The organism is Janthinobacterium sp. MP5059B (assembly GCF_001758645.1).
GTDB classification, from domain to species: Bacteria; Pseudomonadota; Gammaproteobacteria; order Burkholderiales; family Burkholderiaceae_D; genus Janthinobacterium; species Janthinobacterium lividum.
The window spans coordinates 458,596-916,227 of record NZ_LRHX01000016.1; the positions used below are offsets into that span (position 1 = coordinate 458,596).

Here is a 457,632-nt window from a genome sequence, read left to right on the forward strand (position 1 = left end):
TGCTGCCGGCCGTGCTGGTCATCGTCTTCCTGTACCAGCGCTGGAGCGCGCCGGCCGTCACGCGCGCGCGCGCCCTGCGCAGCGAGATCAACGGCCAGATCGCCGAATCGATCGGCGGCATGAGCGTGCTGCAGGCAAATAACGCGGAAAAGCGCTTCGGCGCGCGCTTCACTGGCATCAACCAGGACCACTACACGGCGCGCATGCAGGAATTGCGCGCCAACGCCTGGCTGCTGCGCCCCGCGCTCGACATGCTCAACATCGTGCTGCTGGCCGTCGTCATCTTCAGCTTCGGCCGGCGCGAGATGGGCGCCGTGGAAGTGGGCGTGCTGTATGCGTTCATCAGCTACATCGCGCGCGTGATCGAACCCTTGATCCAGATCACCATGCAATTCAGCCAGTTGCAGCAGTCGGTGGTGGCCACGGCCCGCGTCTCGGCCCTGCTGGACGAAGCGCAGGCGCTCGAGCATGCACAGGGAAGGGAAACACCGGCCCTGCGGCAGACGAAAGCGGGCAGCGACCTGCCCGCCGTGGACATCCAGAACCTGACGTTCGCCTACGTGGAAAACCAGCCCGTGCTGCACGACCTGTCGCTGACCATCCCGCAGGGCGCCTTCTTTGGCATCGTCGGCCACACGGGCAGCGGCAAGTCGACTCTGCTCTCCTTGCTGCTGCGCTTTTATCCCGTCGCGCAGGGCAGCATCGCCATCAATGGCGTGGCCCTCGACAGCATCGACAACGAGCACTTCCGCGCCGACGTGGGCCTGGTGCCGCAAGACCCCTTCCTGCTGGCGGCCTCGGCGCGCGAAAACATCGACATGGGCCGCGGCTACACGCAGGCGCAGATCGAGACGGCCGCCCGCGCCGCGCATGCGCACGATTTCATCGCCGCGCTGGAACACGGCTACGACACGCCGCTGGGCGAAGGCGGCTCGCGCCTGTCATCGGGGCAGAAGCAGCTGATCGCGATTGCCCGCGCGCTGGCAGGCCAACCGCGCATTCTGCTGCTCGACGAAGCGACGTCGCGCATCGATAGCCAGACGGAGCAGATCGTGCAGCAGGCCCTCAACGAGTTGCGCGGCAAGGTCACCATCATCGCCATCGCCCACCGCCTGTCGACCATCCGCGAGGCCGACCGCATCATCGTGCTGAACCACGGCCGCATCACGGAAGCGGGGCCACACGATGCCCTGATGCAGATCGAAGGCGGCCTGTACCAGCGCCTGTACCTGCTGCAGCAGCTGGCGCAGTAAGGGGGCCTTGTCAATGCCGGCAGTGTGCACTTTCGCAAATTTCTGTGCCCCGCATGATATTTCTTGATTGCAACAGAATATAATCTGTTACAGACAGGTGTCATTGCGGGAGCGGGACGTTGGCAGGCAGACAGAATCGGGCATCATGGCGAAAGGCGCATTGGCTGCTGGTACTGGCCTGCTTGCTGCCGCCCGCCAGCCATGCCCAGGTCAGCAAGCTGGAGCAGCATATTGCCGCCGTGCGCGAAGATGGCCGCTTCGTCCCCGCGCGCGCCCTGCAGCGCCTGGAGGAGGTGGAAACGCAGGCGCGCAACGCTCCCCTGCTGGTGCGCGCGGAATTCCTGACACAGCTGAGTACCGTCCGCATGCGCCTGGGACAGAACGATATCGCCATGCGGCTGGCCGAGGAACTGATCGCCTACGCCCGTCAGAACAAGAGCGACGTGGCGCTGGCAAAAGGCATCCTCTGCAAAGCCTATGTCACGTTCGCCATGAACGAGCGCCGCGCCTCGCACCTGCTGGCCTTTGAGGCGGAACGCATCGCCAACCGCACGGACGACCTGCCCGTGCGCGTGCAGGCCACCATCAGCGCGGGCCAGTCCTGGGCCGAGGAAGGCAATTTCCCGTTTGCGCTGGCCAAGCTGCAGGCGGCCGTCGACCTGGCGCGCCAGAGCAACTCCCCCTCCAGCCTGGCCGCCGCGCTGAATGCCCTCACCCTGTTGTACACGCAGATGCGCGAATACGACAAGGGCTTCGACGTGCTCGACGAATTGCTGGCCGTGTCCGGCACCCTGGCATCGCCGGGCCGCATGGCGCAGGCCAAGAATACGGAATACGGGCTGGCGCTCGACGCGCAGCAGCCGCAGCGGGGCCAGCGCGCCCTGCTGGCGGCCCTGGCGCTGGAACGCCAGCTGGGCGCGCGCGGTATGGTCGCCGTCACCCTCGTCAATCTGTCGGACAGCTATCTGAAGGAAGGCGACTACGCGCGCGCCCTGCGCTTTGCGAATGAAGCCATCACGGCGGCGCGCCTGGTCAACAATGAACAGGTGGAGGCGACGGCGCGCCTGAACATCGGCCAGGCGCTGATCGGCCAGGGACGTTTACAGGAAGGCAAGCAAAGCGTGGCCACGGGCCTGGCTTACTACGAACGCACGGCCAACCAGCCGGAAATGCAGGCCGTGATGCTGGAATACGGCATGGCGCTGGAAAAGGCAGGCGACCTGCGCGGCGCCGTCACGGCATATCACCGCGAACGGGGCATCTCGAACCAGCTGTTCGAGAAGCAGCGGCAAAAGGCCGTATATGAGCTGCAGGAAAAGTATGAGGCGGAAAAGAAACAGCGCCAGATCGAGCTGCTGAGCCGCGAGAATCAGATCAAGAGCACGGAAATCGACAACCGCCGCCTGCAGCAGCGCGTATGGTGGCTGTTGGCGCTGGTACTGGCCATGGCCTCCGTCATCGTCGGCTTGCTGTACCGCAAGGTGCGCCACGCGAACGTGCAGCTGAAGGTGAAAAACCAGGAACTCAAGCGCCAGAGCTCGCGCGACCCGCTGACGGCCCTGTACAACCGCCGCCATTTCCAGGAATTCATGCGCAGCCATGCGGGCAAGCCGCAGCCGTCGTATGGCGGCGCCGATGTCGTGGGCGCGCTGTTCCTGCTCGACGTCGACCATTTCAAGCACATCAACGACGCTTACGGCCATGCGGCAGGCGACCTGGTGCTGACGACGATCGCCGAAACCCTGCACGAAGTGCTGCGCGAAACGGACATGATCGTGCGCTGGGGCGGCGAAGAATTCCTCGCCTTCCTGCCAGCCGTCGCGCGCGACGGACTCGACGATATCGCGCGGCGCATCCTCAACGGCATGGCGGCGCAAAGCATCCACTACCAGGGGCAAGCCATCAAGGTACACGTGTCCGTGGGCTTTGCGCCCTATCCGCTGGCGCCGCTGGGACGGCCGCTCACATGGGAGCGCAGCGTCAACCTGATCGACATGGCGCTGTACCTGGCCAAGGCGCACGGGCGCAACCGGGCGTATGGCTTGCGCGGTTTTCAGCAGGTGGAAAGAACGACCCTGGAAGCGGTGGAGCAAGACCTGGAACGCGCGTGGCGCGACGGCTTTGTCGATTTGAGCGTGGTACTGGGGGGCGCGGACGGAGTGGATAAAACGGAGACGGCGGGGAAGAAGAGGCCAGGCGGCCAGGCCAGCGATGGCGTCGCCGCAGCCGCCATCACCTGACGACAGCTGCGGGGGCCGGGCCGGAAGTGGCCGGCCCTGGCGCGCTTGCTACGATGATTACTTGTGCGCGGATTCCTGCATCTTTTCGCCGGCTTTTTCCACTTTCTTGCCGACGGCATCGGCCGCTTCGCTCATTTTCTTGTCGGCGTCAGCGGCGACCTGGTCCATCTTGGCGCCCGTATCGGCAGCGGCCTGGCTCACGGCAGCGTCAGCTTTGGTAGCGGCGGCCTTGATGTCGGCTTCAGCCTTGGCAGCGGCCGCATCGATCTTCTGGCCAGCCTGTTCAGCAGGGCCTGCAGCGACATCGTCCTTCTTCTGGCAGGCAGCCAGTGCCACAACCATCATCCCGGCGGCGCACACGGTCATCCAATTTTTGCTTACTTTCATGATATTCCCTTTCATTGTTATCAAAAGACACAGATCAGTTCGCAATATACACCTGCCTAAAATTTTCTAGCGTGCGCTAACGCACATAAAAACAGGCTTTTGTGGCGTAGTTGTAAGCAATGGTATCTTGATATCTTTTCAGCCATTTTTTCCCTGTGCCGGGCGGGGTGCCTGATAGCCATCCGTCAGGGTATGCAGGAAGGCGATCACGTCGGCGATCTCCGTTTCGTTCAGGGCGGGCGCCTGGCCCGGCTGGCGGTCGAATGGCGCTTCCACGTTCACGTTCGCCACCAGGCCGGGCGGCAAGTCGTCGTATTTGCGCACTTTGCCGTTCTTGTCTGCCGGATACCATTTTTGCGGCGCCGTATCGCGCTGCACGTAAAAACGCAGCACCTGCTCAAGGCTGTCAAAGCTGCCATTGTGGAAAAACACCTTGCGCAAGGTGACGTTGCGCAAGGATGGCGTCTTGAAGCTGCCGCAGTATTCCTTGTGCTCCATCAAGTCGGTGCGGTCCGGGCCGCACAAGCCCATGTCGAAGAACGCCGGGTCCGCATTGACGGGCAGCTTGCCATTGCGCGGCACGCCGATATTGATCAAGCCGTAATCCGTAAATTGGGGAAAGGCGCCGCCGGCACTCACCTGGCTGATATGGCAGGACGCGCAATTGCCCTTGCGCTCATCATTGAACAGGGCCAGGCCGCGCGCTTCCTGCGGGCTCAGGACGGCCTGCTTGCGCAGCACGGCGTCGTACTTGCTCGTGTACGGATAGAAGTCCAACGGGCTTTCCTGGAACACTTCCAGCGACATCAGCGCCCAGCGCAGCGCCTGGCCCGGCTGTTCGAAGATATCCGCGCCATACGTCTGGCGGAACTGCGCCGCCAGGGGGCCGGCCCGCAACTTGGCGACGACGGCGGCCGCATCGCGGTTGCCCATCTCGCGCGGCGACAGCAACGGCGCCAGCGCCTGTTCGTGGCCGGACTGGGCGCGGCCATCCCAGTTGCGCCCGCCCGTGGGGCCCGCGTCGACGCTGTCGTCGCCATCGTCGTCATGGAAATGTTCGGTAAAGGCTGGCGCCGTCTGCAGGTAGCGCAGCGACGGTGCGGCCCGCGTGCCCGCATCCTTCAGTTCGGGGCCACCCAGCTGCACCGCCAGGGCATTTGGCGGCCCATACGCGTGTTCCGGACTGTGGCAACTGGCGCACGACATCTTCCCCGACACGGACAGGCTGGGCTCGAAAAACATGGCGCGGCCCATGGCCGTCATCTGGTCCACGGAAGGCTGGCGTTGCAGGGTGGGGGCGTATGCGCCCGACAGATAGGCGGGCTTGGCCGCGGCTTCTTTCTGCGCTGCCGGATGGCAGGCGGCCAGCAGGCAGGCAGCCACGACGGCAAGCAGCAGGGAGGGATTCGTATTCATCATGGGCTGGCAGCGTAGCAACGGCATGTGACAGCTGCGTGACAAAACCCTGCAAAACCTCATGTATCAAGTCCGTACATTACGTCATGTAACAGGCGCTGATATGTCACGCAGCTGACATATTGCCTGCCTAGCATGCGACGTTTTCCACCCAGAAGGCATGAAAATGAACTTGCACGCAAAAACCTCTTTACGGCCCCTGCCGTTGTTACTGACGCTGGGCCTGGCCGCCTGCGGCAGCGACTATGCGATCACGCCCAGCACCCAGGGCCAGGTGATCGGCAGCTACTATGAAAACGCCCAGGTGTGCCTGGAAAGCGCCAGCGCCAAGCTGACGTGCGACAGCGCCTCCACCACCGTGCGCACGGCCGCCGACGGCAGCTACACGCTCGGCGGCCAGGGTGCCGTGCTGGTGACCATCGGCACGGACGCCATCCGCCATGAAGCCATCGGCGACGTGGGCAGCAAGGTGACGCAAAAACTGCTGCTGCGCGCCCCCGCCGGGCACAGCGGTTTCGTCAGCGCCCTGTCGACGGAACTGGCGCAAGTCATGGACGGCAACGGCGGCGACTTTGCGGCCGCCAGCAGCAAGCTGGCCGCGCGCCTCGGTGTGTCCGAAGCGGGCCTGGCGTCCGACTTCAACAAGGCCAGCGGCGACGAGCTGGCGAAACTGAAGGCGGAAAACGCCAGCGTGACGGCATTCATCGCCAGCGCCAGCGCGCAGGCGGCGCCCGCCGACGCGCTGGCGGCACTGAACAGCGCACTGGCGCTGAACAATATCCAGACCATCGTCGTGATCTATGCGGAAAACCGCGGCTTCGACAACCTGTACGGCCTGTTCCCGGGGGCCAACGGCGTGCCGGGCGTGAACCCCACGTCGACCTCCGCCTACGTGCCGCAGAAGGACGTCGACGGCAGCACCCTGCCCGTGCTGCCGCCCACCTGGGGCGGCATGACGGCAGCCGGCCAGAGCACCGTCATCACGCAGGCGCAATCGGCCAACCTGCCCAACAAGCCGTTCCAGATCGACGATGCCAACAGCCCCCTGTACCTGCCGCAATCGGTCATCACGCGCGACCTGGTCCACCGCTTCTACAACAACCAGATGCAGATCAACGGCGGCGCCAACGACAAGTTCGCCGCGTATTCCGATGCGGGCGGTTTGAGCATGGGCTATTACGACGGCAGCAAGATGCAGCTGTGGGACATCGCCAAACAGTATGCGCTGGCCGACAACCTGTTCATCGGCGCCTTCGGCGGTTCCTTCCTCACGCACCAGTACCTGATATGCGCCTGCGCGCCCACCTATCCGAACGCGGACACCTCGGTGGCCAAGGGCTCGATCGCGAAGATCGACGTCGACGCCAACGGCAACTTCCTGCGCCTGACGCCGTCCGCCACGGCGCCAAGCACCGTCCTGAACGGCGCGCCTGCCTATGCCAACGACGGCGCGCTGACGCCGGCCGACAGCACGGGCATGTTCTACGCCGTCAATACCATGCAGCCGCCATTCCAGCCCAGCAGCAACGCGCCCGCCTCGGGCGACAGCAGCAAGCTGTATGCGGACACGGCCAAGGCCACCACCCTGCCGCCGCAAACGCAGACGAATATCGGCGACTTGCTCTCTGGCAAGAACATCGACTGGGCCTGGTATGCGGGCGCCTGGAAGGACACCACGGCCCTGGCCACGGCCAGCGCGCGCGCCGGCAGCTTCCCGAATCCGCCGAACTTCCAGTTCCACCACCAGCCCTTCAATTACTTTGCGAATATGGACCCCGTGAAGGCGCCCGCCTACCGCGCCGCCCACCTGCGCGACTTCGACAGCCAGTTCCTTGCCGACGCCAGCGCCGGCAAGCTGCCGCCCGTGGCCTTCTACAAGCCGCAAGGCAACCTGAACCAGCATGCGGGCTACGCCAGCGTGGCCGACGGCGACGCGCACATCGCCAGCGTCATCGCCCAGCTGAAAAAGAGTCCGCAGTGGAAAAACATGCTGGTCATCGTCACCTATGATGAAAACGGCGGCTTCTACGACCACGCCGCGCCGCCGAAGGGCGACCGCTGGGGTCCGGGCACGCGCGTGCCGGCCATCCTCGTTTCGCCCTACGTGAAAAAGGGATTAGTTGACCATACGCAATATGATTCGGCGTCCATCCTGCGCGCCATCACGCACCGCTTCGCCCTGCCCGTACTGGATGGCTTGAGCACGCGCGACAAGGCGCTGGTGGCCAACGGCGGCAAGCCGATGGGCGACTTCAGCGCGGCGCTGGCGCTGGTGCCGCAAGAGTAAGGCTGAGTAAAATGCGCCCGCCCGGCTTGACCCCGGCGGGCGTTGTACACCTTGGCGCTATTGGCCCGGGGCAGTATCGAGCAGCGAGCGCTCGAGCAATTGCGACAGCGCCGTGCGCAGCGCCTGCGTGCGCGCCGCCAGTTCCGGCCGTTTATAGCGTTCGGCGGCGAGCAGGCTGTTTTCCAGGCACACCCGGTCCGAACGCGCCAGGCAGGCGTCAGCCAGGTCGAGCTGGGCGCTGGCCAGCGCCACTTTCACCTTGGAGTCGAGTTCCAGCGTGTCGGGATCGTCGCCCCAGCGCTTGACGTGCACGGCCAGGCGCGTGGCGGCCAGCTCCGGCTTGCCCGCGTCGAGGGCCTGGTTGACGCTGCCTTGCAGCGCCAGCCACGCCTGCGCCCGCTGCTGTTGCCTGTCGCAGGTAGCGGCGGACTTGGTGATGCTTGCCTGCAAGCGCTTGATCTGCGCGGCGGGCGCCTTGGCGCTTTTCAGCACGGCCAGCGCGCTGCGTGCCCCGTCCAGGTCGCATTGCGCCGCCAGCGCAGTGGCGGCCTCGACCTGTTCCGCCACGCTGGCAGGCTTGTCGGCTGGCTTGTTGAAAAACCAGATACCGGTCAGCACCACTGCCGCCGCGATCCATGTGCGCAAGCGCACGGGCGGGCGCGGCGGCGGCACCGAGCCCCTGGTGGCAGGCTTGGCGGGCGGCGCCTTGGCGGGCGCAGCTGCCGGCGCGGCAGGCGCTGGCGGGATTGACTGGGGAACGGGTGCGGGCTGCGGCACGGGGGTGGGCGCAGGAGCAGGCGAAGGAATGGGCGGAGCCGCGGGCACCGGCGGTGGCATGCGCGGTACGGGCGGCGGCGCTACGGCTTTCTCCAGAACAGGCGCTTGCGCCATCTGGCGCGCGCCGCAAAACGGGCAATGCGCCACGCGCAGCGGCAAGGTCCGGCCGCAAGCGGCGTTGATGCAAACGTCATTCACTGTTTCAGACACATTCCAACCTTCTGCTGATGCAACAAGGCAAGGCATACGATCAAATCGAATGCCTTGGCCATTGCGAGCTCTGCTTATCTCTGCTGGCGGAGATAGCGCAGACTTAACGCTCTGCCTTCACCAGCCCTAGTGCTCGTTCCTTTTCTAATATTACCTCACGATCACGGTTCAGCAGCTTCGCACGCGCCAACCACTTGGCAGCCGCGCCAAGATCATTTGATGCGGCACTTTTTTCAGCCAGTTTGATGTAATGATCAACTATCTTGCTGGCAAGCCCTTTGACCTCCTCACCACGATATTGTCCCTCGGGGTCGATCTGGCGAATTTGATCGAGAGAAGCCTTGGCCGAACTTTCCGGCGGATCAGTGTATTGAGCTTTCTCAATATAAAGGGAGGCACGACGCAACTGATCATCGATTTCCGAACGATCATTTTCATTGAGCTTAATCGCCTTCTTATCCACAGACCGGCTCTCATTGACTTGTGACACTGCGCCTGAAGTTACATCCTTCGACGCCCGAGTCGCAAAGAAGATCGCAGCGCCAACAACGGCAACGGCGACAACCGCCAGTCCCATCTGGGAACCCAACCATTTTTTTGTATCCGTCGAACGCGATGCCCCGTTTGCCTTACAAAAATTAGTCACATATTCTTCTGCCACACGTGGATCCAGTCCAACACGTTTGCCAGACGCCACGTTAACTACTTTACTCAGTGCCAGACGCTCTTCTTTCTGATCCAGTTTCTTGTCGTTGTCAGTGAACTGATGCAGCAACCTATCCAGCTCCTCTACGAGCGCACGCTCGGACACTGCGGAGTATTCATCTAACTGTTCACGGATCACCAACTCTATTTCTCTGCTCACGATACCGCGTGCGGCGGACTCTTCTTTAATGCGCCTCTCTTCACCCCGATCCAGATAAAAATCATCATCCACAGCCGCAGCTACACGGTTCTTCAACCAGTCCAGATCGGATTGATTCATGTTTTCCTCTGTTTTTAAAAATTGTAATTTGAACGATCAAACCAAATCAACTCTATGCAACCCACTACCCTACAAAATTTTCCAGCCCCAGATACCTGACCTCTGCATCACGCTATGCTTGCGACAAAAATCGTTGATGTACCGCTCCGCGATCTCTGGATCGACACCCTTCATCGCGCCAGGACGCGGCTTACAGACACTTTGCAATGCGTCAACACGACTCTTGTTATCTAATTTTTTTTCAGTGTCTGTAAAAACGTGCAACAGTCCATCAAGTTCATCCAACAACGCTTTTTCGTTGACGACATTTAAACGTTGCAAAGCCACCGATAAAATCGACTCCACCCGCCTTGTATCCAGACCCAAGGTACTTTTCCCGTATCGCAACAAAGCACTAAACGAGACGCTATCGCAGTACGAATTTGAAATACTGTCGACAATATGAATACTGTATTTTTTCTGACCATCGTCCAATAAAACAGGATCTGGCAATGCTCGCCCCCTCATTCCGCGATCATCCCGCTCACTGGAAGCAACAATCCTGGTCTGATCACTCATGGGAAACGGCGTATTCCCGTCAACGTTTTTCACCTCGAATTGCGGTGACATTATCTTCACCTTGACAACCGTTTGCTTCGTTCCACAAAAAGGACAAAAGCTCACAGTCCAATGAAATGTCGCCTGACAAGTCGATTCCTGACATTGGTATTCAATTTCCTTTTTCACAAAATACCTCTTCATACGTCACCCATACGTCACGAGGAAAATCCATCCTGCCATAACGATGAAATCGACATCAATAAAATTGCAATCAAACACTTCAAATTATCTTTCAAATAATAGCTCATCCTTTGCCAGCAATACCATTTATTTCCAGCACAACAAATTTAGAACTTTGGGCCAGCTGTGCCTGTTTATGAAAAATCGCACACTACGTTCCACATAAACACATGCTGCCGTATTTCAGCAGGTTTGAGGCTGATCAATCGCTGAATCGCCGCCGCAGTCTAAGCTACAAGCACCGGCCAAGGACAAGGAGAACGCCATGCCAGCCCACCTGATCATCGAAGACGGCCAGCCCTCGTGGTGGGACAGCGCCGATATCTGGGTCGTGCCGGGCAATGATCCGAATGGCCCGCCCGGCGCGCCCATCGCCGGCACCAGCAATTACCTGTGGGGCCGCGTGCACAACACGGGCAACAGCGCCTCGAACGGCGTGCGCGTGGACTTTTACTGGGCCGACCCTTCCGGCCAGATCGCCGTCGGCGCCGCCACGCAGATCGGCTCCGCCTTTGCGGACTTGCCGCCCGGCGCCACGCAGGAAGTGCTGTGCCTGGTGCCCTGGGTCCCCGTCATCGTCAATGGCGGCCACGAATGCCTGCTGGCCGTCGCCCACGGCCCGGGCGACATCAATCCGCTGCCAGATCCCCTGCCCAACGGTTTTCCTTTCCAGCCCAAGCAGCACGAGCAGATCGCCCAGCGCAATGTCACCGTGGTGCTGGCAGCCAGGCGTGCGCAATTGCTGAGCATCGCGGTGTCGGCCCTGCCCCGCGCAACGAAAAAAGTGGAATTGCAGATCGAACAGGGCGGCGAGCTGCCGGAGCGCCTGCTGGCCACCCTGGGGCTTGAGCGATGGCAGCCGGCCAGGGACGCGCGCCTGGTCGCTGGCCTGGCGCGCACGCCCCATTGCAATGGCGATGCGCCTGGCGAGCAAAAGCTGGCGCTGGAAGTGCCGCGCGGCCAGGCGCAGGCCGTGTACCTGAGCGTGCGCGCCGAAGCCTTGCCGCCACGCCAGTATGCGCTGCTGCGCGTGCTGGAGAGCCAGGACGGCGAGGTCATGGGCGGCATCACGTATATCGTCACCGATCTGGAGAAAGAGCAAGCTCAAGAGCAGCAAAGCCCCGAGGAGCAAGCATCATGAGCGATACCCCCCTGCAGGTACTGACGCGGCCGTTCGCGATCGAGCCCGTCACCAATATCATGCTGCCCGATGGCATCTTCGACAATGCCATCTATGGCTTGCGCATCGCCGCCCACGTCACCAATATGTCCGGCAGCGCCCTGAACAATGTCACGGTGTACCTGGAAAGCGTGGGCGACCCCGGCATCGTGCCCGTGGCGCGCACTTTCTTCTTTGCCAGCATTCCCGCCGGCGCGGCCATGCTCGTCATGTGGGATGCCGACTTCCAGCATGCGGCGCCCGGCAAGCGCCTCGTCAGCTTCGTCGCCAAGGCGGACGGCTACACGCCGCGCCGCTCGATCCAGCAAATCTTCGTCTCGCAGACGCGCTTCGACAGCGCCACCAATACCTACACGTGCACGGTCGAGGAAGGCACCCTGGAACTGTCCAAGCCGCAAGGCCATTTGCCCGGCAAGCGCTGGGGCAGCACGGGCGGCGACGGGAAAGACTGCCGCTGCCCGCCCGGCCTGGGGCCCATCGTGCCGACCGGCATGACCCTCGTCTGGACGCCGACCCCCGCCTACGCGGGCACGCATGGCGAGCTGCCGTTTGCCGACCCGTGGTGGAAGATACTCGCCATCATCATTGCCATCATCGCCGCGCTGGTGGCCATCATTTCAGCCGCCCTCGGGTCCGGCAAGGCCAGCTTCAGCGTGGGCGGCACCTTCGAGGAAACCGATCCCAGCGTCGACTGCTGCTCGCTCGAAGGGGCCGGCTCGGGCCAGCCCGAATTCACGGTAGCGGGCGTCGCCTCGGCCATCGCCTCGGGCGCCATCGCCGTCGCCTGTTCCGATATCGCCGATCCGTTCTGGCGTGGCCAGGAAGCAACACCACCGGCCGCCGGCGAACTGACCCTGGCCGAGCGCGTGGTGGCGAAATGGGTGTTGCCCGAAGCGCCGAACGCGGGCTTGCCCTACACGGCCGACATCAGCTGGGAGTATCAACGCTTCACAACGGGCGCCACCTACCAGCATGCCGTCACCGAAACGCAAGTCAACATCCATGTGGCGGGGCCCGTGGAAACGGATACGCCCGCCGTCGTGCAAGCTTACGAACCGTTGTGGATACGCGCCAGCTTCAAGCGCGACAATGGCAATGTCTTCCGCGGCACGGAGCTGTATGCCTTCGTGCTGTTCCAGGCGCCGCAGGGCCTGTATTTCGTGGAATCGCTGACCGACGACGGCCTGGGCTTCGACCCGGGCGCCAACGATGGTGTCTACGCAGGCAGCCTGGACTTGAAGCGGGCTTACCGCACCCTGCTGCAATACGACCAGAAGGTCTACGGCACCTGGCGCGTCTTCGTCTTCGCCCAGGACGTCAACCTGACCAAGCCCGGCACGCCGCCGGAAATCGCGGCCCAGCACATCGGCGGCATGTTCATCGCCAGCGCCATCGAAATCACCTTCGACGACACCCTGCCCTGTCCGCTCAAGGCGCAGGCGAATATCGTCGTGGTGTGAGGGGGGCGTGAGCGAAGTCAGGCGTAGGTCGCGCAGGTCGGATCAGCGGGGCAAAGCCGCGCTAATCCGACAACATCGTTGGCTCCCGTATGCACATCAGGAGCGGCTGAGAAAATGCTCAGGGCTAGGCGCGCCCCGAAGACAGTACGTCAGTACAGTAAGGTAAATGCAGGGCAGGCAACAACACCGAGGGTGTTGTATCAGCCGCTCTTAAACTTTAACGCTTTCGGGCTTGGCGATCAGCGTGCGCGGAATGATATCCGTTGCAGGGCAAGACTCCATCGCATCCGAATACGCGAGCCAGCGCTGCAGGCTTTCCATGCGGCGGATGGTGATGCCCTTGCCATTGATATAGCCGATCTGCTCGAAATTGGCGGGGCTGGTGGTCAGTTTCGATACGGTGGGCGCATTGTCGACCAGGCGGTCATAGGCCTTGCGCGCCTTGTGCTCCCACTTGGCCAGCACGGGATCGTCAAAACGGTTGCTTTCAAAATACACGGTGATGGTGCGGTCGTGGTTGGCAAAGCCGACGATGGCCGCCCCCTTGCGTATGGTCAACAGGACATCTTCCTTCACGCCCGTGACGGGAACGAAGACGGCGGCGCGCCCATCCGTATCCGGCCGTTCCATGGGAATATCTTGTCCGATTATGCTCATCACATCACACTCTTAGTCATCGCCTGCTGGCTTGTTGTCCCTGCATCACTGAAAGCGTGCCATGCGCATGCGCGCGTTTGCCGCTGCGCCGGGCCGCTTCCAGGCTGTTTGTCAAATAATACATTGCCGTAAAGCACTACACAAGATAATCAGGGACGCGGCAGCCGCTTGTCCTCCGCCGGATGGGGAATGGTGTGCCCAGCGGCAATCGCCTTATAATGCTGCGATTACTTCACGTCCCCACCTCCGCACCATGACGCTTCCCGAGAATGACACCAGCCGGCTCGACGCCATCAGCGCCGCCGCCACCGAAGTGGCCGCGCAAAACGTGGCCGACCTGCTGGCCATGGCCATCTGCCACCGCCCGGATGAACCGTCCCTGATCGTCTGCGACAAGCGCAGCTGGCTCAATGTCGTGTTGACGGAAGCGTATCGCCAGGCCTTGCCCGACGCGACCTTCATCGATTTCGACGAGATCACGCCCGATGCCGTGCTGGCTGCCTTTGCCGAGCTGCCCGCCGGCAGCCTCGTCGTGCTGATCCAGTCGACCAGCTTCCGCCTGGAAGCGTTCCGCATCCGCATCGAGCTGTTCAAGCGGGGCCTGAAGGTCATCGAGCACGTGCACCTGTCGCGCATGCCCGGCGTGCAGGGGCTGCATTACATCGCCTCGCTGGCGTACGATCCCGATTACTACCGGGGCGTGGGCCATGCACTGAAAGCGCGCATCGACGGCGCCCTCCACGGCATGGTCGACAGCGGCGGCGAGCAGCTGGTCTTTGCTTCGCCGTTCGAATCGGCCAAGCTGAATATTGGCGACTACAGCGGCATGAACAATATCGGCGGCCAGTTCCCGCTGGGCGAAGTGTTTACGGAAGCGCAGGACCTGGAAGCGGTCAATGGCCGCGTGCGCATCTTTGTTTTCGGCGATACGCACTTCATGGTCAACCGGCCCGACACGCCGATCACCCTGATCATCGAAAAGGGCAGAGTGACGGGCACGGAGCACGCCACGCCGGAATTTACCGCCATGCTGGAGATCATCCGCGCGCACGAAGGCGAAGTGTGGGTGCGCGAACTGGGCTTCGGCATGAACCGCGCCTTTTCGCGCGAACAGCTGGTCAATGACATCGGCACGTATGAGCGCATGTGCGGCATCCACCTGTCGCTGGGCGCCAAGCACGGCGTCTACGCCAAGCCGCAGTTCAAGCGCAAGGATGCGCGCTACCACGTCGACATCTTCGCCGTCACCGAAGCCGTCTACCTCGACGACGAAAGAGTGTACGCGGATGGCGCGTGGACGGTGGACCCCCTCGCGCTCAACTGAGCCTCAATTGACCCTCAGCTGAAAAAACCTGCCGCTGCCAGCTCGCGGTCCCACGGCGGCACGGGCTGGTATTCGGCCACCAGGAAATCGATCAGCGCGCGCACCTTGGGCGACGGCTGGCGGCTGGCCGGATACAGGGCGCTCAGGTGATTCAGGGGCAGGTCCCAGCCAGACAGCACGGGCAGCAGACTGCCATCGAGCAGATTGCGCCAGGCGAGAAACGTGGTGCTGTAGACGATGCCGAGCCCCCGCTGCGCCGCCTGGTGCAGCACCAGGCCGTTATTCGCCGTGAAGCCCGCCTGCACGCGCACGCTCACCGCTTCTTGCTGGCCGCCTTCCCCACGCTGGAAATGCCAGTTCGTGCCATCCGTCAGATGGCTGAAATGTAGGCACTGGTGCTGCAACAAGTCTTGCGGCGTCTGCGGCACACCCCATTGCGCCAGATAGGCGGGGCTGGCGCACAGCACGGCGCGGCACGGCGCCAGCGGGCGCATGGCCAGCGCGCTGCTGTCCGGGATGCCGCCCACGCGGATGGTCAAATCAAAACCGTGGCGTATCGGGTCGAGCAGCGCATCGTCGACAAACAACTCGGCCTGCACCTGCGGGTGCAGCAAACTGAAACGGGCGACGGCATCGGCCAGCCACGCGCTGCCGAAACTCGATGGCGCCTGGATGCGCAGCGGCCCGGCCAGCTCCGCCCCCGCTCCCGCCTGCGCCACGTGCGACACCATGCGCGCCGCCTCCTGCGCCTGGCTGACGGTGGCCATGCACGGCGCCAGATAGGCGCGGCCCGCATCCGTCAAACTCACTTCGCGCGTGGAGCGGTGCAGCAGCCGCGCATGCAGGCGCTCTTCCAGCTGCATGATGGTCTTGCTGACCATGGCCCGCGTCAGGCCCAGGCGCTGCCCGGCCAGCGTGAAGCTGCGCTGACGCGCCACTTCGACAAAGATTTCCATCGCTTTTAATTGATCCATGTCAAAGATTGTCATCGTTTTGGCGACAATCTGTCAACCGCTGGGCAATTGTTTGCCGCCCTCGCCCATCCTACAATGGCGCTTTCCATTGACCTCCGGAGCCGCCGCCATGCTGACAATCCTGCAACAAGAACAATACCAACGCGACGGCTACATCATCCTGCCCGATTTCAAGGGTGCGGACGAAATCGCCGCCCTGCGCGCGCGCGCCGAGCAGATTGTCAACGAATTCGATCCCAGCGTCAGCCAATCGATCTTCACCACGCGCGACCAGGCCAAGAACACCAACGATTATTTCCTCGCTTCCGACAACACCATCCGCTGCTTCTTCGAGGAAGAGGCGTTCGGTCCGGACGGCCAGCTGAAGCAGGCCAAGTCCCTGTCGATCAACAAGATCGGCCACGCCATGCACGACCTCGACCCCGTCTTCCGCAGCTTTTCCGCCGATCCAAAACTGGCCGCAGTGGCGCGCGACCTGGGCCTGGCGGACGCGCAGGTTTGGCAATCGATGTACATTTTCAAGCAGCCCGGCATCGGCGGCGAAGTGCGCTGGCACCAGGACGCCACGTATTTCGAAACCACGCCAGTCAGCGTGACCACCTTCTGGTTCGCGCTGGAAGACGCCACCCTGGACAATGGCTGCCTGTGGGCCGAACCGGGCGGCCACCGCGGCCCCCTGCGCGAACGCTTCATCCGTAACGGCGACCAGGTGCGCGTAGAAAAACTCGATAGCATGCCCTGGCCGGACGACAGCACGGCCGTGCCACTCGAAGTGAAGGCCGGCGCCCTCGTCTGCTTCCACGGCTTGCTGCCCCACTACAGCGCGCCGAACCGCTCGCCCGTCTCGCGCCACGCCTACACCTTGCACGCCACGGACGGCCAGACGGAATACGCGGCCCACAACTGGATACAGCGCGACGATACCTTCCCTGTGCGGGGCTTCGTCTGATGCGCATCGACGTCTTTGCCGCCCACTGGGGCAATAACGAGCTGCCGCCCGACGTCTTCATCGACAGGGTAGCGGCGGCCGGCTTCGACGGCATCGAAATGTCGCTGCCGCTGGACGCGGCACTGCGCGAGGATTGGACGGACCGCATCGCCAAGGCGGGACTGCAGCTGATCGCCGCGCAGTGGGAAACCGTGTTCCACAGCGACTTCGAGCAGCACCGCGCCGCCCTGGCGGAACTGCTGGAAAACGCCTGCCTGGCGCGCCCCGTGCTGGTCAACACCCACACGGGCAAGGATTACTACAGCCAGGCGCAGAACGCGCAGCTGATCGACCTGGCCGCCGCCATCTCGAAAAAACACGGCGTGCCCATCGTGCATGAAATCCACCGCAGCCGCTTTTCCGGCCACCCGATGCTGCTGCTGCCCTACCTGGCGCAGTATCCCGAGCTGCCATTGACAGCCGACCTGTCGCACTGGTGCTGCGCCTGCGAATCCCTGCTGGAAGACCAGCCGCAGACGCTGGCGCAAGTACTGCCGCTGGTGCGCCACGTGCATGCCCGCGTGGGCCATGCGCAGGGTCCGCAGGTAGCCGACTTCCGCGCGCCGGAGGCGAAACCGGCGCTCGACGCCCACCTGGCCTGGTGGGACGCCATCGTCGCACTGCGCCGCGCCGCCGGCGCCGAGCGCATGACGTTCACGCCGGAATTCGGCCCCGCGCCATACACGCAAACCCTGCCCTGGACGCAGCAGCCCGTGAGCGATGCCTGGGAACAGAACGTCGCCATGCTGCATCTGCTGCGCGCGCGTTACGCGCAGTAGTTCGTCACAGGCACTCTCCATGCACCGGGCCAGCCGGTCCGGTGCACGCGTGCATACCAGCCATGCTTGTCATTAAGTAGCGCGCTATATATACTGTGCCCATGGATACCACCACCTCCCCCAATCCCTTGCACCAGGTGCCGCGCCTGGACAGCCAGCTGTGCTTTGCGCTGTACTCGACTTCGCTTGCCATGAACAAGCTGTACCGCAAGCTCCTGCGCAAGCTTGGCCTCACCTATTCGCAATACCTGGTGATGATGGTGTTGTGGGAACGCGACGGCCTGACGGTGTCGGAAGTGGGCGAGCGCCTGTTCCTCGACTCGGCCACCCTGACGCCCCTGCTCAAGCGCATGGAGCAATCGGGCCTGTTGACGCGCACGCGCGCCGCCAGCGACGAGCGGCAAGTCATCATTTCCCTCACGGAACAGGGCGACCAGCTGCGCCATGAAGCAGCCTTGCTGCCCGAAGCCATCCTGACGGCCAGCCACTGCAGCGTGGAGCAAGTTGTGGACATGAAACAACAGCTGAACCAGTTGCGCGACAGCCTGATGAAAAGTGAGTAAAAACGCCGCTTTTCCGAGCAAAATCAGGTAAAGCATTGCCCTGACGGCGCAAGGCAAAAGCTGGCGCAAAATCCGCCTTTCTTTATTACAAATCGATACATGGATGGCCTCACCCTGCGTATAGAATAGTTGCCACTATTTCCTTACAACAACATCAGGGTGAATATGCGCATACCTTTCGGCTCCGTAGCCTCGCTGGCTCTTTGCTTTACCGTGTCGGCCTTCGCCGCCGAACCCTTCGACGACAAGTTCCGCCAGCTCGAAGAGGTGTTGCCTACCCCAAATACCTACCGCACCGCCTCAGGCGCGCCGGGCCACGCCTACTGGCAGCAGCGCGCCGACTACACGCTGCGCGCCACCCTGGACGAAACCAAACGCGAGATCGCCGGCAGCGGCACCATCACCTACCATAACCAGTCGCCCGACACCCTCGGCTACCTGTGGGTGCAGCTGGACCAGAATATCTACAAGCCCGATTCCGACGCGCGCCGCATGACCACGGCGCCTTCGCGCCAGGCATGGGCCAGGACGGCGGGCGAAGACACCATGAAATTCGAAGGCTTGCGTGGCCTCCTGGCGCGCGGCGACTTCCAGGGCGGCTTCAATATCCGCGCCCTGAAAGGCGCCGATGGCCGGCCTTTGACGTACGTTATCAACCGCACCATGATGCGCATCGACTTGCCGCAGCCATTGAAACCGGGCCAGGATTTCGCCTTCCAGATCGACTGGGATTACCGCATCAACGAACAGAAGGTGCTGGGCGGGCGCGCCGGCTATGAAGTCTTCGACGACAAGAACGCCCTGTTCGAAGTGGCGCAGTGGTTCCCCCGCATGGCCGCCTATTACGACGCGGCCGGCTGGCAGCACAAGCAGTTCCTCGGCTCGGGCGAATTCACCCTGGAATTCGGCGACTACGACGTGCAACTGACGGTTCCGGCCGACCATATCGTCGCCTCCACGGGAGAGCTGCAAAACCCGCAGGACGTGCTGTCTTCCGCGCAGCGCGAGCGCCTGGAAAAGGCCCGCGGCAGCGACAAGCCCGTCGTCATCGTCACGCAAAAAGAGGCGGAAGCGGCCGAAAAATCCGTCAGCCGCGCGCAAAAGACGTGGCACTTCAAGGCGGTCAACGTGCGCGACTTCGCCTGGGCCTCGAGCCGCAAGTTCATCTGGGATGCGCAGGGCTACAAGAAGGGCGGCAGCGATGTGATGGCCATGTCCTACTATCCGAAAGAGGGCAATCCGCTGTGGGAAAAATACAGCACGCAAGCCATCGTGCACACGATAGAACAGTACAACAAGTACAGCATCGACTACCCGTATCCGACGGCCATCTCCGTCAACGGCCCCGTGGGCGGCATGGAGTATCCGATGATCTCGTTCAACGGCCCGCGCCCGGTGAAAGACAAAAAAACGGGCGAGCTGACGTATTCGAAGCGCACCAAGTATGGCTTGATCGGCGTGATCATCCACGAAGTGGGCCACAACTACTACCCGATGATCATCAACTCGGACGAGCGCCAGTGGACGTGGATGGACGAAGGCCTCAACACCTTCGTGCAATACCTGGCACAGCAGGCGTGGGAAGAAAACTACCCTGCCTCGCGCGGCGAACCGCGCGAAATCGTCGACTACATGCGTAGCCGCGACCAGGTGCCGATCATGACCAATTCCGAATCCCTGCTGCAGTTCGGCAACAACGCCTACGCCAAGCCGGCGGCGGGCCTGAACATCCTGCGCGAGACCATCCTCGGGCGCGAGCTGTTCGACTACGCGTTCAAGGAATATGCGCAGCGCTGGAAATTCAAGCGCCCCACGCCCGCCGATTTTTTCCGCACGATGGAAGACGCTTCCGGCACGGACCTGGACTGGTTCTGGCGCGGCTGGTTCTATACGACCGACCCGGTCGACATCAGCATCGACGGCATCAGCGAATACGGCGTAAGTTCAAAAGATCCGGCAACGGAAAAGGCCTGGAAGAAGGCGCAGAAGGACGCCCAGCCGGAATCCGTCACGAGCCGCGCCAACAAGGGCATGCCGCGCCGGGTCGACGCGCATCCGGAGCTGAAGGATTTCTACAACCAGCACGACGATTTCACGGTGACCAACAAGGACCGCAACTCCTATGCCGAGGCGCTGGCCGCTCTGGAACCGTGGGAAAAGGACTTGCTGAAACAGGGCAAGCACCTGTACCTGGTCGACCTGTCGAACGTGGGCGGCATGGTCATGCCGCTGATACTCGAAATCGAACTGAAAAGCGGCAAGAAGTACGTCGAGCGCGTGCCGGCCGAAGTGTGGCGCTACTCGCCGAAGAAAATCACCAAGGTCGTCATCACGGACGAGCCAATGGTGGGCCTGGTGCAGGACCCGTACTGGGAAACGGCCGACATCGACACCAGCAACAATAGCTGGCCGCGAAAAATCACGCCATCGCGCCTGGAACTGTTCAAGAGCGAGAAGTCGCCCAAGGATAACCTGATGCGCGACTTTCATACGCCATTGAAAGGCAAGAATGGCGGCTCGGCCAAGGGCGACGAGGCATGAAGCGCTGGCGCGCGCTGGCCACCGCCACGCTGGCCTGCGCCAGCATGGCGGCCGGCGCCCACAATTTCCACATGGGTATCGCCGACATCAGCTATAACGCGGCCAGCGGCAGCACGGAAGTGGTGCATACCTACACGGGCCACGACGTCGAGGCGCTGCTGACGAACCTGTACCAGCGCCAGTTTGACCTGGGCCAGGAGGACAGCGAAGCGGCCCTGCGCCGCTATGTCGAAAAACAGTTTTACCTCGTGGGGCCGGATGGCAAGCGCCTGCGCCTGAACTGGGTCGGCATGAAGGTCAATGCCGACAACGTGGTCATCTTCCAGGAAATCGAACGCACACGCCTGCCCCCCGCCACGCGCATCCATAACCAGTTGCTGATCGACTTCCTGCCCAGCCAGCGCAATACCCTCAACGTGCAGGACAGCGGCAGCATCCAGACGTTGATCTTCGACCGCCAGAACACGGAACTGCCGATCCGCCAAGTCCCACTACACCCATGACGCCACGCCATCTTCCCCTCCTCCTCGCCGCCCTGTTTTCCGCAGCGACCGCCCACGCCGACGACATCTTCCAGCGCGTGCTGGTCGACGGTTCGCGTCTGAACCAGCTCGGCGTGGCCGATTCGGCCAACGCGGGCAGCGTCACGCAACAGCAGCTTGACGCGCGCACCAGCTACCGGCCAGGCGAACTGCTCGAAGCCGTGCCGGGGCTGATCGTCAGCCAGCATAGCGGCGAGGGCAAGGCCAACCAGTTCTACCTGCGCGGCTTCAATCTCGATCACGGCACGGATCTGCGCACCACCGTCGACGAGATGCCCGTCAACCAGCGCAGTCATGGCCACGGCCAAGGCTGGACGGACCTGAACTTCCTGATCCCCGAGCTGGCCATGCGTCTCGATTACAAAAAGGGGCCGTATTCGGCGGAGCAAGGCGATTTCTCCTCGGCCGGCGCGGCGTCCGTCGTCTACGCGAACCGCCTGACGCAAGGCATCGCCAGCGTGGGCATCGGGCAGAACGGCTTTCGCCGCGCGCTGCTGGCCGATTCGCTCGATGCGGGCGACGGCAGCCTGCTATACGCGCTCGAAGCGCAGGACAACGATGGCCCGTTCACGCAGCCGGACCGCTACCGCAAGCTCAATGGCGTGCTTCGCTACAGCGAAGGCTATGCCAACAACGGCTTCAACGTCACGGCCATGGCGTATGACGCCAGCTGGAACGCCACCGACCAGATTCCGTTGCGCGCCGTGCAGGACGGCACGCTGGGCCGCTTCGACGCCATCGATGCCAGCGATGGCGGCAAGGCGCAGCGCTACAGCCTCTCGGGCGCCTGGCGCCAGACAACGGACGACATGTCGTCCAGGGTCAGCGCATATGTGATCGCCAACCGCCTGGCCCTGTTCTCGAATTTCACGTATGCGATGGATGACCCCGATAACGGCGACCAGTTCGCCCAGCCGGACCGGCGCGTGACCTCCGGCATCAACGCCAGCCACACCTGGCACCGCCACACGGACAGGGGCAGCAGCGACACCACCATCGGCCTGCAGCTACAGAACGACAATATCCACAATGGCCTGTACAACACGCGGCAGCGGCAGATCCTGTCAACCACGCGGCAAGACCATATCGTCGAATCGAGCCTCGGCGTGTATGGCGAAAACAGCACGCGCTGGTCGCGCTGGCTGCGCACCGTGGCCGGCCTGCGCGCGGACGCCTACCGCTTCGACGTGCGCAGCGACCGCGCCGCCAATTCAGGCAGGGCCAGCGACCATTTGTTCAGCCCCAGCCTGAGCGTGATCGCCGGGCCGTGGCGCGATACGGAAGCGTATTTCAACATCGGCAATGGCTTTCACAGCAACGATGCGCGCGGCACGACGATCACGGTCGACCCGAAGACGGGTGTAGCGGCCGACAAGGTCACGCCTCTGGCGCGCTCGCGGGGACTGGAACTGGGCTTGCGCAGCGCCGCCATCGCCGGCCTGCAAACCTCGCTGTCGCTGTACCGCCTGGACTTCGATTCCGAACTGCTGTTCATCGGCGACGCGGGCGCCACCGAGGCGGGCCGCCCCAGCCGCCGCTACGGCATCGAGTTTTCCAGCTACTACAAGGCGGCAAGCTGGCTGTCGCTGGACCTGGACCTGGCGTATGCGCGCGCACGCTCGCGCGGCAGCGACCCGGCGGGCGACTTCATCCCCGGCGCCATCGAAGGCGTAGCCCAGCTGGCCATGACGGTGACGCCGCCAGGGCCGTGGTCGGGTTCTTTGCGCCTGCGCTACTTCGGTCCGCGCCCCCTGATTGAAGACAACAGCGTGCGCTCGTCGGCCAGCGTGGGCTTGAACGGGCGCATCGCCTACCAGATCGACAAGACCTTGCGCGTGGAGCTGGAAGGCTACAACCTGGCCAACCGGCGCGACTCGGCCATCGATTACTACTATGCCTCGCGCCTGCCCGGCGAGGCGCAGCCCGTCGACGACATCCACTTCCATCCGGTGGAATCGCGCTCGCTGCGCCTGACCCTGGTAAAGAATTTTTAACTCAACAAGAATAATTCCTGTCGCACTGCACAGGAAACGCCGCGAAGTCGTAGAATGCCAGGCTGGATAAACTGAGACAGGCCGCATTGCGGCCAGCACCGCCATGAGCACTTCCGCACCGATCTTTACCGACCCGTCCCACGTCAAGGATGCCTTGCGCAATGACGGCTATGCCGTGCTGCGCCCGCAGGACGTGGCCGCGCTGGCCGGCTGCCCGCTGGCCGCGCTGCGCGCGCTGGAGCCGAGCTGGAATACCCTTGCGCTGGACAATTACCTGAAGGATGGCGGCCGCTATCGCCGCCGGCGCCACTCGTGCTTCGTGCAGGATGGCGAGCGTCTGACCCAGACGGCGCACCGTCCGCACTGGCAACCGGTGGAATACAACGCCCTGCACGGCGGCATGCACCGCCTGTTCGAACCGGTCGAAGCGGCTATCGTCGCGCAAGCGGCCTGGCAGCAGCTGATCCGCGCGCTGGGCGACGCCTGCTCGCAGGTGAAGGGCAGCCAGCCCTGGTTCATCGAGGCGCACCAGTTCCGCATCGATACGACCGATGGCATCGGCCGGCCCACGCCGGAAGGCGCGCACCGCGACGGCGTCGATTTCGTCGCCGTGCTGCTGATCGGGCGCGAACAGGTCAAGGGCGGCGAGACGCGCATCTTCGAAGCAGACGGCCCCAACGGAAAGCGCTTTACCCTGACCGAACCGTGGTCGCTGCTGCTGCTCGACGATGCAGCCGTGATCCACGAATCGACACCGATCCAGCCCATCGGCGAACATGGCCACCGCGATACGCTCGTGCTGACCTATCGCGCAGGCCAGTTCCAGGGCGAAAACTGACAAGCGGCCACAGCATTCCCTGTGGCCAAAATAGTTACTTGGAAGTTACTTTTGCAGACCTAAATCCGATATAGTCATACGATGTCGATATTGTGCGCTCACTGCGCCCAGCATCACCACACTGAAATCCTAGGAGAGGTCTGTGGACTCCAACAACCAAATCAAGCCTGACGAAATCGAGATCCTGATCGTCGAGGACAGCCCGACCCAGGCGGAGCGCTTGCGCCGCCTGATCCAGTCCCTGCACTATAACGCGCGCGTGGCGGCGAATGGCCAGCTGGCCCTGGCCGCCATCCGCGAGCGCAAGCCGCACTTGGTGCTGTCCGATATCGTCATGCCTGAAATGAATGGCTACGACCTGTGCCGCGCCATCAAGTCCGATCCGACCCTGCGCGACATCCCCGTGATCCTCGTCACCTCGCTCAACGATCCGAAGGACATCATCCGCGGCATCGAGTGCGGCGCCGACAATTTCATCCGCAAGCCCTACGCGGAAGACTATCTGCTCAACCGCATCAGCCACATGCTGATGAACCAGAAGCTGCGCAAGAACCAGAATGTGGAAATCGGCATCGCCCTGTACCTGGGCGACCAGAAGCATTTCATCAATGCGGAACGCCAGCAAATCCTCGACCTGCTGATCTCCACGTATGAGCAGGCGGTGCAGGTCAACGGCGAGCTGCAGGCGCGCGAACGCCAGGTGATCGAACTGAACATGCGCCTGGCGCACCATGCGGCCGAACTGGAAACCATCAACCGCGAAATCGCCCTGAAAAACCTGGAACTGGCCGAAGCGAGCCGCATGAAGTCGGCCTTCATCGCCAACATGTCGCATGAACTGCGCACGCCATTGAACGCCATCATTGGCTTCACGGGCGCGCTGCTGATGAAACTGCCCGGCCCCCTGACGTCCGACCAGGACAAGCAACTTAATACCATCCGCGCCAGCGCGCGCCATCTGCTCTCGCTGATCAACGACATCCTCGACGTCGCCAAGATCGAAGCGGGCAAGCTGACCCTGTCGATCGAGCCCGTGCACTGCCAGGAGCTGATGGCAGACGTGGCCGACACGCTGCGCCCCCTGGCCCAGCAAAAAGGCCTGGCGCTGGAAATGGCACTGGGAGAAGCGGGCCAGCCGCCCGCCATCATCGACACGGATCGCCGCGCGCTGACGCAAATCCTCATCAACCTGCTCAACAACGCCATCAAATTCACGGAACAGGGCACGGTGCGCATCAGCCTGTCCCAGCGCGACGAAGACGGCGTGCTGGTGACGGAAATGAGCATCGCCGACAGCGGCGCCGGCATCAAGGAAGAAGACCAGGCCAAGCTGTTCCAGGCCTTCTCGCAGCTCGATTCCACCTCCACGCGCCACGTGGAAGGCGCGGGACTGGGCCTGTACCTGTGCCAGAACCTGGCCAACGCCATCGGCGGCGCGCTGTTCTTCAACAGCGACTACGGTTCCGGCAGCACGTTTACGCTGGCACTGCGCAGCAAGGCCTGACTTTCTGTGCGCCGCAGCATGGAATGCTGATTTTTTGCCATCCAGAAGAGACCGATACAGTAGTTCTACGGTATTGCACTGCACCATTTTCGGCGCTATAGTAGAACTGTCTCCTCCAATTCGTTCTCCGAACATTGGATTCCGCCCGCGAATACAACCGCGGGCTTTTTTTTGCCTGCGTTTTTCACGCATCTTCATCCTTTCTTAACTAAATCAAACGATTTAGTTATATCAATCGTTTGAGATATATGATTAAATCTCCGACATGATTGAAAAAAACATTTCCCATACCGTGCCCGCCGACGACGGGCGCAAGCCCCGTTCCGATGGCGAACAGTCGCGCGAGCGGCTGCTGCATAGCGCCATCCGCCTGTTTGCCGAGCAGGGCTACGCCAAGACGTCCACGCGCGAACTGGCGCAGGCGGCCGGCACGAACGCAGCCGCCATCAGCTACTATTTTGGCGACAAGGCGGGCCTGTACCGCGCCGCCTTCTCCCATCAACTATCGAATCCACAAGACAATATCGCCCTGTACGAGCAACCCCATTTCACCCTGCGCCAAAGTCTGGAAGGCTTTTATGCGCAATTGCTCGCCCCCATGCAGCAGGGAGAAATCGCGCGCGACTGCATGCGCCTGTGGTGCCGCGAGATGCTCGAACCGACGGGCCTGTGGGCGCGCGAGGTTGACCAGAACATCCGTGCCGAACACGAGGCGCTCACGCGCGTGCTGGCACGCCACCTGGGCGCGCCCGACAACAGCGACGACATGCACCGGCTGGCGTTTTCCATCGCCTCGCTGGCCCTGCAGCACATGGTCGGTGCCGAGGTGCTGCACACCTTGCGCCCGCAACTGATGGAAACGCCGCGCGCCATCGACACCTGGCTGGCGCGCATGACCGACTACGCGCTGGCCATGGCCGATGTGGAGCGCCGGCGCCTGGCCATTCCTCCCTCCCACCCTACCGCTCAACAACAAGCAGAAGGACAAGCATGACGACTATTCGATGCACCGTTCAACGCGTCCTGGCCGCCAGCATCGCGCTGGCGCTGGGCGGTTGCGCCCTGCAGGGACCGCCCGCAGCGGTGGCCGCCAGCGCACCCGCGCAGTGGCAGGCGCCGCTGCCGCATAACGGCAAGCTGACGGACCTGGCCAGCTGGTGGCAGGGCCAGGGCGACAGCCTGCTGGTGGAATTGATCACCGACGCACAGCAGGTCAGCCCGACCATCGCCGCCGCCGGCACGCGCATCGTGCAGGCGCGCGCGGACCGCATCGCCGGCGGCGCCGCGCTGGCGCCCACGCTCGATGCGACAGGCAGCGTGGTGCGCACCAGCCAGCAATCGGCGCAGCCCAGCGGCACCACCTCGCAGGCGGCCTTGCAGGCATCGTGGGAAATCGATGTGTTTGGGGCCAGGCGCGCCACGCGCGATGCGGCGCAAGAACGCTACGACAGCGCCCGCGCCGGCTGGCATGAAGCCCGCGTCTCGGTCGCCGCCGAAGTGGCAAACCAATACTACGCCTTGCGCACCTGCCAGCAATTACAGGCCGTGGCGGAACAGGATGCCGTCTCGCGACGCGACTCGGCGCGCCTGACGGAACTGAGCGCCGGCGCCGGCTTCCAGCCGCCCGCCAATGCCGCCCTGGCCCGTGCCAGCGCCGCCGAAGGCGCCAGCCGCGCCATCGAACAGCGCGCCGCCTGCGACGTGAATGTCAAGGCGCTGGTGGCCCTGTCGGCCATGCCGGAAGACTCGCTGCGCCAGAAGCTGGCGGCCAGCCCGGCGGTCCTGCCCTCGCCCGTGGCGATTGCGCAACTGCCGGCGCAAACCCTGGGCCAGCGTCCCGACATCTACAGCGCCGAACGCGAAGTGGCGGCCGCCAGCTTCGAAGTGCGCGGCGCGCAGGCGCAGCGCTACCCTCGCCTGAGTCTGGCCGGCTCCATCGGCAAGGGCAATATCCGCGCCGGCGGCACCAGCATCACGGCCAGTACCTGGAGCATCGGTCCGCTGGCCGTCAGCCTGCCCATCTTCGACGGCGGCACCCGCCGCGCCCAGGTCGACGCGGCCACGGCGCGCTACGACGAAGCCGTGGTGAAATACCGCGCCGGCGTGCGCCAGGCCGTGCGCGAAGTGGAAGAGGCATTGGTGAACCTGGCCAGCACGGACGCGCGCAGCGGCCATGCGAAAACGGCCCTGGAAGGCTACCGCGTGTCGTTTGTCGCCACCGAGGACCGCTACAAGAATGGCCTGGCCAGCCTGATCGAACTGGAAGACGCGCGCCGCACGCGCCTGGCCGCCGAAAACACGGTGGTCAACCTCGAGCGCGAACGCAGCGCCGCCTGGGTGGCGCTGTACCGCGCCGCCGGTGGCGGCTGGAGCAGCAGCAGCAGCAGCAGCAGCGCCATCGCCATCGCCAACAATGCCCCTTGACGGATACGACAACATGAAAAAAATGACCCTGAAACCGATGGCTCTCGCCCTGGCCGCCCTTTGCATTGTGCTGGGCGCCGGCGTGGCCCTGTACTCCCCTTCCTCCACGGCGGCCGACGACGCCAAGGATAAAAACGCGGCGCAAAAGCCGGCGCTCACCGTCACCACGGCCAAGCCGCAAACGGCCAGCCTGCCCATCAAGCTGAACGCCAACGGCAACGTGGCCGCCTGGCAGGAAGCCGTCATCGGCAGTGAATCGAACGGCTTGCGCCTCACCGAGGTGCGCGTGAATGTCGGCGACGTCGTGCGCGCCGGCCAGGTGCTGGCCGTGTTCTCGAACGATACGGTGAACGCCGACGTGGCGCAGGCGAAGGCCGCAGTGCTGGAAGCGGAAGCGAATGCGGCGGAAGCGGCCGCCAACGCGCAGCGCGCCCGCTCGCTGCAAAGCACGGGCGCCATCAGCGCCCAGCAGATCAGCCAATACCTGACGGCCGAACAGACGGCCAACGCGCGCATCGCGTCCGCCAAGGCGCAACTGGCGTCGCAGCAGCTGCGCCTGAAGTACACGCAGGTGGTGGCGCCCGACAGCGGCATCATTTCCTCGCGCTCGGCCACCGTCGGTTCCGTCGTCGGTGCCGGCACGGAACTGTTCCGCATGATCCGCCAGGGCCGCCTCGAATGGCGCGCCGAAGTGACGGCCACCGAGCTCATGAGCCTGAAACCGGGTACCCTGGCGCAGGTGAAGGCGGCCAACGGCAGCGTTTTGACGGGCAAGGTGCGCATGATCGCCCCTACCGTCGATCCGCAGACGCGTTCCGCCCTCGTGTATGTCGACCTGCCGGCCAGCGCCGGCAACAATGCGCCGTTCAAGGCCGGCATGTACGCCAGCGGCGAATTCGAACTGGGTAACTCGGGCGCGCTGACGGTGCCGCAGCAGGCGATCGCCGTGCGCGATGGCTTCAGCTATGTCTTCCGCCTGAATGCCGACCAGCGGGTCAGCCAGATCAAGGTGCAGGCCGGACGGCGCCTGAGCGACCGCATCGAGATTTTAGGCGGCATCACGGCCGACACCACCATCGTCGTCAGCGGCGCAGGCTTCCTCAATGACGGCGACCTGGTACGCAATGTTCAAAACCCGGTAGCAACCCCGGTCGCAGCAGCAGCCAAGCCGGCCGCAGCGAAAAAGTAAGGAGAGGCCATGAATTTTTCCTCCCTCTCGATCAAGAATCCGATCCCGGCCATCATGCTGTTCGCGCTGCTGACCCTGGCCGGTCTGCTGGCTTACAAGGCCAATCCGGTGCAGGATTTCCCCGACATCGAACTGCCCATCGTCACCGTCAGCGCGGTGCTGCCAGGCGCCGCGCCGGCCCAGCTGGAAACGGAAGTGGCGCGCAAGATCGAGGACTCCGTCGCCACCCTGCAAGGCGTGAAAAACATCTACACCAAGGTGCTCGATGGCGTCGTCACGGTCACCGTCGAATTCATCCTGGAAAAGCAGATCGCCGAAGCAGTCAATGATGTGCGCGATGCCGTCGCACGGGTCAAGGCGGACATGCCGGCCGAGCTGCGCGACCCCACCGTCACCAAGGCGTCCACGGCCGGGCGCGTGGTGCTGACCTTTATCGCCACGGCGAAGCCAGGCGTCGACAACCCGCTCGACTCTCCCGACCTGTCCTGGTTCGTCGACAACACGGTGGCCAAGCGCCTCCTGACCGTGCCCGGCGTGGGCGCCGTCACCCGCGTGGGCGGCGTCTACCGCGAGATCCAGGTGGAACTCGACGAAGCGCGCATGGCGGCATTGAAAGTCTCCGCCCTCGACGTCTCGCGCCAGTTGCGCCTGGTGCAGCGCGAAGCGCCTGGCGGCCGGGGCGACATCAGCGGCGCCGAGCAATCGGTGCGCACCATCGCCACCGTGAAAACGGCCGATGAACTGTCGCGCGTGGAAGTGCCGCTGCCGGACGGCCGCCACGTGCGCCTGGACCAGGTGGCCACCGTGCGCGACACGGTCGCCGAACCGCGCGCGCTGGCCGAGCAGGATGGCAAGACGGTCGTCGCCTTTGAGGTGTTCCGCACCAAGGGCGCAAGCGAAGTGGCCGTCGCCAAGGGCGCGCGCGACGCCATCGCCGACCTGCAGAAGGAAAACCCCAACGTGGTGCTGCAGCAGTCGATCGACAATGCCTTCCCCGTCGAGGAAAACTTCGACGGCTCGATGGAGCTGCTGTACGAAGGCGCGCTGCTGGCCGTGCTGGTGGTGTGGTGGTTCCTGCGCGACTGGCGCGCCACCCTGGTCGCCGCCGCCGCCCTGCCCCTGTCCGTGATGCCGGCTTTCCTCGGCATCTACTGGTTCGGCTACACGCTCAATACCGTCACCCTGCTGTCGCTGGCCCTGGTCGTCGGCGTGCTGGTCGACGACGCCATCGTGGAAATCGAAAACATCGAGCGCCATCTGCGCATGGGCAAATCGCCCATGGAAGCGGCCATGGAAGCGGCCGACGAAATCGGCATGGCGGTGATCGCCACCACCTTCGCGCTGGTGGCCGTGTTCCTGCCGACGGCCTTCATGAGCGGCATTCCCGGCCTGTTCTTCAAGCAGTTCGGCTGGACGGCCGTGCTGGCCGTGCTGGCATCCTTGGTGGTGGCGCGTCTGCTCACGCCGATGATGGCAGCCTACATATTGAAACCGCTGCCGCACAAGGAAGAGCAGGATGGCTGGCTGATGACGCGCTATCTGAAGGTCATGCGCTGGTGCCTGAACCACCGCGGCATCACGGCCATCGCCGCGGCCCTGTTCTTTGTCGGCGCCATCGCGCTCGTGCCGCTGCTGCCGACCGGTTTCGTGCCGGCCGCCGACCGCGCTCAGACGCAGATCAACCTGGAACTGCCGCCCGGCTCCACCCTGGGTGAAACGCAGGCCGTGGCAGCCCTGGCGCGCGATGCGGCCATGCGCACGCCTGGCATCCAGGGCGTCTTCAGTTCGATAGGCGGCGGCTCCAGCGGCGACGCCTTCGCCCCCGGCGCGGCGGCCGAAGCGCGCCGCGCCGTGCTGACCCTGACCACCGTGCACCGCACGGAGCGCAAGGAATCGATGGCGGACCTGGAAACGCAGCTGCGCCACAAGCTCGATACGATCCCCGGCGCCCGCTTCACGGTGGGGCCGCCCGACACGGGCGTCAAGATGCAGCTGGTGCTGCGCTCGGAAGACCCGGTGGCGCTGATGGCGGCGGCGCAAAAGGTCGAGCGCGAACTGCGCGGCCTGAAAGGCATCGGCAACGTCAATTCCAGCGCCTCGCTGGTGCGCCCGGAAATCATCGTGCGTCCCGATTTCGCCAAGGCGGCGGACCTGGGCGTGACGGCGGCTGCCATCGGCGAGACCGTGCGCGTGGCCACGGCCGGCGACTACGACACGGACCTGACGAAAATGAACCTGCCGGAGCGGCAAGTACCGATCCGCGTCAAGCTGCCCAACAGCGTGCGCGCCGACCTGGCCGCCATCGAGCGCCTGACGGTGCCCGGCAAGAATGGCCCCGTGCGCCTCGCGAACGTGGCCAGCGTCACGATGGAAAGCGGCCCGGCGCAGATCGACCGCTTGAACCGCAGCCGCAACGTGACCCTCGACGTGGAACTCGGTTCGCGCACCCTCGGTGAATTGAACGTGGAAGCGCGCGCGCTGCCATCGATGAAGAATTTGCCGCCATCCGTGAAGATCGCCGAACTGGGCGACGCGCAGGAGATGGCCTCGCTGTTCGCCAGCTTCGGCCTGGCCATGCTGATCGGCGTGCTGTGCATCTACTGCGTGCTGGTATTGCTGTTCAAGGACTTCATGCAGCCAGTGACCATCCTGGCGGCGCTGCCGCTGTCGATCGGCGGCGCCTTCGTGGCGCTGCTGATCACGGGCAGCGCCCTGTCGATGCCATCGATGATCGGCCTGATCATGCTGATGGGGATCGTCACCAAGAACTCGATCCTGCTGGTCGACTATGCGATCCTGGCGCGCCAGGCCGGCATGAACCGCTTCGATGCGCTGGTCGATGCCTGCCACAAGCGCAGCCGCCCCATCCTGATGACGACGATTGCCATGGGCGCCGGCATGATGCCGCTGGCGCTGGGCTGGGGCGCCGACCCCAGCTTCCGTTCGCCGATGGCCATTACCGTGATCGGCGGCCTGATCACGTCGACCCTATTGAGCCTGCTGGTGGTGCCGGCCGTGTTCACCTACATCGACGACCTGGAACACCTGCTCAAGCGTGGCATGGCCAGACTGCGCCGCCAGAAGGCGCCGCTGCGGCGCGATGACAAGGTGGCGCTGGAAAAATAGGCGTCGCCATTGTTTGCAAAATCGCCCCTCGCGGGCAAGGAAGCGAAGGACCGGCCGCCAGGCCGCGCTCCCTCGCTTCCATCTATCTGGCATACTGCGCCCATTCTCCATGAACGCAATCTGCCCTGCCTATGAATTACCGCACCCCGCTCGTCCTGCTACTGGTATCCGCGCTGCTCGGCGCCTGCTCGGAAAAGACCGCTCCCGCCAGCGCCGACCTGGCCGCTGACGTGGTAAGCGATGTCCCCGCAGCCGCTGCCGCTGGCGATGCAGCATCGGCCGAACACGTGCCGCCGCCGGCCGCCACCGCCCCCAGGACGGAAGCGATGAACACGCCGCAGGCGCGCGAGCGTGAAGTGGGCATGATGCACGCCATCTTCGGCAAGGACTACCGCAGCGACAGCGAGGATGCGCTGGCCGACCTGCCCGATCCTGACAACCATGTCGACAAACTCAGTTACGTGGTCAGTGCCGTCAGCCACAAGCTCCTGCCCGATGGCCGCGCCATCCTGGTGGCGAATGCGGAAACGGCCAACACGGAAGGCACGGCGGAATCGGCGCATGCCTCGTCGGGACTGTTGAATGTGTTTTTCCTGGCGCCCAAGGGCCAGCCGGAAGACGGCCAGTGGCAAGTCGTGAAACGCCTGGAAAACATCGCCGCCCTCGGTTCATCGGGGCAGCTCGGTGAAGTCCACTGGGTCATGCTGGGCGCGAACAAGCCGGGACTGGCGATCCGCCATGGCTATACGGGCCAGGGCTACACCATCACGCAACTGGCCCTGTTTGAAATCGGCGACGGCAAGGTGACCGCGCTCGATGGCGGCATGGACCTGTACTCGGACAATATGGGCGCCTGCACGCCGGACATGGATGAATGCTGGATGGTCGAAGGCAAGTGGCGCTTCGCCCCCGCGCGCAATGGCGGCGCCTACGATGACTTGCTGATCGATTTCAAGGGCGCCTCCGAGAAGATCAAGCCCGGCGTCACGGTCAAGCCGGATGAAGATCCGCCTCGCATCGCCACGCCGCTGAACGGACACGCGCGCTATGCTTTCGATGGCAAGGGATATAAATTAATTGAAGGGAAAAACACGGTGCCTGGCGTTTGACGGGGTCGGACCCGCCGGGTCTGACCCCACGCACGCCAGCTACCTGCGCGCCGCCTCCAGGCGCACCAGCAGCGGCGCATACATGGCACGCGTATGGCTGCTCCAGCGGGCCATGGCGCTGTCGATATCGAGCAGCAGGCGTTCCGACAACACCTTGTCGCCCTGCTGCAACGCCCAGATCGCGCACTCGGCGCGGCACTCGAAACTGTTGTAGCGTGTCAGCGCATCGTCGAATTCCGCCTTCGCTTCCACCTGGCGCCCGCTTTGCGCCAGGGCGCGCGCCGTCAGCAGGGACACCATCTCGGGACGGAAATGGATATCCGTGCGGCGGATGAATTCCAGGTGCGTCAAGGCCTCGGCGCCCCGTTCGCATTCCAGATAGGCGCGCGCCGCGCCCAGGCGAATTTCCAGGTCCGATGAAAACGCTCCCCGCAGGCAGGCTTCGTAGGTCGATGCCGCTTCCTGCGCATCGCCCGCTTCGAGCAGCGCGCTGGCCAGGCGCATCTGGTTTTGCGCCGTCGGCGTGTACTCGAAAGCGGCTCTCGCCTCGCGCAGTTCGCGGTTCGGATCGAGCACTTGCACGGCCACCGAAGCGACCTTGCGCGCGCCTTGCGGCAGGCGCGAATTGGGCAGGTAGATGGCGAAGAAATACACCACGCTGCCCAGCAGCGGGAACATGAATAAGATGAGCAGCCAGTACAGCTGCTGCCCGTTGCGCACCACGTGAACCGCAAAAAATACCGCGATCAGGATGTGGATGCCTATGCCAAAAATCGTCATGCTGCGACCTCGTTCGTGACGGGAGCAGCTGGCACCATGCCGCCGCTTTCCCCGGTCAGAATATTACACTGGGCACGGCAAACGACCGCGCCGTGCACGCGCGCCTATTCCGTCTTGGGGGACCAGCCGCCGCCCATGGCCCGGTACAGGTCGACCGAGGCGACAAGGACGCGAGTCTTCAGTTGCAGCAGCCCCACGTCGGCGCTGTACAGGGTGCGCTGGGCGTCGAGTTCTTCCAGGTACGAGGCGTAGCCATTGCGGTAGCGGTTGTGCGCGATGCGCAGGGTATCGGCCGCGGTGGCGCGGCGCGCCTCGTTTTCCACTGCTTGCTGCCGCAGGCGGTAGATGGCGCCCAGGCTGTTCTCCGTTTCGGCGAAGGCGTTGCGCACCACGTTTTCATACGCGTACACGAGCTGGTCGCGCTGCGCACCGGCCGCATCCGTCTGCGCCTGCACCCTGCCGCCATCGAACAGGGGGCCGGCCGCCAGCGCCGTCAGCCGCCACAGGGCGGTGGGCGCATGCAGGAAATCGGTGAGGGTTGTGGCTTGCCCGCCGCCAACGGCCGTCAGCTTGAACGAGGGCAGCAGCTGGTCGCGCGTGGCGGCCAGGCTGGCGTTGGCTGCCGCCAGGTTGTGTTCCGCGCGCGCGATGTCGGGCCGCCGGCGCAGCAATTCGGAAGGCAGGCCGGCAGGCACGCCAGGCGCCGCCAGCTCGGCCAGCGGCAAGCCGCGCGCGATGGGACCGGGATTGCCGCCAACGAGGACGGCCAGCGCGTTTTCCTGTTCGAAGATCTGCCGCTGCAGCTGCGGCACCTGCTCGGCCGCCGCATGGTATTCCGATTGCGCCTGCAGCCATTCCAGACGCGAACTGTAGCCCACCTCGAACTGCTTGCGCGCCAGCTCGCGCGACTGTTCGCGCAGCTGCAGCGTCGATTGCGTCAGCGCCAGCTGCGCGTCGAGGCCCCGCAAGTTCAGGTAGCTCGTCGCCACGCTGGCGGCGATCGACAGGGCCGCCGCATCGAGGCTGGCCTGCTCGGCGCGGTAGCTCTCGCCCGCTGCATCGCTCAGACTGGCCAGCCGGCCCCACACATCGATTTCATAACTGGCCTGCAGTTCCGCCTGGAAGACATTCGTCACATACGGCTTGCCGCTCGACGCCAGGGTGCGCGTGCGCGTCGGTGAGCCATCGAACGCCAGGCTGGGCGCGCGGTTCGCATCGGCCTGCGCCAGGCGCGCGCGGTATTCCTGCACGCGGGCACGCGCCACGCGCAGGTCGCCATTGCGCGCCAGCGCCTCGCCCACCAGATCACTTAAAACCGGATCGCCGAACGCCTGCCACCACAGCTGTTCCACCTGTGTGCCATGCGCGGACGCTGCGGCGCCCTCGCCTTGCGCGCGCCAGCCGGACGGCAGTTGCAGGGCCGATGCGGGCTGCGGTGGCGCGTTGGCGGCGCAGCCCGCCAGCGCCAGCACGCCGGCAATCACCAGGAGGCGGCGCTTCATGGCTTGGCCTTCGCGGTCGCCTTTTTTGGTGCAGGCGGTGGCGCGGGATTGTCCGCCGAGTCGTTCAGCACGGCCGACGTGTCGACGCTGACCACCACCGACATGCCAGGCACCAGGCGGCGCGCATTCGCCTGGCCCGCATCGATGCGGATGCGCACGGGAATGCGCTGGGCGATTTTGAGGTAGTTGCCCGTCGCATTATCGGCCGGCAGCACGGAAAACTCGGAGCCGGTGGCCGGCGAGATCCGTTCCACCTGGCCCGTCAGCACGGCACCATCGAGCGCGTCGACGTGGAAGGTGGCGCTCTGCCCTTCCTGCACGCCATTCATTTGCGTTTCCTTGAAATTGGCAATCACCCACATCTGGCGCGGCACCAGCGCCATCAGCTGCGCCCCGGAATTCACGTACGCGCCCTGGCGCACCGTCACCTGGCCCAGCTGGCCGTCGGATGGTGCCACGATGCGCGTGTTATCGAGGTCGATCTTCGCCGCCTTGACGGCCGCCTGCGCATTCGCCACGGCCGCTTCCAGCGCCTGCTTGTTGACCACCACACTGTGCACGCTTTGCTGGGCGATGTCGAGATTGGCGCGCGCCTGCGCCAGCGCCGCCGCCATCTGCGCCTGCGCGGCGCGCGACTGGTCGTGTTCGCGCTGCGACAGGGAACCGTCTGCCACCAGCTGCTCCACGCGATTCAGATCGGCGCTGGCCTTGCGCGCCTGTGCTTCCGCATTCGCCATCACGGCCTCGCTGACGGAAATGCCCGCCTGCGCGCTGGCCTTCTGCTGCGCCCAGTTCGACAGCGCCGCCTGCTGCGCGGCCAGCTGGGCCTGCGCCTGTTCGTAGCGCTGCTGGTAGATGCGGTCGTCGATGCGCACCAGCAGCTGGCCTTCCTTGACGTCCATGAAGTCCTGCACCGTCACCTCCACCACATAGCCCGACAGCTGCGTGCCGATGATGGTCACCTGGCCCCGCACGGTGGCATTTTCCGTCGTCACGATGGGGCTGGTGAACGGCGGCAGCCGCCACGCATACAGCACGATCAGCACGCCCACCAGGGCCACGGAGGCAAAGGCCAGCGCGGACAGCCACTGGTGACGCCGGTCCGGCTGCGGCGGTGTGCTGCTTGCCGCAGGCGCCGGGGCAGGTGCGGATGTCGGTGCAGGCACTGGCGGCGTGGTGTTATTTTCTGTCATTGCTCGGTTCCGAATTGGTAATGGGGACGATGGCCATGGCCGTCTGCGCATCGCGCACGGGGCCGACCAGGCGACGCGCGCCGGTGGTGATGCGGGTCCAGGACTGGCTGACCAGCATCCAGATCAGGGTGGCGATGGCGACGCCGGCGATCATCAAAAAAACATCGTTATAGGCCAGCACATTGGCTTCGCGCGTGGCGATGGCGCCCAGGCGCGCCACACCCTGGGCGCTGCGCAAGGCAGGGTCCGTCAGCACGCCGCCATAGCTTGCGGCTCCGGACTGCACGCGCGCGGCCACTTGCGGGTCAAGCATGGTGAGGTGCTCGACCAGGTAGCTGGAATGGTATTTTTCACGCGCCGTCTGGATGGTGCCGACGATGGCCGCACCAAGCAGGCCGCCCAGGTTCTGCGTCATGGTAAACATCACGGAAAAACTCACCAGGTTGCGCGGTTCGGCAATGACGGCACCCATGCCGGCCACCATGGTCGGACCGAGGAAATACGTGCCGCCAAAGGCCAGCAGGAACTGGCTGACATACATGTTGACGGGGCGCGTCTGGCTGGTGGCATGCGCGTCGATCAGGGCGCCTGCAGCGATCAGCAGCAGCGCGAACATCAGCGAGCGGTTCAACGTCGCCGGATTGATCGTCAGCGCGCTGACCACCAGGCCCGCCACGCTGCCCAGGAGCACGACGACGAACAGGTTTTGCATCTGGTCCGTGTTCAAGCCCAGCGCCTGCAGGAAGCCGACGGCGCCCGTCGATTCGGACAGCACGATACGAAACAGCAGCACGGACAAGAACAGCTTGGCGATCTTGCCCGTGGTGAGCCAGCGCGTGTTGAGCAGCGGGCGCGCCCGGTTATGCTCGATGGCCAGCGAGGCGGCGATCAGCACGATCGAGCATGCCAGGCACACGCCCACCCACTCGGATTCCATCCACCACGCCGTGCGCCCCTGCGCCAGCACGGCGCACAGCAGGGCCACGCCGGGCGCGAACAGGATGAAGGTGAGGAAATCGAGCGGCTCGAACGTCTGCACCCTGTCGCCGGGCGGCAGTTTCAGGGCCAGCACGCAGCCCAGCGCCAGCAGGGCCAGTCCCAGTTCGAACAGGTACAGGCCATGCCATTCGCCGATCTGCAGCAGTTCGGAAGTGAAGATGCGCGCCAGGGGCAGCGCCAGCTGGGCAAAACCGAGGCCCAGCACCACGCCCTTCAGGCGGTGCCGCGCGGGAAACGCCTGCAGGGTGTAGTACAACCCCAGCACGCCCAGCGCGCCGCCCACCATGCCATGCGCGGCGCGCACGGCGATCGCGGACGGCAAGGTATTCGCATACAAGTGGGCGAAGGTGACGAGCGCATACAGCACCAGGAACGCTTCCGTGAACAGGCGCAGGCCGAACTGCTGGCGGAACTTCACCAGCAGCAGATTCATGGAAACGATGGTCATCACGTAGGCTGCCGGCAGCCACTGCATCTGGTAGGCATAGGCAGCCAGCGAACCTTGCAGGTTCAGCAAATTGGCCGTCACCAGGCCGTTGCCCAGTCCCCCCGTCAGCGCGACGATCAGGCCGACGACGAAATACGCGACACGCTTGGGCGTCGAATGTTCGGGCATCGATGGCGACCCGGGCAAGGTCGGGCGTTCGCCCGGCCCCCAGGTGCGAGGTGTGTACTTGTCCATGCAGTAATCGCGATCCGGTTTGCTGAAGCCGTTCCTTGCTGCTGTTCTGCTTCCTTCAAGCAAATAGTTGCAAATGAACAGTTCTAGTCAGCAGCATATCACCGCAGGACGTTTTTATTGTTTACATTGTTGCATGGCGTTGCGCATGCCGCTCAAACAGCGTATGCAACGGGGCCGGCGGATCCGGCCCCCGTGCTGATGCCGCCACTCACACCCTCGGCGGATCCGTCTCGCGCGCAAACGCCCGGTGCGCGGCCAGCGCCTTTTTAAAGGCCGCCACGGCTTTCACCACGTCGCCGGAAGGCGCGACGATGATGGCGGGATCCGGCTTGCCATCGGGCAGGGTCACCGGTACGCCAGCCTTGTCCAGCAAGTCCTTGCCGGCGCCGCTGGCCAGCACCGGCTTACAGTGGCGGTATTGCAGGCGCAGGAAGTCGAGCGCATTGGCGTCGCTGCCCAGCTGCTGCACGGCGCCCTGGCCGTCGGGAAGCACCACGGCGTCGAACAGCACGGACGGTCCCGCCTCGAGCGAGATTTCCACGTCGAGCGGCGCGCCGCCGCTGGTGTCGACTTTGCCCAGGTGGCTGCCCACCAGGCGCGGCACGGCGCCATCGGCCAGCAGCGAGGCATAGATATTGCGCACTTGCGCGCCATCGCTGCCCGGCCCCACCAGGATGGCCACGCGCAAGGTATGGATACCCGTCTTGCCGGGGCGGAAAAAGAGCGACAGGGCAGGCGATGGCGGATATGCCGGCAGCGGCTCCAGGGAAGCGCGCGGCATGACGGGCGGCAGCGCCAGGCCCAGGCCATCGGCCAGGCGCTGCGCCAGGGTCTCATCGACATTGCGCAGCATGGCGACGATGCGCTGGCGGATCGCCACCGTCTGCACCTTGCTCAGCTCAAAGCGGAACGCATGCACGATATGGTCTTGTTCCACCGGCGTCTGGCTGATCCAGAACAGGCGCGCCTGGCCATAATGCTCGGCGAATTTCTCGGGCTTGCCGCGCACCTTGTCGCCTTCGGCGGAAGCGGGAAAACTGTTGAAACCCTTCGCGCCCGCCTGGAACGGGCAGCCGCCCGCCAGCGAGTTCGGCTCGTACGCGACCCGGCCCCGGTTGATGGCCTGCCGGTGGATGCCGTCGCGCTGGTTGTTGTGCACGGGGGCCAGCGGCGCATTGATGGGGATTTCATGGAAGTTGGCGCCGCCCAGGCGCGTCAGCTGGGTATCGAAATAGGAATGGATGCGTCCCTGCAGCAGCGGGTCGTTGGAGAAATCGATGCCGGGCACGATGTGCGCCGTGCAGAACGCCACCTGCTCCGTCTCGGCGAAAAAATTGTCCGGGTTGCGGTTCAAGACCATTTTTCCGACGGGGACAAGAGGGACAAGTTCTTCTGGAATCAGCTTGGTCGGATCGAGCACGTCGAAGGGGAACGCTTCCGCCTGTGCTTCCGTGAAGACCTGGAAGGACAACTCGTATTCGGGATACTCGCCGCACTCGATGGCTTCCCACAGGTCGCGCCGGTGGAAGTCGGAATCGGCGCCGCTGATCTTGACGGCTTCGTCCCACACGAGCGAGTGCGTGCCGGCCATGGGCGACCAGTGGAATTTGCAGAACACGGACTGCCCCTTGGCATTCACGAGGCGGAAGGTATGCACGCCGAAGCCCTGCATCATCCGGTAACTGCGCGGGATGGCGCGGTCCGACATGGCCCACATCAGCATGTGCGTGATTTCCGGCGACAGCGAGGCGAAATCCCAGAAGGTGTCGTGCGCGCTGGCCGCCTGCGGCATGCCATTGTGCGGTTCGGGTTTGACCGCATGCACGAGGTCGGGGAATTTCATCGCATCCTGGATGAAGAAGACGGGGATGTTATTGCCCACCAAATCCCAGTTGCCTTCGTCCGTATAGAACTTCACGGCAAAGCCGCGCACGTCACGCGCCGTATCGGTCGAACCGCGTTCGCCAGCCACCGTGGAAAAGCGCACGAAGACGGGCGTGCGCTTGCCCGCCTTGGCGAACAGCCTGGCGCGCGTATGCTTGCTTTGCTCCTTGTAGCATTCGAAGTAACCGTGGGCGGCCGAACCGCGCGCATGCACGACGCGCTCGGGGATGCGCTCATGGTCGAAATGCGTGAGCTTTTCACGCAGGATGAAATCTTCCATCAGGGTGGGGCCGCGCAAGCCCGCCTTCAGCGAGTTCTGGTTGTCACCCACGGGCACGCCCTGATTGGTCGTCAGCACGCAGCCGCTATCGTCGCTACGGGCGCCATCCAGCGAGCTATTCAGCGCATTCCCGCCCAGCGCGGGCTGACCGTCACCCGTCTTCGGAGAAGGTAGCGTTTCGCCCGTGGTGCTGGCCGTGGCCAGCGCTTCGCCGGTCGCCACATGCACGCCTTCGACCGGCGTGCGCGCCGCCTCGCCATACTGGCCATCCTCCTTGGGATTGACGGCCATGGCGGCGGCCAGTTGCTGGCCGGCGGCCGTCTTTTGCAGCAGCGCGCGGGCCACGTCGTTGTCCGCGCCCAGGCTGTGCGGCGCATTGCTGTCGGATGGGCCGGACATGCTGCTCAATACGGAACCCGCACCGTCCGTGGACGGCGTTTTCTTGTTGCTAGCCATTACATCTCCTGTGAGTAATTTGCCCCGGGAAGTAACGCTACAACTCCCTCATTCAGCGCACGAACAGGGCAATCAAAATAATGATGGGAATAGGTATGCCGATCAACCACAACAAAATGGAGCGCATCATCACTCTCCTTTACCGCTTGCTGCTACCTTGTGCGCGTGGGCGCTGGCACGGCCCGCAGACCGGGCCAGCGCCCACGACAACGACCTTGCCTGGCTGCGTACAGTTATTTACGCGAACCCAGCAGTTTCGACAGGCCATAACCGGCTGCCGCCGCAATCAGCAAGGACACGGCCGGACGCTCGCGCACATAATCGCGGCCCGTCTCGCCGGCGCGCTGGCAGGCGGCGCCCAATTGCTTGCCGCGCGCCATCAAGGTTTCGGAAGCCTTGTTGACGGTGTCGCTGACCTGGCCGATGCGGTCGCCCACCTGGTCCACGCCGTCATGGGCGCGCGTGGCCACCTTGTCGGCCAGAGGCTGGGCCTGGCTTGCCACCTTGTCGATGGTGCGGTGCAAATCCTGGCGGGTATCCTGGACGGTGCCGTTCAAATCGGAGCTGGTTTTTTCAATCGCGTTCATGATGGTTTCCTTTAACAGTGAATAATTTCAACCATGCTCGATGCCGTGACCGAATCATGATTCTCCTCGCTTCGGGGAAAAAGAAGCGGCTAAACGCTGCCGGGCTGAGCCATATCAAACAGTGGATCAGCAGCAAGCTGTTGGTACTACCTTAACCGCCCCCGCCACGCGCCACCGTGCGCTGCCACACCTTGAGACGCAGACTTAAATGCCTGTTGGAAATAGCAATCCCCGCCGGCCTGGCCGGACGGGCGGGCAAACCATCCGTCGTGCATCGTCCTGAAGATACAGCCCGACACGCATAAATGTATGGATTTTTTCATGGCTTACACCCATAATTACGAGAAGCAATACCCATACATAAAACAAAATGCCCCAATCCAAATCCATACAAGAAGAAAGCCAGGCCAGCGCGTGGATCACACCGTTCGTGCAGCACGGCGGCCCGCGCTACCTGCAGATCGCCGACATGCTCGAGCGCGCGTTGTCCGACGGCAGCCTGCGCCCGGGTGACCGATTGCCGCCGCAGCGCCGCCTGGCCGCCCTGTACCAGGTCGACCTGACGACGGTAACGCGCGCCTACGACGAAGCCAAGCGCCGCAACCTGCTGGAGGGACATGGCGCGCGCGGCACCTATGTGGCGGCGCCGAAAGTGGAATTGACGCAGATGCTGGACCTGAGCATGAACATCCCGCCGCCGCCCGTGGGCGTGGATTTCGGCGACTTGCTGAAACAGGGCGTGGCGCAAGTGCTGATGCGCACGGACAGCGATCTGTTGATGAGTTATCACCTGGGCGGCGGCGGCAAGGCCGACCGCGCGGCGGGCGCCGTCTGGCTCGCGCCCATGTTCGGCGATGTCGATGCGGAACATGTGGTGGCCTGTCCCGGCGCGCAGGCGGCGCTGGCGGCGCTGATCTTGACTCTCAGCCGGCCCGGCGACAGCATCCTGACGGAAAGCGCCGTGTACCCGGGCCTGCGCCTGGCGGCGAGCCAGCTGAACCGCAAGGCCATCGTCGTGGAAACGGATGCCGACGGCATGCTGCCCGAAGCGCTGGAAAAGGCGTGCCGCAAGCACCAGGCGCGCCTTGTGTATTTGAACCCGACCCTGCAAAACCCCACGGCGCACACCATGCCGGCCGCGCGCCGCCTGGCCATCACGGAGGTGGTGCAGCGCTGCGGCATGCACATCATCGAGGATGACCCGTACTGGCTGCTGGCATCCGACGCACCGCCCCCGCTGGCCCATTACGCGCCCGCCCACGTGTCGTATATCGCCACCCTGTCGAAATGCCTGGCGCCGGGCCTGCGCATGGCCTACACCTTGATCGCCGAGGTGCAGCTGCGCGAACGCTTCCTGCAGGCCATGCGCTCGTTTTCCCTGATGGCCACGCCCCTGACGACGGCGCTGACGACGCAATGGATACACGACGGCTCCGCGCACGCGCTGCTGGCCGGCATACGCAGCGAAGCGGACGCGCGCCAGGACGTCATCCGCACGATGTTGACGGGCACCAGCCAGCCGCACAGCAACGGCATCCACGTATGGTATTCACTGCCCAGTTACTGGACCTCGCGCGAACTGGCCGCCACGGCCCGCGCCCAGGGCGTGGCCGTCACGGCCTCGGACGCCTTCTACGACAACCGCCCGCCGAACGCCATCCGCATTTCGCTGGGCAGCATCCGCGACCGCGCGCGCCTGGCCAACGCATTAAAGAAATTATCACTGCTGCTGGCGCACAAGCCGGCGCTGCCCCGGGAGTTCGTCATCTAACGGCGCAGCCGCGCATCGAGCGAATAACGTCCCGCGCCACTGATGGCAATCGTGCCAAAGACGATGATCAGCAGCCAGCCGAACTGGCCATCGGCGATGCTCCAGTCCGGGTGCACGAGCAGCATCGACACACCCAGCAGGAACAGCAATGGCAGGCAGGCCAGGCGCGTCAGCAAGCCGGCGGCGACCAGCAGCGGGCAGAGGATTTCCGCGAACAGGGCGCAGTACAGGGTGACGGCGCGACCCAGGTGCAGCGGGTCGTCGATATGCGCCAGTTCATCGGAGAAGTGCAGCAGCTTGGGCAAACCGTGCACGTGCAGCACCAGCAGCGCGCCCGTCACGCGCGCAAACAGCAAGCCCGCATCGGGCAAGAAGGGGCCGGCCAGCGCCGCCATCCAGTGTTTCTTCATGATTGCTCCAGTGGAAAAGCCAGGCGACGCGGCGCGCCGCTGCCAGCCATCATAGGCAGGCGGGCGCCTCGGCGCGACTGGTCTTTTGGCAGAGGCGCCGGCGCGCGCGAAGGCCTAGACTGGCCGATGCCATTACTGGCTCAGGCCGTAACTGGTCCCTCCCCCATCCCCGAAGGAAATGCATCATGTCGAAGAAAATCGAAGCCGAAGAAGTCACCTCCCGCCGCAAGCTGCTCGTCAGCGTCGCCGGTGTCGCCGCCGGCGCGGGCCTGCTGGCCGCCGGTGGCGCCGGCGCTGCCGCCAAGCCAGCCGCTGCCGCTGCGGCGGCACCGGGCAAGCTCACCGTCAACAGCGTCACCGTCAAGGACGGCACCGTCATCCACTTCAAGGACTGGGGCAGCGGTACGCCCGTCGTCTTCAGCCACGGCTGGCCATTGCAGGGCGACGCCTGGGAAGACCAGATGATATTCCTGGCCAGCCACGGCTACCGCGTGATCGCCCACGACCGCCGCGGCCACGGCCTGTCCAGCCAGCCATGGCAGGGCAATGACATGGATACCTACGCCGACGACCTGGCCACCCTGCTCGACGCGCTCGACATCAAGGGCGCGACCCTGGTCGGCCATTCGACGGGCGGCGGCGAAGTGGCGCGCTATATCGGCCGCCATGGCGAAAAGCGCGTGGCCAAGGCCGTGCTGGTGGGCGCCGTGCCGCCGCAGATGGTCAAGTCGGAGACGAATCCTGGCGGCTTGCCGATGTCCGTCTTCGACGGCATCCGCGCCGGCGTGCTGGCCGACCGTTCGCAATTTTTCAAGGACCTGACGGTGCCGTTCTTCGGCGCCAACCGTCCCGGCAACAAGGTGTCGCAAGGCATGCGCGACACTTTCTGGCTGCAGGGCATGCAATGCGGCATCAAGAACGCCTACGATTGCATCAAGCAGTTTTCCGAGACGGACTTCACGGCCGACCTGAAGAAAATCTCCGTGCCCACCCTGGTGGTGCACGGCGGCGACGACCAGATCGTGCCGATCGACGCTTCCGGCAAGGCTGCGGCCAAGCTCATCAAGAACGCCAGGCTGGTCATCTATGAAGGCGCGCCGCACGGCTTGCCGGCCACCCACAAGGACCGCCTGAACGAAGACTTGCTGGCCTTTATCAAGTCCTGACCGTTCTGCGCTTCCCGCACCGCCGGCCCGCCCGGCGGTGCTACTCTTCCCCGCCACGCAAAAAAAACCGCCCGCCTCCCCCATTCGTATAACTGCCATGCCTGATGCGCCGTGCATACTTGTTGCAGCGCGGCATACGCCGCAGCGAACGACAGGAGTTCCGCGATGGCCAGCATGCATTATTTCCCTCAGAAGCAAGACCCCGGCCCGGCGCAGGCGCAGCGCATGGGCAACATGGACGGTATGGGCGAATTTGCCGCATCGGTCGCGCACGAGGTGCGCCAGCCGCTGGCGGCCATCGCGCTCAATGCCGATGCCGCCTTGCGCTGGCTCGATCACGATCCGCCCCGCCTCGACGAGGCGCGCGCGGCGCTGGCCCTGGTCGCCAGTGCCGGCAGCCATGCCAGCGCCGTGCTGCGCAGCGTGCATGGCCTGGCCTGCAATTCGCCGGACAGCCACGGTCATTTTGTGGCCGACGACGCCGTGCAAGACCTGCTGCCGCTGTTGCGCGCGCCACTGCAACGCCACGCCATCCATCTGGAAACGCAGCTGGCGCCGGGCCGCCCGCTGCTGCATGCCGACCCGGTGCAATTCCGGCAAGTCATCCTGAACCTGCTGATGAACGCCATCGAGGCTCTGCGCGACACCGGCGGCCGGCCGCGCACGGTGCTGCTGTCCTCGCGCCTGGATGGCAGCGTGCAGCACTTCAGCATTGCCGACAATGGCGCCGGCATCGCGCCGCAGGCGGCCGGCCGCCTGTACCACGCCCTGTATTCCAGCAAACCGGACGGCATGGGCATGGGCCTGGCCATCTGCCGCCGCATCCTCGACGCGCATGGCGGCCGCCTGTGGCATGCGCCCGGCGCGCCCCACGGCAGCGTCTTCCACTTCACCTTGCCAGCGCCATGAGCACAACCATGCACACGACCATGCCCCCGGCCGATCCGCCGATTACCCTGCTGATCGCCGACGACCACCCGCTGATCCTGGCCGGCCTGGCCTCGCTGATCGCGTCACTGCCTGGCTTACTCCTGCTGGGCCAGGCCGGCACGGGCAGCGCCGCCGTGGAGCTGTACCGGCAACTGCGCCCCGACGTGGTGCTGATGGATTTGAACATGCCGGAAATGCATGGCGTCGAGGCGATCGAGCGCATCTGCGCCGACGACGCGCAAGCGAAGATCGTCATCCTCACCACCTACCAGGGCGAGGACAGCGTGCACCGGGCATTGCGCGCCGGCGCGCGCGGCTACCTGCTGAAGGATTCCGGCTTCCTGCAACTGACGCAGTGCATCCGCCAGGTGGCCGCCGGCAGGCACTACCTGCCGCCGGAACTGGCGGCGCAGCAGGCCGGCCGCATCGAGGCGAACCGCCTGTCGAAACGCGAGCACGACATCCTGCTGCACCTGTCAGCGGGCAAGAGCAACAAGATGATCGCGCGCAGCGCCGGCATCGAGGTGGGCACCGTCAAATTTCATGTGAATAATATTTTGACCAAGCTCAACGTATCAAGCCGCACCGAGGCGGCCACGGTGGCCGCCCGGCGCGGCTTGCTGGGCGCGTTCTAGCTGCCGGAAAGATCAGGCGGCGCTGTCGTCCTTCTGCTGCGGCTCGGCCTTGGCCAATGTCGGCTTCGCTTCCACGCCGCTGATCTTCGGCACGCATTCGCTGCGCAGCCACGACACGGTGATGGCTTCTCCCGCCATCAGGCGCTTGACGCCGGGGACGATCTGTTCGCCGATCAGCATGCCCAGCAGGCCGATCAGGGCAATGGCGGGCGGCGCCGGCGAGCGCACCTGCAAGACGGCGTAGATAATGCCAACCAGCAAACCCACCGCCAGCGAAATCACATATAACTTCATGGCGCATTCCTTTCGATGAAAAAAACGCCGCGCGCGGTCAGGCGCGCGGCGCATGGCACGGCACTCGGCGTTTACTTGGCCGGCACCGGCGCCAGGGTGGCGTGTTCGCCATGGATGCGCTGCGGCGCCTTGTGCACCATCGTGTAGGCGTAGTCGACGCCCATGCCGTAGGCGCCCGAATGTTCGCGCACGATGGCCATGACGGCGTCATAGGTTTCCTTGTGCGCCCAGTCGCGCTGCCATTCCAGCAGCACCTGCTGCCACGTCACGGGCACCACGCCAGCCTGGATCATGCGCTGCATGGCGTAATCGTGCGCTTCCTTCGAAGTGCCGCCGGAAGCGTCGGCCACCATGTAGATTTCGTAATCGCCTTCGAGCATCGCGCACAGGGCGAAGCTGTTGTTGCACACTTCCGTCCACAGGCCCGAAACGACGACTTTCTTCTTGCCGTTGGCGGCCAGCGCATCGCGCACCTTCTGGTCATCCCACGAGTTCATCGAGCTGCGCTCGAGGATATCCTTGCCGGGGAAGACGTCCAGCAGTTCCGGATAGGTATGGCCGGAGAAGCTTTCCGTTTCGACGGTGGTGATGATGGTGGGGATGTTGAATACCTTGGCGGCCTTGGCCAGGCCCACGGTATTGTTTTTCAGCGCTTGCCGGTCCATCGACTGCACGCCGAACGCCATCTGCGGCTGCTGGTCGATGAAGATGATCTGGCAATTATCGGGGGTGAGGACTTCCAGTTTCGGATTGGTCATGATGTCATCCATGAAGAAAGGGTTGAGTGGGTACTGCCGTGCATCGTATGCCTGGCGGCATGCCCGCACCACTATCTAAATATAGGTTGGCATGCAGGCTGGCTCCGGGAAATGCCCCCTGCAGGAGGGCGGGCGCTGCGGTAAAATACCTTTTGCTCACCATGCTCCGACGACTCTTGATCGATAACTCCTCTTTGCCAGGCAACATCATGCGCAGCGATACGGCGCCGATACGCGTCCTCATTGCCGACGACCACCAGTTACTGCTCGACGGCATCGCGGCCCTGCTGCGCGCCTTTCCCGGCGTGGCGCTGGTGGGCCAGGCCACCGATGGCCAGCAGGCGGTGCAGCAGTTTGACGCGCTGCAGCCCGATGTCACGCTGATGGATTTGCAGATGCCGCGCATGAACGGCCTTGACGCCATCGGCGCCATCCGCGCACGCCATCCGCAGGCGCGCATCATCGTGCTGACCACCTACAAGGGCGACACGCAGGTGCTGCGCGCCATCCGCGCGGGCGCATGCGGCTATGTGCTGAAAAGCGCGCTGCGCCACGAATTGCTGGCGGCGATACAGAACGTGCACGCGGGGCGGCGCCACATCACGCCCGAGATCGAGGCGGAACTGGCGCTGTATGCTTGCAGCGACGTGCTGTCGAACCGCGAACTGGACGTGCTCAAGCAGGTTGCGCAAGGCAATTCCAACCGCGAGACGGGCGCCCTGCTGCAAATCAAGGAAGAAACCGTCAAGGCGCACATGAGCACCATCCTGGCCAAGCTGGGCGCCCGGGACCGCACCCACGCCGTCACCATCGCGCTACGGCGCGGCATCCTCGACGCCTGAGCGGCGCCAGCGCTGCCACCAGCGGCGCAGCGGGCCGTGCGCCAGCGGCCAGGCGCGGTGCGCCGGCACCCGCAGGCGCCACTGCGTGCCGCCCCCATCGCGCCCGCCCACAGTCAGGCGCGCGCCAAGTTTCACCGCGCGCTCGCGCATGCCGGGCATGCCCCAGTGTCCGGGAATCTGCCCGTTCGCCGCGACCACCGGCGGCAAGCCCTGGCCATCGTCGCGCACGAGCAGTTCGATGCCTCCGCACGCATAGCGCACCGCCACCTCGACCACCTGCGCGCGCGCATGCTGGAAGGCATTGCGCAGCGCTTCGCTGGCGATGCGGTAGATTTCATGCGCGGCACGCGCATGCAGCATGCGCGCCTCGCCTTCCTCCGCATAGCGGAACACGATGCCGTGCTGCGCCGCCAGACGCTCGCCTTCGCGCCGCAGGATGGCGCTCCAGCGCGCGCCCGCATCGTCGCCCGCGCGCAGGTCGTGCACATGGTCGCGTCCCTCGCCCAGCATGCGGTCGGCGTCGTCGAGCGCGCGCAGCATGGCGGCGCGCGCGGGGTCATCCTCGGCGATGGCCATGCTGGCATTGTGAAAGTGCAGGATCATCGCCTGCGTGCCCTGCAGCAGGGTATCGTGCAGCTCGCGCGCGATGCGTTCGCGCTCGGCCTGCTGCGCCTCCATCCGCGCCTGCAGGCGCGCGGCGTGCTGGCGCAGCCGCCAGAGGCAAACGCCGTATGCGGCCGCCAGCAGCGCCGCCGCGCACAGGCTGCGGAACCACCAGGTCTGGTAAAAGGCGGGCAGCACAAGGAACGGCAGTTGCGCCACCGTGCTGGCCACGCCGTCGCCATTCGCCGCGATTACTTCGAAGCGGTAGCTGCCCGGCCCCAGGCCCGTGTACTGCGCCAGACGCCGGCCGCCCGCCTGCTGCCACTGTGTATCGTAGCCGTCGAGCCGGTAGCGGAACTGCAAACGCTCCGGCGTGCCCAGACTGGCGGCGTTGTAATGGAATTGCACGTCGCGCGTGCCTGCCGCCAGCTGCAGGCCGGCGCTTGCGGGCGGATCGACGCGTCGGCCGTCGGCCAGCAGCGCGCCGATTTCCACGCGTGGCGCCGGCAAGGGAGCAAGCGTCTGGCGCGGATCGATCCAGAACGTCGCGCTCTGGCGCGAAAACCAGATCTTGCCATCGTCCGCTTCGCCAACCGAGCGGTTGTGCAGCATGCTGATGCTGCCGTTCAAGCCATCGACGGCGTCGTACGAGGTGGCGCGCATGGCATGGGCGGCGTCGCGCAGCGCCAGGTCCACTTCCGCGGCGGGAATGTGCGCGGCGCCGCTGCCGTGATTGAGCCACAGGCTGCCGTCGCGCGCGCGCAGCAGGCCCACCACGCCCTCGGTGGCGCTGGCCGGCTCGCTGCGCAGGGTGACGAAGCGGCCACCGCGCCACAGCGCCACGCCACGCTGCCCGCCCGCCCACACCTGCCCGCGGTATTCGATCAGCATGGGAATCTTGCCCAGGTCCAGGCCCTGCGCGGGACCGAAGGCGTGCAGCCGCCCCCGTTCCAGCATGGCGACGCTGCCATCGGCATACGATAGCCACAGGCGCCCGGCCGCGTCAGCCAGCAGCGCCAGCGGCACTTTCGCGCCGCCATCGGGCAGCAGCGGTTCGCGCCGCCAGGCCCCGTCGCGATACTGGAAAACGCCGGCGCCGCTGAACACGCCCCAGATGCTGCCATCGGGCGCGAGCACGCCGGCGCGCATGCGCTTGACCGCGGCAGCGCCAGATGGATAGGCGATCGTGCGCAGTACGCGCCCATCCTCGCCGGCCAGCTGCCGCAGGCCGGCGCGGGCCGCCACCCACAGGCCGCCCGGCGCTTCCAGGATGGCGCTGATGGGCCCCAGGCGCGGCGCGCGCAGCACCGTGCCGTCGGCCCGCGCCAGCAGCAGCGGCCCCAGGACGTCATCGCGCGACAGCCACATCGCGCCTGCCGCTCCGGCCAGCATTTCCTGGGTACGGAACACTTCGGCCACGCCGGGCGCGGCACGCGTGCGCAGGACCACGGGCGCGGCCTGGCGGAAACGGTCCAGGCCTCCGTACGTGGCAACCCAGACATTGCCTTCATTGTCGTCGCACATGGAGCCGACGAGGACATTGCTCAAGCCATCGCGCGGCAGGAACGATTCCGTGTCGCTGCTGATGCCCAGCTGTCCCGGCGCCAGCGCGCCGCTGCTGCGCGTGCGGTGCAAGCCATACTGGCTGTCGAACCACAAGGTGCCCGCGTGATCGACCAGCATGCTGCCGCTGGTGCCGCTGGTATCGCGGTAAATCCACTGATGATCGGGCTGCTCATAGCGCTCCAGCGACTCGATGATGCGGATGCCGCGCATCTCCAGCAAATAAATGCGGCCGTCGGGTCCCTGCTGCGGCGGCGCGCGCAGGTCAAGCCGGCCGATGGGCGGCGCGAAGCGCGACTGCGTCGCCTGCCACATGAACAGGCCGTTTTCACTGAACACGGCGATGCGGCCATCGCGGTCGGCAAACACGGCGGACGCCTTTTGCGCCGTGTAGCCCTGCGCCGGTCCCATCGCCTGCCAGCGCCGGCCATCGAAGCGCGAGATGCCGGACACGCCGGCGGCCCACACGGCGCCGTCGCCGCCGATGGCAAAGCCCCAGATGGCGCCCGCCGGCACGCCCTGCGCTTCGGCGTAATTGCGCACCACGCCATCCTTGACGTGGCTGATGCCGCCCACTTGCCAGCCTATCCACATGCCGCCGTCGGCGGCGCGCTTGAGCGCCAGCGCCACCGTGTCGGGAAAGCTGCCCTGGCGCGCGCGCACGGGCTCGAAGCGCAGGCCGTCGAAACGGCGCACGCCTGCATGCGTGCCCAGCCACAGGAAACCGTCATTGCCCTGTGCCATGACGATGATATCGTCGGGCGCGCCGTCACTGGCCGTCCAGCGCGTGTGCTGCAGCTGATGGATGCCGCGTGCGGCATCGATGGCCAGCCCGCAAGGACTGGCCAGCATGAACATCAGCCACAGCAGGAAGGCGCGCATGGCGGCTGTCAGGACACGGGCACGGCGGTCCGACCGCTACGCTGCTCCACGACGATCAGCCCGCCCAGCAGCACCAGCGGCACGGCCAGCGCCGCGAAACCGAAGACCAGGTAGCCAAAGCCGGCAGCGATGGCGCCCAGCGCAAAGGCCAGCAGCGGCCAAAAGAACTTGCCGCAGCGCGCGCGCGTGCCCTCGTCGGCCGCGCCGCGCAGCACGTCGACGGTGTCGAGCACGATCTGCGTCACGTTCCCCGTCATCATGGAGGTCGGCGCCAGGTGTGCCAGCAGCAGACGGCTGGTGGCGCTGTGCACGCCCATGGCGGCCGTTCCCAGCAAGCCGGCGAGCATCGCCAGCGTGCCCACTTCCTTGCCGACCGGCTCGGCCAGCACGCCAAACACCATGAAACCGGCCAGCAAGATCCATTGCAGCAGGAAGGCCAGCGTCAGCGCCGGACCGCCGCGGCGCTCGATGGCCAGCACCATCAGGCGCGTGACGACGATGCCCGCGATAAAGGCGGGAAAAGCAAGGATTTTCAGCAGGATGGGGATGCGCGTCGGTTCGGCCAGGGCGGCGCCGATCAGCACGAAGTTACCCGTGACATGGGCCGTAAACAGGCCGAAGAGGGCGATAAAGCCCAGGGTATCGACATACCCGGCCAAAAAGCCCAGGCTGGTGCCGTATAAACGGCTATGTGGTGGCTGATCCATCGAATGACTCCTGATACCGTGCAATGCACTAAAAAACGAAAAACGCGCCAGGGAAGCGCCCCGGCGCCGCTGCCTGCATGGTAAGCCATGCGGCCGGCCACCGCCCCCGCCATTCGGCCAGTGCGCGACGCGCCACCTGATCTTTTGGCCCGTGTTCAAGCGCAGGACGTCCGCTACACTGGTCGACGTGACTTTCGCGCCGCGCACGCCGGCCCCCTCCCCCCCGCACCGCAACCATGGAGCTGCACCATGCCAGAACACACCCTCCCCGCCGCCGCACCCTTGATCCTGCTCAATGGCTGCTTCCATACCGTCGATAAAAGCTGCCCGCAAGCGAGCGCGGTGGCCATCGCCGACGGTAAATTCCTCGCCGTGGGCGATCTTGAAGACGTCATGCGCCACCGCGCGCCCGACAGCCGCGTGATCGACCTGGGTGGCCGCACGGTCATTCCCGGTCTGAACGACTCGCACCTGCACCTGATCCGCGGCGGCTTGAACTACAACCTGGAATTGCGCTGGGAAGGCGTGCCTTCGCTGGCAGACGCCCTGCGCATGCTCAAGGAGCAAGCCTTGCGCACGCCGAATCCGCAATGGGTGCGCGTGGTGGGCGGCTGGAACGAATTCCAGTTCGCGGAAAAGCGCATGCCGACCCTCGATGAAATCAACGCGGCCGCGCCCGACACCCCGGTCTTCATCCTGCACCTGTACGACCGCGCCCTGCTCAACCGCGCCGCCCTGCGCGTGGTCGGCTACGACAAGAACACGCCGAACCCGCCTGGCGGCGAAATCGTGCGCGACGCTGCTGGCAACCCCACGGGCATGCTGATCGCGCGGCCGAACGCCATGATTTTATATGCGACCCTGGCCAAGGGTCCGACCCTGCCGCGAGAATTGCAAGTCAATTCCACGCGCCAGTTCATGCGCGAACTCAATCGCCTCGGCCTGACCAGCGCCATCGACGCGGGCGGCGGCTTCCAGAATTATCCGGAAGACTACGCGGTGGTCGAGGAACTGGCGCAAAAAGAGCAGCTGACGATACGCATCGCCTACAACCTGTTCACGCAAAACAAGGGCCGCGAACTGGAGGATTTTGAAAAATGGACGGAGATGGTCACGCCGGGCCAGGGCGACGACTACTACCGCCATAACGGCGCCGGCGAAATGCTGGTATTTTCCGCCGCCGACTTCGAGGATTTCCTCGAACCGCGCCCGGACCTGGCGCCCGGCATGGACGACGAACTGGAAAAGGTGGTGCGCCACCTGGTGTCCAAACGCTGGCCCTTCCGCCTGCACGCCACCTATGACGAATCGATCGAGCGCATGCTGACGGTCTTTGAAAAGGTCAACCGCGACATTCCGTTCGACGGCCTGCACTGGATGTTCGACCACTGCGAAACCATCACGCCGAAAAACATCGACCGGGTCAAGGCGCTGGGAGGCGGCATCGCCATCCAGCACCGCATGGCTTTCCAGGGCGAGTACTTTGTCGACCGCTACGGTGCCGAAGCAGCCAAGGCCACGCCGCCGATCGCGCGCATGCTTGCCTCGGGCGTGCCGGTAGGCGGCGGCACCGACGCCACCAGGGTCGCCAGCTACAACCCGTGGACGGCGCTGTACTGGCTGGTGTCGGGCCGCACCGTGGGCGGCTTGCGCCTGTACGACGCGGGCAGCCGTTTGTCGCGCGACACGGCGCTGGAACTGTGGACGGCGGGCAGCGCCTGGTTCTCCAGCGAGCAAGGCAAGAAGGGCCGCATCCAGGAAGGCATGCTGGCCGATCTGGCCGTGCTGAGCGCGGATTTTTTCAGCATAGCTGAAGAGGCGATCAAGTCCATCGAATCGGTGCTCACCATCGTCGGCGGCAAGATCGTCTACGGCCAGGCGGAATTTGCCAATCTGGCGCCGCCTCCTATCCCCGTATTGCCCGACTGGTCGCCCGTGAAAAACGTGGCCGGCCACTACCGCGCCGCGCCGCCGCAAAAGAGCAGCGTGATGCAACAGCACCAGTGCCAGGGCGCCTGCGGCGTGCACGCCCACGCCCATGACGTGGCGCGCAAGAGTTCCGTGCCCGTCTCCAGCCACTCCGGCTTCTGGGGCGCGCTGGGGTGCAGCTGCTTTGCGTTCTGAGGCCATGCTGACGCGATTGCCCCTGCTGGCGGTTGGCGCGCTCGCGCTGGCGGCTGCCCTGCCAGCCGCGGCACAGGACAATGTGCAGCTGTACGGCCGCCTGAACGTGGCGCTCGAAGCGCTGCACTCGCCCGCCAGCGGCGACAGCGTGCAGCGCGTGTCCAACAACCGCTCGGTACTCGGTTTTCGCGGCAGCGAAGACCTGGGCGGCGGCTGGCAGGCGCTGTTCCAGGTCGAGGGCACCTTGTCGCCCGATACGGGCGCAGGATCAATCGCCGCGCGCGACACGCGCGTCGGTATTGCCGGGCCGTGGGGTACGCTCTTTGCCGGCAACTGGACCCTGCCCTACAACAGCGCCACGTCCGCGCTCGACCCGTTCTACCCCACCACGGCCGGCTACATGAGCCTGATGGGCAACGGCGCGGGCGCCACCGAAAGCAATACCAGCAACACGTATTCCTTCGACCGGCGCCAGCAGAACAGCGTGCATTACTGGACGCCGCAGTGGCAGGGCTGGTCGCTGCGCGTGGCGCGCGGCATGGGGGAAGAGCGGCCCGCCAGCGGCGCGCGGCCAGCCCTGGCGTCGGCCGCCCTGCTTTATGACGATGGCACCCTGTACGCCACCCTGGCGCATGAGGCACACCACGACTATCAGGGACCCGGTCTCTCCGACCGTGGCAGCAAGCTGGCCCTGGCCTGGCGCGTCGACAGCGCCACGCAGCTGGCTGTGGTGCTGGAAAGCCTGCGCTACGCCACGCCCACGGGCCAGCTGCGCCGGCGCACGGCCTACTTTTCCGCCACGCGCCAGTTCGGCCGCCACGGCCTGCGCTTCGGCCTGGCGCATGCCCAAAGCGCCAGCGGCAGCGCGCTGGAAAGCATCGGCACCGTGCGTGCGGGAGCGGATACGGGCGCCACCCACGCCACCGCCGGCTACGACTACCAGCTGTCGAAACGCAGCAGCCTGTATGCCTACTACACGCGCCTGGCCAACGGCCGCCACGGCATCGCCGACTTTGCCATCAACAGCCTGGGACACGAAACAGGCAGGGCGGGCGCCACCATGTCGGGCGTGGCGCTGGGGATCAGGCACAACTTCTGAGCGACGCTCAGTCCCAGCAGACCGACAGCACGGTATAGCCCTGTGACGGGTCAGGAGCGTTGTCGGGCTTGCCGTAAGGCCAGCCGGGGATGACGCCGTCGGCTTCCATGCCGGCGATCCAGCGCTCCACCTCGTCCTGGCGTGCGGACGTGAAGATATGCACGTTTTCCGCAGGCGGAAAACGTTTCGCGTCCACGTCCGCCTCGCCATAGTCGCACCAATCCTGGTGCAAGCCGACCAGCACCTTTTCCACGTCCGGCCTGGCGGCGATCTCGCGGAACCTTTCATACAGCTGCGCAATCGGCGGGCGGCCATAGCCCCACTGGTTCGGCGCGATCGACTCTTCGTCGGTATTGCCTGCAAAGTAGAGATCGAGATCAATCACGGGTGGCGCATCGCCATCGTAGGCGTCGAGCGAGGCCAGGTACTGGGACAGTTTTTCGGGCATGGGTAGAGTTCCGCTGATGTGAAAGCCAATGCAATATTGTAGCCTGCAGACGTATATGCCGGCGGAGCACTGCGCCTGGGTTCGAGCTCGCGGCCGGCTTCCAATACAGATTGCTCCCGCCAGCCATGGCGCTGAAATCGAGGACGACAAAAAACCCGCTGACTTTTGCAAGCAAGCGGGTTTTCTGATGAAACTTGGTGCCGTTGGCCGGAATCGAACTGGCGACCTTCACATTACGAATGTGCTGCTCTACCAACTGAGCTACAACGGCGAAGACCCACATTCTACAAACAATGCACAAAATTTGCTAGTGTCAACGCGAACTTTTTTTGCATTTTTTTAGCGGCCCGGCTGCGGGCCGCTGAAAATCGTGGAAAAGTGCGGCTTTTTACTCCGCGTGGTAGGCGGTCACGCGGGCCACTTCGTCTTTCGAGCCGAGGAAGACGGGCACGCGCTGGTGCAGCTTGTGCGGGGCGATGTCCATGATGCGCTGCTGGCCGTCGGTGGCTGCGCCGCCGGCTTGCTCGACGATGAAGGCCATCGGATTCGCTTCGTACATCAGGCGCAGCTTGCCCGGCATCGACGTATCGCGCAGGTCGGCAGGGTACATGAAGATGCCGCCGCGGTTCAGGATGCGGTGCACGTCGGCCACCATCGAGGCGATCCAGCGCATGTTGAAGTTGGTGCCGCGCGGGCCCGTGTCGCCGGCCAGCAGTTCATCGACATAGCGTTTCACGGGAGGATGCCAGTGGCGCGCGTTCGACATGTTGATGGCGAATTCCTTCGTCGTCGGCGGAATCTGCATATTGCTTTGCGTGAGGACCCACGAACCCATCTCGCGGTCCAGGGTGAAGCAGTTCACGCCATTGCCGAAGGTCAGTACCAGCATGGTTTGCGGGCCGTACACGGCATAGCCGGCCGCCACCTGCTTGCTGCCCGCCTGCATGAAGTCCTGCTCGGTCGGCTGACCCATGCCGTCCGGCGCTTTCAGCACCGAGAAGATGGTGCCGATGGAGACGTTGACGTCGATGTTCGAGGAACCATCCAGTGGGTCGAACAGCAGCATGTATTCGCCCTTCGGATAGCGGTTCGGGATCGGGTGGATCGATTCCATCTCTTCCGACGCCATGGCCGCCAGGTGGCCGCCCCATTCATTCGCTTCAAGCAAGATCTCGTTGGAGATGATGTCGAGTTTCTTCTGTACTTCGCCCTGCACGTTTTCCGTGTCGGCCGTGCCCAGCACTTCACCGAGCGCGCCCTTGCCGACAGCGTGGCTGATGGTTTTGCAAGCGCGCGCGACGACTTCGATCAGCAGGCGCAGTTCGGCCGGAATGCTGTTGTTCGAGCGCTGCTCTTCAACCAGGTATTGCGTAAGACTGATGCGTTTCATGAAATCCCTCTGTTTTGATGATTATTGCGGTGTTAATTGGCCAATGCCTTGCTGACGACTTCCATCACGTCATTCGACAGGCTGGCCTGGCCGGCGACTTTTTCCAGCGCCTCGCGCATGTGGCTTTGCAGCGCAGGCACGTAACGGCGCCAGCGGTCCATGGAGCGCGCCAGGCGGGCCGCCACTTGCGGGTTCAGCGCGTCGAGCGCGATGACTTGTTCGGCCCAAAAGGCATAGCCGCTGCCGTCAGCCGCATGGAATTGCGACGGATTGGCGTTGGTGAAATTGAAGATCAGGCTGCGCGCGCGGTTCGGGTTTTTCAGGGTGAAGGCCGGATGCGTCATCAGCTGACGCACGGCTTGCACATCGGTCGTTGGCGCGGCCGCCTGCATGGCGAACCACTTGTCGACCACCAGCGCCTCGTTCTCGAAATCGCCATAGAAGCTGGCCAGGGCCGCCTGCGCATGCGGCTGCGAGCCGGAATGAATCAGTGCCGCCAGCGCTGCGGCGCGGTCCGTCATGTTGCCGGCATTGTCGAACTGCAGCCGCGCCAGGTCCAGCTCCGCCGCTGCGGGCGCGATCAGCAGATACGACAGGGCCAGGTTTTTTCAGCGCGCGCTTGCCGGCCGACAACGCGTCCGGGCTGTACTCGCCCGGCGTCTGGTTGGCATGGTATTGCGCCAGCAGCTCAGGTTTCAGCGCGGCAGCGATGGTGCGGCGCATGAACTGGCGCGCCGCATGGATGGCCTGCGGGTCGACTTGCGCCAGGCGCTCGGCGATGATGGTTTCCGACGGCAGGATCAGGGCCAGCTCGCGGAAGGCAGGATCGAGCGTTTCATCGGCCAGCAGGGCGCGCTGCGCTTCGATGAAGGTGTCGTCCAGCGCCAGCGCTTCGCCTGCGGCGACGGCGCCGGTCAGTTTCAGCAGGCGCTCCATGGCCAGGCGCTGGCCCGCTTCCCAGCGGTTCACGGGATCGCTGTCGTGGCGGAACAGGTGCAGCAGTTCGGCGTCGGTATAGCCGTATTCGAGCACCACGGGCGCGGAAAAGTCGCGCAGCAGCGACGGCACGGGGGCTTGCGTCACATTCGTGAAGCGGAAAGTCTGCGACGCTTGCGTCAATTCCAGCACGACACTGGTGGCGCCGTTCGATGCCACGCCATCCACGTACAGCGGCAGGTCGCCGCCATCGGCAGCCAGCAGGCCGACGGTGACGGGAATGTGGAACGGCAGTTTCTTCGGCTGGCCCGGCGTGGCGGGGCAGCTTTGCGCCAGCGTCAGCTCGAACGTCTGGCTGGCGGCATCGTAGCGCGTGGAAGCGGTGACGACAGGCGTGCCGGCCTGGCTGTACCAGCGCTCGAACTGGCTGAAGTCGCGGCCATTCGCGTCGGCCATGGCGGCGCGGAAGTCGTCGCACTGGACGGCCTGGCCATCGTGGCGCTCGAAATACAGGTCCATGCCCTTGCGGAAGCCGTCGCGGCCCACCAGGGTCTGGTACATGCGCACCACTTCGGCGCCCTTTTCGTAGATCGTGACCGTATAAAAGTTATTGATCTCGACGAAGGAATCGGGACGCACGGGATGGGCCATCGGGCCCGCGTCTTCAGGGAACTGCGCCTGGCGCAGGGTGCGCACCTGGTCGATGCGCGTGACGGCGCGGCCCGTATCCGTGCCGATCATGTCGGCCGAGAATTCCTGGTCGCGGAACACCGTCAAGCCTTCCTTCAGCGACAGCTGGAACCAGTCGCGGCACGTCACGCGGTTGCCGGTCCAGTTATGAAAGTATTCATGGCCCACCACCGCTTCGATGCCCGCGTAATCGACGTCGGTCGCCACGCGCGCATTGGCCAGCACATACTTGGTATTGAAGATGTTCAGCCCCTTGTTTTCCATGGCGCCCATGTTGAAATCGCCCACGGCGACGATCATGAAGCGGTCCAGGTCCAGTTCCAGGCCGAAGCGCTCCTCGTCCCAGCGGATCGAGTTTTTCAGCGACTGCATGGCGTAGTCGGTTTTATCGAGGTTGCCGTCTTCCACCCACACTTGCAGCAGCACTTCGCGGCCCGACTTCAAGGTGTAGCGCTCTTCCTGGCACACCAGGCGCGCGGCGACCAGGGCGAACAGGTAGGACGGCTTCTTGAACGGGTCTTCCCACTTGGCGTAATGGCGGCCGTCACCGAGGTCGCCCTCTTCGATCAGGTTGCCGTTCGATAGCAGTACCGGATATTGCTCCTTGTCGGCGCGCAGCATGACCGTGTACTTGGCCATCACGTCCGGGCGGTCCGGGAAGAAGGTGATGCGGCGGAAGCCTTCCGCTTCGCACTGCGTGAAGAAATTATGGTTCGACACGTACAGGCCGGACAGCGAGGTATTGTCCTGCGGCGCCAGCACGGTTTCGATATCGAGCGTAACATCGTCCGGTGCCTTGGGAATGGTCAGCATGCTGGCCGTCAGCTTGTACTGCGACGGCTTGAGCAGCTTGCCGTTCAGGCGGACTTGCACCAGTTCAATATGTTCGCCGTGCAATTCGATGCTGCGGCTGGTGCTGGCCGGGTTGTGGCGCATGCGGATCCGGCTCGCCACCACTGTGCGGGCGGGATCGAGATCGAAACCAAGTTCGACGCTGTCGACCAGGAAGCTGGGCGGCGTGTAATCTTTGCGGTAAATCGTCTGAGGGCTGTCTGTGCGCATAGGGATTTGGGTGGGAGCGGAGGCAAAAGCCTATTTTACCAACACCAGCCCCCGATAGTCGCGATTCAGGCCAGGAATGTTGGATTCCCTTACACGCCGACATGCTCGGTAACATTCTGTAATAATGAATAGAAACAAATAGAACTATTCTTATAATACTAAGCGATGAATTGTGTCTACTATCAGGAGGTCATGCAATGAAACGTTATCTCACCATCATGATGGCCGCATTGACCGTGTTGCTGACCGGATGCGCCACCACCATACGCAGCGACGTCACCGTCTTCCACGAGTGGCCTGCGCAATTGCAGGACAAATCGTATGCGTTTGAAGCGCCAGCGGCGGAAAACGACACGCTGGAATACCGCAGCTACCAGAACCTGGTGCGCGCGGAACTGGCCAAGCACGGCTTTGGCGAAGCTTCCGGCCCGGCCGCAGCCAATTTGCGCGTGGCGATGCAGTTTTCCACCGTCGACTATCCTGAGCGCGTGCTGCAGGCGTCCGATCCATTCTGGTATGGCCCCGGCTACTGGCCTGGCCGCTACGGCTACCGCTACGGCGCATGGCCAGGCTATGGCCGCTTTGGCTACAACCCCTACTGGTATGGTCCGATGGACATGGAAGAAAGCGTGCGCCACAAATACGAACGCGAATTGCGCGTGACGATCAATGACCGCAACGGCAAGAAACTGTATGACGTGACCGTGCAATCGACCAGCAACAAGCGCGCCACGTCGCAGGTGATGCCGGCCATGGTCGCCAGCGCCTTTGCCGACTTCCCCGGCCAGAGCGGTGTGCCCCGGAAAGTCGAAGTCAAAATCGAGTAATGACTTTGCAATATAAAAAAACCGGCTGGTGCAGCAATGCGCAAGCCGGTTTTTTTATGTCTACGAATAATACGCCTCGGCCGCAAACGTCAGCGCGCCGATCAGGGCGACGGCCAATAACAGCACGATCAGCAATCGGCCGAACTTCGGCGTGCCGTCATTGCCGCCGCTCATGGCACGATGATGGTGGAACCGGTCGTCTTGCGCCCTTCCAGGTCCGTGTGCGCCTGGGCGATATGGGCCAGGCTGTAGCGCTGGTTGATCTCGATCTGCACTTCGCCGCTGCTGACGACGCCGAACAGCGAGGTGGCCATTTCTTCCAGGTTCGCACGGTTCGAGGCATAGCTGAACAGGGCCGGACGCGTCAGGAACAGCGAGCCGCGCGACGCCAGTTCACTGAGGGTGAAGGCCGGCACGGGACCGGACGCGTTGCCGAAGCTGACCATCATGCCCAGCGGCGCCAGGCAGTCGAGCGAACCCGTAAACGTATCCTTGCCGATGGAATCGTACACCACGGAGACGCCCTTGCCGCCCGTGATCTCGCGCACGCGCTCGACGAAGTTTTCCGTGTTGTAGTTGATGACGTGGGCGGCGCCATGCGCCTTGGCCAGCGCCGCCTTTTCATCGGAACCGGCCGTGCCGATCAGGTTCACACCCAGCACTTTCGCCCACTGGCAGGCGATCAGGCCCACGCCGCCCGCGGCCGCGTGGAACAGGACGGTATCGCCCGCCTTCAGGGCCACCGTGCGGTGGAACAGGTATTGCACCGTCAAGCCTTGCAGCATCATGGCGGCGGCCGTATCGAAAGCGATGCGCTCGGGCAACACCAGCAGCAGGGCCGCCGGCAAGTTGCGCTGCTGCGCATACGCGCCATTGATGCGCGCCGCATACGCCACCCGGTCGCCGATTTTCACTTCCGTGACGCCCTCGCCCACTGCCTCGACGATGCCCGCGCCCTCGACACCGAGGCCATTGGGCAGCGGCTGCGGGTACAGGCCCGTGCGAAAATACACGTCGATGAAATTGAGGCCGATGGCCTCGTGTTTCACGCGCGCCTCGCCGGGGCCGGGCGGCGGCAGTTCCACGTCCACATATTCCATCACTTCCGGGCCGCCCACACGCTGTACGCGGATGGCCTTGGTGGTAATCGTTGCACTCATGCTCATCTCCTTGTCTGGGTGAATCAGGCGGCCGCGCTGGCCCGCGCCTGCAGCTGCGACAGCACCAGGTGCGCCGACGACAGATTCGTCGCGCACGCCACGTTGTGCACGTCGCAGGCGCGCACCAGGGCGTTGATGTCCGGCTCGTGCGGCTGCGGCGTCATCGGGTCGCGCAGGAAAATCACGCAATCGATCAAGCCTTCCACCAGCAGCGAGCCGATCTGCAAGTCGCCGCCGAACGGACCGGAATGCTTGCGTTCGACCGCCAGGCCCAGTTCGTTGATCAAGCGGCCGCCCGTGGTGCCCGTGGCCGACAGTTCGCAACCCTTCAAAAAGTCCAGGTATTCGCCCGCCAGGGTAATCATGTCATCTTTTTTCTTGTCGTGGGCAATCAGGGCGATACGTGTTTTCATGGTGAGGACCATTTCAGTGGGTGGAGGAATTATTTCTTTTTCGACAGCAAGTAGATACCGGCCAAGACCAGGCTGGTGCCAGCCAGTTGCCAGTTGGTGATCGGTTCATCGAGAATCATGGCGCCCAGGAACAGGGTCGACACGGGGCCTATCATGCCCGCTTGCGAGGCGACGGGCGCGCCGATGCGCTCGACGGCGATCATCGTCATGAAGACGGGCATCACCGTGCAAAAGATGCCGTTCAGCAAAGACAAGCCATACACGGGCATGGGCTGGATCAGCAGCTCGACGGGACGCAGGATGAAGAATTGAAAGATGCAGGCAAAGCTGGCCACGCACATCGCATAGCTAACCAGGCGCATCGAGCCGATGCGCTTGACCAGTTCACCCGAGCCCAGCAGATACACGGCATACGCGCAAGCCGAACCCAGCACGAGAGTCGACCCCAGCGCCACATTGCTGGCGCCGCCCTGCAAGTCATGCACGAACACCAGCACGATGCCGCAGTAGGACGTGAACAGTGCCAGCCACTGCAGGCGGCTGATGCGCTGCTTGAAGTACACGGTGGTAATCAGCAGCACGAAAGTAGGCGTGAGGAACAAAATCAGCCGCTCCAGGCCGACGGAAATGTATTGCAAGCCTAGAAAGTCCAGATAGCTGGACAGGTAGTAGCCGACGAGGCCCAGCCCGACGAGGCGCAGCCGGTCGCTGGTCGACAGCGGCGGCTCCGTGCGCATCTTCCACCAGGCGATGACGGCGAATACGGGCAGCGAAAAAATCATCCTGAAGGCGATCAGGGTGACGGAGTCGATCTGGTAGCGGTACAGCAGCTTGGCGACGATGGCCTTGGTGGAAAACAGCACCGCCCCGCCCACGGCGATGGCCAGGCCACCGAGGTAGACGGAACGGGGAAGCGAGGGAGGAGATGCTTGCGGGGAACTGGAGCTCATCTCCAGATTGTAAGGCAAAAGCGACAGGCGGCTGATAAGCCCGACGGCAAAAACCGGGGTCGGACCCTGAGGGTCTGACCCCAGCCCTTGCTTTGGGCTTGACGTTTAATAAATAATTTTAAGACACCACCACCGCCGCCGCGCCCGCCGTCACCGTCGCCGTCGTCACCCGCGCAATCACGTTGCTTGGCGCCGCCGTGCCGATCAGTTTATTTACCTGCTTGAACTGCGCCACCAGCTTGCCCGGCGTCAAAGTGACCACCGTATAGCCCTGCGCATCCGTATTCAGATGCTTGATCCACGGGTTGTTGCCCAGGCCGGACAATTGCTGCGCCAGGCCCAGCAGGGTCGCGCTGAAGTCAGTGCTCGCTTTCAAGCCGGCCTGCACGGCAGCTACCGTGGCTTCGAGCTGCGCCTCCGGCACGCCCTTGGCGGCCAGGGCGCCGCGCAGCTGCACGCGCAATTGCTCCAGCAGGCTGTCGATGGTGGGCGCCGCCTTGCCCATGGTGTAGTCGAGCAGATTGATGTCGAGATTCACCGTGCCCAGGCCCGTGACGGGAATGGCCAGCGGATAGCTGACGAGGGTGCCGATATCGCCCATGCTGCCGGCGGCCGACTTCAGGTAACTGAAGAAGGAATCGGAGCTGACGCCGGCCGACACCAGGTCCACCATGACGGGCGTGCCGCCGCCGGCGGCATCGAAATCGTCGCTGACCGTGCCCGCAAAAAACGAGTGGATATCGCCGGTAATCGCCACCACGTTGCCGATGGCATTGTTTTTCAGGTGCGCCATCAAATTCTTGCGCTCGCTGTTGTAGCCATCCCACTGGTCGCAATTGAGCAGGAAGCGCGTGAAGAATGGCGCCAGTGCCGCCTGCTGGCCGGAAGCGGCGACAAAACTCGATGCCGCACCCTTGGCCTGCACGTCGGGCTTGATCCAGCCGAAGGCGATCACTTGCGCGGCGGCGGCCGGCGAGCCGCTGTTGTAGGCCGCCACCGTGATGCCGGCCTGGGCCGCGCTCAAGCCGGCGCCCACGGCAGCGGCGCCCTGCGCGCCGGCATTGGCTGGCGCAGCGGCAATCGCCATGGCCGCCGCTTGCGCCACGGTCGCCGATGCGCCCGCCGTGGAAGCGGCCACGATGCTGGAGGCCAGCGGCACGCTGCCGCCCACCAGTGGCAGGGTGCTGGCGATGGCCTTGCCCACGTTCGACATGGCGCTCAGGGCCAGCAAGGTGGCGATCGCATCCGTGCCATTCAAGCCCATGCGCAGCAAGGACACTTCATTGCCCCACAGCTTCCAGGTAGAGGTCGCTGCCTTCATCTTGCTTTTCCACCAGTCGCGCTGGGTCGTGCCCAGCATGCCGACGGCAGCCAGCGGGTCGGCACCGGCCTTGGTGGCGGCGGCCATCTTCTGCCCTTCCACGCTGTCGAACAGCGCTTGCGGCACCAGATAGCGGCTGCCGATGCTGCCCAGCGGCTTGCCCGTGGTGGGATTGATGGTCGATTCGGCGATCGCATGGTCGGCGCGGTACAGGCGCTCGTCCGTCATCACCAGCTGCATCAGTTTGCCAAACTGGAAATCGCGGTAGATCTGGATGTTCTGGAACGTTGTCGCGGCGGCATCGAACGTGACGTCGGCCGGCATGTATTCGAACCACGCCTGGTTGGCGCTGCGGCGGCGGGCCGGCTGGTGCAAATCGCTGCCGTCGGCGGCCACGATGCCCTCGTAGGTGGAGGCGTCCTGCCAGGCGTCGTCCGTGAATTCGTGATCATCCCAGATGGCGATGAAGGCAAAGCGTTCGTGCACGGCTTGCAGGCGCGCATCGGTGCGGTATTTCTTGTACAGGTAGCGGTAATCGGCCACCGTGGTGGCATATTTCGCGCCGGACGTGCCGCTTTTATACGTGCCGTCCGGCAGTTTCAGCTGGTCGTGGCGACTTTCCACGGCGCCGCTCTGGAATGCCTCGCCCACCGTTTCATAGATGTAATCGCCCAGGTGGACGATGAAATCCAGGCTTTCATTGGCGGCGATGTGCGACAGCGCGCCCCAGTGGTTGATGCTCCAGTCCTGGCACGTCAGGTAGGCGAACTGCAGCTGCGGCACGTCGGCCGTGGCGGCGGGCGCTGTCTTGAAGCGGCCCACGTTCGAGCGCACGTCGCCGGCGATGAACTGGTAAAAATACACCTGGCCCGGCTGCAAGCCCGTCACCTTGTGGCGCAGCGTATTGTCGAAATCGGCTTTCAGCGGCAGCTTGGCATCGACGATGGGCGTGCCGACCAGGGCCGTATTGCTGCCCAGGGCGGCCGTATTGTCGCTGGCGCTGACGATCAGGCGTACGGCGACCTCGTCCTTGCCGGCCACGGCGGGCGCGACGGCATCGAAACTGGCGGGCACGACGCGCGTCCACAGCATGGCGCTGTCGGCGCGCGGGTCGCCCGAGGCCACGCTTTGCGGGAATTTCCAGTCGCTGCCCGAGGCCAGCGGCACGCCAGGATCGCTGTAATCGGTGCTGCCGCAGGCGGCGAGGCCGGCGGTCGCCACGGAGACCGTGATAAAGCCGCCCAATTTCAGAAATTGCCGCCTATCCATTTGACTTGCCATGATGTCGCGCCCTTAATCTTGATTATTGGAGTGGTGGGATGATGCATAACATGAAAGCGCGTCACTTTAACAACAAAATGTGTCCGCTTGATGACCGGGCCATGCCGCTTTGCGGGGGGCCGATATGCTAAAATGTCGGCCACAATTGAACACCCGTCTAAGGAAGATTCGACATGGCAGGACATAGCAAATGGGCCAACATCAAGCATAAAAAGGCTGCCACCGATGCCAAGCGCGGCAAAATCTGGACGCGCCTGATCAAGGAAATCACGGTCGCGGCCCGCATGGGCGGCGCCGACGCCATCACCAATCCGCGCCTGCGCCTGGCGGTCGACAAGGCGGCCGATGCGAACATGCCAAAAGACAACGTCCAGCGCGCGATCAACCGCGGCAGCGGCGGCGTCGACGGCGCCAACTACGAGGAAGTGCGCTACGAAGGCTACGGCGTGGGCGGCGCGGCCGTCATCGTCGAATGCATGACCGACAACAAGGTGCGCACGGTGGCCGAAGTGCGCAACGCCTTCAACAAGAATGGCGGCAACATGGGCAATGAAGGCTCGGTTGCCTTCATGTTCCAGCACTGCGGCCAGCTGCTGTTCGCGCCGGGCACCGACGAAGACAAGCTGATGGAAGCGGCACTGGAAGCGGGCGCCGACGACGTCATCGCCGATGAAGAAGGCGGCTTCGAAGTGGTCACTCCCGTGCACGATTTCGCCACCGTCAAGGAAGCGCTGGAAGCGGCCGGCTTCAAGGCCGAAGTGGCCGAAGTCATCATGAAGCCGGCGACGGAAACCGTCTACGCGGGCGACGACGCCATCAAGATGCAAAAGCTGATCGATGCGCTGGAACTGCTGGACGATGTCCAGGAAGTGTTTACGAACGCCCTGATCGAGAACTAAGCAACAACATCAAGGGCGGCACCGCCGCCCTGCAACCCACATTGAACGAACGGTACCTATGAAAATTCTGGTAGTCGGCTCTGGCGGCCGCGAACACGCCCTGGCCTGGAAACTGGCCCAGTCCGAACGCATACAGATGGTGTATGTCGCGCCGGGCAATGGCGGCACCGCGCGCGATGCGCGCCTGGTCAATCTCGACATCAGCGACCCGCAATTGCTGGCCGATTTCGTTCAACAGGAACACATCGGCCTGACGGTCGTCGGTCCGGAAGTGCCGCTGGCGGCGGGCATCGTCAACCTGTTCCGCTCGCGCGGCCTGAAAATCTTCGGCCCGACGAAAGAAGCGGCGCAGCTGGAATCGTCGAAGGACTTCGCCAAGGCCTTCATGCAGCGCCACGGCATCCCGACAGCCGCCTACCAGACGTTTTCCGACGTCGCTCCCGCGCACGCCTACATCGACGCCATGGGCGCGCCCATCGTCATCAAGGCCGACGGCCTGGCCGCAGGCAAGGGCGTCGTCGTAGCCATGACCCTGGAAGAAGCACACCAGGCGGTCGACATGATGCTGGCCGATAACCAGTTCGGCGACGCCGGCGCGCGCATCGTCATCGAGGAATTCCTCGCCGGCGAAGAAGCGAGCTTCATCGTCATGTGCGACGGCAAGAACATTCTGCCGCTGGCCACCAGCCAGGACCATAAGCGCCTGAAAGACCACGACCAGGGCCCGAACACGGGCGGCATGGGCGCGTATTCGCCGGCGCCTATCGTCACGCCGGCCATGCATGCGCGCGTCATGCGCGAAATCATCGTGCCGACCATCCAGGGCATGGCCAAGGATGGCATCACGTTCACGGGCTTCCTGTACGCGGGCCTGATGATCGACGACAAGGGCACGCCGAAGACCTTGGAATTCAACTGCCGCATGGGCGACCCGGAAACGCAGCCGATCATGGCGCGCCTGAAAACCGACCTGGTGACCGTCATGGAGCACGCCGTCAACGGCACGCTCGACGCCGTGGAACTGGAATGGGACCGCCGCACGGCCGTCGGCGTCGTCATGGCTGCCGCCGGCTACCCGGACGATCCTGTCAAGGGCACGTCCATCGGCGACATCCCGGCCGAGACGCCCGATTCCGTCACCTTCCATGCGGGCACCCGCATCGAGGGCGAACGCCTGGTCACCAACGGCGGCCGCGTGCTGTGCGTGGTGGGCCTGGGCGACAGCATCAAGATGGCGCAGAAGCAGGCGTATGAAACCGTGGAAAAAATCCATTTCGACGGCGCGCAATACCGCCGCGACATCGGCTGGCGCGGTTTGAAGCATTGATCGCCCCATAACGATCACACGGCGGGCCGGCGCGGAATGCATCCGCCCCGGCCCGTTTTCATTTTGATCACCTCCCTCATTCCTCGCCATGACCATTCCACCCGGCCTTGCCGCACCAGACCGCGATGCCCCGGTGAGCCCCCTGACCTGGCTGACGCTTGCCTCGCTGCTCGTTGCCGGCCTGGCCTGGTACTGGTTCAGCAGCCATGCCGTACCACGCTGTGATACCAGACAAACCGTGGCCGCGGTCACGGATGGCAAATTCAGCCTGCACGATATCAAGCAGGCCGGCTATGCCTGGTCGCAAAAAACCCGTGGCTGCCTGGCTACCGTCATCCAGGACGGCAAACCGATGCAATACGCCTGGACCATTTCGCGCGTGGAAGGCCGCCGCAAAAGCCGGCTGGAGTATGACCATGCGCATCCGGGCATCGTGCAAACGCGCTTTGCCGGCATCGCCTGGCATGGCGGCTTTGCGCAGCAGGGCCAGCCCATCGGGCGCGATGGGCTGAAGAATGCGGTGCTGGCCGGCATGGATGCACTGCGCGGCAAGCAGCTCTACCATGCCAATCTCAACGCGGTGGTGTCGCCGCAGCACTACCGTGAAATCGGCGATATTGAAGCGCTGGGACCATGCAAGGCAGTATTGCCCGGCGTGGTTTCCTGCCGCCTGCTGCTGGCCCGCAACGACCTTGCGCCCGCTGCCGCAACAAAGGTGCTGGCAGTGTCGGTACTGCAGCAAGGCGACTTTACTTTCCAGCGCAGCGAGGATGGCAAGAACTGGTCGCTAACACCGCGGTTCAGGACAGAACTGGAGCAGGCGCAACTTCAATAGTGCGCTGGGGAAACGAGATTACATTGTAAAATTTACCATCTTGAATCTTCACAAACCCACTCCCGATGACAAGCGATCCACCTGTGCCCACGCATACTTCCGTCGAGGCGCTGCATGTGCTGAAGCTGCTCACGCGCCGCCAGCGCGACGCGGCCGGCAATGGCTGGTCGGTGACGCCGCAATTTGCCGGCGAACCGCCTCTGGCCAAAGTAAATGAGTAAGTCCATGCATATCGAACCGCCCCACGCATCGCTGGGCCAGCTGCACCAGCTTGGCCTGATCACCGCGCAGGAACTGGACGAGGCCAACTCGGAACGCGATATCGCCGCCCATGAGCGCCTGCACCCGCCCGAGGATCCCGTCGACATGCCGGAACTGGCGCAGGACGCCGATCTGGCCAGCACTCTGGGCTGGCTGCTGCTGACCGATCTGCTGCCCAAGAATGACTTCGACAAGCGCATGGCCAAACTGCCACCCCGGCAACAGGCACTGGCAGCAGAGGGGGTGCGGCACTACAACCGCCGCGAGGTCGACGCCTTGTACGAGCTCGATTTGCTGAACCAGTTCCAGCGCGACGCGGCACACGCGACGGTGCCGGCCGACCGCATGTTTTATACGCCCTGGATCGCCATGCGCTGGCTGGTGATCAACGACATCCTGCCGACGGCGCAGTTCGAAGCGCTGGAAGTGCACGTGCGTGAACATGGCAGCGAACTGGCGCGCGACATCATGGAAGCGTCCAGGCTGCGCCATGGCCACGACCGCATCCCGTACAAGCGCCCACCGGCCTGGAAAGGTGCGCTGATCGTGCTGGGGCTGATCCTGGTCATGTCCGTCGTGTACGGCTTGCTTACCGGAGGCCTGCAGCCATGAGCACCGATCCACGCCTGCTGCCGCTGGCAGAACTGCTGCGCCTCGGCCTGATCACCAGCGACGAATACGACGATACGCTGGCCGAACTGGAGATCATCGACCTGCAGCGCGCGCACAATGCCGCCGAAGACATTGATATGCCGGAGCTGGCGATGAATGCCGACCAGATCGGGACGCTGGCCTGGCTGCTGAGCGCCGAGCTCGTGCCCGAGGACCGTTTTTTCAAGATGCTGCGCAAGCTGCCCGCCGATGAACCTCGCCGGCACCTGGCCAGCGCCGCGCTGCAGCAGGTGAACCGGCAGGCGGTCGACGCGCTGTACCAGCAGAACCTGATCAACCCGTGGCAGCGCGACGCCGCCCACGACAGCCTGCCAGCCGGTCACCTGGCCGCCACGCCCGTCGCGGCCTTGCGGCATATGCTGAAACAGGGCACGCTATCGACGCTGCAATACAAGGAGCTGCAAGCGCGCACGCGCGCGCACGGCTCGCCACTGGCGCGCGTGATCGTCGATGCTGCCGGCAAACCGCCGGTCCAGTATGGCCGGCGCGCCGCGCGCCCGTTCAACGTCCTGATGATAGTGCTGATGCTGCTAATGCTGATGCTCGTGGCGATTGTTGGGCCGTTGTGGTTCAAGCGCGAGCAGCCAACGCCTGCGGCACCGCTGGCGCAGCCGGCCGACACGGTGGAACGCGACGACCGGCAGCAGCGTGCGGCGCAAGCACTCGATGCCGCCCGCCAGCCGGGCCATGAGAGCGTGCAATATGATGTCCATGTGGTGCAGGACAAGCCGCCTCGCTAAAGCAGGGCCGGCAACAGCAGCGCCGGTTTTGCTATCACAAAAATCCGTAACAGGGTACAATCCGTCCTTACTTTTTTATTTCGGCCTCGTCGGCCCACGCGATGTCGTCAACTCCCTCTCCTTCGGCCGTCAAGGCCTATTTGCTCGATTTGCAAAGCCGTATCGTGCAGGCACTCGAAGCGCAGGACGGCAAGCCCTTCCTGACCGATGTCTGGCAGCGCCCCGAGGGCGGCGGCGGCATTTCGCGGCTGATCGAGGAAGGCAATGTATTCGAGCGGGGCGGCGTGAACTTTTCGCACGTTACCGGCGCCGCATTGCCGCCATCGGCAGCGGCCGCGCGCCCTGAACTGGGCGGCAAGGCGTGGGAAGCGATGGGCGTGTCGCTGGTGCTGCATCCGCGTAATCCGTATGCGCCCACGGTGCACATGAATGTGCGGTTTTTCAGCACCGTCAATGCCGATGGCGAACCCGTATGGTGGTTCGGCGGCGGCATGGACCTGACGCCGTATTATGGCGACGCGGGCGACGTGAAGCACTTCCACCAGGTGTGCCATGATGCGCTGGCGCCGTTTGGCGACGAACTGCATCCGAAGTTCAAGCAGTGGTGCGACGATTATTTCTACCTGAAGCACCGGCGCGAAGCGCGTGGCGCCGGTGGCATCTTCTTCGACGATTTCAACGCCCTGGGCTTTGACGACAGCTTTGCGATGATGCGCAGCGCCGGCGACGCTTTCGTCAAAGCCTATGTGCCGATCCTGGCGCGCCGCAAGGACACGCCCTACGGCGAACGCGAACGCGATTTCCAGTGCTACCGGCGCGGACGCTATGTCGAGTTCAACCTGGTGTTCGACCGCGGCACCCTGTTCGGCCTGCAGTCGGGCGGACGCACCGAGGCGATCCTGATGTCGATGCCGCCCGTGGTCAAGTGGCGCTACGACTGGCACCCGGAAGCGGGCAGTCCCGAAGCGGCGTTGTATACTGACTTCCTCGTGCATCGCGACTGGCTGCAGGCGTGACCGGAGTTAGCACGACGCATGGCATCGCCGGCAATACCCCATGCGTGGCGCTGCTGGGCGGCAGCTACGATCCGGTGCATATGGGCCATGTCGCGCTGGGCACGCATTTTTCCAGCCTGCTGCACGCCGATGAACTGCGCGTGATTCCGGCCGGCGCGCCCTGGCAAAAGGGCAACCTGGGCGCCACCGGCCAGCAGCGTGCCGAGATGGCCGGCCTGGCGTTTGCCGGCCTGCCCGTGCCGGTCGTGATCGACCGCCAGGAAATCGAGCGCAGCGAACATGGCCAGGCCAGCTACACCATCGATACCTTGCGCCAGGTACGCGCCGAGCTGGGAGCGCGCGCATCCATCGTTTTCCTGATGGGCGCCGACCAGCTGCAGCGGCTCGCGACATGGCGCGAATGGCAGCAATTATTTGAATACGCGCATATCTGCGTCGCGGCCCGCCCCGGCTTCGCGCTGAATGACACCGCAGTGCCGCAAGTGGTCGCCGAAGAATTTTCGCGCCGCCTGGGGTCACTGGAAAGCATCCGCAACACGCCGCACGGTCTGACTTATCTGGCACAGGACTTCGCGGTGGATATCTCCGCCACCGAAATACGTGCGGCATTACAACGGGGGAATCGGGCAAACTCGCTTGTTTCCCCGCTAGTGCTAGACTATATTGAACAACATAATTTATACAAAAGCTAAATGGACATCAAAAAACTGCAAACCCTCGTCGTTGACGCCCTTGAAGACGTCAAAGGCCAAGACATCGCCGTCTTCGAAACGAGTCACCTGACCAGCCTGTTCGACCGCATCGCGATCGTTTCCGGTACCTCGAACCGTCAAACCAAGGCGCTGGCCGCCTCGGTGCGCAACAAGGTCAAGGACGCCGGCGGCGACATCATCGGCATGGAAGGCGAGGAAACGGGTGAATGGGTGCTGGTCGATCTGGGCGACATGATCGTCCACATCATGCAAGCGCCTATCCGCGCCTACTACCGCCTGGAAGAAATCTGGGGCGACACGCCGGTCAAGCTGGGTGCCGCCAAGCGCGCGCCGAAAAAAGCGGCCGGCGACGAGCCGAAAAAGGTCAGCGGCCATCTGGCAGCGAGCAAGGCCAATGTGGAAGCTTCGCCCGTGATCGAGAAAAAGACACCGGCCAAGAAAGCCACGGCCACCACCGCCGCCAAGAAAGCCCCGGCGAAAAAAGCCACCGCTTCCAAAGCTGTCGGCAAGACCGTGAAAGTCGCGCCAACCAAGACCGAAGCGGCTGCCGTGAAAGCCTTGAAAGCGCTGCCAGAGAAAAAAGTGCGCGCCCCACGCGCGGCCAAGCCGGCAGCCGATGCTGCACCGGCAAAAACCGTGATCAAGCGTATCAAAAAAGTCGAAGCGTAAGCCTCGATGCAGCTCATCATCGCTGCGGTCGGCCATAAAATGCCGGCCTGGATAGAGACGGGCTTCGCGGAATACGCGAAGCGCATGCCGCCGGAATTGCGCATCGTGCTGAAAGAAATCAAGCCGGTGGAGCGTTCCGGCAGCAAGACCGCCGCCACGGCGATGGCGCTGGAACGCGAACGCATCGAAACCGTCCTGCCCAAGGGCGTGCGCATCATCGCGCTCGACGAACGCGGCAAGGACCTGACCAGTGTCGGCCTGTCGCAGCAGTTGATGGCGTGGCAGCAGGATGGCCGCGACACCGCCTTCCTGATCGGCGGCGCCGACGGCCTCGATCCGCAACTCAAGGCACGTGCCGAAGGCATGCTGCGCATTTCCAGCATGACCCTGCCGCACGGCGTGGTGCGCGTGATCCTCGCCGAGCAGCTGTATCGTGCCTGGTCGATCACGCAAAACCACCCCTATCACCGCGTCTGAACTCCCCCATGAAAACGGCTGATCACAAGATCTACCTTGCCTCCAAAAGCCCGCGCCGGCGCGAACTGCTGCGCCAGATCGGCATCGATTTCGAATTGCTGCTGCTGCGCAGCGACGGCCCGCGCGGCGCCGACGTCACCGAGGAAGTCCTGCCCGGCGAATCGGCGCTCGACTATGTCGCCCGCGTGTCGAATGAAAAAGCCGCCTTCGCCTGGGACCTGGTGCGCCGCCGCCACCTGACCCCGCGCCCCGTGCTGGCAGCCGACACCACCGTCACCATCGACGGCATCATCCTCGGCAAGCCGGCCGACCGCCTTGAGGCCGTGGCGATGCTGCAGCAGCTGTCGGGCCGCACGCACGAGGTGCTCACCTCGATCGCCGTGCACTACAAGGATTTCGCCGAGCAGCGCACGCAGGTGTCGCAAGTGCGCTTCGGCGTGCTCTCGCCGGCCTCCATCGCCGCCTATTGCGCCACGCCCGAGCCCTACGACAAGGCCGGCGGCTACGGCATCCAGGGCAGCGCCGCCCTGTTCGTCGAGCATATCGAAGGCAGCCATTCCGGCATCATGGGCCTGCCCCTGTACGAGACGGCGCAATTGCTGCGTGAAGCAGGTTTGCCCCTGCCCTGATCCCGGGTATGATGTCATTCGTCGCCTCCACTTCCCCGCCTCCATGAACGAAGACATCCTGATCAATATCACGCCGCAAGAAACGCGCGTCGCCCTCATCCTGCAGGGCGCCGTGCAGGAATTGCACATCGAGCGCACGCTCACGCGCGGCCTGGCCGGCAATGTGTATTCCGGCAAAGTGGTACGGGTGTTGCCGGGCATGCAGTCGGCCTTCATCGACATCGGCCTGGAGCGCGCCGCCTTCCTGCACGTGGCCGACATCTGGGAAGCGCGCGGCCACGACGGCCAGAACGCGACACCGGCGCCGATCGAAAAAATCCTCTTCGACGGCCAGGTGCTGACGGTGCAGGTGATCAAGGACCCGATCGGCACCAAGGGCGCGCGCCTGTCGACGCAGATTTCCATCGCCGGACGCATGCTGGTGTACCTGCCCCAGGACAAGCACATCGGCATTTCGCAGAAAATCGAAAAGGAAGCGGAGCGCGAGCAGTTGCGCGTGCGCCTGCAAAGCCTGCTGCCGCCCGATGAAAAAGGCGGCTACATCGTGCGCACCATGGCCGAGGATGCTTCCGACGCGGACCTGAAGGCGGACGTCGACTACCTGCGCAAGACCTGGAGCACGATCACGCACGGCGCGCGCACGCGTCCCGCCACCAGCCTGCTGCACCAGGACTTGAGCCTGGCGCAGCGCGTGCTGCGCGACTTCGTCGGCGATGAAACGGCCACCATCCAGGTCGATTCGCGCGAGAACTACGTCAAATTGCGCGAATTCGCGGAAATCTACACGCCCAGCGAACTGACGCGCTTGCAGCACTACACGGGCGAGCGCCCGCTGTTCGACCTGTATGGCGTGGAAGAAGAGATCCTGCGCGCGCTGGGGCGCCGGGTCGACCTGAAATCAGGCGGCTACCTGATCGTCGACCAGACGGAAGCGATGACCACCATCGACGTCAACACGGGTGGCTTTGTCGGCGGGCGCAACTTCGCCGACACGATTTTCAAGACCAACCTGGAAGCGGCGCACGCCATCGCGCGCCAGCTGCGCCTGCGCAACCTGGGCGGCATCATCATCCTCGACTTCATCGACATGGACAATGCCGAGCACCGCAACGCCGTGCTGGCCGAACTGAAACGCACGCTGTCGCGCGACCGCACCAAGGTTTCGGTGAGCAACTTCTCGCCGCTGGGCCTGGTGGAAATGACGCGCAAGCGCACGCGCGAATCGCTGGCCCACATCCTGTGCGAACCCTGCCCCGCCTGCGCCGGCAAGGGACAAGTCAAGACCTCGCGCACCATCTGCTACGAAATCCTGCGCGAACTGCTGCGCGAAGCAAAACAGTTCAACCCGCGCGAATTCCGCATCCTCGCCTCGCAGGAAGTGGTCGATCTGTTCCTCGAAGAAGAATCGCAGCACCTGGCCATGCTCGGTGATTTCATCGGCAAGAAAATCTCGCTGCAGGTGGAGAATGCCTACCACCAGGAGCAGTACGACGTGATCCTGATGTAGTCATGCCGGGCACCACCGCCTTCTGGCGCGACCCGTCTCTCCCCCATGTGGAGAGCCGGCGCGCCTGCCACAGCCGGGCGTGCTACAAGCCGCACAGCCATCCCACGTTTTCCATCGGCGCCGTCGACGCAGGCGGCAGCATCTTTACAGGCAGCAAAGACGGCAAGGTCGCCCTCGGCAATGGCAGCCTGGTGCTGGTGCCGGCCGGCTGCGTGCACGCCTGCAATCCCCTGCCTGACGCCCCGTGGAGCTACCAGATGCTGCATCTCGATGCGCGGTGGCTGCAAGCACACGCGCCGGCGCTCGATGGCGACACGGCGGCGGTGTTGCACTACCCGCTGCTGTATGCGCAGTTTTGCGCCATGAATGCGCTGCTGTTTTCAACGGCCGGCGCGGCGGAGAAAAATGCGGCGCTGCTGGCGTTTCTGGGCGCTTGCGCCAGCGCCAGCGTCTGCGCAGACGTGCTGCCGTCGGAACGCAAGCCGCTGCCCCAGCAGCTGGCGCCCGTGCTCGCGACGCTGCAGGCGCAGCCCTCGGCCAGCCTGTGGCAACTGGCGGAGGCGGCTGGCCTGAGCCCCTATCAATTGATCCGCGCCTTTCGCGCCGCCACGGGCCTGACGCCGCATGCCTACCAGCTGAATATGCACGTCAACCGCGCGCGCAGCCGCTTGCAGGAAGGGACGGCGCTGGCGCAGCTGGCGCATGAGCTGGGCTTTGCCGACCAGAGCCACCTGCAGCGCGTCTTCAAGGCGCATGCGGGCATCACGCCCGGGCGCTACCGCTAGCCTGCAATTTTCTTCAATACGCGCCGGCAGCAGCATTGCATACTCGCCTCCCTATCGTTACGGAGCGCAAGCCATGCAGGACTTTTTATTGATCGCCGCCGCCCACTTTCTTTCCCTGCTGTCGCCCGGTCCCGATTTTTTCCTGATCGCGCGCACCTCGCTGGCCCACGGCTGGCGCGCCGCCGCCGGCACGTGCATGGGCATTACCGTGGCCAATGCGGTGTTTATCGTGGCGGCATTTGGAGGACTGTCGGTGCTGCGGGCGGGCAGTACGGCATTCATGGTGGTGCGGCTGGCGGGATGCGCCTATCTGCTGTACCTGGGCTGGCTGTTCTTGCGCCATGCGGGCAAGAGCCGCCTGGATGCCAAGCCCTCCACCGGCAAGGCGCGCTGGCGCGGCGGTGTCGTGATGGGGTTTGCCTCCGCCATCCTGAATCCGAAAAATGCGCTGTTCTACGTCAGCCTGGCCACCGTGCTGGCCTCCAGGCAGACAGACACCGCTGCGATGGTCGCATATGGCGCGTGGATGGTCTTTGCCGTGCTGGCGTGGGATATGGCGGTGGCGCTGGCTATCGGCAGCAGCGCCCTGCGGCAGCGCTTTGCGCGCGCGCTGCCGTCGCTGGAACGGCTGTCGGGCGTGATGCTGATCGTGCTGGCGGTGGTGCTGCTAGCGGATCAGGCTGGCAGCGGATCCAGGTAAAACACGGCATACACTTTCAAGGGCGTGGTTTCCGTCGCTTTTTCCGAGCGCACGACGGAGCAATCGTCGGCGGCCAGGCTGCGCCAGTTCTGGATGCCGGCCTTGGCGAACATGGCGTGCGCGGGGGCATTCGCCGCCAGGTCCAGCACCAGGCAGGCGTTGCGCGGGCCGGCGCCGTAGTTGACGGCGCGGATTTCAATGCCGAAGGTCGTCATCCACGGTTCCCACAAGCCTTTTTCCTTGCCGGCGGCCATGCGCTCGAGCATCTCGCCAAACGTCAGACCTTTCTTGACGGTATCCCGCAGTGCTTGCAACGACGGCGCCAGGCGGGGATCGGGCTGCTTGTTGCCGGCGCGGATCTCGGCGATCGCTTTCAATTCCTTGATGATGGCCGCATCGCGTTCCGTGTAATCGCGCATGCGCGCGTAAAACTCGGCATCGAGGAAGGGATTGACGGTCAGCTTGGCGACGCCCTCTTCGCGGCGTTTCGGGGAGGGCGTGTTGGTTTTGGTCATGGCGATGGAGGGCAAAATACGTTGAGGGCCGCCAGTTTAACATCATGGCGCGTCGGCGGCAGCTTCAGCGCCGCTTTAATGTTGCCCCTGGCGGGTGCGGGGCGGCCACTGCGGCGCGCGCGCCAGGCCGCATGAAGTCACGCCGTGGCCCGAACAGGAAGACGGCGCCCGCATACAGCCCCGCCAGGGGGAAGCGCACCTCCCTGAGCAACTGCTGGAAAATGGCGATCGACTGCGCGCGGGTGACGGGAATGTCGGCGCGCCACTGGCACAGCACGTCATGCACGAGGCTGGCATGATACGTCGCCGGCAAGCCCAGGTGCTGCGCGCCATCGGGCGTGCCCACATAAAATAGGCCGAGCACGCTGATACAGGGCGAACAGCCATCCCAGGCATAGCCGGCGCGGATGCGGATCGCCGATTCGCGTATCGTCACCCACTCGTTTTCAAACTCTATGCCGTCAAGCAAGGGCGAGCAATAGCCATAGTCGCTGCCCAGCGCATAGCGCCAGGCATTGCCAGGCATGCCGAAATTCTTCGGCATCAGCGGCCTCCCTGCCGTGCATGCCGCCGTTGTCGCCTATATGTCGTCTGCATGGGGTTATCTTGATCATTATCAATATCAAGATTTAAACATACTCCAGCAAAAGAAGGGCAACAAGCGGCAGACTCAGGCGCGCGGCGCCGCCGTCGATTCGCGCACCACCAGTTCGGGTTTCAGGCGCACGTCGAGCACCGGGGAATCGGGCGAAGCGATGGTTTGCAGGATCAGCCGGGCCGCTTCCGTGCCGATGCCGTGGTGGCGGATGCGGATGGTGGTCAGGGGCGGACGGATCATGTCCATGTAGGGCATGTCGTTGTGGCCCACCACGGAAATATCTTCGGGGCAACTCAAACCCAGTTCGCGGATGGCGTCGTAGCAGCCGAGGGCCACCAGGTCGCTGCCAGTCACCACGGCCGTCGTTCGCGGCGACTGGCGCAGCAGTTCCAGCAGGGCCGCCTTGCCGCATTCGCGCGAATAGCCGCTGCTTTCAAACACGAACGCTTGCGAGCGATCGAGTTCGCTGGCCTGGATGGCGGCCAGGAAACCGAGGCGGCGCACGTGGCCCGTGGACAGGTTTTCCGGGCCGGCGATGTGCGCGATATGGCGGTGACCCAGCGCCAGCAAGTGTTCCACCGCCAGACGCATGCCGACCACGTCGTCGCTGACGACGCAGGAAGCGACGCCCGTCTCGTCGCTGCGGTTGACGGTAACGACGGGCACATTCTGGTCGATGCACATCTTGATGACGGGATCGTCGCGCCGTGCGGTAGCCAAAATCAGGCCGTCGACCTGCTGTCCCAGCAGGCGGTTGATGACGAACAGCTGCTCTTCCTCGTCAGCACCCACGTTGGCGACGATGGCCAGGTAGCCATGCTTGCGCAAGCCTTCCTCGATGCCCAGCAGGATCGGTGGAAAGACAGCGTTGGTAATGTCGGGCAAGACCACGCCGATGATGCGCGACTTGCGGGTGACGAGGGTGGAGGCGGCGCGGTTCGGCCGGTAGCCGAGCCGGCCCGCTTCGGCCAGCACGCGCGCGGCCACCTCGGCGCTGACCATTTGCCGCGTAGCCGGGTTCATCACGCGCGACACGGTGGAAAAGTGCACGCCGCTGGCCCGCGCGACGTCGCTTAAGGTGGGGTTCTTGTTTGTCATGGGCTTCCCGGATCGCAATACGGTGATTTTATCGCAAAAAATGCCCCTGCCGTCAAAAACCGAGCAAACGCTTGCATTGAAATAATGCCGTTGCCCAAAGCGGTTTTGGCCGGCTTAAGTACAATCCAGCCTTGACAGCGTGCAAACGCTTGCATACCATGACTCGGACTTACCACTCGGGCCTGGTTGCCCCTCACAGAATTCCTATGTCTACTTCGCACAGCAAGCACGCCGAACAGAACGGCGAAACCTTCAACCTGAAAGAAGCCGCCCTCGCCTATCATGCGGAACCCCGCGCAGGCAAGATTTCCGTCACGCCAACCAAACCGCTGGGCGACGCCCGCGCCCTGACCCTGGCGTACTCGCCGGGCGTGGCCTTTGCCTGCGAAGCCATCGTGGAAGATCCGCGCACGGCCGGCATCTATACGTCGCGCAGCAACCTGGTGGCCGTGATCACCAATGGCACGGCCGTGCTGGGCCTGGGCGATATCGGTCCGCTGGCCAGCAAACCAGTGATGGAAGGCAAGGCTTGCCTGTTCAAGCAGTTCGCCGACGTCGATGTGTTCGACATCGAACTGGCGGAGAACGATCCCGACCTGTTCATCGACACCGTGGTGCGCATGGAGCCGACCTTTGGCGGCATCAACCTGGAAGACATCAAGGCGCCCGACTGCTTCTACATCGAACAGCAATTGCGCAAGCGCATGAACATTCCCGTCTTCCACGACGACCAGCACGGCACGGCCATCATCGTCGCGGCCGGCATCCTGAACGGCCTGGAACTGGTCGGCAAGGACATCGGCAACGTCAAAGTGGCCGTCTCGGGCGCTGGCGCCGCGTCGATCGCCTGCCTGGACCTGCTCGTCTCGCTGGGCCTGAACAAGTCGCTGCTGAAAGTGTGCGACAGCCAGGGCGTGATCTACCCGGGCCGCGACGCCAGCATGGAAGAGAACAAGGCACGCTACGCGAACGACACGAGCGACCGCGACCTGGCCGACGCCATGGTTGGCGCCGACATTTTCATCGGCGTCTCGAAGGGCGGCGTGGTCAGCGCGCAGATGGTCGAATCGATGGCCGCCAAGCCGCTGATCTTCGCCCTGGCCAATCCGCATCCGGAAATCGCGCCGGAAAAAGTGCATGCCGTGCGCGACGACGCCATCGTCGCCACGGGCCGCTCGGATTACCCGAACCAGATCAACAATGTGCTGTGCTTCCCGTACATCTTCCGTGGCGCGCTCGACGTGGGCGCCACCACCATCAATGAAGAAATGAAGCTGGCCTGCGTGCGCGCCATCGCCGCGCTGGCCAAGGAGCCGCTGCCGGGTCACGAGAGCAGCGCTCTGACGCCGCTGCAACTGATACCGTCGCCGTTCGACGAGCGTCTGCGCAGCTGGGTCGCGCCTGCCGTGTCGCAAGCAGCCATCGCCACCGGCGTCGCCACCCGCGTGCCAGCAGTCGCCTGATACGCATGGCAGGCGATCCTGCCTTGGCAAAATAACAGCAAGTTACCATTGCTTACAAAAAAACCATGGCTGAAAACCATGGTTTTTTTCATTTCCCCCTTGAGACCGCCTATATAGTTATCGAAGAGTAAATTCCCGGGCGCCGTTTTTGCTGCCCCCTTCGATTACAATGACGCCTACTTTATGTTGCTACAGTTGCCATAATGGCGACGTCGTGCGTTACCAAGGATATTCATGCTCGGCCTGACCTCTGTTTGTGTTTTTCTCTTTTCGGCATTGGCGCTGGCAGTCAACAGCGGATATTCCCTTGGTGCGCTGGTGCTGCTGCTGGCCAGCATCTCCTTGTTGTGGAAACGCCCCCGTCTGAATCTGCAGCGCCGCGATTATCTGCTGATGGGCGTGATGCTGGCCTACTTCTTTATTTTTACCGCCAATATGCTGTACCACGGCGATCCCGCACGCGAAATCGACATACCGTTGAGGGCACTGCTGGCCGTGCCGGTACTGCTGCTGCTGCTGGCGTATCCGCCCGCGCCCGCTGCCTGGTGGGGCGGCCTGTCCATCGGTGCCATCGCTGGCGTCATGCTGGCGACCTGGCAGCTGTTCGCGCTGCAGATGGAACGTCCCCTGGCCGCAACCAGCAATGCCATCCATTACGGGAATGTCAGTATGCTGTTGGGTATGCTTGCGCTATGCGGCCTTGGCTGGGCGCGCGCGCAAAGCCAGCGCACGCGCTGGACGCTTCTATTGCTCGCCGGCGGCCTGGCAGGCATCCTTGGTTCCCTTATCAGCGGCAGCCGTAGCGGCTGGCTCGCCCTGCCCATCTGTATCTGCCTCATCGCCGTCCACTACGCCAAGGCACATGGAAAACGTTATCTTGGCGGCGCCCTGGCACTCCTGCTCGCCATGGGCGCAGCAGCATATCTCATGCCGAACTCGACATTACGTGAACGCGCGACCACCGCCATGAGCGAGCTGGAAAAGTTCGACAACAATGACACCATCAACACTTCCATCGGCGAGCGCATGGAAATGTGGCGTCTTACCCTGCAAATGGTCGATACGCATACTATGTGGACAGGCATGGGACGCACGGGCTACCTGGCGCGAAAATATGCGCTGGCAGACGAGGGAAAGATGTCTGCAGTGATCCGTAACTATACGAATGCCCATAACGATTACCTGGATGTGCTGGTCAAGCGCGGCGTCACCGGCGTACTGGCCCTGCTGGCCCTGTTCCTGGTGCCGCTGGCGCTCTTCACGCGGGCCCTGCGGCGCGGTGGCGCTGCGGCCCAGCCCTATGCGCTGGCCGGCGCGGTGCTATGCACGTGCTACATGATTTTTGGCCTGACGACGAGCTCGCTCACCCTGAATATCGGCATGATCATGCTGGTCTTCCCGATGGTGATACTGTGGGCCATGCTGCGTCAGCAAGAACGCATTGCCTGAGCTCGTTTTTCGCCTGACCGTTTTTGCTGTCCCCTGCAAGGAACCATACCGATGCTCACGCCCGACCTGAAGCGCCTCACTGCGCTGCATGCGCCCTACAAGAAACACCTGGCCCTGGCCTTGCTGGCGATGGTCGTCACTGCGGCGACGGAACCGTTGCTGCCATATGCGCTCAAGCTGCTGCTCGACAATGGCTTTGGCGGCAAGGTGAATTTTTCCTTCTGGCTCGTGCCGCTGATCGTCATCGGTATCTTCGCCATGCGCGGCGCGTCGACGTTCGCCAGCAGCTATCTGATGAGCTATGTCTCCACGCGCATCCTCAACGAGTTGCGGCGCAGGATGTTTGCCAGCATGCTCAACTTGCCCATCGACTTCTACAACACGCACACGGTGGGCAAAGTCATCAACTCCATCATGTTTGAAGTGCAGCAGATCATCGAGATGGTGACCAAGGTGTTTACGTCGATCGTGCGCTCCTCGCTGACCGTGCTGGGTCTGCTGGCGTGGCTGCTGTACCTGAACTGGGTGCTGACGCTCGTGACCCTGGTGCTGCTACCCCTGCTGACCATCGTCGTACGCACCACGGGCAAGCGCCTGAAAAAACTCAACCGCGACTCGCTGGCCGTCAACGCGGAGCTGACCCAGGTCATCGAGGAAACCACGCGCGCCCAGCAAGTGATCAAGATCTTCGGCGGCCAGGACTACGAAAAGTCGCGCTTCGAAGAGCGTGCCGAGCAATTGCGCCGCTACAGCATGCGCATGACCACCACTTTTTCCGCCACCGTCCCCATCACGCAGGTGATCACGGCCGCCGCCGTGGCCCTGGTCATCGTGATGGCCCTGTTCCAGTCGGAGCAGGGGCAGATCACGGTCGGCGGGTTTGTTTCCTTCATCACGGCCATGCTGATGCTGCTGACGCCCTTGAAGCAACTGGCCGAAGTCAACGGCCCCCTGCAGCGCGGCATGGCCGCTGCGGAGGAAGTCTTTTTGCTGATCGACAAGACGCCGGAACGCACGGGCGGCAAGCCGCTCGCCGGGCGCAGCAAAGGCAGCATCGAGTTCAGGGACGTTAGCTTTGCCTATCCCGGGCATCAGGAACCGGCGCTGCAACACATCGACCTGAGCATTGCGCCAGGACAAACGATCGCCTTTGTCGGCATGTCCGGCGGCGGCAAATCAACCCTGGTCAGCCTGTTGCCCGGCTTTTACTCGGCCAGCAGTGGCGAGATCTTGCTCGATGGGCAGAATATCGATGCCATCGCCCTGACCAGCCTGCGCAGCCAGATCGCCATGGTCAGCCAGCAGGTCGTATTGTTCGACGATACCCTGGCCGCCAATATCGCGTATGGCGATGCAACGCCGGACCGGCAGCGCATCGAAGCGGCCGCCGCCGCCGCCTTCCTGTCGGACGTCATCGACGGCTTGCCCGACGGCCTGGAAACGCGCCTGGGCGACAATGGCTCGCGCCTGTCCGGCGGCCAGCGCCAGCGCGTGGCCATCGCCCGCGCCATCTACAAGGATGCCCCCATCCTGATCCTCGATGAAGCGACCTCGGCACTGGATACGGAGGCGGAACGGGCCGTACAAGCGGCACTGGAGCACCTGATGCAAGGTAAAACCACCTTAGTTATTGCGCATCGCCTATCAACAATTGAACGTGCGGACCGTATCGTGGTATTGTCACACGGGAAAATAATGGAAACCGGCAGTCACCAGCAATTATTGGATGCCAACGGCGCGTATGCCAATCTGCATCGCCTGCAATTTTCCCAGCAAGTGGCTTGACACCATCGAATGAATACCTGAAATCGTACTGATACATGACGCCTTTGATTCCCGCCGAACTTCTACAAAAGTCGGACAAAATTCTTTTCATCGCCCATCTGGCGCTGGGAGACTTTACCTATCTGCAAAACGGTTTCCGCGCCTTTGCCGCGGCCTATCCCCATATCCAGATCCACCTGTGGGTCGATGAAGTCCGCCGCACGTCCGACGCGAAACAATGGGAAGGCTTGCGCACCTATTCGCTGTACGACTGGGTGGAACAATCGGGCCTGTTCGCCAAGGTGTACCGCAAGACCTACAGCCCGGCGCTGTACGAAGAGTCACTGCGCGAAGCCCAGGCGGAACACTATCCTGTCGTCGTGTCGCTGGCCCATGTACGGCCACAGCAGTACGCGGATCTTGCCCGCGCGATCAGCCCGCACGGGCTGGTGATCGGCACGCGCAAACCGTTCAGCCCACTGCGTCCCTGGCATTACCTGGCCTACCGCAAGATCGATGCCGTGCTGGCCTCGTATGCGGGACAGGATGCCGGCGAGCACCATATCAGCAGCGTGTATGCGGACTGGTTCCATCAATTGACGGGACTCGATATTCCCGTGGCCGAACGCTATCCCTTCGTGCACATTCCCGAGCACGCGCTGCAGCAGGCGCAGGCGCAGCTGGCCACCTGGGGCTTTGCCCCGCGCCAGGGTCCGCTCGTACTCCTGAATCCGTTTGCCAAGTCGCACAAGCGCGGCTGGCCGCTGGAACGCATCGCCGAGCTGATCGCGCGCATGCAAGCGATGCCGAAGTGGAAAAATGCCTGCTTCCTGATCAATGCCATGCCGCAGGAACTGGCCAAGGTGGATGCCGTCGTGCAGGCGCATGGCTTGCCACGCACGCAAGCCTTCAGCGCTGTCGACAACTTTTTCCAGCTGCCCGCCATGCTGGCGCAATGCGACCTGATCATTTCGGTGGAAACGTCGATCATGCACCTGGCGAACGCCGTGCATGTGCCGGTGGTGGCATTGATGCGCAAGAAGAATCCGGAATGGGCGCCGTTCGACAGCGCCAACAGCACCGTCATCACGGTGGCGCGGCGCAGCGACTGGGTCAAGGCGATCTCGGTCGACCAGGTGTTGCAGACCATCGCCTAGACAACGCTGCAGTGGCTAACCGGTGCCCAGCATGCTGATGCGCACCAGGTCGGCCACATTGTCGACGCCCAGCTTGTCCATCAGGCGCGCCTTGTGCACTTCCACCGTGCGCACGGAAATGCCCAGTGCCGGGGCGATATCGCGGTTGTGCTGGCCTGTCACCACCAGATGCATCACTTCCCGCTCGCGCGGCGTCAAGGCGCGCAGCAAGGCTTGCCCCTCCACCTGGCGCAGCAATTGGCCGCGCGCATGCGCCTCGCGCGAAAACGCTTCATCAATGGCTGCCAGCAACTTGTCATGGTCAAACGGTTTTTCCAGGAAATCGCTGGCCTGCGCCTTGAAGGCCTGGCGTGCCAGGGCGACGTCGCCGTGTCCCGTGATAATGATGACGGGCAGCATGCATTTGAGCTCCAGCAAGCGGCGCTGCAGGCTCAGGCCATCCATGCCCGACATGCGTATATCGACCAGCAGGCAGCCAGCCCACTCGGGCCGCCAGCTGTGCAGGAAGTCCTCGCCGCAGGAAAACAGGGCCGTGCGGTAGCCGCGTATGCCCAGCAGCAAACCCAGCGCATCGCGCACGGCGGGATCGTCGTCGACGATAAACACCGTCAAATTACTTGTCACCATACTCTCCTGTAGCAGCCGCACTGGCGCGCGCCAGGGGCAGGACAAAACGAAAAATGCCATGCTTGCCCACTTCGGCCCATAGCTGGCCGCCATGCGCTTCGACGATGCTGCGGCTGAGCACCAGCCCCAGACCCAGGCCGCTGGCCTTGCTCGAGACAAACGGTTCGAACAGGCGCGCCGCCAGGCTATTGGAAATGCCGGGGCCGCTATCTTCCACGGACAGGCGCAGCCGCCCGCCTTCGAGCCGCTCGGCCGAGACCGTGATGCGGCGCCGGCCGCGCGGCTGCCCCATCACCGCATCCTGCGCATTGGCCAATAAATTACGCAACACCAGCTCGATCTGCAGGCGGTCGGCGTTGACGGCCAGCGGCGACGGCGGCACCAGCACCAGTTCGATGCCATGTTCATGGAACAGCGGCGTGAACTGGCGCGCCATGCCCTCGATCAAGGCGCTCGCCTCCACCGCTTCGAGCTGCATCGCGCCCGTGCGGAAAAAGTCGCGCAGGCGGCGCACCACGTCCGCGGCGCGTCCCGATTCCACGATCATGTGTCCCACCGCGCCCTGCAGCAAGGCGCCCGTCTCGCCCCGCTCCAGCAAGTATTCGCACGCCTTGCCATAGGTCGACAAGGCCGTCAGCGGCTGGTTCAGCTCATGCGCGAGCGCGGCCGCCATCTCTCCTGCGGCCGCCAGGCGCATCGTGTGTTTCAGTTCGTCGGCCACCTGGCGCATCTCATCGACGACGATGCCGATAAAAAATCCCACCAGCGCCAGCACGGCATCGAGCAGTTGCAATTCATAAAACTGGATATCGACCGCATGCGTCCATTTCACCAGGGTGATGATGCACAGTTGCAATACAAACACGGCCAGCACGGCGCCATGCAATCCCTGGCGCGAGGCGGCCCAGATCACGGGGAGAAACAGGAAGTAGAAATGCTTGTATTCGGAACGCACGATGGAACCGAAGAGGCTCCACAACACAAAACTGGCGAGTGCCAGATACGCCAGAGTTTCCCAGCGCCAGACGGCGGCATGCAAGCGCTCGCGTCCCCGTTCGCTGAACAGCACCCAGATCAGCGGCATCGACACCAGCATGCCGACCATGTCGCCGATGCCGAAACGCCAGACTGCCGTCCCCCATTCGCCGGCCGGGATGCGTCCCGTCAGCGACAGCAGGGAAATATAGCCGAGCGCATTGAGCACGGTGCCAAACAGCACGATGGCGACCCAGGCGCTCAGGCGGCGCCGGTTGTCGAAGATGTCGCTGCTGCTGAAACTGCGGCGCAAGACTGCGCCCATACTGCCATAGCCGAGCACCAGCCACGCCGAACAGAGCAAGGTCAGGGGCAAGCCTGCCGGCATGCCGCGCACCAGTACCTCGCCTGCCACCAGGGCGATAAACCACGGCAGCGCCGCCTTGCGGCCGTGGATCAGCCAAAATACCAGGCCCAGCGCGGGATCGGGATTCCAGGGGGTGATGTTCAGCCCGTACATCGGGTCGATATACGTGGCCCAGTCAAACAGCAGATACAAGCCGACAAAGGCGGGATACGGCAGGTAGCGGGACAGAAATAGGCGCATAACGGTGTTTTTTTAACTGTCCCGCATTATGCATCGCAAGCGTGCGCCACGCCATGCCAACTTGCGTTATAAGCACATGAAATAATTTTCATGCAATATCGCAAGGCACGCAGGCGGCGTCAGGCTTCGGCCAACGGCAAGCGCACTTCCACCAGCAAGCCCAGGCCGCCATTACCTCTGTGCAACTGAATCGTGCCGCCGTGCTGGCGCACGACGGAAGCGACGATGGACAAGCCCAGGCCGCTGCCTGGCTGCACCTGCTGCGGCGCGCGGAAAAAGCGGTCGAACACGCGTTCATACAGGGCCGGCGCGATGCCCGGCCCCTGATCGGCCACATGCAGCACGGCCTGGCCCCGCTCCGCGTGCAGCGACACCGTCACGCTGCTGCCGCGCGGGCTGTACTTGATGGCGTTTTCCACCAGATTGTCGATCAACGAGACCAGGCTCTCGCGCTGTCCGGCCACGTTGAGCGAAACGCTGGCTTGCAACTCGAGTTCGATATCGCCCGCCTGGGCCAGGCCGGACAGGGCCGCCAGCCGGTCTTGCAGCAAGGTATCGAGCGCCTGCCGCCGCGGCAACTCTCCCCCGCCCGCCTGCACTTCGCTGCGCGTCAGCTGCAGCAGCTGGCCCACCAGGCGCGCGGCCCGGTTGCCGCTGTTCAAGATGCCGTCCAGCAACTCTTGCTGGCGTGCATCATGCGCCTGCCCCTGCAGAGCCTCGACATTCACGCGCATGGCCGCCAGTGGCGTGCGCAGCTCATGCGTGGCATCGGCGATGAAGCTGCGTTCGCGCGAGGCACTGGCATCGACCCGCTGCAGCAGGGCATTGATATTGTCGACCAGCGCCGCCAGTTCGCCATGCGGCGGCTTGAACGCCAGCGGACGCAAATCCTGCGGCCCGCGCGCCGCCACCTCCTGCGCCACCTTGCGCCACGGGCGCATGGCAAGGCGGATCGACAGCCAGGCCGGCACCAGCAGGAACGGCAGGCTGATCAGCAACGGCAGCAGGTAGTAGCCACGTGAATTGATCGTGACGAAAAATTGCCAGGCGCCCCCCACTTCCAGCACGGTCACGCGGGTTGTCCCTTCGGCCAGGCTGCGGCTGCGCCAGGCCTGGCCCTTGATGTACACCACTTCCATCTGCTCGGGGCCGGCGCTGCGGATGCCGCTGGGCGCCGCGGGGGACTTGTAGACCAGTTTGCCTTCGCGCCAGACCAGGATGCGCGGCGCCAGTTCCGGCACCTGGCCCATTTCAAATTCCTCGCGCAAGGCTTCGTCGATGGCGCGCAAGCTTTGCTCCTGGCGCTGCGGCTGCTCGGCCAGGTTATCGGCCACGCTGATAATGGCGTGCAGGACGCCGCGGCTCACCGTGCTCGCTTCGCTCGTCCCCTCGAACAGCACATACGCCACGGCCAGGCTCCACAGCACGGTCAGCATCAGCATTTGCGCCATCATCAGGCGGCGCACCAGGGTAGGCCGGCGCAGCATGGCCCAGAAACGCCCCATCATGCGCCAGCACCCGGCGGGGGGGATGTCTCACCCTGCTGGTCGATGACATAGCCAACGCCGCGCACGGTACGGATATAACCCTCGCCTATCTTGCGGCGCAGGTTGCCCATATGCACATCCAGGGTATTGCTGGCATTGGCCAGCCCGCCGGGCAGGATGTGCTCTTCCAGCACGCGGCGCGTGATGACCCGGTTGGCACGCATCAGCAAGGTCTTCAGCAGGGCATATTCACTGGCCGTGAGCTCCACGGGCCGGCCATGTACGCTGACCCTGCGCGTGGGCACTTGCAGCAGCAAGCCGCGCAATTCGATGGTGTCGCCATCGAAGCCATAGCTGCGGCGTGCCAGGGCGCGCACGCGCGACAGCAGCTCGGCCAGCACGAAGGGCTTCACCAGGTAGTCATCGGCGCCACCGTCCAGGCCACGCAAGCGCTGTTCCAGCGTATCGCGGGCGCTGAGGATCAGCACCGGCAGGCGCGCCGCGCGCAGCCGGGCCAGCAAATCGAGGCCATCGCCATCGGGCAAGCCCAGGTCCAGCAGCACCAGTTCGCAACTGTCGTGCTCGATGCTGCGCGCTGCATCCTCCAGGCTGCGCACCCAGACCACTTGCATGCCCTGGTCGCGCAGGGCAATCCGCACGCCATTGCCCAGGTCCATATCGTCTTCAATCAGCAGTATCTTCATGGGGAGTATTAAACCACCGCAAGCTGAAGAATGGGTAAAGAAGCGTTCTTCATCCAATCTTAATAAAAGGCTCATTTTTCCTTCATGGCAAGGATGGATACTGTCGGCTGTCAATCGAGCCACTCCGGACTCGGTTCTCCACCTGACGGAAAACTCCATGCACGCATCTACAACCTTGTTGACCTCGCTGGCACTGGCCTGCGGCCTGAGCTTGAATCCCCTGGCCGCCGCGGCGGCCGAACCGGCGGCGGAAAATGTCTTCACCATCGGCGGCGGCGTCGCTGCCGTGTCCAGCTATTCCGGCGCTGACAAGTTGTCGGCCTCGCCGCTGATCATCCTCGACTACGCCATGGCCAATGGCTTGTTCTTCAGCACTTCGCGCGGCATCGGTTATGGCGGCCAGGCAGGCCCCTTCAGCTACAGCGCCGCGCTGGGCTACCGCGGCAATCGCGAAGACCACAAGCGCAATGGTGCCAACGGCTGGGGCGGCAGCGATTATCTGAAGGGCATGGGCGAAGTCAAGGGCAACGCCAGCGCCCTGCTCAGCGCAGGCTATTCGCCATTGCCGGGCCTGTCGTTGAGCGTGTCGAGCGACATTCCCCTGTCGAACCGCGAAAACGGCGCCAACGTGCATTTCGGCGCGACAGGCCAGATCTACGGCCGGGCCGATGCCAAGGGCGTGCAGCAAGACAGCGTGAACATCAGTGGCCAGCTGGGCTGGGGCGAGCGCAAGTACGTGCAGACCATGTATGGCGTGACGGCCACCCAGGCGGCGAATACTTCGTTCAAGCAATACACGCCCAAGGGCGGTTTCTATGAAGCACAGGCCACCATCAACTGGGAGCACCGCTTCGATGCGCGCTGGGGCATCAATACCCTGGTCGGCGTCGAGAGCCGCCTGGGCGATGCGGCCAAGAGCCCCATCGTGCAGCGCAAGACATCGCCGATCGGCGCCGTGTATGTCACCTACCGCTATTAAGACCGGGACGGCATAAGGGGAACCCGTACGCTGTTTCGCCAATTTACACAGGGGGGTGGCATGGATAACATGAGACGGTTTTCCGACTATGGCCATCCCTTCCATGCATGCATCGCGCCTTGCCCCGCAACGTCACCGCGCCCCAGACAGCGCCGCGGGCGCGGGCGGCAAGCCGGGCCAGGATACCTTGCTGCTGCTCTTGCCCGTCAAGCGCGCCAGCGACATCATCTACGGCGCGCGCTACGCCAGGCGCTTGCAGGAATGGGGCATCCAGGTCAGCGTCAGCCTGCTGCACGTGACAGCGGCGCCACCGCGCCAGGCCGATGGCTTGCCCCGGCACAGCGCCGGCGCATGCCATGCGCTGGACCCGGCCACGCAGCAGATGATGCACGAGGCGGGACTGTATCTGAGCCGTTCGCAGCTCGCCTTCAGCACGCATATTGTCGCCGGCGAGCTGCTGTTTACGATCCTCGATACGGCTGAACTGCTCGGCTGCCACGAAATCGTCCTGCCGGCACTGCGGCACAGTCCCTGGCAGCGCCGCTTTGCCGGAGCGCTGGCACGCAGGCTGGCGCGCGCCACGCGCAGCGCCACGGTCTTGCTGGCCGATACCGACGGCATGAGCGGACCGCCGCCAGCCTGAAGCGCCGCCGGCGCCAGGCCCATCCACATACACATGGAACCCTTTGATGACACAAGCCATTACCCTGCACGCAGGCCTGAGCAATATGCCGCCAGGCATGTCACGCGTGCGCGAGCTGCTCAAGCTGCAATTGCGGGCACAGCTGCAGCGCCGGCAGACGCGCATCTGGCTGCAGCTGCTCAATTCCCATCCCGTGTTCCAGGATTTGCTGCAAGCCTATCCGCGCATGATGCACAAGGTGTACCGCCACTACCTGAGCACGAACCTGTCGTGCCGCCAGCGCGTCGCCTTGCTGGTCGAGCACTATCATTTCATCCTGCAACAAGGCTGGGGCAAGCTGATGACGCAGGCGGCGCGCGCCCCCGTGCGCCTGGGTACCGTACCGGGAAAATCGGGCGCGCCTTACCACCTGCAGCTGTGTTCGCTACAACCGATGGACCGCGAAGGCGAGATGGTATTGCAACTGGCACATGGCGATGACGTGATCTACTCGGTCGCCTTTACCTTCTTCGGTTCCCGCGCGCGCGCCAGCATGGGCGTGGGCATCGGTTGCATCCAGGGTCCGCGCGGTGCGGAAGGCTTGCGCCGCGTGCGCGAGGCTACGCGCGACCTGCATGGCATGCGCCCCAAGGCCCTGATGGTGCGCCTGGTGCGCCAGCTGGGACATGAACATGGTTGCCGCAACATGGTACTTGTAGGTAACGCCAACCGCGCCGTCCACCATTCCGCCAAAAAGGGCCGTTTGTTCGCCGACTACAATGCCCTTTGGCAAGAACTTGGCGCCCAGGCACGCAAGGATGGCGATTTTGAGCTGCCATGCGAAAATCTGCCCCTGCCTGCCCTGGAAGACATTCCGTCAAAAAAACGCTCGGAAGCACGCAAACGCCACGAACTGACGCTGGCCATGATCGGCAGCCTGCGTAGCGGCCTCGACGCCCATCGCAGCCCGCTGCAGGTCGCCACGGCAGGCACTGCGGCAGCCGCCAACGAGGCACGGCAAGCGGTAGATATGGACGACGAAGACTACGCTTCCGCCGCCGCCTGAGCACCGCCCCTCCTCCTGCGGCACACGCTTCAACCCGTGCACGGCACAATCCTGTTACGCTAGCGCTATCGGTATGCACATGTGGTGCGCCGGTTCCCCCAACGCTTACTAGGAGGCAAGTCATGCGCGTAGACATCTACCGCCGGGCCGAGCACGACGGCATTTTTTCCTACCTCGCCGTGCCGGAAGGAAAGCTCATTCCGGAAGAAGTTACCAATACCGACTGGCAGCTGGAAGTACGCGCCAGCGAAGTGGCCGACGATGCCCAGGCCTTGCCCAACTACCATATCGAACAGCCGCACCAGCAGATCGCCGCCAAGGGCTATGCGATCACGGGCCTGAAAGACATGTAAACGAAAAAAGCCAAACCAGCGTGTCCGCGGTTTGGCTTTGTTGTATGCGCCGGGCGGTGCCGGTCAGTATTCGACCGCCACTTCTTGCGCACCCAGCATTTGCTCCAGCGCCATCTGCAACTCATCCGATGGCGCCACTTTCCACTCGTCACCAAACTGCAGCACGCAACTGACGCCTTGCGGGCTGACCTTGGCTGCGATCGGCAGTCCGTCCGCAGCCCGGTGCGGCATGATCACCTCACGGATGCGCTTGGCATCCAGGGTGGCCGGCAAGGTCAGGCCCAGCTGGCGGCCATACTGCACGCGCGCGGCGATGATGTCGAAGGCGCTCTCGGCGGTGATGCGCAAGCCGCCCGAAAAACGGTCTTCCGAGACCTTGCCCACGACGGCCAGGAATTCATCTTCCTTGAAGATTTTCCTGTTCGAGTCGAACAATTCGCCGTACACCGTCACTTCCACCGTGCCGCTCTTGTCGTCCAGGGTGACGATGAGGATCTTGCCGCGCTGCGTCATCTGCGTGCGCAAGCCCGTGATGACGCCCGCCATCATGCGCGGTTCGCGCGACGGCGACAGTTCCGACAATTTCGTGCGCGCAAAACGGCGCGCCTCAGGCGCATACGAATCGAACAGGTGGCCGGACAGGTAGAAGCCCAGCGCGATCTTTTCTTCCGTCAGGCGCTGCTTATCCGTCCACACGGGCACCTTGACGTACTCGGGCGGCGCCACCATGTCGCTGTCGTCGCCGCCGAACAGGCTCACCTGGTTCGCCGCCTTGGCGGCCTGGTCGGCGCACTCCATGGCGAACGCCACGGACGCGAGCAGGATCGCGCGGTCGACCTTCAGGCAGTCGAAGGCGCCGCTGCGGATCAGCGACTCGATGGTGCGGCGGTTGATCTGCTTCTTGTCCACGCGCTTGCAGAAGTCGAACAGGCTCGTAAACGGCCCGCCCGCCTCGCGCGCGGCGATGATGGCTTCGATGGCGTTCTGGCCGGAACCTTTCACGGCGCCCAGGCCATAGCGGATCTGCGTGACTTTCTTGCCGCTCACGGACGGCGCCGCGCCGCTTGGCGTGAAGCGGTAGTCCGATTCGTTGATATCCGGCGGCAACAAGGTCAGCTTGCAGATTTCCAGCGAGTCTTCCACCAGGATCTTGATCTTGTCCGTGTCGTCCATGGCCAGCGACAAGTTGGCGGCCATGAAGGCGGCCGTATGGTGCGCTTTCAGGTAGGCCGTGTGGTATGACAGCAAGGCATAGGCGGCGGCGTGCGATTTGTTGAAACCGTAGCCGGCGAACTTTTCCATCAAGTCGAAGATCTCGTCGGCCTTTTCCGCCGTCAAGCCATCTTTCGCCGCACCGGCGCGGAAGATCTCGCGGTGCTCGGCCATCTCTTCGGCTTTCTTTTTACCCATGGCGCGGCGCAACATGTCGGCGCCGCCCAGCGAGTAGCCGCCGACGATCTGCGCCATCTGCATCACCTGCTCCTGATACACCATGATGCCGTAGGTTTCGGACAGAATCGATTCCGTGCGCGGATCGGGATAATCGAAACGTTCGCCGTGCTTGCGCTTGCAGAAATCGGGAATCAGGTCCATCGGGCCCGGACGGTACAGCGCCACCAGCGCGATAATGTCTTCAAAGCGGTCGGGACGCGCGTCTTTCAGCATGCCCTGCATGCCGCGCGACTCCAGCTGGAACACGGCCACGGTCTTGGCCTTGGTCAACAAGTCGTACGACGGCTTGTCGTTCAGCGGCAAGGTCGCCAGGTCGAAGTTCGCCTGCGCCGGATCGAGCTGCTTGATGTAGCGCACGGCGCGGTCGAGGATGGTGAGGGTCGTCAGACCCAAAAAGTCGAACTTCACGAGGCCGACGGCTTCCACGTCATCCTTGTCGTATTGCGACACGACGCCGGAATCACCGCCCTGCGTGTACAGCGGGCAGAAATCCGTCAGCTTGCCCGGAGCGATCAGCACGCCCCCCGCGTGCATGCCGATATTGCGCGTGATGCCTTCGACTTGCTGCGCCAGGTCCAGCAGTTGCTTGACCTCTTCCTCGTTTTCCAGGCGCTCCTTGAGCAGCGGTTCCTCTTCGATGGCGTCGGCGATCGACACCGGTTTGCCCGGCTTGAACGGGATCAGCTTGGAGATGCCGTCGCAGAAGTTATAGCCGAAGTCCATCACGCGGCCCACGTCGCGGATCGCGCCCTTGGCCGCCATGGTACCGAAGGTGGCGATCTGCGAGACGGCCTCCTTGCCATACAAATCCTTGACGTGCTGGATGACGCGGTCGCGCCCTTCCTGGCAAAAGTCAATATCGAAGTCGGGCATCGAGACGCGTTCGGGATTCAGGAAGCGCTCGAACAGCAGGTTGTACTGCAATGGATCGAGGTCGGTAATGAGCAGCGAATACGCCACCAGCGAACCCGCGCCCGAACCGCGGCCCGGGCCAACGGGCACGCCGTTTTCCTTGGCCCACTGGATAAACTCGGCCACGATCAGGAAGTAGCCGGGGAATTTCATGTTGCAAATCGTGTCCGTCTCGAATTTCAAGCGCGACTCGTAGCGCGGGCGCTCCTTTTCACGGCGCTCGGGATCCGGATACAGCTGCAATAAGCGTTTTTCCAGGCCTGCCTGCGACTCGGCAACGAGGAACTGGTCGATCGTCATGCCGTCCGGCGTGGGGAAGTTCGGCAGCTGCGGCTTGCCCAGGGTCAGGGTCAGGTTGCAGCGCTTGGCGATTTCCACGGAATTGGCCAGCGCGGCCGGCAAGTCGGCGAACAGTTCCGCCATGTCGGCCTGCGACAGGAAGCGCTGGCTGTCATTGAAACGTTTCACGCGCTTGGCGTTGGCCAGCATTTCGCCTTCGGCGATACAGGTGCGGGCTTCGTGGGCAATAAATTCTTCAGGGGAAATGAATTGCACGGGATGGGTGGCCACCACGGGCAAACCCAGCTTGGCTGCCAGGGCCACCGCATGGCGCACCTGCGCCTCCTGGTTGGCCTGGCCGCCGCGCTGGATTTCGATATAAAAATGGCCGGGGAAAATCTCGGCCCAGCGCTGCGCATTGCGCTCGGCCAGGGCCAGGTTGCCATTCTCGATGGCCGTGCCGACATCGCCGAAGTGCGCGCCCGACAGCACGATCAAGCCATTCGCCGCGCTTTCGCCCGGGTACAGGTCGTAGGTATTCGTCGCCAGCGCCTGCAGCCACTCGATGCGCAGTTCGGCACGGCCCTTGTACTGGTTCGTCAGCCAGGCCGTCGACAGCAGTTCGCACAGCTGCAGATAGCCCATGCGGTTCTTCGCCAGCAGCAGCAGCCGCGACGGTTTTTCGCGGTTGTCGTCATTCGTGATCCACACGTCGACGCCGACGATGGGCTTGATGCCCTTGCCGCGCGCTTCCTTGTAGAACTTGACCATGCCAAACAGGTTCGACAGGTCGGTGACGGCCAGTGCCACCTGCTTGTCCTTCGCCGCCGCCTTGACCACGTCGTCGATGCGCACCAGGCCATCGACGATCGAGTACTCCGAGTGCACGCGCAAGTGGACGAAGGCAGGACCGGGCTGCATCGCTTGCTGTGAACCTGCCGGAGCGCCGGCCTCTTGCATTACCATTTCCATCCTGTGTACCGTTTCGTGCAAAATTCAATGGGGTCTATTCTACCGCGTCGCGCTCCACCGGTTGCCGGGCGAGCACCCGGCCCATGCAAAAAATGCGGTCGCTTGATGCATGCGCCACAGCCTGTATGCATTGCGCCACCGTGCAGAGGAGGAAGCAAATCATTTATATGGTTCACCTTCTTCGATACAATCCCTCAGGTTGTACCACTTGAAGCATGTTGGTCTTTACGATACCAATCCTTCGCCCTGAAAAACAAAAAAGGATTTATATGGAAAATAGCTACACCTCACCCGCCGCGCAGGCCATCCATCCTACGGCCCTGGTTTCCCCCAAGGCCAGGTTAGGAAACAATGTGAAAATTGGTGCTTTTTCTATCATTTACGACAATGTCATCATCGGTGATGACACCACCATCGATTCACATTGCGAAATTGGCTATCCAACGCCATTGGCCCAGGGCGAACCATTACTCATCGGAGCATTGAGCCTGATACGCTCGCATAGTATTTTCTACGAGGGTTCAAGCTTTGGCGAAAAATTAACGACTGGTCATCGCGTGACCGTGCGAGAAAAAACCAAAGCCGGAAAAAACTTCCAGATCGGCACTTTATGCGACATCCAGGGCGACTGCGTCATTGGTGACTACGTGCGCTTTCACAGCAATGTCCACATTGGCCAACATTCAAGTATTGGCAACTTTGTCTGGATCTTCCCCTATGTCGTGCTCACCAACGATCCACACCCGCCAAGCCACGTGCAGATGGGCGTTACTGTCGAGGACTATGTAGCCATTGCTACCATGTCGATTTTGCTGCCCGGCGTAACTGTCAAGAAAGGCGCCTTGGTAGGTGCCCACAGTTCGGTTTCACGGGACGTCGATGAAGATACCGTGGTGGCAGGTTCCCCAGCCAATTTCATTTGTGCAACAAGCAAACTGAAGTTAAAGGATGGGTCAGGTGCCCCAGCCTATCCATGGCGTAAACACTTTCACCGGGGCTACCCTGAAGCCGTAGTCAAGGCATGGCTCGAAGAGTTTCCACGTTAAATCACTGTCTGCTGTGCATGCGCCGCTTGCCCAGGCAAGTCGGGCGCGCAGCAGAACTTCATGGGAAAAGAAGCCTCTTTTGCAAGCGCCACCCCTCTTTTTGAGACTTACCCAAACAAGTTTATTTATAATACGGCCTGTTCGTTCAACTGATCGCAATCATGCAAGCCATTAACGCAATTTCACCACTCTCCCGCAGCGACGATGCCTATGTCAATATCGCCGCGTATAAATTCATTACGCTCGACGATACGGAAGCCATGCGTCCCTTGTACCAGGAGCAATGCCTGGCGCTGGAACTGAAGGGCACGATCCTGCTGACGCCGGAAGGCATCAATATGTTCCTGTCAGGCACGCGCGAGCATATCGATACCTTCCTCGCCTGGGTGCGCAGCGACGAACGTCTGGCCGATCTGGAATGGAAGGAAAGCTTATCGAACGAGCAATCGCACAAGCGCATGCTCGTCAAGCTGAAAAAAGAAATCATCACCATGCGCATGCCGCTGATCAAGCCGGAACTGGGTCGCGCCCCGTCCGTCGATGCGCATACACTCAAGCGCTGGTTGGATGCCGGCGTCGACGATGCGGGCAAACCCGTGGTCATGATGGAAACGCGCAATGCCTTTGAAGTGGACGTAGGTACCTTCAACAACACGCTCGATTACCGTATCGACAAGTTTACGGAATTCCCGGCCGTGGCAGCCGCCCACAAGGACGAACTGGAAGGCAAGACCGTCGTCACCTTCTGCACGGGCGGTATCCGCTGCGAAAAGGCCGCCATCCACATGAAGGAAATCGGCTACGACAGCGTGTACCAGCTCGATGGCGGCATCCTGAAATATTTCGAGGAAGTGGGCGGCGAGCACTACACGGGCGACTGCTTCGTCTTCGACTACCGCACGGCGCTGAACCCGAAACTGGAACCGACGGAAACCGTGCAGTGTTTCGTCTGCCGCGCCGTCGTCACGCCGCGCCAGCAGTTGGCGCCGGAATATGTGTATGAAGTATCTTGCCCAAACTGCCACGATAAAACTATGCCTTGATGCGGTTCCGATGTCGCCATTTCCCAGGCGACATCTTTCAAAAAAATCAATTGCACAGTGACAATTGATCAGCATTTTTCTGCCAAGCTTGCGGGTTTCCAGGCGACGCAAAAAGCAAACAAATGTAACAATATTGGATTTGTTTGCCATTCTCCTAAACACTAGCTTTCCCTGGCTCAGTGAGTCATGCAAAAAATTCAATCAGCGGCTGCTTCATGCCGACCTGCCCACATGCGGCTTGCCTATGGGAAAAGAGCAACAGACATGGCAAAAAGCGTTGACTAGGAAGCGTGCAAATTGCTGCAAACATGGCAATTTAAGGGGTTCTGAATTATAATCAAGAGTTAAGGATTGATTGATGTTTTCAGTTATGAACATCATGGAATATACGCATCTTGAATAGGCAAATTCTCGTTGCCTACTATTATTATTAAAGAAATGAATTAACCAGCATCTCTTATTTTTATTTTTTTGCACAGGAAGCTCAGATGATTTTAGTGACAGGTGGCGCAGGCTTTATCGGATCGAATTTCGTTCTGGATTGGCTCGCGCAAAGTAATGAACCGGTAATTAATCTGGATAAGCTGACGTATGCAGGAAATCTGAATAACTTGCTGACAGTACAGAACGATCCACGTCACCTGTTTGTCAAAGGCGACATCAATGACGGTGTTTTACTGGCGCAATTATTGGCACAGCATAAGCCACGTGCCATCGTGCATTTTGCGGCGGAGAGTCATGTCGATCGTTCGATTCATGGACCAGCAGAATTTATCAGCACCAATATCAATGGCACCTTCAGCCTGCTGGAAGCCGTGCGTGCCCACTGGCAAGCACTGCCTGAAGCAGAGCGTGCTGCATTCCGCTTCCTGCATGTCTCGACCGATGAAGTTTACGGGACACTGGGACCGAACGATGCGCCGTTTACAGAAACCACGCCTTATGCGCCCAACAGCCCTTACTCGGCAACAAAGGCAGCGTCGGACCACCTGGTGCGCTCCTATCATCACACTTATGGCTTGCCGACGCTGACCACCAATTGTTCGAATAACTATGGTTCTTATCACTTCCCGGAAAAGCTGATTCCCCTGATTATTGCCAACGCACGCGCTGGCAAGTCCTTGCCTATTTATGGCGATGGCCAGCAAGTGCGCGACTGGCTGTATGTCAGCGATCACTGTGCGGCCATTCGCCGGGTACTGGAAAGCGGACGCACGGGAGAAACCTACAATATCGGTGGCTGGAACGAAAAAGCCAATCTCGATGTCGTGCACACCCTGTGCGACATCCTCGATGAACTGCAACCGAAGGCAACTGGCGGCAGCTATCGCGAACAAATTAGCTATGTGGCAGACAGACCAGGCCATGATCGCCGCTATGCCATCGATGCACGAAAAATTGAGCGCGAACTGGGCTGGAAGCCGGCAGAAACCTTCGATACGGGCATACGCAAGACGGTGCAATGGTATCTGGACAACGATGCATGGGTGCGCGACGTACAATCCGGCGCCTACCTGACGTGGCTGGAAAAAAACTATACGGCCCGCGCCGAACAGAATACGGAGGCCTGATGGAAACCAAACTGGCCCGTAAAGGCATTATTCTGGCTGGGGGTTCAGGCACACGCCTGTATCCCGTGACCATGTCGGTCTCGAAGCAACTGTTGCCTGTGTACGACAAGCCGATGATTTACTATCCGCTGACAACGTTGATGCTGGCGGGAATGCGCGACATCCTGATCATTTCCACGCCCGCCGATACGCCCCGTTTCCAGGAATTGCTGGGTGACGGCAGCCAATGGGGGATTAACCTGAGCTATGCGGTACAGCCGTCACCCGATGGCCTGGCACAGGCGTTCCTTATCGGCCGCGAGTTCCTGGGCGATGCGCCCTCGGCATTAATCTTGGGCGACAATATTTATTATGGGCATGATTTCGAATCGAGCCTGTCTGCCGCATCCGAACGCACTGACGGCGCTACCGTGTTTGCCTATCATGTGCAAGATCCGGAGCGTTATGGCGTGGTGGAATTCGACGCCAATCAGCAAGCCATCAGCATCGAAGAAAAACCATTGCAGCCAAAGTCGAATTATGCCGTCACCGGCCTGTATTTTTACGACAAGGACATTGCCGATATCGCCGCTTCGATCAAACCCTCCGAGCGGGGCGAACTTGAAATTACCGATGTCAACCGCGTCTATCTGAACCGTGGCACGCTCAAAGTGGAACGCATGGGCCGCGGCATGGCCTGGCTCGATACGGGTACGCACGAGTCACTGCTCGAAGCTGGCCAATTTATTGCCACCATCGAACACCGCCAAGGCTTGAAAGTTGCCTGCCCTGAGGAAATTGCTTACCGCAAAGGCTACATTACCGCCAGCCAGCTGGAGCAGCTGGCGCAACCGCTGAAAAAAAACGGTTACGGACAATATTTGTTACGCCTGTTGAACGATAAGATTTTTTAAGCCATGCATATTCAAACCACCGCCATTCCCGATGTATTGATCCTCGAACCCAAAGTATTTGGCGATGACCGGGGTTTTTTTTACGAAAGCTTTAACCAGCAGCGCTTTGCCGACTTGACGGGTATTACAGCCAACTTTGTCCAGGATAACCACTCCAAGTCCGGCAGAAATGTCCTGCGCGGCCTGCACTATCAGATCCAGCAACCACAGGGCAAGCTGGTACGCGTTACCGCAGGCGAAGTCTTTGACGTCGCGGTGGACTTGCGCGCCAGCTCGGCCACATTCGGGCAATGGGTCGGCGTCACGCTGTCGGCCGAGAACAAGCGCCAGCTCTGGATTCCGGAAGGCTTTGCCCATGGTTTCATCGTCCTGAGCGAGTCCGCCGAATTCCTCTATAAAACCACCGATTACTGGGCGCCTGAATTCGAACGCAGCATACTCTGGAACGATCCCGCTCTGGGCATCACCTGGCCAGGCGATGGCGAACCTGTACTGTCGGGCAAAGACCAGCTGGGCAAACTGCTGGCGGACGCCGAGGTGTTCGCGTGAAAATCCTGGTCACTGGAAAAAATGGCCAGGTCGGTTACGAGCTGGCACGCAGCCTGCAGGGCATCGGTCATATTATCGCTGTCGACCGCAGCGAGATGGACTTGAGCGACCTGGATCAGGTACGCGACGTAATACGCAAAATCCAGCCAGACCTGATTATCAATCCTGCCGCCTATACGGCGGTCGACAAAGCAGAGACCGACGAGGAACTGGCCATGCGCGTGAACGCCCAGGCGCCGGGCATCATGGCCGAGGAAGCCGCACGGCTGGGTGCAGCCCTCGTCCATTACAGCACCGACTATGTATTTGACGGTACGGCCACGACACCCTATGTGGAAACGGCTGCCACCAATCCGCTCAACATCTACGGCAAGAGCAAGCTGGCAGGCGAACAGGCCATCGCCGCCTCGGGCGCAGCGCACCTGATCTTGCGTACCAGTTGGGTATATGGCACGCGCGGCAAGAACTTTCTGTTGACTGTGCAACGCCTGGCGCAGGACCGTAGCGAACTGCGCATTGTCGGCGACCAGACCGGTTCCCCCACCTGGTGCCGCACGATTGCCGACGTGACTGCGCACATCGTCAGCCAGTCGCGTACCGGTGATCATGGCTGGTGGAGGGAAAATGGCGGACTGTATCACCTGACTTCGCAGGGCAGCACCTCCTGGGCCGGCTTCACGGAAGAAATCCTGCGCAATACGCCGCCAGCCCACCCGGTCCACGTCCAAGCCATTGCCACGGCCGATTATCCCTTGCCAGCCAAGCGCCCCATGTATTCCTTGCTTTCTTGCGCCAAGCTGATCGACCGCTTTGGCCCCTTACCACAATGGGATGCCGCTTTAAGGTTGTGTCAATCCTGATTCTGCCACTGCCTGCCGCTCGTCGGCTCAGAGGCCTCCGGCATCGCGTACTCCAATTACTCATATCATGGTTAACCATAGCTATAAAGACAATTTATCCAAAGCAAAGATTCTGGTAGTCGGCGATGTCATGCTCGACCGCTATTGGTTTGGACAAGTCAATCGCATCTCCCCGGAAGCACCGGTCCCCATCGCGAAGATTTCCCATCGCGAAGACCGCGCGGGCGGCGCGGCCAATGTGGCGCGCAATATTTCCAGCTTGGGCGGCCAAGCGACCTTACTCTCGGTCATCGGGCAGGACGAGGCGGGCGATGCCTTGGAAAATTTACTCAAGGCAAATAACGTACACACCCAACTATATCGGGACAGCAATATTTCCACGACCGTGAAATTGCGCGTACTGTCTCGTCAACAGCAATTGCTGCGAATTGATTTCGAGGAAATTCCTACGGACGAGATTTTGACGAACAAGCTTGAAATCTATTCCAAGCTGGTCAGCGAACATGATCTGGTCATTCTGTCCGACTATGGCAAGGGCTGCCTGCGCTATGCGGAAAAAATGATTGTCGCCGCGCGGGCGCTGGGCAAGCCCGTCCTCGTCGACCCCAAAGGTAGCGACTACAGCCATTACAAGGGGGCGACGCTGCTCACGCCTAACCGCATGGAATTTCAGGCCGTGGCGGGCGGCTGGTCCGACGAAGCCGCGCTGACCCAAAAAGCCCAGGCGCTACGCCAGGAACTCCAGCTCGACGCGCTGCTGGTGACGCGCAGCGAAGAAGGCATGTCCCTCTACCAGAAGGACGAAGTCTTGCACCAGCCTACGGTCGCGCGCCAGGTTTTTGACGTCTCCGGCGCCGGAGATACCGTGATCGGCACGCTGGGCCTGATGCTGGCGGCCGGGTATGACTATGAAGAGGCTATCAGCATCGCCAACCGCGCGGCCGGCATCGTCGTCGGCAAGCTGGGCACGGCCGTGGTCAGCCAAGAAGAACTGTTCTGCTAGGAGAAATTATGTATATCGTTGTAACAGGTGCCGCAGGACTCATTGGTTCCAATATCGTCAAAGCGCTCAATGCACGTGGCCATCGCCAGATCATCGCTGTTGACAACTTGACGCGCGGCGATAAATTCCGCAATCTCGTCGATTGCGATATCAGCGACTACATCGACAAGACTGAGTTCTTGAGCAAGCTGGCCAGCCCTGCGTACGCAGGAAAGATCAGCGCCGTCTTCCACCAGGGCGCCTGTTCCGACACCATGGAAACAGACGGCAAATACATGATGGAAAACAATTTCCGTTATTCGCTGGCCTTGCTCGACTATTGCCAAGAAAATAAAATCCCCTTCCTGTATGCCTCCAGCGCCTCGGTGTATGGCACGGGCAGTATCTTCAAGGAAGAGCGCGAGTTTGAGAAGCCCTTGAATATCTATGGCTATTCGAAATTCCTGTTCGACCAGATCGTACGCGAACGCATGGCCGACCTGACTTCCCAAGTGGTCGGATTCCGCTACTTTAACGTCTATGGTCCCCGCGAAGAGCACAAGCAACGCATGGCATCGGTGGCATTCCACCATTACCATCAATACCGCGAACATGGCAAGGTCAAGCTGTTTGAAGGCCGCGATGGCTATGCCGATGGCGGCCAGCTGCGCGACTTCGTTTCCGTCGAGGATGTCGTCAAGGTGAATCTGTGGTTCCTGGACCACCCGCAACAGTCCGGCATTTTCAATCTGGGTACCGGCCAATCGCAGCCGTTCAATGACATCGCCGTCGCTGCCGTCAACACGTGCCGCGAACTCGATGCGCTGGCGCCACTGACCCGTGAAGAAATGGTGGCACAAGGCATGCTGGAATACATCAAGTTTCCCGATGCATTGATCGGCAAGTATCAATCCTTTACCCAGGCAGACATCTCGCGCCTGCGGGCAGCCGGCTATGACGCGCCGTTCTACTCCGTCTCGGAGGGAGTGAGCCGGTACATCCGGAACTGGCTGCACGCCCGATGAGATTATCTTGTTAAAGAACATACTAAAAAACTCGATACTCACAGCATTAATACGGGGTGCCTCATTCGGAGTGCGGATATTCGCCCTCCTGATTGCGGCGCGCTATTCGGAACCGGCATATTTTGCCACTATAGCCCTGTTCTTTACGGTTGCCGAAATTGGACGCCTGCTGGCCGATTTCGGCATCGACACGTACACCATGCGCGAGTACGCATCGCATCGCAACAAGGCGGTGCTGCGTCAGACGATAGGTGCGGCGATGAGTGCCAAGCTGATGCTGGGCTTGCTGGTGGCCATCGCCAGCACGGGCGTCATGCTGTATTTGCGTCCGGGGGAGCTTGGCTCGACCTTGCCCTTTGCGCTCATGGTCATGTCGCCGCTGCTGATGAACTTGCCGATCAATTTTTTTATCGCCAAGATGCGCGGGCGCCATATCGCGCCGTTCGTGGCCATGGCGGGCTTGTTGTCGCTCGGTGTTTTTTATGGTTTGTTCACGTTTGCCAGCAATCCGGCGCTGGCATTCTTTTCCATTCCCGCGGCCGAAGCCCTGGTTGGCCTGTTCCTGATTGCCAAGGTGCCCGTCATGCGCGGCAGCCTGGCCTGCCTGAATTTCCCGGGCATGCTGAAGCTGCTGAAAATGACCTTGCCGATTGCCGCCGCGACCATCCTGGGCATCACCTATGGACGCATGGATGTGTTTTTCCTGGAGAAATTCCGTAGCGCTGAAGAACTGGGCCTGTATGCGTTTGCCGTGCGTCTGGTGGAACCGTTTCAATTTATCGCAGGCGCATTGGCCGTCAATGCCTATGGCCATATCGCCACATCGTTGAAAACGTCGGTGGCGGCGGCATCGGCAGTGAATGCCCGTTACCGTAAAGTCATGGCCCTGTACGCCGGCTTGGCCCTGTTGACGGTACTGGTGTTGGCGAATGTCCTGTTGGTATATACGTTTAAACAATATGCTGCCGCGCAAGCGATGCTGAATGTGACCGGATGTATCTTGATTTTCAAGTGTGGCAACTTGATCAGTACAGCGGCCATCCAGGCACATGGGAAATATAAATTCATCACCTCGGTCGCGGTCTGGAACTTTACCTTCCTGTCCGTTGCCATGGTGCTGCTGGTACCCCGCTTCGGTGCCTATGGCGCCTTGTTTTCGATACTGGCAATGGAATCGCTTAATTTTCTTATTCAAAATATTCTTTTAAGAAAATTACAGAAGAGCAACAATAAAGATGATTAAAAATACCGCTATCCGTACTTTCATGGTCTTGAGCGTCCTCCTGGGCCTGCTCTGCGCACGCATCCTGGCGCTGCTGGTGCGCCGGCAGTCCCACGCCGGCTTGCGCCTGCTCGTCGTGCGCCTGGACCAGACGCTGGGTGACAGTGCCATGAATTCGCCATTGCTGCGCGAACTGCGGCATGCCTATCCGGATGCCGACATCACACTGGTCGTGCATCCGCGCATCCAGGCGATGGTCCAGCATTGCCCGTACGTCAACCATATCGCGACGTACGACTGGGGTAGTTCGCTGCCGAAAAGCCTGCTGGTACGGCACTGGCTAAGCCTCAAGTTCTGCTGGACCCACTTCCGCTTGCAACAGCCTGATATTGCCATCGTCCCGCGCTTTGATGAAGATCATCATGCGGGCTTTATCGCCCTCTTCAGCGGAGCAAAGCGGCGTATCGCCTATACGGAACACGCGACGCAACGCAAGCAGGTGTTCAATGCCGGCTTTGACATGCTGTACACTGAAATCCTGCCTGCACTTGGCCTGAAGCATGAAGTCGAGCGCAATCTCGATATCGTGCGCCACTTGGGCTTTGAGCCGGCCGATACGGCGCTGGAATTCTGGGGTGGCGCGCCGGACGAGGCCTATGCGCGACAGCTCCTCCAGGAGCACGTTCCCGCTGGCAGCATGCTCATCGGCCTGGGCTTGTCTGGCGGCTATTCCATCCTGAAGCGCTGGCCGCTGCAGTATTATGTGGAACTGGCCGGCCTGTTACAAGAAAAACACAAGGACCGTGAACTCGCCATTTTGCTCGTCGGCGGCAAGGACGACGTGGCTTTAGGCGCGCAATTCGAAGCGAATTTCCCGGGTAAAGTCGTCAATATGATCGCCAAGACCAGCATCGCGCAGATGGCGGCCTTGCTCAGACACTGCGATCGCTTCATTGGCAATGACTCTGGCGCCATGCACATCGCGGCAGCGTCGAACATCAATGTCACGGGCATATTCGGCTCGAGCTGCCATCATCGCTTTAGCGCCTGGGGGCAACGCTGCCAGTCAGTCTCGCTGGAACTGGAATGCGGTCCCTGCGGGCGTGGCCACATAATAGATCGTTGCAATACCTGCATTTATGCTTCACCAAAATGCATGGATGATTTACTGCCGCTGGCGATCATGAAGGCGATATACAAATGATCATTTTCCTGTGCCTGATAAATTATCTACTGATCCTGTTTTCAGTTTATATTTTTTGCGTTAAAAATGGGACCATCAGCCTGAACGGATTTTTCTTCTTTTCCGTCGGCTATGCCTACTATTGGCTGACGCCTTATTTCCTCTCCTCCCTGTTAGGTTCGACACCGCCGGAAGAATTGGAGATAGTCATCGAGCGCTTTGTTTCGATTACCGCCGAAACCAGCCTGATATACTTGCTATTGTCTTTCCTGTTTTATGCCATTTTCCTGTTTTTTTATTATGTCAGCTTCAATGGCAAGTCGCCACGCAAGCCGATCAGTCAAAAATCGGAACGGGCGATACGTTTTTGGACAATCATGAGCTGTCTTGGCATTGGCCTGGCAGCGTTGATGGCCATCCCGATCAAGCATTATTTCTTCACAGGCTATGACGCTGCATTATTTGAAAACTACCAGGACGGTGTAGTGCAGGATGCCTTGCCACGTGGAACATTCATCGCGTCGACCTCGATTCTGTTTTCCATGGCATTCATGCGCGCTGTCATGAAGCATGGACATTTGCAAAAAATATTGCCGGTACTGACCGATCCGTTCATGCTTGCATACTATTTCTTTGCCATCCTGGCGCTCTCCCTCGGAGGTCGCCTGTATTTTGCAACCAATATGCTCACTGTAATTATCTTCTTCTCGACCTATTTTTCCTGGCGAGTCAAGCTCAGCGAATTTTTCGTGTTGGGACTGGCAGGTGTTGGCAGCGCAGCAATGTGGGGTGTATTGAGGGCAGGCAGTGATTTTTCGCTGTTCAACATGGCGTTGAATCTAGCGCAGGAACCGTTGCTGACCTCTATTTCATCCTTTTCATTCTTAACTAGCGGAAAGCTTCCATTAATCAATTTTCCATCGTTTCTGATCAGTGATTTCATTAACTTGATTCCTTCGGTCATTTTTCCGGGGAAGATTAACTACCTGCTCAATCCGCTAGATTTTGGCTATGACTTTGCCATGCCGCTCGGCGGCCTGCATGTTTTTGTATCACTACTGATCAATTTTGGCATCGCTGGCGCTGCCGTGTTTTTTGCGGCAGTTGGCTACTTGATGGGAAATTACCGGAAAACCGTCAGTGTTCAGAAAATCGTAATCTATAGCTTGATCTGTGCCTGCATGACATTCACGTTCAACCGTGATCCATTTTCCGTATCAATCGTGAAGAATATTTTCGAAAATTCTTTCCTGATCCCTTTTATTCTTTATTCAATTCAAAAGAAATTTTTCAAATAAAATGTTACAAAAATTCATAACACAACATATTGAACTATTCCAGCGCCTGCCGCAAATTGAGAATGAAATTGTCAAGATTGCTGACATATGCAGCACAGCAATCAGCAACAAGCGCAAAATCATTTTCTGTGGCAATGGCGGTTCTGCTGCCGATGCGCAGCACATTTCTGCCGAGCTGGTCGGACGTCTGGTGGACGACCGCCGTGCGCTGGCGGCAATTTCGCTGACAACGGATACCTCTGCCCTTACGTGTATCGCCAACGACTATGGCTATGATCACGTATTTTCGCGGCAACTGGCCGGCGTGGGCCAGCCCGGTGATGTGCTGATCGGTATTTCCACTTCGGGGAATTCGCAAAACGTCATGAATGCAATCGACATGGCAAAGACGATGGGCATTGAAACCGTCGGCTGGCTTGGCAAAGATGGCGGCAAGCTGGCCAGCATGGTCGATATTCCGATGATCGTGCCAAGCAATGTCACGGCACGCATTCAAGAAGCACATATCTTCATCGGGCACACCATCTGTGCAATGATCGAAAAAAACCTGGGTTACGGCAAATGGGAGTCCGCATGAACAAACATATCTTGATCACCGGTGGCGCCGGTTTTATTGGCACAAATCTCAGCCGCAAATTGCTGGCTGACGGCTATCGCATCTCCGTGCTGGACAATCTGTCGCCGCAAATTCACGGCGCCTATCCGCAACTCGATGAAACCATGCTGCGTGACGGCCGCATCCATTTCATTCGCGCCGATGTACGCCAGTCCGGCGTGCTGGAGCAAGCCTTGCAAACGGTCGACACGGTCATGCATCTGGCGGCAGAAACCGGTACCGCACAATCGATGTACCAGATCGCCCACTACAATGAAGTCAATACGCAGGCGACCGCGCAATTGCTCGACATCCTGGCGAACAAACCCAATACGGTGAAAAAGATCGTCCTCGCTTCGTCGCGCTCGATCTATGGAGAAGGCGCGTACGCCTGCCCGACCCATGGCACGGTGTATCCGGGCGCCCGCAGTGCGGCACAGCTGAAGAACCACCAGTGGGATCCGCTCTGCCCCGCCTGCAATGGCCCGTTGCGCGCCATTCCGACGCCGGAAACGGCACGTCCCAGCCCCGCGTCCATCTATGCCGCAACCAAATACGCGCAGGAAGACCTGATCCGTATCGCTGGCGACTCCCTCGGCATCAGCACCGCCATCCTGCGCTTCCAGAACGTCTACGGCGCAGGCCAGTCGCTGAACAATCCGTACACCGGCATCCTGTCCATTTTCTCGACCCGTATCCGGCGCGGCATGAGCTTGCCGATTTTCGAGGACGGCCTGGAGAGCCGCGATTTCGTGCACGTCAACGACATCGTGCAAGCGATTCAGCTGGCCATGGAAAGTGACGCCGCCAGCGGTGCCACGCTCAACGTTGGCGCCGGCGAGCCGACTTCGGTGCTCGATATCGCCAATCTGCTCGTCGATGCACTGGGCGGCTCCGTCCGTCCGGAAGTGACCGGCCAGTATCGCCTGGGCGACATCCGCCATTGCTACGCCGATTTGAGCCAGATCAAGGCGACCTTGAACTTCACGCCGCAGGTATCGCTGGCGCGCGGCATCGAGGAATTCGCTGCCTGGGTCAGCTCCCAACCCTTGCCGGAAGACGGCCTGGACAAGGCAAATGAAGAGCTGAAAAAACGTAAGATGATGTCATGAGTCTGCGCACCACCTTGTATGCCGATCTGGCCAGGCAATATTTCTATGCCGGCCAGCCGGACCGGCAACCGACTTTCGGACGCCTGCTGCTGACGTCTTTCTCGCCGCGTTTCATGCCGGTGGTGCTGTTTCGCCTGTCTCACTGGTTTTTTCAGAAGCGTTTGTCGCCGCTGGCAAAGCTGGTGTCCCTGATTAATTTCGTCGTCTTCGGCCTGGAAATTGCCGTTCGCTGCGAAATCGGACCCGGCCTGTATTTCCCGCATACGCAGGGCACGGTCATCGGCGCCCTGCGCATCGGCATGAATGCAACGATTTACCATAACGTCACGTTTGGCGCCCGGGAAATCGATATTGGCTACCACGACGCTTCGCGTCCGGTGGTTGGCGACAATGTGATCGTCGGCTCCGGCGCCAAGGTGCTCGGCGCCGTCGTCCTCGGCGACAACGTACGCGTCGGCGCCAACGCGGTGGTCCTCAAGGATGTGGCATCTGGTTTGACCGTGGTCGGCATTCCCGCCGCACCCATCTAAATAATTGATTGATTAAGTACAGTGGAAAATTTTTTCAACGGGAAAAAAATCCTGTTTATCGCCCCGGCTTTCTTTGGGTATGAACGCGAAATAAAGAAGCGGCTCGAAGAGCTGGGCGCGCACGTCGACTATCACGACGATCGTCCGTCCACCAGCGCCTGGTCGAAGTTCGCCATCCGTGTCATGCCACGTACGCAACAGCAGGCGATTCACCGCTATTTTTCCGTTCTGCTCGATGGCAACCACGGCAATTACGACTTTGTGTTCATCATCAAGATGGAATGCATGCCGGCCGACATCCTGCAAGCCTTGCGCGAAAAAAATGCGAAGGCCAAGTTCATTTACTACTCGTATGACTCGGTAAAAAACAATGGCAACTTCAGGCAATCCGTGGGGCAGTTCGACAGCGCGTTTACCTTCGATGACCAGGATGCCCAGACGATTCCCGGCATCCGCCTGCGGCCGCTGTTCTTCCTGAACGAATACCGCGATCTGCCGCGCACGGACATCGGCTATAACGTCACCTTTATCGGCACGGCGCACAGCGACCGCTATGCGCTGGTGAAGAAGATCAGCGCCGCGTTGCCTCCCAATGACAAGCCGAATTTCTTTTTCCTGTTCATTCCCAGCGTCGTGATCTACCGCTTGAAGAAGCTGTTCGTGCCAGCGTTCTTCAAATCGAAAATCTCCGAATTTTCCTTTACGCCAATGAACAAGGCGCAGGTGATGGAAGCCATCGCCAAGTCGAATGTCATTCTTGACTTCCAGCATCCGAATCAGATCGGCCTGACGATGCGAACCATCGAAATGGTGGGCGCCCGGAAGAAATTGATCACAACGAATCAAAATGTCAGGAAGTACGATTTTTATCGGCCGGAAAACATCGCCGTGATCGACAGGGAAACGCCGCAGATCGATCCTGCCTTCCTGACCACGCCCTATGTCGACCTGCCTGCCGCGCTGTATGACAAATACTCGATCGACGGCTGGCTCCGCGATGTTTTTTCGGTGGCGCCATGAGCACCAGCCAGACCATCCTGGTGACCGGCGCCACGGGTTTTGTGGGACGCCGGCTCTGCAGCCACCTGGCCGAGCATGGCCACCGCGTGATCGCCCTGGTGCGGGCCGGCGGCCGCGCCATCCCTGGCGTGGCGCAGGAAGTGTGCATCGCCGATTTCGCCCGCCTCGACGCGCTCGATACGGTGCTGCCGCAGTGCGATGCGGTGATCCACCTGGCTGGCCGCGCCCACGTGATGCGCGATACCGCCGCCGATCCGCTTGGCGAGTTTCGCCGCGTGAATGTCGGGCTGACCAGGAGCTTGCTGGAACGCGCCGCCGATGCGCGCGTCAAGCGCTTTGTCTTTGTCAGTTCGATCGGCGTCAACGGCAACAGCAATATCACGCCTTTTTCGGAACAGGACACGCCGGCGCCGCATGACCTGTATGCCATCAGCAAGCTCGATGCCGAACAGCTGGTGCAGGACATGGCGCAACAATGCGGCATGGAATATGCCATCGTACGGCCAGTACTCGTCTTTGGACCGGAAGCTCCCGGCAACTTCGGCACCCTGCTCAAGCTGGCCGCAAAAGGCTGGCCGCTGCCGTTCGGGCGCCTGCGGTCGAAACGCAGCCTGATCAGCGTGTGGAATCTGGCCGATTTCCTGCGCACCTGCGCAACTTGTCCGCAAGCGCTGCACGACGTTTTTCTGGCAGCGGATGCGCAAACGGTGACCCTGCCCGAGATTTTCCGCCATCTGGCCATCGGCATGGGCAAGACCGCGCGCCTGCTCTCCATGCCCAGGTCGCTGCTTGCGCTGGCCTGCACCTTGGTTGGCAAGCGCCAGATGCTTGACAAGCTCGATGCAGGATTGACTGTCGATATCACCAAGGCACAACAGCAGCTGGCATGGCAAGCTCCCTTTACAACGGCCGAAGCCTTGATTAAAACTGGTAAAGAATACACACACACATCATGAAACGACTATTCGACCTCCTGCTGGCCCTGATTGCTACCGTCATCCTCGCATTACCGTTGCTCATCGTCGCCCTGACAGTACGCTTGACCTCCCCTGGCCCCGTCTTGTACTGGTCGGATCGCGTGGGCCAACGCAACCGTATTTTCAAGATGCCGAAATTTCGCACGATGCGTATCGGCACACCGGCAGTCGCCACCCACCTGCTGCAGAATCCTGCACAATTTCTCACGCCCGTCGGTTCCTTCCTGCGCAAGTCGAGCCTCGATGAACTGCCGCAACTGTGGAGCATTCTGGTCAACGACATGAGTTTTGTCGGACCGCGGCCTGCCCTGTTCAATCAGGATGACCTGATCGCCTTGCGCACGGAGCACGGCGTCGACCAGTTGCTGCCGGGCTTGACGGGCTGGGCCCAGATCAATGGCCGCGACGACTTGCCCATCCCGCAAAAAGTGCAACTCGATGTGGCATACCTGAAACAGCAATCCCTGGCCCTGGATATCAAAATCATCTTTTTGACGTTCCTGAAAGTGATCAAACGCGACGGCGTCACACACTGACCCGACCTGCTGCGCCTCTGCGCGGCAGGTGTATTTAACCTAGCTCTCTGTCTACCATGCCTGAATTCGAAAACAAAATCGCCTCCCTGGAACAGCTGAAACAACGCGTTGCAGCCCTTCCCAAGCCAGTCGTCATGACCAACGGCGTGTTCGACATCCTGCACCGCGGGCATGTGACCTACCTGGCGCAGGCACGGTCCCTGGGCGCTTCGCTGGTCGTGGCGGCGAATACCGACGCCTCCGTCAAGCGCCTGAACAAGGGCGACGACCGCCCGCTGAATGCCTGCGCGGACCGCCTGGCGGTGCTGGCTGCGCTCGAATCGGTCAGCCTGGTCGTGGCATTCGATGACGATACCGCGCTACAAGTCGTCTGCGAGGCCCACCCGGATATTTACGTCAAGGGCGGCGATTACCAGATGGATGCCATTCCCGAAGGGCAGGCCGTGCTCGCTTATGGCGGACAGGCGCTGGCGATCGACTTTCAGCATGACCGCTCGACCTCCAAGCTGCTGGCCAAGGTGCGCAGCCAGCTGCCAGGCTAGCAGGCAGGCGCGCCAGATCCTCAGCCATTCCATTAAAATGCACACCGGTGTGATTACAAATCCTACAAGAATTTTTCCTTGCCTGGTTTGACAATCAGCATACTTTTTTGAATTTATTCGGTGAAGAATACTCATCGACAGTTTTTTAACATCAAGGGAATCACATCCCCCCTTTCTTACCTTGATGTTTACATCGATAATACTTCTGACATATGCCATGCGCCGGTATTGCGCAGAAGAAATCAGGCTTATCGAGTCGAATCACAATAATTAATAGCCAAACAATGAAATCCATTCTTGATTTATCTCGGTTCCATAAGCAGATGATCGCGGCAACGGCAGATTTAATTCTTCTGCCGATTACGTTCTGCATCGCCATCCTGCTGCGCTACGATTCGGTCAATACGGCTCTGTTCATGAGTTATCTTTACCTGATCGTCGCCGTGCCGCTCATTTCCCTGCCCATCTTTATACGGCTGGGGCTGTACCGCGCGGTGATACGCTTCATCGATCAGAAAATCATTTTCTCGGTCATTCTCGGCGTTACGATTTCGGTAGCCCTGCTGGTCGCGCTGGCGGCCTTCATGACCCACATGAACGGCATGTCGCGCGGCGTGTTCGGCATTTACTGGATCAGCGCCATCGCCTACGTGGTGGCCAGCCGCTTCCTGGCGCGCGGTTTCCTGTTGCATCCAAGCAAACGCCAAGGCATGGTGCGGGTAGCCATCTATGGGGCCGGCAGGGCTGGCACGCAACTGGCCAGCGCCTTGCGTGCCGGCCATGACTACCTGCCTGTGGCCTTCATTGACGACAATAGCGAACTGAATGGCATTACCATTTCTGGCATGAAGGTGTACGGCACTTCCGACCTGTCCGATGTGGTCGCCCGTACCAGCATCAGCGAAATCCTGCTGGCCATGCCATCCATTTCGAAAAGCCGGCAAAAGCGCATCCTCGACAAGCTCGAGCCTTTAAAGGTGCATATCAAAGTCACGCCCCCAGTGGAAAGCCTGGTCAGCGGTGAACTGCGCCTCCAGGATATCCGTAACATCGAGATTGAAGACTTGCTGGGACGCGACCAGGTCACGCCCGACGCCGCCTTGATCGCCGCCTGCATTACCGGCAAATGCGTCATGGTGAGCGGTGCGGGGGGGTCCATCGGTTCCGAGCTGTGCCGTCAGATCGTTACCCTGCGCCCGACGCGCCTGATCCTGCTGGAGATGTCGGAATTTGCCCTATATTCCATCAAACAGGAATTGCTGAGTATAAAGGCGGCCCATGGATTGCATTTTGATTTGCTGCCTTTTCTCGGTAGCGTGCTCGATACGGAGAAATGCAAACGAATCATGACGACCTACGTCGTCGATACGGTGTACCACGCGGCCGCCTACAAGCACGTGCCGCTGGTCGAACATAACCCGATCGAAGGCGTACGCAACAATGTGTTCGGGACCTTGAGCATCGCCAAGGCAGCCATTGCCAGCGGCGTCAAATGCTTCGTGCTCATTTCCACGGACAAGGCGGTGCGCCCGACCAATGTCATGGGTTCGACCAAGCGCCTGGCCGAGCTGATTTTGCAGGCTTTCGCCCGCAACCAGAAGCACACCCGCTTCTGCATGGTTCGCTTCGGCAACGTCCTGGGATCGTCCGGCTCCGTCGTGCCCCTATTCCGCAAACAGATCGAAGCGGGTGGCCCCATTACCTTGACGCATCCTGAGATCACGCGCTACTTCATGACCATCCCTGAAGCGGCCCAGCTGGTATTGCAGGCGGGCGCCATGGGAGAAGGCGGCGATGTCTTCGTGCTGGACATGGGCGAACCGGTCAAGATCATCGACCTTGCGGAACGGATGATCCATCTCAGCGGCCTGGAAGTGCGCAGCAAGGCGGCGCCGGATGGCATTGCCATTGAACATGTAGGTTTGCGCCCAGGTGAAAAACTTTATGAGGAATTGCTGATCGGCGACAATGTCGAAGGAACCAGCCACCCCCTGATCATGCGTGCCCAGGAGTCAGAAATTGCATGGAACGAATTGCACGGCATGCTCGACGACATGGACCGCGCCTGCAGCCAGTTCGACTACGAAGGGGTACGTGCCTCATTACGCACCATCATCAAGGAATACACCCCGCAATGTGGCATTGAAGACTTTATCTGGCTGGAACAGCGTACGCAACAATCTCGTACGCCACAGGAAACTCCTGGCGCATCCGTCATGTTGTAACACTGGCAACACAGGCTGGTGCAAACGCCGGATCGCGCCAGCCAGTGCATCTATACAAACTGTCACAATTAGGCACGGCACGGCAGAATTGAAACGCTATAATGTAGAGAATTGCGCGTTGTTTAGCCAGCATGACAACGCCACTCTCTGCCTGCCAGGCATCGACATAACAAAGGCAAGCTCAGGTGCAATCAGCACCATGCGCCTCGCCCCAGATATAAACCACATACTTGAAACGCCTGCCGCAAGCATTTATTAAAATGAGAAATTATGCATAAAGAAGTAAAAATGATTGAAGGGGATGAGATTGATGAAAACATTCTTCCCGTTACCGATTTGCTGACGACCGTATGGCAAGGACGCCGTACTTTACTGGCGATTACCTTGCTTGCCGTGGCCGCAGGCCTGGCAGGCCGGATGTTATTTTCCGAGTACAAGAGTGAAGGCTTCTTCCAGTTTGGTGGGGCTATTCCCATGGTCAAGAAAACCACTGACAAGGAAAAAGAGAAAGAAAAGGAAGCAAGCCCTGGCATCAAACTGGCCGACTACAAGCGCTATGCGGCGGCGTTCAAATCGAATGAGCGCTTTACGGACTTCCTGGCTCAGCACAAACTGGAACAAGGTGCCAGCACCGAGTCATTGCGCCGTTCCTTTGCTTCGCGCGAAGGCATTTCAAAGTGGATCGATCCGGTATTTCCATTTACCAAACTTGATGCCAAGGAATTACTGGAAGATCCCAAGGATGGCAACAACAACGTCATTGGCTTACGTATCAGCTATGACGATAAAGATCCGAAAGTAGCACAAAACATCGTTGGACTACTGGGCCGTTATACGATGGATACCATCGTGTATATCATTTACACGGATATCCTGCGCTTCAAGCATGTCGAAATGACAGCCAAGATCACGGCGCTGGAAAATGAAATTATTGTAAATAATGAGCGCCTTGCTTATTTCCGTCGCAGCGGTGATGATTTAAAGAAAATCGTATCGCGCTATCCTGAAATCGCTGGCCAGGCTTCGCGACAGATCGTTTCGGTCAATGATGAAACAGCGCGCTATCTGCCGCCAGTCACGCAATTGATGACCACCGAAGTGCTGGCATCGGAAGCGACCGAAAAAATCCATAAGGCACGCCGCGAGCAGCAACAGAACGTGCTGTTGCGCGAGTATTACGACAAGGCAAAAATCTTGGTCGACAATACGAAATCCGGCGAAGATATCTTGCGCGGCCTGGAACCGGTAAAGATTGAAGTCTTCAAAAACAAGAACATGGAAGACGACACGGTCAAGGAGGTCTTTAATCAGATCACTATCGACAATCAAACGGCAATCAGCCAGTACCTGGAAAAAAGCCGCTTCATTGCAGGTCCTAGCTTGCCAGAAAATCTTTCCTTGCGCCTGTCGGTAACCATTTTGTTCAGCCTGTTTGCAGGTTTGATTCTGTCCCTGGCCGTCATCTTTGGACGCAAAATGTTTAGCAAGACCTGAATCCGGCATCAAACTGCCCGACCAGCATTTCGAGATGCCGCTCAGTAATAACTGAGCGGCATTTTTTTACAGCAACAACTCCAGATCACCACTTCACTCGCTCGTGCTCGCAGCGCCGGTACGCTGCATGTGCTGCTGAATAAAAAAAAGGCCTGATCGCACAAGGCGATCAGGCCGTTCATCGTTACTCCGTATCGGTTTATTTCCGTTCAACAATATCCAGCATTTTCATCCAGGATATTGTCAATGCCCGACGTACAGGCACAATCAGTCATCCACTATTGCTTCAACAAGCCACCCAGCAACGCGGCTACCTTCTGCTTCGGCTTGGCCGCGACAGGCGCCATGCTGGCGGCAGCCGGGGCTGCGGCCTTGGCCGGCTCATATGGCTTCAGGAACCACGGGTCGGCCTTTTCGCGGCGGGCACCGGGACCAAAGGCGGGACGCGCACCACGCTCGGCGGAACGGCTGTCGCGGCTGCTGTCGCCAGCATGGCGGCTCTCCGGGGCACGCGCGGGACGCGCCTCGCCACCTTCGCTGCGGCGCGGCGGACGGCGCTCGCTGTCGCTGCTGCGGGCGGGCGCGGGGTTGAAGCCCGTCAATTCACCACGATTGATGCTTTGCTTGATGAGTTTCTCGATGTCGGCCAGCAAGCGCTCGTCTTTATCCGAGTAGATCGAAATGGCGTCGCCCGAGGCGCCGGCGCGGCCCGTGCGGCCGATGCGGTGCACATAATCTTCCGCGTTGTACGGCAAGTCGAAGTTGATGACGCAAGGCAAATCGGAAATATCCAGGCCGCGCGCCGCCACGTCGGTGGCGACCAGCACGTCGATCTCGCCCTTCTTGAACGCTTCCAGCGCCGCCATGCGCTCCTGCTGGCTCTTGTCGCCGTGAATCGCCGTGGCGCTCATGCCTTCCTGTTCCAGCACGCGGGCCAGGCGCGAGGCGCCGATCTTGGTATTCGAGAATACGATGACCTGCTTCAGGTCGCGTTGGCGCAGAAGATGGGCGACCAGGGCATGCTTCTGGTCTTCCGTCACTTTATAGACCACTTGCGTGACCTTGTCGGCCGTCTGGTTGCTGCGCGCCACTTCGATCGTCAGCGGATCGTTGAGGAACGTGGCAGCCAGCTTCTTGATTTCTGGCGAGAACGTGGCCGAGAACATCAGGTTCTGGCGTTGCTTCGGCAGCAAGTTGATGATGCGCTGCAAGTCCGGCAGGAAGCCCATGTCCAGCATGCGGTCAGCCTCATCCATGACCAGCATCTGCACCTGGCTCAGGCTGATGTTCTTTTGCTCGATATGGTCGAGCAAGCGGCCCGGCGTGGCGATGACGATTTCCACGCCGCCACGCAGGATGACGGTTTGCGGCTTCATGTCCATGCCGCCGAAGACGACGGTCGAGCGCAGCGGCGTGTGCTTGGCGTAAGCCTTGACGTTTTCGGCCACCTGCACCGCCAGCTCACGGGTCGGCGTCAGGATCAGCGCGCGCACCGGGTGGCGTGCCGGCGACATGCTGCTGCTGGCATGCGCCATCAGCAACTGGATGATCGGCAAGGAAAAACCGGCCGTCTTGCCGGTGCCCGTTTGTGCGGCACCCATCACATCGCGGCCTTGCAGCACCACGGGGATCGCTTGTTCCTGGATCGGTGTCGGATGGGTATAGCCCTGGTCGGTCAGTGCGCGCTGGATTTCAGGCGCGAGGCCAAAGTCGGCAAAGGTCAGGCTGGGAGCAGCGGATACGGCAGGTGCTGGTGCAGGCGCAGCGGCGACGGGCGCCGCTTCAGGGGCAATCGCCGGGCTGGGCGTAGGAGTCGATTCGGTTTCAGACATAAATTTTCTGGTGTGCCTCCGCACTGCGGAAGCCATGCTTTCTCAATAAACAACATTTCGGGGCACAGGCAGCTCCGTCTTGCAAGCCATGGATCATTGTTCTTGCGGCACCTCCGTGCTCCGGGACATGCTGTATGGCGTATGCGGGAGCGTCGAAGAGATGTGCTGCGATGGCGGCGGAGATCGCGCCGGCGGAACATCGCGCGCAGAAGATACAATATCAGTGCTGTAAACGATACCCTAATTCACCGCAACTGTACACGGAAACCGTGATTTTTGAGCAAAAAGCGTTCCAGCAACGGCACGCCGGGATGCAGTATGATGCCAGCTCCAATGCCAGCCCCACCGTCTCCGCCCTCACCATGCCCACCCCGCCTTTACCCCTCGATCCGCAACCGCAAGCGCCCAGCAAACCGGGCAATGACGAGTGTTGCCACAGCGGTTGCACCTTTTGCGTACTGGAAATGTACCAGGAAGACCTGGCTGCCTACGAAGAGGCCCTGAGGGCGTGGCAACAGCGCCAGCAAGCCGCTACCGCGCCCGCCACTAAGGACGTCAAAAAACCGCGCAAGCGCGCTTAATCAAAAGCTTTCCCACTCATCCACTGGCGCCGTGCGACGCGCCGGGTCGGCCAATTGACGCGGCGCCGCTGCCGGCGTCACGGCGGCCGGCGCCTTGACGAGGACTGCCGCGCGCGGCCGGGTTGCGGCGGCACTGGCCACGTCGAGCTTGAAGATGCTGACCACTTCACTCAGGCTGGCGGCCTGCTCCTGCATCGATTCGGCCGCTGCCGCCGCCTCTTCCACCAGGGCCGCATTTTGCTGCGTCACCTGGTCCATCTGGGCAATCGCCTGGTTAACCTGCTCGATACCGGCGCTCTGCTCGCTGCTGGCGGCCGTGATCTCGCTCATGATATCCGTCACGCGGGTGATGCTGGCCACGATGTCATCCATCGTGCGGCCCGCCTGGTCCACCAGTTTTGACCCCGCCTCGACTTTCTCGACCGAATCGCCGATCAGGACCTTGATATCCTTGGCCGCCGCGGCCGAGCGTTGCGCCAGGTTGCGCACTTCCGTGGCCACGACGGCAAAGCCGCGCCCCTGCTCGCCTGCGCGCGCCGCCTCGACGGCTGCATTCAGGGCCAGGATATTGGTCTGGAAAGCAATGCCATCGATGACGGCGATGATGTCGACGATCTTGCGCGACGAGGCATTGATCGACGCCATCGTGCCCACCACTTCGCCGACGACCTTGCCGCCCTCGATGGCGATGCTCGACGAGGTCAGCGCCATGGTGTTGGCCTGGCGCGCATTGTCCGCATTCTGCTTCACGGTCGAGGTCAGCTCCTCCATCGACGAAGCCGTTTCTTCCAGCGAACTGGCCTGCTCTTCCGTGCGCGACGACAAATCCTGGTTGCCGGCGGCAATCTGGCTCGACGCCGTGGCAATCGTATCGGTGCCGCTGCGCACCTGGCCCACCAGCTTTTGCAAGCTGGCATTCATGTCTTTCAGGGCCTGCATCAATTGCCCCGTTTCGTCTTGCGATTGCACAACGATATGCGCCGTCAAATCACCAGCCGCCACCTGGCGCGCCACGCCGACGGCCTCGATCAGCGGACGCGCCACGCTGCGCGCCACCCACAGCGCCAGCAGCATGCCGATGACGACGCTGCCCACCAGCAAGCCGATCAGGCTGGCACGCGAGGCCGCATAGGTTGCATCGGCGCTGGCGCTCGAGCGCACGCCGCCATCCGTGTTAATCGACACCAGCTTATCGAGGGTCGCCATCATGTCCGCCATGACCTTGGCGGACGGCCCCACGGCCAGCGCACGCGCCTCTTCCTTCTTCATCTCGCGCGACAGGCTCAGCATGGTTGCATGCAGGCGCATGAATTCATCGTTGAGCGACAGGAAGCGCTCGAATACTTCCTGCTCGCCCGGTTCGGAAATCAGGCTGCGATACTTGTCGCCGTCCACCTTCAGCTTGGCCTGGGTTTCCGTCATGCGCGTTTCGTTCTGCGCCATGTCGGCATCCTGCGCGGCCAGCATGTGCGCCAGTTCCCAGCGGCGGAAATCGCTGACATCGCTGCGCATGGACATGGCCGCCAGCACGCTGGGCATCCAGTTGGCGGACAGGTCCGTCGACGCGGTATTGATGCGCGCCATGGAAAAGATCGCCGACACGCCCAGCGCGGCCGTCAACAGCAGCACGGCGCCAAACGACAAGATCAGCTTGGTGGCAATTTTCAGATCAAAAAACCATTTCATGCGTTGCGTTCCTTCATTAGACGGGTAAACGGGACAAGATGGCCGCGCTCCGGCAAATGCACGGCGCGGGCAGTGAGGGCAGGCTGCAGCGGAAGTAAACAGTGATGGTGGGCAAGGACAGCAGGGCATCCCGAAACACCAGTCGAATTTCCGCAGCGCAACATCTTATCACCGTCGTACTGCAGTGCAGAGGGGTTTGATCAAGGTATGCGGCCAAAGTTCACGGGTAGCGGGCAAGGCGGCGTATTTTTTCCAGACAACGTTGTTTCTACAGGGAAAAATGCAGCGGCAGGCGTAGGAGTCGGATGACACGAGGCAATGTTCCTAGCCTACATAAGCGCGTCGGCTCATCCGATGCCCGTCCGCGGCCCCTGGTCCTATAGTGGATACAAGATTCAGCACAACGCTAGCAAGCCAGAAAAGCAGCGCCATCCAACAAAATCAGAAGACGAGGCCCTACCATGTACAAAGCTTATAGCAACCTGACCCCAGCAACGAATAACCACGCCGCCGCCCAGCACAACTGGCAAGCCGCTCCCGCCACCCCGATGATCAGCATCACGGGCGCACAACAGAACGAATTGCTGCGCGCCTTGTCGCGCACCGATCTGGAGCGCCTGTTCTGCCAACTGGAATTGGTCGCTTTGCCTGCCGGCAAGCACCTGTTCGATTGCGGCGGCAAGATTGAATACACGTACTTCCCCACCAACGCCATCGTTTCCCTGTTGTATGTGATGGAAGACGGCGCCACCACCGAGATCGCCGTCATCGGCCGCGAAGGCGTGGCCGGCGTGGTGCTGTACGAAGCCGAGCGCGCCACCTGCACGGCCATCGTGCAGACGGCCGGCTACGGCTATCGCTTGAAAACAGCCTTCCTGCGCGAAGTGTTCAATGAAGGCGGCGCGCTGGCACAATTGCTGATGCGCTACACCAGCGCCATGTTCGCGCAAATGGCACAGAACGTGGTGGGCGGCCGTCATTGCAGCATCGAACAGAAACTGTGCCGCTGGCTGCTGGACCGCCTCGACCGTTCGCTGTCGAACGAATTAAAAGTGACGCAAGACACCATGGCCAACATGCTGGGCGTGCGCCGCGAAAGCGTCACCGTCACGGCCCGCAAACTGCAGGACGAAGGCTTGATCCAGTACCGCCGCGGCACGGTCGAAGTGCTCGACCGCGAAGGCCTGGAAGCGGCCGCCGGCAATTGCTACAAGGCAGCGCGCGCCGGTTTCGAACAGTTCCGCAGCGGCATCAGCGCACACAATTAAGCACGACACTGGCAAACGGGCAGGCAAGCGGGTATCGTAGATATTCCTGACTACCCCGGAGACTGGCAATGAAACTGATCGGCATGCTCGACTCGCCCTATGTGCGCAGGGTCGCCATCTGTTTGCAACTGCAGGGAATTTCCTACGAGCACTTGCCGCTATCCGTGTTCCGCAACATGGATGCCGTGCGCGAGATCAACCCCGTCATCAAGGTGCCGACCCTGGTACTGGACGAAGGGCAAGTGCTGATGGATTCCACCTTGATACTCCACTATCTATCGCTGCTGCGTCCGGGCACCGCCGTCCCCGCCCTCGCCGACAGCGTGCGCGCGCTGCGCCTGACGGGCCTGGCGCTGGCCGCCTATGAAAAAGCCGTGCAAATCGTCTACGAACGCAAGCTGCGTCCGCTCGACAAGCAACACGCGCCGTGGCTAGAACGGGTCAGCATGCAGCTGCATGCCGCCTGGAACGCGCTGGAACAGGAATGCGCGCACCTGCCCCTGCCTGGCGAGACTGGCAGTATCGACCAGGCGGGCGTGACCATCGCCGTCGGCTGGAGCTTCGCCCAGCTGGAAACGTCCGATATCGTCAAACCCAGCGATTACCCGGCCATCCACGCCTACACGCGCTCGGCGGAAACCCTGCCCGCCTTCCAGGCCACGCCGCCAGTCTGACGCGCCGCAGGGCTATTTGCCTGCGGCGCCCGGCCCGGCTACAGCGGCGGCCGGATCGAAGTGCCACCAGCCCGGCCTGACATCGTCAAACGAGTGATATTCGGGTGCAAAGGCCGCCTGGTCCGGATCATCAAAACTGCCCACCAGCAAGGCCACCGTGGGCGCATCGTCGATGGCACCGATAGAACTGCCGCAAGCGGCACAAAAGGCCCGGCTGGAATATTCGGAAGAACGGTAGGTGGCAGGCACACCGGCCGAACCCGTCCAGCGCACCTGATCGTGCGCAAACTCCACCCACGCCACCGTTGGCGCGCCCGTATGCTGCTGGCAATTGCGGCAGGAACAGCTGTGCGGATTGCCGCCCTCGCCTGTCACTTCAAAGCGCACGGCGCCACATAAACAGCCGCCTGTTTGCACCACATTCTCCATTGCATCTCCTCGTTTGCAGCGTTGCGTACCCGGCCAGCCGGCACGTACCCGGTACAATATTGCCATAAACCCACCCTGGCGCAGCCCAATGTGCGTGGCGCCGGCACTATGAAAGAATAAATGGAAGACATCAATTGCGAAGGCTTGCCGCACATCCGCGTACTGGCAGGCGAAAACACCAAAGGTCCCGTGTATGAAACCCTGCCTGCGCGCCAGATCGACGAGCACGTCTACGAACTGCTGGCCTCGCCCGGCCTGACCCTGAACCTGGCGCGCGGCGACATCGTCAACATTGCCAACCCGCTGGCCCCTGCCGAAGTACTGAAGCGCGGCGGTAACTTCTGCATCCAGATCTATGCCGACGACGTGTCGCAAAAGGCAGTGGACCAGCTCGAACGCGACGTGCAAAGCCAGCTGGGCGGCACGATGGATGGCCAGTACAAGGGCAACCTCACCTTCAGCGTACCGGGACATCACGGCATCTACAACGTCAACGGCCCCTTCGACGCCTTCCGCGAAGCGACGGGCGTGGAATGGTACTTCGCCAATATCTACGTCAACCTCGACGACGACGATGATGAAACCTTGCTCAACTGGTGGGTGGATATGTAAGCCTATCAGAACCTGCGGCAGGGCAACCATGCGGCGCTCTTCATGCGCCAGGTACCTGGCGGCATTGAAATTTTCGGCCAATGGCGCAATCACAAACCCGGCGCCCGCGTGATCTACTTCGGCCGTTCGGCGGCGGGCATCGAATCGCCCAGAACTCTATTCAGTGGTCGGATGAAGCCGCTGGCATTAGCCATGGCGGCCACGACGATGCGGCCCGTTGCCGTCGTTTCTTGTTCACAAGCGATTCCCTCGAGCTGGAACCTGCCCGCCGCCAGGCTCGACGGTGTGCGCATGCTGCCCCATCCGGCGAATCAGCCGCCGGCGAACGCCGAGGCCTTGCCTATCCCCACTCCGCCCAGCGAAGGGACGCGTGCCGGCACCGAGCGCTACCTGCGCATGGATTTGCCAAAAGTCAAACCGTGCATCGCGGCCCTTGAACAGCGAACGAAAATGGTCAGGTTTCAGTGCAAACAGACGACTCGCTAACACTCCTCAGCGCAACCGAACTCATCGCTACGTGCTACGATGCAAGACAAGTTCCTTTCCATGACACGCCATGAAATACAAGCTATTCCTGTTTGACCTCGACGATACCCTGCTCGACTTCCGGGCATCCGAAAAACGCTCGTTCCTGCACACCATGGACGAACTGGGCTTGCGCGACGGCATCGACGCGCTGTTTTCCCAATACCAGGCGATCAACGTCGACCTGTGGAAACGTTTCGAAACGGGTGACGTGAGCAAGGACTTCCTGAAGGTGGAGCGCTTCCGCAAGACGTTTGCATTGAACGGCATCGCCATCGACCCTGAACTGGCCAGCCGGCTGTATCTGGACTCCCTGCCGGACACGGTCGTGCTCATCGACGGCGCCAAACAAGTGTGCGAAACCCTGTCGCGCATCGGCGAAGTGGGCATCATCACCAATGGCGTCGAATCCATCCAGAACCGCCGCATCGCCGCCTCCGGCCTGAGCGACTGCATCTCCTTCGTTGCCACCTCTGAAGCGTGCGGCCACGCCAAGCCGGACGTGCGCTTCTTCGAATACGCCGCCGACATGGCGCGCGCATTCAGCAAGGATACGACCGTCATCATCGGCGACCGGCTGGACGCCGACATCCTCGGCGCCAACCGCTACGGCATCGACAGTTGCTGGTTCAACCCGGACAACATGGCCAATACCTCGACTGCCATCCCCACCTGTGAAGTGGCCAGCCTGCATGACATCGTACCAATGCTGGACATGATGCAAGTCAAACTGAAACAGGCTTGATCTACCACAAGCGCACCACCTGAAATACGCTGATAGCGGCATGAAAATACATCGCTGTTCGCGTACCATCAGGACTCGTCCATCCTGGTGCCAGCCCATGCCTTCCTGCACCGTCTTGCTCGCCATCGAGGCATTGATCCTGTTCTTTGCCATGCTGGCCAAGCGCCAGGCGGGCAAGCTCAGGCTGGTCGGCTACCTGGCCTTTCGGGATGCCACCGCCCCCTCGCAGCAGGCGCTGCGCGCCGATGCCGGACAACTGCTCGCGCAAAAAGCCGACGTCGTATCTGTCTGATTACGCCATCCAGACATCAATCGCGCGTCAGCACTTCCAGCAATTCAATCTCGAAGAGCAAATTGGAGTTTGGCGGAATCAAGCCCACCTGCCGTTCGCCATACGCCAGCGCCGCCGGCACCCACAGCTTGCGCGTGCCACCGACCTGCATGCCATGCAAACCCAGAATCCAGCCCTGGATCACCTTGTTATTGCTCAACACACAGCGGAACGGTTCGCCCCGCTTGTGCGACGAGTCAAACTCCGTGCCATCTTCCAGCCAGCCCCGGTAATGGGCAGTCACCAGCGCGCCACGCGTCGCCGCCTTGCCGTCACCAACGACGATGTCGTCAATCTTCACTTCAGCCGTCATCTTGTTTCATCCTTCATCAAATCACGATGCCGCGATTGTACGACAGCATAAAAAAAGCCCCGGCGGTGGCCCGCCGGGGCTTCGATCACTACTGCAAATTCTGGTGGGCCTCCCGTGAGTCGAACACGGCACCAACGGATTATGAGTCCGCTGCTCTAACCAAGCATGAGCTAGAGGCCCGGGGGACTGTGGCGTGGCGGCGCTGTTGAAGCCCGCCTCGCGCGGCCGTTTTGGAAACGGACACGCGAGGATAGGGGTATCAGGGGCGCGCGTCAAGCCCTATTGGCTTCTAGTTGCCTTCCAAGAAGCTTTTCAGCTTGTCGGAGCGCGATGGGTGGCGCAGCTTGCGCAGCGCCTTGGCTTCGATCTGGCGGATCCGCTCGCGCGTCACGTCAAATTGCTTGCCCACTTCTTCCAGGGTGTGGTCGGTGGACATCTCAATGCCGAAACGCATGCGCAGCACTTTCGCTTCGCGTGGCGTCAGGGAATCGAGCACGTCCTTGACCACGCCCCGCATGGAGGCGTGCAGGGCCGCGTCGGCCGGCGCCAGGGTGTTGTTGTCCTCGATGAAGTCGCCCAGGTGGGAATCGTCGTCGTCGCCGATCGGCGTTTCCATCGAGATCGGTTCCTTGGCGATTTTCATGATCTTGCGGATCTTGTCCTCGGGCATCTCCATCTTGATCGCCAGGGTGGCGGGATCGGGTTCCGCGCCCGTTTCCTGCAGGATCTGGCGGGAAATCCGGTTCATCTTGTTGATCGTCTCGATCATGTGCACGGGAATCCGGATCGTGCGCGCCTGGTCGGCGATCGAGCGCGTGATGGCCTGGCGAATCCACCATGTCGCATACGTGGAGAACTTGTAGCCGCGGCGGTACTCGAACTTGTCGACGGCCTTCATCAGGCCGATATTGCCTTCCTGGATCAGGTCGAGGAATTGCAAGCCGCGGTTCGTGTATTTCTTGGCGATCGAAATGACCAGGCGCAAGTTGGCCTCCGTCATTTCGCGCTTGGCCTTGCGCGCCTTCATTTCACCGGCCGCCATCTGGCGGTTGATGTTGCGCAAGTCCGGCAGCGGCAAGACGACGCGCGCCTGCAGGTCGATCAGGCGCTGCTGCAGTTCCTTGACGGTCGGAATGTTGCGGCCCAGGATGGCGCTGTACGCGTGTCCTGCGTTGACTTCGCCATCGACCCAGTCGAGGTTAGTTTCATTGCCCGGGAAGACCTTGATGAAGTGGGCGCGCGGCATGCCGCAGCGGTTCACAGCCACGTCGAGGATCTGCTTCTCGATATGGCGCACTTCGTCGACCTGGCCGCGCAGGGTGTCGCACAGCTTTTCCACGACCTTGGCCGTGAAGCGGATGCCCAGCAACTCTTGCGAAATGGCTTCCTGCGCCTTGGCGTAGGGTTTCGAGTTGTAGCCTTCTTTCTCGAAGGCGCGGCGCATCTTGTCGAATTGCTGCGAAATGATGGCGAATTTTTCCAGCGCCGTGCGTTTCAGGGTTTCCAGCTGCTCGGCGGAGAAGCCGGCTGCGCCGGAAGCACTGGCCTCTTCCTCTTCTTCGACTTCCTCTTCTTCCGCTTCGCCTTCTTCCTCGTCTTCTTCGACGGGAGCAGCCACGACAGGCGCGGCGGCGACCGGTTCGTTTTCATCGACGAGGCCGTCGACAATTTCGTCGATCTTGATCTCTTCGTTGGCGATGCGGTCGGCAGCGGCGATGATCTCGGCGATCGTCACGGGACAGGCGGAAATGGCCTGAATCATGTCTTTCAAGCCATCTTCGATCCGCTTGGCAATTTCGATCTCGCCTTCGCGCGTCAGCAGCTCGACCGAGCCCATCTCGCGCATGTACATGCGCACGGGATCGGTGGTGCGGCCAAAGTCGGAGTCGACGGTCGACAATGCGGCCTCGGCTGCCGCTTCCGCCTCGTCATCGCTGGTGACGACGGCAACGTTATCGGACAACAACAACGTTTCCGCATCGGGCGCGTGCTCGTAGACGGCGATGCCCATGTCATTGAAGGTACCGATGATGCCTTCGATGGCTTCCGGATCGACGATGTTTTCGGGCAAGTGATCGTTGATTTCCGCATAGGTCAGGAAACCGCGCTCCTTGCCGAACTTGATCAGGGTCTTGAGTTTCTGGCGCCGACGCTCGAGTTCTTCCTCGCTCGCTTCCGTGTCGGACGAGAAAGCGTCCTTCAGCAGCGCGCGTTCTTTCGCCTTGCGATCCTTCGCCTTGGCCTTGTCGACGGCCTTCAGTTCGGCCCGCTCGACGGCGTTCAGGGCGGCGACTTCATCATTTTCTGGCTGGAATTCTTTTGGCTTGCGGCCGCGGCGGCCTGGCACTTTTACCGACGGCAAGACATAACCGGACGTATCGATCGCCGCCAGGGTGGCGGCATCGGTGGTCTGGCTGACCACGGGCGCGCTGGTGACGCGCGCTTCTGGCCGGTCGAGCGCCTTTTCGGCTTTCGTGGTAACTTTAGTGGGCTTTACAGCCGCTTTGGATTCGGGTTTCTTGATTGGCACAGGCGCTTTCGATTACACAACGACTTGCTTTACGGTGGATTAGGATAAAGTTTGCTGCCAGTTCCCTGTCTACCTGCGGGAACCACCATCTTCGAACCTGCCGACAACGCAAATTCGACACTGTTACGTTACTTACACCTCATCGGCCACGATCCGCGGGAAGCGCAGCAATTCCTGTCCACCGGCTGTTGCCAGCCGTCTCGGCAAAAATTCCTGCATCGACCGCGTTGGGAGCGAGAGCCTGGCGCGGCTTGCCAGCGTCTGCGAGCCCTTGCCCGCAACGCCGAAAACGCCAGTTGGCTCTGGCTGCCGACACGATCCACCGCGCCGATCAAGAGCCTAACTTACTGAAAACAAATACTATTTACGAAACAGAACTAGCTTGCCAAAGCACACAATACTTAGCATTTAATTATAGCACGCGAAAAATGTTTTTCCAGTGCGCGCCATACCCTCAAGGCAAGGTTAGCGATTCACCAACTCGGCATCGCGCTCGCGCTCCAGGTCGCCTTGCTCCTGCATGATTTCGCGGTAGCGTACACCAATTTTCTCCGATGGCAAACCCGACGCGAACAATTGCTGCAATTCCGCCTTCAAGGCATTCAATTTGATCTCGCGGATGGTGCTCACCAGCCACGACAATTCGCTGTCGTAATCGGATTCCGTGCCGGCCGCGATCTCGCCGATGATCTCGTCGTATTCGCTGCCCAGCTCCTTCAACTGCTGCGCCAGCGCGGCGAAACTGCCGTGCTCGCCCAGCGCCTGGCCCACGGCCACCAGTTGCCCCAGGCTGTGCGCCGCATCGGGCCCCAGGTGCTGGAAGGCGGTGAGAGCGGCCTCGTCGATACGCATGGTCAGGGGCGGATGCGCCACCAGCATGCGCATGATCTTCAATTCCAGGCCCACGGGCACAGGGCGGCCCGATTTCGGCGGCGCGCGGCGCGCCACGGCAACGGGCTTCGCCAGCTCGAACAGGGCTTCGATCTCGGCCGGCGTGGACTGCGTCAGCTGCGCCAGGCCGCGCACGATCTGCAGGCGCAGCGACGATGGCGCCATCAGCTGCAGCAGGGGCTTGGCATCGAACTGCACGCGGGCGCGCCCTTCCGGCTCCGACAAATCATGCTCGCCCGACACTTCTTTCAGCAAGAATTGCGACAGCGGCATGGCTTCATGCACTTGCTGTTCAAAACCTTCGGCGCCGAATTCGCGGATATAGCTGTCCGGATCGTGTTCCGACGGCAAGAACAGGAATTTGATGGTTTTATTGTCCGACACATGGGCCAGGCTCGCCTCCAGCGCGCGGCGGGCGGCGCGGCGGCCAGCCTTGTCGCCGTCGAAGCTGAAAATCACGTTATCGGTCTGGCGCAGCAGTTTTTGCACATGGGTGGGCGTGCACGCCGTACCCAGGGTCGCCACCGCTTGCGGGAAACCCATCTGCGCCAGCGCCACCACGTCCATGTAGCCTTCCGTCACCAGCACATAGCCGGCGTCGCGGATGGCCTGGCGCGCCTCGAACAGTCCATACAGTTCGAAACCCTTGGAAAACAAGGGGGTTTCCGGCGAGTTCAGGTATTTCGGTTCGCCATGGTCGAGCACGCGGCCGCCAAAGGCGATCACTTGCCCCTTGGTATTGCGGATCGGGAACATGATGCGCTCGCGGAAACGGTCGTAGCGCTTGCGGTTGCTACCCTCTTCATCGACCTTGTCGATCACAAGACCAGCCTCGGCCAGGGCCACCACGTCGTAGTCGGGGAAGACGGAGCGCAGGTTATCCCAGCCACCGGGCGCAAAACCCATGCCGAAGCGAGCGGCCACTTCGCCCGTCAAGCCCCGGTTTTTGAGGTAGGCGATAGCTTCCGGCGCGTGGCGCAATTGCCCGCGGTAATAATCGCACGCCTGCGTCATGGCGTCGGACAGGGCCATGCTTTGCGCCTGGATCTGCGCGCGCTGGGCCGGCGGGATCTTGTCGTCCGCTTCCGGCACGACCATGCCCACGTTCTGCGCCAGGTCCTTGACAGCGTCGACAAAGCCCATGCCCGAGTATTCGATCAAAAAGCCGATCGAGGTGCCATGCGCGCCACAGCCGAAGCAGTGATAGAACTGCTTGGTGGGGCTGACGGTAAAGCTGGGCGATTTTTCACTGTGGAACGGGCACAAGCCCATGAAATTGGCGCCACCTTTTTTCAGTTGCACATAGCGCCCCACGACATCGACGATATCGACGCGGTTGAGCAAATCGGAAATGAAGGATTGAGGTATCACTGGCTAGGGCGGGTCTTGTTATAGGTCAGACTATACTACCGCACGTGGCCTGAGGTTGAGCCAGGTCAACGTGTGGGCTGTTAACAGGCTGCCAGCGCGATGGCTGGCAGCCCTTGCTACTATTGTATGCTTACGCTGCCGGCGTCAAGGCTTTCTTGACCAGGGCGGACACCACGGTCATGTCGGCGCGGCCCGCCAGCTTCGGCTTGACGATGGCCATGACCTTGCCCATGTCTTGCGGACCGGCGGCGCCCGAGGCGGCCACGGCGGCAGCCACTTCGGCCGCCACTTCTTCGTCAGACAGGCCGGCAGGCATGTAGCCCGTCAGGTGCACCAGCTCGGCTTTTTCGATGTCGGCCAGATCGGCACGGCCACCAGCCTCGAACTGAGTGATCGAATCCTTGCGCTGCTTGATCATCTTTTCCACGATGGCCGTCACGTGGGCGTCTGTCAATTCGATGCGCTCGTCGACTTCCTTGCGCTTGATTTCCGCCAGCAACAGGCGAATCGTGCCCAGCTTGCCCGCTTCCTTGGCGCGCATGGCGTTTTTCATGTCTTCGGTAATTTGTTCTTTCAAGCTCATGGCAATCCTCGTGTTGGTAAGTGGGGTTCAATGCTCGTGTGTGAACCAAGCAGGCGGCCACAAAAGCGAAAACCCGCTGCGGCGAACCGGAGCGGGTATGCGACTCATCTGAAGTATCACTCCAGGCGAATCAAAACAAAACCCGTGGCGAACAATGCGCCGAACTACCCGGGTTGGTTCTGACTGAACAGTCTTAGAATAATTTTTTCGGCAGTTGTTGGCTGCGGATGCGTTTGTAATGACGCTTTACAGCAGCTGCCAGCTTGCGCTTGCGCTCAGCTGTTGGCTTTTCGTAGAATTCGCGAGCGCGCAATTCGGTCAGCAGACCCGTTTTTTCGATGGTGCGTTTGAAGCGACGCATTGCGACTTCGAACGGCTCGTTTTCTTTAAGGCGAATAGTGGTCATGTAAAATTCAAACCGTTGAGGTGGTGTATAGGAAGAGATAGATAGTAGCAGCTTTTAATCGGAAAGGGAAGCCCCTCCCCCACTTGCGTGCGGCATGCAGCCTGAGATTGCTGCCCGGCTGTGGTGTAAACCACGCATCCTGGCAGCAGTTTACCTCAAATGGCGCTCTTGCGGCGGCGCGCCATGAAGCCCAGCAGGCCCAGGCCCGCCAGCAGCATGGCGTACGTGCCCGGTTCCGGCACGGCGCTGACGTTCATGCTGACGCCATCGAGGAAGGCCGAGGTATCGTGGGCATTGTTCGGGTTGATGCCGGCAAAGCTCAGGGTATGGCTGCCGGCACCGATGTTGAGCGCGTTCGCGTTGAAGCTGGTCCAGCCCGTGCTGGTCACCGCGTACTGGCCCAGCAGGCTGCCATCGAGGCTGACCGTCACGGCCTGGCCCTGATCGTAGCCGGGACGCAGCGCCAGGTTGAAGGCGAACGAGTAGTCGGCGGCGCCCGAGCTGACGAAGCTTTGCGAGATCGATGCCGTATTTTGCAGGAAAGCAAAGGCGTTGCCCTCTTGCGCCACGCCATTCCACGCCGTGTAGCTGGCCGACACGCCGGCGCCGCCCGTGAAGCTCCAGCCCGGCGCCACATTGCCATAGACGTAGCCGCCACCGACGGAATTGTTTTCAAAGCCACCGTTGCTCAGCACGGGGGTGCTGGCAAAGGCGGCGCTGGTGAGTACGGTTGCTGCGACGGTGGCGATCAGGCGTTTCATGGCGACTCCAGGGCATGGTCAGGGGAATGCCTGACTAATTACCACCAGGCATAAAAAATGTCTAAAAATTAATTTACATGCCAAGTATTCAACATCACTTGATCGAAGTCAAGAACATTGTCACCAATAATCACTTGCCGTGCCAAAATGACAACTGATTGTTACTGCAAGGCAATACCTGCCGCCACGCCGGAAGCCCAGGCCCACTGGAAGTTGTAGCCACCCAGCCAGCCCGTCACGTCAACCGCTTCGCCGATGAAATACAGGCCTGGCACTTTATTGGCCATCATGGTCTGCTGCGACAGTTCGCGCGTGTCGATGCCGCCGCGCGTCACTTCCGCCTTGCGGTAGCCTTCGGAACCGTTCGGCACGATGGACCAGGCATTGATGGCCAGCCCCAGCTTGCGCAACTGCGCGTCGGGCATGTCGGCGATGCGCGCGTCCGGCGCCAGGCCGTTGACGGCCAGCAAGCAGTCGGCCAGGCGCTGCGGCAGCCATTGCGCGACGATATTGCCCAACTGCTTCTTCAGGGTACCCTTGCCTTCGATCAAGGTCTGCGCCACGTCCACTTCCGGCAACAGGTTGATGACGATGGGCTCGCCCGGCTGCCAGTAGCTGGAAATCTGCAGGATCGCCGGGCCCGACAAGCCGCGGTGCGTGAACAGCAAATCTTCGCGGAAACGCGCGCCCGTTGCCTTGCGGCCTTTCAGGCTGCCCGTTTCCACATCCACCTCCAGAGCGATGCCGGACAATTCCGCGAATGGCGCCCAGCTGGCCGCATCGAACGTCAGCGGTACCAGGGCCGGACGCGGTTCGACCATCGTCAAATCGAATTGCCTGGCGATGCGGTAGGCAAAATCCGTCGCGCCAATCTTCGGGATCGACAGGCCGCCCGTGGCGATGACGATGCTGGCCGTCTCGATGTCGCCGCTATCGGTCTGCAGCACAAAGCTACCGTCATCTTGCTGGACAACATTGTCGATCTTGCACGGCATGCGCCAGTGCACGCCGCCTGCGGCGCACTCGTCCTTGAGCATGTCGATGATCTGCTCGGCCGACTCATTGCAGAATTGCTGGCCCTTGTGCTTCTCGTGGTAGCCGATGCGGTATTTTTTCACCAGCGCGAGGAAATCCTGCGGCGTGTAGCGCGACAGCGCGCTCTTGCAGAAGTGTGGGTTTTCCGAGAGGAAATTTTGCGGGGTGGCGTTAATATTGGTGAAATTGCACCGTCCACCACCCGAGATGCGGATCTTTTCGGCCAGCTTGGCCGCGTGATCGATCAGCACCACGCGCTTGCCTTGCTGGGCGGCAACAGCCGCACACATCATGCCGGCCGCGCCCGCGCCGATCACTGCCACATCAAATTGTTTTGCCATAAGAATTCCGGTCACCGCTGATTACAAAGACGCCATTGTAAACTGCGGCGACGCGGCTAGCGCGGCCGTGCGGCAATCTGACGCGATGCCATCAGGCATTGCTCCACCTGCTCGGCGATCGATGGCGGCACGGGCACCTCGCCGCGCAGCACGGCAGCGATCCAGGCGGCCGTGGTGGCCGCATCGCGCTCGGCCGGCAAATGCGGCAACTCTTCCACCAGCAACTGCTTTTCCACCAGCACCGTGCGCTCCACGCCATGGAACCAGTCGATCTGCTGCGCCTTGTTGGCGTTGGCTACGGTCTCGCCTTCTGTGCCGCGCATCAGGAAAGCGTCGCCGCGTGCAGGATCTGAGGCGGTGAGGAAATATTCACCCAGCATTTCCAGGTATTCCGGATGCGTATACGACACCAGGCGCAGGGCCGGCCCGGCGAACGGCTGCATGATTTTCACCAGGGTATGCGTGGAATTGCGCACGCCCAGCACACGCCGCAGGGACAGCATGTGCGCCAGGCGCGGCGCCAGCGCGGCGATGGGCAGGAAGGCGGCTTCCCCCCGCGCCATGGCGGCCTCGGCTTGCGCATGGTCCGGCGAGGCGGGCACGCCCAGCGCGGCCAGCACTTCAGCCGTGGTGATGCGGCCCGGATCTCCGGTCACGCCATGCACGAGCACGGGTGCGCCCGCGCGCGCCAGCAGCAGCGCCAGCAACGCCGTCAGGTTGGCCATCTTGCGGGCGCCGTTGTAGCTGGGAATGATGATCGGGGCAAATTCGCCGGCCGGCGCGGCCAGCGGCGCGAACGATGCTTCGGCAGCGTCGAGGAAGCCGGCGATCTCATCAACGGACTCGCCCTTGATACGCATGGATAACAAAATGCCGCCCAGTTCCAGGTCCGACACGCGGCCCTCCAGCATGGCGCGGTACAGGGCACGGGCGTCGTCGCGCGTCATGCTGCGCGCACCGTTCTTGCCGCGTCCTATTTCTTTGATGAAACGTGCAGCGGGAAATGGCTCACCGGCCACATCGGTATGGGGGATGGAAACAGTCGTCATGGCGCCAGCTTACACGGATTTTTCCCCTTGCAGAGGGGCTGAAAGACGCCATAGGCGCCAATGCAACAGTCTTTCACGCTATTTTTTGGACGAATTTGGATGAATTGCATCACGACTGCATCCAAACGCGCCACCGCTGCGTATATGACTGCACAGGGGGACTCATCATGGAACACGCAAGCAAAAGGGAAAGCGCCTTCGTCGGCATCGAGACGAGCAAGCTGCAGCTGAAAGCCGTGCTGCTCTCGGGCGGCGAAATGCTGTGCAAGGTGCTGGAAAACGACGTGGCCGGCTACCGCTGGCTGCGCAGCTGGCTGCAAAGGAACGACGTGCCCGTCATGGGCTTGCGCGTCTGCATGCGCCTCGATATGCCGTACAGCGAGGCGCCGGCCCGCATGCTGGCCGACATGGGCATGCTGGTCTGCGATGCCCAGCCCGCGCAGCTGGAAGAATATATCCGCAGCCATGGCTTGCCCGGGGACGCGGCGCACAGCGCCGCAGTGCTGGCCAACTACTGCCAGCACAGGCGCCCCGCGCGCTGGACGCCGCCCTCGCCCGCCTATGTGGAGCTACGGCTGTGGCTGCGCCGCCTGCACGCCATGGAAGACGTGCGCCGGCAGGAATCGGCGCGCCTCGATGCGCACCTGCAGGCCGGCCAGCATGCGCTGCACGCCCTCGTGCGCCAGCAGGTCGCCTGCCTGGACGCACAGATACGCCAGCATGAAAGCGCCATCCTCGACCATGTGCGGCGCCATCCCGGCCTGCCCCGGCCGCCCGAGCTGGCCGGCAACTACCAGCGCATCGCCCGCTATACCTTTGGCGCCAGCCTGGCCGGCGGCCATTGAGCGCACAGGGGGCCGGCGGCGTGCCGGCCCTGCCATAAAAACAACTGAGGCATTCCCGTTTTGGCGCCATCCCCGCCGCCAGGCCGCATTTCCGCTACACTATTGCCTCTTAAAGAACGCAATAGCGAAAGCCGAGCCAGAATCATGAATACGCCAGACATCGAAAATATCAACGTCACCTCCTTCGCGCCCATGCCGACACCAGCTGAACTGCACGCCAAGCTGCCCCTGTCGGAAAGCGCCTTCGAGACCGTCAGCCGCGGCCGCGAAGCGCTGCGCAACATCATCGACCGCAAGGACCAGCGCCTGTTCGTCGTCGTCGGCCCGTGCTCCATCCACGACCCCGTCGCCGGCCTCGATTACGCGCGCCGCCTGAAAGCGCTGCAAGAGGAAGTCAAGGACACGATGCTGCTGGTGATGCGCGTGTATTTCGAAAAACCGCGTACCACCACGGGCTGGAAAGGCTATATCAACGATCCGTATATGGACGACTCGTTCAAGGTCAACGAAGGCATGGAAAAGGCGCGCCAGTTCCTGCTCGACGTGTGCGAACTGGGCCTGCCCACCGCCACCGAAGCGCTGGACCCGATCTCGCCGCAATACCTGGGCGACCTGATCGCCTGGACCGCCATCGGCGCGCGCACCACGGAATCGCAGACGCACCGCGAAATGTCGTCGGGCCTGTCGACCCCGGTCGGCTTCAAGAACGGCACCGATGGCGACATCAGCATCGCCGTCAACGCGATTCTGTCGTCGGCGCACCCGCACTCCTTCCTCGGCATTAACGGCGAAGGCAATGTGGCCATCGTGCGCACGCGCGGCAACGCGTATGGCCACGTCGTGCTGCGCGGCGGCGACGGCCGTCCGAACTACGATTCCGTGTCGATCGCCATCGCCGAACAGGCGCTGGCCAAGGCCAAGCTGCCGGCCAACCTGGTGGTCGACTGCTCGCACGCGAACAGCTACAAGAAGCCGGAACTGCAACCGCTGGTGATGGCCGACGTGGTCAACCAGATCCGCCAGGGCAACCGCTCGCTGGTGGGCGTGATGATCGAATCGAACATCGTCGGCGGCAACCAGAAGATCCCGCAAGACCTGTCGCAACTGACCTACGGCTGCTCCGTCACCGACGGCTGCATCGACTGGGACACGACGGCGACAATGCTGCGCGATGCGCATGCGCACCTCGTCAATCGCCCGGCGTAAAATAGTACGGCCAACAATGTTGTCGGATTACGGCCCTGTGGGCCTGATCCGACCTACCCGACGGGCGCGTCAATGCGTAGGTCGGCTTAGCGCGCAGCGCGTAAGCCGACACCACCACGAGGCATATCAAGCCATCTGCACATGCGGCAGCACGGCGAACGATCCCGCCAGCGCCTGTTCCGCCTTGCTGGCCGGGATATTGAGTTCATTGACATCCAGGTAGATGCGCCCGTCCATGATGCGCATGGCGTACAGGCGCGCCATGCCCTGCACGGGCGCCACCAGGCGGCCCGAATCGAGTTCGATGATCCAGCTGTTTTTTGGTCCCATCAGGTTTTTCTCCATCAGCACCCCATGGGCCAGCGGGCCGCCCAGGCAAGGCACCGTGTCGAGCAAGGCATACACCGTATCGTCAGCCGCGCGGAACAGCGCCACGCCCGGCAAATCCTGCCAGGCCAGGCCCCGTTGCACCATGCGCGCGCCCGCCAGCGGCATGTCCTTCAGGCGGCAAATCATTTTCCATTGTTCCGACATCGCTAGCTCCCTTGAGAAAGGCACATGCACCTCTAAGCAAGAGCGGTGCCAGTGCCGCACAGGCGAAGAATGGCCAAAAACCGGGGGAAAACCGGCCTGCGGCGCACTGCGCAAGTGCACACTGCCGCCGAAATGGTGCGCCGGCCGCACGGTGGACTGCCCGGCTTTCCTTTACAATGGCGGATTACTCCTCCCTATTCAGTACCTTCATGATTGTTCTTGGCGTCGAATCCTCCTGTGACGAAACCGGCCTGGCCTTGTACGACACGCAACGCGGCCTGCTGTCGCACGCCCTCTACTCGCAAGTCGCCATGCACGAGCAATATGGCGGCGTGGTGCCGGAACTGGCGTCGCGCGACCATATCCGCCGCGCCATTCCGCTGCTGGAAGAAACCCTGGCCAAGGCCGGCATCACCCTGCCCGAGATCGACGCCATCGCCTACACGCAGGGGCCCGGTCTCGCCGGCGCGCTGCTGGTCGGATCGTCCGTCGCCTGCAGCCTGGGTCTGGCCATCAACAAGCCGGTGCTGGGCATCCACCACCTGGAAGGCCATCTGCTCTCCCCCTTGCTGGCGTCCGAACCGCCGGAATTCCCCTTCATCGCCCTGCTGGTGTCGGGCGGCCACACGCAGCTGATGCGCGTCGATGGCGTGGGCCAGTACACGATGCTGGGCGAAACGCTCGATGATGCGGCCGGCGAAGCGTTCGACAAGTCGGCCAAGCTGCTGGGCCTCGGTTATCCGGGCGGCCCGGCCATTTCGCGCCTGGCCGAATTCGGCGATCCGCTGGCCTACAAGCTGCCGCGCCCCATGCTGCACTCGAAGGATTTCAACTTCAGCTTTTCCGGCCTGAAGACGGCCGTGCTGACGGTGGTGAAAAACCATGAAGAAAAAGTCATCGCGAATATCTGCGAGCAGGACAAGGCGAATATCGCGCGCGGCTTCGTCGACGCCATCGTCGACGTGCTGACGGCCAAGTGTGTCTCGGCCCTCAAGCACACGGGCTTGAAACGCCTGGTGATCGCCGGCGGCGTGGGCGCCAACGCGCAACTGCGCGCCTCGCTCAACGCGGCGGCCGCCAAGAAGCGTTTTAAAGTGTATTACCCGGAGCTGGAATTCTGCACCGACAACGGCGCCATGATCGCCTTTGCCGGTGCCATGCGCCTGCAAATCAATCCCGACGCCGCCAAGCACGATTACTCGTTCAACGTGCGCCCGCGCTGGCCGCTGGACGAAATCCGCGAAGTCTGATCACGCCAGCAGGAAGTTGCGCGCGCCCGCCAGGGCCGCGCCTTCCGCCACCGTTTCATCCTTCAAGCCCACGCCCGACAGCTGCCGGCTGAACGCCTGCGACAGCAGGTAGTGCAGCCGGTACGCGGCCTGCGCATACGCCAGCCCCTCGGGGCGCACGTTCGAAATGCAGTTGCGGCGCTCGTCCAGCAAACCTGCTTCGGGCGCCCACGTCAGGTACAGGCCCAGGCTGTCCGGGGAACTCAAGCCAGGCCGCTCGCCGATCAGCACCAGCACGGCGCGCGCCTTCAGTAATTCCCCCACCTCGTCGCCGATGGCCACCCGTCCCTGCGCCACGATGCATACCGGCGACAGCGTCCACGCTTCCAGCGCCAGCCGTTCGCGCAAGGCGGCCAGGAAGGGCGCCGCATGACGCTGCACGGCCAGCGCCGACAGGCCATCGGCCGCCACCAGCGCCAGGTCGGCTCCCGTGGCACCGGCGGCCAGGCGCGTGCGTGAAGCGTCGTCGAGGCGGCGTCCCAGGTCGGGGCGTTGCAGATAGTCGGCGCGCGTGGCGGCCGCGCTGTGCAGCTGCACGCTGGCCAGCCCCTGCTCCGCCAGCGCCAGCGCCAGGGCCTCGCCATCGAGCGCCAGGTGCACGGCGTCGCGCGCCTGCGCGTGGGCCAGCTGGAACGCCAGCTGCGGCTTGGTCGGCACGCTCACGCCGCGGCGCCCGAGCGCGATGCGCGCCGCCGTGTACCTGCGCAGGGCCTGCCACGGATCGGTATCGCCCATACTTCCTCCCTAGGTATCCAGGCGCAGCAGGGCCGCCTGGAAGGCGGGCGCCAGCGCCGTGTGCAAAAGGCCCTGCGCATCCGTGATCCGCATGCGTGCCAGCCAGGCTTCGAATTCCGGCGCGGGACGCAAGCCCAGCACCCGGCGCGCATACAGGGCGTCGTGGAACGAGGTGCTCTGGTAGCCGAGCATGATGTCGTCCGCGCCCGGCACGCCCATGATGAAATTGCAGCCGGCCACGCCCAGCATGGTCAGCAAGGCATCCATGTCGTCCTGGTCCGCTTCCGCATGGTTGGTGTAGCACACGTCGCAGCCCATGGGCAGTCCCAGCAGCTTGGCGCAGAAATGGTCTTCCAGCCCCGCGCGCATGATCTGCTTGCCGTCGTACAGATACTCGGGGCCGATGAAGCCCACCACCGAATTGACCAGCAGCGGCTGATAGGCGCGCGCCACCGCATACGCGCGCGCTTCGCACGTTTGCTGGTCCATGCCGTGGTGCGCGCCGGCCGACAGGGCGCTGCCCTGCCCCGTCTCGAAATACATGACGTTGTTGCCCACCGTGCCGCGCCCCAGCGACAGGGCCGCCGCCTGCCCCTCGGCCAGCAGGGACAAGTCGATGCCGAAGCTGCGGTTGGCCGCCTGCGTGCCCGCCACCGACTGGAATACCAGGTCGACGGGCGCGCCGCGGCGGATCGCCTCGAGGGTGTTGGTGATGTGCGTGAGCACGCACGACTGCGTGGGAATCTGATATTGATCAATGACGGCGTCGAGCAGCTGCAGCAGCGACACCACCTGCGCCACATTGTCGGTGGCCGGATTGATGCCGATCACGGCGTCGCCGCTGCCCAGCAGCAGGCCATCAAGGATGGCGGCGGCAATGCCCGTGGCATCGTCTGTCGGATGATTCGGCTGCAAGCGCGTGGATAGCCGGCTCTCCAGGCCCAGGGTATTGCGGAACGATGTGACGACCTTGCACTTGCGGGCCACCAGCACCAGGTCCTGCAGGCGCATGATTTTTGAGACGGCTGCCGCCATTTCCGGCGTGATGCTGGCGGCGACGTAGGACAGCGTTTGTGTATCCGTCGCGTCATCGAGCAGCCAGTCGCGAAAGTCGCCCACGCACAGGTGGGAAATCGGCGCAAACGCGGCGCGCTCGTGGGTGTCGATGATCAGGCGCGTGACTTCATCGTCTTCATACGGCACCAGCGCCTCGTTGAGAAACAGCGACAGCGGCACGTCCGCCAGCGCCAGCTGCGCCGCCACCCGCTCGCGCGCGCTGGCTGCCGCCACGCCGGCCAGCACATCGCCCGAACGGGGCGGCGTGGCCTTCGCCAGCAGCGCCTTCAGGCTGGCGAACTGGTAAACCTGGCTGTCTATCGTATGGCTGAAGCAGGGCATGGTTCGGTTCCTCCCATCCCCATCTTACGCCAACTTATAAACTGCGCAGCGCCCCTTCCAGCTGTGGGTAGCGGAAGGCAAATCCCTCGGCCAGCAGGCGGCGCGGCGCCACCCGCTGGCCTTCCACCAGCAAGTCGGCCTGCTCGCCCAGCAAGGCGCGCATGACGAAGGCCGGCGTGGGCAGGACGCTGGGGCGGTGCAGCACAGCGCACGCCACCTGGGCGAAGCGGCGCTGCTCGATGGCTTCCGGCGCGCAAAAGTTATACGCGCCGCTGACCATGCCCTGCTCACTGCGGCGCGCCAGATGGGCGATGCCGCGGATCACGTCGCGCACATGCACCCACGTGACCCACTGCTTACCGCTGCCGAGGGGGCCGCCCACGCCGAAGCGGATCGGCAGCAGCATCTGCGGCAGCGAACCCTGGTGGCCGAAGACGAGGCCAAAGCGCATGCAGCCCACCTGCACGCCAAATCTCTCCGCCTGGCGCGCGGCCGCTTCCCATTCCTGGCACAGCTGCGACATGAAGATGGCTTGCGGCGCGCTGTCTTCATCGAGCTGCGTCGCATCGCCCTGCGGCTGCACGCCGTAATAGCCGATGGCCGACGCCGACAGCAGCACCCGTGGCTTATGCTGCGCGCGGGCGATCCACGCCACCAGGGCCTGCGTCAGCGCTACGCGGCTGCGGCGCAAAGTGGCTTTGCGCGCGTCCGTCCAGCGCTTCCCGACGATGCGCGCGCCGGCCAGGTTGACCACCATGTCGATGCGCTGTGCATCCGGCAATGCGTCCAGCGAGTCGATGCAGCGCACCTGGCCATTGAACGTCCATGCAGCCTGCTTCGGCTGGCGCGTCAGCACCGTCACTGCATGGCCGTCGGCCAGCAAGGCGCTGACCAACTGCTGGCCGATGAAACCCGTGGCGCCCGTCACCAGCACGGACTGCGGCGCGGCGGCAAAGCTCAGCCGCTCCTCCTGCTCTGCCGTCTCCTGCACCTTGCGCCGGCCCAACTGCCACACGGCATACGCATCGCGCAGGCCGGACAGGCCCACGCCCACGCCGCACAGGGCCAGGAAGACGCTGAGCCAGCCATACGGCTGCCACACGAGGGCCGTCGGCAAGCTGGCCCACTCGCTGCTATTGAGCGCCAGCAGCGCGATAAAGGCGCCCGCATTGATCGCCAGCACCGTATGCGTGACCCGCTCCGTGGCCGGCAAGAGGCGGGTCTGGTCTTCCACCACGAAATCCCACAGGGTCAGCACGATTTCCACGCCAAAGACGATCACCAGCACCCAGGCCCAGGCGCCATGCCACTCCCAGGCGGCCAGGCCCACGAACAGCAGGCTGTAGATCAGGGCGCGTGTCGCATGGATGGTCAATTCGAGGCGCGCGGAGGCCTTTTGCGGCAGCGCTTCCGTGATTTCATGGTGGTAGATGGTGTCGAAGGCGCCCAGGCAGCCTTGCGCCGCCATCAGTTGCAGGGCCAGCAAATGCGTATTCATGGTGTCTCCTTCATTTCCGGCGCGGCGGATTCGCGGAACACGCCCGCCTGGGTGAACGTGGTGCCGAACAGCGCGTGGCGGATCTCGATGCGGATATTGAATTGCTGCGGCGTGTCATTGCGGTGGCACAGATAGGTCTTGCCGGGCGTGAGCACGCCGGGCAGCGGCATGCGCCAGCCGAAAAGATCCCAAAAATAACCGTCACTGGTGAAATGCAGGTTGCCATCCTCGACGTGCAGCAGCAGCTTCATGCCCAGGCCCATGCCCACGTATTCGAGCACTTCGCCCTTTGCGCTTTCGGCCATGTAGGAGGTGAAGCGGATCGGTGCGCGCCCGTGCAGGCGGTAGGTGCGCTGCTTGAAGATGAAGGGGCAGCCGGGGCGCGAATAGACTTCGATATCCACGGGGAAGTCGTGGTCGTCGTACGGGATCAACGCGCCGTCGATGAAAGGGCGCGTCAGCCAGCCCAGCACCTTGCCCAGGCGCGAGCTGGTGAGTTCACTGAGTTCGCCCCGGTAGTACAGGGGCTGGCCCGGCGCGGGATTTTTCTCGAAGCGGCGGCGGATATCCGGGTGCAGGGTCAGCCACTGTGCGCCCATCACCTTCTTGAACAGTTCTCCTTCCGAGGGGCCGTTCATGATTTGCCACGCTTGCCCGGTTTGTCTTCCGGGCTGAGGAACTTGGCCACCTTGCCGCCCATCGACAGCATGCGCTGCAGGGTGGCGGGCGGCAGGTTTTTATAATCGCTGTAGGTGCTGCTGAGCATCTCCAAAAACGCCAGCACTTCGCCCATGCGTTCCAAAGTAGCCGGTGGAATGGCCGCATCGTGCTCGCCCTCGATCGCGCACTCGCGCAGCACCGTCAGGGTGGGATCGATCTCGCGCCGCTTGCGCTCTTCCATGATGACGCGGAAGATTTCCCACACATCCTGCAAGGCGACGAAATGGTCGCGCCGGTCCCCCATCACATGCGTGATGCGCGCCAGGCCCCAGCTTTGCAATTCCTTCAGGCTGTTGCTGACGTTGGACCTGGCCACATTCAGGCTGGCCGCGATGTCTTCCGCCGTCAGCGGTTCATTCGCCAGGAACAGCAGCGCGTGGATTTGCGCCACCGTTCGGTTGACGCCCCAGCGGGTGCCCATCTCGCCCCAGTGCAGAATATATTTCTGCGTGGTTGGACTCAGTTCCATGATTTTCTCTTATTTCTGTCGTTACAGAAATGTAAGATGGAACGGAAATTGAGTCAAGCACGATTCGTCAAGTATGGGTCGGTGGCCGGCCCATGGCGCGCAGGAATTGCTGCTGCGAGGCGTGCAGCTGGCCGTAACCGAGTTCGCGGTACACGAGGCCATGGCGCGGCGCCAGTTCGGCCAGGATGCGCGCCAGCGCCGGGTAATGGCGGTGGTTCCAGGTGGGGAACAAATGGTGCGTCAGATGCAGATTCAAGCCGCCCAGCCAGTAGCCGAGCCAGCGCAGGGCACGCGGCCTTGGCGTCCAGTCGCAGGCCGTATAAAACGTGTGCTGGTACCAGTCGTGCGGCAGGGTGCCATCCTGCCCCGGCTGGAAAAACTCCACTTCGGCCCAGTGCGTGCCGAGGATCAGCGCCACCAGCGCGCACGAGGCGATCATCTGGCCCACGAAATACGCGCCCAGCACCACGCCCCAGCCGATGCCGTGCTGCTGCAGCACCCACATGGGCAGCGCCAGCACCAGCGCCACGTGGCCCAGCTTCCAGCCCAGGAACGACAGCCAGCCACGCCATCCCTGCAGCCGGCTGTGCGCCGCCACGGGCGTCTTGCCGAAGCGGTCCAGCCAGTCGCCATACCAGTTCAGATAAGGCAGCGACAGGGCCGCCACCACGGGCCAGTACAGGTATTGGTAGCGGTACTGCGGCGACCAGCGTTGGAACGGTGTCTGGCGCAAAAACGGATTCGGCTCCGTGTCGAGGTCATAGCCTTCCACGTTGGCATACGTGTGATGGAAGTGCACGTGGCGGATGGTCCAGAAATCCGTGTCCACGCCCACGGGCAAGCCCACCAGGCGGATCAGCACGCGGTTCCAGGCTCCCTGGCGGAAGATGGCGCTGTGGGCCGCGTCGTGCAGGGTATTCATGGCCAGCGCCATGGCCGCGACCAGGCAAGCCACATAGCTGGCGGCAAACGGCCAGGTGCTGCCGGCGCTCAAGGCCAGCGCATACAGCCCCACCGTCAGCGCGGCCAGAAACACGGTTTTCGCATGCAGGCGCGCGTCGCCGAAGCGGTGTCTTCCTTTGTCCGCCAGGTAGGCGTCGGCGCGCGCGCGCAATTCGCGGCGGAAGGCGGAATCGCGGGCGGGCTGGAAGCGCAGCGGCGGCAGCGAAGGTACAGGCTGCGTCACGCGCGCGTCCCCGCCGCTGCTGGCCACCACAGGCGGCGCGCGCCGTCGAGGCCATGCGCCAGCAGCGCAGCCAGGAAGACCATGCCCCACGCATCGCGCGCGCCATACCAGCCCAGGAACAGCAGCGGCATGGCCACGGCGATGGCAACCCAGGCGATGGCGCCCCAGCGGCGCGCATCCGACAGGCCGCCCAACGCCAGGGTGCCGCCAAAGATCAGCGCAAACAGGATGGCCTGCTGCGCGCCGGCCAGCACCGCTTCGTGGTTGACGTAATAAATTACGAGGCCAAACAGGATTACGCCGCCGATACCGATGAACAGCTCGGGCACGTGGAAAGTGCCGCGCGACTGCCAGTGGGGAAAACGCGCGCGCAGCCATTTGAACAGTTTGCCGTTGCTGGCCAGTAGCGGGTTGTGCGTGGGTGTCATGCCCTTCACGCCATAGCGCATTTCCACGCCCTCGAGCTCGGGCTGGAAACTGCCGAACAGCCTGTCCCACAGCAGCAAAGTACCGCCGAAATTGCGGTTGATATAGCGTTTATCGGTGCCGTGGTGCACGCGGTGGTGCGACGGCGTGACCATGAATTTGTCGAGGATGCCGGACTTGTTCACCAGCGCATTGTGGTTGTAGAACTGCACCGTGTAATGCAGGGACGAGACGACAAGGAAGATTTCCAGCGGCACGCCCAGCACGGCCAGGATGGCGATGAAGGGGAAATTCGTCAGCGACGAATACCAGGAATTGCGCACACCCAGCGACAGGTTGAAATGCTCGCCCTGGTGGTGCACCACGTGCACGGCCCACAGCAAAGGGATTTTATGATGCAGCCGGTGCATCCAGTAAAAGCACAAATCCCAGGCAAAAAAAGCGAAGACCCACTGCGCCGCCACGGGCCACTGGTCGACGATGTGCAGGTTCACATGGCGCAGCAGCAGGGCGAAGGCCGCCACTTCCACGCCGCGGAACACCCACATCAATATGTGCCCCGAATTGAGGTTGAAGATCACGTCCTTCCACGGTACGGGGGTCTTGCGCACCCATTTCAGGATCAGCAGTTCGGCCAGCACGAAGGCCAGCATGATCAAAAACGACAGGGCAAATGGATTCATCATGGTGCGGTTTTCATGGAAACGGCGCGGCGGGCAGCCAAGGATACCTGCATTTTCGCCAGCATGCCGCCAGCGATGCCAACGGCCAGGCCGGCAGCCAGATCGATGCTCACGTGCCGGCGCAGAGCGATGATGGCATAGCAGATGGCCAGGCCCAGCGCCACGGCCAGCGCGGAGCGCAGCAGATGGCGCCTGCCGCACAAGGCCCACACGCACAGCAACGTCAGGGCGCCGTGCAGCGACGGCAGGCAGTTTTGCGTGGAATCCGCCGCCTGCAGCATGCGCAGCGCCTGCGTGCTCCAGGCATTGCCTGCACCGACGGGCGGATACGCGAGGGTGGTCGGATACAGCAGGAACACCACGCCGCACATGACGGCGGAAAGCGCCATGGCGCGCGCCAGCCAGCGCACCCGCGCCGCATCGGCCGCCAGGTAGGCGTACGGGATCAGGATGAAGAAGGACAGGTACAGCCAGATGGCGGCGTCCGTATAGGGAATGGCGCGGTCGATAGCCGTTTCCGGCAGCAGCACGCCCTGCCCTTGCAGCAGGTCGCTGGAAAAATACACGAGGCCGACGCTGCCCCAGCCGGCCAGCAAATGCAGCAGGCGGCCGCGTACGGTCATGGAAGAAGGGTTCATGCGGTCGCAAGGCGCCGGATGCGGCGCCGTTTCATGGTGGGATCAAAGGGAGGCAGTTCAGCGCTCGTCGTCCAGGCCAGGCCGTCGACGGCCACGCCGAGGCCCTGCAGCACCGCTGCCAGGTGCGCACGCAGGGCGGCCAGTCCTGCCTCGTCGAGCGCTGCATGCAATTGCAGGGATGCGTCGCCCGACTGCACCAGGCGGTAATCGGCGTCGGGCGGCAAGGCTTGCGCAAAGGCCCGCGTCAGCACGTCGGCAAACACGGCGACAGCTTCGCCGCCATGCGCGGACGGCAAGGATGGCAAGAACAGCATGTCGTCGCAGCGTCCTTCGATGCCATCGATGGCGCGCGTGGCGCGGCCGCACGGGCATGGCGTGGCGCGCGCGATCAGGATGTCGTCCAGGCGGTAGCGCACGATGGGCTGCGTGATGCGCGTAAAGTCCGTAATCACGGGGACGAAGCGCCGCTGCTCTCCATCGAGCCACTGCGGCTCGATATGCACGTACTCTTCGTTCAGGTGCAGCACGCCGTGCTCGCAGCTGCTGGCGAGAAAACCCTCGGTGGCTTGGTAGATTTCATGCACGGCGCCAAACGCCTGCACGATCAGTGCGCGGTCCTGCGCTTCCAGCACTTCGGCCACCGAGATGACTTTTTTCGGCGCCAGCGCCAGGCTGCCATCGATGACGCGCAAGGCCAGCTGGCGCAGCACCTGGGCCGGCGCGACGATGACGGAAGGCCGATATTGCGCCAGCTGCCCGCACAGGCTGTCGAACGGTTCGAACAAATCGTAAAAGGCAAAGGTGAGCCATGGCGAGCGCACGGCCGTGTACAGATTGCTGTTCGCGCGCAGGAACAGGGCGACCCGTTCGCCGGAGAACAGGCCGTCGGGCAGCGCCTTGGCCAGCATCACGCCCGCCCATTGGGCCTTTTCGCGGGGGCTGACGGTAAACACGGCGCGCCGCGACGAGGTACCGGACGACAGGCCCACCGTGATGTCGCCGACGGCCGGCGTAAAGTCGCGGCTCTGCTCGGCCGCCATGGCTGCCGCCATCGCCTGCGCCAAAGTCACCCCTTGCGTATTCATGGCGTCGAAATGCTCGAGCATCAGCGCCTTGTTCATCGTCGGCCACTGCGCCAGCGGCAAGCCGCGGTACGGGGCGAAATAGCGGCTGCGCGCACACAGCGTGTCGATGAAGCGGGCCAGCTGCACCTGCTGGTAGGCGTCCAGCCGGGCGCGGTCCGCAAAGCGCAGGCGGCGCGTGCGCCAGTACGACAGCAACAGCCAGAAGATACGCTTCACAGGCGGCCCGCCACAGGAACATAGTCCGCCGTGTCTTCATGCGTGATGCGGATCTGCGCATTGCCCGACTGGTGCAACTGGTGCAGCCGGTTCAGGGTGGCGTAATACGGCGCGCGCTTGTGCTGGATGATAAACGACAGTTCGGACGGTCCGCGCAGCTGCTGGAAACTTTCCGGCACCCAGGCCGCGTCGGACGCCAGCAGGGTCCAGCCGCTCTCCTGCAGCACGAAGGCGCCCAGATGGCCGATAGCGTGGCCGGGCAGGTCGACGATGTAGATCTCGCCCGTGCCGCTGACGTCGCGCCCGTGCGTGAATGGCAGCAGGGCGGCCGGCAAGGCCGTCTCGGGCACGCTTTCCACGAAATCCAGGCGGTCGGCGATGTCGTTTGGCAGCAGCTCGGGCACGAAGGCCTGGCGCACGGCGGCCACGCCGGACAGTCCCCGCACGGCGTCCCAGCCCGTTTTGGAGGCCATCAGCCGCGCGCCGGGAAAGTCGCGCAGGCCCGCGATATGGTCGGCGTGGAAGTGCGACAGCAGCAAGGTATGGATATCGCCGGGCGAGACGCCATGCGCGCGCAGCTGGCCCTGCAACGATTCACGCTCTTCGAAGGAAATCGGCGTCACCCACGCATACATGCGGTACACGCCCTTCGATGTGGCGGCGCGGAAGTGCTCTGCGTAACCCGTGTCCCACAGGTACAGGCCCGCGCGCGTCGCTATCAGGTAGGCGCGCGAGGGGAAGCAGCGGCTGGCCAGCCCGCTGCCTTTCAAGACCATGCACGAAGGATGCGTGCAGTGACCGACGCGAAACGCGGTGATGCTAGCCATTGCGCTCCTTGCCCACCTTGTGCGCCGCCGCTTCCTGGCGCATCCACTGCGCCGTGCGGGCAATGCCGTCCTGCAGGCTGACGATGGGACGGTAGCCGAGCACCTTGCGCGCCTTGGCGCTGTCGAGCGTCATGTCGAAGCTGAGCGCACCGATGCTGTAGGGCGTCAGCGATGGCTCGCGGCGCGTGAAGCGCGAGGCGAACTGCATCAGGCGCGCCACCAGCGCCAGCACGCGGTACGGCACGCTGACGATCTCGAACGGCTGCTGCAGATGGTCGCAGAACAGGGTGCGCAAAATGTCGCACAAGCGCGCCGGCTCGCCATTCGTGATGTTGAAGGCGGCGCCGGAAGCGATGGTCTTGTGCACGGTGGCCAGCCACATCGCATGCACGACATTGTCGACATAGGTGATGTCGATGGTAGCCGCGCCGCCATTGGGCAGCGGCAGCTTGCCGCCGCGCTGTTCCAGCACCCTCGCCAGGCGCGGAATCAGCACCTGGTCGTGCGGGCCGAAGATGGCGCGCGGGCGCAGGATCACGCACGTCATGCCGCGGTGGCGGTCGACGCAGTCCTGCACCAGCTTTTCCGCCATCGCCTTGCTGCGCGCATACGCGTTGACAAAGGCATCGGGGCGGAAGGTTTCCGGCACGTCGTAGCGGTTGCGGTAATCGAAATAGATGGCCGGCGTGGAGATGTGCACGAAGCGCGCCACGTGCAGGCTGGCGGCCGCGCGCAGCAGCTGGGCCGTGGCCGTGACGTTGGCGGCGATGAAATCGCGCTCGGGGCCCCATGGCGACGACAGCGCGGCGCAGTGCCAGACGGTATCCATGCCGCGCACCAGCTCATCGACCTGGCGCGGTGATGCCTGTGCCAGGTCGAGCGCCACGAATTGCGCGCCCATGCGTTCCAGTTCGCGGCCCACGGCGGCGTTGCGGCCCGTGGCGCGCACTTCCACGCCCTGCGCCAGCAGGGTGCGCACGGCATTGCGCCCCAGCCCGCCCGTCGCTCCCGTGACCAGTATCCGCCTCATCACACCACCTTTACAGGTCAAGAATCATGCCGCCGATGGTCAGGCCCGCGGCCGTGCCCATCATCAGCAAACGCTGGCCTGCCACGGCCCGCCCCGTCATCACCGCCTCGTGCAGGGCGGTAGGCAAGGACGCGGCCACCTGGTTGCCGTGCGTTTCAAAGATCTTGATGATTTTAGCATCGGGAACGTCAAGGATGCGCGCCGCATGCGCGAGCCCCAATGGGCTGGCCTGGTGCGGCACGACCACGTCGACTCTTTCCAGTCCCGCGCCCGATTCCAGCATTAGTTCCGCCAGGAAATCCGGCATCACCTTGACGGCCAGGCGGAACACGGCCTTGCCATCCATGCGGAACAGATAATCGCCCGGTTCGCAGCCATTGCGCGGGTTGCGCTCGGTGCCGCCGCCGCGGATTTCGCAGTAGCGCCGCCCTTCCGGATACGTGCCCATCTTGTAGGCGCGGATGCCGGCGCTGCCATCGCCCCGCTCGACGATGACGGCGGCGGCGCCGTCGCCAAAGATCATCGACGCTTCCGGCTCGCTCCAGTCGACGCCGCGCGAGGCGAGGTCGGACGAAACGATGGCGATGCGCCGGTAGGCGCTCCCCGCCAGCATGGAGGCGGCCACGCGGAAGGCGGCCATGAAACTGAGGCAGCTGGCGTTGACGTCGAAGCTTTGCGTGCCTGGCGGCAATCCCGCATGTTCGGCCACGAAGCAGGCCGTATTCGGCAAGGCCTGCTCGGGCACGCCGTTGGCGCAGATCAGCAGGTCGATGTCGGCCGGACGCAGGCTGGCATTTTTCAGCGCGTCGAGCAGGGCGGCGGCGCCCAGCTGGCTTTGCGATTCATCGGGCGCGGCGACAAAGCGCGACAGCACGCCGCTCTTGCGCAGGGTGTAGCCGGCTGGATGGCCCAATGTCAGGTCCAGGCTTGCGGAAGTCACACTATGCGACGGCACGGCCTTGCCCGTCGCGATCAGGCGAACTGGAATCATGTTGGCCTTAAAAAAGTAAAGTAAATACGGTTGATGTATGGTCTATGCGCTAATCGCGTGCCAGCGGCGGCAAATCGACGCCGCAGTTCTTGCAGAAATTGGCATCGTCATCGAGCCCTTCTTTCAGGCACGTGGGGCAGGTACGCGTGGTCACCAGCTTGGAACTGCGCTGTACCGTCATTTCCGCGCTGATAATGCCGGTAGGCACTGCCAGGATGCCCCAGCCGAGCAACATCATCAGCGAAGCGATGGTGCGCCCGATGTCGGTGCGCGGCGTGATATCGCCGAAACCGACCGTGGTCATGGTGCTGATGGCCCAGTATATCGACGTGGGGATACTGCTGAAACCGTTTTCCGGCCCTTCCACGACGTACATCACAGTACCCAGCAGAAAGACCACCATCATGACAAAAGACAAGAAAATGAGAATCTTGCGCCGACTGGCCAGCAAGGCCCGCCCCAGCACCGTGTATTCATGCACATACGACGTGAGCTTGAGGATACGGAACATGCGCAGCAGGCGCAAAATGCGCACGTCGATCAGCACGTGCGCGCCCGGCAGCAGCAAGCCGATGTAGGTCGGCACGATGGCCAGCAAGTCGATAATGCCGAAAAAACTCTTGGCGTAGCGCACAGGATGCTGCAGGCACGACAGGCGGGCGAAATATTCGATGGTAAATAAAATGGTGAAAAACCATTCCAGCGCCGTCAGCCAGGTGCCATAGCGCTCGGCCACGGAGGCGACGCTGCTGAGCACGACCACCGTCACGCTGATCAGGATGGCGGCGATCAGCAGCAGGTCGAAGGCGCGGCCCGTGCGCGTTTCCGCCTCGAAAATGACGGTGTACACCTGCTCGCGCCAGCCCCGCTCGGGCTTGCCATATTTCTGCTGCGTTTCCTGCGCCGCCAGTTGCTGCGGCGTCAGGGGCGCCGCGCCGCTCTTCGTCGCGGCTTTCATGTGGGTAGTGTGCTCATATACTATTATTGTATAGATAATTGACAAAGCACGGCGACACGCACGGTTGGGCTACAGGTTTCATTACAACAACACTACGACAGCTTTTTCGCCAGCAGCACGGCATTGCGCCGGTCGCGCTCGGCCTGCACGATGTCCGTCGTGCGTGCTTCCGAGATGCCCACCGTGTGCAGCACGGTGGCCGTCAGCTGCAGCGCCGATTCCAGCGCCTCGGGCACGACCAGGGTAGCGCCCGCCTGTATCAGGGCCACGGCATGCGCCTCGTCACGGGCCCGCGCATACACGGGCAGCTGCGGATATTCGCGGCGTATCGATTTCACGGCATGCAGCACGGACGCCGCATGGTCCATGGTCAGCACCACGGCGGCGGCCCGGTCCGCATTGACCTTTTGCAACAGTTCCGCGCGCGACGCATCGCCGAAATACACGGGGAAACCGCGCGGATGCAGGGTCGTCACCAGGCGCGCATCGTTTTCAATCGCCACATACGCGATATCCTGTTCCGTCAGCACCTTGGCCAGCAACTGCCCCACCCGGCCGAAACCGGCGATGATGACGGTGTTGCCCTGCGGCGGCAGCGCGCCGTGCGCCAGGTCGGCCAGCTGATGGTGGTGGCGCTGTTCCCACCAGTTGCCGAAAGCGCGCGCCGCCTTGGCCAGCGCCGGCGTGGCGAACAGGCTCAGGCCTACCACCAGCATGACGAACTGCGCCACCTGCGGTCCGATCAGCTTGGTACCGAGCGCATACGCGACGACGATGAAGGCAAATTCGCCGCCCTGCCCCAGCAGCACGCCCGTTTCCACGGCGCGCCCCCAGTGAAAGCCGCCGATGCGGAAAATCAGGCTGATGACAAGGGTTTTCAAGGCAAACAGGCTCAGCACGGCTAGGGGAATCAGGACCGGCGACTTGAGGATTTCGCGCACGTCGATCTGCATGCCCACGGACATGAAGAACAAGCCCATCAGCAAGCCTTTGAAGGGCTCGATCGTCACTTCCACTTCGTGGCGAAATTCCGTTTCCGCCAGCAGCAGGCCGGCCAGCAAGGCGCCCAGCGCCATCGACAAACCCGCCAGATAGGTCAATCCCGCGATGCCCAGGGTGCTGAGCAGAGTCAAGGCCATGAACACGTCGGGCTGGCGTTTCTTGACGAAAAACTGGAACAGCGGACGAATCACGCGGCGGCCCAGCAGATAGATCAGCAGGATGGCGCCGGCCGATTTCACGGCCGCAAAGCTGAGCAGATACGCGAGGTCGTCGCTGCGCCCGCTGGCGAACACGTCGATCAGGATGAACAGCGGCACCACCATCAGATCCTGGAACATCAAAATGGAAAACCCCGCCTGGCCGGCCGGCGTCTGCAGCGAGCGCTGGTCGGTCAGCAACTGCATCACCACGGCCGTCGACGACAGCGACAGCACCAGACCCAGCACGATGGACGCTTCCAGCGACAGGCCAAAGTAATACGCCACACCGCCGATCAGGCAGGCGCTGACCGCTACCTGCCCCACGCCCGCGCCAAATACCCAGCGCCGCAGCGCCCACAGCCGTTCCGTCGACAGTTCCAGGCCGATCATGAACATCAAAAACATCACGCCCAGCTCGGCCAGGCCGCTGACCTGCTCGGCACGAACGAACGAGAAATACGTCAGCCACGTGAACTCGCCAGCCCACAGGCCGAAGCCAAACGGGCCGAACAGGGCGCCGACGGCCAGGAAACCGAGGACCTGGTTGACCTTCAGGCGTTGCAATAACGGAATAAAAATCCCGGCCAGGGCGAGAAACAGCAGGGTTTCCCGTAAATACGGTAAGGCGTGTTGCTCTTCCAAGATAATCCTAATTGAATGGCATTCATGCTGAATTTACAATTGTCGCATGCTGAGCAAGGGCACAGCAGGCGCATCCGCGATATTTTTTCCACAAGGCAACATAACCGCTACTTGCCATCCGCTTTCGGCGGCGCCAGCATGTCGGCACGGGGGCGGTCCCAGCCCGGCACATAGGCGGGGCATGGCCGGCCACGGAACTGCTGCAATTCAACCGTGGTGAAATTCGGCAACATGCCGGGGTTGAAGCGCACGTCCGTCAGCTTGTCCGCATTCAACCTGGGCATGCGGGCAAAGCGGAACCACGCGTCGACATAGCAATTGTCTTCCTGCAAAGCGCGCAAGGTGGCCAGGCTGCCCGCCGCTTGCGCGGACACGGCGATGCCGGGCGCCAGTTGCTGTCCCCGCTTGCCCGTCTCGGCCAGTCCCGCCGGGCAGGCGGCGGGCGCCAGCGACTTCGGCAGCAGGCTCAGCGTGCCGCGCCGCAAGGTGTACATGTCCGTTTTGCTGTCGAGCGAGACATAGATCCAGCACAGCGGGTTGCTGGGAAACGCCGTCATCGCCACATCCCACACGCGCGTGCCGGGATCCAGGCGCTGCACGGCCGCCTCGATGCGCGCGCGGCCGAGGGCCGAGGCCACGCCCTGGGTGCCGATGAACGTGGCGGCCAGCGCGAAGGCCAGCAGCAACGGTCCGCGTCCCCGCTCGCCGGCCCGTCCTTGCAGCACGGCCAGGATCACGCCCAGCCCCAGCAGCATGGCCAGCGAAGCGGGCGCCAGGTAGGTTTTATAGGTGAAGAAACACAGGGCCGCCGCCAGCCCCGCCAGCAGCACGCTTTTGACGATGCCGTAGTGCAAAGACATGATCACGGGCACGCCCAGCAGCACCCAGAACATGGGCTCGACAATGAAGACCATGTCGCCATACAGCCAGCGGCTGTCAAACGGGTAAAACGGGTGCAAGCCATAGGAATTGAGGAAATCCATGCCCATGTGCAAACAGAATCCCAGCAACAGGCAAGCCGCCAGGCCGATGCGGGCGGGCACGCTGCTTTTCAGCAACCGGCGCGCACCGGGCCATAGCAGCCACAACAGGGCCAGCAACAGCAGCGCCTGGGGCAAGGCCAGCAGCAAGGTATGCGTGTGGCCCCGGTGGTGCAGCATGTAGCCGAACGGGCGCGGCAGCAGCTTGGTCAGCACCAGGTCCAGGTCCGGCGCGTTGCTGGCAAACCAGGCCGAAAATAAAAACAGCGCGCGCCGGGTGCGCTGGGCGGGGACCTGCGGCTCGGGCGGCAGGCTGCGGTGTACCAGTTCGCCGACCCCGAGGCCGATGACCGAATGCGTAATATTATCCATCGGGCAATTTTACAGGACGCCCGCCCCCGCGTGCGCGTGCGCTACAGCTTTTCCAGCTCCGGCCCGCGCATGCCGACCAGCAAGGCGCGCCCGTCCGGCATCACGCGGAACTCGCCATAACGGGCTTTTTCCCAGCGCGCCGCCTCGCCTTCCTTGAAGAACCAGGCATCGCTGACCAGCACCCAGTTCCCATCCTTCGGCGTCAGCTCGAGCAGGAATTCGCCGGGCGCAAGGGCTTCCCTGGTGTACGGGCGCAGCAGTTCCGCCACGCCGCGCGCATCGCGCGTGGCCACGACGAGGGGCCGGCCAGGCGCCCGGTCCACGCTGGCCAGCGTGCTCAGGACGCCAAGGTTGACGAAATTGAGGCGCATGTAGTCGCCCTGCATCAGCGAGCGGGGATCGACGGGTTCCAGCGCCACGAAGATCGCTTGTCCTTTGGCAATCAGCTGCTCTTTTTGCCAGATGCCACCATTAGCGACCAGCAACACCAGCAGCAAGCCGCCCAGCACGCCCAGGCGCGCGGCGCGGTGTTCGGTGGCCACGCCCGCCGGTTTGCTTTCCACCAGGTGCAGCACGGCGCCGCGCATGGCCAGCCACGACAGGGCGCACAGCACGGCGCCAGCCACGGCCAGCAACGCCGCCTTGCTGGCCAGCGGCCAGGCCAGCTGATAATAAAAGCTGCCGAGTATCCATGCGGCGGCCAGCGCGGCCGCCACGGCCACGCGCGAGCGCCCGCTCGTCAGGCAATACGCGAGGATCAGCAGCACGGGCCCCAGCGCCGGCATGAACCAGGACAGCACGACCAGCACCAGCGCCACGCCGATGGCGGGCAACTGGCGCAACGCCGGCCAGCGCCATCCCGTCCAGGCGGCAGCCGCCATGGCCAGCACGAGCGACACCCCATTCAAGGCTTGCGCATACCAGGCGCCGGCCTGGTGCCGGGTCACTTCGCGCGCCACTTCGCCGGCAAAACCACCGCCCAAGGCGCCGCCCAGCATGAAGGTCATGCCGGACCAGAAGACCAGTCCCAGCAAGATTGCCAGGACCCACCCCGTCGACAGCGACTCCAGGAAGGCGGCGACGGACGCGCCGCGGCCATCGTTGAAGGCTTGCTTCTGCAGCCAGTGGGCGCCCAGCCACAGGGCCAGGGCCAGCATCCAGGCCAGATACAGTTGCGTGGGGTCGTTTTCGAAAATAAAGTCGCGCGTGCTATCGACGATGCCCAGCCCCAGCAAGCCGCAGGCGACCAGCCCCAGCAGCACCCGCAGCCAGTCGCGCGGCAAGGCGGCGGCCACCACCAGGCATGCCAGGCACAGCAGCAGCGACGCCGTCTGCGTGGAATAGTCGCGGTACAGGGCATAACCGAGCAAGCCGCCGCCCACCAGCAGGCATGGCACGGCCAGCTGTTCGACGAACAGCGCCACGCCGCGCGTGCGGATCAGCAGCACGGCCGCCACCAGTACGATGGCGGCGACGACATACGCGCCGGGTCCGTGGCGCACGACGCTTTCCAGGCCCACGCCCAGCGCAATCATCAGGGGAATGGCGGCCAGCCAGGCGCCGAAGGCCGTCATCAGCACCAGCGGCCACGGCCGTACATCCTGCACGGGACGGGTGGCGTTGGGCGGCAGCAGTCCGGCGCGCGTGGCGTCGTCGATCAGGGTGGCGAGCGCATCGGCTCGTTGACCATGGATAGTGTTCATACCGCCTCCCGGCGCGTGCGCCACAGGATGCCCTGCACGGTCAGCGCCAGCAGCACGGCGGCCAGCAAGCCCAGCATGGCCAGCGCGCCGACGCCATCGCCATGGCCGTTGAACAGCACGTGCGTCAGCCCTCCCACCAGCAAGGTGTTGATACCGAGCGCGACGGCGCTCAGGCCGAACACATCAAAGAACCGGCCGGTGGCCAGCAGGACGCCGGCGACGGCCAGCAAGCCCAGTCCCGCCCAGTACGGCGACTCGATATCATTGCCGAACAGGGCGCTGACGCCCGTGCCCGTGATAAGGATGGTGGCCAGTACCAGGCCCAGGCGCAAGGCCCAGCTGCCCGCGCCCGTCCAGCGCGCCAGCAGGGGCGAGACAAACGCACAGGCAAGCAGCACGGCCAGCCAGCCGCTGACGAAAATGGACAGATCGGCCGAATCGATGCGCCAGCTGTGGCGCGCCTGCGCCTGCATCCACAGGGTGGCAGCCGTCGACAGTATCAGCATCCATGGCGTCCACAGCACGTCGCTGCGCGCGACCAGGCACAGGGGCAAGGCCAGCACGGCCCACAGGGCGAACAGCTGCCACGGGTCGGCGCCCGTCTGGTACGTCTGGCCGAAATACGCAAACAGGCCGCCGATGGCCAGCAAGGCCAGCAGCAGCAAGGGCACGCGCGCCTTGGGCACGGCGAAGGCGCCCACGCAGGCGGCGGCCAGCACCCCTTGCAGCAGGGCAAAGCGGCCCATGCGGCCCAGCGCTTCCCAGTTGGCGGCGACCCAGCAGATCAAGCCCATGCCCAGCAGTGCGGCGCCCAGCACGGCCACGCCGCGCGGCAGCCAGTAGGCCAGGCGCGCGGGTTCGCGCTGGAAGCCGGCCACTTCCTGCAACTGCCGGGTTTGTAGGGCATCGAGCGCATGGTCCGAGGCGAGTTGGTACACGGCGAGGCGTAAATCCATCGTCTGCTTTCTTTGTCAGGAAATTGGGGGAGTCAGGTCAGCGCTCGACGCTCACGCCACGCCAGAAGGCGACGTGGCCGGCAATTTGCTTGGCGGCATCCTTGGGCTGGGGGTAATACCAGGCCGCGTTGGCATTCGTCTGGCCACCGACGACGAGGTCGTAATAGCTGGCCGTGCCCTTCCACGGGCAGATGCTCGTGTGGCTGCTGGGACGCAGGTATTCCTGCGTCACCGACGATAAAGGAAAATATACATTGTTTTCAACGACTTGCACCTGCGCATCGGTGGCTTGCGCGATGACAGCGCCATTCCAGCTGGCTGTTGGCATTTGACTATCCTCCTTCTGCGCCGAGTGTAGCGCAAAAAGTCTGCCATGGCGCGCGCCATTGGCGCCCCGTTCAAGCGCCGGCGATGATCTGGCGCAAGGCTTGCTCGAACACTTCAGGCGGCTGCCCCCCGGAAATCAGGTGGCGCTCGTTGATGATGATGGCAGGCACCGAGTTGATACCGTTCTGCTGGTAGAACTGTTCCTGCGCGCGCACCTCGTCCGCGTAGGCGTCCGATGCCAGCACCTCGGCCGCTTTCACGCTATCGAGCCCCACCTTGCCGGCCACGGCCAGCAGCACCGCATGCGAGGATGGATCCTGTCCCTGCGTGAAATAGGCATCGAACAGCGCCATCTTGAGTTGCTTCTGACGCCCTTCCAGCCCGGCCCAGTGCAGCAGACGGTGCGCATCGAAGGTGTTGTAGATGCGGCCGCGCTTGTCCATGGCAAAGGTAAAGCCCAGCTGCTCGCCGCGCGCGCGGATGGCTTCGCGCGACTGCGCCATCTGTTCCGGGGTGGAACCATATTTGCGGGCAATGTGTTCGCCGATATCCTCGCCTTCGGGCGGCATATTGGCGTTCAACTCGAAAGGCTGGAAGTGGATGTCGGCCTGGACGGTGTCTTGCAGCTTGTCCAGCGCCTGCTCCAGCGATTTCAGGCCCACCACGCACCAGGGGCAGGAAACGTCGGACACGAAATCGATACGGATGGGGGTGGGTGTGGCGGGAGTGGAACTCATGGTGGGCAGCCTTTGCGCGAGTCGGTGGCGGCCGCACCGCGCGGCGCCGCAAGCACAGCATATGCGTGCGGGCCGCGGGAAATCAAGCGCTTACTTCTTCTTGACGGTCGCCTTGGCCGCATCCTTCTTGCCGCCGATCTTGCTTTCCTTACCGGAGAGCAAGTTCGCGATGTTCTGGCTGTGGCGATAAGCCAGCAGCACGCTCATGACGATGACGGACAGCAAGATGGGATCGACGCCGAACAGCAAGCCATAGTAAAACGGCGCGAACAGGGCCGCCACCAGCGCTGCCAGCGAGGAATAGCGGAAGGCATAGGCGATGATCAGCCAGGTAGCCAGGGTTGCCAGGCCCAGCCATGGATTGATGCCCAGCAGCACACCGAGGGCCGTGGCCACGCCCTTGCCGCCGACAAAGCGGAAGAACACGGGCCACAAATGGCCGAGGAAAACGGCGATGGCCACCAGGGCCACGGCCGTGTCGCCCACGCCCAGCGCAGTGGCAAAATGGTCGGCCAGGAACACGGCCAGCCAGCCCTTGGCGCCATCGCCCAGCAGGGTCATGATGGCGGCGCCCTTGTTGCCGCTGCGCAGCACGTTGGTGGCACCCGGATTTTTCGAGCCATAGGTGCGCGGATCGGCAATGCCGTAGACCTTGCTCATCACCACGGCAAACGATATCGAGCCGAGCAAGTAAGCGGCCACTGTCATTGCCACGGTTGTGATTACTGGATTCATTTCTTCCCTTTATTGTGTTTATTACACCAGCATCGAGGCTGGCGCAGCAGAATATACACCATGGCCGATGCCCGGTAACAGCCCGTCGTCCATTTCATTAATCCTGCAGGGCGCACTGCACCGGCTTGGCTTGCAACAAATCAACAAGCACCTGCGGCGCCAGCGAGACGAGGAAGCCGCGCCGCCCGCCATTGATATAGATGCGTTCAAGCGCCAGGATCGATTCCTCCACGTACACGGGCATGGCCTTTTTCGTGCCGAACGGCGAGGTGCCGCCGATCATGTAGCCGGAATGGCGCTGCGCCACCTCGGGCTTGCACGGCTCGACGGACTTGCAGCCGATGGCGCGCGCCAGATTCTTGGTCGACACCTTGCAATCGCCATGCATGAGCACGATCATCGGCTTGGCCGCCTCATCCTGCATCACCAGGGTCTTGATCACCGCATGCTCGGGCACGTTCAATTCGCGCGCCGAGACGCTGGTGCCGCCGTGCTCCTCGTACGGATACGGGTGTTCATCGAAGGAAACTTGATGCTTGCGCAGCAACTGCGTCGCCTGGGTCTCGGAAATATGCTCTTTTTTAGCCATGCGTGATACGCTGATCGTTCAGTGAGGAGTGCTAATTATGCAGGAAGAAATCCGCTTTGCCACATTCAATGTCTGCAACCTGGCCCCCGCCGGGGCGAAATTGTATGACAACCTGGAACCGTTGAGCCCGGCGCAATACGCAGCCAAGGCGGAGTGGACGGCGCGGCAGATCGACCTGCTCGACGCCGACGTGATCGGTTTCCAGGAAATTTTCTCGCAAGCGGCCTTGCGCGACGTACTGTCGCGCACGCGCCATTACCGCGAAGCCACCCTGGCCGGCTACGATGCGATGGATGCCGCCGGACGCATATTGCCCACGGTGGCGCTCGTGTCGCGCCTGCCGCTGGCTGGCGCCGGTGTTGCCTGGGCGAATTTCCCCGCCGGCGTGAGCGTGCCTGCCGACAGCCATGTCCAAGATGACAATGCCTGCCGCTTCGCCCGCGCGCCCCTGCACGTCCAGGTCATCTTGCCTGGCGGACAACTCACGGACGTGGTCGTCGTGCATTTGAAATCACGCCGGCCCGACTACCGCCATGGCGACGGCAGCGATGCCATCGCCTACGCGCTGGCCAACCTGCGCTCGCTGCAGCGGCGCGGCGCGGAAGCCGTGGCCCTGCGCGTGCTGGCAAGCGAACTGGGCCACAGCGGCCGCCCCCGCATCGTTCTGGGCGACTTCAACGACATCGCCAATGCCGTCACCACGGCCATCGTCATGGGGGCGGGCGGGCCGTGCGAACCACATGGCGACATGCCGGAAATGCGCGCGCGCCTGTACGACGCCAATGCCATCCAGCTACGCCAGGATGCCCTGCGCCACGTGGGCTACACGAATATCCACGACAGCACCTACATGACGATCGACCACATCCTTGTGTCCGAACATTTCCACGCCGCCTCGCCGCGCGCCATCGGCGTGGTGCAGGAAGTGGGTTATCTCAACGACCATTTGCTGCTGGGCTTGCCGCATGCATCCGACCATGGCCAGGTGCTGGCACGCATCAAGCTGCTGGGAAATATCCACTAATGCAGCAACCTCGCCAGCGCGCTGCCCTCGACTTGCGCGCTGGCATAGCGGCCCTGGTATTGCTGGCAGCCCTGCCCCCGCAGATACGCCAGCTGCTGCGCCGTTTCCACGCCTTCGGCAATCACCGTCAATTGCAGCGCGCGCGCCATGGCGATGATGGTGGCGGCGACGACCGTATCGGACTCGCCTGCCGCGCCGTTCGCGACGGCGGGCAGGAACGATGGATCGATCTTGAGTTTATCCACCGGGTAATGGCGCAGATTGGCCAGGCGCGAATAGCCGGTGCCGAAGTCATCGATGGCCAGCCTGGCGCCCAGCGCGCGCAGCTGCGCCAGCACCCCGGCCAGGCGGGCGCCGCCCTTCATCAGCAAGGACTCTGTCACTTCCAGTTCCAGGCAGCCGGCAGGCAAACCCGACGCGGTCAGTGCCTCTTGTACGCCAAGCAATAAATTATTGTGCAGGCATTGCGCCGGCGACAGATTCACAGCCACGTGCCAGGCATGGCCCGCATCGTGCCAGGCCCGCGCGCGCAGGCAGGCGTGGTGCAGCACCCAGTTGCCAATCGACACCATCAAACCGCATTCCTCGGCCACGGCGATAAAGCGCTCGGGCGGCAGCACGCCCAGTTGCGGGTGGCGCCAGCGCAGCAGCGCTTCGGCGCCAACGATCTGCCCGCTGGCAACATCGAGCGCGGGCTGGAACTCCAGCACGAATTCATCGCGTCCCAGCGCTTCGCGCAAGCCCTGCTCCAGGCTGGCCCGCTCGACGATTTGCGCATTCATCTCGGCATTGAAAAACTGAAAATTGTTGCGCCCGCTTTCCTTGGCATGGTACATCGCGATGTCGGCGTTATGCACGAGGGTATCGATGCTGTCGCCATCGCTGGGAAAGATGGCCACGCCGATCGAGGTCGACACATGCAGTTCGTATTCGCCCAGCTGGTAGACCTGCGTCACGGCATGCAGCAGGCTGGACGCCACATGGGCCACCTGGTCGATGCCGCCCACCTCGGCCAGGATGATGACGAACTCGTCGCCGCCATGCCGGCTGACCGTATCGACGCCGCGCACGCAGCGCACCAGGCGCCGCGCCACTTCCTTGAGCAGCAAGTCGCCCACGTGGTGGCCCATGCTGTCATTGATGTGCTTGAAATGATCGAGATCCAGGTACAGGATGGCCAGCATGCTCAGCTTGCGCCGCGCGGCCGCCAGTGCCAGCGACAGCCGGTCCAGCAGCAGCACCCGGTTCGGCAAGTCGGTAAGGAAATCGTGCTCGGCCAGGTGGCGCGTGTGCTCCTCGTTTTTCTTGCGCTCGCTGATATCGCTGAGAATGGCCAGGTAATTGCTCAATTGCCCTTGCGAGTCGCGGATGGCCGTCAGCGACAGCCAGGCCGGGTAGCGCCCGTCCGCCTTGCGCTGGTCCATGATATCGCCTTGCCAATAGCCATTCGCATCGACCTCGTCCCACACGTGATCGAAAAACGCCGGCGCATCCGGCTCCACGCCGTGCAGGACGAAGGGCTTGCCCAGCATGTCGTCCAGGCTGTAGCCGCTGATCTCGCTGTACGCGGGATTCATGCTGACGACCCGCTGCTGCGGGTCCATCACGACGATGGCGACACTTGCATGCTCGATGACCTGCATCGACAGGTACAGGGCCCGCTCGGCCAATTTGCGCGAGGAAATATCGCGGATCACGGCGTAAAACAGATAGGTGTGGTCGAGCGTGACGGAAGTGAGCAGCACTTCGCCCCAGAACAGCTCGCCGCTGCACGTCTGATAGCGCCAGTCAAAGCGGCAATTGCCGTCGGCGTGGGCCTGCGCCGCCAGTTGCGTGCCGCTCAACGATGACAATTCGCCATCGGGCTGGCGCAAGGGCGAAAAGTCGCTGAGGCGGCGCCCCAGCAGGCGTTGCCGGTCTTCACATTGAAACAGGGCAATGGCGGCCGGATTCGCCTCGGCGATATGCTCGTCGCGCAGCAGCAGGATGGCATCGGCGGATTTCTGGTACAGCTGGCGGAAATTGTCGCCCATCAGCAACAAGGCGCCCTGCGCGGCGCCATCCTGACCGCTGGCCGTGATGTCGACATCGATGCAGACCACTTGCCGCACTCTTCCGGATTGCATGACAGGAAACACGGTGGAACAGATGCAGCGCGGCGCGGCCCCATCGGCATCCAGCTTCCACAGGCGCGTGCTGCGCGCCTTGCCGCTGTCCCACACGGCCGCCAATTCACCGGCAACCTCCTCGGCCACGGTGGCGGCGTCCGGCAGCGAAGCGGCCACCCTGGCCCACGGCTGGCCCAGCGCCAGCTCCGCCGTCACGCCATACAGGCGCGCCGCGCCAAAGCTCCAGTAGCGCACGATGCCATCGCGGTCGATGCCGCGCACGGCCAGGCCGGGCGCCTGTTCAACGGCGGCAACAATGATGGACAGCAAATCGAGCGCCTTGCCGGCCGGCCCCGCCTGTGGTTCGGCAGCGGCCAGCAAACGGCCCGGCGACGGGGCGGCTCCGACAATCCGATCAGACATCAGGCCCCCCGTGGCGCGGCAGCGCGGCAACCGGCGGGCGAATGGCCTGTCCGGTGGCGCAACCATCCCGACCATTCTTGCGCGCCCGCGAATCGGCTTCTTGAGGATGCGCAAGCATCGTGACGCGCACCGCGGGCATGCCGGCAGTGGTTCCGGTCGCCGTTTTTTGCATTCCAGCCCCGATTTTGTGCAATCTGTCGCACGGCGATGGCGGCCAGACTTGAATCTTCCTAAAGTGGCAACATGCGCATCGCCGTGAACGACCGCAGCGGCAGGCGTGCTGCCTGCGGCCGCCACGGTGATGCGCTACCCGAATTCTCCCGGCCAGCGACAGGCCGGGTCCGCACCGAGACCTGGCGCCGAACCCCTGCGCCGCTCCTGACTAAAAAACCTATGAAAAACGAGACCCTGCCCCCCGCCTCCCCCCTTGCCGCCACGCGCCGCCGGCGCTGGCGCACCCCCGTGCTGATCCTGGTCGTGCTGGCCCTGGCCGGCGGCGGCTGGACGGTGAGGCAATCGAAGCAGCAAGCCGCCAAGGCTGCCGAACTGCAAGCGAGCAAGAAGAAGGAGCAGGACAAGACGCCCGTGCATGAACTGGCGCAGGGCGACGTGGCCGCCATCGATGCGCGCGCGCTGGCAATCAGCCTGCCCCTGTCCGGCTCGCTGGCGCCCTTGACCCAGGCCACCATCAAGGCCAAGGTTTCCGGCGTGATCCAGGAAACGACCTTGCAGGAAGGCCAGCATGTGGCGGATGGGCAAATCCTCGTGCGCCTGGATGCGGCCGACCAGCGCGCCCGACTGACGCAGCAGCAAGCCATGCTCGACGAAGCGCAGGCGCGCCTGTCGATGGCAAGCAAAAACGAGGCCAATAGCCAGGCCTTGCTCAAGCAAAAGTACATTTCGCAAACGGCCTACGACACGACGCAAAACTCCGTCGACCTGGCGCGCGCCAGCGTCAAGTCCGCCGCCGCCATGGTCGACATCGCCCGCATCGCGCTGGCCGACACCGTGATTCGCGCGCCCATGGCCGGCATCGTCAGCAAGCGCCACCTGCAGGCCGGCGAAAAAGTCTCGCCCGACATGCCCGTCTACACCATCGTCAACCTGGCGCAGCTGACCCTGGAAGCGCCCGTGCCCAGCGCGGAAATCCCCCGCATCAAGCTGGGCCAGGACGTGCACTTCAAGGTCGACGGCTTCGGCGCGCGCGACTTCGCCGGCAAGGTCACGCGCATCAACCCCACCACCGAGAGCGGCTCGCGCGCCATGCTCGTCTACATCGCCGTCGACAATGGCGATGGCGCGCTGCGCGGCGGCATGTTCGCCAAGGGCAGCATCGTCACCGAGCGCTCGTCCGTGGCGCCGCTGGTGCCATTGACGGCCGTGCGCAATGAAAAGCAGGGTCCCGTCGTGTATGCGCTGGTGAACAACAAGGTGGTCGCCCAGCCCGTCACGCTGGGACTGCGCAACGAGGATGAAGGCTATGCGGAAGTGACGTCCGGCCTGGTGCCGGGCGCGAAAGTCATCATCGCCAAGCTCGATGGCGTCAAGCCGGGCCACAGCGTGACCTTCGCCGCACCGGCTGCCGCCCCTGCCGCGCCGGCAGCCGTGCTGGCACGGAAGGACTGAGCCATGTGGATGACCAAAGTCAGTATTCAAAATCCCGTCTTCGCCACCATGGTCATGGTGGCGCTGGTGGTGCTGGGCATCTTCTCCTACCGGGGCCTGGGCGTGGAGAGCATGCCCAGCGTGCAGTTCCCGTTCGCCGCCATTGAAGTGAACTACCCGGGCGCCTCGCCCGAAGCCGTGGAAAACGACATCACGCGCCCCATCGAGGACGCCGTCAACACCGTCAGCGGCATCAAGACCATCCGCGCCAACTCGTGGGAAGGACGCGCCGGCGTCTACCTGGAATTCGAGCTGTCGACGAACATGGACAAGGCCATGCAGGACTTGCGCGACAAGGTGGCCCTGGTGCGCCCCCGCTTCCCGAAAGAAGCCAAGGACCCGTTCATCGCCCGCGCCGAAGGCGACAACGAACGCCCCATCGCCACCATCGTGCTGACCTCGACCGGGCATGACCTGCGCTCGCTGTCGACCATGACGGAACAGATCATCAGCAAGCGCTTCCAGGGCGTGGCCGGCGTGGGGCAAGTCAAGCTGCGCGGCTTGCGCGCGCGCCAGATCCTCATCAGCATGAAGCCGATCGAACTCAATGCCCAGGGCATCGGCGTCGATGAAGTGATCCGCGCCATCCAGGCGACGAATACCAATTTGCCGGCCGGCTCGATCAGCCATGGCGCGGCCGAACAGCTGGTGCGCGTGGAAGGCAAGATCAAGGATGCGCGCGAATTCGGCAAGATCATCGTTGCGCGCCGCGCCATCGGCCCCGTCTACCTGGACCAGGTGGCCACCGTGGTCGACGGCGAACAGGAAGAACTGTCGATCTCGCGCATGAACGGCCAGCAAGCCGTGACCATGGAAATCACCAAGGTGCAGGATGCCAACGTGGTCGAAGTGGGTACCGGCATCCTGAAAGTGGCGGCGGACCTGCAAAAGACGCTGCCGCCCGATATCACCCTGCGCGTGCTGGACGACGAATCGGAACGCGTGCAAAGCCAGCTCAATAACGTCAAGCGCACCATCATCGAAGGCGCCGTGCTGACCATGGTGATCGTCTTCCTGTTCCTGCACTCGTGGCGCTCGACCATCATCACGGGATTGACCTTGCCGATCTCCGTGCTGGCCAGCTTCATCGCCATGAAGGCCTTCGGCTTTACCCTGAACTTTTTGACCCTGATGGCGCTGTCCTTGTGCATTGGCCTGTTGATCGATGACGCCATCGTCGTGCGCGAAAACATCGTGCGCCACCTGGGCATGGGCAAGAACCACTACAAGGCGGCCAACGACGGCACCAATGAAATCGGCCTGGCCGTGATGGCCACCACGTTCGCCATCGTCGCAGTATTCGTGCCGGTCGCCTTCATGGACGGCATCATCGGCCGCTTCTTCCTGCAGTTCGGCATCACCGTGGCGGTCGCCGTTCTCGTCTCCCTGTTCGTCAGCTTCACGCTCGACCCCATGCTGTCGTCCGTCTGGCGCGACCCCGTCAAGGACCGCTTCAAGTATGCGCCGTGGCTGGGCCGCTTCATGGCCTGGATCGAGACGGGCATCGACCGCCTGCACGTCTGGTATGGCAAGGTGCTGGCTGTGGCCCTGCGCTGGCGCAAGACGACCCTGGCCACGGCCGTGGCCCTGTTCGCGGGCAGCCTGATGCTCGTGCCGATGATCGGCGGCGAGATGTTCCCCGAGACGGACCAGGGCTGGGTCAACCTGCGCTTCAAGACGCCTGTCGGCTCCAGCCTCGAATACACGGACAGCAAAGTGCGCCAGATCGAAACGGCCCTGAAGGAGTTTCCCGAGATCGACAGCCTGGTGGCCAATATCGGCACGCCCGATGGACGCAACGCGGCCGAGGTGAACCTGAAACTGACGGACCTCAAGACGCACAAGCGCCGCTCGCAACAAGAACTGGAAAAGCTGATCCGCGAGCGCCTGGCGCCGATCGCCGGCATCACCCTGTCGGTCGGCAACCGTCCCATCTTCATCGCCATCCTCGGCACGGATGAAGGCAAGCTCGATGCGGTGGCGCACCGCCTGATGGACAAGATGCGCACCATCAAGGGCCTGGCCGACATGGAGTACAGCCAGGAAGGCGCCAATCCGTCGACCACCGTGAAAATCAATAACGAGCTGGCCAGCGACCTGGGCTTGTCGGTGCAGCAGATCGGCAATGCCCTGCGGCCTTTTGTTGCGGGCGACACGGTCAGCCACTGGTTAGCCAGCGACGGACAGAACTACGACGTCAACGTGCAGCTGCCGAAATCGGGCCGCCAGAAAGTGGCCGACCTGGCCGACCTGTCGCTGGCGTCCAGCAAGTTTGACGCGAACGGCAAGCCGGTCATGATTCCGCTGCGCCAGGTGGTCGAATTCGTGCCGTCATCGAGCCCGCAAGTGCTGAAACGCCAGGCCTTGCAGCGCCGGGTCGCCATCTATGCGGGCGTGCAGGGCCGCCCTGCCGGCGACGTCGACGCCGACGTGCAGAAAGCCATCAAGTCCATCGACCTGCCGCCCGGCGTGCGCTTCGACGTGGCCGGCAATGCGCAGCAGATGGCCGAAACCATGGGCGGCGCGATGATGGCGCTGGGCATTGCCGTGATCTTCATCTACCTGGTGCTGGCGTCGCAGTTCGGCAGCTTCCTGCAGCCGATCGCCATCATGGTGTCCTTGCCGCTGTCGCTGATCGGCGTGCTGGCCGCCCTGCTGATCACGGGCAGCACCCTGAACATCTTCTCCGTGATCGGCTTCATCATGCTCATGGGCCTGGTCACCAAGAATGCGATCTTGCTGATCGACTTCACCAACCAGCGCCAGCGCGAAGGCCTGGGGCAGTTCGAGGCGCTGATGGAAGCGGGGCAAGTACGTTTGCGCCCCATCCTGATGACGACCCTGGCGATGGTCTTCGGCATGCTGCCGATGGCCATCGGCATGGGCGACGGCGGCGAATCACAGGCGCCGATGGGCCGCGCCGTCATCGGCGGCGTCATCACCTCGACCTTGCTGACCTTGGTGGTGGTGCCCGTCGCCTACACCTACCTCGATAGCCTGGGCAAGCGCGCCGCGCGCTTCTTTGGTGGCAGCGGCGGCGAGCATGCCGCATCCGCCGACGACGGCAAGGCACACGCCCACTGATAGACCGGTCGCCTTCACCGTCCCCGCATTGGCGGGGACGACGCGGCGGCTTTCTGAAGAGAGCTTCAGTTGACCAAAGCTGCCCCACTGGCTAGACTGTCCCCGTTATCAATGATATGGAGTGACTCGTGGGTGCTTGTTCCAGTGACAGTAGTCGATTGACCATCGGCGATCGGCCTTAGGCAAGACGCGCGCATTCCGCCCGCCCTGCCCATGGCAAGGTGCGGTTATACCAGCGGCGATGTCCATTCGCCGCACTTCCCTCCTCATCGTTCCACCGTTATCGTCTGCTGCCCCCTTTACCGGGCGGTTTCCGCACGCCCTGGCACTCGCCTGTTCCTCCCCAGCCGGGAGAAACTATGGTGGTATTTGACTTTGCGCTGCGCGTTGCCGCGGCATTGACCCTGGGCGCCATGATCGGCGCCGAACGCCAGCTGCGCCAGCGCATGGCGGGCTTGCGCACGAATGCGCTGGTGTCCGTCGGCGCCTCGCTGTTCGTGATGGTTTCCGTGCTCGAAGGCGATGCCTCGGGCCACATGCGCATCGCCGCGCAGGTGGTCTCGGGCATCGGCTTCCTTGGCGCCGGCGTCATCATGCGAGAAGGCATGACGGTGCGCGGCCTGAACACGGCCGCCACCCTGTGGTGCTCGGCCGCCATCGGCATCCTGTGCGGCCTGGGCTTCGCGCTGGAAGCGGCCATCGGCACGGGCTTCGTACTGATCGCCAACCTGGTGCTGCGCCATCTGGCCCAACGCATCAACGCGCATGGCAGCGAAGCGGGCATCGAAACGGAAAGCATCTACCGCGTGACGGCCGTGTGCGAGGCGGAGCAGGAAGTCCAGGTGCGCAAGCTGATGCTGCGCTTGATCAGCGGCATGCCGACGCTGATGCTGCAATCGCTGCACAGCGAGGATGCCGCGCACGCGGGGCGCATCGAAGTGCGCGCCGACCTGCTCACACCCTTGTCCAGCCTGGGATTGCTGGAGCAGATCGTCAGCCAGGTGAGCCTGGAAGGCAGCGTCTCGGCCGTGCGCTGGGCGCTGGTGAATAACGCGGAATTTGTCGCCGAGCGGGGGGTATGATGATGAAAAAGTTCTTCCATTGGTTTGCCAGGCAAGCGCCTGTCGTGGCCACCTACCGCCTGACCGTCACCTGCCCCGCGGCGCAAGCCGACCATGTGGTGCGCCTGCTGCTGGCCGAACTCAAGGGCGCAGGCCTGGCGCCGTCGCAGATGCTGCGCAGCTGGGACGACGCCAGGCAGGTGGTGCAACTGATCGCCACGGTGCTGTGCCAGGCCGTGCAGCGCGCCGTGCTGGTACGCTTCGTCAACCGCGCGGGCGCCTGGCCGCAAGTGCGGCAAGTGCGCTGGGAAGGCGTCGCACCGTCAATCTGAGGCGGGCAGGCGCATGATGAACAGGGCGCCGCCTTCCGGCCGGTTGCGCGCCTCGATACTGCCGCCATACGCGTGCACGATGGCCTGCGACAGGGCCAGGCCCAGGCCGAAGCCGGGCGCCTCGCCCGCCCGCGCCTGGGCGCCCCGGTAAAAGCGTTCGAACAGATGCGGCAAATCGTCCACGCCGATGCCCGGCCCCGCATCCGCCACGCCCACAAACGCCTGTTCGCCGTCGCGCACCACGCGCACCGTGATGACGCTGTCTGGCGGCGAAAACTTCACGGCGTTATCGAGCAGATTGGCCAGCACCAAGTCCACCGGGCCGGCTGCCACTTTGGCCTGGACGGTCACACTTTCATCGAAGACGATGTGGATGCCGCGCTGCGCCGCCGCCTTTTCCAGGCGTTGCGCGGCCGCCCGCACGAGGGGATTGAGCGCGATGGTTTCCACCGCATTGCGCTCCTGGCCCACATCCAGGCGGGTGAGCATCAGCAATTCTTCCACCAGGGTCGTCAGGCGCTGCACTTCGTCGAGGCAGGACGCCAGCGCATCGACATACTCGGGCGCTTCGCGCGGGCGGCGCAGGGTGATTTCAATTTCCGTGCGCAGGCGCGACAGGGGCGAGCGCAATTCGTGCGAGGCGTCGGCCGTGAAGCGGCGCTGCGCATCATAGCCATGCTCCAGTCGGTCCAGCATGGCGTTCAGGGTATCGACCAGGCGGCCGATTTCGTCCTGCGTGCCGGGATGTGGCAGGCGCTGGTGCAGGCTGGCTTCGCCGATTGAATGCGCCTGGTCCACCACATCGTCGATGGCGCCCAGCACGCGGCGCGTGAGCATTTCGCCTGCCAACCCCACGGCCGCCAGCAAGGCCAGCGCCATGGCGGCAAACAGCACCGTGGCCGCGGCCAGCACGTGGTTGGCGTCGTCGAGCGAACCGGCCACCTGCACCGCCAGGCCTGCGCCGGACGATGGCACGGGAATCGAGACCATGCGCAGCGGCTCTTCGCCAAATTTGGTCAGGGTCTCGAAGACAGTCTCGCCGGCCGCCAGGCGCGCCAGCAGGGCGGGCGGCGCCGGCAGCTGCGCAGCCTCCAGGTTGCGGCTGCGCGCCAGCACGCGGCCTTCTCCATCGACGATCTGCACCAGGCGGTCCAGGCGCGTCAACGAGGGCTGCGCCAGGCCAGGCGCCACCTCGTGCACCTGCACAGGCTGGCGCGGCGCGGCCGGCAGCATGGCCATTTCCGTCTCGGCCAGCGCCAGCAGGGCCGCATCGAGCTGTCCATGCACGGCGCGCGACAGGCCCCAGTAGCCGGCCAGCGCCGTGCAGGCGACGATGGCGAGGATGACGGCCAGGTGCACCAGCAGCAGGCGCTTGCGAAAGCTAGCCACCGTTGTTTTCCGCCAGGCGGAAGCCGCGCCCGCGCACCGTATGGATCAATGGCGGCAAGCCCGGCGTATCCACTTTTCCCCGCAGGTTGCGCACGTGGACGTCGATCAGGTTATCGATGCCGATCAGGTCCGCCTGCCATATCTGCTCGGCCAGGCGCGCACGGCTGACCACTTCGCCCGCCTGGCGCAGCAGGATCAACAGAATCGCGTATTCCTTGGGCGTGAGCACCAGCGGCGCACCGGCCCGTGTCGCCTGGTGGCTGACGGGATCGAGCGTCAAATCGGCCAGCGCCAGCACCAGCGGGCGGCTGATGTCGGAGCGGCGCAGCAAGGCGCGGATGCGCGCCAGCAGCTCCTCGAATTCGAACGGCTTGGTCAGGTAATCGTCGGCGCCCGTGTTCAGGCCCGCCACCCGGTCGGCCGTGGCGTCGCGCGCCGTGAGCATCAGCACGGGCGTCTGGATGCCGCGCGCGCGCAAGTCGCGGCAAAAATCGATGCCCTGCTTGCCCGGCAACATCCAGTCCAGCACGATCGCATCGTAGTCGACGGCGTAGCTTTCATCCTCGCCTTCCTCGGCGCTGTGCGCCACGTCGACAACAAAGCCTTCTTCCTGCAAGCCGCGGGCCAGCAGGCGCGCCGCCTTGCGGTCGTCTTCCACCAGGAGGATTCTCATGCCAGCCTTTCGCGTCGCGCCCTGTTTTCCATGCTGGCATTTTACCGCGCTCCACCGCGCGCGCACCGAACCTGAAGAATGATTCAGGCATTCTTGGGCGCTTCTTCAGGACCACATTGCTATGCTTTTCCGGCGCTGTCATATCTCTGCCCGCGCCCCCTTCTGACCGCCCGCCTGGGCACGGCATCCACGCATGCCCCATCACCATCAATAACAAGGAAACACGGGATGAACACGACCACCCGCAACGCCCTGGGCGCCAGCTGCGCCCTCGCTCTCGCCTGTTCGGCCCTGGCCGGCTGCGCCAAACCGACGGCGGCAGCCACGCCGCCCGCCCAATCGAGGCACCTGGACGACGGCAACATCGCCGTCGACAAGATGTCGCCGCTGCGCCAGCGCCTGCAGGTCGCCGCCGTGCAGGAACAGGAGATCGCCACGCAGACGGATGCGCCAGGCAGCATCGAAGCGATGCCGGAAAAACTGGTGAAAATCACGCCGCCGCTGGCCGGACGCATCACGCGTTTGCAGCGCGCCCTGGGCGACAGCGTGAAGGCGGGCGACCCGCTGTTCACGCTCGATTCGGCGGAACTGAGCGCCGCCTACGCGGACGACAGCAAGGCGAAGTCCGCCCTGCTGCAGGCGCGCCAGGAACTGGAGCGCCAGAAAACCCTGTTCGAGGCGGAAATCGCCGCGCGCAAGGAGTACGAAGCGGCGCAGGCGGCTTTTGCGCAGGCCGGCAGCGATGCCCAGGCCAGCGCCGACAAGCTGGCCCAGTACGGCGCCGGTACACGCGGTTCGCGCCGCGACTATGTCTTGCGCTCGCCGATCGCCGGCACCGTGATCGCCATGGAAGGCGCCCAGGGCGGCTACTGGAACGATATCAACGCGCCCGTCATGACGGTAGCCGACCTGTCCACTGTGTGGCTGTCGGCCAACGTGGCCGAGAGGGACTTGGCGCACGTGGCCGTGGGACAAAAGACCAGCATCACCGTCGATGCCTGGCCCGGCAAAGCTTTTGAGGGCAAGGTCGCGTATGTGGGCGCCGTGCTCGATCCCGAGACGCGCACGGTGAAAGTGCGCGTGGCCATCGACAACCGCGCCGGCGCCTTCAAGCCGGGCATGTTCGCCCACGCGGGATTCGCCGGCGCTTCCCGCCGCGCACTCCTCGTGCCGGCGGCCGCCGTGCTGCAAAGCGGGCCATCGACGCGCGTGATGGTGGAGCGCAGCCCGCTGGTGTTCTCGCCGCGTTCGGTGGAGGTAGGCGCCAGCCATGGCGGGCAGGTGGAAATCGTCTCGGGCTTGCGCGCGGGCGAACGCATCGTCGTCAAGGAAGGAGTGCTGCTCAATGATTGACCGTTTCATCGCCACCTGCTGCCAGCGGCGCGGCATCGTCTGGCTGGTACTGCTGTTTGTCGCCGTCTACGGCGTCTATTGCTGGAAGCAGCTGCCCATCGAAGCCTACCCCGACATCGCCGACGTCACCTCGCAGATCGTCACGCAGGTGCCGGGCCTGGGCGCCGAGGAAATCGAGCAGCAGATCACCATTCCACTGGAACGCGCCCTGCTCGGCACGCCGGGCATGCACGTGCTGCGCACGCGCAGCCTGTTCGCCCTGTCGCTGATCACGGTGGTGTTCGAGGATGGCAGCGATGGCTACTTCACGCGCGAGCGGCTGCAGGAACGCCTGGCCAGCGTGAACCTGCCGTACGAGGCCAAGCCGGGACTCGATCCCTATACCTCGCCCACGGGCGAGATCTACCGCTACACGCTGGAATCGAAAACACGCTCGCTGCGCGAACTGTCCGAGCTGCAGTTCTGGACCGTGATCCCGCGCCTGCAGCAAGTGCGCGGCGTGGCCGACGTCAGCAATTTCGGCGGCCTGACGACGCAATTCATGCTGGAACTCGATCCCGCAAAACTCGACAGCTACGGCTTCTCGCTGGCGCAGGTCAAGGACGCCATCAACGCCAACAATATCAGCGGCGGCGGCAGCGTCATCGACCGCGGCCAGCAATCGTACGTAGTGCGCGGCGTGGGCTTGCTGCATTCGCTCGACGACATGGGCAACGTCGTCGTCAGCAGCAAGGACGGCGTGCCCGTGCTGGTGAAAGACCTGGGCAAGCTCGCCTACGGCAACGTGGAACGGCGCGGCATCCTCGGCAAGGACGACAACCCCGACACCATCGAAGGCATCACCCTGCTGCTGAAGGATTTCAACCCGTCCGAAGCGCTGGCCGGCATCCACGCGGCCGTCGACGACCTCAATACCAACCTGCTGCCGAAAGATGTGAAAGTGGTGCCCTACCTGGACCGCAGCTCGCTGATCGACGCCACCCTGCACACGGTCAGTTATACCTTGGGCGAAGGCATGCTGCTGGTCGCCCTCGTACTGCTGCTGTATCTGGGCAGCCCGCGCGCAGCCGCCATCGTCGCGCTGACCATCCCGCTGGCCCTGCTGATCGCCTTCATCTTCATGCACCATTTTAAGATTCCCGCCAACCTGCTGTCGCTGGGGGCGATCGACTTCGGCATCCTCGTCGACGGTTCCGTGGTGGTGCTGGAAAACATGCTGCGCCGCCGCGAGCGCGAGCAGGAGCGGCCCCTCACCCTGCAGGATGCCATCGACGCGACCTTGCAGGTGGCGCGTCCCATCATGTTCGGCATGGCCGTCATCATCGCCGCCTACTTGCCCCTGTTCGCCTTCCAGCGCATCGAATACAAGCTGTTCTCTCCCATGGCGTATGCGGTGGGCGCGGCGCTGGTGGGCGCGCTGGTGGTGGCCCTGGTGCTGATCCCCGGCCTGGCCTGGCTGGCCTTGCGCAAGCCGCGCCGCACCTTCCATAACCGCGCGCTGGACAAGCTGGCGGCCGCGTACGGCTGCTTCCTCGAGCGCATGGTGGGCAGGAAGCGCTGGGTGGCGATGGTGTGCGCCGCCTCGCTGGCAGGCCTGGCCCTGCTGGGCGGCAGCATCGGACGCGATTTCCTGCCCTATCTCGATGAAGGTTCGCTGTGGCTGCAGGTGCAGATGCCGCCCGGGATCACGCTGGACAAGGCGTCCGAAATGGCCAGCGAACTGCGGCGCGCCGCGCTGGAGTTCCCGGAAGTGTCGACCATCGTCACGCAGACGGGGCGCAACGACGACGGCACCGATTACTGGACGCCGTCGCACATCGAGGCGAGCGTGGGCCTGCCCCCCTACAAGAGCTGGAAGTCAGGCATGAGCAAGCAGCAGCTGCATCTGATCGCGAAAATGAATGAGCGCTTCGCGCGCATGCCCGGCTTTACGGTGGCCTTCATGCAGCCGATGATCGATGGCGTGCAGGATAAATTGTCGGGCGCGCACAGCGACCTGACGGTGAAAATCTTCGGCAACGACCTCGATGAAGTGCGCGCCATCGCCGGCAAGGTGGCGCACGTATTGAAAGGTGTCCCCGGCGCCTCCGACGTGGCCGTGGACGTGGAACCGCCGCTGCCCAACCTGAAGGTGGAACTGGACCGCGCAAAGGCGGCCCGCTACGGCATCAATGCGGCCGATGTGGCCGACCTGATTGCCACCGGCATCGGCGGCGCGCCCATCGGCCAGGTGTACGTGGGCGAGAAAAGCTACGACATCGCCGTGCGCTTCCCGCCCGCCACGCGTTCCAGCCCGGACGCCATCGCCAGCCTGAAACTCACGGCGGCGAATGGCGCGAAGATCCCGCTGGCGCAGGTGGCCAGCATCAGCACCACCTCGGGCGAGAGCGTGATCGTGCGCGAAATGGGCCGGCGCCACATCATCGTGCGCCTGAATGCCCGCGGACGCGACCTGGCCGGCTTCCTGGCCGAAGCGCGCCCGCTGGTGGCGCAAGCCGTGGCCGGCGAGCACCAGCGCATCAGCGTCGAATGGGGCGGCCAGTTCGAGAACCTGCAGCGCGCGCAAAGCCGTTTGGCCCTGATCCTGCCGATGACCCTGGGCGCCATGTTCCTGCTGCTGTTTGGCCAGTTCCGCAACCTGCGCCAGCCCGCGCTGGTCTTGCTGGCCGTGCCGCTGGCCATGCTCGGTGGCCTGGCCGCGCTGCACCTGCGCGGCATGACCTTGAACGTGTCGAGCGCCGTCGGCTTTATCGCCCTGTTCGGCGTGGCCGTACTGAACGCCGTGCTGATGCTGGCGCAGATCAACCGCTTGCGCGCCGACGAAGGCCGCAGTTTGCGCGACGCCGTGCTGGAAGGCGCGCGCGACCGCATGCGCCCCGTGCTGATGACGGCTACGGTGGCCGCCCTGGGCTTGACGCCGGCCATGCTGGCAACGGGCCTGGGCAGCGACGTGCAGCGTCCGCTGGCCACCGTCGTGGTGGGCGGTCTGGTGACGGCGACCGCGCTGACCCTGCTGCTGTTGCCGGCCCTGTATTACCTGATCGAGGCACACCTGCAAAAACGCCGGATCGATACCGAAGGAGAGACCCATGACACGTTTTAATGTACTGCTGGCGGCCTGGCTGATCGCCCCTTGCGCCATCGCCGCCCCCCTGAGCTTTGAAACCTACCTGTCCGCCGTGGAAAGCCACAGCCTGGAGCTGCAGTCGCAGCAGGAAGGCATCGTCTCGGCCAAGGCCGGCATCGGCATCGCCGGCCTGCGTCCCGATCCCGAATTCACCCTGGGCGCCACGCGCGAAAGCGTGCGCAACGTCGAACACCGGCCCGTCACGTGGAACCCGGCCATCAGCATGGCCATCGAGACCGGCGGCAAGCGCGCCGCGCGCTTGAAGGCCGCGCACAGCAATGTCGCGCTGGCCGAGGAAACGGTGGCAGGCTTCAGGAGCGAACTGTATGGCACGGCCGCGGCGGCGTTCACGGAAGCGTGCCGCACGCGCGAAGTCGCCACGCGCAAGGAGCAGACCATGGTGGCCCTGTCGAAAGTGGTGGAGGCGAATGCCGTGCGGCGCAAGGCGGGCGACGTGGGCGGCATCGAGCTGCTGCAGTCGCGCGTGGAACGCGACCAGTTCCAGGCCGACCTGGCGCAGGCGCGCAGCGAGTCGGACAGCGCCATGCTGGCCCTGTCGCCGCCGCTGGGACGCCAGTTCGACGCGCTGTTTCCCGATGCACAGCTGGTATGCGATTTCGCCGCGTTTGAGAACAAGGATACCGGCGTGCTGGTGCCGCAAGCGCTCGATGCCCGCAGCGACGTGCGCATCGCCCGCGCCACCCTGGACAATCTGCGCGACGGCGCGGCCCTGGTGCGCGCCAACCGCGCCGTCGATCCGACCGTCACGCTGGGCCTGGCCGCCGCGCGCGGCTACCATGACGGCATCGATGCCAGCGGCAATCCCGCCGAAGGCGCGCCCCGCTCCCGTGCGCTGTCCATCTCGCTGGCCATCCCCATTCCCCTGTCGCGGCGCGACAAGGGCGACATCGTACAGGCGGAAGCGGGCGTGACACAGGCGATGCTGGCCCTGCGCCAGGCGGAACTGACAGCGGAAACGCAAGTGCGCACGGCGCAGCGGCAGCTGCGGGCGGCGCAGGACAGGCTGGCGCACTACCGTGACGGCGTGCTGGTCGATGCGCAAAAGGTGGTCGATGGCATGCGCCTGTCGTACTTCAGCGGCAATGCCTCGCTGCTGGAATGGCTGGCGGCGCAGCGTTCGGCCGATGAGGCGTACCAGGGCTATGTGCAGGCGCGCGCCGATGCCGCCATCGCCAGCACGCAGCTGCAACTGGCGATCGGCCAGCGGCCGCGCTTGTAGCGGGGGAAAGTAGAACGAGGAGATACCGGCGCGGCGACGCCGCACCGGTCGTCAGGAACGGGGAATTACTGGGGCTGGGCGGGAGCGGCGCCGTCGGCGGCCGGATCTGCATCGACGTCGGCGTCGTCCGCTTCCGGCTCATCGCCCTCGCTACCATCAGCCGGCTTCGGATTGTTCTTCGCTTCCAGCTTGCGCCTGGCTTTTTCCTCGGCTTTCTTCTTCTTTTCCAGCTCTTTTTGCCGTTTTTCGTATTGGAAATTTGTCTTGGCCATTTACTACCTCTTTAGTTTTTAGATGTTACAGATAAGCACATAAGGCACATTATGACGTAATTGAACCAAACACCAAATGTTTAGCCTCGCGGATGATGCTGCGCATGCAGCAGTTTCAGCCGTTCGCGGGCCACATGCGTGTAAATCTGCGTGGTGGAAATATCGGAGTGCCCCAGTAACAATTGCACAACACGCAAGTCCGCGCCATGGTTGAGCAAATGGGTGGCGAACGCATGGCGCAGGGTATGCGGCGACAGCGGCGCCGTGATGCCGGCGTTCAGCGCGTGTTTCTTGATGATGACCCAGAACATTTGCCGCGTCATGGCGCCGCCGCGCCGCGTGACGAACAGCGCATCGTCCATCTGGCCGTCGAGAATCACGCCGCGCGCTTCCTTCAGGTAGCGTTCGATCCACAGCCGCGCCTGTTCACCGAACGGCACCAGCCGCGTCTTGCTGCCCTTGCCCGTGATGCGCAGCACGCCATCGTTCAGGCTCAGCTCCACGGATTGCAAGTCCACCAGTTCCGACACGCGCAAGCCGCTCGCATACATGAGCTCCAGCATGGTGCGCTCGCGCAAGCCCAGCGGCGTGCTGACGTCGGGCGCCGCCAATAGCGCTTCCACCTGCGCTTCGCTCAAGGTATGCACGAAGCGCGCGGGCTGCTTGGCCGAGACCATCTTCAGGCACGGGTCGGCCGCGATATGCTTGTGCCGCAGGGCCAGCTGGTAAAAACGCTTGAGCACTGACAGGCGCCGGTTCGACGACGTGGCCTTGCTCTCGTCGTGGCGGGCGGCGAAATACGCCTCGATATCGGCCGTGGACACGTCGTACAGGCCCTCGCGCCCGGGCCGCGCCACTTCCAGCCAGCGCGAAAACAGCCGCATGTCGCGCCGGTAGGCGTCCAGCGAGTTTTTCGACAGGCCGTCTTCCAGCCACAGGCTGTCGCAGAATTCATCGATCAGGGTAGTGTTGTCGGGCGCCAGCAGGCTGTTCATCATCGTGTTGACCACCCCATGCCCGCCACGCCTTCATGCGCCAGCAGCCAGCGCTTCACGCCCAGGTGGAAGCCCGTCGCATCGTCATGGTGGGCAAAGCCGCCCAGGCCGCCAGCGGCCGTGACCCGGTGACAGGGTATGACCACGGGAAACCAGTTGGCGCCGCAGGCCTGGCCCACGGCGCGCGGCGCCGAGCCGATCAGGCGCGCCACGTCGCCATAGGTGCGCACCTGGCCGCGCGGGATGCCGGCGATCGCCGCCCATACCCGTTGCTGGTAGGCGCTGCCCGCGCCTGCCAGCGGCAAGTCGAAGACATGATCGGGATCGATAAAATAGCGCGCCAGTTGCTGGCACGCCCGCTCGGAGACGGCATCCTGCGCATCTTTTTCCGCAAAGTGCGGCGGCAGATACACCAGCTCGCATACCTGGCCATCCTGCGTGCGCACGCCCATGGCGCCGAACGGCGCGGCCACGATGGCGCTGAACAGTTCACTGCCCTGTTGTTTTTTCATCTGCTGATCATTATTCAAGTGTGGCATATATGCAACCTGCCGGCGCCGGAAACAGCGCCACGGGAATTATGCACCGACTTTGGGCGTGCCGGCGGACGTTTCCCGGGGACGAAAAAAAAGCGCACCAGTCGGTGCGCTTCAAATATTGCTTCACGTTCCCGGTCGTTTGGGTCCGCCGGTGCCGGCTTGTGGCCGCAGACAGCTATGACTCAACAACTTCTGTGAAACGTGTGTCTCCTCAATATATCCCCGGTATCAATACCGTTTTTATAGACCACTCCCCCACTAACCTTGTTGCCAATTCTGTATTTCAGCCTTGCTACCTGGGCGTATATGCATATACGTGTTTCCCCTTAAGGCTGCCCATCATAGCGCATTTATTCGGCCGGATCGACTTTTTTTGCACCATGACGGGGACAACTGTTTTAGTTGTAAATTAAATTTGGCAGCCACAGCGAGATTTGTGGTACGTAGGTAATCAGCACCAGGAAGCCCAGCATCGTCAGCAGCCACGGCATCACGGCCACGGTCAGCTCCGAAATGCCCATCTTGGTAATGCCGGACGCCACGTACAGGTTCAGGCCCACGGGTGGGTGGCACATGCCCACTTCCATATTGACCACGATCAAGATGCCGAAATGCACAGGATCGATGCCCAGCTTCATGGCGACGGGGAACAGAATCGGCGCCATGATCAGCACGATGGACGACGGTTCCATGACGTTACCAGCCAACAACAGCAGCACGTTGACCACCAACAAGAAACTGATCACGCCCAGGCCCTTGCCCGTGATCCATTCGGCCATCGCTTGCGGGATATTTTCACTGGTCATCAGGAACGAGAACAGCACGGCATTGGTGATGATGTACAACAGCATCGCCGACATGGCGGCCGAGTCGAGCAAGACCTTGCCCACCTGCTTGATCTTCAAGTCCTTGTAGACGAAGACGGCGATGATGAAGGCGTACACGGCAGCCATGGCGGCCGCTTCCGTCGGCGTGAAGGCGCCCGAGTAGATGCCGCCCATGACGATGACGATCAGGAGCAGGCCCCAGGCGCTCTTCTTGAACGTGACGAAGCGCTCGCCCCAGCTGGCCTTTTTCATGCGTGGATAATTGTGCTTGCGCGCCAAGAACCACGTGGTCAGGCCCAGCAGCATGGCCAGCATCATGCCGGGAATCACGCCCGCCATGAACAGCTTGCCCACGGACGTGTTCGTGCTGACGGAATACATCACCATCACGATCGATGGCGGAATCAGGATGCCCAGCGCGCCCGAGGTGGTGATGACACCGGCGCCGAAACCGCGCGGGTAGCCCTGCTTGACCATGGCCGGCAGGATGATGGAGCCGATCGCCACCACGGTGGCGGGGCTGGAGCCGGAGACGGCCGCAAACAGCGCGCACGCCATCACGCCGGCCAGCGCCAGGCCGCCATGCCAGTGGCCCACCATGGAACTGGCGAAGTTGATCATGCGCCGCGCCACCCCGCCATGCGTGAGGAAGTTGCCCGCCAAAATGAAGAACGGGATGGCCATGATCTCGAATTTCTCGATGCCCGTGAAAATCTTCAGGGCCACCGATTCGATGGGCACGCTGGTCATGGTAAACAGGAACGTGAGTACCGTCAGGCCCAGCGAAATGGAAATCGGCATGCCGGTCAGCATCAGCGCCAGCAGCAACACAAAAATGATCAGCGCGTTCATGCCTTGGCTCCTTTTTCTTCAGCCGTCAGTTCGTCTTCCAGGCCCTCGACGTGCGAATGGTCGTGTTTCGGCAAGGCGCCCGTCTTGATGAAATGCAGCATCACTTGCAGGAAGCGGAAGCACATCAGGTAGGAACCGAGCGGCACGGCCAGGTAAACCAGCCACATCGGCACTTCCATGTCGGCCGATGTCTGGTCCGTGTGGCCGATCGACCACACGAAGCTGGCGCCCAGGGTCCCCACGACACCCGTAAACAGGGCGCCGGCACCCAGGCCGAAGACGATGAAACGATCGCGCCAGCGCGGGTTCATGCGGTTGATCAAGACATCGACGCCCACGTGGATGCCCGTGCGTACGCCATACGCGGCGCCGAACTTGGCCATCCAGACAAACATGTAGATGCACAGTTCCTGGGCCCAGCTGGTATTGATTTGAATCAGGAAGTCTTGCACGACCGGTATCGGCAAGCCTGCCAGGTAGCGGTGCACGACCGCGACGAAGATGATGAAGGTGGCTGCGCCCATCAGGGTCGCGATCAGCCACTCTTCCAGGTGATCCAGAAATTTCATGGTGGACTTTCAAAGAATGCGGGTACGCTGACACCCGCGCAGGACGCGCAGGTGCCGTTGCTACAGAAAGACAGGGATGCCCCTGAAAGCCGCACCGGGTGGCGCGGCCAGCGCTATTACTTCGCGCTTTCCTTGTTGATGGCCGTGATCAGGTCCTTGCCGATGCGCGCTTCCATGGTCTTTTGCACGGGCGCCAGCGCCTTGCGCCACTCGGCCTGCTCCTGCACTGTCAAGGTGTAGATCTGCGTCCTGCCCGCTTTCTTGATGGCGTCGAGGGCCTGGTCGTTGTCGCGCTGGGCGATGGCTTTTTCAAACGTGGTGGCCTCGCGCATGGCTTTTTCCAGCTGGGCGCGGATATCGGGCGGCAAGCCATCCCAGAATTTCTTGTTGACGATGACGGCATAGCCCAGGTAGCCGTGGTTCGACACGGTCACGTGCTTTTGCACTTCATGCATCTTTTGCGTGTACATATTCGACGGCGGATTCTCCGTGCCGTCGACCACGCCCGTCTGCAGCGCCTGATACACTTCCGAGAAGGCCAGCACCTGCGGATTGGCGCCCAGCGCGCGCATCTGCGCGTCGAGCACCTTGGACGACTGGATGCGCATTTTCAGGCCCTTGAAGTCGGCCGGGCTGTGCAGCGGCTTGTTGGCCGACATCACCTTGAAGCCATTGTCCCAGTAGGCCAGGCCCGTGATACCCTTGGGTTCCAGTTTTTTCAGCAGGCTCTTGCCGATTTCGCCTTCGGTGACGTTGTACAGCGCCGTCTTGGTGGGGAAAATGTAGGGCAGGTCGAACGCTTCGAACTCCTTCACGCCCAGCGGGCCGAACTTGGCCAGCGAGGGCGCCAGCATCTGCACGGCGCCCAGCTGCAGGGCTTCGAGTTCTTCCTTGTCCTTGTACAGCTGGCTGTTCGGGTACAGTTCGACCTTGACCTTGCCATTCGTGGCTTTCTCGGCCAGCTGCTTGAAACGCTCGGCGGCCTGGCCTTTCGGCGTGTCCGTCGCCACGACGTGGCTGAACTTGATGACGATGGGGGCTTGCGCGTACGCGTGCACGCCGGCGGTGGCGCCTATGGCCGCGCACAGCGCGACGAACATGGTTTTCATCTGCATTTTTGTCTCCTGGATGGTTTTTAGAAAAACTTTATTATTTGTCTACTTGGATATTGTGCCAAAGAAACTGCTTCGGCTATTGTGGTTAACCACAATAGCCGGCTCCCGATAAGCCGCTACCCTGCCAGCCATGCCGACTCCCCCCACCCTTGCACGCCGCTTCAAGCTATCGAGCCCGATGCGCTGGCTGCTGCCCGTCATATTGCTGCTGCTGTTCCTGTCCATCCTGTTTTGGCTGCCCTGGCAGGCGCGCCAGATGGAAAGCAACGAGCGCCAGGAGCAATTGATCGCCGACACCCTGTGGGTGGAGCAGACCATCCGCTTCCAGCTGGCGCGCAACGAGGAAAGCCTGTTCAACCTGGGTGTCGATATCGCCAGCGCCTCGCTGGGTGCGGAAAAAGTGCACGAACGGCTGCAGCAGATGCTGCGCAATGGCCGCGAACTGCAACGCGTGCTGTGGCTCGACACCAGCGGCAAGGTGCTGGCCACCAGCGACAACAGCCTGCCGCATGAACTGGCTTTTTCGCCCGCCTCGCTGACGGCGGCCGACAATGCGCGCCGCCTGCACCGGGGCCAGTACGCCCAGCCTTCGCAGCAGAGCGGCTTTCCCGACGCGCCGCCGGGCGCCATGCTGATGGATTATCACCAGCCCCTGTTCGATGGCCAGCGCTATGTCGGCAGCCTGGTGGCCACCTACCAGATCAGCAGCCTGCTCGATGAAATGGTGCCGTGGTGGTTTGCGCAGGATAACCAGATTTCGCTGATCGACCGCGACGACAAGGTGCTGGCGCGGCGCGCCGCCGCCGGTCCCGGCCACGGTGTGTACACGCACAAGCGCGCGCTCGACGTGCCCGGCGCCACCATCACCCTGTTTACCGACAGCGTGAAAAGCCAGCCCAAGCTGCTGCCCAATCTGCTGGTCGGCTCCGTCATCGCCCTCTCGCTGGGCTTATTATGGAGCCTGCTGGCCCTGTGGCGACATATTTCGCGCCGCCTGGTGGCCGAGGGCGCGCTGCGCCAGCAGATGCTGTTTCGCACGGCGATGGAAAACTCGCTGGTGACGGGCATGCGCGCACGCGACCTCGAAGGAAGAGTCACGTATGTGAATCCCGCGTTTTGCCAGATCGTCGGCTATCCGCCCGAGGAAATCCTGGGGCGCCTGCCGCCCATGCCCTACTGGGTGCCCGAGGCGCTGGAGGAATACCAGCAGCGCTTCGTCAAGGCCCTGGCCGGCAATCCCACGCCGCAGTTCGAAACCTATTTCCAGCGCCCCGACGGCACGCGCGTGGCCGTGCTGATCTTCGAGGCGCCGCTGGTAGACAAGAACGGCCAGCAGACGGGCTGGATGGGTTCCGTGCTCGATATCTCGGACCGCAAGCGGGTCGAGGAACTGAATCGCCAGCAGCAGGAAAAACTGCAAACGAGTTCGCGCCTGGCCACCATGGGCGAGCTGGCGTCGATGCTGGCGCACGAATTAAATCAGCCGCTGGCGGCCATTTCCAGCTACACCACGGGGGCGCTGAACCTGATCCGCCGCGCCATCGAGCATGACGCCCCCGTCGATCCGGGCACCTTGAAACCGGCGCTGGAGCAAGCCAGCGCGCAGGCGCAGCGGGCCGGCCAGATCATCCGCAGCGTGCACGATTTCGTGCGCAAGAGCGAGCCGCAGCGCCAGGATATCGCCATCCGCACCCTGATCGACGGCATCCGCGCGCTGATCGACCTGCAGGCCCGCAAATACTATGTCACCATCCAGGAAGAGCTGCCGCCGGACCTGCCGCTGCTGCGCGCCGACCCCGTGATGATCGAGCAGGTGCTGCTGAACCTGACGCGCAACGCCATCGAGGCCATGCAGGATGCGGCGCCGGGACGGCGTATCATGCGCCTGCGGGCCAGCCACGACGCGCAGCAGGGCATGGTGACGGTGGACGTGATCGACCATGGCCACGGCATTCCCCAGGACGTGGCCGAGCGGCTGTTTTCGCCGTTTTTCTCGACCAAGTCCGAAGGTATGGGCATGGGCTTGAACATCTGCCGCACCGCCATCGAATTTCATGGCGGCGCGCTGACCTTCGGCGCCAACCCCGCTGGCGGTACCATCTTTACATTCAGCGTGCCGGCCGCGCCGCGCGCGCCGCACTCGCATTGACTAATAACGCATAACGACAAGCCGGAGACCACATGCTACACATCATTGACGACGAAGAGGTCGTGCGCGACTCCCTGTCCTGGCTGGCCGCCTCGCGCAGCATCGAGGCGCGCAACTATGCCAGCGCGCAGCAATTCCTCGATAGCCTCGATGGCAGCTTCGACGCCGCCGGCGACTGCGTGCTGCTCGACGTGCGCATGCCCGACATGAACGGCATCGCCCTGTTCGACCAGCTGGTCAAGCGCGACCTGACGGCGCGCCTGCCCGTGATTTTCCTTACCGGCCATGGCGACGTGCCGATGGCCGTGGACAGCCTGAAACGGGGCGCCTTCGATTTCTTTGAAAAGCCGTTCAACGACAACGACCTGATGGACCGCGTGCAGCAGGGCCTGGCCAACTCGCGCCAGGCGGGCGAACTGGCCGCCGTGCATGCGCGCCTGGCCACCCTGTCGACGCGCGAACGCGAAGTGCTGGACCTGATTTTGGCGGGCAAGATGAACAAGGTGGTGGCCGACAAGCTGGGCATCAGCATGCGCACCGTGGAAGTCCACCGCGCGCATATCTTCGACAAGATGCAGGTCAAGACGGCGGTGGAGCTGGCGGGGTTGTTGAAGTAATGCAGCAATGTTGGATTACGCGGCGCTGGCGCGCCGCTAATCCAACCTACATTGCAATGTAGGTTGGGTTAGCGCGCAGCGCGTAACCCGACACCACCGCCATCACGCATCATGGTGCTCGTGATGCTCCGCCGCCCCATGCTTCCAGTAACTGGCTACATGCAGGTGCTGCTTCGGCACGCCGGCATCGATGAAATGCCCGCGCAAGCCCTGCACCTGCGCATGCTCGCACGCCACCCACACGTAACCGTCGCCATCCTGCGGCAAGGCGACCTTCGCCAATTCTTCCAGCAGCAGCGGCCCCTTGCGGCCATGGCGCGCGACCCAGCGCACGTCCAGCTGCGCGGCGCACTCCAACGCGATCTGTTCGCCGTCTTCGACGATCTCGATCACGGCAATCGCCCGCGCCGTGGCAGGCAACTGCTCCAGGCGGCGGGCAATGGCCGGCAAGGCCGTCTGGTCGCCCACCAGCACATACCAGTCGAAATCGAGCGGCACCAGCATGGAGCCGCGCGGTCCGCCCACGCCCAGGGTCTGGCCGGGCGCCGCTTGCGCCGCCCAGCTGGCCGCGGGGCCGTCGCCATGCAGCACGAAGTCGATTTCCAGCTCGCGCCGCGCGGCGTCATAGCGGCGCGGCGTGTAATTGCGGGCGATGGGACGCGCGCCTTCCGCGTACTGGATGGGATTCGGGCCATTGCCCAGCACGGGAAACACGGGCGCTGTCTCGCCCGGGGCGGGGAAGAACAGCTTGACGTGATCGTCGTGCGCCGGCGAGACAAAGCCATCCAGGTCGTCGCCCGCCAGGGTGATGCGGCGCATGTGCGGCGTCAGCTGCTCCGTTCGCACGACGGTGAGCACGCGCAGTTTCAAGTCATGCCGCACGCGCTCGATGGCATGCGGACGTGGTGCTGCAGGTGATGCAGTAGTCATTGCTTATCCTTGTAAAGTAGGCTCAGTGGCCGTCGACGATGGCATTCGCCGCCTGCTCCAGCACGGCGGAGACGCGCTCGGCTTCGGCGTCGTTCCAGCTGGTCTTGTTCAGCAACAGCGCATGCTTGAGGGTGTGCATGGCCTGGCGCACGCGCTCGGGCAAGGCGTTGCGCGCCTGGACGCGGGCAAACATGTCGAGCCGGGCCAGGATGCCATCCACCTGGGCGCGGTTCTCGTCGAGATACGCGCGCCCCAGGTCCGTGATCGTGTAGAGCTTCTTGCCGCTGGCGCTCTCGCTTGAGGTGACGTGATCCTGCTCTTCCAGCAGGGTCAGGGTCGGGTACACGGCGCCCGGGCTGGGGGAGTAGGCGCCGCCGCAACGCTCTTCGATGGCCTTGATGATTTCGTAACCGTGGCGCGGGCTGATCTCGATCAGCGCCAGCACGATCAGCGGCAGGTCGCCGCGGCCGAAGACGCGCTCGGCGCGTTCGCCGCGCCCACGTCCACCTGGGCCACCGGGGCCGCCATGGCCCATGCCGTCGCCGCGCTCGTCGAAACCGCGCGGGCCGCGGCCATGCATGGCGTATTCGCTGCGGTGCTCGTGGCGGTGTTCGCCATGGTGATGCTGCTGGCCGCAATGGCCGTGATGATGGTGATGGCCGTGATGGCCGTGATGGCCGTGATGGCCGTGATGGCCGTGATGGCCGTGATGGCCGTGATGGCCGTGATGGCCGTGTTCTGCGTGGTGTGAGTTTCTCATGTTTTCTCTTTAAAGATATATCGTTAGTAGGTATCGTCATTTTATAACGATATATCGATAAGTCAAGGAGAAATTTGCTATGCTCATCTTTCCGCAATCGACACGCCGATGCCATGCCTGACAAAACCGCCTTTGACAAAATGTATGTGAAAAATGCCACGGCCCTGGCCGTGCTCAATGACGGCGGCGAGCATGGGGAATTGCTGGCGCAGTTGCCGCCAGAGCGGCTGGTGCGGGACGGTGAAAATGCCGACTGGCTATTGCTGTTCGCGCGCAGCCGCGCGGAACTGGAGCTGTATCTGCCGGTGGCGCAGGCGCGCCTGGCGCCCGGCGGCGCGGTCTGGGTGGCGTACCGCAAGGGCGGAATCAAAGCGGGCAGCGACATCCAGCGCGACGATATCCGCGACTTTGCGCAAACCATGGGCCTGGACAGCGTGGCCATGGTCGCCATCGATAGTCAGTGGTCGGCGCTGCGCCTGAAGCAGGTTTAAACGCAGGGATAAACGCAGAAATAAACGCAGGTCAGGCGATGCCGTGCAGCGCCAGCGCCCATTCGACGTGCTCGCGCACGATGGCCGATGGGTGCTCGCGGCGCGACAGCAGGGCCGCGACGATGTCGGCCTGGCCCCGGGCCTTGGTCGCCGCGTTGCCCATGCCGACGGCCAGGTTGCGCAGCCAGCGTTCGTGGCCGATGCGGCGGATCGCGCTGCCTTCCATGCGGCGGTTGAACTCTTCTTCCGTCCAGGCGAACAGTTCCACCATGCCGGCGCTGCCCAGGCTGTGGCGCTCGTCGAAGTCCGGCACGACGGCGCGCTGGGCGAACTTGTTCCACGGGCAGACGGTCTGGCAATCGTCGCAGCCATACACCTTGTTGCCGATCAAGGGGCGCATCTCGACGGGAATGGCCCCCTTCAATTCGATCGTCAGGTAGGAGATGCAGCGGCGCGCGTCAAGCTTGTACGGCCCCAGGATGGCTTGCGTCGGGCACACCGTGATGCACGCCGAGCACTGGCCGCAGCGCGGGGTCTCCGGCGGGTCGACGGGCAGCGGCACGTCGATGAGTATCTCGCCGAGGAAAAAGAAGGAACCGCCCTGGCGGTTGATCAGCAAGGTATGCTTGCCGCGCCAGCCCAGCCCGCCCTTTTGCGCCAGCTCGACTTCCATCACGGGCGCCGAATCGCTGAAGACGCGGTAGCCGAAGTCGCCGATCTCGCCCTTGATGCGCTCGGCCAGCTGCTGCAGGCGCGAACGCATGACCTTGTGATAGTCGCGGCCGCGCGCATACACGGAGATCACGGCCGCCGCGGGATCTGCATCGCGCGCCGCCTCGTGCTCACGCCAGTCGGGCCCCAGCGCCGGCGGCAGATAATTCATGCGCGCGCTGATGGCGCGCACCGTGCCCGGCACCAGTTCGGCCGGGCGTGCGCGCTTCATGCCGTGGCTGGCCATGTAATCCATTTCGCCGTGATACCCTGCATCGAGCCAGGCTTGCAAGGGCGCTTCCATATGCGACAGGTCCACGTCGGCGATACGCACCTCGGCAAAACCCAGCTCGCGCCCCCATTCTTTAATGGTGCGCGCCAAGGCGGCGAGATCGGTGACGGTGGCGGACATAGGGGACTTTACGGAAAACGGCAGGCGCGCGGGCGGTTACAATGACAGCAGCCTCCATTTTATGCGATACCGAAGATAATGACCGAACACTTCAAAGCCCACCTCCACGACGAAGCCGGCACCGCCGCGCTGGGCGCCGCGCTGGCGCGCGCACTGGCGCCGGGCCTGGCGATCTACCTGCACGGCGACCTGGGCGCCGGCAAGACGGCCCTCACGCGCGCCCTGCTGCACGCGGCCGGCCATGCGGGCCACGTGAAAAGCCCCACCTATACCTTGTCCGAACCGTACACGGTGCAGCTCGATGGCCAGAGCGTCAACGTCATCCATTTCGACCTGTACCGCATGGGCAGCGCCGAGGAATTCCTCGACGCGGGTTTTCGCGAAGACTTCGACGGCCGCAATATCTGCATCGTCGAATGGCCGGAGAAAGCCGAGCCGGTGCTGCCGCCGGCGGACCTGAATATTTATTTGAACGTTGCGGGTACAGGACGTGATGTAGAATTGCAAGCGTCTTCTGAATTGGGTCTGTCATGCCTTCACCGTCTCAAATTCGCCCCGAACCTTTGATCTCCTCGCCCATCACCCGGCGCACGGTACTCAAGGCCGGCGGCACCCTGCTGCTGTCCGTGTTCGCGCCCATGTCGGCGATGGCGGCGCAAATTCTCGCCGTGCGCGTCTGGCCGGCCGAGGACTACACCCGCGTCACGCTGGAAAACGACAGCATCCTCAAGGCGACCCACTTCATCGTCAAGGACCCGGAACGCCTGGTGGTCGACATCGAAGGACTGGAACTCAATCCAACGCTCAAGGGCCTGGTGGCGAAGATCCAGTCGAACGACCCCTACATCAAGCAGGTGCGCGTGGGCCAGAACCGGCCCAACGTCGTGCGCCTGGTGTTCGACCTGAAGGAAGAGGTCACGCCGCAGCTGTTTACGCTGCCGCCGGCCGGCTCCTACAACCACCGTTTGATCTTCGACCTGTATCCCGTGCACGAGCCGGACCTGATCGCGCAAATGATCGAAAAGGGCGACTGGTCGAGCGACCCCGCCAAGCCGCCAATGGCCGGCACGCATACGCCGCCGCCCGCGCTGCCCCTGCCCGAGAGCGGCAAGCCGCCCGTGGCCGCCGTCGTGCCACCGGTAGCGCCCATCGTGCCGCCCGTACCCGACATCCGCCCGGAACAGCGTCCCGAAGCGCGCCCCCTGCCGGGCCAGAAAGTGGTGCGCATGATTACCATCGCGCTCGATCCCGGCCACGGCGGCGAAGATCCTGGCGCCATGGGCAGCCGGGGCAGCCGCGAAAAAGACGTGGTGCTGGCCATCGCCAAGCGCCTCAAGACCAAGCTGGAACTGCAGCCGAACATGCGCGTCATGCTCACGCGCGACGCCGATTTCTTCGTCCCGCTGGGCATGCGCGTGGAAAAGGCGCGCAAGGTGCAGGCCGACCTGTTCGTCTCGATCCACGCCGACGCCTTCATCCAGCCGACGGCGCGCGGTTCGTCCGTCTTCGTGCTGTCCGAAAAGGGTGCCACCTCGACGGCCGCGCGCTGGCTGGCCAACAAGGAAAACCAGGCCGACCTGATCGGCGGCGTGAACGTAAAGAACCACGACAAGCAGCTGGCCAGCGTGCTGCTCGACCTGTCGACGACGGCGCAGATCAATGACAGCATGAAGCTGGGCAAGGCCGTGCTGCGCGAAATCGGCGGCATCAACCGTCTGCACAAGGGTTCCGTCGAGCAGGCCGGCTTCGCCGTGCTGAAAGCGCCGGACATTCCTTCCATCCTGATCGAGACGGCGTTCATCTCCAATCCGGAAGAAGAAGCCAAGCTGACCGACAACGGCTACCAGGACCAGATGGCCGACGCCATCGTCACGGGCATCAAGAATTATTTTGCCAAGAATCCGCCGCTGGCGAAAAGCCGCCTGACCTGACATGAAAGCCTAGCATGAGCAAGAGTATCTTTGGCGAGCTGCCGGCCGTGACCATCCGCGCCGCCGACGGCGCGCAGGCGACCGTCACCCTGTACGGCGGCCACCTGGTCTCGTGGCAGACCAGCGATGGCCAGGAGCGCCTGTTCTGCAGCCGGGATTCCGCGCTCGATGGCAGCCGCGCCATCCGTGGCGGCGTGCCCGTGATCTTTCCCCAGTTCGGCGCGCGCGGCACGGGCATGCGCCACGGCTTTGCACGCGTGGCGACCTGGCAGCTGGAATCGAGCGGCGACGCCGATGGCGCCGCATGGGCGCAATTTGCCCTGACCCAGGCTGACTTGCCGGAAGCGATCGCCGCCACCTGGGCCTATGCCTTCACCTTGCGCCTGCGCGTGGCCGTCAAGGCGCAGACGCTGGAACTGCACCTGTCCGTCCATAACACGGGCGAGCAGGCGTTCCCGTTCTCGGCGGCCCTGCACAGCTATTTTGCGATTGATCAATTGAGCGAGGCGCGCGTCGGCGGCTTGCAGCGCGTGCGCTATTCGGACGAAACGCCGCAAGATGCCTTGCAGGCGGAAGAGGTGCTGCAATTCGCGGACAAGCTGGACCGCATCTATTACCAGCTGCCGGGCGCCTTGAGCCTGCAGTCCGGCGGCCATACGCTGCGCCTGGAACAGCAGGGCTTTACGGACGCCGTCGTGTGGAACCCGGGCGCGCAAGACGCGGCCGCCCTGCCCGACCTGGCCGACGATGAATACCAGCGTTTCATCTGCATCGAGCCGGCCTTGATCCAGCCAGACCTGCTGGCCGCCGGCGCCGAATGGACGGGCCGCCAGCATCTCGCATTTATTTAATTCGATTCCTTGATGATGCGGCCATTCGAAGGCTGAATCGGGCGCGCATTCAAGGGATACAAGCGGCTGAACAGCGCCATCTGCGCCGGCGAAGCCTGCACCGGCTGCTTCATCACCAGCCACAACACGCCTTCGCTGCAAGGCGGCTCCGTCATCGATCCCATGTACGTGTAGTACTCGCGCCGCGTGGGCAGCATCTCGGCCGGGTCGAGCAGGATGGTCGGCTGCATGGTCTCGAATTTTTCCAGCGGCAGGTTGTTCCACACGGTCTGGATGGTCGCTTGCGGCGCGCCCCGCTCCAGCAGCAGCGCCAGCACGGCTTGCCGGCCTTCCGCGTCGCGGTGCACCAGGTGCACCACCATCTCGAATGCCTTGCCATTGATGCGCTCTTCGGACGGGCGGTGGAAATGGAATTGCTGCAGCTCGAACATGCGGTTCTGCACCGTGATGTAATTACCGCCGCTCACGCCCACCTGCACCGTGTGGCCATTGTCGACCACATTGAACGACGACGGATGGTAGTCAAAGCTGATCTGCTCGAGTTCCACCTTCATGCCGTCGCGGATATCGATCGGCGACTGGCGGCTGCCATTGCCGCACTTGGCCCAGTCGACATTGATCTTGCTCCAGTGGGCCGGGCCGCTGTCGCCCTCGTACGACCAGTGCGTGCCGCGCGGCACGGGCGGTGGTGGCGGCGGCGCGGCCTTCACCACGGCGGCGCGCTTGGCGCGGGCGGCGGCGCGGGCCGCCTGGGTCGCGCGCATTTCCGCCAGGCGCGCCGCGATGCGTTCGGACAGGTCGACTTCGGCCGCTTCTTCCTTTTCGCGCGCCGTGGGTGCGACGACGACAGGCGCCTTGGCCTCCTTGCCCTTCACCGATTCGGTCAGGGTTTTCATGGCGGCCGCGCGCGCCGACGCCGACATGGGCGCGGATGCGGCGGCGCTCGCCGGGGCGGGGGCATCTTTGGCGCTTGCCATGGCCGTCATCGCGGCAAGGCTGCAAGCTAACAGGGCGCTCAAATGTCGCATGGAAATCCAGAAAGTGAGAATACCCTCTGGTTTACGGCTGGAAAGCAACAAAACTTGAATCAGCGCGGGAGTAAAACAGAAACAAGGCAGAGAAAAACGGGATCCGGGGCCGGCTGCGGGCTGTGCCGCAGCGCGCTTGCCCCGGATCCATGCGGCCTTACGCTTACGCCGACTTGCCGACCATGCGCTTGTAGAGTTTCCACAAGCCGCCCAGTACCACCGGCACGACGGCGGCGCCGACACCGATCAGCACGATCAAGGTCAGGTGGTCGCGGATCCACGGGATATTGCCGAAGAAGTAACCCGCCGTCACCAGACCGACTACCCACAACAGGGCGCCCGTCACGTTGTACATCTGGAAGCGCGCATGCGTCATGTCGGAAATGCCAGCGACGAACGGCGCGAAGGTACGCACCACTGGCACGAAACGGGCCAGGATGATGGTCTTGCCGCCGTGCTTTTCAAAGAATTCGTGCGTGCGGCGCATGGCATCCTTGTTGATCCAGCGGTAATCGTGGGTAAACACCCTTTGCCCGATGGCCTCGCCTATCCAGTAATTGAGCGTGTTGCCCGTGATGGCCGCCGTGACAAGCAGGAAGATCAGCAAGCCCAGGTGCATCTGTCCCGTCGCGCAGAACGCGCCGGCGATAAACAGCAAGGTATCCCCAGGGAAGAAAAACAGCACCACGAGGCCTGTCTCGCAAAAAATAATGGCGAACAGCACCGCATACACAAGGGTACCGTACTGCTCGATCAAGAGACCCAGCGTCTTGTCGACATGCACGATCATGTCGAGGAATTGCACAAAATCCATATATTTTTCCCTAAAGGTAGCGGCGGAATCATACACCACCCGGCCAGCGCAACGGCAGTCCCCGGCCCGATATTTCAGGATTAATTATGCGGTGCCCGTGCGCGTGTGGCATTTTAAGGAAAGGTTAAGGAATTACCGCCGCCAACTCGCTCAGGCCAGTTTTCCTGCTGGCATACCATGTTCGGCCCGCGCAACGTTTTTTCAGCGAAATATTGCCATTTCGGTATACACTTTCTGACCGGCGCAACCCGCGCCGACCAGGAGAAAACATGTATCGACACCCACTGAGCGGCCTGACCATGGCCACCGTACTGGGCCTTGCGCATCTGACTGCCCATGCGGCGCCTGTGCAGATCAAGGCGCCCGCCGAACTGCCCGCCAAAGCGGGCTTGGCCGACGTGATCAAGGCTTCGAAACCGTCCGACTGGCGTCCGCTGGATCCGGACAACACCCTGTACCTGGACATTCCCGCCGGCCGCGTGGTGATCGAACTGGCGCCAGACTTCGCACCGAAGCACGTGGCCAACATCAAGGCCCTGGTGGCCGAACAGTATTACGACGGCCTGGCCATCACGCGCGCGCAGGACAACTGGGTGGCGCAGTGGGGCGATCCGAACGAGAAAAATCCCAAGCCGATCCAGCATGCGCAGCGCACCTTGCCCGGCGAATTCACCGTGCCCTTGAAAAACGTCAAGAGCTTCACGCGCCTGCCGGACGTCGATGGCTATGCGCCGCAAGTGGGGCATTCGAACGGCTTCCCGTCCGCGCGCGACCCGAAAACCGGCACGGCCTGGCTCACGCATTGCTACGCCACCGTGGGCGTGGGCCGCGACAGCGCCAGCGACAGCGGCGGCGGCACGGAACTGTACGCCGTCATCGGCCAGTCGCCGCGCCACCTGGACCGCGACATCACGGTCGTCGGCAGAGTCGTCTCCGGCATGCCATTGCTGTCGACCCTGCCGCGCGGCACGGGCCCCATGGGCTTTTATGACAGCCCCGAGAAAAACGTGCCGATCAAGTCCATCCGCCTGGCCGCCAGCGTGCCCTTGGCACAGCGCGCAAACCTGGAAGTGATGCGCACCGACAGCGCCGCCTACCAGGCCGTGCTGGACGCCCAGCGCCACCGCGGCGGCCCGTGGAGCAAGGTCACGGCCGGCCATATTGACTTGTGCAATGCGCCGATACCGGTGCGGGAAATGGCAAAATAAAACGACCCGAAGGGCAAATTCCGGGGTCGTCCCCTCAGGGTACGACCCCAGCCTTCGTTTTGGGTTTCAGACATCAGCACAGCAGCGCCTCCCCTTGCTAACCCGTTATAATCAGGGCATGAACGCTCCCATTACGCCCCACCGCCCGATCCAGGCCTTGCCTGACCAGTTGATTTCGCAAATCGCCGCCGGCGAGGTGGTCGAGCGGCCGTCGGCCGTCGTCAAGGAGTTGCTGGAAAACGCGCTCGACTCGGGCGCCACGCAGATCACGGTGCGGCTGGAAGAAGGGGGCGTGAAACGCATCGCGATCACCGACAACGGGCGCGGCATCGACAAGGATCAGCTGCCGCTGGCCCTGGCGCGCCACGCCACCTCGAAGATCGCGTCCCTGCACGACCTGGAAAACGTGGGCACGCTGGGCTTTCGCGGCGAGGCGCTGGCCTCGATCGCCTCGGTGGCTGCCGTTACCGTGACGTCGCGCACGGCGGACGCGGCCCACGCGTGGGAAATCGTCGGCTCGCACAATGGCAGCGTCTCGCCGTCGTCCGGCGCGCACGGCACCACGGTCGACGTGCAAGACCTGTATTTCAACACGCCCGCGCGGCGCAAATTCCTCAAATCGGAGCAGACGGAATACGGCCATTGCGCCGAAGTCGTGCGCCGCATCGCCCTGGCGCGGCCGGACGTGTCGTTCTCGCTGTCGCACAATGGCCGCACCATCGACCAGTGGAATATCAGCGAACTGGCCAAGCGCAGCGCCCACATCCTGGGCAATGACTTCGCCGAAGCGCGCCTGGCGCTGGATGAATCGGCCGGCACCTTGCGCATTCACGGTTTTGCCGGATTGCCGACGGCGTCCAAGGCGCGCGCCGACGGCCAGTTCTTTTATGTCAACGGTCGCTTCGTGCGCGACAAGCTGCTGGTGCACGCCGTGCGCATGGCCTACCAGGACGTGCTGCACGGCGACCGTTTTCCGTCCTACGTGCTGGCGCTCGACCTCGACCCGGCCCTGGTCGACGTCAACGTGCACCCGTCGAAGATCGAAGTGCGCTTCCGCGACAGCCGTTCCGTGCACCAGTTCGTCTTCCACGCGGTGCAGCGCGCCCTGGCGCAAACATCGGCCACGGCGTTCGGCAGCGTGCCGGCGCCCCTACCGGCTGCCTCCAGCCTCGGCGGTGATACCGCGGGCGCGGGTTTGGGTGGACCTGGCATCTGGCGCCGCGAGCAGACGCAGACCTCGTTCGGCGCACAATTCACGAATACCTTCGCGCCCGCCTCGCCCGGCGCGGCCCGTCCCTTCTTTGCCGACGCGCCTGGCGTGGCGCAGGACACGTCCGCCTACGGCGCCCTGTTCGGCGGCGGCGCTGCCAGTTCTCCCATCGCGCAGGTGGAACCGTACATCGCCTCGCCCGAAGCGATGGCGCGCGAAGAATATCCGCTGGGCTTTGCCCTGGCCCAGCTGCATGGCATCTACATCCTGGCGCAGAACACCAAGGGCCTGGTACTGGTCGACATGCATGCGGCGCACGAACGCATCCTGTACGAGCAGCTGAAAAACGCGCTGCAGGCGCAAGTCTCCGGCCAGGACATGCAGGTGCAATCGCTGCTGATACCCGTGACGTTCTACGCGGACGCCATCGAAGTGTCGACGGCGAATGAAAACCAGGACACATTGAAAGCGCTGGGCTTCGACATCGCCGCCCTGTCGCCCACCACCCTGGCCGTGCGCTCCGTGCCGACCCTGCTCAAAAACGCGGACGCGCAAACCCTGGCGCGCGACGTGCTGCGCGACGTGCGCGAATACGGCGGCTCGCGCGTGCTGATCGAGCGCCAGAACGAATTGCTGGGCACCCTGGCCTGCCATACGGCCGTGCGCGCCAACCGGATTTTATCGGTGCAGGAAATGAACGCCCTGCTGCGCCAGATGGAGAGCACGGAACGCGCCGACCAGTGCAACCATGGCCGGCCGACGTGGGTACAGGTCGAGATCAATGCGCTCGATAAACTGTTCCTACGCGGCCAATAACTTTTCACCCCGAACGGCGACTACTGGGGTCGGACCCTGAGGGTCCGACCCCAGCCCTTGTCGTTGGGTTTGACATAGCAAGCACATCAAAAAGCACCATGACAATCACTGCTCACCTCCCCCTGGCCGTCGCCATCATGGGCCCCACGGCCAGCGGCAAGACGGCCAGTGCGCTGGCCATCGCGCAAGCCATTCCATCCGAGATCATTTCCGTCGATTCCGCCCTCGTCTACCGGGGCATGGATATCGGCACTGCCAAGCCGTCGAAGGAAGAACTGGCCCAGGTACCGCATCATTTGATCGACATCATCGACCCGCTCGACGCGTATTCCGTGGCGCAGTTCCGCAATGACACCCTGCGCCTGGTGGCGGAGATCACGGCGCGCGGCAGGCTGCCGCTGCTCGTCGGCGGCACCATGCTGTACTTCAAGGGCCTGGCCGATGGCCTCGACGACTTGCCCGGCGCCGATCCTGCCTTGCGCGCCCGGCTGGAAGAAGACGCGGCCGCCATCGGCTGGCCCGCCATGCATGCGCGCCTGGCGGAGCAGGATCCCGTCACGGCCGCGCGCCTGGCGCCGCAGGATGCGCAGCGCATCGGCCGCGCGCTGGAAATCATCGCGCTGTCCGGCCAACCCATGTCGGCCCTGCTGGCCCGGCGCGAAAAGACCGTGCTGCCGTTTCAATTGCAGTCGTTCGCGCTGGAACCGTCGGACCGCGCCGCTCTGCATGCGCGCATCGCCACGCGCTTCGACCTCATGCTGAAAGACGACGCCCTGCTCGATGAAGTGGAGCAGCTGCGCCGGCGCGGCGACCTGCACCCGGGTTTGCCCTCAATGCGCTGCGTGGGCTACCGCCAGGCCTGGGAGTATCTCGATGGCCGCATCGACCGCGCCGCCTTGCGCGAGACAGGCATCATCGCCACGCGCCAGCTGGCCAAGCGCCAGCTCACCTGGTTGCGCTCGATGCCGGAACGCATCGTCATCGATTGCCTCGGCGCTGATCCGGCCTCGTCCATGCTGGCGCAGATCCAGCCCTTGCTGACGCCGTTACAAAAATAATCATGCCTGTGCTGGCGCGTGAAAAATCCGCACATTTTTCTGCGCCGGCATTGACAAGGAAATGGGAAGACTGGATAATGCTCGGCTGTTGGGTGATATAGCTCAGTTGGTTAGAGCACAGCATTCATAATGCTGGGGTCGGTGGTTCAAGTCCACCTATCACCACCAAAGAACAAGGATCATGGTATTACCATGGTCGCAACCAGCATCCGGTCTGACCGGTCTGTTTGGTGATATAGCTCAGTTGGTTAGAGCACAGCATTCATAATGCTGGGGTCGGTGGTTCAAGTCCACCTATCACCACCAAGAATTTGCAGCACTGATAAACCCGCCTCTGCCCCGTGCAGCGGCGGGTTTTTTCATTTCCGCCATCATCGCGCATGCGGCCTCCACGCAACACCTGCCCTCTGCGCATGCATTGGGGATTGTGGCAAGCGGCCCCTGCGGCTTACAATGAGAATAATTCTCATTTATATTATTCATCACCCATGTCTGCTATCCAGCCCAGCCTGCAACAGCAAGTGCATTCGCTCTACAGCGAGCATCACGGCTGGCTGGTCGGCTGGCTGCGCAAAAAACTCAGCTGTCCGCATGGCGCGGCCGACGTGGCGCAAGACACGTTCGTGCGCATCATCGCCTCGCGCGACGCCCTGTTCGGCATGCGCGAGCCGCGCGCCTATCTGTCCACCACGGCGAAGCGATTGCTGCTCGACCGCGCGCGCCGCCAGATACTCGAGCGCAGCTACCTGGCGGAGCTGGCCCTGCTGGCCGACAGCCTGCCCGGCGCACCCTCGCCGGACGAGATCCTGATGGCCGTGCAGGCGCTCGAGCAGATCGCCACGGCACTGGATGGCTTGTCCGCCAAGGCGCGCGACGCTTTTTTGCTGCACTACCTGGAAGAACAGCCGCAGGCCGCCGTCGCCGCGCAGCTGAACGTCTCCACGCGCATGGTACAGAAATACCTGGTGCAAGCCTTGCTGGCCTGCCGCCACGCCTGCCCGGCCATGGCGGCATGAACAGCACGCGCACCGACGTGGCGGCCGAGCAGGCCGCACGGTGGATCGTGCGCCTGAGCGCCGACGACCCGTCCGAACGCGACACGGCGCGGGCCGGCTTCGCCGCATGGAAGGCGGCCGACCCGCTGCACGCGACAGTCGCCGCCGGCATGGAAAACCTGCTGCTTCAATTGAGCGCCGTGCGCGAGCCTGCCGGCGGCGACCATCGCCCCGCGCGCGCCGCCCTGGCCGCCATCGCCCCAAAGCGCCAGCGTCTGCGCCAGCTGGCCGCCGCCAGCGCCGTGGCCGTGCTGGCGCTGACCGGCGCGCTGGTCATCAGCGAGCGCCCCGCCTACCTGCTGGCCGACCTGCGCAGCCCCACGGGACAATGGCAGACGCACACCCTGGCCGATGGCAGCCGCCTGACCCTGGGCAGCCACAGCGCCGTCAACGTGCGCTTCAATGCGGGAGAGCGGCATGTGGAACTGGTACGCGGCGACATCCTCGTCGACGTGGCCAAGGATGCGCAGCGCCCTTTCATCGTCGACAGCAACCAAGCGGCGATCCGCGCGCTGGGCACGCGCTTCAGCGTCCGCAAGGAAGGCGGCAGCACCACCTTGAGCATGCTGGAGTCCAAAGTGCTGGCACAGGTGCCGCAACATCCGGCCGTCGTGGTGCGGGCGGGCCAGCGCGCGCGCATCACGGACGATGGCGTGGGACCTATCGTGGCCATCGATGTGGCCAGCGTGCAGGAAGCGTGGCGCGCGCACCAGCTGGTGGTCGACGACTTGCCGCTGACCGAAGTACTCGACGAGCTGGCGCGCCACCGCCCCGGCCAGCTGCATTACGACCGCGCGCAGATCGCCGGCATCCGCGTGGCCGCCGTGCTGCCGCTGGACGACACGGACAAGGCGCTGCAGCTGCTGATCGACAATTTCCCGCAGCTGCGCATCCGCATGCTGACGCGCTATCTCGTGATGGTCGACGCCCCCGCCAGCGGCGCCGCAAAAAATAAATAGAGAATTTTTTGCGTTCGCGGTTCCACTATGCGCATCTCGTGCGTCAAGGCAGCTGAGATCATTCAAAAAAGGCTGTCACATGTACGCTCAAGTCGTTGCCGTTTCCTTCCCGAACACCCTGCGCACGCGTCTGCGCCCGCTGGCCCTGGCCGCCATGCTGCTCGCTGGCGCCGGCCTGCACGCCCAGGCAGTCGCTCAGGCCGTGCCGGCTGTCGCCAGCTACGCCATCCCCGCCGGCCCGCTGGCCGGCGCCCTGAACCGCTACGCGCAGCAGGCGGGCGTCTCCATCGTCATCGACGCCGCCAAGGTACAAGGCTTGCAAAGCGCCGGACTGCAGGGCAGCTATGCCATCGATGACGGTTTCGCCGTGCTGCTGCGCGGCAGCGGTTACGCCATCGGCAAGACCCCGACCGGCTATGTGCTGGTGGCCGCGCCTGCAGTCGCCGCGCCCACGGCGGCGACCAACGCCGCTTCGGCGACCGAGCGTACCATGCCCTCGATTACCATCGTTGGCCAGGCCGAGCAAGGCGCCACCACGGAAGGCAGCGGCTCCTACACGGCGCGCAAGATCACCATCGGCAAGGGCGAGCAGTCGATGAAGGACATCCCCCAATCGGTGAGCGTGCTGACGCGCCAGCGCCTGGACGACCAGGGCATCACGGACTTGCGCGAAGCCGTCAACAACGTCACGGGCGTGGTGGGCGTGCATGGCGTGGGGCCGGGCGTGGTGATCACGGCGCGCGGCTTCCAGATCGACCAATGGCAGTACGACGGCGTGCCGATCGACCGCAACACCTATGCACTGGGCAACTGGGGCCAGGAAAACATGGTCATCTACGACCGCCTGGAAGTGCTGCGCGGCGCCTCGAGCATGCTGGTCGGCACGGGCAGCCCCGGTGGTTCAGTCAATCTGGTGCGCAAGCGTCCACTGGCCACGCGCGCGATCACGCTGACGGGCCGTGCCGGCTCCTGGGACCATTATGGCGCCCAGGTCGACATCAGCACACCCCTGAATGCGGAAGGCACCCTGCGCGGACGCGCCATCGTCGATGAAGACGATAGCCACTCCTTCATCGACCAGGTATGGAGCAAGAACCGCACCCTGTACGCGGCGCTCGACTACGACCTGGCGCCCGCCACCACCGTGGGCCTTGCCGCCAGCCATGTCAAGGCCCACGGCCGTCCCACTTTCATCGGCCTGCCCCGCTACAAGGACGGCAGCGCACTGCCACTGCCGCGCTCTACCTTCACGGGCGCCGACTGGAACCGCAGCCAGGTCGAGCAGAGCACCGTCTACCTGGATCTGGAACACCATTTCAATACGCAATGGAGCCTGAAAGCCTCGGCGCTGGGCACGAATGAAAGCACCAGCTCCACGCACCAGCGCACGGCCTTTGAAATCAATCCCGATGGCAGCGGCGCGCGCTATGGCGACTTTTCCACCGATTTCGACAACCGCAAGCGCGGCATCGACGCCTTCGTGCGCGGCAAATTCAAGGGCCTGGGCATCGCGCAGGAAGTCGTCGTCGGCGCCAGCTATGCCAGCTTCACGTCGACCGACCGCTATGCGCGCGCGTGGGAAACAGGTGCGGATATCTTCAATATCAACCACCATCGCCCGTGGCAGGACTTCGACACCATCGCCGCGCGCCCAGCGGGCGTGACCAGCTACAGCACCTACGACATGCGCCAGAAAGGCCTGTACGCCACCTGGAACGGCCAGCTGACGAGCAATCTGAAGGTCCTGCTGGGCGGGCGCTTCAACTGGTATGACTTCCTGTATGCCACGCCGGACGGCTACCGCGACGCCACCAGCGCCACGGCAAAGTTCACGCCATCGGTGGGCCTGATCTATGCACTGACGCCGCAATGGTCGGCCTACGCCAGCTATGCGGACGTGTTCCAGCCGCAGACGAATCACGATGTGGCAGGCCGGACCCTCAAGCCGATCACGGGCAGCAGCTACGAGGGCGGCATCAAGGGTGAACTGCTGGACGGCAAGCTCAACACCTCGCTGGCCGTGTTCCGCTATGACCACAAGGACCGCGCCGTCACCGATTACGCCGCCGGTTTCGCCTGCGATGGCTGGTACTGCTCGCGCGCCTCGGGCAAGGTGCGCAGCCAGGGTCTGGAAGCGGAAATGTCGGGCGAAGTGGCGCGCGGCCTGCAACTGTCGGCCGGCTACGCCTATACGACGACGACCTACCTCGACGATCCGGACAACAAGGGCCAGGTCTTCTCCACGTGGACGCCCAAGCACATGCTGCGCCTTTGGTCGAACTACACCCTGCCTGGCGATTGGGACAAATTCAGCGTGGGCGCCGGCGCCAACCTGCAAAGCCATACGGTCGATACCGAACGCAGCTTCAAGGTTGCCGGTTTCTCGATCTGGAACGCGCGCCTGGGCTGGCAAGCCACGCCGCAAGTGGCCCTGTCGCTCAACGTCAACAACGTGTTCGACAAGCGCTACATCATCCCGTCCTACAACACCACCGGTTCGAACAACTACTTTGGCGATCCACGCAACGTGCAGTTCACCCTGAAGTACACGCCGAAGTGGTAAACGGATCGGGAGGCTGAGAGCCGGGATGACCGGCCAGAATGATGGCGCGGCGGAGGCGCCATAAAAAAAACCCCGGAAGTTGGATGCCAACTTCCGGGGTTCGTTACATAAGGGGATTCAGCTGGCGCGGGTGTTTATTCCCAGGCTTCCTTGCCCGCGCGTGGCTTGCCCACCATCAGCAGCGCGCCCAGGGTCAGCACGGCCGCCAGCGACAGGTAATAACCCACGTATTGCAAGCCATAATTCGTGGCCAGCCAGGTGGCGATGTACGGCGCCAGCGAAGCACCCAGGATGCCGGCCAGGTTGAACGTCAGCGAGGCGCCCGTGTAGCGCACTTCAGGCGGGAACAGCTCGGACAGCATCGTACCCAGCGGTCCGTAGGTCATGCCCATCAGACCCAGGCCGACAGCCATGAAGACCGTCACTTCCCAGGTCACGCCGGAACCGAACATGGGCGCGAGCACCAGGCCGAAGATGGCGATGGCGACGGAGACCCAGATCATGGTCGCACGGCGGCCGCGGCGGTCGGCCAGCACGGCCGAGAAGGGTATCGTCAGGGCAAAGAACAGCACGGCAAACAGTTGCACGATGAGGAATTCCTTGCGCGTGAAGCCCAGCTTGGTCGTACCCCAGCTCAGCGCGAACACCGTCATCAGGTAGAACAGCACGAAAGTGGCCAGGGCGATGATGGTGCCCAGGAACAACATGCGGCCATGCTGGCGGAACACGGTGGCGACCGGCAGTTTGACGACCTCTTTCTTGTCGATGACTTTCTGGAAGTCCGGCGTTTCCGTGATCTTCAGACGCACATACAGGCCGACGATGACCAGCAGCGCGCTGGCCAGGAACGGGATGCGCCAGCCGTAGCTGAAGAACTGTTCATCGGTCATGGTTTCGCTCAGCAGCAGGAAAATGCCGCCCGACAGGAAGAAGCCGATCGGCGCACCCAGCTGCGGGAACATGCCGTACCAGGCGCGCTTGCCCGGTGGCGCGTTTTCCGTGGCCAGCAGCACCGCGCCGCCCCACTCGCCGCCCAGGCCCAGGCCCTGGCCGAAACGGCACAGCGCCAGCAGCAGCGGCGCCAGGGTGCCGATGGCGGCATAGGTCGGCAGCAAGCCGATGATGACGGTGGAAATACCCATGGTCAGCAAGGCTGCCACGAGGGTGGCCTTGCGGCCGATGCGGTCGCCGAAGTGGCCGAACACGGCCGAACCGATGGGGCGCGCGAAGAAGGCGATGGCGAACGTGGCCAGCGACTGCAGCACGGCGGCCGACGGGTCGCCGGCGGGGAAGAACAGTTTCGGGAACACCAGCACGGCGGCGGTGGCGTAGATATAAAAGTCAAAGAACTCGATGGTGGTGCCGATCAAACTGGCGAACAGCACCGTGCCGGGGGAATTTTTCTTGGGGGGGGTGCTCATTTACTGCGCTCCTTGGGGAGGGTGTCTAAAGGCCATTCTCTGGATGTTTTTTCAGGCAGCAGCACAGCACGTTGTCTCCGTGTCGTTCGCATATCATAGCCTTGCGCGCAGGCATTTGCTGCGCATTTGCTATTAAATTTGCAAACAAAAAACAACGGTTTTAGTTGCCGTAGCGAACTGCCGGCAACGCGCGCTAACGCGCCGTGATCAGTGCTGATTTAGAGAAACAACGGTCGTGCGCCATCCGGTTACCCGGGGCACGGCAGGAAAGGCGTCAGGGGATGGGCGACGTGTATCAGGCCCGGCGTATCGCCAGGCATTCCGTACCAGACCCGCGCGTCGGCATCGCGGCATCGGTCATTTGTGGTGAATCCTTGCCTGCGGCCCCTCCGGGTGGAGCGGGCCGGCGATGATCGCGCCTGCATCACGAAGGATGCGGTTGATCTTGCTGTAAGCGGCTTATGATACGCGCAGTGGTGCAGTGCGGCAAGAAGTTGTGATGGAGCATGTGCGGTGGTGTCGGCTTACGCTGCGCTAAGCCGACCTACGCATCAATCAATGCAAAAGTCTGCTCAATTTCGCGGCTGTCGAGCGGGCGCACGAGGCGCGCCACTTCCTGGCCATCCTTGAGGAAAATCAAGGTCGGCCACAGTTTTACCCGGAACGAACGCCCCAGCGCGCGGCCGGGGCCGTCTTCCACGCGCAGGTGCGGCACGCCAGGGTGCTGCGCAAACGCAGCGGCCAGCGGCGCCTGGGTGGCGCGGCAGTGGCCACACCAGCCCGTGCCAAATTCCAGCAGGGCCGGCCCCGTCAACGCGTCGATCTCGGCGCGCTTGGGTTGTGCTGCAGAATACGTATCGTGCATCATGCCGCTCTCCTTGAAAACTTAGACCACTTTCACGCGCAAGGTCTCCAGGCCATCGATGGCGCCCACCAGCTCGTCGCCGCGCTGCACGGCCGCCACGCCGGCCGGCGTGCCCGTGTAGATCAGGTCGCCCGGCTGCAAGGTAAAGTAGGTCGACAGGTCGGCAATGGTTTCAGCCACGTTCCAGATCAGCATATCGATCGTGCTGCCCTGGCGCAGCTCGCCGTTTACGTGCAGGGTGATGGCGGCATGGCTGACGTCGCCCGCCTGCGCGGCCGGGGTGATGGGGCCGATGGGCGCCGAATGCTCGAAGGCCTTGCCCGTGTCCCATGGACGGCCCAGTTTTTTTGCTGCGCCCTGCACGTCGCGGCGCGTCATGTCCAGGCCGATCGCATAGCCCCACACGTGGCTCAGCGCATCGGCCACGCCGATGTCGCTGCCGCCCTTGCCGATAGCCACCACCAGTTCCATCTCATGCTGGAAATCCTGCGTCTGCGCCGGATACGGCAGTTCGCCCGTCGTGCCGGCAGGCACGGGCAGCACGGCGTCGTTTGGTTTCATGAAGAAAAACGGCGCCTCGCGGCCTGTGTGGCCCATTTCCTTGGCGTGGTCGACATAGTTGCGCCCCACGCAATAGATGCGGTGGACGGGAAAGCTGTCGGCGCTGCCCGTGACGGGAACGCTGGGCTGGATGGCTGCGGGAATGACATACGGCATGAAAACTCCTGATCGGCACGATAACGGTGATGAAAAAGGGACACCGCAGTGTCCCCTATTTTACGGTAACTTTATTTCAGCAGTCCCGAGCGGCTCGGGTCCGGCATGCGGATGGCGACGATGAAGGAAATCAGGCACATGACAGTCACGTACCAATAGAAATACTCTTCCACATGCCAGGCCTTGAACTGCAGCGCCACGTATTCGGCCGAACCGCCGAACATGGCGTTGGCGACCGCGTACGACAGGCCCACGCCCAGCGCGCGCACTTCGACGGGGAACATTTCCGCCTTGATCAAGCCGCTGATCGACGTATAGAAACTGATGATGGCCAGGGCGATGATGATCAGGCCAAACGCCGCGTACGGGCTGGTGATGTCCTTCAAGGCATGCATGATCGGCAGCACGCACAGGGTGGCCAGGCCGCCAAAGAACAGCATCGAGGTGCGGCGGCCGATGCGGTCGGACAAGGCGCCGAATACCGGCTGCAGCACCATGTAGACCAGCAAGGCGCAGGTCATCACGGCGCTGGCCGTCTTGGTGTCCATGCCGGCCGTGTTGACCAGGTATTTCTGCATGTAGGTGGTAAACGTGTAGAACACGAGCGAGCCGCCGGCCGTAAAGCCGAGTACCGTGATGAAGGCGCGCTTGTGCTTGAGCAAGCCGCGCAGGCTGCCCGCGTCCTTGTCCTTGCGCTCGCTGGCGGTGGTTGTTTCCGTCAGGGATTTACGCAGGTTCAGCGACACCAGGGCCGCCAGGGCGCCAAACACGAACGGAATGCGCCAGCCCCAGGCACGCAATTCTTCCAGGGTCAGCAATTGCTGCAAGACCACCAGTACCAGCAAGGCCAGCAGTTGGCCGCCGATCAGGGTCACGTACTGGAACGAGGCAAAGAAGCCGCGCTTGCCCGATTCCGACACTTCGCTCATGTAGGTGGCGCTGGTGCCGTATTCGCCGCCCACGGACAAGCCCTGGAACAGACGCGCCACCAGCAGCAGGAACGGGGCGAAGGCGCCGATGGTTTCATACGTGGGCAGCACGGCGATCATCAGCGAGCCGCCGCACATCATCAGCACGGAAATCATCATCGACTGGCGGCGGCCGTATTTGTCGGCGATGCGGCCGAACAGCCAGCCGCCCACCGGGCGCATGAGGAAGCCGGCGGCAAAGATGCCGGCCGTCTGCAGCAGCTGCGTCGTCGGGTTACCGGACGGGAAGAAGGCGTGCGAGAAATACAGCGCACAGAACGAGTAAATGTAGAAGTCGAACCATTCGACCAGGTTACCGGAGGAAGCGCCAATGATGGCCTTGATGCGCTGCTGGGAAGTCAGCTGCGCAACGTCGTGCGGAGTATCGTGGGATGTCATATCAGTCTTCTTGTTCGTGTGAAAAAGCCAACGCCAGCCGGGTTGCCCGGGCTGGTTTTGCATCATACGCCCTTGATCGGGGTCAAAAAGCCACCCGGCATACGCGTTAATACGTATCGCCGGCAACTTTTTTTCGCCTGCGGGCGCGTGGAATCAGACCCGTTCCAGCACCAGCGCGATGCCCTGGCCCACGCCGATGCACATGGTACAAAGCGCGTAGCGGCCGCCCGTGCGGTGCAGCTGGTTGACTGCCGTCATGGCCAGGCGCGCGCCCGACGCGCCCAGCGGGTGGCCCAGGGCGATCGCGCCGCCATTCGGGTTCACGCGCGGGTCGTCGTCAGGCAAGCCCAGCTGGCGCAGCACGGCCAGGCCTTGGGCGGCAAACGCTTCGTTCAGTTCGATGACGTCGAAGTCGGCCAGGGTCAAGCCCGTCATGGCCAGCACTTTCAGGGTGGCGGGCGCGGGGCCGATGCCCATGATGCGCGGCGCCACGCCAGCCGTCGCCATGGCCACGACACGGGCGCGCGGCGTCAGGCCAAAGCGGGCCGCGTTGGCTTCATCGGCCAGCAGCAGGGCCGCCGCGCCATCGTTGACGCCGGACGCGTTGCCGGCGGTAATCGTGCCGTCCGCGCGCACGACGGGTTTCAATTTGGCCAGGGTGTCGAGCGTGGTGGCGCGCGGATGCTCGTCACGGCTGACAACGACAGGATCGCCTTTCTTTTGCGCGATGCTGACGGGGCAGATTTCACTGTCGAACACGCCCGCCTGCTGCGCCGCCAGGGCTTTCACCTGGCTGGCCAGGGCAAACGCATCCTGGTCCGCGCGGCTGATGCCGAAGTCGACGGCCACGTTTTCCGCCGTTTCCGGCATCGAATCGACGCCGTACTCCGCCTTCATCAAGGGATTGATGAAGCGCCAGCCGATGGTCGTGTCTTCCATTTTCATGCCGCGTGCAAAGGCGCTGTCCGCCTTGCCCATGACAAACGGGGCGCGGCTCATGCTTTCCACGCCGCCGGCGATCAGCAAGCCCGCTTCGCCGCTCTTGATGAAGCGGGCGGCGCTGCCGATAGCGTCCAGGCCCGAGCCGCACAGGCGGTTCAGGGTGGCGCCCGGCACGCTGTCGGGCAAGCCGGCCAGCAAGGCGGCCATGCGCGCCACGTTGCGGTTATCCTCGCCCGCCTGGTTGGCGCAGCCGTACAGCACGTCGGTGACGGCATTCCAATCCACGTGCGGGTTGCGCGCCATCAAGGCACGGATGGGCACGGCGCCCAGGTCGTCGGCGCGCACGCCGGCGAGTCCGCCGCCATAGCGGCCAAAGGGCGTACGCTGGGCGTCGCAGATATATGCGTGGGTCATGTTCTTTCCTCCAAGAAAGTAGTTTGCGTATTGATGGTGACGTATTGATGGCGACGTATTGATGGTGAATTAACGTCCGTCCGTCAGCGGCACGGCCGTCAAGGCTTGCAGCTGCTCAAAACTCAAGCCGTCGACCAGTTCGACGACCGTGGCGCCGGCAGGCGACAGGTCGAGCACGGCCAGGTCGCTGTAGATGCGGCTGACGCAGGCGATGCCCGTCAGCGGATAGGTGCAGGCTTGCACCAGCTTGCTCTCGCCTCCCTTGGTCAGCAATTCCATCATGACCCAGGTTTTTTTCGCGCCGATGGCCAGGTCCATGGCCCCGCCCACGGCGGGAATGGCGTCGGGCGCACCCGTGTGCCAGTTGGCCAGGTCGCCCGTGGCGGACACCTGGAAAGCGCCCAGCACGCAGATGTCCAGGTGGCCGCCGCGCATCATGGCAAAGCTGTCGGCATGGTGAAAATAGCTGCCGCCCGCCAGCAGGGTAACGGGCTGCTTGCCCGCGTTGATCAGGTCGTAGTCTTCCTCGCCGGGCGCGGGCGCGGGGCCCATGCCGATGACGCCGTTTTCGCTGTGCAGGATGATGTCTGCGCCAGCCGGCAAGTGGTTCGCCACCAGGGTCGGCAAGCCGATGCCCAGGTTGACGACACTGCCTTCATGGATGTCGGCCGCCACGCGGGCCGCCATTTGATCTCGATTCCATTTATTCACTTGATACTCCTCAGGCAGCTTTGAAGCCAGCGGGGCCGGTGGCCGTGCGCGGCACTTGCACGATGCGCTGCACGAACAGGCCCGGCGTGATGACGTGCTCGGGATCGATGCTGCCCAACTCGGCAACTTCATGCACGGAAGCAATGCTGACTTTCGCGGCCATGGCCATGATCGGGCCGAAGTTGCGCGCCGTCTTGCGGTAGGTCAGGTTGCCCCAGCGGTCGCCCTGCTCCGCCTTGATCAGCGCGAAATCGGCGTGGATCGGTGACTCGAACACATACATGCGGCCATCGATCTCGCGCGTTTCCTTGCCTTTGGCCAAGTCCGTGCCATAGCCCGTGGGCGTGAAAAAGCCGCCGATGCCGGCGCCGGCGGCGCGGATGCGCTCGGCCAGGTTGCCCTGCGGCACCAGCTCCAGTTCCAGCTTGCCCGCACGGTACAGGGCATCGAAGACGTGGGAATCGGCCTGGCGGGGAAATGAGCAGATGATCTTGCGCACTTGCCCGTTTTTCAGCAGGGCAGCCAGGCCCGTATCGCCATTGCCCGCGTTATTGTTGACGATGACGAGGTCGCGCGCGCCCTGGGCGATCAAGCCGTCGATCAGCTCGGCCGGCTGGCCGGCGCCGCCAAAGCCGCCAATCATGACGGTGGCGCCATCGTGGATATCGGCCAGCGCATCAAGCACGCTGGAACGCAGTTTGTCGATCATTGCCTGCCTCCTCCAAATCAAAGCCATCTGTTATTTGTTCTCATAACGAACAAATATTCGTATTTAGAACTTATTCGTGAGAATATGCCTGATCGGGGCGCTTGTCAATTTGCCGTTTTCGCCAGCGCCATGGCTATAATTGCCACCTTGATCAATTGGAATTGCCATGACCGACCTCCGCAGCACGCCCCTTTCCGCCGCAGACACCCTTGACGCCGACGGCGCACCGCGTCCCGGCGACAGCTATGTGCAATCGTTCGCGCGGGGGCTGGCCGTGCTGCGCAGCTTTGGCGCGGACGCGCCGCAACAGACCCTGAGCGAAGTGGCGGAGCGGGCGCAGCTGACGCGCGCGGGCGCGCGGCGCATCCTGCACACCTTGCTGCATCTCGGTTATGTGGAAGCGGATGGACGGCTGTTCCGTTTGACGCCCAAGGTGCTGGACCTCGGCTACGCCTACCTGTCGTCCTTGCCCGTGTGGACGCAGGCGCAGCCGCTGCTGGAAGAATTGATGCAGACCTTGCGCCAGTCGTGCTCGGCCACCGTGCTCGACGGCGATGACATCGTGTATGTGGTGCGCCTGTCCGCGCACCGCACCATGTCAATCAACCTGGGCATCGGCAGCCGCCTGCCCGCCTACTGCACCTCGATGGGACGGGTTTTGCTGGCGGGCCTGGCGCCCGACGTGCTGCACGCACGGCTGTCGAAGATGGCACTGCTGAAAATCACGCCGGCGACCAAGGTCGATATCGACGTCTTGATGGAAGAGATTGCGCAAGTGCGGCGCCAGGGCTGGTGCCTGGTGCAGGAAGAGCTGGAACAGGGCTTGATCGCCCTGGCCGCGCCCGTGTTCGACCGGGCTGGCAAGGTGGTGGCGGCGATCAACGTCAGCGGCCAGACGGCGGGGCCGTCCGTTGCGCACCTGCTGGAACACAGCTTGCCGAAACTGCTCGAGACGGCCAGCCGGGTCAGCGCCCTGGTGCGGGTGCAGCAGTGATTATTTCTTAAACCTTATTTTTTAAACTTCAAGCACGGGTCCGCGCGCGGCTGCGCCGGCATCGTTTGCGTCAGGTCAAATGTGCCCTTGTAGCCGCTGCCGCCCTGCTCCAGGTAGCCGATGCTGCGCACGTTCAGCTGCGGGTCGGCCAGCTTCAGCCAGCGGGGCACGCCGATATCCTTGCGCACATGGGCATTGCCGGCGATCAGCACCACGTCGCGCGGCGCCTGGTCGCGGATCAGCTTGGCCATCCAGATATCGCGCGCCACCTGGGCGTTGACGACACCGTTGATCATCATGTCGGGCAGCATATTGCAGCGGGCCGCCTGGACTTCCTTCTGTTGCCCGTCCAGGATATCGGCCGGCACGGGCGCGGCCAGGTAAGTGGCCCCCATGGCGGGCGGCATGGACCACTGGATGCCGTCGCGCACGATACGCGACGCATCGGCCGGTGACAGGTTGCCGGCGACCAGGCTCAGCTGGTAGCTGATGACGAGGTCCAGCACGGGCCGGTACAAGCTCCAGTCCCAGCGCGGCTGTTCCATCACGCGGATGATGCAGTCGGGATCGGCGCAATCGCGCGCGGCGCGCGTCAGCAAATCCTGGTTTTCGCGGTCGAACTGCTCCATCACAATCACGGGACGCCAGCCGGCTGCCAGGCGGCGACGCAATTCTTCGACGCGCAGGCGCTGGCCTTGCGCATTGTCATGGACTTCGCCCAGCAGCAAGACTTGAGGATTAGGCAAGGTGTCGGCCACGGGCACGGGAGCGGGCGGCGCTTCCTTCTTCAGCAAGCTGCCGCAGGCGGCCAGCGCCAGCACACTGGACAGCAGGGCGGCGCGCGCGCCGGCGCGGAAAATCACGGTCTTCATGTAAGCAGTATCCAAAGTGGCGATGCGCCAGATTGTACCGTCTCAGACCGGCGCGGGCAGCTTGCGGCGCTCCAGCACTTCAAACAGGACCATGCCGGCCAGCATGGCGCCCACAAACAGCCACGCTTTCGGCTGGCCCGCCAGCAGGGATACGAGGGCGGGACCGGGACAAAAACCGGCGATGCCCCAGCCCACGCCAAAGGCCAGGCTGCCCAGCAGCAAGCGCCGGTCGATGCGCCGCGATGCCGGCAACTGCATGGGCTCGCCCAGCAGCGCCGTGCTGCGCCGGCGCGCCAGCCAGAAAGCCGGCAGGGCAACGCCGATGGCGCCGCCCATCACCAGCGCCAGTGACGGATCCCAGGCCCCGGCCAGGTCGAGGAAAGCGAGCACCTTGGCCGGATTGCCCATGCCGGAGACGATCAGGCCCAGGCCGAAGAGGAGGCCGCTCAACAGGGAAAGGATCAGCTTGCTCATAAGCTTGCTCACAGATGGCGCAACAGATACACGGTGAGGAATCCGGCCGCCATGAAGGCGATGGTGGCCGCCAGCGAACGCGGGGACAGGCGCGACAGGCCGCACACGCCGTGGCCGCTGGTGCAGCCGGCGCCATAGCGCACGCCCACGCCCACCAGCAAGCCCGCGACGATCAGGGCGGGCGTGCCCGCGTCGATCTGCACGGGCGGCAAGGCTTGCCACAATTGGTACAGCAGGGGCGTGCCGATCAGGCCGGCAAGAAAGGCGATGCGCCAACCCAGGTCGCCACTGCGCGGCCGCAGCAAGCCGCCGAGGATGCCGCTGATGCCGGCGATGCGCCCATTGAACAGAATCAGCAGGGCAGCCGCCAGGCCGATCAGCATGCCGCCGGCCAGCGAGGCCCACGGCGTGAAGTGCTGCCAGGCTATGCTCATGGCAGCGTTCAGTCCGCTTCGTCGTTGAAGGCGGGGCGCGGCGCGCAAAATTGCGCGTACAGCACTTGCAGCACGGCCAGCACGGGCGGGCTGGCGACGCGATAATAAATCTGCTTGCCATCGCGCCGCGTGGCCACCAGCATCTCTTCGCGCAGCACGCCCAGCTGCTGCGACAGGGTCGGCTGGCCGATGCCCACTTTTTGTTCGAGGTCGCTGACGCAATGCTCGCCCTGCGATAGCTGGCACAGCAGCATCAATCGGTCGGCATTGCCCATGGCCTTGAGCAGCGAGCTGGCTTTGTAGGCCGAGCCACGCATGGCGTCGAGGTTGTATGCGTGTTGCGGTGTTGCGACTGTCTCCATCTTGCCCTCCCACAGGCGGTCATATTGATCATCATGCGATAAACAATATACTAATCAATATACTGTTTTCCTGCTGGCGATTCGCACAAAAAAACAACAGTGTTTTTTGGCGATAGCGTGCTCATGCAAAGTGTGCGGCAACGATCATGTTTACGCTATCAAAATGACAAATATTCGTAATAAAGAGGAAATAAACGTATCAAAATTGTCACGATCTATGCTGTAATGGGAGAACAGCAGAAAAACCATGATACGCCCCCGTACAGGCGAATTATCCGTCCATGCGCAAGCCGGTTTCGGCTGCGCCGCGCGGTGAACAACAGGGAGAGCACGATGAGTATCTATCAGCCGTTATGCGTGGCCTTGCTGGCGCTGTCGGCCAGCACATGGAGCGTGGCGGCAGTCAGCGACACGGCGGCCGGCAAGCAGCAGGAAACCGGTGAACGCGTGGCGATCGATGAAAGCATCAGCTTGAATAATAATCCCGGCTGGGAAACGCCGGACTTGCCGTATGCACGCCTGCTTGCCAGCAGCGCGGCCGCGGCACCGCACTGGAGCACCAGTGGCGCGCACCATGTGGCCCTGGCGCCGGCCAGGCCCATGACGGCCGCGCCCGCACAGCAAGCCCACGTGCCGGCCCCCGTGCCTGAAGCGAGCATGTACTCGATGCTGCTGGTGGGATTGGGCCTGGTGGCCTTGAGCCTGCACGGCGAAAAACAGGAAAAATTCGATAACTGACGGCGCCAGCACTGGCAAGGCGCTGCTGAAAAACATTCCGCCTGGTGCGGAATGTTTTTTTATGGCGTCATCATTTGTCCAGCAGGCGGCAGACCCGTTCGATATTCCCCACCGGAATGCCCGACTTCAGGGCCCGCGCGATGCAGCCCGCCTTGTCCGGTCCCGAGGCGGAAATGAGCACGAAGGCCGTCACCACCACGCTGATGGCCACGAGCACGATCAAGACCCCCTTGACGATATCCCAGTTCATTGCGTCTCAACAATGTCATACGTAAAGTCGTAATAATGCTTGCCGTCCTCAATGCGGATGGCCAGGGTGCCGGTGAGCCCTTGCAACTGCTGCGTCCCCGTATCGGGCACCACCGTCACCGACAAGGCGGGCGCGCCGCGCGTCATGGTGCCGCTGTGCTGCAAATAAAAACTGCCATGGCGCCCGTCCAGGCTGCCTTCCACCCGCTCCAGCGCCACATAGCCTGCCGAACCGGCCACGCTGGCGCGCGCGCTGAGCATCTCGCCCTGCGCGCTGGCGTCGAGGGCGCCGTGGTAGCGCTTGTCGAGCGACAAGCGCCCCAGCCCCGATTGCGCGGCCGTGTCCGACAAGGTTTCCGGACTGAGCGTGACGTCGAAGGTACCTGTAATGAAAGGCATCAGTACTCCTTGGTGAGTGAGGATGTGGCTGCCGCTTCCGGCCCGTTCAGCAGCGCATGTAATTTTTGCATGGTGGCCCAGTTGCGCGAGGTGACGCCATCGCCCAGCAGCACGCCCAGGGCCGCCACCACCTTGCTGGCCAGCACACCATCGGGACACCAGGCATACGCGGCCCATCGCCCCAGCGCCAGCGCTTCCGGCTGCCACGGCTGCTGCAAGAGGGGCGCCAGACGCTGGACGTCGGCCGGATTGTTCAGCACCAGCACCAGCAGCCGGGCCGCATCGGCCGCCGGCGCCAGGGGGTTTTGTTCGATCAGTTCGGCAAACTGGCTGGCCGACAGCACCGTCACCCTGGCCGCCACGCCCAGTTTCAGCACCAGCGCTTCCTCGATGCGGGCAGCGGCGTCGGCCGGCGCGACCTTGCCCCCGTCATACACGACGTTGCCGCTGTTGAGCACGGTACGCACCTGCGCAAACCCCAGGTCGCCCAGCAGCTTGCGCAAGTCGGCCATGGCCACGCGTTTGGCGCGGCCCACATTGATCCCGCGCAACAGCGCCACCTGCTGACTGTTTTCCATCTGTGCCATGTATTGTCTCCTTGCCTATGCCTGGCCGGCAGGACCACTGGCGGCGCCTTCCGGCAATGGCGTCACCTTGGGCAGGCGCAGCAGGAACGTCGCACCCTGTCCCAGCGTGCTGCTGACCGTGATGGTGCCGCCAAATTGCTTGGCAATCAAGTTGAATACGATATTCAAGCCCAGGCCCGTGCCGCCCTGTCCGCGCCGCGTGGTGACAAACGGGTCGAACACGCGGTCGAGCATGTCGGGTGCGATGCCGCGGCCATCGTCGCGCACCTGCATGGCGATCCAGTCGTTATCGCCATGCACGCCGATATGGATATGGCCGTCCGTGTCCGCATCAAAGGCGTGCTCGACGCAGTTCAAGACCAGGTTGGTCAGCACCTGCGCCAGCGCGCCCGGATAGCTGTCGAGCATGATGCCGGGCGGGCAATCGATATCGATGCGGATGCGCGTCTTTTTCAGGGTCGGCTGCAGGCTCGAAATCACTTCACCGATATAGTCGCGCAATTCGAACAAGCGGCGCGCCTCGCTGACCTGGTCGACGGCGATCTGCTTGAAACTGTGGATCAGGTGCGCGGCGCGATAGGCATTGTTCATGATCAGCCGCGCGCTTTCGCCGGCCGTTTCCAGGTAGCGCACGATATCGGTCTTCTTCACGCTGCCGCCGGCCACCGCCGTGCTGATGGCATCGGTGGCTTCCTTCAGCACCGAGGCGCTGGTCAGCGCGATGCCGACCGGGGTGTTGATTTCATGCGCCACGCCGGCCACCAGGCTACCCAGAGAAGCCAGGCGTTCCGACTGCAGCAACGATTCCTGCGCGCGGCGCAGCTCGTCCATGGCCTGCGCCGTTGCCTGCTGCGAGCGGCGCGCCATGTCTTCCGCCTCGCGGCTGCCCTCGATGATGGACTTGAGCTTGCGCTGCACGGCATTGAAGCCGCGGATCACGTCGCCCAGCTCGTCGCGCCGGTTTTCCGGCAGCTCTTCGACATCGTCACTGCCGCGCGTGGCCAGATCGAACAAGCCGTCGCGCAACTGTTTCAAGGGCCCGAAGACGATGCGCAGGCTCAGCGCCAGGGCGCCCACCAAAATGATGTCAAGCAGCAACACTTCCAATACCTTGCGCCGCACTTCGCCGCGCAGGGCCGCATCGATCTGGGCGCGGCTGAAATTGACGATGACCTTGCCGACGATCACGGGCTTTCCGCCCGTGGCTGCGGCCACGGCGTCGCGGAACACCAGCGGCGCCTCGACGGGCGTGCCGCCCATGGCCACGTCGGCCGTCAGCGGCACCAGGGTGCCCGCCGCGTCGCGCACTTCGCCCGCGAACAGGCCGACGGAGGCGTCGTAGACGCGGATGCCGACCAGTTCCGGCGGCAGCATTTCGGCCGCGACGATGCTGTCGACCTTGGATTTATCGAGATCCCACAGGGCGGAAGGCAAACTCGTCTGCAAGCGCGTGAGCACGCCGCTGCGCAGGCGCGCGCTGCCCGATTCGAGTTCCTTGCTCAAGGTATATTGGGTATAGGTACCCGAAATGCCCAGCACCAGGGTGACGATCACGACAAAAAGCAGGGTCAGCCGGACTTGGATACTCACCATCAATCAACACTCCCCGGGCCAGGCCGGTCGCCGGCCCGCGGCGCGGGCGCAGATACGTCAGCGAACAACAGCCTGAATCAAATGTACGGTATGACATGCTTATTGGCAAGATTTACAGCAATACCGTTTTCCACCGGGCCTTGATACAGGTTGAGACATTGCGTCATGGCAATGGTAATATCCCGCAATCATCTAAGGAGTCGTCATGGCGGTCATGCATCAACATCTACCCCTGGAACAAGTTCGTCCTGGCATGGTCTTGTCGGATGTCTTGCTCGATGCGCATGGACAAGTGCTGTTGCCGCAAGGCGCGGTATTGACTGAAAACATGCTGGCCCTGATGCCGCGCCACAACATCGACATGCTGCCGATCCAGGCGCCGCCACCGTCGCCCGAAGAAATCGCCGCGCAACAGGCGGCCGACAGCGAACGGCTGGCCTACCTGTTCCGCAAGCATGACCCGGAGGATCCCCTGGACGCGGCCACCACCTTGCTGCGCAGCTATGTCACGGCGTACCGCCTGGGCACGGGAGAGGCCGCATGAGCACCCAGCTGACCCTCGACGATATCGTCGCCCACCTCGACGATTTGCCCTCGCTGCCCGCCGTCGTCATGGAACTGCTCAACAGCATCGACCAGGAAGACGTCGATATTTCCGTACTGGCCAAAAAAGTGTCGTACGACCAGGCACTGACGGCGAAAACCCTGCGCCTGGCCAACTCGTCGCAATACGGCTTGCAAGTGAAGGCCACCACCATCCAGCAGGCGATCACGTACCTGGGCTTCCAGACCACGCGCAGCCTGATCACGTCGGCCGCCATCACGGGCTGCTTCCCGGAAGGTCGCTGCCCCGGCTTCGACGACAAGGCCTTCTGGCGCCATTCGGTGGCGACAGCCGCCTGCGCCAAGGTGCTGGCGCGGCAGATCCGCTTCAACCAGGATTACGCCTTCACGGCCGGCTTGCTGCACAACATCGGCCGCCTGGTGCTGGTCAGCAGCTTTCCCGCGCACTACGCGCAAGTCATCGCGCACCAGGCGGCGCACGATTGCAGCCTGCTCGAAGCGGAGCAAACCGTGCTGGGCGTGGACCACGTGCAGGCCGGCGTGGCGCTGGCCGAACACTGGAATTTTTCCGATACCATGCGCCTGGCGCTGGCCAACTACCTGCAGCCGGAAACGCCGGGGGCAGGCTTCCTCGCATCGCTGATCCACGTGGCCAATGCGCTTGTTTGCGCGCTCGACCTGGCGCAGGCGGGCGACGACATGGTGCCGCGCGTCTCGCCGGTGGCCTGGGATGCGCTGGGCTTGGGCGAAGACACGTATCTGCAGCTGTTCCGCGAAACGGAGCTGCGCTACGATGAAATCACCTCGGCCTTGCTAAGCTGATTGCTTAAGCGAACTCGGCAGGCACAGCCGCAAACGCAAACGGCTCTCGCTGCGAGGCGAAAGCCGTTATAGGTACTGCGGTACGTCCTGCTGCCCGGTCCACGCCAGCCTGTTGCCGCCAGCAGCTACGCAAGCGGCACAGTCAGCGTACAACCACCACATCAGTGCGCGTAATTCGATTCTTGCGCATCGCCGCGGTCTTCCGCTTTTGGACGGCCCTGGGCGTCGGACAGACGATACTTGGTGCGGCGGTCGCCCATCAAGTCACGCAGGTCACGAATGCTCATGCCCGTCACTTCGTGCATGCGGATCAGCAGCGAGGCGCCGACCGGCAAGCGGTGGTGGCGGATCTTGCTGATGACCGGTGGCGCCACTTCAAGCAGACGCGACAGGGCTGCATCGTTTTTCAGCTGCATCTTGCTCAGCAGAATGTCCAGCAGGTGGTTCGGGTTGTAACTCTCTTGCGATGCTAATGCATGATGTGCCATGATTTTTCCTCGTCTGGTGAATGTAGAAAATAATGCCGATACGAACTTAAGGCTGGCTTAGAGTGTTCAAATAAACGTCTTCCATCGGATTCAGCCCTCCCTCCTTATCGCACTGCCTGTACAGGACTCGCACTGCCACGCCCAGCCAACGTACGCAACTTGCCGCGTGAATAAAGACACTCAAAGCACGTATGACTCGCCAAAAATGAATTGCATATAAGGCAATATACTAGCCCAAACACGCAGCATCTGCGCCTCGCGCAAACTTCCTGATTGTTAAATATCAATCAAGCTGCTGGTTGGCTTGGCAACGATGCTATTTCAACACATTAGGATGCCAGCGGGCGCACACAAGGCTTTGCAGCAACTTGTTACAAATCAATGGTGTCGCACGGCAATAAATGCTTTTGAGCACCACGACACATGGCGGCATATGCAGGCGGCAACCTTGTCGGCAAGGTAAGCACAACATGGCCCGCCCCGGCGTTTTACGCTAAACTATCGCCTGAACTTGCAGCGAGCCTGCCGCCGGGCAGCCAGAGGCGCCAGGCCGGTCATCCACCGCGCCCGCCCTGAGCGGCCCCCTACGCTGCAGCATCCCGCCCAGCCATCTTGTTTGCCGCCACATTTACCGATAAGCGCCCAACTCCATGCAGAAAAAAGTATTCATTAAAACCTTCGGCTGCCAGATGAACGAGTACGACTCGGACAAGATGGCCGACGTGCTGGGCGCCTCCGATGGCCTGGTGCGCACGGACACGCCGGAAGATGCCGATGTGATCCTGCTCAATACCTGCTCCGTGCGCGAAAAGGCGCAGGAAAAAGTGTTTTCCGACCTGGGACGTCTGCGCGACCTGAAGCTGGCCAAGCCGCACCTCTTGATCGGCGTGGGCGGCTGCGTGGCGTCGCAGGAAGGCGACGCCATCGTCAAGCGCGCGCCGTATGTCGACATGGTCTTCGGCCCGCAAACCCTGCACCGCCTGCCGCAGATGATCGAGTTGCGCCGCTCCAGCGGCGCCTCACAAGTGGACATCAGCTTCCCGGAAATCGAAAAATTCGACCACATGCCGCCGGCCAAGGTCGAGGGCGCTTCGGCGTTCGTCTCCATCATGGAAGGCTGCAGCAAATATTGCAGCTACTGCGTCGTGCCCTACACGCGCGGCGAGGAAGTGTCGCGCCGCTTCGAGGACGTGCTGACGGAAGTGGCGGGCCTGGCCGCCCAGGGCGTCAAGGAAATCACCCTGCTGGGCCAGAACGTGAACGCCTACCGCGGTGCGATGGAAGGCGGAGAGATCGCCGACTTCGCCCTGCTGCTCGAATACGTGGCCGACATCCCCGGCATCGAACGCATGCGCTTCGTCACCAGCCACCCGAAGGAATTCACGCAGCGCCTGATCGACGCCTATGCGAAGATCCCGCAACTGGTCGACCATTTGTATCTGCCGGCGCAGCACGGCTCCGACAAAATCCTCGGCGCCATGAAGCGCGGCTACACGGGCCTCGAATACAAGTCCATCATCCGCCGCATCCGCGCCGTGCGCCCGAACATGGCCATTTCGTCCGACTTCATCGTGGGATTTCCTGGCGAGACGCAGGCCGACTTCGACGCCATGATGAAGCTGATCGCGGACGTGGGCTTCGACAACAGTTACAGCTTCATCTTCAGCAAGCGCCCCGGCACGCCGGCCGCCAGCCTGGAAGACGATACGCCGCACGAAGTCAAGCTGGCACGGCTGCAGCAGCTGCAGGCGGCCATCGACGCCAACACGCGCAAATACAGCCTGGCCATGGTGGGCACGGTGCAAACCATCCTCGTCGAAGGCCGCTCCAAAAAGGATACAGACGATAGCGAACTGCAAGGCCGCACGGAAAACAACCGCGTGGTCAATTTCGACGCCGGTCCCGACGGCTTGCAATTGACCGGCCAGCTGGTCGACGTGCGCATCACCGAAAGCCATTCCTACACCCTGCGCGGCGAACTCGTCGCCAGCGCACCCGCATTGAAAAGAGCCAGTTGAAAACCAAAGCCCCGATACAGCCGCATTACTTCATCCCCGAGCCGCTGGACAACACGCGCCTGGCGCACCTGTGCGGCCCCCTCGATGAAAACCTGCGCCAGATTTCCGCCGCCCTCGACGTGACGATCTTCCGCCGCGGCGAGAAATTCATCGTCGGCGGCAGCAATGCCGAACGCGCCGTGGAAATCCTCGAGCAGTTCTACGCCATCGCCAACAAGGTCGTGCCGCTGGAGGAAGTGCAGCTGGCCCTGGTGGAACAGCGCGCGGGACTGTCCGCCGCCTCGGAACACCACGCCAACGCGCCCGCCAGCACCTTCATCGAGCCGGATATCGCCAGCCCCGTGCTTAAAACGCGGCGCTCCGACCTGCGCGGGCGCACGCCGCACCAGATCGCCTACCTGCGCGACATCCTCGAACACGACATCAGCTTCGGCGTGGGCCCCGCCGGCACGGGTAAAACCTATCTGGCCGTCGCCTGCGCCGTCGACGCGCTCGAACGCGACGCCGTCAAGCGCATCATTTTGACGCGCCCGGCCGTCGAAGCGGGCGAGCGCCTGGGCTTTTTGCCGGGAGACCTGGCGCAAAAGGTCGATCCGTATCTGCGTCCCCTGTACGATGCGCTGTATGATTTGCTGGGCTTTGACCGCACGCAAAAGCTGTTTGAAAAACAGGTGATCGAGATCGCCCCGCTGGCCTACATGCGCGGGCGCACCCTGAACCACGCGTTTGTCATCCTCGACGAGGCGCAAAACACCACCGTCGAACAGATGAAGATGTTTTTGACGCGCATCGGCTTCGGCAGCAAGGCCGTGGTGACGGGCGACGTCACGCAAGTCGACCTGCACAAGAGCCAGACGAGCGGCCTGATCGACGCCGTGCATGTGCTGAAAGACGTGCGCGGCATCGGCTTCACGCAATTTAACAGCACCGACGTGGTGCGCCACCCGCTCGTCGCGCGCATCGTCGACGCCTATGAAACGGCGCAGGCGGCCGGCGCCGACGCCGCCCAATTACTCCCCTTGTTGAAACCAGCTGCCGCCAAAAATGTCCGAAAAAAATAAACTGTCCCTGTCCGTGCAATACCCGGATGCCCGCCTGGAAACCCTGATCACGCGCCCGAAAGTGCGCCGCTGGGTCAAGGCGGCCCTGTTCGCCCCCGCCGAATTCACGATCCGCTTCGTCGACGCGGAAGAAGGCCGTACCCTGAACCGCGACTACCGCGAAAAGGATTACGCCACCAACGTGCTGACGTTCGCCTACAACGAAGGCGAAGAGTTGAATGACGACGAGCCGACGCGCGCCGACATCATCCTGTGCACCGACGTGCTGGAGAAGGAAGCGGCGGAGCAGAAGAAGAGCGTGGAAGAGCACACGGCCCATTTGATCGTGCATGGCGTGCTGCATGCGCAGGGTTACGACCACATGGATGACGAGGAAGCCACCGAGATGGAGGGTCTGGAAACGGACATCCTCGCGAAACTCGGCATTACCGACCCGTACAAGGAGTAAGAGCATGGGAACCTGGGCACTGGATGCCTTCGGCAACGACTACGCCATGGATTGGGCGCAGGACTTGCACGAATATAAAACCCTGGAACTGGTCGAGACGACGCTCGACAACGTCATCGACAGCCAGGAAGCGCAACTGGAGGCGCCGTTCGCCGCCGAAGCGCTGGCCGCGCTGGAAGTGATCGCGCGCCTGCTGGGCAAGCCGGGCGAGGACGACCCGGCCACCGCGGAAGTGGACGAATGGGTGGCCGCCTGCAAGAAGAAGGTCACGCCGCCGCTGCTGGAAAAAGCGCGCCTGGCCTTCGACAAGATCGGCGGGGAAGCGTCGGAACTGCGCCAGCTGTGGCAGGACAGCGAGCATTTCGCCGACTGGCAGGCCGACGTGGCGGCCCTGCGCGCGCGCGTGCTGGGCGCGGACGCCTGAAACGTCGGGCAACGGCGCACTTCAACATATTAAATTTGCATCAAAAGCGGGGAAATCCGGTATTCCCCCACTTTTGGTGTATCCTATATCCCTTCGCAACAACGGCTCACGCCTCCTATGCCCGAGCACCCTAGTGGCGTCAGAACTGACGTCAAGCCCCACCGGTCACTGTTTGAACGCCTGACCGCACTCATTTCCCCCGAGCCAGAGAACCGTGCAGAATTGCTCGAAGTTCTACACGATGCGCATGAACGCAAGCTGATCGACGCCGACGCCCTGTCGATGATCGAAGGCGTGTTTCAGGTATCGGATCTCTGCGCGCGCGACATCATGATTCCCCGTTCGCAAATGGATGTCATCGACATCAGCAAGCCGATCGAGGAATGGATGCCGGAAGTCCTGTCCACCGCCCACTCGCGCTTCCCCGCGATCGAAGGCGAGCGCGACAAGGTCATCGGCATCCTGCTGGCGAAAGACTTGCTGCGTTATTACGCAGAAGAAACTTTCGACGTCCGCGACATGCTGCGCCCCGCCATCTTCATCCCCGAATCGAAACGCCTGAATGTGCTGCTGCGCGATTTCCGCGCCAACCACAATCACATGGCCATCGTCGTCGATGAATACAGCGGCGTCGCCGGCCTGATCACCATCGAAGACGTGCTGGAACAGATCGTCGGCGATATCGAGGATGAATACGACTTCGACGAAGCCGAGGACAATATCCTGTCGCTCAAGGAAGGCCAGTTCGGCCCCCGCTGGCGCGTCAAGGCGCTGACCGAGATCGAGCAGTTCAACGAAGAAGTGGGCAGCCACCTGGTCGACGACGACGTCGATACCATCGGCGGCCTCGTGTCGAAGTATCTGGGCCGCATGGCGCACAAGGGCGATATTTTCGACCTGGGCAATTTGCGCTTCGAGGTGCTGCGCGCCGATGCGCGCCAGGTGCACGTGCTGCTGGTCGAGCGCCTGCCCAACGTGCCGGAACTGGAACTCTGACATGCGCGTGCTGTAAATGCGTTTCAGACGCGCTGACCCCAACGCCCCCGCCAAACCGCCCCGCAGCATAAGGGCGCGCATGCTGACTGCCGCCGTTGCCGGCGCCGTCGCCGTGCTGGCGTTCGCCCCTTTCGGCTACTGGCCCCTGCAGATCCTCAGCCTGGGCGTGCTGTTCTACCAGGTGCTGCGCGCGGCGAACGTCAAGGCCGGCGCGCTGATCGGCTGGGCCTACGGCTTCGGCTGGTGCGCGGCCGGCACGCACTGGCTGTATATCTCCATGCACCGCTATGGCGACATGGCCGCGCCGATCGCGGTCATCGCCGTGGCCCTGCTGGCCCTCCTGATGGCCATTTACGTGGCCCTGGCCATGGGCGCGGCCGCCTGGCTGCGCCAGCGCTGGGTGCTGTCCCTGCCCGCCATGACCTTGCTGGTGCTGCCCGCCACCTGGACGCTGTTCGAATGGACGCGCGGCTGGCTATTTACGGGTTTCCCGTGGCTGGCCACCGGTTACGCCCACAATGCCAGCCCGCTGGCCGGCTTTGCCCCCATCGTCGGCGCGTATGGCCTGGGCTGGCTGGCGGCGCTGTCGGCCGGCGCCCTGCTTTTGCTGACGCACCGCACGCGCTGGTTTGCGCTGGGCGGCGTCATCGCGCTGTACGCGGCAGGCATCGGCTTGCAGTACGTGGCGTGGACGCACCCGGTCGGACGCCCGATCACGGTGCGCCTGTTGCAGGGCAACGTGCCGCAGCAGCAGAAATTCGACCCCGGCTTCGTGCTGGGCGCCCTGCAAATGTACCAGAGCGCCATCACCAGCGCGCCGGCCGACCTGATCGCCACGCCGGAAACGGCCGTCACCGTGCTGCCGCACCAGCTGCCGCCCGGCTATCTGGACAGCCTGGCGGCTTATTCGCAGCAGACGGGCAGCACGATCCTGGTCGGCATGCCCGTGCTCGACGAGCAGCAGCGCTTCTACAATGCGGCGCTGGGGATCACGCCCAACGGCGCGCCGGGACCGTATTACCAGTACCGCAAGCACCATCTGGTGCCGTTCGGCGAATTCGTGCCGCCCGGCCTGCACTGGTTTGTCGCCATGATGGCCATCCCGCTGGGCGACATGGGCCGCGGCGCGGAAGTGCAGGCGCCGCTGCAGGTGCGCGACCAGCTGGTGCTGCCGAATATCTGCTACGAAGACTTGTTTGGCGAGGAAATCGCCGGCCAGCTGGCCAGCGCCCACCGCCATGGCAAGCAGTCGGCGTCCGTGCTGCTGAATATCTCGAACCTGGCCTGGTTCGGCGACTCGATCGCCATCCCGCAGCATTTGCAGATTTCGCAGATGCGCAGCCTGGAAACGGGCCGCCCGATGCTGCGCTCGACGAACACGGGCGCCACCGCCGTCATCGACGGCAAGGGCGCGGTGCAAAGCCTGCTGCCGCCGGAACAGCAAGCCACGCTGGCAGCCAAGGTGCAAGGCATGGGCGGCATGACGCCATACATTCTGTACGGCAACAAACTGGTGCTGGCCCTGGCCGCGCTGGCCCTGCTGGCGGCCTTCCTGCTGTCGCGCGCCGCCCGCCGTGGCCGCGCCGGGCAGCAATAAGCGGCCGATATTGCCCGAAGAGTCACAGTGGGCCCGTAAAAACCGCTAAAATTAGCAAAACCCCGGCCCGGACGCGCTTGACTGGCAGCGTCCGGGCTTCAAGCAAACCTTAACAGCGCGCAGTCTCCCGCGCGGCGAACTCATACGATGCTCACATTTCAACAAATTATCCTGACCTTGCAAACCTATTGGGACAAGCAAGGTTGCGCCCTGCTCCAGCCTTACGACATGGAAGTCGGCGCCGGCACCTTCCACACCGGCACCTTCCTGCGCGCGATCGGCCCGGAACCCTGGCGCGCCGCGTATGTGCAGCCGTCGCGCCGCCCGAAAGATGGCCGCTATGGCGAAAACCCGAACCGCATGCAGCACTACTACCAGTACCAGGTGGTGCTCAAACCTGCGCCGGAAAACATCCTCGACCTGTATCTGGGTTCGCTGGCCGCGCTGGGCCTGGACTTGAAGCAGAATGACGTGCGCTTCGTCGAAGACGACTGGGAAAGCCCGACCCTGGGCGCCTGGGGCCTGGGCTGGGAAGTCTGGCTGAACGGCATGGAAGTGACCCAATTTACCTACTTCCAGCAAGTGGGCGGCCTCGATTGCAAGCCCGTGCTGGGCGAGATCACCTACGGCATCGAACGCCTGGCCATGTATCTGCAAGGCGTGGAAAACGTGTATGACCTGGTGTGGACCGAGTGGGAAGAAAACGGAGTCACGAAGAAGCTGACCTACGGCGACGTCTTCCACCAGAACGAGGTGGAGCAATCGACCTACAACTTCGAGCACGCGAACACGGACCTGCTGTTCGAACAGTTCGGCAACTACGAAGCGGAAGCGAAGCGTTTGATCGAGCTGCAACTGACCCTGCCCGCCTACGAAAAGATCATGAAGGCCTCGCACAGCTTCAATATGCTCGACGCGCGCGGCGCCATCTCGGTGACGGAACGCGCCGCCTACATCGGCCGCGTGCGCACCCTGTCGCGCCTGGTGGCGCAAGCGTATTACGACTCGCGCGAGCGCCTCGGTTTCCCGATGCTGCCCGCCGCAGACCAACCCGCCGCCGCTTGATCGCCTAGCTCATACACCGCCGTACCAGACAAGAACACCATGAACCAAACACTGCTCATCGAACTGCTGACCGAAGAACTGCCGCCGAAAGCGCTGGCCAAACTGGGCGCCGCCTTCACGGCCGGCATCGTCAACGGCCTGAAAGCGCGCGACTTCCTGGAAGCCGACAGCGTCGCCACCAGCTACGCCTCGCCGCGCCGCCTGGCCGTCTCCATCACCAACGTGCGCGAAGTCTCGCCCGACAAATCAATCCGCGAAAAAGTCTTGCCCGTCTCCGTGGCGCTGGACGCGAACGGTAACGGCACGCCGCCGCTGGCCAAGAAACTGGCCGCACTGGGCTTCCCCGAGCTGACGGTGGCCGAGCTGGAACGCGCCGCCGACGGCAAGGCTGAAAGCTTCTTCTATACCTACACGGCGCCAGGCAGCCAGCTCGCCACCGGCGCGCAGGCGGCATTGACGGAATCTTGCGCCAAGCTGCCGATTCCAAAGCTGATGAGCTATCAGCGCCCGGACGGCACCACCGTGCAATTCGTGCGCCCGGCCCACAGCCTGATCGCCCTGCACGGCATTAATATCCTGCCCCTGACCCTGCTGGGCTTGACGGCCGGCCGCACCACCCTGGGCCACCGCTTCCTCACCGACGGCGAACCGATCACCATCGCGCACGCGGAAAACTATGCGCCTTCGCTGATACTCAACGCCAGCGTCATCGCCAGCAACGAGGAACGCAAGGAGCGCATCCGCGCCCAGTTGCTGGACAAGGCCGGCGCCGACCAGGTGCTGATGCCCGAAGCGCTGCTCGATGAAGTCACCGCCCTGGTCGAATGGCCGGTCGTGTATGAATGCCATTTCGAGGAAGAATTCCTGGCCGTGCCGCAGGAATGCCTGATCCTCACCATGCAGACGAACCAGAAATACTTCGCCCTGACGGACAGCGAAGGCAAGCTGCGCTCGCGCTTTTTGATCGTCTCGAACATCGAGACAGACACGCCCGAGCACATCATCGGCGGCAACGAGCGCGTCGTGCGCCCGCGCCTGTCCGACGCCAAGTTCTTCTTCGAGCAAGACAAGAAGAAGACCCTGGCAGCGCGTCTGCCGCTGCTGGCCAACGTGGTCTACCACAACAAGCTGGGCACGCAAGCGGCCCGCACAGAGCGCGTCAAGTCGCTGGCCGGCGCCATCGCCGCCAAGCTGCAATATGACGTGGCACTGGCCGAACGCGGCGCCCTGCTGGCCAAGGCCGATCTGCTGACCGATATGGTGGGCGAATTCCCCGAACTGCAAGGCATCATGGGCACGTATTACGCGCGCCATGACGGCGAACCAGAAGAGGTGGCGCTGGCCGCCTCCGAACACTACCAGCCGCGCTTTGCCGGCGACAGCCTGCCGACCACCGGCACCGGCACCGCCGTGGCCCTGGCCGACAAGCTCGAAACCCTGGTCGGCATCTGGGCCATCGGCCTGGCGCCGACGGGCGACAAGGATCCGTTCGCGCTGCGCCGCCACGCCCTGGGCGTGCTGCGCATGCTGCTGGAAAAGCGCTTGCCACTGTCGATCCAGGGCTTGCTGGCCGATGCCGCCGCGCAGTTCGCAACGGTGCCCGGCTTCAAGGATCCGGTCGCGGATGTCACCACCTTCATGCTGGACCGCCTGCGCGGCATCCTGCGCGAGCGCGGTTTCTCGCCAAATGAAATCGAAGCCGTCGTGGCGCAAAACCCGGACCGCCTGGACGACATCGTGCAGCGCCTGGAAGCCGTGCAGGCGTTTGCCGCACTGCCGGAAAGCGCCTCGCTGGCCGCCGCCAACAAGCGCATCACGAACATCCTGAAAAAGAACGAGGAAGCCGTCAGCCAGGTCGCCGCCGGTGGCGTGAACGTGGCGCTGCTGCAGGACGAAGCGGAGAAAAAACTGGCCGCCGCCGTTTCGCGCGTGCAGCCGGAAGTCGACGCGGCCTTTGCCAAGGGCGATTTCACCAGCACCCTGCAAACCCTGGCGCAGCTGCGCGACGATGTCGATGGCTTCTTCAATGACGTGATGGTGATGGCCGAGGATGTCGCCCTGCGCAACAACCGCCTGGCCTTGCTGTCGTCCTTGCACGGCATGATGAACCGCGTGGCCGACATTTCCAAGCTGGCGGCATAATGGGTACTCCGGCTCTGAAACTGATTATTCTCGACCGCGACGGCGTCATTAATCATGACTCGCCGGACTTCATCAAGTCGCCGGCAGAATGGCTGCCGATCCCCGGTTCGCTCGAAGCGATCGCCCGCCTGAACCAGGCTGGCTATCGCGTCGTCATCGCTTCGAACCAGTCGGGCATCGCGCGCGAATATTTCGACATGACGGTGCTGAACGCGATCCACCAGAAGATGCACACCCTGGCGCAGCAGGTAGGCGCCGATATCGACGCCATCTTCTTTTGCCCGCACGCGGGCGCGGACAATTGCGACTGCCGCAAGCCCAAGCCCGGCATGTTCCATGAGATCTCGCAGCGCTACAACACCAGCCTGAAAGGCGTGCCCACCGTCGGCGATTCGCTGCGCGACCTGCAGGCCGGCTTCATCAGCGGCTGCGTGCCCTACCTGGTATTGACGGGCAAGGGCGAAAAGACCAACGAAACGGGTGGCCTGCCGCCTGGCACCCAGGTCTTCCCCGACCTGGCCGCCGTCGTCAGCCACCTGCTCAAGGCGCCCGCCGCAGCGGCGCCCAGCGTGGCATTGAGTATCTAATCTTCGGAGAACCGCATTGCGTAATATTTCCCTGTTCCTGCGATCCCTGCTGTTCATGATCATCATGATTGTGGCCACCATCGTCTGGGCCTGCGTGTGCTTTTTTGCCGCGCCATTGAGCTACAACAAGCGCTATTGGGTCACCTCGCGCTGGAACGTGTTTATCCTGTGGTGTGCCAAGGTCATTTGCGGCATCCGCTATGAAGTCAAGGGCGCCGAGAACTTCCCCGACGCGCCGGCCATCGTGCTGTCGAAGCACCAGTCGGCATGGGAAACCATCTTTTTGCTTCCCAGCCTGCCACGCCCGCTCGTGTATGTGTTCAAGAAGGAGATTTTGTACATCCCGTTCTTCGGCTGGGCCATGGCGCTGCTGCGCATGATCCCCATCGACCGCAAGCAGGGCAAGCATGCGTTCAAGAGCGTGGTCGCGCATGGCAAGCGCCGTCTGGCCGATGGCCAATGGATTATCATGTTCCCTGAAGGCACGCGCATTCCTGTGGGCCAGACGGGCAAGTACAAGAGCGGCGGCACGCGTCTGGCCATCGCCACGGGCGCCGTGGTGGTGCCGATTGCACACAACTCAGGCGAGTGCTGGCCCAAGCAGTCATTCCTCAAACGCCCGGGACTGATCACCGTCTCGATAGGCAAACCGATTTCGCCGGAAGGGCAAACCCCGGACAGCATGATGCAACAGGTGGAAAATTGGATAGAATCAGAAATGCGCGTCATTTCGCCTCACGCCTACAACGCTGGCTAGACGGCATCAGCGCGGTCATCCAGGAGCCGACACTGCGCCAGCAGATGAAGACCATCAAGGTCGGCGACCAGCAACTGGATTTGTTCGCGCATGACGTCTCGACCAGCACGCCCCCGGCGGTGCGCCCCACGGCACCGCCAGCGCCGCCCGTGGCGCCACCGGTAGTGGCGCCCGCGCCCCCCATCATTCGTCCCGCCCCGCCTCCCCTGCCTTCCCCGCCACGCACCGCCGATGGCCCGCCGCTGCGCCAGCTGCAGCTGGGCAGCCACCTCGTCGAATTCGCCCTGCGCCGCTCCACGCGCCGTTCCATCGGCTTCATGATCGACGATAACGGCTTGCGCGTCACGGCGCCCAAGCGCGTCACCCTGGCCGAAATCGACAACGCCATCCGCGCCAAGCAAGGCTGGATCGTCTCGAAGCTACTGGAGCGGGGCGAGCGCAAGGTGCAGCGCCAGCAGCGCCCGCCCGTGGCCTGGGTCGATGGCGCCGTGCTGCCCTACCTCGGCGGCGAAATCACCTTGCGATTGCACCAGGCGCCGCGCCACCGCGCCAGCTTCCAGCGCGAGACGAATGAGCTGCACGTATGGGTCACGCCCACGGGCAGCGAACAGCAATTGAAGGAAAAAGTGAAGGGCTGGTTCCAGCATGAAGCGCGCCAGCTGTTCGAGGCGCGGCTAGACCTGTATGCGGACAAGCTGGGCGTGCGCTACGACTCATTGTCGCTATCGTCGGCCGGCACGCGCTGGGGCAGTTGCACCATCGAGCGCAAGATCCGCCTGAACTGGCGTTTGATCCACTTCGCCCTGCCGCTGATCGACTACGTGGTGGCGCACGAACTGTCGCACCTGCTGGAAATGAACCACAGCCCCCGCTTCTGGGCCACCGTGGAATCGATCTATCCCGATTACGACGGTGCCAAGCAGGCGCTGAGGAAGCGCTCGCAAGAGCTGCCAGTCCTGTTCGCGTAAACAACATTGTTGGCGTCGCCTGTCGGATTACGCGCAAGCGCTAATCCGACCTACCTCGATCACGGCAGTAGGTCGGATTAGGCCGCAGGCCGTAATCCGACAACATTGTTGGCCGTGCATCCATCACGGCAACAGGGGCTTGATGGCCGCTATCGTGCGTGGCGTGGCGCCCCGGTGCTGGTTGGCAAACGCCAGCGCTTTTTCTCCCATAGCCGCCAGGCGCGCGGGATCCTGCAACAGGGCCGACGCCTGCGCCATCAGCGCATCGGCGTCTGCCACCAGCGCGGCGCCGCCGGCGGCAATCGCCTGCTCGGTCACCAGCGCGAAATTGAAGGTGTGGGGACCGATCAGCACGGGCTTGCCCAGGGCTGCCGGCTCGATCAGGTTTTGCCCGCCCAGCGGCAGCAGGCTGCCACCGACGAAAGCGCAATCGCAGGCTGCATAGTACGCAAACATCTCGCCCATCGAGTCGCCCAGCAGCACCTGCGTGGCCGCCGCAACGGCATCGCCTTGCGCCAGGCCGGACCTGCGCTGCACGGCCAGGCCCTGCGCCGCGATCAGTTTTTCCACTTCGTCGAAGCGCTGCGGATGGCGCGGCACGACCAGCAACAGCGCGTCAGGTGGCAGGCTGGCGCGCGCCAGTGCTTCGAGGATCAGCTGCTCTTCCCCTTCGCGCGTGCTGGCGCACAGCAGCACGGGACGTGCGCCGATGGCTGCGCGCAGCGCCGCCCCCGTCGCCAGCGCCGCCTCGGGCACGACGACGTCGAACTTGATGCTGCCCGTGACGACCACGTCCCGCACGCCCAGCTGGCGCACGCGATCGGCGTCGTCCTGCGTCTGCGCCGCGACCAGGGTGATGCCGCGCGCCGCATCGGTGATGAGCTTACCCAGGCGCTGCGCCTTGCCCAGCGAGCGCTGCGACAATCGCGCATTGGCCAGCACCACCGGCACTTTGTAGCGATTGCATTGGTGGATCAGATTCGGCCACACTTCCGTCTCCATCAGGATGCAGATGCGCGGCGCGAAATGGCGGATGAAGCGGGCCGGCATGGCGCCCGTGTCGTACGGCAGATAGCTTTGCACGAGACGCGTGCCGTGTTTGGCGAACAGGGACTTGCCCGTGGCGCGCCCCGTCGGCGTCATGTGCGTGAGGACGATGCGGCAAGCGGGCCATGCGGCCAGCAGCGCATCGATCAGCGGCTCGGCCGCGCGCGTCTCGCCGACGGAAACGGCGTGCAGCCAGATGGTGTCCATGGCAGGGGCTGGCTGGCGCCCGTAAAAGCCCAGGCGCTCGCCCCAGTGCCGGCGGTAGCCGGGTTCCTGGCGTCCGCGCAGCCACAGCCGCGCCAGCACCAGTGGCAAGGCCAGCCACCAGGCAAGGGTATAAAGAAGTCGCATGATTGTTTGATGTTGAAGTCAGGCGGGAGGATAGTCGGCCAGCAGGCGCTGCGCCGCGGCCAGCACTTCCGGCACGCCGGGCGGCGCGCCCTTGTCGCCCAGGTTGATGATTTTCGGCGACCAGTTGCCTTCCGTTTTCCACAACGGGGAATCGGCATAGATTTCCACCGTCGGACGCACAAAGGCGGCGGCGATATGCGTCAGGCCCGTGTCGACGCCGATCACCAGCGCCGCATGGCGCGCCAGCAGGGTGGCGTCGCCCATCGACAGCTTAGGCAGCACGCGCGCATTCGGCAGGCCGGCCGCCACTTGTTCGGCTTCCGCCTTTTCCTTGAGCGAACCCCAGGGCAGCAGAATCGGCATGGGCGCGAGCGCCTGGCCCAGGGCGATCCAGTTTTCCGGCGCCCATTTCTTGGCGTCGCGCGCCGTGCCGTGGAAATACACGCAGTAAGGCGCCTCGCCCATCCAGTCCGGGCGCGGCTCGCTGCCTGATACTTCCGGCAAGCCGAAATCAGCCGGCGTGTCGACCGTGTAGCCGAGTGCCGCGGCGGCCACCAGGCGGCCGCGCGCTACCGCATGCGTGCGCGGGTCGAGCGGGATGCTTTTCGTGTGAAACAGGCGCGAGATGCCTTCATAGCCGGAACCTTCGCTGCCGTTGGCCAGGCCGACTTTCTGTCCGCCCGGCGCCAGGCGCGCGGCGCCCATGATGATGCCCGTCTTGAGCAGGCCCTGGGTATCGAACACATAATCGTAGCGCGTCTGCCGCAGGCTGCGGAAGAAGGCGGCGATTTCCGCGCGCGTCTCTTTCTTGCCCAGGCTCTTGCGCCAGCGCCGCAGCGCAAACGGGAAGATGGTAGCCACGCGCGGGTTCAGGCGCACCAGGCTGGTATAGCCCTCCTCGACCACCCAGTCGATGGTCGCGTTCGGGAAATGGCGGGCGATGTCCGCCACCATCGGCAAGTTATGCAGCACGTCGCCCAGCGAAGATACCCGCACGAGCAGGATTTTCAAGGGCGCCTGTGCGCCAGGTTGACCGGCCATGCTGTCAGAACGGCAGGACAGCGTCTGGCTTGGCCGCCAGGATCACGCTCTTGAACTGCCCCTGGATGCGCGCCAGGGCTTCCGGCGTTTCCGCTTCGAAGCGCATGACGATCACCGGCGTGGTGTTCGACGAGCGGGCCAGGCCGAAGCCGTCCGCGTATTCCACGCGCAAGCCGTCGATGGTGATGATCTGTTCATTGCCGGGGAAGACGGCGTCGCGGCGCAGCATGTCCATCAGCGCGACGTTCTCGCCTTCCTTCAGTTCCAGGTGCAGTTCCGGCGTGCTGTCGGACTGCGGCAGGGAATTGAGCAGGCTTGACGGATCCGCTTCGCGCGTGAGGATTTCCAGCAGGCGCGCAGCCGAATACAGGCCGTCGTCGAAACCGTACCAGCGGTCCTTGAAGAAGATGTGGCCGCTCATTTCGCCGCCCAGCGGCGCGCCCGTTTCACGCAGCTTGGCTTTCACCAGCGAGTGGCCCGTCTTGTACATCAGCGGCACGCCGCCATGCTTGCTGATCCACGGCGCCAGGTGGCGCGTGCATTTCACGTCATACAAAATCTGCGCGCCTGGGTGGCGGGTCAGCACGTCGGCGGCAAACAGCATCATCTGGCGGTCAGGGTAGATGATCTGGCCATCCTTGGTGACCACGCCCAGGCGGTCGCCGTCGCCGTCGAAGGCGATGCCGATTTCGGCATCCGTCTCGGCCAGGCAGCGGATCAGGTCTTGCAGGTTTTCCGGATGCGCCGGGTCCGGGTGGTGGTTCGGGAAATTGCCATCGACTTCGCAGAACAGTTCGATGACTTCGCAGCCCATGCCGCGGAACAGGTCGCCCGCGAATGCGCCGGCCACGCCATTGCCGCAGTCGACGGCGATCTTGATCGGACGCGCCAGCTTGACGTCGCCCAGGATGCGCTCCAGGTAAGCGGCGCGGATATCGTGCGTGGCATAGCTGCCCGGTGTGCTGCTGGCGCTGCCGTCGTGCGCGACGATGCTGTGGTACAGGGCCTGGATCGCTTCGCCGTGAATGGCTTCACCGGCCAGCACCATCTTGAAGCCGTTGTAGTCGGGCGGATTGTGGCTGCCCGTGACCATGATGCCGGAGCGCGTGTCGAGCACATTCGTGCCGAAATAAACCATCGGCGTAGCCACCACGCCCAGGTCGATCACATCGATGCCTGCCGCTTGCAAGCCCTGCGCCAGCGCTGCCGTCAATTCCGGTCCCGACAGGCGGCCATCGCGGCCGATCACGACCCGCTGCTCGCCCTTGGCCAGGGCTGCCTGGCCAAATGCCTGACCGATCTTGTGCGCCACGCTGGCATCGAGGGTTTTAGCGATGATGCCGCGGATATCGTAGGCCTTGAAGATCGTTCTGGACAATGGAAGCATGGTGTGGGCGGTATAAGTAAGGGAATAGTAGGGTGCCTGGCAAGGTGCAGCGAGCGGCTGACAGCTTGCTACTGCGCCAAGAGTATACCGAATTATACGCGCAGCAGATCGATCGACTTGCCCGATTCCACCCACTGCTTGACCCACAGCGGCTGGCGGCCACGGCCTGTCCATTGCTCGGTCGCATTGTCAGGGTGGCGGTAACGCACCGCGACCTTGCCCGTGCGCGGGTGCAAACCATCGAGTATCAGCTGTTTCAGCGGAATGCCCGCCTGCTGCGCGATGGCCATGATCTGTTCGCGCGCCTTGTTCAAGTCTTCGCGCTCGCGGCCGTTCAATTCCTGCTTCACATTATCTTCCAGCTTGCGCAATTCCAGCATTGTCATCGTTGACAGATCCATCCGGTACATCCTTTACATTAATTTAAATAATAAAATCACGGGAAATATACTACATTGTATAAACAGCTGCGCACCGTTGCATAATCCATCAACTATTGAATCGCGGCCATCAGCGTATTTATCTGCTCAACATTAAGATTCAATGAAGAATATGCCGAAAGCACGCGTGAAAAATAAATAAACAAGGATGCGTGGCATTCCGGAATGGCTGCGCATGCCGCTTGCAAGGCTGGCATGGCGCAGCCATCCATGCCGATAAAAGCGCTGGCCGATTATTATCGATGTACGGCAACGGGAAATGCAGCCCTATTAAATCCCCATGCGGCATAATCGGCATCCGCTTTTTTCTTCCCGCCGGCCATGCGCGCAATTGCTCGCAGCCCCGCAATGTACCCAACGCCAAAGGGCTGGCATGCTTATAATGCAGGCGCGTAGTTCACTTCACCCCGGCACATATGAAAACTTACTTTATCGGCGATCTGCAAGGCTGCCACGCACAAACCGTCGAGCTGATCGAACGGATCCAGGCGGCAGCGGATGGCCCCTACCGCCTGCTGTTCGCGGGCGACCTGATCAATCGCGGCCCCGCATCGCTGGCCACCCTGCGCCACGTGCATGCGCTGGCGCGGCAGGGCCTGGCCGACAGCGTTTTGGGCAACCATGACTTGCACCTGCTGGCCGTGGCCAACGGCATCCGCCCCGAGCATGCGTCCGATACGCTGGCCGAGATCCTCGATGCGCCCGACCGCGAGGAATTGCTCGCCTGGCTGCGCCAACGGCCACTGGCACTGGAACACGACGGCCATGTACTCGTGCATGCGGGCTTGCTGCCGCAATGGAGCGCTGCCCAGGCCCTGTCGCTGAGCGGGGAAGTGTCCGCCATGCTGCGCAGCGACGGCTGGGTGGCGTTCCTGCGCACCATGTACGGCAACGAGCCGGCTGCCTGGAGCGACGACCTGCAGGGCGCCGACCGGCTGCGCTGCATCATCAACGCCATGACGCGGCTGCGCTTTTGCACGCCGGACGGCGTGATGGACTTCAAGATGAAGGAAAGCGGCAGCCCGCCGCCCGGCTCCGGCCTGCTGCCGTGGTTCGACGTCCCGGGACGGCGCAGCGCTGGCGACACCATCGTCTTCGGCCACTGGTCGGCGCTGGGACTGCAGTTGCGGCCACACCTGATTGGCCTCGATAGCGGCTGCGTGTGGGGCGGAAAACTGTCGGCCGTGTGTCTGGAAGACCGCTCGCTGCTGCAAGTCGACTGCCCTGCCTTCCAGCAACACAGTGGCAAGCGGTAAGTGACAAGCATGGCGCGCATATGCTTAGTCGAAATCGGTCGTTGGCCTTGCAGCGCGTGGCCCTTATGATGCAACTTTTATGATGCAGCTTTTGCCTGTGCTATCCCATGTCCCCTGATACCGACAGACTGGCGCGCTGGCTGCTCGGCAGCCTGGAACTCGACACCGCCGTCCTGCATGTGGGCCAGTACTGCGGCCGCTGGCGCGCCTCCACGGCAGGCCGGGAACTGGGCAGCTTTCACCTGGTGCTCGATGGCCACTGCTATCTGCACCTCGATGGCGCGGCGCCGATTGCGCTCGGCCCGCGCGACGGCGTCTTCCTGCTGCGCGACTTGCCGCACTTTCTGAGTCCCCACAGCGACCCGCTGCAGGCGGTCAGCGCGCAAGCCATGCTGCCGCTGCAGGCGCCCACGAAACTGCCGGCGACGGCGCTGGCCTGCGGCTTCTTTCAATTTCGCGGTGCCCTCTCAGCGCTGATCGTCGACTCCTTCCCGCCATATCTGCTGATACGCGGCGACGCGCCCGCCTTCAGCGCCGCCGCCGCGCTGTTCGACCTGATCCTGGCGGAAGCGGGCGGCGATCCGGAACAACCGTCGCCGCTCATCGCGCGCCTGGTCGAACTGCTGTTTTTTTACCTGATCCGCCATGTGGCGCAGGGCGAGCAGGTGGCGGCCGGCCTGCTGTCGCTGCTGCACCAGCCCGCGTTTTCGCCGCTGCTCAAACGCATGCTCGACGCCCCTGCCGCCGACTGGTCGATCGAGAACATGGCCAAGGCAGCGTGCATGTCGCGCGCCAGCTTCTGCAAGCATTTCGCCAGCGCCAGCGGCCACTCGCCGGCCCAGTTCCTGCTCCTGCTGCGCATGAAGATCGCGGCGCGCCGGCTGCACGACGGCGTCTCCGTCGAACGCGCGGCCGAACTGGTGGGCTACCGCTCGCACGCCGCCTTTACGCGCGCCTTCAAGCGGGTCACGGGCGAGCAGCCGGGCGCCTACCGGCGCGACCAGCGCTTGCGCCAGCTGGCCGGCTGAAATCAAGGATCTCACAATCGCAGACGAACGAGCACAAAAGGGCGACGCTGACGTCTGTTGCGCGCACGGCATGGCCGATATAATGGCCGGGTGACTTACCAACTTAGCAAGGTACCCCATGTCCCGTCTGACGCTGCACACTCTCGATACCGCTCCGGCCGATAGCCGTCCCTTCGTGGAAAAGGCCATCGCCAACAATGGCTTCCTGCCCAACCTGATCGGCGTGCTGGCCAATGCCCCGCTGGCCCTGGAAACCTATCTGACCGTCTCCGGCATCAATGGACGCGCCAGCCTGAGCCTGATGGAACGCGAAGTGGTGCAAATCACGGCAGCGCGCATCCATGGCTGCGATTTCTGCATCGCCGGCCATAGTGCCATCTCGCTGAAAAAAGCGGGCCAGACACCGGACACGGTGCGCGCCCTGCAGCACGGCCAGCCGACGGGCGACATCAAACTGGACGCCGTCGCCGCCTTCGCCACGGCCGTCATCGCCACGCGCGGCGCCGTCGCCGACAGCGAATATCAAGCCTTCCTGGCCGCCGGCTACGACGAACAGCAGGCGCTGGAAGTCGTGCTGGGCATCAGCCTGGCCACCCTGTGCAATTTCTCCAACAGCCTGGCCGGCACGCCCGTCAATCCGCAGTTGACGCCCTACCTGCCTGGCGCCGTCTGACATGGGCCGCCTCAATCACTGGCTGCACATGCATGCCGACCAGCTTGACCAATCATCGGAACTGGCTGAAACCGTTTTGCCGGCCCTCGCTGGCGACCAGCTGCTGGCCATCGGCGTGCCGCAGGCACATGGCGGCGCTGGCGGCGACGTACGCGACGCCATCGACGCCATCGCCAAAGTGGCCGAGCAATCGGTGACGGCAGCTTTTGTTTTCTGGGGCCAGCGCTGCTTCATCGAATTCCTGCTGCAAAGCGAGAACCGCGCGTTGGCCGAGCGCCGCTTGCCAGGCCTGCTGGCAGGCACGCAAGCGGGCGCCAGCGGTTTGTCGAACGCCATGAAATTCTTGTCCGGCATCGAGCAGCTGCAGATCACGGGCGCGCGCCATGATGACGGCCTGCTGGTCGACGGCGGCCTGGCCTGGGTGACGAACTTGCGCAAGGCGGGCTTTGTCGCGGCGGCCGCCGTGGCGCCGAACGACGGCGCGCCCCCCGTCATCGTCGCCTTCGACAGCGGCACGGCAGGCGTCAAGCGCAACGAAGACCTGGACCTGATCGCCCTGCGCGGCAGCAATACGGCTTCCGTCAAGCTGGCGCAGGTGCACATTCCCGCCGCGGACATCATCAGCGACAATGCGCCAGCCTGGCTGCCGCAGGTGCGCCCATCGTTCCTCGGCATGCAGTGCGGCCTGTCGATCGGCCTGGCGCGCGCCAGCCTGGCAAAAGCGGCGCAGATTTCCGCCGGCTCGCGCAACCAGCTCACGCCCCGCATCGAAGCGCTGCAAGCCACCCTGGAAAACGCCGTCGCTACGCTGCTGGCCGGCGTGCATGATGGCCGCTTCCAGACGCAGGCGCCAGCCATGTTCCGCCTGCGCATACAACTGGCCGACGTGCTGCAGCAGGCGCTGATGCTGGAACTGCAAGCCATGGGCGGGCGCGCCTACCTGAACGCCGAGCAGCAGGGCTTTGCCCGCCGCTGGCGCGAATCGTCGTTCATCCCCATCGTCACCCCCAGCCTCACGCAATTGCAGGTGGCCTTGCAGCTGTTCGACAGCCAGCAGGCGGCAGCGGGGGCTCCGGCATGACGGCAGCGGCGCAAGACTGGGCGCTGCAGGCGCAGGACCTGAGCTACGCCTATCCCGGCACAGCGCCTGTGTTCCAGCACGTCTCGCTGGGCGTGCGCAAGCGTGAAATCGTCTGCCTGCTGGGCGGCAGCGGCTGCGGTAAATCGAGCTTGCTGCGCGTGCTGGCCGGCTTGCAGCCGCCATCGACGGGCGAGATCCAGTTCCTCGATGCACCCATGCGCGAACCGGATCCGCGCAGCGCCCTCGTGTTCCAGCAAGCCAGCCTCTTGCCCTGGCTGAATGTCACGGGCAACGCCGGCTTTGGCCTGGACTTCAAGCACCAGCCGCAGCTCACGCGCGAGGCGCACCAGGCGCGCGTGGCGCAAGCCATCGAAGCGGTCGGCTTGAAGGGCCGCGAAAAACTGTACCCGTCCGCCCTGTCGGGCGGCATGGCGCAGCGCGTGGCGCTGGCCCGTGCGCTGGCGCGCGAACCGGAACTGCTGTTTGCCGATGAACCGTTTTCCGCGCTCGACGCCATCACGCGCGCCGAGATGCAGTCGCTGCTGGTCGACGTGGTGCACCGCTGGCACACGGCCGTGCTGCTCGTCACGCACGATATCGATGAAGCGATCCTCGTGGCCGACCGCATCTTGCTCATGGGCGGCAAGCCGGGCAACATCGTGCGCGAATGGCCCGTCGCCATCGCCCAGCCGCGCATCGGCCACAGCGCCGACGTCATCGCCCTCAAGATGGACATCCTCGACGCCCTGCAGGCGCTGCAAAAGCAGGATCAAACGCCCGCCTTTGCTCCCCATTAATCGACCGGAACATTCCCATGACATTCGAAGACCAAAACAAACCCCTGCACATCTGCGCCTCGTCCGATTGCGATTGCGGCCTGACGCGGCGCGACTTCCTGCGCATGTCGGCCCTGGCCACGGCCAGCGTCGCCTCGCCGCTGCTGTTCGCCGGCGACGCCATGGCCCAGCAGGGTCCGAAAGGCGACGACCAGCCCGTGAAGATCGGCTACCTGCCGATTACCGACGCCACCCCGCTGCTCGTCGCGCACGCCCGCAAGCTGTTCGAGGCCGAGGGCTTGCAGGCGGAAACGCCGCGCCTGTTCCGCAGCTGGGCGCAGATCATCGAAGCCTTCGTCGCCGGCCAGGTCAACGTCATCCACCTGCTGTCGCCGGCCACCCTGTGGGTGCGCTACGGCGCCAAGTTCCCCGCGAAAGTCGTCGCCTGGAACCACGTCAACGGTTCCGCGCTGACGGTGGCCAACGAGATCAACAAGGTCTCCGACCTGGGCGGGCGCACGGTCGCCATCCCGTTCTGGTACTCGATCCACAACATCCTGTTGCAGCAAATCCTGTCCTCGAATGGCTTGACCCCGGTCACGCGCGCGCGCAACGCAGCCATCAAATCGAATGAGGTCAATCTGATCGTGCTGGCGCCGGCCGAAATGGTCTCCGCGCTGGCCAGCAAGTCGATTGCCGGCTACATCGTGGCCGAGCCGTTCAATGCGGCGGCAGAAAACGCCGGCATCGGCAAGATCCTGCGCTTCTCGGGCGACGTGTGGAAAAACCATGCATGCTGCGTCACGTTCCTGTCCGAGCGCGACATCAACACGCGTCCCGAATGGGCGCAAAAGGTCACAAATGCCATCGTCAAGGCGCAGCTGTGGACGCGCTCGAACCAGGTCGACACGGCCAAGCTGCTGTCGAACGTGGGCGAGCACCGCTACACGCCGCATCCGCTGCAAGTGCTGACGAAGGTGCTGGCCACCACCGATTACGCCGGCTATGAAAAACAGGGCCTGATCATGCACAAGAACTGGCAGCAGCGCCGCATCGACTTCCAGCCATATCCGTTCGCCTCGTACACGGAAGAGCTGGTGCGCGCCATCGGCCGCACCAAGGTCGAAGGCGATACGCGCTTCCTGGCCAACCTCGATCCGAAGTTCGCCGCGCGCGACCTGGTCGATGACCGCTTCGTGCGCAAGGCCATCACGGCAGTCGGCGGCCCGGCCGCCTTCGGCTTGCCGGCCAACCTGCTGCGCAGCGAAACCGTGGCGGTCTGACGATGGCAAGCAAGTTGTTCACGAAGTTCGGCCTGCCCATGGTGGGGCTGGCCTGTGCCTTGCTGCTGTGGTCCATGGGCGTGACGGCGCTGGAGAAATCCACGCCGATCGCCACCGCCTTCGCCCCCTTGCCCACGGCGCTGGCGTTCCAGGAGATGGTGGGCGGTTCGGATATCTGGCTGCACGTGGTACTGAGCCTGCAAAGGGTAGCCGTGGGCCTGGGACTGGCCATCGTCATCGGCGTGCCGCTGGGCGTGCTGGTGGCCATGTCGAAGAGCTTTTCCGGCGCGGCCATGCCGCTGTTCCAGCTGCTGCGCATGATTTCGCCGCTATCGTGGATGCCGATTGCCGTGATGGTGCTCGGTGTCGGTGACGCGCCCGTGTACTTCCTGCTGGCGTTTGCGGCCGTCTGGCCGATCCTGCTCAATACGGCGGCCGGCGTGGCGCGGCTCGATCCGAACTGGCTGCTGCTGGCCCGCAGCCTGTCGGCCACGCGCAGCGAGATCGTCTTCAAGGTGATTTTGCCGGGCATTACGGCCGATATCCTGACGGGCGTGCGCCTGGCCATCGGCATCATCTGGATCGTGCTGGTACCGGCGGAAATGCTGGGCGTGTCGGCGGGCCTCGGCTACTTCATCCTCGACACGCGCGACCGGCTCGCGTACTCGGAGCTGATGGCCGCCATCGTGCTGATCGGCATACTCGGTTTCATCCTCGACTACCTGGCCCGCGCCGCGCATGCGCGCTGGCTGCACGTGAAGAACTAAGCCGCCTTGTCCAGCGGCAGCGTGGCGGCGATAGTCGCCTGCGTTGCCGCTGCCAGTTCACGGCGGTGCGCGTCGAGCGTCGCCACTGGCGCCAGACAGGTCAGGCGCGCCGTGATGGGCGGGCCGCTCAGAATCGCCACCATGCTTTGCGCAAAGCTCATCTCGCCGATGAAGTCGACGGCGTGGTGCAAGGCTCCCTTGTCATCCACATACACGAGCGCGAACGGCTGCACCGGCACTTGCGCGTCGATGGCCGCCTCAAACAGGTTGGCGTGAAACGGCAGGATCTGTCCTTGCGCGGCGGTCGTGCCTTCGGGAAAGAACGCAATGCGCTCGCCCGCCGTCAATTTATCCACCAGGCCCTGGAAAATCAAACGCAGGTCGCGCTTGCTGCCGCGCGAAATGAAGATGGTGCCGGCGCGCCCCGCCAGCCAGCCCAGGATCGGCCAGGCGCGGATTTCTGCCTTGGCGACGAAACGGCAGGGGTGGACGGCATTGATGACGAAGATATCGAGCCACGAAACGTGGTTCGCCACCACCATCGCATGGTCGAGTGCCGGCACGCTGTCTGCCGGCTGCGCCACGTGCACGCCGCAGATGTCGAGCAGTTGCGTCGACCAGCGGCGGATCCGCCGGTTGCGCCCCTCCAGGTCCAGCCAGGGAAAGAGCACGGCGCTCTTGGCCATGCCGCAGCCCAGGTGAATGGCGATGCGCGCGAGGCGGTAGGTAAGCAGAAGTTTCAAATCACACCAACAAATAAACCAGAACCGAAATCCGGGAGCAGACAAGGGATGCCGGGGCAGCGCGCCCCGGTCCATGGATCTGATTTTTTAACGCTGAAACGCCACCTGTCCGGCAACGATGGTCGCCTTGACGATGCCGCTCAGCTCATAGCCGAGGAAAGGCGTGTGCTTGCCCTGGCTGGCCAGCGACGCCGACGACACGGTCCAGCGCGCGGCGGGATCGAAGACGCAGATGTCGGCCGCTTCGCCCACGGCCAGGCTGCCGGCCGGGATGCCGGCGACACGGGCCGCGTCGGCCGTGACCTTGGCCACGGCGCGCGCCAGCGGACGGGCGCCCGCTTGCGGCTGCGCCAGCGCATAGTCGTCGGCCCATTTCAAGGCCAGCGACAGCAGCAGCTCCAGCCCCGTGGCACCGGGCGACGCTTCGCCGAACGGCAGCAGTTTTTCATCGTCATCGACCGGCGTATGGTCCGAGCACATGGCGTCGACCGTGCCGTCAAACAGGCCGGCGCGGATCGCATCGCGGTCGCGCTGGCTGCGGAACGGCGGCGTGACGCGCGCATTCGGGTCGAAGAAGCCGATATCGGCGTCCGTCAGGTGCACATGGTGCACGCCCACGTCGCAGGTGACGGGCAAGCCTTCGGCCTTGGCCGCACGGATCAGTTCCAGGCCGGCCGCCGACGAGATGCGGCACAGGTGCACGCGCGCGCGGCTGGCGCGCATCAATTCGAAAATCGTGTGCAGGGCGATGGTTTCGGACATCACGGGCACGCCCGACAGCCCCAGGCGCGACGCCAGCGGGCCGCTGTGGGCGATGCCGCCGCGGCCGATATGCGGGTCCTGCGGACGCAGCCAGACGGTGTAGCCGAAGGTGTTCGCGTACTGCATCGCGCGCAGCAGCACGGTGGTGTCTTCGATCGGTTCTTCCGCTTGCGCGAAGCCGATGCAGCCCGCTTCCGTCAGTTCCGCCATTTCCGTCAGCGACTTGCCCTTCAAGCCCATGGTCAGCGCGCCCAGCGGATGCACGTGGGCCTTGTTCTGCGTCTTGGCGCGGTATTTCAGCATTTCCACCAGGCCCGGCTCGTCCAGCACGGGGTCGGTGTCAGGCGGGCATACCAGGCTCGTGACGCCGCCTTGGAGAGCCGCCTGCAATTCCGATTCCAGGGTCGCCTTGTATTCGTAGCCCGGCTCGCGCAGGCGCGCGGACAGGTCGACCAGGCCGGGGGAAACCACCAGGCCGGCCGCGTCAAACGTGGTGTCGGCCTTGAAACCGGCCGGGGCGCTGCCCACGGCCAGCACCTTGCCGTCGGCGATAAACAGGTCTTGCAAGCCATCGATGCCGTTGGCAGGGTCGATCAGGTGGCCGTTCTTGATATGTAGTGTCGTCATGCTCGCTTACTCGTCCTTGGGCTATCAGCCCTGATTACCAGCCAAAATACTCATCACCGCCATGCGCACGGCGATACCGAAGGTCACCTGCGGCAGGATCACCGCCTGCGGACCGTCGGCCACGGCCGAATCGATTTCCACGCCACGGTTCATCGGGCCCGGATGCATGACGATGGCGTCCGGTTTCGCCAGCGCCAGGCGCTCGGGCGTCAAGCCATAGCTCTTGAAGTATTCCTGCGCCGATGGCAGCAGCGCGCCGCTCATGCGTTCATTTTGCAGGCGCAGCATGATGATCACGTCGACGCCCTTGAGGCCTTCATCCATGTTGGTGAAGGTGCGCACGCCCATCTGCTCCAGGCCGCCCGGCAGCAGGGTGTGCGGGCCGATGGCGCGCACTTCCGGCACGCCCAGCGTGGTCAGCGCGTGGATGTCGGAACGGGCCACGCGGCTGTGCAGGATGTCGCCCACGATGGCCACCGTCAGATTCGTGAAATCCTTCTTGTAGTGGCGGATCGTGTACATGTCGAGCAAGCCCTGGGTCGGGTGCGCATGGCGTCCGTCGCCCGCGTTGACAACGTGGACGTGCGGCTGCTTGGTGTCGATCAGGTGCTTGGCGATCAGGTAGGGCGCGCCCGACTGCGCGTGGCGTACGACGAACATGTCGGCATGCATGGCCGACAGGTTGTCGATGGTGTCGAGCAGGGACTCGCCCTTGCTGGCCGACGACGCCTGGATGTTCAGGTTGATGACGTCGGCCGACAGCCGCTTCGAGGCGATCTCGAAGGTGGTGCGGGTGCGCGTGGAGTTTTCAAAGAACAGGTTGAAAACGCTCTTGCCGCGCATCAGCGGCACCTTTTTCACATCGCGGTCGGAGATGCCGACGAACGAGGAAGCGGTATCGAGGATGTGGTTGACGATAGACTTCGGCAAGCCTTCAATCGTCAGCAGATGTTGCAGTTCGCCGTGTTTATTCAGTTGCGGATTAAGCATGGTGGGTATCTATGGTGAGCGTGAATTTTCCATCGTCGGCTTGCTTCAGGACCAGGGCCTGGCCCGGCGGCACGGCTGTGAAGGCGGCCACGAAATCGGCGGCCACCGGCAACTGGCGCTCGCCGCGGTCGACCAGGGCGGCCAGCATGATCTTCGCCGGACGGCCATAGTCGAACAATTCGTTGATGGCCGCGCGCGTGGTGCGGCCCGTGTACAGCACGTCGTCGACCAGCAGGATGGTGGCGCCAGCCACGTCAAAACTGATCTGCGTCGGCTTGACGTCCGCATGCAGGCCCTTCTGCGCAAAGTCGTCGCGGTAGAACGAGACATCGAGCACACCCAGGCGGTCGAGCAGGTTCAGGTCGCGCGCCAGGCGTTCGGCCAGCCAGGCACCGCCCGAATGGATGCCGACGATGGCCACGTTGGGGATGCCCGCCAGGCCGCTCTGCACTTGCTGCAGCAAGACCGCGTACAGGGCCTCGGCGTCGAGTTGGGAAGGATTCGTAGGATGCGGCATAGAGTTCTTGATCATTCAGGGAGGAAGTCTAGGGTCAGATTAATAATTCGCGTCGAAATACTGTTGCAGGATGATGGCGGCGGCGCGGTCGTCGATGACTTCACCGCGCTTGGCGGCGATGACGGCCGAGGAGTAACGCTCATCGACCAGTTCCACCGGCAGGTTGAAGCGGCCATGCACCTGGTTGGCGAAACGGCGGCAGCGCGCGCTCATCTCGTGTTCCGTGCCATCGGGATGGCTGGGCAAGCCCACCACGATGCGGCTGGCGCCCCACTCCTTGATCAGGCTATCGATGGCGGAAAATTTCGGCTCGTTCGCCGTGGCCGTGATCACGCTGAGCGGCTTGGCCTGGCAAATCATGGTATTGCCGATGGCCACGCCGATGCGCTTCAAGCCGAAATCGAAGGCGAGGATGGTGTCGATGGCGTCACTCGTCACAGCATTTTTCCATAATAAAGATCAACATAGGTGGTGCCAGAAACCGTAGCGAGCAAGCTCAATGTCGGGTTGAGTAGCGGAGCTGTACGAAGGTACAGCGAGCAACGGATGCCCGAAAGTGGGCTGCGCAGTAGGTTGATGGCATCCACCTCATGCGTGTCCGGCCTCGCTCGCCAGCATGAGGGGGTCGATGCCCAGCAACTTGATGGCCGCCACGTAGCGCTGCTCGATGGGGAAATCGAACAGGATGTCGGCCGAGGCGCCTACCGTCAGCCAGCCGTTGCGGCCGATCTCGTCTTCCAGCTGGCCCGGGCTCCAGCCCGAATAGCCGATCGAGACCAGCATGCGCTCGGGGCCATCGCCCTTGGCGACGGCTTCGAGCACGTCGATCGACGTGGTAAACGCCACTTCATCGGTCACCGTCAGCGACGAGGAATAGCGCGCGCCCGGCGTGTGCAGCACGAAGCCGCGGTCATCCTGCACGGGGCCGCCGAACATGATCGGTTCGTTGATGATGGGCGTGTCGCTGCCGGCCGCCAGTTTCAGGTCGATGCGGTCGAACAGCACTTCCATGGTCATGTCGGTGGGCTTGTTGATGACGACACCCAGCACGCCGTTTTCATTATGTTCACACACGTACACGACCGTGCCGCCGAAGATCGGATCTTGCATGGCCGGCATCGCAATCAGGAAATGGTTGGCCAGATTCAGGGTGGAGGAACCGGTCGCGGCCGGCTCTCCCACACCCTGCATCAGACGATGTCCTGGTAGAGTCTGGTCGATTTTACTCTTTTTCATACGCGATGCTCTCTCTGTGGGCTTGCTGGCAAGTCTCGCTTACCCCGCTATCGTACGCCTGGCACATCCTGCCGCGAATGCTGGGCGGCGGGAACCGTGTTGCCAGGCGCTATTCTTGTTATGTTATAAATTAGTTATCAATTCGCTGTGCCATGCGGCAACATCCTGCACGCTGAGTGACTTGCTTGATAGGAAACGTCGCTTTCCCTGCAAGCGCATTTCAATGCCAATTGTAAAATTGATTGCAAAATCGCTGTCGCACATAAAGCACCATGAACATACCCGGTAGTTTACACTGAATTGCCGCCGCAGCGACGCCAAAGGCACGACGCGAGCGGCCATAAAGCCCTGTTGGCGGCAAAAAATCGCCTATCTTTGACCCTGAACACGCGAAATAATGACAATCAAGACTTCCCTGGTGTGGTTCCGGCGCGATCTGCGCGCGTTTGACCATGCTGCACTGCATCACGCCCTGCGCCAGAGCCAGGCCGTGCATTGCGTCTTCGTGTACGACACCGCCATCCTGGCAACGCTGCCGCGCCGCGACCGGCGGGTCGACTTCATCCATGCCAGCGTGGCCGAGCTCGCCAGCGAGCTGCGCCAGTTGGGCGGCGACCTGATCGTGCTGCACGCGGACGCGGCCGAGACCATCCCGCGCCTGGCCGCCGAGTTGAACGCCGACGCCGTTTTTGCCAACCACGACTACGAGCCGCAAGCGATCGCGCGCGATGCCGGCGTGGCCGCCGCGCTCACGCGCGACGCGCGCCTGTGGTTCAGTTTCAAGGACCAGGTCATCTTTGAAAAGGACGAGGTGCTGACGCTCTCGGCCAAGCCGTATACCGTCTACACGCCGTACAAGAATGCGTGGCTGAAGAAAATGCGCGCCGAACCCGCCTGCCTGGCGCCGTTCGATATCGAGCCGCATGCGGCCAGCCTGGCGCCGCCGCGCGCCGGCACGCCGGCGCCGCTGCCCACCCTGGGCGAACTGGGTTTCGAGGCCAGCAACCTGGCCGATCTGGCCATCCCCACCGGCATGGCGGGCGCCAGTCAACTGTTCGAGGATTTCCTGCCGCGCGTGGCCCGCTATGACGTGGCGCGCGATTTTCCCGCCCTGAAGGGGCCATCCTACCTGTCCATGCATCTGCGCTTCGGCACCGTATCGCTGCGCTATCTGGTGCGCACCGTGGTCGACCTGATGGACCGTGGCGGTGGCGGCGATGGCGCGCCCGTGTGGCTGGCGGAACTGATCTGGCGCGATTTCTATGCCATGATTTTGTACCAGAACCCGCATGTGGAAGGCGGCGCCTTCAAACCCGCCTACGACGCCATCGCCTGGGAAACGGGACCCGAGGCCGATGCCTTGTTTGCCGCCTGGTGCGAGGGACGCACCGGCTATCCGCTGGTGGACGCGGCGATGGCGCAGCTGAACCAGACGGGCTACATGCACAACCGCCTGCGCATGGTCACGGCCTGCTTTCTGATCAAGGATCTGGGCATCGACTGGCGCCGCGGCGAAGCGTATTTCGCGCTGCACCTGAATGACTTCGACCTGGCCTCGAACAACGGCGGCTGGCAATGGGCCTCGTCGTCCGGCTGCGATGCGCAGCCCTACTTCCGCATCTTCAACCCCGTCACGCAGTCGGAAAAATTCGATGCCAGCGGGCGCTTCATCCGCCGCTACCTGCCGCAGCTGAAGGCGCTGGGCGACAAGGAAATCCACGCCCCCTGGCTGGTGCCGCGCATGCTGCTCGAGCAAAAAAACATCATGCTGGGGCGCGATTATCCGGAACCGCTGGTGCAGCACGACGAGGCGCGCAAGGAGACCCTGGAGCGTTATGAAGTGGTCAAAGTGGTCAAGTAGGACCACCGGCTTCCTGTGCGGTGAACGGCGTCCACACCGACCGCCAGGCGCCGTGCGGAAGTTTCGCCTGCATGGAAAGGGATAGTCCGCCCGTCCCCAGCTTGTCGCCGGACTGCCATTGCGCATTGTCAAGGCTCAGTGCCCGCGCCCTTCCCATATCCACATTGATCATTTCGCGCGTGTCATAGCCGACTTCCAGTATGGGGTGCAGCACCTTGCCCATGCCTGACAAATACAGGGTATCGACATGGACAGCGGGTTTGTCAAAACGTTCGTACTGCCTCGTCGCGGCGGATTTGAACCCCTTGCCCATGGCGATGCCGATGGTGGCCGGACCATCGCACCCCAGCAGCGCGGCGAGTGCCCAATAGTCATGATCGGCAATGAGCAGCCTTGCCAGACAGCGTACTATCCATGCCGGCTCATCGGCCCTGAACGCATTCCAGTAGGGCTTCAGCGAGTTCTGCAGATAGCCCACTTCATGCAACGCCCCGACGAGGTTGATTTGCCTGTCGATGGAGTCGATATCCTGCAACAGATGGGCGACGGCCGCGGCGACCGCATGCTCACCTTTGGCCATGGCTTTGTCTTCGAGTTTTTTCAGTTTGGCGTGAAGGCTCATTGTTTTCCTGATTTGGCGATGCACGCCTGTTATGGCTGCCGCGGTGTTTCGGCACCAGCCTCCGTTTGCAGGCGCTGCACTTCCGCCAGCAATTCCTCTTCCTGGAACGGCTTGCCGAAATACGCATTCACGCCCAGCTCGAACGCATGCGCGCGGTGCTTGTCGGCGCTGCGCGAGGTAATCATGATGACGGGGATGGCGCGCGTCTTGTCGTCGCTGCGCACATTGCGCGTCAAATCAAAACCATCCATGCGCGGCATTTCCACGTCGACCAGCAGCAGGGCCGGCATGGCAGCCGGCTCCAGCGCATGCAGCTGTTCCAGCGCATCGACGCCATCCTTGGCCAGCAGCACCTGGTAGCCTTCGCGCTCGAACAGGCGCTGCATCACGCGGCGCACCGTCAGCGAATCGTCGACCACCATCACGCGCACGGCAGGCACGGCCAGCGCGCTGGAAGCGGCATGCTGCTCGCTGCTCGCCAGCGCATACTGCGACAACAGTTCCGGATGGTGCCCCAGATGCTGTGCCAGCGCCACCGGATTAAGGATCAGCACGATGTCGCCCGTGCCCAGCACCGTGGCGCCGGCGATGCCCGGCATGCGCGCCAGCTGCGGGCCCACGTGCTTGACTACGACTTCGCGGTTGCCCACCACGTCATCGACCTGCAAGGCCAGCCTGTCATTGCCATTCCTCAGCAACAGCACGGGCGCATAGCGCTGCGTGGCCTGCGCCGCCGGCGTCTCGCCCAGCATGGCCGACAGGTGGTGCAGCGCCAGCGACTGCCCGTGCGACTCGATGCGCCCGGCCGCCCGCACCTGCTCCAGCTGTTCGCCTTTCAGGTGCAGCACCTGCTCCACCAGCACCGATGGCAGGGCATACGTCTTGCCGCTGGCCGCCAGCAGCACCACTTGCGTGACGGCCAGGGTCAGCGGCAGGTGGATGGTGAAGCGCATGCCCAGGCCCGCCTGCGTCAGCGTTTCCACGCGCCCGCCCAGGGCCAGCGCTTCGGATCGCACGATGTCCATGCCAAAACCGCGCCCGGCCAGTTCCGTCAGGCTGTCGGCGGTGGAAAAGCCGGGCGTGAAAATCAGCTCGGCCGCCTGTGCGTCGGTCAATGGCGCATCCGTCGCCACCAGGCCGGCGCTGTGCGCCTTAGCGCGGATGCGTTCCAGGTCCAGCCCCGCGCCATCGTCGGAAAAGGCGATCGCCACTTCATTGCCCTGCTGGCTGACCTGCACCAGCAGCTCGCCCGTTTCGCTCTTGCCCGCGGACAGGCGCGCGTCGCGCGGCTCGACGCCGTGCACGATGGCGTTGCGCAGCAGGTGTTCGAAGGGCGCCGCCATGCGTTCCAGTACGCTGCGGTCGATTTCCACGCCGCCGCCGCGGATATCGAGGTTGACGCGTTTGTCGACTTCCTTGGCGCTTTGCCGCGCCACGCGGAACAGCCGTTCGGCGATGCTGGCAAACGGCACCATGCGGATCTGCATCAGGTCGCGCTGCAGCTCGCGCGTCAGCCGTGCCTGCAGCACCAGGTCGTCCGTTACCGCATCGACGCTGTGGCTGAGGTTTTCGTGGAACGAGGCCACGTCGTTGACGCTTTCGGCCATCATGCGCGTGAGTTCCTGCAAGCGCGTAAAGCGGTCGAATTCGAGCGGGTCGAAATCGCGCTCGCTGCCGACGGCCATGCGCGAGGCGATCTGCGATTCGGCCTGCATTTCCACTTCGCGCAGCTGGCGCCGCAAGCGCGCCAGGTTGTCGGAAAACTCGGCCAGCGAAGCGCCCAGCACGCCGACTTCATTCTCCATCTTGGAGCGCGTGATCGACACTTCGCCAGCCTGGTTCACCAGGCGGTCGAGGATATCGGCGCGCACGCGCACCAGGGCCGCCTTCGGTTCGGCGGCCGGCGTGTCTTCCATGCCCGGCAAGGGCAGCAAGGGCTGCTGCAACTGTTCGAACAGGTGCAGCGCATGGTCGTAGTGGGCCAGCAATTCCTCGAAGGCCTGCGGCGTGGCGGTACCCGCATGCAGCATGTTTTCGATATGCGTCTCGATTTCATGCGCATGCTGGCCCAGGCGCATGGCACCGGCCATACGGGCGCTGCCCTTGACCGTATGCAGGGTGCGCAGCAGCATCTGCGCCTGGCCGCTGTCGTGCGGCTGCTGCTGCCAGCTGCGCAGTGCCTCGCCGATCTGCGGCAACAGGTCGGCGCCCTCTTCCAGGAAGACCGACAATAAATCGAGGTCGAGTTCATCGCTGATACCGGCGCTCGCCGCCAGCAGCGCGGCCGCGTCGGCCGGCATGATGGCGGGCGCCGGCGCTTCCGGCGCCGCGTGCTCCAATGGCGGCGCGTGCTCGAAACCGGCGTCGAACAGGTCGTCGCCGATGCCGCTGTCCTGCATCGGCGACGGTGGCGGCACTTCGGCAGCAGCCGGCTGCAGCGCGTCGGCGACGATGCTCGCATACGTTGCCTCGAACAGGGTCTCGAGCTGGGGTACAGGAATCTCGGCCAATGCGTCGGCCGGCGCGTCGGCAAGCGGTTCGGCAGGCTGCGCCGGCGCGCCGACGATGCTGGCGTAGGCGGCCGCAAACAGGGCGTCGAGCCGGTCTTCCTGGCTCTCGCCGGGCGGCGCCGTCAGGGCGCGCCACAGGGTGTTGAGCGCTTCGATCATGTCCGGCTGCGTTGGCGCCAGGTCGCCCAGCGCGAACGCCTGCAGCATTTGCCCGATGCGCTGCGTGGCCTGTTCCAGCACGTCGTGCTGTTCGGCGCGCAGGCCGGCCAGCGGCGGCACCACCGTTTCAATCACCGTTTCAAGCGCGTGCGCCAGGTCGCGCAGGGACTGGAAACCCACCGTGCCCGAGGTTCCCGCCAGCGTATGCACGGCTTGCAGCGCCTCCGCGCTGACGGCGCGCTGTTCATGGCGCCACTCGCCGAAGTCGCGCGTAAGCACGCGCAGCAATTCATCCGTCTCGGCCAGGTAGATGTTGTACAAGGGAAGGCTGATGCGCAGTTCGCCCACGTGCTTGAGGTGATCGTCCGGCGCTTCGTGCAGCGTGGGCGCCGTGGCCAGGGGAAGTCCGATCACATTGCCATTGCTGGCCACGGGCGCGGCCGGGCGCGGCTTGCGCAATTCGAACGGGCCGCCTTCGCGCACGCGCTCGGCCGCCATCAGCAGCATGCCGGCCTCGCGCTCGCGTCCCGCTCCGCCTTCCAGTTCGGCCACCCATTCGCTGAGCTGGTACCAGCCGTAATTCAGCAAGGTAAACAGATCGTCGCTGACGGGGCGCGCCTCGGCCAGCCAGGTATTCATGACGCGTTCGATGGCGCCGGCCGCTTCGGCAAACTGCGCCAGGCCGATCATGCGGCTGCTGCCTTTCAGGGTATGGAACGAGCGGCGCAGCATGGCCAGGTGGTCGCCGCTGGCGGCCTGCTCTCGCGGCAGGGCCAGAGTGGTGTCGATAAAGGCCAGCACTTCGCGCGCTTCGGCCAGGAAGATGTCGAGCATCTCCGCATCGACGTCGGTCACGGCGGGCGCGGCATCCATGCCGGCAGGCGCGGCGGGCGCCAGGGTCTGGTCGAGCAAGGGCACCGGTACGGCACCGGCGGCGGCGACTTTCTCAAATGGCAGGGCGCGGAAGGTGCCGGCGGCAGCATCGAAATGGAAACGCCCGCTGGCCGCCTGCGCATTGCGGCCCAGCATATCGACAAAAAAGCCCAGCGCGCTGACATTTTGCGCGATCTCGTCGAGTGCCTCCGCATTGGCACCGCTACCGGCCAGCTGCCGCACGGCCGCGTCGACCTGCAGCACGGCGGCGCGCGCGTCTTCCTGTCCCAGCCCCGCCAGTTGCTGCTGCAACTGGCCCAGCACGGGCGCGACGCCATCAAGTGCCCCCGCCGGCCGCAACGTATCCGCGTAATACGCGTTGAGCGCCTTTTCCACCTGGCGCAGGCCCGTCTTCATTTCCTCGGCCAGCGCGGCTACCGTCTGGCCCTGTTCGATCTGGCGCGACATCTCGCCCGCCGTGACGGGCGGCGGCGCTTCGCCAGCCAGCAATGCCTGCAGGCGCGCGGCGATGGTTTCCGCATTGCCGGCAAAATCGTCGGGCAGGCGGCGCAGCTGCTCCAGCCCCGTGTCGGCAAACAGCAGCGCCATGCCGATTTCATTTTCCAGGGCCGCGCTGCGCCCGCTGGCCACGGCTTGCCGCGCCACGGCCGCGCATTCGCGCAGCAGGCTGGCCAGGGCCGGCTGCTTCAAGGACTCCACATGCGCGGCCACCTGTTGCAGCGACTCTTCGAAATCCGTGCCCAGGGCGGGATCGAGGTCGGCTTGCGCCAGGCGGCTCCAGCTGGCGCGCGCCTGCGCCAGGGCCATGCGGGCGCCTTGCAAGGCATCCTGGTCAACCTGGCCGTAGCGCCGCGTTTCCACGTCGGCGGGAACCTGCCCCTCCAGGGCGAAGGCGGCGCGCAGCTGGCGTGCCTCCGGCGTCGGCTCGGTGGCGGCCGCGATGAAGAACAGGGCGTCGCGCAGCATCGATTCGGGCAGGCTGGCCGTGCCCTGCGCCAGGCGGCGCAATTGCAGGTTGATCAGGCCGAACAACTGTTTGACATTGAGCGTGCCCATGCCCTCGCCGCTGGCCGCCAGCCCGGCAAAGGCCTGCATGGCGAACCAGAAGGTGCGCGCCGGCGCTTCCTGCTGCGCGTCGGCCACCAGGGTCAAGGTGGCGTGCAAGTCGCTGGCATGCTGGCGCCGCGCCGCGTCATCCTGCGCCTTCAGGAAGGGCAACAGGGACTTTTCAAAGCGTCCGCGCCATGCCGGATAATCGGCCACCGGGGGCGCCTGCGCCAGCGCGATGGCATGCCCTTCCAGCATCGATGCTGGCGGAAAGAACAGGTCGGCCGGGTGTATACGCTCGGCGCCCAGCATGGCTTGCAGGTCGCGGTAGTAGGGAAACAAACGCGTCGGCTGCGGCGGCGTGCCGGCCACCAGATCCTCCAGGTATTCGATCAGGGCCTGATACAGTTCGGCGACGACTTGCGCATGGTCCAGCGTGTATTCGAGGCTGCCGTCGCGAAAGCGCGCCAGCGCCTGTTCCGCGCCGTCCGTCAGCAGGCTGGCGCCGGCCACGTCCACCATCACCAGCGCGCCATGCGCCTGGTGCAGATGCGAGCGTGCATGCTGCAGGGCCGTGGCGCGTTCCTCGCGCTCGCGGCCACCCGCCTCGAACAGGGCCGTTTTCGAGCGGCCCAGCGCTTCGCGGATTTCCACCATCACCCACGACAAAGGTTCGCTGTCGAACGGCTTGGACTGCTGTGGACTATCAGGTGTGCTCATGCATGCCTCGGTAAGGAAATCGCCTGGACTGGCGCGGCGTTCAGGCGGCGACGCGGAAGCGCGACACCGAATTTTTCAGTTCCTGCGCCAGCATCGACAGTTTATGGATCGATTGCGCCGTTTGCTGCGTGCCATCCTGGGTCTGCTCCGTCACGCTCAGGATATGCTGGATATTCAAGGCCACGCCGCTGGCCGAACCGGCCTGCGTGCCGGTGGCGAACGAGATGCCCTGGATCAGCTCTGCCAGGTGTTTCGACACCTGGCTGATGTCGTTCAAGGCTGCGCCGGCCGCGTCCGACAGGCGCGCGCCCTCGACCACGCCCTGCGTGGACGTTTCCATCGCCCGCGTCGCATCCTGGGTATCGGCCTGGATGGTGCGCACCAGCGCGCCGATCTGCTTGGCGGCGGCGGCCGAGCGTTCGGCCAGGCGCTGCACTTCCTCGGCCACGACGGAAAAGCCGCGCCCCGCCTCGCCGGCCGATGCGGCCTGGATGGCGGCGTTCAGCGCCAGCACATTGGTCTGCTCGGTGATGTCGGAAATGAGCTCGGTGATCTCGCCGATTTCCTGCGACGATTCGCCCAGGCGCTTGATGCGCTTGGACGTATCCTGGATCTGCTCGCGGATTTCATGCATGCCCTTGATGGCGTTTTCCACCGCCGTCGAACCCTGCTGCGCGGCCGCCACCGACTGGCGCGCCACGTCGGCCGAGACGCTGGCCGACTTTGACACGTCGGTAATCGCATTGGCCATCTTGACCACGGTGGCGCTGACGCCCTGGATTTCGCGCGACTGCTGCTGCGACGCGATCAGCAGCTTGCTGGAAATGCTTTGCGCCTGCGTCGAGGCGCGATTGACCTGTTCGGCCGTCGCCGTCACCCTCCCCACCAGGCCGCGCAATTCCTCCACCGTATAGTTGACGGAATCGGCGATGGCGCCCGTGATGTCTTCCGACACGGTCGCCTGCACCGTCAGGTCGCCATCGGCGACCTTCTGCAATTCATTCATCAGGCGCAGGATGGCCGCCTGGTTCTGCTCATTCCTGGCCTTCGCCTCTTCCTCTTTTCCCTGCGACTGGAGCCGCAGGATTTCCGCTTCCTGGCGCCGCCGCTCGGCGTCGCGCGTGCGGTTGACGGAGTCCTGCAGCAGCACGCGGCCGATGCCGGCCGCCGCGATCAGGGTCAGCAACACGCCGCCGACCATCATCCAGAAGGCGATGCCCAGGGTTTCCTGGTTCACGTGATACATCTGCTGCAGCAGGGTCAAACGCTGGCGCAGGTCTTCGTTCTCGTTGAAGATCAGCTGTTCGGCGCTTTTCGCCGAACTGAATTTGTCGAGCCGGTCGAGTATCGACGACACCAGCTTCTGGTACGTGTCGAAACTGGCTTTCAACGCCACCAGGCGGTCGCGCAGTTCGGCGTCGCGCGTGGGCGCCAATTGCAGCGACACGCTGCCATTGAGCAAGCCTTCCACGGCGGTGCGGAAATACGTCGTGTCGCGCCCCAGCGAAAATGCCGTTTCCGAGCTGATGCTGCCCGATGACAGGAATTCGCTGGCGCTGCGGCTCATGCGCTGGCTCAGCATCATCAGGCGGCCGATGACGGCCAGGTCGCGCGCATTGCCGCCACGCTGCACCTTCAGGGCCGCGATTTCCTCGGTCTGCGCCAGCAGCGCCGGCGACAGCCCATTCAATTGCTGCAAGGTCTTGTCGAATTCGCCCAGCTCCGGCTTCAGGCGCAAGATGGTGCTGGCCGCGCGGTCGCTGCTGGCCCACTTCTTGCGCGCGTCGGCCACCGCCGCCAGCAGGGCGGCACGCGACTCGCCGATATCGCGGCCGTGATACGTCCCGCCGCGCAGCATCAGGCGGAAATCCTGGTTCAGTTCATTGCGGCTTTCCTCGAGCTGGCGGAAGGCTTCCGGATTGCCTTGCACGGCGTTGGGCGCGGCCTTGCCGATGCGCTGCGAATGCATCAGCGCATCGCTGGCCAGCTGCGTTTGTGCCGAGGCGATATTGCCGCTGCGCGTGTTCAGCCCCACGAACAGCAGGCTGGCGGCCAGGCTCAGGGCCATCAGCGTCGACAGGATGCTCAGCTGCTTTTGCAGCGGAAAATGGCCGATCAGCGGCAGCCTCAAGTCGCTGACCGGCGCGCTGGCCAGCGACTTGCGCCGTCCCAGCGCGTCGCGCAGGCGCAGCGGCAGGTCTGCCGCCGATGCCGGCGCGTCCGCAGCGTGCTGCGCTTCGGGCATGCCGGCCGCCAGAATGGGGGAATTGGCGCCCATCAGCAAATATCCTTGTGGTCGGGGTAGCCGTCAAAGCCGGCATCGAGGAAGCGTTCCGATTGCGCCAGCTGCGCCAGGTCCAGGCGCAGCCACTGCTGCCCTTCGCTGTCGCGCAGCGCCTGCGCCGCCCACGATGGGAGCACACCCTGCACCGCATCGTGAACGCGCACGGATTGCATCGCGCGCAACTGGCGCAAGCCCAGTACGCGTTCGACCAGCAATGCGCAATTGAGGCCCAGACGGGGAGAAAACGTGATGATGCGGCAGTGATTGCCCGACACGCAAGCCGGCTCGCCCATGTAGCGGGCCAGGTCGACGACCGCCGTCAGGCGTCCGCGCATGGCCGCCAGGCCCAGGTACCAGTCCTGCGCCAGCGGCACGCCCTGGATCTGCACGCCGGAAGCAATGACGATTTCGCCCAGCTGCGTCAGGTCGAGCAGGCACGGCCGGCCACCGAGCATCACACCCAGTTCCTTGCGCGCTGCCAGTGCGCCGCTGCGCGCGGCCTGTATCCGCTCGATCAATTGCAGCTGATACTGGCGTAAGCGCCCCTGCCGCGCGCCCGTCTCGAAAGATGGCATGGCAGCGGCAGGCGAAAGGGCCGCTGTGGACACGCCGTGACCTGGCATCGTGTGCATTCTCAGGAAATCGCGGCGATCTTGGCCAGCAGCTCGGCTTCGACCACCGGCTTGACCAGGTAATCGCGCGCGCCCTGGCGCAAGCCCCAGATGCGATCCGTTTCCTGGCTCTTGCTGGAGCAGATAATCACCGGCACGTCCTGCAGTTCGGGATCGCGCGCAATCGCGCGCGTGATCTGGAAGCCATTCGCACCGGGCATCACCACGTCCATCAGGATCAGGTCGGGCCTGGCCTGCTTGAGTTGCGCCAGCGCGTCGGCGCCATCCTGCGCCGTGAGGACGGCATAACCGGCACGCACCAGCATCTCGCTCAGGTAATAGCGTTCTGTCGGCGAGTCGTCGACGATCAGAATTGTGTGTATGGCCATCTGCTTCCTTGCTGCGTTGTCAATCAATAAAAACACTTATTCAAAATGCCCGGCCAGGTGCAACCGCACGGCCTCCAGCAACGCCTCGCGCGCCAGCGGCTTGGCCAGGCAGGCGCTGGCGCCCGCCATGGCCCCGCGCGCGCGGTCGAACAAGCCTTCCTTCGACGACAGCATCAGCACCGGCGTGGCGTGGAAGGCCGCACTGGCCTTGATCAGCGCGCAGGTACGGTAGCCGTCCAGGCGCGGCATCACAATGTCGCACACGATCAGCGCCGGCCGGCAGTCGGCGATCTTGGCCAGGGCATCGAAGCCGTTTTCCGCCACCACCACGCGATAACCGGCCTCGCCCAGGATCTTCGCGGCCGCGCTGCGTATCGTCGCGCTGTCGTCGATGACGAGTATCGTGGCGCTGGCGCACACGGCATCGGGCGGCGCCTCGGGCAATAAGGGACGCGTCATGTGATTATTCGACAATCTTTCATACCATAGCACAGGCAGCCGCCATACCTGCGTGCGGCAGCGGCATCCCATGAATCTCGATTGATTACAGCGCCACCATCTCGAAATCATCCTTGCGCGCACCGCATTCAGGACAGGTCCAGTTCATCGGAACATCGGCCCAACGCGTGCCCGGAGCGATGTCTTCGTCGGGCATGCCGGCCGCTTCATCATAAACCCAGCCGCAAATAAGACACATCCACGTTTGGAATTGCTGCGTTGTTTCGTTGCTACTCACGTTCTGCCACCCTTCAATCAAGTAAAATGCTGAATTAGGTATCTTAATCTACCCGCCGTGCAAAACCAAACTTCTCCCCTCATATTAAGCTTCGGCGTGTCCGATCCGGTCGGTGCGATCGGCATCCAGGCCGACCTGGCCACGTTTTCAGCCTTCGGCTGCCATGGTCTGTCCGTCACCACGGGCCTGTTGATCAGCGATACGGCGCGCGTGGAAGACGTACAGGCGGTCGACCCGGACTGGGTTTCCGACCAGGCGCGCGTGCTGCTGGAAGACATGTCCGTCTCGGCCATCAAGATCGGCGCGCTGGGCAGCGTGGAAAACGTCACGGCCATCGCCGAAATCGTCTCCGACTATCCGAACGTGCCGCTGATCCTCGATCCCTTCATTTCGGCGCTGCCGGAACAGGGCATGGACGATGAAGACATCCTGACGGCCGTGCGCCAGCTCCTGATCCCGCAAACGACCCTGCTGGTGCTCTCGCCGGTGGAACTGGAGCGCCTGGCCGAGACCTGGCGCGACGCCGATCCGGACGACACCCTGCAAAACGACGTCGACTACCTGGTCGCCCTGGGCTGCGAATACGTGCTCGTCACCGGCATGCCGGCCGACGCCAGCAAGTCCGGCACGGCCGAAGGCAAGCTGCGCGCCAACACCCTGTTCGGCGAAGACGGCGTGGTGCGCCACGACGAATGGCAGCACCTGCCCGGCATCTTCAACGGCGCCGGCAGCACCCTGTCTGCCGCCGCCACCGCCCTGCTGGCCCTGGCGAACGATGAAGACGATGTGCCGCAGGTGGTCGTGGCGGCGCAGGAATTCACGGCCGGCACCCTGGCCCACGCGCAGCGCCACGGCATGGGCAAGCTGGTGCCGAACCGCCTGTTCCGGCAGCAGCGCCAGCGCGGCGCCCAATAAGCACAGACGACACAGACAACGATCCACTTTCAAGGCACGATTATCATGACGACGACTTCACAAAACGACATCCTGTTTGCCCGCGCACAAAAAACCACGCCAGGCGGCGTCAATTCGCCCGTGCGCGCCTTCCGCTCGGTCGGCGGCACGCCGCGCTTCATCACGCGCGCCGAAGGCCCGTACTTCTGGGACGCGGACGGCAAGCGCTATATCGACTACATCGGTTCCTGGGGCCCGGCCATCGTCGGCCACGCCCATCCGGAAGTGGTGAAGGCGGTGCAGGATGCCGCCGCGCTGGGCCTGTCGTTCGGCGCGCCGACGGAAGGCGAAGTGCTGATGGCCGAGGAAATCACGCGCCTGGTGCCGTCGATCGAACAGGTGCGCCTGGTATCGTCGGGCACGGAAGCGACCATGAGCGCCCTGCGCCTGGCGCGCGGCGCCACGGGACGCGACAAGATCGTCAAGTTCGAAGGCTGCTACCACGGCCACGCCGATTCGCTGCTGGTGAAGGCTGGCAGCGGCCTGCTCACCTTCGGCAACCCGACGTCGGCCGGCGTGCCGGAAGATTTCGTCAAGCACACCCTGGTGCTCGACTATAACAACGTGGAACAGCTGAAAGACGCCTTCGACAGCTTCGGCGCGGAAATCGCCTGCGTCATCGTCGAACCGGTGGCCGGCAACATGAACCTGGTGAAAGCCACGCCGGAATTTCTGCAGGCGATGCGCGAACTGTGCACGCAGCATGGCGCCCTGCTCATTTTCGATGAAGTCATGTGCGGCTTGCGCGTGGCCCTGGGCGGCGCGCAGGCGCTGTACGGCATCAAGCCCGATCTCACGGCGCTGGGCAAGGTGATCGGCGGCGGCATGCCGGTGGCGGCCTTCGGCGGCAGCGCGGCGCTGATGCACAACATGGCGCCGCTGGGCGCCGTCTATCAGGCCGGCACCCTGTCCGGCAACCCGGTCGCCGTGGCGGCCGGCATGGCCACCTTGAAACTGATCCAGCAGCCTGGCTTTTACGAGCAGCTGGGCGCCACGGCCAAGCGCCTGGCCGAAGGCCTGACCGCCGCCGCGCAAGAAGCGGGCGTGGTCTTCTGCGCCGACTACATCGGCGGCATGTTCGGCATCTATTTCAGCGCCACCCCGCCGACCAGCTACGCGGAAATGATGGCGGGCGACCGCAGCAAGTTCAACGCCTTCTTCCACGCCATGCTGGACGAAGGCGTATACTTCGCGCCCGCCGCCTTCGAGGCAGGCTTCGTCTCGGCGCAGCACGATGACGCCGTCATCGACGCCACCATCGCCGCCGCGCGCAAGGTCTTTGCCAAACTGGCATAAGCGTTTTACACGGCCGCGGTGTCCATCACCGCGGCCACCAGCGCCGGCAAACCGGCCATGTCGCTGAACACGACATGCGCACCGGCCGCCTTCAGGCGCGCTTCCTGGCCAGCGGCGATATGCCCGCCGCCGATAAACCCCAGCACCGTCATGCCCGCCGCCACGGCCGCCGTCACGCCCGTGACGCTGTCTTCCAGCACCAGGCACTGGCCTGGCGGCACGCCGAAGGCGGCAGCTGCCGCCAGGTAGACGCCCGGATGCGGCTTGGCGTGGCCCACCAGGTCCGGCGTAAAGACGCGCTTGTCGAACAGCGGCGCCATGCTGGTCCGCTCGAGTGCCGACAGCACGCGCGCGCTGACGCTGTTCGAAGCGACGGCCTTGGGCAGGGGAATGGCTGCCAGCGCCTGCGCCACGCCAGGCACGGCGCGCAGCTGCGCGTCGCAGGCCGCATCGACGGCGTTGCCAATGGCCATGATCTCGTCGGCCGGCAATTGTGGCAAGCCCAGCTCCTTGTAGATATCCTGCATCAGCGGCACCAGGCGCTGGCCCAGGCGCGGCTCGATCAAGCCTTGCAGGGTGACGCCCTCGGGCAGGTTCGGCAGGCGCGGTCCCAGCAATTCCAGCAGCGCTTGCAGGGCCACGGCTTCGCTGTCGATCAGCACGCCATCGCAGTCGCTGATCAAATGGGTATAGCGCAGTGGGGTGGTGGCGGTATCAGGCATGGACTCTCCAGAAGGCAACGGTGACGGGAAATGCGGCGGCCAGCCGGCCAAGGCAGGCATCGCAACGATCATAGGTGGAACAGGCGGACGCTACCACGCAGAAAACGTCTGAATGACGATACTTTTCTGCAAAAGGCAGCCAACGGGGGAAAGAATCGGGCGCCAGGCAGGCGTCGACGCGTAAATACCAATTCAATACCACGCAATACCAGTGATTATCGCTGATTTTTGAATTCGCTGCGTTCGTCTTGAAACCGGGACGCGGAAAGCGCCCCGGCGATGCGGTTTACTTCAGCCAGCCGCGGTGGCGGAAGTACAGGAACGGCGCGATGGCGCTGGTGATCATCAAGCCCCAGGCCCACGGATAGCCGAACGACCATTCCAGTTCCGGCATCAGCTTGAAGTTCATGCCGTATACGCTGGCGATCAGGGTCGGCGGCAGGAAGGCCACGCTGGCCACCGAGAATATCTTGATGATCTTGTTCTGGTTGATGTTGATGAAACCGACGGTGGCATCCATCAGGAAGTTGATCTTATCAAACAGGAAAGAGGTATGGCCGTCCAGCGATTCGATGTCGCGCAAAATCTGTCGCGCTTCCTCGAACTGCTCGGAATTGAGCAAGCGGCCGCGCATCAGGAAACTCACGGCGCGGCGCGTATCCATCATGTTGCGGCGGATACGGCCATTCAAATCTTCCTCGTGGGCAATCGCATTCAGCGCTTCGGCCGCGTGCGCATCGGTAAATTCCTTTTGCAGCACGCGCGTGCTGACTTCTTCCAGGTTCTGGTAGATGCCTTCGAGCACGTCGGCCGAATATTCGGCATCGGTGGCGTACAGGTCGAGCAGCACGTCCATGTAGTCGGCGATCGAGCCGGGCCGCGAACGGGCGCGCATGCGCACCAGGCGGAACACGGGCAAGTCGTCCGTATGCATGGAAAACAGGATCTTGCGAGCCAGGATGAAGGCTACCGTGATGACGCGCGAGGGACCATCGTCCTCTTCGCGCAGGAAATCTGTGCGCAGGTGCAAGTCGCCGTTTTCCGCTTCGTAATAGCGGGCCGACGCTTCAATATCCTTGACTTCGTCTTCGCCCGGCAGGGTGACGTTGTAGATGGCCTTGACCCAGGCCCGTTCATCATCGGTAGGGTCGGTCAGGTCGACCCACACCGGTTCGGCATTTTCGAGGTCTGCGCGGCTGTCGATCGGCACCTGGTTGAGCCGGCCATTCTGTAATACAAAGACATTGATCATGCGCGCTCTCAGCCGGATGTTGGGTTATCGTGATGTGCTGGCGCTGGCGCCAAAAATGAAAACAGCGCAAGTGTACCCGCAAAGGCCTTTTCACGACCACCCCCGGCACCGCTTTTTCACGGAAAAAGTGCGGCGTTGCACCAACCGGTGCCGATTAAGATGCTGCGCCGCAATAGTGCCAATCAGGCAGCTTTAACTTTATACAAAGAAAGCCGGCTGCCATCAAGGCAGTTCCGCCGCTCCCATGCGGCGCAGGATCACGCCCGTACGCCGGTTCAGGTAGCCCGTATCGCGGTGACGGTCATAAAAGCGGGGGTTCGGCAGCATCACGGCCAGTTTTGCCGCCTGCCCGGCGCTCAGGCCCGCCGCGCTGACCCGGTAATAGTGGCGCCCGGCCGCCTCGGCGCCGAAGATGCCCGTGCCAAACTCCACCACGTTCAAATAAATCTCGAAAATGCGCTGCTTTTCCATCAGGCTTTCCAGCATATACGTGATGATCAGTTCCTGACCCTTGCGCACATAGCTGCGCGAGCCGGACAGGAACAGATTCTTCGCCAGCTGCTGCGTGATGGTGGAACCGCCCGCCACGACCTTCTGCTTCTTGCTGTTTTTTTCATATGCCTTTTGCAAGGCTTCCCAGTCCACGCCTTCGTGCTCGGAAAAATTCGCGTCTTCCGAAGCGATGATGGCCCGTTTCAGGTTGTTCGAGATGCGGTTGTACGGTACCCACGTCTGCTTGATCGTGGCGTTGGGATTCTTGTCCTGCAAGACAGACAACTGTTCGCGCATGAAAGCCGTGCTGGACGGGTTATGCTCGACCCACCACCAGATTTGCAGGAAGAAATACAGCTGCACGACGATAAACGCCAGCACGGGGACGATGAACAGCCACTTGATCCAGCCGTAGCGGCTGCCGCTGCGGCGCTGGCCCTTCTTGCCGGCGCTCACAGGGCACTGCGCAATTGCGCCAGCAAATCCTGCGTCCGCGGCCGCACGCCGCGCCACACGTAAAACGCTTCGGCCGCCTGCTCCACCAGCATGCCCAGGCCGTCGCGCACCTGCGCGCCATGCTGCGCGGCAAATTCCATGAAGACGGTAGGCTGGGCGCCATACATCATGTCCAGCGCCAGCGTGTGATCGCCGAAGATTCCCGGCGGCACGGGCGGCAAGTCGCCCGCCAGGCTGGCCGAGGTGGCATTGATGACGATATCAAAGACGCCATCGGGCTGCGTGTAGCCGCCGGCGCGCAACTGACCGGGTTGATCCAGCGCATCGGCAAACTGCGTCACCAGCGCCTCGGCCGTGGCCACGGTGCGGTTGGCAATAAACAGTTCCTGCGGCCCCTGTTCCAGCAAGGGCAGCACGACGCCGCGTGCCGCGCCGCCCGCACCCAGCAGCAGGACGCGCTTGCCGGAGACACTCACGCCCGCGTTGCGCACGATGTCCGCCACCAGGCCCGCGCCATCGGTATTGTCGCCAAGAATGGTATCGCCATCGAAACGCAGGGTATTGACGGCGCCGGCCGCTTGCGCGCGCGGCGTCAGGACGGTGGCCAGCGCGCACGCGTCCAGTTTGAAGGGCACCGTCACGTTCGCGCCCTTGCCGCCCTCGGCGGCAAACGTACGGGCCGCCAGGGCAAAGCCATCGAGCGGCGCCAGGCGGCGATCGTAGACGATGGGCTCGCCCGTCTGCAGGGCAAACGCGGCGTGGATCAAGGGGGACTTGCTATGGGCGATGGGATTGCCGAAGACACAATATTGATCGGGATTCATTTCTTGCTTGTTCAATTGCTGCCGCCAGTCAGGTTAGCTTCCATTTTTTCTTCGCGCGTAAATTTGAAGCGGGTAATGACGACCCACAGGTCATCCTTATCACTTGACAACATGTTCGGTGGGAAACGCCCATACGGCGCCGCGCGGCGCACGATGGCCAGGGCCGCCGCATCGAGCGCGGGGTTGCCCGAGCTTTTCTCCACGCGGGCGCCGCCTTCCTTCTGGTAAATCGTGCCATCCTGGAAGATGGGGATGTAGACAACCAGTTCGCCATACATCTTGCGGCCATTCTTTTGCGGGAAATTCAGGGTGCCGATTTCCTCGATGCGCTTTTGCAGGGTCTTGTAATACATGGCGTAGCCGACTTCCTGCGTGCTGGGCGTAATGAAAGTCTTGCGCGGACGCTTGTTCTGGTCTTCCACGGTCTGGCTGATCTCGGCCGCCATGCGCGCGATGGCCTTGCTGCTTTCCATCAAGTCCGAACCGGATGCGAGCGGATTGGGCTTGTCTTTTTCCGTGACGGGCGCGGCGCTGTAGGGCGTCGGCCTGGCCGCCTGCGTCAGCAGCTCCTGCTGCTTCTGCTCGAGTTCGGCAATGCGCCGGGCGCTGGCCTTGACGCTGTCGCCCTCTTCCACCTGGCGCATGTCGGGCAAGGGCGACTTGGCGCGGCCCTTGTCGGCTTGTCCGCCACCGTCGAGATTGGCTTGCGCCAGGGCATCGGCCTTCAGCGGCTTGTTCGCATGCTTGGCGTTGACCAGGATCACTTCCAGGCCGGGATCGGTCGCCACGGCCCGCTGCGGGGCCGGGGCGACAAAATGCATCGCCAGCAAGGCGCCGTGCGCCAGCAGCGATACCGCCACGGCAATCATCAGGAAACGATTCTCTCGGAAAGACTTCACGCGCAACCCAATTCGCAACAAACACACCATAACAAGATGGCTGAATTCTACGTCAAAGGGCGGTGCCGGCAACAGTTTTCAGCACCGCCTTGATGGCCTGACGACGGCCTTACTTGACCTCGGGTTCGCTGACCACGTCTTCGCTGGCCAGTTCCGCCACTTCCGCATCGGCGTCGCTGACCTGGTTCGCCGCTTCCGGCGATGCCTCCGGTGCCACGTCGCCCTCGTCGGCGCCTTCGCCGCCCGATTCTTCTTCGTAATCCAGTTCGGCATCGGCCGCCGCATCCGGTACGGCGGCGATTTCCAGCAGGCGCGCTTCGATGCTCAGGTCGACCTCATCCCAGCGCAACAAGTCCAGCTTGACCTGGGCGCCGCGCGCCACCGATGGCATGCCCGGCAGCTTGATAACCAGCGGAATGTCGACCAGGCGCAGGATCTCGTCTTTCAGCACGACGGCATCGACCTGGCGCGCGTTTTCCTGGTGCAGCCAGCGCAAGCACCAATAGCGTTCCATGTTCGACTGGAAATCGCCATACGCGGCATACGCGGCGTCGAAGGCCGAAACGATGGCGAACAGATTCGCATCGCGCGGCTTGAACGGTGCCACCAGCGGCGCCGTCACGCCATGCTCGGCGCAGGCGATGATTTGCCACTGGTTCACCAGGTCCGTATAGCGGCGCAACGGCGAGGTACTCCACGCGTATTGATCGACGCCCAGGCCCTGGTGCGGCGCCGCATGGGTGACCATGCGCACCTGCATCTTTGCCGCCCAGCTATTGCCACTGCCGCCGCCCTGGCTGCGGTAGATGCCGGGCACGCCATGGTCGTGCAGCATCTTGCCCCAGGTACTGTTGGCAAAAATCATCAGTTCCGCGACGATCTTGTCGAGCGGCGCGCCACGCTTGCGGCGCGCCACGGTGACGATGTCGTTTTCCACATAGAAATTGAAATCGACGCGATTATTCTGTTCCGGCTTCAAGCCGAACGCTTCGCGTTTCTTCATGCGGCCCTGCTCCAGCTGCTGCGCCCATTGCCACAACACGGCAAAATCGGCCTTGTGCGGGTACTCGCCTTCGCCGCTGGCCAGGGTTTCCTCGTTGACCAGATCGTCGAGCTGGTTATGGCGCAAGTTGCTGGCAATCGGCACCAGCTCGGCGCGCGTCTGCGTGCTGACCACGGCCCAGTCCGCTTTCGGGTCCAGCGTGGCGTACAGCGACAGGGCCGGGCACGTCGTGCCTTCCGCGAGGGTGAATGCGTTGACGATTTCGTCCGGCAGCATGGTGATCTTGTCGCCCGGCATGTAGACGGTCGACATGCGCTGGCGCGCCATCTTGTCCACCACGTCTTCCGGGCGGATGCCCAGGCCCGGCGCGGCGATGTGGATACCGACTTTCACGGTGCCATCGGGCAGCGGCTGCACGGAGAAGGCATCGTCGATCTCGGTCGTGGTCACGTCGTCGATCGAGAAGGCGGCCACGTCGGCTAGCGGCAGCTTGGCCGTTACGGACGGCACGGGCACGCTCGGGAAGCCGGCGCCTTTCGGGAAATTCTCGAAGAGGAATTTCGACAGGTGCAAATCTTTCGGAGAAGCAATACCGCCGACAGCCAGCATCAAACGCGGCGGCGTCGTGTGCAATTCCGTGCACGCCGCTTCCAGCGCCTTGTATTCGATCGTGTTCTTGTCCGGCTTGAACAGCAGCTGCAGCACCATGGGCTGCATCGAGGCAGGCAAGCGGTTCTGTTTCAGCTCTTCCACATAGGCGGCTTGCACCAGCGCCTGCTGCTTTTTCTTTTCGATACCGGCCAATGCCGCCTTCAGCGACGCTTCCGGCGCCGCCTTGTAGCGGCCACGGCCTTTCTTGTAGAAATACACGGGCGCCGAATGCAGGGCCAGGATCAGGCCGGCAGCTTCCGGCGGCAACGGTGCGTGGCCGAAATACTCGGCGCCCAGCTCGGCAAAGCCGAACTCGTCTTCGCCTGCCACTTCCCACAGGAAATCGAGGTCGATCTCGGCAGCAACTGTCTTGGCTTGCTCCAGCAACTCGGCCGGGGACGGCTTTTCATACTGCAGCAGCACATCCTTGACCTTGACCTTGGTACGCTTGCCGCTGGCCATTTCGACCTGGTACGCTTCACCCGCTTGCGACAGGACCGTGCCGACCTTGAAATCGCCGGATTCTTCAAAAAATAGATTCATTGTTATGCTTTGTTTATTAATGTGTCGGTTGCAACGGTGCGAGTGACGGACGTCAACTCCAGCACCGCCGGCAAAAATACTTCAGTTACCAGCAACAACCCCTGGTGACGCTGGTACAGGCAGCGGCGGGCAAAAAACAGCGCCTGCTCGCCGGCGCGCTGCCCTTCCAATGCCAGCGCCGCCTGCGCCCGCTGCACCAGCGGGTGCCCGGCGCGCAAGCGGGCAAATTCCAGTTCGCCGCGCCGCACCATGCGGTCGCCAAACAAGGTCGTGCCCAGCGAGCGCTCGCCCAGCGCGGAAAACAAGGGCCAGTCAGTGGCCGTCGCCTGCATCGGCACGACGGTATGGCCAAACACGGCCGGTTTGTTATCACAACGCAACAGCACTTCGCGTTCCCATACCCGTCCCGCGCGGTGCAAACCAATGATGGCGGCCTCGTCCGTCAAACAGCGCGATGTTTTCTGATGCAAACATTGCACGCGAAACGCCTGGCTATGCGCTTTCAGCTTGGCCGTCAGCGACCCGCCGCCCGTGAGCCAGTGGCGCAAGGCCGGCGGCGCATTGACGGCGTTCACGTGCGCATGCCATTGCGCCTGCCGCAGCGACCCCGGCCTCACTTGGCCGCGTCCGCGTCGATGCCGCAAAATGCCAGCACGGGCGCCAGGTATGCGGCAAATTCGCTGATGCCATGGTCGCTGCCATCGATGACGCACTGCTGCGCCCCCTGATAATGCGCCACCATGTCTCGGTAGTCGAGCACTTCATCGCCCGTGGCGGCAATCAGGAAATAGCGTTGCGGCTCGGTAATTTTCTCTACGGCAAAGGTTCGCAGCTCGTCGATGTATTCGCGCTTGAACTCGAACGGCCTGTCCGAATGGAACTCGGTCGTCACGCCCACATGCTGTTCCAGGTCGATCAGGGGCACGATGGCAGGGTTCAGCAGCACGGCGCGGCAACCGAGCTGCTCCGCCAGCCAGGTGGCGTAATAGCCGCCCAGCGAGGAGCCGATGATCGTCAGCTCGGCCGGCGCCACATCCTTGACCAGCGACAGGGCCAGTTCGATGGCCAGCTTGGGCGAGGCCGGCAATTGCGGGCACAGCCATTCGGCCTCGCGGCCCAGCGCCTGCATCTGCGCGGCCAGCAGGCGCGACTTCATCGACAGGGGCGACGAGCGAAATCCATGCAGGTACAGAATCATCGGCCCAGCGCCTCCAGCAACTTCTGGTGCACGCCGCCAAAGCCGCCGTTGCTCATGACCACGATCTGGTCGCCGGGACGGGCGCTGGCTGCCACGGCGGCCACCAGGGTATCGATGTCTTCGTAGGCGCTGGCAATCTTGCCCAGCGGCGCCAGCGCGTCGCCCAGGCTCCAGCCCAGCGCGGCATGGCTGCCGAAACCGAAGACCAGGTCGGCATCCTTGAGGCTGCCCGGCAGCGCATCTTTCATGGCGCCCAGCTTCATGGTGTTCGAACGCGGTTCCAGCACGGCCAGGATACGGCCGCTGCTGCCTATCTTCTGGCGCAGCCCGCCCACGGTGGTGGCAATGGCCGTCGGGTGGTGCGCGAAATCGTCGTACACGGTAATGCCGTTGACCACGCCGCGCACTTCCATGCGCCGCTTGACGCTCTCGAAGCTGGCCAGCGAAGCGCAGGCCTGGGCAATCGGCACGCCCACGTGCCGCGCGGCGGCGATGGCCGCCAGCGCATTGCTGCGGTTGTGCTTGCCCGTGAGCGCCCACGCCACATGGCCTTCCTGCCGGCCATTGAAATACACGTCGAAGCTGCCATCGGCCTGCTCTTGCAGTTGCCAGTTGGCATCTTGGCCAAAACTTTCCTTTTCACTCCAGCAACCGCGCGCCAGCACGCGCTGCAGCGACGCTTCGTCGCCGTTGAACACGAGGCGGCCAATGCCGGGCACGGTGCGCACCAGGTGATGGAATTGCGTCTCGATCGCGTGCAGATCGGGGAAGATGTCGGCGTGATCATATTCCAGGTTATTCATGACGGCCGTCTTCGCGTGGTAATGCACGAACTTGCTGCGCTTGTCGAAGAAGGCCGTGTCGTATTCATCGGCTTCGATGACGAAGAAGTCCGAGTCGGCGCTCTTGCCGTCGATTTTGCCGCTGAGGCGGGCGGAAATGCCAAAGTTCATCGGCACCCCGCCGATCAGGAAGCCCGGCGCGTAGCCCGCGTCTTCGAGTATCCAGGCCAGCATGGCCGAGGTTGTCGTCTTGCCATGCGTGCCCGCCACGGCCAGTACCCACTTGTTGCGCAAGATGTGTTCACCAATCCACTGCGGGCCGGACACATACGGCAGGCTGCGGTTGAGGATTTCTTCCACCAGCGGGTTGCCGCGCGAGACCACATTGCCAATCACATACAAATCCGGGTTCAGCTTGGTTTGTTCCGGATCAAAGCCCTGGATCAGTTCGATTCCCTGCGATTCCAGCTGGGTGCTCATCGGCGGATACACGTTGGCATCGCAACCAGTGACTTTATGGCCGGCTTCCTTGGCCAGGACAGCCAGGCCGCCCATGAAGGTACCGCAAATGCCGAGAATATGAATATGCATGTGATCAGTGCGAAAGGTGCACGCTTAAGTAAGTAAGACGGTGAGATAAAAAACAGCAAGTGCAGGATTTTACCTGACGCCATGACTTTTTCCGCTTCGGAGTATCATCTCGCTCATGACGAACGATGCATTTGACGATAGCGCGCAGTTGCGCCTGGAAATCGCCGCCGCTGCCGCGCGCCTCGTGGCACAGGATGGAGCCGACTATGGCAGCGCCAAGCGCAAGGCGGCGCGGCAAGTCCTCGGCGACGCGCCGAACCGGCCGAATATACTGCCCGACAACGACATGATCGAGGAGCAGGTGCGGCAATACAATGCCCTGTTCCTGGCCGACAGCCAGCCGGCGCGGCTGTTCCAGCTGCGCACGATCGCGCTGCAGGTGATGGAAGCGTTGCAACAATTTCATCCCCTGCTCAGCGGCCCCGTGCTCAATGGCACGGCCGGCCCCCACGACGAGATCTATTTGCAGCTGTTTGCCGAGAGCGCCAAGGAAATCCACATCTTCCTGCTGAATAAAAATGTCGTGCTCGACATGTCGGAAAGCCCGCATTTCAAGGGAGCGCGTTATGATGCGGTCGAGACAGCCAGTTTCTTGTGGAAAAACGAAGGCGTGCACGCGGCCCTGTATGAGCTCGACGATATGCGCGGCGCGCTGAAAGCCAAGGCGGACGGCAAGGTGCTGCGCACCGATATCGCCGGACTGCGCAGCCTGCTGGCCGCCAGCCTCGCCGATGGCGTGCCGGCTGCCGACTAACATTGATATAGATAAAGTTATGACAAAAAAGAATTGGATCGCCTGTGCCATCGTGGCGCTGATGTTTGGCGGCATGGGCGCTTACGTCGGTTTGAGCAAGGAAAAAGCGAAAGAAGCGGAGAAAGAAGCGGGACCGCTGACGACCGCCATCGCGCCAGGCGCGACGGGTCCCGTCAACGAGCTGTATGCGCTGTCCCTGCCGGACGCGGCAGGCGCCACGCAAGCCTTGTCGCAATGGAAAGGCAAGAATTTGCTGGTCAATTTCTGGGCACCGTGGTGCCCGCCGTGCGTGGAAGAAATGCCGGAGTTATCCGAAGTGCAAGGCCACTACGGGGCGAAAAACCTGCAGGTGATCGGTATCGGCATCGATTCGGCCAGCAATATTGCCACTTTTGCCAGCAAGGTCAAGATCGCCTATCCCGTGTATGTGTCCGGCATGAGCGGCACCGACCTGTCGCGTCATTTTGGCAATGCCACGGGCGGTTTGCCCTTTACGGTGCTGATCGGCGCCGATGGCGAAGTCAAAAAGACCTATCTGGGCCGCTTGAAATTTGATCAGTTGCGCGCCGATCTGGATAAATTGTAAATTCGGAGCGTGCTTTTTTCTCTTGCCAATGCGTATCTTTGGCGGCAAAATGCGGAACTTTCGCTAAAACGGTCTTCCATACATGGCAAAAAACCTCCTTCTGCTCAACGGTCCCAACCTGAATTTGCTGGGAACGCGCGAGCCTGAGGTCTACGGCGCCAGCACCTTGGCCGATATCGAGCAGGCAGCAATGGCGCAAGCCATGGCGGCCGGTGCCGACCTGGTTTGCTTTCAAAGCAACCATGAAGGCGCGCTGATCGACCGCATCCATGCCGCGCGAGCGGAAGGGATCGATGCCATCGTCATCAATCCGGGCGGCCTGACCCATACCAGCGTTGCTTTGCGCGATGCGCTGGCCGGGGTCGCCATCCCGTTCGTGGAAGTCCATATCTCGAATATTTATCAACGCGAAACGTTTCGACATCACTCATTTCTCAGCGCGATCGCGCAGGGGACGATCTGCGGCCTGGGTATCGATGGATATCGGTTTGCCATCGACTTTGCGCTTAAAAAACGTTAATCTACGCGATCTGCACGCATTTAGCGCGGCGATAGGTTCTTGGACATCACCGCATCACTCATAAAACAAACTACATTCCTAGGGGTTTTACATGGATCTACGAAAACTCAAGACCTTGATCGACCTGGTCGCCGAATCGGATATCGCAGAGCTGGAAGTTACCGAAGGCGAAAGCAAGGTTCGCATCGTCAAATCGTCGGCCATGCCGCAAAACCAGATGGTCATGATGCAGCCGCAAGGCATGCAAGCCCAATACCAGCCAGCCGCGCCAGCCGCAGCACCAGCGGCGGCTGCCGTCGTGGTCGCCGCCGAGCCAACGGGCTATGTGGTCAAGTCGCCGATGGTCGGTACCTTCTACCGTTCCTCCGCTCCTGGCAGCGCCGCCTATGTTGAAGTGGGCTCGACCGTCAAGGAAGGTGATACCCTGTGCATCATCGAAGCGATGAAGCTCCTGAATGAAATCGACTCCGATAAAGCCGGTGTCGTGACCCAGATCCTGGTCGAAAACGGCCAACCGGTCGAATTCGGTCAACCCTTGTTTGTGATCGGCTAAAACCCAGTCCACACGGCCGGCAACGGCCGTTTGCAGTTTTAGCCCCTCACACTTGTTGTTTCGCCGGCTCGCCGGCTCTCACAGACATACGCGAACCTACCATGTTTGAAAAAATCCTGATTGCCAACCGTGGTGAAATTGCCCTCCGTATTCAGCGCGCCTGCCGCGAAATGGGCATTAAAACGGTTGTAGTCCACTCCGAAGCCGACAAGGACGCGAAATACGTCAAGCTGGCCGACGAATCCGTTTGTATCGGCCCGGCACAGTCGTCCCTGAGCTACCTGAACATGCCCGCCATCATCAGCGCTGCTGAAGTGACGGATGCGCAAGCGATTCACCCAGGCTATGGCTTCCTGTCGGAAAATGCCGACTTTGCCGAACGCGTCGAGAAATCGGGCTTCGTCTTCATCGGCCCCCGCTCCGAATCGATCCGTTTGATGGGCGACAAAGTGTCGGCCAAGCAAACCATGATCAAGGCTGGCGTACCGTGCGTACCCGGCTCGGAAGGCGCGTTGCCGGACGATCCGAAAGCGATCGTGCAAATTGCCCGCAAGATCGGCTACCCGGTCATCATCAAGGCCGCCGGTGGCGGTGGCGGACGCGGCATGCGCGTGGTGCACACGGAAGCGGCCCTGATCAACGCCGTGGCGATGACCAAGACGGAAGCCGGCACGGCCTTCGGCAACCCTGAAGTGTATATGGAGAAGTACCTGGAAAATCCGCGCCACGTGGAAATCCAGATCCTCGCCGACGAACACAAGAACGCCGTCTGGCTGGGCGAGCGCGACTGCTCCATGCAGCGCCGCCACCAGAAAGTGATCGAAGAAGCACCAGCGCCGGGCATCCCGCGCAAACTGATCGAGAAAATCGGCGACCGTTGCGCCGAAGCTTGCCGCAAGATCGGCTACCGCGGCGCCGGCACGTTTGAATTCCTGTACGAAAACGGCGAGTTCTATTTCATTGAAATGAATACCCGCGTGCAAGTGGAACATCCGGTTACCGAGATGATCACCGGCATCGACATCGTGCAAGAACAGATCCGCATCGCGGCCGGCGAAAAACTGCGTTTCCGCCAGCGCGACGTCCTGCTGTCGGGCCACGCCATCGAGTGCCGCATCAACGCCGAAGATCCCTTCAAGTTCACGCCATCGCCAGGCAAGATCGTGTCGTGGCATGCACCGGGCGGTCCTGGCATCCGCGTCGACTCGCACGCCTACGCCGGCTACTACGTGCCGCCGCACTACGACTCGATGATCGGCAAAGTGATCGCTTACGGCGCCACGCGCGAGCAGGCGATCCGCCGCATGCAGATCGCCCTGTCCGAAATGGTGGTCGAAGGCATCAACACGAACATCGCCCTGCACCGCGAACTGATGATCGACGCGCGCTTCATCGAAGGCGGCACCAACATTCACTATCTGGAACAGAAACTGGCCGACATGCCGGACCTGGGCAAGAACCTGAATGGCGGCAGCCCCAGCATCGCCAAGAAGTCCGAAATCAAGGCGGGCGCATGAGCTGGACGGAAATCGTCATCGAGATCGCCCGTGACAACGCCGAGGCCATGTCCGACGCGTTGATGGAAGCGGGCGCCCTGTCGGTCTCGGTGGAAGACGCCGATGAAGGCACGGATGCCGAGCAGCCGCTGTTTGGCGAGCCGGGCATGGAACCGAAGGAAGCGGCGTGGGAACGCAGCCGCGTGGTGGCGCTGACGGACGTCGACGCCGACCAGGCCGCCATCGTGGCTGCTGCGGCCCAGGCGGTCGGCATGGCGGAAGTTCCCGCCTTTGCCATGCGCCCCGTCGAAGAGCAGGACTGGGTGCGCCTGACCCAGTCGCAATTCGCCCCGATTCACATCGGCAAGAATATCTGGGTCGTGCCCAGCTGGCACGAGGCACCGGACCCTGACGGCCTGATCCTGGAACTGGATCCGGGCCTGGCCTTCGGTACGGGCAGCCATCCGACCACGCGTTTGTGCATGGAATGGCTGGAAGCCAATCCGGCCCCTGGCAAGACCGTACTCGACTACGGTTGCGGTTCCGGCATCCTGGCCATGGTGGCCAAGAAACTCGGTGCGGAAACGGTGGCCGGCGTCGACATCGACCCGCAAGCGATCGAATCGGCGCGCGACAATGCCGAACGCAACCAGTGCGAGATCGAATATTTCTTGCCAGACACGTTTGCCACTTCGGCACACGCCACGGCCAAGTTTGACATCGTCGTCGCCAACATCCTGTCGAGCCCATTGAAGCTGATGGCGCCGATGCTGTCGGGCCGTGTCGCCGATGGCGGCGCGCTGATCCTGTCCGGCGTGCTGGCACGCCAGGCGGAAGAAGTGGCCGCTGCCTACGCACCATTCATCCAGCTGGGTGTGTGGGCCGAGCAAGATGGCTGGGTGGCTCTGCATGGCCGCCTGGGCAGCACGCAAGCACCTGCGCCCCGCGCGGAAGGTGCATAAGCACAGCAATGGCCCTCGCCACCAAATGCCCCCATTGCAACACGATATTTCGGGTCGCTGCTGACCAATTGAAGTTACGTGGGGGCATCGTGCGCTGTGGCACGTGCAGGGAAGTGTTTGACGGCAATGCCGCGCTGATCGATCCAGCCGCGGCATCGCCGTTTTTAACGTCCGGCCCCGGCACTGCCGCTCCCCTGCCAACCAGTTATCCGGCCGACAACAGCCTGCCGTCCGCCACGGACGACGAACCCATTTATTCCCTCGACTTCGACACCTCGTTCGACCCGTTCGGCATCCTGCCGGAAACGGCGCAGCTCAAGGACAACGAAGACGATGGCGAGCACATCGAGCTGGACCTCGACGTGGCACTGCCTGACGAGGCGCTGGCCGACACGCCTGCCGCCGCACCGCTCGACCTGCCTGAATCTGCTGCAACACCGGCAGAGCTGCCCGAACCACCATTGCCCCAGCCGATGGCGCCCTTCAAGCGCCGCCAGATCGATGACGCGCCCGCCTTCGCCACGTATTTGCGCGATAGCCGCCGCGAACCGAACCTGGAAACGGTGGCAGCCCCGGCCGCTCCGGCATTGCCTGCCGCTGAAAAAGTCAGTCTGGACAAGCCCGCGCGCCGGGAACCCACGCTGGCCGACCATTCCTTCACGCCATTGCCAGCCGCCGCCGTCGCGCCGGATGCCGCCGAAGAGCAGGAAGAACCCATCCTGCCGCCGGCCGACGACGAGCCGGCCTTTGTGACCTTGGGCCGGCGCCGCGAACAGAGCGGCAAGGCCATGCGCGTGGCCATGGCCATCGGCTCGGTAGCACTGCTGCTTTTACTATTCCTGCAAGTGATGACCACCTTCCGCAATCCGCTGGCGGCGCAATTTCCGCAGTGGAAGCCGACCCTGGTCGCGCTGTGCAAGCTCAGTGGCTGCCAGGTCGACTTGCCGGCGCAGATCGAGGCGCTGGCCATCGAGCAAGGCGAGTTGCAGACCTTGAAGGAACAGACCTTTTCCTACGTCTCGCTGCTGCGCAACCAGAGCCGCAGCGTGCAAGCCTGGCCCAGCATCGAACTGATACTCAACGACGCCAATGACAAGCCGGTCTTGCGCCGCGTGATCGCGCCGCGCGACTACCTGCCGGCCTCGATCGACGTGAGCACGGGGTTTGCGCCGCGCTCGGAACAAGCCATCAAACTGTACTTTGCATTAGACCAGCTCACGGCGTCTGGCTACCATATCGCCATCTTTTATCCTTAACAGACACTATCATGACCAAAACATCGCTGATCTGCGGCTCGCTTGCCACCGACACCATCATGCAATTTCCCGGCCGCTTCGGCGAATCCCTGCTGGCCGACCAGTTGCACAAAGTAAACGTGTCCTTCCTCGTGCCCACCATGCGCACGGAGTTCGGCGGCTGCTCGGGCAACATCGCCTACAGCCTGAAAATGTTGGGCGGCGACCCGCGCATCGTCGGCGTCATGGGGCAAGATAGCGCCGCCTACCTGGAACGCCTGCAAAAGCTGGGCATTTCCACCGCCAACATCCTCATCAAGGCCGACAGCTACAACGCGCAGTGCTTCGTCACGGCCGATGCGGACAATAACCAGATCAATGCCTTCCACCCGGGCGCCATGTCGTTTGCGCATGAAAACCCGATCGCCAATGCGGGCCCGGCCAAGGTGGCCATCATTTCTCCGGATGGCGACCAGGGCATGCTCAAGCACGCCGCCGACCTGGCCGGGCTGGGCATCCCCTTCATGTTCGACCCGGGTCAACAGTTGCCACGCTTCAATGGCGAACAGTTGATCGACTTCATCAACAAGGCCACGTATGTGTCGGCCAACGACTATGAAATGGAAATGTTGATGGAACGCACGGGATTGACCCTGCCGGACATCGCCAGCCGCCTGGAAGCGCTGATCGTCACGCGTGGCGAAAAAGGGTCGGAAATCTATACGGACGGCAAGCGCATCGACATTCCTGTCGTGACCGCCAAAGAAGTGCTGGACCCGACCGGCTGCGGCGACGCCTACCGTGCCGGCTTGCTGTTCGGTATCACCAACGACCTGGGCTGGGAAACCAGCGGCCGTCTGGCCAGCCTGCTGGGCGCCATCAAGATCGCCACCCAGGGCGCGCAAAACCATGTGTTTACGCCGGAGAGCATCGCCGAGCAGTTCGAAGCGGCGTTCGGCTACCGCTATTAATATGTAGTCCGGTCGGCTTGCGTCCAAGCGCCAGGCCGACCTTCTCGCATTACCTCACCACAATAATCATCCCCACCAGCACCTGCGCGATCTGCAGCAGGATCAAAGCCACCAGCAGCGACAGATCCAGGCTGCCGACCAGCGGCACCACCTTGCGTATCGGACGCAGCAGGGGCTCGTTCAAGGCCCGTACAAACGGCGCCAGCGGCGCATGCGGGTTGACCCAGCTGAAGATGGCTTCGATGATCAGCAAGGCCATGAAACCGTAGAGTATCCATTGCAGGAAGCGTTGCAGCGACTTGAGCAGCACCACTTCGACAGGATAGCCGGAAATAAACAGCACCGAGCTGGCCAGCAGCACGATCAGGAAGGCGCCGATCAGGCTGGCCCAGTCATACCCGCCCACGCCCGGCACCACGCGGCGCAGGGGGCGCACCAGCCAGTCGGACAATTGAAACGTGAATTGCGCCACCGACGAAGGCGGCCGCACGCGCACCGCCTGCATCCAGAAGCGCAGCAGCAACACGCCGCCCAGCAAGGTGGCGATGGTATCAACGATCAATGTAAGGATAACGATCAGCACGACTAATTCTCCAAAAAAAAACCGCTGTGTGATTGAGTCACACAGCGGCGTGTTGCCTCATCCAGGCACCCGTATCGTTGGAATTACGATGGGCGGGTGCTGGTTGGGAATGGCCAGGCTGCAGCCGGAGCCAACACGGTTTTTGCTACAGGTGCGATAGGTGCCGATGGCTTGGCGACAGGAGCTGCCTTCTTCGGTGCGGCCTTTTTAGGCGCGGCCTTCTTGGCGGCTGGCTTGGCTGCCACGGCGGCTGGTGCCGCTGGGGCTGCTGCCGGCGCTGCTGCCGGTGCGGCTGCCACGACTGGCGCTGCGGCTGGCTTGGTGGCAGGTTTCGCTGCTGCTTTCGCTGCCGGCTTCGCGGCTACCTTGGCGGCTGGCTTGGCTGCAACCTTTGCTGCTGGCTTCGCTGCTACCTTGGCCGCTGGCTTCGCTGCAGGTTTTGCTGCAACCTTGGCCGCAGGTTTCGCTGCTGCTTTGGCTGCCGGCTTGGCTGCGACTTTCGCTGCTGGCTTGGCGGCAACTTTCGCTGCCGGCTTCGCTGCTACCTTGGCCGCTGGCTTGGCTGCAGCTTTTGCTGCCGGCTTCGCTGCTACCTTTGCCGCTGGCTTGGCTGCAGCTTTCGCTGCTGGCTTCGCTGCCGGTTTGGCTGCTGCTTTTGCCGCTGGCTTGGCTACCGCTTTTGCCGCTGGCTTCGCTGCAGCTTTTGCTGCTGGCTTGGCTGCTGCTTTGGCGGCCGGCTTCGCTGCTGCCTTGGCGACGACTTTTTTCGCTGCTGGCTTGGCTGCCGCTTTGGCGGCCGGTTTCGCTGCTGCCTTGGCTGCAGGTTTCGCTGCGGCTTTTTTCACTGCTGGCTTGGCTGCAGCTTTTGCTGCTGGCTTGGCGGCTGCCTTGGCGACGACTTTTTTCGCTGCTGGCTTGGCTGCTGCCTTGGCGACCGGTTTCGCCGCTGCCTTGGCTGCTGGCTTCGCTGCAGCTTTTTTCACTGCTGGCTTGGCTGCTGCCTTGGCCGCTGGTTTTGCAGCGGCTTTTGCTGCTGGCTTGGCGGCCGGTTTGGCTGCGGCTTTTTTCGCTACAGGCTTGGCTGCTGCCTTGGCTGCAGGTTTCGCTGCCGGTTTTGCTGCTGCCTTGGCCGCTGGTTTCGCTGCGGCTTTCGCTACTGGCTTGGCAGCCACTTTTGCTGCAGGCTTGGCTGCGGCTTTGGCGGCTGGTTTTGCGGCTGGTTTTGCGGCTGGTTTCGCTGCTGCTTTGGCAGCTGGTTTAGCGGCAACCGTCTTTGCTGCGGCTGCCGGCTTCTTCGCGGCAGGAGCAGCCTTGGCGGCTGGTTTCTTTACTTCTGATTTCTTAGCGGCTGTTGCCATTTGTCTCTCCTTCATCTGAGATGAGAAATTTAAGCTACAAGATTTAAACCCGTCCGACCCACCACAGGGATAGGCCAGGCGAATTATTCATCGGCGCAAACGGTCGTTTGCGCTAATGAATTCGGCACCAGCTGAACTGCTGCAACTCCTCACGTTTGCAGCACTTCAGCCATCGTCGGTGCCACCCTGCTTTATCTCGCAGCTGGTGGCAAAGTCTGAATTCGGTCATTCGTTTTCGATGCCGTGCGTTTTTTCGCTCCTCGCATCGCGCTCGCTACAACACCGATGCGTCAAATAAAAAACCGCCATGCCTGAAAAAATTCGGGCACGGCGGCAGACGAAAACGGTGTGGTTTTGTGCATATCCGTGTAAATCTGTATCCCTGTTTTGCGAGGTTTTTTCGCTACCGCGCTGGTTAAAAAACCCCGCATTCTAACGCTCGCATTTGCAATCTCATAAAGTACACGAAAACCTTGTCAATGCGCAACCGGCACGACACGTTTTCGCCCGCTTTTTTGCACGTTACGCGTGCTATCGCACAATCGCGCGCCAAATGCCGCCGCCAGCGTGTCCGGAAACGATATTTACTAGCTGTCTCGCGCGCATTGGCGCCGTCAAAAAAATGCGTCGCGGCGCGCGTCATGCGGCGAAAAAATGGCCGCACTTTTCTGTGCCGTCGCATGCGATGCACATGCGCCGCCGCGCCGCTGCGCGCCACGAAAAAGCGGCTAACAAAAAGCGGCATGCGATGCCGCAGCCTGTCTCCAGAACGATGGCGGCGGGCTGGATAAAAACAGGCCAGGCTAGCGCGCGTCATTGGACGACGCGAGCCGGGAGAGGGTCAGCGCAGTATCGATGAAGGCGCGCAGTTTGGGCTGGCTCTGGGTACGGGCAGGAAAATACAGGAACAATCCACTCGTCGGCGGCACGTAGTTTTCAAGCACCCGCAGCAAGCTGCCGCTTGCCAGGTCACCTTCGATTTCCACGTCCGGCATATACGCCAGGCCCAGACCCGAGCGGGCGAAATCGGCGATCAGCGTGGTGTCGTTGACGACCAGGGGCGCGCCGGTTTCCACCAGAAATTCCTCGCCATCGCGCACGAAGCGCCAGCGGTGCAAGGCGCCGGAAGTGTGGAAGCGGTAGGCCAGCGTGTCGTGGCGCACCAGGTCTTCCGGGATCAGCGGCTGCCCTTTCCGCTCGAAGTAGCCGGGCGCGCCAACCACGGACCAGCGCAAGTCCCCCGTCAGGCGCACCGCCACCATATCCTGCTCCACGGACTGTCCCAGGCGGATGCCGGCGTCGTAACCGTGCGCCAGCAGATCGACCGCGCCATCGTCGAGCGACAGGTCGATGGTCACGTCAGGATAGCTGCTGCGAAAACGCGGTATCAATGCGCGCATGACCAGCGCGCCCAGCGCGCGCGGCACCGTCAGCCGCAGATGGCCAGCGGGCCGGTCGCGAAACATGGTCAGCGCGGCGAAGGCGTCATCGATCTGCCGGGTAGCGCCGGCCAGGCTGGCGTACAGGCCCGCGCCGGCTTCGGTGAAGGCGACATTGCGCGTATTGCGCTTGAAGAGCAGCACGCCATGCTGGCGCTCCATCACCTTGACCGCCTTGCTGACGGCCGTCACCGTCACGCCAAGCTGCAGTGCCGCGGCGCTGAAACTTTTGCGCTCGGCGACCGCGAGAAAGGTACGGATACCATCGAGAGAGTTATTTTTCATGCGCGCTCACGCAGTCAATAATGAACCTGAAGTTTAAAGCCTATCACCGTTGCCATACTATTTCTCTGCAATTGAACGCCATATGATGGTCGCTCCCTACCTCTCCCCCAAAGGAAGCACCATGTCTCTCCTCATACCGGCAATCGTCGGCGACTACTTTACCGCCGAAAACCATCACGATAGCGACGCCGTGGCGCAGTGCTTCGCAGCCGATGGCGTCGTGCATGACGACGGCCATGCGCACGCGGGCCATGCCGCCATCAAGGCCTGGAAGGAAGCTGGCAGCAAGCAGTACGGCGCCACCATCAGCCCCACCTCGGCCGACACCCGGGGCGCACGCTGCGTGGTCACCGGCAGCGTCAGTGGCAATTTCCCCGGCAGCCCGCTGGAGCTGCGCTTTGCCTTCACGCTCGCCAGCAACCGCATCCAGACCCTGGAGATCAGCGCATGAATACCGATTTCAAGGACAAGCGCGTGCTGATCACGGGCGGCACCAAGGGCATGGGCAAGGCGACGCTGAAACTGATGCTCGAGCGCGGCGCGCGCGTGGCGACCACGGCGCGCGCCGCCGGCGGCAGCTTGCCGGCCGGCGTGCATTTCATCGCGGCCGACCTGCGTACCCGCGCGGGAACCGACACGCTGATCCGGGAAGCGCTGGCCAGCCTGGGCGGGGTCGATATCCTGATCAATAACGTGGGCGGTTCGACGGCTGCGGGCGGCGGCGCGCTGGCCCTGGACGACGATGCCTGGCAAGATGCGCTCGATGGCAACCTGCTTGCCGCCGTGCGCCTCGACCGCGCCCTGCTGCCGGCGATGGTGGCACGCCAATACGGGGTGATCATCCACATCTCGTCGATCCAGCGCAGCCTGCCGCTGTACGAGTCGACGCTGGCGTATGCGGCCGCCAAAGCTGCGCTGAGCAACTACAGCAAGGGATTGTCGAAGGAATTCGGCCCGCAGGGCATCCGCATCAATACCGTCTCGCCGGGTTTCATCGAAACCACGGCGGCCCACGCGATGATACGGCGCTGGGCCGGCCACGCCGGCATCACCGAAGATGCGGCCCGCCAGAAGCTGATGCAGACGCTGGGCGGCATTCCCATCGGCCGCCCGGGCAAGCCGGAAGAAGTGGCCGAACTGGTTGCCTTTCTGGCCTCGGACCGCGCCGCGTCGATCCACGGCGCCGAGTATGTGATCGACGGCGGCACCATCCCGACCGTCTAAGTCCGCTGCAACAAGCGCTCCACATGGCAAAAGGCCCCGCATCCGCGAGGCCTTTGTGACATGACTGGTAACGCTATCGGCTGGCTTATTCCCAGTTCAGCGCGCCGCCGGTCTGGTATTCCGTCACGCGCGTCTCGAAGAAGTTGCGTTCCTTCTTCATGTCGATCATCTCGCTCATCCACGGGAATGGATTTTCCTCCTGGGCGAACAGCGGCTCGATGCCGATCTGCTGCGCGCGGCGGTTGGCGATGAAGCGCAGATAGCCCTTGAACATCGGCGCATTCAGACCCAGCACGCCGCGCGGCATGGTGTCTTCCGCGTACGCGTATTCCAGTTCCACGGCCTTCATGAACAGGTCCTTGATCTCTTCGCGGAAGGCGGCTGTCCACAGCTGCGGGTTTTCCATCTTGATCGTGTTGATCAGGTCGATGCCAAAGTTGCAATGCATCGATTCATCGCGCAGGATGTACTGGTACTGCTCGGCAGCGCCCATCATCTTGTTCTGGCGGCCCAGCGCCAGGATCTGCGTGAAGCCGACGTAGAAGAACAGGCCTTCCATCAGGCAGGCAAAGACGATCAGGGACTTCAGCAGCTTCTGGTCGTTTTCCACCGTGCCGGTCGTGAACGCCGGATCGGTCAGGGTGTTGATGAACGGGATCAGGAATTCATCCTTGTCGCGGATCGACTTGACTTCGTTGTAGGCGTTGAAGATCTCGCCTTCGTCCAGACCCAGCGATTCGACGATGTACTGGTAGGCGTGCGTGTGGATCGCTTCCTCGAACGCCTGGCGCAGCAGGTACTGGCGGCATTCCGGCGCCGTGATGTGGCGGTAGGTGCCCAGCACGATGTTGTTGGCGGCCAGCGAGTCGGCCGTCACGAAGAAGCCCAGGTTGCGCTTGACCAGGCGGCGCTCGTCGTCCGTCAGGCCGTTCGGGTTCTTCCACAGCTCGATATCGCGCTGCATGTTCACTTCCTGCGGCATCCAGTGGTTGGCGCAGCCGGCCAGGTATTTGTCCCACGCCCATTTGTACTTGAACGGCACCAGCTGGTTGACGTCCGTCTTGCCGTTGATGATGCGCTTGTCGTCGGCATTCACGCGGCGCGCCACTTGCTCGGCGTTCGCTTCGGACGGCTCAGCACCTGCCGGCAGGTTCAATTCGGTATTTCCCAGTGGCGCTTGCTGCGCCGGACGCGGCACAGCTGCCGACGTGGTTTCATCATCCCAAGACAACGACATATTCTTCTTCCTTTCCATGCCGGCGAGCCGGCGATCCGCAACAGGCCCGTTGTATCGGACAATGCGGACATTGACAACATTGAATCAGCCCGGCCGTGCCGGGCTGACAACTAAAATCTTACTGGCAGGCTTCGCATTCCTCAAAGCCATCGTCACCCGGACGCAGGTAGCAGGCTTCGCCATCGGCGTCGTCCGCTGCCGCTGCCACTACCGGCGCCACAGCCACTGCTGCTGCCGCCACGACGGCTGCCTGGGCACTTTGCGCGCTGGCCGACATGCCGCCATCGACTGCCACGGCGTTCAGGGCGCCCGTCTTGGAGGTCGATTTCTCCATGTGGGTAGCGGCGATGGTACGCAGGTAGTAGGTGGTTTTCAGGCCACGCAGCCATGCCAGCTTGTAGGTTTCGTCCAGTTTCTTGCCCGATGCGCCAGCCATGTAGATGTTCAGCGACTGGGCCTGGTCGATCCACTTCTGGCGACGCGAAGCCGCTTCCACCAGCCAGCTTGGCGACACTTCGAAGGCCGTGGCATAGATATCGCGCAGGTCTTGCGGGATGCGGTCGATCTTCACCAGCGAGCCGTCGAAGTACTTCAGGTCGGAGATCATGACTTCATCCCACAGGTCGCGCGCCTTCAGGTCGCGCACCAGGTAGCCGTTGATCTCGGTGAATTCGCCCGACAGGTTCGATTTCACGTACAGGTTCTGGAATGTCGGCTCGATACAGGCCGAGACGCCGATGATGTTCGAAATCGTCGCCGTCGGGGCGATCGCCACGCAGTTCGAGTTGCGCATGCCGAACTTGGCGATGCGTTCGCGCACCGGGGTCCAGTCCATGGCCGACGAGGAATCGACTTCCAGGTAACCGCCGCGCTCTTCGGCCAGCAGTTTGACCGAGTCTTGCGGCAGGATGCCACGGTCCCACAGCGAACCGGCATACGATTCATAGCGGCCGCGCTCTTCGGCCAGTTCCGTCGACGCCAGGTAGGCGTAGTAGCAGACGGCTTCCATCGAGGTGTCGGCAAACGACACGGCGGCGTCCGAGGCGAACGGGATGCGCATCATGTGCAGGCAGTCCTGGAAGCCCATCACGCCCATGCCGACCGGACGGTGGCGCATGTTCGAATTGCGCGCCTTGTCGACGGCGTAGTAATTGATGTCGATGACGTTGTCGAGCATGCGCATGGCGGTACGCACGGTCTTGGCCAGCTTGACGTGATCGAGCTTGCCTTCCTTCATGTGCGCCGGCATGTTCACGGAACCGAGGTTGCAGACGGCGATTTCATCGCTGCTGGTGTTCAGGGTGATTTCCGTGCACAGGTTCGAGCTGTGGACGACGCCGACGTGCGACTGCGGGCTGCGGATGTTGCAAGGGTCCTTGAACGTGATCCATGGGTGGCCCGTTTCAAACAACATCGACAGCATCTTGCGCCACAGGTCCAGCGCGGCGATCTTCTTGAATACGCGGATTTCGCCGGCGGCGGCCTTGGCTTCGTAGCCCACGTAAGCCTGTTCAAAAGCCTTGCCGACCTTGTCGTGCAAGTCTGGCGTGTCCGACGGCGAGAACAGGGTCCATTCGCCTTTTTCCATGACGCGCTTCATGAACATGTCGGGAATCCAGTTCGCCGTGTTCATGTCATGCGTGCGGCGGCGGTCGTCGCCCGTGTTCTTGCGCAGGTCGAGGAATTCCTCGATATCCATGTGCCAGGTTTCCAGGTAGGCGCAAACGGCGCCCTTGCGCTTGCCGCCCTGGTTGACTGCCACGGCCGTGTCATTCACCACTTTCAGGAACGGCACCACGCCTTGCGACTTGCCGTTGGTGCCCTTGATGTGGGCGCCCAGGGCGCGCACTGGCGTCCAGTCGTTACCCAGGCCGCCGGCAAACTTGGCCAGCAGCGCGTTGTCCTTGATGGCGTCGTAGATGCCTTCCAGGTCATCCGAGACGGTGCTCAGGTAGCACGACGACAGCTGCGAGCGCAGGGTGCCCGAGTTGAACAGGGTCGGCGTCGAGCTCATGAAGTCGAACGAGGACAGCAGGCTGTAGAACTCGATGGCGCGCGCTTCGCGGTCCGCCTCGTTCAGCGCCAGGCCCATGGCCACGCGCATGTAGAACGCCTGCGGCATTTCGATGCGCACGTCCTGGATGTGCAGGAAGTAGCGGTCATACAGGGTTTGCAGGCCGATGTAGCCGAATTGCAAGTCGCGGTCGGCCACGATGGCTTTGGCCAGACGTTCCAGGTCGAAGCTGGCGAGTACCGGGTTCAGCAGCTCGGCGGCGATGCCCTTGGCGATGTATTGCGGGAAATACGTCAGGTATTCGGCGGCAGCGGCCGCTTGCGGCACTTCCTTGCCGAACACTTCCTTGCGCACCGTGTGCAGCAGGATGCGGGCCGTGACCTGGCTGTAGGCCGGGTCTTTTTCCATCAGCGCGCGCGCCGCCAGAATGGCCGACTTGTGCAGCTCTTCGACGGGCACGCCGTCGTACAGGTTTTTCACTGTTTCAGCCAGGATGGCGTCGGCATCGACGTGCTTTTCCAGGCCGGCGCAGGCGGCGTTGATCAGGTCGCGCACTTCCTGCATGTCCAGCAGGCGGCGCACGCCGTTGTCGGTGACGTTCAGCTGGGGCGCGGTGACTTGCGCGGAGGCGCCTTGCGCTTCCTTCTGCAGGCGGCGCTCTTCCATGTGCTTGGCGCGGTACAGCACGTAGGCACGCGCCACGTCGTGTTCGCCCGAACGCATCAGCGACAGTTCCACCTGGTCTTGCACGTCTTCGATATGGAAGGTGCCGCCACCCGGATGGCGGCGCACCAGCGCGGCGACGACGCCGTCGGTCAGTTGTTCCACCAGTTCGCGGATGCGTGCCGAGGCTGCGCCCTGGCCGCCGTTAACGGCCAAAAACGCCTTGGTCATGGCGATGGCGATCTTCGAAGGCTCAAATGCCACCACCGCGCCGTTGCGGCGGATGATGCGATAGTCGCCCAATGCCGCGCCCGTGCTCGCCACACTGTTGGCCGCGCCTGGCGCTGGCGATACTGGCGTTGGATGGATGGAAATATCTTGTGGTGATTGCATTGAAGCTCCCGTTGTCAGCTAAAGTCAGCCTGCAGTTTTGCTGCCGCGTGTGTTGTTGAATAGAACGCCCGATGGTCAGGGTTTCTTCAGGTATTTGTTGCTAAATAGTAAATTCATAGTGCATAAAACAGGTCAGTATCCATCTCGCCACACCGCACTGCCCGGCTGGCGCGAAACACGATCAAGGGTGATAAACCGCCAGTTCCAGTGCTTTATCAGCAATCCGGATAGCTTTGACAATAATTCTGAAAACGTCTGTGATGGCACTAGATATAGTCTTTACATCCAACTTCTGCACTAATTGTAGTACCCATCGAAGGGTGATGCAATAGTTTTCCGGCATCCGCCAGCGTAATTTTTTGTCTTTTCTTATACGATTTCGGTTGACTTTTCAGGGCATGGATGGAAAGCCCAATCCCCGCGAAGTAAGCGCTAACGCAGGCTGCCCGCGCAAGGTTTCCAGCCAGCATTCTTGGTAAAAATGCCAGTCAAAAAACGGTCCCGGATCCGTCTTCCTTCCCGGCGCGATATGCTCGTGGCCGCGCACCTGGGACAGCCCGTAGCGCGCCGCCAGCGCCACCGTCAGCGCCGCCAGGACATGGTATTGCCGCCGCTGGAAGGGCACATCGTCCGCGCCTTCCATTTCGATACCGATGGAATAGCCATTGCACTGCGGACGTCCCTCGAAGGTGGACGCGCCGGCATGCCAGGCACGTTTATCAGCAGAAACATATTGCAGCAACGCACCATCGCGCCGCACAAAAAAGTGCGCCGAGACTTGCAAGCCACGCAGCTCGGCGAAAGAAGGATCGGCATTATAATCTACCCGGCCCGTAAACAAGTCCGACACATGCGGTCCGCCAAAGTGGCCGCCCGGCAAGCTGATGTTATGGATCACCAGCAAATCGACTTGCGCGCCGTCCGGTCGCGCATCGTAGTATTGGGAGTCATAGCGCAGCGCGCCATCGCACCAGCCGTCTTCATCTATCGTCCATGCGCTCATCAAATAGGGCTTCCTGTATCGTCAATTTCTGCATGCGGTAACGCAACTGGCGCACGCTCAGGCCCAGCTGGCGCGCCGCCCGTGCGCGGTGGTAGCGCGCCTGCACCAGCGCCAGCATGATCATGTCGCGCTCGGCCTGGCGCAAATACATGTCCAGCGGCAAGACGGGGGGCACGCCATACGCCGCCATGCCGGGCAGGCACAGTTGCCGCTCCGGCAAGGCCGGCGGCGCCCGCGACGGCATGCTGCCCGTCGCCGGCGGCAAGGCCAGCCCCTCGAGCGCGATCACGCCGCCGTCGGCAAAGGCCAGCGCCCGCTCCAGCACGTTTTCCAGTTCGCGCACATTGCCGGGAAACACATACGCGGCCAGGGCCGCCAGCACGGGCGGCGCCAGGCTCACGGCCCGGCGCGGCGACAGGCGCGCGAGGATCACCTCACATAATACCTGCAGATCGCCGCGCCGTTCGCGCAGCGGCGGCAGTGCCAGCTCGATCACATTCAGGCGGTAAAACAGGTCCTGGCGAAACGTCCCGGCCGCCACGCCGCGCCCCAGGCCATGCTGGCTGGCGCACAGAATGCGCACGTCGACTGCCTCGTCAGTACTGCCGCCCAGCTTGCGCACGCGGCGCTCCTGCAGCACGCGCAACAGTTTCACCTGCATGGCCAGCGGCAGGTCGTCGACTTCGTCGAGCAGCAAGCTGCCACCGTGGGCTGCCTGGAACAAGCCCTGGCGTTCGTGCAGCGCGCCCGTATAGGCGCCCGGGCGGCAGCCGAAGAATTCCGCTTCCATCAGCGCTTCGGGAATGGCGCCACAGTTGACGGCGATAAACGGGAAGCTGGCGCGCGCGCCCTGCGCATGGATGGCGCGCGCCGCCAGTTCCTTGCCCGTGCCCGATTCGCCGCGGATGGCCACCGGCGCGCCACAGCGGGCGATGCGGCCGATCTGCGCGCGCAGTGCCTGCATGGGCAGCGAGTTGCCGCTCAGTTGCGGCGCCGGCGGCATGCCGGCGGCGGTCTGCGGACTGGGGCTGGGACGGGACATGGGAGCGCGCCTTTCTGCAATGGCGGCGACGAACCGCCTGCTGCAGATGCTACACCGGACGGATGCCGGAGGCCGTTACGATACGGATGAGCAACGCGCGCCGGCACGCCCTTACAAGGTGGCGTGCGCGTGGCTGCAGTAATCGTGGCCCCTGGCCTGCACGTTTTCGGAGGCCGGGTAGTACACGCCGCAATGGGCGCAGCACAGCATCAGTTCGGCATCAGGCAATTCCTGCGGCCGGCCCGGCGGCGCAAACGGATTCGGCTGCTGTTGCTGATGCGCGCGGGCCCGTTGCTGCATGCTCCGGATCTTGCTGCGGATAGCAAACAGCACCAGGAATACCAGCGCCAGCCAGAATAAAACACGTGTCATGCGAATCCTCGGTGTAAAACCACTTCCAGTACAAAACGGCTGCCGACATAGGCCAGCAGCAAGGTGGCGAAACCGGCCAGGGTAAAACTCAGGGCCGTCTTGCCGCGCCAGCCGCGAAAGCGGCGGCCTGCCAGCAGCGCGGCAAACAACAGCCACGACAGCATAGTAAACACGGATTTGTGATCCCAGTTCAGGGCCTTGCCAAATAGTTGCTCGGAAAACACGATGCCCGACAGCACGGTCAGGCTCAGCAGGATGAAGCCCAGGCCGATCATGCGGAACAGCAGTTTTTCCATCGTCAGCAGGGCTGGCAACTGGTCCAGCGCCGTGCCGATGAAGCCGCGGCTTTCGCTGCGCGTATGCAAACGCGATTCCTGCAGCGCCATCAGCACGGCGTGGAAGGCGGCAATCGTCAAGGTGCTGTAGGCAAGCACGGCCACGGCAATATGCCAGCCGAAGACGGCCGACTTGCCTTCCATGTTGACCTGGCTGCCAGGAAAGGCCCAGGCCAGGCCGATGGCGAGGACGGCGCTGGGCATGACCATGCGGCGCAGTCCGTCCAGGCTGAAATTGCGGTTCTCTATCCAGTAGGCGCCCACCGAGACCCACAGCGCGGCCGACAGCATGGCGGAAAAACCGAAGCGCAAGGTGCCCGGCGCCATCAGGTCGAACCACAAGGTGGCGGCGTGCGCCAGCCAGGCAACGCCGGTCAGGCCGGCAATGAGCCGGGCACGGGACGAGGGAAGCACCGCGCACGCCGCGTACAACAGCGCGGCGATGAAAAAGAAATAGATCTGCATAGTTTAAGTTTACACCATAGCCGACAAGCGCGATTCAGGCGACAGCCCGGTGACAGGCACGACGCCGCCATCCAATGCCGCAAGCCTGCCATGATATCGCGCCTGAGGCATGACGGGGTGGCGCACCCTCAAGATTTCGGCAATCTTTCACGCTACCTGTATATATTAGTATGCCGCAAAAAAATGATGGCCCGCTTAAGCGGGCCATCGGGCATTGCCAATATCCGGCTTACTTCACGTTCAGGCTCTTTTTCGCCTGCTCCAGCAAGTCGGTCTTGACCCAGTCCTTGGCCACGGGTGGTTTCGTCATGCGGCCCACGCCCGTTTTCACCATCACGTCCGTGGTGATCTGGATATGCTCGGGCGAGATGTCATACGAATACGGCGAATTGCTGATCGCGTCGTCGAAGTCATCCTTCGTGATCTGGCCGCGGAACACCACTTCACGCACATACTTTTCCGCCGTCGCCTTGTTGTCGATAAAGGTCTTGGTGGCTTCGACGAAGCAGCGCATGAATTTTTCCGCCACGGGACGGCGTTCCTTGTAGAACTTTTCCGTCATCACCATGGTCCGCACGGGTTCGCCGATCGGCGTGTCGTACGGTTTGATGACTTCGGTGCCGAAACCCTTGTTGATGGCCTGCGACGATTGCGGCTCGGACTGCATCATGGCGTCGATATTCTTGCCCATCAACGCCTGGTTCAAGTCGGCGTAGGCCAGGAATACCAGTTGCACATCCTTGCCCTTGGTTTCGGCATACGTCAGGCCAGCTTGCGACAGCTCGGCCAGCAGCAGCACTTCCTGGATGCCGCCGCGCGTCACGCCCACGCGCTTGCCCTTGAGTTCCTTGACGCTGGCAATCTTTTGCCCCGCCCCGCCCACCAGGCGCGCGCCACCCTTTGCAAAACCGGCCACCACGTAGATGGGCGCGCCGCCGGCGCGGCCGGAAATGGCCGCTTCGGACGCCGTCGCCCCCACGTCCAGTTCGCCCGCGATAATCGCCTGCATCACGTCGAGGCCTTTGGCGAACACATGCTCCTCAACCTTGATGCCGCACTTGGGCGCGATTTCCTTGATGTACGACACGGCGCCGTAATGGGCGAATTTCAAGTTACCCAGGCGCACGACTTCCTGCGCCTGTGCCTGGACAGCGCCCATGCCGAAGGCCAGCATGAGGGCGGCGGCGATACCGGTCTTCAAGGTTGATTTTTTCTGCATCGGGTTCTCCTGTGGTGGTTGGTGTATGCCCGCAAGGGCAAAGCTACGCGAAACACTGCTCTTATTATCAAGAGATAGTACCGCGTGTTGGAGCCAGGGCAACATTTTTTTGCCGGCAGCCACGCTGCCGGCGTTATGACGACCGTCTGTTGCTACTGTCCCGCCAGCGCCACCACCGGGTCGAGTCCCGACGCCTTGCGCGCCGGCATGAAGCCAAACACCAGCCCCGTCACCACGGCGCAGGCAAACGCGCCGGCGATGGCGCTCAGGGAAAAGATCACCGGCACGTCCCATACCAGCAGCAGGCCGGCGACCGTCACGCCAACCACGATGCCGGCCACGCCGCCCACCACCGACACCAGCACGGCTTCGGTGAGGAACTGGCGCAGGATGTCGCGCCGGCGCGCGCCCGTCGCCATGCGGATGCCGATTTCGCGCGTGCGCTCGCGCACCGTCATCAGCATCACGTTCATGACGCCGATGCCGCCCACCACCAGGGAGACGGCGGCGATCAGGCTGAGCATCATGGTCATGTTGTCCTGCGTCTTCGCTTCGGCGGCGATCGACGCGGCCGCGTTGCTGATGCCGTAGTCCCGGATGCGGTGGCGCTCGAACATGGTGGCGTCGACTGCCGCCTCCACCTCCGTCACGCGCTTGACGTCGGCCACCGCCATCACCGTGTACGTCGGCTCGCGCTGGCCGAAGACGCGGATGCCGGCCGTGGAAAACGGCAGCAGCAGCACGTCGTCTTCATCCTTCTCGCCCGTCAGCGCCCCCTTCGCGCTCATCACGCCGATCACCTGGAAAGGCACGTTGCCGATCAGGATGCTCTGCCCCACGGGATTGGCCACGTCGGGCATCAGCTTTTCCGCCAGGTGGGCGCCCAGCACGGCCACGGTGGCCATCTCGCGCTCGTCTTCCTCGGTAAAGAAGCCGCCCTTGGCCACCGGCCAGGTCTGGATCTGCGGCAGGGCCGGCCCCGTGCCGCGCACATAGGTCTGCACGTCGAGGTTACCGTGGCGTATCACCTTGTTGCCCGTGACATTCGGCAGCACGTGGGTAATGCCTGGCACGTCTTTCAGCGCATCGAGGTCGGCCAGGGTGATGCTGCGTCCGGGGATACGCGAGCTTTCGCCGCGCGACGCCATGTACAGCAGGTTCGAGCCGAATGCGCCCAGCTGCGCCATCACTTGCTGGCGCGTGCCCAGGCCGATGGCCAGCATGACGATCACGGAAGCGACGCCGATGACGATGCCCAGCAGGGTCAAGCCCGTGCGGAAGCGGTTGATCCACAACACGCGCCAGGCGGCACGCGCCGCGTCGAGCAATTCCGTGCCCAGCGACGCGCCCGTGTCATGGGCGGCGCGCGACATGTCCAGCGGCGGCAGGGCCGTCGACGTGGCGGGAATGGCGACGGCGCCCGAGTCTTCGATGATTTCGCCATCGCTGATCTCGATCACGCGGCGCGCCTGTGCCGCCACCTTGCGGTCATGCGTAATCAGGATGATGGTGTGGCCCGCGTCGGCCAGTTCGCCCAGCAGGGCCATCACTTCGGCGCCGCTGCTGCTGTCGAGCGCCCCCGTCGGTTCATCGGCGAGGATGATGCGCCCGCCATTCATCAGGGCGCGCGCGATCGACACGCGCTGCTGCTGCCCGCCCGACAACTGGTTTGGCCGGTGATCGAGCCGCTCGCCCAGGCCCAGGCGCTTGAGCAGCGCTTCCGAGCGCGCATGGCGGGCCGCGGCCGGCATGCCCGCGTACAGGGCCGGTACTTCCACGTTTTCGCGCGCCGATTCGGTGGCGATCAGGTGATAGCCCTGGAAGACGAAGCCGAACGCTTCGCGCCGCAGCCACGCCAGTTCATCGGGATTCAGGCTGGCCACGTCCTGGCCGGCGAAACGGTAAGTGCCGTCGCTGGGCCGGTCAAGACAGCCAAGCAAATGCATCAGGGTCGACTTGCCGGAACCGGACGCGCCCACAATGGCGACGAATTCGCCGGCGCCGATCGACAAGGTCAGGCCGCGCAACACTTCCACGGCTGGCGCGCCGTCATGGCCGCCATAGCGCTTGCGGATGCCTTGCAGTTCAATCAACGGCGCCGCCTGCTCCGGCTGCCCGGGTTGCCCGAGCGACGCGGCCTCGTTCATGGCGCTCACAGCTGGAACCTGCTGCTGCCGCTGCCGGCCGGCTGCTCGCCCGTGACCAGCAATTCGCCTTCGCGCAAGCCTTGCAGCACTTCCGCGCTGAGGCGGTTGCGCACGCCCACGGTGACGGTGCGTGTATCGACCTTGCCGTCCGCATCCATCACGCGGGCCGTAAACTGCCCCGGCTTGGCGCCTTCTTGCGTCGAGGGTTTCAGGGCCGGCAAGGGCACGGCCAGCACATTGTTCGCCGCGGCCGTGACAAATACCACTTGCGCCGTCATCTGCGGCATCAATTCGCCATCGGCGTTATCCACGTCGAACAGCACGGTATATAAAATCACCTTGCTGGTCGACGGCGCCAGGGCCGTGCCGGCGGCAGAACCGCCTGGCACCGGCGGGGCCGGCAGCACTTGCCGCACCTTGCCGCTCCAGCGCCGCTGGTCGCCGCCCAGGGTGGTGAAGTACACGGGCATGTCCGGGCGCACGCGGCGCACGTCCGCTTCCGACACTTCCGTCCACACCGTCATGGCCGACAGATCGGCGATGCGCAGGATATTCGGCGTCTGGTACGTGGCGTTCAGGGTTTGCCCTTCCTTCGCGTCCAGACCCACCACCTTGCCGGCCATCGGCGCATAAATGCGCGTATAGCCGAGGCGCGCCTCGTCCGCCTTCAGGCTCGCCTGGGTCTGGTCGATCTGTGCCTTCAGGTGGTCGATCTTGGCGCCGGCCGAGGCCAGGGTGGCTTCGGCCGTTTCCAGGTCGGCCAAGGGCGTGGAGTCGAACTTGGCCATCTGCTTCTGGCGGCCATGCTGCTGGCCCGCCAGGCGGTGCTGCGCCTGCTGGTCGGCCAGCTGCGCACGCAATCCGGCCAGCGCGGCGCGGCCCGCATCGACGGTGGCTTGCTGCACACTGGGGTCGATCTCGGCCAGCAGCTGGCCTTTTTCCACGGCGCTGCCGGGCTGCACGTGCAGACGCGTGATCTGGCCCGACACTTGCGCGCCCACGTCGACATAGGTTTGCGGCTGCAGGGTGCCGATGGCCGTGACGCTGGCCTCGATATTGCCGCGCTTGACGGGCGCCGTGTCGAATACGGTGGCCGGGCCACGCGTGGCCCACAGTGCGCCGGCGCCAAACAGCGCCAGCAAGACCACGCCGCCGAGGATGCGGGTGCGGCGGGAAGGCAGGCGGGCCGCCATCAGGAAACCACTTTCAGTACATTCAAAACATCAATCGGTGTCGCCAGGCGTGAAAAGTGCATCGGTCTATCCTTGAAAATGGCAGTCAAAATTACTGCAGAAACGTCACAAGACCTGCCAGCGCGGCGACGGCTGCCAGCAGGGAACTACGAAACAGCAAGCGGGGGGCGTACGGCAGCAGCAGGGCCACCAGCAGCGCTCCCGCGCCGATGAAACCCAGCCAGGCGACCACGCCGACGGTGGCGCTCCAGCCAGCCACGCAAGGCCAGATGGCCAGCGCCAGCAGGACGGCACCGGCCAGTTGCAGCGCGCGCCGCACGTTCGGCGCCGCGTCCCTGCCCCAGACCTGGCCGTGATGGCGGTCCATCGCCAGGGAGAGGCTGGCCATGCCCGCATACGACAGGCCCAGCGCACAGAGGATGGTATTGATCATGACTGTCCTTCCGTATTGACTTGCAGGCTGGCCGAGGGCGCAGCGCTTTCCTTCGGTGCAGCCTTCTTGACCGGTTTTTCCTTGCGCTTGTGGACTTTCCACGCGCCCCTGGCGGCCAGCAGGCCGAAGGCCATGCTGCCCAGTTCCACGCCGGCGCTTTCCCAGTCGCCGCGCGCGATCTGCGCCGCCAGGTTGTCGCCCGTGCTCAAGACATTGAGCACCGGCAGCAGCAGGCACAGGGCGGCAAGCAAGCCCAGTTGCTCGATCCAGGCGCGCTTTTCCCCGCGCAGGCAGGCGTGCACCAGCATCAGGAACCACACGCCGAAGAAGGCGCGCACTTCCCAGCCGGCGCGCTGCTCGATGCCGACGGGGATCAAACGGTTGGCCCACAGGAAACCCACGCAGGCGATGGCCAGGCCGGCAATCGCCACCACGTTCAGGCATTCGATGACGCGGTACACGCGCTGCGTATAGGCGCCGAACTCGCCGCCGGACTTCTGGCGGCGCTTGACCATGAACAGGATGGCGCCCGTGCCCATCATGGCCGTGCCGGCCAGGCCGCAGAAGAAGTACAGCCAGCGCATCGGCGTGCCGCCAAAACCGACCATGTGCAGGTTCGACATGACGGAGCGCGTCAGGCCCGCGCCGCCCGTATCCGACTCGCCCGGCCGGCGCACGGCGACCTGCTCGCCCGTGGCCAGCGCGTAGCAGGCCCTGCCCGAATTGGCGCTAAGGCGCGTGAGCAGTTCCGCGTCTTCATTCCAGCCGTACATGCAGACGCGCATGGAGGCGTCATTCGGATTGTCCAGCACCACGGCGCGGATTTCCTGGCCGATGGCCTGCTCGGCACGCTGCGCAAACGACTCCAGCGCGGGAATGGCCAGCGGCTGGCCTGTCTTCACGGGCTTGCCCGCATCGTTCCAGTCGGCCAGGAAGGCCTTCTTGGGATTGTCCATGCCGTATTGCGCCACCACGGGGGCCGGCACATAGTCATCGCTGAAGAATGCCAGGCCCGTGTAGGCGATCATGAACTGGAACGGCAAGGTCAGCACGGCCACCGCATTGTGTGCGTCGAGCCACGAACGCTGGCCCTTGGCCGGGCGGAAGGTGAAGAAATCCTTGAAGATGCGCTTGTGCGTGATGACGCCGCTCACCAGCGCCACCAGCATGATCATGGTGGTGATGGCGACGATCCACACGCCGATGCGTCCCGCGTGCAGCTCGTAATGGAAATCGACGAAATGGTGGCCGCCGATGGTTTCCCGTTCCGTTGCCTCGCGCGCATGCTCGATGACGGCACCCGTCAGCGGATCAAGGTCCGCCGAGCCATAGCCGCCGCTGGGCTGGAACCAGTAGGCGGACAGGCCGTGGCCGGGACGCTGCACGGGCCAGATCTCCCACATGTCCGCCTTCGGGTGTTCCTTCGCCATGAAATCGAGCGCCAGCTCCAGGCGGTGCGCGCGGTCCGTGACCTTCGGCAGCGGCGGATCGTTCGCATGCGCAGCCTCTTCCAGTGCGTGCTCGGGCGTCATCCAGTGGCCGATCGGGTCGTCGAAGACGGCCAGGGTGCCGGTCAGGAAAATGGCGAACAGGAGCCAGGAAATCCACAGGCCGCTCCACGTATGCAGCCAGGCCATGGCCTGGCGCAAGCCGCCCTGCTGCGGCGTCTTGACCACTTTGTCTACCTTGACGGCGTTCATGCGGCACCTCGCGACAGCAGCATGCCGATGCCGCCGCAGGCGATGGCCGGCAGCAGCATGCCCAGCCAGGCGCGGCGCAGGTCCTGCACGGCAAAGACCCAGATCACGGCGCAGGTATATACGACGAAGGCGCTCAGGGTGGCCGTCAGCACGGCTTCGGCGCGCGACAGCGGCAGCACGGCCGAGAGCAGCACGGCCACGCCGGACGTAAGCGCATAGCCGCCAAAAATGGCGGCCAGCACGCGCGAGAACAACATCATGTTGGCCGATTTCATCATCGCGGCGCTCCCTGCGGCACACGCTGGCTCACGCCATTGCTGGCGTGGGCCGGATTCAACTGCACATTCATAAGCCAAGCATCCTTCATCAAGATAGGTCATTCAAAAGTGATTATTTACAGTTTGTAGTTCAAGGTCAGCATCAGGTTGCGCGGCGTGCCCACCAGATTGCCGAAGACATCGGAATAGATGCTCTGGTAATAGTGCTTGTCGAGCGCATTGTTGACGTTCAGGCGCAGTTCGGCGCGGCTGTCGATCTGCCACGCCGCATTCAAGCCCAGGATCGCATAGCGGCCCTGGCGCAGATGGTAGGTGCCGTCCGTCGAATCGGTCGCGCCCTGCCCGTACAGCGAGGCGCCGACGCGCCAGCCCTGCGCGGCGCCGGACAGGCGGTAGCTGGTGGCCAGCTTGAGCTGCTGGCGCGGATAGCGGCTGTTGAAATCCTTGCCGATATTGGCCGGATCGCTGTCGCGCGTAAATTGCGCCTTCACATACGTAAAACCGGCCGACAGCTGCCAGTCGGGCGTCAGCGCGCCCGCCACGTCCAGCTCCACGCCTTCGCTGCGCACTTCGCCCGACGCGCGCTGGCAATAGCCCCAGGTGCTGCCGGGGCAGGGATTGGGGCCAGCCAGGTCGTCCACGCCGCGGTTTTGCTGGCGGATCTGGAACACGGCCGCGCTGGCATTGAGGGCGCCGCCAAAGTATTCACCTTTCACGCCCGCTTCATAGTTGGTGCCGCTGATCGGCTTCAAGGGCTGCCCATTGGCGTCGGTGGAAGCCTGCGGCTGGAAGACTTCGGTCCAGCTGGCGTACACGGAATGCTGCTTGTCGAGGTCATACACGACACCGGCGTACGGCGTGAATTCGCGCGCCACCGAGTAGCCGGCATCGTCCTTGTACCAGCTTACGCGCCCGCCCAGCACCAGCGACAGCGGCTCGGCCAGGCGCATGCGCGTGCCCGCATACACGCCGCTTTGCTCGGTGATGCTGGCCGTGCGCCACTGCGCGTAATTGATGACGGGACGCGCCACGCTGCCCGTATCCCAGTTGAACGGGTCAAGCACCGGCGCCGCCGCGCCCCAGCTGTACGGCGCCCAGCCGCCATAGCTGTTTTTCGACGAACGGCGGTGGCTGGCGCCGACCGTCAGCTCGTGCTCGCGGCCGAACAGGCTGTAGCTGCCCGTGGCATACGCGTCATAGCTGGTGTTGGCCAGTTCGGCGCGGTAGCTTTGCGAATTGAAGCGCAGGGTGTCGCCGCGGCGGCTGATGCCGGAAAACGTCGTGTCGATCTCGGGCGTCTTGCGCGTGGCCGCCAGCTTGGCCTTCCAGCCGTTGGCGAAGCGGTGTTCCAGTTCCGCGAAGATGGTCTTGTCCGTCTGGCGCCAGCCATCGAAGTCGGCGCCCAGATAAGTCGAGCGGGCCAAGTTCAAAAAAGTGCCGTCGGCGGCCGTTACCACGCCCGTGGTGACGCCGTCGTTATCCGTCTTGCGGTAGTGGGCGCCCAGGGTCAACGTGGTATCGGGGCGCAGGTCGGCCTCGATGATGCCGTACAGCTGGTGATTGCGGCCATGCAGCACGTCGACAAAATCCTTCTTGTCCTGCACCGTCGCGACGATGCGCCCGCGCAGGGTCTTCGCTTCGTTGAGCGCGTTGGCCGCATCGGCTTCCAGGCGGTAGTTGCTCCAGCTGCCGATGCTGGCCGAGAACGACGCTTGCGGCGTGGCCGTCGGGCGCTTGCGCACCAGATTGATGGCGGCGCTGGGCGTGCCGCTGCCCGTCATCAAGCCCGTGGCGCCGCGCACCACTTCGATGCGGTCATAGATGGCCAGGTCGTCATTGTCTCCATTGAAGGTGCCGTTCGCGCCCAGGCTGGTAGGCAAGCCGTCGAACAGGATGTTGTCGACTGGAAAGCCGCGTGCGCTGAAACTGCCGGAATCGCCCGTAAAGTTGCCCTTTTGCATGACCAAGCCCGTGATCGACTGCACGGCGTCATCCAGGGTGGTGATGCCCAGGTCGTCGATCTGCTGGCGCGTCAGCACGCTGACGGATTGCGGCGTCTCGCGCAGCGACAGGTTCAGCTTGGTTGCCGTATTGCTCATGCCCGTCGTATACGATCCGCTGCCTTCCGTCGTCGCCTCGCGCCCTGCCGTGACGGACACGCCAAGCATGGTTTGCTCGGTGGCGGGCATGGCTGGCACCTGCTGCGCCAACGCGGAGGTACCGGCGGCCAGGCACAAGGCCGTCACGGCCAGCCCCAGCGGATGCCGCTGAGGACGATGCGATACGAAATTGACAAGATGCGAAACCTGTTGCATGAAAAATCCTGAAAAGTGGCGTCATGAGACGGTAAAAAACAGCCGCCCTACCCTGTAGGTGCCGCGAAAACGAAAAACGGGCAGTCCGGCTGCAAATATTTTTGTGGGGTGCTACGGCGCCGGTTCGACCGTCACCCAATACCGCGTGCGGCTGCGCACCTGCACCGGCAGCGAGTTGGGCAGCATGTTCAAAATGCGCTGGGTGTCGGCCAGCGGGAACACGCCCGACAGGCGCAGCTGGGCCACTTGCGGCGCGCAGTCGATCACGCCGGGGCGGTAACGGGCCAGGTCGGCCAGAAAATCGCCCAGGGTCACGTCATCGACGATCAGCTGCCCGCGCGACCAGGCGCCCGCATATGCACCGATGGCGTGCGGCGCGTCTGGCGCCTGACGGGAAAATGCCACGCCGTGCCCGGCCGCCAGCAGCAAGGGCGCACCGATGCCGTCGCGGGGGCGGATTTCAACGGCGCTTTCAAACACGTCCACCGTGCTGTAGTCATCCTGCTGGCGCACGGAAAAGCGCGTGCCCAGCGCGCGCACCAGGCCTTCGCGCGTGGCCACTTCCAGCGGCGCGTCGCTGCCGATGCCGTGACCGCTGACGACGAGGATTTCGCCGGCCAGCAGCTCGATCAGGCGGCGGCTGGCGTCGAAACGCACATTCACGGCCGAATCCGTATTCAAGCTGAGCACGCTGCCATCGTCCAGCACTATCTCGCGCCTGTCGCCCGTGGCCGTGCGGTAGTCGGCACGCAGGACGCGCACGCCATCCCAGGCGCCCGTCTGCGCGGCCAGCATGCCGCCGCCGGCCGCCACGCCCAGCCACGCCAGCAACTGGCGCCGCTTGCCGTTGACGGCTTTCTGCTGCGTGCCCGCCAGCGCCTGCGCGGCCGCACCGCGGTGCAAGCCGCGGAACCGCTGCGACACCGCTTCGATATGCTGCCAGGCCAGTTCATGTTCAGGGTCCGCCTCGCGCCAGCACTGCCAGGCGGCGTGTTCCTGCTCGCTGGCCTCGTCCGACATCAATACGGTCAGCCACTCGGCCGCCTGCAGCTGCACGTCCTCGTCGATGGCCGCAGCGGCCGCGGGTTCTGCCACCGTGCTCATGCCGGCAGGGAGAAAAACACCTGGCGGTTGGCGCGCGTCAGGTATTGCTTGACCGAGCTGGCCGATACGTTCAGGCGCGCGGCGATCTCGGCGTAGCTGAGGCCTTCGAGCTGCGCCAGCAAGAACGCCGTGCGCACGGGACCCGGCAAGCCGTCGAGGGCCACATCGATCTGCTGCAAGGCTTCCAGCGCCAGCAGCCGTTCTTCCGGCGCGGGCGCCACCTCGGGCGACAGACAGGCCAGCGCCTCCAGATAGGCGTCTTCCAGCACCTGCCGGCGGTAGCGGTGCGCCACCAGACGCCGCGCGATGGTGGCGAGAAACGGCCGCGCCTCGCGGATCTGCGGCGCCGTGCCGTTGGTCAGCACGCTGATGAAGGTGTCTTGCGCCAGGTCCGCCGCCTCGCCCGCATTGCCCAGCTTATGCCGCAGCCAGCCCTGCAGCCAGCCATGATGGCTGCTGTAGAGCGCGTGCAGGTCTTGTTGCTGTGCAAAATCGGCGGCCGACATGGCATCCCTTTCCGCTCAGGCGTGCGGCACCCGAGAATGTAAATAAGAATTATTCTCATTTTAACCGTGTTTTTGACTTTCATGCAATCGCGGCATTGCCAGAAATACCAACTAATTCAAAAGCAGGCCAACCGCCAGGCGATGCAGCGCAGGACCGCCAGCCAACCGCGATAAGGTAAAATGACGGCCATCGTCCGGCTTTCGCCGCCCACTCCCAAGCTTTTCATTGCAGGTTCATCATGCTAGATAATCTCACCCAACGGCTTGCCAAAGTCGTCAAGACCATGCGCGGCGAGGCGCGCCTGACCGAGGCGAACACCGCCGACATGCTGCGCGAAGTGCGCCTGGCGCTGCTCGAAGCCGACGTCGCCCTGCCCGCCGTGCGCGAATTCATCGCCAAAGTCAAAGAAAAAGCCATGGGCGAGGATGTCATTTCCTCGCTCACGCCAGGCCAGGCCCTGGTTGGCGTGGTGCAGCGCGAGCTGGCCGCCCTGATGGGCGCCGACCTGGGACCGGAAGCGTCGCAGATCAGCTTTGCGCAGCAGCCGCCCGCCATCATCCTGATGGCCGGTCTGCAGGGTGTGGGTAAAACCACCACCGTCGGCAAGCTGGCGAAATACCTGAAGGAAGAAAAGAAGAAGAAAGTGCTGACCGTCTCGGCCGACGTGTACCGTCCCGCCGCGATCGCCCAGCTGCAATCGGTCACCGCCCAGGTAGGCGCCGACTTCTTCCCGTCTTCCAGCACGGACAAGCCGGTCGATATCGCCCTGGCCGCGCTGGACTGGGCGAAAAAGCACTACCACGACGTGCTGATCATCGATACGGCGGGCCGCCTCGGTATCGACGAAGAGATGATGCGAGAAATCGCCGCCGTCCACGGCGCCGTGAAACCGATCGAAACCCTGTTCGTCGTCGACGCCATGCTGGGCCAGGACGCCATCAACACGGCGAAAGCGTTTAACGATGCGCTGCCGCTGACCGGTATCGTGCTGACCAAGCTCGATGGCGATGCGCGCGGCGGTGCGGCCCTGTCGGTGCGCCACATCACGGGCAAACCGATCAAGTTTGCCGGCGTCTCGGAAAAACTCGACGGCCTGGAAGCGTTCGACCCGACCCGCATGGCCAACCGCATCCTGGGCATGGGCGACATCCTCGCCCTGGTGGAAGAGGCGCGCAAGGGCGTCGACAGCAAGGCGGCGGCCGACCTGGCGCAAAAAATCAAGGTCGGCGGCAAGTTCGACATGAACGATTTCAAGGCGCAGCTGGGCCAGATGAAGAAAATGGGCGGCATGGCCAACCTGATGGACAAGCTGCCAGCGCAGTTCCAGCAGGCGGCAGGCGGCAAGAACATGGATCAAGCCGACAAGCAGGTACGCCGCATGTGCGGCATCATCGACTCGATGACGCCGCAGGAACGCGCCAAGCCTGAACTGATCAAGGCCACGCGCAAGCGCCGCATCGCCGCCGGCGCCGGCGTGCAAGTGCAGGAAGTGAACCGCATGCTGACGCAATTCGAGCAAATGCAGACGATGATGAAGAAATTGTCGGGTGGCGGCATGATGAAGATGATGCGCTCCATGAAGGGTATGATGCCCGGCATGAGGTAGTGGAAGGCTTCAAAATCCGCTGCGCGGGGCGCTTTGCGGCCGGCGATGCTCACCGTACTTCAGTACGGTTGCGCTTCCCGGCCACAAATACCATCCGCTCGCTGTGATTTTGAAGGCCTTTTTTACGCCGCGTGAGATGTAGTTCAAGTCAAGAAACACCGTTATAAAATCATGCCGGATTGCATTTTCATGGCGTCCGGCATCATTTCCTCCCTCCCCGCAGTACCCCTCCCCGCATAGCCAGCAACCATGCCATTTACGGGCAAAAACGCCGTTCTGCGCCCCCAAGCGGTGCGCCCGGGCGACAGCATGGTCATTTCCCTGCTTTTTCCTCGTGAAAACGTGAAAAACACTTGCATACAAGGTAAATCCACACCAATATTAGCCGTGCGATTAATTGCGCAATTTCCCATGTGTTTGTTAAGGAGGCTCGAAGATGGCAACAGCCAAAAAAACCCCAGTAGCAGCGCCAGCCAAAGCAGCAGCAGCCAAGCCTGCAGCCGCCAAGAAAGCAGCACCCGCAGCCAAAGCAGCAGCTAAACCAGCAGCGGCGAAGAAAGCGGCAGCACCGGCAACACCACGCAAGCCAAACGCAGCATTCATGAAAGCAATGACGCCATCGAAAGAGCTGGCCGCCGTTGTTGGCGCAGCACCACTGCCGCGCACGGAAGTGACCAAAAAGGTATGGGATTACATCAAAAAACTCGATCTGCAAGATCCGGCCAACCGCCGCATGATCAATGCGGACGACAAGCTGAAAGCAGTTTTCGGCGGCAAAGCCCAAGTCTCCATGTTTGAAATGACGAAACTGATCTCCGATCATTTGAAATAATCAGATACGCACAGGGCGTTCCGCGCCGTGTGAGTGCCCCGCCGCATCACTGCGAGCGGGGCATTTTTTTGGGGTCAGACCCTGGCCGTTGCGGTGGGTTTAAAAACGCATAAAACCCGGCACATACCGAGATCAGACGAGGACGGTCCCACAGGGTCAGACCTCAAACCATCACCCGGCCGGCTTGAACTCCCACTGCCGCCACGCCGCCCTTACCGCATTCGGATACTCGGGCCTTCCCCGGCTGCCGTTATACCGCCCCAGCGCCAGGTACAAGTCGCCCTTTTCCATATCCAGGTACATGCGCAAGATGGCGCAGCCGTAGCGCAGATTCGTCTGCATGTGGAACAGCTTGCTGCGGTCGCTGTCGCCGATGACGCCCGTCCAGAACGGCATCACCTGCATGTAGCCGCGCGCGCCGGCCAGCGAGACGGCGTATTTGCGGTAGGCCGACTCGACCTGGATCAGGCCCAGCACCAGGGCCGGTTCCAGGCCCGCGCGGCGCGCTTCATACCAGACGGTTTCCAGGAATTCCGTGCGCAGCTGCGCATCCGGCAGCTTGCGCTGCAGGCGTTGCGACATCTGCGCCAGCCATTGCTGGTAGCGCTGCAAGTCGGCGGGAGTGGCAAATTTGGGTTGCGGCGGGCGCTCGTCGCGGATCGCGTGCGACAGGGCCAGGCGGACGGAGTCGGCCAGCGCCTCCTCCTTCTGGTTGCCAGCCTGCGCAAAGGGAGCGCAGGCCAGGCCAGCGGCCAGCGCGAGCGCGCCAGCCGTTTTACTTAGCGATAAGCGCTTCACTGCGCCATTTTGCCCTGGATGAAGGCGACGATCTCGTCCGGCGCCACGCCGGTGGCTTCCGCATCGCGGCGGCCCTGGTATTCCAGCTTGCCTTCTTTCAGGCCCCGTTCGCCGATGACGATGCGGTGCGGCACGCCAATCAGCTCCCAGTCAGCAAACATGGCGCCTGGACGCAAGCCGCGGTCGTCGACGATGACGTCCACGCCGGCGCCTTGCAGGGCCGCGTACAGCTTCTCCGTCTCTTCCTTGACCAGTTCGCTGCGGTCCATGCCCATCGGGCACAGCACGACTTCAAACGGTGCGATCGACGCTGGCCAGATGATGCCCTTGTCGTCGAAGTTCTGTTCGATGGCGGCGCCCAGGATGCGCGTCACGCCGATGCCGTAGCAACCCATCTGCAGCGGCGCAGGCTTGCCGTTTTCGTCGAGGAAAGTGGCTTTCATGCTTTCCGAGTACGCCGTGCCCAGCTGGAACACGTGACCCACTTCGATGCCGCGTTCGATGGCGAGCGTGCCCTGGCCGTCCGGCGACGCGTCGCCGGCGACGACATTGCGCAAATCGGCCACGATGGCAGGCTCGGCCACGTCACGGCCCCAGTTGGCGCCCGTGTAGTGGAAACCGGCGTCATTCGCGCCGCAAACGAAGTCGCTCATGTGGGCGACCGTGCGGTCCGCCACCACGGTGACGGGGGCGCGGGTAGCAATCGGGCCCAGATAGCCGGGAATGGTGCCGTAGACTTCCAGGATTTCCGCTTCCGTCGAGAAACGGTGGCCGGCCAGGCCGGCAACCTTGCCCACCTTGATGTCGTTCAATTCATGGTCGCCGCGCAGCAGCAGCATGAAATGCTGTTTCGTGACTTTTTCATCCTTGCCAACGGTTTCCACCGTCAGGGCGATGGTTTTCACGGTCTGCGCCAGGTCGATACCGAGCAGGGCCGCCACGGTTTCGCACTTGACGGTGTCCGGCGTAGCCGTTTTCGTCAGCGCCTGGGCAGCGGCCGGACGCTCGCCCGCTGGCGGCAGCGCTTCGGCCGCTTCCATGTTGGCGGCGTAGTCGGACGTCGGGCAGTACACGAGCGCGTCTTCACCCGTGTGAGCGATGACGTGGAATTCATGCGAACCGGAACCGCCGATGGCGCCGTTGTCGGCGGCCACGGCGCGGAATTGCAGGCCGAAACGCGTGAAGATGCGCGTGTAGGCGTCAAACATGACCTTGTACGAGGCCTGCATGCCAGCCAGGTCGCGGTCGAACGAGTACGCGTCCTTCATGGTGAATTCACGGCCGCGCATCAGGCCGAAACGTGGGCGGCGCTCGTCGCGGAACTTGGTCTGGATGTGATAAAAGTTCAACGGCAACTGGCGGTAGGACTTGATTTCCGTGCGCACGACGTCGGTGATGACTTCTTCCGATGTCGGCTGGATCGCGTATTCGCGGCCGTGGCGGTCTTTCACGCGCATCAGTTCGTCGCCCATCTTGGTCCAGCGGCCCGTCTCTTGCCACAGTTCGGCCGGCTGCACGAGCGGCATCAGCAGTTCGATGCCGGCGGCTTTGTTCATCTCGTCACGGATGATGGCTTCCACCTTGCGGATCACGCGCAAGCCCATCGGCATGTAGGTATAGATGCCGGAACCGAGGCGTTTGATCATGCCTGCACGCATCATCAACTGGTGGCTGACGATTTCCGCGTCAGAAGGTGCATCTTTAAGTGTGGAAATAAAAAAACGGGAGGCGCGCATAACGGTGAATTCTTTTTAAAAAGAGAGGGTTATAATCAACCTAATTTTAAAGGATTAGCTGGCTGATGCGTCCATACTTTACACAAATGCGCTCAATTGGTGCGATTCCGGCGCTTTTCGCACCCCGAAAAGGTCACCGGCTTGCGAAGTTGTGGGTAATTATGTAAAAAAAGACGCACTGTCGCAGAAAGTTTGAGGTGCATTATGCTCGACCGTGAAGGGTTTCGGCCCAACGTCGGCATCATCCTGCTAAACGCCCAGAACGAGGTGTGGTGGGGCAAGCGGGTGCGCGAGCACTCATGGCAGTTTCCGCAAGGCGGTATCAAATATGGCGAAACACCGGAACAAGCCATGTTTCGCGAACTTGAAGAGGAAATCGGACTCAGACAGGAACACGTCAAAATTGTCGGCCGCACCCGCGACTGGCTGCGCTATGAGGTGCCAGACCACTTCATCAAGCGCGAGATTCGTGGCCATTACCGTGGCCAGAAGCAGATTTGGTTTCTGCTGAGAATGTGCGCGCGCGATAACGACGTCAATCTGCGCCTGACCGACCATCCCGAGTTCGACGCCTGGCGCTGGCATGAATACTGGGTCCCGCTCGATGTCGTCATTGAATTTAAACGCGATGTCTACCAGCGTGCCTTGCAGGAGCTGTCCCGCTTCCTGACCTGGCCCGTGCATGGCAACGCACAGCAAGCGCACCGCCACACGTCGCGCTACCTGCGCCAGCCCCATGCGCCACGGGCACAGGATGGTACGGCACTGCCCAAGCCTTGCGACGGCATTGCCGCCGAAGGGTGTACGCCGGAGCTGATTTTGCCAGGCAAGGAGTAGTCCGCCGCACCATGAACGCACTCTCCCACGCAAAAGGGGCAGCCTGAACAGGCTGCCCCTTTTTTCATGCCGGCAGGAAACTCCCCTGCCGGTCAGGCCGACTTAGTTTGCTGCCGGCGCTGGCGCAGCGGCGGGAACGTCCAGGGTAATCGCTTTGAGACCCAGGATATTGCTGCTGTAGTGGCGGATCTTGTTGGCCAGAGCCGGATCATTGTTCAGTTTTTGACCGTACGACGGCACCATTTCCACCATCTTCGCTTGCCATTCCGGCGTAGCCAGGCGGCTCTTGAATGCCGTTTGCAGCACCTTGATCATGATCGGCGGCGCGGTCGAGGCGCCTGGCGATGCACCCAGCAGGGCAACGATGCTGCCATCGGCGGCGCCGACGACTTCCGTACCGAACTGCAGCAAGCCGCCTTTGACAGGATCATCCTTGACGATCTGCACGCGCTGGCCCGCGTTTTGCAGGGTCCAGTCTTCCATCTTGGCGTTCGGCAAGTATTCGCGCAGGGTTTTCAAACGGTCTTCCGGCGTGTTCATGACCTGTTCGACCAGGTATTTCGTCAGCGGAATATTGTCATAGCCGGCTTGCAGCATGGGTTTCACATTGCCCGTGCCGATCGAGGCAGGCAAATCGATCCACGAACCGTTTTTCAGGAACTTGGTCGAGAAGGTGGCAAACGGGCCAAACAGCAGGGCTTTCTTGCCATCGATGATGCGCGTATCGAGATGCGGCACGGACATCGGCGGCGAACCGACGGATGCCTTGCCGTAGACCTTGGCCGCATGCGCCGCCACCAGTTCCGGATTGGTCGTCACGAGCCACTGGCCGCCGACCGGCACGCCGCCGTAGCCCTTGGCTTCAGGAATACCCGATTTTTCCAGCAGAGGCAGCGAACCGCCACCGGCGCCGATGAAGACGAACTTGGCGCGCATGGTCTTTTCCTTGCCGGCGTTCAAGTCTTTCACCGTCACGTTCCATACGCCATCGGCGCCGCGCTGGATGTCTTCCACCTGGTGGCGCAGGTGCAGGACCATGCCGTGGCTGTCCGTCAGGTATTTCACGAGGCCGCGCGTGAGATTGCCGAAATTGACGTCGGTACCGATTTCCATGCGTGTCGCGGCCACTTTCTGGCCCTTGTCCCGCCCTTGCATGACCAGCGGTGCCCACTGTTCGATCTGCGCCTGGTCTTCCGAGAACAGCATGCCCTTGAACAGGTTTTCCTTTTGCAGCGCGGCATAGCGCTTCTTCAGGAAGGCAATATTGTCGTCGCCCCAGACAAAGGCCATGTGCGGCACGTTGTTGATGAAGGTTTGCGGCGCGCCCAGGTGCTTGTTGGCTACCTGATAAGCCCAGAATTGCTTGGAAATTTCGAATTGCTCGTTGATGGCAACGGCTTTCTTGGTCTCGATGCTGCCATCGGCCGCTTCCGGCGTGTAGTTCAGTTCAGCAAATGCCGAGTGGCCCGTGCCCGCGTTGTTCATCGCATCCGAGCTTTCGGCGGCCACGGAATCGAGGCGCTCGACCATTTCCATCGTCAGCGACGGATCGAGTTCCTTGAGCATGCTGCCCAGGGTGGCGCTCATGGTGCCGGCGCCGATCAGCAGCACGTCGACCGGTTTTTCGGACGAGGCCGGAGGGGTCTTGTCACATGCCGCCAGGATCAGGCACGACATCAAAAGTAATAGCGATTTACGCATGGGTAACTCCGTTATGAATACTGAGGGTTGGTTCTTCCAGGCCACCCGGGCGGCAAGCGCAAGATCATCGGAAAATGGCTATCCCTCCAGCGCAAGAACGGCCGGATCAAGGGGTAACGATGGTGATGACGCATGCATGCCGCCGCCGCGCCGCAGCTTGCGGCAGCGATGGAGTGGCGATGGTGCGGACAAGGAAAACACGGCGCCGCTGCTGTTTTGGCCCTCGCGCGGGGCCAAACTCACAACACGGCGATTGTCTATAGCAAATATCAAGAACAGCGATTTTATCACCGTTATTTGCCCTTGCCGGGCCGCCAGGATCGTGGATAACACTTACTGTGGAGTATTAATTTGGCAGTAACCAGGCGTTAAAAAGCCAGTTGGTGCAGGAATGCACGGAGCAAGAAACGGATGGCGAGCCCCCATCCATCATGGTCTGATAACGCTTTGACCACACCGGAGCCTGACCATGTCTTTTCGTATCCGCGGCCTGTCGCCCGCCCCTTTCCTGGCCTGTTTCGGCCTGCCCGACGCCGAACTGGCCGCGCTGGGCATTATCCGCCATGTGGTCGACAGCCAGCCCGGTTACCCGGACCGCATCGAACTGCGCGACGCGGCGATCGGCGACACGGTGCTGCTGCTGAACCATGTCTGCCAGGATGCGGACACGCCCTACCGCGCCTCGCACGCCATCTTTATCCGCGAGGGTGCCACGCAAGCCTATGACGCCGTCGACCAGGTGCCCGAATCAATGCGCATCCGGCTGCTGTCGCTGCGCGGCTATACGGAAGGTGGGATGATGGTCGATGCCGATGTGGTGGAAGGCACGGCCATTGAAACCCTGATCGCGCGGCTGTTTGAGAACCCGGCTGTCAGCTATATCCACGTGCACAATGCCAAACGTGGTTGTTATGCGGCCAGGATCGACCGGGCCTGAGAACTTATTACGGCTACGCGGTACAATGCCGGCTGCCCTTTAGCCATAGTCCTTCAGCCATGTTCAACCCTTCTTCCGACGATGTGCGTCGTTTCTTTTGTGAAACATTGCGCAAGCATCGCGCCCATGAAATCCTCACGCCGATGGAAGCCATCGCGCTTGACTGGATCCTGGAACACCCCGAGTATGAGAACGAGCTCTCCGACGTTGAAGCGGCGCTGGCGCGCGATTACTCCGTCGAAGGCGGACAAGCCAATCCCTTCCTGCACCTGTCCATGCATCTGTCGATCACGGAGCAGGTGCAGGTGGACCAGCCGCGCGGCATCCGCCCGGCCGTCCAGCAACTCACCCAGCGCCTCGATTCGGCCCATGCCGCCCAGCACGAAGTGATGGAATGCCTGGGCCAGATGATCTGGGCTTCGCAACGTTCGGGCTTGCCGCCCGATACTGAAGCCTATATCGACTGCGTGCGCCGCCGCTGATCAGGTAGTATCATGTTGCCAAGAAACTCAGCCACTGAAGGATATCTTGGCCCATCACACCATTCTCGTACTCGGCGGTTACGGTTTTTTCGGCACGCGCATATGCCAGGCGCTAGCTGGCAACCAGGATATCCATCTGCTGGTGGCCGGGCGCAACGCCGCCAGGGCCAGGGCACTGGCGGCGCAATTGGGCTTGCCGCCGCAGCAAGCACTGGCGCTCGATGCCGATGCACCTGATCTGGCGCGGCGCCTGACCGAACTGGGCGTCGATACACTGATCCATACCGCCGGCCCGTTCCAGGGCCAGGATTACCGCGTCGCCCGTGCGGCGATCAAGGCCGGCGCCAACTATATCGACCTGGCCGACGGCCGCGATTTTGTCGCCGGCATCGCCAGCCTCGACGACCTGGCGCGCCAGCGCGGCGTGTTCATCACCAGCGGCGCCAGCTCGCTGCCAGCGCTGTCCTCGGCCGTGGTGGACCGCTACCTGCCGCGCTTTCGCCAGCTCAAATCGATCCGCCACGGCATCGCCTCCGGCGCCCGCGCGCCGGGCATCGCCACCATGGCCGGCATCTTCTCGTACTGCGGCAAACCGTTCCAGCGCCTGGTTGCCGGCAGCCAGCAGACCACGCACGGCTGGCTCGACCTGAAGCGCCACCGCTTTGCCGCGCCCGTGGGACGGCGCTTGCTGGGCAGCTGCGACGTGCCAGACCTGGCGCTGTTCCCGCAACGCTATCCGGGCCTCGACACCGTCACTTTTCACGCCGGTTTTGCCGGTGCGCCCGGCCATCTGTTCGTCTGGGCCGCCGCGCAACTGGTGCGCCTGGGCCTGTTGCGCAGCCTGCTGCCGTTGGTCAGGCCATTGCACGCCATCAGCCAATGGGTGGAACCGCTGGTCAGCGACAAAGGCGCGATGTTCGTGACGCTGCAAGGCACGGGACTCGATGGCCTGCCGCTGACGCTGACCTGGCAATTGCTGGCGGCGCAAAACCACGGCCCGCATATCCCGTGCGGCGCGTCGATCGCGCTGGCGAACCGGTTGGCCAGCGCCAGCAGCGGTGGCACGCAGCTACCGCGCGGCGCGATGCCCTGCGTGGGCCTGCTCACGGTGGAAAATTACATGGCCGCGCTGCAAGACCATGATGTGACCGAGGTACCGGCATGAGCTGGTACCTGTTCGTCAAATGGCTGCACATCCTCAGCGCCACCATCCTGTTTGGCACCGGCATCGGCATCGCTTTCTTCAAGTGGATCAACGACCGGGGCGGCGAGGTGCGTGCGATCCGCCTGTCGGCCGAAAAGACCGTGCTGGCCGACTGGCTGTTCACCACGCCGGCCGTCATTATCCAGCCGCTGTCCGGACTGGCCCTGGCGCACCTGGCCGGCTATCCGATCCTGTCCGGCTGGGTCCTCGCCTCGATGCTGCTGTATGCGCTGGCCGGCGCCTGCTGGCTACCCGTGGTATGGCTGCAGATCCGCATGCGCAGCCTGGCCCGCCTGGCTGACGACACGGGCACACCGCTGCCGCGCCTGTACTGGTTCTATGCGCGCTGCTGGTTCTGGCTCGGTATGCCCGCATTTTCCGCGCTCATGCTGGTCTACTGGCTGATGGTTGCCAAGCCCGCGCCATGACGCCAGCCAAGCTGCAAGGGCTGTACTGGGCCATGCGCCTCGGCATGGCCTTTATCTGGCTATGGACGGCGTTTGTGTCCTGGTATTTGTATCCGCATGCCGAATCGCTCGCATGGCTGCGCCGCAGCGGCATCACGCTGCATACGGAACACGTGTTTGCCGCCTCCTGCCTGGCCGACCTGGCCATGGGCATCGCCTCGCTGTTCCATGCCAGGCCGTTGCTATGGTGGACGCAGTGCGCGCTGGTGGCCGGCTATACACTGGTGATCGCCGTCTTCCTGCCGGAATTCCTGATACACCCTTTCGGGCCGCTGACGAAAAATATCCCGCTGGTCGCCGGCCTCGTCTTCCTGGCCCTATATGAAAAAAGCCGTGGCTAGCACGGCTTCGGGAGATCGATCAACAACACACGGCGGCGCAGCAAGCGATCAGGCTGGCCGTACCGCCTGTGGCAGCGCGGGTGCCTTCGCCTTGCCCAGCAACCCCAGCACCACCTGCAGCGCCATGGCGATGGCGCCGACGATGAATACCACGTCGCCGAAGGTGCGTATCCAGCGCAGGTTCTGCAACAGCGGCTGCTGCATGAATTCCTCGCTGCGCGCATACCACAGGCCCTCCGTCACGCTGGCGTGGAACTGGATGATGCCAATCGGCAGCAGGCTGGTAAAGATCATCAGCACCAGGCCCGCATTCAAGCCCCAGAACGCCGTCTTCATCAACGCAGGGCTGAAACGGTAATCGGGCCGCAAATAGCGCAGCACCAGCAAGGTAAAGCCCAGCGCCAGGAAGCCATACACGCCGAACAGTGCCGCATGCGCATGCACGGGGGTCGTGTTCAGGCCCTGGATATAGTACAAGGCCACGGGCGGATTGATCATGAAGCCCAGCACGCCCGCGCCCAGCATGTTCCAGAAGGCGACGGCGACAAAGCACATCATGGGCCAGCGCAGGTTTTCCATCCATGACGCGCGTTCCTTCAGGCGCCAGTTTTCCCACGCTTCATGCCCCAGCACGATCAGCGGCACCACTTCCAGCGCGCTGAAGCTTGCGCCGATGGCCATCACGGGCGTGGTGGTGCCGGCAAAGTACAGGTGGTGGAAGGTGCCGGGTATCCCGCCCAGCATGAACAGCGAGGCCGATGCCAGGCTGGCCGTCGTGGCCATGCGCACCGACACCAGGCCCAGGGTCGAGAAGATGAAGGCCAGCGCCGTCGTGGCGAACACTTCGAAGAAGCCTTCCACCCACAGGTGCACCACCCACCAGCGCCAGTATTCCATCACCGACAGATGCGTGCGTTCGCCGTAGAACAGGCCGGCGCCATAGAACAGGCCGATGGCGCCGACGGACGCGGTCAGGAGCGCAAGCAGGTTCTTGTCGCCGCCCGGCTTGCGCAGGGCCGGCACCACGCCGCGCAGCATCAACACCAGCCACAGCAGGATGCCGATATATTTGCCGATTTGCCACAAACGTCCCAGGTCCACATATTCATAACCTTGATGGCCGAGCCAGAAATTCCACTCGGGCGGCATCACTTGCGCAATGGCCAGGTAGTTGCCGATGAAGGAACCGACCACCACGGCGACCAGGGCCCAGAACAGCACATCGACGCCCAGACGCTGCCACTTGGGATCCTTGCCGCCATTGATCAGGGGCGCGAGGAACAGGCCCGCAGCCAGGAAGCCCGTGGCGATCCAGAACAGCGCGGCCTGGATGTGCCAGGTGCGCGTGAGCGCATACGGGAACCAGCGCGACACGTCAACGCCGTAGAACTGTTGCCCTTCCACCGTGTAATGCGCCGTAAAGCCGCCGATGAAGACCTGGAAGGTGAACAGCGCCACCACCAGGAACAGATATTTTCCCAGTCCCCGCTGCGAAGGCGTCAGGGCGAACGTGGTGAGCGGATCGCGCGGACCGGCGGCCGGCAGCGCTTCGTCGTGGTCGCGCAAGAAGGCCCAGCCCCAGACAAGGAAGCCCACGCCGGCCAGCAGCACCACCACGCTGGCGACCGACCAGACGAGGTTTTCGCCGCTGGGCTGGTTGCCGATCAGCGGTTCATGCGGCCAGTTGTTCGTATAGGTCACTTTCTGGCCAGGACGTTCGGTGGCGGCGGCCCACGCCGTCCAGAAGAAGAACTGCGTCATCTGCGCGCGCCGCTCGGCACTGGGCAGGGTGTTCTCCTTCATGGCGAAATGCTCGCGGCTTGTTTGCAGCGCCGGCGCGTCGGAGAACAGCTGATCGTAATAGTGCGCCGTGTTGGCGATGGCTTGCACGCGGCGCGGCGACAGGCGCAGCACTTGCGCATCATCGGTACGGTTGCCGCGGTATTCGATCTTGAGCGCCTCGCGCAGCGCCGCCTGCGCGGGGCCGTCAAGCGCCGCGTACGCCTTGCCATGCAGCTCTTGCGCGGCCAATTCCAGCCAGGCCGTCAGTTCGCGATGCAGCCAGTCGGCCGTCCAGTCGGGCGCCTGGTAGGCGCCGTGGCCCCAGATGGAGCCCAGTTGCATGCCGCCGACGGATTGCCAGGCCGTCTGGCCATCGAGGATGCCCTCGCGGTCGAACAGTTGCCGGCCATCCTGCGCCAGCACCTGCGCGGGGATCGGCGGCGCCTGCCGGTAGACTTCCGTGCCGTAGTAGCCGAGCAGCGAAAACGTCACGATCAGCACACCGATCAGGGTGAACCAGAGTTTTTTGTAGGGACCCATGGGTCTTTCCTTTGTCAGTGCACCACGGCCGGCGCAAAGCGCTCGAACAGGATATTGTTTTCAGTGTGGATGTGCGTCATCAGGTCTGCACGGAAGGTGCGCAAGCCCGTGTACAGCGCGCGCCAGGTGGTGCAGGCGCCGGCCGGCGCGGTGATATCGTTCGTCATCGCCTCCATGGCGCGCAAGGCCACGCCATGATCGTCGTGCTCCATGCGCATCACGTTGATGGGCGCGCCGGCCCGGGGCCCCTGGCCGCGCACGATCATCGGGAACAGCACGTCTTCTTCCTTGCGCATATGGCTTTCCAGCTCCTGCGCCATGGCCGACAGGTGTCCCGCCAGCCCGTGCGGACAGTCGGCGCGCTCGCCATGCACCTGCTCGACCTTGCGTGCCAGGCGTATCAGCTCGGGCAGCTGCTCGCGGTGCACGGCGTGGTAGCGCGCCAGGATGTGTTCCACCAGCTCGGTGGCCGAGGCTTCCTGCCAGTCACGCTCGCCGCTGGTATCTGCGCGCCCTGCCAGCAGCCGCAGTTCCTCGACGATGGGCGCCGTGTCCACGCCGGCCGCTTCGGCCGCTGCGCGCAGGGTCTTGTTGCCGCCGCAGCAGAAATCCAGGCGGTGCGCATCGAACAGGCGCGTGGCGCCAGGGATGCGGCGAGCCAGTTGGCCCAGGGATTGATCGATCATTTCCATAACAGTTCCTTGATGATGAATAGGGTTTATTGGCGGGCGCCCGCGTGGTAGACGCCGGGCACGGGTTCGCCAGTCACTTCCAGCACGCCCACGGCGCCCTTGCCGGCGCGCGACAAGGCATGGTCGACCAGCAGATAGCTGCCAGGATGCTGCACCTTGAGTTCGACGATGGTCGCGCCGCCCGGTGCCACCAAGGTGGTTTGCACGTCGTGTTTCGGGCTGCTGATCGAGCCTTCGCTGTACACCTTGTCGAATATCTCGCCGATGATGTGGAACGATGAAATCTTGTTCGGGCCGCCGACGCCGAAATAGATGCGCACCGTCTCGCCGACTTTCGCCTGCAATTTGTGCGTCTTGCTCAAGGCGCCCACTTCGCCGTTGAAGACGTAGTAGTCGGGCAGTTCATTGGCCATTTTTTCCAGGTTCGGTTCCTGGTGCACGGGCGCGCCGTGCGGACGGCCCGTGTACATCTCGCCCTGCATCACGTAATACTCGCGGTCGACTTTTGACAGGCCGCCTTCCGGTTCGACCAGGATCATGCCGTACATGCCGGCCGCGATATGCTGCGGCACCAGGGGCGTGGCGCAGTGATACACGTACAGGCCGGGATTGAGCGCCTTGAAGGTGACCGTTTTTTCCTGCCCCGGCGCCACCTGCGTGTGCTGTCCGCCGCCATGGCCGCCCGTCACTGCGTGCAGGTCGATCGAGTGGATCATCTTGCTGTCCTTGGCATTGAACAGGGTCAGTTCCACCGTGTCGCCCACCTTCGCGCGCAGCATCGGGCCGGGCACTTGCCGGTTGAAGGTCCAGTACGTAAAACTGGTGCCGTCATCGAGCTTGCCCGGCAGTTCCACCGTCTCCATGCGGTATTTCAGGGTTTGCGGCGCGCGCGCGCCGATGGCGGCCGGCACGGAGGCCGGATTGGCTGCAACGCTGACGGCCGATGGATCAGGACCGCGCATCGGCGACGGTGCGGGCGTGTACAGGGCCAGCGCGGCGGCCTGGCTCGATTCGCTGGCAGCGCTGCCGGCGCCAGCAGCCTTCGGTGCCCCGGCTTCAGCCAGCGAGGTGCCGCTCACTTCCAGCTTGCCTTCCATGCCGATCTGGCGGTGGCCGGGAATCGAGCAGTAATAGGTGAACGTGCCGGCGCGCGTGACCTTGAAGCGCACGGTGGTGCTGCCGCTATTGGCGCTGAACTTGGCCGAGGCCACGTTGAGTTCCGGGATCAGCAGGTCGTGCTCGGCGCCTTCGCCGCTTTTCAGCACGAGTTCGACCGTGTCGCCCACCTTGGCCGCCAGCACGGGATTGACCTGGCCCTTGGCATCGATGAACACCATCTTGCCATCGACGATATTGGTTTGCAGTTCATAGCGCTTGAGCGTGGCGGCGGCGGGTTTGGCCGCAGTGGCGGCAGCGCTGGCCGGCAGGCTCGCCTGGGCTTGCACGGACAGGGGCATGGCCAGTACGCAGACGGCGGCGGCAATGGCGCGGAGAGAGGGAGTCGTTTTCATCAAGCTTTCCTTGGTCTTGTATGCCGGTTCGGCCCCCTTACCTAGGCAAACGACGTGCCAGGAAAAACTTGTTTTAAATCAACGATTTGAAAATTGCAGGGTCGGTATGACCCTTTTAAAGCATGGTCCGTTGTACCCTGCATGGTACTTATGACCACCACTGCCATCCACCTGCTGCTGCTCACCGACCTGGTCGCCGACCTGCCCGTGGCCGTGCGCCTGCAGCGCCTGGTCGGCAGCCTGCGCGCCCACTTCGGCTGCGAGGCCGTGGCCTTGCTCAAGCTCGATGGCGAGCATTTGCGCCCCGTGGCGATGGCTGGCCTGGCCAGCGACGCGCTGGGACGCCGCTTCGCCGTCGCCGACCATCCGCGCCTGGCCGCCATCCTGCAGCGGCGCGGCGTGCTGTGCTTCCATCACGACAGTTCCTTGCCCGATCCCTACGATGGCCTGATCGCCGAGCGGGCCGGCGAGCCGCTGCCCGTGCACGACTGCATGGGCATGGCGCTGGATCTGGAAGGCGAACGCTGGGGCGTGGTCACGCTCGACGCGCTGCAGGTAGGCACTTTCGATACGCAGGCGCAGCGCGACCTGGGTGAGCTGGCCTGCGCCATCGAGGCGGCCGTCCGCGTCACGCGCCTGGAGGCGGAAATCCGCGCCCTGCGCCTGTCGGGCGGCGCCATGCTGGCCGATGCGCAAGCGCCGCGCGAGGAACACGATTTCGTCGGTCAGAGCAGCGCCATCACGCACTTGCTGCACGAATTGCAGGTGGTCGCCGATTCCGAACTGCCTGTGCTGCTGCTGGGTGAAACGGGCGTCGGCAAGGAACTGTGCGCGCACCGCCTGCACCGCCTGTCGCGCCGCGCCGGCAAGCCCCTGATCCATGTCAATTGCGCGGCCTTGCCCGAGTCCCTGGCCGAGAGCGAATTGTTCGGCCATGTACGCGGTGCGTTTTCCGGCGCCGTCAGCGACCGGCCCGGGCGTTTCGAGGCGGCCGAAGGGGGCACCCTGTTTCTCGATGAAGTGGGGGAATTGCCGCTGTCGATACAGGCCAAGCTGCTGCGTACGTTGCAAAATGGCGAAATCCAGCGCCTGGGTGCGGACCGGCCGCGCAGGGTCAACGTGCGCGTGATTGCCGCCACCAACCGCAGCCTGCGCGAGCATGTGCGCGACGGTTCGTTCCGCGCCGACCTGTACCACCGTTTATCCGTGTATCCCGTGCCGATTCCGCCGCTGCGCGAGCGGGGCAATGACGTGCTGCTGCTGGCCGGTGGTTTCCTGGAACTGAACCGCGCGCGGCTGGGCTTGCGCAGCCTGCGCCTGTCCGCCGCGGCGGAAAACGCCTTGTGCCATTACCGCTGGCCGGGCAATGTGCGCGAACTGGAACATGTGATCAGCCGGGCCGCGCTGAAAGCCGTGATCCGCGGCGCGGACCGCAAGGACATCGTGACCCTGGAAACGGATATGCTCGACCTCGATGCGCTGGAAGCGCCGGCCGGCGCGGACGCGCCGCCGCTGGCGCCAGCCGCGTGCGGCACGCCAGCGGCGCCGCCGCTGTCCATGCATCAGATCGTGGAAGCGAGCCAGCGCCAGGCCATCCGGCAAGCGCTGGTCCTGCATCAGGATAACTGGGCCGCTGCCGCGCGCCAGCTGGGGCTGGACGCCAGCAATTTACATAAGCTGGCGCGCCGGGTGGGCTTGAAAGCCTGAGCAGTGGTAAAAACTCAGCGGTGAGTGACCAGGGTGCTCGGCAGGCTGTGGAAGTAGGCGGCCAGGTCCTTGATGTCCTGGTTGCTCAGCGGTTTTACCTGGCCCGTCATGATGGCGTTGTTGCGGCCATTGGGCTTGTCACCCCGCTTATACGCCGTCAGGGCGTGTTCCAGGTAGTCCTTGTGCTGGCCCGCCAGTTTCGGATAGGACGGATCGATGGGTGAACCGTAATCCTTGCCGTGGCAGGTGGCGCAGCTGTATTTTTCGGCCAGGGCCTTGCCCGTGTTGATATTGCCGGCGGCGCTGGCGCCGAACGAGACGGTGGCGCAAACGAGGGCGGCGAGTAGTTTTTTCATCTGGCTGGTCCTCAGTTCGTCTTGGCTTGTTGCGCATAATACGCGGCGACATCAGCGATATCCTGGTCCGACAGGCTGCTGGCGATGCCCTTCATGCTGGGGTGCTTGCGGTCGCCCTTCTTGTAGGCTTGCAGCGCATTCTCGATATATTTTGCCGGCTGGCCGCCGATCATCGGCACCTGGAATACTTCAGGAAAGGTTGCCTTGTAACCGGGAATGCCGTGGCAGCCGATACACATTTCCACCTTGGCAGGGGCTGCCTTGGCGTTTCCTACAATGTCAGCCGCTGTGACGGCATTTGCTATGCCGGCAAGCACGAGAAGTGCAAATATTTTTTTCATAGTGGCAATGTGAACAAAGGTAATCGGAGAAACGCCAGAGCTGGTTTTTTATTGATTTTATGTATTGACAATTAATCTGCTGCTTGCCGATTCTAGCCAAGATATTCTTGCAAGTCCACCTATAAAACCCGCATTGTAGGCAGGCAGGCACAGGCCGTCCGCGTGGCAGTGCGCCACAGTTCTGTTTATACTCACCATTTCCCCACTTTGGCAGACCGCTCATGCAAGCACAGCACACCCAGCAAGGCCAACGCTTCGAAGGTTCCGACAGCTATGTCGCCACCGCCGACCTGAAACTGGCCGTGAATGCGGCGCTGACCCTGCAACGCCCGCTGCTGATCAAGGGCGAACCGGGCACGGGCAAGACCATGCTGGCCGAGGAAGTGGCCGCCGCGCTGAACATGCCGCTGATGCAATGGCATATCAAATCGACCACCAAGGCGCAGCAGGGCCTGTACGAATACGACGCCGTCTCGCGCCTGCGCGATTCGCAGCTGGGCGACGAGCGCGTGCGCGACATCCAGAACTACATCGTCAAGGGCGTGCTGTGGCAGGCGTTCACGGCACCCGAGCCGGTGGTGCTGCTGATCGATGAGATCGACAAGGCCGACATCGAATTCCCGAACGACCTGCTGCGCGAACTGGACCGCATGGAATTCTATGTGTATGAGACGCGCGAAATGGTCACGGCGCGCCACCGTCCGCTCGTCATCATCACCTCGAACAACGAGAAGGAATTGCCGGACGCCTTCCTGCGCCGCTGCTTCTTCCATTACATCAAATTCCCGGACAAGGACACGATGGAGCAGATCGTCGCCGTCCACTACCCGCACCTGAAACAGGAATTGCTGGCGCAGGCGCTGCAAACCTTCTATGAAGTGCGCGACGTGCCGGGCCTGAAGAAAAAACCGTCGACATCGGAATTCCTCGACTGGCTCAAGCTCCTGCTGGCCGAAGACATCCCCTTTGACGCGCTGCGCAGCAAAGACAACAAGGCAGTCGTGCCGCCGCTGCACGGCGCGCTGCTGAAAAACGAGCAGGACGTGCACCTGTTCGAGCGCCTGATGTTCATGTCGCGCACCAACCGCTAAGGAGCGCCGGTGAACGACATCAGCCCGGACAAGGTCTTCGTCCCCCTGGAACTGCACGGCATCCGCCTCGAAGCGCTGGCGCCGCACCACGCGCCCGGCCTGCGCGCGGCGGCCATGGATGGCGAGCTGTGGAACCTGCGCGTCACCTCCGTGCCCGAGCCGGACCAGGTGGACCAGTACATTTTCAAGGGCATCGAGATGCGCCCTTCGCGCTTCGCCTTTGCCGTCATCGACGTGGCCAGCGGCGAGGTGCTCGGCACCACCAGCTACCACGACGTGGTGCCAGCCATCGGGCGCCTGGAAATCGGCTACACCTGGTATGCCAAGCGCTGCCAGCGCAGCCACGTCAACACCACCTGCAAATTGCTGCTGCTGGCGCATGCCTTCGACACGCTCGGCTGCGCGCTGGTGGGCCTGCGCACCGATAATTTCAACCATGCCTCGCAGGCGGCCATCGAGCGTCTGGGCGCAAAAAAGGACGGCGTGCTGCGCCACCATGCGCTGCGCCGCGACGGCACCGTGCGCGATACCGTCATGTACAGCATCACGCGCGGCGAGTGGCCGGAAATCGCCGCCCATTTGCGCTACAAGCTGGCGCAGCGCCCCATCGCCACACTGCCCCGCGCGGGAGCCGCCGGGGCAGAGGAAGCGCCATGCTGATCGATTTCTTCTTCACGCTCAAGGATGCGAAGATTCCCGTCTCGATCAAGGAATTCTTGACCCTGCTCGAAGCGCTGCAAAAGAACGTCATCGACGCTTCGATGGACGATTTTTACTATCTGGCGCGCCTGACCCTAGTCAAGGAGGAAGCCCATTTCGACAAGTTCGACCGCGCCTTTGCCCAGTACTTCAAGGGCGTCAACGCGGCCTTCGACACGAACGCGGCGATTCCCCTCGACTGGCTGCTGAAACGCATGCAGCGCGAGCTGTCCGAGGAGCAGAAGGCGCAGCTGGAGAAATTCGGCTACGACAAGCTGATGGACCGCCTGAACGAGCTGCTGAAGGAACAGAAGGAGCGCCACGAAGGCGGCAGCAAATGGATCGGCACGGGCGGCACGTCGCCATTCGGCAATGGCGGCACGAACCCGGAAGGCATCCGCATCGGCGGCAAGGGCGGCAACCGCACGGCCGTGAAAGTGTGGGAAGCGCGCAGCTACAAGGATTACGACGGCGAGCGCGAACTGGGCACGCGCAACATCAAGGTGGCCTTGCGCCGCCTGCGCAAATTTGCGCGCGAAGGCGCGGAAGATGAACTGGCGCTGGACGCCACCATCGCCGCCACGGCCAATAACGCGGGCTATCTCGACATCAGGATGCGGCCCGAACGCAAGAACCGCATCAAGGTGCTGATGCTGCTCGATGTTGGCGGCAGCATGGACGACCATATCGAGCGCACCGAGGAACTGTTTTCGGCGGCGAAGACGGAATTCAAGAACATGGAGTTCTTTTACTTCCATAACTGCGTCTACGACTACCTGTGGAAGAACAACCGGCGCCGCAACGCCGAGCGTTTTCCCACCTGGGACGTGCTGCGCAAATACCCGCCGGACACCAAGCTGATTTTCGTCGGCGACGCCACCATGAGCCCCTATGAAATCCTGCAACCGGGCGGCAGCGTCGAATACAACAACGAGGAAGCGGGATCGACGTGGCTGGCCCGCTTTACCCAGGCGTTCCCGAAATTCATCTGGCTCAATCCCGAATCGGAGGGGTTATGGCAGTACCGCCAGTCGATCGGCGTGATGCGGCAACTGATGAACAACCGCATGTTCCCCCTGTCGATCGACGGGCTGGAACGGGGCATGCGTCTGCTCAGTAAATAAAGGCACGCAACAAAAAGTCCATGGCGGCAGGGGGCCGCCATGCCGTACACTGCGACACGGCACTACCGTGCGGAGCATCTCCGCTGCGGGCGGGTACCATACGCTGATACCAGCCCTGCCCAACCTGCTGCATCCTGTGCGCGGCCGCCATGGCCGCGACACTGTTCGATTGCGCACATCGTGCGCGCCTTCTGCTCCGGTAGAATCGGCGCATCGCTCTGCGCAAACAATGCACCATCGCTGCACCACGACATTGCCGCGCCAGCCCCGTGCTGCCGGCCGGTGCCAGCGCCATTTTCAAAGGAATGAGCATGCAAAGTCTGATCTCGATCGCCGCCGACCTGTCCTGGCCGTTCGCCATTACCCTGGCCTGGGTGGTGGGCGAATTCGGCCACCGCTGGACTGGCCTGCCGCGCATCAGTTTTTACGGCGTGATCGGTTTCGTCCTCGCGCAGACACAGGTGGGCATCCTGCCGCAGACGGACGCGGGCCCCATGCTGGTGCTGGCCGACGTGGCCTTCGGCCTGATCCTGTTCGAGGTGGGCTACCGCATCAACCTGCGCTGGCTGAAGAACAATCCCTGGATCGCCGTCACGGGCCTGGTCGAATCCCTGCTGACCTTTGCCGTCGTCTACTTCATCGGCATCGAATTCGGCAGCACTTCGATGACGGCGCTGCTGCTGGCGTCGCTGGCCATGTCCACCTCGCCGGCCACCATCATGCGCGTCATCAACGAGGAACGCAGCTCGGGCCAGGTCACGGAACGCATCGTCCACCTCACCGCCCTCAATTGCGTGCTGGCCGTCTTCACGTTCAACATCATCGTCGGCTTCTGGATGTTCCAGAGCTCCACCGACCTGATCGAGGCGAGCAGCAGCAGCGCCGCCGTGCTGGCCGCCTCCGTGGCCGCCGGCACCGTCTTCGGCATCGTCGTGCCGGCCATGCTGCGCCGCCTGGGCAACATGGCGCAGGATGCCACCGTGGCCTTCGCGCTGTCGGTGATGCTGCTCGTCGCCCTCACCTACACCACCAGCCTGTCGCCGCTCTTGGCCACCCTCACCTTCGGCCTGGTGGCGCGCCACCGACGCGTCGCCTTCAGCCAGGCGCAGCGCAATTTCGGCGCGCTGGGCGAGCTGCTGACGGTGCTGCTGTTCGTGTATGCCGCCTCGACCCTGGAATGGGCCAGCGTGGCAGCCGGCGCGGGCCTGGCACTGGCCGTCGTCGGCGGTCGCCTGCTGACGAAGGTCGTCGGCGTGGCCGCGTTCTCGCATGTGAGCGGCATTTCCTGGCGCAAGGGCGTGCTGACGGGCGTGGCGCTGACGCCCGTCTCCGTCTTCATCATCCTGCTGCTGGAACACGCGCGCCAGCATGGCGTGAACTTCGGCGACGAATTGAACGCCCTGGCCGCCATCACCCTGGGCCTGGAACTGGTCGGCCCTGTGCTGGTGCAGCGCGTGCTGATGCTGGCCAAAGAAACCCACGAAATCAAGGAGCGCTAAATGCCGCTGGAACCCTTTGGCCAATCGGCCGCGCTGACCTTCGGCGTCGAACTCGAACTGCAACTGGTAAACCTGTCGGACTATGACTTGACGGCCGCCAGCCCCGACCTGCTGCATCTGCTGAATAAAAAACCGTTCCCCGGCAACGTCACGCCGGAAATCACCGAGAGCATGATCGAGATCAACTCGAGCGTGCACACGCATCACGGTCCCCTGCTGGAGCAGTTGCAGGAAATCCGCGACACCTTGATCACGGCCGGCGACAAGCTCAATATCGGCATCGCGGGTGGCGGCACGCACCCATTCCAGCAATGGTCGTCGCAAAAGATCTTTTCCAAGCCCCGTTTCCAGGAAATCTCGGAACTGTACGGCTACCTGGCCAAGCAGTTCACCATCTTCGGCCAGCACGTGCACATCGGCTGCGCCTCGGGCGACGACGCCATGTTCCTGCTGCATTCGCTGAACCGCTACATCCCCCACTTCATCGCCCTGTCGGCTTCCTCGCCCTACGTGCAGGGACGCGACACCCTGTTCGATTCGGCCCGCCTGAACTCCGTGTTCGCGTTTCCCATGAGCGGGCGCGCACCGTTCACCCTCAGCTGGGACCAGTTCTCCAACGAGTATTTCGCCAAGATGGAGAACACGGGCATCATCAAGAGCATGAAGGATTTTTACTGGGATATCCGTCCCAAGCCGGAATTCGGCACCATCGAACTGCGCGTGTGCGACACGCCGCTGACGGTGGAGCGGGCCGCCGCGCTGGCCGCCTACCTGCAGGCCCTGTGCCGCTACCTGCTCGAACGCCGCGAAACGCCGCCGGTGGAAGACGATTACCTCGTGTATAACTACAACCGCTTCCAGGCTTGCCGCTTCGGCCTCGATGGCGCCATCACGCATCCGAAAACCTACGAAACGATGTCGCTGCGCGAAGACATCATGACCACCCTGCGCAAGATGGAACCGCATGCCGAGGCGCTGGGCAGCACGCCAGCCCTGAAACACCTGTCGGACGTGGCCAAGCAGTGGAGCGACGCCCAATACCTGCGCAAGCAGCACAATGTGCAGGGTAGCGCCGAGGGCATGGTCGATTCGGCGATCCGCTGCTTCCGGGGTGAACCCATGAATTATTGAGGGCTGGCCCGTTCACCCCAACACCTGAACTGCCGGGATCGGACCCTCGGGCTCCGACCCCGGATCTTGCTTTTGGGGTGCAATCAGAAGCGTAGGTCGATTAGCCCATAGGGCGCAATCCGACAATATTGTTAGCGCCAGTGCTGGCGTCGGATTACGCGCTTGCGCGCTAATCCGACCTACAGTCTTCTTGGCCGCCTCTCCCTTCCGCTCGCGACGGTTTTGCCGGTCATCGTGACTTTTCCCCCAACAGCGCAAAGCCAAAAAACCACACCCGCCGCCCCCGTCATTTACAGCCCCTGCCCCCGCTTGTTACAATAAGTGAGAATGATTCTTATTATTGTTTAAAAACACCAGCCCAGCAGGGCCTGCCATGCAAGGGGAATGCGATGCCGCTGGCAGAGCCGCTACAACGCCAGGACATTGCGACACTGTATGCCGACCACCATGGCTGGCTGCAGGGCTGGCTGCGCAAGAAACTCGGCAGCACGGCGTGCGCGGCCGATATGGCGCATGACACCTTCGTGCGCCTGCTCGACCGCGAAGACGCCGTCGCCGCGCGCGAGCCGCGCGCCTTTCTCGCCACCGTCGCGCAGCGCGTGCTGTTCAACCATTACCGCCGTCAGAAACTCGAAGAGGCTTACCTCGACGTGCTGGCGCAACTGCCGCCCCGGCATGCGCCATCGCCCGAGGAACGGTCGCTGCTGCTGGCCACCGTGTTTGAACTCGACCGCATGCTCGACGGCTTGCCGCCTCCCGTGAAACGGGCTTTTTTACTGCGTCAGCTCGACGAGCTGCCGCAGGAAGACATTGCGCGCCAGCTCGGCATCTCGCTGGCGACAGTAAAACGCCATCTGCAGCGGGCCGCCAGCGCCACGCAAGCGTGGCAGCAGCTGCAAACGCAGCATGAACACCTGCCGCCCGCCGTGCAGGCGACCCTGCTGCGCGCCTGCGTGCAGGCGAATGCGCCGCGCCGCCATGCCGTCAAGACCCTGGCCCTGCTGCTGGCCTGCGGCACTTCGCTGTATGCATTCGAACGCCGCGGCCCATGGCGCGGCTGGATGGCCGACTACCGCACCGGCGTCAACCAGCGCCGCGTCGTGACCCTCGATGACGGCACGCGGCTCACGCTCAACACCAGCAGCGCCGTCAATATCGTTTACAACGGCGAACAGCGCCGCATTCAACTGCTGGCCGGTGAAATCTTCATCGCCACCGGCAAGGATGCGGCACAGCGGCCGTTCTTCGTCGACACGCCGCATGGCAGCCTGCAGGCGCTGGGCACGCGTTTCACGGTGCGACTGCACGAGCAATATGCCAGCGCCGGCGTGCTCGAAGGCGCCGTCGCCGTGCTGGCCGACGACGGCGGCCAGCGCCTGGTGCTGCGTCCCGGGGAAGGCGCCCATTTCGACGGCAGCGGCTTGCACCGCCAGACGCTGGCGCCTTATGGCGGCGCGTGGCTGGACGGCATGCTGGTGGCGCGCGACATGCGCCTGGCCGATTTCCTCGCCGAGCTGTCGCGCTACAGCGACCATCCGCTGGCCTGCGCGCCCGCCGTCGCCAGCCTGCGCGTGTCCGGTTCCTACCCGCTGGCCGATGTCAGCGCCATCCTCGACGCCGTCAGCGCCAGCCTGCAGCTGCGGCGCAATACCGTCACGCGCTTCTGGGGCCATCAGGTGGTGCGCATCGAACTGGCGGCCCGCTGAAAAAATATTTTCTGCAAAGTGAGCTGTTTCGCCGTGCTCGCGTGACTTGGTAAGTAATGCTCGGGAAATTATTGTGAATTTATGACGAACAGAACCGGATGCTGTGCAAGGCGCCTGCAGCGACGCAGTGCGAGCACTGCTAGCTGCGGGCAACACCGCATAGCGCCGCTTATGGAAGTCAGAAAACACAATAACTTATTGAGGGTTACTTAGATAGGCAGTCTCCATCTTGCGCATCCACGAAAGGTTTTATTCCATGCACCACGCTTCGCGTTCCCTCCTTACCCGCACCGTCCTGGCCTGCGCCCTGTCGCAAATCGGCATGGCCCTGGCCCTGCCGGCATCGGCCCAGACGCAAACCCGGCAAGTACGCGCCTACAGCATTCCGGCCGGCTCGCTGGGCGACGTGCTGACGCGCTTTGGCAGCGACAGCGCCATTTTATTGTCGTTCTCCAGCGAGGCCACGCAAGGCTTGCGCAGCGCCGGCCTGCAAGGCAGCTACAGCCTGCAGGAGGGTTTCAGCGTGCTGCTGGCGGGCAGCGGCCTGCAAGCCGTGCCGCAATCGAACGGCGGCTACCTGCTGCAGAAAATCGCCGCCAGCACTGGCGCCCCTTCGGCGGACAGCCGCGGCGTGGCCGTCATGAGCGGCGTCACGGTGGTGGCGGCCGCCGAGCGCAGCGCCGCCACCAGCGGCACAGGCAGCTATACGGGCGGCCCCGCCAGCGGCGCCACGGGACTGGCGTTGACGCAACGCGAAACGCCGCAGTCGCTGACCATCGTCACGCGCCAGCAGATGGATGACCAGAACAGCAACGCCGTCTCCGACGTCATGAAAAACGTCAATGGCGTGAGCGTGCAAAACTACGACAGCGACCGCTGGAGCTTCCAGGCGCGTGGCTTTGCCGTCACCAATTTCCAGTACGACGGCGTGTCGGCCATCTATGACGGCGTCTACGACTGGGGCACGACGAACAGCGACATGGCCATCTATGACCGCATCGAGGTGCTGAAGGGCGCGACGGGCCTGATGAGCGGCTCGGGCGACCCGTCGGCCACCGTCAACATGGTGCGCAAGCGCCCCACCGCCAGCTTCGAAGGTTCGGCCACCCTGGGCGCGGGATCGTGGGACAACTACCGCGGCGAAGCCGATGTCTCCGGCCCGCTCAATGCCAGCCGCACGGTGCGCGGCCGCCTGGTGGGCGCCTACCAGGACAAGCATTCATACCTGGACCGCTACACGCAGCAGAAATCCGTCGCCTACGGCATCATCGAGACGGACCTGACACCCGTCACCCTGCTCACGGCAGGCTTCACGCACCAGGATTACAAGCCGCGCGGCTCGACCTGGACAGGCTTCCCCGTCCTGCTTTCCGATGGCACCCGCACGGATTTCCCCACTTCGTGGAACCCTGCCACGGACTGGAGCCGCCGCGACATGCAGAACACCACGCTGTTTACCTCGCTGGAACATACGTTCGCCAACGAGTGGAAAGTGAAATTGAGCGCCAACCAGCTGCGCAGCAAGCATGACAGCGTGCTCGGTTCGGCCAGCGGCGGCAATCCCGCGCCTGTCACGGGCGCAGGCACGTATTTCTTCATGGGCAAATACAAGGGCGACCGCCGCCAGACCACCGTCAATGTGGACGCCAGCGGTCCATTCACGGCATTTGGCCGCCGGCATGAAGCGATGATCGGGTATTCCAGTTCGACGGCAAAGCAGGATGGTCCCGTCTACGAATCGGTCTACCCTCCCGTGGAAGGCAGCTATTTCGACTGGCGCGGCCAGTATGCGGAACCGGCATTCAAGCGCCTGGGCGACGACAACGACAGCACGCGCCAGAGCGGCCTGTATGGCGCCGTGCGCCTGCATCCCGTCGATGCGCTGTCCGTCATCGTCGGCGCGCGCGTCAGCAACTACAAGCAGGAACAGGACCGCACCTTCTTCGACGCCGGCACCGCGCGCATCACCTCGCGCATCGAGGAAAACAACGTCATCACGCCGTATGCGGGCGTCGTGTATGACCTCGACAAGACCTATTCCGTCTTCGGCAGCTACACGAGCATCTTCGCGCCGCAGAGCAACCGCGACATCAACCGCAACTTCCTGTCGCCCGTGCGCGGCAAGGGCGTGGAAGCGGGTGTGAAGGCGGAGTACCTCGACGGCAAGGTCAATGCCAGCGCGTCCCTGTTCCAGATCCGTCAAAGCAACGTGGCCAGTTCCGTGGGCGAAGTCAACGGCGAAGAAGCGTATAAAGCCATCGACGGCGTCACCAGCCGCGGCGTGGAAATGGAAGTGACGGGCGAAGTGGCCAAGGATGTGAAGCTGAGCGCCGGCTACACCTACACCCACGTGCGCGACGCGGATGGCAAGGATGTGTTTTCCACCATGCTGCAAACGACGCAGCCTGCCCACCTGGTGCGCGTGCAAGGCACGTGGCGCCTGCCGGCCGGCCTGGACAAGCTGACCGTCGGTGGCGGCGTCAACTGGCAAAGCAGCTACGAAGGCAATATCTGGAATCCCGCCATCGAGGACTATTCGCGCGTCAAGCAGGGCGGCTACGCGCTGGTCAACCTGTTGGCCCGCTACGAGATCAGCAAGAACGTCACGGCCAGCCTCAACGTGAACAACCTGCTGGACAAGAAGTACCTGACGGGACTGGGTCTGTTCCAGACGGGCTTCTACGGCGAACCGCGCAATGTGATGTTCACCGTGCGCACGAAGTTTTAATCAGCTTCCGTACAGCGCCAGCGCCCAGGCTGGCGGGCGCAACTCCAGCGCCAGCGACAGGCAAGCGGGATCGAAGCGCGCCGCCAGCAGGTACACATTGGCGGCGCCCTTCGGCTCCCAATTCCCCGTAAAGCCCTTTTCACCGGCCGCCACGCGCTTGCGGTCGAAGGGCACGGCGCTTTTCGCGAACTCCTCGTGCGTCTTTCTGCCCTGCGCATAGGGCGCCAGCCAGGCCAGCGCCTCGGCCAGGCGCCGCGCTTCCGGCGCGCCATACCAGTCGTCGCCATGCGCCTGCGCCATCAGGGCTGTCGTCAGCAGCGGCTCCAGGCTGTAGGTGGTGTAATGCAGGGCGTCGCGCTGCTCGAAGTCGAAGGGTACGCCGCCGGCGCCGATATTGCGCGGCACGTGCGCCAGGAAGCGTTCCTTCGCCCGCGCGATCAGCAAGGCGTCGCCCGTGACATACGCGGCGGCCGTGCCGATCTTGATGCGGTGGCTGTGCCAGTTGTTGCGCGCCGTGGACGGGCCGCCCACCTTGATGGGATCACTCAAATACCCGTGCGCCAGGGTGCGGCAAAACGCCTGCACCTGCTCGCGCTCGACGCCGTTCAAGCGTTCCTGTACCAGGTCATAGCCCACCAGCAGGCTGGCCAGCTCCGTCTCGTCGACGGGGCTGAACGAGGGCTGATAGCTGCCGCTCCAGGCCAGCAGCAGCTGGCGCGCCGCCTCGAAATGCGCCATCTCGCCCGACAGCCGCCAGGCCAGCGCCTGCAAGCGCGCCTGGCGCCAGTCTTCCTGCGCCTGCTGGCTGGTCTCGCGTCCGCCCTCTCCCTTCAGCAAGCCGCCCGTGCGCACTTCAGCCATCAGATGCACGGGCCGCGCCGCATCCTTGCGCGCCGCCTTGACCACCTGTTCGGCAATGGCCGGCGCCACCCGCGCCTTGAGCGTGCGGGCGCGCGCGGCGGACGTCAGCGCAAACGGCAGCGCCCCCTCATGCGGGCGCGGCGCCGCGCGCAAGCCCGCCAGGGGCAACGCCAACAGTGCCGCCAGCACAGTGCGCCGGCGGATCAAGTGCGTACTCAAAACCGCGTCTCCCGCGCCGCGCGCAAAAAGTTATCGAGGATGGGCGTGCAATCGAGCAGCTCGACGCCGCCCGCCGAATGGAATTCCGGGTGCCACTGCAAGCCCATGACGAAGCGCGCCCGCTGGTAGCGGATGGCTTCGACGATATTGTCCCCTTGCGAATACGCTTCCACGGTGATGTCGCGCCCCAGGTCCTTGACCGACTGGTGGTGGATGGAATTGACGAGCGCCTCGCCCGCCTTCGGGAACATGCCCGCCAGCGACGAGCCTTTCGGGAAGACGATGCTGTGACGGTGACGGTCATACAGGTCGTTGACGTGCGAGGTGGCGCCTTCCACATCCGAGGCGATGTCCTGGTACAGGGTGCCGCCAAAGCCCACGTTGATGAGTTGGCAGCCGCGGCAGATGCCCAGCACGGGTTTTCCCGCATCGACGAATTCGTGCAGCAGTTCCAGTTCGTACAGGTCGCGCGCACGGTCGCCGTTCCATTCGGGCCGCGTGGCTGCCTCGGAATACGTCTGCGGCGAGACGTCGGCACCGCCCTGCAGCACCAGGCCGTCCAGGTGGCGTGCATAGTGGCGCAAGGTGATATTGCTGGGGTGTAGCTGGCCGCTGGTATTGACCGTCGGGATCATGAAGACCAGCACGTCGCGCGACATGACCCACTGGGCGATCGACTCTTCCAGGTATTGCAGGTTCTTGCTGCGCAGGCCAGTGGCACCCGGCTCGGGGTGGAAAATGCGTGCCGAGATGCCGATGCGCAGGGTGCGCCGCATAAAATCGCGGCTGGCCTTGTCGCGCATGGAGCGGTAGCGCGACGAGATCACCCGCCAGGCCAGCGCCAGCGGCGTATCGTTGTCCTTCAGGTAGCGGGGGGCCGCGTCGCGCGCACGGTGCTCATCATCGGGAGCCCGGCGGCCCACCCGGTCAGGCCGCGACGACGGTGATGCTGGCGCTGCGGGATCGGTGGAAGGAGGAAGCTGGGGATCTTTTTCGTCTGACATGGCGGGGCTGACTGAAAGCGGAGACGTTTTCAATATAAACCCCTGCCCCCGAAAGCACGATTCAATTTTGTAACAAAAGCATACGCACGGGGCATCCACGCAACACGCTCAACGCATACGGCCCGTTTACGCTGGCGGCCCCGCTTTTTAGAGAATCTTTACGCCCCCGCTGCTAATCTTGAACGTACCTCAACCACCGCTGCAAAGCCACCATGGAACCCCATTCACGCCTGCAAACGCATCAAGCGCATCAAGCACTGCCCCACCGCCATCCCCGCCTGCCCACCTTCCTCATGCATATCACGGTCGACAAAGCCTGCCTGGCCGAGCTGCGCCAGCTGGTCGTCAAGACCTGCGGCGGCATGCTGTCATTCATGCGCGTCGAGGCGGTCGACCATGCCGAGCGCATGAAAGTCTGGCTGTGCGTGACGGAACCGGCCCTGCGCCTGACCATGGATGCCGTCATGCGCCTGTTGCCGGCGGCGGAATTTGGCCGTATCAGCCAGGGGAAATCGCTATGAACCAGTATGCCTGCGACCACGCGATGTCTTCAATGCGCATCACCGCGCACTTCCAGGGCATCTGGGTGCCGATGGTCACGCCATTCCTTGATGGCGATGGCGACATCGACTTCGACGCGGCCCAGCAACTCGCGTGCGAGCTGGCCGCCAGCGGCATCGACGGCCTGGTGGTGTGCGGCACCACGGGTGAAGCGGCCATGCTGAGCGCCGCAGAACAGACCATGCTGCTCGACAGCGTCCTCGAAGCCGTCGGCCCCCGCTTCCCCGTCGTGATGGGGATCGGCGGCAGCGATACGCGCGGCGTCGTCGCCACGGTGCAGCGCTACAACGACCATCCGCTGGCCGGCCTGCTCATCTCCGCACCCGCCTATGTGCGCCCTTCGCAGGATGGCATCGTGCGCCATTTCCAGGCCATCGCCGCCGCCACCGACCAGTCCATCGTGCTGTACAACGTGCCGGCGCGCACGGGCGTCAATATCGAACCGCAGACGGCGGCCCTGCTGGCGCGCGACTCGCACTTCGTCGCCATCAAGGAAGCGGGCGGCAAGCTGCAGCAGCTGGGCGAACTGCTGCTCGACACGCGCCTGGACGTCTTGTGCGGCGACGATGCGCTGCTGCTGGCCAGCCTGTCCATGGGCGGCCACGGCGCCATGTCGGCCGCCGCCCAGGTGCGCCCCGACCTGTATGCGCAGCTGTACCACCTCGTCAGGCAGGGCCGCCACGGCGCCGCCGGCGCGCTGTTCAAGACCATGCTGCCCGTCATCCGCCTGCTGTTTGCCGAACCGAATCCCGCTCCCGTCAAGGCGGCGCTGGCCATGCAGGGCAAGGTGCGCGACGCATTGCGCCTGCCGATGACGCCCATGTCTTCCGCCGGCCAGGCCGCCCTGGCCGCGGCACTCGATCCATTGATGCAGCTGCCGGCATGGTCGGCCAGCGACAGGGAAGAGCCGCGCGAAGGCTGTCTGCTGCAGCTGGTCTCCCCTGCCAACATCATGCCAGCCGTACGCCAAGATGATCATCGCCATCACGGATGAACGCGGGGGGATGGAAAAATCCATCCTGGCCGGGCGGCTGGCCGCCTCGCGCGCGCTGGCCGGACGCAAGGTATTGCTGCTCGATGCCGATCCGCGCCAGGGCGCCATGGCGCAAGCCAGGAATATGCACGACGGCGCCATGCACGGCAGCCTGACGCGGCCGCGCCTGATGGCGCGCGCCATCAGCGCCAAGGGCTTGCAACCGGAGCTGGAACACCTGGTGCACTGCTACCACGACATCGTCATCGACAGCGAAGGCCGCGACTCGATGGGCAGCCGTTCGGCCCTGATCGCCGCGCGCGTGCTGGTGGTGCCGCTCGACGGTGTCGTCAACGCCGCCGCGCAATCAGGCCTGGCGCGCCGCATTGCGCATGCGCGCAGCGTCAATCCGGGCCTGCGCGTCCTGCTGGCAACGGACACGCAAGCGGCACCGGCCCATGCCCTGGCCACGCAGATTCCCGCCGCCCGCGTAGTCAGCCTGGGACAGCTGTACTGCGCCGTTTTCAACCTGCCGGCCTAGCCTGGCGCATCACGTAAAAAAAAGGCGGCGCATGCGCCGCCTCTCCTCCCTGTCAATTAAAACGTCTTGCTGACGGTCAGCTGCAGCGCCGTCTTGCCCATGAATTTGCCATTCACGGGCGAGGCATAGGCGGACTTGCCGGCGTTCGTGCCGATCACGGCCAGCGCACCCGTCACCACGCCGAAGTCGCGCGTGACGCCCACTTTCCAGTCCGTGTAGCTAGCCGCGTCGTTGTTTTTGACCTTCTGATGGCCCGCATGCAGGTTGCCGGTCCAGCCGTTCGTCAGGTCGATGGTCGCGCCGATGTCCAGGTAGCCGCTGTTCTTGCTGTTGACGATGCCGAACAGGTTCGAGACGGCGTGCGAATATTTGACGTAGGCGGGACCATACGACAGCTGGCCGTAGACTTCCTGCGTGTCCGCGTCGGCCAGACCGGCGATATGCTTCAAGCCGTTGTCCGCATACACGTACGCCAGCACGCCCACGTCATAGCCAACGTCGCTGGTCAACTGGCCGCGCTTGCCCGCATACAGGTCCACTTCCACGTCGCCGCTGCCGCCCGCGTCCTTGGTCCACTTGATGGTGGAGGCCCAGGCGCCCGCGTACAGGCCCGTCGGGTTGTTGACATAGTCGGCGCCGCCCTGCAGCGCGGGTTTCAAGCGCGTCTGCGAAATGCCGCGATAGCGGTAGTCGGATACGCCGGCCACGTTGAAGCTGATGTCATTGTCGGGCTTGGCCTCTTCCGCGTGGGCCAGGCTGCCCGTAAAGGCTGTGGCGACGGCAAGTGCAACTAGCATTTTATTCATGGTTTTTTCTTCTTCATTGGTGGTATGGGCCTTTGCCAACATGGCGCAGCTGGCCCGCCGCTGCAAAAATTTTGGGTAAAGCGTCCCCCTGGCGCGCGCGGCGCCTGTTTTCAAACAGGGGATTGACAGGTGTTAGAGCGGCAGCAGCAGCCGGTAGCCGACGGCCGTTTCCGTCAACAGGTACTGCGGCTGGGCCGGATCGGCTTCCAGCTTCTGGCGCAGATGCCCCATGTAGATGCGCAGGTAATGGCCGTTTTCGCTGTTCGACGGCCCCCACACTTCGCGCAGCAGCTGCGGATTGGTGACCACCCGGCCCGCGTTCTTCACGAGTACCGACAGCAAACGGAATTCCGTCGGCGTCATGTGCACCAGTTGCTTGTTGCGCGTCACCAGCCGGTCCTTCAGGTCGACCCGCACGTCGCCGAACTGCACCACGCCATCGTCGCTGGCGGCGGGCTGGCGCTGACGGCGCAAGGTGGCGCGCACGCGGGCCAGCAGTTCGCCCACGCCGAACGGCTTGGTCAGATAATCGTCGGCGCCCGCGTCCAGCGCGCGGATCTTGTCCTGCTCGTCGACCCGCGCAGACAGCACGATGATGGGCACGGCCGACCATTTGCGGATGTCGGCGATGAAATCGATGCCGTCACCGTCGGGCAGCCCCAGGTCCAGTACGATCAGGTCGGGCCGGCGCGTGCCGGCATCGATCAGGCCCCGCTGCATGGTGGCGGATTCGAAAATCTGCCAGCCCTCGTCTTCCAGCGCGGCACGCACGAAGCGGCGGATTTGCGGTTCATCCTCGACCAGCAAGGCGGTGGCGGAAGGTTCGTTCATGTTGGTTTTCCTGTTTCATGGTCGTTGGCGTCATCGAGCTCGGTCTCCGGCGGCGCCGGGGGCGTGCCCAGCGGCAGGCTGAAGACGATGGCGGCGCCCTGTCCCGGCGCGTGCGGCTGCGCGTGGATGGTGCCGCCGTGGGCTTCGACGATGGCACGGCAAATGGCCAGCCCCAGCCCGACGCCCGGCTTGTTCGATTCGCGCTCGCCGCGCGTGAATTTTTCAAAGATGGCTTCTTCTCGGCCCGGCGGCAAACCCGGGCCATCATCAGACACCGCCACCTGCAGGAACTGGCCGTGCACCCCGGCCGCGACCGTGATGGTGCTGCCCGGCGGCGTGTACTTGGTCGCGTTTTCCAGCAGGTTGCACAGCACGCGCTCGATCAGCACGGCATCGTAGCGCACCAGCGGCAAGTCCGGCGCCAGCTGCGTCTGCACGACATGCTGCTGCAATTGCGGGCCGCTGGCGCGCAGCGCGCTGCCCACCACTTCTTCCAGCGCCTGCCATTGCAGGTTCAGGCGCACCTGTCCGCTCTCGATGCGCGCCATGTCCAGCAAGTTCGCCACCAGGGCGCTCATGCGCACGGTTTCGGACTGCAGCGAGCGCGCCATGTCCAGCTGCGCGGGCGACAAGGCGGGCCGCGACAGGGCCAGCGATTCGGCCAGGCCAACCAGCGACGTCAATGGCGTGCGCAAGTCGTGCGACAGGGCCGCCAGCAGCGAATTGCGCAGCCGCTCGGACTCCATCTGCAGCAGCGCGCCCTGGGCCACGTCGATATAGTGCACGCGTTCGAGGGCGATGGCCGCCAGCGCGGCAAAGGTATCGAGGTGCTGGCGCTGTTCCGGCACCAGCAGCCAACGCCCGCGCTGCGCGCCATCGAGCGGCAGCAGCGCCAGCACGCCCCGCGTGCGCATCGGCGCGATCAGCGGCAGGTAGAAAATGGGCGAAGCCGGCAAGGTATCGGTCCCCGTCCCCGCCGCCTGTGCATGGTCGAAGGCCCACTGCGCAATGCCGATATCGAGCGCCTCGCCGCCGTTCGGGGCCTGCAAGCCGCCCTCGTCATCGGGCAGCAGCAGGGTGGCGCGCGCGCGGAAAGCCCGTTCGATGGCGCTTTTCGTGATGTCGAAAATCTGCTCCGTCTGCAGCACGCCGGACAGCTCGCGCGAGAATTCATACAGGGCGCGGGCGCGCGCTTCGCGGTGCGAGGCCACGCGCGCCTGGAAGCGCAGGCCCGCCGTCAGATGGCCCGTGATCAGGCCCACGGCCAGCATCACGCCAAAGGTGATCACATACTGGAAATCGCCCACGGCAAACGAGAAGCGCGGTGGCACGAAGACGAAATCGAAGCAGGCCACGCCCACCAGGCTCGCCAGCGCCGCCGGCCCGCGCCCCAGGCGCACGGCCACCAGCACCACCGTCAGCAAGGACAGCATGGCGATATTGGCCAGGTCAAGATAAGGCTGCAGGGGGACGGAGGCGAGCGCCGTGGCCAGGCTGGCGCCGGCGGCCAATATGTAGCGCCAATGGCGCGAGGGCCGGCGCGGCGCCTCCGCATCTTCGCCGGCCGCGCGCCGGGGCGCCGCATCGGCAGGCGGCAAGCCCACCTCGATCAAATCGATATCGGGCGCCAGGCTGGCCATGCGCGCGGCTGGCGGCGTGTGCCACAGGCGCGTCAGCGTGCCTGCGCGGCCACGGCCCACGATGACTTTCGAGATATTCGCGTTGCGCGCATACTCGACCACGGCGCCGGCGATGTCGGCAGACGGCACAATGGCCGTGCGCGCGCCCAGGTCCTGCGCCAGTTTCAGGGTTTTCAGGATGCGCTCGCGCTGAACCGCCGGCAGGCGTTGCAAACGCGGGGTTTCCACGTACAGCGCATGCCATTCCGCATTCAGCTGGCTGGCCAGGCGCGCCGTGCTGCGGATCACGTGCTCGCCGCCCGCGTGCGGCCCCACGCAGGCTAGCAGCGCGGCGCCCGTCTTCCACACGGGATTGATGGATTTCTCGACGCGGTAAGCCTGCACGTCGTCCTGCACCCGGTCCGCCGTGCGGCGCAATGCCAGTTCGCGCAAGGCGATCAGGTTACCCTTGCGGAAAAAATGCTGCGATGCCCGCTCGGCTTGCAGCGGCTGATACACCTTGCCCTGCTTCAGGCGGCGCAGCAGTTCATCGGCCGGGATATCGACCAGCACCACCTCATCGGCGCGGTCGAATACCGTGTCGGGCAGGGTCTCCGCCACGCACACGCCCGTGATCCCGCCCACTACATCGTTCAGGCTTTCCAGATGCTGCACATTCACGGTGGACAGCACGTCGATGCCGGCCGCCAGCAATTCCTCGACATCCTGCCAGCGTTTCGGATGGCGCGAACCGGCCACGTTCGAATGGGCCAGTTCATCCATCAGTATCAGCGCGGGCGCGCGCCGCAAGGCCTCGTCCAGGTCGAACTCGAACAGGGTCTTGCCCCGGTACTCGATGGGCTTCAGGGGAAGCACGGGCAAGCCGTCAAGCTGGGCCGCCGTATCCTGGCGCCCATGCGTCTCCACCACCCCCACCAGCAAGTCCTGGCCATCGGCCAGCAATTTGCGTGCGGCCGCCAGCATCGCGTAGGTCTTGCCGACGCCGGCCGAGGCGCCGAAATAAATGCGCAGCCGGCCGCGCGCGGCTTTCTTTTCCTGCGCCTGCACTTGCGCCAGCAGGGCATCAGGGTCGGGGCGTTGGCTGTCGTTGGGGAGCATGTTGTATTTTAATCTTCTTGGGCATTGTAGGTCGGATTAGCGCGTCCGAAGGGCGCGCGTAATCCGACGACATTGTTGGCTGCGCCGTGGGTAAAGTCGGCTTACGCTGCGCTAAGCCGACCTACGCCGACCTACGCCGGCCAACCAACCGTTGTCAGCTTACTTTGCCATGGCATCCAGCGCCAGATTCAGTTCCAGCACATTGACCCGCGGCTCGCCGAAAAAGCCGATATACGCGGTTTTCTGCACCTTGGCGATGGCGTTTTCCACCTGCGCCAGCGGCATGGCGCGCACGCGGGCCACGCGCGGCGCCTGGTACAGGGCGCCCGCCAGGCTGATTTCCGGATCCAGGCCGCTGCTCGACGCCGTCACCAGGTCGACGGGGATCGGGTTGCGGTTGCCCGGATCGGCAGCCTGCAGGGCGGCGATGCGCGCCTTGACAGCGTCCACCAGGGCCGGATTGGTCGGCCCCTGGTTCGAGCCGCCCGAACCGGCACCGTTGTTCGCCATCGGCGCGGTGGCCGATGGGCGGCCCCAGAAATACTTGGGCGAGGTGAAGGACTGGCCGATCAGGGTCGAGCCGACAGGCTTGCCACCACGCTCGACGATGCTGCCGTTGACTTCATCGTTGAAAGCCAGCTGCCCGATGCCGGCCGTGGCAAACGGATAGACGACGCCGCAGATCACGGTCAGCGCGGCAAACAGGACCAGGGCGGGACGTACGATAGTGCTCATGACGGTTCCTTTAGACTAAATTGAGTGCGGACAGCAGCATGTCGATCAGCTTGATGCCGATGAAGGGCAGGACGATGCCGCCCAGGCCGTAGATCAGCAGGTTGCGGCGCAACAGGCTGGCCGCGCCGATGGCCCGGTATTGCACGCCTTTCAGCGCCAGCGGAATCAGCACGACGATGATCAATGCATTGAAGATCACGGCCGACATGATGGCCGAGGCGGGACTGGCCAGGTGCATGATGTCCAGCGCCTTCAACTGCGGATAGGTGCCCACGAAGGCGGCCGGGATGATGGCGAAGTACTTGGCGATATCGTTCGAAATCGAGAACGTCGTCAGCGAACCGCGCGTCATCAGCATCTGCTTGCCGATTTCAACGATTTCCAGCAGCTTGGTGGGATTCGAATCCAGATCCACCATATTGCCCGCTTCTTTTGCCGCCTGCGTGCCCGAGTTCATGGCCACGGCCACGTCGGCCTGCGCCAGCGCTGGCGCATCGTTGGTGCCATCGCCCGTCATCGCCACCAGGCGGCCTTCGGCCTGGTAGCTGCGGATGAGTTTCAGCTTGTCTTCCGGCGTCGCTTCGGCAAGGAAATCGTCCACGCCCGCTTCGGCGGCAATCGCCGCTGCCGTCAGCTTGTTGTCGCCCGTGATCATGACGGTCTTGATGCCCATGCGGCGCAGTTCCGCGAAGCGCTCCTTGATGCCGCCCTTGACGATATCCTTCAGCTCCACGGCGCCCATGACGCGGCCGTCGTCAACCACCACCAGCGGCGTGCTGCCGCGGCGGGCGATGTCGTCTACGGCGCGCCCCACCTCGGCCGGATACGGCTGGCCCAGCGCTTCCACGTACTTCTTCATGGAGTCGGCCGCGCCCTTGCGCAGCTGGCGTACCTGCTGTTCGCCCGCGATATCCACGCCGCTCATGCGCGTCTGCGCCGTGAAGGGCACGAAGGTGGCGTGCAGGCTGGCCATCTCGCGTTCGCGGATATTGAACTTCTGCTTGGCCAGCACGACGATGCTGCGCCCTTCCGGCGTTTCATCGGCCAGGGAGGCCAGCTGCGCCGCATCGGCCAGCTGCTGCTCCGTCACGCCGGGCGCCGGCACGAAGCTGGAAGCCTGGCGGTTGCCCAGGGTGATGGTGCCCGTTTTGTCGAGCAGCAGCACGTCCACGTCGCCGGCCGCTTCCACGGCGCGGCCCGACGTGGCGATCACATTGGCCTGCATCATGCGGCTCATGCCGGCCACGCCGATGGCGGACAACAGGCCGCCGATGGTGGTCGGAATCAGGCACACGAGCAGCGCAATCAGCACGGTGATGGTCACCGGCGTGCCACTGCCGGCCGCCGCCACGGAAAACAGCGAATACGGCAGCAGGGTCACGGTGACGATCAGGAACACGATCGACAGGGCGACGAGCAGGATCGTCAAGGCGATCTCATTCGGCGTCTTCTGGCGCTTGGCGCCTTCGACCATGGCGATCATGCGGTCGATGAAGGCTTCGCCGGGATTGACGGAAACGCGCACCAGCAGCCAGTCCGACAGCACGCGGGTGCCGCCCGTGACGGCGGAAAAGTCGCCGCCCGATTCACGGATGACGGGCGCCGATTCGCCCGTGATGGCGCTTTCGTCGACGGAGGCCACGCCGGCCGTCACTTCGCCGTCGGCGGGAATGACGTCGCCCGCCTCCACCAGCACCGTCATGCCCTTGCGCAGGTCGGTGGCCGGCGTGGGCAGCCAGGAAGTGCCGTATTTCGGCGTCTGCATTTTCTTTGCCATCACCGTTTGCTTGAGGGCGCGCAGGGACGCGGCTTGCGCCTTGCTGCGGCCTTCGGCCAGCGCCTCGGCAAAGTTCGCGAACAGCACGGTAAACCACAGCCACACGGCGACGGCGACGATGAAGCCGAATGGCGCTTCGCCCTGGCCATTCAGGGCCTGGATGGCCAGCAGGGTCGTGATGATGCTGCCCACGTAGACGACGAACATCACGGGGCTGCGCCACTGCGTGCGGGGGTCGAGTTTTTTGAACGCATCGACGACGGCGGGGCCGATCAGTACGGAATCGAACAAGGTCAGGCTTGTGCGTGACATGGTAGCCTCTTATTTGATGAAAAGTTGCAGGTGTTCGACGATCGGGCCCAGGGCCAGCGCGGGAACGTAATTCAAAACGCCGACGAGCACGACAACGCCGATCAGCAGGCCGATGAACATGGGGCCGTGCGTGGGCATGGTGCCGGCATTGGCCGACAGGCGCTGCTTGGCCGCCAGCGAACCGGCCACCGCCAGCACGGGCACGATCACGCCGAAGCGGCCGAACCACATGGCGATCGCCAGCATCACGTTGTAGAACGGCGTGTTGGCGGACAGGCCGGCAAACGCGCTGCCGTTGTTGTTGGCCGCCGACGTGAAGGCGTACAGGATTTCGGAAAAACCATGCGCGCCCGGATTGGCCACGCCAACCGTGCCCGGTTCGACCATCACGGCGATCGCCGTGCCCGTCAAGACCAGGGCTGGCGTGACCAGGATGGCCAGCGAGACCATCTTCATTTCATAGGCCTGGATTTTCTTGCCCAGATATTCGGGCGTGCGGCCTATCATCAGGCCTGCGATGAAGACGGCCAGGATGGCGAACATCAGCATGCCGTACAGGCCCGTGCCCACGCCGCCGAAAATCACTTCGCCGAACTGCATCAGCAGCAGCGGCACCATGCCGCCCAGGGGCATGTAGGAATCGTGCATGGAATTGACGGCGCCGCACGATGCGGCCGTCGTCACCGCCGCGAACAGGGTCGAGGAGCTAATGCCGAAGCGCGTTTCCTTGCCTTCCATATTGCCGCCCGATTGCAGGCTGCTGGCCTGCTGGTCCACGCCCAGGGCTTGCAGGGCGGGATTGGCTTGCTGCTCGGCGCTCATCACGCCAGCCGTCATGACGACAAAAATCAGGGTCATGGCGGCCAGCACTGCCCAGCCCTGGCGCATGTCGCCCACCATGCGGCCGAACGTGAAGCACAGGCCGGCGGGGATGATGAAGATGGCCAGCATCTGCAGGAAGTTCGACAGCACGGTGGGGTTTTCATACGGATGCGAGGAATTGGCGTTGAAGAAGCCGCCGCCATTCGTGCCCAGCAGCTTGATCGACTCCTGCGACGCGACAGGGCCCATGGCGATCGTCTGCGTCGTCGCCAGTTGCGCTTCCATCACGGGCTTGCCGGCCGCATCCAGCACGGGCTGGCCGTCGGCCGTCACTTTCGGCGTTTCATACGCCACGTGGTCGAGCAGGGTCACTTCCTTGTAGGCGGAAAAATTCTGGATCATGCCTTCGCCCATGAAGACGACGGACAGGGCCAGGGACAACGGCAGCAGGATGTACAGGGTCGAGCGCACCAGGTCGACCCAGAAATTGCCGATCGACTTGCCCGAGCGCGAGGCGAAGCCGCGTACCAGCGCGAAGATCACGGCGATGCCGGTGGCCGCCGAAAAGAAGTTCTGACAGGCCAGGCCCAGCATCTGGGTCAGGTAGCTCATGGTCTGTTCGCCGCCATAGCCCTGCCAGTTGGTATTGGCGACGAAGCTGACGGTGGTATTGAACGAGGAATCGGGGCTGACGGCGCCCAGTCCCTGCGGATTGAGTGGCAGGAAGCCCTGCAGGCGCTGCAGGCCGTAGACGAAGACGGCGCCCACGGTATTGAAGACGATCAGGGCGATGGCATAGCTTTTCCAGCCCATGGCCTTGTCGGCGGGAAGGCCGGACCAGCGGTACAGCAGGTTTTCCAGCTTTTGCAGCCAGCCCAGGCCGCGCACGGGGCCATCGCCGGCCACCCTGGCCATGTACAGGCCCAGCGGATAGCCGGCGGCCAGCAGCACGGCCAGGAAAGCCACCAGTAACAGTATCGATTGCGTCGTCATCACAGCTCCTCCGCCTTCAGCAGCGCCACCAGCAAATACACGAGCAGGCCAGCCGAGACGACGGCGCCCAGCACATAAAACGCGTTCATTTGACGCTCCCTAATTTGTCGCAGGCGACGGCAAAGCCGGCCGCCACGACGAAAAACACGGCAATCAAGCCGAGATACACGAGATCCATTCCCACCCTCATTCAGGTTTGTTTTGATAGTGAGCAGATTAGCCAAAAGGGTCTAAAAAATTCGTAAAGACTGGGGAGGCAGCTGTAAACAAGATGTAAAAACGGCGGCTTTACCGCATAAAATCCAGCACAATTGGCGCAAAACCACGCGCGCGGCGCACTGTTGTTGCCTTGGAGTAGCGCTATTGCCCGCCGATCAAGATAGAATGCGCGAGCGTCCGCACAAGGACGCCAAGCCTGCCGCACTGCCCTCCCCCAGTGACGCTGGACGGGATATACTGTATATTCATACAGTTATCGCCGCCGCTGTCATTGCGCCCGCAGTGCCCTGGCCTGGCGTTCCAACCACTGTCTTTACTTAGCTTGAACACGTATGGCCACTAAAAAACCAGCATCCGACTACAGCGAATCATCCATCCGTGTCCTGAAAGGACTGGAACCCGTCAAGCAGCGCCCGGGGATGTACACCCGCACTGAAAATCCGCTGCACATCATTCAGGAAGTGATCGACAATGCCTCCGACGAGGCGCTGGGCGGTCATTGCACGCATATCGCCGTCACGCAAAACACGGATGGCAGCATTACCGTCGAAGACAATGGCCGCGGCATTCCCGTCGGCCTGCACCCGGAAGAAGGCGTGCCAACGGTGGAAATCGTGTTTACACGGCTGCACGCGGGCGGCAAGTTCGACAAGGGTTCGGGCGGCGCCTACGCGTTCTCGGGCGGTCTGCACGGCGTCGGCGTGTCCGTCACCAATGCGCTGTCGACGCGCCTGGAAATCACCGTCTGGCGCAAGGAAAGCGACGGCAACGGCCTGCACCACATGGTGTTTGCGAATGGCGACGTGATCGAGCCCTTGAATTCCCGCCCCGCCCCGCGCGACGGCAAGAAGTCGGGCACGCGCGTCACCGCCTGGCCCGACGCAAAATATTTTGATTCGCCCAACATCTCGCAAACGGAGCTGCAACGCCTGCTGCGCTCGAAAGCCGTGCTGCTGCCGGGCGTCACCGTGACGCTCACCAACGCGAAGACGGGCGACACGCAAACCTGGCAGTACGCGGAAGGCTTGCGCGGCTACCTGACCGAAACGCTGGCGCAGGTATCGAATGGCGAAACCCTGATTCCCCTGTTCGAAGGCGCGCAATACGCGGGTCCGGACTCGGAAGGCTTTGCCGAAGGCGAAGGCGCGGCCTGGGTGGTGGCGTGGACGGAAGAAGGCGCCATCGTGCGCGAGTCGTATGTCAACCTGATCCCCACCTCGAATGGCGGCACGCACGAATCGGGCTTGCGCGACGGCCTGTTCGGCGCCGTGAAGAACTTCGTCGAAATGCACTCGCTGCTGCCGAAAGGCGTGAAGCTGCTGCCCGAAGACGTGTTCGCGCGCGCTTCCTTCGTGCTGTCGGCCAAGGTGCTGGACCCGCAATTCCAGGGCCAGATCAAGGAACGCCTGAACTCGCGCGACGCCGTGCGCCTCGTCTCGACCTTCACCAAGCCGCCGCTGGAACTGTGGCTGAACCAGCACGTCGACTACGGCAAGAAGCTGGCCGATCTCGTGATCAAGCAGGCGCAGTCGCGCCAGCGCTCGCTGCAAAAAGTGGAAAAGAAAAAATCCTCGGGCGTCGCCGTCCTTCCCGGCAAGCTGACCGACTGCGAATCGTCGGACATCGCGCGCAATGAACTGTTCCTCGTCGAGGGCGACTCGGCGGGCGGTTCGGCCAAGATGGGGCGCGACAAGGAATTCCAGGCCATCCTGCCCCTGCGCGGCAAGGTCTTGAACTCGTGGGAAACGGACCGCGACCGCCTGTTCGCGAATAACGAGATCCACGACATTGCGGTCGCCATCGGCGTCGATCCGCACAGCGTGGGCGATACGCCCGACCTGTCCGGCCTGCGCTACGGCAAGATCTGCATCCTGTCCGACGCGGACGTGGACGGCTCGCACATCCAGGTACTGCTGCTGACGCTGTTCTTCAAGCACTTCCCGGCCCTGATCAACAAGGGACACATCTGCATCGCCCGTCCGCCTTTGTACCGCGTGGATGCGCCGGCGCGCGGCAAGAAGCCGATGCAGAAAATCTATGCGCTCGACGATGGCGAACTGCTCGCCATCGAGGACAAGCTGCGCAAGGAAGGCGTGAAACAGGGCGCCTGGTCGATCTCGCGCTTCAAGGGCCTGGGCGAGATGAACGCCGAGCAGCTGTGGGAAACGACGATGAACCCGGACACGCGCCGTTTGCTGCCCGTCACGCTCGGTGAAGTCGACCACATGGCCTCGGCTTCGCGCTTCAATATGTTGATGGGCAAAGGCGAAGCCGCCGGACGCCGCGCCTGGATCGAAGAACACGGCAATGAGGCGGAGGCGGATATCTGATGATCATCGGTATCGACCTGGGCACCACCAACAGCCTGGTCGCCATCTGGCGCGATGGCAAGGCTTCCATCATCCCGAATGCGCTCGGTGAACACCTGACGCCATCGTGCGTCAGCATCGACGACGACGGCACCGTGCTGGTGGGCCGCGCCGCGCGCGAGCGCCTGCAGACGCACCCGCAGCTGACGGCGGCCGTCTTCAAGCGCTACATGGGCAGTGAAAAGAAGATCACCCTCGGCACGCAGCAATTCCGTCCGGAAGAGCTGTCGTCGATGGTGCTGCGCGCACTGAAGGAAGATGCCGAAGCCTTTTTGGGACACAAGGTCGAGGAAGCCATCATCACCGTGCCCGCGTATTTCAGCGATGCGCAGCGCAAGGCCACGCGCATCGCCGGCCAGCTGGCGGGCTTGCGCGTGGAACGCCTGCTGAACGAACCGACGGCCGCCGCGCTGGCCTACGGCATCCGCGACAAGGAACAGGAAAGCAAATTCCTCGTCTTCGACCTGGGCGGCGGCACCTTCGACGTGTCGATCCTGGAGCTGTTCGAAGGCGTGATGGAAGTGCGCGCCTCGGCCGGCGACAATTTTCTGGGCGGCGAAGACTTCGTCACCGTGCTGGTCGACGCCTTTTTGGAAGGCAGCGGCTTGCGCGATGCGGCCGGCAGCCGCCTGTTCGACCCGCGCCAGCAGCAGCTGCTGCGCGATGAGGCAGAGCGCGTCAAGCGCCTGCTGTCGGACCGGCCATCCGTGCGCATGGCCACGCGCTACCAGGACAAGGAATACAGCTGGGAGATCAGCGAAGACAAACTGGCGCAATTGTGCGAGCCCCTGCTGGCCCGCCTGCGCCTGCCCGTGGAACGGGCGCTGCGCGACGCCACCATCCGCGCCGCGGAATTGAATGAAGTAGTGCTGGCCGGCGGTGCCACGCGCATGCCGCTGGTGCGTAAACTCGTCTCGCGCATGTTCGGCCGCTTCCCCGCCATCCACCTGGATCCGGACGAAGCCGTGGCGCTGGGCGCCGCCGTGCAGGCGGGGCTCAAGATGCGCGACGCGGCGCTCGACGAAGTGGTCATGACGGACGTGGCGCCGTACTCGCTGGGCATTTCCATTTCGCGCCAGGTCGGCGCGAACCAGTATGAAGGCGGGCATTACCTGCCCATCATCGAGCGCAATTCCGTGGTGCCCGTCTCGCGCACGGAAAACATCACCACCATCCACGACAACCAGAAGGAAATCAACGTGGCGATCTTCCAGGGCGAGTCGCGCCTGGTGGCCGACAACGTCTTCCTCGGCAAGATCAGCTTCCCGATACCCGCGAAAAAGGCGGGCGAAATCGGCATCGACGTGCGCTTCACCTACGACGTCAGCGGCGTGCTGGAAGCGGAAGTGACAGTGCTGGCCACGCAGGAAAAGCACAAGATGATCATCAGCGACAACGCGGGCGTGATGACGCCGGAACAGATCGAGCAGCGCTTTGCGGAACTGGCCGACCTGAAGATCCACCCACGCGAGCAGATGGAAAACCGCACCCTGGTCACGCGCGCCGACCGGCTGTACGAACAGTCTCTGGGCGACGTGCGCCAGTACCTGGCGGCGCACACGGCCAACTTCCAGGCCGCGCTGGAAACGCAGGACCCGAACACCATCCGCAAGGCACGCCAGGCGCTCGACGAAGTGTTGCGCCAGGTCGAGAGCGAGAGCTTCCTGTAAATGGACGGCGGCATGGACAACGGACAGCGCAGCCTGTGGGCAATCCTGGGCACGGAGCCGACCGGCGACGAGCGCGCCCTCAAGCGCGCGTATGCGAAGCGTCTGAAGGTGACGCGTCCCGAAGACGATCCGGCCGCCTTCCAGGAACTGCGCGAAGCGTATGAATACGCGCTGCGCCATGCGCACCTGTTTGCCGAGGAATTGCCGGAACCGCCAGCGGCCGAAGCGGAAGCGGAAGCGCCAGAAGCACCGCCGATGGAACCGGCCGACTTGTGGGGCGTCATCGACGAACCCGCGCAGGAGCCGCCCGCAGAACTGTGGGGCGTCATAGCCCAGGAGCAGACGCCGCCGCCAGAACAATGGGGCGTGGTCGCCATCGATCCGGCGCAGGAAGCGGACAACCTGTGGCAGGGCTGCCTGACGCTGACGCGGCACGCGGATGCCGGCGAGGTGCTGGCCCGCATCCTGCAGGACGACGCCATGCTGAATCTCGACGTGCGCGAGGAGTTCGACCTGTGCGCGCTGCGCTATTGCGCCAGCGCCGGCTATAAGCTGCCGCTGCGCCAGGCCTTGTTCGAGCAGCTGGGCTGGGACCACGATTTTTCCTACCTGGCGCGCAGCCATGCGGACCTGGTGCGCGGCGCCGTGCAGCGCTACCGGGCCGACCGCTCGTTTGCCCATTTCAGCGACAACCGCGACAGCTATCCCGGCCTGGACTGCATCATGTCGCAGCAGCCGCCATCGGCTTACGCGCGCCAGCTGTTCGATCAAAAATTCAACCTGCAGCTGCGCGAACTGCTGCACGCGATACGCTGGCAGCACGGCGAAATGCTGGCTTACAAGCTCGATACGGACCTGTTCGAGCAATGGGAACAGGCCGTCCATGCCAAGCGCTACTTCAAGCAGACGGCGCTGGCCTCGGGCGGCCTGGGTTTCGTGCTGCACTTCATGCTCGCTGGTGTGCTCGATGCGGCCGGCTTCAAGCTCGGCGACACGGCCGCCTATGCCAGCCTGCTGGGCTTCCAGGCGCTCGCCTTTGCCCTGCTGGCCATGCATGCCTTGCGCTGGCCGGCGCCCCTGTTCGCGCGGTTCGACACGCTGCAGGAAGCGCTGCAGGAACGCCTGCCCACGCTGTGGCAGCGGCCCGGCTTGCGGCAACTGGGCTGGATCGTGCCCTACCTCGTGCTGGCGCTGCTGCTGTTCCTGCCCGAACGCAGCGAGACCATGCGCCTCGTTACCGCGGCCGGCTTGTGCGCGTCGGCGCTGCTCGCGTACGCGATGAACCGCCAACTGCTGCATGGCATGCTGCTGCTCCTGTGCCTCGGCCTGTCGCTGTTCGCCGCCATGTTCATGAGCGGCAAAGGCCCTGCGGCGCTGGCCATCGGCGAGGCCATGCCATTGATATTCTGCCTGGCGGCGCTGGCCCTGCGCAGCGCCACCGGCCTGTATGGCGATTGCGGCTTCCCCGAGGCGCTCTTGCCCCGCCTGCGCGCGGCATGGCTGATCGGTTGCGCGGGCTTGCTGCTGCAACTGTATTTGCAACTGCTGCCGGCCGCCCTCGTCGGCGCCGCGCTGTATGCCTGGTCGTGCGCCGGCTTACTGTTTTCGCCCACCGATTTCAAATGGAAGACGATCTGGCCGGTGGTGCTGGTGCCGTCGCTCGCCAGCTTCGTGCTGGCCGGCCATGCCCCGGCCATCCGCGCCATGCCGATGATGCACAACAGTGTCGAGCTGGCCCTGGCCGTGCTGTATCTGACCTTGCGCTACATGTATCTGACGTATGGCAAGTCTTTTTCCAAACCCGGGCTGTCATAATCAGCCCCACGAATTCAACCGCAACCACTTAACACCGAAACAAGCGCCATGTCCACACAAACCAATTTATTTGACGATGCCCAGCCTGAGCCGATCGAGCCGGATGAACCGGTATTCGACGGCGAAGCGCTGACCCTGTCCACCTTTGCCGAGCGCGCCTATCTCGATTACGCCATCTCGGTCGTCAAGGGCCGCGCCCTGCCCGACGTGTGCGATGGCCAGAAGCCCGTGCAGCGCCGCATCCTGTATGCGATGAACGAGCTGGGACTCAATTCCACGGCGAAGCCCCGCAAATCGGCGGCCGTGGTCGGCGACGTGCTGGGTAAATTGCATCCGCACGGCGACCAGTCCGTGTACGACGCGCTCGTGCGCATGGCGCAGGATTTCTCCCTGCGCTATCCGCTGATCGATGGCCAGGGCAATTTCGGCTCGCGCGATGGCGATGGCGCCGCAGCCATGCGTTACACGGAAGCGCGCCTGACGCCGATCGCCAAGCTGCTGATGGATGAAATCGGCATGGGCACGGTGGACTTCCAGCCCAACTACGACGGCTCGACGGAAGAACCGAAGCTGCTGCCGGCGCGCCTGCCGATGGTGCTGCTCAATGGCGCCTCCGGCATCGCCGTGGGCCTGGCCACGGAAATCCCGTCGCACAACCTGGCAGAAGTGGCGAAAGCGGCTGTCGCCATGATCCGCGATCCGAAGATGACGCACGCCGAGCTGATGGCCATCATTCCCGGCCCCGACTTCCCCGGCGGCGGCCAGATCATCACCCCGCCATCGCAGATCCAGGACATGTACGCGAGCGGCCGTGGCAGCATGAAGGTGCGTGCGCGCTGGAAGATCGAGGAACTGGCGCGCGGCCAGTGGCAAGCCGTCGTGACGGAACTGCCGCCAGGTACCTCGTCGCAGAAGGTGCTGGAAGAAATCGAGGAACTGACGAATCCGAAGATCAAGCTGGGCAAGAAGGCGCTGTCGCCGGACCAGGTGGCCCTGAAGGCGCTGATCCTCAATTCGCTCGACACCATCCGCGACGAATCTGGCCGCGCCGCGCCCGTGCGCCTCGTGTTCGAGCCGAAATCGAAGAACCAGGACCAGACGGAATTCATGCTGATGCTGCTGGCGCACACCTCGCTGGAATCGTCGACCTCGATCAACCTGGTGATGATCGGCGGCGATGGCCGTCCACGCCAGAAAGGCCTGGGCGACATCCTGCGCGAGTGGATCGACTTCCGCTTCGAGACCGTCACGCGCCGCACCGGCTACAAACTGGGCAAGGTCAAGGACCGCATCCATATCCTGGAAGGGCGCGAAGCGATCCTGCTCAATATCGACAAGGTGATCCAGATCATCCGCAATTCGGATGAACCGAAGGCGGCCCTGATCGAAGCGTTCAAGCTGTCCGAACGCCAGGCCGACGACATCCTGGAAATCCGCTTGCGCCAGCTGGCGCGCCTGGAGACGATCAAGATCCAGCAGGAACTGGCCGAGCTGCGCAAGGAAGAAAAGTCGCTGCAAGACCTGCTCGACAATCCGGGCTCGATGAAGCGCGCCATCATCCGCGAAATCGAGGCGGACGCCAAGCAGTTCGGCGATGCGCGCCGCACCCTGATCGAGGAAGCGCAGAAAGCCGTGGCGGAACAGAAGGTGGTCGATGAACCGGTCACCGTCATCATCTCGGAAAAAGGCTGGGTGCGCGCGCGTACCGGCATCGGCCACGATGCGGCGCAGTTCACGTTCAAGGCGGGAGACTCCCTGCATGGCGCCTTCGAGTGCCGCACGGTCGACACCCTGCTGGGCTTTGGCAACAACGGCAAGATTTACTCGGTTCCCGTCTCCGCGCTGCCCAACGCGCGCGGCGATGGCGTGCCGATCACGACCTTGTGCGACCTGAGCGGCGGCACGCCGGGCAACGCCGTGCGCATCCTCCATTACTTTGCGGGCAATGGCGCCACCAATTTGCTGCTGGCGTCGAGCGCAGGCTACGGCTTCATCGCCAAGGCGGGCGACATGACGAGCCGCCTGAAAGGCGGCAAGGCCTTCATCACCCTGGACGATGGCGACGTGCCTTTGGCGCCGAAAGTCATCCCCGAGGCGGCCAGCGCCCTGGCCTGCCTGACGGAAGGCGCACGCCTGCTGGTGTTCGGCCTCGATGAAATGAAAACCCTGTCCAAGGGCGGCACCGGCGTCAAGCTGATCGACCTTGATGCGAAAGACAAGCTGCTGGCCGTGCAGCCGATCACCCAGCGCGGCGTGGTGGTCTCGGGCATCGGCAGGGCTTCGAAACCGCAGGATGCATCGCTGGGCGCCACGGCCCTAGCCGAACACTTCGGCAAGCGCGCCAAGAAAGGCAAGGCGCTGGCGGCCAAGCTGAAACCGGTCTCCATGGCGGCCATCGGCTGATCGGCATCCGGCCATACGAAAAGACAGGTTCGCCTGTCTTTTTTTTCGCCCATCGCCGCGCAGCGGCACAGGAAAAAATAGTTCACAGATAATTTGACAGATACGCCCCTCGCTCCCGTTATCCCTGCAGGCATGCCACCGGCACGCCGCCCAGCGACAGGAGAACAGCGATGACAAACAAGGTTTCAGGCAGGCTGCCATGCAGCGCCTGACCCCGGCCGAACGGCTGGTGGCGGCCATGGCGGCCGAAGGATTGCCGTATAAAAGCATCGCCAGGGAACTGGGCAAGTCGCCGGCCACCGTGCGCAACCAGCTGCATGCGATCTACCAGAAACTGGGCGTGGGCAACCGCACGGCGCTCGCGCACAAGCTCCGGGGTCATCCTTGACGCCGCGACAGGCGCAGCATTTCAGGCGTCGCTTCGACGATGTCGATCACGTCCTGCGCCCCGCCAGCATCGCCCACCGCATAGCGGCCCATGCCCACGGGTACCAACCGGGTCACGGGACCGGCGCGGGGACGGTCATCGGGGCCGGGCGCCATGGACGTCAATGTCGCCTCCCCTTGCGCCGTGGCGCCGGCGGGCGCGCCGAACTCGAGCACCTTGCGCCCCTTGCGGCTGGGAGGAAAGACGAACGTGGCCGTGGGCCGGTACACCTCGATACCGTCTGCATCCTCCTCGAAGGAATGCGTCCAGCTGCCGCTGGGCAGTGCCGTTGTCATGCCGTGCATGCCGCCTCCCGTGTCAACCATGGATGTCAGAAACACGATACCACGCCGCCCAGGCTTTCATAGCCGCTCACGGACGGCGACCAGGCCGTGCCGTTCCACGCCTTGTGGAACAGGGCGCCATTCGTGCCCGTGACAAAGACGTCGAGGCGGTTCGGCGCCCAGGCCGTGGCGCGCGGACGCGAGGTGCATATGCCGCCCAGGCTTTCAAAGCCCGTCACGGATGGCGACCAGGCGGATCCATTCCACGCCTTGTGATACAGGGCGCTGTCCGTGCCGATGACGAACAGGTCGAGCCGGTTGGGCGCCCACGACACGGCTTCCACCTCGCCCACGCATATACCGCCCAGGCGCTCGAAGCCGTCGATGGACGGCCCCCATTTCGCGCCATCCCACCACTTGTGGTACAGGGCGCCATCGGTGCCCGTGACGAAGACGTCGAGGCGGTTCGGTCCCCACGCCACGGCCTTCGGTGACGAGGTGCAGATGCCGCCCAGGCGTTCATAGCCCGTCAGCGACGGTCCCCAGGCCGTGCCGTTCCACCACTTGTGGTACAGGGCCCGGTCCGTGCCGACGACGAAGACATCGAGGCGGTTCGGCCCCCAGGCCACGGCTTCCGGCTGGCCCAGGCAAATGCCGCCCATGGCTTCGTAACCCGTCAAGGACGGCCCCCAGGCGGCTCCGTTCCACCACTTGTGATACAGGCCGCGGTCCGTGCCGACGACAAATACGTCGAGGCGGTTCGGTCCCCAGGCCACGGCGCGCGGGTCGCCCACGCACAAGCCGCCCATCGCTTCATAGCCGGTCAGCGACGGCCCCCAGGCCGTGCCATTCCACCACTTGTGGAACAAGCCGCTGTCGGTGCCCGTGACGAACACGTCGAGCCGGTTCGGCCCCCACGACACCACCTGCGGGGCACTGGTGCAAATGCCGCCCTGCCCTTCATAGCCGGTGACGGACGGCGCCCAGGCCGTGCCATTCCAGGCCTTGTGGTAGAGCGCGCGGTCCGTGCCCAGCACGAACACGTCGAGGCGGGTCGCGCCCCAGGCCACGACGGGAGAAGAACTCTGGCGCGGCGTGGCGCCTGCGCCTGTGCCACCCGTGCCGATGCTGGCGCGCGGGCCATCGAGACAGGCCTGCATGCGCGCCACCTGTCCCGCCGTGAACATGACCATGGCGGGATCGTCGACGTAATCCATATAGTTCATGAACATGTCGCCATTCGGCCCGTTGCTGCAGGACACCTGCGGAAACGAGGGCTGGCCCGTGTTCGGCCCGCCCTGGTTCGGCGTGTCGGCCACGTTGTCCGTGCCCGAACACCCGGTGCCGTCGTCGCCCCAGATATGGTTCAGATTCAGCCAATGGCCGATTTCATGCGTGGCCGTGCGCCCCAGGTGGAACGGCGGCGCCGCCGTGCCGGTCGTGCCAAAGGCCGATTGCAGGATCACCACGCCGTCGGTGGCGGCCGGGCCGCCGGGAAACTGCGCATAGCCCAGCAAGCCGCCGCCCAGCTGGCACACCCATATATTCAGGTAGCTGTCGGCCGGCCAGGCATCCATGCCGCCCGTCGCCTGCGACTTGACGGCATCGTCCGCGCCAAACGAGGCCGCCGTCGTCTGGCGCCGCTCGATGCCACTGGTGGCCACGCCATGCGGATCGGTCGTGGCCAGCGCAAACTCCACGCGCGCATCGGCCGTCAGGGGCAGGAATGGCGCCGGCGTGCTGTTGACATCCGGGTTGACGCGCCGGAAGTCACGATTGAGCACATCGATCTGGCTGGCGATCTGCGCATCCGAAATATTCTGCGCGGCCGTATTCCACACCACGTGCACCACCACCGGTATCTGCGTCACGCCGGAACGTCCGGCAATGCTGCCGTCGCCCTCGTAGAGCCCGGCCAGGTTTTCGATATCGGCGCGCACGTTCGCATACGATGGATCTTCGCTCAGCAGGCGGCGATGCACGTCCATCGTGGCGCAGGTGCGCTTCTGCGGTGTACCGCCGCCCTGTCCACCGTCGCTGCCCCCCATGCCACCGCCACCATCGCCACCCATGCCACCGCCAGCCCCCAGTTGCATGCAGCTGGTGGCCGCCATGCCCTGCGGTGCCTGCTGCATGCCGCCGCCCGGCATGGCGCCGGCATCCGCGGCGGCCGTACCCTGGGTAAGCGCAGCCTGGTCGGCATACGACATACCCAGGCGCGGCCCAGCCACGGCGTCGCCGCCCGCCGCAGCGTCGCCAGCCTGCATGTCGCCTTCGACCGGCATGGGCTGCATGGCGGACACGGCAGGCGCGCCTTCCGCCGAACCGGTAGCGGGTGTTTTTTTCGTTTTAGCGGTGCTCATGATGTCTCCCTTCGTCTGTTTGCCAATTCACTATGGCACGGCGAAAAGAGGAGCATTTGTGCCAGATCAAGACTGGCAAGCGGTGCAAAAGAAAAGTGGCAGACGAAAAAAAGACAGCCGAAGCTGTCTTTTGGGCTTGCAGGCCGTGGCCCGCAAACAGGGAATTACTTGGCGGCGGCGGCCTTGACTTCAGCGTCGGCCTTGGCCTTGGCTTCTTCCGTCTTGGTGGCGGCGATGGCTTTATCGGCGTTCGCTTCCACTTTTTCCTTGGCGACCTTGGCATCCGCTTTCACGGAGGTTTTGCCTGCTTTCGCATCGGCCTTGGCGGCAGCCTTGTCAGCCTTGGCTTGCGCCTTCATCTTGTCTTCCGGATCGGCATCGACCACTTTGTCGTGGGCCTTGGCCTTGGTTTTGTTCGCCTTGTGCTGGGCGTCGGCTTTCTTTTCGTCAGCCTTCATTTCAGCCTTGGCGACATTGGCGTCAGCCTTGGCATCGACTTTGGCTTCCTTGTTGGCAGCCTTGTTGATGTCGTGCTGCGCAGACGCCTGGGCGCTGGCAACGGCTGGGGTGACTGGCGACGTTTGCGCGATGGCAGCGGTGGCAAACAGGGTAGCGATCAGGGCGGCGAGTAATTTGTTCATGATGAGACCTTTCAATATGGTTTAATTTTATTCTTACTAAAGGCGGGCAAAATGTTCAAAATTTGCCAGGCATCGCGCTGTTTCTTGATGTAGCGCAATGGCATGACTTCATAGTAAAGATAACTGGCAAACCACACAGTGCGTTAGCGCACTCAACGGAAAATATGTGCAATTCGGCAAATTTCCCATCGAGCGCGGCTGTACGCTTCAGGACCTCATGCCCGTACGGCCAGTGCCGCGTGGCGCGCCGCCACCCACTCCTCGTTGGCCGGCTCCACGCCCACCACGATGCGGCTGGCATCGCTGGAAATACGGCTGGCGTTGCGCGCATTGGCATCCGCATCGAGCACGGGGCCAATAAAGCCCAGCTCGGCGCAGATGCGCTGGCGCAGCTCGGCGCTGTGTTCGCCGATACCTGCCGTAAACACCAGCATGTCCAGTCCGCCCAGCACGGCCGTCAGGGCGCCGATCTCGCGCACGATACGGCGGATATACAAGGCCAGCGCGGCGCGGATACGCTCGCCCGTGGCATCCTGCCGGTCCTGCTGCGCCAGCAAGACCGGCGGGTCGGCCGACACGCCGGACACGCCCAGCAAGCCCGACTCGTGGTACAGCACATGCGCCACTTTTTCCAGCGACAGCTTTTCGATCTCCATCAGGTAGATGACGGCGCCCGGGTCGAGCGAACCGCAGCGCGTGCCCATCATCAAGCCGTCGAGCGCGGAAAAGCCCATGGTGGTGGCCACGCTGTGCAAATTATCCATGGCGCACAGGCTGGCGCCGCTGCCCAGGTGGGCCACGATGACCTTGCCGCGCGCGACGGCACCGAAGCGCTGCTCCAGCACCAGCGACTGGTATTCATACGACAGGCCGTGGAAGCCGTAGCGGCGCAAGCCCCGCTCCCACGCATCGTACGGCAGTGCCAGCATCTGCTCGACCTGCGGCACCGTGTGGTGGAAGGCCGTGTCGAAGCAGGCCACCTGGGCGATATCGGGCCGCGATTCGAGCAGCACCTCGATCGCCTCCAGCGCGAACGGCTGGTGCAGGGGCGCCAGCGGCACAAAACTTTTCAGGTCGGCCAGCACTTTGAAATCGATGCGCACGGGGGCGAAATACTTGCTGCCGCCATGCACCACGCGGTGCGCCACGGCGCGCAGCTCACGCCCGTCCAGCTGCGCCACCACTTGCGCGCGGATGTATTCGAGGGCCGCGTGATGCGGCTGCTCTGCATCGAGCTGCAAGGCGATTGCCGGCAGGCCGCCGGCGCGGTACGTGGCGTTTTCGCGGCCGATGCCTTCTACCTTGCCGCTCCATTGCGCCTGCTGCGGCAGCACGCCGCCCGCTTGCTCGAACAGGGCGAACTTGATGCTCGACGAGCCGCAATTGAGCACCAGGATCAGGGTGCCGTCGGCATGTTGGACTGCTGCGTTCATGGCGGCGTGCTCCGGTAATGGTTGGCCAGCATCACGGCGATGGCGCACGAGGCGATGCGGCTGGCGCGCGAGTCGGCGCGGCTGGTCAGAATGACGGGGATCTTCGCGCCCAGCACGATGCCGGCGCTGTCCGCGTCGCCCATGTATTCGAGCTGCTTGGCCAGCATGTTGCCGCTTTCCAGGTCGGGCACCAGCAAGATGTCGGCGCGGCCCGCCACCTCGGAGACGATGCCCTTGACGGTGGCGGCGGCGATCGAGACGGCGTTGTCGAAGGCCAGCGGGCCGTCGAGGATCGCCCCCGTGATCTGGCCGCGGTCGGCCATCTTGCAAAGGGCGGCGGCGTCCAGGGTGGCCGGCATGTCCGCATTCACCGTTTCCACGGCGGCCAGGATGGCCACGCGCGGGCAGGCCACGCCGATCACGTGCGCCAGGTCGATGGCGTTGCGCACGATGTCGGCCTTCATGGCCAGGTTCGGCGCGATATTAATGGCTGCGTCCGTGATGATGAAGGGACGCGGATACGCGGGCGTCTGCATCAGGAAGCAGTGGCTGATGCGGCGCTTGGTGCGCAGGCCGGCGCTGGCCGACAGCACGGCCGACATCAGCTCATCCGTGTGCAGGCTGCCCTTCATCAGCGCCTCGACTTCCCCTTTCCCCGCCAGTTCGGCGCCGCGCGCGGCGGCCGCATGGCTATGTTCGACGTCTTCGATGGCGATGCCTTCCAGGCTCAGGCCCGCCTCCAGCGCCACCGCCTCCAGGCGCGCGCGCGGCGCCACCAGCACGGGCGTGATCAAGCCTGCCGCGTAGGCGTCGAGCGCGCCCGACAGGCTCAGTTCATCGCAGGGGTGGATCACGGCCACCCTGATCGGACCCAGGGTACGCGCGTGCTCCAGCAGGCGCCGCGTGCCGTCGCCGTTATGCAGGCGCACTTCGGGCAAGGTGGCGCGCGTCCTTTCGATCTGCTCGGCGGGCGCGATCACCTGCGCCTCGCCATCGAGCACCACGGCGCCGTGCTGGTTGACGCAGCGGCAAGCCAGGGTCACGTGGCGGTTGCGCGGCTCGCGCGCCGTGACGGTGACGCTGATGGCCAGCGTATCGCCCACGCGCACGGGTTGCAGAAAGCGCAGGGTCTGGCCCGTGTAGACGGTGCCGGCGCCGGGCAGTCGCGTGCCCAGCACGGCGGAAATGAGGGCCGCGCCCCACATGCCGTGCGCGATCACGCCCTGGTAGCGGGTGGCGGCGGCAAATTCGGTATCGAGGTGCTGCGGGTTGTCATCGCCCGACATCACCGCGAACAGGGCGATATCGTCCATGCTCAGGGTGCGGGTGATGCTGGCTGTGTCGCCGATGGCGATCTGGTCGAAGGTGCGGTTACGCACGATATGCAAATCATCGTCTTGGGTAGTGGTCATCGTGGTCTTCTATACAGGGGTAATGTGTTTGGCCGGCTTGGCTTTTGGCCCGGCAGGGGATGCGCCCGCGTCCGACGGCAAGGCCTTCGCTTGCGCCTTGACCGCGCGGTCGAAGACGTCCAGCATCTGCTGCAGACTCGCCTCCTCGTCCGGCGTCGGCGCTTCGGGAACTTGCAGAACTTGCTGCAGCCACTCGGCCAGCGCGCCGATGTCGTCCGGGTCGGCGCGCGACAGCAAGGCAGGCAAGGCCGCGATGGCCGCATCGAAATCATGCAGCATCAAGCGCGCCTGCTGGCGCACGATACCGCGGAATTCCTCCATGCCGACATCCTGCCGGTATTGCGGCTTGATCAATTTCAGGGCCAGGTTGACCCTGCGCTCGTCGGCGATCATGCGGAAGCGGTAGATGTAGAACAGCGCGCGCACGGCCGCTTCCACCAGGCCGCCCCGCTGCATGTCCTCGTCCATCTTGCGCGTTTCGCAGCGCACGTATTCGCAATGCTCGGGCGAGATGCCGGGATGGGGGCGCGGCGGCGCCGTATCGCCGATGGCTTGTCCCGTCAGCGCCTGCACCAGCGGCGAGCCATACACCAGGTCGAAGGTGGTTTCCTGCAGCGTATCGCGCCAGTCGCGCCAGCTGTTCAAGCCGGCCGTGATGGCGCCGGAGATGGCTTCCTGCATGGCCAGCAGCGGGTTGTCGGGCGATACCGGCTGGCGGTGGGCGCGCACTTTTTCCGCCTCCTTGGCCACCAGCCTGGCCAGCGGATTATGGTCCGTCCAGCGCTCGTACGACACACGCAGCGGATGCGCGAGCTGCAGGAAGCGCGCCGTCTGCGGCGTGACCATGGCGCGCACCCACGGCTGCGCAAACGTGCGGTACAGGGCCAGGTTCACTTCGGACACGCGCGCGGCAGCGGCGAATTTGCGGTCGTTTTCCACGCTTGGCTGCACGATGGCGCGCACGTCGTCGATGCCGCGGTGTTCGACCTGCAGCACATAGTCGCCGCTGGCCAGGTCAGCGTTCGGCGTATCGGGCGTCTTGTCGACGATCCTCGCTTCGTAGATGCCGGCTGGCAGCAGGTTGATCAGGTCGATATTGCTGGCGAATTTCTGGTGTTCCTTGTGCCCCACCTTGGCCGAGACGAAAATGCCCAGGTGGCCGATGCTGTCATGCACGGCATACACGATGGTCTGGTCGTGCATCAGCACATCCTTGTCGTCGCGGTACAGGTCCGTGATCCAGCCCAGCGCCTGCGGCGGCGGCGTGATGTTGTCGCCGTTCGAGCAGAACACGACGATGGGCGAACGGATATTGCGCAAGTCCAGGCGCACGCCGTCGGAGGTAATCAATTCCGCCGTGGCCAGGCGGTTGCCGATGAACAGATTGTCGACGATGTACTGCATCTCGACGTCGTTGAGGAAGACATGGCCGCCCCAGTACTTTTCAAATTCCAGGTAGCGGGGCGCTTCCGTGTCGATGTTCGCATACAGGTTGTACTGCTTGCTCCACAGGGTATTGGCCGGGTTGAGCTTTTCGAAATTCTGCACCAGGCTGGCGCCGTCGAAGCGGCCGTTGCCCAGGTCGCCCGCCAGCGCCGTGGCCCAGCTTCCGCCCATCAGCCCACCCGCGTAGCGCATCGGGTTGCGGCCATGCCAGCCGGCCCAGTAGGACACGGGCGCGCCGGCCACGATGATGGGGCCGAACAATTCCGGGCGCATCGCCGCCGTCATGAGGATTTGCCAGCCCGCCTGGCAATTGCCGATGACGACGGGCTTGCCTTCGCTGAGCGGATGCAGGGCGATGACTTTTTCCAGGAAGGCCGCCTCGGCGTGCATCACGTCTTCCACCGTCTGTCCCGGCACGGGATCGGGCAGGAAGCCGATGAAATAGCACGGGTGGCCGGCGCGCAGGGCCACGCCGATCTCGCTCTCGGCCTTGAAGCCGCCGATGCCGGGACCGTGCCCGGCGCGCGGATCGACGACGACGAATGGCCGCTTCGATGGATCAGGTTCCGGCGCATCGGGCGTCAAGATGCGCGCCAGGCCGTAGTTGACGGGACGCGCCAGTTCCAGGCCCGACATCACCAGTTCGGCGGGGAAGTCCAGCACGTTCGGCACTTCCTCGGCCATGTGCTCCTGGTACTGGTTGCCGCGCCGGCGCATCACGTCCGCATACAGCACGATGCGCTGCCACGAGTCGCGCGCATAGTCGCCCAGCACGCCCAGCGACGGCAAGCCGCCGGTGGAGAAAAATGGTGCAGCTTCGATCTTCATGGCTATCCTTTTCATGCAAAAAACGCCGGACCATTCCGGCGCGGGGGCTACGCCATCTGGCTGATGGTCTTGCGAAAGCGCGCCAGCGCGAAGGTAAACAGGGCCGTGCCGATGGCCAGCAAGGCCAGGAACGGTTTCCACACCACGTCGATGCCGGCACCCCGGTACAGAATCGCCTGGCTCAACTCGACGAAATGCGTGGTCGGGGCGATCAGCATGATGTTCTGCACCAGTTCGGGCATGCTTTCGCGCGGCGTGCTGCCGCCCGACAGCATCTGCAGCGGCAGCAACACGAGGATCAGGAGCATGCCGAACTGCGGCATGCTGCGCGCCACGGTGGCGAGGAAGATGCCCATCGAGGTGGTGGCAAACAGGTGCAGGGCCGCGCCGCACAGGAACAGCGCGATGGAACCCTCGATGGGCACGTGCAGCATGCCGCGCACCACCAGGTTCAGCGACAGGGCGGCAGCCAGCAGCACCACGAGGCCCATCGACCAGACCTTGCCCAGCATGATCTCGGCCGGCGTCACGGGCATCACCAGCAAATGCTCGATGGTGCCATGTTCGCGCTCGCGGATCAGGGCCGCCCCCGTGAGAATAATCGACAGCATCGTCACCTGGTTGATGAGCTCCATCAGCGAGCCAAACCAGGCCTGGCTCAGCGACGGATTGAAACGCGCGCGCATCACCAGCTCCACGGGCGAGACGGTCGCGCCCCGATAGCGCTTGGCGAATTCGGACACCTCGCCGGCGACGATCTGCTGGATGTAGCCGCTGCCGCTGAAAGCCTGGCTCATGCGCGTGGCATCCACGTTCAGCTGCAATTCCGCCTGGCGCCCGCCCAGCACGTCCGCCTGCAGCTTGGGCGGTATCGTCAGCACGAAGGTGTACTGGCCCGCGTCCAGGCCCGCATCGACCTGGCTCTGGTTGATCATGGCCGGCGGCGTGAACTGCGGCGGGAAGAAGGCCGAGGCGATGCGCCCGGACAGGGGCGAGCCATCCTCGTCGACGATGGCGATCGACGCCATGTGCAGGGTTTCCGGCTTGGCCGTGGCGGCCACGTAGATCGCCAAGGTAAACGTGTAGAGGATCAGGATCAGCATCATCGGGTCGCGGATCAGGCTCCAGATTTCCTTCACGCCCAGGCGGTAGATATTTTCAAGATGCCGCATATCAGCTCTCCTGTTTCTTCAGCAGCGCCACCGTCACGCCGAGGATCACGGGAATGGCGACGATCAGGGGCCAGAACGAGGCGTGCAGGTCGCCAAAGCCCAGCGCCTTGTTGAACACGCCCCGGCTGATATTGAGCATGTGAGTGGCCGGGTACATCAGGCCGATGGCCTTGCCCACGCCTTCCATCGACGAGACGGGATTGAGCAGGCCGGAAAACTGGATGGCCGGGATCATGGTGCCGATCATGGTCACGAACAGGGCCGCGATCTGGCTGCGCGTAAACGTCGAGGCGAACAGGCCGATGCCGGTGGCGCAGATATTGAAGATGAAGGTGGCGCCGATCAGGGTCGGCAAGCTGCCCTTGATCGGCACGCCAAAGGCGGTGACGGCCAGCAGCGCCATGAGGACGAAGTTGAACATGGCCAGCACGACGTACGGCACTTGCTTGCCGAGCAAGAATTCCAGGCGCGTCACGGGCGTCACGTACAGGTTGATGATGGAGCCCAGTTCCTTTTCGCGCACCACGGACAGCGCCGCCAGCATGGCCGGCAGCATCAGCAGCAGCAGGGGAATCACGGCCGGCACCATGGCCGGCAGGCTTTTCACGTCCGGGTTGTAGCGGTAGCGCGTCTGGATGGCAACCGGATTGTTCATCGTGATGCCATAGCGGTGCAAGGCCTGGTCGGCCAGCCACAGCTGGTGCATGCCCTGCACGTAGCCCTGCACGGTTTCGGCGCGCATCGGCATGGCACCGTCGATCCACGCGCCCACCTGTGCCGGTGCGCCGCGCTGCACGTCGCGCGCGAAGCCGGGCGGAATCTCGATGGCCAGCGACAACTCGCCGCTGCGCATGCGCTTGTCGATATCGGCATAGTCGCGCAGAGGCGGACGTTCGACGAAGTAGCGCGAACCGGCCAGGTTGTTCGTGTAATTCTGGCTCAGGGTGGTCTGGTCGTGGTCAAGCACGGCGTAACTGAGGTCTTCGACGTCCAGGCTGATGCCGAAGCCGATGACGAACAGCAGCAACACGGAGCCGCCCAGCGCCAGGGTCAGGCGCACGGGGTCGCGCCGCAGTTCCAGTGTCTCGCGCCACATGTAGCTGAGCATGCGGCTCAGGCTGAAACGGCTGCGCCGGTGTTCCTGCCGCGGTGCGGCCACTTCAGCCTTCTGCGCGGGCACCTCGCTTTCCTGCTCCGCCGGCGCCGTGCCGCCGCCCGCCTCTTCCAGGTAAGCGATGAAAGCCGCTTCCAGCGACGGCGCGCCCTTCTTGCGCACCAGTTCGGCCGGCGCATCGCTGACCAGCACTTTACCGGCATGCATCAGCGAGATGCGGTCGCAGCGCTCGGCCTCGTTCATGAAGTGGGTGGAAATGAAAATGGTGACGCGGTCGCGCCGCGCCAGCTCGATCATCAGGCGCCAGAAATTGTCGCGCGCAATCGGATCGACGCCGGACGTCGGTTCGTCGAGGATCAGCATTTCCGGCTTGTGCACCATGGCCACGGCCAGCGACAGGCGCTGGCGTATGCCCAGCGGCAGGCTGTCGGGCAAGTCGTCCATCACCGCGCGCAAGTCGAAGCGCTGCGCCATTTCGTCGATGCGCGCCCCTATTTCGCCGTCGGGCACGTGGAACAGGCGCGCATGCAGCACCAGATTCTGGCGCACCGTCAGCTCGCTGTACAGAGAGAATGCCTGCGACATGTAGCCGACCCTGCGGCGCGTGTCGATATCGCTGGAGTCGACCTCCTTGCCGAACAGCCAGGCCTTGCCTTCGGTGGCCGGCAGCAGGCCCGTGAGCATCTTCATGGTGGTCGACTTGCCGCAGCCGTTCGAGCCGAGAAAACCAAAGATCTCGCCGCGGCCGATGCGGAAATTCACATGGTCGACAGCCGTAAAATCGCCAAAGCGCATGGTCAGGTCTTGCGCCTCGATGGCCACGTCCTGCGCGCTGGCAGCGTCCAGAGGCGTGATGACCACGGGCTGGTGGCCCGCGCGCTTGGCTTCCGGCAGCAGTTTGATGAAGGCCGCTTCCAGATTGCTGCTGTCCGTGCGCGCCAGCAGCTCGGCCGGCGTGCCCGTGTCGAGCACCTTGCCGTCGTCCATGGCGACGAGCCAATCGAAGCGCTGCGCCTCGTCCATGTAGGCGGTGGCCACCATCACGCTCATTTGCGGGCGCTGCACGCGGATGCCGGCGATCAAGTCCCAGAACTGGGCCCGCGCCAGTGGATCGACGCCGGTGGTGGGCTCATCGAGAATGAGCAGGTCGGGATCGTGGATCAGCGCACAGCACAGGCCCAGCTTCTGCTTCATGCCGCCCGACAGCTTGCCCGCCGGACGCGTCAGGAAGGGCTGCAAGCCCGTGCTGCGGGTCAGCTGGTCGATGCGGCGGCGGCGTTCCGCCGCGTCGTGGCCGAACAGGCGCGCGAAAAACTGCAGGTTTTCCTCGACCGACAGGGTCGGGTACAGATTCTTGCCCAGGCCTTGCGGCATGTAGGCGATACGCGGGCAGACGTCGTCGCGGTGGCGCGCATCGCGCATGTCGCCGCCCAGCGCCATGACGCTGCCCTGCTGCACGGCACGCGCGCCGGCCACCAGCGACAGCAGGCTCGATTTGCCCACGCCATCGGGCCCGATCAGGCCCACCATGCAGCCGGCCGGCACATCGAGGTCGATGCCGTCGAGCGCCACCGTCTTGCCGTAATGCTGGCTGACGCCCCGGATGCTGACGACGAAATTGTTCACGTCCATGGTCACTGCGGGACCTTCGCCGTCAGTTCAGCGGGCCATGCCTGCTTCGCATCGAGACGCACCCAGGCCACGCCGGGCAAGCCCACTTTCACCAGCGCCAGGTGCTTTTGCAGCAGCTCGCGGCTGATCTGCGCTTTCACGCGGAACATCAGTTTCTGGCGCTCGCTGGCCGTTTCCACCGTCTTCGGCGTGAACTGCGCGCTGGCGGCGACAAACGAGATCGTTGCCGGAATCACGTAGTTGGGCGCCGCGTCGAGGATGATGCGCACTTCGCCGCCCATGGCCACCTTGCCGGCCGCCGTCTCGGGCAGGAAGAAGGTCATGTAGACGTCCGACAGGTCGACCAGGTTGAGCACCTTGCCGCCACCCGCCAGCACTTCGCCCTGCTGCGCCACCAGGTATTGCACGCGGCCGTCGCGCGGCGCCGTCAGCTGGCCATCGGCCAGGTCGGAATCGATGCGCGCCGTGGTCGCCTCGGCGGCGACGACGGCGGAGCGCGAACCGACCACCTGCGCCCTGGCCGCGTCGATGGCCGCCTGCGCCGCCGTCACCTGCGCCTTGGCCGCATTCAGGGCGGCGGCCACGCTGCGCACGCGGGCGCGGTCGTCGTCGAGTTCCTGCACCGAGGAAGCGCCCTCTTTCGACAGGGTTTCGGAACGGGCCAGACGGCGGCGCGCCGCATCGAGTTCGCTTTCGCGCTGCGCCACGATGGCCAGCGCGGCGGCCTTGTCGCTCTCGCGCACGGCCACTTGCGCCTGCGCGCCGACCACGGCGTCGGACGCCTGCTGCTGGCGCGCGCGCGCCTCGTCGCGCTGGGCCGTCAGCGAATCGACCTGCATGGTGGCCAGCGACTGGCCCGCCTTGACGAAGTCGCCCTCGCGCACGAGGATCTCCTTGACCCTTCCCGCCAGCTTGGTGGCGACGTCGATTTCCGTCGCTTCGATGCGGCCATTGCCGCTGACAAAGCCTTCGCCAGGGCCCGTGGGACGCATTTTTTGCCAGGCCACATAGCCCAGCACGAGAACGGCCACGACCAGCGCCGCGGGGATGAGTTTTTTCTTCAGTTGTGGAGTCATGGTATCGGGGCGATCAAATTAGTGGGTGGAAGCGGCGGCGGAAGTGGCTGGCGCGCCACCGCCCAGCGCCGCATACAGGCTGACTTGACTGGACAGCAGCGCGCGGCGCGTCTGCACCAGTTGCTGCTCGACCGTCAGCAAGTCGCGCTGTGCATCGAGCACTTCCAGGTAGGGGGCTGCGCCATTGTCGTAGCGCAGCTTGGCCAGGCGCGCCCGTTCGCTCTGCGCGGCCAAAGTCGTCTTGCCGATGTCGACCTGCAGCGCCAGCCAGCGCCGGTTCGACAGCGCGTCGGCCACTTCGCGGAAGGCGCCCTGCACGCTCTTTTCATAATTGGCCACGGCCACGTCGCGGCGCACTTCGGCCAGGTCCATATTGGCGCGGATGCGGCCCGCGTCAAAGATCGGCAACACCAGGCGCGGCGCGAAATTCCACGCGCCGCTGCCCGAATCGAACAAGCCGCTCAATTCCGCGCTGGCCGTGCCGTAAGCCGCCGTCAGCGAAATCGTCGGGAAGAAGGCGGCGCGCGCGGCACCGATATTGGCCTGCGCGGCGCGCAGCTGGTGTTCCGCCGCCATCAGGTCGGGACGCTGCGTGAGCAAAGCCGAGGACAGGCCCGCATGCAGCGGCTGCAGCACGCTGGCGTCGTCGAAGCGGCGCACCTCGCCAGCCACCGGCGTCAGCTCGACGGGGCCGCCCACCAGTTGGGCCAGCGCGTGCGCCTGCACGGCGCGCGCCTGTTCCAGCTGGGCCGATAGCGACAAGGCCTGACTGAGCAGGGTTTCCACCTGCGTCAGGTCCAGCTTGGAAATCGACCCCACCTCGAAGCGGCGCGTGAAGATGCGCAGCGATTCGGCGCGGCTGTCGACCGTGGCGCGCGCCAGTTCCACCCGTTCATCGAGTTCACGCAAGCCCAGGTAGCCATTCGCCACCTGCGCCACCAGGGCCACGCCGACGGCGCGGCGCGCCTCGTCGCTGGCCAGCAAGGTTTGCAGCGCGCTGTCCTTCAGGCTGCGCACGCGGCCCCAGAAATCGAGCTCCCAGGCACTCACGTTCAAGCCCGCCTGGTACTGCGCGCTCGTCATGGGGCGGCCCGTCACGCTCAGGTCACCTGGCACGCGCGCGCGGCTGCCGGAGGCGCCCAGCGCAATGGTGGGAAATTGTTCGGCACGCTGGATGCCATATGCGGCGCGCGCCTCTTCCACGCGCAGGGCGGCGATGCGGATGTCACGGTTGCTGGCCAGCGCCTGCGCAATCAGCGCCTGCAGGCGGGGGTCGGCAAAGTAGGCTTGCCAGGCGACGTCGGGGGCGTGCGCGCCGGCCGGATCGGTTTCCGGATATTGCGCCGCCACCGGCAGAGGCGGTGGCGCGTACGGCGGCGCCATCGAGGCGCAGCCGGCCAGGGCCAGCATGGTGGCCAGCGCGGCCATCCTGGCGCGGTTGGGCAAAGTAGAAACAGCCATGGTCATCATCTTCCAGTCAATTCAGAATGTTGTAGCCGCCATCGACATACAGGGTGCCGCCCGTGATGGCGCGCGCGCCGTCGCCGGCGAGGAAGGCGCACAGCGCGCCCACGTCCTCGATGGTGGCCAGGCGGCGCATGGGTGAGCGTTCGATGGCGTCAGCCATCAGGCGGTCGAAATGGGCAATGCCGGAAGCGGCCCGCGTCTCCAGGGGGCCGGGCGAAATGGCGTTGACGCGGATGCCTTGCGGCCCCAGTTCGGCGGCCAGGTAGCGCACCGACGCTTCCAGCGCCGCCTTCACGGGACCCATCAGGCCATAGTCGGCGATGACTTCTTCGGCGCCCAAATAGCTCATGGTCATCAGGCTGCCGCCGTCCGGCATCAGCGGTTCGGCCAGTTTCGCCATGCGCATGAAGGAGTGGCAGGAGACATCCATCGCCTGCGCAAAGCCGTCGGCGGAACTGTCTGTCACGCGGCCATGCAAGTCCTGCTTCGGCGCGTAGGCGATGGAATGGACGACGAAATCGAGCCGCCCCCACTGCCGTTCGATCTGCGCGAACAGCGCTTCGAGCTGGCCCGGCACGGCCACGTCGAGCGGCGCCATGATGGCCGCCTGCACTTGCTGCGCCAGCGGCTCCACGTGCGGCCTGGCCTTGTCATTGAGCCAGGTGACGGCCAGTTCGGCGCCGGCCGCGCGCAGTGCGCTGGCGCAACCCCAGGCGATGCTTTGCCCATTGGCGATGCCCACCACCAGGCCCCGCTTGCCCTGCAAAGGCAAGTGCTGCGGCAAGGCGGCCGTCATGCCTGGACTGGACGCAGGGCGGGCCACGGCGTGGCCGCATGCACGCAGCGCACCGCGCCGGCACGCATGGCGGCGGCGCACATGGCCAGGGTGACGCCACCGGCGCGCGCATACGGCAAGGCTATCGGAGTGTGGGGGTGTAAGGTACTGCACGCGCCAGGCGCGGGGGTCTGCATCTTCATGAATCGGCTTCCGTCACTGAAATTCGAGGCCGGCACCAGTGCATTCTCGGGGAACTGGTACAGGGCGAAAATTACTCTACAGCATTTAGATACGTGATTCGCGATGAGTCCGGTCCACATGCTTATCGTTTTGAGCTAGGTCAACTATAAGTGCGATTGCGGCAATGCAACATTGATGTAAATCAAATTTTACCGCAATATTATCTAAATGAAATATTTTTCAGGCAAGCGTGCGAGCGTATGTATTTGATAATACTACCGGGCTGACGGGAAGAAAAGACGGCATGCGGGCACAGATGCATATTGCCTGAAAAACAAGCGGATCTGGGCAGTGGTGGAAGGCAGGCGGCGGGACGAGGCAGAAAGGGGGCCATGCTATTGCGTTGCAACATGGCCCGCCATGCATTACAGGACAGACTTGAACGGTCTTATTTTTCCGGCGCCGGTGCGGGACGCGAATACAGGTCGATGATGGTGCTGATGCCATCCTGGCATACGGAGCAGAACGTCTCGCTGCGGTCGAACATGATGCACTGCATCTCCGGTCGGTAGTAGCCGGACGACTCGTAGTTCGCGCCCTCGAAGGCGCCCACCGCATGGCGCTGCGGCGCTTTCGAGAACAACTGCTGCGTGTACGCCAGGTCGGCCTTGAACAGGTCGCTCATCTCGCTTTCAGGACGGTTGGCCGCGCGCAGGGCCGCGCGCTGCTTCTGGTATTCGCGCGCATGGCTGTCGTATGCTTCCTTCGGCCAGGGCGTCGGCAGCGGCGTGCCGGCCTTGACGTGGTTCTTCCATTTCAGCCTGGCCGGATCGCGCAGCGCGGTGGCGTTCGGCTCCCACGGCTCCTGGCGCTCGCCATTCGATTGGTAGGCCACGGGCGAGGTGTAGTACTCGTCGGCCAGGCCGGCGAAATGGTGGCCGAATTCATGCACGAACAGGTAATTGGCCCAGTCGCTGTTCGCTGCCGCCGTGCTGAACTGGCCGAAGATGCCGCCGCCGCCGTAGGTATCGTTATTCACGAGGATTTCGATGAATTCATACGGCGCATATTGCGCCAGGTCGCGCAGCGCGCGGTTGTCCGTCGTCAGCACATAGCGCTCGCTACCGAAGATGTCGTAGCGCGTGCCCAGCGGCGAGGCGTGATGCACGCCCGTCGATGGACGCGACACGCCCGATTCCTGCGTCGGCGCGGCCATGGCCCACACATTGAAGTCATTGGCCCGCTCGCGAAATGGCGAGACGGTAAACAGGTGCTCGGCCAATTTGCGCGCCGTCGCTTCGAACTTGCCCATTTCGGCGGCCGTATAGCCATCGCCCATGATCAGCAGGTCAACCTTGCCGGACGAGGGGCCACTGATGCGGATCGGGATAGGCTTGACGGGCGCCGGCGGCTGCTTGCGGATCACGTCCTGCGCCGCCGGGTCGACATCGGTGCTCCACACGATGGAAAACAGGCCGCGCTCGTCGCGCTTGAGGATGCGCACGCGCACGGGGTGCTCGGGCTGCGGGAAGCGCACGGATTCCTGGAAGGCGCGCGTGGTGGTTTTCGCTTCATCCGTGCTGGCCCATTCGCCGAAGATGGTGGAAAAACCGCGCGAGTACAGCACCTTGCCCGACTTGATGTCGACCACTTCCAGCAGGTTGTTGCCGCGGTTGCTGTCATCGATGGGACGCGCCAGGTTGCCCGGCCATGGCAGGGGCTCGACCAGCACGCGCTCGACCGCATAATGCTCGCCCAGGGCATTGCCGCTGTGCTGATAATCGAGGCGCATGGTGGCCGGCAGCGGCGCGTTGTCCGCCTGCGCGGCAGGGACGATGCCGGCGGCCAGCGCCAGCGCGCAGAGGAAGGATCGAATCGGGGTCTGCTGCATGTCATTCCTAAAACGGTAGAAAAACAGGTGAAGGGATCGGTTTTCCAAACAATCGGCGGGCCTGCCGGCAGGCGCGGGAAAAACCGCTGCGGCACATTGTAGCGACAGGAAGAGAGCGTGCAAAGCGCCCATTTCAGCCGATGCGCTTGACCAGGCGATGCAATCGCCTTATATTAGATCGACTAGTCGATTTATAAAAGGACAGAACCATGCGCACCATCGATCCCGGCAAACACGCGGCCCGCCGCGACGCCATTCTCGCCGCCGCGCGCAGCTGCTTTGCGCGCAAGGGCTTTCACCAGACCAGCACCGCCGCCATCTGCGCGCAAGCGGGCATGAGCCCCGGCAACCTGTTTCATTATTTCCCCACCAAGCAAGCCATCATCGCCGCCATCGTCGACCAGGAAGGCAGCGAGACGGCGGCCTACTTCGCCGGCGTGCAGGGCAGCGCCGATGCCTACGGCGCCCTGCTCGATTTCATGGACCTGGTGCTGGCGCTGGCGGCCGATGGCGACTTTGCGGGGCTGGCGCTGGACATTTCCGCCGAGGCGATGCGCGACACGGATATCGCGGCCAGGGTGGCGCGCAACGACGCTACCCTGCGCCGCGGCCTGCAAACCTTGCTGGAAGAGGCGGCCGCAGCGGGCCAGGTCGACGCCGCGCTGGACGCCGCGCAGACGGCCAGCTGGATCGCCGCGCTGATCGACGGCATCTTCAACCGGGTAGCCGTCGATCCCCAATACGCCCCGCTGGCGCAGCGGGCCAGCCTGCACCTGTTATTGGCGCGCTTCCTGCGCCCTGCCCTGGCATGAGCGGCGCCATGAAAACCCCGTCCGCGCGCATCGCCGACGTCGACGCCCTGCGCGGCTGCGCCCTGTTCGGTATTTTGGTCGTCAATATCGGCGCCTTCGCCACGCCCTGGTTCGGCCTGGGCTTGACCGATCCAGCCTTTCACGGCGGCGTGGACCGCGCCACGCACTTTCTCGTCGCCTTGCTGTTCGAGACCAAGTTCTACCTGCTGTTTTCCTTCCTGTTCGGCTACAGCTTCACCTTGCAGATGCAGGCGGCGGTGCACGCCGATGCGCCGTTCGTGCCGCGCATGCTGCGCCGGCAAGCGGGCCTGTGGCTGATCGGCGCCCTGCATGCCGTGTTCCTGTTTCATGGCGACATACTCACCACCTACGCCGCGCTGGGCATCGTGCTGCTGGCGCTGCACCGCTGCAGCGAACGCCAGGCACTCACTCTGGCCGGCATCCTCGTCACCGTCTGCGTGGCATTCTGGGCAGGCATGGCGTGGCTGCAAAGCCTGCAACCGGCGGGCGACGTCGCGGACAACGCCGTGGCGATGGCGCAAAAGGCGGCAAGCGCGCTGGCCGCCTACCACGCCACGCCGGCCGCCGTCGTCAAGCAGCACCTGCGCGAACTGCGTGAAATCTGGATCGTCCTGCTGCTGGTGCAGGCACCGTGCGCGCTGGCCATGTTCCTGTGCGGCCTGGCCGCCGGCAAGCGCGAGATGCTGCTGCACGCCAGCGATTATCTGCCGCTGTGCCGCCGCCTGCTGTGGGCGGGCGCGCTGGCGGGACTGCCCGGCGCCGCCTTCTATGCGTGGACCTCCGTGTATGCGCAAAGCCAGGCATGGCAGGTGGCGGGAATGGCAGTGGGCCTGGCAAGCGCGCCGCTGCTGGCTGGCGCTTATGTGGCGCTGGCGCTGGCCCTGTTCGAGCGCCTGCGCGACGGCACGCTGTTTTCCCTGCTAGCCGACACGGGCCGCATGGCCCTGTCGAACTACCTGCTGCAGTCGGCCATCTGCGCCGTGCTGTTCCTCGCGTATGGCGCGCGGCTGATGGGCAGCGTCTCGCCGCTCGGTGCCCTGGCGCTGGCGCTCATCATCTTTTGCGTGCAGTTGCCGTTGAGCCGCTGGTGGCTGCGCGGCCACGCGTATGGCCCCGTCGAGTGGCTGCTCAGGGCCTTGACGATCGCCGCGTGGCCGCGCTGGCGGCGGTAGCGCGGCGCCTACTTGTAGCGGTACAGCGGCTGGCGCAACTGGATGGGGCGGATATCGAGGCGCAGCTTCAGCACCGAATACGCTTCCGCCTCGGTCGAGCTATAGCCGACGCTGTTGACGGTTTTACTGAAGCGGAATTCAAAGCCCAGGTCCGGATACGGATCGCGCGGGTTGCCGAAGGCGATGCCGATGGCTTCCTGCTGCGCGTTGTCGATCAGGTTGCCCATCAGGTCCAGCACGGCGTTATTGCCGAGGATATCGTTGGTGAACACGGGTTCGCGCATGTCGGGCTGGTTCGGATCGAGCTTGTTGTCGGCCTTGTCCGGCGACGGCGTAAACACGCGCGTGACGAGGTTGAATTTGTCGCCCCGGTCCAGGTAGCTGATGGCCGCATTGCTGATATTGAAATTTTTCACGCCGCGGTCGCTGATGGCGCCCGACAGGTCGATCAGCAAGGCGCCGCTGTAGCCGATGACTTCCACGTCGCGCATGGCGTCGACCACCATGGCGCTGTTTTCATCGATGCCCAGGCCCAGGTGATAGCCTTTTTTCAGCATCACGGGAATCATGCGGGCGAAACGGCCGCGCACCAGCAAATGCTGGTCCACGAAGACATCGCTGCCGATGAAGCCCAGGCCAGGCGCGATCTCGCGGCCATCCGTCACGCCCATCTTGAGCATGTCGAGCACGGGCTTGGCGTCGTAGAACATGGTGGTGCTCATGATGGCGGCGCCGGCGCTGGAACCGGCGATCACGCCGCCGTTGCGGTAGACCGACCAGATGGCTTCCAGCGCGGCAGTGCGGCTGCCGTCCGGGCGCAGCAAGGCTTGCGTGATGCGTCCCTGGTCGCCGCCGGCAAAATAAATGCCGCTGGCCGACTTGATCTGCGTGACGATGGCCGGGTCCTCGGCGGCCTTGCGGTAATCCCTGTTCGGCAGCTTGACGGCCAGCGGCACGAAAAAGGCATCGGCGCCATATTGGTTCAGCTTTTTGATGATGCTTTCGCCCGATTTTTCCGGGTTCATCGCGGCCGAGGCCAGCACGGCGATGCGCGCGCCTGGCCCGCCCGACAACTTGACGATGCGCTGCCAGACTTCGGCATTATCGGCGCGCAGGCCGCCGCCGATGATGACGAGCGTTCCCTGCGGCGCGCTGCCGATGGCACTGCCACCCGGCGCCGCCACGGCATGGACGCTGCACAATGCCAGCGCGAACAGCAGCGCGGCGCGGAAGGTGTGATACAGGCTTGCGGATGATTTCATGGTGCCTTTCAAATACAAGAAAAGTGGCGCACGCCTGTTGATGCAGGCACGCGCCCTTGCTGCCAATACTGCTGCTTGCAATACTGCTGCTTGCAACCCAGCGCCATCGCACTACGATGCTACCCGCCGCAGATGACGGCGTTGTTGCGGTATCTCCACGCTTCTATGTAAAACTGCTTACTTGAAGCTGTAATTGGCGCTCGCATAGAAGCGCCGGCCCCGCGGATCCGTGTAGGTCGGGTCATAGCCGGACAGGAAAAAGTAGGCCTGGTTCGAATATGGCGGGCTGGTATTGAACAGATTCTGTATGCCCGCGCGCAGCTTGAACTGCTTGCTGACGGCATACGCGCCCGACATGTCCCACAGCGTGTACGCCTTCACCCGATTCGGCTTGACGACACTGCCGTTATCCGTGTTGATGGCCGAGTTCTGGTCATCGTAGCCGCTCGAATACGTGTTCGACAGGCTGGCCGAATACGGGCCATTGTCCCAGTCGAGCGTGATCGTATGGCGCCAGCGCTGTACCACGCCTTCCGTGACGAATTTATTGAGGTTGCTGATAAAGACGTCGCCGGGGCTGGTCTGGATTTTCGAATCGAGCACGTAGGTGCCGCTCAGGTGGGCGCCGAATCGTCCCCACGCCGTTTGCACGCCATGCAGGTCGGCCGTGATGTCGAGACCCGCCGCCTTTTGCGCGCCGCGGTTTTCCTTGCGCAGCTCGATGTAGTCGATTTCATTGTCTTCGTCTCGGTGCACCAGGTCGCCATACTTGGCCAGGTTGCCCAGGATGATGTCGTCGCCGATTTCGCTGATCAGGTCCGTGCGCTTGATGTTCCAGTAGTCGGCACTGAAGGTCCAGTGCCGGCTCGGCTCGAGCACCAGGCCGGCCGTGAACTGGCGGCTGCGCTCCGGTTTCAGCTTGTCGTTGCTGTAGCGGCGCGTATCCCAATTATCGGCGCAGACGGAGTAATCATTGTTCTCGCTCGCGCAATACACTGGATCCGGCAGCGTCGCCGTACTGCTGTAGGCAGTGGGCCGGTGCAGGTCGGACATGGATGGCGCGCGGAAGCCCTTGCCTGCCGAAGCGCGCAGCAGCACCTGCTTGCTGGGCATATAGGTCAGCCCGATCTTCGGACTGAGGGCGCCGCCCACCTGCTGGTAGTGGTCATAACGCCCCGACAACTGCGCCTGCCACTGTTTGGTAAACGGCAGCAGCAATTCGCTGTAGATGGCTTGCACCATGCGGCTGTCGCTGGTGGCCACGCCGCCTTCGGGCGCCGCGTCGTTGTTGATGTTGTCGCTCATCAGCAACGCCGAGGGACGGAACTCGGTGCGCTCGCGGCGCACTTCGCCGCCCACGGCCAGCGCCATGTCGCCGCCACCCAGGGCCATCAGCGCGCGCGATGCCTTGAAGTCGAGCGCATCCATGGTGCCGCGCGCATGCCGTACTTCGTCATTGACCTGGATGCTGTCGAGCAGCGCCTTGCCCTTCGCGCCCGATGGGCCAAACGGATTGATGTCGCCGGAGGCGATGCCTTCCAATAGCTTGTCGTACAGGACATAACCATGTGTGTCGCGGTCCTTCACGACGTTGACGCTGTGATTGAAGCCCACGTCGTAATCCCAGCCGGCGAGCGTGCCGCTGGCGCCCACCACGACACGCTGGCTCTCGCTGGTCAACTGGCTGGTGCGCATGCCCGCCTCGTTCAGCCGCATGCGCAGCTCCAGTTCGCGCGCAGTCGGATTGCCGTCTTCGTCGACGATGCTATCGAGGCCGGTATTGGCCAGCTGCGGCACCTTGCTGTAATCGAGATAGCCGATCACGCGCGCCGACGAGCCCACGTAATAGCTGCGCGAACGGCTCAGCGCCACTTCCGCGTACAGCTGGTGCTCGTTATTCAGTTTCAGTACGCCGCGCGTGAGCAGGTTCTGCTTGTCCGTCTTCGGATACAGCTCCGTGTCGCCCATGTAATCGTAGGTACAGGCATCGACGCCGCCCGTTCCCGCCGGCAGGTACAGATTGGCCGGCGGCGAACAGTTCGGGATCGACGGATTGATCTGCCGGCCGCTGATCGGCTGGCCATTGAGCAGGAAGCCCTGTTCCTGCAAATAGTCGCGCTGCTCCCCCGACAGGCGGATATTCGCCGGGCTGGTAAAACTCGACAGCAAATGCCCCAGGCGCTGCGGAACCTGCAGGTTCGGAATGAACTTGCGTTGCGAGGAACTGAGGCGGTCGGTTTTTTGCAGGTCAACCACGGCGAAGATATTGTAGCCATCCGTGCCCAGGTCGCCCGTGCCGGCCGTGATGCTGGCCGTGCGCTTGCCGGCGCCGCCTTCATCGGTGCGGCTGCCGTAGACGTTCAGCTCCACGCCCTGGTAATCCTTGCGCGTAATGAAATTGATCACGCCGCCGATGGCGTCCGTGCCATACAGGGCCGAAGCGCCATCGAGCAGCACTTCCACGCGCTGCAGGGCGGCAGCGGGAATATTATTCAGATCCACGCCCGCATCGTCGCCGGGCGAGGCAAAGTTGGCCATGCGCCGGCCATTCAGCAGCACCAGGGTCGATGACGTGCCCACGCCGCGCAGGTTGGCGCTGTTGAAGCCGCGCTGGTCGCCGCCGATATTGATGCTGGCGCCGTCCGTCAGGCCTCCCACGTTGGCCGACACGCGCGCCATCAGCTCGGCCGCCGTCGTCACGCCCGCCTTTTCGATCTCGGCGCGCGTGATGATCTGCACCGGCAGCGCCGTCTCCGATTCCAGCCGCTTGATGGCCGACCCCGTGATTTCCACGCGCTGCATTTTTTTCGGCGCGGCGTCGCCGTCCTGCACCTGCTCCTGCGCCTGCGCGCCGCCGGCCAGCATGCCCAGCGCCGCCGACACGCTCAGGGCGCCCAGCGCCAGTCGCACGCCTTGCGCCAGCACCGACTCGCGTGGCAAGGAGCCGCCATCCTGTCTTTTCATGTGCATTGCCACTCTCCCCAATGATGATGCCTGATTTTTATAATGACTTTGAGACTGCCTTGCGTTGCTTTGAAGCTGTTTTCCGGGGTCCCTGCACGCCATGCTCGCCGCCGTACAGATAGGCGGCGATGACTTCGCTCAGACGGGCCGCTTTTTCAACGTTCTTCTTGTTCGACACCATCAGCGCCACGGCCAGTGCCTCGATCATGGCCAGCGCCGTGCTGGCGCTGCTGGGCAGGACGGGGTGTGTGCTTTGCGCATACAGCGCGTGATCGGCCAGTTCGGCCAGGGGTGAGGCGGGCGAATCGGTAAGCGCCACGATGCAGGCACCGCGGTCGCGCGCGAAGCTGGCCAGGCCGATGCAGTCGAGCGTGTAGCGGGGAAACGAGATCACCACCAGCACGTCGTGCGCCGTCAGGTTGACCAAATGGCCGGCCGCCACTTCCGAGCCGCCGATGCCCACCACCTCCACCACATGCGGGCAAAATGGCTGCAGATGCTGCACCAGCATGCCTGCCAGGTTGGCCGACAGGCCAAAACCCATCACATACACCACCCTGGCGCGCGTCAGGCGGCGCACCACGGCCTGCATGGCGTGCGGCGACAGGGCAGCGGACGTGGCGGCGATATTCGCGGCCGCATATTCCAGGCTTTCCGTGATGGGCGACGTGGTGCGCGCGCGGCGCTCTATCGTGCGGCGCAATTTGTCGACTGGCTGCAACAGCGATTGCAGGGTTTCGGCCATGGCGCCGCGCATGGCCGAATAATTCTTCTGGCCGATGTCGCGCGCGAAGCGGCTGATGGTGGCCGTCGATACCTGGCAGCTGTCGGCCAGTTCCTCGATGCCCAGCGCCGTCACCCGCATCTGGTTGCGCAGCAGGTAGTCGGCGATCTGCCGCTGCGAAGCCGAGCCGCCGGCCAGCACGTGCATCAGCGCCTGCCCCAGCGGAGACTGCGCGAACGCGGCATCGGGCGACGCCAGCGTGCCAGCCCGTGGCGTGTGGGGACTGCTGCGTGCAGGATTGGCGGATGCTCTCATATCACTGGCGGCCTGTATTCTGGGGCACTGCGGATCACTGACGGAAGGCGAAATCGGGTCGCTGGAACTTACTGTACTCATATCAAAAAGAAAACTCAACAAATATTTGTAAAAGGATTTTCATTGATTTACTTCGTGAAAATATTGCTACATAATCGACCGAAATCCATCAACCGCGCCCCGTTTTGGGGCGAAGTCACCATGCAAGTACAACAGCACCCCATCTCCACCGCGCACGCCAGCGTAGCGTGCCAATTGAGCAGCTTTCACTTCGGCACCGCGGCAGCCACCAGCCGCAGCGGCAAGAAGGTCTACATCCAGGCGGCGCTGCATGCGGATGAAGTGCCGGGCATGCTGGTGTCGCAATTCCTGCGCCGCGAACTGCTGGCGCTGGAGGCGGCGGGCAAGGTGCATGGAGAAATCATCCTGGTGCCGGCCGCCAATCCGATCGGCCTGGCGCAAGCCATCCATGGCGCGCCGTTCGGCCGCTTCGACCTGACCACCGGCATCAACTTCAACCGCGCCTACCGCCACGTGGCCGATGAATTGAAAACCACGCTCGATGGCCAGCTGGGACAGGATGCGCAAGCCAACGTGGCGCTGATACGCGAGCATGCGCGCGCGGCCGTCGCCGCCTGGCGGCCGGGCACGGATGCGGAGACCTTGAAGAAAACCCTGCTGGGCATGGCCATCGACGCCGACATCGTGCTCGACCTGCATTGCGATAACGAGGCGGCCCTGCACCTTTACACGGGCACGCCGCTGGCGGCGCAGATCGCGCCCCTGTCCGCTCTCTTGGGCGCGCGCGCCGTGCTGCTGGAACTGGCGGCTGGCGAAGAGCCATTCGACGAAGCGTGCAGCCGGTTGTGGTGGGATCTCGGCGCGCACTTCGGCGGGCGCTATCCGATTCCCGCCGCCTGCCTGTCGACCACGGTCGAGTTGCGCGGCGAAGTGGAAGTGAGCTACGCCCTGGCAGAGCGCGACGCCACCGCCCTGCTGCGCTTTCTCGCCATCGAGGGCGTGCTGGAGATAGCCGGCGCCGGCGACGACCTGCCCGCGCCGCAATGCGAACCGACGCCGCTGGCCGGCGTGGAACCGATCCTTGCGCCGCATCATGGCGTGCTGGTGTATCTGCGCGAAATGGGCGACGTGCTGGCCGCCGGCGACGCCGTGGCCGACCTGATCGACCCCGTCAGCGGCGAGACGACAACCTTGCGCTGCACCGTGGCCGGCGTCTTTTTTGCGCGCAGCGCCCACCGCCACGTCCTGCGGGGCATGAACGTCGGCAAGGTCGCCGGCGCCGTCGCCTTCCGCGGCGGCAGCCTGCTGAGCCAATAAATGTCACAAAAAAGCGCCATGAGAAAATTCAAGCTCCCCAATACCTTCGTCCTGCTGTGCGGCATCCTGGCCATGATCGCCCTGGCGACATGGCTGGTGCCGGGCGGGAAATTCGATACCCAGCTGGTGAACGGCAAGCAGCTGATCATCCCCGGCACGTTTCATTATGTCGACAACAAGCCGCAGGGACTCGCCGCGCTGATGATGGCGCCCATCAAGGGCTTCGTCGACGCCAGCCTGATCATCGGCTTCGTGCTGATCGTCGGCGGCGCCTTCGCCGTGCTGCAAAAAACGGAAGCCTTCGATTCGCTGATCAAGGCCATCGCCAAGGCACATACCAGTTCGCGCTTCGTGCGCGCCGCCATCATCCCCGTCTTCTTCACGATGTTCTCGCTGGGCGGCGCCACCTTCGGCATGAACGAGGAAGCGATTCCCTTCATCCTGATCTTCGTGCCGCTGGCCCTGGCCCTGGGCTATGACACCATCACGGGAGTGTCGATTCCCTTCATCGGCTCGCAAGTGGGCTTTTCCGCCGCCTTCCTGAACCCGTTCAACGTCGGCATCGCGCAGGGCATCGCCGGGGTGCCGATCTTTTCCGGCATCGGCTACCGCCTGATCGTGTGGGCCATCGCCACGGCGGTCAGCATCGTGTTCTTGATGTGGTACGCGGCGCGCATCAAGCGCCATCCGGAAAAAAGCCCGACCTACCTGCTCGATATCGAAAAGCGCAGCGAGCACACATTGGACCTGAACAGCTTTGCCGGCATGACGCGCACGCACCGCGCGGTACTGTGGATTTTCATGGCAACCCTGCTGACGATGGTCGTCGGCGTCGTCAAGTACGACTGGTTCATCGATGAAATCGCCGCCCTGTTCCTGGTGATGGCCATCGTCGTCGGCCTGGTCGGCCGGCTCGACATGGACAGCCTGGTGGCGTCGTTCGTGCAGGGCGCGCGCGACATGGTCAGCGTGGCGCTGGTCATCGCGCTGGCGCGCGGCACCATGATCCTGGCACGCGACGCGCAGATCATCGACACCATGCTGCACGCATTGACGCCCCTGGTGGCGTCGTCGAGTCCCGTCTTCGCCGCGCAAAAGATGTTCTTCATGCAGTCGGTGATCAACTTCTTCATCCACTCGGGCAGCGGCCAGGCGGCTCTCACCATGCCGATCATGGCACCGCTGGCCGACCTGGTGGGCGTGACGCGCCAGACGGCCATCCTGGCCTTCCAGTTCGGCGAATTCACCACGCCGATGATCCCCACGTCCGGCATCACTGTCGGCGTGCTGGCGCTGGCGCGCGTGCCCTGGATTACGTGGGCCAAGTGGATGATCCCGCTGCAGCTGATTTACCTGGTGCTGGCGCTGCTGCTCTTGATTCCCCCTTGCCTGATGCACTGGCAGTAAGCCAGTCAGCGCCGGTAAATGTCCGGCACATACCGCTCCATCAGCGTCTCCGGCCTGAGCGGCGCCGTAAAGCCGTGACGCGCATACAAGCCATGCGCCGTGCTGGTGGCCAGCATGAAACGGCGCAGACCCTGCAAGTCGGGATGCGCCATCACGGCCTCCATCAGGCGCTTGCTGTAGCCGCGGCCGCGGCACTCTTCCAGCACATACACGTCGACCAGATAGGCAAACGTGGCGTAGTCGCTGACCACGCGGGCGAATGCCACTTGACGGCCGTCCAGCGTGCCGCCGAAGCATAGCGAATGGTCGATCGCGCGCTGTACGGTGGCCAGTGCGCTGCCGCTGGCCCATGCCGATTGCGTGCTGAGAAAATGGTGAATGGCCGGAACGTCAAGTTCCGCCTTGTCGCTACTGATCTTCAAGTGTGGCATCACGCTGTCCGCCTGTCGTGGAAAAAACTGATCATCGGCGATTTGCGCGCTGCTGTCACCTGGGCGGGAGAGAAACGGGGGCGCCGCCCGTTCGAATTGCCCGTGATGAGATACTGCAAGGTGCTGCGAGGTACGGTGCTGCTACTGCTGTTACCGATACTGCGTGCATGGCATGGCCGCGCTTACAGGGCGGCTTTTTCTTCGGCGCTCAGGCGCTTGGCGCTGACATACACGGTGTGCATGGTGGCTTGATCGGCGCTGGCGACGAAGGCCACGGAAGCGGCTGGCGCGGCGCGGAACTTCGGCACGGCGGCGGTGGCCAGGCTGGTGGCAGCGGCGATGGCGATGATGGCGACGAAGATGGCTTCCATGTTTTTAGCGATGTTCATGATATTTTCCTTGAGGTTGAGGGGCGTTGCTGTTTGTCCTGCGATGATTGAACTGTAGGCCGATCCCCCCTGAACTGCCATCGGATTGCGACCAAACGCACGATTCGCGGGACAGAATACAAAAAGCCCGGATGGAACGCACAACGTGCCCGCGTCGTGGCATTTGAGGCTTGCCAGCCCCATTCCTGGCCATTTCAGCGCCCTGCAAGGCCCTAAAAGCCCTACCGCCGGCCAACCTTGTTTATAATCGCCGTACACTAAAGGACTTCTTTCATGACTGATCAATTCTCCAAAAAGGGCGAAGCCTGGTCGGCCCGGTTTTCCGAACCGGTCTCGGACCTCGTCAAGCGCTACACAGCTTCTGTATTTTTTGATAAGCGCCTGGCGCTGTTCGACATCGAAGGTTCGCTGGCCCATGCGGAAATGCTGCATGCGCAAGCCATCATCAGCCCGGCCGATTACGCGGAAATCCAGCGCGGCATGGCGCAAATCTCGCAGGAAATCGCCGCCGGCAAGTTCGAATGGCTGCTGGACCTGGAAGATGTCCACCTGAATATCGAAAAACGCCTGACCGAACTGGTAGGCGACGCGGGCAAGCGCCTGCACACGGGCCGTTCGCGCAACGACCAGGTGGCGACCGACATCCGCCTGTACGTGCGCTCCGCCATCGACGACATCACCACCCTGCTGGCGACGTTCCGCAGCGCGCTGACGGACCTGGCCGAGCAGCATGCCGACACCATCATGCCGGGCTTTACCCACATGCAGGTGGCCCAGCCGATCACCTTCGGCCACCACATGCTGGCGTATGTTGAAATGTTCGGCCGCGACGCCGAGCGCATGGCCGACTGCCGCAAGCGCGTCAACCGCCTGCCGCTGGGCGCCGCCGCGCTGGCCGGCACCACCTTCCCCATCGACCGCTTGCGCGTGGCAAAAACGCTGGGCTTTGACGACGTGTGCCACAACTCGCTCGACGCCGTCTCGGACCGCGATTTCGCCATCGAATTTTGCGCCGCCTCCGCCGTGCTGATGATGCACGTGTCGCGCATGGCCGAAGAACTGGTGATCTGGATGAGCCCACGCATCGGTTTCATCGACATCGCCGACCGCTTCTGCACCGGCTCGTCGATCATGCCGCAAAAGAAAAACCCGGACGTGCCGGAACTGGCGCGTGGCAAGACGGGCCGCGTGTACGGCCACCTGACCGGCCTGCTGACCCTGATGAAAGGCCAGCCGCTGGCCTACAACAAGGACAACCAGGAAGACAAGGAACCGCTGTTCGACACCGTCGACACCGTCATCGACACCCTGCGCATCTTCGCCGACATGGCCGGCGGCATCACGGTGAAGCCGGAAGCGATGCGCGCGGCAGCCCTGCAGGGCTATGCCACGGCGACCGACCTGGCCGACTACCTGGTCAAGAAGGGCTTGCCGTTCCGCGACGCCCATGAAGCCGTGGCCCTGGCCGTGCGCGCCTGCGTCGATGCGGGCTGCGACCTGGCCGACCTGTCGCTGGAGCAGTTGCGCGCCTTCTCGCCACTGACGGGCGAAGACGTGTTTGAAGTGCTGACCCTGGAAGGCTCCGTGGCCGCGCGCGACCACGTGGGCGGCACCGCGCCAAACCAGGTGCGCGCCGCGATTGCCCGCGTGCGCACGCAGCTGGAAAAATAAGCGGCGTCCATCCCGCAAACGCCCCGCTGCATCGCTGCAGCGGGGCGTTTTTCATTGCGCGACGATCTTCGACAGCACGGAAAAGGCGGCCCCCGTCTGCGACGCTTCCAGCAGCAAGGTCAGTTCCGTGTAGGTGCAGATGATATTGATCAGATTGATGCGCTCCCAGGCCAGGCGCTTGAGGATGGCGTGATACACGCCTGGCGTATAGCAGGTCTCGGGCGCCAGGTGCAGGGTCACGGCCGTCACGCGCTCCAGGCGCGCCAGTTCCTGCTCGCCGCCGAAGACCTCTTCCACCAGCGCGTGCAGGCTGCGGCTGCAGATCACCATCACCTCGTTGACGCCGCGCGTGACCGTGATGAAGGTGCCGCGCTGGGGCGCGGCCAGCGCCAGCAACTGGCGCTGGCAGTCATAGGTCTGGTCGGAATAGCGGTAGGTAAAAATCATCAATTCACTGCGCGTGGAAAGTTCTCCCGCGCGGTGCGCCAGCACGATTTCGCCGCTTTTCTGCTGCGGCATCCGTTCGGCCAGGCGGCGCAGCGCCATCACCACGGCGGCCTGCCCCACCGGTTTCCATAAGTCGCTCTGCAATTGCGGCTGCAGCTGGCGCGCCAGTTCCGACAGGTTCAGCAAGCCGCGGCCCAATCCCTCGCTGAGAAAGGCCGATTCCATCACGATCTGTTCCACTTTGGTCGCTATCGAAAGCATAGTTCGTCGGGCCGGTGATTCCGGTGCACGCACCAGGAGCCGGCAACCCTTCCTGAAAAAAGGATGCACTGCGCCAGCGGCCGCGCCGGGCGGCGTGGTCGGACTCGCGGAAAAGAACCCCCTCGCGGGGGAAGAGCCGGCTGGCGGCGGCTAGGAAGGCGGATGCAGCATGAATGCCGCTCCAGAGGGGAAATGGCTGAAACCAACAGCAGAAAACAGAACTGACGTCATGTGAAACTCCCGAATTTTTTTCCCGATGCGCTGTATCTGGACGCGGTCATTGCCGCGTGCGCTTTTTTTGTCTTCGCCTGGTCCGTTGGGGCCACGCGAATACCTAGTGTAGATCGCAACATTTAGAAAATGCAACAGTGTTTTTCCAACAGAACGCGCCATTAGGGGAAGTAGTCCAAAACAAAAGTTACAGCTTGTGGTAGATCAAACTTTGCGCTGATGTAGCACCGATAAATGTTCAATTCTTAACAAAAATTCGCGTAGTGACCCATTTCTTGAATTTTTTGACATGGCGATATCGACAAGTTTAGTGTCGCCCTACCCGGCGTCATGCCACCACAAAACGGCAGGCTATCCGCCTGTCAGGCACGCCGGGGTGGCCATCAGGCATCGCGGCCAGCTCATTCACCATTTCCTTAACCGATACCATGGAGCAGAAATGAATTTACGTTTGACGATAGTTGCCGCATCCATCGCCGCCCTGCCGCTGATGGCTACCACGGCAGACGCCGCCACGCCGCTGCCACAGACCCTGATGGCCGCCCCGGTCGCCCTGGCTTCTCCACAAGAGACCGCCAGCCTGGTCAACAAGCTGGCTGCGCAGGCGCGCAGCCGCGGCCTGAATACCGAACATGGCTTTGCCGTCGGCGCCCAGCATCCTGGCGTCAGCGGCACACGCGTGAGCCGCGTGCAGCACACCTACAAGGGTTTGCCCGTCTTCGGTTCCGAAACGGTCGTGGTCAGCAACAGCGCCGGCGACATCGTCAGCGAATCCGTGTCGGACCGCGCTTCCGGCCTCGGTAGCGGCGGTGTCAATTCCGTCACCCGCAGCGCCACCACCGATATCGACACCACGCCCGCCATCAGCGCGGCGGCAGCCATCGCCGCCGCCGTGGACAGCATCGGCGTGCGCGCCGTCGACCACGTGCCGCCGCATGCGCAACTGCTGATCTACCCCGTCATGAAAACCGTGCGCGTGGCCGGCGCCGAGAACAAATCGGAAGCCGCGTTGAACGCCCTCGACGTGCAGGACGTGGTCGACCACTACGAGCTGGCCTATCTGGTGCAGACGCGCATGATCAGCGGTAACAAGCCCGTCTACTACGACACCGTCGTCAGCGCCAAGGATGGCCGCATCCTGCGTCAATGGAAAGCCCTGAAAACCGTGGCCGGCATCGGCAACAGCCAGTACAACGGCCAGGTACCGCTCAACACCACGCTCACGGGCAGCACCTACACCATGAAGGACCCCAGCCGCGGCACGGGCGGCAGCTTCGGCGGCATGGCCATCACGAATGCCAATCACGGCACCAGCTCGGGCAGCGTGTACAGCAGCACCAGCAATACCTGGGGCGACGGCCAGCAATACATCAACGGCGGCAGCACCACCAACGCCAATGGCCAGACGGCGGCCGTGAACGCGATGTGGGGTCTGATGAACACCTACGACACGCACAAGAATGTGCTGGGCTGGTCCAGCCTGGACGGCAACAACACGGCTACCCACATCGCCGCCCACGTCAACACGGCCTACGACAACGCCTACTACGACAGCAGCTGCAAGTGCATGTATATCGGCGACGGCGGCAGCTCGTTCAACAACCTCGGTTCCATCGACGTGATCGGCCACGAAATGGGCCACGGCATCACGGACGCCACCTCGGGCCTGATCTACTCGCAGGAGTCGGGCGGCTTGAACGAATCGAGCTCGGACATCGCCGGTGAAATGGTGGAAGCGTATGCGCGCGCCGGCGGCACGGGCACCACGATCCCCAACACGGGCAACGATTGGATGACGGGCAAGGAAATCGCCAAGAATGGCCAGCCGCTGCGTTGGCTGTACAAGCCAAGCAAGGATGGCAGCAGCCCGAATGCGTGGAGCAGCACCATCAAGAACCTCGACGTCCACTATAGCAGCGGCCCGAACAACCGCATGTTCTACTTCCTGTCGCAAGGGTCGAACTCCACGTCCAGCAGCGACTACTACAGCTCCTACCTGAACAAAAGCCCGCTGGCCATGACCGGTATCGGCAGCGACAAGGCCTACCGCATCTGGTTCAAGGCCGCCACCACCAAGTTCACTTCGTCGACCAACTACGCCGACGCGCGCAACAAGGTGCTGCTGGCAGCCGAGGAACTGTATGGCGTGGGCAGCGCCGAGGCGATCGCCGTCAAGCGCGCGTATGCGGCCATCAACGTGGGCGCCGACGTCGATGAATCGACGACGGGCGGCGCGGTGACCATCACCAGCCAGCCGGCCAGCATCACCGTCGCACCGGGCGCCATCGCCTCGTTCGCCGTGGGCGCGGGCGGCGGCACGGCACCGTACACCTACAAGTGGTACCGCAACGGCGCCGTGATCAGCGGCGCCACGTCGCCCGCCTACAGTTTCACGACCGTAGCGGCCGACAGCGGCGCCGTCTTCAAGGCCACGGTGACGGATTCGTCCTCGCCTGCCGTGACGGCCACGTCGAACAACGCCACGCTGACGGTGGGCACGAGCAGCGCCACCGAACGCGTGACGAACGGCGGCTTCGAGTCCGGCGCAACGGGTTGGAGCGGCACCACGGGCGCCATCGGCACCTTCACGGGCCAAACCGCGTACGAAGGCACGAAGTACGCCTGGCTGGGCGGCAATGGCACGACGGCCAGCGAATCGCTGACCCAAAGCGTGGCCATTCCGGCCGCCGCCACCTCGGCCAGCCTGACCTTCGCGCTGCATATCGACACGGCGGAAACGGGCAATACCGTGTACGACAAGCTGGTCGTCACCGTGAAGAACAGCGCCGGCACGGTGCTGGGCACCCTGGCCTCGTACTCGAACGTGAACAAGGCTGCCGGCTACCAGATCCGCACGTTTGACCTGATCGCCTACAAGGGCCAGACCGTGCAGATCTCGTTTGCCGCGACCGAGGACGCATCGCTGCAAACCTCGTTCGTGATCGACAAGGTCAGCCTGGTCACCCAGTAAGCGGCTGAACATGCGGGCAAGCCATCGCGACAAGGCTTGCCCGCACGGCACGATTGATTTCCTGGCAATTCCAGTCTACCCTGAGGCAGTGATTGCATCTTGCCTGCTGCTGGTACCCGCGACGAATTGAACTTTTTTTTGGATTGTTCCTGACCGATGCCTACTTCGACCTTGTCCGCACGCGCATTCCCTTCTTCCGCTTACCCCATTTTCACGCCCCAGGCCCTCGCCATGCTCGCCTGAGCCGACGATGCAGTTCCACCTTCAGGTGCAGGGCCCGGCGGGCAGCCAGGCGCTGGCCATCGACGCCGCCAGCGAGGCCGAAGCGATCCGCGCGGCCGTGCGCGGCGGCTGGCGCGTGCTGGCCGTCGACGCTGGCGCTGCGCAGGAGACGGGCGTCGCGCTGCGTCCCGGCAAACAGGGCCTGCCTCTGCTGCAATTCAGCCAGGAGCTGCTGGCCCTGCTCGAAGCGGGCCTGAACCTGGGCGAGGCCATGGCCACTCTGCATAACAAGGAAACGCGGCCAAGCGCAAAGGCCACCCTGGCCGCCATCGTGCTCACCTTGCAACAGGGCCTCAGCTTTTCCGACACCCTGGCCGGTTTCCCCGACATCTTCCCCGACATTTACATCGCCACCGTGCATGCGGCCGAACGCTCGGGCAACCTGCCCGAGGCGCTGGCGCGCTTCGTCGGCTACCAGCTGCAGTTCGACGCCATCCGCAAGAAACTCATTTCCGCCGCCATCTACCCGTGCATGCTGCTCGTCGTCGGCGGCCTGGTGACCCTGTTCCTGCTCGGCTACGTGGTGCCCAAATTCAGCGTCGTCTACGAAAGCTCGGGCCGCGAGATTCCCTGGATGTCGCAAATGCTGCTCGGCTTTGGCCAGACCCTGGCCGCGCATCCGCTGCTGTGCGCCAGCGCGCTGGCCGCCGTGGTGGCCGCCGTGGTCTTCGGCATCGCCAATGCCGGCGCGCGCCAGGCCCTGGTCTTGCGCCTGCTGCGCCTGCCCGTGCTGGCGGAGAAGGCTGCCGAATTCCGCCTGGCCCGCTTCTATCGGGCTCTCAGCCTGCTGCTGCACGCCGGCATCCCCCTGCACAAGGCGCTGGCCATGGTCGCGCCCATGCTGCTGCCGGCGCAGCAGGAGCAGCTGGCGCAGGCGCGCCGCGCGGTGCAGGAAGGCATGCCGTTTTCCACCGCGCTGGAACACGCCGGCATGGCCACGCCGGTGGCGCAATCGCTGCTGAAAGTGGGCGAGAACACGGGCCGCCTGGGTGACATGCTGGAACGCTCGGCCAAATTCCACGACGAGGAATTCGCCCGCTGGGTGGACTGGGCCTCGCGCCTGCTCGAACCGCTCTTGATGACCATCATCGGCGTCGTCATCGGCGGCGTCGTGGTGCTGATGTACATGCCGATCTTTGAACTGGCCGGGAGCTTATCGTGACGGTTTTTACCATGTGGTGCCTGCCATGAACGCGCGCGACGAAGAACGGGCCGTGCTTGATGCTGCCATGCTGCGCCGGGCCCACGCCAGCGCGCTGGAACAGGGCCGCCCGCGGATGGCCGTGCTGCAGGAAATGGCGGCCTTGCCGCCCGAAGTCTTTTTGCGCCAGCTGGCCGCCCTGTTCCGCTACCCGGCCTGGACGATGGCCGAGCTGCAAGCCGCCTTGCCCGCCTTTGCCCTGCTGCCCTACACGGATTGCGCCCAGCGCGACTGCGTGCTGCTGCAACCGGGCGTGCCCGGCGCGCCGCCCGTGCTCGTCATCGGCAACCCGTTTGCGGAAGACCTGCTGCAGTGGGCCGAATTCGCCCTGTCCACGCCCTTCACGGTGGCGCTGGCGCACCCGGACGACCTGGCCGCCTATCTGCTGCAGCAGGAAAGCGTGCAGCAGGCGATGCAGGAAATGCAGCACGGAGATGACGTGCCGGGACTCGACCAGAGTATCGAGGATATCTCGCTGATCCGCATCAGCGAGGACAGCAGCCCGGTGGTGAAACTGGTGAACTCCACCATCTACGATGCCCTGAAATTCCAGGCCAGCGACATCCACCTCGAATGCGACGTGGCCAGCCTGGTCATCAAATACCGCGTCGACGGCGTGCTGGTACAGGCGGGCCAGGTGCAGGGACTGGCGATGGCCGAGCAGATCATCTCGCGCATCAAGGTCATGGCCGATCTCGACATCGCCGAGCGGCGCATCCCGCAGGACGGCCGCTTCAAGGTGCGCGTAAAAGGGGCGGAAATCGACTTTCGCGTCTCCATCATGCCGAATATCTTTGGCGAGGACGCCGTGCTGCGCCTGCTGGACCGACGCGCGCTGACGGAAGCGGCGCAGGCGCTGCGCCTGGAAAGCCTGGGCCTGAACGAGGACGCCATCGAGCAGATACGCCGCTTGGCCGCCAAGCCGCACGGCATGCTGCTGGTGACGGGGCCCACGGGTTCCGGCAAGACCACCACCCTGTATGCGGCCATCACGGAAATCAATACGGGCCGCGACAAGATCGTCACCATCGAAGACCCCGTCGAATACCGCTTGCCGCGCGTGCTGCAGATCCCCGTCAATGAAAAGAAGGGGCTGACGTTCGCGCGCGGCCTGCGCTCCATCCTGCGCCACGATCCCGACAAGATCATGATCGGCGAAATCCGCGACGACGAGACGGCGCAGATCGCCGTGCAAGCCGCGCTCACGGGCCACCTGGTGTTTACCACCGTGCACGCGAATAACGTCTTTGATGTGGTCGGGCGTTTCCTGCACATGGGCGTCGACGCCTACAGCTTTGCGGCGGCCCTGAACGGCATCGTGGCGCAGCGCCTGCTGCGCCTCAATTGCGCCCATTGCGCCGTCGATGCCAGCGCCGAGGTGCTGGCCGATGCGCAGCAGCTGCGCGACAGCGGCCTGGCCCTGCACCAGGTGCAGGACTGGCAATTCATGGCCGGCAAGGGTTGCGGCCACTGCCGCGGCACCGGCTACAAGGGCCGCAAGGCCGTCGCCGAAGTGCTGATGCTCAGCGACGCCATGCGCGAAATGATCTGCACGCGGGCGCCCTTGAGCCAGATGAAGGAAGAAGCGGCGCGCAACGGCTTTCGCCTGGCGCGCGAAGCGGGCCTGGACCTGGTGCGGCGCGGCGAAACCACTTTAGCGGAGCTCAATCGTGTCACTTATTGAACGCCTTACCCGCGCCACCCTGTGCCTGCACCTGGCGCCGCACGGATTGGACGGCGTGCTGCGCCGCGCCGGCCGTCCCGTGCCCGACAGCGCCTTCCACCTGCCCATTGCGAACCCCGACGCCAGCTGGGAAGTGGCGCTGGCCGCCCTGCGCGGCTGGCTCGAACAGCACAGTGAAAAAAAACTGCCGTTGGCCGTCAGCCTGGCCAGCCGCTGGTGCGCCATGCTGATGGTACCGTGGAGCGGCGCCCTGCTCGACCGAACCAGCGCACAGCGCTTCCTGCATAGCCAGTTTGCCGCCGTCTACGGCGATGGCGCGCGCGCCTGGCGCCTGGCTGCCGACGATGCGCCCTATGGCAAGCCACGCCTGGCCTGCGGCATCGATGCGGCCCTACTGCAAGGCGTGCAGGATGCGGCGGCCACGCATGGACGGCGCTGCCTGTCCCTCGAACCCATCGTCGGGCCGGCCTGGCGCAGCATCGCTGGCGGCAAACCTGCCGCCTTCGCCCTAGTGGAAGCGGGACGGCTGCTGCTGGCAACGACGGGCGGCGGGCGCATCACGGGCCTGCATAGCCAGTCCTGCGGCCCCGCCTGGGGCGACGAACTGGATCGGGCGTGGCGGCGCTGGAACTTGCGCGCACCACAGCTGGACGCGATCGAACACGTGGCGCTGCTCGACTTGAGCGGCATGCCGCAGGACGAGCTGCCGGCGCGCTTCCAGTCCCTTCCCGTGGCCGGCGCCGCCCACCTGATGCGGGAGGCCGCATGGGCCTGAGCCGCCTGGAATTGCTGGCGCCCGGCGCAGTGCAGACGTTCAAGGGCTGGCGCCTGGCCCTGTGCCTGGCGGGCGGCTTGCTGCTGCTGCCGGCCGCCGTGTACTGGCTGGTGCAGGCACAGGAAACGCGGCGCCTGGAAGCGCAGCTGGCGCAGCTGCAGCCCGCGCGTCCCGTGCGCGCGCCCTTGTCCGCCAGCCAGCAGCGCGAACGCGACATCGAACTGAAACAGGTGGCCGCCGCCGTGCGCCAGCTTAACCTGCCCGTCACGCGCCTGGTCAAGACCGTGCAGGCGCCGCGCGATGTGCGCGTGGCCTTGCTGGGGCTGGACCTGAACGCGCAGCAGGGACAGGATGGCGCCAGCGTCCTGAAGATCGCCGCCGAGGCGGAAACGCCGCAGGACATGCTCAACTACCTGGCTTTCCTGAACCAGCAGCCCATGTTCAGCTCCGTGTATCTGCTCAAGCATGAAATGAACGCGAACGCCCCCGAACACCCTTATCGTTTTCAGCTGGAGGCGCAATGGCGGCAATAAAACCCGTATTCAAAGCCAGCACGCCGGTGGCCCGCGCGCGCCTGCAGCTGCGCATGCCGCCGCGCCTGGCGTGGGAAGCGCAACGGCTGTGGTGCACCCTCGGCTGGCCCAGCGCCCTCGGCGCGGCCTGCCTGGCGCTGGCCGCTTTCGCCATGCAGCAGGGCGATGCGCTGGCCGCACGCCAGCAGCAATTGGCGGCGCAACTGGCCGCTGCTGCCAGACAATCGGCGCTGCCGCCGGCCGCCATCACGCTCGATGCCGATGCGGACAGCCTGGCCGCCTTTCACGCCTACCTGCCCGCGCATGACAGCATTCCCGACCAATTGAAGGCCTTGCTGGAAGTGGCGCAAAAGAGCGGTGTCACCCTGGCCAAGGCCGACTACAAGCCGCAGGAAGACGGCAACACGGCCTTCCTGCGCTACCAGATCACCCTGCCCGTCAAAGCCGAATACGCGCAGCTGCAGACCTTTATCGTCGATGCCCTGCAGGCGCTGCCCACCCTGACGCTCGACTCCGTGCTCTTCAAGCGCGAGCAGATCGAGGCGGGCGAGATCGACGCGCGCATCCAGTTCATCCTGCTGGTGAAAAAGGCGGAGGTGCACCGATGAAAAAAGCCGTACTGGGAGGCGCCGCCGTGGCGACCTTGCTGGCCGCCCTCTTCGCGCCCGAGGATGAAGGCAGCATCGTGGGACCGGCCACGGCCACCACGCGCCAGGTGGAGCGGGTGGCACCAGCCCCCCTCGCCGCAGCCGCCGTTGCGCAAACCAATCGTGCGCTGGCCATCGAACCGCGCCGGGGACTCGATGACGACGAAGCAGCGACCCTGTTCGCCAAGCAGAGCTGGCAGCCGGAGACGCCGAAGAAGATCATGCTCGACCAGCAGGCAGCCCAGGCGGCACTACCCGCAGCCCGCGTGGATGCGAACGCGCCGCCACCGCTGCCATTTCAATTCCTGGGCCGCTTTGTCGACGAAGGCAAGGCCGCCTACTTCCTGCAGGCGGGCGAACGCAACGTGGTGGCACGCCCCGGAGACACGCTCGAAGAGCGCTACCGCTTCGATGGCGTGGTGCAGGGTTCTCTGCAATTTACCTATCTGCCGCTCAACCTGAAACAGACACTCGCCGTAGGGGACCTCAATTGAAACGACGCGCCGCACATATGTCTCGTACTATCCTCACCCTGCTGCCGGTGCTGTCCCTGCTGGCCGCCTGCGCCGGCAACCAGGCTTATAACGATGGCCAGGCCATGCTGGGCGCGGGCCGCACGGAACAGGGGCTGGCCCTGCTGGAACAGGCGGCGCAGGCCGAGCCGACCAACGCCAAGTACCGTATCGCCGTCACGAATGGCAGGATGCGCGCGCTGAACAAGCTGAATGGCGCTGCGGAGGCGCTGCGCCAGCAGGGCAAGCTGCCCGAAGCGCAGGCGTTGTACCAGCAGGCGCTCGCGCTGGACGCCAGCAACGACGTGGCGCAGCGGGGTCTGGCCGGCGTGGTGCAGGATGAACGGCATCACAAGCTGGTGCAGGAAGCGCAGGCCAGCTACCAGCGCGGCGGCGAAGCGAATATCGCACAGGCGCAGGAAGCCCTGCGCCAGGTGCTGCAGGAGCGCCCCGCACAGCGCGAGGCGCTGGCCCTGAAAAGCCGCATCGGCGAGGCGCAATCCAAAAGTCTGCCGGCCGGCGGCAAGCTGGCGGCCGCCTACAGGAAACCAGTCACCCTGGAATTTCGCGACGCGCCGCTGCGTTCCGTGTTCGATTTCATCAGCAAGGTGTCGGGCCTGAACTTCGTCTTCGACAAGGAAGTCGATCCCGCCCTGCGCGCCACCATTTCCGTGCGCGACACCAGCATCGAAGAGGCGATTGCCATGCTGCTAGGCGCCAACCAGCTGGAACAAAGCGTCACCAGCGACAAGTCGATCACGATCTACCCGAACACGCCGCAAAAGGTGAAGGATTACCAGCAGCTCGTGGTACGCACCTTCTTCCTCGCCAATGCCGACGTCAAGACGGTGGCGTTCTCCATCAAGACCCTGCTCAAGGCCAAGGACGTCGTCACCGACGAGCGACTGGGCATCATCATGCTGCGCGATACGCCGGAAATGGTGCGCATGGCCGAACGCATCATCAACGTGCAAGACCTGGCCGACCCGGAAGTGATGCTGGAAGTGGAAGTGCTGGAAGTCAAGCGCACGCGCCTGATGGAACTGGGCGTGCGCTGGCCGGACCAGGCCAGCCTGACGCTGGCCGGCGTCGCAGGCAGCACGGGAGGACTCGGCGGCCTGAAGGTGGCGGACCTGCACCGCATCAATGGCGACAATATCAACCTGGGCATCGGCGGCGTGACCCTGAACGCCAACAAGACAGACAGCGACAGCAATATCCTGGCCAATCCGCGCATCCGCGTGCGCAACAAGGAAAAGGCGAAGATCCTCATCGGCGACCGCGTGCCAGTCATTACCGTCACGACGAATAACGGCGTCAGTTCCGACAGCGTCAACTACATCGACGTGGGTTTGAAGCTCGACGTCGAACCCAACGTCTACCTGGACGACGAAGTGGCCATCAAGATCAACCTGGAAGTGTCGAACGTCGTCAAGGAAGTGATCAGCAAGACGGGCACGCAGGCTTACCAGATCGGCACGCGCAGCGCTTCCACGGTGCTGCGCCTGAAGGATGGCGAAACGCAGGTGCTGGCCGGCCTGATCAGCGACGAAGACCGCGGTACGGCCAACAAGGTGCCGGGCGTGGGCGAGCTGCCCGTGCTGAACCGCCTGTTCGGCAGCCAGAAGGACGACGCCATGCGCAGCGAGATCGTGCTGTCGATCACGCCGCGCCTGCTGCGCAGCATCCGCCGCCCGGACCTGACGACGGCCGAATTCAATTCCGGCACCGAGACATCCGTGGGCGGCCGCGCCAGCGTGGGCGGCTCCCCCGAGGCTATCGCCGCGCCAGAACAGGCCGCGCCGCGCACCGGCTCGCCCATGACGGGTGGAGACGAAGCACCTGCCGCCGGCGACAAGGCCACGGTCAAGGGTGGCCAGTGAGGTGGCCAATGAGGTGGCCAGTGAAAGAGCGGGGCTTTACCTTCATCGAGCTGATGATCACCCTGGCCATCATGGCGACCCTGGCCACAGTGGCCGTGCCGATGGCGCAGGTGGCCTTGCAACGGGCGAAGGAACAGCAATTGCGCAGCGCCCTGATAGAGATGCGCGAGGCCATCGATGCCTACAAGCGCGCTTCGGACAATGGCCGCATCAAGCTGTCGCTGGGCGCTTCCGGCTACCCGAAAAAACTCGAGGAACTGGTCGAGGGGGTGCCCGATCAGCGCAGCGTCTCGAAGCAGAACATCTATTTTTTGCGCCGCCTGCCACGCGACCCGTTCCAGCCCAGGGAAGAAGGCAGCGCCGCCGACAGCTGGAGCAAGCGCGCCTATGCCTCGCCGCCCGACAATCCCAGCGAAGGCGAGGACGTGTTCGACGTCGCCTCGCGCTCGACCAAGGTGGGCCTGAACGGCGTGCCGCTCAATCAATGGTGACCCCCATGCCCCATTCATCCCTGCGGCGCGGTTTTACCCTGGTCGAACTTCTGGTGGTGCTGGCGATCATCTCGCTGCTGCTGACGATCGCCATTCCCCGCTATTTCGGTTCCGTGGAAAAATCGAAGGAAGTCGCGCTGAAGGAAAACCTGCAAGTGCTCAGGAGCGGCCTGGATAAATACTATGCCGACAAGGGCGAGTATCCGGCCGCGCTGGCCGACCTGGTGACCCACCATTACTTCCGCAGCGTGCCGCTGGACCCCGTCACGGAGTCCGCCTCCACCTGGCAGCTGATCCCTTCGCCCAATGGCGAGATCGGCGGCGTGGCGGACGTGCGCAGCGGTGCCAAAGGCAAGACGCGCGAGGGCATCCCCTTTGAACAGCTCTGATTTTCAACACCGCGCACGGGGCTTCGCGTATATCTGGACCCTGATGCTGGTGGCCTTCATGGGCGTGGGCCTGGTGCTGGCCAGCGAACTGTTTGCCACGACCGCGCGGCGCGACAAGGAGCGCGAGCTGCTGTTCATCGGCCATGAATTCCGCAATGCGCTGGGCCGCTACTACGACAGCACGCCGGGCGACGGGCGGCCCCGCTATCCCTTGACCTTGCAGGAACTGCTGCGCGACCCGCGCTTTGCCAACGCCCGGCGGCACTTGCGCCGCCTGTATGCGGACCCTGTCACGGGCAAGGCGGAATGGGGGCTACTGCGGCAGGAGGGACGCATCGTCGGCATCCATTCGCTGTCGCCACAGCTCCCCATCAAGCAGGACAATTTTCTCGACGAAGACGCCAGCCTGCGCCGCAAGCAGCGCTACGCGGATTGGCACTTCACGTATCCGCACGACCTGGTGCTGGCCCCGCCCGATGCCGCCGGCGGCGCGCCCGGGCTCAAGCCGAAAGGCGCAAACTGATATCATGCCCGCATTCCATATTCAGCATCGAGCAAAGGAGCAGGCATGAGCATAGGTGGCACTTCCATCGAACAGGCATTGGCATCGCTATCGGACATGACGGGCGGCATGGTCGCCATCAGCAAGGACGAACATGCGCAACGCATCGCCAGGGCGCAGGCCTTCATGCGCAAACAGGGCATCGCCGCGGTCTACCTGAACGCGGGCGCCAATCTCACCTATTTCACTGGCACCAAATGGTATGCCAGCGAACGCATGGTGGGCGCCATCCTGCCGGCCAGCGGAGAGATCGAATACATCGCCCCCGCCTTCGAGGAAAGCACCTTGCAAGGCTTCATGCTCATCGAAGGCAAGGTCAATTGCTGGGAAGAGCATGAAAGCCCGTACCAGCTGTTCGTCGACGTGCTGGCGCGCATGGGGATAGCTCAGGATGAAGCTGCGCCGCCGCGCGTGGGCATCTGCGAAAGCGCCGCCTTCTTCATCTACGACGGCATCAAGCCGCTGGCTCCCGGCTACGCGCTGGAAAACGCGCGCGCCGTCACGGCGTACTGCCGCAGCCGCAAGTCACCGGCGGAAATCGCCCTCATGCAGCGCGTGATGGACATGACCCTGGCCGTGCACGTGGCCACGGCCAGCATGCTGTACGAAGGCATCACGACGGTGGAAGTGGAAGAATTCATCCAGCGCGCGCACCGCAAGGTGGGCGCGCCCCGCTCGTATTTTTGCATCGTGCTGTTCGGCGAAGCGACGGCCTACCCGCATGGCGTCAACTACGTACAAACCTTGAAAGCGGGCGACACGGTGCTGATCGATACGGGCTGCCAGGTAATGAACTACATCTCCGACATCACGCGCACCTATGTGTTTGGTACGATCAGCGCGCGCCAGCGCAGCGTGTGGAACAGCGAAAAGGCGGCGCAGGCCGCCGCATTCGCGGCCGCGCAGCTGGGCGTGCCCTGCGGCGACGTGGATCGCGCCGCGCGCGTCTCGCTGGAGGCGGATGGCTTCGGCCCCGGCTACAAGCTGCCCGGCCTGCCGCACCGCACGGGCCACGGCATCGGCCTCGATATCCACGAGTGGCCTTACCTGGTGGGCAATGACACGACGCCGCTCGACGTGGGCATGTGCTTCTCGAACGAGCCGATGATCTGCATCCCCGGCGAATTCGGCATCCGCCATGAAGACCATTTCTACATGACGGATGACGGTCCGCGCTGGTTCACGCAGCCGGCGCACAGCATCGATGATCCGTTCGGCTTGCACGCGTAAACAGATGCCCTTGTGTTGGATGACGCTGCGCTAATCCAACCTGCGCCATGCCATGCAGGTCAAGCTGGTATCACCGCAATGCCAGGCAGGTCGGATTGGCGCCCTGCGCGTAATCCGACACAGCGCCTCCCTGCGCCAGCTTGAACACGGCCAGCGCCGTGCCCAGTTGCACGGCCTGTTCCTGCAGCGATTCGGCGGCTGCCGACGCTTCCTCCACCAGCGCGGAATTTTGCTGCGTCATCTGGTCCATGCTGCCGATGGCCACGCCGATATCGCCGATGCCGGCGCTTTGCGCCTGGCTGGCGGTACTGATCTCGGCCATGATGTCGGCCACCTTTTTCACGGAGTCGACGATCTGGCCCATGGTCAGACCCGCCTCGTCGACCAGCTTCGAGCCGACATTCACCTTGGCCACCGAATCGCCGATCAATTGCTTGATTTCGCGCGCCGCTGCCGCGCTGCGCTGCGCCAGGTTGCGCACTTCGGACGCCACCACGGCAAAACCCCTGCCCTGCTCGCCCGCGCGCGCCGCTTCCACGGCCGCATTCAAGGCCAGGATATTCGTCTGGAAGGCGATGCCGTCGATGACGCCGATGATGTCGACGATGCGTCTGGATGAATCATTGATCTCTCCCATGGTGGTGACTACCTGGCTGACCACCTGCCCGCCCTTCACGGCAACCGAAGATGCCGACACCACCAGTTCATGCGCCTGGCCCGCGTTGGCGGCGTTGTCGCGCACGGTGGAGGTCAGGCTGTCCATGCTGCGCGCCGTCTGATCCAGGCTGCCCGCCTGCGATTCCGTGCGCGCGGCCAGGTCCGCATTGCCCTGGGCGATTTCGGCACTGGCCACCTGAATGGTTTCGGCCGACGCCTTGATACCGGACACCATGCCGGCCAGCCGGCCGCGCATCTCCTTCAATGCCGCCAGCAGACTGGCCTGGTCGCCCGCCTCGGTGGCGATCTCCATCGAAAGGTCGCCATCGGCCACGGCACGCGCGATCTGGCGCGCATATTCGGGTTCGCCGCCCAGCTGCTGCCAGATGGCGCGCACGACGAAATGCGACACGGCCACCAGGCAGACGATGACGGCCAGCGCCACGGCGATGCTGGTATTGAGCGCATTGCGCACATTGGCCGCACTGCGTTCGATGCCCTGTTTGAATTGCAATTGCGCCTGTTCGTTGGTTTTTGCCAGGTCCGTGTTGAGCACCGCCAGCGCCCCCTGCATGCGCGCCACGGTCGCTTGCGGGTCGCCCTCTTCCATTTCCAGCATGATGCGCGCCGCACTCAGGGCCGGCGCATAGTAGGCATCGAATTCCCTGGCCAAGCGCAGGCCCTGCTCGCGCTGGCCAGGGATCGCCGCGAAGTCGCCCAGCCTGGCGCGCAGCTTGACTGCCTGGCCGCCGACTTGCCCGATACGTTCCTTGTCGCCTTCACTGACGGCATCGCGCAGGGCGTCGCCGACGGCGGCCACGTCCAGGGTCAGCGACTTGGCCATGTCGAGCACGGGATAGTCGGCGCTTTCGGTGGCGTGGATGGAATTGAGCGTGGCCGTGGACAGGTAGGCGCTGACGGCCAGCCCCAGCCCGAAAATCACGGCCGAGACGACAGGCAGCGCCCATATCTTGCGTTTGATGCTCATTGCTGTCTCCTGATGTTATCTCGTGCAAAAGACGGCATGCGTCGCCGCATGCCGTCATGGCGGCCTTATGGCGTCGTCAGCACCACTTTGACGGTGCCGTCGACGGCACTCTTCTCGATATAGCCGATGGCTTTCGGATCGGCGGCCACAGCCTTCTTCACGTCGGCGCTATTGGCCACTTCCTTCGGCAAGGTCGCCTTGCCCGTGAAAACCAGCTTGGACCACAGGGCCTTCGCCTGCGACGGCTCCTTGTCCGTCACCTTCTTGTAGAACTCCGCGCGCACGGGGGCGCTTTCCGGCTGATCGACCGGCGTCATGGCCGTCGATTTACCGAGGAAGAATTGCGCCACCTGTTCGTTCGTCATGGCGCCGGCGGCGCTCTTCGGATTGACCACTACGACCACTTCGGCCATGGCAGGAACAGCGGTCGACAGCGCCAGCAAGGCAGCCACATTCAAGATCAATGGTTTCATGCGGCGCTCCTTAGAAAACGAAATCGATGGCGGCGGCAGCCACCGTGACGGGGCCATGGAAACCCGGCTTGGCTTGCACGAACAGGCCAGGGCCATTCTTCGGCTTGATGCGGTCGATCTGCACTTTCAGCGCGGCCGAACGGTGAAAGTCCCAGCGCACGCCGATGCTGTCCGTCGATTGCTCCAGCTGATTGCGCATATATGCGAGGGTGTCGACACCGGCCGACAGGGCGCGCAAGGTCGGCGTGCAGGCGGCTGGATAACCGGCAGGACAGGATGCGGGCACGGTGTTGTTCACGCGGCCATCGGCCTTCAGGCTGGCGTGGCTGTAGTACGGCAGGAAGGCGCCGATGCGGTAGCCGCCCATCACGTACCACGAGGTGCTGTCGCTGACATAGCTGTCCGTCTTGCGCTTCGCATATTCGGACTGCACCAGCACATTGTTCCAGTCCAGGCCCAGGCCCACGGACGTAAACGATGCCTTCTTGTCCTTGACTTCCAGCGCATCGGCCAGGGCGCCCAACTGGGCGATCTTGTAGCCGCTGCCGGCCGCGCGCAAGCTGCCCATCAAGGTATTCAGGCTGGGCGAATCATTGATCGTCAGCTTGGTCTCGGCCCGACCGAAACGCACGGTGACGGGACCATGTTCGGCCACCACGTTAAGGGCGACGATGGACTTGCCTTCCACCTGCACGGTCGAATCAGGCCCCGTGGCCAGGGTGGCCTTGGTGCGGCCCAGCGCCAGCTGCGTGGTGATGCTGGTGTCGCCCGCGCTGAACTGGTAGGTGCCATCGATGCCGTCGATGCTGCTCAGGGGAACCTGCGAATACATTTCGCCGGGCGGACGCAGCATGGTGTTGGCATAGCCGACGTTACGGTAATCGGAAATCATGAAGACAGGCAGGCCCATGCGGCCGACGCGCACGCTGAAGCTGTCCGATACCTTGGCCTTGGCAAAGGCCCACGCCAGTTCGGCGCCAAAATCGTCTTCGCCATCCTTGCGCGCCAGCCCTTGCACGGTGGCCGACAGCCAGGGATTGACGGTGACATTGGCCTGCAAACCCAGGTTGGAATCGACGCCTGTGCGGGCGGTGTGGCCTGCGCCGGCAGCCTGGTTCGGGCGCGCGAACTGCGCACTGTCGGTATCGGCCATGGTCATGGCGGCGGTGCCGTAACCGCTGATCTTGACCGCGGGACCAGGGGCCTCTTCGGCATAGGCATGGCTGATGGCCAGGGGCATGGCCAGCAGGAAAATCAGGACGTGTTTATTCATAGTAATTAAATACCCGTAGCGGTGACCGTTAATCGTGGAATGGGACTCGCGGTCGATGGCTCACCGGCCGTAAAAGGCCGGGTCCGTTTTTTTCGCGCCGCCATCGCCTTGGGCGTCCATGGCGGCGTGACCAGTGAGTAAAACCATGCTACAGAGAAAAGGTTTTACGTTGGAAAGTTTTCTTGAGGCAATGAGCGAATTCGCCCATTTCCATGAAAAAAGCACGCGTTCTAGAGGGGTTTATCTAAATAGCACGCCGTGCAAAACCACACTTAGGCTATATTTTTCATACACTTATGGATAATTCAAGACGAAAAGAATCCGCATAAAAAAAGCGCCGCCCGCGCGAAGATCGCGGGCGGCGCCGTTCAAACCAGTCCTGCCAGAGACGCTTACTCTCGGACTTACTCGCGCTTCGACACCAGGGTCAGAATGTCGTAGCTGGCCACCAGTTCCTCGTTCTGGTTCGTCACCTGCACGTCCCACGCGACCACACCCTGGCCTACGCCAAACACGTCCTTGCGGTTGCGGTCGACCTTGCGCTTGCACGTCAGGCGGGCGCGGATGGTGTCGCCAATCGCCACCGGCGCGACGAAGCGCAGGTTGTCCAGGCCATAGTTGGCCAGCACGGGACCGACGCCTGGCGAGACGAACAGGCCGGCGGCGGCCGACAGCACAAAGTAGCCGTGGGCGATGCGCTTGCCGAACTGCGATTCCTTGGCCGCAATTTCATCGAAGTGCATGTAGAAGAAGTCGCCCGAAATGCCGCCGAAGGCGACGATGTCCGCTTCGCTGACGGTGCGGCGGTGCGTGAGCAGCGAGTCGCCCGTCTTCAAGTCCTCGAAGTGCTTGCGGAACGGGTGGATCGGGCTTTCATTGACGTCCGCGCCGCGCACGTATTCACCGGTGATGGCCGCCAGCATGGTCGGCGAGCCTTGCACGGCCGCCCGTTGCAGGTAGTGGCGCACGGCGCGCACGCCGCCCAGCTCTTCGCCGCCGCCCGCGCGGCCAGGGCCGCCGTGCTTCAGTTGCGGCAGCGGCGAGCCATGGCCCGTCGAATCGACGGACGCCACGCGCTCGAGCACGTGCACGCGGCCATGCGTGGCCGCCACTTGCGGCACCACGCGCGCGGCGATCTTCGGATCGCGCGTCACCAGGGTGCTCACCAGGCTGCCCTTGCCGCGCGCTGCCAGGGCCAGCGCTTCATCGATATCCTTATAGCCCATCATGGTGCTGACGGGGCCGAACGCTTCCACGTCATGCACGGCATCGTTGCCGAAGGCGTCACGGCACAGCAGCAGGGTCGGCGAGAAGAAGCTGCCGTCAAGGGCACCATCGCCCAAAGGACTAAAACCATCGGCCGCGCCGAACACCACTTCATTACCCTGCGACAGGGTGGCGACCCGTTCGGCCACGTCGTTCTGCTGTTCCTTCGACGCCAGCGCGCCCATGCGCACGCCCTCGATGGACGGATCGCCCACCACCACCTTGGCCAGGCGTTCGCGCAAGCGCGTGCCGACGGCGTCCATCAGGTGCTCGGGCACGATGATGCGGCGGATGGCCGTGCACTTCTGGCCCGATTTCCCCGTCATCTCGCGCACGACTTCCTTGACGAACAAGTCGAATTCCACGTCGTCTGGCGTGACGTCCGGCGCCAGGATGGCGCAATTGAGCGAATCGGCTTCGCCGTTGAAGGGCACGGACTGGGCGATCAGGTTCGGATTCGTGCGCAGCTTGGCGGCCGTGGCGGCCGATCCCGTGAATGTCACAAAATCCTGGCCATTCAGGCGGTCCAGCAAGTCGCCCGTGGAACCGATCACCAGCTGCAAACTGCCGGCCGGCAGCAAGCCCGATTCATGCATCATGCGCACGACGGCCTGCGTCAGGTAACTGGTCGCCGTGGCCGGCTTGGCGATGCAGGGCATGGCCGCCAGGAAGCTGGGCGCGAATTTTTCCAGCAAGCCCCAGATGGGGAAATTGAAGGCGTTGATGTGCACGGCCAGGCCGCCGCGCGGCACCAGGATGTGCGTGCCGGCGAAACCGCCTTTTTTACCGAGCGCTATGGCCGGGCCTTCGTGCAGCACGTTCGACGACGGCAACTCGTGGCTGCCCATGCTGGCGTAGGCGAACAGGGTACCCGTGCCGCCTTCAATATCGACCCAGCTGTCGGCACGCGTGGCGCCCGACAGGTGCGAAATCGCATACAGTTCTTCCTTGCGCTCGACCAGGTACAGGGCCAGCGCCTTCAGGCGCGCGGCGCGCTGCTGGAAGTCCAGCGCCATCAGGCCCGGCACGCCCGTCTTGCGGGCATACGTGACGGCTTCGTCGAAGTCGATCTTTTCCGCATGCGTGTGATAGATGACGCGGTTGTTCAAGGCGCTGTGCAAGGGCACGGCAGCGCTTTCGCCCAGCCAGCGGTCGGCGATCAGGCTTTGCAGGGTGGATATATGAGCCATGTGGTTTACTCCTATGTTGGTTTACTGCGTGCTTACTGCGCTGCTGCGTTCTTGTGCAAATGCAGCGGCAAGGCGGATTCGAAATTCAGGCGCTGGCGGCCGGCCTCGACTTCCGTCAGGGCCTCCACTTCGCGCATCGTCTGCATGGAACGCACGGCCAGTTCGTGATATTGGCCCGTGCCCGAGCTTTTCCATTTGATTTCATCGTCGGTCAGCGCGCGGATGATCTTGGCCGGCGTGCCCACCACCATGCTGCGTGGCGCGACGATCATGCCCGCCTTCACAAAACTCATGGCCGCGACGATGGATTCCTCGCCGATGACGGCGTTATCCATCACCACGGCGTTCATGCCGACGAGCGTATTGCGGCCGATGCGGCAGCCATGCAGCACGGCACCATGGCCGACATGGCCGTCGACTTCGACCACCGTGTCGCAGCCGGGGAAGCCGTGCATGACGCAGGTGTCCTGCAGGTTCGCGCCCTCTTCCAGGATCAGGCGGCCGAAGTCGCCGCGGATCGAGGCCAGCGGACCGATATAGCAGCGCGGACCGATGATCACGTCACCGATCAGCACGGCCGATGGGTGCACATAGGCGCTGGGGTGGACGACGGGGGTGACGCCGTTGATTTCGTAGACTTTGACCATGTTGCGCTCCTATTCATCTTTCGTGCCAAGCACGTTATTACCAGACGCAGCGGAAAACTGGGGTCAGACCCCGGCCCTCCGCTGCTGTCCTCACATCCCCAGATAAGCGCTCTGTACCTGCTCGTTATGCAGCAATTCAGGCCCCGGACCGGACAGCGTGATGGCGCCCGTCTCGATCACATAGCCCACGTCGGCGATCGACAGAGCGGCGTGCGCATTCTGCTCGACGAGGAAGATGGTGATGCCCTGGTCGCGCAGCTCGGCCACGATGCGGAATATCTCCGCGATCAGGAGCGGTGCCAGGCCCATGCTCGGCTCATCGAGCAGCAGCAGTTGCGGGCGGCCCATCAGCGCGCGCGCCATGGCCAGCATCTGCTGCTGTCCGCCCGATAACGTCCCGGCCAGCAGCAAGCGCTTTTCCTTCAGGATCGGGAACAGGCCGTACATGCGCTCCATGTCACCGGCCACGTCCTGCGGTGGGCGTGTAAAAGCCCCCAGGCGCAAATTGTCTTCCACCGTCATGGGGCCGAACACTTGCCGCCCTTCCGGCACCTGGCAGATGCCGGCGCGCACGCGCTTGTCGGCGCTCATGCGGCTGACGTCCTGGCCGGCGAAGGCGATGCTGCCGGCGCTGATCGGCTGCACGCCGGAGATCGCCCGCAGCAGGGTTGTCTTGCCTGCGCCATTCGCGCCCACCAGCGCCACCAGCTGGCCCTGACGCACTTGCAGGTCGATGCCGTGCAAGGCCTGGATGCGGCCGTAATGGCTGGTCAGCCCTTTGATATCGAGCACCAGCGGAGTCTGAGGTTTTTCCATTGTCATCATGCCGCCACCCCCAGATACGCCGCCACCACGTCGGGATTTGCGCGCACTTCGGCGGCGGTCCCTTCGGCCAGCTTCTTGCCATAGTCGAGCACCAGGATATGGTCCGACAGATTCATCACCAGTTTCATGTCATGCTCGACCAGCACCACCGTCACGCCCGATTGCGCCACCTTGCGGATCAAGGTTTCGATCTCGCCCGTTTCCGTGTGGTTCAGGCCCGCGGCCGGTTCATCGAGCAGCAGCACTTTCGGCTTGGCCGCCAGCGCTCGGGCAATTTCCAGGCGCTTCAAGGCGCCATACGACATCTGTCCCGCTTCGTCATCGATATGCCGGCCCACACCGACGAATTCCATCAGGCCCGCCGCCTCGTCGCGGCAAGCCGCATCCGCGCGGCGCACGGACGGCAAACGCAGCATGGAAGCGAACAGATTCTGATTCAGGCGCAAATGCGCGCCCACCATCACATTGTCGATGGCCGTCATGTTCATGCACACTTGCAGGTTCTGGAAGGTGCGGCTCATGCCGCGCCGCGCCAGCGCATCGGGCGGCATGGCGGCCACGTTCTCGCCATTGAGCAGGATTTCGCCCTTGCTCGGCGTGTAGACGCCCGTGATCAGGTTGAACAGGGTGGTCTTGCCGGCGCCGTTCGGTCCGATGACGGAGTGGATATTACCCTCCTTGACGGTAAAGCTCACATCCTGCACCGCGTGCACGCCGCCGAAGCTCTTGCTCAGATTGTTAATCGTCAGCATCTCACACCTCCTGCGCGGATTTGACGGGCGCCTTGGGCGTGGCGGCCCGCTTTCGCGAACGGCTGGCCAGGCTGGGCACCAGCCCCTTGGGCATGAAGATCATGGTCGCCATCAGGATCACGCCAAACACCACCGTTTCCCAGCCTTCAAAACTGGACAGCAGCTGCGGCAGGATCGTCAGCAGGGCCGCGCCGATGATGGAACCGAAGATCGACGCCATGCCGCCCACCACCACCATCGTAACCAGCTCGATCGAGTGGAAGAAGCCGGCCAGGTTGGGCGTGATGAAACCGATGTAATGGGCGCTGATGCTGCCCGCGATGCTGGCGATGACGGCCGACAGCACAAACACGCGTACCTTGAAGCGGGTCGTATCGACGCCGACCACGCGGGCCGCCACTTCCGAACCATGGATGGCCTGCAGCGCGCGGCCGACAGGCGAATCGATCAGGTTCAGGGCCAGCCACGTCACCAGCAACAGCAGCACGGCGCACAGGATGTACCACGATTTTTCGCCGGCAATTTCCAGCCCGGCGACCGAGAAGGCGGACACGCCGATGCCGTCAGGGCCGCCCGTCCACTGCGTCTCGTTGTTGATGACGATGGAAATGATGATGCCCAGGCCCAGGGTCGCCATGGCCAGGGTGTGGCCCTTGAGTTTCAGCACGGGACGCGCCAGCAGCAGGGCCAGCAAGCCCGTGGCAACCGCTCCTGCGGCCAGCGCGGCCAGCGGCGGCCAGCTGTAGTGGGTGGTCAGCACGGCAGACGCATACGCGCCCAGGCCGTAGAAACCGGCGTGGCCCAGGCTGATCTGGCCCGTATAGCCCATCAGCAGGTTCAGGCCGATGACAACGATGGCGTTCAGGGCAATGCGAATCGCCACGTCATAATAGAACGCATTGGTGAGGAACAGGGGCAGGATGGCCAGCACCAGGGCCAGCAACAACAGGCCACCGTGGCGTGAGCGGGCAAAGAAACTCTTCATACACGCTCCGAATTTTTAGCGCCAAACAAGCCTTGCGGCAGGAAGAACAGGATCAATAAAATCAGCACAAAGGGGACGGCATCTTTATAAGCCGACGAGATGTAGCCGGCCGTCATGGCTTCGGCGATGCCGAGGATCAGGCCACCGGCAATCGCGCCCGCGCCACCGCCCAGGCCACCGAGGACGGCGGCGACAAAGCCTTTCAGGCCCAGCATGATGCCCGCGTCGTAAGACGTATACGTGATCGGTGCAACGAGGATGCCGCCGGCAGCGCCCAGCAGGGCCGACAGGCCGAACGAGAACAGCAGCACCTTGCGCGTGTTGATGCCCACCAGTTGCGCGGCCAGCTTGTTGTGGGAGGTGGCCAGCATGGCCTTGCCCATCAGCGTGCGGCCGAAGAACCAGCCCAGCACCAGCACGATGACGACGGTGACGCCCAGCACCCACAGGCTTTGCGGCAGCAGGCTGGCGCCCAGGAATTCGATCGGCGCGTCGCCGGAAAACGCGGGCAGCGAATGCGTGTCCTTGCCCAGCCAGATTTGCACCAGGCCGCGCAGCACGAGCGAGGCGCCAATGGTGATGATCAGGAGCGTGATGACCTGTGCATTTTGCGCCGGTTCGATCACGGTTTTTTCCATCAGCAGGCCAACGATACCGGTGGCGATGACGGCCAGGATGATGGCCAGCGGCAGCGGCACGCCGGCGGCCGACATCACGGCAGCCAGCATCCCGCCCAGCATGATGAATTCGCCCTGGGCGAAATTGATCACGCCGCTGGTGTTGTAGATGATGGTGAAGCCCAGCGCCGCCAGCGCGTAGGCGGAACCGACCGTCATCCCGGAATACAGAAATTGTAGAAATTGTGCGACTTCCATGGTGTCTCCATTATGTTCGGCTATGCGCGGACCGCCTTCGAGGGTGGCCCGCGCAGGTACTTCTGGCTTACATCATTTCGACAATTGCCATTCGCCGTTCTTCACTTCGACCATGCGGAAAGCCGACAGATCCAGGCCCATGTGGTCTTTGGCCGACATGTTGAAGACGCCCGTGGTGCCGACAAAACCCTTGGTCGATTCCAGCGCCGCCCGCACTTTTTCGCGGTCCGTGCCGCCGGCGCGCTTGATGGCGTCGACCGACAGGTTCAGGGCGTCGAGCGCATAGCCGCCAAAGGTCGATGGGTCGATCTTGTAGCGGTCCTTATACGTCTTGTCGTAGCCGACGACGATCGCCTTTTGCGCATCGCTGTCCGGCAGCATGGCGCCGATCAGGAGGGCTGGCGTCGGCAGACGCACGCCTTCGGCGGCCTTGCCCGACAGTTTCAGGTATTCGTCGGACGCCACGCCATGCGACTGGTACAGCGGCAGCGCGGCCATGCCCAGCTGGCCATAGTTCTTGGTCACGACCGCCGGGCCCTGGCCCAGGCCGAAGACGAAGACGGCTTGCACGCCAGCGGTATTCTTGATGCGCGTGAGCTGCGCCGTGATGTCCGTGTCTTTCGGGCCGTAGGTTTCATCGGCCACCAGGGTGATACCGTATTTCGAGGCGACGATTTGCGATTCCTTGCGGCCCGAAGCGCCAAAGCCGCTCGTTTCCGACAGCAGGCCCACCTTGCTGATGCCGCGCTTCTTCATGTCCTCGAACACCTTCTCTGCCGCCATGCGATCAGTATGCGGCGTCTTGAACACCCATTTCTTGACCGGATCGATGATGACCACGGCGCCCGCCAGCGAGATGAACGGCATGCTGGCGCGCTCCACCAGCGGCGCCATCGCCATCGTCGCGCCGGTGGTGGTGCCGCCGATCAGTACATCGACCTTGTCGGACTCGATCAGGCGCTTGGTAAAACCGTTGGCCTTGGCGGCATCGCTGCCGTCATCGTAATGCACGAGTTCCAGCTTGCGTCCCAGGACGCCGCCGGCCGCGTTGATCTTCTCGATATACAGCTGCAGGGTTTTCAGTTCCGGGTCGCCCAGGAAGGCGGCAGGCCCCGTGACGGACAGCACGGAACCGATCTTGATGTTATCGGCCGCATACGCGCCCACGGCGGACATGGCCAGCACGCCGGCGATCAGGGTTTTCTTGAAGATATTGGCAATCATTGTGGTCTCCACCAGGTTGGCACTACGGTCAAATTGGGTGGTGCTATCTTGCACCTTGTTTTATATACTGCTTTTATACGCGTTCAATAACGACGGCAATACCCTGCCCCACGCCGATGCACATGGTGCACAGCGCATAACGCCCGCCCGTGCGTTCCAGCTGGTTCAGGGCCGCCATCACCAGGCGCGCGCCCGATGCGCCCAGCGGGTGGCCGATGGCGATCGCACCGCCATTCGAATTTACGTGGGCCGCATCGTCCGCCAGCCCCAGGTCGCGCGTCACCGCTAGTGCCTGCGCCGCAAATGCTTCATTGAGTTCGATCACGTCCATCTGCTCGATGCTCAATCCCGTTTGCGCCAGCACCTTGCGCGACGCGGGCGATGGACCAAAACCCATGATGCGCGGCGCCAGGCCGGCCGTGGCCATGCCCAGTACCTTTGCGCGCGGCGTCAGTTTGTATTTGTCGACGGCGGCGGCGGACGCCAGCAAGATGGCGCAGGCGCCATCGTTCAAGCCCGAGGCATTGCCGGCCGTGACCGTGCCGTCCGGCTTGACCACGCCCTTGAGCTTTGCCAGCATGTCCAGCGAGGTATCGGGACGCGGATGTTCATCGCTGGTGACCATTTTCGGCTCGCCTTTTTTTTGCGGCACGGCGACGGGCACGATTTCGCGCTCGAACACGCCTGCCGCGTGGGCGGCCGCCCAGCGCTGCTGGCTGCGCAGGGCCAGCGCATCCTGGTCGGCGCGGCTGATGCCAAATTCCACGGCCACGTTTTCCGCCGTTTCCGGCATGGTGTCGATGCCGTACTGCGCCTTCATCTTGCCGTTCACAAAACGCCAGCCCAGGGTCGTGTCTTCGATTTTCGCCGCGCGCGAAAACGCGCTGTCGGCCTTACCCATCACGAAAGGCGCGCGCGTCATGCTTTCCACGCCACCGGCGATGATCAGTTCCGCCTCGCCCGCCTTGATGGAACGGGCAGCCATGCCGACGGCATCCAGGCTGGAGCCGCACAGGCGGTTGATGGTATTGGCGGGCACTGCCGCCGGCAAGCCGGCCAGCAGCGCAGCCATGCGGCCCACGTTGCGGTTGTCCTCGCCCGCCTGATTCGCGCAGCCGTAGAACACGTCGTCGATGGCGGCCCAGTCGACGGACGGGTTGCGGGCGATCAGCGCGGCAATCGGCAGCGCACCCAGGTCGTCCGCGCGCACGCTGGACAGCGCGCCGCCATAGCGGCCAAACGGGGTGCGTACGGCGTCACAGATAAAAGCGTCATTCATGTCTGGTTCCTTGTTCGGGCGGGCTATCAGGAAAAAATCTTCGGGCGCTGGTCAACCACGCGGCGGGCCTTGCCCGTCAGGGTGCGTTCGATGCCGGCGGCGGCCACGAGGCGCACGCGCGTGCTCACGCCCACGTGTGTCTTGATGCGGTGTTCCAGCTCGCGCGCCAGCGCGTCCGTTTCACTGGCCGAGATGGTGGCAGTGAGGTCGATACGCAGCTCGGCGACCACTTCCAGCTTGTCGAGGTGGCCGTCCCGCGTGACCACCAATTGATACTGTGGTGCCAGTTTCGGCATTTTGAGGATCAGCTCTTCGATCTGCGTGGGGAAGACGTTCACGCCGCGGATGATCAGCATGTCGTCCGAGCGGCCCGTGATCTTGCCGATGCGGCGCATCGAGCGCGATGTCGGCGGCAGCAAGCGGGTCAGGTCGCGCGTGCGGTAGCGGATGATGGGCAGCGCTTCCTTCGACAGCGAGGTAAACACCAGCTCGCCCTCTTCGCCGTCCGGCAGCACTTCGCCCGTTTCCGGATCGATGATTTCCGGGTAAAAATGGTCTTCCCAGATGACGGGACCGTCCTTGCTTTCGATGCATTCGGATGCCACGCCAGGGCCCATCACTTCGGACAGGCCGTAGATGTCGACGGCGTCGATGCCGGCACGCGCCTCGATTTCCGAGCGCATGGCGTCCGTCCACGGCTCGGCGCCGAAGATGCCCACCTTCAGCGACGATTCGGCCGGGTCCAGACCCTGGCGCGTGAATTCCTCGATGATGTTGAGCATGTACGAAGGCGTAACCATGATGATCGACGGCTTGAAATCCTGGATCAGTTGCACCTGCTTTTCCGTCTGCCCGCCGGACATGGGAATGACCGTACAGCCCAGGCGCTCGGCGCCGTAATGCGCGCCCAGGCCGCCCGTGAACAGGCCATAGCCGTAGGAGATATGCACCATGTCGCCCGCGCGGCCGCCGCCGGCGCGGATCGAGCGCGCCACCACGTTGGCCCAGGTATCGATGTCGTTCTGCGTGTAGCCGACCACCGTGGCCTTGCCCGTGGTCCCGCTGGACGCGTGGATGCGCACCACCTGCTCGCGCGGCACGGCAAACAGGCCGAACGGATAATTGTCGCGCAAGACCTTTTTATCGGTGAACGGGAATTTGGCCAGGTCGGACAGGGATTTCAGGTCGTCCGGATGCACGCCCGCTTCGTCAAAAGCGGCGCGGTAATGGGGCACGTTGTCATACGCGTGCTTGAGCGTCCATTTCATGCGTTCGAGCTGCAGCGCCTGCAGTTCATCCTTGCTGGCGCGCTCGATCGGCTCGAGGTCATTCGGTGCTGGGGTTCTCTGGACCATCTCTGTCTCCTGATTCGGTTCTATAACTATGTAATTCGTTCCGGCAGTTCAAGCCTGCTCTTGTACCTTCAATTGCTGATGACTTCACCCGCCACGCGAATCGACTTGCCACGGAAGAGCGCGATGGCGCGCCCTTCCTGGTTGCTGACCTTGACGTCGTAGACGCCGCTCTTGCCGGCCAGCGCCTGCTCGACGGCGTGCGCCGTCAGCACGTCGCCTTCGCGGCCCGGCGCCAGGTAATCGATGGTGCAGCCGGCTCCCACGGTGTTCATGTTGTAGCTGTTGCAGGCAAAGGCGAAGGCGCTGTCGGCCAGGGCAAAGATAAATCCGCCATGGCAGGTCTGGTGGCCATTGAGCATGTCCGGGCGCACCGTCATCGTCATGCGCGCATGGCCGGGGCCCACTTCGGCCAGGGCGATGCCCATGGCGGCGGTGGCGTTATCGCGCGACAGCATGGAGGCAGCGGCCGCTTCCGCCAGGGCTTGTGCGGTCATGTTGTGGTCTTCATTCGGCATGGAAGCGATCTCCATTGGCAAGTTTGCGGCGCAGCAGCGGCGAGACCCGGTAGCGGTCTTCGCCATAGCCTTGCGCCAGGTGGTGCAGCACCGACACGATGTGCTGCACGCCGACGGCATCGGCCCAGGCCAGCGGTCCACGCGGATAATTGACGCCCTTCTGCATGGCGATATCGACGGCGGCCACCGTGCACACGCCCTGGTTGACGGCGTCGGCCGCCTCGTTGGCCAGCATGGCGACAGTGCGCATGACGGCCAGGCCAGGCACGTCGTCCAGGCGCGTGACGATGAAACCGGCCGCCTGGAACAGGCCGACGACAGCCGCATAGGCGGCGTCGCTGCACTGGTCGGCACGGGCCACGGCAATGCGCCTGGCACCGGCGTAATCGAGCGCCAGGTCGAACAGCACCGTGTCCGGATGCTGGTTGTCGTGCGCGCGCTGGGTGGCGCTGCGGCCATCGGTCAGGTAAATCGCGGCGCCATGGCAATGCAGGGCCGGCGCCTCGTCGTGCGCCTGGCCTTCCTGCGTCACGCGGCGGCTGACGGTGATGCCCGCCTGCTCCAGGCGCTGCACCAGGCTGTGGATGATGCCGCTGTGGCCACGGCCATCGCCACCGATGGCGGCCGACAGGGCGACGAATTCGGGCTTGGCCTGCGCGCCTTCCGCCTGCGCCACGGGGGCAACGGCGCCTTCGCCATACAGGTAAAAACCGCGGCCCGATTTGCGGCCGAGGAAACCGGCGTTGACCATTTCCTGCTGCAGCACGGACGGCGTGAAGCGCGGATCGTTGAAATAGGCGCCGAACACGGATTGCGTGACGGAGAAATTCACGTCGTGGCCGATCAGGTCCATCAGCTCGAAGGGCCCCATGCGGAAACCGCCCGCTTCGCGCAGCACGGCGTCGATGGTGGCGGCGTCACCCGCCTGTTCGTTCAGCAGGCGCCAGCCTTCCGCATAGAAGGGACGGGCGACACGATTGACGATGAAGCCGGGCGTCGATTTTGCATGCACGGGGTTCTTGCCCCAGGCAATCGACGTGTCATACACGGTGGCGGCCACTTGCTCGCTGGTGGCCAGGCCACTGATCACTTCGACCAGCGCCATCAGGGGTACGGGATTAAAGAAATGCATGCCGACCAGGCGTTCCGGGCGGCGCAGCTTGGCGGCGATGGCCGTGACGGAAATCGACGACGTGTTCGTCGCCAGGATGCAGTCGTCGCCGACCAGCGCTTCCAGTTCCGCGAACAGACCGCGCTTGACGTCGAGATTTTCCACGATGGCTTCCACCACCAGGGATGCATCGCTCACATCGGCCAGGCTGCCAGCCGCCTGCAGGCGCGCCGTGGCGGCTACCACATCGTCGGCCGTCATGCGGCCCTTTTCGGCCAGCTTCGCATACATCTTGCCGATATCGGCCAGCGCCTTGCTGACCGCTTCTGCTCGGGTGTCGTACAGTTTTACGCGGTAACCGGCGGCAGCAGCCACCTGCGCGATGCCGGCACCCATGGCGCCGCTGCCGATGACGGCGACGATACTGTTGTTGTCCAAAGCTGCCATATCAATGTCCCTTGAATTGCGGTGCGCGCTTTTCCATGAAGGCGGCAACGCCTTCGCGGTAATCGTCGCTGTTACCGAGATCGCTCATCATGCGCGCTTCCAGCGCCAGCTGCTGCGGCAGGGTATTGGCGCCGCTGGCGGCCAGTGCCTGCTTGGTGTAGGCCAGGCCCTTGGTCGGCGCCGTGGAAAAGTGCACGGCCAGCTTGCGCGTTTCTTCCGCCAGTTGGGCATCCTCGACGCATTTCCAGATCAAGCCCCAGTCTTCCGCTTTTTCCGCCGTCAGTTTTTCACCGAGCATGGCCAGGCCCATGGCGCGCGCGGAACCGATCAGGCGTGGCAGGAAAAAGGTGCCGCCCGTGTCCGGGATCAGGCCCAGCTTGCAGAATACTTCGACGAAGCTGGCCGACTTGCCGGCGATGACGATGTCGCAAGCCAGCGCCAGGTTGGCGCCCGCGCCGGCAGCCACGCCGTTGACGGCGCAGATCACGGGCATCGGCAGCGCTTTCAGGGCCAGCACCAGCGGCGCATAGTTCTTTTCCACCGACTCGCCCAGGTCCACGCCCTTTGAGCCAGGTTCCACGGCGCGGTCGGACAGATCCTGGCCCGCGCAAAAGCCGCGGCCCGCGCCCGTCAGCACGAAGACGCGCACGGTACTGTCGGCATTGACTTTCGCAATCGCGTCGCGCACTTCTTCGTGCATGGCTTGCGTAAAACTATTCAGTTTGTCGGGACGGTTCAGGGTCAGCGTGGCGATACCCTGCTCGATGGTAAAGAGGATGTTTTGGTAGGTCATGGCGTCTCGCTTGTTTAATAGGTAAGGCAGGGCCCGTGCCCTGCACCGGCTTATTCAGCCTGGTCGAAGTCGACCACGACCTTGTCTGTGAGAGGGAAACTCTGGCAACTGAGGACAAAGCCGCGCGCCACTTCGTAGTCTTCCAGCGCGTAGTTGACATCCATTTCGACTTTGCCGTCGAGGATCTTGCAGCGGCAGGTCGAACATACGCCGCCCTTGCACGAGTAGCGCATGTCGATGCCTTGGCGCAGGCCCGCGTCGAGGATGGATTCCTTGTCCTTGTCCATGGTGAAGGTGGTGTGGTTGCCATCCATGATGACGGTCACTTCCGTTTCCTGCACCACGCCCGCGTCGAGCTGCGCGCGCGGCTTGTGGGCGTTTTTCGGGATGCTGGCGGCGAACAGTTCGATCTTGATATTCTGCTTGGGCATGCCGGCAGCCTGCAGGGCAGCGGAGACACCGAGCATCATGTCTTCCGGGCCACAGATGAAGGCGTTGTCGTAGTCTTCGACTTTGATCCAGTGCTGCAGGAATTGCTCGCATTTTTCCTGCGTGATGCGGCCGTTGAACAATTCGATGTCCTGCTGCTCGCGGCTCATCACGTAGACCAGGTTCAAACGCTCCAGGTACACGTCCTTCAAGTCCGTCAATTCTTCCTTGAAGATGACGGACGACGAGGCGCGGTTACCGTAGAACAGGGTGAAGCGGCTCAGGGGTTCCGTCAGCAAGGTGGTCTTGATGATGGAGAGGATGGGCGTGATGCCGCTGCCGGCCGCAAACGCCAGATAGTGCTTGCGGTTGACGCAGTCGAGCGGCACGTTGAAGTGGCCCATGGGCGGCATCACCTCGATGGTGGCACCGGCTTTCAGGGTATCGTTCGCCCAGGTGGAGAAGGCACCGCCCGGCGTGCGCTTGATGGCCACGCGCAGGGTGCCGTCCTGCACCGCCGAGCAGATGGAATACGAGCGGCGCACGTCTTCCGCATTGATATTGGCGCGCAGGGTCAGGTGCTGGCCCTGCTGGAAGCGGAACTGCTGCTGCAGCTCGGCTGGCACGTCGAACGTGACGGCGATGGTGTCGCGCGTTTCGTTGCGCACGTTCGCTACGCACAGCGGATAAAATTTACTCATGCTTCATCTCCAGTTTCTTCGGAACGTGTGCCTGATTTTTTTAGTGGCACTTGAAGTAGTCAAACGGTTCGCGGCAAGCCAGGCACTTGTACAGGGCCTTGCACGGCGTGGAGCCGAACTGGCTGGTCAGCTGCGTATGCGTCGAGCCGCAGTTCGGGCAGATCACGTCCAGCTTTGGCATGGCCTGGCGCTTGACGCCACCCTTCAAGCCGCTGATGTCGATCACCTGCTGCTGCGGCGGGGCGATGCCATAGCCTTTCAGCTTGGCCTTGCCCGCTTCGCTCATCCAGTCCGTCGTCCATGCGGGCGCCAGCTGGTTCACCAGGGTCACCTTGGCCACGCCATGGCTGCGCAAGGCATCCGTGACGGCGTCGGCGATCACCTGCATGGCCGGGCAGCCCGAATACGTGGGCGTGATCGTCACGATGCATGCGTCGCCATCCGTGACTTCGACGGCGCGCACGATGCCCAGGTCCACCACCGAAATGACGGGGATTTCCGGGTCCGCGACGTCGCCGAGCCAGGCCCAGACCTGGGCGGCGTCCAGCGCCGCAGCGCCAGCGGCCGTGTTCATTACCACTCCGCCCCGGGATAGGCGCGCTGCAGGAACTGCATCTCGGCCAGGATAAAACCCAGATGCTCCGTGTGCGTGCCCTGCTTGCCACCCTTTTGCATCCAGGCGTCGGGCGCCGGCATGACAAGCGTCGCTTCGGCGAAGATCTCGGTCACGTGTTCCAGGAAAGCCCGGCGCAGCACGTCCGATGGCGGCGCGATGCCGGCGGCAACCATGGCCTGGTCGACTGTGTCGTACTTGAACATCTCGCCCGTGTACATCCACAGCTTGTCGGCGGCAGCCTGCGTCTTGGCATGGCTGTCGGCCGTGCCGTCGCCGAGGCGCACGATCAGGTCGCCGCTGCGGCGCAGGTGATAGGTCACTTCCTTGATCGACTTTTGCGCCACTTCGACGATGCGCGCATCCGTCGATTTCGTCAGTTCGAGCAGCTGGAAGTAGTGCCAGCTGTCGAAGAAGAACTGGCGCATCATGGTGTCGGCGTAATTGCCGTTCGGCTGTTCGACCAGCAGGCAGTTCTTGAAATCGTGGGCGTCGCGCAGGAAGGCGATGTCGTCCTCGTCGCGGCCCGCGTTTTCCAGTTCGGCCGCGTAGCTGAACCACAAGCGCGTCTGGCCCAGCAAGTCCAGCGCCACATTGGTCAGCGCCATGTCTTCTTCCAGTGCCGGCCCCTTGCCGCACAGCTGAGACAGCTGCTGGCTGAGGATCAGGGCGTTGTCGCCCAGGCGCAGCAAGTAGTTAACTTTGTCATCCATTGCCGGTGCTCCCATCACAGGTTCTTGACTTCTTCCGGCATCGGGAAGAAGGTGGGATGGCGGTACACCTTGCTGTTCGACGGCTCGAACAGGGCGCCCTTGTCGCCGGGGCTGCTGGCGACGATGTCGGCCGCGCGCACCACCCAGATGCTCACGCCTTCATTGCGGCGCGTGTAGACGTCGCGCGCATGGTTGACCGCCATGGTGGCGTCGGAAGCGTGCAGGCTGCCCACATGCTTGTGCGCCAGGCCGTGCTGGCTGCGGATGAAAACTTCCCACAAAGGCCATTCTTTGCTCATGTTGCTATCCCCTATCTGTCTTATGTATTTACGCCACCGCTTTGTTAGCAGCTTGCTTGTCTGCATACGCGACCAAGGCATCGCGGAACCATGCACCGTCTTCATACGCTTTCACGCGCGTTTGCAGGCGTTCGCGGTTGCATGGGCCATTGCCCTTCAGGACATTGTTGAACTCGGACCAGTCGATCTCGCCGAATTCATAGTGGCCCGTTTCCGCATTGAATTTCAGGTCAGGATCGGGCACGGTCAGGCCCAGGTATTCGATTTGCGGCACGGTCTGGTCGACCATGCGCTGACGCAATTCATCGTTCGAGAACAGCTTGATGCGCCATTGCGCCGATTGGGCGCTGTTGACGGAGGCGGCGTCGGACGGGCCGAACATCATCAGCGATGGCCACCACCAGCGGTTCAGCGCATCCTGCGCCATGGCTTTCTGCGCCGGCGTACCCTTGCACAGCGACATCATGATGTCGTAGCCCTGGCGCGCATGGAACGACTCTTCCTTGCAGACGCGGATCATGGCGCGCGCATACGGCCCATACGAGCAGCGGCACAGGGGAATCTGGTTGATGATGGCGGAACCGTCGACCAGCCAGCCGATGGCGCCCATGTCGGCCCACGACAGGGTCGGATAATTAAAGATACTGGAATACTTGGCTTTGCCCGAGTGCAAGGCGGCCAGCAAGTCGTCGCGCGACACGCCCAGGGTTTCCGCGGCGCTGTACAGGTACAGGCCGTGGCCCGCTTCGTCCTGGATCTTGGCCAGCAGGATGGACTTGCGTTTCAGGGTCGGCGCGCGCGTGACCCAGTTACCTTCGGGCAATTGGCCGACGATTTCCGAGTGCGCGTGCTGCGAAATCTGGCGGATCAGGGTCTTGCGGTAGGCGTCCGGCATCCAGTCCTTGGCCTCGATCTTGATGCCTTCGTCGATGCGTGCCTGGAAAGCGCGCTCTTCCTGGCCCATGTCGTCGAGGGAACGGACGTTCTTGAGGCCGGTTTCAACCATTTGTGCGTACATGATCTGTCTCCCATGTCTTTGATTTTGCGCAGCAACGCGGTGCGATGAACAGATAATACGATACAAAAAACGATTTGCATACACTTGATATGAATCATTTTAAAAATTCGTATCTTGTGCAGCTTTTTTGTGCGTATGATATTGCTGATGAGAAAACACCACGGAGCGCCACCAGCGCTTCCGGCAAATTATTGCCGCGCTACCCGCGCAGCCAAGTAAACTGCTGCTTTTATTGATTCGACCGCAACACGGCCAGACCGGAACCACATGAAGAACACCCGCTGCACGGCATGGATAGCCGATTTCCTGGAAAGCGACCCACCGCGCTCGAAGTCCCTGGTGATGACCATCTTTGGCGACGCCATCGTGCCGCGCGGCGGCGCCATCTGGCTGGGCAGCCTGATCGAACTGCTGGCGCCATTCGGCGTCAACGACCGTTTATTGCGTACCAGCGTGTTCCGCCTGGCGCAGGAAGGCTGGCTCAGCTCGCAGCGCGATGGCCGCCGCAGCGCCTATACGATACGCCCGGAGGCGCTGGCCCGCTTCGAACGCGCCTATCGCCGCATCTATGCACCGCTGGTCGTGCACTGGGATGGCAGCTGGACCCTGGTGATCGGGCCGGCCGGCAGCATCGGCGCTGCCGAGCGGGGGGCGCTGCGCAAGGAATTATTGTGGGCCGGCTATGGCCTGATTTCACCAGGTATCTTTGGCCACCCTGCCAGCAATACGGAAGCATTGGAAGATATTCTCGTTCGCAATGAGGTGCAGGGCAAGTTGTATGTCTGCCACACAACAGAGTTGCCGGGCGTCAGCACGCGTCCCCTGCGCGACATGGTGGGCGACTGCTGGGACTTGTCGGAAGTGATGGCTGGCTACGAAAAATTCATCGCCAGCTTCCAGCCGCTGCTGACCCTGCTGCAAGAAGCGCCCGTGTTCGATGCGAAGCAAGCGTTCGTCATCCGCTCACTGCTGACGCACGCCTACCGCCGTGTGCAGTTGCACGACCCGCAATTGCCCGTCGAACTGCTGCCCGAGCCGTGGCCCGGCACGCAAGCGTATGCGCTGGCCCGCGACCTGTATCGCATCACGTATGCGGCGGCAGAGGAACACATCCTGGCGACCCTGCGCCGCGAGGATGAGCAGGCGGCATCTGTCGAGCCATGGTTTTTTGAACGTTTCGGCGGACTGAACACCTGACAAAACGTCCATGGCGGCGTTGCAGGGCCTGGGCGTACGTTCGTACTGCCTGCGGCCCTGCGCCTTGCCCTGGCCATTTTTCAGGCGTTCAGGATTTGCTCACTACTGCGTTCACTGCTTGTTCATGGCGACGACCTGCTTGGCCCCCGCCAGCAAATCCTGCCCCAGCTTTTCCAGCGCATTGGCCTGCACCAGCATGGTGTCGAGGATGGCGGCATTGAAGGTGAATTCGGCCGGCGTGGTATAGCCGGGGAAACGTATGATGCGCAGCAATTCCTGCAAGGTCGTACCCTTGCCCAGGTGCGCCAGGGCATCGCTGAGGGCGCTGACTTTCTTTTCCAGTTCGCGTATGTGTTTGCCGTTGTCATCCATGATGCTCTCCCCGTATTGGAGCTATCACGTTAGCAAAGCGCGTCCGTCGTCGTTTGCGCCAGCACAAAGACCGCTGCAAAACAGGTATCATCGCGCCATTGCACACGATGCAAAACCCATACGTTTTTATCAGGAACACTCATGACCATTAAAATCAGCCAGCAATTCGACGCCGGCGCGATCGAGGTGCTGCGCGCCGACGATGCCCAATCCATCGAGCTGAACATCCGCAAGGATTCCCACGCCGACATCACGCAGTGGTTTTACTTCCGCCTGCAAGGCGCGCAAGGCGAGGCGTGCACGATCCGCTTCATGAATGCCGGAAAATCGGCCTATCCGGACGGCTGGAAAGATTACCAGGCCGTGGCCAGCTACGACCGCGAAACCTGGTTCCGCGTGCCCACCAGCTTTGATGGCACCGTGATGACCATCGAACACACGCCGGAGGAAGAAAGCGTGTACTACGCCTACTTCGAGCCATATCCATGGGACCGCCACCTGGCCCTGATCGACAGCGCGCAAGCGTCGCCGCTGGTGCGCCTGATCGACCTGGGCAGCACCGTGGAAGGCCGCGACATGAACCTGCTGGTGGTCGGCGACGCCGATGCAGAGAAGAAAGTCTGGGTCATCGCGCGTCAGCATCCCGGTGAAACGATGGCCGAATGGTTTGTCGAAGGCATGCTCGAAGCCTTGCTGGACCAGGCCAATCCGTTTGCCCGCCAGTGCCTGCAGGACGCCGTCTTCTATGTGGTGCCGAACATGAACCCGGACGGTTCCGTGCACGGCAACCTGCGCACCAACGCGGCCGGCGCCAACCTGAACCGCGAATGGATGACGCCGACCATGGAACGCAGCCCGGAAGTGTTCCTGGTGAAACAAAAAATGCATGAAATCGGCTGCGACCTGTTCCTCGACGTGCATGGCGACGAAGGCTTGCCTTACGTCTTCGTGGCTGGCAGCGATGCGCTGGAAAATTTCACGCCGGCACAAAAGGCCGAGCAAGACCGCTTCATCGCCGACTTCAAGGTGGCCAGCCCCGACTTCCAGGATGAACACGGCTATGAAGACGGCCCGTTCACGCCGGAAGTGCTGACCATGGGTTCGCCCCATATCACCCACGCCTTCGGCTGCCTGTCGCTGACCCTGGAACTGCCGTTCAAGGACAACGCCAACGATCCCGACCCGCAAACGGGCTGGAGCGGCGCCCGCAGCGCTGCCCTGGGAGCTGCCGTATTGCAACCGATCCTGGCGACCTTGCGCGCCTAAGCACAGCAGCGCCCGCAGTCACGCGGCCCGACCTCACAGGCGGGCCGCGCTTTTCTCTCAGCCCTTGGCTACCTTGCGCAAGGCTTCCACCAGCCGGTCCAGATGCGACTCGGGCGTAAAGATGCCCGGCGTGACGCGCACGCACGCGCCATTGGCAAGGCCGTCGCGCGGCACGGCAAAGATGCCGTGTTCCTGTACCAGCTTTTTCGACAGCGCATAGCTGTCGGCCACGCTCGTCTTGCCCTTCAGGCGGAACGAAGCGATGGCGCTCGTCAGGCGCGGATCGGCTGACGCCAGCACCTCGATACCTTCGATGGCGCGCGCCGCTTCCACCCAGCGGTTGCGCAGCAGTCGCAGCCGCGCCTGCTTGTTGGCCACGCCGATCTGCGCATGCAAGTCCAGCGCCACCGGCAAGCTCAGGTAGGCAGCGAAATTGACCGTGCCCGTGTGCACGCGCGTGCGGATATCGTCGCCCGTCTTTTCCCCCATATATGCGTCGATATCAACCACCCTGCCCCGCTTGATATACGCAGCACCCACGCCAACAGGCGCGCCTATCCATTTATGCAGGTTGATGCCGGCAAAATCCGCCTGCAGGTCAGGAATCGTCATGTCCAGCTGGCCGAAGCCGTGCGCCGTATCGACGATCACGTCGATGCCCCGTGCGCGTGCCAGGCGGCTGATCTCGGCCACGGGCAAGACCATGCCGTTGCGGTGATTGACGTGCGTGAGCAGCATCAGTTTCAAGGTCGGATGGCGTTCCATGGCAGCAACATAGGCGGCGATGACGCCATCATGCGTGAACGGTTCCGGCATGGCAATCGACACGACCTGGGCGCCGCGCCGCTGCTGCAGCCAGCGCGTGACGGTGATCATATTGTCGTAATCGATATCCGCGTACAGCACCGTGTCGCCCGGCCGCAGGCGGTTATAGCCGGCGATCAGGACTTGCAGCGCTTCCGTGGCACCGCGCGTCAGCACGATTTCATCGATGGCCACGCCCAGCGCCCTGGCCGCCGCCGCGCGCGCCGCCTCGAAATCGGCCGGAAAGCGCATGCGCGCATACCAGGCGTTGTCGCGGTTGACCATGGCCAGCTGCTGCTCGTAGTGGCGCAGCACGGGCCTGGCCATCGAACCCCAGAAAGCATTGTCGAGTTGCACGATGGCATCGGTCGTGTCGTACTGCGCGGCCACGGCCTGCCAGTAAGCCTGGTTGCTGGCCAGGGCATCCGGCGTGGTGCCGGCCGGCACCGATGGCAAGGACGGAGGCAGGGCGGCAGATGCTGCCGCAGCCGATCCTGCGCCCGCCGCCATGGGCAGCGCTGCCGCCAGCGAACCGGCGCGCAACAGGGCGCGGCGTTGTGGATTCATCGTCATCTCCCTTAGAATTTCACTTTGTACTCGACGTACAGGTTACGCCCGTCCGTGTCGTACGGCGCATTGCGCGAATAGATCAGACCGCGGCTGGCCTGGAAGGTTGCTTCGTCAGGATACTTGTCCAGCACGTTGTCGATACCCACGCGCACGGACTGCTTGTCGCTAATCTTGTAGCTGGCCGCCAGGTCGAGGAATTGCATGGCGCCAAAACGCTGGAAGATATCGCCCGTGGCATTGCCGGAATTGTCCGTCCACGCGCCGTAATAGCGCACGCGGGCCAGGGTATTCCAGTTGCCCAGGTCATAGTTGCCGCTGATGGTGGCTTTCTGGCGCGGCAAGCGCTCCTCGAAGACTTGGCGCTGGGCCGCATTCGTCACCAGGCTGGACTTGCCGTCGTCGACTTTCGTCGTGTTGTAGTTGTAGGCCAGGGTCAGGTTCAGCTTGCCTTCGCCGATACGGCTCAGGTGGCTGCCGACGATATCGATGCCGCGCGTGGTGGTGTCGAAGTCATTCGTGAAATAGCTGACCGAGGTGTAGCGCAGCGGATTGGCCACGCCGGCCGGCACGGCAAACGCGGCGGACGTGCTGAAGCGGTCGCTGACCTTGATGTCATACACGTCGACGGAACCGGAGAAGCCCGCCGGCGTCTTCCACGTAAAGCCCAGCGACAGATTCTTCGATTTTTCCGGCTTCAATGCCTTGGCGCCCAGCAGGATGGCCAGCGGATCGTTGTTGGCCAGGCGGCCGCTGGTAAACAGCAGCAGGGTCTTGGTGTCGAGGCCTTGATTCGTGCTGTTGGTGTTCGACTGGCCCGGCGTTGGTGCACGGAAACCCGTCGAGTAGGAACCGCGCAAGGCCATGTCTTCGCTCAAGGCATAGCGGGCCGACAACTTGCCGTTGACGGTGCTGCCGAATTCCGAGAAATGTTCATAGCGGGCCGCGCCCCCCAGGCTCAGGGCCTTCGTGACGGGCACTTCCACGTCCAGGTAGGCCGCATAGCTGTCCTGGCCCCAGCTGCCCGCCTGGCGGTCGCTGAAGCCTGGCGCGCCATTTGCATTCGCGTCGAGGCCGATGGCCGCGCCCGGCCCCACCGTCCAGGACGCCACGTCGCCCGCCTTCACGCCATAGGTTTCATTGCGCGCCTCCGCGCCGAAGGCGATGTTGACCGGTTGCGGCAGGGACGGTACGGGCAATTCATAGTTGAAGTTGGCGTTGAGAATCTTTTCCACCTGCGACAACTGGCCCAGGTAAAACGATGTCGGGCTGCCCGGTCCCATCGAGGCGTTGATGGAATTGGCCAGGTTGTAATCGATGCGGTTGCGCCCCCAGGACGCGCTCACGTCCCAGCCGAAGCGGTCGTTGAAATGGCCGCGCACGCCGGCCACCACCTGTACATCATCCTGCTCGTTCGAATAGCTGGGGCTGAAGCCGAGCGGATAGATGCTGCGCAAGTCCCAGCCAGGGAACAGGCTGCTGGTTTTATACGCGCCCGTGCTCGTGTCCGGGTTGCGCCAGTTGAAATCCGAGGTGCCGTCACTGCGGCTGAACAGGCCAAAACCGTACAGTTCCGTCGTGTCGGACAGGGCCATGCTGGCGTTGAAGCCGATGCGCTTGCTGTCGAGTTCAGGCTGGCCCCAGCGCTGCACGGGATTCGGCACCTTCAGTTCCGGATGCGCATTCTGGAAAGCAATCGCGTCGGCCCGCTGGCGCGTGCGCGACGTGGGGTCGGACTTGGCCAGCGCGCCGAAAATCGTCGCCTTGCCCGTCTCGCCAAAGGCAAAGCCCGTCTTCAGGTTCACTTCATTGCCCTTGCCGTCGCCTTCCGAATATTGCGAATGGTGCACGGAGACCTCCGTGCCGAGCGTATCGTCGAGAATGATGTTGATCACGCCGGCAATCGCGTCGGAGCCGTACTGGGCAGAGGCGCCGTCGCGCAGCACCTCGATGCGCTTGATGGCGGAGACGGGAATCTGCGCCAGGTCCGGCGCCTGCGCGCCACGCGCGCCGAGCAAGGCGCTGCGGTGGAAACGCTTGCCATTGACCAGCACCAGGGTCTGGTCCGGCGACAGGCCGCGCAGGGTGGCGGGACGCACGAACACTTGCCCGTCAGCCATCGGCAGACGCTGCACCACATATGAAGGCACGAGTTGCGCCAGCACATCGTTCAAGTCCGACGATTCAACGGCGCCGATATCTTCGCGGTTGAACACATCCACGGGCGCCATGGTGTCGAACTGCGTGCGGTTGCTGCCGCGCGTGCCCGTGACGATCACGGCTTGCGGGGTGTCACTGGCGTCGCTGGCGGAAGCTGGTGCAGCGGGCGCGGCGCCATGGGCTTGGGCCGGATGGGCGAACAGGGCGTTCATGGCACACAACAGGGCCACCGCGCGGGCGATGCGGGTACGGGAGTAGGTCATGGAGAGGGTCACTATGCAGGTTGAATCAACAACAACGCGTCACGGCAAGACTCGCATCTTGCATGAAATATCACGAAGTTCGGCTTACTTACATTAAAAGCATCTAAATAGCGCAGATAACGTCAGATGGCGACATCATACGAAGGCAATATTTCATCCGTATGACGAGCTGATCAGTACTACCAAGCCGCCGCATGCACACTGCCCCGGCGGCCGGCGGCGACTGGCATTCCCCTGACCGCCAGTTTGCATTCGCGCGCAGAGAGAAACATGCGGTGGCAGCGAGAGGGGAAATGGGGGCAACAACGAGACAATTCGATAGATTTCCTACAATCAACACTCCCTATAATGCGACCGCGCAACGACACGCATGCTTGTCGCTATATTAGGTTGTGAAGATGAAGAAACAAACCATACTGTGCGCGCTCGTCAGCCTGCTCACCCTCTCCGCTTGCGGCGGCGGCGGTAGCGGAGGTAGCGGCGGGAATGGCAGCAATCCGGATCCTAAACCGGTGGTGCCACCGACACCGGTGCTGGCATCCATCAATGCCGCAGATGCATTAAAGAAATTCCTGGGCAGCGACCTGACCATCTCGAATCTGGCCTCCAATGATGGCTATCTGGGGTCGGCGACGTTAATCGTCAGCCAGGAATTGGGACAGCCTGCACCATTCATTACCAATGGCGTATCGCAACAAGCGGCGTCCGTCAAAGTCATTTCACTGCTGCGCAGCAATGCCAGCGGCAAGCTGCTATACCGGAACACCTGGAAACTGCATCTGGACGCAAACATGCAGCCCATCGGCATGGCACTCGGCTATGCCGATGCCGGCTACAAAGCGTGCATGTCCGTCACGGGCCACGAAGCATTGCCCGCTCTCAGCAATGCATCCGGCACGTATTTTTCGGGCGTGCAAACGTCGGCGTATGTCGAAGGTTTCAAAGCCGGGAAGTACGCGAATTACTGCGACCCCAGCGCCACCACGACCACCAATGTGGAATGGTCGGTTGCGGCAGGTTCGCCAAATCCCTATTTCTGCCTGACCATGCCTGGCAGCATGTCCAAGACCAAGACGCGGATGTGCGTTCCAGTCGATGCGGCCGGCACGCAGAATAATTCCGCATGGGTCCGACTTTACAACGAGGACGGCAGTGTCGCGATCGACTACAAGAACACGGTCCTGAATAAACCGGTGGAACAATTGGGAACCGCCGTCGATGCCAACAACTATTGGTACGGCGCCGTATGGCGTCCGCAAGACGGCTATGTCTACCAGCGCTACCAGGATAGCAAATTTGCATCCGAGCAAGCATGCAGGGACCAGACGGCAATTAACTGGAAAGCCACCTGGGACGCCTCGAATATTGCGTGGATGTGCGTCAACGTCAAAACGACGTAGAACGGTAAGGTAGTCCCCCGGCCTGCCGGCAACCATGCCGCTGGCCGGGGTGTGTCAGGGCGGGGCTTAACCGCCCGCCACCACCATGCTCTCGATGAGGATGGAACCCGTCTCCTTGGTGCCGCGGCGCAAGGCGTCGGCGCCCACGGCCACGATGTTGCGCAGCATGTCCTTCATATTGCCGGCGATGGTGATTTCTTCCACCGGATACTGGATCACGCCGTTTTCCACCCAGAAACCGGACGCGCCGCGCGAATAGTCGCCCGTCACGTAATTCGTTCCTTGTCCCATCAGTTCCGTCACCAGCAAGCCCGTGCCCAGCTTTTTCAGCATGGCACTAAAATCGTCGCTGGCGGCCGTCTGCTTCGAGGTCAGGTACAGATTGTGCGAGCCGCCCGCGTTGCCCGTCGTCTGCATGCCCAGCTTGCGGGCCGTGTAGGTCGACAGGAAATAGCCTTGCACCACGCCATCCTTGACGACGTCGCGGCTGACGGTTTTCACGCCCTCTTCATCGAACGGGGCCGAACCGACGCCGCCGATCACGTGCGGGTCTTCGAATATCTGCACGTGCGACGGCAGCACTTGCGTGCCCAGGGAATCGTTCAGGAAAGTGGACTTGCGGTACAGGGCGCCGCCCGAGGTCGCTTGCACGTAGGTACCGAGCAAACCGGCCGCCAGCGGCGCCTCGAACAGCACGGGACAGGTGCGCGTGCCCAGCTTGCGCGCGTTCAGGCGCGACAGGGCCCGTTCGGCGGCGTAGCGGCCGATGGCTTCCGGGCTCGACATTTTGGAGGCGTCGCGCACGGATGAATACCAGTCGTCGCGCTGCATCTTGGCGCCCTTGCCGGCGATGGGCGCCACGGACAGGGTGTGGCGCGAAAACGGGTAGCCGCCGATGAAGCCGCGCGAATTGGCGGACACAAAGTGCGATTGCTGCACATGCACACCCGCGCCTTCGCTGTTCGTGATGCGCGGATCGACGGCAAACGCGGCCGCTTCGGCCCGCTGGGCCAGCACGACGGCTTCCTCGGCGGAAATGAGCCAGGGATAGAACAGTTGCAAATCGCGGGGAGACATTTCCAGCATGTCGGCGTCGGCCAGTCCCGCACAATCGTCCTCGGCCGTGAAACGGGCGATGTTGTAGGCGGCGTCCACCGTGGCGCGCAGGGCGGACGGAGAGAAATCGGAGGTGCTGGCATTGCCGCGCTTCTTGCCGACAAACACGGTCACGCCCATGCCCTTGTCCTTGTTTTGCTCGATCGTTTCGATCTTGCCTTTTCGGACAGAAACGGACAGGCCACCGCCTTCGCTGACTTCGACGGCAGCGTCGGTGCCGCCCGCTTCCCGCGCAAAAGACAACACATCACGGGCTAGTTGCTGCAATTGCTCTTGACTATGGGTAAATACGGAGTCGTTCATGCGCTGTTTTCTTCGGAAAGCCGCTAAAAAGGTTATCATAGCAGTCGTTTACAGTTTACAGGTGCGGCCTACGCGGCCAATCCCGCCTTATCATGCCAAATCCAAACCGGGGAGCTTGCGGCTTCCAATCGACCGAATTCGAACAGGAATATGAACGTCCTTCGAAGTCGGAACTCAAGCGCCAGATGACCGTCCTGCAAAAGCTGGGCGAAGAACTCGTCAATGAGGCACGTGACCGCGTCAAGCGCGTCCCGATGCCGGAAGACGTGCGCGACGCCATTCTCGAATGCCAGCAAATCAAGGACCACGAAGGCCGCCGCCGCCAGCTGCAATACGTGGGCAAGAAGATGCGCACCCTGGATGAGGAAGAAGTTGCCGCCATCCAACGCACCATCGATAGCTGGAAAGGCTTGTCGAAAGCCGACACGGCCAATATGCACGCGATGGAGCGCCGCCGCGACAAACTCTTGACGGATGACAAGGCATTGACCGTCTTGCTGTCGGAAAACCCGGAACTGGACGTGCAGCACCTGCGCACCCTGATCCGCAATGCCCGCAAGGAGCAGGCCGAGAACAAGCCACCAAAAGCTTACCGTGAAATCTTCCAGATCTTGAAAGAGATCGCCAAGAAGAACAACAGCGGCAAGAAAGATGCCGATGAAGATGACGTTGAGCAAGAAGAAGACGAATAAACCCCAGCTCCAGGGCTTGGGTTGACAAAAACCGGGATCAGCCCGGTTTTTTTACGACATAGACAGGTGCCCCATGACCACGATAGAAGACGAATTGATTATCGGCCTCGTGTCGATCTCGGACCGCGCCAGCGGCGGCGTGTATGAAGACCTGGGCATCCCGGCCCTGGAAAGCTGGCTGTCCGCCGCCATCCGCACACCATTCCGCCTGGAAAAACGGCTGATCCCGGACGAACGCTCGCAGATTGAAAACACCCTGATCGACATGGTCGACCTGAGCCACTGCCATCTGATCCTGACGACGGGTGGCACGGGCCCGGCGCGGCGCGATGTGACGCCGGACGCCACGCTCAGCGTCGGAACCAAGGAAATGCCCGGTTTCGGCGAACAGATGCGCCAGATCAGCCTGCGCTTCGTGCCGACGGCGATCCTCTCGCGCCAGGTGGCCGTGATCCGCGAGACGCCCGAGCGCGCCGCCCTGATCATGAACTTGCCGGGCCAGCCGAAAGCCATCAAGGAAACCCTGGAGGGATTGAAGGACGCTGACGGGAATCAATTGGTGAACGGCATCTTTGCCGCCGTGCCGTATTGCATCGACCTCATCGGCGGCCCCTACATGGAAACCGACCCGGCCATCTGCAAGGCCTTCCGTCCCAAATCGGCGCTGCGTCCGGCGCAACCTTTACCTGAGGAAAATACATGAGCACCTTGCTGGAAACCATAGAACTCGACAGCGCACCGAATCCCACCGTCTCCATCATCTGGATGCACGGCCTGGGCGCGGACGGCAACGACTTCGTGCCCCTGGTGAAGGAACTCGATTTGCGAGGCTGCCCCGCCATCCGCTTCATCTTCCCCAGCGCCGGCACCATGCCCGTCACCATCAACAACGGCTATGTGATGCGCGCCTGGTATGACATCCTCGTGAGCGACCTCGTGCGCCGCGAAGATGAAGGCGGCTTGCGCGCCTCGCAGGCACAGGTCGAAGCGCTGATCGCGCGCGAAAAGGCGCGCGGCATTCCCGCCAGCCGCATCATCCTGGCCGGCTTCTCGCAAGGTTGCGCCATGACCTTGCAAACGGGCTTGCGCCATGCGGAACCGCTGGCCGGCCTGATGTGCCTGTCCGGCTACCTGCCGCTGGCCGACAAGACGGCGGCCGAACGCACGCCGGCAAGCCTGCAGACGCCGATCTTCATGGCGCACGGCACGGCCGACCCCGTAGTCCCGATCGCGCGCGCGCAGCAGTCGCGCGGCTTGCTCACCGACATGGGTTACAAGGTGGAATGGCACGAGTACATGATGCAGCACTCGCTGTGCCAGGAAGAGATCGACGCCATCGGGGCGTGGCTGAAAAAAGTGCTGGCATAAAACAAAACAGGCGCGGTATGCGCCGCGCCTGTTGTCTTGCCAAACGCCGGGAACGATCAGTTCGCCGGCGTTTTTTCATTCCAGATTTTCAGCATGTCGGGCGATGCTTCCGAGCGGATGCCGTTGTCCGTCAGTATCGATTCCGTCGCTGCCAGCATGTCCTTGCGGGGCACGACGACCAATTCCGCATCGCGCTGCTGGAAACGGAACGTCAGCAACTCATCCGTCTGGTCGCGCAGCAAGGCCACCAGGTGCGCCAGGCTGCGCACCCGCACGCCATTGACGGAATCGACGACCGAGAAGAAACGGGTGCTGTAGCCATTCATCAGCTTGTGCGGGAAGAACGGCGCGGCGATCACCACCAGCTCTTCGCGCTCGCTGTCGGGCGCATCGCCGCGCCGCGTGGCCAGCGGATTGCCGGCAAACGCCATGCCGCCCAAAATCGTTGGGTTGCCATTCGGCGCCGCCATGAATTCCGTGGTGGCGCGCGAAAACACCATGGGGCCGAAGATGAAATAGGATGGGTAATTGCCCTGCAGGCCGGCAATGAGCATCGGGTGCGCGGCAGAGACGGGCACCTTGATTTTCAGGGGCGCGCCCTGGCGCACCACCGTCAACGGCAGTTCGCCATCTTTCGCCAGCTGCTGCACCCGGTACTGGAAACGCACGCGGCTGTTGGCATTCAGCTTGACCATGCCCTGGTTATCGATGGGAAAATCGCCGATATGCGTGATGACATCCCACTCCTTGAGCGGATAGGCGGCATCCTTGCTGGCCGGCGACATCACGACGGCGCCCTCGACGCCCTTGGCCAGTTTCAGGTAGCTGCGCAGCGCCGGATTTTCCAGCGTTTGCGTCACGTCACGCATGGCTGGCTTGCCCTTGGGCGCGCCACTGTCCTGGTCGCGCAGGAACAGCTCTATTTCCTCGTTGGGGATGATGTAGCCGATGTTTTGCGCATTGAGCATGCCGGCAAAGGCCAGGCCGATCATCTTGTCGCCGGCAATCACGGGGCCGCCGCTATTGCCCGGGTTGATGGCCGCATCGATCTGGATGCGCAGGCCGGAGACAGGAAAGTTGTAGCGCACGAATTCGATGCGCGAGACGATGCCCTTGGTGATCGACAGCGAGGTGCCGCCCGTCGGATAGCCATACGCCAGCACGGCATCGCGCACGTCCGGCAAGACATTGGCGCGCGGCACCGCTTTGTGGCTGGCGAAAAAACTGTCGTCATCGATTTTCAGCAAGGCCAGGTCCATGCCGCGCGAGATGGCCAGCACGGTCGCCGGTATCTTGTCGCCCGCGCCATTCGCCTGGATCTGCACCTGGCTGGCATAGCCGACCACATGCGCATTGGTGAGGATGCGGCGGCCTTCGATGACGACGCCGGAGCCCGTCACTTCTTGCGGCGCCGCCTTGCTCCACGGTTTATACGGATCGGGCCCGCGCAGGGTGGAAAACACCTTGACGACGGAATTTTCCAGGGCGGAAGCGCTGGCGCTGGCGGCCGTCTCGGCGGCAAGCGCACGCACCGTCATCAAGGGACAAAAAGAAAGGGCCAGCGCCAGGAAGGCGCGGCCCATCAGGGTGAAGCACGGACGAGTTTTCATTGAGCTTGTTGGCAATGGAAGGGAAGTAAAATTATATATTGAATAATTGCAACTTCATTACACTTTGTCCATCTTTGCCAGAAAAACTCCTCTCATCAGACGGGCATGGGCGGCACGCCCAATGCCGGCACGGCCGTCTGCGCGCCATTCATCACCATGGCCAGGAAGGTGTAGTAGCCATTGATGCCCATCAAGTCGACCACGCCATGCTCGCCAAACAGCGCCAGCGCCCGCGCATATGTGGCATCGCTGACGCGCTTGTTCTGCTGCAACTCGACGCAAAAGTCGTGCACGGCTTGCTCATCTTCTTTCAGGGCAAGCGGCATGCGCCGCGTGGCAATGGCGTCCACGGCCGCTTGCGCGATGCCGTTCTGCACGGCCAGCGGCGAGTGGATGGCCCACTCGACTTGCTGGTCCCACTGGCGCGCCGTCACCAGGATCGCCAGTTCCGACAGCCGCGTGCCGATGGCGCTGCGGTAGCGCAAATATTCGCCCATGCGCTGCGCCGTTTCCATCAGTTCGGGACTGCGGATCAGCGGCACGAAGGGACCGTACAGGGCGCCGCGCGGACCATCGATGATGGCTTGCGCGGCCGCGCGCTGCTGGGCGTCGAGCTGGTTCAGCGGCAGCGGCGGCAAACGGTCGATATCGCTACCGGCCATCAGGCAGTCCAGGCGACCACGTCCTGTTGCTGTTCGCCGAGGCCGGCGATACCCAGGCGCATGCTGTCGCCCTTCTTCAGGAAGCGCTGCGGCTTGCGGCCCTGGCCCACGCCCGGTGGCGTGCCCGTGGCGATGACGTCGCCCGGTTCCAGGGTCATGAATTGCGACAGGTAGCTGACGATCTGCGCCACCGTGAAGATCATGGTTTGCGTATTACCGGTCTGCATGCGCTTGCCATTGACTTCCAGGTACAGGTCCAGATCTTGCTCGTCGATGACTTCATCGCGCGTCACCAGCCACGGGCCGACGGGGCCGAAAGTGTCGCAACCCTTGCCCTTGTCCCACTGGCCGCCCCGCTCCAGCTGGAACGAGCGCTCGGAAATGTCGTTGACGACGCAGTAACCGGCCACGTATTTCAGGGCATCCTCTTCGCTCACGTATTGCGCGCGCGTGCCGATGATCACGCCCAGCTCCACTTCCCAGTCCGTCTTTTTCGAGCCTTTTGGCAGCACGACATTGTCATCCGGGCCATTCAGGCAAGTAATGGCCTTCATGAAGACGATGGGCTCGGCCGGGATAGCCATGCCGGACTCGGCCGCGTGATCCGCGTAATTGAGGCCGATGCCGATGAACTTGCCGACTTTCGCCAGCGGCACGCCGAAGCGTGGATTGCCGCGCACCAGGGGCAGCGTCTTTTCGTCCAGCTTGGCCAGCTTGCGCAGTGCCTTGTCGGACAGTTGCGCGCCGTCAATATCGGCAATCACGCCGGACAGGTCGCGCAGTTTGCCTTCTTCATCGATCAGGCCCGGTTTTTCCTTGCCTGGACGTCCATAACGAACGAGTTTCATAGTCTTCCTTGGAGTTGATCATTGCCGCTGTGCAGGCTGCCATTTTACCGGATGGTCCGACACGCCTGTGGCGGTGAATGAAAAACATCGCAAGTCCCGGCAGTTGCAAGGCCGCCAGCACGCCAAACGCCGCCTGGTAAGCCTGCGGCGGATACTGCTGCTGGCTGTTCAGTGGCCAGCAGCCGAGGATCAAGCCAAAGCCCGCCTGCACCAGGAAGGCGCCCGTGAAAATGAGCAAATTGAGGCAAGTGGCCGCCCTGCCCGTCAAGCTGGCCGGCATGCTTTGCGCGACGATCGCATACTCGAGGCCCGTCACCGTGCCCAGCAGGGTAAACAGCACGGATAGCAAAGGCAGGCTGGGCACCACATTGCATGCCATCGCCACTTGCACGGCGACAAACAGGACGATGCCCACGCCCGCCACCAGCATGGGTGCAATACCGCGCCGCCCCGCCCACTCCGTCAGCATGCCCATGCCGATGGCGCCGAAGATGACGGCCGCCATGCCCAAGTATAACAAGTACGCCACGCTGTCATCGGACATGCCGCCCACGTCGGCCAGCCAGCGCCCCACCCACAAGCCTTGCACGCCAAAGAACACCGTGTGCGGCAACAGGATCAGCGCGATGGTGCGGCGAAAGGCCCGGTCACGGTAGACACTCCACACACTGACCTTGCTCATGGCCGCGACGGACGCGGGCAGGGCCGGCGACAGCAGGCGGATCAGCAAGCCGATGGCCAGCGCCGCCAGCGCCAGGCCCAGGAACACGCCGCGCCAGTCCGTGTAGTGCAGGGCCAGCTTGACGGGCATGGTAGCCGTGGCCGCGCCCAGGCCACCCACGGCGATCAGGTAGCCATGCACGGAAGGCAGACGCGATGGCGCGATGGCGCACGAGATCGCCTTCACGGCCGCCATGAAACAGCCGCCCAGGCCCACGCCCATCAGGGCGCGCGCCCATATCAGTTCGGCAAAGCTGTGGCCCCGGCTGAACAGCCACACGCCCAGGGCGGCCAGCGCCAGCAGCCACAATTGCACCGTGCGGGGGCCGTAGCGGTCGAGCGCCATGCCAACTGGCAATTGCACCAGCGCAAAGGCGAGAAAAAAGGCGCTGGTCAGCAGGCCCAGCTGGGCTGGCGTCAGGGCGATGGCGCCCAGCAACTCGGCCGTCAACACGGCATTCACGCCGCGCAACAGGCACGACAGGTAGTGCCCGAGCGCGAACGGCAGGAACACGAGGCAAAACACGGCCACGCCGGAACGGGAAGAGCCGCCGGCGCCGTGCATGCTCAGGCGGCCTGCGCCAGGCGGATGATTTTATGCGGCACGTGCGGCACGGGTTCATCCGTTTCAAAGAAGAATTTCTCCTGGCCAAAGGCTGGCTTCAAATCGTCCATCCACGTCGCTTCCGCATCAAACTTGGCATAAAACGGCCGGCGCACCCAGTCCGGGTTGCGCGCCTGCAAAAATTGCAGGGCAAACAGTTTTTCGCCATGGATGGTGACGATGCCGTCGATGACGATCTTGCCGGGGAAGGCGCTCATGGACGGTCCGCGCACCGTGCGCGACAGGCCGGACACCATCTGGTAGGCGGCCTGGAAAATCTCGTGCGCCTTCGCCAGCGGCAACTCGAAATAGGCGCGCGGGCCCGTGTCCCGTTCGACAAACATGTAATACGGAATCGCCCCCAGGCGCGTGCCCGTCTGCCACAACTCGGCCCAGCTTGCCGGATCTTCATTGATGTGGCGGATCAGCGGCCCCTGCATGCGCAAGGTGGCACCCGTGGAGACGATGCGTTTCACGGCTTGCTGGGCGATGTCCTGGCGCAACTCGACGGCATGGCTGTAATGGCCCATCACGGCCAGGTTCTTGCCCGCCTTGACGATGCGCTCGAACAGGCGCAGCAAGTCGTCCGCATCGCGGTCCGAGACAAAGCGCTGCGGCCAATACGCCACCGCCTTGGTGCCGATGCGAATGTTCTGGATGTGTTCCAGGCCCGGCGCCAGCAGCGGCTCCAGGTAGGCGGCCAGTTGCCGCGCATTCATGATCATCGGATCGCCGCCCGTGATCAGCACGTCCGTCACTTCCGGATGCAGTTGCAGGTAGGCGGCCAGCTCATGCGACTCGCGCGCATCGAACTTCATGTCGTCCATGCCGACGAACTGGGGCCAGCGGAAGCAGAAGGTGCAATACGCGTGGCAGGTCTGTCCCGCGCTGGGAAAAAACAGCACCGTTTGCGCATATTTATGCTGCAAACCGCGCATGGGCGCATCGTTGACCCGGGGCACGTTGTGCGTCATCTGGCCGGCTGGATGGGGATTCATGCCCAGGCGCAAACCATGCACATAGGCGTCGATGGCCGCCTTGTCGCGCTGAACCAGTACCAGCTCGCGCAAGTGCGCGTACTGCTCGGGCGGCAGCATGTCGCGGTGGGGGAAGACGAGGCGATAGATGGGGTCGTCCGGGATGTTGTTCCAGTCGATCAACTGGTCGAGCACATAGGCATTGGTGCGAAACGGCAAGACATGCGACACCACTTGCACGGCTTCGCGCTGCTCTTCCGGCAGCCATTCCCACTGCCGCGCCTGTTGAATGGTGTGCCGCGTGTACGGCTTGAACTTGGGTGAAAACGGCTCGGTAATGGGTGCGGACACGATCTGCTCCTTGCCTGTAAATAGCGATAACTTTCATGAAACCAGCCCCATATCGGCCAATTCCAGCTTCTTCCTCCCCCATGCCCGGCCAACTCGGCATGCTGTGAAAGTCATCATAGTTCTTGCTGCTTGGAACCAAATTGCTACATATCAACATGCGGTCGATACGTTGCATGCTGCCTACAAGCAACACCTTAGTTTGTTCCATCGCAATTTGATGGGACCGCCGGCGACGTAAATTACGACTTGGCAACACATCCCTCGATACCACAAGGAGCTTTCATGAAACGCTTATTCACGGGTAGCCTGCTGTGCCTGGCATTTGCCGGCGGCAGCGTCAGCGCCGCGGTTGAACCAACGGAAAAAGACGCCATCGCCATGGCCGAACGGGGCGCCGCCTTCATGAAGGCGCATGGCAAGGAAGAAATGATGAAGAAAATCACGGCGAAAGACCCGGACTTCGTGCAGGGCTCGCTGTATGTGGACATGCGCGACATCAAGACGGGCATCGTGCTGGCCCACCCCATCAATCCTTCCATCGTGGGCAAGGATTTGACGGATGTCCCTGACGCGAATGGCAAGAAGTATCGCCGTGAAATCATCGAGCTGGCGCAAAAGCAGGGCAAGGGCTGGGTCGATTACCAGTACAAGAATCCTACCAGCGGCAAGATCGAGCCGAAGACCACGTACATCCTGCGCGTCAATGACGTGGTGCTGGAAGCGGGGATCTACAAGAAATAGGGCAAGGGCGGCGCGCACGAACGCCGCGCGCCGCCTGCGGTTGAAACAGCCATAGCCAGGAGTCAAGCATGCTCAATCGATTACGCATCGGACCAAAATTATTGCTGGCGCCCACCCTGATCCTGCTGCTGCTGATACTCAGCTCGACCGGCGCCTGGTATGGCATGGTGCGACAAAATGCCTCGCTGGAAAACATGGTACGGGTGCGCATCACGCATTTGAAGGCGGCGGCCGACGTACTAGGCGAGGCCAGGCATGTGCACGGCAATATGTACCAGTTGCTGTCGTGGACGAATGGCAGCTTCGCCAAGGCCCGCCTCGATACGCTGGAGCAACAGATCAAGGCGCGCCACGCGGCCATCGGCACCCAGCTGGGCACGCTGCGCGCCACGGCCACGGGCGCCGAACGCACCCTGGTCGATGCGGCCATCACGGCCCTGGCCGGCTATCGCAAGGCGGTGCTGGAAACCATGGAAATGGCGCAGATGGACCAGTCGATCGCCACCAATTCCATGCTCAAGGCGGAAACCCAATTCGTCCAGTTCAATACGCAGCTGACACAACTGTCCGCCCTGGAAACGACGCTCAGCAGCCAGGCCCATGCGACGGCCAGCGCCGAGTTCCGCACCTTGGGCTGGAGCCTGCTGTTGACGGTGCTGCTGTCGATCCTCGTCTCCATCGTGGTGACCATGCTGGTGCGGCGCGCCATGCTGGTGGAAATCCGCGGCATTGCCGACGCCGTGCAAGACTTGGCGGCGGGCAAGCTGATGGCCGGCGCGCCCAAGCAAGGCAATGACGAAATCGCCGCCACGTCGCGCGTGCTGGACCAGACCATCGCCCACCTGAACCAGACCTTGCGCACCATCATGGGCGCCGTGCAATCGATCGACACGGCCTCGCGCGAAATTGCCACCGGCAACCTGGATCTGTCGGCGCGCACGGAAATGCAGGCCAGTTCGCTGGAAGAAACGTCGAGCGCCATGGAAACGCTGACGCAAGCCGTGAATGACAACGCCGACAACGCCCAGCTGGCCTGCGAGCTGGCGGGGCAAGCATCGACCCTGGCCGTGCAAGGGGGCGCGTCGATGCAGCAAGCCGTGACGACGATGGCGACAATACGGGCCAATTCGCGCCAGATCGTGGATATTATCGGCGTGATCGATGGTATTTCCTTCCAGACCAATATCCTCGCGCTGAATGCGGCGGTAGAGGCGGCGCGCGCGGGCGAGCAAGGCCGCGGCTTTGCCGTGGTGGCGTCCGAAGTGCGCACCCTGGCGCAGCGCTCGGCCCAGGCGGCCAAGGAAATCAAGACCCTGATCGCCACCTCGGTCACCACCATCGATGGCGGCAGCGTAGCCGTGCAGCAGGCGGGCGACAGCATGGACGCCATCGTGGCCTCGGTGCAGCAAGTCAACGAGATCATCCAGCGCGTGAAGGAGGCCAGCGCCGAGCAGGCTTCTGGCATCACGGAAGTGAATCAGGCCGTCGCGCAAATGGATGACGTCACCCAGCAAAATGCGGCCCTGGTGGAGCAGGCGGCAGCGGCGGCGGCCAGTTTGCAGGACCAGGCCGTCAAATTGTCGGCGGCCGTGGCCGTGTTTACCCTGGACGAGCGCCCGGCCGCGCCGGGCGGCCATGCCGAAGAAGAAGCGTTCCGGCAACCGGCCAGTTCGCAACAGGAGCGGCGCGCACTGCATAGCCCGCTACGCGGCATGCCCGGCCTACGTGCCGCCAAGGATGCATCGCGGCGCCAGCGCAGCTAGATGGCAGGCGCGCGCATCGGCTTACTCAGGTAGGGCGAACCGGCCAGCACGAAACGCCACGGCGTCTCCATCGCCTTGGAAATGCCGATGCGCGAGCCCGCCTGCACCGTCACCTCTTCTTCGCGGGCCAGCAGCATGAACGGCGGGGCATCGAGCGCCAGCCGGTTATGCATATGCGTGACACCGAGCGCCTGGCACACTTTGCCCGGCCCCGAGCACAACAGCCGCGCATCCTCGACGCCGCGCCGCTCGCGCATGGCATCGAGTCCCGCCACGGGTTCAATCGCGCGTATCAGCACGCCCGCCCCATGCCCCGCTTCGCGGCACACGAAATTCAGGCACCAGTGGATGCCGTACGAGCGGTAGACATAGGCGTGCGCAGGCGGGCCGAACATTGCCGCATTGCGCGGCGTCATGCCGCCATACGTGTGCGAAGCGGGGTCCAGCCGGTCATACGCTTCCGTTTCCACGATACGCCCGCCGACGCCGTCGACCAGCACGGTCACGCCGATCAGCTGGCGCGCCACGCTGCTGGAATCGTCCGCAAAATCGATACCCGCAAGGATTTTTTTCATCCGGCAATTGTACTGCCGCACATCCCGCCGCACGCCTTGCCCCACCTTGAAAACAAATACAACTTGATCTTTTCATCATGAATATCAGGATGGGCAGCGTCGTAAAATGACGAAAATGGCGGCGAGTCCAGGCCAAAACGGGAATTTTTGCGACAATATATTGCAGATATGAACTATTGCCATGCATAAACAGCGATAATCGTCGGGCACTGCGCCAGACGCTCATGAAGCGGGCAGCGGCAGTGCGCGACAGAATAAGCACCGGGCACAAAAATGATGATGAAAGCGTGATGATGAGAGCGGCAGCGCAAAAGCAGGTAGAGCAGGAAGATCCGGTTGACGCCTTGATGCGTTCCATCCGCATCCCGCCGCGTCCCAGCCTGCTGGTCGACCTGCAGCGCGAACTGGCGGAGCAAGACCCCTCGCCGCGCCGCATCGCGCGCATCATCGCCGACGATGTCGGCATGTCCGGCGCCCTGCTGAAACTGGCCAATTCGCCGTTCTATGGCGCCGCGCGCAAGGCCAAGTCCGTCGAGCAAGGTATCAACTTTCTCGGCATCAACCAGTGCAGCGCCATGATGACGGGCTTGCTGGCACGCCAGGCGCTGGAAGCGGAAGGCGTGGAACTGACCAACTTCTGGGATGTGTCGGCCAAGCGCGCGCGCGCCTTGGTATTTACCTCGCGCAAGCTGCGCATCGCCCCGCCCGACATCGCCCACACCTTCGGCCTGTTCTGCGATATCGGCGTGCCCTTGCTGATGAACCGCTTCCCCGACTACGTGAACACCTACGCGGCGGCGGCCAACGATGCGCACAATTGTTTTACAGCACTGGAAGACGCGCGCCACCAGACCAACCACGCGGCCATCGGCTGCTTGCTGGCACGCAACTGGGGCTTGTCCTCGGACGTCTCGTGGGCCATTTTGCACCACCACGACTACACGGTGCTGGCCGACCCGTCCACGGACGACGCCATCCGCTCGCTCGTCGCCCTGTCGCTGCTGGCCGAAAAGGGCATTCAGCGCTACCATGGCAACAGTACCTCGCTGGAGTGGGACAAGGGCGGAGAACTTGCCTGCCAGCATCTCGGCCTGTCGCAGGAAGAAGCTGCCGACCTGCTCGACGAACTGCACGAGATGTTCGATACCGACCATTGATGTATCGGGCGGCTGCGGCCGCCTGTATGATCCGTCCCGGCGCCTGGCATAGCCCTGGCGCCCGTTTCCGTTTGCCTGACCCGTATTTCTTAACCTGTTGATCGCCATGCCCAAAAATAAGCGCCCTGTCCCCCGTAAATCCGCCAACACGCCTGAAGACAAGGACGAGTCCGTCACGCGCATGCTGTGCACGATGGCCCTGAACCTGGCGGAGCAGGAAGACAGCGAATCGCAAGGCACGGTGCTGGCCGAGCAAGCCGTCGAGTTCGGCCGCCTGATCCGCAAGGCATTGAATCAAAAGAAGGATGAAATCCTGTATGACGCCATCGAGCGCGCCAAGTACGAAGACGTGGGCGCCTACCAGTATTTGCGCAGCCATATCGAGGAAGCGGCGTCCATTTCCGTGATCCGCCGCGAGAATGCCCCGGCCATGGAAATCAACGCCTTTGTCGTGCCCCTGCTGGTGCAAAGCACGGGCGGCCTGACGGAAGCGGACAGCTTCCAGGACCAGGACGCTTTCGAAGCGCTGGTGAAGAGTTTCCAACAGGCAGAACTGGAAAGCGCCAAGGCCAAGGTGGTCCTGATGAGCCATGCCTACGACCTCGATGAAATCGACCGCATCACCTATAGCCATTTGCACGAGATGGTGCGCGACGCCTACGCGTCGATGACAGACAAGAAGATCGTCGCCACGCCGGGCCTGGAAAGCAGCATCGTCGGCTGGAGCGAGACGGCCTTCGGCCCGCAGGACACGGCCGTCGAACTGCGCTTCCTGCTGGGCTTTGCCTTGAAACGCGTGGACGACCCGTTCTATGCGGAACCGAAGGACGAAGCGGCGCTCGACGCCTGGTTCGATGCGCGCATGGCCCGCTACCAGCAGTGGACGACGGAAGTGGGCGATCTGGTGAAACGCTGCCTGGCGCCGGCCGGCAACGCCCTGGAAGTGAGCTTCCTCTACCAGGATCTGTTCCATGGCGGCAAGGAACAAGGCATGAGCGAGTATGCGATGCTGCAGATGATGTCCGGCATCAACCATGCCTTGGCGGAAAACAACGTCGATGCCGGCGACGTCTCGGTGGTCGTCGGCCCGGCCGATGCACACGGTGAAATGCTGTTGCGCGTCAATGTCAGCACGGCAGGCGGCGAGCTGCTGCACAGCGCCGACAAGCCGCTGGACCTGGCCGCCGACCTGCAGGACGAAGTCGACGACATCTGCGATGCGCTGGCCACCATCGGCGTGACCCGCTTGTCCGTGGCGCTGAAATTCGACGCCAAGGGACAGCCGCTGGAAGCGCAGCCATACGCGCCGGCATAAGTCCCGTCGCCTCCCCCGTCGCCTGCCATCTTGGCAGGCGGCAATTATCAAGATACTATCTCCGCGAGCGCGCGCCAGCCTGGCGCACCTTCCGGAGATGCGCATGCCCCAGCCGCAACTGATCAATATTGTCACCCATGTGCTGGCCGGCAGCGCCGCCATCGGCCTGGGCCTGTTCCTGCTGGCCACGGCCAAGGGCACGCCGCAGCACCGTCGCCGCGGCAGGCTGTTCGCGTGGCTGACCTTGCTGGTCTGCGCCACGGCCGCCATCGGCAATCTGCTGTTTGACTATCGCCCCGTCTTTGCCGTGCTGACGGTGCTGGTGCTGTACCAGCTGCTGAGCGGCTGGCGCGCCGTGTACACGCGCGATGCCGGTCCGCAAGCCGTCGATGGCGCGATGACGGCAGCCGCGCTGGCGGCGGGCGGGATGATCCTCTTGCGCCTGCAGCAAGATGCTTCCGGACAGCAAGCCATCGTCGTGCTGTCCTCGCTGGGCGGCCTGGCCACCATCCTCGTCTACGACAGCGCGCGCTGGCTCTTTCCCCGCCGCTGGCATGGCATGTTGTGGCGCTATGAACATATCTACAAACTGCTCGCCTCGCTGTTCGCCATGCTTTCGGCCGCCGCGGGCAACCTGCTGCGCATGGGCCAGCCCTGGACGCAGCTGGCGCCATCCGTGCTGGGTTTGATCTGCATCGCCTGGTTCTGGCGGCGCCAGTACCGGCAGGAACAGGCGCAGCGCCTCATGCACAGGCTTGCCGCCTGACACGCCATCTCACCGGCGCAAAGCCAGCCACGCCTGCAATTTCTGCGCATACGCCAAGGTGTAGGCGGGGCTGCTCGACGGCAAGCTGACGATGCGGTAGCGCTGCGCGTGCTCGCCCAGCACCTTGATGCCCAGCTTGGCTGCCGTGCCGCCGTTGAAGGCGATCGTGTCCAATTGCGGCAGGCTGGCGGCCAGGGCCACCAGGTCGTTGTCGTCGCGGGCGCGGATATTGCTGTCCAGGCTGCCCGTGCGCTGCGCCTGCGCCACCACGTCCCACAGGCCCACGCCGCGCGCCAGCAAGGTACTCAACCGCGCCTCGTAGGGCAGGCTGGTCAGATCCACGCCCAGCACCTCGCCCAGCAGCATCCAGAATTTGTTTTGCGGATGCGCATAGTATTGGCTGTGCGCCAGCGATTTTTCTCCGGGCAGGCTGCCCAGTATCAGCAAGCGCGTATCGGCGTCGACGACGGGATCGAAACAGCGCTTGCGCGGGTCGGCGGCCACGTCTGGCAAGAAGGCTGGGCTATTCAAATGAGCGGTCCGGAAGGGGAAATGAAGGGCCATTTTACCCGGCCACGCGACGGTGTAGAATTCCCGGACAACCATCCCTATACAAGAGACCGCCCATGCGCACCATCGACACCCTGCTGGCCCAGTATGGCGAAAGCCACCGCAACCATGTCAATGAATGGGTGCACATCGTGTGCGTGCCGCTGATCGTTTTCAGCCTGCTGGGGCTGCTGTGGAGCATACATCCCAGCGTGGCGCTGCTCGGCAGTATTCTGGCCTTATACTATTATTACAAGCTGTCACGTCCGTTTGCTGCGGGCATGCTGGCGATGCTGGCCGCCATGCTGGGCCTGCTGCTGCTCATGCCGGCGCTGACCATCCTGCCCGTGTCGCTGGCGCTGTTCGTGCTGGCCTGGATAGGCCAGTTCATCGGCCACCAGATCGAAGGCAAGAAACCGTCGTTTCTGGACGACTTGCGCTTTTTACTGGTGGGGCCGCTGTTCGTGCTGGGATTTTTGTACCGGCGCCTGCGGCTGGCGTATTGAGCGGCAAGTGCTCACGTAGTCATGTGGTTACGCTGGGCCGGTAACAGATTTTTACTATTCGCAACTAGTTATCTGAGGCAAGTGTCCTTATGATAAGTCATCATCTGCCGGTCGACGCAATCGGCAACCAACTTTTGTCCAAGGGAGTCCCATATGAAAGCACCAATTATTGCAGTGGCATTGCTCGCCACCCTGGCCGGCTGCGCCGTACAACCGAACTCGGCAAATGTCTACAATGCGCGCCAGGCGCAGAATGAACAATCGGTTCGCATGGGTACGGTTGAATCCGTGCGCCAGGTAACCATCGACAAGGGTGAAACGGGCACGGGCGTGCTGGCCGGCGCGGCGCTGGGCGGCGTGGCTGGCTCGACCGTCGGTGGCGGCAAGGGCGCCATCGCGGCCAGCATCCTCGGCGCCGTCGCGGGCGGCATGGCCGGCAAGAGCATCGAAGCGAATGCCTCGAACAAACCCGGCCTGGAAATCACCGTGCGCCTGGACAATGGCGACATGCGCGCCATCGTGCAAGATGCCGACGAACTGTTCCGCCCGGGCGAGCGCGTGCGCCTGCTGTCCGATGGCCGCAAGACCCGCGTCACGCATTGATCTGCTTGCCGGCGCATGCGCTCAGCCGAATGCGCCGGCAGCGAGCAAGGCGGAAGGGTGCAGCCAGATGGCAAGCACAGCCGTCACGACGACATACACAAGCACGCTCCATACTTTGATCTGCAGTGAGGCTGGCATGGCGTCTCCCCTTCAAAGATGCAATTCAGAAAATATTTACTTGATATTAATGTAAATATTTTCATAAATTCAATATTTTCCAGAAGCACTGCGCTGGCTCAATCCCGCGTGTCTCCTGACGGCACATTGGGCAAGCTCGGCCGGGACTCGCCATCCCCGCGCGATATCCGTATACTTGCGCGATGTCCTCTCCTCTCCTGTTCATCATTGCCTGCCTGATCTGGGGCTCCACCTTCTGGGCCATCACCTTGCAGCTGGGCGATGTCGCCCCCGCCGTTTCCGTGGTCTACCGCTTCGGCCTCGCGTCCGCCACCCTGTTTGCCTGGTGCGCCTTGCGCGGCGACCGCTTGCGCCTGCCCTGGCGCGCGCAGCAATGGATGCTGCTGCAGGGACTGGCCTCGTTTGCCCTCAGCTATGTGTGCACGTACAGCTCGGAGCAATACCTGGTGTCGGCCCTCGTTAGCGTGCTGTTTGCGCTGATGGTCTTCTGGACGCCATTGCTCAACCGCATCGCCTTCGGCACGCCCATCACCTGGAGCACCTGCTGCGCGGCGTTTGTCGCCATCTGCGGCATCGTGCTGCTGTTTTACCAGTCCATCGGCGCGGCGCTGCACGATATTCTCGGTGGCGGGAATGGCCATTTCCTGCTCGGTTTCATGCTGGCCCTGGTGGCCACCGTGTCGAGTACGGTGGGCAACGCCCTCGTCATGAAAGTGCGCGAACATTCCGGCAACGTGATGCTGACCATGGCCTGGACCATGCTGTGGGGCACCTTGATGGTGGCCGTCTGGGCCATCGCCACGGGGCAGTCCTGGCAGTTGCCCGCGCGCCCCAGTTACTGGATGGGATTGTTGTACCTGGCCATCTTCGGCTCGGTGATCGCCTTCAGTGCCTATTTCACGTTAATCGCCCGCATCGGCACGCAAAAGACCGTGTACATCGGCGTCGTCACGCCCGTCATTTCCGTACTGCTGTCGGTGCAGTTCGAACACTACCGGCCCGCCGCCATCGAATGGGCGGGCATGGTGCTGTGCCTGTCCAGCGTGGCCTGGGCCCTGACGTCTGGCGCGCGCAAGACAAGTACCATTGCTTCCCTTTCCACCACTTCACCAACAAAGGCAACATGAGCACCTCTTCCTTCCTCGCCATTCGTCCCGCGACCGCATCCGACGTGGCTGCCATCTTTGGCATGATCCATGAACTGGCCGTGTTTGAAAAACTCGAACACATGATGATCGCCAGGGAATCCATGCTGCACGACAGCCTGTTCGGCGCCCATCCCGCATGCGAAGCGCTGGTCGGCGAAGAAAATGGTGAAGTGGTGACCTTCGCCCTGTTCTTTCATAATTTTTCCACCTTCCTGTGCCGCAAGGGTTTGTACCTGGAAGACCTGTATGTGAAGCAATCGGTGCGCGGCAAAGGCTATGGCAAGCAGATGCTGGTGGCGCTGGCGCAACTGGCCGTCGAACGCGATTGCGGCCGCTTCGAATGGTCGGTGCTGGACTGGAATGAAAACGCGATCAACTTCTACAAGGGCATGGGTGCGGACGTGATGCCGGACTGGCGCATCTGCCGGGTCGCTGGCGATGCCTTGACGCAATTGTCGGCAGGTACGCCAAAGCCGGCCTGATTGGAGCGGGAACTGCAAGGAAGGGGAATTGCAAGGAGGGGGAACTGCAAGGAGGGGGAACTGTAGCGAGCGGATGCGATTTGTGGCCGAGAAGCGGAACTGTACGCGAGGTACAGTGAGCATCGCAGGCCGCAAGGCGCGCCGCGCAGTAAGTTCCAAAAAAATCCCCGCGGGCTAGCGGCACCGCGGGGTGAACCCATTGTCAAGTGGGAGGGGGGAGAATGCAATCAACGGTTATCAATATAAACGCTGCCGCTTGCCAACACGCCGACCTTTACATTTGCTTACCGGGCCTTACATTTGACTTAAATCTGCCAACCAAGTGTCACCGAGTGTCGCTTGAAAGACACTGATTATTTCCGTGGTTCAATCAATGTGCCGTGCAAACCGATATGTTGTTGCGCAACCCCACTGCCACCCTGCGCATTTTTATAGATTTGGTACACTGTCAAACAGGCGATGCAGCCAGCAACCACGGCAAAAATGACCATGCGACGCTCCTTGAGTATGCTTGAGGGAATCAGGGCCTGCGACGACTGATGATGGCCAGGCGAGCAGGGAAGATTCAGTGTGGCATCTTAGGTCTGGGGGGCATTGTGCAATGTCAAACGCGCCAATTTGACGAGGTCATGGCATTTGATATGGCGCAAAGTGGCGGCATTCCGCTCACACAAAATGAACGCATCATTACGCACCTGGGAGCCACATCATGAATGTCTCTGCCAAACCGCTCGTCATGAAAATCTACCGCGCCTACCTGCGCTCCCGCCTGGAACGCTATACGCGCGACTTGCAAGCCATCGCCGAACAGCGCGAGAACGATTTCCAGGCTGAACGCATCCTGCACCAGGCCGTCGTCTCGGTGCGCTCCAAACTGCACTCGCTGTAACCGTGATGCCGTCAGTGCTGCCGGCCGGCCACGGCCCAGCGCTCCACCAGCTCGAACAAGCCTTGCGTCAGCAGGGCCAGCACGGCTGCGGGGATCGCGCCGGCCAGCAGCATGTCGTTGTCATTCAGCGCCAGGCCGATGGTGATGCGCTCGCCATAACCGCCCGCGCCGATGAAGGCGGCGATGGTGGCCGTACCCACGCTCATCACGGCAGCCGTTTTCACGCCCGCCAGCATGACGGGCAAGGCCAGCGGCAAGTCCACGTGCAGCAGGCGGTCGCGCTTGTTCAAGCCCAGCGCCAGCGCCGCCATGCGCAAGCCTTGCGGCACCTGCAGGATGCCCGTGCACGTGTTGCGCACGATGGGCAGCAAGGCATACACGAATAGGGCCACCAGCGCCGGTACGGTGCCGATCATGCCCAGCAAGGGGATCAATATCGCCAGCAGGGCCAGCGACGGCACCGTCTGCAGCACGCCGACGAAGGCCAGCACCGTTTGCCGCAGCGGCGCCGAAAACGCCGCCAGCACGCCCAGCGGAATGCCAATCACGCACGCCAATGCCACCGACAGCAGTACCAGGGTCAGATGCTGGCGCGTCAGGCTCCACAAGTCGTCGCCGATGATTTTATCGAGCAGATTGCTGCGCGCGGCGGCCGGTTTGTTCGCCTGCGTGCCGGACGCCAGCCACTGCCGCGCCACGTCAGAGAAAGTCTTGCCATCGATTTCCACGGCCGCATTCATGGCGATCATGTCGCTCTCGCTGATGCGTCCCTGCAACCGCAGCAAAAGCCTGCCAAGCGGCGGGCAAAAAAAACGCTGCGGCACGTCGAGCCGGTACAGGAGCATGGCGTCGTAGCGGGGAAAATACTGCTGCGTGTCGGCCAGCACGCGCAAGCCGTACTGGCGGATCTTCGCGTCCGTGGAATAAATGTCGATCACGTCCACCTGGCGCTGCGCCAGCGCTTCATAGGCAATGCCGTGATCGAGGCCGCGCGGGCGCTGCGGCAAGCCATAGCGCGCGGCCAGGCCCGGCCAGCCATCGATCCGGCCGATGAATTCATGCGACAGGCCGAATGTCAGGGCCGGATGCTGCGCCAGCTGATCCAGGCTGGCGATGGATTTTTCATCAGCGCGCATGGCCAGCGCATACGTATTGTTAAAGCCCAGCGGCACGGCCACGCCCAGCCCCAGCGCCGCCAGTTCGCGCCGCATCTGCGCCAGATCGATGGCCTTGTCGTGCTTGAGGATTTCGCTGGCGATGGTGCCCATGTATTCGGCATATACGTCGATGCTGCCCGCCTGCAGCGCAGCGAGCACGATGGCCGTGTTGCCCAGGCCTTGGCGGTGCTGCGCCTTGACGTGCGGCGCGGCGCTCTGCTGGAGGATTTCGCCGAGAATATACGATTCCGTGAAGCGCTTCGAGCCCACCTTCAGGGTGCCCCCGTCCAGGGCATGCGCAGGCGCGGCGGCAAAAACAAGCAACAACAGCAGATAAAACAGCAAACAAGCAGCACGCACGCGGCGCTCCAGGACGGATGATCAATCCGGCAAGCTTACCACCGGCGCGCGCCAGACACCGCCATGCACCACGCCCGCGCACGGGTTCAGTCCCAGCGCATACGCCAGGTCGGCCGGGCGCGCGATGCGCCACAGGGCGAAATCGGCACGCTTGCCCACCACCAGGCTGCCCGTCTGGTCCTGCAAGCCCAGCGCGCGCGCCGCGTGGCAGGTAGCACCAGCCAGCGCTTCCTGCGGCGTGAGACGCCACAGGGTGCACGCCATGTTCATCGCCAGCAGCAGGGACGTCATGGGCGACGTGCCCGGGTTGCAATCGGTGGACACGGCCATCGGCACGCCAGCCGCGCGCAATGCCGCGACAGGCGGCGGCTGCGTCTCGCGCAAAAAGTAGTACGCGCCAGGCAGCAGCACGGCCACCGTGCCATGTTGCGCCATGGCGGCGATGCCCTCTTCCGACAGGAATTCCAGGTGGTCGGCCGACAGGCCATCGTAGCGCGCCACCAGCGCCGCACCGCCCAGGTCCGACAGCTGCTCCGCATGCAGCTTGACGGGCAGGCCCAGCGCCCTTGCCGCGTCAAACATGCGCTGCGTTTGCGCCGGCGTAAAGCCGATGCGCTCGCAAAACGCATCGACGGCGTCGACCAGTCCATCGCCAGCCAACTGGGGCAGCATCTGCGCGCACAGCAGCTCGATGTAGGCGTCGGCCTGGCCCGCATACTCGGGCGGCAGCGCGTGCGCGCCGAGGAAGGTGGTGCGCACGGACACGGGCAGCTGTTCCCCTATTCTGCGCGCCACGCGCAGCATCTTCGCCTCGCTGTCCGCGTCGAGACCGTAGCCGGACTTGATCTCCAGGGTGGTCACGCCCTCGGCCAGCAGCGCCAGCACGCGGGGCAGGCTTTGCCGCAGCAATTCATCGTCGCTGGCCGCGCGCGTGGCGCGTACGGTGGACATGATGCCGCCGCCGGCACGGCTGATGTCTTCATAGCTGGCGCCATTCAGGCGCGCCTCGAATTCGTCGCTGCGGTTGCCCGCGTGGACGATGTGCGTATGGCAGTCGATCAGGCCGGGCGTGAGCCAGCAGCCCTGGCCGTCGTGCAGCACGGCGCTACTGGCCGGCAGCTCGTCGCCGGGGCCGAACCACGCGATGCGGCCATCCTTGACGGCAATGGCTGCGTCCAGCAGCTCGCCATAGCCCTGCTCCATGGTGGCCAGGTGGACGTTGTGGATGACCAGATCCCAGTCTTGCATCGCTTTCCCTCCCTAGGTAAACAGGTCGACGCACAAGACGGCCGAACGCTGCAAGGCGTCGAGCCGCCATTCCTGCGCATCGTCGGCGTCCAGCAGCAGCGCGTCATGGCGGGCCAGCGCGAACTGCTGCTCGCCACCGCGCGCCAGCACGTGGCCTTCGCCGGCGACAAACAGCAGAGTCGCCGCGCTGCGCCGCGCCAGCTTGCCCGGCGCCGTGATCTTTTCCAGCTGGTGGCGGCAGCGGTCGCGCCGCGTCATCACATTGAAATCCGTCGTCGTCCCCTTGACCTGCGCAAGCACGGCCGCTTCGCCGGGAAACCACAGCATCGGTTGCGCCGCGCTCAAGGTCACCTTGCGCGTGCCATCGAGCGTCAGCTGCACGCTGTCGCCATCGACCAGCATCAGGCTGCGGTCGATGCCGGGAAAGCTGGAAAACGGCCCGCTGGCCGTGATCGTCGCCAGGCTGATACGCCAGTCAAATTCCATCAGGCCGGCACCGGGCGGCGAAATGGCGATTTCCATCGTGCTGCCGCCGCCGTTTTTCCACGGCGCGGCGCGCAGGCATTCCTGCGGGATGAAGGTCGCCATCAGAGCGCCCTCAGTTGCGCCAGGGTGCGCTGGTAGCCGGCCGCGATGGCGTCCTGCGCCACATGGCGCCCATCGCGCACCTGCCACTGGCCGCCGCACAGCACGTCGCGCACCAGGTTGTCGTTGCCGCAGAAAAGCACACTGCCCAGCACATTTTCGATGGCCACGCCGCACAGGTTCACATGCGTCTCGTCGAGCACCAGCAAGTCGGCGCGGCAGTCCGGCGCCAGGGCACCGAGCTTGCGCCCGGCCGCCTGCGCGCCGCCCTGCAAGGCCGCCTGCCACAGGTAGTCGCCCACATGGCGCTGGTACGGCGTGGCGGCCACATTGCGCTGCTGGCGCTGCAAGCGCTGGCCATATTCGAGCCAGCGCAATTCCTCGACGGGCGACTGCGATACATGGCTGTCGCTGCCAACGCCGAAACGCCCGCCGGCGGCGATGAATTCGGCCAGCGGGAACAGGCCGTCGCCCAGGTTTGCCTCCGTCGTCGGGCACAGGCCCGCCACGGCGCCGCTCGTAGCCATCAGCGCCACTTCATCGGGCTGCACATGCGTGGCATGCACGAGGCACCAGCGCGCATCGACGTCGACCTGGTCGTACAAGTACTGCACCGGACGCCGGCCGCTGTAATCGAGACTCTGGCGCACTTCGCCCTGCTGTTCGGCGATGTGGATGTGGATGGGGCGATCCGCGGGCAGCGCTTGCGCCACTTCGCGGATCTGCGCCACGCCAGCGGCCCGCAGCGAGTGCGGCGCAAAGCCCACCTCCACTTGCCCGCAGCGCTGCGGCGCCAGCGCCTCGACGATGCGCAGCACATCTTGCGCATCGGTGCGGAAGCGCGCCTGCTCCGCTTTCAACGCCTGTTCGCCGAAGCCTGCATGGCTGTACAGCACGGGCAACATGGTCATGCCGATGCCGCTGATGCGTGCCGCGGCCAGCACCCGTTCTGCCGTTTCGGCGGGACGCGCATACAGCACACCGGCCATATCGCGCTGCAGATAGTGGAATTCGCACACCGCCGTGTAGCCATGGCGCAGGCATTCGGCAAACAGCTGCGCGGCGATGCTTTCCATCTGCTCCGGCGTGATGTGGCGCGCGAAGCGGTACATCAGGTCGCGCCAGGTCCAGAAACTGTCCGGCCCATCCCCCGCGACTTCCGTCATGCCGCCCAGCGCCCGCTGGAAGGCATGCGAATGCAGGTTGACCATGCCGGGCAAGACATATTCGGCCACTTCGGCGCCGGCAGGCGGTGCGGCGTTTTCCGCCACCGCCGTCAAATCGCCGGCCGCGTCCCACTCCAGCAGCACGTCGCGGCGCCAGCCTTGCGGCAGCAGCGCGTTGCGCGCGAACAGCCAGCCGCTCAACGCGCCACCCATGCCACGGCCGCTTCCATCATCTGGCGCAGCAGCGGCTGCACTTGCGCCGCCAGGTCGGGCCGGTAGCCAAATGGCGCTGCCTCATCCATGTACAGGCACTGGCACATCTCCAGCTGGATCGCGTGCACGCGGCTTTCCGGCTGGCCGTAATGGCGCGTGATATGGCCGCCCTTGAAGCGGCCGTTCAGCGCCACGGTAAATGCCTCCTGCGCGCGCGCGATATCGACCACGGCGGAGGTCAGACCCGCATCGCAGCTGGCGCCATCGGCCGTGCCGAAGTTCAGGTCGGGCAGCTTGCCGTCAAAGAAGCGCGGCACGCGCGAGGCGATGGAATGGGCATCCCACAGCACCACGGCGCCATGCACGCGCAGCAGACGGTCCAGTTCCGCGCGCAGCTGCGCATGATACGGCGCCCAGTAGCGCTGCAAGCGCTGCCGCACATCCTGCGCATCGGGTTCGCGGCCAGCCAGGTACAGCGGCTCGCGGTGAAAGGTATCGTTGGGCAGCAAGCCCGTCGTATCCTGGCCCGGATACAGATTCGTGTCTTCCTGCGGGCGGTTCAAGTCGATGGTGTAGCGCGACCAGCGCGCCGACAGCACGGATGCATCCATCTCCTGCAAAAAGCCATACAGCTCGCGCAGATGCCAGTCCGTGTCGGCCTTGATCAAGGCCTGCGGCGTCATGCGCGCGGCGATATCGTCCGGTATGTCGGTGCCCACGTGGGGCATCGACACGAGCAGCGGGATGCTGCCTTCGTTGAAGCGAAAATCCATGCTTGTCTCCTTGCTCCCGCTCAGGCATATAGCGGGGCGAACAAATTCTTGCACGTGCTGCTCAACTCACCCTGCAGCACCATCTGCTTGGCCGCTTCGATATCGGGCGCGAAGAAACGGTCGGCGTCGAAGAACGGCACCTTCTGGCGCAGCTGCTGGTGGACATGCTCGAGGTGCGGCGAGGTTTTCAGCGGACGGTGGAAATCGATGCCCTGCGCGGCGGCCAGCAGCTCGATGCCGACGATGACGGCCGTGTTGTGCGCCATGTCGTCCAGGCGGCGCCCGGCGAACGTGGCCATGCTCACATGGTCTTCCTGGTTGGCGGAAGTCGGCAGGCTGTCGACGCTGGCCGGATGGGCAAGCGACTTGTTTTCCGATGCCAGCGCGGCAGCCGTCACGTGGGCGATCATGAAGCCGGAATTGACGCCCGGGTCGCGCACGAGGAAGGGCGGCAGGCCGGACAAGGTGGCGTCGATCAGCAGCGCGATGCGACGCTCGGCCAGCGCACCGATTTCGGAAATCGCCAGCGCCAGGGTGTCGGCGGCAAAGGCCACCGGCTCGGCGTGGAAGTTCCCGCCCGAGACGATTTCCGCCTGTCCGTTGGGACCATCCTGGAAGATCAGCGGATTGTCCGTGACGGCATTGGCTTCGATCAGCAGGGTGCGGCCGACGTTGACGATCAAATCGAGGCAGGCGCCCATGACTTGCGGCTGGCAGCGCAGGCTGTACGGATCCTGCACGCGCTCGTCGCCTTCCAGGTGCGAGGCGCGGATCGCGCTGTGCGCCACCAGCTGGCGGTACATCTGCGCGGCCAGGATCTGGCCCGGCTGCCCGCGCACGGCGTGCACGCGCGCGTCGAACGGCGCATCACTGCCCTTGGCCGCGTCGAGCGACAGCGCGCCCGTGACCATGGCCGCTTCCAGCAGGCGTTCGGCCATGAACAGGCCATGCAGCGCCAGCGCGTTCGACACTTGCGTGCCGTTGATCAGCGCCAGGCCCTCTTTCGCCGCCAGCACCACGGGCGCGATGCCCGCCTGCGCCAGCGCTTCGGGAGCCGCCATCAATTCACCGTTGACGCGCACGTCGCCCACGCCCAGCATGGCCAGCGTCATGTGCGACAGCGGCGCCAGGTCGCCCGAGGCGCCGACGGAACCCTTGGCGGGAATGGCCGGAATGATGCCCGCGTTGTACAGGGCGATCAGGGTATCGACGATCAGCGGGCGCACGCCGGAAAAACCGCGCGCCAAGCTGCCGATCTTCATCAGCATGACCAGGCGCACGACGGCGTCCGACAGCAGTTCTCCCGTGCCGACGGAGTGCGACAGGATCAGGTTGCGCTGCAATTGCTCGAGCTTTTCATCGGGGATGCGCGTCTTGGCGAGCAAGCCGAAACCCGTGTTGATGCCATACGCCGCATCGCCCTTGGCGACGATGGCTTGCACGGCGGCGGCCGACGCTTCGATGACGGGATAGGCCTCGGCGGCGAGGGTCAATTTTGCCGGTGCGGCCCAGACGGCGCGCAGGTCGGCCAGGGTCATCGCGCCAGGTTTTAACGTCCAACTTTTGGAGTGCTGTGTCATAGTCATTCGCGTCTAAGTCTCAAGGAAGCATGGGAAGAATCAGGCCGTTGCGCTTGGCGCAGGCGGCCGCTGTTTCGTAGCCGGCATCGGCATGGCGCATCACGCCAGAGCCGCTGTCGTTGACCAGTACCCTGGCCAGGCGTTTCGCCGCCGCTTCGCTGCCGTCGGCCACGATGACCATGCCCGCATGCTGAGAATACCCCATTCCCACGCCGCCGCCATGGTGCAGCGAAACCCAGGTGGCGCCGCCGGCCGTGTTCAGCATGGCGTTCAGCAGCGGCCAGTCGGAAACGGCGTCCGTGCCGTCCTTCATGCTTTCCGTCTCGCGGTTCGGGCTGGCGACGGAACCCGTATCCAGGTGGTCGCGGCCGATGACGATGGGCGCCTTCAGCTCGCCCGTGCGCACCATCTCGTTGAAGGCCAGGCCGGCGATGTGGCGCTCGCCCAGTCCCAGCCAGCAGATGCGCGCCGGCAGGCCCTGGAAGGCGATGCGCTCGCGCGCCATGTCCAGCCAGTGGTGCACCTGTTTATGGTGCGGGAACAGCTCCTTGATCTTCGCATCCGTTTTGTAGATGTCTTCCGGATCGCCCGACAGGGCCACCCAGCGGAATGGACCGCGGCCCTCGCAGAACTGCGGGCGGATATACGCGGGCACGAAGCCGGGGAAATCAAACGCGTTCTGCACGCCCTGGTCGAAGGCCACCTGGCGGATGTTGTTGCCATAGTCGACGGTGTGCACGCCCATGGCGTGGAAATCGAGCATGGCTTGCACGTGGGCGGCGCAGGAATCGGCGGCGGCCACCGTCAGGCGCGCGTGGCGCTGCGGGTCCTGCTGCGCCGCCTTCCAGTCCGACACGCTCCAGCCGCGCGGCAAGTAACCATTGACCAGGTCATGCGCGGAAGTCTGGTCCGTCACCAGGTCCGGCACCAGGCCGCCCGCTTTCGCGCGGCGCACCAGTTCGGGCAGCACTTCGGCCGCGTTGCCCAAGAGGCCAATGGAAATGGCTTCCTTGCGCTCCGTGTGATATTTCACCAGTTCCAGGGCTTCATCCAGGCTGGCCGCCTGCTTGTCCAGGTAGCGCGTGCGCAAACGGAAATCGATGCTGCTTTGCTGGCATTCGATATTGAGCGACACGGCGCCCGCCATGGTGGCGGCCAGCGGCTGCGCGCCGCCCATGCCGCCCAGACCCGCCGTCAGGATCCAGCGCCCGCCCCAGTCGCCGCCGAAATGCTGGCGGCCCGCTTCGGCGAAGGTTTCATACGTACCCTGCACGATGCCCTGCGTGCCGATATAGATCCAGCTGCCGGCCGTCATCTGGCCGTACATGAACAGGCCCTGGCGATCGAGTTCGTTGAAGTGTTCCCAGTTGGCCCATTTCGGCACCAGGTTGGAATTGGCGATGAGTACGCGCGGCGCATCCGCGTGGGTCTGGAACACGCCCACCGGCTTGCCGGACTGGATCAGCAAGGTCTGGTCGTCTTCCAGCTCGCGCAAGGACGCGAGGATCTGGTCGAAACAGGCCCAGTTGCGGGCCGCGCGGCCGATGCCGCCGTAGACGACCAGGTGCTGCGGATTTTCCGCCACTTCCGGGTCCAGGTTGTTTTGCAACATGCGGTAGGCCGCCTCGGCCTGCCAACTCTTGCAAGCCATGACCGTGCCGCGCGGAGCGCGGATGGTACGGCTGGCATCAAAGCGTGGATCGGTGTCCATTGTGCTGTTCATGCTGTCTCCTCGTAAGGTGCGAGCGGGCGTACTTGGCCCGCTCTGGTGCTACCAGCATAGGTTGTCTATACAACCAAGTCAACAGATTTTTGCAGGCCCAAAGTCGCTATTTTTTCTCGAACACGCGCTTGCCCGCCACCCACGTTTGCAGCACCTGCGTCTTGCCGATGGCCTTGGGTTCGACCTTGAACAGGTCCTGGTCGACGACGACGAAGTCCGCCCACTTTCCCGCTTCCAGGGTGCCGATGACCTTTTCCTGGTGCGCCGCCCAAGCCGCGTCGAGGGTGAAGCAGCGCAGCGCTTCCGTCACCGTCATGGCTTGCTGCGGGTACCAGCCACCGGCAGGGAAGCCTTCGCTATTCTGCCGCGTCACGGCAGCGTGGATGCCCTCGAACGGGTTGGGCGACTCGATGGGAAAATCGGAACCGCAGGCGATGCGCGAGCCCTGCTTGAGGAAGGTGCGCCACGCATACGCGCCCTTGATGCGCTCGTGACCCACGCGCTGCTCCGCCATGTTCTGGTCCGAGGTGGCGTGCGTCGGCTGCATCGACGGCACGATGCCCAGCGCCTTGAAACGGGGGATGTCGGACAACTGCACCACCTGCGCGTGCTCCATGCGGTGGCGCAGGCCCACGCTGCGGTATTGCGCGGTCAAGGCCTGGTAGCCGTCGAGGATCTGGTGATTACCCGCGTCGCCGATGGCGTGCACATTGACCTGGTAGCCGGCGCGCATGGCTTTTCCCATCTTCGCGCGCATGGCAGCGTCAGGGTAGAACAGCAGGCCGCTGGTAGCAGGATCGTCGCTGTACGGCGCCAGCAAGGCCGCGCCGCGGCTGCCCAGGGCACCGTCGGACAGCAGTTTCACGGCGCGCAAGGCGTACATGTCGCGCGCATAGCTGTTCAGGGGGCCGTTTTTCGCCAGCGCGTCGAAGTCGTCCGTCGTATCCGCGATCATGCCGTACACGCGCACCGTCAGCTTGCCGTGGTCCGCGTAATCGCGGAACAGCCGGTCCTGCATCTGGCCGATGCCCGCATCGTGCACGCTGGTCAGGCCCGCTTGCGACAGCTGCGCCAGCGCGCCATCGAGGGCGGCGCGGTTTTCCACGTCGCCCGGCTTGGGCAGCACGGCATCCATCAAGTCCATGGCGCTGTCGACCAGCACACCGGTGGCATTGCCGTCCGCGTCGCGCTCGATCTTGCCGCCCGCCGGATCTTGTGTGGCGCGCGTGATGCCGGCCAGCGCCAGCGCGCGGCTGTTGGCCCAGCCCGCGTGGCCATCGACCCTGCGCAGCCAAACGGGCCGCGCGCTTTCCGCCGCATCGAGTTCGGCTGCCGTGGGAAAGCGCCCCAGCTTCCAGATTTCCTGATTCCAGCCATTGCCGACGACCCAGCTGCGTTCCGGATGTGCACGGGCGAAGTCGCCCACGGCCTGCACGGCGGCCGGCAGCGAGGAGGAACCGTACAGCATCACGCCGCTGGCGATCGTCCCCAGGCCGAACACGTGACCATGCGCGTCGATCAGGCCTGGCAGCACGGTTTTTCCCTGCACGTCGACATGGATGGCGCCCTTGGCCGCCTTGCGTTTCACCTGCGCGGCGCTGCCGACGGCGAGCAGCTTGCCCCCGTCGTCAAACGCCAGCGCCGTGAAACGCACCACCTTGCCGTTCGCGTTGAGCGTGTAGCCGTTGGCATTGTCGATGACGGTATCGGCATGCGCGTGGCCGAGGGCCCCCAGGCAGGCGAGCGTGAGCAGGGTGCGGCGCAGTGGCAAGGTCGGCATTTCCATCTCCAGGTCGTTTAGTCGTTAGCAAAAAGACGAGTGTATAGAAATTGGCAAAATGGTCAATCAGGCAGCGCGGGCGCTCGTACCATCAGCCAGTAATCGCAGCCCGTGACGGCTTCCGCGTAGCGTCCCGCCGCCACGAAGCCCAGGCGGGCATAGAACGGCAGGCTGCGCTCGTTGTAGGTCTCCAGGAAGCACGCGGCGCCAGCAGCATCGACGGCCGCCAGTCCCGGCGCCAGCACGGACGCGCCCAGCCCCTGCCCTTGCGCGGCCGGGGCGATGCCGGCGATCGACAGATACCAGGCATCCTGCAAACCGTGCGGCGCCAGCGCGTGCTCCATGTTCGCGACGATGGCCGTGAAATGCGCGAAGCCCTGCTCCCCCAGCAGCGCGCGCAAGGCGGCTTCGCGCTGCGCATACGCCGCCTGGCGCTGGGCTGCCGGCGTATCCGTCGTCCAGATGGCGGCGCCATTGCCCGCGTCATCCGCCAGATCGACGCGCCCCGCCTGGCGGCCTTCTTCCAGCGCCAGCGCGAAGTAGGCTTCCAGCATGGCCAGCCGCGCCGTTTCATCGGCGCCGCACGCTACCGTGACGGTGCGGTAGAACGGATCGCTGGTCAGGGCGGCGGCCAGGCTGCGGGCGGTGCGGGAAGCTTCGGCGTGGGAAACTGCGATTCTGGACGGGCTGGACATGGTGACTCTTTCTTCTCATTGAACGCCCGGCATCTTAACGCAAGCGCGCAGGCCTTGCGCCCGGTCAATGCCACCAGGGCGCCATGGGCATACCCTGGCATTTTCACGCGAAGCGCGCCATGGCCGGGCAGCATGTCGCGTGACCTTATTTGGCCCCGTCCTCCGGCTTTTGCGCCGGCGCCCTGAACCACTGCTCCGGCGGCACCACATGCGACTCTTTCGGGTCATCGATGTAGTGCGGCGAGGTGATCTGCACGTCGAATTCGTTGAAGACGTCGATGATGTTCTGGTGCAAGCGGTTCAGTACTTCGGCGCGCTGGCGCGGGACTTCGGCGCTGGCGTAGGCGACGAGGCGGTATTGCACGTAGTAATCTTGCAGGGCCAGCTGCATCACGTACGGTTTCGGCGTGGTCGACAGTTCCGTCGTGCGCGAGGCAGCCAGTTCCAGCATGGCGTGCACTTGCCGCCACGGCGTGGCATAGCCGATGGTGACGGTGGAGTCGAGCACGAAGCCGCCGCCTGGCTGGGCGCGCGAATAGTTCTTTGTCGTTTGCGACATCACCCAGGCGTTTGGCAAGGCCACCTCTTCCCCGAGGCCCGTGCGCAGCCGCGTTTCGAACATGCCCACGTCGACCACCGTGCCTTCGCTGTCGCCCACGCGCACATATTCTCCCTTGCGCAGGGCCCGCGTGTACATCAGGATCAGGCCGCTGGCGCCCTGGCCCACGATGCTCGACGCGCCGATCGACACCATCAGGCCCACCAGCACGGACAGTCCCTGGAAGGCGGCCGTGTGCGAGCCGGGCAGATACGGATACGCCATGGCCAGCGCGAACAGCCAGATCACCACGCTGGCGATGCGGCGCGTCGGCAGGGCCGTGTCCTTGTCCAGCCAGCCGATTTGCAATTCGCCGCTTTCCACGCGCTTGAACAGCGAGGCGGCCGTGGCGGCGATCAGGCGCGCGATGGCGAAGATGACGCAGACCAGCACCAGCCCCGGCAAGGCGCCGATGATGGCGTGGAAGACGTCGGCGGCCACGTCGAACAAATAGCCGCTCAGGCTTTCGCCCCACGAACGCGTGTAGGGCAGGCGGCCCAGCACGAAGGCGGCCCACAGATACGTGGCCATCAGGCGCAAGCCCCACAGCACGGCGCTCAGCAGCTGATACGCGAAGGCGATGTAGTGTTCGGCATCGAGCACGCGCACATTCTTCAGGCGCACGTCGCGCAGGCGCGAGGCGAGCAGGATGCCGCTGCGGCGCTTGGCCCAGTGATACAGGCGCGTCAAGCCCATCCACACAAGCCAGAACACGAGGGTGGCGGCCGCGCACACGGCGGCCGCGATCGACAGGTAGCGCCAGCTGCCCTGTTCGCGGTAATCGAGCACGGCCTTGCTCAACTCGCCGGCGGCCGTTTTCGCCACGCTTTCCGTCGTGTCGCCGGCCAGCTGGTTGACGTCGCCAGGCACGACGACGAACAGCTGCACGCCATCGAGCAGCACTTGCGTGCCTTCGGGAATCATCCGCGTGCTCGTCTGCAAGGGGCCATTCTTGGCCAGCACGCCTTCCAGCCGGCGCTGCGCGCCGATGGCCCGCTCATCGGGCGGATAGCCGGCCAGCGCGGCGCGGAAGACAAACACCTTGCGGTTGGCAAACATCAGCGGCGCCGTCCTGGCCGCCGCGGCCTGCGACGGCGCCACGACGGACGCGGCCTCCGCAACGAGCGCCGGCACGCCGTCGTCCGCATGGGCTGCGGGCAGCAGGAAAATGGTCAACAGGCACAACAGGCGGAGCAGCGCGGACATGGCAGAAATGAAAGAGTGACAAGAAGCAGCCATCATGCCATGTAATCCTGGAAACTCAAGCGCCGCTGCTACTCTTCAGCTCGCATCATGAAAAATGATGCCCAGGGTGTGGCGCAAGCCCGAACGCAGGCGCGACACGCCGTGGCGCATGTTGACGCGGTAGCTGCCGCGCGTGCCGTTGACGGGCCGTTGCGCGACAGGAAAGAGCACGGCGTCGCCCTGCGCCAACGGCACCACTTCGGCACGCGACTGCATGCGCGGACGCTGCTCCGTCAGCACGAACTCGCCGCCCGTGAAATCCTCGTGCGGGCGCGACAGCAGCACGGCCAGTTGCAGCGGAAACACGTGCTCGCCATACAGATCCTGGTGCAGGCAATTGTAATCGCCCTCGCGGTAGCGCAGCAGCAAGGGCGTAGGCCGGGTTTGTCCCGCCGCATGGCAGCGCGCGAGAAAATCTCCGTGCGCCACAGGAAAGCGGCTGTCGATGCCCATGCTGGCGTGCCAGCGGTTGGCAATGGCCGCCAGCGGCGGATACAAGGCAGCGCGCAGCTCGGCGACCGGCTGCGGCAGCGGATAGGCCCAATACTGGTACTCGCCCTGGCCAAAACCATGGCGCTGCATCACCACCCTGCTGCGAAAATGCACTGATTCTTCGTACTGGGCAGCCAGCGCCGCGCAGGCATCCGCGGCCAGCAGGGCCGGCACGACGGCACAGCCGTATTGATTCAGCTCATCCTCGATCTGCTGCCAGTCCAGCGCCCTCACCGTTCACCCTCGCGCTCGAGCAGCGCCTGCTTGCGCTCCACGCCCCAGCGGTAGCCGGACAGCGCGCCATCGTTGCGCACCACGCGGTGGCAGGGGATGGCGACGGCCAGGGCATTCGCGGCGCAGGCACCGGCCACGGCGCGCGCGCCTTGCGGGGCGCCGATGCGGCGCGCCAGCTCGGCATAGCTGACCGTGCTGCCGGCGGGAATTTCGCGCAAGGCTTGCCACACGCGCTGCTGGAACACCGTGCCGCGCACGTCGAGCGGCAAGTCCAGGCCCAGGCCCGGCGCTTCGACCAGGCCGACGACTTGCGCCACCGTCAGCTCGTACTCGGGCTCGGCGCCGCGCAGCTCGGCGCGGGGAAAGCGGTCCTGCAAGTCGCGCAGCAGCACTTCCGGGTCGTCATCGATCAAAATCGCGCAGATGCCCTTGTCCGTGCTGGCCACGAGGATGGCGCCCAGCGAGCAGGCGCCGATGGCGAATCGGATCACGGCGCCGTTGCCGCCGGCGCGGAATGCGCCCGGCGTCATGCCCAGCAAGCCTGGCGTGGCGGCATACAGGCGGCCGCTGGAATTGAAGCCGGCCGCGTATAACGTTTCCGTGACATTGCCCGCGCCCTGCAAGCCGGCCTTCAGGCGCTCGCCGCGCCGCGCCGCCGCATATGCTTTCGGCGTGATGCCCGTGTGCGCCTTGAAGACGCGGTGAAAGTGAAAGCGGCTCATGCCGGCGGCCCTGGCAAGGCTGTCCAGGTCGGGCAGCTCGTCGCTGGCGTCGATCAGGCGGCAGATGTCGGCCACGATGGCCGCCTGGCGCTGGGCCAGCGGCGGCAGATTCGGTTTGCAGCGCAGGCAGGGACGAAAGCCGGCCGCCTCCGCCTGCTCGCAACTGGCGTGGAAAGCCACGTTGCGGCGCAAGGCAGGGCGCGCCGCGCAAGATGGCCGGCAATACACGCCCGTCGTGCGCACCGAATAGTAAAAGACGCCATCGGCGTCGGGCGCGCGCCGCTGCAGGGCATCCCAGCGTTCATCGTCAGTCAGGTAAGCGTGTTCCATGGCGAACTCCGTGCAAGTCTATAGTCAATCTCCAGCATAGCCAGCGCCCATGCGCGCCGCACTCCGGCGCTTGCTTTTGAATTCAAAAAAAGGCTGGCGGCAGGCATCGTGCTCGGTGCTAAAATCGGCCATCGCGCCTCCAACCGGCGGCGCGCCCT

The 457,632-nt window shown here is 63.5% G+C and carries 412 protein-coding genes, 4 tRNA genes and 3 pseudogenes (1 of these 419 only partly in view); 197 read left to right on the forward strand and 222 right to left on the reverse strand.

Annotated features, from left to right (window positions below; all coding sequences use genetic code 11):
- Positions 1–1,253, forward strand: partial view of an ABC transporter transmembrane domain-containing protein gene (locus JAB1_RS19120; RefSeq protein ID WP_070281397.1) — the 3' portion only. Its footprint begins 556 nt before the window's first position; 1,253 of the gene's 1,809 nt are visible here — the last part of the coding sequence; the start codon falls outside the window, past its left edge; it ends in the stop codon at positions 1,251–1,253.
- Positions 1,254–1,435: 182 nt separating this feature from the next.
- The gene (locus tag JAB1_RS19125) at positions 1,436–3,493 is read left to right on the forward strand and encodes a tetratricopeptide repeat-containing diguanylate cyclase (protein WP_343215999.1); all 2,058 of its coding nucleotides are present in this window, start codon (positions 1,436–1,438) and stop codon (positions 3,491–3,493) included.
- Positions 3,494–3,550: 57 nt separating this feature from the next.
- Here JAB1_RS19125 and JAB1_RS19130 read toward each other — a convergent pair whose 3' ends face one another.
- The gene (locus JAB1_RS19130) at positions 3,551–3,880 is read right to left on the reverse strand and encodes a hypothetical protein (RefSeq protein WP_034786523.1); all 330 of its coding nucleotides are present in this window, start codon (positions 3,878–3,880) and stop codon (positions 3,551–3,553) included.
- Positions 3,881–4,018: 138 nt separating this feature from the next.
- Entirely contained in the window at positions 4,019–5,299 is a 1,281-nt protein-coding gene (locus JAB1_RS19135) for a cytochrome c peroxidase (protein WP_139144608.1), read from the reverse strand.
- Between the two features lie 163 nt (positions 5,300–5,462).
- On the opposite strand from JAB1_RS19135, the gene acpA reads away from it, so the two are divergent.
- A complete protein-coding gene (acpA, locus tag JAB1_RS19140; protein ID WP_070281399.1) occupies positions 5,463–7,583 on the forward strand; it encodes an acid phosphatase in 2,121 nt (706 codons plus the stop codon).
- 57 nt (positions 7,584–7,640) lie between these two features.
- Here acpA and JAB1_RS19145 read toward each other — a convergent pair whose 3' ends face one another.
- The 3 genes from JAB1_RS19145 to JAB1_RS19155 all read right to left on the reverse strand — a co-directional run bounded on the left by JAB1_RS19145 (position 7,641) and on the right by JAB1_RS19155 (position 10,164).
- On the reverse strand, positions 7,641–8,570 hold the full coding sequence (locus JAB1_RS19145) for a hypothetical protein (RefSeq protein ID WP_139144609.1): 930 nt from the start codon (positions 8,568–8,570) through the stop codon (positions 7,641–7,643).
- A gap of 103 nt (positions 8,571–8,673) precedes the next feature.
- Positions 8,674–9,555 (reverse strand): hypothetical protein, encoded by an 882-nt coding sequence (locus JAB1_RS19150; protein ID WP_070281401.1) that lies wholly within the window; start codon positions 9,553–9,555, stop codon positions 8,674–8,676.
- A gap of 69 nt (positions 9,556–9,624) precedes the next feature.
- Entirely contained in the window at positions 9,625–10,164 is a 540-nt protein-coding gene (locus tag JAB1_RS19155; protein WP_139144610.1) for a hypothetical protein, read from the reverse strand.
- 436 nt (positions 10,165–10,600) lie between these two features.
- Here JAB1_RS19155 and JAB1_RS19160 point away from each other — a divergent pair, with 436 nt between their 5' ends.
- On the forward strand, positions 10,601–11,476 hold the full coding sequence (locus JAB1_RS19160) for a hypothetical protein (protein ID WP_070281403.1): 876 nt from the start codon (positions 10,601–10,603) through the stop codon (positions 11,474–11,476).
- Entirely contained in the window at positions 11,473–12,975 is a 1,503-nt protein-coding gene (locus JAB1_RS19165) for a hypothetical protein (protein ID WP_070281404.1), read from the forward strand. The genes JAB1_RS19160 and JAB1_RS19165 overlap by 4 nt, the downstream gene beginning before the upstream one ends.
- 210 nt (positions 12,976–13,185) lie before the next feature.
- Here JAB1_RS19165 and JAB1_RS19170 read toward each other — a convergent pair whose 3' ends face one another.
- The gene (locus tag JAB1_RS19170) at positions 13,186–13,605 is read right to left on the reverse strand and encodes a hypothetical protein (protein WP_081345510.1); all 420 of its coding nucleotides are present in this window, start codon (positions 13,603–13,605) and stop codon (positions 13,186–13,188) included.
- A gap of 280 nt (positions 13,606–13,885) precedes the next feature.
- Here JAB1_RS19170 and JAB1_RS19175 point away from each other — a divergent pair, with 280 nt between their 5' ends.
- The gene (locus tag JAB1_RS19175) at positions 13,886–14,956 is read left to right on the forward strand and encodes a hypothetical protein (protein WP_070281405.1); all 1,071 of its coding nucleotides are present in this window, start codon (positions 13,886–13,888) and stop codon (positions 14,954–14,956) included.
- 14 nt (positions 14,957–14,970) lie between these two features.
- Here JAB1_RS19175 and JAB1_RS19180 read toward each other — a convergent pair whose 3' ends face one another.
- Complete coding sequence (locus JAB1_RS19180; protein WP_254672167.1) at positions 14,971–15,930, reverse strand: LysR family transcriptional regulator; 960 nt, start codon at positions 15,928–15,930, stop codon at positions 14,971–14,973.
- A 109-nt stretch (positions 15,931–16,039) separates the two neighbouring features.
- Here JAB1_RS19180 and JAB1_RS19185 point away from each other — a divergent pair, with 109 nt between their 5' ends.
- The 13 genes from JAB1_RS19185 (at position 16,040) to JAB1_RS19245 (ending at position 33,527) form a co-directional block, all read left to right on the forward strand.
- Entirely contained in the window at positions 16,040–16,879 is an 840-nt protein-coding gene (locus JAB1_RS19185) for a phytanoyl-CoA dioxygenase family protein (protein ID WP_070254505.1), read from the forward strand.
- On the forward strand, positions 16,879–17,697 hold the full coding sequence (locus tag JAB1_RS19190; RefSeq protein WP_070281407.1) for a TIM barrel protein: 819 nt from the start codon (positions 16,879–16,881) through the stop codon (positions 17,695–17,697). Before JAB1_RS19185 ends, JAB1_RS19190 begins: the two co-directional genes overlap by 1 nt.
- A gap of 101 nt (positions 17,698–17,798) precedes the next feature.
- Positions 17,799–18,260 (forward strand): MarR family transcriptional regulator, encoded by a 462-nt coding sequence (locus JAB1_RS19195; protein WP_070281408.1) that lies wholly within the window; start codon positions 17,799–17,801, stop codon positions 18,258–18,260.
- Positions 18,261–18,425: 165 nt separating this feature from the next.
- Positions 18,426–20,801 carry a M1 family metallopeptidase gene (locus JAB1_RS19200; protein ID WP_070281409.1) on the forward strand — a complete coding sequence of 792 codons (2,376 nt, stop codon included), beginning with the start codon at positions 18,426–18,428 and terminating at the stop codon, positions 20,799–20,801.
- Entirely contained in the window at positions 20,798–21,304 is a 507-nt protein-coding gene (locus tag JAB1_RS19205) for a DUF6702 family protein (protein WP_070281410.1), read from the forward strand. Before JAB1_RS19200 ends, JAB1_RS19205 begins: the two co-directional genes overlap by 4 nt.
- Complete coding sequence (locus JAB1_RS19210; RefSeq protein WP_070281411.1) at positions 21,301–23,337, forward strand: TonB-dependent receptor; 2,037 nt, start codon at positions 21,301–21,303, stop codon at positions 23,335–23,337. The genes JAB1_RS19205 and JAB1_RS19210 overlap by 4 nt, the downstream gene beginning before the upstream one ends.
- Positions 23,338–23,440: 103 nt before the next feature.
- Positions 23,441–24,175 carry a 2OG-Fe dioxygenase family protein gene (locus tag JAB1_RS19215; RefSeq protein ID WP_070281412.1) on the forward strand — a complete coding sequence of 245 codons (735 nt, stop codon included), beginning with the start codon at positions 23,441–23,443 and terminating at the stop codon, positions 24,173–24,175.
- Positions 24,176–24,317: 142 nt separating this feature from the next.
- Entirely contained in the window at positions 24,318–25,679 is a 1,362-nt protein-coding gene (locus JAB1_RS19220; protein ID WP_034786510.1) for a response regulator, read from the forward strand.
- A gap of 265 nt (positions 25,680–25,944) precedes the next feature.
- Positions 25,945–26,673: a CerR family C-terminal domain-containing protein gene (locus JAB1_RS19225; RefSeq protein WP_070281413.1), complete on the forward strand. Its 729-nt coding sequence runs from the start codon at positions 25,945–25,947 to the stop codon at positions 26,671–26,673.
- The gene (locus tag JAB1_RS19230) at positions 26,670–28,103 is read left to right on the forward strand and encodes an efflux transporter outer membrane subunit (protein ID WP_070281414.1); all 1,434 of its coding nucleotides are present in this window, start codon (positions 26,670–26,672) and stop codon (positions 28,101–28,103) included. The genes JAB1_RS19225 and JAB1_RS19230 overlap by 4 nt, the downstream gene beginning before the upstream one ends.
- Positions 28,104–28,116: 13 nt before the next feature.
- Positions 28,117–29,292 (forward strand): efflux RND transporter periplasmic adaptor subunit, encoded by a 1,176-nt coding sequence (locus JAB1_RS19235; protein ID WP_070281415.1) that lies wholly within the window; start codon positions 28,117–28,119, stop codon positions 29,290–29,292.
- 9 nt (positions 29,293–29,301) lie between these two features.
- Complete coding sequence (locus JAB1_RS19240) at positions 29,302–32,418, forward strand: efflux RND transporter permease subunit (protein WP_070281416.1); 3,117 nt, start codon at positions 29,302–29,304, stop codon at positions 32,416–32,418.
- 131 nt (positions 32,419–32,549) lie between these two features.
- Entirely contained in the window at positions 32,550–33,527 is a 978-nt protein-coding gene (locus JAB1_RS19245; protein WP_070281417.1) for a hypothetical protein, read from the forward strand.
- Between the two features lie 39 nt (positions 33,528–33,566).
- On the opposite strand, the gene JAB1_RS19250 is transcribed toward JAB1_RS19245, so the two are convergent.
- The 6 genes from JAB1_RS19250 to JAB1_RS19275 all read right to left on the reverse strand — a co-directional run bounded on the left by JAB1_RS19250 (position 33,567) and on the right by JAB1_RS19275 (position 41,890).
- Positions 33,567–34,307, reverse strand: coding sequence for a tetratricopeptide repeat protein (locus tag JAB1_RS19250; protein ID WP_070254494.1), 741 nt, complete (start codon positions 34,305–34,307; stop codon positions 33,567–33,569).
- 104 nt (positions 34,308–34,411) lie between these two features.
- The gene (locus JAB1_RS19255; RefSeq protein WP_070281418.1) at positions 34,412–35,809 is read right to left on the reverse strand and encodes an efflux transporter outer membrane subunit; all 1,398 of its coding nucleotides are present in this window, start codon (positions 35,807–35,809) and stop codon (positions 34,412–34,414) included.
- The gene (locus JAB1_RS19260) at positions 35,806–37,002 is read right to left on the reverse strand and encodes an HlyD family secretion protein (RefSeq protein ID WP_070281419.1); all 1,197 of its coding nucleotides are present in this window, start codon (positions 37,000–37,002) and stop codon (positions 35,806–35,808) included. Before JAB1_RS19260 ends, JAB1_RS19255 begins: the two co-directional genes overlap by 4 nt.
- On the reverse strand, positions 36,989–38,683 hold the full coding sequence (locus tag JAB1_RS19265; RefSeq protein WP_070281420.1) for an MFS transporter: 1,695 nt from the start codon (positions 38,681–38,683) through the stop codon (positions 36,989–36,991). The genes JAB1_RS19260 and JAB1_RS19265 overlap by 14 nt, the downstream gene beginning before the upstream one ends.
- A gap of 208 nt (positions 38,684–38,891) precedes the next feature.
- Positions 38,892–41,303: a catalase gene (locus JAB1_RS19270; RefSeq protein WP_070281421.1), complete on the reverse strand. Its 2,412-nt coding sequence runs from the start codon at positions 41,301–41,303 to the stop codon at positions 38,892–38,894.
- Positions 41,304–41,536: 233 nt separating this feature from the next.
- A complete protein-coding gene (locus JAB1_RS19275) occupies positions 41,537–41,890 on the reverse strand; it encodes a hypothetical protein (RefSeq protein WP_070254489.1) in 354 nt (117 codons plus the stop codon).
- A 370-nt stretch (positions 41,891–42,260) separates the two neighbouring features.
- Here JAB1_RS19275 and JAB1_RS19280 point away from each other — a divergent pair, with 370 nt between their 5' ends.
- Positions 42,261–43,661 (forward strand): PLP-dependent aminotransferase family protein, encoded by a 1,401-nt coding sequence (locus JAB1_RS19280; RefSeq protein ID WP_070281422.1) that lies wholly within the window; start codon positions 42,261–42,263, stop codon positions 43,659–43,661.
- Here the strand turns inward: JAB1_RS19280 and JAB1_RS19285 are convergent.
- Positions 43,658–44,071, reverse strand: a complete 414-nt coding sequence (locus JAB1_RS19285) for a DoxX family protein (protein WP_205412594.1) — start codon at positions 44,069–44,071, stop codon at positions 43,658–43,660. The genes JAB1_RS19280 and JAB1_RS19285 overlap by 4 nt on opposite strands.
- Positions 44,072–44,256: 185 nt before the next feature.
- Between JAB1_RS19285 and JAB1_RS19290 the strand changes: the two genes are divergently transcribed.
- From JAB1_RS19290 to JAB1_RS19300, 3 genes are all read left to right on the forward strand, one after another.
- Complete coding sequence (locus JAB1_RS19290; RefSeq protein ID WP_070281423.1) at positions 44,257–45,237, forward strand: alpha/beta hydrolase; 981 nt, start codon at positions 44,257–44,259, stop codon at positions 45,235–45,237.
- A gap of 165 nt (positions 45,238–45,402) precedes the next feature.
- Positions 45,403–46,146 carry a sensor histidine kinase gene (locus JAB1_RS19295; protein ID WP_070281424.1) on the forward strand — a complete coding sequence of 248 codons (744 nt, stop codon included), beginning with the start codon at positions 45,403–45,405 and terminating at the stop codon, positions 46,144–46,146.
- On the forward strand, positions 46,143–46,802 hold the full coding sequence (locus JAB1_RS19300; RefSeq protein WP_225317412.1) for a response regulator transcription factor: 660 nt from the start codon (positions 46,143–46,145) through the stop codon (positions 46,800–46,802). The genes JAB1_RS19295 and JAB1_RS19300 overlap by 4 nt, the downstream gene beginning before the upstream one ends.
- Before the next feature lie 12 nt (positions 46,803–46,814).
- Here the strand turns inward: JAB1_RS19300 and JAB1_RS19305 are convergent, their stop codons facing one another.
- Together JAB1_RS19305 and JAB1_RS19310 are read right to left on the reverse strand one after the other, a co-directional pair.
- Positions 46,815–47,096 (reverse strand): XapX domain-containing protein, encoded by a 282-nt coding sequence (locus JAB1_RS19305; RefSeq protein WP_034786497.1) that lies wholly within the window; start codon positions 47,094–47,096, stop codon positions 46,815–46,817.
- Between the two features lie 71 nt (positions 47,097–47,167).
- Positions 47,168–47,854, reverse strand: a complete 687-nt coding sequence (locus tag JAB1_RS19310; RefSeq protein WP_070281851.1) for a hydrolase — start codon at positions 47,852–47,854, stop codon at positions 47,168–47,170.
- A 209-nt stretch (positions 47,855–48,063) separates the two neighbouring features.
- Between JAB1_RS19310 and JAB1_RS19315 the strand changes: the two genes are divergently transcribed.
- Positions 48,064–48,696 carry a response regulator transcription factor gene (locus tag JAB1_RS19315; RefSeq protein WP_034786496.1) on the forward strand — a complete coding sequence of 211 codons (633 nt, stop codon included), beginning with the start codon at positions 48,064–48,066 and terminating at the stop codon, positions 48,694–48,696.
- Here JAB1_RS19315 and JAB1_RS19320 read toward each other — a convergent pair.
- Entirely contained in the window at positions 48,670–51,744 is a 3,075-nt protein-coding gene (locus tag JAB1_RS19320) for a sensor histidine kinase (RefSeq protein WP_070281425.1), read from the reverse strand. The two genes, JAB1_RS19315 and JAB1_RS19320, sit on opposite strands and share 27 nt — an antisense overlap.
- 8 nt (positions 51,745–51,752) lie before the next feature.
- Complete coding sequence (locus JAB1_RS19325) at positions 51,753–52,451, reverse strand: YoaK family protein (protein WP_070281426.1); 699 nt, start codon at positions 52,449–52,451, stop codon at positions 51,753–51,755.
- Positions 52,452–52,700: 249 nt separating this feature from the next.
- On the opposite strand from JAB1_RS19325, the gene JAB1_RS19330 reads away from it, so the two are divergent.
- Both JAB1_RS19330 and JAB1_RS19335 read left to right on the forward strand, forming a co-directional pair.
- Positions 52,701–54,575 carry an amidohydrolase gene (locus tag JAB1_RS19330; RefSeq protein WP_070281427.1) on the forward strand — a complete coding sequence of 625 codons (1,875 nt, stop codon included), beginning with the start codon at positions 52,701–52,703 and terminating at the stop codon, positions 54,573–54,575.
- 4 nt (positions 54,576–54,579) lie between these two features.
- Positions 54,580–55,674, forward strand: a complete 1,095-nt coding sequence (locus JAB1_RS19335; protein WP_070281428.1) for a porin — start codon at positions 54,580–54,582, stop codon at positions 55,672–55,674.
- Positions 55,675–55,681: 7 nt separating this feature from the next.
- On the opposite strand, the gene JAB1_RS19340 is transcribed toward JAB1_RS19335, so the two are convergent.
- The 4 genes and pseudogenes from JAB1_RS19340 to pepN form a co-directional block, all read right to left on the reverse strand.
- Positions 55,682–56,122, reverse strand: coding sequence for a hypothetical protein (locus JAB1_RS19340; protein ID WP_034786491.1), 441 nt, complete (start codon positions 56,120–56,122; stop codon positions 55,682–55,684).
- Positions 56,123–56,317: 195 nt separating this feature from the next.
- Positions 56,318–56,393: transfer RNA gene (locus JAB1_RS19345), tRNA-Thr, on the reverse strand.
- A gap of 117 nt (positions 56,394–56,510) precedes the next feature.
- Positions 56,511–57,512 carry a class 1 fructose-bisphosphatase gene (locus tag JAB1_RS19350; protein ID WP_034747152.1) on the reverse strand — a complete coding sequence of 334 codons (1,002 nt, stop codon included), beginning with the start codon at positions 57,510–57,512 and terminating at the stop codon, positions 56,511–56,513.
- A 32-nt stretch (positions 57,513–57,544) separates the two neighbouring features.
- Positions 57,545–60,200, reverse strand: a pseudogene (gene pepN, locus JAB1_RS19355) (aminopeptidase N).
- A gap of 197 nt (positions 60,201–60,397) precedes the next feature.
- On the opposite strand from pepN, the gene JAB1_RS19360 reads away from it, so the two are divergent.
- Positions 60,398–61,027 (forward strand): DUF4136 domain-containing protein, encoded by a 630-nt coding sequence (locus tag JAB1_RS19360; RefSeq protein ID WP_070281429.1) that lies wholly within the window; start codon positions 60,398–60,400, stop codon positions 61,025–61,027.
- 170 nt (positions 61,028–61,197) lie between these two features.
- Here JAB1_RS19360 and JAB1_RS19365 read toward each other — a convergent pair whose 3' ends face one another.
- The 4 genes from JAB1_RS19365 to JAB1_RS19380 form a co-directional block, all read right to left on the reverse strand.
- Complete coding sequence (locus tag JAB1_RS19365; protein ID WP_070281430.1) at positions 61,198–62,187, reverse strand: quinone oxidoreductase; 990 nt, start codon at positions 62,185–62,187, stop codon at positions 61,198–61,200.
- A gap of 23 nt (positions 62,188–62,210) precedes the next feature.
- Positions 62,211–62,600, reverse strand: a complete 390-nt coding sequence (locus tag JAB1_RS19370) for a methylglyoxal synthase (protein WP_034786684.1) — start codon at positions 62,598–62,600, stop codon at positions 62,211–62,213.
- Between the two features lie 29 nt (positions 62,601–62,629).
- A complete protein-coding gene (locus JAB1_RS19375) occupies positions 62,630–63,550 on the reverse strand; it encodes an EamA family transporter (protein WP_070281431.1) in 921 nt (306 codons plus the stop codon).
- A 118-nt stretch (positions 63,551–63,668) separates the two neighbouring features.
- Positions 63,669–66,140 carry an alkaline phosphatase D family protein gene (locus JAB1_RS19380; RefSeq protein WP_070281432.1) on the reverse strand — a complete coding sequence of 824 codons (2,472 nt, stop codon included), beginning with the start codon at positions 66,138–66,140 and terminating at the stop codon, positions 63,669–63,671.
- A gap of 185 nt (positions 66,141–66,325) precedes the next feature.
- Here JAB1_RS19380 and JAB1_RS19385 point away from each other — a divergent pair, with 185 nt between their 5' ends.
- The 14 genes from JAB1_RS19385 to JAB1_RS19445 all read left to right on the forward strand — a co-directional run bounded on the left by JAB1_RS19385 (position 66,326) and on the right by JAB1_RS19445 (position 77,382).
- Positions 66,326–67,051 (forward strand): YebC/PmpR family DNA-binding transcriptional regulator, encoded by a 726-nt coding sequence (locus JAB1_RS19385; RefSeq protein ID WP_034786485.1) that lies wholly within the window; start codon positions 66,326–66,328, stop codon positions 67,049–67,051.
- 58 nt (positions 67,052–67,109) lie between these two features.
- A complete protein-coding gene (gene purD / locus JAB1_RS19390; RefSeq protein WP_070281433.1) occupies positions 67,110–68,378 on the forward strand; it encodes a phosphoribosylamine--glycine ligase in 1,269 nt (422 codons plus the stop codon).
- Between the two features lie 88 nt (positions 68,379–68,466).
- Positions 68,467–69,213, forward strand: coding sequence for a hypothetical protein (locus JAB1_RS19395; RefSeq protein ID WP_070281434.1), 747 nt, complete (start codon positions 68,467–68,469; stop codon positions 69,211–69,213).
- Between the two features lie 83 nt (positions 69,214–69,296).
- On the forward strand, positions 69,297–69,434 hold the full coding sequence (locus JAB1_RS29980; protein WP_161789604.1) for a hypothetical protein: 138 nt from the start codon (positions 69,297–69,299) through the stop codon (positions 69,432–69,434).
- A gap of 4 nt (positions 69,435–69,438) precedes the next feature.
- Positions 69,439–70,086, forward strand: coding sequence for a hypothetical protein (locus tag JAB1_RS19400; protein WP_070281435.1), 648 nt, complete (start codon positions 69,439–69,441; stop codon positions 70,084–70,086).
- Positions 70,083–70,886: a hypothetical protein gene (locus JAB1_RS19405; protein ID WP_070281436.1), complete on the forward strand. Its 804-nt coding sequence runs from the start codon at positions 70,083–70,085 to the stop codon at positions 70,884–70,886. Before JAB1_RS19400 ends, JAB1_RS19405 begins: the two co-directional genes overlap by 4 nt.
- 101 nt (positions 70,887–70,987) lie before the next feature.
- On the forward strand, positions 70,988–71,902 hold the full coding sequence (gene hemF, locus JAB1_RS19410; protein WP_070281437.1) for an oxygen-dependent coproporphyrinogen oxidase: 915 nt from the start codon (positions 70,988–70,990) through the stop codon (positions 71,900–71,902).
- A 44-nt stretch (positions 71,903–71,946) separates the two neighbouring features.
- Positions 71,947–72,594, forward strand: coding sequence for a nicotinate (nicotinamide) nucleotide adenylyltransferase (nadD, locus tag JAB1_RS19415; RefSeq protein WP_225317413.1), 648 nt, complete (start codon positions 71,947–71,949; stop codon positions 72,592–72,594).
- Positions 72,595–73,284: a ribosome silencing factor gene (rsfS, locus tag JAB1_RS19420; protein WP_070281438.1), complete on the forward strand. Its 690-nt coding sequence runs from the start codon at positions 72,595–72,597 to the stop codon at positions 73,282–73,284.
- A 6-nt stretch (positions 73,285–73,290) separates the two neighbouring features.
- Entirely contained in the window at positions 73,291–73,761 is a 471-nt protein-coding gene (rlmH, locus tag JAB1_RS19425) for a 23S rRNA (pseudouridine(1915)-N(3))-methyltransferase RlmH (protein ID WP_070281439.1), read from the forward strand.
- Positions 73,762–73,769: 8 nt separating this feature from the next.
- Entirely contained in the window at positions 73,770–74,390 is a 621-nt protein-coding gene (locus JAB1_RS19430; RefSeq protein WP_034786478.1) for a Maf family protein, read from the forward strand.
- A gap of 43 nt (positions 74,391–74,433) precedes the next feature.
- Complete coding sequence (gene rng / locus JAB1_RS19435) at positions 74,434–75,897, forward strand: ribonuclease G (protein WP_034747098.1); 1,464 nt, start codon at positions 74,434–74,436, stop codon at positions 75,895–75,897.
- A 2-nt stretch (positions 75,898–75,899) separates the two neighbouring features.
- Positions 75,900–76,682, forward strand: a complete 783-nt coding sequence (locus tag JAB1_RS19440; RefSeq protein ID WP_070281440.1) for an AraC family transcriptional regulator — start codon at positions 75,900–75,902, stop codon at positions 76,680–76,682.
- A gap of 73 nt (positions 76,683–76,755) precedes the next feature.
- Entirely contained in the window at positions 76,756–77,382 is a 627-nt protein-coding gene (locus JAB1_RS19445) for a LysE family translocator (RefSeq protein WP_070281441.1), read from the forward strand.
- Here JAB1_RS19445 and JAB1_RS19450 read toward each other — a convergent pair.
- From JAB1_RS19450 to JAB1_RS19460, 3 genes are all read right to left on the reverse strand, one after another.
- Entirely contained in the window at positions 77,358–77,897 is a 540-nt protein-coding gene (locus JAB1_RS19450; RefSeq protein ID WP_226939445.1) for a hypothetical protein, read from the reverse strand. The two genes, JAB1_RS19445 and JAB1_RS19450, sit on opposite strands and share 25 nt — an antisense overlap.
- A gap of 64 nt (positions 77,898–77,961) precedes the next feature.
- Positions 77,962–78,441, reverse strand: coding sequence for a hypothetical protein (locus JAB1_RS19455; protein WP_052140504.1), 480 nt, complete (start codon positions 78,439–78,441; stop codon positions 77,962–77,964).
- A 126-nt stretch (positions 78,442–78,567) separates the two neighbouring features.
- On the reverse strand, positions 78,568–79,593 hold the full coding sequence (locus tag JAB1_RS19460) for a LacI family DNA-binding transcriptional regulator (protein WP_034786474.1): 1,026 nt from the start codon (positions 79,591–79,593) through the stop codon (positions 78,568–78,570).
- Between the two features lie 206 nt (positions 79,594–79,799).
- Here JAB1_RS19460 and JAB1_RS19465 point away from each other — a divergent pair.
- The 4 genes and pseudogenes from JAB1_RS19465 to JAB1_RS19480 all read left to right on the forward strand — a co-directional run.
- Positions 79,800–81,038: pseudogene (locus JAB1_RS19465) on the forward strand (malic enzyme-like NAD(P)-binding protein); the annotation flags it as partial.
- A gap of 252 nt (positions 81,039–81,290) precedes the next feature.
- Positions 81,291–82,505 carry an O-antigen ligase family protein gene (locus JAB1_RS19470; protein WP_070281442.1) on the forward strand — a complete coding sequence of 405 codons (1,215 nt, stop codon included), beginning with the start codon at positions 81,291–81,293 and terminating at the stop codon, positions 82,503–82,505.
- Positions 82,506–82,556: 51 nt separating this feature from the next.
- Positions 82,557–84,290, forward strand: a complete 1,734-nt coding sequence (msbA, locus tag JAB1_RS19475) for a lipid A export permease/ATP-binding protein MsbA (RefSeq protein WP_070281443.1) — start codon at positions 82,557–82,559, stop codon at positions 84,288–84,290.
- A gap of 35 nt (positions 84,291–84,325) precedes the next feature.
- A complete protein-coding gene (locus JAB1_RS19480; protein WP_070281444.1) occupies positions 84,326–85,426 on the forward strand; it encodes a glycosyltransferase family 9 protein in 1,101 nt (366 codons plus the stop codon).
- A gap of 15 nt (positions 85,427–85,441) precedes the next feature.
- On the opposite strand, the gene JAB1_RS19485 is transcribed toward JAB1_RS19480, so the two are convergent.
- From JAB1_RS19485 to JAB1_RS19500, 4 genes are all read right to left on the reverse strand, one after another.
- Positions 85,442–86,050, reverse strand: coding sequence for a response regulator (locus JAB1_RS19485; protein ID WP_205412596.1), 609 nt, complete (start codon positions 86,048–86,050; stop codon positions 85,442–85,444).
- Positions 86,040–87,635 carry an ATP-binding protein gene (locus JAB1_RS19490; RefSeq protein ID WP_070281445.1) on the reverse strand — a complete coding sequence of 532 codons (1,596 nt, stop codon included), beginning with the start codon at positions 87,633–87,635 and terminating at the stop codon, positions 86,040–86,042. The genes JAB1_RS19485 and JAB1_RS19490 overlap by 11 nt, the downstream gene beginning before the upstream one ends.
- A 119-nt stretch (positions 87,636–87,754) precedes the next feature.
- A complete protein-coding gene (locus tag JAB1_RS19495) occupies positions 87,755–89,143 on the reverse strand; it encodes an ATP-binding protein (protein ID WP_083299819.1) in 1,389 nt (462 codons plus the stop codon).
- Positions 89,140–89,826, reverse strand: a complete 687-nt coding sequence (locus JAB1_RS19500) for a response regulator (protein WP_070254281.1) — start codon at positions 89,824–89,826, stop codon at positions 89,140–89,142. The genes JAB1_RS19495 and JAB1_RS19500 overlap by 4 nt, the downstream gene beginning before the upstream one ends.
- A 157-nt stretch (positions 89,827–89,983) precedes the next feature.
- Here JAB1_RS19500 and JAB1_RS19505 point away from each other — a divergent pair, with 157 nt between their 5' ends.
- From JAB1_RS19505 to JAB1_RS19520, 4 genes are all read left to right on the forward strand, one after another.
- A complete protein-coding gene (locus tag JAB1_RS19505) occupies positions 89,984–90,805 on the forward strand; it encodes a MipA/OmpV family protein (RefSeq protein WP_070254282.1) in 822 nt (273 codons plus the stop codon).
- Between the two features lie 88 nt (positions 90,806–90,893).
- A complete protein-coding gene (locus JAB1_RS19510) occupies positions 90,894–91,448 on the forward strand; it encodes a universal stress protein (protein WP_070281447.1) in 555 nt (184 codons plus the stop codon).
- 46 nt (positions 91,449–91,494) lie between these two features.
- Complete coding sequence (locus JAB1_RS19515; RefSeq protein WP_052140499.1) at positions 91,495–92,493, forward strand: VirK/YbjX family protein; 999 nt, start codon at positions 91,495–91,497, stop codon at positions 92,491–92,493.
- A gap of 122 nt (positions 92,494–92,615) precedes the next feature.
- Positions 92,616–92,846 carry a DUF6139 family protein gene (locus JAB1_RS19520; protein ID WP_034786466.1) on the forward strand — a complete coding sequence of 77 codons (231 nt, stop codon included), beginning with the start codon at positions 92,616–92,618 and terminating at the stop codon, positions 92,844–92,846.
- Between the two features lie 63 nt (positions 92,847–92,909).
- Here the strand turns inward: JAB1_RS19520 and dnaE are convergent, their stop codons facing one another.
- Positions 92,910–96,449, reverse strand: a complete 3,540-nt coding sequence (gene dnaE, locus JAB1_RS19525; protein WP_070281448.1) for a DNA polymerase III subunit alpha — start codon at positions 96,447–96,449, stop codon at positions 92,910–92,912.
- A gap of 281 nt (positions 96,450–96,730) precedes the next feature.
- On the opposite strand from dnaE, the gene JAB1_RS19530 reads away from it, so the two are divergent.
- The 20 genes from JAB1_RS19530 (at position 96,731) to JAB1_RS19625 (ending at position 117,164) form a co-directional block, all read left to right on the forward strand.
- Complete coding sequence (locus tag JAB1_RS19530) at positions 96,731–97,507, forward strand: N-acetyltransferase (protein WP_070281852.1); 777 nt, start codon at positions 96,731–96,733, stop codon at positions 97,505–97,507.
- 161 nt (positions 97,508–97,668) lie between these two features.
- The gene (locus JAB1_RS19535; protein ID WP_070281449.1) at positions 97,669–98,550 is read left to right on the forward strand and encodes a sulfurtransferase; all 882 of its coding nucleotides are present in this window, start codon (positions 97,669–97,671) and stop codon (positions 98,548–98,550) included.
- A gap of 488 nt (positions 98,551–99,038) precedes the next feature.
- On the forward strand, positions 99,039–100,121 hold the full coding sequence (gene rfbB, locus JAB1_RS19540) for a dTDP-glucose 4,6-dehydratase (RefSeq protein WP_070281450.1): 1,083 nt from the start codon (positions 99,039–99,041) through the stop codon (positions 100,119–100,121).
- Positions 100,121–101,014: a glucose-1-phosphate thymidylyltransferase RfbA gene (gene rfbA, locus JAB1_RS19545; protein ID WP_070281451.1), complete on the forward strand. Its 894-nt coding sequence runs from the start codon at positions 100,121–100,123 to the stop codon at positions 101,012–101,014. The genes rfbB and rfbA overlap by 1 nt, the downstream gene beginning before the upstream one ends.
- 3 nt (positions 101,015–101,017) lie before the next feature.
- Positions 101,018–101,563 carry a dTDP-4-dehydrorhamnose 3,5-epimerase gene (rfbC, locus tag JAB1_RS19550; RefSeq protein WP_070281452.1) on the forward strand — a complete coding sequence of 182 codons (546 nt, stop codon included), beginning with the start codon at positions 101,018–101,020 and terminating at the stop codon, positions 101,561–101,563.
- Positions 101,560–102,423 (forward strand): dTDP-4-dehydrorhamnose reductase, encoded by an 864-nt coding sequence (gene rfbD / locus JAB1_RS19555; RefSeq protein WP_070281453.1) that lies wholly within the window; start codon positions 101,560–101,562, stop codon positions 102,421–102,423. The genes rfbC and rfbD overlap by 4 nt, the downstream gene beginning before the upstream one ends.
- Before the next feature lie 67 nt (positions 102,424–102,490).
- On the forward strand, positions 102,491–103,426 hold the full coding sequence (rfaE1, locus tag JAB1_RS19560; RefSeq protein WP_071653377.1) for a D-glycero-beta-D-manno-heptose-7-phosphate kinase: 936 nt from the start codon (positions 102,491–102,493) through the stop codon (positions 103,424–103,426).
- An 8-nt stretch (positions 103,427–103,434) separates the two neighbouring features.
- Positions 103,435–104,430 carry an ADP-glyceromanno-heptose 6-epimerase gene (rfaD, locus tag JAB1_RS19565; protein ID WP_070281455.1) on the forward strand — a complete coding sequence of 332 codons (996 nt, stop codon included), beginning with the start codon at positions 103,435–103,437 and terminating at the stop codon, positions 104,428–104,430.
- Between the two features lie 7 nt (positions 104,431–104,437).
- A complete protein-coding gene (locus tag JAB1_RS19570; RefSeq protein WP_071653378.1) occupies positions 104,438–105,673 on the forward strand; it encodes an oligosaccharide flippase family protein in 1,236 nt (411 codons plus the stop codon).
- A complete protein-coding gene (locus JAB1_RS19575) occupies positions 105,666–106,856 on the forward strand; it encodes a glycosyltransferase family 9 protein (RefSeq protein ID WP_083299823.1) in 1,191 nt (396 codons plus the stop codon). The genes JAB1_RS19570 and JAB1_RS19575 overlap by 8 nt, the downstream gene beginning before the upstream one ends.
- Positions 106,853–108,133: a hypothetical protein gene (locus tag JAB1_RS19580; RefSeq protein WP_070281458.1), complete on the forward strand. Its 1,281-nt coding sequence runs from the start codon at positions 106,853–106,855 to the stop codon at positions 108,131–108,133. The genes JAB1_RS19575 and JAB1_RS19580 overlap by 4 nt, the downstream gene beginning before the upstream one ends.
- A 1-nt stretch (position 108,134) precedes the next feature.
- Positions 108,135–108,710, forward strand: a complete 576-nt coding sequence (locus JAB1_RS19585) for a D-sedoheptulose 7-phosphate isomerase (protein WP_070281459.1) — start codon at positions 108,135–108,137, stop codon at positions 108,708–108,710.
- Positions 108,707–109,840 (forward strand): SDR family NAD(P)-dependent oxidoreductase, encoded by a 1,134-nt coding sequence (locus JAB1_RS19590; protein WP_070281460.1) that lies wholly within the window; start codon positions 108,707–108,709, stop codon positions 109,838–109,840. Before JAB1_RS19585 ends, JAB1_RS19590 begins: the two co-directional genes overlap by 4 nt.
- Positions 109,837–110,370 carry a serine acetyltransferase gene (locus tag JAB1_RS19595; protein WP_035821856.1) on the forward strand — a complete coding sequence of 178 codons (534 nt, stop codon included), beginning with the start codon at positions 109,837–109,839 and terminating at the stop codon, positions 110,368–110,370. Before JAB1_RS19590 ends, JAB1_RS19595 begins: the two co-directional genes overlap by 4 nt.
- Before the next feature lie 21 nt (positions 110,371–110,391).
- Positions 110,392–111,390: a hypothetical protein gene (locus tag JAB1_RS19600; RefSeq protein WP_070281461.1), complete on the forward strand. Its 999-nt coding sequence runs from the start codon at positions 110,392–110,394 to the stop codon at positions 111,388–111,390.
- Complete coding sequence (locus tag JAB1_RS19605; RefSeq protein ID WP_070281462.1) at positions 111,387–112,346, forward strand: NAD-dependent epimerase/dehydratase family protein; 960 nt, start codon at positions 111,387–111,389, stop codon at positions 112,344–112,346. Before JAB1_RS19600 ends, JAB1_RS19605 begins: the two co-directional genes overlap by 4 nt.
- Positions 112,343–112,903: a sugar transferase gene (locus tag JAB1_RS19610; RefSeq protein WP_070281463.1), complete on the forward strand. Its 561-nt coding sequence runs from the start codon at positions 112,343–112,345 to the stop codon at positions 112,901–112,903. Before JAB1_RS19605 ends, JAB1_RS19610 begins: the two co-directional genes overlap by 4 nt.
- Positions 112,904–112,959: 56 nt before the next feature.
- Positions 112,960–113,445 carry a D-glycero-beta-D-manno-heptose 1-phosphate adenylyltransferase gene (gene rfaE2 / locus JAB1_RS19615; protein ID WP_070281464.1) on the forward strand — a complete coding sequence of 162 codons (486 nt, stop codon included), beginning with the start codon at positions 112,960–112,962 and terminating at the stop codon, positions 113,443–113,445.
- Positions 113,446–113,729: 284 nt separating this feature from the next.
- Positions 113,730–115,670 (forward strand): nucleoside-diphosphate sugar epimerase/dehydratase, encoded by a 1,941-nt coding sequence (locus JAB1_RS19620; RefSeq protein ID WP_070281465.1) that lies wholly within the window; start codon positions 113,730–113,732, stop codon positions 115,668–115,670.
- A 270-nt stretch (positions 115,671–115,940) separates the two neighbouring features.
- Positions 115,941–117,164, forward strand: a complete 1,224-nt coding sequence (locus JAB1_RS19625; RefSeq protein WP_070281466.1) for a lipopolysaccharide biosynthesis protein — start codon at positions 115,941–115,943, stop codon at positions 117,162–117,164.
- Between the two features lie 278 nt (positions 117,165–117,442).
- On the opposite strand, the gene JAB1_RS19630 is transcribed toward JAB1_RS19625, so the two are convergent.
- Positions 117,443–118,996, reverse strand: coding sequence for a DEAD/DEAH box helicase (locus JAB1_RS19630; RefSeq protein WP_070281467.1), 1,554 nt, complete (start codon positions 118,994–118,996; stop codon positions 117,443–117,445).
- Between the two features lie 170 nt (positions 118,997–119,166).
- Here JAB1_RS19630 and JAB1_RS30365 point away from each other — a divergent pair, with 170 nt between their 5' ends.
- Positions 119,167–119,577: an oxidoreductase-like domain-containing protein gene (locus tag JAB1_RS30365; protein WP_254672170.1), complete on the forward strand. Its 411-nt coding sequence runs from the start codon at positions 119,167–119,169 to the stop codon at positions 119,575–119,577.
- On the opposite strand, the gene JAB1_RS19640 is transcribed toward JAB1_RS30365, so the two are convergent.
- Complete coding sequence (locus JAB1_RS19640) at positions 119,578–121,263, reverse strand: methyl-accepting chemotaxis protein (RefSeq protein ID WP_070281468.1); 1,686 nt, start codon at positions 121,261–121,263, stop codon at positions 119,578–119,580.
- 548 nt (positions 121,264–121,811) lie between these two features.
- Between JAB1_RS19640 and JAB1_RS19645 the strand changes: the two genes are divergently transcribed.
- A complete protein-coding gene (locus JAB1_RS19645; protein WP_034779829.1) occupies positions 121,812–122,531 on the forward strand; it encodes a Crp/Fnr family transcriptional regulator in 720 nt (239 codons plus the stop codon).
- Positions 122,532–122,599: 68 nt separating this feature from the next.
- Entirely contained in the window at positions 122,600–123,205 is a 606-nt protein-coding gene (locus JAB1_RS19650; RefSeq protein WP_070281469.1) for a glutathione S-transferase, read from the forward strand.
- 12 nt (positions 123,206–123,217) lie between these two features.
- Here the strand turns inward: JAB1_RS19650 and JAB1_RS19655 are convergent, their stop codons facing one another.
- On the reverse strand, positions 123,218–123,634 hold the full coding sequence (locus tag JAB1_RS19655; RefSeq protein ID WP_070281470.1) for a GFA family protein: 417 nt from the start codon (positions 123,632–123,634) through the stop codon (positions 123,218–123,220).
- 120 nt (positions 123,635–123,754) lie between these two features.
- On the opposite strand from JAB1_RS19655, the gene JAB1_RS19660 reads away from it, so the two are divergent.
- From JAB1_RS19660 to JAB1_RS19675, 4 genes are all read left to right on the forward strand, one after another.
- The gene (locus tag JAB1_RS19660) at positions 123,755–124,246 is read left to right on the forward strand and encodes a DUF4265 domain-containing protein (RefSeq protein ID WP_070281471.1); all 492 of its coding nucleotides are present in this window, start codon (positions 123,755–123,757) and stop codon (positions 124,244–124,246) included.
- Positions 124,247–124,288: 42 nt separating this feature from the next.
- Entirely contained in the window at positions 124,289–124,732 is a 444-nt protein-coding gene (locus JAB1_RS19665) for a hypothetical protein (protein ID WP_070281472.1), read from the forward strand.
- 70 nt (positions 124,733–124,802) lie between these two features.
- A complete protein-coding gene (locus JAB1_RS19670; RefSeq protein ID WP_070281473.1) occupies positions 124,803–125,516 on the forward strand; it encodes a YjjG family noncanonical pyrimidine nucleotidase in 714 nt (237 codons plus the stop codon).
- A gap of 97 nt (positions 125,517–125,613) precedes the next feature.
- Positions 125,614–125,808: a hypothetical protein gene (locus JAB1_RS19675; protein ID WP_070281474.1), complete on the forward strand. Its 195-nt coding sequence runs from the start codon at positions 125,614–125,616 to the stop codon at positions 125,806–125,808.
- Between the two features lie 16 nt (positions 125,809–125,824).
- On the opposite strand, the gene JAB1_RS19680 is transcribed toward JAB1_RS19675, so the two are convergent.
- The 9 genes from JAB1_RS19680 to ybiB all read right to left on the reverse strand — a co-directional run bounded on the left by JAB1_RS19680 (position 125,825) and on the right by ybiB (position 135,127).
- Positions 125,825–126,160 (reverse strand): FKBP-type peptidyl-prolyl cis-trans isomerase, encoded by a 336-nt coding sequence (locus JAB1_RS19680; protein ID WP_070281475.1) that lies wholly within the window; start codon positions 126,158–126,160, stop codon positions 125,825–125,827.
- Positions 126,161–126,261: 101 nt separating this feature from the next.
- Positions 126,262–126,340, reverse strand: a tRNA-Ile gene (locus JAB1_RS19685).
- Positions 126,341–126,449: 109 nt separating this feature from the next.
- Positions 126,450–128,690 carry an RNA polymerase sigma factor RpoD gene (rpoD, locus tag JAB1_RS19690; RefSeq protein WP_034779848.1) on the reverse strand — a complete coding sequence of 747 codons (2,241 nt, stop codon included), beginning with the start codon at positions 128,688–128,690 and terminating at the stop codon, positions 126,450–126,452.
- Positions 128,691–129,155: 465 nt separating this feature from the next.
- Positions 129,156–130,952, reverse strand: a complete 1,797-nt coding sequence (gene dnaG, locus JAB1_RS19695) for a DNA primase (protein ID WP_070281476.1) — start codon at positions 130,950–130,952, stop codon at positions 129,156–129,158.
- A 130-nt stretch (positions 130,953–131,082) separates the two neighbouring features.
- Entirely contained in the window at positions 131,083–131,535 is a 453-nt protein-coding gene (locus tag JAB1_RS19700; protein ID WP_034746974.1) for a GatB/YqeY domain-containing protein, read from the reverse strand.
- A 193-nt stretch (positions 131,536–131,728) separates the two neighbouring features.
- Positions 131,729–131,941, reverse strand: a complete 213-nt coding sequence (gene rpsU / locus JAB1_RS19705) for a 30S ribosomal protein S21 (RefSeq protein WP_008451879.1) — start codon at positions 131,939–131,941, stop codon at positions 131,729–131,731.
- Positions 131,942–132,096: 155 nt separating this feature from the next.
- A complete protein-coding gene (locus JAB1_RS19710; protein ID WP_070281477.1) occupies positions 132,097–132,702 on the reverse strand; it encodes an FxDxF family PEP-CTERM protein in 606 nt (201 codons plus the stop codon).
- 161 nt (positions 132,703–132,863) lie between these two features.
- A complete protein-coding gene (locus tag JAB1_RS19715) occupies positions 132,864–134,078 on the reverse strand; it encodes an NAD(P)/FAD-dependent oxidoreductase (RefSeq protein ID WP_070281478.1) in 1,215 nt (404 codons plus the stop codon).
- A gap of 56 nt (positions 134,079–134,134) precedes the next feature.
- Positions 134,135–135,127, reverse strand: a complete 993-nt coding sequence (ybiB, locus tag JAB1_RS19720) for a DNA-binding protein YbiB (protein WP_070281479.1) — start codon at positions 135,125–135,127, stop codon at positions 134,135–134,137.
- A 167-nt stretch (positions 135,128–135,294) separates the two neighbouring features.
- Here ybiB and JAB1_RS19725 point away from each other — a divergent pair, with 167 nt between their 5' ends.
- Positions 135,295–135,972, forward strand: a complete 678-nt coding sequence (locus JAB1_RS19725; protein ID WP_139144613.1) for a hypothetical protein — start codon at positions 135,295–135,297, stop codon at positions 135,970–135,972.
- A 144-nt stretch (positions 135,973–136,116) separates the two neighbouring features.
- The gene (locus tag JAB1_RS19730; RefSeq protein ID WP_034779875.1) at positions 136,117–137,178 is read left to right on the forward strand and encodes a 3-deoxy-7-phosphoheptulonate synthase; all 1,062 of its coding nucleotides are present in this window, start codon (positions 136,117–136,119) and stop codon (positions 137,176–137,178) included.
- Positions 137,179–137,304: 126 nt separating this feature from the next.
- Here JAB1_RS19730 and JAB1_RS19735 read toward each other — a convergent pair whose 3' ends face one another.
- Entirely contained in the window at positions 137,305–137,712 is a 408-nt protein-coding gene (locus JAB1_RS19735; RefSeq protein ID WP_070281481.1) for a nitrite reductase (NAD(P)H) small subunit, read from the reverse strand.
- 209 nt (positions 137,713–137,921) lie between these two features.
- Between JAB1_RS19735 and tsaD the strand changes: the two genes are divergently transcribed.
- On the forward strand, positions 137,922–138,962 hold the full coding sequence (gene tsaD / locus JAB1_RS19740; protein ID WP_034779881.1) for a tRNA (adenosine(37)-N6)-threonylcarbamoyltransferase complex transferase subunit TsaD: 1,041 nt from the start codon (positions 137,922–137,924) through the stop codon (positions 138,960–138,962).
- On the opposite strand, the gene eutC is transcribed toward tsaD, so the two are convergent.
- From eutC to ybaK, 21 genes are all read right to left on the reverse strand, one after another.
- A complete protein-coding gene (gene eutC / locus JAB1_RS19745) occupies positions 138,963–139,736 on the reverse strand; it encodes an ethanolamine ammonia-lyase subunit EutC (RefSeq protein ID WP_070281482.1) in 774 nt (257 codons plus the stop codon). It abuts the gene before it with no gap.
- Positions 139,737–139,745: 9 nt separating this feature from the next.
- Positions 139,746–141,134 (reverse strand): ethanolamine ammonia-lyase subunit EutB, encoded by a 1,389-nt coding sequence (locus JAB1_RS19750; protein ID WP_070281483.1) that lies wholly within the window; start codon positions 141,132–141,134, stop codon positions 139,746–139,748.
- A gap of 34 nt (positions 141,135–141,168) precedes the next feature.
- Complete coding sequence (locus tag JAB1_RS19755; RefSeq protein ID WP_070281484.1) at positions 141,169–142,632, reverse strand: TIGR01777 family oxidoreductase; 1,464 nt, start codon at positions 142,630–142,632, stop codon at positions 141,169–141,171.
- Positions 142,629–143,270, reverse strand: coding sequence for a DUF4166 domain-containing protein (locus tag JAB1_RS19760; protein WP_070281485.1), 642 nt, complete (start codon positions 143,268–143,270; stop codon positions 142,629–142,631). Before JAB1_RS19760 ends, JAB1_RS19755 begins: the two co-directional genes overlap by 4 nt.
- A complete protein-coding gene (locus tag JAB1_RS19765; RefSeq protein ID WP_070281486.1) occupies positions 143,267–143,821 on the reverse strand; it encodes a GbsR/MarR family transcriptional regulator in 555 nt (184 codons plus the stop codon). Before JAB1_RS19765 ends, JAB1_RS19760 begins: the two co-directional genes overlap by 4 nt.
- Before the next feature lie 67 nt (positions 143,822–143,888).
- Positions 143,889–145,007, reverse strand: a complete 1,119-nt coding sequence (locus JAB1_RS19770; RefSeq protein WP_070281854.1) for an acyl-CoA desaturase — start codon at positions 145,005–145,007, stop codon at positions 143,889–143,891.
- Positions 145,004–146,119: a sterol desaturase family protein gene (locus JAB1_RS19775; RefSeq protein ID WP_083299826.1), complete on the reverse strand. Its 1,116-nt coding sequence runs from the start codon at positions 146,117–146,119 to the stop codon at positions 145,004–145,006. The genes JAB1_RS19770 and JAB1_RS19775 overlap by 4 nt, the downstream gene beginning before the upstream one ends.
- Complete coding sequence (locus JAB1_RS19780; RefSeq protein ID WP_083299827.1) at positions 146,116–146,754, reverse strand: phosphatase PAP2 family protein; 639 nt, start codon at positions 146,752–146,754, stop codon at positions 146,116–146,118. The genes JAB1_RS19775 and JAB1_RS19780 overlap by 4 nt, the downstream gene beginning before the upstream one ends.
- Entirely contained in the window at positions 146,751–148,055 is a 1,305-nt protein-coding gene (locus tag JAB1_RS19785) for a F390 synthetase-related protein (RefSeq protein ID WP_070281488.1), read from the reverse strand. Before JAB1_RS19785 ends, JAB1_RS19780 begins: the two co-directional genes overlap by 4 nt.
- The gene (locus tag JAB1_RS19790) at positions 148,052–148,882 is read right to left on the reverse strand and encodes an MBL fold metallo-hydrolase (protein ID WP_070281489.1); all 831 of its coding nucleotides are present in this window, start codon (positions 148,880–148,882) and stop codon (positions 148,052–148,054) included. Before JAB1_RS19790 ends, JAB1_RS19785 begins: the two co-directional genes overlap by 4 nt.
- Positions 148,875–149,912 (reverse strand): SDR family NAD(P)-dependent oxidoreductase, encoded by a 1,038-nt coding sequence (locus JAB1_RS19795; RefSeq protein WP_070281490.1) that lies wholly within the window; start codon positions 149,910–149,912, stop codon positions 148,875–148,877. The genes JAB1_RS19790 and JAB1_RS19795 overlap by 8 nt, the downstream gene beginning before the upstream one ends.
- A gap of 10 nt (positions 149,913–149,922) precedes the next feature.
- Positions 149,923–150,903 carry a 3-oxoacyl-[acyl-carrier-protein] synthase III C-terminal domain-containing protein gene (locus tag JAB1_RS19800; protein ID WP_070281491.1) on the reverse strand — a complete coding sequence of 327 codons (981 nt, stop codon included), beginning with the start codon at positions 150,901–150,903 and terminating at the stop codon, positions 149,923–149,925.
- A gap of 49 nt (positions 150,904–150,952) precedes the next feature.
- Positions 150,953–151,861: an ion transporter gene (locus tag JAB1_RS19805; RefSeq protein ID WP_034779933.1), complete on the reverse strand. Its 909-nt coding sequence runs from the start codon at positions 151,859–151,861 to the stop codon at positions 150,953–150,955.
- A gap of 92 nt (positions 151,862–151,953) precedes the next feature.
- Positions 151,954–153,705 (reverse strand): cation:proton antiporter, encoded by a 1,752-nt coding sequence (locus tag JAB1_RS19810; protein WP_070281492.1) that lies wholly within the window; start codon positions 153,703–153,705, stop codon positions 151,954–151,956.
- A 107-nt stretch (positions 153,706–153,812) separates the two neighbouring features.
- Positions 153,813–155,057 (reverse strand): metal-dependent hydrolase, encoded by a 1,245-nt coding sequence (locus JAB1_RS19815; protein WP_070281493.1) that lies wholly within the window; start codon positions 155,055–155,057, stop codon positions 153,813–153,815.
- 41 nt (positions 155,058–155,098) lie between these two features.
- Positions 155,099–156,760, reverse strand: a complete 1,662-nt coding sequence (locus JAB1_RS19820) for a GDYXXLXY domain-containing protein (protein WP_070281494.1) — start codon at positions 156,758–156,760, stop codon at positions 155,099–155,101.
- Positions 156,757–157,716 carry a DUF2157 domain-containing protein gene (locus tag JAB1_RS19825; RefSeq protein ID WP_070281495.1) on the reverse strand — a complete coding sequence of 320 codons (960 nt, stop codon included), beginning with the start codon at positions 157,714–157,716 and terminating at the stop codon, positions 156,757–156,759. The genes JAB1_RS19820 and JAB1_RS19825 overlap by 4 nt, the downstream gene beginning before the upstream one ends.
- A gap of 37 nt (positions 157,717–157,753) precedes the next feature.
- Positions 157,754–158,044: a DUF427 domain-containing protein gene (locus JAB1_RS19830; RefSeq protein ID WP_070281496.1), complete on the reverse strand. Its 291-nt coding sequence runs from the start codon at positions 158,042–158,044 to the stop codon at positions 157,754–157,756.
- Positions 158,045–158,114: 70 nt separating this feature from the next.
- Positions 158,115–158,780, reverse strand: a complete 666-nt coding sequence (locus tag JAB1_RS19835) for a DsbA family oxidoreductase (protein ID WP_070281497.1) — start codon at positions 158,778–158,780, stop codon at positions 158,115–158,117.
- Positions 158,781–158,870: 90 nt separating this feature from the next.
- Complete coding sequence (gene plsY / locus JAB1_RS19840) at positions 158,871–159,515, reverse strand: glycerol-3-phosphate 1-O-acyltransferase PlsY (protein WP_230520638.1); 645 nt, start codon at positions 159,513–159,515, stop codon at positions 158,871–158,873.
- A gap of 97 nt (positions 159,516–159,612) precedes the next feature.
- Positions 159,613–160,104, reverse strand: a complete 492-nt coding sequence (gene ybaK / locus JAB1_RS19845; RefSeq protein ID WP_070281498.1) for a Cys-tRNA(Pro) deacylase — start codon at positions 160,102–160,104, stop codon at positions 159,613–159,615.
- 37 nt (positions 160,105–160,141) lie between these two features.
- Between ybaK and JAB1_RS19850 the strand changes: the two genes are divergently transcribed.
- On the forward strand, positions 160,142–161,128 hold the full coding sequence (locus JAB1_RS19850; RefSeq protein WP_070281499.1) for an endonuclease/exonuclease/phosphatase family protein: 987 nt from the start codon (positions 160,142–160,144) through the stop codon (positions 161,126–161,128).
- Here the strand turns inward: JAB1_RS19850 and JAB1_RS19855 are convergent.
- Positions 161,125–163,659 (reverse strand): bifunctional diguanylate cyclase/phosphodiesterase, encoded by a 2,535-nt coding sequence (locus tag JAB1_RS19855; protein WP_070281856.1) that lies wholly within the window; start codon positions 163,657–163,659, stop codon positions 161,125–161,127. The genes JAB1_RS19850 and JAB1_RS19855 overlap by 4 nt on opposite strands.
- Before the next feature lie 393 nt (positions 163,660–164,052).
- On the opposite strand from JAB1_RS19855, the gene JAB1_RS19860 reads away from it, so the two are divergent.
- From JAB1_RS19860 to JAB1_RS19875, 4 genes are all read left to right on the forward strand, one after another.
- Positions 164,053–165,285 carry an efflux RND transporter periplasmic adaptor subunit gene (locus JAB1_RS19860; protein ID WP_070281500.1) on the forward strand — a complete coding sequence of 411 codons (1,233 nt, stop codon included), beginning with the start codon at positions 164,053–164,055 and terminating at the stop codon, positions 165,283–165,285.
- Positions 165,286–165,288: 3 nt separating this feature from the next.
- On the forward strand, positions 165,289–168,408 hold the full coding sequence (locus JAB1_RS19865; protein WP_070281501.1) for an efflux RND transporter permease subunit: 3,120 nt from the start codon (positions 165,289–165,291) through the stop codon (positions 168,406–168,408).
- Between the two features lie 359 nt (positions 168,409–168,767).
- Positions 168,768–169,490, forward strand: a complete 723-nt coding sequence (locus tag JAB1_RS19870; RefSeq protein WP_070281502.1) for an MgtC/SapB family protein — start codon at positions 168,768–168,770, stop codon at positions 169,488–169,490.
- Positions 169,487–169,801, forward strand: a complete 315-nt coding sequence (locus tag JAB1_RS19875) for a hypothetical protein (protein WP_092607970.1) — start codon at positions 169,487–169,489, stop codon at positions 169,799–169,801. The genes JAB1_RS19870 and JAB1_RS19875 overlap by 4 nt, the downstream gene beginning before the upstream one ends.
- Here the strand turns inward: JAB1_RS19875 and JAB1_RS19880 are convergent.
- Both JAB1_RS19880 and JAB1_RS19885 read right to left on the reverse strand, forming a co-directional pair.
- Positions 169,793–171,190: an ATP-binding protein gene (locus JAB1_RS19880; protein ID WP_070281503.1), complete on the reverse strand. Its 1,398-nt coding sequence runs from the start codon at positions 171,188–171,190 to the stop codon at positions 169,793–169,795. The genes JAB1_RS19875 and JAB1_RS19880 overlap by 9 nt on opposite strands.
- Complete coding sequence (locus JAB1_RS19885) at positions 171,183–171,863, reverse strand: response regulator transcription factor (protein ID WP_034779983.1); 681 nt, start codon at positions 171,861–171,863, stop codon at positions 171,183–171,185. The genes JAB1_RS19880 and JAB1_RS19885 overlap by 8 nt, the downstream gene beginning before the upstream one ends.
- 228 nt (positions 171,864–172,091) lie before the next feature.
- Here JAB1_RS19885 and JAB1_RS19890 point away from each other — a divergent pair, with 228 nt between their 5' ends.
- From JAB1_RS19890 to JAB1_RS19900, 3 genes are read left to right on the forward strand one after another with little or no spacing between them, the layout of a single operon-like run.
- The gene (locus JAB1_RS19890; RefSeq protein ID WP_070281504.1) at positions 172,092–173,216 is read left to right on the forward strand and encodes an efflux RND transporter periplasmic adaptor subunit; all 1,125 of its coding nucleotides are present in this window, start codon (positions 172,092–172,094) and stop codon (positions 173,214–173,216) included.
- Positions 173,209–176,319 carry a CusA/CzcA family heavy metal efflux RND transporter gene (locus JAB1_RS19895; RefSeq protein WP_070281505.1) on the forward strand — a complete coding sequence of 1,037 codons (3,111 nt, stop codon included), beginning with the start codon at positions 173,209–173,211 and terminating at the stop codon, positions 176,317–176,319. Before JAB1_RS19890 ends, JAB1_RS19895 begins: the two co-directional genes overlap by 8 nt.
- On the forward strand, positions 176,306–177,583 hold the full coding sequence (locus tag JAB1_RS19900) for a TolC family protein (protein WP_070281506.1): 1,278 nt from the start codon (positions 176,306–176,308) through the stop codon (positions 177,581–177,583). The genes JAB1_RS19895 and JAB1_RS19900 overlap by 14 nt, the downstream gene beginning before the upstream one ends.
- Positions 177,584–177,648: 65 nt before the next feature.
- Here JAB1_RS19900 and JAB1_RS19905 read toward each other — a convergent pair whose 3' ends face one another.
- From JAB1_RS19905 to JAB1_RS19930, 6 genes are all read right to left on the reverse strand, one after another.
- Complete coding sequence (locus tag JAB1_RS19905) at positions 177,649–177,855, reverse strand: hypothetical protein (RefSeq protein ID WP_070281507.1); 207 nt, start codon at positions 177,853–177,855, stop codon at positions 177,649–177,651.
- 80 nt (positions 177,856–177,935) lie between these two features.
- The gene (gene xerD / locus JAB1_RS19910; RefSeq protein ID WP_231958314.1) at positions 177,936–178,853 is read right to left on the reverse strand and encodes a site-specific tyrosine recombinase XerD; all 918 of its coding nucleotides are present in this window, start codon (positions 178,851–178,853) and stop codon (positions 177,936–177,938) included.
- Positions 178,850–179,362, reverse strand: coding sequence for a methylated-DNA--[protein]-cysteine S-methyltransferase (locus tag JAB1_RS19915; protein WP_070281508.1), 513 nt, complete (start codon positions 179,360–179,362; stop codon positions 178,850–178,852). The genes xerD and JAB1_RS19915 overlap by 4 nt, the downstream gene beginning before the upstream one ends.
- 425 nt (positions 179,363–179,787) lie before the next feature.
- Positions 179,788–181,068, reverse strand: a complete 1,281-nt coding sequence (locus tag JAB1_RS19920; RefSeq protein WP_070257459.1) for a TRAP transporter large permease subunit — start codon at positions 181,066–181,068, stop codon at positions 179,788–179,790.
- On the reverse strand, positions 181,065–181,637 hold the full coding sequence (locus JAB1_RS19925) for a TRAP transporter small permease (protein WP_070281509.1): 573 nt from the start codon (positions 181,635–181,637) through the stop codon (positions 181,065–181,067). Before JAB1_RS19925 ends, JAB1_RS19920 begins: the two co-directional genes overlap by 4 nt.
- 116 nt (positions 181,638–181,753) lie before the next feature.
- On the reverse strand, positions 181,754–182,752 hold the full coding sequence (locus JAB1_RS19930; RefSeq protein WP_070281510.1) for a TRAP transporter substrate-binding protein: 999 nt from the start codon (positions 182,750–182,752) through the stop codon (positions 181,754–181,756).
- A 130-nt stretch (positions 182,753–182,882) separates the two neighbouring features.
- On the opposite strand from JAB1_RS19930, the gene JAB1_RS19935 reads away from it, so the two are divergent.
- On the forward strand, positions 182,883–184,901 hold the full coding sequence (locus JAB1_RS19935) for a PAS domain S-box protein (RefSeq protein WP_070281511.1): 2,019 nt from the start codon (positions 182,883–182,885) through the stop codon (positions 184,899–184,901).
- Positions 184,902–184,933: 32 nt separating this feature from the next.
- Positions 184,934–185,518 (forward strand): response regulator, encoded by a 585-nt coding sequence (locus tag JAB1_RS19940; RefSeq protein WP_034780029.1) that lies wholly within the window; start codon positions 184,934–184,936, stop codon positions 185,516–185,518.
- Between the two features lie 102 nt (positions 185,519–185,620).
- On the opposite strand, the gene JAB1_RS19945 is transcribed toward JAB1_RS19940, so the two are convergent.
- Together JAB1_RS19945 and JAB1_RS19950 are read right to left on the reverse strand one after the other, a co-directional pair.
- Positions 185,621–186,448: a siderophore-interacting protein gene (locus tag JAB1_RS19945; RefSeq protein WP_070281512.1), complete on the reverse strand. Its 828-nt coding sequence runs from the start codon at positions 186,446–186,448 to the stop codon at positions 185,621–185,623.
- A gap of 22 nt (positions 186,449–186,470) precedes the next feature.
- Positions 186,471–187,028, reverse strand: a complete 558-nt coding sequence (locus tag JAB1_RS19950) for a PadR family transcriptional regulator (protein WP_254672173.1) — start codon at positions 187,026–187,028, stop codon at positions 186,471–186,473.
- On the opposite strand from JAB1_RS19950, the gene JAB1_RS30135 reads away from it, so the two are divergent.
- Both JAB1_RS30135 and JAB1_RS19955 read left to right on the forward strand, forming a co-directional pair.
- Positions 187,023–187,199: a hypothetical protein gene (locus JAB1_RS30135; RefSeq protein ID WP_217494306.1), complete on the forward strand. Its 177-nt coding sequence runs from the start codon at positions 187,023–187,025 to the stop codon at positions 187,197–187,199. The genes JAB1_RS19950 and JAB1_RS30135 overlap by 6 nt on opposite strands.
- A 122-nt stretch (positions 187,200–187,321) precedes the next feature.
- Positions 187,322–187,699 (forward strand): DUF3052 family protein, encoded by a 378-nt coding sequence (locus JAB1_RS19955; RefSeq protein ID WP_070281513.1) that lies wholly within the window; start codon positions 187,322–187,324, stop codon positions 187,697–187,699.
- Positions 187,700–187,730: 31 nt separating this feature from the next.
- Here the strand turns inward: JAB1_RS19955 and queG are convergent, their stop codons facing one another.
- Entirely contained in the window at positions 187,731–188,822 is a 1,092-nt protein-coding gene (gene queG / locus JAB1_RS19960; RefSeq protein WP_070281514.1) for a tRNA epoxyqueuosine(34) reductase QueG, read from the reverse strand.
- Between the two features lie 78 nt (positions 188,823–188,900).
- Here queG and tsaE point away from each other — a divergent pair, with 78 nt between their 5' ends.
- The 3 genes from tsaE to JAB1_RS19975 are packed head-to-tail and all read left to right on the forward strand — an operon-like array spanning position 188,901 to position 191,604.
- Entirely contained in the window at positions 188,901–189,389 is a 489-nt protein-coding gene (gene tsaE / locus JAB1_RS19965) for a tRNA (adenosine(37)-N6)-threonylcarbamoyltransferase complex ATPase subunit type 1 TsaE (protein ID WP_034780043.1), read from the forward strand.
- Complete coding sequence (locus JAB1_RS19970) at positions 189,353–190,753, forward strand: N-acetylmuramoyl-L-alanine amidase (protein WP_070281515.1); 1,401 nt, start codon at positions 189,353–189,355, stop codon at positions 190,751–190,753. Before tsaE ends, JAB1_RS19970 begins: the two co-directional genes overlap by 37 nt.
- Before the next feature lie 14 nt (positions 190,754–190,767).
- A complete protein-coding gene (locus JAB1_RS19975) occupies positions 190,768–191,604 on the forward strand; it encodes a D-hexose-6-phosphate mutarotase (RefSeq protein ID WP_070281516.1) in 837 nt (278 codons plus the stop codon).
- Here JAB1_RS19975 and JAB1_RS19980 read toward each other — a convergent pair.
- Both JAB1_RS19980 and JAB1_RS19985 read right to left on the reverse strand, forming a co-directional pair.
- Positions 191,601–192,632: a carbonic anhydrase family protein gene (locus JAB1_RS19980; protein ID WP_070281517.1), complete on the reverse strand. Its 1,032-nt coding sequence runs from the start codon at positions 192,630–192,632 to the stop codon at positions 191,601–191,603. The two genes, JAB1_RS19975 and JAB1_RS19980, sit on opposite strands and share 4 nt — an antisense overlap.
- A 163-nt stretch (positions 192,633–192,795) precedes the next feature.
- The gene (locus JAB1_RS19985; protein ID WP_034780059.1) at positions 192,796–193,446 is read right to left on the reverse strand and encodes a VTT domain-containing protein; all 651 of its coding nucleotides are present in this window, start codon (positions 193,444–193,446) and stop codon (positions 192,796–192,798) included.
- A 269-nt stretch (positions 193,447–193,715) separates the two neighbouring features.
- Here JAB1_RS19985 and JAB1_RS19990 point away from each other — a divergent pair, with 269 nt between their 5' ends.
- From JAB1_RS19990 to JAB1_RS20025, 8 genes are all read left to right on the forward strand, one after another.
- Positions 193,716–194,654: a peptidylprolyl isomerase gene (locus JAB1_RS19990; RefSeq protein ID WP_070281518.1), complete on the forward strand. Its 939-nt coding sequence runs from the start codon at positions 193,716–193,718 to the stop codon at positions 194,652–194,654.
- Positions 194,655–194,772: 118 nt separating this feature from the next.
- A complete protein-coding gene (gene mutL / locus JAB1_RS19995; protein ID WP_034780065.1) occupies positions 194,773–196,680 on the forward strand; it encodes a DNA mismatch repair endonuclease MutL in 1,908 nt (635 codons plus the stop codon).
- Positions 196,681–196,778: 98 nt separating this feature from the next.
- Positions 196,779–197,738: a tRNA (adenosine(37)-N6)-dimethylallyltransferase MiaA gene (gene miaA, locus JAB1_RS20000; RefSeq protein WP_070281519.1), complete on the forward strand. Its 960-nt coding sequence runs from the start codon at positions 196,779–196,781 to the stop codon at positions 197,736–197,738.
- A gap of 91 nt (positions 197,739–197,829) precedes the next feature.
- Positions 197,830–197,906 (forward strand) — tRNA-Met (locus JAB1_RS20005).
- A gap of 61 nt (positions 197,907–197,967) precedes the next feature.
- Positions 197,968–198,044: transfer RNA gene (locus tag JAB1_RS20010), tRNA-Met, on the forward strand.
- Between the two features lie 182 nt (positions 198,045–198,226).
- Positions 198,227–198,754, forward strand: coding sequence for a sigma-70 family RNA polymerase sigma factor (locus JAB1_RS20015; protein WP_034780071.1), 528 nt, complete (start codon positions 198,227–198,229; stop codon positions 198,752–198,754).
- On the forward strand, positions 198,751–199,752 hold the full coding sequence (locus tag JAB1_RS20020; RefSeq protein WP_070281520.1) for a FecR domain-containing protein: 1,002 nt from the start codon (positions 198,751–198,753) through the stop codon (positions 199,750–199,752). Before JAB1_RS20015 ends, JAB1_RS20020 begins: the two co-directional genes overlap by 4 nt.
- 79 nt (positions 199,753–199,831) lie before the next feature.
- A complete protein-coding gene (locus tag JAB1_RS20025; RefSeq protein WP_070281521.1) occupies positions 199,832–202,315 on the forward strand; it encodes a TonB-dependent receptor in 2,484 nt (827 codons plus the stop codon).
- 134 nt (positions 202,316–202,449) lie between these two features.
- Here the strand turns inward: JAB1_RS20025 and JAB1_RS20030 are convergent, their stop codons facing one another.
- From JAB1_RS20030 to JAB1_RS20060, 7 genes are all read right to left on the reverse strand, one after another.
- A complete protein-coding gene (locus JAB1_RS20030; protein WP_034780077.1) occupies positions 202,450–203,736 on the reverse strand; it encodes an MFS transporter in 1,287 nt (428 codons plus the stop codon).
- Positions 203,737–204,280: 544 nt separating this feature from the next.
- Positions 204,281–204,604: a thioredoxin family protein gene (locus tag JAB1_RS20035; protein WP_139144614.1), complete on the reverse strand. Its 324-nt coding sequence runs from the start codon at positions 204,602–204,604 to the stop codon at positions 204,281–204,283.
- A gap of 18 nt (positions 204,605–204,622) precedes the next feature.
- Positions 204,623–205,318: a fumarylacetoacetate hydrolase family protein gene (locus tag JAB1_RS20040; protein ID WP_070281522.1), complete on the reverse strand. Its 696-nt coding sequence runs from the start codon at positions 205,316–205,318 to the stop codon at positions 204,623–204,625.
- 71 nt (positions 205,319–205,389) lie between these two features.
- A complete protein-coding gene (locus JAB1_RS20045; RefSeq protein WP_034780684.1) occupies positions 205,390–206,685 on the reverse strand; it encodes an MFS family transporter in 1,296 nt (431 codons plus the stop codon).
- Positions 206,686–206,838: 153 nt separating this feature from the next.
- Positions 206,839–208,041, reverse strand: a complete 1,203-nt coding sequence (pcaF, locus tag JAB1_RS20050; protein ID WP_070281523.1) for a 3-oxoadipyl-CoA thiolase — start codon at positions 208,039–208,041, stop codon at positions 206,839–206,841.
- A gap of 69 nt (positions 208,042–208,110) precedes the next feature.
- Positions 208,111–208,752: a 3-oxoacid CoA-transferase subunit B gene (locus JAB1_RS20055; protein ID WP_071653381.1), complete on the reverse strand. Its 642-nt coding sequence runs from the start codon at positions 208,750–208,752 to the stop codon at positions 208,111–208,113.
- A gap of 10 nt (positions 208,753–208,762) precedes the next feature.
- Positions 208,763–209,461, reverse strand: a complete 699-nt coding sequence (locus JAB1_RS20060) for a 3-oxoacid CoA-transferase subunit A (protein WP_070281525.1) — start codon at positions 209,459–209,461, stop codon at positions 208,763–208,765.
- A gap of 166 nt (positions 209,462–209,627) precedes the next feature.
- Between JAB1_RS20060 and JAB1_RS20065 the strand changes: the two genes are divergently transcribed.
- A complete protein-coding gene (locus JAB1_RS20065) occupies positions 209,628–210,455 on the forward strand; it encodes an IclR family transcriptional regulator C-terminal domain-containing protein (RefSeq protein ID WP_034780095.1) in 828 nt (275 codons plus the stop codon).
- 14 nt (positions 210,456–210,469) lie between these two features.
- Here the strand turns inward: JAB1_RS20065 and JAB1_RS20070 are convergent, their stop codons facing one another.
- From JAB1_RS20070 to JAB1_RS20085, 4 genes are read right to left on the reverse strand one after another with little or no spacing between them, the layout of a single operon-like run.
- Positions 210,470–211,327, reverse strand: coding sequence for a ChaN family lipoprotein (locus JAB1_RS20070; RefSeq protein ID WP_070281526.1), 858 nt, complete (start codon positions 211,325–211,327; stop codon positions 210,470–210,472).
- Positions 211,328–211,369: 42 nt separating this feature from the next.
- A complete protein-coding gene (locus JAB1_RS20075; protein ID WP_070257440.1) occupies positions 211,370–211,801 on the reverse strand; it encodes a YeeE/YedE family protein in 432 nt (143 codons plus the stop codon).
- Positions 211,802–211,809: 8 nt separating this feature from the next.
- A complete protein-coding gene (locus tag JAB1_RS20080) occupies positions 211,810–212,235 on the reverse strand; it encodes a YeeE/YedE family protein (protein ID WP_034780106.1) in 426 nt (141 codons plus the stop codon).
- An 8-nt stretch (positions 212,236–212,243) separates the two neighbouring features.
- A complete protein-coding gene (locus tag JAB1_RS20085) occupies positions 212,244–212,597 on the reverse strand; it encodes a metalloregulator ArsR/SmtB family transcription factor (RefSeq protein ID WP_034780109.1) in 354 nt (117 codons plus the stop codon).
- A 333-nt stretch (positions 212,598–212,930) separates the two neighbouring features.
- Here JAB1_RS20085 and JAB1_RS20090 point away from each other — a divergent pair, with 333 nt between their 5' ends.
- Positions 212,931–213,335, forward strand: a complete 405-nt coding sequence (locus JAB1_RS20090) for a PEP-CTERM sorting domain-containing protein (RefSeq protein WP_139144615.1) — start codon at positions 212,931–212,933, stop codon at positions 213,333–213,335.
- Between the two features lie 70 nt (positions 213,336–213,405).
- Here the strand turns inward: JAB1_RS20090 and JAB1_RS20095 are convergent, their stop codons facing one another.
- From JAB1_RS20095 to JAB1_RS20110, 4 genes are read right to left on the reverse strand one after another with little or no spacing between them, the layout of a single operon-like run.
- Positions 213,406–213,585, reverse strand: a complete 180-nt coding sequence (locus JAB1_RS20095; protein WP_034746783.1) for a hypothetical protein — start codon at positions 213,583–213,585, stop codon at positions 213,406–213,408.
- Positions 213,582–213,983 (reverse strand): DUF3224 domain-containing protein, encoded by a 402-nt coding sequence (locus JAB1_RS20100; protein WP_070281528.1) that lies wholly within the window; start codon positions 213,981–213,983, stop codon positions 213,582–213,584. The genes JAB1_RS20095 and JAB1_RS20100 overlap by 4 nt, the downstream gene beginning before the upstream one ends.
- The gene (locus JAB1_RS20105; protein ID WP_083299830.1) at positions 213,983–214,570 is read right to left on the reverse strand and encodes a DUF1697 domain-containing protein; all 588 of its coding nucleotides are present in this window, start codon (positions 214,568–214,570) and stop codon (positions 213,983–213,985) included. The genes JAB1_RS20100 and JAB1_RS20105 overlap by 1 nt, the downstream gene beginning before the upstream one ends.
- Positions 214,571–214,585: 15 nt before the next feature.
- The gene (locus tag JAB1_RS20110; RefSeq protein WP_070281529.1) at positions 214,586–216,163 is read right to left on the reverse strand and encodes a HAMP domain-containing sensor histidine kinase; all 1,578 of its coding nucleotides are present in this window, start codon (positions 216,161–216,163) and stop codon (positions 214,586–214,588) included.
- Between the two features lie 205 nt (positions 216,164–216,368).
- Between JAB1_RS20110 and JAB1_RS20115 the strand changes: the two genes are divergently transcribed.
- Together JAB1_RS20115 and JAB1_RS20120 are read left to right on the forward strand one after the other, a co-directional pair.
- Complete coding sequence (locus JAB1_RS20115) at positions 216,369–216,707, forward strand: hypothetical protein (RefSeq protein WP_070257435.1); 339 nt, start codon at positions 216,369–216,371, stop codon at positions 216,705–216,707.
- Positions 216,704–217,549 carry an HDOD domain-containing protein gene (locus JAB1_RS20120; protein ID WP_070257434.1) on the forward strand — a complete coding sequence of 282 codons (846 nt, stop codon included), beginning with the start codon at positions 216,704–216,706 and terminating at the stop codon, positions 217,547–217,549. Before JAB1_RS20115 ends, JAB1_RS20120 begins: the two co-directional genes overlap by 4 nt.
- A gap of 161 nt (positions 217,550–217,710) precedes the next feature.
- Here JAB1_RS20120 and JAB1_RS20125 read toward each other — a convergent pair whose 3' ends face one another.
- The gene (locus JAB1_RS20125) at positions 217,711–218,037 is read right to left on the reverse strand and encodes a hypothetical protein (RefSeq protein WP_034746769.1); all 327 of its coding nucleotides are present in this window, start codon (positions 218,035–218,037) and stop codon (positions 217,711–217,713) included.
- Positions 218,038–218,687: 650 nt separating this feature from the next.
- Between JAB1_RS20125 and miaB the strand changes: the two genes are divergently transcribed.
- The 11 genes from miaB to JAB1_RS20180 all read left to right on the forward strand — a co-directional run bounded on the left by miaB (position 218,688) and on the right by JAB1_RS20180 (position 230,100).
- Positions 218,688–220,055: a tRNA (N6-isopentenyl adenosine(37)-C2)-methylthiotransferase MiaB gene (gene miaB / locus JAB1_RS20130; RefSeq protein WP_070281530.1), complete on the forward strand. Its 1,368-nt coding sequence runs from the start codon at positions 218,688–218,690 to the stop codon at positions 220,053–220,055.
- Positions 220,052–221,116, forward strand: a complete 1,065-nt coding sequence (locus JAB1_RS20135; RefSeq protein ID WP_070281531.1) for a PhoH family protein — start codon at positions 220,052–220,054, stop codon at positions 221,114–221,116. The genes miaB and JAB1_RS20135 overlap by 4 nt, the downstream gene beginning before the upstream one ends.
- On the forward strand, positions 221,100–221,564 hold the full coding sequence (gene ybeY / locus JAB1_RS20140; RefSeq protein WP_034780171.1) for an rRNA maturation RNase YbeY: 465 nt from the start codon (positions 221,100–221,102) through the stop codon (positions 221,562–221,564). Before JAB1_RS20135 ends, ybeY begins: the two co-directional genes overlap by 17 nt.
- A gap of 4 nt (positions 221,565–221,568) precedes the next feature.
- Positions 221,569–221,988: a DUF4259 domain-containing protein gene (locus tag JAB1_RS20145; RefSeq protein WP_034780174.1), complete on the forward strand. Its 420-nt coding sequence runs from the start codon at positions 221,569–221,571 to the stop codon at positions 221,986–221,988.
- Positions 221,989–222,105: 117 nt separating this feature from the next.
- Entirely contained in the window at positions 222,106–222,984 is an 879-nt protein-coding gene (locus JAB1_RS20150; RefSeq protein WP_034746750.1) for a transporter associated domain-containing protein, read from the forward strand.
- Positions 222,985–223,063: 79 nt separating this feature from the next.
- On the forward strand, positions 223,064–224,581 hold the full coding sequence (lnt, locus tag JAB1_RS20155) for an apolipoprotein N-acyltransferase (RefSeq protein ID WP_139144616.1): 1,518 nt from the start codon (positions 223,064–223,066) through the stop codon (positions 224,579–224,581).
- 147 nt (positions 224,582–224,728) lie between these two features.
- Positions 224,729–225,646: a glycine--tRNA ligase subunit alpha gene (gene glyQ / locus JAB1_RS20160; RefSeq protein WP_034780177.1), complete on the forward strand. Its 918-nt coding sequence runs from the start codon at positions 224,729–224,731 to the stop codon at positions 225,644–225,646.
- Positions 225,647–225,685: 39 nt separating this feature from the next.
- Complete coding sequence (gene glyS / locus JAB1_RS20165; protein WP_070281533.1) at positions 225,686–227,788, forward strand: glycine--tRNA ligase subunit beta; 2,103 nt, start codon at positions 225,686–225,688, stop codon at positions 227,786–227,788.
- Entirely contained in the window at positions 227,788–228,375 is a 588-nt protein-coding gene (gmhB, locus tag JAB1_RS20170) for a D-glycero-beta-D-manno-heptose 1,7-bisphosphate 7-phosphatase (RefSeq protein WP_052139990.1), read from the forward strand. Before glyS ends, gmhB begins: the two co-directional genes overlap by 1 nt.
- A gap of 16 nt (positions 228,376–228,391) precedes the next feature.
- Complete coding sequence (locus JAB1_RS20175) at positions 228,392–229,132, forward strand: lysophospholipid acyltransferase family protein (protein ID WP_034780186.1); 741 nt, start codon at positions 228,392–228,394, stop codon at positions 229,130–229,132.
- Between the two features lie 44 nt (positions 229,133–229,176).
- Positions 229,177–230,100: a SprT family zinc-dependent metalloprotease gene (locus JAB1_RS20180; RefSeq protein WP_070281534.1), complete on the forward strand. Its 924-nt coding sequence runs from the start codon at positions 229,177–229,179 to the stop codon at positions 230,098–230,100.
- 123 nt (positions 230,101–230,223) lie between these two features.
- Here JAB1_RS20180 and waaA read toward each other — a convergent pair whose 3' ends face one another.
- The 4 genes from waaA to JAB1_RS20200 form a co-directional block, all read right to left on the reverse strand.
- Positions 230,224–231,498: a lipid IV(A) 3-deoxy-D-manno-octulosonic acid transferase gene (waaA, locus tag JAB1_RS20185; RefSeq protein ID WP_070281535.1), complete on the reverse strand. Its 1,275-nt coding sequence runs from the start codon at positions 231,496–231,498 to the stop codon at positions 230,224–230,226.
- Positions 231,499–231,516: 18 nt separating this feature from the next.
- The gene (waaC, locus tag JAB1_RS20190; protein WP_070281536.1) at positions 231,517–232,539 is read right to left on the reverse strand and encodes a lipopolysaccharide heptosyltransferase I; all 1,023 of its coding nucleotides are present in this window, start codon (positions 232,537–232,539) and stop codon (positions 231,517–231,519) included.
- Positions 232,540–232,543: 4 nt separating this feature from the next.
- Positions 232,544–233,926, reverse strand: a complete 1,383-nt coding sequence (locus JAB1_RS20195) for a phosphomannomutase/phosphoglucomutase (protein WP_034780201.1) — start codon at positions 233,924–233,926, stop codon at positions 232,544–232,546.
- A 92-nt stretch (positions 233,927–234,018) separates the two neighbouring features.
- On the reverse strand, positions 234,019–234,327 hold the full coding sequence (locus tag JAB1_RS20200; protein WP_034780203.1) for an H-NS histone family protein: 309 nt from the start codon (positions 234,325–234,327) through the stop codon (positions 234,019–234,021).
- A gap of 455 nt (positions 234,328–234,782) precedes the next feature.
- Here JAB1_RS20200 and JAB1_RS20205 point away from each other — a divergent pair, with 455 nt between their 5' ends.
- From JAB1_RS20205 to JAB1_RS20235, 7 genes are all read left to right on the forward strand, one after another.
- Entirely contained in the window at positions 234,783–235,622 is an 840-nt protein-coding gene (locus JAB1_RS20205; protein ID WP_070281537.1) for a symmetrical bis(5'-nucleosyl)-tetraphosphatase, read from the forward strand.
- Positions 235,623–235,729: 107 nt separating this feature from the next.
- Complete coding sequence (locus JAB1_RS20210) at positions 235,730–236,650, forward strand: AraC family transcriptional regulator (protein ID WP_070281538.1); 921 nt, start codon at positions 235,730–235,732, stop codon at positions 236,648–236,650.
- Between the two features lie 118 nt (positions 236,651–236,768).
- A complete protein-coding gene (locus JAB1_RS20215; protein ID WP_070281539.1) occupies positions 236,769–237,323 on the forward strand; it encodes a carboxymuconolactone decarboxylase family protein in 555 nt (184 codons plus the stop codon).
- A gap of 1 nt (position 237,324) precedes the next feature.
- Positions 237,325–238,404 (forward strand): acyl-CoA dehydrogenase family protein, encoded by a 1,080-nt coding sequence (locus JAB1_RS20220; protein ID WP_070281540.1) that lies wholly within the window; start codon positions 237,325–237,327, stop codon positions 238,402–238,404.
- Positions 238,401–239,201 (forward strand): ABC transporter ATP-binding protein, encoded by an 801-nt coding sequence (locus JAB1_RS20225; protein WP_034780212.1) that lies wholly within the window; start codon positions 238,401–238,403, stop codon positions 239,199–239,201. Before JAB1_RS20220 ends, JAB1_RS20225 begins: the two co-directional genes overlap by 4 nt.
- Before the next feature lie 17 nt (positions 239,202–239,218).
- Positions 239,219–240,463 (forward strand): ABC transporter substrate-binding protein, encoded by a 1,245-nt coding sequence (locus tag JAB1_RS20230; RefSeq protein WP_070281541.1) that lies wholly within the window; start codon positions 239,219–239,221, stop codon positions 240,461–240,463.
- Between the two features lie 2 nt (positions 240,464–240,465).
- Entirely contained in the window at positions 240,466–241,230 is a 765-nt protein-coding gene (locus JAB1_RS20235; RefSeq protein ID WP_070281542.1) for an ABC transporter permease, read from the forward strand.
- Here the strand turns inward: JAB1_RS20235 and JAB1_RS20240 are convergent.
- The 6 genes from JAB1_RS20240 to JAB1_RS20265 form a co-directional block, all read right to left on the reverse strand.
- Positions 241,227–241,973, reverse strand: coding sequence for a lysophospholipid acyltransferase family protein (locus JAB1_RS20240; protein WP_070281543.1), 747 nt, complete (start codon positions 241,971–241,973; stop codon positions 241,227–241,229). The genes JAB1_RS20235 and JAB1_RS20240 overlap by 4 nt on opposite strands.
- An 87-nt stretch (positions 241,974–242,060) precedes the next feature.
- Entirely contained in the window at positions 242,061–243,362 is a 1,302-nt protein-coding gene (locus JAB1_RS20245; protein ID WP_070255919.1) for a dihydroorotase, read from the reverse strand.
- A 24-nt stretch (positions 243,363–243,386) separates the two neighbouring features.
- Complete coding sequence (locus tag JAB1_RS20250) at positions 243,387–244,352, reverse strand: aspartate carbamoyltransferase catalytic subunit (RefSeq protein WP_034746695.1); 966 nt, start codon at positions 244,350–244,352, stop codon at positions 243,387–243,389.
- Complete coding sequence (pyrR, locus tag JAB1_RS20255; RefSeq protein ID WP_034780225.1) at positions 244,345–244,869, reverse strand: bifunctional pyr operon transcriptional regulator/uracil phosphoribosyltransferase PyrR; 525 nt, start codon at positions 244,867–244,869, stop codon at positions 244,345–244,347. The genes JAB1_RS20250 and pyrR overlap by 8 nt, the downstream gene beginning before the upstream one ends.
- Before the next feature lie 39 nt (positions 244,870–244,908).
- On the reverse strand, positions 244,909–245,292 hold the full coding sequence (gene ruvX / locus JAB1_RS20260) for a Holliday junction resolvase RuvX (protein ID WP_070281859.1): 384 nt from the start codon (positions 245,290–245,292) through the stop codon (positions 244,909–244,911).
- Between the two features lie 165 nt (positions 245,293–245,457).
- Positions 245,458–246,060, reverse strand: a complete 603-nt coding sequence (locus tag JAB1_RS20265) for a YqgE/AlgH family protein (RefSeq protein WP_034746689.1) — start codon at positions 246,058–246,060, stop codon at positions 245,458–245,460.
- 442 nt (positions 246,061–246,502) lie between these two features.
- On the opposite strand from JAB1_RS20265, the gene JAB1_RS20270 reads away from it, so the two are divergent.
- The gene (locus JAB1_RS20270) at positions 246,503–247,966 is read left to right on the forward strand and encodes a deoxyribodipyrimidine photo-lyase (protein WP_070281544.1); all 1,464 of its coding nucleotides are present in this window, start codon (positions 246,503–246,505) and stop codon (positions 247,964–247,966) included.
- Here JAB1_RS20270 and JAB1_RS20275 read toward each other — a convergent pair.
- From JAB1_RS20275 to JAB1_RS20305, 7 genes are all read right to left on the reverse strand, one after another.
- The gene (locus JAB1_RS20275) at positions 247,959–248,588 is read right to left on the reverse strand and encodes a hypothetical protein (protein ID WP_070281545.1); all 630 of its coding nucleotides are present in this window, start codon (positions 248,586–248,588) and stop codon (positions 247,959–247,961) included. The two genes, JAB1_RS20270 and JAB1_RS20275, sit on opposite strands and share 8 nt — an antisense overlap.
- 29 nt (positions 248,589–248,617) lie before the next feature.
- Positions 248,618–253,918 (reverse strand): Hpt domain-containing protein, encoded by a 5,301-nt coding sequence (locus tag JAB1_RS20280; RefSeq protein ID WP_070281546.1) that lies wholly within the window; start codon positions 253,916–253,918, stop codon positions 248,618–248,620.
- A gap of 40 nt (positions 253,919–253,958) precedes the next feature.
- Entirely contained in the window at positions 253,959–256,196 is a 2,238-nt protein-coding gene (locus JAB1_RS20285; protein ID WP_070281547.1) for a methyl-accepting chemotaxis protein, read from the reverse strand.
- Positions 256,196–256,777 carry a chemotaxis protein CheW gene (locus tag JAB1_RS20290; RefSeq protein WP_070281860.1) on the reverse strand — a complete coding sequence of 194 codons (582 nt, stop codon included), beginning with the start codon at positions 256,775–256,777 and terminating at the stop codon, positions 256,196–256,198. The genes JAB1_RS20285 and JAB1_RS20290 overlap by 1 nt, the downstream gene beginning before the upstream one ends.
- Before the next feature lie 59 nt (positions 256,778–256,836).
- On the reverse strand, positions 256,837–257,202 hold the full coding sequence (locus tag JAB1_RS20295) for a response regulator (protein ID WP_034780235.1): 366 nt from the start codon (positions 257,200–257,202) through the stop codon (positions 256,837–256,839).
- A 36-nt stretch (positions 257,203–257,238) separates the two neighbouring features.
- Complete coding sequence (locus JAB1_RS20300) at positions 257,239–257,661, reverse strand: response regulator (RefSeq protein WP_070281548.1); 423 nt, start codon at positions 257,659–257,661, stop codon at positions 257,239–257,241.
- An 85-nt stretch (positions 257,662–257,746) separates the two neighbouring features.
- The gene (locus tag JAB1_RS20305) at positions 257,747–257,899 is read right to left on the reverse strand and encodes a rubredoxin (protein WP_034780237.1); all 153 of its coding nucleotides are present in this window, start codon (positions 257,897–257,899) and stop codon (positions 257,747–257,749) included.
- Between the two features lie 135 nt (positions 257,900–258,034).
- Here JAB1_RS20305 and JAB1_RS20310 point away from each other — a divergent pair, with 135 nt between their 5' ends.
- Both JAB1_RS20310 and hemL read left to right on the forward strand, forming a co-directional pair.
- A complete protein-coding gene (locus JAB1_RS20310; RefSeq protein WP_254672176.1) occupies positions 258,035–258,853 on the forward strand; it encodes a hydroxymethylpyrimidine/phosphomethylpyrimidine kinase in 819 nt (272 codons plus the stop codon).
- 45 nt (positions 258,854–258,898) lie between these two features.
- Positions 258,899–260,188, forward strand: a complete 1,290-nt coding sequence (hemL, locus tag JAB1_RS20315) for a glutamate-1-semialdehyde 2,1-aminomutase (protein ID WP_034780241.1) — start codon at positions 258,899–258,901, stop codon at positions 260,186–260,188.
- A gap of 5 nt (positions 260,189–260,193) precedes the next feature.
- Here hemL and JAB1_RS20320 read toward each other — a convergent pair whose 3' ends face one another.
- The 9 genes from JAB1_RS20320 to mpl all read right to left on the reverse strand — a co-directional run bounded on the left by JAB1_RS20320 (position 260,194) and on the right by mpl (position 269,601).
- Positions 260,194–260,910 (reverse strand): HAD-IA family hydrolase, encoded by a 717-nt coding sequence (locus tag JAB1_RS20320; RefSeq protein ID WP_070281550.1) that lies wholly within the window; start codon positions 260,908–260,910, stop codon positions 260,194–260,196.
- 286 nt (positions 260,911–261,196) lie between these two features.
- Positions 261,197–262,162 carry a magnesium/cobalt transporter CorA gene (corA, locus tag JAB1_RS20325; protein ID WP_034746658.1) on the reverse strand — a complete coding sequence of 322 codons (966 nt, stop codon included), beginning with the start codon at positions 262,160–262,162 and terminating at the stop codon, positions 261,197–261,199.
- A gap of 222 nt (positions 262,163–262,384) precedes the next feature.
- Positions 262,385–263,110, reverse strand: coding sequence for a monofunctional biosynthetic peptidoglycan transglycosylase (gene mtgA, locus JAB1_RS20330; RefSeq protein ID WP_070255932.1), 726 nt, complete (start codon positions 263,108–263,110; stop codon positions 262,385–262,387).
- Positions 263,107–263,934 (reverse strand): shikimate dehydrogenase, encoded by an 828-nt coding sequence (aroE, locus tag JAB1_RS20335; protein ID WP_070281861.1) that lies wholly within the window; start codon positions 263,932–263,934, stop codon positions 263,107–263,109. The genes mtgA and aroE overlap by 4 nt, the downstream gene beginning before the upstream one ends.
- Positions 263,935–263,945: 11 nt before the next feature.
- On the reverse strand, positions 263,946–264,803 hold the full coding sequence (locus JAB1_RS20340) for a TonB family protein (RefSeq protein WP_034780245.1): 858 nt from the start codon (positions 264,801–264,803) through the stop codon (positions 263,946–263,948).
- A gap of 139 nt (positions 264,804–264,942) precedes the next feature.
- Positions 264,943–267,030 carry an RNB domain-containing ribonuclease gene (locus JAB1_RS20345; protein WP_070281551.1) on the reverse strand — a complete coding sequence of 696 codons (2,088 nt, stop codon included), beginning with the start codon at positions 267,028–267,030 and terminating at the stop codon, positions 264,943–264,945.
- Between the two features lie 2 nt (positions 267,031–267,032).
- Positions 267,033–267,647 (reverse strand): chorismate lyase, encoded by a 615-nt coding sequence (locus JAB1_RS20350; RefSeq protein ID WP_070281552.1) that lies wholly within the window; start codon positions 267,645–267,647, stop codon positions 267,033–267,035.
- Positions 267,644–268,228 (reverse strand): YqiA/YcfP family alpha/beta fold hydrolase, encoded by a 585-nt coding sequence (locus JAB1_RS20355; RefSeq protein WP_070281553.1) that lies wholly within the window; start codon positions 268,226–268,228, stop codon positions 267,644–267,646. The genes JAB1_RS20350 and JAB1_RS20355 overlap by 4 nt, the downstream gene beginning before the upstream one ends.
- Positions 268,225–269,601, reverse strand: a complete 1,377-nt coding sequence (mpl, locus tag JAB1_RS20360) for a UDP-N-acetylmuramate:L-alanyl-gamma-D-glutamyl-meso-diaminopimelate ligase (protein ID WP_071653382.1) — start codon at positions 269,599–269,601, stop codon at positions 268,225–268,227. The genes JAB1_RS20355 and mpl overlap by 4 nt, the downstream gene beginning before the upstream one ends.
- A 115-nt stretch (positions 269,602–269,716) precedes the next feature.
- On the opposite strand from mpl, the gene JAB1_RS20365 reads away from it, so the two are divergent.
- The 8 genes from JAB1_RS20365 to JAB1_RS20400 all read left to right on the forward strand — a co-directional run bounded on the left by JAB1_RS20365 (position 269,717) and on the right by JAB1_RS20400 (position 276,678).
- Positions 269,717–270,355 (forward strand): hypothetical protein, encoded by a 639-nt coding sequence (locus JAB1_RS20365; RefSeq protein WP_070281555.1) that lies wholly within the window; start codon positions 269,717–269,719, stop codon positions 270,353–270,355.
- A gap of 19 nt (positions 270,356–270,374) precedes the next feature.
- Positions 270,375–270,941, forward strand: a complete 567-nt coding sequence (locus JAB1_RS20370; protein ID WP_034780251.1) for a TlpA disulfide reductase family protein — start codon at positions 270,375–270,377, stop codon at positions 270,939–270,941.
- An 82-nt stretch (positions 270,942–271,023) separates the two neighbouring features.
- Positions 271,024–271,461, forward strand: a complete 438-nt coding sequence (gene aroQ / locus JAB1_RS20375) for a type II 3-dehydroquinate dehydratase (RefSeq protein ID WP_034746628.1) — start codon at positions 271,024–271,026, stop codon at positions 271,459–271,461.
- 91 nt (positions 271,462–271,552) lie between these two features.
- Positions 271,553–272,014: an acetyl-CoA carboxylase biotin carboxyl carrier protein gene (gene accB, locus JAB1_RS20380; protein WP_034780252.1), complete on the forward strand. Its 462-nt coding sequence runs from the start codon at positions 271,553–271,555 to the stop codon at positions 272,012–272,014.
- A gap of 101 nt (positions 272,015–272,115) precedes the next feature.
- Complete coding sequence (accC, locus tag JAB1_RS20385) at positions 272,116–273,531, forward strand: acetyl-CoA carboxylase biotin carboxylase subunit (RefSeq protein WP_034746622.1); 1,416 nt, start codon at positions 272,116–272,118, stop codon at positions 273,529–273,531.
- Positions 273,528–274,472 (forward strand): 50S ribosomal protein L11 methyltransferase, encoded by a 945-nt coding sequence (gene prmA, locus JAB1_RS20390; protein ID WP_070281556.1) that lies wholly within the window; start codon positions 273,528–273,530, stop codon positions 274,470–274,472. The genes accC and prmA overlap by 4 nt, the downstream gene beginning before the upstream one ends.
- 8 nt (positions 274,473–274,480) lie before the next feature.
- Positions 274,481–275,728 (forward strand): DUF3426 domain-containing protein, encoded by a 1,248-nt coding sequence (locus tag JAB1_RS20395; RefSeq protein ID WP_070281557.1) that lies wholly within the window; start codon positions 274,481–274,483, stop codon positions 275,726–275,728.
- Positions 275,729–275,739: 11 nt separating this feature from the next.
- On the forward strand, positions 275,740–276,678 hold the full coding sequence (locus JAB1_RS20400) for a carbohydrate kinase family protein (RefSeq protein ID WP_070281558.1): 939 nt from the start codon (positions 275,740–275,742) through the stop codon (positions 276,676–276,678).
- 49 nt (positions 276,679–276,727) lie between these two features.
- On the opposite strand, the gene JAB1_RS20405 is transcribed toward JAB1_RS20400, so the two are convergent.
- The gene (locus JAB1_RS20405) at positions 276,728–277,261 is read right to left on the reverse strand and encodes a YggT family protein (RefSeq protein WP_034780256.1); all 534 of its coding nucleotides are present in this window, start codon (positions 277,259–277,261) and stop codon (positions 276,728–276,730) included.
- 253 nt (positions 277,262–277,514) lie between these two features.
- Here JAB1_RS20405 and JAB1_RS29985 point away from each other — a divergent pair, with 253 nt between their 5' ends.
- Entirely contained in the window at positions 277,515–278,522 is a 1,008-nt protein-coding gene (locus JAB1_RS29985) for a hypothetical protein (RefSeq protein WP_070281559.1), read from the forward strand.
- Positions 278,523–279,422: 900 nt separating this feature from the next.
- Here JAB1_RS29985 and JAB1_RS20415 read toward each other — a convergent pair.
- Positions 279,423–280,343: a LysR family transcriptional regulator gene (locus JAB1_RS20415; protein WP_070281560.1), complete on the reverse strand. Its 921-nt coding sequence runs from the start codon at positions 280,341–280,343 to the stop codon at positions 279,423–279,425.
- A gap of 121 nt (positions 280,344–280,464) precedes the next feature.
- Between JAB1_RS20415 and JAB1_RS20420 the strand changes: the two genes are divergently transcribed.
- Together JAB1_RS20420 and JAB1_RS20425 are read left to right on the forward strand one after the other, a co-directional pair.
- Positions 280,465–280,794 carry a nuclear transport factor 2 family protein gene (locus JAB1_RS20420; RefSeq protein WP_070281561.1) on the forward strand — a complete coding sequence of 110 codons (330 nt, stop codon included), beginning with the start codon at positions 280,465–280,467 and terminating at the stop codon, positions 280,792–280,794.
- Positions 280,791–281,567 carry an SDR family oxidoreductase gene (locus tag JAB1_RS20425; RefSeq protein ID WP_070281562.1) on the forward strand — a complete coding sequence of 259 codons (777 nt, stop codon included), beginning with the start codon at positions 280,791–280,793 and terminating at the stop codon, positions 281,565–281,567. Before JAB1_RS20420 ends, JAB1_RS20425 begins: the two co-directional genes overlap by 4 nt.
- An 85-nt stretch (positions 281,568–281,652) precedes the next feature.
- Here the strand turns inward: JAB1_RS20425 and JAB1_RS20430 are convergent, their stop codons facing one another.
- From JAB1_RS20430 to JAB1_RS20500, 15 genes are all read right to left on the reverse strand, one after another.
- Positions 281,653–282,804 (reverse strand): ribonucleotide-diphosphate reductase subunit beta, encoded by a 1,152-nt coding sequence (locus JAB1_RS20430; protein WP_070281563.1) that lies wholly within the window; start codon positions 282,802–282,804, stop codon positions 281,653–281,655.
- 118 nt (positions 282,805–282,922) lie between these two features.
- Positions 282,923–285,874, reverse strand: a complete 2,952-nt coding sequence (locus JAB1_RS20435; protein WP_070281564.1) for a ribonucleoside-diphosphate reductase subunit alpha — start codon at positions 285,872–285,874, stop codon at positions 282,923–282,925.
- Between the two features lie 391 nt (positions 285,875–286,265).
- Positions 286,266–286,877 (reverse strand): 1,6-anhydro-N-acetylmuramyl-L-alanine amidase AmpD, encoded by a 612-nt coding sequence (gene ampD, locus JAB1_RS20440; RefSeq protein ID WP_070281565.1) that lies wholly within the window; start codon positions 286,875–286,877, stop codon positions 286,266–286,268.
- Positions 286,855–287,919, reverse strand: coding sequence for a sigma-54 dependent transcriptional regulator (locus JAB1_RS20445; protein ID WP_070281566.1), 1,065 nt, complete (start codon positions 287,917–287,919; stop codon positions 286,855–286,857). The genes ampD and JAB1_RS20445 overlap by 23 nt, the downstream gene beginning before the upstream one ends.
- Positions 287,920–288,030: 111 nt before the next feature.
- On the reverse strand, positions 288,031–288,291 hold the full coding sequence (locus tag JAB1_RS20450; protein WP_070281567.1) for a PP0621 family protein: 261 nt from the start codon (positions 288,289–288,291) through the stop codon (positions 288,031–288,033).
- Positions 288,288–289,091 (reverse strand): cytochrome c biogenesis protein CcsA, encoded by an 804-nt coding sequence (gene ccsA, locus JAB1_RS20455; protein WP_034780265.1) that lies wholly within the window; start codon positions 289,089–289,091, stop codon positions 288,288–288,290. Before ccsA ends, JAB1_RS20450 begins: the two co-directional genes overlap by 4 nt.
- Before the next feature lie 229 nt (positions 289,092–289,320).
- Complete coding sequence (locus JAB1_RS20460) at positions 289,321–290,265, reverse strand: ABC transporter substrate-binding protein (protein WP_139144644.1); 945 nt, start codon at positions 290,263–290,265, stop codon at positions 289,321–289,323.
- 197 nt (positions 290,266–290,462) lie between these two features.
- Entirely contained in the window at positions 290,463–292,457 is a 1,995-nt protein-coding gene (locus tag JAB1_RS20465; protein WP_070281863.1) for a MacB family efflux pump subunit, read from the reverse strand.
- Between the two features lie 5 nt (positions 292,458–292,462).
- Complete coding sequence (locus tag JAB1_RS20470; protein ID WP_070281568.1) at positions 292,463–293,650, reverse strand: efflux RND transporter periplasmic adaptor subunit; 1,188 nt, start codon at positions 293,648–293,650, stop codon at positions 292,463–292,465.
- A gap of 91 nt (positions 293,651–293,741) precedes the next feature.
- Positions 293,742–294,083 carry a DUF3325 domain-containing protein gene (locus tag JAB1_RS20475; RefSeq protein ID WP_070281569.1) on the reverse strand — a complete coding sequence of 114 codons (342 nt, stop codon included), beginning with the start codon at positions 294,081–294,083 and terminating at the stop codon, positions 293,742–293,744.
- On the reverse strand, positions 294,080–295,783 hold the full coding sequence (locus JAB1_RS20480; protein ID WP_070281570.1) for a PepSY-associated TM helix domain-containing protein: 1,704 nt from the start codon (positions 295,781–295,783) through the stop codon (positions 294,080–294,082). The genes JAB1_RS20475 and JAB1_RS20480 overlap by 4 nt, the downstream gene beginning before the upstream one ends.
- Positions 295,780–296,061, reverse strand: coding sequence for a hypothetical protein (locus tag JAB1_RS20485; RefSeq protein WP_080753264.1), 282 nt, complete (start codon positions 296,059–296,061; stop codon positions 295,780–295,782). The genes JAB1_RS20480 and JAB1_RS20485 overlap by 4 nt, the downstream gene beginning before the upstream one ends.
- Before the next feature lie 116 nt (positions 296,062–296,177).
- Entirely contained in the window at positions 296,178–298,376 is a 2,199-nt protein-coding gene (locus tag JAB1_RS20490; protein WP_083299834.1) for a TonB-dependent siderophore receptor, read from the reverse strand.
- 111 nt (positions 298,377–298,487) lie between these two features.
- On the reverse strand, positions 298,488–299,471 hold the full coding sequence (locus JAB1_RS20495) for a FecR domain-containing protein (RefSeq protein WP_254672177.1): 984 nt from the start codon (positions 299,469–299,471) through the stop codon (positions 298,488–298,490).
- Positions 299,472–299,476: 5 nt separating this feature from the next.
- A complete protein-coding gene (locus JAB1_RS20500) occupies positions 299,477–299,986 on the reverse strand; it encodes a sigma-70 family RNA polymerase sigma factor (RefSeq protein WP_070281572.1) in 510 nt (169 codons plus the stop codon).
- Positions 299,987–300,225: 239 nt separating this feature from the next.
- Here JAB1_RS20500 and ffh point away from each other — a divergent pair, with 239 nt between their 5' ends.
- Positions 300,226–301,593, forward strand: a complete 1,368-nt coding sequence (gene ffh, locus JAB1_RS20505; protein ID WP_034780269.1) for a signal recognition particle protein — start codon at positions 300,226–300,228, stop codon at positions 301,591–301,593.
- 161 nt (positions 301,594–301,754) lie between these two features.
- Here ffh and JAB1_RS29650 read toward each other — a convergent pair whose 3' ends face one another.
- Positions 301,755–301,952 carry a hypothetical protein gene (locus JAB1_RS29650; RefSeq protein WP_139144128.1) on the reverse strand — a complete coding sequence of 66 codons (198 nt, stop codon included), beginning with the start codon at positions 301,950–301,952 and terminating at the stop codon, positions 301,755–301,757.
- Between the two features lie 77 nt (positions 301,953–302,029).
- Here JAB1_RS29650 and JAB1_RS28895 point away from each other — a divergent pair, with 77 nt between their 5' ends.
- Complete coding sequence (locus tag JAB1_RS28895; RefSeq protein WP_071653383.1) at positions 302,030–302,425, forward strand: SWIB/MDM2 domain-containing protein; 396 nt, start codon at positions 302,030–302,032, stop codon at positions 302,423–302,425.
- A 171-nt stretch (positions 302,426–302,596) separates the two neighbouring features.
- Here JAB1_RS28895 and JAB1_RS20515 read toward each other — a convergent pair whose 3' ends face one another.
- Both JAB1_RS20515 and JAB1_RS20520 read right to left on the reverse strand, forming a co-directional pair.
- Positions 302,597–303,223: a lytic transglycosylase domain-containing protein gene (locus tag JAB1_RS20515; RefSeq protein ID WP_070281573.1), complete on the reverse strand. Its 627-nt coding sequence runs from the start codon at positions 303,221–303,223 to the stop codon at positions 302,597–302,599.
- Positions 303,220–304,959 carry a proline--tRNA ligase gene (locus JAB1_RS20520; protein WP_070256003.1) on the reverse strand — a complete coding sequence of 580 codons (1,740 nt, stop codon included), beginning with the start codon at positions 304,957–304,959 and terminating at the stop codon, positions 303,220–303,222. The genes JAB1_RS20515 and JAB1_RS20520 overlap by 4 nt, the downstream gene beginning before the upstream one ends.
- Before the next feature lie 204 nt (positions 304,960–305,163).
- Here JAB1_RS20520 and JAB1_RS20525 point away from each other — a divergent pair, with 204 nt between their 5' ends.
- A complete protein-coding gene (locus JAB1_RS20525) occupies positions 305,164–305,796 on the forward strand; it encodes an RNA pyrophosphohydrolase (RefSeq protein ID WP_070281574.1) in 633 nt (210 codons plus the stop codon).
- A gap of 102 nt (positions 305,797–305,898) precedes the next feature.
- Here the strand turns inward: JAB1_RS20525 and mqo are convergent, their stop codons facing one another.
- A complete protein-coding gene (mqo, locus tag JAB1_RS20530) occupies positions 305,899–307,497 on the reverse strand; it encodes a malate dehydrogenase (quinone) (RefSeq protein ID WP_034780274.1) in 1,599 nt (532 codons plus the stop codon).
- A gap of 132 nt (positions 307,498–307,629) precedes the next feature.
- Here mqo and JAB1_RS29655 point away from each other — a divergent pair, with 132 nt between their 5' ends.
- From JAB1_RS29655 to JAB1_RS20555, 6 genes are all read left to right on the forward strand, one after another.
- Positions 307,630–307,827, forward strand: coding sequence for a hypothetical protein (locus JAB1_RS29655; protein ID WP_139144129.1), 198 nt, complete (start codon positions 307,630–307,632; stop codon positions 307,825–307,827).
- A 139-nt stretch (positions 307,828–307,966) separates the two neighbouring features.
- The gene (locus tag JAB1_RS20535; protein ID WP_070281575.1) at positions 307,967–308,434 is read left to right on the forward strand and encodes a DUF1203 domain-containing protein; all 468 of its coding nucleotides are present in this window, start codon (positions 307,967–307,969) and stop codon (positions 308,432–308,434) included.
- Positions 308,435–308,493: 59 nt separating this feature from the next.
- Positions 308,494–308,916 (forward strand): DUF1841 family protein, encoded by a 423-nt coding sequence (locus JAB1_RS20540; RefSeq protein WP_070281576.1) that lies wholly within the window; start codon positions 308,494–308,496, stop codon positions 308,914–308,916.
- Between the two features lie 46 nt (positions 308,917–308,962).
- Positions 308,963–310,081 carry a saccharopine dehydrogenase NADP-binding domain-containing protein gene (locus JAB1_RS20545; protein WP_070281577.1) on the forward strand — a complete coding sequence of 373 codons (1,119 nt, stop codon included), beginning with the start codon at positions 308,963–308,965 and terminating at the stop codon, positions 310,079–310,081.
- A complete protein-coding gene (locus JAB1_RS20550; protein ID WP_034780278.1) occupies positions 310,078–310,548 on the forward strand; it encodes a DUF2269 domain-containing protein in 471 nt (156 codons plus the stop codon). The genes JAB1_RS20545 and JAB1_RS20550 overlap by 4 nt, the downstream gene beginning before the upstream one ends.
- Entirely contained in the window at positions 310,545–310,928 is a 384-nt protein-coding gene (locus JAB1_RS20555) for a DoxX-like family protein (RefSeq protein ID WP_052140001.1), read from the forward strand. Before JAB1_RS20550 ends, JAB1_RS20555 begins: the two co-directional genes overlap by 4 nt.
- Before the next feature lie 48 nt (positions 310,929–310,976).
- On the opposite strand, the gene JAB1_RS20560 is transcribed toward JAB1_RS20555, so the two are convergent.
- Genes JAB1_RS20560 through nirK form a run of 3 tightly spaced genes read right to left on the reverse strand, consistent with a single transcriptional unit; the run spans position 310,977 to position 315,453 of the window.
- Positions 310,977–313,250, reverse strand: a complete 2,274-nt coding sequence (locus JAB1_RS20560) for a nitric-oxide reductase large subunit (RefSeq protein WP_070281578.1) — start codon at positions 313,248–313,250, stop codon at positions 310,977–310,979.
- A 14-nt stretch (positions 313,251–313,264) separates the two neighbouring features.
- Positions 313,265–313,942: an iron-sulfur cluster repair protein YtfE gene (gene ytfE, locus JAB1_RS20565; RefSeq protein WP_070281579.1), complete on the reverse strand. Its 678-nt coding sequence runs from the start codon at positions 313,940–313,942 to the stop codon at positions 313,265–313,267.
- 26 nt (positions 313,943–313,968) lie between these two features.
- Complete coding sequence (gene nirK / locus JAB1_RS20570) at positions 313,969–315,453, reverse strand: copper-containing nitrite reductase (RefSeq protein WP_070281580.1); 1,485 nt, start codon at positions 315,451–315,453, stop codon at positions 313,969–313,971.
- Between the two features lie 150 nt (positions 315,454–315,603).
- Here nirK and norR point away from each other — a divergent pair, with 150 nt between their 5' ends.
- A complete protein-coding gene (gene norR / locus JAB1_RS20575; RefSeq protein WP_070281581.1) occupies positions 315,604–317,160 on the forward strand; it encodes a nitric oxide reductase transcriptional regulator NorR in 1,557 nt (518 codons plus the stop codon).
- Between the two features lie 14 nt (positions 317,161–317,174).
- Here the strand turns inward: norR and JAB1_RS20580 are convergent, their stop codons facing one another.
- Positions 317,175–317,516 carry a cytochrome c gene (locus tag JAB1_RS20580; protein ID WP_034780283.1) on the reverse strand — a complete coding sequence of 114 codons (342 nt, stop codon included), beginning with the start codon at positions 317,514–317,516 and terminating at the stop codon, positions 317,175–317,177.
- A gap of 11 nt (positions 317,517–317,527) precedes the next feature.
- Positions 317,528–317,857 carry a cytochrome c gene (locus JAB1_RS20585; RefSeq protein WP_034746524.1) on the reverse strand — a complete coding sequence of 110 codons (330 nt, stop codon included), beginning with the start codon at positions 317,855–317,857 and terminating at the stop codon, positions 317,528–317,530.
- A 221-nt stretch (positions 317,858–318,078) separates the two neighbouring features.
- On the opposite strand from JAB1_RS20585, the gene JAB1_RS20590 reads away from it, so the two are divergent.
- The 8 genes and pseudogenes from JAB1_RS20590 (at position 318,079) to JAB1_RS20620 (ending at position 327,835) form a co-directional block, all read left to right on the forward strand.
- Complete coding sequence (locus tag JAB1_RS20590) at positions 318,079–318,948, forward strand: MoxR family ATPase (RefSeq protein WP_034780284.1); 870 nt, start codon at positions 318,079–318,081, stop codon at positions 318,946–318,948.
- A gap of 9 nt (positions 318,949–318,957) precedes the next feature.
- Entirely contained in the window at positions 318,958–319,608 is a 651-nt protein-coding gene (locus tag JAB1_RS20595; RefSeq protein ID WP_070281582.1) for a GNAT family protein, read from the forward strand.
- Positions 319,602–320,771 (forward strand): VWA domain-containing protein, encoded by a 1,170-nt coding sequence (locus JAB1_RS20600; protein ID WP_070281583.1) that lies wholly within the window; start codon positions 319,602–319,604, stop codon positions 320,769–320,771. The genes JAB1_RS20595 and JAB1_RS20600 overlap by 7 nt, the downstream gene beginning before the upstream one ends.
- A gap of 311 nt (positions 320,772–321,082) precedes the next feature.
- The gene (locus JAB1_RS20605; protein WP_034780723.1) at positions 321,083–322,270 is read left to right on the forward strand and encodes a cation:proton antiporter; all 1,188 of its coding nucleotides are present in this window, start codon (positions 321,083–321,085) and stop codon (positions 322,268–322,270) included.
- On the forward strand, positions 322,271–323,401 hold the full coding sequence (locus JAB1_RS20610) for a YbdK family carboxylate-amine ligase (protein ID WP_070256033.1): 1,131 nt from the start codon (positions 322,271–322,273) through the stop codon (positions 323,399–323,401).
- 389 nt (positions 323,402–323,790) lie between these two features.
- A pseudogene (locus tag JAB1_RS30370) lies at positions 323,791–324,273 on the forward strand (sigma-70 family RNA polymerase sigma factor); the annotation flags it as partial.
- A 189-nt stretch (positions 324,274–324,462) separates the two neighbouring features.
- Entirely contained in the window at positions 324,463–325,107 is a 645-nt protein-coding gene (locus tag JAB1_RS30375) for a FecR domain-containing protein (RefSeq protein WP_254672204.1), read from the forward strand.
- A gap of 256 nt (positions 325,108–325,363) precedes the next feature.
- Positions 325,364–327,835, forward strand: a complete 2,472-nt coding sequence (locus JAB1_RS20620) for a TonB-dependent receptor (RefSeq protein ID WP_070281866.1) — start codon at positions 325,364–325,366, stop codon at positions 327,833–327,835.
- On the opposite strand, the gene JAB1_RS20625 is transcribed toward JAB1_RS20620, so the two are convergent.
- Positions 327,836–328,915 carry an alginate lyase family protein gene (locus tag JAB1_RS20625; RefSeq protein ID WP_139144617.1) on the reverse strand — a complete coding sequence of 360 codons (1,080 nt, stop codon included), beginning with the start codon at positions 328,913–328,915 and terminating at the stop codon, positions 327,836–327,838. It abuts the gene before it with no gap.
- Positions 328,912–329,919 (reverse strand): type 1 glutamine amidotransferase, encoded by a 1,008-nt coding sequence (locus JAB1_RS20630; protein ID WP_139144618.1) that lies wholly within the window; start codon positions 329,917–329,919, stop codon positions 328,912–328,914. Before JAB1_RS20630 ends, JAB1_RS20625 begins: the two co-directional genes overlap by 4 nt.
- A 212-nt stretch (positions 329,920–330,131) precedes the next feature.
- Between JAB1_RS20630 and JAB1_RS20635 the strand changes: the two genes are divergently transcribed.
- From JAB1_RS20635 to JAB1_RS20645, 3 genes are read left to right on the forward strand one after another with little or no spacing between them, the layout of a single operon-like run.
- Positions 330,132–330,440 carry a hypothetical protein gene (locus JAB1_RS20635; RefSeq protein ID WP_225317423.1) on the forward strand — a complete coding sequence of 103 codons (309 nt, stop codon included), beginning with the start codon at positions 330,132–330,134 and terminating at the stop codon, positions 330,438–330,440.
- Positions 330,437–331,474 carry a 4-hydroxy-tetrahydrodipicolinate synthase gene (gene dapA, locus JAB1_RS20640; RefSeq protein ID WP_070281585.1) on the forward strand — a complete coding sequence of 346 codons (1,038 nt, stop codon included), beginning with the start codon at positions 330,437–330,439 and terminating at the stop codon, positions 331,472–331,474. The genes JAB1_RS20635 and dapA overlap by 4 nt, the downstream gene beginning before the upstream one ends.
- Before the next feature lie 10 nt (positions 331,475–331,484).
- Positions 331,485–331,994, forward strand: coding sequence for a cobyrinic acid ac-diamide synthase (locus JAB1_RS20645; protein ID WP_254672178.1), 510 nt, complete (start codon positions 331,485–331,487; stop codon positions 331,992–331,994).
- A 56-nt stretch (positions 331,995–332,050) separates the two neighbouring features.
- Here JAB1_RS20645 and JAB1_RS20650 read toward each other — a convergent pair whose 3' ends face one another.
- The 7 genes from JAB1_RS20650 to kdpF all read right to left on the reverse strand — a co-directional run bounded on the left by JAB1_RS20650 (position 332,051) and on the right by kdpF (position 341,097).
- A complete protein-coding gene (locus JAB1_RS20650) occupies positions 332,051–332,800 on the reverse strand; it encodes a TorF family putative porin (protein ID WP_070281867.1) in 750 nt (249 codons plus the stop codon).
- A 132-nt stretch (positions 332,801–332,932) separates the two neighbouring features.
- Entirely contained in the window at positions 332,933–333,631 is a 699-nt protein-coding gene (gene kdpE, locus JAB1_RS20655) for a two-component system response regulator KdpE (RefSeq protein ID WP_034746496.1), read from the reverse strand.
- Positions 333,628–336,369, reverse strand: coding sequence for a DUF4118 domain-containing protein (locus JAB1_RS20660; RefSeq protein WP_070281586.1), 2,742 nt, complete (start codon positions 336,367–336,369; stop codon positions 333,628–333,630). Before JAB1_RS20660 ends, kdpE begins: the two co-directional genes overlap by 4 nt.
- 159 nt (positions 336,370–336,528) lie before the next feature.
- A complete protein-coding gene (kdpC, locus tag JAB1_RS20665) occupies positions 336,529–337,104 on the reverse strand; it encodes a potassium-transporting ATPase subunit KdpC (RefSeq protein WP_070281587.1) in 576 nt (191 codons plus the stop codon).
- A gap of 10 nt (positions 337,105–337,114) precedes the next feature.
- On the reverse strand, positions 337,115–339,193 hold the full coding sequence (gene kdpB, locus JAB1_RS20670) for a potassium-transporting ATPase subunit KdpB (protein ID WP_070281588.1): 2,079 nt from the start codon (positions 339,191–339,193) through the stop codon (positions 337,115–337,117).
- A gap of 9 nt (positions 339,194–339,202) precedes the next feature.
- A complete protein-coding gene (kdpA, locus tag JAB1_RS20675) occupies positions 339,203–341,008 on the reverse strand; it encodes a potassium-transporting ATPase subunit KdpA (RefSeq protein ID WP_070281589.1) in 1,806 nt (601 codons plus the stop codon).
- Entirely contained in the window at positions 341,008–341,097 is a 90-nt protein-coding gene (kdpF, locus tag JAB1_RS20680) for a K(+)-transporting ATPase subunit F (RefSeq protein ID WP_034746483.1), read from the reverse strand. The genes kdpA and kdpF overlap by 1 nt, the downstream gene beginning before the upstream one ends.
- Before the next feature lie 462 nt (positions 341,098–341,559).
- Here kdpF and JAB1_RS20685 point away from each other — a divergent pair, with 462 nt between their 5' ends.
- From JAB1_RS20685 to JAB1_RS20705, 5 genes are all read left to right on the forward strand, one after another.
- Positions 341,560–343,557 (forward strand): DNA topoisomerase IV subunit B, encoded by a 1,998-nt coding sequence (locus JAB1_RS20685; protein ID WP_034780309.1) that lies wholly within the window; start codon positions 341,560–341,562, stop codon positions 343,555–343,557.
- Positions 343,557–345,266 carry a molecular chaperone HscC gene (locus JAB1_RS20690; protein WP_070281590.1) on the forward strand — a complete coding sequence of 570 codons (1,710 nt, stop codon included), beginning with the start codon at positions 343,557–343,559 and terminating at the stop codon, positions 345,264–345,266. The genes JAB1_RS20685 and JAB1_RS20690 overlap by 1 nt, the downstream gene beginning before the upstream one ends.
- A 12-nt stretch (positions 345,267–345,278) precedes the next feature.
- Positions 345,279–347,081, forward strand: coding sequence for a J domain-containing protein (locus tag JAB1_RS20695; RefSeq protein ID WP_139144619.1), 1,803 nt, complete (start codon positions 345,279–345,281; stop codon positions 347,079–347,081).
- A gap of 48 nt (positions 347,082–347,129) precedes the next feature.
- On the forward strand, positions 347,130–349,484 hold the full coding sequence (parC, locus tag JAB1_RS20700; protein WP_034780316.1) for a DNA topoisomerase IV subunit A: 2,355 nt from the start codon (positions 347,130–347,132) through the stop codon (positions 349,482–349,484).
- 199 nt (positions 349,485–349,683) lie between these two features.
- The gene (locus tag JAB1_RS20705) at positions 349,684–349,872 is read left to right on the forward strand and encodes a helix-turn-helix transcriptional regulator (RefSeq protein ID WP_034780317.1); all 189 of its coding nucleotides are present in this window, start codon (positions 349,684–349,686) and stop codon (positions 349,870–349,872) included.
- Here the strand turns inward: JAB1_RS20705 and JAB1_RS20710 are convergent.
- From JAB1_RS20710 to JAB1_RS20765, 13 genes are all read right to left on the reverse strand, one after another.
- Positions 349,863–350,216: a hypothetical protein gene (locus tag JAB1_RS20710; RefSeq protein WP_139144620.1), complete on the reverse strand. Its 354-nt coding sequence runs from the start codon at positions 350,214–350,216 to the stop codon at positions 349,863–349,865. The two genes, JAB1_RS20705 and JAB1_RS20710, sit on opposite strands and share 10 nt — an antisense overlap.
- Positions 350,217–350,242: 26 nt before the next feature.
- The gene (locus JAB1_RS20715) at positions 350,243–352,558 is read right to left on the reverse strand and encodes a M43 family zinc metalloprotease (protein ID WP_217494307.1); all 2,316 of its coding nucleotides are present in this window, start codon (positions 352,556–352,558) and stop codon (positions 350,243–350,245) included.
- A gap of 164 nt (positions 352,559–352,722) precedes the next feature.
- Positions 352,723–353,199: a hypothetical protein gene (locus tag JAB1_RS20720; RefSeq protein ID WP_070281593.1), complete on the reverse strand. Its 477-nt coding sequence runs from the start codon at positions 353,197–353,199 to the stop codon at positions 352,723–352,725.
- A gap of 215 nt (positions 353,200–353,414) precedes the next feature.
- Positions 353,415–354,632, reverse strand: a complete 1,218-nt coding sequence (locus JAB1_RS20725) for an acetate/propionate family kinase (protein WP_070281594.1) — start codon at positions 354,630–354,632, stop codon at positions 353,415–353,417.
- Positions 354,629–356,044: a bifunctional enoyl-CoA hydratase/phosphate acetyltransferase gene (locus JAB1_RS20730; RefSeq protein ID WP_034780326.1), complete on the reverse strand. Its 1,416-nt coding sequence runs from the start codon at positions 356,042–356,044 to the stop codon at positions 354,629–354,631. Before JAB1_RS20730 ends, JAB1_RS20725 begins: the two co-directional genes overlap by 4 nt.
- Before the next feature lie 9 nt (positions 356,045–356,053).
- Entirely contained in the window at positions 356,054–358,318 is a 2,265-nt protein-coding gene (locus JAB1_RS20735; protein ID WP_070281595.1) for a DUF3141 domain-containing protein, read from the reverse strand.
- Between the two features lie 47 nt (positions 358,319–358,365).
- Positions 358,366–359,490: an ABC transporter permease gene (locus JAB1_RS20740; protein WP_034780330.1), complete on the reverse strand. Its 1,125-nt coding sequence runs from the start codon at positions 359,488–359,490 to the stop codon at positions 358,366–358,368.
- Between the two features lies 1 nt (position 359,491).
- Positions 359,492–362,236 carry a ribosome-associated ATPase/putative transporter RbbA gene (rbbA, locus tag JAB1_RS20745; protein ID WP_070281596.1) on the reverse strand — a complete coding sequence of 915 codons (2,745 nt, stop codon included), beginning with the start codon at positions 362,234–362,236 and terminating at the stop codon, positions 359,492–359,494.
- 2 nt (positions 362,237–362,238) lie between these two features.
- A complete protein-coding gene (locus JAB1_RS20750) occupies positions 362,239–363,312 on the reverse strand; it encodes an HlyD family efflux transporter periplasmic adaptor subunit (protein WP_070281597.1) in 1,074 nt (357 codons plus the stop codon).
- Between the two features lie 18 nt (positions 363,313–363,330).
- The gene (locus JAB1_RS20755; protein ID WP_070281598.1) at positions 363,331–364,779 is read right to left on the reverse strand and encodes an efflux transporter outer membrane subunit; all 1,449 of its coding nucleotides are present in this window, start codon (positions 364,777–364,779) and stop codon (positions 363,331–363,333) included.
- 10 nt (positions 364,780–364,789) lie between these two features.
- Positions 364,790–365,575: an enoyl-ACP reductase FabI gene (fabI, locus tag JAB1_RS20760; RefSeq protein ID WP_070281599.1), complete on the reverse strand. Its 786-nt coding sequence runs from the start codon at positions 365,573–365,575 to the stop codon at positions 364,790–364,792.
- Positions 365,572–365,757: a hypothetical protein gene (locus JAB1_RS29660; protein ID WP_139144621.1), complete on the reverse strand. Its 186-nt coding sequence runs from the start codon at positions 365,755–365,757 to the stop codon at positions 365,572–365,574. Before JAB1_RS29660 ends, fabI begins: the two co-directional genes overlap by 4 nt.
- A 428-nt stretch (positions 365,758–366,185) precedes the next feature.
- A complete protein-coding gene (locus tag JAB1_RS20765) occupies positions 366,186–367,628 on the reverse strand; it encodes an IgA Peptidase M64 (protein ID WP_034780334.1) in 1,443 nt (480 codons plus the stop codon).
- 209 nt (positions 367,629–367,837) lie between these two features.
- Between JAB1_RS20765 and JAB1_RS20770 the strand changes: the two genes are divergently transcribed.
- Together JAB1_RS20770 and JAB1_RS20775 are read left to right on the forward strand one after the other, a co-directional pair.
- Positions 367,838–368,440 carry a TetR/AcrR family transcriptional regulator gene (locus tag JAB1_RS20770; protein WP_070281600.1) on the forward strand — a complete coding sequence of 201 codons (603 nt, stop codon included), beginning with the start codon at positions 367,838–367,840 and terminating at the stop codon, positions 368,438–368,440.
- An 8-nt stretch (positions 368,441–368,448) separates the two neighbouring features.
- Complete coding sequence (locus JAB1_RS20775; RefSeq protein WP_070281868.1) at positions 368,449–369,633, forward strand: DUF418 domain-containing protein; 1,185 nt, start codon at positions 368,449–368,451, stop codon at positions 369,631–369,633.
- Positions 369,634–369,641: 8 nt separating this feature from the next.
- On the opposite strand, the gene JAB1_RS20780 is transcribed toward JAB1_RS20775, so the two are convergent.
- From JAB1_RS20780 to JAB1_RS20790, 3 genes are all read right to left on the reverse strand, one after another.
- Entirely contained in the window at positions 369,642–370,895 is a 1,254-nt protein-coding gene (locus JAB1_RS20780; RefSeq protein ID WP_034780338.1) for a cyanophycinase, read from the reverse strand.
- A 177-nt stretch (positions 370,896–371,072) separates the two neighbouring features.
- Complete coding sequence (locus JAB1_RS20785) at positions 371,073–373,865, reverse strand: TonB-dependent receptor (protein WP_070281601.1); 2,793 nt, start codon at positions 373,863–373,865, stop codon at positions 371,073–371,075.
- A gap of 31 nt (positions 373,866–373,896) precedes the next feature.
- Positions 373,897–374,898: a MurR/RpiR family transcriptional regulator gene (locus tag JAB1_RS20790; protein ID WP_070281602.1), complete on the reverse strand. Its 1,002-nt coding sequence runs from the start codon at positions 374,896–374,898 to the stop codon at positions 373,897–373,899.
- A 201-nt stretch (positions 374,899–375,099) separates the two neighbouring features.
- Here JAB1_RS20790 and JAB1_RS20795 point away from each other — a divergent pair, with 201 nt between their 5' ends.
- Both JAB1_RS20795 and JAB1_RS20800 read left to right on the forward strand, forming a co-directional pair.
- On the forward strand, positions 375,100–376,236 hold the full coding sequence (locus JAB1_RS20795) for a succinylglutamate desuccinylase/aspartoacylase family protein (RefSeq protein ID WP_070281869.1): 1,137 nt from the start codon (positions 375,100–375,102) through the stop codon (positions 376,234–376,236).
- An 18-nt stretch (positions 376,237–376,254) separates the two neighbouring features.
- A complete protein-coding gene (locus tag JAB1_RS20800; protein WP_083299835.1) occupies positions 376,255–377,643 on the forward strand; it encodes a YfcC family protein in 1,389 nt (462 codons plus the stop codon).
- 5 nt (positions 377,644–377,648) lie between these two features.
- On the opposite strand, the gene JAB1_RS20805 is transcribed toward JAB1_RS20800, so the two are convergent.
- Positions 377,649–378,074 (reverse strand): GNAT family N-acetyltransferase, encoded by a 426-nt coding sequence (locus JAB1_RS20805; protein WP_070281604.1) that lies wholly within the window; start codon positions 378,072–378,074, stop codon positions 377,649–377,651.
- 182 nt (positions 378,075–378,256) lie between these two features.
- Entirely contained in the window at positions 378,257–378,463 is a 207-nt protein-coding gene (locus JAB1_RS20810; RefSeq protein ID WP_070281605.1) for a hypothetical protein, read from the reverse strand.
- Positions 378,464–378,736: 273 nt separating this feature from the next.
- Between JAB1_RS20810 and argH the strand changes: the two genes are divergently transcribed.
- The gene (gene argH / locus JAB1_RS20815; protein WP_070281606.1) at positions 378,737–380,134 is read left to right on the forward strand and encodes an argininosuccinate lyase; all 1,398 of its coding nucleotides are present in this window, start codon (positions 378,737–378,739) and stop codon (positions 380,132–380,134) included.
- 51 nt (positions 380,135–380,185) lie between these two features.
- On the opposite strand, the gene JAB1_RS20820 is transcribed toward argH, so the two are convergent.
- Positions 380,186–380,842 carry a hypothetical protein gene (locus tag JAB1_RS20820; RefSeq protein ID WP_034780353.1) on the reverse strand — a complete coding sequence of 219 codons (657 nt, stop codon included), beginning with the start codon at positions 380,840–380,842 and terminating at the stop codon, positions 380,186–380,188.
- A 670-nt stretch (positions 380,843–381,512) separates the two neighbouring features.
- Between JAB1_RS20820 and JAB1_RS20825 the strand changes: the two genes are divergently transcribed.
- The 12 genes from JAB1_RS20825 to JAB1_RS20880 all read left to right on the forward strand — a co-directional run bounded on the left by JAB1_RS20825 (position 381,513) and on the right by JAB1_RS20880 (position 394,233).
- Positions 381,513–384,044, forward strand: coding sequence for a M4 family metallopeptidase (locus JAB1_RS20825; protein ID WP_070281607.1), 2,532 nt, complete (start codon positions 381,513–381,515; stop codon positions 384,042–384,044).
- Positions 384,045–384,294: 250 nt separating this feature from the next.
- A complete protein-coding gene (locus JAB1_RS20830; RefSeq protein ID WP_070281608.1) occupies positions 384,295–385,488 on the forward strand; it encodes a type II secretion system F family protein in 1,194 nt (397 codons plus the stop codon).
- 25 nt (positions 385,489–385,513) lie between these two features.
- On the forward strand, positions 385,514–387,211 hold the full coding sequence (locus JAB1_RS20835) for a GspE/PulE family protein (RefSeq protein ID WP_070281870.1): 1,698 nt from the start codon (positions 385,514–385,516) through the stop codon (positions 387,209–387,211).
- Positions 387,198–387,986, forward strand: coding sequence for a hypothetical protein (locus JAB1_RS20840; RefSeq protein ID WP_139144623.1), 789 nt, complete (start codon positions 387,198–387,200; stop codon positions 387,984–387,986). Before JAB1_RS20835 ends, JAB1_RS20840 begins: the two co-directional genes overlap by 14 nt.
- Positions 387,977–388,519 carry a hypothetical protein gene (locus JAB1_RS20845; RefSeq protein WP_034780361.1) on the forward strand — a complete coding sequence of 181 codons (543 nt, stop codon included), beginning with the start codon at positions 387,977–387,979 and terminating at the stop codon, positions 388,517–388,519. Before JAB1_RS20840 ends, JAB1_RS20845 begins: the two co-directional genes overlap by 10 nt.
- Positions 388,507–389,127 carry a type 4a pilus biogenesis protein PilO gene (gene pilO / locus JAB1_RS20850; protein ID WP_070281610.1) on the forward strand — a complete coding sequence of 207 codons (621 nt, stop codon included), beginning with the start codon at positions 388,507–388,509 and terminating at the stop codon, positions 389,125–389,127. Before JAB1_RS20845 ends, pilO begins: the two co-directional genes overlap by 13 nt.
- Entirely contained in the window at positions 389,124–389,660 is a 537-nt protein-coding gene (locus JAB1_RS20855) for a hypothetical protein (protein ID WP_070281611.1), read from the forward strand. Before pilO ends, JAB1_RS20855 begins: the two co-directional genes overlap by 4 nt.
- Positions 389,661–389,677: 17 nt before the next feature.
- Positions 389,678–391,561, forward strand: coding sequence for a secretin and TonB N-terminal domain-containing protein (locus JAB1_RS20860; RefSeq protein ID WP_070281612.1), 1,884 nt, complete (start codon positions 389,678–389,680; stop codon positions 391,559–391,561).
- Positions 391,562–391,569: 8 nt separating this feature from the next.
- Positions 391,570–392,052, forward strand: a complete 483-nt coding sequence (locus tag JAB1_RS20865; RefSeq protein WP_070281613.1) for a type II secretion system protein — start codon at positions 391,570–391,572, stop codon at positions 392,050–392,052.
- Positions 392,053–392,057: 5 nt separating this feature from the next.
- Positions 392,058–392,441, forward strand: a complete 384-nt coding sequence (locus tag JAB1_RS20870) for a type II secretion system protein (RefSeq protein WP_083299877.1) — start codon at positions 392,058–392,060, stop codon at positions 392,439–392,441.
- Positions 392,428–392,964, forward strand: coding sequence for a type II secretion system GspH family protein (locus tag JAB1_RS20875; RefSeq protein WP_070281615.1), 537 nt, complete (start codon positions 392,428–392,430; stop codon positions 392,962–392,964). The genes JAB1_RS20870 and JAB1_RS20875 overlap by 14 nt, the downstream gene beginning before the upstream one ends.
- Positions 392,965–393,009: 45 nt before the next feature.
- Positions 393,010–394,233: a Xaa-Pro peptidase family protein gene (locus JAB1_RS20880; RefSeq protein ID WP_070281616.1), complete on the forward strand. Its 1,224-nt coding sequence runs from the start codon at positions 393,010–393,012 to the stop codon at positions 394,231–394,233.
- Between the two features lie 70 nt (positions 394,234–394,303).
- On the opposite strand, the gene JAB1_RS20885 is transcribed toward JAB1_RS20880, so the two are convergent.
- The 20 genes from JAB1_RS20885 to paaA all read right to left on the reverse strand — a co-directional run bounded on the left by JAB1_RS20885 (position 394,304) and on the right by paaA (position 414,661).
- Positions 394,304–395,878, reverse strand: a complete 1,575-nt coding sequence (locus tag JAB1_RS20885) for a methyl-accepting chemotaxis protein (RefSeq protein WP_070281617.1) — start codon at positions 395,876–395,878, stop codon at positions 394,304–394,306.
- Positions 395,879–395,943: 65 nt separating this feature from the next.
- The gene (locus JAB1_RS20890) at positions 395,944–396,351 is read right to left on the reverse strand and encodes a hypothetical protein (RefSeq protein WP_070281618.1); all 408 of its coding nucleotides are present in this window, start codon (positions 396,349–396,351) and stop codon (positions 395,944–395,946) included.
- A 10-nt stretch (positions 396,352–396,361) separates the two neighbouring features.
- Positions 396,362–397,624 carry a hypothetical protein gene (locus tag JAB1_RS20895; protein WP_070281619.1) on the reverse strand — a complete coding sequence of 421 codons (1,263 nt, stop codon included), beginning with the start codon at positions 397,622–397,624 and terminating at the stop codon, positions 396,362–396,364.
- Positions 397,625–398,028: 404 nt separating this feature from the next.
- Positions 398,029–400,080 carry a phenylacetic acid degradation bifunctional protein PaaZ gene (paaZ, locus tag JAB1_RS20900; RefSeq protein WP_070254573.1) on the reverse strand — a complete coding sequence of 684 codons (2,052 nt, stop codon included), beginning with the start codon at positions 400,078–400,080 and terminating at the stop codon, positions 398,029–398,031.
- A gap of 32 nt (positions 400,081–400,112) precedes the next feature.
- Positions 400,113–400,727, reverse strand: coding sequence for a phenylacetic acid degradation protein PaaY (gene paaY / locus JAB1_RS20905; protein WP_070281620.1), 615 nt, complete (start codon positions 400,725–400,727; stop codon positions 400,113–400,115).
- A 90-nt stretch (positions 400,728–400,817) separates the two neighbouring features.
- Positions 400,818–401,543 carry an ABC transporter ATP-binding protein gene (locus JAB1_RS20910; RefSeq protein WP_217494308.1) on the reverse strand — a complete coding sequence of 242 codons (726 nt, stop codon included), beginning with the start codon at positions 401,541–401,543 and terminating at the stop codon, positions 400,818–400,820.
- A gap of 5 nt (positions 401,544–401,548) precedes the next feature.
- The gene (locus JAB1_RS20915; protein ID WP_034780381.1) at positions 401,549–402,304 is read right to left on the reverse strand and encodes an ABC transporter ATP-binding protein; all 756 of its coding nucleotides are present in this window, start codon (positions 402,302–402,304) and stop codon (positions 401,549–401,551) included.
- 1 nt (position 402,305) lies between these two features.
- Positions 402,306–403,289, reverse strand: a complete 984-nt coding sequence (locus tag JAB1_RS20920; RefSeq protein ID WP_070281622.1) for a branched-chain amino acid ABC transporter permease — start codon at positions 403,287–403,289, stop codon at positions 402,306–402,308.
- Positions 403,286–404,164 (reverse strand): branched-chain amino acid ABC transporter permease, encoded by an 879-nt coding sequence (locus JAB1_RS20925; RefSeq protein WP_034780386.1) that lies wholly within the window; start codon positions 404,162–404,164, stop codon positions 403,286–403,288. Before JAB1_RS20925 ends, JAB1_RS20920 begins: the two co-directional genes overlap by 4 nt.
- A 72-nt stretch (positions 404,165–404,236) precedes the next feature.
- Complete coding sequence (locus tag JAB1_RS20930) at positions 404,237–405,388, reverse strand: ABC transporter substrate-binding protein (protein ID WP_070281623.1); 1,152 nt, start codon at positions 405,386–405,388, stop codon at positions 404,237–404,239.
- 73 nt (positions 405,389–405,461) lie between these two features.
- Positions 405,462–406,667, reverse strand: coding sequence for a 3-oxoadipyl-CoA thiolase (gene pcaF, locus JAB1_RS20935; RefSeq protein ID WP_070281624.1), 1,206 nt, complete (start codon positions 406,665–406,667; stop codon positions 405,462–405,464).
- Between the two features lie 26 nt (positions 406,668–406,693).
- Positions 406,694–408,022: a phenylacetate--CoA ligase PaaK gene (gene paaK / locus JAB1_RS20940; RefSeq protein ID WP_070254579.1), complete on the reverse strand. Its 1,329-nt coding sequence runs from the start codon at positions 408,020–408,022 to the stop codon at positions 406,694–406,696.
- A 68-nt stretch (positions 408,023–408,090) separates the two neighbouring features.
- Positions 408,091–408,537, reverse strand: coding sequence for a hydroxyphenylacetyl-CoA thioesterase PaaI (paaI, locus tag JAB1_RS20945; RefSeq protein WP_070254580.1), 447 nt, complete (start codon positions 408,535–408,537; stop codon positions 408,091–408,093).
- Positions 408,527–410,095, reverse strand: a complete 1,569-nt coding sequence (paaH, locus tag JAB1_RS20950) for a 3-hydroxyacyl-CoA dehydrogenase PaaH (RefSeq protein WP_070281625.1) — start codon at positions 410,093–410,095, stop codon at positions 408,527–408,529. Before paaH ends, paaI begins: the two co-directional genes overlap by 11 nt.
- A 1-nt stretch (position 410,096) precedes the next feature.
- Entirely contained in the window at positions 410,097–410,888 is a 792-nt protein-coding gene (gene paaG, locus JAB1_RS20955) for a 2-(1,2-epoxy-1,2-dihydrophenyl)acetyl-CoA isomerase PaaG (RefSeq protein ID WP_034780396.1), read from the reverse strand.
- Positions 410,889–410,938: 50 nt separating this feature from the next.
- Positions 410,939–412,018 carry a 1,2-phenylacetyl-CoA epoxidase subunit PaaE gene (paaE, locus tag JAB1_RS20960; protein WP_034780398.1) on the reverse strand — a complete coding sequence of 360 codons (1,080 nt, stop codon included), beginning with the start codon at positions 412,016–412,018 and terminating at the stop codon, positions 410,939–410,941.
- A gap of 40 nt (positions 412,019–412,058) precedes the next feature.
- Positions 412,059–412,592 carry a 1,2-phenylacetyl-CoA epoxidase subunit PaaD gene (gene paaD / locus JAB1_RS20965; protein ID WP_070281626.1) on the reverse strand — a complete coding sequence of 178 codons (534 nt, stop codon included), beginning with the start codon at positions 412,590–412,592 and terminating at the stop codon, positions 412,059–412,061.
- Positions 412,592–413,359 carry a 1,2-phenylacetyl-CoA epoxidase subunit PaaC gene (gene paaC / locus JAB1_RS20970; RefSeq protein ID WP_275527773.1) on the reverse strand — a complete coding sequence of 256 codons (768 nt, stop codon included), beginning with the start codon at positions 413,357–413,359 and terminating at the stop codon, positions 412,592–412,594. Before paaC ends, paaD begins: the two co-directional genes overlap by 1 nt.
- A complete protein-coding gene (gene paaB, locus JAB1_RS20975; RefSeq protein ID WP_034746356.1) occupies positions 413,359–413,643 on the reverse strand; it encodes a 1,2-phenylacetyl-CoA epoxidase subunit PaaB in 285 nt (94 codons plus the stop codon). The genes paaC and paaB overlap by 1 nt, the downstream gene beginning before the upstream one ends.
- 28 nt (positions 413,644–413,671) lie before the next feature.
- Positions 413,672–414,661, reverse strand: coding sequence for a 1,2-phenylacetyl-CoA epoxidase subunit PaaA (paaA, locus tag JAB1_RS20980; RefSeq protein WP_070281628.1), 990 nt, complete (start codon positions 414,659–414,661; stop codon positions 413,672–413,674).
- A 267-nt stretch (positions 414,662–414,928) separates the two neighbouring features.
- Here paaA and paaX point away from each other — a divergent pair, with 267 nt between their 5' ends.
- Positions 414,929–415,858 carry a phenylacetic acid degradation operon negative regulatory protein PaaX gene (gene paaX, locus JAB1_RS20985; protein WP_070281629.1) on the forward strand — a complete coding sequence of 310 codons (930 nt, stop codon included), beginning with the start codon at positions 414,929–414,931 and terminating at the stop codon, positions 415,856–415,858.
- A 111-nt stretch (positions 415,859–415,969) separates the two neighbouring features.
- Here the strand turns inward: paaX and JAB1_RS20990 are convergent, their stop codons facing one another.
- Positions 415,970–416,230, reverse strand: coding sequence for a hypothetical protein (locus JAB1_RS20990; protein ID WP_034780410.1), 261 nt, complete (start codon positions 416,228–416,230; stop codon positions 415,970–415,972).
- Between the two features lie 141 nt (positions 416,231–416,371).
- Between JAB1_RS20990 and JAB1_RS20995 the strand changes: the two genes are divergently transcribed.
- Positions 416,372–417,496, forward strand: a complete 1,125-nt coding sequence (locus tag JAB1_RS20995) for a M14-type cytosolic carboxypeptidase (RefSeq protein WP_034780413.1) — start codon at positions 416,372–416,374, stop codon at positions 417,494–417,496.
- A gap of 57 nt (positions 417,497–417,553) precedes the next feature.
- On the opposite strand, the gene JAB1_RS21000 is transcribed toward JAB1_RS20995, so the two are convergent.
- Positions 417,554–418,867, reverse strand: coding sequence for an aminotransferase class V-fold PLP-dependent enzyme (locus tag JAB1_RS21000; protein WP_070281871.1), 1,314 nt, complete (start codon positions 418,865–418,867; stop codon positions 417,554–417,556).
- 11 nt (positions 418,868–418,878) lie between these two features.
- Complete coding sequence (locus JAB1_RS21005) at positions 418,879–421,290, reverse strand: TonB-dependent receptor (RefSeq protein ID WP_070281630.1); 2,412 nt, start codon at positions 421,288–421,290, stop codon at positions 418,879–418,881.
- Positions 421,291–421,688: 398 nt separating this feature from the next.
- Here JAB1_RS21005 and JAB1_RS21010 point away from each other — a divergent pair, with 398 nt between their 5' ends.
- Positions 421,689–422,690, forward strand: coding sequence for a hypothetical protein (locus JAB1_RS21010; protein ID WP_139144624.1), 1,002 nt, complete (start codon positions 421,689–421,691; stop codon positions 422,688–422,690).
- 66 nt (positions 422,691–422,756) lie between these two features.
- On the opposite strand, the gene pmbA is transcribed toward JAB1_RS21010, so the two are convergent.
- Positions 422,757–424,109 carry a metalloprotease PmbA gene (pmbA, locus tag JAB1_RS21015; protein WP_070281631.1) on the reverse strand — a complete coding sequence of 451 codons (1,353 nt, stop codon included), beginning with the start codon at positions 424,107–424,109 and terminating at the stop codon, positions 422,757–422,759.
- Between the two features lie 92 nt (positions 424,110–424,201).
- On the opposite strand from pmbA, the gene yjgA reads away from it, so the two are divergent.
- From yjgA to JAB1_RS21030, 3 genes are all read left to right on the forward strand, one after another.
- A complete protein-coding gene (gene yjgA, locus JAB1_RS21020; protein ID WP_070281632.1) occupies positions 424,202–424,801 on the forward strand; it encodes a ribosome biogenesis factor YjgA in 600 nt (199 codons plus the stop codon).
- A gap of 73 nt (positions 424,802–424,874) precedes the next feature.
- A complete protein-coding gene (mog, locus tag JAB1_RS21025) occupies positions 424,875–425,504 on the forward strand; it encodes a molybdopterin adenylyltransferase (protein ID WP_070254589.1) in 630 nt (209 codons plus the stop codon).
- Positions 425,501–426,169, forward strand: a complete 669-nt coding sequence (locus tag JAB1_RS21030; protein WP_070281633.1) for an alpha/beta hydrolase — start codon at positions 425,501–425,503, stop codon at positions 426,167–426,169. The genes mog and JAB1_RS21030 overlap by 4 nt, the downstream gene beginning before the upstream one ends.
- A gap of 56 nt (positions 426,170–426,225) precedes the next feature.
- On the opposite strand, the gene JAB1_RS21035 is transcribed toward JAB1_RS21030, so the two are convergent.
- From JAB1_RS21035 to JAB1_RS21055, 5 genes are all read right to left on the reverse strand, one after another.
- Positions 426,226–427,779 carry a S1C family serine protease gene (locus JAB1_RS21035; RefSeq protein ID WP_254672179.1) on the reverse strand — a complete coding sequence of 518 codons (1,554 nt, stop codon included), beginning with the start codon at positions 427,777–427,779 and terminating at the stop codon, positions 426,226–426,228.
- 95 nt (positions 427,780–427,874) lie between these two features.
- Positions 427,875–428,441, reverse strand: coding sequence for a cobalamin biosynthesis protein (locus JAB1_RS21040; RefSeq protein WP_070281635.1), 567 nt, complete (start codon positions 428,439–428,441; stop codon positions 427,875–427,877).
- On the reverse strand, positions 428,441–429,289 hold the full coding sequence (locus tag JAB1_RS21045; RefSeq protein ID WP_034746323.1) for a fumarylacetoacetate hydrolase family protein: 849 nt from the start codon (positions 429,287–429,289) through the stop codon (positions 428,441–428,443). The genes JAB1_RS21040 and JAB1_RS21045 overlap by 1 nt, the downstream gene beginning before the upstream one ends.
- Positions 429,234–430,574, reverse strand: a complete 1,341-nt coding sequence (locus tag JAB1_RS21050) for an MFS transporter (protein WP_175445088.1) — start codon at positions 430,572–430,574, stop codon at positions 429,234–429,236. Before JAB1_RS21050 ends, JAB1_RS21045 begins: the two co-directional genes overlap by 56 nt.
- A 2-nt stretch (positions 430,575–430,576) precedes the next feature.
- Positions 430,577–431,941 (reverse strand): lysine 2,3-aminomutase, encoded by a 1,365-nt coding sequence (locus tag JAB1_RS21055; RefSeq protein ID WP_083299837.1) that lies wholly within the window; start codon positions 431,939–431,941, stop codon positions 430,577–430,579.
- Between the two features lie 282 nt (positions 431,942–432,223).
- Between JAB1_RS21055 and JAB1_RS21060 the strand changes: the two genes are divergently transcribed.
- A complete protein-coding gene (locus tag JAB1_RS21060; RefSeq protein WP_034780434.1) occupies positions 432,224–432,682 on the forward strand; it encodes a cache domain-containing protein in 459 nt (152 codons plus the stop codon).
- 68 nt (positions 432,683–432,750) lie between these two features.
- Positions 432,751–434,445, forward strand: coding sequence for a methyl-accepting chemotaxis protein (locus JAB1_RS21065; RefSeq protein WP_070281637.1), 1,695 nt, complete (start codon positions 432,751–432,753; stop codon positions 434,443–434,445).
- On the opposite strand, the gene JAB1_RS21070 is transcribed toward JAB1_RS21065, so the two are convergent.
- Positions 434,442–435,020 (reverse strand): DNA-3-methyladenine glycosylase, encoded by a 579-nt coding sequence (locus tag JAB1_RS21070; protein WP_070281638.1) that lies wholly within the window; start codon positions 435,018–435,020, stop codon positions 434,442–434,444. The genes JAB1_RS21065 and JAB1_RS21070 overlap by 4 nt on opposite strands.
- Before the next feature lie 290 nt (positions 435,021–435,310).
- Between JAB1_RS21070 and JAB1_RS21075 the strand changes: the two genes are divergently transcribed.
- From JAB1_RS21075 to JAB1_RS21085, 3 genes are all read left to right on the forward strand, one after another.
- Entirely contained in the window at positions 435,311–436,177 is an 867-nt protein-coding gene (locus JAB1_RS21075; protein ID WP_070281639.1) for an HDOD domain-containing protein, read from the forward strand.
- Between the two features lie 106 nt (positions 436,178–436,283).
- Positions 436,284–437,492, forward strand: a complete 1,209-nt coding sequence (locus JAB1_RS21080; RefSeq protein WP_070281873.1) for a hypothetical protein — start codon at positions 436,284–436,286, stop codon at positions 437,490–437,492.
- Between the two features lie 103 nt (positions 437,493–437,595).
- Entirely contained in the window at positions 437,596–438,258 is a 663-nt protein-coding gene (locus tag JAB1_RS21085) for a hypothetical protein (protein ID WP_139144625.1), read from the forward strand.
- 9 nt (positions 438,259–438,267) lie between these two features.
- On the opposite strand, the gene JAB1_RS21090 is transcribed toward JAB1_RS21085, so the two are convergent.
- On the reverse strand, positions 438,268–438,789 hold the full coding sequence (locus tag JAB1_RS21090; protein WP_070281641.1) for a DNA-deoxyinosine glycosylase: 522 nt from the start codon (positions 438,787–438,789) through the stop codon (positions 438,268–438,270).
- 95 nt (positions 438,790–438,884) lie between these two features.
- Here JAB1_RS21090 and JAB1_RS21095 point away from each other — a divergent pair, with 95 nt between their 5' ends.
- The 4 genes from JAB1_RS21095 to JAB1_RS21110 all read left to right on the forward strand — a co-directional run bounded on the left by JAB1_RS21095 (position 438,885) and on the right by JAB1_RS21110 (position 441,684).
- Entirely contained in the window at positions 438,885–439,313 is a 429-nt protein-coding gene (locus JAB1_RS21095; protein ID WP_034780447.1) for an Mpo1-like protein, read from the forward strand.
- Between the two features lie 153 nt (positions 439,314–439,466).
- Positions 439,467–439,916: a glycine zipper 2TM domain-containing protein gene (locus JAB1_RS21100; protein ID WP_034780449.1), complete on the forward strand. Its 450-nt coding sequence runs from the start codon at positions 439,467–439,469 to the stop codon at positions 439,914–439,916.
- A gap of 320 nt (positions 439,917–440,236) precedes the next feature.
- Positions 440,237–441,181, forward strand: a complete 945-nt coding sequence (locus JAB1_RS21105; protein ID WP_070254602.1) for an EamA family transporter — start codon at positions 440,237–440,239, stop codon at positions 441,179–441,181.
- Positions 441,178–441,684 (forward strand): GNAT family N-acetyltransferase, encoded by a 507-nt coding sequence (locus JAB1_RS21110; RefSeq protein ID WP_070281642.1) that lies wholly within the window; start codon positions 441,178–441,180, stop codon positions 441,682–441,684. Before JAB1_RS21105 ends, JAB1_RS21110 begins: the two co-directional genes overlap by 4 nt.
- 353 nt (positions 441,685–442,037) lie before the next feature.
- On the opposite strand, the gene JAB1_RS29990 is transcribed toward JAB1_RS21110, so the two are convergent.
- The gene (locus tag JAB1_RS29990) at positions 442,038–442,175 is read right to left on the reverse strand and encodes a hypothetical protein (protein WP_157751284.1); all 138 of its coding nucleotides are present in this window, start codon (positions 442,173–442,175) and stop codon (positions 442,038–442,040) included.
- 218 nt (positions 442,176–442,393) lie between these two features.
- On the opposite strand from JAB1_RS29990, the gene JAB1_RS21115 reads away from it, so the two are divergent.
- Positions 442,394–442,573, forward strand: coding sequence for a hypothetical protein (locus JAB1_RS21115; protein ID WP_034746290.1), 180 nt, complete (start codon positions 442,394–442,396; stop codon positions 442,571–442,573).
- 11 nt (positions 442,574–442,584) lie between these two features.
- Here JAB1_RS21115 and JAB1_RS21120 read toward each other — a convergent pair whose 3' ends face one another.
- From JAB1_RS21120 to ada, 12 genes are all read right to left on the reverse strand, one after another.
- Positions 442,585–444,054 carry a glycine betaine ABC transporter substrate-binding protein gene (locus tag JAB1_RS21120; protein ID WP_083299879.1) on the reverse strand — a complete coding sequence of 490 codons (1,470 nt, stop codon included), beginning with the start codon at positions 444,052–444,054 and terminating at the stop codon, positions 442,585–442,587.
- Between the two features lie 57 nt (positions 444,055–444,111).
- Positions 444,112–445,338, reverse strand: a complete 1,227-nt coding sequence (hutI, locus tag JAB1_RS21125) for an imidazolonepropionase (RefSeq protein ID WP_070281643.1) — start codon at positions 445,336–445,338, stop codon at positions 444,112–444,114.
- A gap of 12 nt (positions 445,339–445,350) precedes the next feature.
- A complete protein-coding gene (locus JAB1_RS21130) occupies positions 445,351–445,926 on the reverse strand; it encodes a HutD family protein (RefSeq protein ID WP_070281644.1) in 576 nt (191 codons plus the stop codon).
- On the reverse strand, positions 445,926–447,302 hold the full coding sequence (locus JAB1_RS21135) for a formimidoylglutamate deiminase (RefSeq protein WP_070281645.1): 1,377 nt from the start codon (positions 447,300–447,302) through the stop codon (positions 445,926–445,928). The genes JAB1_RS21130 and JAB1_RS21135 overlap by 1 nt, the downstream gene beginning before the upstream one ends.
- Complete coding sequence (gene hutG / locus JAB1_RS21140) at positions 447,287–448,075, reverse strand: N-formylglutamate deformylase (protein WP_070281646.1); 789 nt, start codon at positions 448,073–448,075, stop codon at positions 447,287–447,289. Before hutG ends, JAB1_RS21135 begins: the two co-directional genes overlap by 16 nt.
- A 20-nt stretch (positions 448,076–448,095) precedes the next feature.
- Complete coding sequence (gene hutH, locus JAB1_RS21145; RefSeq protein WP_070281647.1) at positions 448,096–449,655, reverse strand: histidine ammonia-lyase; 1,560 nt, start codon at positions 449,653–449,655, stop codon at positions 448,096–448,098.
- Between the two features lie 19 nt (positions 449,656–449,674).
- Complete coding sequence (gene hutU, locus JAB1_RS21150; RefSeq protein ID WP_034780490.1) at positions 449,675–451,378, reverse strand: urocanate hydratase; 1,704 nt, start codon at positions 451,376–451,378, stop codon at positions 449,675–449,677.
- Positions 451,379–451,484: 106 nt separating this feature from the next.
- The gene (locus tag JAB1_RS21155; RefSeq protein WP_083299880.1) at positions 451,485–453,158 is read right to left on the reverse strand and encodes an amidohydrolase; all 1,674 of its coding nucleotides are present in this window, start codon (positions 453,156–453,158) and stop codon (positions 451,485–451,487) included.
- A 62-nt stretch (positions 453,159–453,220) separates the two neighbouring features.
- Positions 453,221–453,853 (reverse strand): GNAT family N-acetyltransferase, encoded by a 633-nt coding sequence (locus tag JAB1_RS21160; RefSeq protein ID WP_070281649.1) that lies wholly within the window; start codon positions 453,851–453,853, stop codon positions 453,221–453,223.
- Positions 453,854–453,998: 145 nt separating this feature from the next.
- Complete coding sequence (locus JAB1_RS21165) at positions 453,999–455,657, reverse strand: mechanosensitive ion channel domain-containing protein (RefSeq protein WP_070281650.1); 1,659 nt, start codon at positions 455,655–455,657, stop codon at positions 453,999–454,001.
- Positions 455,658–455,732: 75 nt separating this feature from the next.
- Positions 455,733–456,422, reverse strand: a complete 690-nt coding sequence (locus JAB1_RS21170) for a 2OG-Fe(II) oxygenase (protein ID WP_070281651.1) — start codon at positions 456,420–456,422, stop codon at positions 455,733–455,735.
- Entirely contained in the window at positions 456,419–457,474 is a 1,056-nt protein-coding gene (gene ada, locus JAB1_RS21175; protein ID WP_070281652.1) for a bifunctional DNA-binding transcriptional regulator/O6-methylguanine-DNA methyltransferase Ada, read from the reverse strand. The genes JAB1_RS21170 and ada overlap by 4 nt, the downstream gene beginning before the upstream one ends.
- Between the last annotated feature and the right edge of the window lie 158 nt (positions 457,475–457,632).

Excerpts from the sequence above, each read along its gene's own strand:
- JAB1_RS19130 (WP_034786523.1), bottom strand. The coding sequence starts at position 3,880 with ATGAAAGTAAGCAAAAATTGGATGACCGTGTGCGCCGCCGGGATGATG.
- JAB1_RS19135 (WP_139144608.1), bottom strand. The coding sequence starts at position 5,299 with ATGATGAATACGAATCCCTCCCTGCTGCTTGCCGTCGTGGCTGCCTGC.
- acpA (WP_070281399.1), top strand. The coding sequence starts at position 5,463 with ATGAACTTGCACGCAAAAACCTCTTTACGGCCCCTGCCGTTGTTACTG.
- JAB1_RS19150 (WP_070281401.1), bottom strand. The coding sequence starts at position 9,555 with ATGAATCAATCCGATCTGGACTGGTTGAAGAACCGTGTAGCTGCGGCT.
- JAB1_RS19155 (WP_139144610.1), bottom strand. The coding sequence starts at position 10,164 with ATGTCACCGCAATTCGAGGTGAAAAACGTTGACGGGAATACGCCGTTT.
- JAB1_RS19160 (WP_070281403.1), top strand. The coding sequence starts at position 10,601 with ATGCCAGCCCACCTGATCATCGAAGACGGCCAGCCCTCGTGGTGGGAC.
- JAB1_RS19165 (WP_070281404.1), top strand. The coding sequence starts at position 11,473 with ATGAGCGATACCCCCCTGCAGGTACTGACGCGGCCGTTCGCGATCGAG.
- JAB1_RS19170 (WP_081345510.1), bottom strand. The coding sequence starts at position 13,605 with ATGGAACGGCCGGATACGGATGGGCGCGCCGCCGTCTTCGTTCCCGTC.
- JAB1_RS19175 (WP_070281405.1), top strand. The coding sequence starts at position 13,886 with ATGACGCTTCCCGAGAATGACACCAGCCGGCTCGACGCCATCAGCGCC.
- JAB1_RS19180 (WP_254672167.1), bottom strand. The coding sequence starts at position 15,930 with ATGGATCAATTAAAAGCGATGGAAATCTTTGTCGAAGTGGCGCGTCAG.
- JAB1_RS19185 (WP_070254505.1), top strand. The coding sequence starts at position 16,040 with ATGCTGACAATCCTGCAACAAGAACAATACCAACGCGACGGCTACATC.
- JAB1_RS19190 (WP_070281407.1), top strand. The coding sequence starts at position 16,879 with ATGCGCATCGACGTCTTTGCCGCCCACTGGGGCAATAACGAGCTGCCG.
- JAB1_RS19195 (WP_070281408.1), top strand. The coding sequence starts at position 17,799 with ATGGATACCACCACCTCCCCCAATCCCTTGCACCAGGTGCCGCGCCTG.
- JAB1_RS19200 (WP_070281409.1), top strand. The coding sequence starts at position 18,426 with ATGCGCATACCTTTCGGCTCCGTAGCCTCGCTGGCTCTTTGCTTTACC.
- JAB1_RS19205 (WP_070281410.1), top strand. The coding sequence starts at position 20,798 with ATGAAGCGCTGGCGCGCGCTGGCCACCGCCACGCTGGCCTGCGCCAGC.
- JAB1_RS19210 (WP_070281411.1), top strand. The coding sequence starts at position 21,301 with ATGACGCCACGCCATCTTCCCCTCCTCCTCGCCGCCCTGTTTTCCGCA.
- JAB1_RS19215 (WP_070281412.1), top strand. The coding sequence starts at position 23,441 with ATGAGCACTTCCGCACCGATCTTTACCGACCCGTCCCACGTCAAGGAT.
- JAB1_RS19225 (WP_070281413.1), top strand. The coding sequence starts at position 25,945 with ATGATTGAAAAAAACATTTCCCATACCGTGCCCGCCGACGACGGGCGC.
- JAB1_RS19230 (WP_070281414.1), top strand. The coding sequence starts at position 26,670 with ATGACGACTATTCGATGCACCGTTCAACGCGTCCTGGCCGCCAGCATC.
- JAB1_RS19235 (WP_070281415.1), top strand. The coding sequence starts at position 28,117 with ATGAAAAAAATGACCCTGAAACCGATGGCTCTCGCCCTGGCCGCCCTT.
- JAB1_RS19240 (WP_070281416.1), top strand. The coding sequence starts at position 29,302 with ATGAATTTTTCCTCCCTCTCGATCAAGAATCCGATCCCGGCCATCATG.
- JAB1_RS19245 (WP_070281417.1), top strand. The coding sequence starts at position 32,550 with ATGAATTACCGCACCCCGCTCGTCCTGCTACTGGTATCCGCGCTGCTC.
- JAB1_RS19250 (WP_070254494.1), bottom strand. The coding sequence starts at position 34,307 with ATGACGATTTTTGGCATAGGCATCCACATCCTGATCGCGGTATTTTTT.
- JAB1_RS19255 (WP_070281418.1), bottom strand. The coding sequence starts at position 35,809 with ATGAAGCGCCGCCTCCTGGTGATTGCCGGCGTGCTGGCGCTGGCGGGC.
- JAB1_RS19260 (WP_070281419.1), bottom strand. The coding sequence starts at position 37,002 with ATGACAGAAAATAACACCACGCCGCCAGTGCCTGCACCGACATCCGCA.
- JAB1_RS19265 (WP_070281420.1), bottom strand. The coding sequence starts at position 38,683 with ATGGACAAGTACACACCTCGCACCTGGGGGCCGGGCGAACGCCCGACC.
- JAB1_RS19270 (WP_070281421.1), bottom strand. The coding sequence starts at position 41,303 with ATGGCTAGCAACAAGAAAACGCCGTCCACGGACGGTGCGGGTTCCGTA.
- JAB1_RS19275 (WP_070254489.1), bottom strand. The coding sequence starts at position 41,890 with ATGAACGCGATTGAAAAAACCAGCTCCGATTTGAACGGCACCGTCCAG.
- JAB1_RS19280 (WP_070281422.1), top strand. The coding sequence starts at position 42,261 with ATGCCCCAATCCAAATCCATACAAGAAGAAAGCCAGGCCAGCGCGTGG.
- JAB1_RS19285 (WP_205412594.1), bottom strand. The coding sequence starts at position 44,071 with ATGAAGAAACACTGGATGGCGGCGCTGGCCGGCCCCTTCTTGCCCGAT.
- JAB1_RS19290 (WP_070281423.1), top strand. The coding sequence starts at position 44,257 with ATGTCGAAGAAAATCGAAGCCGAAGAAGTCACCTCCCGCCGCAAGCTG.
- JAB1_RS19295 (WP_070281424.1), top strand. The coding sequence starts at position 45,403 with ATGGCCAGCATGCATTATTTCCCTCAGAAGCAAGACCCCGGCCCGGCG.
- JAB1_RS19300 (WP_225317412.1), top strand. The coding sequence starts at position 46,143 with ATGAGCACAACCATGCACACGACCATGCCCCCGGCCGATCCGCCGATT.
- JAB1_RS19305 (WP_034786497.1), bottom strand. The coding sequence starts at position 47,096 with ATGAAGTTATATGTGATTTCGCTGGCGGTGGGTTTGCTGGTTGGCATT.
- JAB1_RS19310 (WP_070281851.1), bottom strand. The coding sequence starts at position 47,854 with ATGACCAATCCGAAACTGGAAGTCCTCACCCCCGATAATTGCCAGATC.
- JAB1_RS19315 (WP_034786496.1), top strand. The coding sequence starts at position 48,064 with ATGCGCAGCGATACGGCGCCGATACGCGTCCTCATTGCCGACGACCAC.
- JAB1_RS19320 (WP_070281425.1), bottom strand. The coding sequence starts at position 51,744 with ATGCGCGCCTTCCTGCTGTGGCTGATGTTCATGCTGGCCAGTCCTTGC.
- JAB1_RS19325 (WP_070281426.1), bottom strand. The coding sequence starts at position 52,451 with ATGGATCAGCCACCACATAGCCGTTTATACGGCACCAGCCTGGGCTTT.
- JAB1_RS19330 (WP_070281427.1), top strand. The coding sequence starts at position 52,701 with ATGCCAGAACACACCCTCCCCGCCGCCGCACCCTTGATCCTGCTCAAT.
- JAB1_RS19335 (WP_070281428.1), top strand. The coding sequence starts at position 54,580 with ATGCTGACGCGATTGCCCCTGCTGGCGGTTGGCGCGCTCGCGCTGGCG.
- JAB1_RS19340 (WP_034786491.1), bottom strand. The coding sequence starts at position 56,122 with ATGCCCGAAAAACTGTCCCAGTACCTGGCCTCGCTCGACGCCTACGAT.
- JAB1_RS19350 (WP_034747152.1), bottom strand. The coding sequence starts at position 57,512 with ATGAAACGCATCAGTCTTACGCAATACCTGGTTGAAGAGCAGCGCTCG.
- JAB1_RS19360 (WP_070281429.1), top strand. The coding sequence starts at position 60,398 with ATGAAACGTTATCTCACCATCATGATGGCCGCATTGACCGTGTTGCTG.
- JAB1_RS19365 (WP_070281430.1), bottom strand. The coding sequence starts at position 62,187 with ATGAGTGCAACGATTACCACCAAGGCCATCCGCGTACAGCGTGTGGGC.
- JAB1_RS19370 (WP_034786684.1), bottom strand. The coding sequence starts at position 62,600 with ATGAAAACACGTATCGCCCTGATTGCCCACGACAAGAAAAAAGATGAC.
- JAB1_RS19375 (WP_070281431.1), bottom strand. The coding sequence starts at position 63,550 with ATGAGCTCCAGTTCCCCGCAAGCATCTCCTCCCTCGCTTCCCCGTTCC.
- JAB1_RS19380 (WP_070281432.1), bottom strand. The coding sequence starts at position 66,140 with ATGGATAGGCGGCAATTTCTGAAATTGGGCGGCTTTATCACGGTCTCC.
- JAB1_RS19385 (WP_034786485.1), top strand. The coding sequence starts at position 66,326 with ATGGCAGGACATAGCAAATGGGCCAACATCAAGCATAAAAAGGCTGCC.
- purD (WP_070281433.1), top strand. The coding sequence starts at position 67,110 with ATGAAAATTCTGGTAGTCGGCTCTGGCGGCCGCGAACACGCCCTGGCC.
- JAB1_RS19395 (WP_070281434.1), top strand. The coding sequence starts at position 68,467 with ATGACCATTCCACCCGGCCTTGCCGCACCAGACCGCGATGCCCCGGTG.
- JAB1_RS19400 (WP_070281435.1), top strand. The coding sequence starts at position 69,439 with ATGCATATCGAACCGCCCCACGCATCGCTGGGCCAGCTGCACCAGCTT.
- JAB1_RS19405 (WP_070281436.1), top strand. The coding sequence starts at position 70,083 with ATGAGCACCGATCCACGCCTGCTGCCGCTGGCAGAACTGCTGCGCCTC.
- hemF (WP_070281437.1), top strand. The coding sequence starts at position 70,988 with ATGTCGTCAACTCCCTCTCCTTCGGCCGTCAAGGCCTATTTGCTCGAT.
- rsfS (WP_070281438.1), top strand. The coding sequence starts at position 72,595 with ATGGACATCAAAAAACTGCAAACCCTCGTCGTTGACGCCCTTGAAGAC.
- rlmH (WP_070281439.1), top strand. The coding sequence starts at position 73,291 with ATGCAGCTCATCATCGCTGCGGTCGGCCATAAAATGCCGGCCTGGATA.
- JAB1_RS19430 (WP_034786478.1), top strand. The coding sequence starts at position 73,770 with ATGAAAACGGCTGATCACAAGATCTACCTTGCCTCCAAAAGCCCGCGC.
- rng (WP_034747098.1), top strand. The coding sequence starts at position 74,434 with ATGAACGAAGACATCCTGATCAATATCACGCCGCAAGAAACGCGCGTC.
- JAB1_RS19440 (WP_070281440.1), top strand. The coding sequence starts at position 75,900 with ATGCCGGGCACCACCGCCTTCTGGCGCGACCCGTCTCTCCCCCATGTG.
- JAB1_RS19445 (WP_070281441.1), top strand. The coding sequence starts at position 76,756 with ATGCAGGACTTTTTATTGATCGCCGCCGCCCACTTTCTTTCCCTGCTG.
- JAB1_RS19450 (WP_226939445.1), bottom strand. The coding sequence starts at position 77,897 with ATGACCAAAACCAACACGCCCTCCCCGAAACGCCGCGAAGAGGGCGTC.
- JAB1_RS19455 (WP_052140504.1), bottom strand. The coding sequence starts at position 78,441 with ATGCCGAAGAATTTCGGCATGCCTGGCAATGCCTGGCGCTATGCGCTG.
- JAB1_RS19460 (WP_034786474.1), bottom strand. The coding sequence starts at position 79,593 with ATGACAAACAAGAACCCCACCTTAAGCGACGTCGCGCGGGCCAGCGGC.
- JAB1_RS19470 (WP_070281442.1), top strand. The coding sequence starts at position 81,291 with ATGCTCGGCCTGACCTCTGTTTGTGTTTTTCTCTTTTCGGCATTGGCG.
- msbA (WP_070281443.1), top strand. The coding sequence starts at position 82,557 with ATGCTCACGCCCGACCTGAAGCGCCTCACTGCGCTGCATGCGCCCTAC.
- JAB1_RS19480 (WP_070281444.1), top strand. The coding sequence starts at position 84,326 with ATGACGCCTTTGATTCCCGCCGAACTTCTACAAAAGTCGGACAAAATT.
- JAB1_RS19490 (WP_070281445.1), bottom strand. The coding sequence starts at position 87,635 with ATGCGCCTATTTCTGTCCCGCTACCTGCCGTATCCCGCCTTTGTCGGC.
- JAB1_RS19495 (WP_083299819.1), bottom strand. The coding sequence starts at position 89,143 with ATGATGGGGCGTTTCTGGGCCATGCTGCGCCGGCCTACCCTGGTGCGC.
- JAB1_RS19500 (WP_070254281.1), bottom strand. The coding sequence starts at position 89,826 with ATGAAGATACTGCTGATTGAAGACGATATGGACCTGGGCAATGGCGTG.
- JAB1_RS19505 (WP_070254282.1), top strand. The coding sequence starts at position 89,984 with ATGCACGCATCTACAACCTTGTTGACCTCGCTGGCACTGGCCTGCGGC.
- JAB1_RS19510 (WP_070281447.1), top strand. The coding sequence starts at position 90,894 with ATGGCCATCCCTTCCATGCATGCATCGCGCCTTGCCCCGCAACGTCAC.
- JAB1_RS19515 (WP_052140499.1), top strand. The coding sequence starts at position 91,495 with ATGACACAAGCCATTACCCTGCACGCAGGCCTGAGCAATATGCCGCCA.
- JAB1_RS19520 (WP_034786466.1), top strand. The coding sequence starts at position 92,616 with ATGCGCGTAGACATCTACCGCCGGGCCGAGCACGACGGCATTTTTTCC.
- dnaE (WP_070281448.1), bottom strand. The coding sequence starts at position 96,449 with ATGCAAGAGGCCGGCGCTCCGGCAGGTTCACAGCAAGCGATGCAGCCC.
- JAB1_RS19530 (WP_070281852.1), top strand. The coding sequence starts at position 96,731 with ATGGAAAATAGCTACACCTCACCCGCCGCGCAGGCCATCCATCCTACG.
- JAB1_RS19535 (WP_070281449.1), top strand. The coding sequence starts at position 97,669 with ATGCAAGCCATTAACGCAATTTCACCACTCTCCCGCAGCGACGATGCC.
- rfbB (WP_070281450.1), top strand. The coding sequence starts at position 99,039 with ATGATTTTAGTGACAGGTGGCGCAGGCTTTATCGGATCGAATTTCGTT.
- rfbA (WP_070281451.1), top strand. The coding sequence starts at position 100,121 with ATGGAAACCAAACTGGCCCGTAAAGGCATTATTCTGGCTGGGGGTTCA.
- rfbC (WP_070281452.1), top strand. The coding sequence starts at position 101,018 with ATGCATATTCAAACCACCGCCATTCCCGATGTATTGATCCTCGAACCC.
- rfaE1 (WP_071653377.1), top strand. The coding sequence starts at position 102,491 with ATGGTTAACCATAGCTATAAAGACAATTTATCCAAAGCAAAGATTCTG.
- rfaD (WP_070281455.1), top strand. The coding sequence starts at position 103,435 with ATGTATATCGTTGTAACAGGTGCCGCAGGACTCATTGGTTCCAATATC.
- JAB1_RS19575 (WP_083299823.1), top strand. The coding sequence starts at position 105,666 with ATGATTAAAAATACCGCTATCCGTACTTTCATGGTCTTGAGCGTCCTC.
- JAB1_RS19580 (WP_070281458.1), top strand. The coding sequence starts at position 106,853 with ATGATCATTTTCCTGTGCCTGATAAATTATCTACTGATCCTGTTTTCA.
- JAB1_RS19585 (WP_070281459.1), top strand. The coding sequence starts at position 108,135 with ATGTTACAAAAATTCATAACACAACATATTGAACTATTCCAGCGCCTG.
- JAB1_RS19590 (WP_070281460.1), top strand. The coding sequence starts at position 108,707 with ATGAACAAACATATCTTGATCACCGGTGGCGCCGGTTTTATTGGCACA.
- JAB1_RS19595 (WP_035821856.1), top strand. The coding sequence starts at position 109,837 with ATGAGTCTGCGCACCACCTTGTATGCCGATCTGGCCAGGCAATATTTC.
- JAB1_RS19605 (WP_070281462.1), top strand. The coding sequence starts at position 111,387 with ATGAGCACCAGCCAGACCATCCTGGTGACCGGCGCCACGGGTTTTGTG.
- JAB1_RS19610 (WP_070281463.1), top strand. The coding sequence starts at position 112,343 with ATGAAACGACTATTCGACCTCCTGCTGGCCCTGATTGCTACCGTCATC.
- rfaE2 (WP_070281464.1), top strand. The coding sequence starts at position 112,960 with ATGCCTGAATTCGAAAACAAAATCGCCTCCCTGGAACAGCTGAAACAA.
- JAB1_RS19620 (WP_070281465.1), top strand. The coding sequence starts at position 113,730 with ATGAAATCCATTCTTGATTTATCTCGGTTCCATAAGCAGATGATCGCG.
- JAB1_RS19625 (WP_070281466.1), top strand. The coding sequence starts at position 115,941 with ATGCATAAAGAAGTAAAAATGATTGAAGGGGATGAGATTGATGAAAAC.
- JAB1_RS19630 (WP_070281467.1), bottom strand. The coding sequence starts at position 118,996 with ATGTCTGAAACCGAATCGACTCCTACGCCCAGCCCGGCGATTGCCCCT.
- JAB1_RS30365 (WP_254672170.1), top strand. The coding sequence starts at position 119,167 with ATGGCGGCGGAGATCGCGCCGGCGGAACATCGCGCGCAGAAGATACAA.
- JAB1_RS19640 (WP_070281468.1), bottom strand. The coding sequence starts at position 121,263 with ATGAAATGGTTTTTTGATCTGAAAATTGCCACCAAGCTGATCTTGTCG.
- JAB1_RS19645 (WP_034779829.1), top strand. The coding sequence starts at position 121,812 with ATGATCAGCATCACGGGCGCACAACAGAACGAATTGCTGCGCGCCTTG.
- JAB1_RS19650 (WP_070281469.1), top strand. The coding sequence starts at position 122,600 with ATGAAACTGATCGGCATGCTCGACTCGCCCTATGTGCGCAGGGTCGCC.
- JAB1_RS19655 (WP_070281470.1), bottom strand. The coding sequence starts at position 123,634 with ATGGAGAATGTGGTGCAAACAGGCGGCTGTTTATGTGGCGCCGTGCGC.
- JAB1_RS19660 (WP_070281471.1), top strand. The coding sequence starts at position 123,755 with ATGGAAGACATCAATTGCGAAGGCTTGCCGCACATCCGCGTACTGGCA.
- JAB1_RS19665 (WP_070281472.1), top strand. The coding sequence starts at position 124,289 with ATGCGCCAGGTACCTGGCGGCATTGAAATTTTCGGCCAATGGCGCAAT.
- JAB1_RS19670 (WP_070281473.1), top strand. The coding sequence starts at position 124,803 with ATGAAATACAAGCTATTCCTGTTTGACCTCGACGATACCCTGCTCGAC.
- JAB1_RS19675 (WP_070281474.1), top strand. The coding sequence starts at position 125,614 with ATGCCTTCCTGCACCGTCTTGCTCGCCATCGAGGCATTGATCCTGTTC.
- JAB1_RS19680 (WP_070281475.1), bottom strand. The coding sequence starts at position 126,160 with ATGACGGCTGAAGTGAAGATTGACGACATCGTCGTTGGTGACGGCAAG.
- JAB1_RS19700 (WP_034746974.1), bottom strand. The coding sequence starts at position 131,535 with ATGAGCTTGAAAGAACAAATTACCGAAGACATGAAAAACGCCATGCGC.
- rpsU (WP_008451879.1), bottom strand. The coding sequence starts at position 131,941 with ATGACCACTATTCGCCTTAAAGAAAACGAGCCGTTCGAAGTCGCAATG.
- JAB1_RS19710 (WP_070281477.1), bottom strand. The coding sequence starts at position 132,702 with ATGAAACGCCTGATCGCCACCGTCGCAGCAACCGTACTCACCAGCGCC.
- JAB1_RS19715 (WP_070281478.1), bottom strand. The coding sequence starts at position 134,078 with ATGGCAAAACAATTTGATGTGGCAGTGATCGGCGCGGGCGCGGCCGGC.
- ybiB (WP_070281479.1), bottom strand. The coding sequence starts at position 135,127 with ATGACGACTGTTTCCATCCCCCATACCGATGTGGCCGGTGAGCCATTT.
- JAB1_RS19725 (WP_139144613.1), top strand. The coding sequence starts at position 135,295 with ATGGAACACGCAAGCAAAAGGGAAAGCGCCTTCGTCGGCATCGAGACG.
- JAB1_RS19730 (WP_034779875.1), top strand. The coding sequence starts at position 136,117 with ATGAATACGCCAGACATCGAAAATATCAACGTCACCTCCTTCGCGCCC.
- JAB1_RS19735 (WP_070281481.1), bottom strand. The coding sequence starts at position 137,712 with ATGTCGGAACAATGGAAAATGATTTGCCGCCTGAAGGACATGCCGCTG.
- tsaD (WP_034779881.1), top strand. The coding sequence starts at position 137,922 with ATGATTGTTCTTGGCGTCGAATCCTCCTGTGACGAAACCGGCCTGGCC.
- eutC (WP_070281482.1), bottom strand. The coding sequence starts at position 139,736 with ATGGGCGATACCGATCCGTGGCAGGCCCTGCGCAGGTACACGGCGGCG.
- JAB1_RS19750 (WP_070281483.1), bottom strand. The coding sequence starts at position 141,134 with ATGCCCTGCTTCAGCCATACGATAGACAGCCAGGTTTACCAGTTCGCC.
- JAB1_RS19755 (WP_070281484.1), bottom strand. The coding sequence starts at position 142,632 with ATGAATACGCATTTGCTGGCCCTGCAACTGATGGCGGCGCAAGGCTGC.
- JAB1_RS19760 (WP_070281485.1), bottom strand. The coding sequence starts at position 143,270 with ATGAACGGCCCCTCGGAAGGAGAACTGTTCAAGAAGGTGATGGGCGCA.
- JAB1_RS19765 (WP_070281486.1), bottom strand. The coding sequence starts at position 143,821 with ATGGAACTGAGTCCAACCACGCAGAAATATATTCTGCACTGGGGCGAG.
- JAB1_RS19775 (WP_083299826.1), bottom strand. The coding sequence starts at position 146,119 with ATGATGAATCCATTTGCCCTGTCGTTTTTGATCATGCTGGCCTTCGTG.
- JAB1_RS19780 (WP_083299827.1), bottom strand. The coding sequence starts at position 146,754 with ATGAACCCTTCTTCCATGACCGTACGCGGCCGCCTGCTGCATTTGCTG.
- JAB1_RS19790 (WP_070281489.1), bottom strand. The coding sequence starts at position 148,882 with ATGGCTAGCATCACCGCGTTTCGCGTCGGTCACTGCACGCATCCTTCG.
- JAB1_RS19795 (WP_070281490.1), bottom strand. The coding sequence starts at position 149,912 with ATGAGGCGGATACTGGTCACGGGAGCGACGGGCGGGCTGGGGCGCAAT.
- JAB1_RS19800 (WP_070281491.1), bottom strand. The coding sequence starts at position 150,903 with ATGATTCCAGTTCGCCTGATCGCGACGGGCAAGGCCGTGCCGTCGCAT.
- JAB1_RS19805 (WP_034779933.1), bottom strand. The coding sequence starts at position 151,861 with ATGAAAGCCGCGACGAAGAGCGGCGCGGCGCCCCTGACGCCGCAGCAA.
- JAB1_RS19815 (WP_070281493.1), bottom strand. The coding sequence starts at position 155,057 with ATGGATAATATTACGCATTCGGTCATCGGCCTCGGGGTCGGCGAACTG.
- JAB1_RS19820 (WP_070281494.1), bottom strand. The coding sequence starts at position 156,760 with ATGAACACTATCCATGGTCAACGAGCCGATGCGCTCGCCACCCTGATC.
- JAB1_RS19825 (WP_070281495.1), bottom strand. The coding sequence starts at position 157,716 with ATGGATTTACGCCTCGCCGTGTACCAACTCGCCTCGGACCATGCGCTC.
- JAB1_RS19830 (WP_070281496.1), bottom strand. The coding sequence starts at position 158,044 with ATGCCAACAGCCAGCTGGAATGGCGCTGTCATCGCGCAAGCCACCGAT.
- JAB1_RS19835 (WP_070281497.1), bottom strand. The coding sequence starts at position 158,780 with ATGAGTTCCACTCCCGCCACACCCACCCCCATCCGTATCGATTTCGTG.
- plsY (WP_230520638.1), bottom strand. The coding sequence starts at position 159,515 with ATGAATCCAGTAATCACAACCGTGGCAATGACAGTGGCCGCTTACTTG.
- ybaK (WP_070281498.1), bottom strand. The coding sequence starts at position 160,104 with ATGGCTAAAAAAGAGCATATTTCCGAGACCCAGGCGACGCAGTTGCTG.
- JAB1_RS19850 (WP_070281499.1), top strand. The coding sequence starts at position 160,142 with ATGCAGGAAGAAATCCGCTTTGCCACATTCAATGTCTGCAACCTGGCC.
- JAB1_RS19855 (WP_070281856.1), bottom strand. The coding sequence starts at position 163,659 with ATGTCTGATCGGATTGTCGGAGCCGCCCCGTCGCCGGGCCGTTTGCTG.
- JAB1_RS19860 (WP_070281500.1), top strand. The coding sequence starts at position 164,053 with ATGAAAAACGAGACCCTGCCCCCCGCCTCCCCCCTTGCCGCCACGCGC.
- JAB1_RS19865 (WP_070281501.1), top strand. The coding sequence starts at position 165,289 with ATGTGGATGACCAAAGTCAGTATTCAAAATCCCGTCTTCGCCACCATG.
- JAB1_RS19870 (WP_070281502.1), top strand. The coding sequence starts at position 168,768 with ATGGTGGTATTTGACTTTGCGCTGCGCGTTGCCGCGGCATTGACCCTG.
- JAB1_RS19875 (WP_092607970.1), top strand. The coding sequence starts at position 169,487 with ATGATGATGAAAAAGTTCTTCCATTGGTTTGCCAGGCAAGCGCCTGTC.
- JAB1_RS19885 (WP_034779983.1), bottom strand. The coding sequence starts at position 171,863 with ATGAGAATCCTCCTGGTGGAAGACGACCGCAAGGCGGCGCGCCTGCTG.
- JAB1_RS19890 (WP_070281504.1), top strand. The coding sequence starts at position 172,092 with ATGAACACGACCACCCGCAACGCCCTGGGCGCCAGCTGCGCCCTCGCT.
- JAB1_RS19895 (WP_070281505.1), top strand. The coding sequence starts at position 173,209 with ATGATTGACCGTTTCATCGCCACCTGCTGCCAGCGGCGCGGCATCGTC.
- JAB1_RS19900 (WP_070281506.1), top strand. The coding sequence starts at position 176,306 with ATGACACGTTTTAATGTACTGCTGGCGGCCTGGCTGATCGCCCCTTGC.
- JAB1_RS19905 (WP_070281507.1), bottom strand. The coding sequence starts at position 177,855 with ATGGCCAAGACAAATTTCCAATACGAAAAACGGCAAAAAGAGCTGGAA.
- xerD (WP_231958314.1), bottom strand. The coding sequence starts at position 178,853 with ATGATGAACAGCCTGCTGGCGCCCGACAACACTACCCTGATCGATGAA.
- JAB1_RS19915 (WP_070281508.1), bottom strand. The coding sequence starts at position 179,362 with ATGAAAAAACAACAGGGCAGTGAACTGTTCAGCGCCATCGTGGCCGCG.
- JAB1_RS19920 (WP_070257459.1), bottom strand. The coding sequence starts at position 181,068 with ATGAACGCGCTGATCATTTTTGTGTTGCTGCTGGCGCTGATGCTGACC.
- JAB1_RS19925 (WP_070281509.1), bottom strand. The coding sequence starts at position 181,637 with ATGAAATTTCTGGATCACCTGGAAGAGTGGCTGATCGCGACCCTGATG.
- JAB1_RS19930 (WP_070281510.1), bottom strand. The coding sequence starts at position 182,752 with ATGCAGATGAAAACCATGTTCGTCGCGCTGTGCGCGGCCATAGGCGCC.
- JAB1_RS19935 (WP_070281511.1), top strand. The coding sequence starts at position 182,883 with ATGCCGACTCCCCCCACCCTTGCACGCCGCTTCAAGCTATCGAGCCCG.
- JAB1_RS19940 (WP_034780029.1), top strand. The coding sequence starts at position 184,934 with ATGCTACACATCATTGACGACGAAGAGGTCGTGCGCGACTCCCTGTCC.
- JAB1_RS19945 (WP_070281512.1), bottom strand. The coding sequence starts at position 186,448 with ATGACTACTGCATCACCTGCAGCACCACGTCCGCATGCCATCGAGCGC.
- JAB1_RS30135 (WP_217494306.1), top strand. The coding sequence starts at position 187,023 with ATGCATGGCGTATTCGCTGCGGTGCTCGTGGCGGTGTTCGCCATGGTG.
- JAB1_RS19950 (WP_254672173.1), bottom strand. The coding sequence starts at position 187,028 with ATGCATGGCCGCGGCCCGCGCGGTTTCGACGAGCGCGGCGACGGCATG.
- JAB1_RS19955 (WP_070281513.1), top strand. The coding sequence starts at position 187,322 with ATGCCTGACAAAACCGCCTTTGACAAAATGTATGTGAAAAATGCCACG.
- queG (WP_070281514.1), bottom strand. The coding sequence starts at position 188,822 with ATGTCCGCCACCGTCACCGATCTCGCCGCCTTGGCGCGCACCATTAAA.
- tsaE (WP_034780043.1), top strand. The coding sequence starts at position 188,901 with ATGACCGAACACTTCAAAGCCCACCTCCACGACGAAGCCGGCACCGCC.
- JAB1_RS19970 (WP_070281515.1), top strand. The coding sequence starts at position 189,353 with ATGCCTTCACCGTCTCAAATTCGCCCCGAACCTTTGATCTCCTCGCCC.
- JAB1_RS19975 (WP_070281516.1), top strand. The coding sequence starts at position 190,768 with ATGAGCAAGAGTATCTTTGGCGAGCTGCCGGCCGTGACCATCCGCGCC.
- JAB1_RS19980 (WP_070281517.1), bottom strand. The coding sequence starts at position 192,632 with ATGCGACATTTGAGCGCCCTGTTAGCTTGCAGCCTTGCCGCGATGACG.
- JAB1_RS19985 (WP_034780059.1), bottom strand. The coding sequence starts at position 193,446 with ATGGATTTTGTGCAATTCCTCGACATGATCGTGCATGTCGACAAGACG.
- JAB1_RS19990 (WP_070281518.1), top strand. The coding sequence starts at position 193,716 with ATGTATCGACACCCACTGAGCGGCCTGACCATGGCCACCGTACTGGGC.
- mutL (WP_034780065.1), top strand. The coding sequence starts at position 194,773 with ATGAACGCTCCCATTACGCCCCACCGCCCGATCCAGGCCTTGCCTGAC.
- miaA (WP_070281519.1), top strand. The coding sequence starts at position 196,779 with ATGACAATCACTGCTCACCTCCCCCTGGCCGTCGCCATCATGGGCCCC.
- JAB1_RS20015 (WP_034780071.1), top strand. The coding sequence starts at position 198,227 with ATGTCTGCTATCCAGCCCAGCCTGCAACAGCAAGTGCATTCGCTCTAC.
- JAB1_RS20020 (WP_070281520.1), top strand. The coding sequence starts at position 198,751 with ATGAACAGCACGCGCACCGACGTGGCGGCCGAGCAGGCCGCACGGTGG.
- JAB1_RS20025 (WP_070281521.1), top strand. The coding sequence starts at position 199,832 with ATGTACGCTCAAGTCGTTGCCGTTTCCTTCCCGAACACCCTGCGCACG.
- JAB1_RS20030 (WP_034780077.1), bottom strand. The coding sequence starts at position 203,736 with ATGAGCACCCCCCCCAAGAAAAATTCCCCCGGCACGGTGCTGTTCGCC.
- JAB1_RS20035 (WP_139144614.1), bottom strand. The coding sequence starts at position 204,604 with ATGATGCACGATACGTATTCTGCAGCACAACCCAAGCGCGCCGAGATC.
- JAB1_RS20040 (WP_070281522.1), bottom strand. The coding sequence starts at position 205,318 with ATGCCGTATGTCATTCCCGCAGCCATCCAGCCCAGCGTTCCCGTCACG.
- JAB1_RS20045 (WP_034780684.1), bottom strand. The coding sequence starts at position 206,685 with ATGACATCCCACGATACTCCGCACGACGTTGCGCAGCTGACTTCCCAG.
- pcaF (WP_070281523.1), bottom strand. The coding sequence starts at position 208,041 with ATGACCCACGCATATATCTGCGACGCCCAGCGTACGCCCTTTGGCCGC.
- JAB1_RS20060 (WP_070281525.1), bottom strand. The coding sequence starts at position 209,461 with ATGATCGACAAACTGCGTTCCAGCGTGCTTGATGCGCTGGCCGATATC.
- JAB1_RS20065 (WP_034780095.1), top strand. The coding sequence starts at position 209,628 with ATGACCGACCTCCGCAGCACGCCCCTTTCCGCCGCAGACACCCTTGAC.
- JAB1_RS20070 (WP_070281526.1), bottom strand. The coding sequence starts at position 211,327 with ATGAAGACCGTGATTTTCCGCGCCGGCGCGCGCGCCGCCCTGCTGTCC.
- JAB1_RS20075 (WP_070257440.1), bottom strand. The coding sequence starts at position 211,801 with ATGAGCAAGCTGATCCTTTCCCTGTTGAGCGGCCTCCTCTTCGGCCTG.
- JAB1_RS20080 (WP_034780106.1), bottom strand. The coding sequence starts at position 212,235 with ATGAGCATAGCCTGGCAGCACTTCACGCCGTGGGCCTCGCTGGCCGGC.
- JAB1_RS20085 (WP_034780109.1), bottom strand. The coding sequence starts at position 212,597 with ATGGAGACAGTCGCAACACCGCAACACGCATACAACCTCGACGCCATG.
- JAB1_RS20090 (WP_139144615.1), top strand. The coding sequence starts at position 212,931 with ATGAGTATCTATCAGCCGTTATGCGTGGCCTTGCTGGCGCTGTCGGCC.
- JAB1_RS20095 (WP_034746783.1), bottom strand. The coding sequence starts at position 213,585 with ATGAACTGGGATATCGTCAAGGGGGTCTTGATCGTGCTCGTGGCCATC.
- JAB1_RS20100 (WP_070281528.1), bottom strand. The coding sequence starts at position 213,983 with ATGCCTTTCATTACAGGTACCTTCGACGTCACGCTCAGTCCGGAAACC.
- JAB1_RS20105 (WP_083299830.1), bottom strand. The coding sequence starts at position 214,570 with ATGGCACAGATGGAAAACAGTCAGCAGGTGGCGCTGTTGCGCGGGATC.
- JAB1_RS20110 (WP_070281529.1), bottom strand. The coding sequence starts at position 216,163 with ATGGTGAGTATCCAAGTCCGGCTGACCCTGCTTTTTGTCGTGATCGTC.
- JAB1_RS20115 (WP_070257435.1), top strand. The coding sequence starts at position 216,369 with ATGGCGGTCATGCATCAACATCTACCCCTGGAACAAGTTCGTCCTGGC.
- JAB1_RS20120 (WP_070257434.1), top strand. The coding sequence starts at position 216,704 with ATGAGCACCCAGCTGACCCTCGACGATATCGTCGCCCACCTCGACGAT.
- JAB1_RS20125 (WP_034746769.1), bottom strand. The coding sequence starts at position 218,037 with ATGGCACATCATGCATTAGCATCGCAAGAGAGTTACAACCCGAACCAC.
- miaB (WP_070281530.1), top strand. The coding sequence starts at position 218,688 with ATGCAGAAAAAAGTATTCATTAAAACCTTCGGCTGCCAGATGAACGAG.
- ybeY (WP_034780171.1), top strand. The coding sequence starts at position 221,100 with ATGTCCGAAAAAAATAAACTGTCCCTGTCCGTGCAATACCCGGATGCC.
- JAB1_RS20145 (WP_034780174.1), top strand. The coding sequence starts at position 221,569 with ATGGGAACCTGGGCACTGGATGCCTTCGGCAACGACTACGCCATGGAT.
- JAB1_RS20150 (WP_034746750.1), top strand. The coding sequence starts at position 222,106 with ATGCCCGAGCACCCTAGTGGCGTCAGAACTGACGTCAAGCCCCACCGG.
- lnt (WP_139144616.1), top strand. The coding sequence starts at position 223,064 with ATGCTGACTGCCGCCGTTGCCGGCGCCGTCGCCGTGCTGGCGTTCGCC.
- glyQ (WP_034780177.1), top strand. The coding sequence starts at position 224,729 with ATGCTCACATTTCAACAAATTATCCTGACCTTGCAAACCTATTGGGAC.
- glyS (WP_070281533.1), top strand. The coding sequence starts at position 225,686 with ATGAACCAAACACTGCTCATCGAACTGCTGACCGAAGAACTGCCGCCG.
- gmhB (WP_052139990.1), top strand. The coding sequence starts at position 227,788 with ATGGGTACTCCGGCTCTGAAACTGATTATTCTCGACCGCGACGGCGTC.
- JAB1_RS20180 (WP_070281534.1), top strand. The coding sequence starts at position 229,177 with ATGAAGACCATCAAGGTCGGCGACCAGCAACTGGATTTGTTCGCGCAT.
- waaA (WP_070281535.1), bottom strand. The coding sequence starts at position 231,498 with ATGCGACTTCTTTATACCCTTGCCTGGTGGCTGGCCTTGCCACTGGTG.
- waaC (WP_070281536.1), bottom strand. The coding sequence starts at position 232,539 with ATGGCCGGTCAACCTGGCGCACAGGCGCCCTTGAAAATCCTGCTCGTG.
- JAB1_RS20195 (WP_034780201.1), bottom strand. The coding sequence starts at position 233,926 with ATGCTTCCATTGTCCAGAACGATCTTCAAGGCCTACGATATCCGCGGC.
- JAB1_RS20200 (WP_034780203.1), bottom strand. The coding sequence starts at position 234,327 with ATGGATCTGTCAACGATGACAATGCTGGAATTGCGCAAGCTGGAAGAT.
- JAB1_RS20205 (WP_070281537.1), top strand. The coding sequence starts at position 234,783 with ATGAAAACTTACTTTATCGGCGATCTGCAAGGCTGCCACGCACAAACC.
- JAB1_RS20210 (WP_070281538.1), top strand. The coding sequence starts at position 235,730 with ATGTCCCCTGATACCGACAGACTGGCGCGCTGGCTGCTCGGCAGCCTG.
- JAB1_RS20215 (WP_070281539.1), top strand. The coding sequence starts at position 236,769 with ATGTCCCGTCTGACGCTGCACACTCTCGATACCGCTCCGGCCGATAGC.
- JAB1_RS20220 (WP_070281540.1), top strand. The coding sequence starts at position 237,325 with ATGGGCCGCCTCAATCACTGGCTGCACATGCATGCCGACCAGCTTGAC.
- JAB1_RS20225 (WP_034780212.1), top strand. The coding sequence starts at position 238,401 with ATGACGGCAGCGGCGCAAGACTGGGCGCTGCAGGCGCAGGACCTGAGC.
- JAB1_RS20230 (WP_070281541.1), top strand. The coding sequence starts at position 239,219 with ATGACATTCGAAGACCAAAACAAACCCCTGCACATCTGCGCCTCGTCC.
- JAB1_RS20235 (WP_070281542.1), top strand. The coding sequence starts at position 240,466 with ATGGCAAGCAAGTTGTTCACGAAGTTCGGCCTGCCCATGGTGGGGCTG.
- JAB1_RS20245 (WP_070255919.1), bottom strand. The coding sequence starts at position 243,362 with ATGACGACACTACATATCAAGAACGGCCACCTGATCGACCCTGCCAAC.
- JAB1_RS20250 (WP_034746695.1), bottom strand. The coding sequence starts at position 244,352 with ATGCTTAATCCGCAACTGAATAAACACGGCGAACTGCAACATCTGCTG.
- pyrR (WP_034780225.1), bottom strand. The coding sequence starts at position 244,869 with ATGCCGCATCCTACGAATCCTTCCCAACTCGACGCCGAGGCCCTGTAC.
- JAB1_RS20265 (WP_034746689.1), bottom strand. The coding sequence starts at position 246,060 with ATGCAGGGTGTGGGAGAGCCGGCCGCGACCGGTTCCTCCACCCTGAAT.
- JAB1_RS20270 (WP_070281544.1), top strand. The coding sequence starts at position 246,503 with ATGACAATCAAGACTTCCCTGGTGTGGTTCCGGCGCGATCTGCGCGCG.
- JAB1_RS20275 (WP_070281545.1), bottom strand. The coding sequence starts at position 248,588 with ATGAGCCTTCACGCCAAACTGAAAAAACTCGAAGACAAAGCCATGGCC.
- JAB1_RS20280 (WP_070281546.1), bottom strand. The coding sequence starts at position 253,918 with ATGAGCACACCTGATAGTCCACAGCAGTCCAAGCCGTTCGACAGCGAA.
- JAB1_RS20285 (WP_070281547.1), bottom strand. The coding sequence starts at position 256,196 with ATGGGCGCCAATTCCCCCATTCTGGCGGCCGGCATGCCCGAAGCGCAG.
- JAB1_RS20290 (WP_070281860.1), bottom strand. The coding sequence starts at position 256,777 with ATGCCATCTTTCGAGACGGGCGCGCGGCAGGGGCGCTTACGCCAGTAT.
- JAB1_RS20295 (WP_034780235.1), bottom strand. The coding sequence starts at position 257,202 with ATGGCCATACACACAATTCTGATCGTCGACGACTCGCCGACAGAACGC.
- JAB1_RS20300 (WP_070281548.1), bottom strand. The coding sequence starts at position 257,661 with ATGACGCGTCCCTTATTGCCCGAGGCGCCGCCCGATGCCGTGTGCGCC.
- JAB1_RS20305 (WP_034780237.1), bottom strand. The coding sequence starts at position 257,899 with ATGTGTCTTATTTGCGGCTGGGTTTATGATGAAGCGGCCGGCATGCCC.
- hemL (WP_034780241.1), top strand. The coding sequence starts at position 258,899 with ATGACGACGACTTCACAAAACGACATCCTGTTTGCCCGCGCACAAAAA.
- JAB1_RS20320 (WP_070281550.1), bottom strand. The coding sequence starts at position 260,910 with ATGCCTGATACCGCCACCACCCCACTGCGCTATACCCATTTGATCAGC.
- corA (WP_034746658.1), bottom strand. The coding sequence starts at position 262,162 with ATGATCAATGTCTTTGTATTACAGAATGGCCGGCTCAACCAGGTGCCG.
- aroE (WP_070281861.1), bottom strand. The coding sequence starts at position 263,934 with ATGAATCCCGATCAATATTGTGTCTTCGGCAATCCCATCGCCCATAGC.
- JAB1_RS20340 (WP_034780245.1), bottom strand. The coding sequence starts at position 264,803 with ATGATTGCCGTGGCGGTATCGCTGCTGGCGCACGGCGCCTTGCTGGCG.
- JAB1_RS20345 (WP_070281551.1), bottom strand. The coding sequence starts at position 267,030 with ATGAATCTATTTTTTGAAGAATCCGGCGATTTCAAGGTCGGCACGGTC.
- JAB1_RS20355 (WP_070281553.1), bottom strand. The coding sequence starts at position 268,228 with ATGATTCTGTACCTGCATGGATTTCGCTCGTCGCCCCTGTCGATGAAG.
- mpl (WP_071653382.1), bottom strand. The coding sequence starts at position 269,601 with ATGCATATTCATATTCTCGGCATTTGCGGTACCTTCATGGGCGGCCTG.
- JAB1_RS20365 (WP_070281555.1), top strand. The coding sequence starts at position 269,717 with ATGACGAACGATGCATTTGACGATAGCGCGCAGTTGCGCCTGGAAATC.
- JAB1_RS20370 (WP_034780251.1), top strand. The coding sequence starts at position 270,375 with ATGACAAAAAAGAATTGGATCGCCTGTGCCATCGTGGCGCTGATGTTT.
- aroQ (WP_034746628.1), top strand. The coding sequence starts at position 271,024 with ATGGCAAAAAACCTCCTTCTGCTCAACGGTCCCAACCTGAATTTGCTG.
- accB (WP_034780252.1), top strand. The coding sequence starts at position 271,553 with ATGGATCTACGAAAACTCAAGACCTTGATCGACCTGGTCGCCGAATCG.
- accC (WP_034746622.1), top strand. The coding sequence starts at position 272,116 with ATGTTTGAAAAAATCCTGATTGCCAACCGTGGTGAAATTGCCCTCCGT.
- prmA (WP_070281556.1), top strand. The coding sequence starts at position 273,528 with ATGAGCTGGACGGAAATCGTCATCGAGATCGCCCGTGACAACGCCGAG.
- JAB1_RS20395 (WP_070281557.1), top strand. The coding sequence starts at position 274,481 with ATGGCCCTCGCCACCAAATGCCCCCATTGCAACACGATATTTCGGGTC.
- JAB1_RS20400 (WP_070281558.1), top strand. The coding sequence starts at position 275,740 with ATGACCAAAACATCGCTGATCTGCGGCTCGCTTGCCACCGACACCATC.
- JAB1_RS20415 (WP_070281560.1), bottom strand. The coding sequence starts at position 280,343 with ATGAAAAATAACTCTCTCGATGGTATCCGTACCTTTCTCGCGGTCGCC.
- JAB1_RS20420 (WP_070281561.1), top strand. The coding sequence starts at position 280,465 with ATGTCTCTCCTCATACCGGCAATCGTCGGCGACTACTTTACCGCCGAA.
- JAB1_RS20425 (WP_070281562.1), top strand. The coding sequence starts at position 280,791 with ATGAATACCGATTTCAAGGACAAGCGCGTGCTGATCACGGGCGGCACC.
- JAB1_RS20430 (WP_070281563.1), bottom strand. The coding sequence starts at position 282,804 with ATGTCGTTGTCTTGGGATGATGAAACCACGTCGGCAGCTGTGCCGCGT.
- JAB1_RS20435 (WP_070281564.1), bottom strand. The coding sequence starts at position 285,874 with ATGCAATCACCACAAGATATTTCCATCCATCCAACGCCAGTATCGCCA.
- ampD (WP_070281565.1), bottom strand. The coding sequence starts at position 286,877 with ATGAGCGCATGGACGATAGATGAAGACGGCTGGTGCGATGGCGCGCTG.
- JAB1_RS20445 (WP_070281566.1), bottom strand. The coding sequence starts at position 287,919 with ATGTCCCGTCCCAGCCCCAGTCCGCAGACCGCCGCCGGCATGCCGCCG.
- JAB1_RS20450 (WP_070281567.1), bottom strand. The coding sequence starts at position 288,291 with ATGACACGTGTTTTATTCTGGCTGGCGCTGGTATTCCTGGTGCTGTTT.
- ccsA (WP_034780265.1), bottom strand. The coding sequence starts at position 289,091 with ATGCAGATCTATTTCTTTTTCATCGCCGCGCTGTTGTACGCGGCGTGC.
- JAB1_RS20460 (WP_139144644.1), bottom strand. The coding sequence starts at position 290,265 with ATGCTGGCCTTCGGCATGGGCGCTGTCCAGGCACAGGCGCAGGAAGTC.
- JAB1_RS20465 (WP_070281863.1), bottom strand. The coding sequence starts at position 292,457 with ATGAACGAGGCCGCGTCGCTCGGGCAACCCGGGCAGCCGGAGCAGGCG.
- JAB1_RS20470 (WP_070281568.1), bottom strand. The coding sequence starts at position 293,650 with ATGGCGGCCCGCCTGCCTTCCCGCCGCACCCGCATCCTCGGCGGCGTG.
- JAB1_RS20475 (WP_070281569.1), bottom strand. The coding sequence starts at position 294,083 with ATGATCAATACCATCCTCTGTGCGCTGGGCCTGTCGTATGCGGGCATG.
- JAB1_RS20480 (WP_070281570.1), bottom strand. The coding sequence starts at position 295,783 with ATGAACGCCGTCAAGGTAGACAAAGTGGTCAAGACGCCGCAGCAGGGC.
- JAB1_RS20485 (WP_080753264.1), bottom strand. The coding sequence starts at position 296,061 with ATGATGAAATCGGCCAACATGATGTTGTTCTCGCGCGTGCTGGCCGCC.
- JAB1_RS20490 (WP_083299834.1), bottom strand. The coding sequence starts at position 298,376 with ATGCAACAGGTTTCGCATCTTGTCAATTTCGTATCGCATCGTCCTCAG.
- JAB1_RS20500 (WP_070281572.1), bottom strand. The coding sequence starts at position 299,986 with ATGTCGGCCGCCGATTTTGCACAGCAACAAGACCTGCACGCGCTCTAC.
- ffh (WP_034780269.1), top strand. The coding sequence starts at position 300,226 with ATGCTAGATAATCTCACCCAACGGCTTGCCAAAGTCGTCAAGACCATG.
- JAB1_RS29650 (WP_139144128.1), bottom strand. The coding sequence starts at position 301,952 with ATGCAAGTGTTTTTCACGTTTTCACGAGGAAAAAGCAGGGAAATGACC.
- JAB1_RS28895 (WP_071653383.1), top strand. The coding sequence starts at position 302,030 with ATGGCAACAGCCAAAAAAACCCCAGTAGCAGCGCCAGCCAAAGCAGCA.
- JAB1_RS20520 (WP_070256003.1), bottom strand. The coding sequence starts at position 304,959 with ATGCGCGCCTCCCGTTTTTTTATTTCCACACTTAAAGATGCACCTTCT.
- JAB1_RS20525 (WP_070281574.1), top strand. The coding sequence starts at position 305,164 with ATGCTCGACCGTGAAGGGTTTCGGCCCAACGTCGGCATCATCCTGCTA.
- mqo (WP_034780274.1), bottom strand. The coding sequence starts at position 307,497 with ATGCGTAAATCGCTATTACTTTTGATGTCGTGCCTGATCCTGGCGGCA.
- JAB1_RS29655 (WP_139144129.1), top strand. The coding sequence starts at position 307,630 with ATGCATGCCGCCGCCGCGCCGCAGCTTGCGGCAGCGATGGAGTGGCGA.
- JAB1_RS20535 (WP_070281575.1), top strand. The coding sequence starts at position 307,967 with ATGTCTTTTCGTATCCGCGGCCTGTCGCCCGCCCCTTTCCTGGCCTGT.
- JAB1_RS20540 (WP_070281576.1), top strand. The coding sequence starts at position 308,494 with ATGTTCAACCCTTCTTCCGACGATGTGCGTCGTTTCTTTTGTGAAACA.
- JAB1_RS20550 (WP_034780278.1), top strand. The coding sequence starts at position 310,078 with ATGAGCTGGTACCTGTTCGTCAAATGGCTGCACATCCTCAGCGCCACC.
- JAB1_RS20555 (WP_052140001.1), top strand. The coding sequence starts at position 310,545 with ATGACGCCAGCCAAGCTGCAAGGGCTGTACTGGGCCATGCGCCTCGGC.
- JAB1_RS20560 (WP_070281578.1), bottom strand. The coding sequence starts at position 313,250 with ATGGGTCCCTACAAAAAACTCTGGTTCACCCTGATCGGTGTGCTGATC.
- ytfE (WP_070281579.1), bottom strand. The coding sequence starts at position 313,942 with ATGGAAATGATCGATCAATCCCTGGGCCAACTGGCTCGCCGCATCCCT.
- nirK (WP_070281580.1), bottom strand. The coding sequence starts at position 315,453 with ATGAAAACGACTCCCTCTCTCCGCGCCATTGCCGCCGCCGTCTGCGTA.
- norR (WP_070281581.1), top strand. The coding sequence starts at position 315,604 with ATGACCACCACTGCCATCCACCTGCTGCTGCTCACCGACCTGGTCGCC.
- JAB1_RS20580 (WP_034780283.1), bottom strand. The coding sequence starts at position 317,516 with ATGAAAAAACTACTCGCCGCCCTCGTTTGCGCCACCGTCTCGTTCGGC.
- JAB1_RS20585 (WP_034746524.1), bottom strand. The coding sequence starts at position 317,857 with ATGAAAAAAATATTTGCACTTCTCGTGCTTGCCGGCATAGCAAATGCC.
- JAB1_RS20590 (WP_034780284.1), top strand. The coding sequence starts at position 318,079 with ATGCAAGCACAGCACACCCAGCAAGGCCAACGCTTCGAAGGTTCCGAC.
- JAB1_RS20600 (WP_070281583.1), top strand. The coding sequence starts at position 319,602 with ATGCTGATCGATTTCTTCTTCACGCTCAAGGATGCGAAGATTCCCGTC.
- JAB1_RS20605 (WP_034780723.1), top strand. The coding sequence starts at position 321,083 with ATGCAAAGTCTGATCTCGATCGCCGCCGACCTGTCCTGGCCGTTCGCC.
- JAB1_RS20610 (WP_070256033.1), top strand. The coding sequence starts at position 322,271 with ATGCCGCTGGAACCCTTTGGCCAATCGGCCGCGCTGACCTTCGGCGTC.
- JAB1_RS30375 (WP_254672204.1), top strand. The coding sequence starts at position 324,463 with ATGGCCGACTACCGCACCGGCGTCAACCAGCGCCGCGTCGTGACCCTC.
- JAB1_RS20620 (WP_070281866.1), top strand. The coding sequence starts at position 325,364 with ATGCACCACGCTTCGCGTTCCCTCCTTACCCGCACCGTCCTGGCCTGC.
- JAB1_RS20630 (WP_139144618.1), bottom strand. The coding sequence starts at position 329,919 with ATGTCAGACGAAAAAGATCCCCAGCTTCCTCCTTCCACCGATCCCGCA.
- JAB1_RS20635 (WP_225317423.1), top strand. The coding sequence starts at position 330,132 with ATGGAACCCCATTCACGCCTGCAAACGCATCAAGCGCATCAAGCACTG.
- dapA (WP_070281585.1), top strand. The coding sequence starts at position 330,437 with ATGAACCAGTATGCCTGCGACCACGCGATGTCTTCAATGCGCATCACC.
- JAB1_RS20645 (WP_254672178.1), top strand. The coding sequence starts at position 331,485 with ATGGAAAAATCCATCCTGGCCGGGCGGCTGGCCGCCTCGCGCGCGCTG.
- JAB1_RS20650 (WP_070281867.1), bottom strand. The coding sequence starts at position 332,800 with ATGAATAAAATGCTAGTTGCACTTGCCGTCGCCACAGCCTTTACGGGC.
- kdpE (WP_034746496.1), bottom strand. The coding sequence starts at position 333,631 with ATGAACGAACCTTCCGCCACCGCCTTGCTGGTCGAGGATGAACCGCAA.
- JAB1_RS20660 (WP_070281586.1), bottom strand. The coding sequence starts at position 336,369 with ATGCTCCCCAACGACAGCCAACGCCCCGACCCTGATGCCCTGCTGGCG.
- kdpC (WP_070281587.1), bottom strand. The coding sequence starts at position 337,104 with ATGAGCACTATCGTACGTCCCGCCCTGGTCCTGTTTGCCGCGCTGACC.
- kdpB (WP_070281588.1), bottom strand. The coding sequence starts at position 339,193 with ATGTCACGCACAAGCCTGACCTTGTTCGATTCCGTACTGATCGGCCCC.
- kdpA (WP_070281589.1), bottom strand. The coding sequence starts at position 341,008 with ATGACGACGCAATCGATACTGTTACTGGTGGCTTTCCTGGCCGTGCTG.
- kdpF (WP_034746483.1), bottom strand. The coding sequence starts at position 341,097 with ATGAACGCGTTTTATGTGCTGGGCGCCGTCGTCTCGGCTGGCCTGCTC.
- JAB1_RS20685 (WP_034780309.1), top strand. The coding sequence starts at position 341,560 with ATGGCCACTAAAAAACCAGCATCCGACTACAGCGAATCATCCATCCGT.
- JAB1_RS20690 (WP_070281590.1), top strand. The coding sequence starts at position 343,557 with ATGATCATCGGTATCGACCTGGGCACCACCAACAGCCTGGTCGCCATC.
- JAB1_RS20695 (WP_139144619.1), top strand. The coding sequence starts at position 345,279 with ATGGACAACGGACAGCGCAGCCTGTGGGCAATCCTGGGCACGGAGCCG.
- parC (WP_034780316.1), top strand. The coding sequence starts at position 347,130 with ATGTCCACACAAACCAATTTATTTGACGATGCCCAGCCTGAGCCGATC.
- JAB1_RS20705 (WP_034780317.1), top strand. The coding sequence starts at position 349,684 with ATGCAGCGCCTGACCCCGGCCGAACGGCTGGTGGCGGCCATGGCGGCC.
- JAB1_RS20710 (WP_139144620.1), bottom strand. The coding sequence starts at position 350,216 with ATGCACGGCATGACAACGGCACTGCCCAGCGGCAGCTGGACGCATTCC.
- JAB1_RS20715 (WP_217494307.1), bottom strand. The coding sequence starts at position 352,558 with ATGAGCACCGCTAAAACGAAAAAAACACCCGCTACCGGTTCGGCGGAA.
- JAB1_RS20720 (WP_070281593.1), bottom strand. The coding sequence starts at position 353,199 with ATGAACAAATTACTCGCCGCCCTGATCGCTACCCTGTTTGCCACCGCT.
- JAB1_RS20725 (WP_070281594.1), bottom strand. The coding sequence starts at position 354,632 with ATGAACGCAGCAGTCCAACATGCCGACGGCACCCTGATCCTGGTGCTC.
- JAB1_RS20730 (WP_034780326.1), bottom strand. The coding sequence starts at position 356,044 with ATGACCACTACCCAAGACGATGATTTGCATATCGTGCGTAACCGCACC.
- JAB1_RS20735 (WP_070281595.1), bottom strand. The coding sequence starts at position 358,318 with ATGAAGATCGAAGCTGCACCATTTTTCTCCACCGGCGGCTTGCCGTCG.
- JAB1_RS20740 (WP_034780330.1), bottom strand. The coding sequence starts at position 359,490 with ATGCGGCATCTTGAAAATATCTACCGCCTGGGCGTGAAGGAAATCTGG.
- rbbA (WP_070281596.1), bottom strand. The coding sequence starts at position 362,236 with ATGGACGTGAACAATTTCGTCGTCAGCATCCGGGGCGTCAGCCAGCAT.
- JAB1_RS20750 (WP_070281597.1), bottom strand. The coding sequence starts at position 363,312 with ATGACTCCACAACTGAAGAAAAAACTCATCCCCGCGGCGCTGGTCGTG.
- JAB1_RS20755 (WP_070281598.1), bottom strand. The coding sequence starts at position 364,779 with ATGACCATGGCTGTTTCTACTTTGCCCAACCGCGCCAGGATGGCCGCG.
- fabI (WP_070281599.1), bottom strand. The coding sequence starts at position 365,575 with ATGACGGCCGCCTTGCCGCAGCACTTGCCTTTGCAGGGCAAGCGGGGC.
- JAB1_RS29660 (WP_139144621.1), bottom strand. The coding sequence starts at position 365,757 with ATGAAGATGCAGACCCCCGCGCCTGGCGCGTGCAGTACCTTACACCCC.
- JAB1_RS20765 (WP_034780334.1), bottom strand. The coding sequence starts at position 367,628 with ATGCAGCAGACCCCGATTCGATCCTTCCTCTGCGCGCTGGCGCTGGCC.
- JAB1_RS20770 (WP_070281600.1), top strand. The coding sequence starts at position 367,838 with ATGCGCACCATCGATCCCGGCAAACACGCGGCCCGCCGCGACGCCATT.
- JAB1_RS20775 (WP_070281868.1), top strand. The coding sequence starts at position 368,449 with ATGAAAACCCCGTCCGCGCGCATCGCCGACGTCGACGCCCTGCGCGGC.
- JAB1_RS20780 (WP_034780338.1), bottom strand. The coding sequence starts at position 370,895 with ATGAAATCATCCGCAAGCCTGTATCACACCTTCCGCGCCGCGCTGCTG.
- JAB1_RS20785 (WP_070281601.1), bottom strand. The coding sequence starts at position 373,865 with ATGCACATGAAAAGACAGGATGGCGGCTCCTTGCCACGCGAGTCGGTG.
- JAB1_RS20790 (WP_070281602.1), bottom strand. The coding sequence starts at position 374,898 with ATGAGAGCATCCGCCAATCCTGCACGCAGCAGTCCCCACACGCCACGG.
- JAB1_RS20795 (WP_070281869.1), top strand. The coding sequence starts at position 375,100 with ATGCAAGTACAACAGCACCCCATCTCCACCGCGCACGCCAGCGTAGCG.
- JAB1_RS20800 (WP_083299835.1), top strand. The coding sequence starts at position 376,255 with ATGAGAAAATTCAAGCTCCCCAATACCTTCGTCCTGCTGTGCGGCATC.
- JAB1_RS20805 (WP_070281604.1), bottom strand. The coding sequence starts at position 378,074 with ATGCCACACTTGAAGATCAGTAGCGACAAGGCGGAACTTGACGTTCCG.
- JAB1_RS20810 (WP_070281605.1), bottom strand. The coding sequence starts at position 378,463 with ATGAACATCGCTAAAAACATGGAAGCCATCTTCGTCGCCATCATCGCC.
- argH (WP_070281606.1), top strand. The coding sequence starts at position 378,737 with ATGACTGATCAATTCTCCAAAAAGGGCGAAGCCTGGTCGGCCCGGTTT.
- JAB1_RS20820 (WP_034780353.1), bottom strand. The coding sequence starts at position 380,842 with ATGCTTTCGATAGCGACCAAAGTGGAACAGATCGTGATGGAATCGGCC.
- JAB1_RS20825 (WP_070281607.1), top strand. The coding sequence starts at position 381,513 with ATGAATTTACGTTTGACGATAGTTGCCGCATCCATCGCCGCCCTGCCG.
- JAB1_RS20830 (WP_070281608.1), top strand. The coding sequence starts at position 384,295 with ATGCAGTTCCACCTTCAGGTGCAGGGCCCGGCGGGCAGCCAGGCGCTG.
- JAB1_RS20835 (WP_070281870.1), top strand. The coding sequence starts at position 385,514 with ATGAACGCGCGCGACGAAGAACGGGCCGTGCTTGATGCTGCCATGCTG.
- JAB1_RS20845 (WP_034780361.1), top strand. The coding sequence starts at position 387,977 with ATGGGCCTGAGCCGCCTGGAATTGCTGGCGCCCGGCGCAGTGCAGACG.
- pilO (WP_070281610.1), top strand. The coding sequence starts at position 388,507 with ATGGCGGCAATAAAACCCGTATTCAAAGCCAGCACGCCGGTGGCCCGC.
- JAB1_RS20855 (WP_070281611.1), top strand. The coding sequence starts at position 389,124 with ATGAAAAAAGCCGTACTGGGAGGCGCCGCCGTGGCGACCTTGCTGGCC.
- JAB1_RS20860 (WP_070281612.1), top strand. The coding sequence starts at position 389,678 with ATGTCTCGTACTATCCTCACCCTGCTGCCGGTGCTGTCCCTGCTGGCC.
- JAB1_RS20865 (WP_070281613.1), top strand. The coding sequence starts at position 391,570 with ATGAGGTGGCCAGTGAAAGAGCGGGGCTTTACCTTCATCGAGCTGATG.
- JAB1_RS20870 (WP_083299877.1), top strand. The coding sequence starts at position 392,058 with ATGCCCCATTCATCCCTGCGGCGCGGTTTTACCCTGGTCGAACTTCTG.
- JAB1_RS20880 (WP_070281616.1), top strand. The coding sequence starts at position 393,010 with ATGAGCATAGGTGGCACTTCCATCGAACAGGCATTGGCATCGCTATCG.
- JAB1_RS20885 (WP_070281617.1), bottom strand. The coding sequence starts at position 395,878 with ATGAGCATCAAACGCAAGATATGGGCGCTGCCTGTCGTCTCGGCCGTG.
- JAB1_RS20890 (WP_070281618.1), bottom strand. The coding sequence starts at position 396,351 with ATGAAACCATTGATCTTGAATGTGGCTGCCTTGCTGGCGCTGTCGACC.
- JAB1_RS20895 (WP_070281619.1), bottom strand. The coding sequence starts at position 397,624 with ATGAATAAACACGTCCTGATTTTCCTGCTGGCCATGCCCCTGGCCATC.
- paaZ (WP_070254573.1), bottom strand. The coding sequence starts at position 400,080 with ATGGCTCATATATCCACCCTGCAAAGCCTGATCGCCGACCGCTGGCTG.
- paaY (WP_070281620.1), bottom strand. The coding sequence starts at position 400,727 with ATGGTCAAAGTCTACGAAATCAACGGCGTCACCCCCGTCGTCCACCCC.
- JAB1_RS20910 (WP_217494308.1), bottom strand. The coding sequence starts at position 401,543 with ATGGAAAAACCTCAGACTCCGCTGGTGCTCGATATCAAAGGGCTGACC.
- JAB1_RS20915 (WP_034780381.1), bottom strand. The coding sequence starts at position 402,304 with ATGCTGACGATTAACAATCTGAGCAAGAGCTTCGGCGGCGTGCACGCG.
- JAB1_RS20920 (WP_070281622.1), bottom strand. The coding sequence starts at position 403,289 with ATGAAGAGTTTCTTTGCCCGCTCACGCCACGGTGGCCTGTTGTTGCTG.
- JAB1_RS20925 (WP_034780386.1), bottom strand. The coding sequence starts at position 404,164 with ATGGAAGTCGCACAATTTCTACAATTTCTGTATTCCGGGATGACGGTC.
- JAB1_RS20930 (WP_070281623.1), bottom strand. The coding sequence starts at position 405,388 with ATGATTGCCAATATCTTCAAGAAAACCCTGATCGCCGGCGTGCTGGCC.
- pcaF (WP_070281624.1), bottom strand. The coding sequence starts at position 406,667 with ATGAATGACGCTTTTATCTGTGACGCCGTACGCACCCCGTTTGGCCGC.
- paaK (WP_070254579.1), bottom strand. The coding sequence starts at position 408,022 with ATGGTCCAGAGAACCCCAGCACCGAATGACCTCGAGCCGATCGAGCGC.
- paaI (WP_070254580.1), bottom strand. The coding sequence starts at position 408,537 with ATGCCGAATGAAGACCACAACATGACCGCACAAGCCCTGGCGGAAGCG.
- paaH (WP_070281625.1), bottom strand. The coding sequence starts at position 410,095 with ATGGCAGCTTTGGACAACAACAGTATCGTCGCCGTCATCGGCAGCGGC.
- paaG (WP_034780396.1), bottom strand. The coding sequence starts at position 410,888 with ATGACCTACCAAAACATCCTCTTTACCATCGAGCAGGGTATCGCCACG.
- paaE (WP_034780398.1), bottom strand. The coding sequence starts at position 412,018 with ATGAGTAAATTTTATCCGCTGTGCGTAGCGAACGTGCGCAACGAAACG.
- paaD (WP_070281626.1), bottom strand. The coding sequence starts at position 412,592 with ATGAACACGGCCGCTGGCGCTGCGGCGCTGGACGCCGCCCAGGTCTGG.
- paaC (WP_275527773.1), bottom strand. The coding sequence starts at position 413,359 with ATGGGAGCACCGGCAATGGATGACAAAGTTAACTACTTGCTGCGCCTG.
- paaB (WP_034746356.1), bottom strand. The coding sequence starts at position 413,643 with ATGAGCAAAGAATGGCCTTTGTGGGAAGTTTTCATCCGCAGCCAGCAC.
- paaA (WP_070281628.1), bottom strand. The coding sequence starts at position 414,661 with ATGTACGCACAAATGGTTGAAACCGGCCTCAAGAACGTCCGTTCCCTC.
- paaX (WP_070281629.1), top strand. The coding sequence starts at position 414,929 with ATGAAGAACACCCGCTGCACGGCATGGATAGCCGATTTCCTGGAAAGC.
- JAB1_RS20990 (WP_034780410.1), bottom strand. The coding sequence starts at position 416,230 with ATGGATGACAACGGCAAACACATACGCGAACTGGAAAAGAAAGTCAGC.
- JAB1_RS20995 (WP_034780413.1), top strand. The coding sequence starts at position 416,372 with ATGACCATTAAAATCAGCCAGCAATTCGACGCCGGCGCGATCGAGGTG.
- JAB1_RS21000 (WP_070281871.1), bottom strand. The coding sequence starts at position 418,867 with ATGAATCCACAACGCCGCGCCCTGTTGCGCGCCGGTTCGCTGGCGGCA.
- JAB1_RS21005 (WP_070281630.1), bottom strand. The coding sequence starts at position 421,290 with ATGACCTACTCCCGTACCCGCATCGCCCGCGCGGTGGCCCTGTTGTGT.
- JAB1_RS21010 (WP_139144624.1), top strand. The coding sequence starts at position 421,689 with ATGAAGAAACAAACCATACTGTGCGCGCTCGTCAGCCTGCTCACCCTC.
- pmbA (WP_070281631.1), bottom strand. The coding sequence starts at position 424,109 with ATGAACGACTCCGTATTTACCCATAGTCAAGAGCAATTGCAGCAACTA.
- yjgA (WP_070281632.1), top strand. The coding sequence starts at position 424,202 with ATGCCAAATCCAAACCGGGGAGCTTGCGGCTTCCAATCGACCGAATTC.
- mog (WP_070254589.1), top strand. The coding sequence starts at position 424,875 with ATGACCACGATAGAAGACGAATTGATTATCGGCCTCGTGTCGATCTCG.
- JAB1_RS21030 (WP_070281633.1), top strand. The coding sequence starts at position 425,501 with ATGAGCACCTTGCTGGAAACCATAGAACTCGACAGCGCACCGAATCCC.
- JAB1_RS21035 (WP_254672179.1), bottom strand. The coding sequence starts at position 427,779 with ATGAAAACTCGTCCGTGCTTCACCCTGATGGGCCGCGCCTTCCTGGCG.
- JAB1_RS21040 (WP_070281635.1), bottom strand. The coding sequence starts at position 428,441 with ATGGCCGGTAGCGATATCGACCGTTTGCCGCCGCTGCCGCTGAACCAG.
- JAB1_RS21045 (WP_034746323.1), bottom strand. The coding sequence starts at position 429,289 with ATGAAACTCGTTCGTTATGGACGTCCAGGCAAGGAAAAACCGGGCCTG.
- JAB1_RS21050 (WP_175445088.1), bottom strand. The coding sequence starts at position 430,574 with ATGCACGGCGCCGGCGGCTCTTCCCGTTCCGGCGTGGCCGTGTTTTGC.
- JAB1_RS21060 (WP_034780434.1), top strand. The coding sequence starts at position 432,224 with ATGAAACGCTTATTCACGGGTAGCCTGCTGTGCCTGGCATTTGCCGGC.
- JAB1_RS21065 (WP_070281637.1), top strand. The coding sequence starts at position 432,751 with ATGCTCAATCGATTACGCATCGGACCAAAATTATTGCTGGCGCCCACC.
- JAB1_RS21070 (WP_070281638.1), bottom strand. The coding sequence starts at position 435,020 with ATGAAAAAAATCCTTGCGGGTATCGATTTTGCGGACGATTCCAGCAGC.
- JAB1_RS21075 (WP_070281639.1), top strand. The coding sequence starts at position 435,311 with ATGATGAGAGCGGCAGCGCAAAAGCAGGTAGAGCAGGAAGATCCGGTT.
- JAB1_RS21080 (WP_070281873.1), top strand. The coding sequence starts at position 436,284 with ATGCCCAAAAATAAGCGCCCTGTCCCCCGTAAATCCGCCAACACGCCT.
- JAB1_RS21085 (WP_139144625.1), top strand. The coding sequence starts at position 437,596 with ATGCCCCAGCCGCAACTGATCAATATTGTCACCCATGTGCTGGCCGGC.
- JAB1_RS21095 (WP_034780447.1), top strand. The coding sequence starts at position 438,885 with ATGCGCACCATCGACACCCTGCTGGCCCAGTATGGCGAAAGCCACCGC.
- JAB1_RS21100 (WP_034780449.1), top strand. The coding sequence starts at position 439,467 with ATGAAAGCACCAATTATTGCAGTGGCATTGCTCGCCACCCTGGCCGGC.
- JAB1_RS21105 (WP_070254602.1), top strand. The coding sequence starts at position 440,237 with ATGTCCTCTCCTCTCCTGTTCATCATTGCCTGCCTGATCTGGGGCTCC.
- JAB1_RS21110 (WP_070281642.1), top strand. The coding sequence starts at position 441,178 with ATGAGCACCTCTTCCTTCCTCGCCATTCGTCCCGCGACCGCATCCGAC.
- JAB1_RS29990 (WP_157751284.1), bottom strand. The coding sequence starts at position 442,175 with ATGGTCATTTTTGCCGTGGTTGCTGGCTGCATCGCCTGTTTGACAGTG.
- JAB1_RS21115 (WP_034746290.1), top strand. The coding sequence starts at position 442,394 with ATGAATGTCTCTGCCAAACCGCTCGTCATGAAAATCTACCGCGCCTAC.
- hutI (WP_070281643.1), bottom strand. The coding sequence starts at position 445,338 with ATGCAAGACTGGGATCTGGTCATCCACAACGTCCACCTGGCCACCATG.
- JAB1_RS21130 (WP_070281644.1), bottom strand. The coding sequence starts at position 445,926 with ATGGCGACCTTCATCCCGCAGGAATGCCTGCGCGCCGCGCCGTGGAAA.
- JAB1_RS21135 (WP_070281645.1), bottom strand. The coding sequence starts at position 447,302 with ATGGGTGGCGCGTTGAGCGGCTGGCTGTTCGCGCGCAACGCGCTGCTG.
- hutG (WP_070281646.1), bottom strand. The coding sequence starts at position 448,075 with ATGGATTTTCGCTTCAACGAAGGCAGCATCCCGCTGCTCGTGTCGATG.
- hutH (WP_070281647.1), bottom strand. The coding sequence starts at position 449,655 with ATGACACAGCACTCCAAAAGTTGGACGTTAAAACCTGGCGCGATGACC.
- hutU (WP_034780490.1), bottom strand. The coding sequence starts at position 451,378 with ATGAACAGCACAATGGACACCGATCCACGCTTTGATGCCAGCCGTACC.
- JAB1_RS21155 (WP_083299880.1), bottom strand. The coding sequence starts at position 453,158 with ATGCCGACCTTGCCACTGCGCCGCACCCTGCTCACGCTCGCCTGCCTG.
- JAB1_RS21160 (WP_070281649.1), bottom strand. The coding sequence starts at position 453,853 with ATGTCCAGCCCGTCCAGAATCGCAGTTTCCCACGCCGAAGCTTCCCGC.
- JAB1_RS21165 (WP_070281650.1), bottom strand. The coding sequence starts at position 455,657 with ATGTCCGCGCTGCTCCGCCTGTTGTGCCTGTTGACCATTTTCCTGCTG.
- ada (WP_070281652.1), bottom strand. The coding sequence starts at position 457,474 with ATGGAACACGCTTACCTGACTGACGATGAACGCTGGGATGCCCTGCAG.